Source organism: Malonomonas rubra DSM 5091 (genome assembly GCF_900142125.1).
Classification (GTDB): domain Bacteria; phylum Desulfobacterota; class Desulfuromonadia; order Desulfuromonadales; family Geopsychrobacteraceae; genus Malonomonas; species Malonomonas rubra.
Map to the genome: position 1 here is coordinate 1 of NZ_FQZT01000002.1, position 461,373 is coordinate 461,373.

Below are 461,373 nucleotides of genomic sequence, written 5' to 3' on the forward strand. Positions count from 1 at the left end.
CCGGCATACTGGTTATCAAACAAGCCTGAAAGTGCGCAAGCGAGTCGAGGAGATCTTCGGCTGGATCAAGACGGCAGGCTTGCTCCGTAAAACCCGCCACCGGGGCCTTGATCGCGTTGAGTCTACCTTTACCCTGGCAGCGGCAGCCTACAATCTGGTCAGGATGCGCACCCTGATTTGGGGATTGTGACGAAAAGGGAGTCGATCACGCCGATTGCATCGCGATAAATCGCGAAAACGGTTCCAATGGCGCTTGAAAATGGTCAGAACTAACGAAACATAGATTGTCAAAGAGCAAAAAATTCTTCTCGGGAGGATAGAGGCCAACTCCCGGCTAGTTTTTCAACGGCCTGCAAGAACAACTTCCTTATATTCAATGCTGACTTCTCCGTCTTCAACTGTCTGGTACGGGAGTTCAGTACCCTGTTTGATTGTCGCTGACTGCCCATTAAGAGTAGTAACTCGCGGAGTAGATATAACTTTAAGCTTACTACCCGCCTCAAGAGCAGAGATTCTCATATCGAGGATAGTGCTGTTCAATACACTATTACCGAACGTAATCCCTGCGCCAACACCACTGGTTCCCAACGAAGTTCCGAGCAAAAAATCGCCACCAAGTCCGATGCCTCCAGCAACATTTTCAGAGGTTCCGCCAGGGTCATTATCATAGGAAACGCCCCAGTTAACACCTAAGTCATGGGAATATTCAGTGCTAACCTCTACGATCCGTGCCTCAATCATGACTTGCCGCTCTGGCGTATCAAGGATTGCGATAAGTTCTTTAACTTTTTCGATCCGTGAAGGAATATCATTAACAATCAGCAGTTTATTTCTATTATCAGGGGTAATGGTTCCCCTATCACTAAGGATTTTTTCCACAGGGGCCTGCACACTGGCAAGGTCAGCATAACTGACGATAATAACTTCTGTTTCAAGAGGCTCAAGCTTCTCTTGAGATTTCAGAGAAGTAAGTTCTGCCTCCTTCATTCCACGAATTTTGTCTTTTGGCAAAACTCTGACAACATTTCCCTCCTGAAGCATCCCCAAATTAGTTATGTCAAGAACCAATTCAAGGGCTTGGTCCCAAGGGACATCAATCAAACGTAGAGTTACATTTCCCTTCACGTCATCAGAAGCAATGATGTTTAACTCACTGATCTCAGCAATCAAGCGAAGAATATCTTTGACATCTGCGTTATCGAAAACAAGAGACGTTTTAGCGCCTGTATACTGTTTACCAGACTCTGAAACCACATCTTCAAAAACAGGCACCGGCATTGCGTTTGCGGCAGAAGCGCTCACTTCGCCAGTCATAGACGGCTGATATGTTGGTTGTGTGCCATCAACTGGAAGAGGCATGATACCTGTCACAATCGGATCAGCAGCAGCAAAACGACCATCACTAACGATAAATTCATATCCTGAAACCGCTTTTTCAAGGCGATAAGGAACATCACCTTTTAAGAAAACAGAAAAACGGACCTCAGGTTTACCAGACACATTAACCAGATAGGGGGTTACAGAATTAATTGCACTTGGAAAAGCCAAGGTATCAAACACTCTACGAAGCGCCCGTGGTAACGTAGCGTTTTTCAATGAAAATGTAATCTTGTTATCTTCCCTAACAAGCTCACTAGCTGTTGACAAACCATCTAAGCTGATAAGAAATTTTGATTGACCAGAGTCGTTAGAAAAATCAATTGCCGTAACCTTCGCACTTCCCATGGTAGCCGGCTCAGACTTTACCTGCTCTGCTACTTTTTGAGTTGGTTGCCAGGTGACCACAACCTGCTCATTTTCAGTGTTGACGTTAAATGTTGGAAAAACTCCTCCATCAACATCAAAAACAAAACGGGTCTTGTCCTCGTAAGGACCAACTCGAAGAGCCTTAAATCCCTCACTCAGTGGATAGCGACGACTATGTTTCCCTGGCTGAACGCCATAGAGGTCAACAACCAAACGTTTAGGGGAATCAAGCGTAAAATAGCGAACTTTTTCAACGCCTGCACTTGCCGTCAATTCGGCTCTCTGCCCATCTACTGAAACAGATGAAAGCGACTCTACGGCCCAACCTACTGACCCCAGCAAACCGACTATGGCCAGCACGACAACACTGAGGCGCAAAATGCTTCTTCTCATATTTAATTCCCCTAATTGAAACGTGAAAAAGTCGACCCTTCAGTAGGCCTACATCTCGATATAGCGTTCTTCCTTGATAAGTTTTCCAGTCAGACTATCAATCCCGGCTTCTTCTACGACAATTCTATCAGGAGCCTTTTCAATTCTTTGTCCGGTTATTTTATCGATCTCGATTTGTTTGGTTTCAATTTTTGTCACTACTCCACCGTGCGGCCCAACAAGGTCTCCTAATTTGACTGTATAACTTTTACCATCAGGGGCCTTTACCATAGCCCTCGGAGTCCCTTGAACTACCAACATCGCCATCATTCTCAACTGGCCTAATTCATATTTCCCCAAAGGACCCAAATTGACTTTTGGAGCCACGGCAGTTTTACTCATCTTTTGAATCAATGGCGCAAAAGGATCTCTTCTTCCAGCGGGACTATAGGTAAACTCCGGTTTTTTTTCAGGCGTAACAGATGTAATAGCTTCATCCTTGGCAACGGCATTTCCACTCGTTAAAACAGGCATACCAAGAAAGACAGCCAAGCAAACGACTAGCGCCTTTTTCAGTCCTTTATGTTTCACCGTCGCCCTCCTTTTTTAGCTTTTTTGGCTTGGGCAGTCCCTCCCTCAATAAAACGGAAGGTAATAGCACTACAATCGATAGCAAGGTTTGTTTTTCCGTCAACGTCCTTACCGCTACCCATTTTCAAACCTTGAATATTCACAATACGTTCCATTTTTCCTACAGCATCAAAAAACAACGCAGCCTGATGATAAGATCCACTCAACTTAAGTGCCACAGGAACTTCAGCATAAAATCCTTTTACATTTTCACCCTTTGGCTGAAAGCGGATAATATCAAGTCCTTTTTCTTTGGCTAACGCACCAATATTTGTAAGCAGGCTGGGTATTTCCTTTTTCAATGGGAGCTCACCCAAGGCCAGCTTTAAGTCTTCCTGAAGTTTTGCGTATTCTTCTTTATAAACCTTCAACTTAGCTGCAATTCTTTGGTTTTTCTGAAGCTGTACCTGGGCAGCATCTCTACGTTCGACCAGCTTAGAATATTCATCCACCTGCCCCTGATAAACCGTAAAGTAAAAACCGGCACCAATAGCAGTAACTATCACGAGCACAATCAAGGCCCTTTGATAGGTAGGCAGATTCAGTACTTTTTCTACTCTTGCATCCATGAACTAGCCCCAATCTATTTGTTTTGTGACGGCTTTTCTGACTTACAATTAAGAGAGAATTTCTGCATCTTCACATCCCCCACTGCCGACTGTTCTGTAACCGACAGCTCAACATCTTTATAGTAGGGAGACTTTTCTAACTTTTGCATAAATAATGCAACAGTCTTCTCTGAATCACCAAAACCCGACAGTTTGATATTGCCTTCACTTTCAGAGAACTGTGTTAACCAAACTTTTTCCGGCAAAGCAATGCTTAATTCGTCTAAAAGACGCACAGGCCCAGACTTTGCTTCTTTCAACTCCCTTAATACCGACAACTTTTGCTCGATCTCTTTTTTCTTTTTTTCGAAATCAGCAACTTCGCCGAGTTTTTTACGCAATGCTTTGTTTTTAGCTTCTATACTCGCTATTTCATTGTTTATTTCGTCTATTGCCCAAGCCTGTTTGAAATACAAAGTCCCACAGATTGCGCCGGTGACAAGCAAGCTAAGTAGCAAAACAAATAATTGAAATTTCAGCTTTTCTTTTTTTTGCGCGGCCCTGACAGGAAGAAGATTTATATGAATCATTTGTCACCAACCTTCCTCATTGCCAAACCGGTAGCCACTGAAAACATCGGTCCGATTGCATCAAGATATTCCTTATCGAATTCTTTATCATTTACAGTCAGATTTCGAAACGGATCGGCACGCTCTACCGTTATAGCTAAACGCTCTTCCAACGTTTTACGAATTTGTTCGGAGCTTGACGCTCCGCCAGTCAAATACACCTTTGAAACCCTGTCTTCACTTGACGTCGCCGTGAAGAAATCGAGTGATCGTTGAACCTCTTGAACCAAGTTCTCGACGGCATCTGCCAGCACTTCTTCGACGGAATCAGCATCAACATCTGCTACTTCACTAGTCCCTAGTTTCGCCTGCTCCGCTTCTTCACTGCTCAGGCCTAGGCGTTTCTGCAATTCCTCGCTCAAAAGGTTACCACCTGCCTGGATATCCCTGGTGAAGACCGAAACATCACCTTTTAGCACGTTGACACTTGTTGCACTGGCACCAAGATCGATCAGCGCTACAACCTCGTCTTCGACGAAGCCATAGTTGTAATCAAACATGTTCTCTACAGCAAAACAGTCTATGTCCATAACCACAGGCTCAAGTCCTGCTTCTGAAAAGACAGAGACAAAGTCATCAACAAAATCTTTTTTCGCTGCAACGAGCATAACATTCATCTGCGAAGGGTCTTTAGAGTCAGGGCCAAGAATCTGGAAATCGATATTGACTTCAGAAATGTCAAAGGGAATATACTGTTCCGCCTCCCACTGAATGGAAGCCTCCAATTCTTCCTCTGTCATAATTGGAAGCATTATTTTCCTAATGATAACTGAATGACCAGAAACCGAAGTTGCTACCCTCTTGGCCTTCACCTTCATGCCGACCATCAAATTTTGGATTGCTTCCACAATTGAAGTAGAATCCATAATGGTGTTATCGACAATCGTTTCAGGGGCGAGCGGCATAACCCCAATATTTACAAGATGAAAATTCCCACGCGACTCACGCAAGCGCACAAGCTTCACCGAACTTGAGCCGACATCGATACCGACAATATCTTTTTTCGAGGCGAACATTCCTAATCCAGTCAGAAAAGAGTTACCTTTTAAAAACACAGAACCATTATACCGCTTATTTGCCTGGAAAGACCTTTTCCTTATCAGTCAAATTATATCCGAGAGCCAGAATAATCTTTCTCATAGTTTCCATTCGACATGGGTATCCACGCTCAATACGGGTGATCGTCAAAGGCGAGACATCAGCTTTGCGAGCAAGTTCTGCTTTGCTCATCAACAAAGACTCTCGGATTTCTTTTACACTGTTATGAAGCATGCACTCAGCCCCTAGATAGCAATAATATTCAAATTGTGCATAATTATAGGTCAATGAAGTCTATTGTCAAGAAATTTTAAATTAATCCAATAATCAAAAAATTATCGTAAACATTTGAAATGAAGAAGATAAACGCAAAAACACAACCTATAGTAAGAGGTCTCAGCAATTAGCAATATATATAGTGGCCACAAAAAAGGAGGGGTAGCTAATTAAATACAAACTACCTGTAAAATGACAGATACCAATTGATAATTTGCTCTCCCCAGAACAAATATATAATTGATGCGCTCGCCAGAAAGGGTCCAAAAGGCAAAGCAAAACGGGAGTCTTTCCCCTTGATCAACATCAGAGGAACACCGATCAAAGTTCCTCCAAGTGAGGCAAAAAATATTATCGGAAAAATGGCTTTCCAACCGAGAAATGCTCCGATCATTGCAAGGAGTTTGATGTCGCCACCACCCATCCCCTCCCTTTTCAACAGGATTTCATATAACCAGGCGATTACTAACAACAAGCCACCACCCAGCAAGATCCCCAATAAGGAATCGAGCCATGAAAGCCAAGGGATAGCAAACGAACAGGTGAAACCGATCGGGATGCTCGGCAAACTGATAATATCGGGGATGATTTGATGATCCAGGTCAATAAATGTAATAACGACAAGTAGTGAAACGAACAAAGCATAAATCAGCGCCGTCCAACTGAAACCGAAAAACCACAGCACCAGAACAAACAACAAACCATTCAGCGCTTCCACTAATGCATAGCGAGGCGAAATATTGACGCCACAGGATGCGCATCTCCCCTTAAGCAGAAACCAACTTAATATTGGTATGTTTTGATACCAGCGAATTTTGGTTTCACACTTTGGACAACGAGAAGCGGGGGAGACTACCGACATGCCCCCAGGAATGCGGTAAATGCAGACATTAAGAAAGGATCCGAAAATTGCTCCTAAAACAAAAATACAAGTCAATACAATTTCTAATGCTGGCATCTGCCCTCCCAAACCAATCAATGGCCAGACTCACTTTCAGCAAACTTACTAGTACTAAAAACACGGCCGGACTTCATAAGAACCCATTCCCCACCATAAGGATCTTTTGGCATCACCAACAGGTAACCAGCGGCAACAAGATCACCTAACCGTTCAGGCATCTGTCCACGTTTTTCATGATACCTATCGAGTGCTTCTTCTATCTGAACCGCCCCCTCCAACGCCTCCAAACGCATTGCCAAACGTCGCCTCAATAAAGGCTCATCCGTCTCAGCCAACATTTGTTTCAGGAACAGCAAAGCAGTTTTCGATTTTCCGCCATAATAAGCTAATCGAGCACCAAGCGTTTTTAAATATTCAGGGCTCCCGGGTAGTTTAGAAGCTTGCATAATATACGTTGCTGCAGTTTCATAGTCCTGTAAGAAATAATAACTATTAAAACCTATAAAAAAAGGAAATCGCCAATCCCAATCCCGATACTTAACGCCTTTCCTTAATATCTCATTCGCTTCTTCAGGCCTACGTGCATCCCAAGCAAGCAGCCCCTCAGCCAACATATACGGGTCCACAAAATACGGATCAAGATCCGTAATCACACCAAGACTTTTATGAACAAACAGCCAGTCATCCTCAGCCATAGCTTCATCTGACTGACTGCGCCCACCAACAAACGTCAAGGTTTTCAAAAACAGAAAGTCAGAAAGAAGTCCGTGCTGCCCAAAAGCCAGGACACGAGTAAATTCAGATGGAAGAATATACGCCGCTGGCGCATTTTTTCGAACAGTCCCCCTGTCCTCCCAGACAACTCCAAATAAATTATAATAAATCAACAGCGCAAGACTCAAACATAACGCTCGAACCCAATAACGCATCAATTGAATTCCCGCCTAGTGAACACGAAAGATGCCAACAATAACAAAATGACCGCGTAGACCACGCCATAACCAAAAGAAAGGATTAACCGTTCCAGAGACAGAGGTAAGCCGTGAGCCGCCTCAACAGTGAAATCGAAAACAGCTAAATTAGGTAAAAAATAAGAAACAACATGGACAAAAGAGACAAGTGAATCTGATATCATACGTTCTTGACCAGCAAGTTCTGTCTGAAGGTAATAAACAACCTCTTCAATGCTCACCCCCACCACATAACTACTCAATGTGAAAATAAGAGCGAGCAGCGAGTTGCTGGTAAGCGAACTAAAAAAAATCATAATAGCTGACAACACCCACAGCTTAAGAAGAACAAAAAAGCCGGCAACCCAAAATAACCAAAAAGAGAATCCAATAAAATAATTCGCATAAAGAAGTTTCACAAGAAGAACAGTAGATGTCGAAAAGGCCAAAAGCAGCAAAAGCGAGACACTTACAAAAAAAAGAATGCCCAAGTACTTCCCCCAGACATACTGTCCACGCGAAAGGGGCTTCGACAAGACCAGTTGAATAGTTTTACGATCAATATCCTTGCCCATTAAATTGACACCAACAAAAAAAACCAGCAGTAGCCCGGCAAAAGAAATAGCCGACAAATTCATGTCGACTGTCACTTTACCGATATCACGCATAAAGAAACCCGCAACAGTTATATTAAGACCAAAAAGAAATAGGGCTAGAAAAGCAACTCCAAACAGAGCACGATTTCGGATACCTTCCTTAAAAGTAATCACTGCAAGAGCATAGATCGTCTTCATCTGGCTTGCTCCTGGACTATCTCAACAAACAGATCCTCTAGAGATAACCATTCTGAGCGCCCCCCCTTGACAGGAATCCCCGACTGCTCAAAATAACGATTCAAAGAGAAATATTCTTCTGTAGGGATTGCCACCAAATGGCCTCCTTCAAACTCACGAACCCGCCCACCTAGTTGCTCTATCTGTTCAATTTCTACCAATTCCAATATCCGCGTCTCCAAAAACAAAAGCCCATCGTTAATCTGCAACAACTCATTGCGAGAAAACTCTCTGACAAGACAGCCCTTATTCAAAAGACCAATACGGTCACATAATCGTTCCACATCATTAAGTATATGTGAGCAAAAAAATATTGTCTTGCCTTGTCGCTTTAACTCCATTACTAGATCAAAAACCATCTTCCGACCAACTGGATCAAGACCAGACATAGGCTCATCGAGAATCAGAGTCGAAGGGTCATGAAGCAAAGCAAAACATATTCCTGCGCGCTGTAGCATTCCCTTAGAAAAAGTTCTTAACGGCCTCGCGTGAACATCAGTTAAACATAAACGTTCCACCAATTCTTCAGCACGCAATCTTATTTCTTTTTTTTCCATACCCGATGTTCGGCCAGCAAAAAACAACAATTCTTCCAATGTTAAGTGATCATAAAGATATGGATTCTCAGGAAGATAACCAATTTCACGTCGAAAACTGGTTCCAGAAAGCTCCTTCCCCCTAAACAAAATCCTGCCGACATCTGGACGGACCAATCCCATAACCATCCTAATCGTCGTACTCTTCCCTGCCCCATTAGGTCCAATCAACCCAAAAACTTCTCCTCCATTAACCTTAAAACTTAAACCATTGACAGCGCGGACATTTTTCTTGAAGAGTCCAGGGTTATAAGTTTTTGCCACATCTCGAACTTCAACCTCAATCATTGCTCAATTCCATTTTTGAAAAATCCAAGACATCCCCTTGAGGCCAAAAGCTCTCCAAAGGACGACCAGTGTTTCTTGAGGCTTCTAGCATATTCAGGTAATGCAGAAAAGACCATGTCAAGTTATCAGACGGCATTAAATCAATTGCCTCCTCAATAGCTCCCCTAGCTTCAGATTCACGACCATCAAGTAGGTACAAGCGAGCAAGATCATACCATTGCCATCTCGAACCTTCAAAACTCACTAAGCGTATATACAGGGGAATAATTTGCTTTGCAAACGCAACATCCTCAGCCGCCAAAGTCAACTTAGCATAATGTGGCAAAACTTTTGACATCACGCGATATGAACTATAAGGATTATCCACCAAATTATTCATCTCTTGAAGGGTGTCAGAGACCTGAACAGCACTCAAAACCTCTTCTCGAAATTTGCCAATACTTAGCTCGTAAGAAAACAATAAGCATGTCAAAAAAAGACCAACAGTAGAGGCAAAAAAAACTAATTTTTTTTGAGTTTCTCCAAATTTTATTTTTATCAAATCATTATTCGCTAGAAAGATCCCTAAAAAAACAAAAAAAAGAACAAGCAGTTGAGGGGATCTTAGGACCCAGGAAAACATTGATTGAAAAATGAATGGAAAAATAAATAAATGAATGAAAAAAACTTTTTTATCTAATCCACCTCTATTTCCTACAAGGAGCTTTAAAAAGGAATAAAAATAGTAAATCAACAAAACTATACATAGTCCCCCACCTAAAAATCCTGTCTCTGCAAATAACTGAAATAACTCATTGTGAGCCCAATCAGTATTAGACATTGCTTCGTAGGGGACAAACCCCAATAAATCTCTAGCCAGCAAAGCATAGCTATCCTGTACCAGACCAAAAGTTCCTAAGCCAGTACCGAATAAAAAATTATCAAAGAAAATCAAAAATGAACTCATCCACAACAGGAACCGAACGTCAATGCCGGTGCCCACTGCAGAAAGCGCTCGAGGTGAAAAAGATGAATCAGAAAAGATAAATGGCTGCAAACGATAAACAGAAAACGCACAAATGAGCACCAAAACCAACGTCCAAAACTCTTTGCTTTCGAATAATTCTGAGCAAAATAAGCGCTTCTGCAAAACCAAGACAACCATAAACGCAATAATCAGAAGCAAGGAAAGAGTTCCGGCTCGAGAACCAGTCAAAAAGAAGACATACGAAACAACAAAAAAGGGGAAATATTTAAAAAAACAAAATATCCCGGGAAGATTTAAATTATCAACTGATGAATACTTATAAAAGTAAGACAAGATTATAACTATTAGAAAAACCGAAAAAAGATTTGGCTGACCATAAAAACCCGTAACTCGAAGAGATTTAATGTGGGGCAAAAAATAAGGTATCAGAAATCCATCAGATGGTCCTTGAATCATATAAAATGAATATTGATAAAGCCCAAATAAAGCTGAAATTAAACCAAAAAAAGTCAGAAATGACAAATATTTATCAAACAGACTTTTATATATAAAGAAAACATTAGCTGACGTCAAAGTAAGTAGTAAATAGAGAAAATAGATTGCAGAAAGAAGAAGTGACCAATAAGGGTTAATTGAAAAAAAGGAGGTAACTATAAAGAGTGAAAAAAGAAAAAATAATAAATTTAATATTTTACTATAATAAAACTCTTTTCTACAAAAAAAAACATCAAGACAGAAAGGCAAGAAAAAGAAAGTAAAAAAAGTTTCGGAGATTTATCAATACTTCCTAAAAAAGGGACAATCAGTATTTGTTGTAATAAAATAAATACTAAAAAAAATATATCTCCATGTTTTTTCAACATATTATGCCTATAAATAAAAAATGCCCCTTTAAAAAGGGGCATTTTCCGAAAAAATTAATAATCAATCAAAATTCCAGCCTAATGTGGCAAATGCATCTTCAGACGCTCTTGTTGTCGGGATAGCCAAAATGGTGGTGTCCAGCGCGGTACCTGTCGCATAACTAGCTGTACCGATGTTATTCAAATTTTGCCCGGTACAGTATTTAGCATTTCCACCGGGGTGAGCCGCGGCAACTGCATACCACTGAGCAGTCACAGCAGTTGTACCATCAGTTACATAGCGTGCAACAACCTTCGGCGACAGACCGATGTCCAGTGTTGCAGAGTTAGCGTTCGATCCAATATTCAATTCACCAGCTGTGCCGGTATCCGAAAGGACATCCTCAGCGAAAGAAAAGCTCGCAAACATAAGCACACAAGCGACCATAACCATAAAACAAAGTGATTTTTTATACATATTTATTCTCCAAAAGAACGGAAGTTAAAAGCTTTAGCTTAAAATTAGTACGGATAGTAATATTCGTCCGTGTAAAAGCCTTCAAGCGAAGTCTTTATTGTCTTCACGTCACTCTGGGCAGCAGAATTAAACGCCTTCTGACGATAGGAAGCGAACTGCGGAATCGCAATGGCAGCCAGAATACCGATGATCGCAACAACGATCAGCAGCTCGATCAGGGTGAAACCCTTTTGGTTCTTACGGAATTTCTTCAACATCCTTGTGTCTCCTTTCCTGAGAGGACATGTGCCGAAACCGGCGTAGCAAACGTTTTTTCTTTGATTAACGATATCCTCTTAGAGCAAGGCATATACCAATATTAAATAAAAATAGTTTTTTTTAACGATTGTTTGTAAATTCAGCAACTTAAGCCTTCTTTAATTTTAATGGTGAAAATTGGCTCTTTGCACACCCTGCCTCTCTGTCAATTTACGTCAATCGAAACTGACAATTTTTGTCACTACCGCTATCTATTCCTCATCGCCCATATTCAGTTTTGACAACCGGTAGCGGAACGAGCGAAAGCTGATCCCCAGAAGGTCTGCAGCATCTTTTTTGACGCCATTCGACTTCTGCAATGCTTTTTCCAGCATTGTCTTTTCAATATCGGCCAGCCATTCTTCAAGATTAAAACCTGCTTCCGGCAACTCTTCCAAGACAGAACAGGGGCCATCCGAGCGCTTTTTGATTTGTGGTGGCAATTGTTCAACAGTCAATGTCTCCCCTGCTCCCAGGACAATGGCTCTTTCAACGAAATTTTCCAGTTCACGTATATTTCCAGGCCAGGAATACTCGAGCAGATACGGAAGTGCATCCGCAGCGATAGGAAGGTGTGAATCGCCAGTACGGACGTGGTAAAAGTAATCAATCAACAAAGGGACATCCGTACTCCGCTCACGCAAGGGAGGCAAATCGACCTGCACGACATTCAATCGATAATATAAATCCTCTCTGAAATCACCATCGCGGACCGCATCTTCCAGATTTCGGTTGGTTGCCGCCAGAAGTCGAATATCAAGGGGATTGTTTTTGGTTCCGCCCACACGACGGTACTCACGTTCCTGCAGAACTCTCAGCAATTTCACCTGCATTGCCATGGGCAGCTCGCCGATTTCGTCCAAGAACAGCGTCCCCCCGTTCGCCGCCTCAAACAATCCATCCTTGCGTCTTTCTGCCCCCGTGAACGCTCCCTTTTCATGCCCGAACAACTCACTTTCCAGCAGGTTTTCCGGAATCGCCCCGCAGTTAATCGGCACAAACGCCTGCTGCTTTCTTTCACTGTTCAGATGCAACGCTTTTGCCACCAATTCTTTACCGGTTCCACTTTCTCCGGTAATCAGAACGTTGGCTTGACTGGGGGCAACTCTTTCCAGTAAAGCCACTAAATTCTTCATTGCAGAAGAGTTTCCCACCAACTGTTTGAAAGAAAACCGCTCATCCAGTTTCTTTTTCAGTTGAATATTTTCGCTTTGCAGGTGATTGCGCTCGAGGGCCTTTTTGATAACCAAACGAATTTCATCGTTTTTGAATGGCTTGGTAATGTAATCGTAAGCACCAAGCTTCATCGCTTCAACTGCCTCTTCGGTTGAAGAAAAGGCTGTAATCATGATGACTGTCAAATCGACTTCCTGCTGCCTGATTTCTCTGAGAAGCTCAATGCCAGTCATCCGCGGCATCTTGATGTCACTGATCAAAAGATCATATTTAACATCATCAAGTTTTTTCAGTGCCTCTTCACCGTTGACTGCTTCATCGACGCGATATCCTTCACGTTGCAACATGATGGATAAGAATTCACGCATACTTGCTTCATCATCGACAACAAGGATCCTGACCTGTTTATTTTCACGAATCATCTTTTAACTATCCTGTGCACTGAAAACCAGACAGAACTTTGCCCCACCTAAATCAGAGCGTCCAACCGTCACCTTGCCACCGTGAGCTTCCATAACTGAATAAACCGATGCCAGCCCTAATCCTGTCCCTTTTTCTTTCATTGAAAAAAAAGGATCAAAAATCCTATCTAAAATGTCATCATCAATCCCAGGGCCATTGTCCTCGACACATATATCCCCAGTTTCAGGCGTGACAAAAACTCGCAGTAACCCTTGGCCATTCATTGCTTCAGCAGCATTCACAACCAAATCCCACAGCACCTGCCAAACCTGCCCATGATCAATTGAAAGAATCTTTTCATCCGGACACTCTACCTCTATCTCAACCTGTTGAAACCGAGGGTCATTCCCGATCATTTCCATCAACTCATCGATAACAATACAGATATCGACATCTTTTTTTTCTGGCAGTTTAGGGCGAGCAAACATCAGAAAATCAGTCAACAGCCCGCTTAGGCGTTCTGCCTCTTTAACAACAATCCCCATCAGGCGCCGATCCTCCGAACTGACATGCTCTGCTTCAAGCAACAGCTGAACCGAGCCACTGATCGAAGCAAGTGGATTGCGGATTTCATGCGCCATACCGGAGGCTAATCGCCCAACGGCAGCCAGACGATCAGCACGCTTTAAATCTTCTTCAACACGTTTCAGCTGCGTCAAGTCCTGAAAGGTCACTAGCAAACCGGTATCTTCACTTTCGTGACCTTTGGCAACAGCCGAGGCATAACCTAAAATGAGCTGATCACCAGAGGTTTTAACAAACACTGCTTCCGAACGTTTCGCTTCAACATATTCACCGCCACAAAATAAAGGTAACCCTGGAAAATAAAGAGTGACGGGTTGATTATAGACCTCCTCAAACGACAATCCAGTAATCTCACTTGCCGCCCGATTAAATGTTTTGATTCGAGAATCCGGACCCACAAGCATTAAGCCGCTGCTAATGTGGGCAAGAATCGTCCGATTCAGCTTTTCCAGTTCTGCAAAATCAACTTTTTTCCGGGCCAGTTCGGCCTCACTTTTGCGCCATCTATCTGCCAGCGTTCCACTCAAAATTGCGGTGAGAAAAAAAGCAAAAACATGCACAAAAACAGCAGAAAGAAAGGCTCCATCGGAAATGCTGCGGTCAAGATCAAAACGCTGGAGATAGTGGAAATATTGCAGATCAAGAATACCGCCAAAAAGAATGGCGGCTGAAGCCGCAGCAAAAATCGTCTGCTGGCGGGAAAGAAGAAAGCTCGCAGCGACGATAACGAGCAAATAAGCAAAAGAAAAAAAGCTTTCGACCCCACCAGTCAGCAGCACCAAGACAGTGACAAAAACGAGGTCCCAGACAATCTGTATCTGGGTAAAAAGTCCGTGGCGCCTTATCAAGCGCAGCAGAAGAGCAGAAGCCAGAGCTTGCGCGTAAGACACGCCAACCAGAACCAGCAGTGGCACAACAACATCCGACTCGACTTTGCCACGCCAATAAAAAATTGCCGCGCCACCAAGTAGAAACGTAATTACCGCAGCCCGACAGGCGAGATACCATGTCAGGCTGCGGTAATCAGTTTTGAATTCCGGCTTCAGGTTTTGACTTAACAGTGGCATCAGCCGCCGACGGTTCCTGCCAGCTTAAAGATCGGCAGATACATGGCAATAACCAGTCCACCAACCGTTGTTCCCAGAAAAAGCATCAACAGCGGTTCCATCATCGCCGTCAGGTTGCCAACAGCATCATCAACTTCATCATCATAAAAGTCGGCAATCTTACTCAGCATGGTATCGATCGCACCAGCCTGCTCGCCAACCTCAATCATCTGACAGACCATCGGCGGGAAAACTCCTGACTCTTTCAACGGCTCGGCGATCGTTTTACCCTCACTAATGCTAATCCGTACTTGGTTTATAGCTTTTTCTACGGTTTTATTCCCTGCTGTTTTACTGACAATATCAAGGCCGTCAAGAATCGGCACACCGCTGGATATCATCGTCGCCATGGTCCGTGAAAATTTTGCTACCGCCACCTTGCGAATTAACACACCAAAAACAGGCAGCTTCAAAGCCCAGTCGTCAATCTTTTCACGTCCCTTTTTTGTCGCGTAAATCTTTTTTGCTGCAAAAATAAGAAAAGCTATAACACCTATGATGACCAATATATAGTCTTGGACGAAGTTACTAATATTGATAACGATTTGGGTTGGTGCGGGGAGCGCCCCACCAAAATCAGCGAACATTTTTTCAAAGGCAGGTATAACAAAAACCAGAATAACCGCAATAACAACTAAAGCGATACCAACAATCGTTGTCGGATAAGTCATTGCACTTTTGACTTGCTTCTTAAGTTTCAAAGCCTTTTCTATATAAGCTGCCAACCGATTCAGAATTGTATCGAGAATACCACCAACCTCACCAGCAGCAACGAGATTGACGTAAAGCTCATTGAACGCTTTGGGATGCTTTTTCAGCGCGTCAGCAAATGTTGATCCAGATTCCACATCTTCTTTGACTTGTGTCAAAATTGTTTTAAATGTCTTATTTTCCTGCTGGGTAGATAGAATGTCCAAACATTGCACCAGTGGCAGACCAGCGTCGATCATCGTTGCAAACTGACGGGTGAAAACTACGATATCCTTTGTCGTGATTTTGGGCTGCATGAAGCTTATATTCAGCTCCATATTCATCCCTTTACCAGCCTCTTTGACTTTACTGGCCTGAACCCCCTGACGACGTAAATTCGCCATAACGACCGACTCGCTGGTCGCTTCCATGGTTCCTTTTACGGTTTTTCCATCCCTCGACTTGCCTGTATATGCAAAGCTTGGCATTCCCTGTTCCTTTCCAATTTCGATTTTTTAATTTACTGCAAATCTATCTTGCTCGGCCAGGGCCTCCCACTGGAGCGCCGGGTTTGTTACGTCTAAGGACTGCGTTCGGGTTGGCAAACATCTGCTTCAACTCTTCAATATCCGGGGAACGCATCATGGCGTCTTCCTGTGAAATCTGCCGCGAATGAGCGAGCAAGAAGAGAGACTGGTTAAGCGTCTGCATGCCGAATTTGTCTTGTCCAACCTGCATCTGAGAATAAATTTGGTGAATCTTGTCTTCACGGATCAAGTTGCGAATCGCTGGGTTTGGTACCATAACTTCAAGCGCCATGCAGCGCCCTTCGCTGTTCGCTTTTTTCATCAGTGTCTGCGAAAGAACCCCTTCTAGAACGAATGAAAGCTGGGTGCGAACTTGCGACTGCTGGTTGGTTGGAAAAACATCGACGATACGATTGATCGTCTGCACGCAGGAGTTTGTGTGCAAGGTTGCAAAACAGAGGTGACCAGTTTCAGCGATTGTCAGTGCAGCCTCAATTGTTTCAATATCACGCAACTCGCCAAGGAGAACGACATCGGGGTCCTGCCGCAAAATATATTTCAACGCTTTCTTAAACGATTGAGTATCGGCACCGACCTCGCGCTGGTTCACAAGACATTTTTTATGGGCGTGAATATACTCTATCGGGTCTTCTATCGTGATGATGTGCTCGTTGCGAGACGAGTTGATGGCATCGATAATAGCGGCCAAAGTTGTTGACTTACCGCTACCGGTCGGGCCGGTCACAAGAATCAGACCACGCGGCTTTTTCGACAGGGTACGAACGACTGGGGGCAAACCTAGATCTTCGAAGCTTTTGATCTCGAATGGTATTGCACGAAAAGCACCGGCAACAGCGCCACGCTGCATAAAAATATTGCCACGAAAGCGTGACAGACCCTTCACCCCGAAAGAAAGGTCAAGTTCGCTCTCTTCCTCAAACTTTCGCTTCTGTGCATCCGTCAGCACACTGTAGCAAAGCTGCTTTGTTTCAGCCGGATTCAGCTCAGGCATATTCAGAGCGGTCATCTGCCCATCAATCCGTATCTGTGGTGCGCTTCCGGTCGAAATATGCAGGTCGGAAGAACCCTTTTCAATCATCGCTTTCAGCAGCGTGTGCATGTTGGCCATAGCAGCAACCCCTCTTAATTCTTAACTTTACATTTCCTGATCATCAGCAACAGTACAACGCAGAACTTCTTCCAGCGTTGTCACCCCTTCCATCATTTTGGTCAGAGCCGACTGCCGCATAGTTTTTACCCCAAGACGCATCGACTCCTGCTTGATTTCAGCCGTATTCGCACCCGAAAGAACCATTTCTTTCAGTTCATCAAACATCGGCATAACCTGATAGATACCGATACGCCCCTTGTAGCCGGTGTCGTTGCAAGTACTGCAACCTTTCCCTTTATAAACTTTGAACTTACCAATTTCAGCTTCTGGCACACCCGCCGAAATCAAAGCATCCTTGGAGACATCTTCCGGTACTTTGCATTCAGAGCAAACCCGTCTTCCGAGGCGCTGAGCTGAAATCAGGTTAACCGCAGACGCAACCAGGAATGGTTCAATGCCCATATTCAGCATACGGTTGATCGTACTCGGAGCGTCGTTTGTGTGCAGGGTCGACAAGACCAAGTGCCCAGTCAAGGCTGCTTTAACCCCGATCTCAGCTGTTTCAAAGTCACGAATCTCACCGATCATGATGATATCAGGATCTTGGCGCAAAAAAGCACGCAGAGCAGCGGCGAAGTTAAGTCCGATATCTTCATGCATTTGCACCTGGTTGATACCGGCAAAGTTAAATTCGACCGGATCTTCCGCCGTCGAAATATTCTCTGAAACCTTATTCAGTTCGGACAGAGCAGAATACAACGAAACTGTCTTGCCGCTACCGGTCGGGCCGGTAACCAGAACCATCCCGAAGGGTTTGTGGATCTCGTTTTTGAACCACTTAAGTGCCTTCTCTTCGTAACCAAGCTTGGTCATATCGAGTTGCAAGTTACTCTTGTCGAGCAATCGCAAAACAACCTTTTCGCCAAACAAAGTCGGCAGGCAGTTAACGCGGTAATCCATCTCGACGCCCTTGCCCATTTTGATTTTTATGCGCCCATCCTGCGGCAAGCGGCGCTCAGCGATATCAAGGTCAGCCATGATCTTGATACGCGAGGTAATAGCATTTTTAAGTTTTTTTGGTGGCTTCATGACTTCATAAAGCACACCATCGATCCGGTAGCGAACACGAAAAACATGCTCATAGGGCTCAATATGAATATCGGATGCCTTCTTTTTGATGGCATCGGTCAAAATTAGATTGACCAGCTTGACTACAGGAGCATCTTCACTTGCTTTTTCGAGTTCACCAACATCTTCAAGAGTACCATCCTCGACCAACTCTAAGTCATCAAAGTCTTCAAGGTCGCCCATAACATCAGCAAGGCTGGCACTTTGATCATAAAATTTATCAATCGCATCTTTGATAGAAGCTTCAGCTGCGACGACAACCTCGACATTGAAGCCGGTCATGAACTTGATATCATCAATAGCGAATATATTAGATGGGTCGGACATGGCTACAATTAAAGTAGCACCTGCACGATTTATCGGAACCAGCTGATATTTTTGAGCAACCTCGGCCGGGATCAATTGGATGACAGCGGGATCGACATCAAACTCAGCCAGGTTGATAGATGGGACACCGTAGTGCTTAGAGAGAAAAGAAGCCAGGTCATTTTCTTGTACATAGCCCAGCTTGATCAGTGCCGCGCCAAGCCTGATCCCCTCTTTTTTCTGTTCCTCGACCGCTTTTTTCAGCTGGTCATCGGAAATCATCTCGTTACGAATTAGCAGTTCACCAAGTCGGTTGGCACTCATCGAAATGCGGCCCTTTCCCTCTCATCTTATTTTGAGCTACCCTCAGCCCAAAAGTCCCATTATAGCTGGCGAAAAACGGTTTGCTTACTTTCCCTCATGTCAAGCGCACAGCTGCACACCTGTCACAACAGAATAAGATATACCATATCGCATTTTAATTCGCTAGCACTAATCTTTCAATAAGAAAGATATTCCTGGTATTGAATAATATGACGGGAACCAAGGATCTGCCTTGCACGGACAATGTCTGCTTCGATCGCTGCAGTCAGCTCCTGCAAACCGGAAAACGTCTTCTCATCGCGCAGGCGCTCAACAAAATATATACGTATTTTATCCCCGTACAGGTCACCTGAAAAATCAAGCAGATGAACCTCAATGGTCGATTTATCATTAGCAAATGTAGGACATTTCCCAAGATTTACAACTCCATTGTATTCCTGCAGCCTATAACGAACCTTGACGGCATAGACACCGGCAGCCGGTAATTGCTCCTTGTCCGTCACCAAATTAGCTGTCGGAAAACCAAGCTTCCGTCCACGTTGTTTGCCGGCAACAACAGTACCTTCGAGATTATAATGCCGACCAAGAAGATTGACTGCTTCAGCAACCTTTCCCTCCATCAACATTTGCCGGATACGGGTTGAGCTGTATGGCAAGCCATCGCTGCCAACTGGCTGCAAAACGAGAACATCAATCCCCTTTTCAGAACAATATCGCTGCAGAAACTCGGCATTTCCAGCCCTGTTTTTACCGAAGGCATAATCGTAACCAATGACCAAACCGCGTGCCTGCAAAGCTGCGACAAGTATTTCGTCGACAAAACGCTCCGGCGACATGGCTGCAAACTTTTGCGTAAAGGGAGCTTCTATCAATGTATCGATATGAGAAGCTTCTATCAGTCGCCTCTTTTCGTCAGGAGTATTCAGCAAAAGGGGTGACTTATCAGGGAAGAGAACCTTTAACGGATGGGGGGAAAATGTGTAAACAACAGAGCGACACTGCTTGTTTTTTGCCATAGCAACGAGTTGCCTGAACAGTTCACGATGCCCTAAATGAACCCCATCAAAATTCCCCAATGAGACAACACAGGGGCCAGCGGCATTTTTATCGGGAGAAAGATTATTCAGGATTTCCATAACTGCAGCATACCAAAGTTAAACAAGAAGCGCTAACATCCTCGAAATATTAACGAATAGCGACACTATCCAGCAAGGACAAAGTCAACCCTGCGACGCCAAACATCGACATGATGTACTTTTACCGCCACAGTCATACCAACACGATAGCACTTTCTGCGACGCTCGCCCTGCAAGCAATGACTTAAGGGATCAAAACTATAAAAATCTCCGGTAAGACTGCGCACATGAACCAGCCCTTCCAGTCCTAACGCATCAAGCTCGACAAAAAAACCGAACTCTGTAACCGAACTGATCAGACCAGAAAATTGTTCCCCGATATGTTGCTGCATCAACTGACAACGCCGCAGCTCGAACAAATGTCGCTCTGCAGCCATCGCACGACGTTCTCTTTCAGAGCAATCACGTCCCAACTCCAGCAAACGTTCCTTGCTAGGGGCTGTCGCATTTTCTGTTGCAGCAAGAACTTGTTTCAAGGTGCGATGAATCGTCAAATCTGGATAACGCCTGATAGGTGAGGTAAAGTGACAGTAATTTTCAGCGGCCAAGCCAAAATGCCCTTTGTTCTCAGGCGTGTATCGAGCTTGCTGCAAACTGCGCAAAAGTTGTTGATTGAGCAGCTTTGATTCAGGCTTGTCTGCGAGATCGTCAAGCAATTGCTGTAAACTCCGTTGCACCTGCTTGCCAAGCAGCACGCCGTAGCCGAACTCAGCTGCTAGCTGTTGAAAATCCTGCAGTTTCTCCAAGGTTGGAGATTCATGAATGCGATAGAGAAACGGAACCCCGGCCTTTTCCAGATAACTGGCAACAGCTTCATTGGCCGCCAGCATGAATTCTTCGATCAGGCGGTGGGCCTGGTTTCGTTCAATCTTAGCCACAGCGGTTGGAAAACCGCTTTTATCCAGAATAATTTCAGCATCGGCAATATCCAACTCCAAACCTCCCCGTTGACGCCTCTGCTCCGCCAATCTTCCGGACAACTTTGCCATGACTGGCAACTGTGCAGCAATAGCATCCGCCAGCTTTGTTGCGTCTGAACTACCAAGAAAACCAGCGACCTCAGTATAAGTCAGACGCGCTCGGCTATGCATGACCGCAGGGTAAAAGCGTTGTTCGCAACAATGACCATCAGCAGAAAAAAGTAACTCTGCAGTCATTACCAGGCGGTCTTCATATGGATTCAGAGAGCAGATACCATTACTTAAAGCCTCCGGCAACATCGGCAAGCAGAAGCCAGGAAAATAAACGCTGGTCCCACGCTCACGTGCCTCCTGATCGAGTGCCCCCCCCTCCTGGACATAATAAGCCACATCAGCAATACAGACCCACAGTCGAATTTTGCCGTCAGCTTCCTGCACCACGGCAACAGCATCGTCGAAATCTTTTGCGGTTTCACCATCAATCGTCATCAGCGGCAGATAACGCAAATCGACCCGTCTCGTCAACTCGTCCACAGGAATACCGACCACTGACACCTCATCAGCCTCGGTCAAAGCACCACTTGAGAAGTTGCGCGGTAGCTCGTGTTCAAAAATGACAGCCTCGATATCAACTTGTGGGTCATCCGGATCACCAAGGACTTCAACGATTTTTCCACTGGCAGAAGCTGCTTCACTGGGATAGCGGATAAATTCTACTTTGACGATCTGACCGTTATTGACCTGCCCGGCAAAATCGCCTTGCAGATAAATCGCATTCACCAGCGCTTGATCAAGCGGCATCGCCCAACTGCGTTTCCCCTGTTGTCGATAAAGAGCCAAAACTGTTTTATGGGCTCTCTGAAGAACCTTCACAATCTTTCCGTATGGACGGCCGCTACGATCAAAACCCTCGCCCCGGGCCTCCACAACATCCCCCGGCATTGCACTGCGAACGTGCTTGGCAGGTATAAAAAGATCCTCCTGCTCTCCCTCCTGAATACGCACAAAACCAAAGCCCTGCTCGGCTTTTGAGAAGACCCCTTTGACCGATTTTTTGCTTTGCCGTAACCGGTAGCAACCCTTTTTTTCCTCGATCAGGCCATCAGCAACAAGCCGGCGAAGAGTTGCAGTTAATCGCTTTCGCTCCCCACCGTGAAGATTAAGCATGTCGGCAATATCGCGACGATTTAGAGACCGTTTTGGAAAACGGCACATCAAATTTTGGATTCGATTTTCCAGCAAAATATTTCCCTACAAATTAGATACCCCGGGTAAACCCGGGGTTCTGATGCTTCGCATACTGATTGCTTTTGCAATCAATTAAAAAGTAGCCCGACGACCACACGATATTATCGGACCAATAGACCTTGAACAGCCACTCAAACTTTTCACGTATTCGGAACGACGATTGGCTCTTCAATCTTCCCATCACCTCAAAAATTGAATACTTAGGTGGGATGATCATCACAATATAGAGGAGATCACCGTCATAGCCAATCGTCTCGATTTCTACGCCGGGCATCTGCCGCAATGGGCTAGAGAGCACCCTTCCAAGGGACTCACAGACACCAGGCTTAGGATCCTACGGCGGTATTTGCATACCCAGACGACATGGTATTGCAAGCAATAGGCTGAATGTGCCGAAACTCGAACGTCCATCCACCTACAATACCGCCTCCGGTCTCATTCATCCACGGCTAAAGCCGTGGTCTTCTGTCTTCGACCGAATAAAAGCAAAGGCCTGCACACTGGCAGGCCTTCGGGATTTAAACGTGGTTCAGTTCAAGTGGCGGTTACTTGTTTCTGGACACCACATAATCTGCCAAATCGAACAACGCCTGGCGCGCTTCATTGTCAGGAAAAATCGCCAGTTGCTTTTTGGCCAACTCGATCCGATCAGCAGCACGTTTACGTGTATACTCGATACCACCGTAATTATCGATCAGATTGCAGACGTAATCGAGATCCTCAGGCAACAGTTCCTCCGCCTCAACAATCCGTTCGATCTCCTGCTTTTCCTGCTCAGTCGCTTCGGCAAAGGCACAAATCAGCGGCAGGGTCATCTTGCCCTCATAAAGGTCATGGCCGCGTTCTTTGCCGAAATCAGCCTCGTCTGCGACATAATCAAGAGCATCATCCATCAACTGAAAGGCGATACCGATTTCCAGACCAAATTCGCGCAGTGCCAACTCTTTTTGCTCATCGACACCCGCCAGCACTCCGCCGACCTGGCAGGCAGCAGCAATCAGGATCGCAGTCTTGTCACGGACAACCTGCAGGTAACGCTGCTCGTTGACTTCAAGGTCACAGGTATTGATCAACTGCTGAATTTCGCCTTCAGCCAGCTCAGTGGTGGTATCGGAGAGAATTTTCAGAATTTTCAGGCTTTCACTGTTGACCATAACCGAAAACGATTTGGCAAACAGAAAATCGCCGACCAGAACCGATGCCTGGTTACCCCAGACTGAATTGGCCGAACGATTACCACGCCGCAGGTCGGCACTATCGACGACATCATCATGCAGCAGAGTTGCGGTATGAATGAACTCAACAACGCTGGCAAGCTCGATATGTTTATCGCCCTGGTAGTTGCACAAGCGGGACGAAAGCAGCAGCAACATCGGCCGAATGCGTTTGCCACCGCTGGAAAGGATATATTCCCCGACCTGGCTGACCAGCTGAACATCCGATGACAGGTTCTGCTTGATCTGCGCCTCGACGGCGCCCATATCGTCTTTCAACAGGGCGATTACAGAATCCATAAACTCTCTAAATCCTTCAAGCTGACATTGCAAAAAACGGCAGGAAAAGGAGGGCAAAACCATAATTGACAAGCCCTCTTTTACGATCGCAACATTCTAAAAACCACGCCGGGCGTTGTCAAAACTTTTCTCGGTCAGCCTGTAAATAGTTACTGAACCCTATTTATTCTTACACACTTCCGGGTGAAATGAGCAAAAACTTATGTTACTCATAAAAAGATGAACCCTCTGATCGGCATGACTTTTATCACTGGACTGCTTGCTTCGGCCCACTGCCTTGGGATGTGCGGTGGCTTGATAAGCGCTTTGAGCCTGACGGAAAATGGTCGCCGCTGCGGACTTCCCTGCCAACTCATGTTCAATCTGGGCCGGGTAACAACCTACAGCTTACTCGGCCTGTTCGTCGGTTGGCTCGGTTCCGCCCTCACTATTCAGAACGAACTTTACAATATCACCCAACTGCTACAGATCGGCTGCGATATTTTCATCATCCTGATCGGGCTTGGCAGCGCCGGGTTGTTCAGCACATTCAATTTCAGTCTTTTAAAGACTGGAGCGCTACAACTAGACCTTGAGAAAAAAGCCGACAAACTGAAGGGGTTGCCTCTGCCATTGGCCGCGCTTGGCATCGGACTGCTCTTCGGCCTGATGCCATGCGGCATGCTTTACGCCATGCTGCTGACCGCAGCCCAAAGCGCTGACACAGCAACCGGCATGTTAATGATGCTCGCTTTCGGTCTTGGCACCTTCCCAGCTCTTTTACTGCTCGGACAAACCAGCAACTGGCTAAAAAGGCTTGGCAATCGCCCGCTAAAAGCAGCCGGAATCATGGTTGCCCTGATCGGTAGTTACAATCTGCTGAACCACATCGGAATGATCAGCTGAAAACAAAAAAACCCGATCACTTTTCGTGATCGGGTTAATTCCTAATTGGTGCCGAAGGGGAGACTCGAACTCCCACGTCCCTACGGACACTAGACCCTGAACCTAGCGTGTCTACCAATTCCACCACTTCGGCATCTTCAATTGTGGCCCCATTGTGCGGAGCGATGGTGTTTATAACAAATGGATTTTTCGATTGCAACAAAAAATCGGTGTCTTTACCAAAAAACCTCGCACTACAGGCTAAAGGGTTTAACCACAAGGGTTTTATACTGCTGAACAGTCACCATCCCTGGCTTCGCACCAGGCGGTTTTTTGACTGCTTTGGCTTCGGCAACCATCACTTCAACCTTGGAATCGTTTTTCGCTTTACAATTGCCCGCAGCTATCGCGGCAGCAAATTCGATATCAGCCGCGCTGAACTCAGCTTTCCCGCCCTCACCCTTTAAAAGCACGTGCGATCCTGGACAGCGATACGCGTGAAACCAAAGGTCTCCTTTTTTCAGCAACTTTGTCGATATCATATCGTTCTGCCTGCTGTTGCTGCCCCAGACAACTTTGCGCCCCCCCGGACTTAGGAGTTCTTTTACGACCTGTTGCTGATTATTACCACGGGGTAGCCGGCTGACTTTTTCTTTCAGCAGTCCCGACTTTTTCATCAAGTCAGCCACCACTGAAATGTCATTCGGCTGCTCCGCGCTCTCTAATTGGTAGTTTAAATCTTCCAGCCACTCCTGCTCTTCTCTGGTTTCAGCCAGGCGACGCTCGCTGTGTTCAATGCCCCGACGATATTTTTTGTAGCGTCGGAAATATTTATCAGCATTGTCCTGCGGTGAAAGCTGCGGGTCGAGGGCTATCGATTCCTCAACTGCCGGGTCGAGATAATAATTGAGAACCTGAACCTTTGCCGTTCCTTTTTCGATCAGATGCAGGTTCGCCAGCAACAGATTCCCCAGTTGCTGATAGCGCTCATAATCCTGCTGATGGCGATATTCCTGCTCTATTCGGACAAGCCTCTTTGAAAGCTTCTTCTTTTCTTTTGCCAACAGTTTCATCAGCTGATTTTTCAGATCTTTCTCGCTACCGGCATTTTCACCATCAGCCTTTTTGTTTTTTTGCCCCAGCGACTCGTCCCGCTTTTCCGGTAATGTATATTGAGTGCCCAGCTGCAGCCTTCCTTCTCTCTGCCGCTTAAGAAGATCGATGATCTTGCCCTGATTATCGACAAAAACCAGGTTACTGCTGCGACCGGTCAACTCTACGATCAATCGACAATCGCCCTTGCCTCCCTGGCATTGAAATTCTACGACACGATCATCATTCAGCTGCTGCACATCAACAATCCGGGATACCCGCGCTCGCAGTAATTGGCAAAAACGAGGCGGGGTAAAAGGATTGGGATAATTTTCCTCGGTCAGCTGGATAGAGCCGTTCAGCGCAGCGGCAATAATCTGCAATCTCAGGTTCTGCTCCCCGGTCCAGAGCCGAAACAGCAGCATATCGGTTGTCGGCTGGTGGATTTTAGTAACTCGTGAACCGGCAATTTTATCTTTCAGTTCAGCGACCAGCTGCCGAACCTGCTCAACATTCATTTATTCTCGACCTTTTCTTGCCATGCAAAGCATCTTTTTTTCCCCAATTGAACAACTTCTGTTAGAATCGTCAGCCATTCTTAAGCAATGTACAACATGGAGGTCTTCATTATGAGGGAAAACTGGAAAATTGAAACCCAGGCCGTTCAGGGTAACTACGCTCCGAAAGCTGCTGAACCGCGCACTGCGCCGATCCACCAGAGCACCACGTTCAAGTACGACAGCGCCGAGCATATGGCACAGCTGTTCGACCTTGATTGTGCAGATCCCATGTATACCCGCCTCGGCAACCCGACCACCAGCGTTTTCGAAGAAAAAATCGCGCTGATGGAAGGCGGCGTTGCCGCGCTGGCAACCTCTTCCGGTCAGGCCGCCTCGGCGGTTTCGCTCCTGAACATTACCCGCGCAGGACAGCATGTCCTTTCGGCCAGCACCCTGTACGGGGGCACTTACTCGCTGTTCGCCAACACTTTGCCGAAACTGGGAATTGAAGTAGGTTTCATTGACCCAGAAGCATCCGTCGAGGAGATGAAGGCGGCATTCCGCCCCGACACCCGCTGCCTGTTCGCGGAAACCATCGGCAACCCCGGCCTGAACATTCTCGATTTCGAGAAGTTCAGCAGGGTGGCAAAAGAGATGGGCGTCCCCCTGATCATCGATAACACCCTTGCCTCACCGGCTCTTTGTCGCCCACTGGAGCATGGCGCTGATATCGTTATCCATTCCGCCACCAAGTACATTGATGGCCACGGGACCGCAGTCGGCGGTGTGATCGTCGACAGCGGCAAATTCGATTGGTCTGCGAGCGGTAAATATCCCGAGCTTTGCGAGCCGGACAGCTCCTACCACGGCCTGAAATATGTCGAAAAGTTCGGTCCATTGGCCTATATCGTCAAATCCCGTGCTCAGTATATGCGCGATCTCGGCGTCACTCCTGCTCCACAGAACAGCTTCCTGTTCAACCACGGGTTGACCACCCTGCACCTGCGCATGGAGCGTCATAGCAGTAACGCTCTGGCCCTGGCGAAATTCCTTGAAAAGCACGACAAGGTTTCCTGGGTAAACTATCCGGGCCTGGAAAGCCACCCAAGCTATAAACTTACCCAGAAGTACCTGCCCAAAGGCGCCAGTGGTGTGCTGACCTTCGGCATTAAAGGCGGCCGTGAAGCTGGTATGAAATTCATGGAAGCCTGTAAGCTGATCGCTATGGTCGTGCATGTTGGTGATGCCCGCTCCTGCGTCCTGCACCCTGCAAGCACCACGCACCGCCAGCTATCCGAAGCAGAACAGATCGCATCCGGCGTTACTCCAGACCTGATTCGCTTGTCAGTCGGCATCGAGCATATTGATGACATCATGGCCGATGTCGATCAGGCGCTGGCTGCCAGTTAAGCCATCTAAAAAAAGAAATTTCCTTTAAGGGCAAGCCTTTTGGCTTGCCCTTTCTTTTTAATGCTGTTATAGCTTACCTCTATTCTTTACTATTTTAGTATCTTTAACACATAGACTTCCACACCGGAAAAGGTGGCTAAGATGAGCGATCAACCAAAATACAGACCTGGCACACTGGCACTGCATGCTGGCCATAGTCCCGACGCTGCAACCAACTCGCGTGCAGTCCCCATTTACCAGACCACCTCATATACCTTCGATTCAGCCGCGCACGCTGCAGATCTCTTCTCGCTCAAAGAGATGGGCAACATTTACACCCGACTGATGAATCCAACAACCGATGTGCTCGAGAAACGCTTGGCGGAGCTTGATGGTGGAGTCGGAGCTCTGGCGCTGGCATCCGGCTCATCTGCTATCTCTCTGGCGATTATGAACATCGCTAAGTGCGGTGATAACATCATCGCTGCCAGCTCGCTTTACGGCGGGACTTACAACCTTTTCAATCACACCTTTGCTCGCATGGGTATCACAGTGAAATTCGTCGACGGCTCAAATCCAGCGAACTTTGCCGCTGCCATCGACGACAATACCAAAGCAATCTATGCAGAAACGATCGGTAACCCGCAGAATAATGTCGATGATTTCGAAGCAATCGCTAAAATTGCCCAGGATAACGACCTTCCGCTGATCGTCGACAACACGGTTGCCACTCCCATGCTGTTCAAACCGATCGAGCACGGTGCTGACATTGTCTGTTACTCGTTGACAAAATTCATCGGCGGGCACGGCACAAGCATTGGTGGAGCTGTCGTCGACAGCGGTAATTTCGACTGGTCGAGTGGACGCTTTACTGAATTCACCACGCCTGATCCGAGTTATCACGGCTTGGTCTATCACGAAGCCCTCGGCAACCTGGCGTACATATTGAAAATGCGCCTGACCCTGCTGCGCGATATGGGTCCATGCCTTTCCCCCTTCAACGCGTTCCAAATTCTGCAAGGTTTAGAAACCCTCCATGTCAGGATGCCGCAACACTGCAGGAATGCGCTGGCTGTGGCCAGACACCTTGAGCAGCACCAGCAGGTCAGCTGGGTCAATTACCCCGGACTGAAAAGTCACAATGATTACGATCGGGCCCAGAAATATTTACCAAACGGTCAAGGCGCAATCCTGACATTTGGCATCAGGGGCGGACTGGAAGCAGGCAAAAAGTTTATCAGTAACGTAAAACTGGCAAGCCACCTGGCCAATATTGGCGACGCCAAAACATTGGTTATTCATCCAGCATCAACGACTCACCAGCAATTGAGCGAGGAAGAGCAAAGATCCGCCGGGGTTACACAAGATATGATTCGGGTTTCCGTCGGCATCGAGGATGTGAGTGATATTATATCCGATTTTGATCAGGCACTCGCCGCAGCCCATTGTTGAATCAGTAGAGTCGTGGCCTAAAAAAAATCAGATAAAGTTTGAGCGCATGCCCTACCTGGCGTGCCCGATAACAGTCACCGGCCAACAAAAAAACTGGCACCAGCGGTCCCGCATCAACGGATCTGGGGCAGTGCGCTCCAAACTCAAATGCCTAGTGGGCTGCCTTGTGAATCACGTCACTGACCTGATTCTTCATTGTTTCAGAGGGAGTAACAACAATATCTTTGCCCCCGATTTTGGCAGAATACCGAGTGTCATCCTGATTGGCTTCGTAAATTTCCCTCAACTTGTTGGATAGCGCTTTCAGGTCTTCAGGCTTGGCGCCTTTATCTGCAAGTGACTTCAAACTGTGAACTTCGTTATCCTCTATCCATGCAATGCCGAAATTTTTAGGCGGTTTGCCGATGAAGACGTATCCCCCCTCTTCTCCCGGAACAACCTCCAACGGCTTGTGGACTTGTTTGGATAGTGACTCAAGCTGATCGCGGATTTTCTCGATACGATTCGCCGCTAGGCTTTCTTCATCCAGTGGTTCATAGCCTTTACTGGACGCGAAAATTCTGTCGAAAAACCCCATAGTTGACTCCTTTCTGACCGGCGACAGAATATATATACCTTATCTTGCTTTTCATTAATTTCAAGGGCAGCAAAAATTTCCCGTTAATTCTCAGCAGCAAATATGCTATCGTCCCCCGCCATGCAAACGAATAAACCTTTTCATATTGTCTTGATCGAACCTGAAATTCCGCCCAACACCGGAAATATCGGCCGGCTCTGTGCCGCAACCGGCAGCCACATGCACTTGGTTGGCAAGCTTGGATTTTCCATTGATGACAAACAGGTCCGTCGTGCCGGGCTTGATTACTGGCCCTACGTCAAACTGCACTGTTGGGATTCGCTTGAACAGTTGCAGACGGAATATCCGGATGGACGCTATTGGTACATGTCGAAAAAGGCTGAGCGCAATTACACGCAAGTCGAATTTGAGGAAGGTGACTTTCTGGTTTTCGGCAAAGAAACCCTTGGTTTGCCGGAAGAACTGCTCGATCAGGTTGGCAATCAAGCGCTGCGGATTCCGATCTTCACACCGCACGTCCGCAGCTTGAACCTGGCTAACTCGGCGGCGATCATCCTGTTTGAAGCGCTACGCCAAACAGGGCAGCTTGAAGAATAAAAAAAGGCCGGTTCAAACTGAACCGGCCTCCCATTTCCTAAAGTAAAACGTTAAATCATTCCCAGCAACTTCCCGCTTCGATCAAGAAAATCGGCCATCCTCTCTTTACTGATTGCCTGGTGCGACAGCATTGCCAGATCATAGATCTGCTGCATCAGCAGTCCTGCTGTTTCCTTGTCACCGGCATCCTGCAGACTCAGCACTTTTTCGACAGCCGGGCTGGCTGCGTTGACCATCAGGGTATGATCGGCAAACATGTCGGGCATCTCACCCTGCCCCATCATGCTGGTCATCTCTTTGAAACGACGCTGCTGCTCATTGAGCAGGATCACTCCGGGAACCGTATTGTCCTTGAGAGTTTCGATCCGGATGGTCAAGCCCTTGATGTCGAGTTCGGCTTTGAAGGTTTCTTCAATCCGATCCTTGCGGCTCTTGTTGTCGGCATCGACGATCTCTTTGCTTTCATCCTTCTCTTCGATCAGATTTTCGGTCACGTCGGAGTCGACACGCTCGAACTTGAGATCACTATTCTTCGATTCGAGGAACTGGATAAAATGGTTATCAATCATCGCATCGAGAATCAGCGCCTCCATGCCTTGCGCTTTGAACATCTTCAGGTAGGTCGCCTGTACGCCCTCATCATTGGCGTAATAGACCTTGTTCTCGTGCTTTTCTTTTGCGCGCTCAAGGTAATCGGGTAACGTGGTGTATTTCTCATCACCGGTCGAGCGATAGATGACCTGGTCCTTCACTTTGTCGTAGAACTTGTCTTCGCGCATCATGCCGTATTTGACAAAAGTATGAATATCTTCCCAGATCGGCACGAAGATTTCGCGATCTTTCTTCGCCAGTTCAACCACCTTGGACGCGACGCGGCCGCTGATGACTTCTCGGATCTTGCGCACTTGCGGCTCGTTCTGCAGATAGCTGCGGGATACGTTGAGCGGCAGGTCTGGCGCATCAAGGCAGCCCTGCAGCGGAGTAAGGAATTCGGGAATCAGCTCCGGGGTATTGTCAGAAACGAACACCTGATTACAGAACAGCTTGATGTGACTCTTGGTGACATCGAACTCGTTGGTCAGGCGCGGGAAGTAGATGATGCCTTTCAAATTGAAAGGGAAATCGATGTTCAGATGAATCCAGAATAGCGGGTCCTGCGACATGGGATAGAGTTTGCGGTAGAACTCCAAGTATTCCTCATCTGTAACTTCACCGGCCGACTTGGTCCAGAGCGGGTTCTTGTCGTTGACCTCTTCGCCTTCCAGGGAGATGGAGACCGGCAGGAAGTTACAGAATTTCTTCAGCACTTCGCTGACACGATCCTTTTCGAGGAACTCTTTTTCTTCGTCATTTAAATGCAGGATAATCTCGGTACCGCGCTCACTCTTATCGCTTGCCTCTAACTCGTAGCTGGTCGTTCCGGCACATGTCCAGTGGACCGCTTCGGCATCCTGCTGATAGGAGAGCGAACGGATCTCGACTTTATCTGCAACCATGAAGCTGGAATAGAAACCGAGACCGAAGTGACCAATGATCTCGTTTTTATCTTCAAGCCCCTTGAACTTTTCGATAAAATCCTCGGCCGAGGAGAACGCCACCTGGTTAATATATTTACGCACTTCATCAGCTGTCATCCCAAGACCGTTGTCGATTACGGTCAGAGTGCCGGCGTCTTTATCAATCTTGATATCGACCTGGTACTCATCCGTAAGCTTCAGTCCTTCCATTAGATTGATATTCTGCAGCTTGTGGATCGCATCGACAGCGTTGGACACCAGTTCACGCAGGAAAATGTCCTTATCGCTGTAGAGCCATTTCTTGATAATCGGGAAGATATTCTCGGTGTGGATTGAGATGGAGCCTTCTTCTTTTTGCAGCTTTTCAGACATGACCTAACCTCCTGTTATTAAATTGCGAACAGAAAGATAAGGAGATGAGATTTATTTGTCAAGGGCACAGCAAAAACCCGCCTCAATGACTGAAGCGGGCTTATATGTTTATCGATGCGACGGATTTCAGAAACCAGGCATTGCCGCTATCCCGCGACAGAAAAAATAAATAGCGAACAGCATCGGCATAACGATATTGCTGACGAAGTGAATCAGCAGCCCTGTGCTGCGCCCCCAGACCTTCTTCATCAGGGTCAGGCGAAAGTGTTCATTGTCCATCATAAGACGGATCAGGGAAACAGCCACAATATAAAACCCAAATAACGCTTTAACAATATCCAAGTCCATGGCAACCTCCGATCAAACACTGTTATAGACAGCCTAGCAGATCGATTTTAGGTTTGCAACTCATTGTTTTTGCGTCTATTTGTGAATAAATACCGGATACGTAAAAAGGGTCTGAACTAACAAAGCACAGACCCTTTTAAAACAAGCTGATATGGAATTATTATTAGTTCTCCGCGAGGAAATAATCCTCATAGAAATCTTCCAGATTCTTCAGATGGCGAGTCTCATCCGCCAGCAGACGCTTGAAAAGAGGAGCCATAGGTGCTCCCTCACAGCCCTGCAGCATGCGCTTATAAAAATCAACAGCCGCCTTCTCCAAATGAATCGCGTAAGCGAGAGACTGACGAGCATTTGCATTCGGCTCGAGCTCTTTTTGTTCAAATACATAGTTCAGATTAATCGTCGGAACCGGCTTCGACATATCTTCATCATGCTCATAACCTTCAAGCAGTGCTTTTTCAATGCTTTGCTTGTGTTGCAGTTCTTCAACGGCCGCTTCTTTCAGGATCATCTTTGCCTGACGATCATCGACGATTTTGATGGCGTAAAGGTAGTTACGAAAGCCCTCTTCTTCCATCTGGATTGCTTTTTCCAAAGCGGCTTCATAGGTATAGCAGACACCTTCTTCGACTTCTGGACTCATCTTGAATTCTCCCGTTCATCAAATGTTCAATAAATAACGATATAGCCGTGCTTAGTCGCTATCGCCGAGATTTCCAAAACATCATCAATCTCGTAACTATTACCATCAAGCACGAACGTGTAGCCCCCTTCGGGCTTTTCCTTTGCCAGATCGATCAAATACTCAAAGCTTGCAGTTTTAACTGTCTCCACTTAAAACCTCTTTATCATTAGCTAAAGGATAAGATTAGCACATCGTTGAAACCAAAGTCACTCACCAATGATTTTCACCAATACACGCTTGCGGCGGCGCCCATCGAATTCACCGTAAAATATCTGCTCCCATGGGCCGAAATCGAGTCGCCCTCCAGTGACGGCAACGACAACCTCGCGCCCCATGACGGTTCGTTTCAAATGCGCGTCACCGTTATCCTCACCAGTATTATTGTGCAAATAATTGCTGAGCGGTTCATGCGGGGCGAGCCCTTCCAGCCAGCGCTCAAAATCTTGATGCAGCCCACTTTCGTCATCGTTGATAAACACCGATGCGGTGATATGCATGGCATTACACAACAGCAACCCTTCCTGAATACCACTTTCCTGTAAACATCGCTCCACTTGTGAGGTGATGTTACGAAACTCTCGCCGGGCAGGGATATCAAACCAAAGTTCTTTACGGTAGGATCTCATCTCTTTAAATCCATTTTAACAGTCAAAATACATTTATGATTTTATATAGCTAGCCGCTAAGTGAAATCACACTCAGGTTATTTTATGCGAAAACTATTGACTCCCATTCGCAGGTTCTATATAAAAGTTCGCTGCGCCGTCGTAAAGTATACAAGTAGCGCCGGTAGCACAGTAATTTTATGTTAAAAATGCCTACAATCAAAACGATATTTTTCATATCCCTGCTGCTGTCTTTGCTGCTTGTCAGCTGCTCCGACAGCGCAGCTCCTGTCTATCAGGGCTCGGAGATTGAGATCCTCAAGGCCTCGGTAACGCATGAACTGGAAAAAGAGTTCGAGCGTCACGATTACAGCCTTGACGAGCTTGATCACGGTGTGCCACCACTGATCCTGCAAACCATGCCGCGTGATCTTTCCCAGATCAGCTCCAGTTCACGCAAAAAAGAAGTTTTCTTCAAATCTCTACTGCCAATGATCCTGCTGGCAAACAATGAGATTCACCGAGAACGTAAACAGATCATCGAATTCAAACAGATCTTGGAAAAAGGTGGCAAGCTCAACGACGACCAGCTGCACCGCCTGAACAGCCTGGCAACACGCTACAAAGTCGAAAGTGCCAACCTGACTTCAAAGCAAGCGCTTTCCGAATTGCTGCTGCGCATCGATATCATTCCCCCCGCCCTGGCCTTGGCACAGGCGGCCAACGAATCCGCCTGGGGAACGTCCCGCTTTTCCCAACAGGCAAACAACCTGTTCGGCGAGTGGACTTTCATCAAAGGTGCCGGTATTGTCCCGGAAGGACGGCCGGAAGGCGCAACCTATGAAGTACGCCGTTTCGAGAACGTCTATGAGTCTATCCGCTCTTACCTGCGCAACCTGAACACTCATTTCGCATACAAAGAAATGCGTCAGATACGTGCCGAGGCACGTGCTGCTGGCAACAAGCTTAAAGCTTCAGAACTGGCAGAGGGGCTGTTTCGTTATTCGATCCGTGGTGAAGAATACGTCAGAGACCTGCAGTCATTGATCCGCAGTAACCGCCTCACCCGCTTTGCCAACGTCGGCTTGAAAAGCCGCGGCTGAGCCTTTTTTCACATCTAAAGAACTCTGCAGCGCCGGACGTTCAGCGTTCACCCAGGGCTGGCTGAACCAGTGCCAACCACCCTTTTTGCCCGGCACAGTCAAGGTGTATTTGTTACGACGACCAGACAGCGGTTGCTCTGCAATGACCCGGTACCAACCGGGACGTCCGATCACAGCAGCAACCGTGCAACTGTTCTCCCCCTGAACAAAGCAATTCACACGCCCCATATCGACATCAGCAGTCTCCAATTGCAGCAACAATTCCGGCGGGTTCTCTTTATAGATGAGCGGGCTGACCGGTTCCTGCTGCAGAACCACCAGAGGCTTCATCTTTAACTTGTCAATAAAACCCTTTAGAGTGGCGTAAGGTCCACCCATCGGGAAACGGGGCAAGGTAAAGAGATCATTTTTATCATGCACAACGCCTGACTGCTGGGCAAACGCAGACTCAAAGCCAAGCTCTTTGACCAAACCGATCACTTCATCCGAGTATTCGCCAAACGTGTAGGCAATAGATTTTGGCTGATAACCAAGCTGCTGTGAAAAAGCCTGCTGTGACTTAAGAATGTCTTTCTTTATTCGCTCTCGCCACGCAGCAAAGCTTTCTCCTTCCTCCATTTCCACCATATAAGGATGGGATGCCGTATGGTTCTCAATCCCCACTCCTTCGGCATGCAACCCCTTTATCGTCTGCCAATCGAGATAACCGGAGCTACCGACTGCGTCAGTATTGACAAACAACGTGATCGGGTAGCCATACTCCCGCACAATCGGCATGGCGCCATCAGCAAAAGATTGATAGGCGTCGTCAGCGCAAAGTGCAGCTGCCTTCTCCGGCAGTGATTCTCCCTGCTGGATACGCCGGACCACTTCGCCAAACGACAACACCTGGTAATTCTCCTGTTTCAGATAAGCTAGCTGCTCAGCAAAGATTTCAGTGGAAATATTGGTGGAGGGGTAACGGTTCTCGTCAAAGCGGTGATAGATAAATACATTGGCCTGACCGGCGCTGGCAACCTCCGCAAAAAGCAAAACGCAAAGTGGAAGCACAAGCCACAAACGAAGACTTTTCATTTTAAAAACCATTTAGTTACGAGAAGATCTAACTTTATTGCGCAGGTAGCGACGAATGGTATTGCGCGCTTTCGGGGTGATGGCCCATTCCAGCCACTTCGGCAGGACTTCGGGCTTTTCCGCCGTTTCGATAATAACCTGATCACCATCGAGCAGGCGGGTTTTAAGCTGACGGGTACGGCCATTGATCTGCCCGCGCCGGGCGTGCAGGCCGAGGGATTCGTGGATGTCAAAAGCAAAATCCAGCACGCTGCTGCCTTCCGGCAGAGTACGAATTTCACCGTGCGGGGTATAAACCTGGATCGTTGCCGAAGCAAGTTTCAGAGATTCAGTATCGAACGCCGATTCACCATCGACCAGCGATTTCATGAGGCTGCGAAAATTATCGTGGCGGAATTTGAAACCGGGGGCCAGCACACCGGAGTCGTTGAAACGGGCCAGCTTGCGGGTAGTAATCTCAACACGCATCCGCTGTTGTCCTGCCTGCACTGTTGTTTTCAGAGCTTGGTAGCCGTGCGCAGAGGTCTGGTTCAGATGATCGCGTAGCTTTCCCGGTATCGGCGGGAAAAGCCCATGCAACAAGCCGAGGAAAATGTAGGCATCCATCATCCGGTCTACCTGCACTTCCAGCGTGTAAAGGGTTGCAAACCCTCGCCGCATCGCCTGAACGGCTGTAATCGAAAACGGACGCCAGCGATCTTTCAGCAGAACCGTTAACTTCTGCTGCTCGCAAGCACCCATTATTTTTGCCCGGGTTTTGCGCAGGAAATCGACGTTCTCTTTTTTCAGCTCGGCGATTCTTTCGTTGTATTTCTCTCCCCGCTTCGGATAAAGCAGGTTGTACGATAGAGATTCCAGCTCGGTAGCAACGTAGCCCATCCCCAGATGTTGCGCCAGGGGCACGTAGATTGTCCGCGTTTCTTCAGCGATCAGGCTCTGCTTATGCGGCGGCAGCGCATCGATGGTCAACAGATTGTCCATCCGGTCCCAGAATTTCAGGCAAAGCACGCGGATATCGTCGATCGCCACCAGAATCGTCTTACGGTAGGTTTCTTTTTTCAGCTCCTCGCGAGATTTCACCTCGGAGGTCACTTTCGTCAAGCCATCGACGAGATGTGCAACTTCACTGCCGTATTTCTTTTCCACATCGGCCAAGGTCACCGGGGTATCTTCGACAACATCGTGCAGCAGAGAAGCGATCACCGAGGAGAAATCCATCCAGTGACGGGCAGCCAGGTGGGTCACCCTTAACGGGTGAAAAATATAAGGCTCGCCCGATTTACGGAACTGTCCCTGGTGGGAGCTGCGGGCATCGTTTAATGCCTGCTCGACCCGGTCAAGTTCATGATCCAGCTCGGTCTCAGAGAGACTGGCACCGTAATGGGTCACCAGCAACTCCATGATCTCGGTGATCATGCGTTGTTCAGTTTTGGCGTTGAAATCGCTCATAAAATTGCGTGCTGCCAGCTTGTGACTAACCCGGAGGCCAGGTCATATCCCGACCACCAAGCAAGTGGAAATGGATATGCCAAACTGCCTGTCCACCGCCTTCATTGCAGTTATTGACGACACGAAAGCCGTCTTCAGCAAAACCAAGATCATGCGCCAGTTTACCGGCGACCTGGTAGATATGTCCGATCAGTTGATTGTCGGCTGTCGTCAGGTCAAGGGTGGTGCGAATGTGCTTGCGCGGCACAATAAGCAGGTGATGGGGAGCCTGGGGGTCAATATCCTCAAAAGCGATCAGCTGATCGTCCTCGTAGCGGATCGTTGCGGGAATCTCACCGGTCGAAATCTTACAGAAGATACAGTCACTTGCCATAGCAGTCTCCTTCGTGGTGTAAATTCAGGCTGTGGAGTTGAAACGGAATATTAACAGACATCTGTCACACATCCTATCGCAAAAATTGACCCACCTCTATTCTGAGAATTATCAATTTTTACCCGCTTTCTTCCGTTTTGCCCAATCGGTCTGCCGCTTCTGATCCCACCAGGTGGTATCAACCGGGGCACAAAGCGATTCACCAACAACAACAAAGGTCAGCGCCGGTCGTTTTTCTGGTTCGTTCAGATGAAAATAGTCGACGCCGTCACAGGTAGCGACAATGCTGTCGAGAGTCGCCAGTAGTACTTTTTCCTCCGGCAATCCAAGTCGGTAAAAAAGCGCTATCGGCACATCCGCCCCATACCCCTTGTGCAGCTTCGCGACCAGCTCTTCGAGCGGCATATTGTTCATGTAAATCAGCAACGAAACACCGCGGGCGGCCAACTCTTCGAGTTCAGGAGCCGAGGAACTTGCGCCCAGGGTTTTCGGCGATACGATTAATGCCCGGTTACAGACTGCAGGCAGATCGAAGGTCCGCTTTAGCCGCGCCGAAGCGACGTTGGCAACGCCGACGCCAGGAATGACTTCAGCCTTCTCGGCAAAATGGCAAACAATCCCCTGATAAGGCGAATAGAATGTCAAATCACCCGGCACCAGAAAGGCGACAGAAGTCTTCTGCAACTGACTCTCGATCTGCTCCAGAAGTTGATGAAAACCGAAATCGAAAGGATCGAACAGCTCCTTGCCCTGCAAAAAATCGGCAAAGGCGACATCGTAGGGTTCAGAATAATAGACCACACCACAGTCGCACAACGCTTCAGCCCCGTGCAAAGTCAACATTTGCGGGTCTCCGGGCCCGGCACCTACAAAAAACAGCCTATTCAACCGCTGCTCCTTTTTTCAGGTAAAGCAAAAACTCACGATTTCCCTTCGGCCCGAGAATCGGACTCTCTTCCACACCCGCAACTTTGCAGCCAAGCTCTATTGCCATCTGCTCGACCGAGGTGATGACCTGTTGATGCTGAAGCGGATCCTTGACCACCCCGCCCTTACCAACCTGCCCTTTGCCAACCTCAAACTGGGGCTTGATTAAGGCAATAATTTCAGCCTTGGCTGTCAGCAGCGGCAAGGTACTGGGAAGGACTTTTGCCAAAGATATAAAGGATGCATCGATCACGGCCAAACTTGGCTGTGGATCGAGGTTATCTGCCGTCAGCGAACGGATATTACAACGCTCCATGTTAACGACACGAGCATCTTCCCGCAATTTCCAGGCAAGCTGACCGTAGCCAACATCCACGGCATAAACCTTCGCCGCACCATTTTGCAGCAGGCAGTCGGTGAAACCACCTGTCGAAGCACCAACATCGATGGCAACCCGCTCAGAAACATCAAGCGGAAACACCTGTAAAGCTTTTTCCAGTTTCAAACCACCGCGGGAAACATATTTTATATCTTCGCCTTTCAGGCGGATATGGGCATCACGATCAACCTTGACACCAGCTTTATCGACGCGATGATCATCAACCACGACTTTGCCTGCCAGAATCAGCGCCCTAGCCCTTTCGCGCGAAATAACAAGGCCAAGTTCAACCAGAAGTTTGTCCAGTCTTTCTTTCATTTATTCCTGTTCCACATTTTTTCGGCTGACTTTAGCACGCCTTTTTTGTCGCTACAAAAGATAAAAAAAGGGAGGCTGAATGCCCCCCTTCGGTTCGCGTCATGTCTGTTTTAGCCGACAAAAGATTCCCTGTTTTCAGTAAATATTTCATCAATCTCGTTGATCGCCTCAGCGACATCATCGGCTCCCAACTCCAATGCTACAGCACCGGGACAACCAGCAACATCGATCGACTCGTCAGGTTCGCGCTGCCCGATACCCAGTTTACGGCAGATGAAATCTGACAGATTGACTGTTGCCGTCAGCCGGAAAAGATCCCGACTACCCTCTTCTTCCTCTTCAACCGGTATTTTCAAGTCGTCGTGATGCAAAGTCGTCATCACTAGTGAACGGTTAAAATTCCATTTATCGAGGACAGCAGCACCGACAACGGCATGAGCGTAGGGAAAATAATTCCCCTCCAACTGGCGATAACTACCTTCGCCTGTATAGACCGCTTCGACCAGTGCGCGATAAGCCTCGCCATTGCTGTAGTTCATAATTACTTTGCCGAGATGACGGAACAGGCCCGCGAGAAAAGCTTCTTCAGGATCGGCACTGGAAAATTTACGCGCCAGAACGCGGCAACCGATGGCACAGCCGATAGAGTCCTCCCAGAGCATCTTTTCCAGCAGGCCGTAAGATTTATTCATTCCCTCAAGGCTAGCTGCCAGAACCAGACTGCGCAGGGTCCGCTCACCAACGATGGCAATTGCATGATCCAAGGTTTTGATTTGGCGCGACATACTGTAAAAGGCAGAGTTTGCAACTTTCAGCAGGCGAGCCGAAACAGCCGGATCACTGGAGATCGCATCCCCCAGTTTTTTATAATCAGCAAATTCATCACCCAGCAATTCCAGGACCTTGGTCGCGACTGCTGGCACCGGTGGCAAATCACCGATGGTTCGGACTACAGTTTGAAAATCGACGGACATCTGTTGCTCCCTGAGATTAATAATATTTTATCTGACTGATTATAGCAGAATAGAACGTCATCGGAAGCAAAAAATCAATCTCCATTTATCATCCGCCCAAAGAGGGAATTTTCACCCTTCTGATCTCCTCCCCCTGAAGGCGCATGAGTCAGAATCCGATCAGCTAATCGACTAAAGGGCAAACTCTGCAGCCAGACACGCCCCGTGCCTCGCAGAGTCGTCAGGAACAACCCCTCACCGCCGAAAAACATGCTCTTCAAACTTCCAGCACGTTCAATATCATATTCTATCCCCGGCTCAAAAGCGACCAAGCAACCGGTATCGATACGCAGCACTTCATCATTCATCTGCTTCTCGATTATAGTGCCACAGGCGTGGACGAACGCCATGCCGTCCCCCTGCAGACGCTGCAGCACAAATCCTTCGCCGCCGAAAAAGCCCGCTCCCAGTCGCTTCTGAAAAGCGATACCGATGCGTGTTCCAAGTGCCGCGCAAAGAAAAGAATCTTTTTGGCAGAGGATTTCGTTCCCAGCGATCTGGGCCAGGTCGAGAGGAATAATCTTGCCAGGATAAGGAGCAGCAAAGGCGACGTGTTGCTTGCCCTTTGCTGCATTACTGAAATGGGTCATAAAAATCGATTCGCCAGTCAGAGCGCGCTTTCCGGCGCCAAGCAATTTCCCGAAAATGCCCTGGTCAGGCACTGAGCCATCGCCCATTTTAGCTTCAAACGCGATTCCCTGTTCCATGTATGTCATGGCACCTGCTTCAGCAACCACAGCCTCACCCGGGTCAAGTTCAACCTCGACCATCTGCATATCATCACCGATGATTTTATAATCAACTTCGTGACATCTCATTGACCACCTCCACTCTCTTTCCACACAAAAAACTGTACTATCAGCTCAGAGTTCAGTCTAGCAGGCTTTCTGCCGGTATGCGAAAATGCGCAAAAAATGTTGACAAAAACATTCACCAAGCTCTTTCAAATCAACCTGTTCACCAAGTTCACTACTGACCGAAGTCACCTGTTCATCAGGGCGACCGCAGGGAACGATCATATGAAAAGTCTGCAGGTCGTTGTTGACGTTCAAAGCGATACCGTGACAGGACACCCATTTTTTCACAGCGATACCGAAACTGCAGATTTTTCTGCCGTTCACCCAGACGCCCGGCTCTCCTTCTTTCAGGTTGCCTTCCAGACCATAATCGGCCAGTAAAGCAATCACCGCATTGAGCAAGCCATCGGCGAACCAGCGCAAATCCTTCCGCTTCAAAGCGACAATCGGGTAGGCAACCAGTTGTCCTGGTTCGTGAGCCGTCGCCAAGCCACCCCGGTTGATATTTCGCAAAGCGATCCCGGACTCTGAAAACTCATCCACGCTGACGCGCAAATCATCACCGCTGGCACGCCTGCCCAATGTCACAACCGGCGGGTGTTCGACAAGCACGAGGGTATCATCACCTTCTCCCTGAAGGCGCTTTTCAACCAGCTGCTGCTGACGGTGAAAAGACTCTTCGTAATCGAGCAAACCCCAATCAGCGATAACGATATCTGTCAGTGGAATTTCTTTAGCCATGCAATAACCCCGCAACTAAAACAGGGAGTTACACAAGCGTGCAACTCCCTGATATTCTTGGTGGGCGCAGCTGGGATTGAACCAGCGACCCTTCGCGTGTGAGGCGAATGCTCTCCCGCTGAGCTATGCGCCCGGGTGGAAATTTTTATAGCAACAATCAGTAGAAACTGTCAACCAAGGATTCTACTGTTTCGCAACTCAGTCTCACTTTCCAGCCGGCAAATAGATTTTACAGGCAAGCCGATAGCCGGGCTCCGTTACCATCGCTTTATCAAGAATCGATTCGATGGCATAGGGCTCTTTCCCCTCGACCACCCCAGTCAAGTTCACCAGTGCGTCGGCATCCCAGAGGATACGAAATTCAGGCGAATCAACCCCATTGGGGGTGTGGTGGTTGGCAACCAGTTCACAGACAACGTCGATCAGGCTTTCATCTGCTCCAACATCCGCCAGCAACATTCGCGCAACCGGGGGCCCTTCTATCTCCTGTGACTTACCATCGCAGCGTCCATATTTGCGCTCAGCTTCGGGTATCCCGATATCGTGCAACAACCCGGCACAAATAGCGATAACCGGATCGGCGTCGATATACTGCAGCAAGTCGATGACATGTCCAGTGACATCCTGCGCGTGAGTGATGCGTCGGATATCCGTGCCGAAGTAGGTCTCCATCACTTGCCGTACCTGCTGCAGAAAATGTTTCTGCTCAGCATCTAGCTGTAAAATTTCCGGCAGTTGATCCAACATCATTCCTCCCGTTTATCAATCGAGGACAAAAACCTTTGCGGTTGCTTCTGCATGCAGAGTTCCATCTATTTTCAATTGCGATTTGGCCAGCCAGACTTTTCGACTGCTGTTAAGCAGTTCACCCGTCACTTCAACCTCGGCTCCGACCGGAACTGGCTTACGGTAACGCACCTGCAATTCCGCCGTGACAAGCTGCTCCGCTTTTGCCATACAGGCATAAATACAGGCCTCATCCAGCAATGCTGCAACCACACCGCCATGGATGACATCCTGCCAGCCCTGAAAGTCCCCCTGCATCTGCAATGTCGCTGAACTGCTGCAACTTTGTTTATCAGTAATGAACTCCGCTTTGAGACCAATGGGATTTTGCTGCCCGCAAACGAAGCAGGCAGAATCACGTTCGACCTTGTTCGGCTCACTGCCGCTCATCAATTCCGCAAACTGTCAAATTCATTATTTTTCTCCGCTAAAAAGAAAATGGGCTGCAAACGCAGCCCATTATTTTCGATATGGCGACCCCGGGAGGATTTGAACCCCCGACCGTCACCTTAGGAGGGTGCTGCTCTATCCAGCTGAGCTACGGGGCCATCGGCACGCTTATACCGTAGCGCGAAAGCTTTTTCAAGTAGTTGTCGTCCGTTAAAGGCTAAAACTTCAGCAAGCTGTAAACCTTGCCTTCAGGCAGCTTGCTACGACCTTCCAGAAATTCCAGCTCCGCCATAAAAGCACACTCGTGGATCTCCGCCCCAAACTGCTCCACCAGATCGACGACGGCCGCCATGGTACCGCCGGTCGCCAGCAGATCGTCGGCGATAATCACTTTGTCGCCTTTTTTGAAAGCATCTTCGTGAATCTCCAGAGTATCGGTACCGTATTCCAGTTCGTAGCTGATGCTACGCGTTTTATACGGCAGTTTGCCCGGTTTGCGCACCAGTGTAATACCGGTGCCGAGCTTGTATGCCAGCGCTGAACCGAGAATAAATCCGCGCGCTTCAATGCCGACGATCTGATCGATTTTTTCACCGACATAACGGTGTGCCAGCAGGTCAACCATCCGGTGAAAGCTTTTGGCATCCGCCAAAAGGGTCGTGATGTCCTTGAAAACAATGCCTTTTTTTGGAAAATCGGGAATGTTGCGAATAATGTCTTTAAGCTGATCCATTTTATCTCCTCGGGTTACGAATCAACATCTTCGTTGAGCACTCGTTCTTCCAGGGTTTTACGCAGTTTGGCCAGACTCTTTGCTTCAATCTGGCGGATACGTTCGCGGGTAACACCAAACTGCTGACCGATGGTATCGAGGGTTTGCGGCTCTCGGTCATTCAGGCCGAAACGCAGAGCGAGAATCTCTTTTTCATTCTCACTTAACTCATCCATCCATTCAAGCACATGTGCGAACCGGTCCAGATCTTCAATCATACTGCCGGGATCGATCACATTTTTATCTTCAATGGTATCGATAAGGCTGTAATCGTTATTGTCCCCCATCGGGTGTTCAATGGAGTAGGTTTTTTTCAGCAGGATCATCATCCGCCGCACATAGGCCGGATCACTATCCATCGCCTCGGCTATTTCCTCGATGCTCGGATCACGTTTGAGGCGCTGCACCATTTCGCGACTGACTTTAACCAGGCGATTGATATCATCGGCAACATGAACCGGCAAACGGATGGTCCGACTCTGATTCACCAGCGCCCGCTCAATCGATTGACGCACCCACCAAGTTGCGTAGGTGGAGAAACGGCAGCCCTTACTGATCTTGAACTTCTCAACCGCCTTGATCAGACCCATGTTGCCCTCTTCGATCAGGTCAAGAAACGGCAATCCACGGTTCATGTAGCGCTTGGCAATTTTGACGACCAGCCGCAGGTTCGATTCGATCATCCGCGCCCTTGCAGCTTCATCCCCTTCCGCAATCAGTCCCGCCAACTCTCGTTCGTCCTCTGCGGTCAGCAACTTGCTTTTCTGAATCTCTTTCAGGTAAAGCTTAATCGCGTCAGCAGCGACATATTCTTCTTCATATTTAGCGGTTTTTTTTCGAGAACCGGACTTCTTTTCCACTTCTGCATCCGGTTCGACAACCGAAAAGCCTTCCAGCTCTTTATCGTCATCGTTGGCTCTGTTATGGCCGAAATCGGAATTTTCATCGTCCATTCTGACCTCCCCCAAAAATGAATAACATCAATGTGTTAAGTGGCAGTCTAGGTGACGTTTAGAGCCTATGGCAAGTATAAAATCGGGTTGACCGCCTGCTTGCCCTTACGAACCTCAAAATGCAACCGTGGCGACCCACCGGCTGGAGGAGTCCCAGACAAAGCAACCTTCTCCCCCTTACTGACAAAATCACCCTGTTTCACATAATTACGCTGATTAAAACCATAAACAGTAAAAAGATCATTCTCGTGCTGGAGAATAATCAGGTGGCCATAACCATTAACACCGTCACCACTGTAAATCACTTTCCCTGCTTCGGCAGCAACAACGGTTGTTCCTGAGCGAACGGCAATCTCTATCCCTTTACCACGCCCTGCCTCCGCCTGGCTGCTGAACGATCGAACGATTTTGCCGCGCAACGGCCACTCCAGCTTCTTCACATCTGTCGATCGAGCAGGTTGACTGATTTTTGCCGACGGCTTTTTTACGACAACTTTTTTAGCCGTAGTCGTTTTTTTGCTGCTTACCTTAGCAGCTATCGTTTTCGTCACTGGAGTGGCCTTCTGTGCCGGCTTGACCACCGTAACAGAACGGACCCGATCGGCGCCCGGGACAAACAGACGGGTTCCCGCGCGCACTTTGGTTGGGTCATTGATCCTGTTGGCACGAACGAGAGAAGCCTCGCTGACATCATAGGTTTTACTGATACGATAGAGCGTCTGCCCCGGTTTGACTGTGTGATAAACGCCAGTTTCGCAGCCGACCAGAAGAACCAAGAGCAATGGCAGACACAGGCAGAGCCAGATGCGCAACATCTGCACCCGACTCAACAGCAATCTATCTGCCCATCTTCTGAACATCCGTATCCCGCAATATCAGTAATCAATGTAAATATTTGATGAGAACCAGTACCGCAACCAGTAGAACAAGAAAAAGGATAGTGAGTAAATTGAAATATTTTTCGATAAAATCGCGTGCCGGTCGCCCCAGGTAATAAAAAAGCGCAGCGATCAGAAAAAAACGCAGTCCACGACTGACAACCGACGCCAGCGCGAAAACTGGTAAATTGATCTGAAAAGCCCCAGCGGAAATGGTAAAGATTTTGTACGGAATCGGAGTAAAACCGGCCGCAAATATTGTCCAGAAATCGTACTGATCGAACAGGCCCTTGACCTGGGCAAAGCCAGCCTCGGTAAAACCGGGAACATACTGATAGAAATATGGGCTGAGCGAGTCCCAGGCGCCCCAGCCGATAAGGTAGCCGAGCATACCACCAGTCGCTGAACCGATGGTCGCTACCAGCGCGAAGCGATAAGAACGGGTAGGAATAGCCAGACAAAGAGCAATCAGCAGAACGTCGGGAGGAATGGGGAAAAAACTGGCCTCGGCAAACGCCAGCAGGAACAACGCCGGCACGCCGTAGGGAGTATCGGCCCAGGACAGGACCCAGTCATAAAGACGACGAACAACCTTCATAGCTGACCCAATTTAATCTTCATCAGCCGTCAGCCAGCCCTGTTCACCGATCAAAGGAACAAAACGGCAGCCCATCAACTGCTCTCGCTTGTAGTTACCATTCTCCAGTCGCGTGATACGCATCAAAATTTGTTGCGAACGATCGCCGACCGGGAGCACCAGTTTACCGCCAATCTCCAACTGCTGGAGATATTCAGTCGGAATATCGGGAGCACCTGCCGCGACCAGGATACCGTCGAAAGGAGCTTGATCTTTCCAGCCGATGGTCCCGTCACCGACTTTGATATTGACGTTGCTCAAGCAAAGCTGATCAAGCACTTTGCGTGCCCGGCCTGCCAACGAAGAAATCCGTTCGATGGAATAGACACGTTTCACCAGCAAAGAAAGAATTGCGCTTTGATAGCCGGAGCCGGTACCGATTTCAAGTATTCTTTCGTGCCCTTCGAGCTCCAGCGCTGCCGACATGGAAGCAACCATATAGGGTTGTGAAATCGTCTGTTTTTCACCAATCGGTAATGAAGCATCACTGTATGCATGGCTATGCAGACCGGGCTCAACAAAGAGGTGGCGAGGCACCTGCAACATGGCATCGAGAACGCGCTGATCTGTGACCCCGCGAGCCATAATCTGCTGCTCGACCATCCGTCGACGGGCAATAGCAAAATCCATCAATTCTTATCCAGCAAAGTCGTGAGAGACCAGTCTTCGATAGCAGAAAAGGAACTGTCGTTGGTCAGGTTGGCGTGCAACGGAGTAACTGAGATCATCTGTTCGTGTACCGCATCACAGTCACTGCCGGGAATACTTTCGAAGCCGACATCGCCTCCGCCGATCCAGTAGTAGTGCCGCCCACGTGGGTCCTGATTAACTGTGACCGCATCACCGTACTTGCGTTTTCCCTGCCGTGTCACCCTGACGCCTCGGCAGGGCCCCGGCGGCACATTAACATTCAGAAAGGTATCAGAAGGCATACCGTTCTGTAGCACCTGTTCTGCAAGTTGTGCGGCAAAACCGGCGGCTCGGGACAGATCTTCGGCCTGAAAAACATCGCAATCAAGGGAGACAGCAAAGGCAGGAAGTCCCATCAGCGACGCTTCCATCGCAGCACAGACTGTTCCGGAATAGGTAATATCATCCCCTAGGTTCCCGCCGCGGTTGATCCCGGAAACGACTAATTGCGGCTTTTCATGTAGCAATCCGTGAACCCCGAGATTAACGCAGTCGGACGGAGTACCATCGACGGCAAAAACGTCTGTCTTGATTTCTTCGGCACGCAGGGGGCGCTCCAGAGTCAAAGCATGGCCGACCGCGCTACGATTGCGATCAGGAGCGACCACAACGACCCGCCCCAATCTCCCCAGCGCAACAGCAAGTGAACGGATACCGGGCGAACGTACTCCATCGTCGTTGGTGACAAGGATCAGCACAGGAAACCTTTATTCGACATCGGGATTATCCAGCAGGCGTTGCCGGATACGTTGCAGATCGGTTTTGAGGTGTTGCAAAACTTCAGCTGGAGAAGCCGCACTCTGTTCGGACAGTTCATCCATTGACATGTCCGACATCAGCTTTTTGCGTGCCCCGGCAATAGTAAAGCCCTGCCGATAAAGCAGATCCTTTATCAACAGGGCCGTTTCGACATCTTTTCGACGATAAAGTCGCTGATTAGAGCGGCTTTTTACCGGCTGCAAAGCTTTAAACTCGGTTTCCCAATAACGCAGCACATGGGTTTTAACCCGCAGTAAAGCTGCAACTTCACCGATTTTATAATAGAGCTTGTCTGGTATATCGACAGCCATTCAACTCTATTTATTCGTCTTCGCCGTTAATCGACGCCTTCAGAACTTGACTCGGCTTGAAGGTGAGGATTTTACGTGCAGAAATTTCAATCTCGTCGCCGGTTTGCGGGTTGCGACCACGACGTGAAGCTTTTTCTTTGACGACAAAATTTCCGAAACCGGCAATCTTGATTTTTTCTCCGGTTTCCAAAGTATTCTTCATCAGGTCGAATACCATTTCAACAATTGCCGCCGATTCCTTTTTTGAGAAACCGGTGGTCAGATAAACACTTTCAATCAAATCTGCTTTGGTCATATTCCCTCCCGCCAGTGTTCACGCAGGTGCATAATTGAATACTACTATCTAGTTGATTTTTCAGGACTTATACCACAGAGAAATAGGCTGTGCAACTGCTATCAGCGAATTTCTGCACCAAGCTGATGGCAAATCGACTTAATCAGCTTATTGTGGCCCTTTACAACCTCATCATCGGTCAAAGTTTTTTCCAGGTCGCGATAACGCACCCGGACCGCCAGGCTCTTCTTTCCCTCCGGGATACCCTTCCCCGTATAAAGGTCAAAAAGCACTGCATTTTCAATATATTTCACCTTGGTTCGGTTGATGATATCCATCACTTCAGCCGCACTTACCGACTCATCAAGCAACAGCGCACTATCACGGATAACGTCCGGGAAGCGCGAAAGCGGCTTGAACTTGCTGTATTCACCGGAAACTTCAAGCATGGCTTCAACATCCAACTCCAGCAGGAAGACCGGTTGGTCGATATCGAAAGCAGCCAGGACCTGCGGGTGAACTTCGCCAATGCTGCCGAGCTGCTTTTTTTTCTGCAGCAAATGACAGGATTTGCCAGGGTGCAGATACGGCTCCGGCGTATCAACAGAGAAGGTGACATCAGACACGTTGATTGCGCCAAGTAGTTCCTCAACCACACCTTTAAGGTCGTAGAAATCAACCTGATCAGCACCTTGCGCCCAGCCTTCCGGTTGGCGACGGCCACAAGCAACTGCAGTCAGAGTCAAACGCTCATTGCAGGTTTGCCCTTCCTGCGGAAGAAACACCGGCCGCAGTTCAAACAGACGTAAGTCGGTACTGCGATAAGCCAGGTTGCGGGAAACCGTTTCCAGCAAGCTCGGCACCAAACTGGTCCGCATTACCGCCTGATCTTCCGACAGCGGGTTAAGGATTTTCACCTGCTGACGCCGCGGGTCGTCCTCGGCAACGCCCAACTTTTGGATGGCATCAGTGCCATAAAAGGAGTAATTCATCGCCTCGGAGAAACCGCAGGAAACAATGGTATTGCGCAGCATGTTCTGAACCTGCTGACGCTTCGGAGGAACCACCGCATCGACAGTCCCGACCGGCATGGTGACCGGAATATCGTCATAGCCGTACAGCCGCGCGACCTCTTCGATCAGGTCGACTTCCCGCTCAATATCGGGACGGAAACTCGGCACGGTCACCTTCAACTGATCAGCAGCACTACCATCTTCAACCTGCAGACCGATCGACTCAAGCAGAACCTGAACAGTCTGCAGATCGACCGGGATATCGAGCAGCGCCTGCACCTTTGACAGGTTCAGATCGAGAACCGGGGTCTGCAGCGGCTGCGGATAATTATCAATGACACCGGCGAGCACTTCACCCTGCCCCAGTTCAGCAATCAGGCTGGCAGCACGATCGAGAGCAACCGGGATCATATCGATATCGGCACCACGCTCGAAACGGTGCGAGGATTCGGTGTGCAAGCCATGACGCTTGCTGGTACGACGGATCGCCGTCGGCTTGAAATAGGCTGCTTCCAGCAGGATATTTTCAGTGTCATCCTGCACTTCGGAATTCAGCCCCCCCATGACCCCGGCCATGGCAACAGGCTTTTTACCGTCACAGATCATCAGGTCCTCGGCGATCATTTCATGCTCCTGATCATCGAGAGTCGTAAATTTCTCGCCCTGCTGTGCACGCTTGACGACAATCCGCCCCTCTTCGAGGAACCTGAAGTCGAAGGCGTGCATCGGGTGACCGAGTTCCATCATGATGTAGTTGGTGACATCAACGACATTATTGATCGAACGCATGCCGACCGCTTCAAGGCGACGAACCATCCAGTCTGGGGATGGACCGATCTTGACACCTTTGATCATCCGTGCCGCATAACGCGGGCAATACTCGGCATCCTCAATAGTCACCGAGGTCTGATCATCAATCTTCTCTGCTGACTCGGCAATTTCTGGCTTCGGCAGCTTCAGTTTCTGATCACACATGGCAGCGACTTCGCGCGCCACACCAACGACACTCAAGCAATCAGGTCGGTTCGGGGTCAGGCCGATCTCGATCATAAAGTCTTTCAGCTCAAGCGCATCGAATACCGGCTGGCCAAGCTTGAGATCCTGCGGCAGGATCATGATACCGGCCGACTCTTCCGACAGGGCGAGCTCTTTTCCAGAGCAAAGCATGCCCATGGAGACCTGACCACGGATTTTTGATTTCTTGATTTTGAAATCACCCGGCAGAACCGAACCAACCTGCGCAAAAGCGACGATATCGCCAGTTTTGTGGTTTGGTGCTCCACAGACAACCTGAACTGTTTCTGTCCCGTTATTGACCTGGCAAACGGTCAGTTTGTCAGCGTCCGGATGCTTTTCCACCGATTCCAGTTTGGCAACAACAACCGAATCGAGTCCACCGCCGATTTCTTCCAGCGCATCGACCTCAAGACCAGCCATAGTCAGGCGATGACAGAGATCTTCGGGGCTGTAATCGAAATCGACAAATTCTTTCAACCAATTATAGGTAACTATCATTATTCAATCCTTCCCCAATCTAAAACTGCTTGAGGAAACGCAGGTCATTTTCGAAGAACAGACGCAGGTCGCCGACACCGTATTTGAGCATGGCGATCCGCTCCAGTCCCATGCCAAAAGCAAAACCGCTGTACTTCTCAGTGTCATAATCAACCGAACCGAACACAGCCGGGTCGATCATGCCGCAACCAAGGATTTCCAGCCAACCGGTCTTACTGCAGACCCGGCAGCCTTCACCGCCACAGATCACACATTCGATATCGACCTCGGCGCTCGGTTCAGTAAAGGGAAAGAACGATGGGCGGAAACGCACACCAAGACCTTCGCCGAAAAACTCGCGCAAAAAGTGAGTCAGAATCCCTTTCAGATCGCCGAAGGTCACCTTCTCGTCGACCAGAAAACCTTCGATCTGGTGAAACATCGGGCTGTGGGTCAGGTCGGAGTCACGGCGGTAAACGGTACCAGGAGCAATGATCCGTAACGGTGGCTTATGTTTCATCATCGCCCGGATCTGCACCGGCGAGGTATGAGTCCGCAACACCAGGTCATCGGTGATGTAGAAGGTATCCTGCATATCACGTGCTGGATGATCTTTAGGAATATTGAGCGCTTCGAAATTGTAAAAATCCTGTTCGATCTCCGGACCCTGTTCAACCATGAACCCGAGGCGGGAAAAAATATCGACTATCTCCTCGGTCACCAAAGTGACGGGGTGCTTGCTGCCGGAAACAGCGCGGCGGCCAGGCAGAGTGACATCGATCTTCTCGCTGGCCAGCTTATCGGCAATTGCCTGCTGCTGCAGCTCCGCCTGACGAGCGGCAAAGCGTGCTTCAAACTGATCCTTGAGGGTGTTGACCAAACTGCCGACGACCGGCCGTTCTTCGGGAGCGAGATCGCGCATCCCCTTCATCACCTCGGTCAGAGCACCTTTTTTCCCCAGCACCTGAACCCGTACATCCTGCAGGGCCTTCAGGTCAGCAGCCTGTTGCAGATCGCTCAGGGCCTTTTCCTGTAATTGCTCAATCTGTTCTTTCATCAGTCATTCCACGTCTAGGCAAAGGTCTTTGCCTGTTCGGTCATTTAACGAAAACTGACGCCGGCGGACCAGCGTCAGGTATTTAACAAAAGGGAGTGAACCGGAAACGAAAAAAGGGAGATGGAGTTTAAAGTCCATCTCCCCTTGGAAGGCTTGAATCTGCCTACTGCAGTTTCGCCTTGGCGGTTTCAACAACAGCGCTGAAACCTGCGGGGTCGTTGACAGCAAGATCTGCCATAATCTTACGGTCAAGAGCGACCTCGGCCTGCTTCAATCCATGAATCAGGCGGCTGTAGGAGAGTCCGTTGTCACGGGCCGCAGCATTGATACGAGCGATCCACAGGGCACGGAAATCCCGCTTCTTGACACGACGGTCACGGTAAGCGTAATTCAGTGCGCGATCGACTGCTTCGGTAGCTGAACGGAACAATTTGCTGCGGGCGCCACGGTAGCCTTTGGCAAGTTTAAGTACTTTGTTCCGACGACGTCTGGCTTTAAAGCCTCTTTTTACTCTTGGCATCTCACTTCTCCTTCTTCTTTAAGTAGGTTTCGGCTTGCGCCGTGGTCGGATCTGCAGGGGGAGATTAGTCCCCACAGTTCACAACCAACTCATCATTCGATGAGCAAATCGTTACAGGTACGGAATCAACTGCGCGATGTTACGCTCGTCAGCTTTGTGGATAAGAGTTCCCTGACGCAGCTCACGCTTCCGCTTGGTGCTCTTCTTGGTCAGAATGTGGCTGGTAAAAGCCTTGTTCCGACGGATCTTGCCGGTGCCGGTCTTGCGGAAACGCTTGGCCGCACCACGATTGGTCTTGATTTTTGGCATTACTAACTCTCCTGTTACCTTTTGTTTTATATAGTTCCGGTATCCCGGTTCACTACTTTTTCAGCGGGCCGATCATCATGGTCATGAAACGACCCATCTTGCTCGGCTGCGATTCAACCTGACCGACATCTTTGAGAGCTTCAACGGCTTTGTCCAACTGCATCATCCCCTGTTCGGGGTGAGCATTCTCGCGTCCGCGGAACATGATGGTCAGTTTGACCTTATTCCCTTCCTCGAGGAAACGACGAGCATGCTTAATCTTGAAGTTGAAATCATGATCATCGGTCTTAGGCCGCATCTTAACTTCCTTGATCTCAACCTTGACCTGTTTTTTCTTGGCTTCAGAAGCACGTTTGGCCTGCTGGTACTTGTACTTGCCGTAATCCATGATCCGGCACACCGGCGGCTCCGCCCCAGGTGACACTTCCACCAGGTCTAGACCCTGCTCTTGAGCTTGACGCAACGCTTCCCGGGTATCGAGAATCCCGAGCTGACCACCCTCATCATCAATCACCCGAACTTCCCGGGCTTTGATGGCATCGTTGATGTTCGCTTCCTTGGCTATCGGTCTGTCTCCTCTACTCTGTATGCAGATTTCTGCAGCAATAAATCACATCGCACAACGGCGAAAAGACCCACCACGGGCCCTTTCTTGCTTATCTATATTCAGCTGCTTCCTTTTCGACGAAGCTGATAAAATCAGCAACGCTCATCGATTCCATGTTCTTGCCAGTCCGGAATCGCGGCGCAACAGTTTTTTCTTCCATCTCCCGATCGCCGATGACCAGCATATACGGGATCTTTGCTACCTGCGCTTCGCGAATCTTGAAGCCGAGTTTCTCGTTCCGCAGGTCAAGCTCTACCCGAACCCCAGCGGCACGGAGCTGCTGGTAGACCTCTTCAGCGTACTCAGCCTGATTGTCAGTGACATTAACAACAATCGCCTGAACCGGCGAAAGCCAGAGCGGGAAGCTGCCTGCATAATGCTCAATCAGTACACCGATGAAGCGCTCAATCGAGCCAAGGATGACTCGATGCAACATAACCGGTCGATGCTTTTCCCCGTCGGCGCCGGTGTAATTCAAGTCAAAACGCTCGGGCAGGGTAAAATCGCACTGGATTGTAGCACACTGCCATTCCCTGTCAAGCGCGTCCTTGAGCTTTACATCGATCTTCGGACCGTAGAAAGCTCCGTCGCCTTCGTTGATTTCATACTCCTGACCGCTCGACTCCAATGCGGCCCTTAAAGCGCTGGTTGCGCGCTCCCAGTCCTCATCGCTACCGATCGCTTTTTCCGGCCGGGTCGAGAGCTCCATGGTGTATTCAAAGCCAAAAATTCCAGCAACGTCCTGCACAAACTTCATGATCGCCTTAACCTCAGCGTCAATCTGGTCCGGGCGACAGATGATATGGGCATCATCCTGAGTAAAGCCACGAACTCGCAACAGACCGTGCAGAACGCCCGATTTCTCATGGCGATGAACTGTGCCCAACTCGAAATAGCGCTGTGGCAGGTTTCGATAGGAACGCGGCTGCGACTTGTAAATCAACATGTGCGCCAAACAGTTCATCGGCTTGATGCCGTAACCCTGTTCGTCGACCTCAGTGAAGTACATATTTTCTTTGTAGTTATCGTAATGACCCGACTTCTCCCAAAGCTCCTGCTTGAGAATCTGCGGCCCCATGACAATATCGTAGCCGCGCTTGAGGTGTTCCTTGCGTTCGAAATCCTCGATAATGGTGCGCAACATGGCGCCCTTCGGATGCCAGATGACCAAACCAGCACCTGCTTCCTCGCTGAAAGAGAAAAGGTCCAGCTCTTTGCCCAGCTTACGGTGATCCCGTTTGCGTGCCTCTTCAAGTCGATTCAGGTGCGCCTTGAGGTCTTTTTTGTTCTGGAAAGCAGTGGCGTAGACCCGTTGCAGCATGGCGTTGTGTTCATCACCGCGCCAGTAGGCGCCTGCCAAGCTGGTCAGCTTGTAGGCTTTCAGCATACCGGTGCGTGGAATATGCGGCCCACGGCAGAGGTCAACAAAGTTACCTTGGCGATAGACCGAAACCTGCCCTTGATCGAGGTCTTCAATCAGCTCGACCTTGTACTCCTCGCCCATCTCATGGAACATATTGATAGCGTCTTCGCGGGTGATATCTTCGCGGGTGATCGGCAAATCAGCTTTGGCCAGTTCATCCATCTTCTTTTCGATGACTTCGAAATCTTCCGGCACGAACTTTTTGGTCTCGCTATAGAAGTCGTAGTAGAAACCATCCTTGATCGCCGGACCGATGGTGACCTGGACTTCATTGCCGTAAATATCCTTAACCGCCTGGGCCATCAGGTGGGCACAAGAGTGGCGGATAATTTCCAACGCTTCCGGTGAATTCTGGGTAATCAGCTCAAGCTTACCGGAAACCGATAACGGGCGGGTGACGTCAACCAGCTCACCTTCAAAACGGGCAGCGACGGCCTGGCGCGCCAAACCTTCACCGATGGTCAATGCGACATCATAGGGAGTCGCACCCGACTCAACCTCTTTGACTGACCCGTCCGGTAGTTCAATCTGCAACATTGCCATATCAAATCTCCTGAAACAAAAAGAGGCATCTTTATGTAAGATGCCTCGACGTTCAATGCGGTAATTTTGGTTGCCGTTTTATGGTAGGCGCGGGCGGGATTGAACCGCCGACCCCTACCGTGTCAAGGTAGTGCTCTCCCACTGAGCTACGCGCCTGCAACCAACCGGGCGTGTTTGTATCAAATCGCCCTTCACACTGTCAAGCCATTTTCTTTAATTTCTTTCAGATTTTTCTCTTCTCCCGAACCGGCCTTAATACTACTCTAACAACTCTTGCCAGTCGTGGAGAAGATGTTTAGAGTAAACCAGCGCCGATGCTGAGCGCAATAGCTATTCGGCAACTATTAATACAATGAGGTATTGAAGTGCAAACAATTGACCAGCTGATTCACGAAAGTTGCCTCAAACATGGTGACAGCATTGCCATGCAAAGTAAAAGTCGAGGCAAATGGAAAGGCTTAAGCTACCAAAAGCTTTGGCATTCGGTGGAAAAACTTGCTTCCGGTCTACACCACCTGGGTATCAACGAAAAATCACACGTTGCCCTGCTGGGCCCTTCTTCCCCACGCTGGGTTGCAGCCTATCTTTCCATCTTGCGTGCAGGCTGTGTCGCAGTTCCGGTTGACAAAGAGTTAAAAGCGACCGAACTGCGCCAGATTCTGGCCGACTCCGATGCCGAAGCGATCTTCGTTGGCCAGCCACAGTTCGAGACCCTGCTCGACATCATCGATGACTTGCCGAAACTGCAAAAAATCATTCTGATTGATATCCCCCTTTCCGACATTGCAGATCGTTCCGACATCGCCGGTGTGCTGGAAAAGCTGTCGACCTTATGGCGTGAACTGACTGAGGTCTGCAATATCCCTGCTGGGAAAAAACAGCAAATCGAATCAGCAGCAGTGGAAGCTCATGCCCTGCTAACCGCCATTGAAGAGCCCGAAGGCGAAAAGAAAAAAATAAATTTCCTCACCCGCTCAGCAACCTCACGAAACAAGTTACTGAAAGAAGAAAGGTTGTTTGATTACAAAAGTATCTTCCATGACAAATTTCTCAACCCGGCAGAAAACAATCCAGACGATAACGCTATCATCTTGTTTACGTCCGGCACCACTGGCCGCTCTAAAGGGGCCATGCTCAGTCACCGTAACATTGTCAGCAACATAAAGGCGGCTTCCGACCGTTTTCAACTCGACAGCTCTATCCAGACGCTTTCCTTTTTACCGATCAATCATGTTTTCGAGCAGGTCTGCGGTGTCCTGCTGCCACTTTCACTCGGTGGCAAGGTCAGCTTCGCCGAATCGATTAAAAAGCTGGGCGACAATCTGAACGAAATCAAACCGAGCTTCCTGCTCGGTGTTCCAGCGGTTTATCGCTTACTGCTCGACCGCATCATGAAAAATATCGATTCCAAATCCTCTTCCCGCATGCTCTATAAGTTCGCTCTGACCCGTGGCGTTGTCGCTTCCAAGGTCAAGCAGGCGGTCGGTGCCAACACAACCTTTGTCAGTGGTGGCGCAGCCCTTGACCCTGCCATTGCGGCCGGCTTCAAAAGCCTTGGACTAACATTGCTGCAAGGTTACGGCATCACGGAAACCTCACCGGTCATTTCGGCGGAAAGCCCGTTCAAAAACAAGCCAGGGACTGTTGGCGAGGCAATGGACGGTGTCCAGGTGAAAATCGACAGTCCGAACGATGATGGCGAAGGGGAAATTCTCGTCAAAGGGCCCAACGTCATGCTCGGTTATTACAAAAACCTAAAAGCGACCGAAGAAGTCCTGAAAGATGGCTGGTACCACACCGGCGACCTCGGTCGTTTCGACAGTGACGGCATGCTACAGATTTGCGGCCGGGTGAAAAACCTGATCGTTACGCCAAACGGCAAAAATGTCTACCCGGAAGAGGTCGAAAACCAACTCCTAAAAAGTCCGTTTATCGCCGAAATCATGGTCTATGGGCACAAGATCAGCAAAACCGCAGAAGACGTTTACGCCGTCATCTTCCCGGATGAAGAGAACCTGTTCAACTATGAAAAGGAACGGGACAAAGGGCCCCTCTCGGAAGCCGAAATAGAAACCCTGATCCGCAAAGAGGTGCTGACTTTCGGTAAAGACCTCGCTGATTACAAGCGGGTGAAGAAGTTCACCCTGCGCGAAGACGAGTTCCCCAAAACCACGACACGCAAGATCAAGCGTTACATCGTCGAACCGAAAATCTCTATAGACCAGTAGCTTTCATAAAAATAGACGCAAAAAGCCGGGAGCGAATTGATTCGCTCCCGGCTTTTGATCCCAGCATATCGCAGCAACTAACCCAGGTTAGTTTCCACCCGGATCAAGCGGGTCGGCTCCTGAACAATCTTAAGCTGATCGATCTCAGCCAACGCCTTGTTGATGTTATCCTCTTTCGCTTCGTGGGTCATGATCACGATCGGTACCGCATCGGCAGCGTGGCGTTCCGGCTGAATCATCGATTGAATACTGATGTCATACTTGCCGAGAATCCCTGAAATCTGCGCCAACACACCCGGAGCATCAACAACAGTGAAACGCAGGTAATACCGACTGATAATGTCGCTCATCGGCTTGATCGGCAACTCATCAATCTGGTCAGAGCAGTATCCCATAATCGGAGTCCGCCGCTTGGCACCGGAGATCATATCGCGACCGATCGCCATGACATCTCCCATCACCGCACTGGCGGTCGCATCCATCCCTGCCCCACTGCCATAAAGCAGCGCCGGGCCGAGAAAGTCGCCCGAGAGACGAACAGCGTTGAAAACCCCATCGACTTCCGAGAGCTGATAGCTGTCGGGAATCATGGTTGGATGCACCCGCACTTCGATCTGGTCCCCCAGATTCTTGCCGATCGCCAGCAGTTTGATTTTATAGCCCATCTGGGTGGCAAACTGAATATCGATGGCAGCAACGTTAGTAATCCCTTCAGTATAGACCTTGTCGAAGTCGACTTTCGTGCCGAAACAGAGCGCTGCGAGCAAAGCGATCTTGTGTGCAGTATCGACCCCTTCAATATCGAAAGTCGGGTCGGCCTCAGCATAACCAAGCTCCTGCGCGTCTTTCAGCACCGGGGCAAAATCACTACCGTTTTCGGTCATTTCGGTAAGGATGTAGTTACAGGTTCCGTTGAGAATGCCGAGAACGTTGCTGAAATCGTTAGCACAAAGGTTTTCCTTGATCGCAGAGATCACCGGGATACCGCCGCCGACAGCGGCCTCGAACATCACCTCGACACCGTTCTCCTCGGCCGCAACGAGGATCTCCTGACCATGCAAAGCCATCAACGCCTTGTTGGCAGTCACGATATGTTTGCCGTTAGCGATCGCTTTAAGGATAAACGACTTGGCAGGTTCATAGCCGCCGATCAACTCGATGGCAATATCGACATCCGGATTACTGATAATATCTTCAACATCAGTACTGAGGAGCCCGGCTTCGAGTTGGACACCTCGATCAGTCGTGATATCGAGATCAACGACTTTGGCCAACTCTAGTTTTTTCCCGAGACGTTGCTGCAGTAAATCGGCATTCTTCTGCAACACCCTGATCACCCCGGTTCCGATAGTACCGAAACCGAGCAAGCCTACCTTTATTGAGTCCATAAATCCTCGCAAAAACTATATTCAACTATTCGTTATCTTTTCGAACCTGTTGCGCGACTTTATCAAGCAAACCGTTAACAAAAGCCGGCGACTCTTTGGTACCGTAGCGCTTGGCGACCTCGATGGCCTCGTTGATGGCAACCTTGGCCGGGACATCCGGCAGGTAGAGCAGTTCGTAACTGCAGATACGCAGAATTGACAGGTCAACTGTCGCCATCCGCCCAAGACTCCAGTTTTTTGCAACCTCGCGGATCTGCTTGTCGATCACCGCACGGTGTTCGACCACGCCTTTCACCAATACTTCGGCGTAAGCCTTCGCCGCTGTTGGCAAAGGAGCATCGGCTGACTCCAGCGGTTCACCGAGAGCATCATCTGCAAAGCGGAAGTTCTGCCAGAAATCACTGAGAAGACTGGCAGCATCGGCCTGTTCATCAACCCGCAGGGCAAACAGAATCTTCAACGCACACTCGCGGGCAACGCGGCGATTGTTACTTGCCATGCTTTAAACAGCTCCCATCAGGTTGACCATTTCGATGGCACTCAGGGCTGCTTCAGCACCTTTGTTGCCAGCCTTAGTCCCTGCCCGCTCAATCGCCTGTTCTACCGAATCTGTGGTTAACACACCAAAGGAGACCGGCACACCACTATCAATAGAAACAGATGCAACCCCTTTCGAGACCTCTGCACAGACATAATCGAAGTGCGGAGTTCCCCCACGGATAACTGCACCGAGGGCAATAACAGCATCGTACTTGCCGGAGCCGGCCATCTTTTTGGCAACCAGCGGAATCTCGAATGCACCAGGAACACGCACCACGGTCAACTGTGCGTCATCGGCGCCATGGCGGGTCAGCGCATCAAGAGCGCCCTCCAACAGGCGGTCACAAATAAAGCTGTTGAAGCGGCTGACGATCAAACCGAACTTCTTGCCCTTGGCGTCAAAATTTCCTTCGATAAATTCAGGCATCATATCCTCCAGTCAACAGGTCTTTGCTAAAGATTTTCCAGCAAATGCCCCATTTTTTCACGTTTGGTTTTCAAATATTTAACATTGGTGCAGACCGGTGCCATTTCGATCGGAACCCGCTCGACAATTTCCAGGCCGTAACCTTCAAGGCCGACAATCTTCTTCGGATTATTGGTCATCAGGCGCAGCTTGCGAACTCCCAGTTCGGCCAACATCTGCGCACCGATCCCGTAGTCGCGCAAGTCAGCTTCGAAACCGAGTGCTTCGTTCGCTTCAACGGTGTCACACCCCTGATCCTGCAGAGTATAAGCCTTCAGTTTATTGACCAGACCAATACCACGTCCCTCCTGACGCATGTACAGGATAACGCCACAGCCTTCCTTGTCGATCATGTCCATCGCTGCGTGCAACTGGTCACCACAATCACAGCGCTGTGAGCCGAAGACATCACCGGTCAAACATTCGGAATGCACCCGCACCAGAACCGGCTCATCCGGGTTGATTTCACCTTTAACCAAAGCCAGATGCTGAGCGTTATCGACGTCATTTTCGTAGACAACAGCCTGAAACTCACCACCGTAAAAGGTTGGAATCGGCGTCTCAGCAGCACGCCGAACCAGCATCTCTTTACGCATCCGATACTCGACCATATCGGCGATAGTGATGATTTTCAAATCGTGTTTTTTTGCAAATTCTTTCAATTGCGGCATGCGCGCCATGGTGCCGTCTTCATTCATGATCTCGCAGATAACGCCGGCAGGTTTCAGTCCTGCCAAACGAGACAGATCAACGGATCCCTCGGTCTGCCCGGCACGCACCAGCACACCACCCTTTTTTGCCCGCAGCGGAAATACATGACCGGGGCGAGCCAGGTCGCGAGCGGTGGTTTCATCGGCAACGGCAATCTGAATCGTATGAGATCGGTCGGCGGCAGAAATCCCGGTGGTCACACCACGACGGGCCTCAATCGATACCGTGAAAGCTGTGCCAAAAGAAGAGCTGTTTTCGGTTACCATCAGCGGCAGGTCAAGTTCGTCGGCACGCGCTTCTGTCAACGACAGGCAGATCAGGCCGCGCCCCTCTTTTGCCATGAAGTTGATGATATCAGGGGTCACCAGTTCAGCGGCGCAAACCAGATCCCCTTCGTTCTCACGATCCTCATCGTCAACCAGGATGACCATTTTACCCTGGCGAATATCTTCCAGAGCTGCTTCGATTTTTGCAATCGGCATTATTTTCAATCCTTTTTTAAAGTCATTAGCCGAGGAAATATGTCACATAAATCCATTCTTGGCAAGGAACTCCAAACTGAGGCCACCGCCCTGTTCCTGATCCGATTTCGGTGTCAGCAAGCGCTCGACATAGCGGCCGATCAGATCGGTTTCGATATTCACCTTGCTCCCTTCACTGCAGTTTTTCAGCGTCGTTTGTTCCAGTGAGTGCGGAATGATTGCCACCGAGAAGCTACCCTCGGTGACCTGGTTAACCGTCAGACTGATACCGTCGATGGCAACCGAACCTTTTTCAACCACGTAACGCATGGCGTCGGCGGGTATGGTGAATTCGAAGCGGACCGCATTTTGATCGAGAAAACGGCGCTTAACCGTTGCGACGCAATCGATGTGTCCGCTGACCAGATGCCCACCAAGCCGATCGGACAAGCGTAAAGCCCGTTCAAGGTTAACCTGCATGTTCGGCCGCAGAGAGCCAAGATTGCTGCGATCAAGAGTTTCCGGTGAAACATCGGCAGTAAAAGATTGATCATCCCAACTGGTCACCGTCAGGCATACGCCATTGACAGCGATACTTTCTCCCAACTGCAGATCATCCTTCACCAACTCGCTGGCAATCTGCAGTGATGCTGAGTTGCCCTGACGATTCAGGCTGTGAACTTTGCCGATCGATTGAATCAGGCCTGTGAACATCGCTCAACCTCTCCGGTTATCAGAATATCTTCTCCCACCTGCTGGTAGCGCAGATCGCTCAGTGGTACCGCGTTTTTCAGCTGCTGACAACCTTCACCGGAAAAAATACCGAAATCGGAACCACCGCCAATCAGCTTGGGAGCGACAAAAACCATCATCTGGTCGATCAGACCCTGTTTCAGCGCCGCCCCAGCCAGCGTGGTGCCTCCTTCGAGCAGCAAACGCTGCACGTTTCGCTTGCCCAATTCCTGCCAGAGCGACTGCAGACAGACCCGCTCCTCAACTTCGGGCAAAGACAGCACCTCAGCACCGGTCAGACGCAGTGCAACAATCTTTTCGTCATCCCGGCTGCAGGTCGCAATCAGTGTTTTTGCCTGAGACTCCTGGCTCAACATCTTTGCTTCTAACGGCATTCGCAGCTGACTATCAACCACCACCCGCAACGGATCACGGCCGCTGCTTTCCGGCAGTCTGGTATTTAACAAAGGATCATCTGCCAGCACGGTACCGATACCGACCATGATCGCTTCAACCCGGTCGCGCAGCTGGTGTACCAGCAAACGGCTTTGCTCCCCGGATATCCACTTGGAATCGCCGGACGAGGTTGCAGTCTTGCCGTCGAGAGTCATGGCCGTTTTATAGATACAATAAGGCAGACCGGTCGTGATCTGCCGTGCAAAAGGCGCCAGCAGGCGGCGGCAATCAGCCCCTTCGACACCAGTGACAACGTCGATACCGGCCTGCCGCAGCTTTTCAATGCCACGCCCTGCAACCTGCGGGTTGGGATCCTGGACACCAATAAAGACCCGCTTGACCCCGGCAGCGATCAGGGCATCGGCACAAGGACCGGTTTTCCCCTGATGGGAGCAGGGTTCTAGAGTGACATAAACATCGGCGCCCTTGGCCCGCGCGCCGGCGTGGATCAAGGCGAAAACCTCAGCGTGCGGTTCCCCCGCCTTCGGATGAAAGCCTTTACCGACGACAGCACCATCACGCACGATAACCGCTCCGACCGGAGGGTTCGGCGCTGTACGACCGACGCCGTTCTGTGCTAACTGCAGCGCCAACTGCATATATTCACGATTTTGTTCTTCCACCACGGGACTCCGCAAATATGGTCTAAAACGGTCAACAGCCGGAATATGTACCATATTCCGGCTGTCATAAGTCTAATTCATCACACTGTTAATTCGAGTTTTTCAGCAGATCAGTCAACTCTGACATAAACTCGTTGATGTCTTTGAACTGCCGGTAGACCGAGGCAAAACGGACATAGGCGACCTCATCAACATTGTGCAGCGTTTCCATCACCGCCTCGCCGATCAGGCTGGCATCGATCTCTTTATCGCCACACTCCTGAAACTTGCGCTCCAGCTGATCGACCATTTCCTCGATCTGTTCAACCGAAACTGGTCGCTTCTCGCAGGCTCGCTGCATTCCGGAAATTATCTTGGCACGATCGAAGGCTTCGCGGCGACCATCTTTCTTGATCACCCAGGGCAGGATCTCTTCAACCCGTTCATAGGTGGTAAAGCGGCGTTCGCAGGCCGGGCATTCCCGCCGCCGACGAACATTATTACCTTCTTTGCCGAGCCGGGAATCGACCACCCGGGTGTCGTCATGCTGACAGAAAGGGCACTTCATGCGTCCTCACTTTGCTTAAACTGAACGTATTCGATTCCGGCCTCTTCCAGCATCTGCAGGGAAAGCTTGTCCGGATAACCACGTCTGAAAACAACACCGGTCACCCCGGCGTTGATCAACATCTTCGAGCAGATAATACAAGGGGAATCAGTACAGTAGACGGTGGAGCCGTCGATATTGATGCCGTGGCGAGCCGCCTGAATGATTGCGTTCTGCTCAGCATGCAAACCGCGGCAGAGTTCGTGCCGCTCGCCAGACGGAACCTTCAGCTGATCACGCAGGCAGCCGGTGACATCACAATGGGTGATGCCACTCGGCACGCCGTTGTAACCGGTTGCCAGAATATTTTTATCTTTTACCAGGATAGCACCAACCTTGCGACGCATACAGGTCGAACGACTGGCAACCAGCTCGGTGATCTGCATGAAATATTCGTCCCAACTCGGTCGGTCCATGGTGATTCCTTACTTCAAGCGGTGCGCATAAAGCGGGAACTGCTTGCAAAGTTCCTTGACTTCTGCACGGATTTTCGCCAGTTCTTCTTTGTTTTCAGCATTTTTGAAAGCGCGGTCGATCCAGTCGGCGACTTTGACCATCTCCGGTTCTTTCAGGCCACGGCTAGTGGTTGCCGGGGTACCGATGCGGATACCGCTGGTGACAAACGGCGAACGAGTATCGAAAGGCACCGCGTTCTTGTTCACTGTTATACCCGCCTCTTCCAGCACCGCCTCGGCAACCTTCCCAGTAAGGTCAGTACCAGTGAAGTCCATCAGCATCAGGTGGTTATCGGTACCGCCGGAAACTAGCTTGTAACCTTTGGCGACCAGTTCGCTGGCCAGAGTCTGGGCGTTCTTGACCACCTGCTGAGCATATTCTTTAAACTCAGGAGACAGAGCTTCCTTGAAAGCGACCGCTTTGGCTGCAATGACATGCATCAGCGGACCGCCCTGAATACCAGGGAAGATGTTGCTGTTCAGTTTTTTGCTCCACTCTTCGGTACAGAGGATCATGCCGCCACGCGGGCCACGCAGGGTCTTGTGAGTGGTCGTAGTGACGAACTCCGCATATGGGACAGGGTTAGGATGGACGCCTGCGGCGACAAGACCGGCGATGTGAGCCATATCGACCATAACAACCGCGCCGACTTCATCAGCGATACGACGGAAAGCCGGGAAATCGAGTTCACGGGTGTAAGCGCTGGCGCCAACCACGATCAGCTTCGGCTTGTGCTCCTTGGCAAGGCGCTCGACCTCCTCGTAATCGATAGTCCCTGTTTCTTCTTTCACACCGTACGGGACGATGTTGTAGAGCTTACCGGAAAAGTTGACCGGGGAACCATGTGTCAGGTGACCGCCATGAGCCAGATTCATGCCGAGGACGGTATCGCCAGGCTCACAGACAGCCATATAAACTGCCATGTTGGCCTGGGAACCGGAGTGGGGCTGGACGTTAGCGTGCTCAGCACCAAACAACTCCTTGGCGCGATCAATGGCCAACTGCTCTGCCTTGTCGACAACTTCACAACCACCGTAGTAACGCTTGCCCGGATAGCCTTCAGCGTACTTGTTGGTCAACACCGAGCCCTGGGCTTCGAGAACGGCTTCGCTGACAAAGTTTTCCGAAGCGATAAATTCAAGGTTATATTCCTGACGTTCTGTCTCCTCATCTATGATATTGGCGATCTCGGCATCGGCTGCGACTAAATTCTTTTCGGACATCATCTTCTCCGTATCTATCAATTACTGTATAAGCAAAAACGGGGCGGTTATACCGCCCCGCCTGCAATGTGGTTATTAGCCCTGTTCGAGAGCGGTAATCTTATCAAGGCGGCGCTGGTGACGGCCGCCCTCGTACTCGCTATCAAGCCAGATTTCCACCAGCTTGGTACCCTGTTCCGGCGTCAGAACCCGCCCCCCCATTGCAAGGACATTGGCGTTGTTGTGTTCTTTGGCCATTTGGGCAGTGAACTCATCATGAACGAGTGCGGCGCGAATTCCGGGAATCTTATTAGCGGATATCGAAATCCCGATACCCGTGCCACAGATCACAACTCCCAAATCCACCTCGCCGTTTGCAACCGCACGGGCAACTTTGGCACCAAAATCGGGATAATCGACGGAATCATCGCTGAGAGTGCCAAAATCAGCCACTTCCAGCCCACGCTGCGTGAGCATTTCAGCGACCGCCTGTTTCAGTTCCAAGCCGCCATGATCCGAACCTACTGCTAACTTCATTATTTAAACCTTCTTGAACAACAGGGTGGCGTTAGTACCGCCGAAACCGAAAGAATTCGACATGGCGATATCACACTTTGCCTGCCGTGCTTCGTTCGGTACATAATCGAGATCGCAGTCGGGGTCCGGCTCATCATAGTTGATGGTCGGCGGGATAACTCCCGTTTCAATTACCTTCGCCAAGAAAACGGCCTCGAAGCCACCTGCAGCACCAAGACCGTGGCCGGTCATACTCTTGGTTGAGCTGACCATCACCTTCTTGGCGTGGTCGCCCATGACTGTTTTGATCGCCATGGTTTCGTACAGGTCGTTAAAGTGGGTCGAAGTGCCATGGGCGTTAATGTAATCGACCTCTTCCGGATTAATTCCGGCATTTTTCAGCGCCATCTTCATGCAACGAGCAGCACCTTCTCCGCCCTCTGCCGGTTGTGTCAGGTGATAAGCATCTCCACTCAGTCCGTAACCGCCGACTTCACAGTAAATCTTGGCACCGCGGGCTTTTGCGGCCTCATACTCTTCAAGTATGACGATACCAGCCCCTTCTGCCATAACGAAACCATCGCGGTTCTTCTCGAACGGGCGGCTGGCCCCCTGCGGATCATCGTTACGTGTCGAAAGCGCTTTCATAACATTGAATCCGCCGATTGCGAGCGGAGTAATGGTCGATTCTGTACCACCAGCGAACATAGCATCAGCATCGCCACGAGCGATGATGTGATAAGCGTCACCGATCGAATGTGTTCCGGTCGCACAAGCTGTAACAGAAGCGACGTTAGGCCCTTTTGCGCCGAACCGCATGGAAATATGCCCCGGTGCCAGGTTGATGATCAGCATCGGAATGAAGAAAGGAGAAATCTTCTTGTAGCCGCGCTCGTTCAGCACATCGTGGTATTTCTCCATGCTCGGCAGACCACCGAGACCAGAGCCGACCAGTACGCCGACACGATCCGCATTTTCATCGGTAATCTCCAGCCCGGAATCCTTGTATGCCATATCAGCAGCAGCCAGGCCGTACTGGATAAAGAGGTCCATTTTCTTGACCTCTTTCTTCTCGATAAAGTCGGTCGCTTCAAAATCCTTAACCTCGCCAGCAATCTGGCTCGGCAGTTCAGAAGCATCAAAACGGGTCACCGGACCAAGACCGGATTGACCGGAAGTAATGGCAGCCCAGTTTTTCTCAACACCGGTCCCGAGCGGGGACACGATACCGATACCGGTCACTACAACTCTACGCATAGCTCTCTCTTTTCGATAGTTATTCGGCGCACCGAATGAAAATCTTTTTGACTAAACCGGCGGGACACCGGCTTTTTACTTCGACCTGAGCCAATTTTTGCCACAGGTCCCAAACCACAGCTGAAAAAACAGAACGGTGGCAACGGAATCAACCGTTGCCACCGCATGGTACTTAGGAAGCGTTGCTGATGTAGTCAACCGCGTCCTTGACTTTCTGGATCTTCTCAGCGTCTTCGTCAGAGATTTCGACGTCGAACTCTTCTTCCAGAGCCATGACCAACTCGACGGTGTCGAGAGAGTCTGCGCCCAGGTCGTCCATGAATGCTGCATCAGGAGTTACCTGATCTTCGTCAACACCCAGTTGCTCAGCAACAATCTGCTTTACACGTTCTTCAATAGAAGCCATATGCTTTCCTCCTGTGTGGTTTCGGCTGTAAAAAAGCCATTTTGTTTACATGTACATTCCGCCGTTGACCCCGAGAACTTGACCGGTAATGTATCCGGAGTTGTCGGAAGCCAGGAAAAGAACCGCGTTGGCGATATCATCCGCCGAACCGAGCCGCTCAAGCGGAATCTGGGCGGCCAGCTCCTGACGCTTGTCTTCCGGCAGCGCGTCAGTCATGGCGGTGGCGATAAAGCCAGGCGCAACCGCGTTGACGGTTACGTTACGTTTGGCCAGTTCGCGAGCATTGGAACGGGTCAGCCCCATCAGGCCCGCTTTGCTGGCACAGTAGTTTGCCTGACCGGCATTGCCCATCTGACCAACAACCGAAGCGATGTTGATGATTCGGCCGCTACGCTGTTTGGTCATAACTTTTGCTGCAGCACGAGTGCACAAGAAGGCACCCTTCAGATTGACGGTAAGAACCGCATCCCAGTCTTCGTCCTTCATCCGCAGCAGCAGGCCATCGCGAGTGATTCCTGCATTATTGACCAGAATGTCGACCGAACCGAAAGTTTCCTTGGCGACTTTGATCATGTTGTCGACATCAGCAGCATCGGTGACGTTACCGGTCACGGCTACAGCCTCAACACCATCTGCTTTGAGCTCGGTAACAAATGCCTCAGTTGCTTCAGGATCGATATCTACGGCGACAATCTTTGCTCCCTGACCTGCCAGCGCCAGAGAGATACTACGGCCGATGCCACGCGAGGCGCCAGTCACAACAGCAACTCTATCCTGTACCATAACTGTTCTCCTTATTTGTACGTAAAAATTTAACTTTTAAAGCTTTTTCAGGCTGTCGACGTCAGCGATATTCTGCACTGTGGAACCTTTGGCAATCCGCTTGGCCAGCCCAGACAGCACTTTGCCGGGACCGATTTCGATGTAATTGGTAACGCCCAGCTCTTTCATTTTCAGCACTGATTCGTCCCACCGAACTGCCGCACAGACCTGTTCGACAAGCAACGGCTTGACCCGCTCAGTCTCCTGATACGGAGCTGCTTCGACATTACCTACGACCGGGCATTTGAGCTCACCGACGCTTACCCCAGCCAATACTTCAGCCAGGCGTTTGGCGGCCGGTTCCATTAGCGCAGAATGAAAAGGAGCACTGACCGGTAGCGGCAAGGCACGCTTGGCTCCTGCTTCTTTCGCCAATGCCATGGCCCGCTCGACAGCAGTTGCATGCCCGGCAATAACGATTTGTCCCGGGCTGTTAAAGTTAGCCGGTGCAACCACATCACCTTCTGCTGCTTTCTCGCACAGTGCAGCCAACTCGGGAGCATCGATCCCCATGATCGCCGCCATGGCACCGACACCGACAGGTACAGCCTCCTGCATGAAGGTCCCGCGTTGACGTACTGTTTTGACTGCATCTGCCAGCGATAATGCACCAACAGCGACCAACGCCGAATATTCACCGAGGGAATGTCCTGCGGCAAAAGCAGGTTGCAGATCGGTCTCTTGCTCGAGCACACGCAACGCTGCAACACTGGTCGCAAGAATTGCAGGCTGGGTATTGGCTGTCAGCTTCAATTCGTCATCGCTACCACTGAAGCACATAGCAGCCAAATCAAAGCCGAGGGCGTCATTCGCCTCTTCAAAAACCAACTTAGCAGCATTGAAGTTCTCCGCCAGGTCTTTACCCATCCCTGTATACTGTGAGCCCTGACCGGGAAACAGAAAAGCATTCATATCTTTATTTATCCGTCGTTATTGAGTTTACGGAACATTACCAGCGGAGCAGAGTTCCACCCCAGGTAAAACCACCACCAAAAGCAGTCAACAGCGCCAGATCACCCTCCTTCAGCTTACCGCCACGATTCGCTTCATCAATAGCGATCGGAATGGTCGCGGCCGAGGTATTACCATACTTGTTGACATTGATAAAGCTCTGCTCTTCAGTCAGCTTCAGACGTTTGACGGTTGCTTCGAGAATACGAATATTGGCTTGGTGGGGGATGAATTGACCAACGTCTTTGCTGGTATAGCCGTTATGCTTAAGCGCTTCTTTCGAAACCTCCGTCATCATGCGGACGGCATGTTTGAAGACCTCGTTACCCTGCATTTTCAGGAACGGAAGCTTTGCCTCAATTCCTTCCTGCGAAGCCTGGTGCCTGACACCAAAGCCCGGCTGGTAAAGCAGCTCGAGATAGCTGCCGTCTGTATAGAGATGTGAAGAGAGGACTCCAGATTCGCTCTCCTGCGCTTCGAGCACTACGGCGCCAGCGCCGTCACCAAAAAGGACACAGGTATTGCGATCGGTCCAGTCGATGCATGAGCGGCTGAAAAGCTCCGCGCCGATCACCAGCGCCTTTTTTCCGCGCCCGGCCATGAGGAAATCATCTGCGCTCGCCAGGGCATAAAGAAAACCACTGCAGGCAGCCGACACATCGTAGGCGTATGCATTCTTAGCACCGATATTGTTCTGGACGATACAGGCCGTCGCTGGCCAGGGGTAGTCACCGGTGATGGTCGCCAGAACGATGACATCGATCTCATCAGCAGCAACGCCAGCCATTTCCAGAGCACGCTGCGCGGCTTTGGTGGCTAGATCGGATGTGAACTCATCATCGGCAGCAATGCGGCGTTCTTCGATGCCGGTGCGGGCGACAATCCAGTCATGGTTGGTTTCGACCATCTTTTCAAGATCGTAGTTGGTCAGAACCTTTTCCGGGGCATAGGACCCAGTTCCGATAACACGTGACTTCATAGCCGGTTCTCCTTTTTCCAAGACATCGTCATTACAAAAAAATACAGAGATCAACCAATGTCGATCAAACGTTCTTCAATCTTGATCCGGGCAAACTCTGTTGCCTGCCGAATTGCAATACTGATCGCCACAGGATCAGAGCTGCCATGACAGATAATACCGGTTCCCGCAATGCCGAGTAGCGGTGCACCACCATATTCGGCCGGATTAATCTTCTTCTTGAATGCAGCAAACGCCGAACGGCTGAGCAGATACCCCAGCTTGGCCAACGGCCGACTTTCGATTTCGCGCTTGAGCATAGTGCCAATGGCAACAGCCAGGCCCTCGGAAACTTTCAGCAGCACATTGCCGGTAAAACCATCACAAACGACAACATCGACCGAACCATTATAAACGTCACCCCCCTCAACGTAGCCGACATAGTTCAGATCGGTTCCCTTGAGCATCTGATGAGTTTCGCGGGTCAGGTCGTTGCCTTTCTTTTCCTCTTCACCATTCGACAGCAAACCAATTTTGGGGCGGTTCTTGCCGAGCACCTGCTCGACATAGATGCTGCCCATGTAAGCAAACTGGAACAGGTTGATCGGCTTGCACTCGACGTTGGCCCCCATGTCGAGAACCATAGTCTGCCCTTCCAGTGTCGGCACCAGGGTCCCAATTGCCGGGCGGTCAATCCCCTTGACTCTTTTCAGAACAGCCATCCCTGCTGCCATGGTGGCACCGGAATTGCCGGTACTGACAACCGCAGCGGCTTTACCTTCTTTGACCAGCTCGAATGCAACCCGGATCGACGAGTCTTTCTTTTTTCTGACAGCGTCGGATGCAGAATCGTGCATACCGACGACTTCGCTGGCGTGCTGGATTTCAATGGCAAGGCCAGCGGTCTGATGTTTGGCGAGTTCAGCTTGAATCTTTTCGGTATCACCCACCAAAATGGTCTCACAACCATATTGCCGGGCAGCGGCAACAGCACCGGCAACCTCGGCTGCCGGTGCTGTATCACCGCCCATAACATCAATAGCAATTTTAAGCGACATGTTAAGCAATAACTGCTTTAGATTTCGTCGCTATCGAGGATCTCTTTACCTTTATAGGTACCGCAGCTTGCACAAACACGATGCGGCTGCTTCGGCTCCTGGCACTGCGGGCAAGTCGAAATACCGGGAGCAGAAATTGCGTCGTGTGCGCGGCGGGTGTGTTTTTTTGCTTTCGATTTTTTACTCTTAGGTACAGCCATCTGTTTTTCTCCTTGCAGCCGAACGTTTGCTCAGCAGGTTTTTTATTGATCAGGCGTTCGCCCGCTTATTTTTAGTCCTGGTTCGAATCGATCTTCAGACCGGCCAGGGCCGAAAACTTGTTATTGAAAATCTTCTTTTCGCAGCCACACTGCGTTTCGTTGAGATTACAACCACATTCACTGCAGAGACCTGCACATTCATCCGAGCAGAGCGGGCTGATCGGCAATGCCATCACGACTTGATCCTGTAGCGGATGAAGCAAATCGAGACAGTCGTCCCGGTAATAAACCAGCCCCAACTCATCGGTTTCCAGCTCGACCTCTTCCTCCTCTTCGTTACCCTCTTGCTCTTCAACGAAAGGGGTAAAGGTCAAAGCGAATTCACTCGCCAAATCGGCAGTATAGCGTTTCAGGCAGCGGCCACAACCAAGTTCGACACTGGTCGAGAACTTGCCATCCAACTCGACCAGCTGGCCCGACTGCTGGAAGCGAAGTTCAAACTGCAGTGGTGCTGTAATATCAACACCCTCTCCCAGCATCTCCCGCAATACCGGAAAATCACTCACTGAAAGACTTAAAGTTTGCTCCAAGCAACCGTTTTTTATATCTTTTAATTCAAGACGCACAACACTGCCCCAGAGCAAAAGTGAACAGTATAAAGAGAGCCTTGATCATGTCAAGGGAAAAGGGCCTTTTGCGCCGATTCAAAGCGGCGAGTTTACTTAGCCCATAACAAGTTAATTTGCAAGGTTTTTTTTAATAAAGAAAATGGTAGTTGTAGGGCTGGTAAAAAATACCAGAAAGAAGCCTGATCATAGGCCCTCAGCTGGATAAAATACAAACAGGACAAAAATGCAATGAACCGCAACGAACAACTGAACAAGATCCATGAACTGCTCGACATCATGACTCAACTTCGCGCCGAAGACGGCTGCCCGTGGGACCGCGAACAGACCCCCTCATCATTGAAGAAACACATCCTCGAAGAAAGCTACGAGTTACTCGAGGCCCTCGACCGTGGTGATGCAGATGAAATTTGTGACGAACTGGGTGATCTACTGCTACAGGTTGTCTTTCAGGCGCAGATCTTTTCGGAAAGCGGGACTTTCGATATGGGGGATGTTGCAGCATCGATCAGCAGCAAACTGAAGCGGCGCCATCCACACATCTTTGGTGACGCAGAGCATGCAGGACACGAAGAGCGGTGGGAACGAATCAAACTGCAGGAGAGAAATGAACGTGGTCAATCGAACACATTGGCCCAGCGCATCCCGTCGGCACTACCGGCCTTGAAGCGTGCAACCAAATTCGCCAAAAAGAAAGGACCAGAACCTCACTATGAGAGCTTGCAACAAATAGAGAACCAGCTTAAAGTCCTGCGACACAACCTATCGGAAAACAACAAAACAACTGCGGACATTGAGCAGGCGATCAGTCTTTTACTGCAAAACACTTGTGAGCTCTGTGCCGCCACCGGCAGCGACCCGGAAGAACTATTGCGACAAAAGACCACCCAACTCATAGCGTCTTATGACAGCAAAAATCAGTTCACCTGAGGTCACAATTTACAAACTCGGCGAAAAACAAACACTTTTGGACATCGTCCACAACAACTGTTGAAAAGTTGTTGAAAAGCCTGTTGATTATTTGATAAGTGCGGCAACAACCGCACTACCCTACATGTTGCCTATTTTTTAGACATTTTTTTAACCTAGTATTTTCAGCAACTTAAGACTATGGGGAATTCAACAGCGACAAATACCAGATAACGAACCTACTTAATTTACATTTTTTTATGAAAGGCGAAAAAAATGTTTATAAGACTGCTATTTCTCTTTACTTTAGTCCCAATACTTGAACTTTACGTGTTGATTGAAGCCGGGAGACAGATTGGCCTGGGAGCAACGATCGCGATGATTTTTTTTACTGGAATCGCCGGAGCCTACCTAGCCCGAAGCCAAGGCTTCGACTTGATCAACAGGATGCAAAAAGACCTCAATGAAGGGCGTGTTCCGGCAGGTGAAATGATGAATGCTGCCATGATTCTGGCCGGAGGCCTGTTGCTGCTGACCCCCGGATTTTGCACTGACCTGCTCGGTTTCTGCCTACTGACCTCGATAACACGCGACGTTTTCAAAGCTTGGGTGCAGAAATGGTTGGAAAAAAAGATCGCCAATGGGGAGATTCACATCTCCCGCTTTCCCGGCTAGCTTTTAGATGCTGCTTTGCGGTTCTTCAGCAACTGTAACCCTCTACCAAACTCATCTACACGCAACAACAGGCAAGCAGCGACAAAGACAATAACTCCAGCGGCAACCGCAGCAAAGAGCACAGAACCGCGCAACCAGATATCTGATCCCTGTTGCCAATCGGTTGTTGCCAGAATTGAGTGGACCACAGCAGCCATCAACAGACAGGCCGGAACAACTTTCAGCAAAGGCCTCCAGAGACTGTTGCTCAACAAAGAACCAACCCGCCCGCGCAGCAGCCAAAGCAGCAAACAGGCATTAAAAAACGACGCCAGCGTTAATGCAACCGCCAACCCCAGATGCTGAAAAGACTGCATCAGCACCAACCCGAGAACCAGATTGACCAGCAATGTCCATAAAGACACCCAAACCGGCGTACGGGTATCTTTCAGAGCATAAAAGGTCTGCGCAGCAATCCGGCTGTAACCGACAAAAAGGAGGCCGGGCGCGTAACAAATCAACGCCATTGCCGTGTTCTGTAAAGCGGCCTGGTCGAACTCCCCACCAAGAAAGAAGAGAGAGTAGATCGGCGTGGCGCAAAGCATCAAACCGACAATTGCGGGCAGGGTAAAGATAGTGATCAGCGACAAGGCAAACCGAAGCGATTGACGCATGCCATCGATATCATCCTCAGCAACCTGCTGACTCATCAGAGGCAAGGCCGCCTGTGCTAGCGAAACAATAAAAATCCCCTGCGGAAACTCGAACAGTCGCTGCCCGTAATAAAGATAGGATACGCTGCCTTCAGGTAAAAATGAGGCCAGCAAACGTGTCACGATAACATTAATCTGATAGATCGCCACGCCGGCAATACCTGGCAGCATCAAAGTCATCACCCGATGCAGGTTCTCATCATGGCGAAAGGAAAAATCGAGCCGTAGGCGAATGCGGTACCTGAATAACACCGGTACCTGCAGCAACAACTGCACAACCCCTCCGAGAAGCACCCCAATCGCCAGAGCGAAGATCGGCTGATCAAACAGTGTACCCAGCGTCAACGCGCTGAGAATCATCGACAGGTTAAGAAACAGAGGTGAAAGAGAAGGCAAAAAGAAATGCCCGCGCACGTTGAGGATACCAGTCAATAAAGCGAGAATCGAGACCAGCCCGATATACGGAAACATTACCCGGTTCAGCTGGTCGGTTAACCTGAGCTTACCGGCTACCTCACCGAATCCATAACCGATCCCCTGCACTATCCAGGGCGAACAAACAACGCCGACACTGACAACCAGCAGCATCACCAGCAAGAGAAGAGTTATACAGCGATTGGCCAAACGCTGGGCCTCTTCTTCCCCCCGCCGATGAAAAACCTCTGAAAAAGTCGGAACAAACGCTGCTGTCAATGAGCCTTCACCGAAAAAACGACGCAGCAGATTGGGAATCGTAAAAGCCATAAAGAAGGCATCGGTAACGAAACCAGCCCCGAACAAACGGGCAACAACCACATCCCTGACCAGTCCAGCAACACGGCTGAGCGAGGTGGCAAAAGCCATAACCAATGTTGCTGCTGCAATTTTTCGTCGACCAAACATTTAGATAAACTTAATCCCAGGATTAAAAGTCATAACCTGCTGAAGAAACGTAACAAAAAGGACACCCATTGGCAAATTCTAACTTGACAGAAGGACAGCTGATGACTATTATCCCGAAGCTTCGATTAGCATATTCAACAAAACAAGGAGAAACAAGGTGGCCAATCATAAATCGGCAGTAAAACGTAATCGCCAAAATGCAGTTCGCAACGCCCGTAACACCCATATCCGCTCGACTATGCGTACCCTGGTCAAAAACGTTCGTGAAGCTGCTGCTGCAGGCGACAAAGATGCAGCAACGACAGCTCTGCAAAAAGCAGTTCCGTACATCGACAAAACTGCGACCAAAGGTGTTATCCACAAAGCGACTGCCAGCCGTAAGATTTCCCGTCTGACCAAGCTGGTTAACAGTATCGGCTAAATCAATTTATTGAAGAACAGAAAAGGGGCTCTCACAGCCCCTTTTTTTATATCTAATTCTTGCGGCACAAACGCAATAATAAACTTTCCAGTAACGCTTCAGCATCCGCACCACTCGACTTCATTGCCAAATCGGTTTCCAGAAAAAGCTCATACGCGCGCCGGAAATCAACCCGCGAAAAACGTTTTCCCTGCGCAATCATCGGCTGCACGACGAAAAATGGCACACCGGCCGTTCCGGCAATATCGCGCGGACTGCAGTTCTGCACCTGCAATTCGCGCACTTTCCACAGCTGACGGAAATGGCGCACCAGCAGCGACAGAATCTTCAGCGGAGCCTCCCCCCCATCGGTCAACTGTTTCGCCAGACTGAGAGCCCGTGCGACGTCTCCCCGGCCGACAGCGTTGCCCAGTTCGAAGATATTCTCACTGCGGCTTTTGGATACCACCGCCTGAACATCACTGACATCGACCAATGTCCGCTCACCAAGGTAAATCAGCAGTTTTTCCAGTTCGCCATGGACTTCATGCAGACTGTCGCCGACCATGCTGCAAAACAGCTCCAGGGCGTCAGCAGAGATGCGGTAGTCACGTTCATCCAGGAAAGACCTGATGTGCCCCGGCAGTTCACGTTCTGTCAGCGGCTTGAACTCGATCAGGGTTCCTGATTTTTTGAATTGCTGGAAAAATTTACGACGGCTGTCGATTTTGTCGGCTACAAGCAGCAGGCAGGTTTCCGGCACAGGATTTTTCAGATAGCTCAGCAATCCGTCCATCTCTGAGGCAGGAAGCAAGTGAGCATCTTTAATGGTTACCAAACGATGGCTGGCGAAAACTGGAAGGGTCTGAGCGGCGTCAATAATAGTCACCGCAGTCGCTTCTTTGCCAAAAAACTGATTATCGTTGAAATCATCCTTTTCCGCCAGCAATACAGCCTTGCGCACTTTACGTACAGCGCGTTGAAGCAGAAAAGGTTCTTTTCCGTAAAGAAACAACAGAGCAGGAACTTCGCCTGCATTCAGGTCGCGAAACAGCTCATTCGCAGTCATCGGCAAACCCGCTAAAAATCGTCCAGCATGCGGGTAAGGATCTCTTCCGACAACCGCAGGCTAATTTCCTCAATCGCTTCCTTTTCATTGTCATTCTGCAGGTTTTTGTCATCAGCCGCGAGATAATCTTCCGACCATGAAACACTCCCCTGCCACAGCAGCCGGCCGTCAGCAATCGAGCGCAAAGAGACCTGTGCCACCATGGTTGCACGATATTCGCTGATATCATCATCGGAGTCGTAAGACAGCGCCCGGGTACGGTAATCACTCACGGTCCCTTCAAGAATGGCTTCTGCCTGCTGTTTGTCTTCAACTAATGAAATATTGCCATTGCGGGCAAAGACGTAACTGATATCGTTGCTCACGCGGTTTTCCAGCCGAGCCTCGGAGGTTCGATTGGTAAACAGGGGAGCATAAACCCTCGTTACTCCCCCCGGCAAAGATTCTCCCTTACCTGGGAAATGATAACCGCAAGCGGTTACCAACAACAGCAATGTCAGCAGCAGCCAACGCATCAGGACACCACGATATTGATCAGGCGGCCGGGCACAACGATAATCTTGCGCACCTGCTTGCCCTCGACAAAACGCTGCACGTTCGATTCGGCCAAAGCTGCCTTTTCGGCCGTTTCTTTATCTGCATCGACAGCGATTTCAACCTTGCCGCGCACCTTACCGTTAACCTGAACCACCAGAGTGATCTCATCAGCCACCAGCGCAGCATCATCCCACTTCGGCCAACCAGCCTTTTCAATGCTCTCATTGTGTCCGAGAACTTCCCACAGCTCTTCACAGGCATGGGGAACAAAAGGATTGAGCAAGCGGACCACAGCCTCCAACGCCTCGCGCAGCACTCCCGGGTTCTGCTCTCCATCCTTGAAAGCATAGATAGCGTTAACCAGCTCCATAACCGCCGCTATGGCCGTATTGAAGTGGAAGCGGCCATCGACATCTTCGGTGACCTTTTTAATCGTCTGATGGGTTTTACGCCGCAGGTCGGCCGCACTACCGGAAGCGTCACTTGGAATCTCAGCAGAACCGATCAGCTCCATATTGTCGAGCACGGCACGCCAGACGCGCCCGAGGAAACGGGAACAGCCTTCAACTCCCTGCTCGTTCCACTCCAGATCTTTCTCCGGCGGTGCTGCAAACAGGGAGAACAGGCGCGCTGTATCGGCGCCATACTGGTCGATCAAAGCGTTCGGGTCGATGACGTTCTTCTTCGACTTACTCATCTTCTCGGTACGGCCCAACTCGGCAGTCTTGCCGCAGAGAGTGCATTTGCCGTCTTTGATCTGCTCAGGGTAGAGCCAGCCATGCTCGGCACAGCGTTGGGTTTCCATGCAGACCATGCCCTGGGTCAGCAGGTTGGTGAAGGGCTCGTCGACATCAATCATGCCAAGATCACGCAGAACCTTGGTAAAGAAGCGTGCGTAGAGCAGGTGCATGACCGCGTGCTCGATACCACCGATGTATTGATCGACCGGCATCCAGTAGTTGGCTGCCTCTTTGTCGAGCGGACCATCGGTGTAATCGGGGCAGGCATAGCGGGCGAAGTACCAGGAACTCTCAACGAAGGTGTCAAAGGTGTCGCTCTCACGTCGGGCGGCCTTGCCGCACTTCGGGCAGTCGACCTTGAGGAACTCTTCGTGACGGGCCAGCGGTGAGCCACCCTCGCCGGTCAGCTCAACATCATCCGGCAAAATAACCGGCAGGTCTTTTTCAGGAACCGGCACTGCACCACAGCTGTCGCAGTAGATAACCGGAATCGGAGTGCCCCAGTAGCGCTGACGGGAAACACCCCAGTCACGCAGACGGAAGTTAACGGTCTTGCGACCTTCGCTACGCTCATCGAGATAGGCGGCGATCTTCTCTTTCGCCGATTCATTATCGACACCGTCAAACCGGCCTGAGTTGACCAGCGAGCCCGGGCCGACATAGGCCTCTTCCATCTGCTCAGCGATCAGCTCATCTCCTTCAGGCTGAATAACCACGGTGATCGGCAACTCGTACTTGCGGGCGAACTCGAAATCACGCTGATCATGGGCCGGAACCGCCATGACCGCGCCGGTACCATAATCCATCAAGACGAAGTTGGCGAGGAAGACCGGAATCTTGTTGCCGTTGAGCGGGTTGATACAATAGGAACCGGTGAAGACACCCAGTTTCTCCAGATCGCCGCTGGTGCGTTCGATTTTGTCCTGGCGTTCAACCTTGGCGACGAACTCGTCGACGGCAGTTTTTTGCTCAGCAGTCACCAGCGTTTTGGCCATCGGGTGTTCCGGTGCCAGACTCATGAAGGTCGCACCAAACAGGGTGTCGGGACGGGTGGTGAAAACCTTGACCTGCTCTTCGCTGTCGGCAACCGGGAACTCGATCTCGCAGCCGTAGCTCTTGCCGATCCAGTTGCGCTGCATCGCCAGCACCCGTTCCGGCCAGCCGGGCAGTTTGTCGGTCCAGTCGAGCAGCTCGTCAGCATAATCAGTAATCTTGAAAAACCACTGCTCCAGCTCTTTCTGCTCAACCAGGTTATGGCAACGCCAGCAGCTGCCATCTTCAACCTGCTCATTAGCGAGAACGGTCGCACAATCCGGGCACCAGTTGACTGAAGAGCCTTTCTTGTAGGCCAGTCCTTTCTCGTACATTTTCAGGAAGACCAGCTGTTCCCAGCGGTAGTAATCGGGATGGCAGGTTGCGAACTCGCGTTGCCAATCATAGGACAGGCCGATCCGCTCGAGCTGCTGACGCATGCTGTCGATATTTTCGTAAGTCCATTTGGCCGGATGGGTTTTGTTTTCGATCGCGGCGTTTTCCGCCGGCATGCCGAAAGCATCCCAGCCCATGGGGTGCAGCACATTGAATCCCTGCATCCGTTTGAAACGGGCAACCACATCACCGATGGCATAATTACGAACGTGCCCCATGTGAATTCGTCCGGAAGGATACGGGAACATTTCCAGCAGGTAATATTTTTCCTTGGAGGGATCTTCGGTCACCCGAAATGCTTGATCCTGCCGCCACTTCTCCTGCCATTTACGTTCAACGTCTTTTGGGATGTACTGCTTTTCCATATATCCTCCGTAACGGGGCTTTTCACCGTCACTTTTCGCATCTTGAATTCAGTGAGTATATACACGAAAACCGGCACAAGCCGGTATCGAGTTTTAACAATTATTGTCGGAGTCTACACCGTAGAGGCGGCAGCAGCTTGTTCTCTTCTGCAGCAGCCACAATCGCAACCTTATTTGGCCCGATAGGTGATTCTTCCGCGAGTCAGATCGTAGGGAGAAAGTTCTACCGTCACCCGGTCACCAGGCAGAATACGGATGTAGTATTTACGCATTTTACCGGAAATATGGGCCAGAACGACATGATCGTTATCCAGCTTAACGCGGAACATGGCGTTCGGCAGTGGTTCGACAACGGTACCTTCTACCTCGATTGCTTCTTCCTTGGACAAGGGATCCTCCTGAGCTTGCTTCGTTACAAATTTATCTGGAATGGCGACTTATTACATGTTCGCAGGCAACTGTCAAGTTTACAACAACAGTTACCAGCCTTAACTTTCTTTCTGCAATAACCGTTTGGTGACATCGACGACCTGCGCTGTCTGAATCGGCTTACAGAGATATTCCGTGGCACCGAGAACCGTTGCCCGTTCCCGGTCAAGGGCCGCTCCCTCTGTGGTGATAACAACAATCGGCAGATCACTGTACTGCTGATCGTTACGTAGCAGGCTGATCAGCTTCAAGCCATCCATCAGCGGCATATTGATATCTGTCAGCAGCATGTCGTAACGCTCGCTCGACATCAACTTCAATGCGGCAATGCCATCTCCCGCTTCATCAATCTGCAAACCGGGAATCCTGCGCAGGGCAAAAACGATCAATTGACGCATGGTCGGCGAATCATCTACCACCAGTACTCTTGCAGTTTGCATAATCTCCCCTCTTCATATCCGTGGCCACCCGTCGCATTCCGGGCAAACAAAATGTAACGATTTCAATCCACCGGAGCAAAAGGCCGGCAACGATATTCAATCTCCTGCAACATTTTTTTCAGTGGGACCACCTTCTCGACCAGCCCAGTCAGCATCGCCTCTTTGGGCATACCGTAAACCACACAGGATTCTTCCGCCTCGGCCAGCACGCGACCGCCCCGCTCGGCAATTTCTTTCACCCCTGCGGCACCATCGTTGCCCATCCCGGTCAAAACGACCCCGAGGGTCTTTGCACCGTAAATCCGCGCACCGCTGCGAAACAGAACATTGGTCGAGGGGGTATAAATCTGATCATCCGGAGGATCGACAATACGAACCCGAACATCGTCAGATGTCTCCTCTAGCTCAATATTTTTGTTGCCTGGACAGATCAGAACCCGGCCGGACTCCAAGCGATCCCCGTCAGCAGCCTCCTTAACATCCATCACCGAATACTCGTTCAGACGCTGGGCAAAAGAGAGGGTAAAACCCGGTGGCATATGCTGAGTGACAACCACCGGCACCGGCAATTTTTCATGCAGATTGGAGAGCAAATGATGCAGTGCAGGTGGGCCACCCGTTGAGCACCCGATCAACAGCACAGACGATTTATAGTCGGTTGATCTGCGCGGAAAGCGAGGCTCAACCGGGGCTTCCTGCTTCAGCTCCAGGCGTCGGCGAATTTTTTCACCGCTCAACTGTGCCGCGCTGGCAACCTTTGCGATCAAATCGTCCTGTATATTGTAAAGGTCGGAGCTTTTTGCCCGCGCCGGCTTAGCAATAAAGTCGATCGCACCCAGGTCAAGGGCCTTAAAAACATCCTGCCGGTCGCTCTGTGAAGAGATCACAATAACCGGCACAGGGTAGTTCTGCATGATCAGGCGCAGTAGTCCGAACCCGCCCATGCGTGGCATCTCGAGATCGAGGGTGACCACGTCAGGCTTCAGGTCGATAATCTTTTTCAACCCCTCTTCGCCATCAATGGCATAACCGACAACACGAGTATCCGAATCGGATTCCAGCATTTTACCAATCGACACGCGACTGAACGCAGAATCATCCACCACCAGCACCCGGGTCACAGAACACCCCCTGCGCGCTTCCGTTCGGGACGCTGATAAACCATATCATGGGTAAAATGACGCAGATCGAACTCGGTGCTGATATTCATCAACGACTCAGAATGTCCGAGCAATAAAAAACCGCCGCTGTGCAACTGATCATGCAAACTGGAGATGACTTTCTTTTTCGCTTCACTGTCAAAATAGATAATGACATTTCGGCAGAAAATCGCATCCATCTTGCCGAGAAGAGAAATGCGCTGCTGATCGAGAAGATTCAGGTGACTGATGCTGACAAGTTGCTTGACCTGATCCGATATCCGCAGTTTGCCATCCTGATCGGTAAAATATCTGTCGATATAAAAATCATCGGTGCTGCGGAAAGACCCCTTACCGTAAATCCCTTCACGCGCCAGAGACAGAATCTGCTTGCTGATATCAGTACCAATGATCTCGACATTCCAACGCCGGATCTCCGGGTTCTGCATCAGTAACATGGCAATCGTGTAAGGTTCTTCTCCCGACGAACAGCCGGCACTCCAGATACGCAGGCTGCGATCACCGCTGCCACGCTTCTTCTGCATAATCTCCGGGATGATTTCATCGGTGAAGGTTTTCAGCTGAAAATCCTCGCGGAAGAAATAGGTTTCATTGGTCGTCAGCAGGTCGATGACTGTGGAAAGCTCTTCATCCCTGTCGCGACTGTAACGTAGTTGATAATAGTAATCCTTGAAGCTCTCCAGGTTCAGCTGAGTCAGACGACGATTCAGGCGCTTTTCCAACATGTATTTTGATTCAATGTCGAAATGCAGACCGCAGTGATCGTAAATAAAATCACGAATCTGGCGGAATTCATCTTCCGACATTTTTATGTCAGGCTTAAAAACAAACATAACCGTCTAAATGCCCACCACACCGTTACGCAAAACGATTTCAATTGCCTGACAAACCGCCGGGTCGGCTTCTTCAGCCAAATACTCTTCGAGCTGCAAAAGAGTCTGCCGATCGGCTTTTTTCCCAATTTCACGCACCGCCTGCAGTCGAACTTCTGCACGTGCATGGGTGAGCAGCTCCTCAGCAGGCTTCTGAGCACACAAGAGACGAACCGCTGTTACATAAACTTCCTGATCTTCGTGCTCAAGCGCCTGCTGCAACAGAGGCCCAGCCTCGTCACCAAGCAATCGCTGCGCAGCCTCCAACGCAGCGATAGTGACAAGACCGACCGAATCCATATACCCAGTCTCAATAATTCCCTTTACATCAACCTGGCCATCTGCCGGCAAAGCACGCAGCGCTTCCATCCGCACCCAGGGATCCGAATCTTGCAGGGCGTGCTTGAGAACAGGAATTGAGCGCTCAGCAGGGAAAAATCCGATCGCCGCAGCAGCCAGTCGTCTGACATCGGCAACTTCATCGGTCAACGCAAGGGAGAGTCCTGAGAAAAGATGAGCGGACCGTTGTCCGGTTAAACCACGCAACGCCTCGCACCGCACCTGCGCATCAGCATCTTTAAGCGCCAGCAACAGCTGCTGATCGGTCGACTTCGGTGGCAATCCACCGAGGGTCTTCACTGCCAACAAACGCATTTTCGGGGTTGTTGCTTCCAGGAACGGCGATACCGTCTTGATAATCCCAGTCGCATCCAACCTGCCGATCAATGCCAGGGCCGCTGAAGCGGCTTCGCGCACTTCGGCGACGTCATCTTCCAGCAGATCACCGATTGCGGCGATAGAAGCTGTCGCCCCAATCTTGCCCAAAGCAGTCACACCAGCGTAGCGGAACTGGGGATCCTTAGAGGCTAGCGCAGCTGTTGCCAGTTCGCACACCTTGTCATCCATCAGTTCACCGAGCAGGAAGATCAAAAACAGGGCGTTCTCATCATCCAACGATGTTTCGTCCACCAGGGCGCGCCAGATAACGGCGGGAATTAGCCTCGCAGCATGAACAACATCGGCCCGCAACTCTTCTTCAGCTAGCAGCGGTAGAATGCGATTAACGAGATTAACATCGGGGAAGAGACTGAGAATATAGCAGGCAGAACGGCGGAAGTTAATATCCTCATGCTGCAGATAATCGAGCAGTTGACCAATCACCTGGTCCGGCTGCTGATTAACGTCCGGACATTTCCCATCGACCAATGACTGGATCAACTGACCGCACGCCAACAATGCCGACTCACGATTTTTACGGATCGGGTCGGAAAGGCCTTTAAGCAAAACGGTAATTCCCGCTTCGTCCGCCAGCTGTCCCAGACATTTGAAAACTGAACGTCGCAGAAGAACGTTCTCACTGTAAGGCAGGACCTGGGACGCCGGAACGCCTTTGCCGATGGAGGTCAAAGCTTCAAAAATAGCAAATTGCAATCCGGTATCAGACGACTCAAGCAACACCAGTAGAGAATCGATAGCAACATCCGACCCGATCTTGCCCAGAGTCTCCACAACAGCATAACGAACGTTTTCATCCTCGTCGTGCAGGAACGGAAGCAGTTTGTCAGCGCAACCTGCGTGACAGATTTCTCCCAGGATATCGACGATAAATTTACGCACTTCTGCGTCTTCGGACGAGAGCCGCTCGACAAGGAACCTGCTGATTTTATTTCCCAGGGCGATAAGAATTTCGATAGCCGCGTTACGCAAGCCGGCGTTATCAGGATGTTTGAGTTGATCGATGACCAGCTCAACACGCGACACGGCATCGGGCTGTTGCATAAAATAGCCGATCGCTTCTTTACGTACCCGCCAGTCTTCGTCGCCGAGCGCCTGCAGGAAAAGCCTATCTTCAAACGTTGATAAAGCCGCTAAACTACGCGCAGCCTGCAAACGGCTATCGACGTGAGCATCCAGCAACATTTTTTCCAGTTCCGACAAATCCACTCTTTGCTCCATCCGATAACGCTACGAGTTCCGCTGGTAGTCCTGGCAAGCGGAAATAAATGCCTGTCGCAAAAGCTCACCCGCCATCTCTTTTGCCTGTGGCAGGCGCGAAACCAAAACCCTCTCCCCTTCCGCCAACGGCTCCCTGAGCAGATGCAGCTGTGTCGTGGCATCCGCTCTTTTTTGCAATCGATCATGGTGGTAAAGCAGGATATCTGCCACCAGCAGCTTGGCCAAGGCAGATGCTCGCTCGGTCACCGCCTCATCGGCCAAAGTTCTTTCACCAGCATCAGTCCGAATCTGTTCGACTCGCGCAACCTGCTCCGTCAGCGATGGGAAATACTCCGCCAACTGTGGCAACAAACGATCACCGATATGGTGCAACTCCAGGTAAGCATCTGCGCCGTACAAGGAATCTGGTCGTTTTTTATAGGCCGTGCGGTTATAAACCGACGACAGTAGAATAATTCTGCAGTCGCCCGGCCCTTTTGTTGTAAGCTCATCTATCAACTGGAAAGGGAATATTCCCTCAAAAGCAACGTCGACCAGAAGAACCAGTTGCCTTTTGTTCCTTAGCGCCAAAACCTCTTCTCGGCTAGAGCAAATTTCAACCTCAACCGTCAGGTGAGACAAACGCTCCTGCAGCAGGTGGCAAACGATTTCGTCTTCGTGAGCAATAGCAACGGTCAACTTTTCAGTCGGCCTGCGAACCTTGAACCTGGTGCCGCATTGCGGACACTTGAGCAGCAGGCTGTCTATCGGTTTGCCTGAGCGATACCGTAACCGGCGATTGCATTGCGGACAAACAACAAGCATCGATTCGTCAGTCGCCCGCTACCAGGGTTCCGGATTCCAGCTGACTCATGTCGATAGTCGCCTCAAAAGCCAGTAATTTGCGCGGATCGAGCAGCATCATAAGCTGGTCCCCTTTGCGGCAAACACCAGGAAAAAACTCAGCTTCCGGCCCGGACAGGTAATAGGGGGTCGGGCGCACATCGGCCGGGGAGCAAGCAACAACTTCTGTCACCTCATCGGCCAGTAAACCAACAATCCGGCCATCAATCGCGCAGATAACAATCCGTTGTTTCTTTTCTTTTTCGGCGAGAGCCGGCAGCCCGAAGCGCCGCCGCAAGTCGACAACAGGAATAACGGCTTTGCGCAGGTTGATCACGCCATCGACGTAGGCAGGTGCTTTTGGCACAGCCACGATCGGCAAGGTGCGGATGATCTCCTTGATACACATGATATCGAGCGCATAAAATTGCTGCCCGACCCGCAGGCAAGCAACCTTGATCGGCTTGACTGCACGTTCAGCTGTATCTGTAGCAAAGTCGTTCATGACAAGTCGCGATTAGCCCTTCACCAACTCGGCAATGGTTTCCATGACTTTGGCGGATTTGAATGGCTTGGTGATATACTCGTCTGCCCCAACTTCCTGCCCACGGTTGAAATCCTCCGGGGTCTTTTTTGCCGTCAGCAGCACAACCGGAATATGCTTGGTTGCAGGGTTCTGTTTAATCCGCGAGCAGACTTCGAAACCGTCCATCTTCGGTAGCATGACATCGAGCAAGACAAGATCCGGCATCTCTTCATCGATCGCCTCCAAAGCCGCCAGGCCGGATGTTACTCCCTGCACCAGGTAACCTTTGGTTGTCAGCAGGATGCTCTCCAGTTTCAACAAGCTTTCTTCATCCTCAACAATGAGAATTTTCTTCTGCATGATAGCTTCTCCTGAGATCCCGACCTTTAGCCTGTCGGACAGTATCCGCAGCCCCCTCGGGCCACCAATTGAATGACAATTACAGGCTCAAACCTGCAAAACTTCATCCGGGTTCAATAATATCAGCATGCGCCCCTGGTAGCGGCCGACTCCGGAGACATAATTATCCCCTTCGTTGACGACCAGGGGAGCCTGTTCAATGGCTTCCTTGGGAATCCGAACAACCTGGGTGATACGATCAACCAGCAAACCGATCGATTGTTCTTTCCCTTCGCAAACAACAATCCGTTGATAACCACCCTCGCTGCTACAGCCCAGCTTCAATCGACGGCACAAATCGATCACTGGGACGACTTCTCCGCGCAATGACAAAATCCCTCTGACATAATCGGGGACATCTGGCAATTCAGTGTAGGCACGTGGCTTGATCAACTCCATGACAACGTCAAGGTTAAGCGCATACTCTTCCTTTCCGAGTAAAAACGTCAGCCACTGGACGGTTTCAACCTCTTGCCCTTTGTCACCACCAGATATGCCCTGAATGTAGTCTTCTTCAGACGCAAAATTCAGATCGGGAAAAAACTGTTGCAAGCCGGGAGCAGCAGAACTCTTTGGTGGTGCTACGGGTTCGAGCTCCGACTCTTCTGCGGCAAAAAGTTCCGCAGCCAGAGTAGGCTCGAGCAATGCCTGCTCTTCAACGGCCACATCTTTTTTCTGCGCTTTTTTTCTGATTTCGGCTAAATCCATAAGGCGTCCGTTTCCATCGGATCAAACTATAGCAAAAAACAGTTCTAACTGGTTATAAATAGTTCAAAAAGCCCGATTCACAAGCCTTCAAGTTCATCTTCAACAGCAGCAATCACAGCCGCGTCGATCTGGCGCACACCGCGACCGAAACCTTCCAGCAAGGCAAGGGACGCCAACTGATTGATCCGCCTTGGAATTCCAGCTGAGATCTGGGCGATTTTTTCGGCGGCATCTGCACTGAAGAGATTTTCATCCCCTCCCGAGCATACCAGCCGATGCTTTAAATAGTCAGCGACTTCAGCGCTTGCCAGTGGTTTCAAATTGAACTGGATACCGATCCGTTGTCGCAGAGGTTCATAAACCTGATGCCCCAAACGCTTGACCAACTCCGGTTGGCCAAGCAGGATTACGCTGATCAGGTTGACATCATCCAATTGATAATTGGTCAGCAGGCGGATTTCATCGAACACATCCTTGTGCGGGATCAACTGCGCCTCATCGACAATCAATACAGGATGAACCTGCTGCTGATAAAGCTGATAGAGCTGAGTTCCGAGTTGTTCCAGGAGTTCCGATTTATTGTCAGCAGGAGGTTCAATGCCCAACCGCAGGGCCAACGCTTGAAGAAATTCCAGGGGAGACATACGCGGATTGGTCAGCAGGACTATCCGGTAGTTCTCGCCAAGTTCATCCATCAATGCCCGGGAGAGGGTCGTTTTGCCACAACCGATACCACCGGTCAGCAACACCATGTCCCGCTCTTCAACGGCATGCAACATCCGGGCAAGGGCCTCGCGGTGACTTCGCGACAGGAAAAGAAACTGCGGATCGGGGGTTTTGGCAAACGGCCGAGTGCGCAGACCGTAAAAACTTTTATACACCGACGCCGCCCTCCCGCTGCAGGGCCTCGCCGATCAAGCCGCTGACATCTAGCACCAGTATTGTTTTCTGATTGCCGAGGTCGGCCGCGCCGGCAATCCCCTTAACAAAATCGAGCGCTTTACCGAGCGACTTGATGACCACATCTTGTTGTCCGCGCAACTCATCGACAACAATACCGAGGCGCTTGTCGGCAAAACCGACGACAACAACAAACCTGTTGCCTTCCTTCTCTTGTCCATCCAGCTTAAACAGCTCATCGATGCGCAACAACGACAGGGTCTGCTGTCGCAGCTCCATCACCTCCCGCCCTTCGATCGTCTGCAGCATACCCGGTTCCAGCATCAGCGTTTCCAGCACCGAATTGAGCGGAATAGCGTAGTCCTTCTCCTTCACTCGCACCACAAGCGCCTTGATGATGGCCAGGGTGATCGGCAGGGTCAGCGACATCACCGTCCCCTTGCCAACCTCACTGGACATATCGATCATGCCGGAGAGAGCTGAAATATTACTTTTGACCACATCCATGCCAACGCCGCGACCGGAAAATTCGCTCACCTGCTCTTTAGTCGAGAAACCGGGATGGAACAGCAAACCGAACAGGTCCTGACGGGTAAGGTTGGCATCGGCCGAAATCAGTCCTTTTTCAATTCCTTTTTTACGCAACACATCCGGATCGATTCCGCGACCATCATCATGCACTTCGATAACAACATGATTGCCACGTTGCGAGGCAATCAGTGATACTGTCCCAGTCTCCGCTTTTCCAGCGATCAAGCGCTCGTCCGCAGCTTCGATACCATGGTCGAGCGCGTTCCGGATAATGTGCATCAGCGGATCAGCCAGTTCCTCAACAATCAACTTGTCCAGCTCAGTATCGCCACCCCGTACCTCCAAGCGGACCTTCTTACCCAAGTCCTGAGCCATGCGGCGGATAATTCGGTTCATCTTGTCGAACAGCTGACGAACCGGCACCATGCGCACATCCATAACCCCAAGCTGCAGTTCGTTCAGCCGACGTTCCAGCGCATGCACAGCTTTATCCAGCTCGCGAGCGATCGGCAGCCCCGCCGAATGCACCTCGCTGCAGAGCTGGGCGATCGAGCCTTTTGCCAAAGCCAATTCACCGACGATAGTCATCAGATAGTCGAGCTTGCCGATATCAACCCGCACTGTGCTGGTAAAGGATTTCGCCGAACTGCTTTCACCGTTCTGTTGCGGAACCGTTTCCGGCTCTTCCTGTGGCTGCGCGTCAATAGCAGGTTCAGCCATCGGGTCTTCGATAAACGAGGGAGGTTCGGAAACCTTTGGCTGCGGCTCAATTTTCGGCGGCGGAGCGACCGGTTCAGGCTCCGCAACAGGTTGAGAAGCAGCGGCGCCTCCAGCCTCTCCAAGCAAGACCTCAATTGCAACATCGTCGCGACCAAGCTTGCCGGTAAGGTCCTGCTGATCAACGCTGACTCCGCAAAGAATACGGAAAGCAAGCATCTCCGGATCGTCGTTTTCGGTTCCAGGTAGAGTGCTGATCACTTCACCGAGACTTTTGATCTTTTCGGTCACATCAGTCAGCTCTGTATCGAAAGTCATCAGCGAAAAAGCGACCTTGACCAGATATATGGTTTTGCCCTGGGAAATATTCTCTTGCAGTCGATGTTCTTCATATTCGGTCAACACATCGAGAAGCGACTGGTCGATATTGAGCGAACCTTCATCTGCTGTGACAGGTCCTGTCAGCAAGTGCTCGATACGGTCGAGATAAGGAGTGAGGTCCTGGGTGTAATCGGGGCTGTCGGCTTTACCACGAATGAGTCCGGACACACCTTCTAGGGTATCGAAAAGACAATCGAGCAAAGCTTCGGAGAGAGCGACTTTACCCATGCGCAGATGATCAAGCAGATTTTCAAGATGGTGGGCCAACTCAGAGACGTCGTTGAATCCGAACATCCCGGCCAGGCCCTTTATGGAATGGGCATCACGGAAAATACCGTTGAGCAGATCCGGACTACTTCCGCCATCGGCAATACCATCACCGAGCTTCGCCAGATCCTGGTTCAGTTTATCGAGTAGTTCTTCTGATTCAGCGAGAAAATCGTCAATTGCCTGATCGGCCATCTAAAGTCGGTCCTTTATTTGAGCAGCTCAGCAACCAATTGTTGGAGTTCTTCCGGACTGAAAGGTTTCACCAGGTAAGCATCCGCACCAAGAGCGAGCCCTTTCTCGCGATCCCGCTGGCTACCCTCGGTGCTGATAATCACCAACGGGGTCTCTTTATACAAAGGGTTATTACGCACAAAACTGACCAACTCCAGACCGTTGATGTCTGGCATATTGATATCGGTCAAAACCAGATCGACCTTTTCCCGGGGCAAAATTCGCAATGCTTCGAATCCATTAGCCGCTTCGAACACCTCAAAGTCATCCATCGCGTCCAGAGTCGACACGATGAGTGAACGCATGGTCGGTGAGTCATCGGCTATCAGTATCTTTTTCAAAACCACTCCTCAAAAAATAACAACTCCCCTCCCAGGCGTCCTGCCAAGACCATATTACACATCCTGCAGAGCTTGCTCCATAGCAATCCCAGCTTTGGACAAAAACAGCTCAAAAGCCTGCGCAGAACGAATCGGCCCACTGTCCGGAAAGTTGTCGCCATAAAGCATCGCAACAACTTTGCCGTCGCTCACCAGCGGGGCCAGAAAAACGCTATCCGGTGCGCCACCGAGAATTTCGATCAGGGTTCGCTCCGAGCGTGCCCCACCAAGTGGGGCCATCAGCGATTCTTTCTCACTCAGCACCCGGCCAAACACTGAACCGTTTTCCGCCGTCAACCGCATTTTGCGAACAATCTCATCCGCAGCTGACGACAGGCTGTCCAAACCAAATTGACCAAGCCCAACCAATTGGCGATCTCGCACGTCGAAGATAATCGCCCGATTCATGATCTCGCTGGCGTAGCGCAAAATCAGCATGATGATACCGCCACCGATATAAGGGTTATCCAACTCGGCCAGCATCCCCTTGAGCAGAAACAAGCTCTGGTCATCTAGGCGGCTTTCAAGCTGGGCAACCTCCTTCTCAAGTTCACCGTCATCAGCAACGACTTCGCCGCTGCTTGCTAACCGCTCCCCCTTGACCACCAACCGCTGAGATGAAATCCCTTTTTCCAGCATAAAATCAAAAGGGTTCAGGGCCGCACTGCCAAAAGCCTGTGGCTCACCCAGTTCGAACGAAAAAAAACCTTTCGACCAAGTAAAAAAGCTGGAGACAATGGCCTCTATCTGACGGCCGACGACCTCTTCAACCTGCTGCGGATCGAGTTGGCAACTTTCAACCAGCAAGGCGCCAACAGGTTTATGCTCATCCAGCGATTTTTGTCGGGCGAGCGCGGCATCAATCTGTTCTTCTGCAACCAAACCGTTTGCTTTGAGCAGTTGCCCAAGAGTCTGTGGATACTCGGAAGACGTCGCCCGCACCACCTGCCCCTGTAAAAAAGTGATGGACCCCTTTTTTCCGTTTTTTAAAAAAAGAGTTCCCGATTTTTTACTCAGGCTGACAATCTGCAGGATGTCGCCAATCCCCAAATCTTCGAGATAGCCTTCCAGGCCCATAATATTGAGATCCGGACGAAAAAATGCTGGTCAACAGCTAAGGTTCTGAATACTCTTCAACAATTTCTTTTTATAAAGATAGCTTAAGATAACGAAGAAATCTTCACGAGTAAAGATTTTGTTACTTATCAGCCTGCTTGCCGCGTCCTTTGAACTGAATTCGCACCGGCACTCGATCGAAACCGAATTTCTCCCGAAAACAGTTCGTCAGGTAACGCTGATAAGAGAAATGCACATCCTTCGGCCGACTGGTGAATAGCACGAATGTCGGCGGCCTCACCGCCCCCTGAGCAGCGTAGTAGAACTTGATCCGCTGGCCACGCACCATCGACGGCGGATTCTTCTGTAGAAACTCTTCCAGCCCTTTATTCAGCTGAGCGGTCGGAATGCGGCGGTTGAATTCTTCGAACACTTCAGCAACGATCGGCAGAATTTTATTGACCCGCTGCCCAGTCAGCGCCGAAACGAAAATCAGTGGTGCAAACGGCAGGTACTTGAAGCGGCGACGCACCTCTTCCACGTACTTGCCCATGGTCTTTTCATCTTTTTCCGGCAGATCCCACTTGTTCACCACCAGGATCAGTGCCCGCCCCTTTTCGTAAGCGTAACCAGCCACCGCCAGATCCTGATCGGTCACTCCTTCTTCGGCATCAATCACCATCAGCACCACGTGTGCCCGGTCCATCGCTTTGAGTGCATTGACTGCACTGTATTTCTCCAGCGTCTGGCTGACCTTGCCTTTACGCCGAATCCCGGCGGTATCGATTAACACATAACGCTTGCCATCATGCTCGAAAGGCGTATCAATACTGTCACGCGTGGTTCCCGAGGTCGGGTTGGCAACCACACGCTCAAAACCGAGCAACTTATTAACCAGCGACGACTTACCAACATTCGGTCGGCCGATCACCGCCATCCGAACCTCGTCTTCCTGTTCAGCCTTTTCCGGTGCAGGCGGTAGTAACTCGGAGAGGTCCTCGATCAGTTCACTGACACCACGACCATGCTCAGCGGAAACCGAATAAATTTTCTCGATGCCGAGGGCGTAAAATTCGCTGGCCCCCATTTCCTGCTTATCGCCATCCACCTTGTTGACGATGAAGAAAACCGGCTTGTCGATCTTGCGCAGCATCTTCGCGACTTCTTCGTCGGAAGCGGTCAAACCATCGCGCACATCCATCAAAAAGAAAATGATATCCGCCTCTTCCAACGCCAACTGCGACTGTTCACGCATCTGGGTCAGCAGCCTATCTTCGCTGGCCGGCTCGAAACCACCGGTATCGATGAGCAGAAACGGACTGCCGTACCGGGTCACTTCAGCGTAGTGCCGGTCGCGGGTGACCCCGGGAAAATCCTCAACGATCGCCTTGCGCTGACCGAGCAGGCGGTTAAACAGGGTCGACTTACCAACGTTCGGACGACCGACTAATGCAACAACTGGTAACATAATTTCTACTTCTATTCTTTTATTCGTATAACACAACCGTCGACGGTGGGTTCTCCCGGTCGACACGCAAAGGATATCTGACGCCCGGACGGCGTCAGCTAAGCCCCAAGGATGGGTTCAGGCGGCCTTTGTGGGTCGGCCGGGAGAACCCCTCCACCAAAAAGGCTACTCGTACCCCAATTCCCTGAGCATCCGTTCGCTCTGGCTCCAATCCTTATCAACCCGGACAAACAGCTCCAAAAACACTTTGGTGCCGAGGAACCGCTCGATCTCCATGCGCGCTTCCTTGCCCAAAGTCTTGATCATCCTTCCAGCTTTACCAACGATGATCTTTTTGTGACTGTCCCGCTCAACATGGATGGTCGCCTGAATCACCACCAGATTCTTTTCCGGTTTCTCCTCGAAAGTTTCCACCCGCACAGCAACACCGTAAGGAATCTCCTCGCTCATGCGGCGCATCACCTTCTCACGCACCATCTCGGCAACAATAAAACGTTCCGGCTGGTCGGTCAGCTGATCTTCCGGGTAGTACTGCGGGCCCACCGGAAGATAGGGTTCCAGCGCATCCAACAATTGCGGCACACCGTCACCGTTTTCAGCACAAATCGGCACCACTTCCTTGAAATCGAAACGCTGAGAATACTCGTCAATCAATGCCAGCAGACTGGTCGGTTCAACCATGTCGATCTTATTGATCACCAAACAAACCGGCGTAGCTGTTTTCTCCAGCAGCTTGAGGATAAACTCGTCTCCGCCACCCGGCTTGTCGTTCGCCTCGACCAGGAACAGGACCAAGTCGACATCATTGCAGGCGCCGACCGCCTGATCGACCATGTAGCGGTTCAACTTACCTTTCGGCTTGTGGATACCGGGAGTATCGACAAACAGCGCCTGTCCACCTTCAAAGTTGTGAATACCGAGAATCCGGTTGCGTGTCGTTTGCGGCTTGTTCGAGGTAATCGCAATCTTCTGCCCCAGAATCTTGTTCAGCAGCGTCGACTTTCCCACGTTCGGTCGACCGACAATGGCAACGAACCCCGATTTAAAATCTTCCGTCATCAAAACATCTCACACTTCCTGACCAGAGCATGGTCGAGTGCCGCTGCAGCGGCCTGTTGCTCGGCCCGTTTTTTACTCGGCCCGCTACCGCTGCCAAGCAGTTTACCGTCAAACCGTACCTCCATCGAGAACACCCGCTCATGGTCCGGTCCGGAAACCTTGCATAATTTATACTCAGGCAAACGCCCGTAACCGGCCTGCAACCGTTCCTGCAGACAGGTTTTGTAATCAGTCCCGTAACGCGATTTTGCCGTTACATCGATCGCTTTACCAAATATCCGTTCTACCACAGCGCAGGCAGCATCGAAACCGCCATCGCAATACACCGCACCGAGGAGAGCTTCCAGCGCATCCGACAGCAGGCTTTCTTTTTCCCGCCCGCCGCTTTTCTCTTCCCCTTTGCCGAGCCGTAACCCGTTCCCGAGGTTGAGCTTGCGGGCAATTCTCGCCAGACCGCCCTCACAGACAACCTCAGCGCGGATACGGGTCAAACCACCCTCCGGGATGTCCGGGTAACGGCGGTAAATCCGTTCGCTGACCGCCAATTCCAGCACTGCGTCACCAAGAAATTCCAGCCGCTCGTTGTGCAGGGTCGGGTCAGACTGTTCATTGCTGAACGATTTATGGGTCAACGCCTGCAGCGGCAGATCGGCATTTCCAAACCGGTAATCGAGCGCCGCTTCAAGTCCGGCGATGTAATCCGACACGAAAAACTCCGTACTTAGGGGGGTGATTGTTGCGGAGTATAGCCAAAAGGCTCGGACAGTTCAAACCATTTGCCGAGGCAAGCAGGCGAAAAAGAAATGATTTCAACTTGATTCATCAACTCCGCTTTTTCTATAATGTTTTGTTTTTCAGGTGAAAATCTACTCAATGATCAATTTTCTACGGATATTTATATAGATGGCGCCATTTATCACCTTCGAGGGAATCGAAGGCTCGGGCAAAACAACCCAGATTCAACGACTGACAAAACTCCTGCACCAGCAAGGACACAGTGTACTGCAGACTCGCGAACCGGGTGGCTGTTCCATCGCCGATCAGATCCGTGGCATTCTGCTGCATCCGGACAATGCAGAAATGGATTCACGCGCCGAGCTCCTGCTCTACGCCGCTGCACGTGCCCAGCACATCGAACAGATCGTGCGCCCGGCCCTGAACGACAATAAAGTCGTAATTTGCGACCGTTTTACTGACGCCACTATCGCCTACCAGGGAGATGGTCGTGGGCTCGACCGCGACCTGATCAGTCAGCTTAATCATCTGGCTGCAGGAAATTGTCGCCCCGGTTTGACGTTGCTGTTCGATCTGCCGGTCGAAACTGGACTCAGCCGTGCACTGCAGCGTGAAAGCGAACAGCAGAATTGTACCGAAGGGCGCTTCGAACGTGAAAAAACTGAATTCCATCAGCGCATTCGTAACGGTTATTTACAGCTGGCCAAAAGCGAACCGCAACGGGTCAAAATTATCCAAGCAGATCGATCACCTGAGCAGGTTTTTGAACAGGTGCGTGGATTTGTTGATTCTTTTCTGCAGGCAGAAGACGAAAAATAGATGACCTTCGATTCCATCATCAGCCATGAACGGCAGAAAAATATCCTGCGCCGCGCTCTGCAGAACCAACGGGTTGCCCACGCCTATTTGTTTGAAGGTCCTGACGGCATCGGCAAACGGCTGATGGCCCTGGCTTTGGCTCGTGCCCTGCTTTGTGCAACCGGAAAGGGCTGCGGCACTTGCGCCGCCTGCCGCAAAGTCGACCATAACAATCACCCGGATGTTCATCTTCTCGACGCAGAAGGAACCACCATCAAAATCGATCAGATTCGCGCGCTCCAACAACAGCTATCCCTCAAACCACTGGAGGGCGAATACCGCATCTGCCTGATCGACGGTGCCGAGCATATGAACCCGGCAGCAGCCAACGCTTTACTGAAAACGCTGGAAGAGCCGCAACCCAATACGGTCATTGTGCTACTCAGCAGTCGACCGGAAGCGCTACTGGTGACTATTCGCTCGCGCTGCCAGCGACTTCCCTTCCAGCGCCTGCCGAAACAGCGACTGACCGAGATTCTGGCTGATCGGCTCGATTTGCCGGAAACCGAGGCTGCTGTTCTGGCTGCGCTTTCAGACGGCAGTTTCAAAAAAGCTCTCGGCGACAACAGGGAGCTGTACTTGCAACAACGGCGTGAACTGCTGCGGTCGCTGCTGGCACTTTCTCCCGGCAGCACTGTGCCCCTGTTCAAGCTGGCAGAAACCTTGAATGCCGAAAAAGAACACTTAACGGAAATCCTCGATATCTTTCAGGCTTTTTTTCGTGATTTACTACTGTTGAAAAATGGCCGACCAGAAACCGAGCTGGTCAACCTGGACATGAAAGAAACCCTTTTCCGGCAGTTGCCGCAGGAAAGCACGCAAAGTCTGCTGCAAAAGCTCGACGCGCTCGATGCCGGACGCTATTATTTACAACGCAACGTCAACCGTCAGCTGGCGATGGAGATCATGCTGATGCGAATGAACGCTGCTTGACAGATAAGGATACAGATTTTCTCTTATGGATAAATTACGTTTAGTCAGTATTTCTTTTCACACCGCTGGAAAAGTATTCGATTTTGATGCGAAGAACTTCACGCTAGAACCGGGCGACACAGTCGTGGTGGAAACCGAACGTGGCCGCGCTCTTGGCAAAGTGGTGCGTGAAATACGTGAAATCGACCCGGAAGATGCACCACCGAAGCTCAAAGCAGTGTTGCGGCAGGCGGAAGAAAATGATCTGGCAATGGCGGACGCTAACGCGGACAAAGAAGCGGAAGCCTTGAAGTTCTGTCAACAGCGGGTGCTCGATCGCAAAATGGAGATGAAGCTGGTTCGTGCCGAATATCTGTTCGATGGCTCCAAAATCATCTTCTATTTTACCGCCGATGGTCGCGTCGATTTCCGTGAACTTGTCCGTGATCTGGCCCAGCACTTCCGCACCCGCATTGAAATGCGTCAGATCGGGGTCCGTGACGAAGCCAAGCTGGTCGGCGGGCTCGGCGTCTGTGGTCGAGAGCTCTGCTGTGCCAGCCACCTGCGCAGCTTTGCTCCCGTCTCGGTGAAAATGGCAAAAGCACAAGGTCTTGCACTGAACCCGTCGAAAATTTCCGGACAATGTGGTCGCCTGCTGTGCTGCCTGGCCTACGAATACGAAACCTACAACGATCTGCGTAAAAACCTGCCGAAGTGTGGCAAGAAGATACAACTTGAATCTGGTACCGCAGAAGTGATTGCACTCGATGTGCTAGCGCAGAAAATGACCGTTTGCTGTGCCAACGGCGATCGCTGTCAAGTGCATGTCGACGAACTGAAAAAAGGCTTTGACAAAGCTGCTGCTGACAAAGCAAAGTCTGGTGAAAAGGACGATAGTAGATCCAGCAAAGAACAGCAGAAACCACGTCGCCAGGACTCTCAGGAGCGACAAGAAAAGCAGGATACCGGGGACGACAACAAGCAGGAAGAGCGCCGTAGCCGGCGACCGCGCAATCGCAACCGCAACCGCAAACCGAAAAATCCGCAACAGCAGTCGGGTGAGCAGCAGAAACAGGAACGCCCGCCTAAAACTGAAAAGCCGACGGCTCAAACCCAGCAGACCCAAAAGCCATCGCAGGATAAAAGCGAGCAGGATAAAAACCAGCAGCGCAAACGCAGGCGGCGGCCACGGCGGCGTACTAACAAGCCGAAGCAGCCAGAAAACAACAGCCCACAAAGTTAATTGATCGAATGATAGATGCAATCCCTGTTTTCAAGGAGAGCCATGAACATGAGTAAAACATTTTACATCACCACACCGATCTACTACGTCAACGACGTCCCGCATATCGGCCATGCTTACACTACCCTGGCCTGCGATGTCATGGCGCGCTACAAGCGTTCACGCGGCTTCGAAGTTGCCTTTTTGACCGGCACGGACGAGCATGGTCAGAAAGTTGAAACGGCAGCCAAGGCCAACGGCGAAACTCCGCTGGAATTGGCCGACCGCGTAGTCAAACGCTTTCAGGCCTTGTGGGAGAAGCTCAACTGCTCACACACCGACTTCATCCGCACCACCCAGGAGCGGCACAAGCACACCGTCTCGGAGCAGTTCAAGACCATCATCGAAAAAGGCGACATTTACCTCGGCTACTACGAAGACTGGTACTGCACCCCCTGCGAGACGTTCTGGACAGAGACCCAGCTGATCGACGGTACCTGCCCCGATTGTGGTCGCGAGACCACCAAGCTGAAAGAAGAGTCCTACTTCTTCAAGATGAGCAAGTACCAGGATCAACTTCTCAAGCACATCGAGGAGAACCCGGATTTCATCCAGCCCAAAACGCGCCGTAACGAGATTCTCAGTTTCGTCAAAGAGGGCTTGCGTGATCTGTCGATCTCGCGCACATCTTTTTCCTGGGGCATCCCGGTCCCCGGGAATGACAAACACGTCCTTTACGTCTGGTTCGACGCTCTGACCAACTACATCTCCGCTCTCGGCTACCCAGAAGACAAAGAAGGTAAGTTCGAGAAATTCTGGCCGGCAATTCACGTTATCGGTAAGGACATCCTGCGCTTTCACACCGTCTACTGGCCAACGTTCCTGATGGCCGCGGGGGTTCCCCTGCCGAAGAAGGTTTTCGCCCACGGCTGGTGGACCGTTGAAGGGCAGAAGATGAGCAAGAGCCTGCGCAACGTGGTCGAGCCGAACATGCTGATTGACAAATATGGCGTAGACGCAATTCGCTACTTTCTGCTGCGCGAAGTTCCCTTCGGTCTTGATGGCGACTTCTCCCACAGCGCGCTGATCAACCGGGTCAACTCCGACCTGGCCAATGACATCGGCAACCTGGTCAGCCGCTCAACTGCGATGCTTGGCAAGTACTTTGGTGGCAAGCTACCGAAACCGGGCGCAGCGACCGATCTCGATCAGGCGTTGATTGACTTGGCTCCGGCGACTCTGCAGAAGGTTGATAATCTGCTCGAAGAGATGGCTTTCAACAAAGCGCTGATGGCGATCTGGGAAATGATTTCGGCCGGCAACAAATACATTGACGACACGGCCCCCTGGGCGCTGGCCAAAGACCCGGAACAACAGGAACGTCTCGCTACCGTCATGTATAACCTGCTCGAATCGATCCGTATCGTTGCCCTGCTGGTGGCGCCTTTCATGCCGGATACCGCAGCAAAAATCATCGAGATTCTCGGAGGCGACAGCAACAACCTCAACCTTGAAGGACAGGATCAGTGGGGCGGGCTGCAACCCGGTATTCAGATCGAAAAGGCCAAGCCCCTTTTCCCACGGATCGAAATCGAGTAATATATTCAAGAATACAGATACAACCCTGTCGGGGCGCTTTTACGGCGCCCCGCTTTTTTGGAGCATTTTAAAATGTCTGCACAGCTTCCACTGCTGGTCGACAGCCACGCGCATCTCGATGGCGGCCAGTTCAACAACGACCGTGATGAAACCATTGCACGTGCTCACGACAACGGCATCAGCCACATCCTGACCATCGGCTGCGATATGGAGAGCTCGGCAGCCAGCCTGGCCCTGGCCACCAAGCACGAGTATATCTACGCTGCTGTCGGGGTTCATCCCCACGACGCTACGGAAATCAACGATGACACCCTGAAACAGCTTGAAGAGCTGCTTGGCCGTCCCAAGGTTGTCGCCCTCGGTGAAATAGGCCTCGACTTCTTCCGTGATCGCTCGCCGCGTGACGTTCAACGGGAAGCTTTCCGTAAGCAGATCCGCCTTGCACGTAAAGTCGGCAAACCGATTATCGTGCATGACCGCGATGCCCACGACGAGGTCCTGCAGATCCTCGAAGAAGAGAACGCGGCTGAAGTCGGCGGCGTGCTGCACTGCTTCAGCGGCGATGTGGCAATGGCGAAAAAATGCCTGGAGATGGGCTTTTACCTCTCTTTTCCCGGAACTATCACCTATCCGAAGAATGAAGCGGCTCGCGATGTTGTCCGCGCGGTCCCGATCGACAAGATTCTGGTCGAGACTGACTGCCCTTACCTGTCTCCGCAAAAGTTTCGCGGTAAACGAAATGAACCGGCTTATGTGCGTTACACAGCGGAGAAGGTTGCCGAAATCAAGGGGCTGACAATAGAAGATGTCGCCCGCGTCACCAGCCGCAACTGTTTTGACCTGTTTGGTTTCGGAGAGGTCGACCAGAGCACCAAGATCGCCTACCAGATCCGCAATTCGCTTTACCTGAACATCACCAACCGCTGCACCAACCACTGTATCTTCTGTGCAAAGTTCAGTGACTACGTGGTCAAAGGGCACGAACTCTTCCTCGAGCGGGAACCGACGGTCGGAGAAGTCAAACAGGCAATCGGTGACCCGAGCAGCTACGATGAAGTGGTTTTCTGCGGCTACGGTGAACCGCTGCTGCGCCTCGATCTGATCAAAGAGATCGCCGGCTGGCTCAAGCAACAGGGCGTTAAGGTCCGTATCAACAGTGACGGTCAAGCCAATCTGGTTCACAAGCGCAACATCCTGCCGGAGCTGGCTGGACTGGTCGATGCGATCTCGGTTTCTCTTAACGCGCCGAACGCTGATGAATACCAGCGCCTTTGCCAATCGGGTTTCGGTAGCGACGGTTATCAGGCAGTAAAAGATTTTATCCGCCAGGCTCCTGAATTCATCCCGGATGTTACGGCAACAGCCGTCACCGTTCCCGGCGTCGATATTGCGGCCTGCGAGCAGGTAGCGAAAGAGCTGGGCGTGCAGTTCCGCGTTCGCGAATACCAGGAAGTCGGCTGATTACTTAATAAAAACAGGGAGGAACAGATGTCCAGTTACGACTACGATCTGTTTGTTATCGGTGCAGGCTCCGGCGGTGTTCGCACTGCGCGGATGGCAGCCGCAGAAGGCATCAAGGTTGCGGTGGCCGAGAAAAGCAAACCGGGCGGTACCTGCGTCAACCTCGGCTGCGTGCCGAAAAAGCTCTACGTTCACGCCGCTGAATATGGTGCCGGTTTTTTGCAATCCCCCGGTTTCGGTTGGCAGAGCCAGGCGCCACTGTTCGACTGGCCAACCCTGCGCGACAACAAATCGGAAACAATTACCAGGCTCAACGGCATGTACACTGAAATCCTTGGTAAGGCTGGTGTAGAAATGATCGACGGTCATGCCCGCGTTACCGGACCGAACGAGGTTGACGTTGCCGGCAAGAGATACAGTGCCGAACGAATTCTGCTCGCGACCGGCGGACGTCCATCCCTACCGGAGATTCCGGGCAGCGAGTATCTCCTTTCCTCCGATCAGATTTTCGACCTACCCGAGTTGCCGAAAAGAATGCTGATTGTCGGCGGTGGCTACATCGCCACCGAGTTCACCGGCATCTTTCACGGACTCGGTGTTAACGTCACCCAGATCTATCGCCGTGAACTGTTCCTGCGCGGGTTCGACACAGATATCCGTGAGTTCGTCGCCAAGCAGATGCGTGAAAGTGGCATCGACCTGCGTTTCAATTGCGACCTGAAACAGGTTGTTAAAAACGCTGACGGCAGCCTCAACGTGACCCTGAAGGATGGTAGTAATCTGCAAACGGATCTGATCCTGGCGGCAACCGGCCGTGTGCCGAACACGGAAAATCTCGGTTTGGACGAGGTTGGCGTGAAACTGGGAGAAAATGGCCGGGTTCTGGTTGACGATTTCTACCAGACCAATATTCCATCAATCTACGCCCTCGGCGACTTGATTGATCGCATGCAACTGACACCTGTTGCGCTGGCGGAAGGAATGACACTGGTTCGCCATCTCTATAAAGGCGGAGCTGAAAAGCTCGATTATTCTTTGGTTCCAACCGCGGTGTTCAGTAAACCGAACATCGGCACCGTCGGCCTGACAGAAGAAGAAGCGATCGAGCAATATCCACAAATCGATGTTTACAGCGCCAACTTCCGTTCGCTCAAACACGCCCTCTCTGGTAGCAGCGAACGGGTACTGATGAAACTGCTGGTCGACCCGGCAACCGACAAAGTGGTCGGCGCCCACATGGCGGGAGAAATGGCAGGCGAAACCATCCAGGGAATCGCCGTCGCATTGAAGGCCGGAGCAACCAAAACGAATTTCGACAAAACCATCGGTATCCACCCGACCAGTGCCGAGGAATTTGTCACCATGCGCACGAAAACCCGAACCGTTTCAAAATAGGAGCAGAGTGATGAAAATCAGCATCGAATACTGCGGCCAGTGAAACTACCGCGCTCGTGCTGCCAGTCTGGCAGAGAGATTTAAAAAAGAACTGAACGCCGAGGTTGAAGTTATTGAATCCCACGGCGGCGCATATGAGATCACCGTCGATGGAGAACTGATCTATTCGAAAAAAGAAACCGGCCATTTCCCGAATGAAAATCGGATATTGAAAGACTTGGCAGAATAAACAAGAAAAGGCGGAACCGCTAACGGCTCTGCCTTTTCCTCGTCAATCCCTTCATTGCTCATCAGTTACCGAACAACTTGTTCAAGGTCCCTTCCAGCAACTGTTTCACCGGCTTCTGCTGTTCGCTGTCACCGCCAAGTTTATCCAGCAGTCTTTGACTGGCTTCCTGCTTCAGTTTCTCCGCTGCTTGCTTCTGCAATGCCTCGCTATCGAAACCAACCCTTGGCCGGCTCAGGGTTCCCTGAATGGCTAACGGCAAAACTCCCCAGCCGTATTGGTCGGTGACAACCTGTTGCAAGCCGCTTTTCACCCCCAGCTTGCTCATCAACTCTGGAGCAAGGCGGGTGTCCAGTGTCATATTGACGGCTCCGTCAACGCTGACAGTTCCTTTCTGCGTAATCCGGGTTTTTGAACTGTCCAGATTACCGGTCAGGCTTGCCAAACCGTTGCGCATATCATAATGGCTTTCCAGCGAATTGAAGCTGAGCACTTTCAAATCTGCTAGACCGAGAAACTGGGAAATAGAATTAAGCACGGGCGAACCCGCAATCTGGCCGCGCTGCAACTGCACCCTACCGTTTAGCTGCAGTGAACGCAAAAGAGTATCAGGGATGGTGCCACGGCCGGAAAAATTATTCTCAACCTGCAGCAACCCGCTAACGGTCTGTTGAGCTTGTGGCAGCAGTCCGCCGGCCAATGTCATCAGGTTCGATTGATCAAGCTTGGCATTCCCCTGGTACTGCAACCCACGCACAGCAAGGTTGACATCAGCGTTGATCTGGATGTCACCCCCGGCAACATCAGCACGCAGTGGCTCGATGCGCAGCCGGTTGTTGCGCAGGCTCATCACTGCTTGCACCCGATCCATTTCCAACTGCTTGTAAATCATCTTGCCGATCAACATCTGGCCGGTCATGTCGAGAGGCAGGTCGAAGGGGCCGATCTCCTCGGCAACCGTCGGCTGGTGTTCAACCTTTGTGCCCCCATTGCTAACCGCCGGGGGGAGTGGTGCCTCCGGAATAATGGCATTCACGTCGAGACGCTCGGCGGTCAACTGAAAATCACCGCGTATCAGGTCACTCATCACATTATTGGCGTTAAAATCAAGGAGCAGCCGCTGATCGGCCATTTTCAGAACCATCTGCCTGGTCGAAGCGTTATCGTCGCGGTAATTGATGGTTCCGTCCAGACCGGCCCGCTTACCGGCAACCGTTGCCTGCACATCGAGCAATTGCAGTTCTGCCGATTGCAGCAACTTTGCGCCGTCACTCGCTTTTCCCGCAAGGTCGATCCGCCCGTTCAACTGACCGGCCAGACTGTAGCTTTGCAGATCACTGCCGACCCCTTTCGGCAGGCTGTCCATCAGAGAACGCAGGTCAAGATGATCAAGCAGCAAAGCCATCTTCAGTTCAGGGTCTTTGTTCTCCAGGTCGAAATCGCCTTCCAAACCGAGCTTTGCGCCATTGAAATCGACAAGCAGAGTAGACAGTGCCAGCTTCTGTTTCTGCAGATTGAAGTTCAGCGAGTAATCAAGCGCTATCTTCGCTTGATTCAAAACAGCTTGCGGCAGATCATTCAGGCGCATATCGAATTTATCGAGTAACAGCTTACCTTTAGAGGTAATTTGCTCAGGCTGCAGTTGAACCTCCAGGTTGAGAGTCAGCTCTCCGGAGCCAAGCTTCCCTGGCAACGCGCCACGATAATAGGGAGCAAACTGCAGCAGATCGACTTTGTCGAGTTGCAGATCGAGATCGCCCTTTTGAGTCGAAACATCGTAACGACCAGAAAGATCGATTTTACTGCCATTGAGTTCGACGGAAAGGTTGATCGGGAAAGCTTTGTTTAGCTGGATATTTTCTGCATTAAAGTTCAGTCTCTGCAGATTGTAACGATAAGGCGTTTGCGGACTCTGCATACGATCGACAAAAAGCAGATCTCCATCTTTAACGGTTACTTTTCTGATCAACAGATCAAAGACTGCTGAAGCCGCAGAACCAGCCTTATCTGCAACTACTGATTTGCTTGGCTGCTGCTTTTCGCCGCTTTTGTCCGGTATCAGATCAGTAAAATTAAAACTGCCATCCTGGTTGCGCACAACTTCGATACGAGGATTTTCCAACAAAACCTGGTCGATAACCACATCCCCGGTCAGCAAAGCGAGAAGCTTATAGTGCAACGCAACCAGTTTGACACTGATAAAATCGTCCGGTGTCAGCTTTTTCTGTACCCGCAGGTCGGAAATCGTGACCCCCGAAAAAATGCCGATATCGATGGCACCAATCTCAACTTCACGCTGTAGCGCATCTTTCGCTAATGGCAATAAAGTTTCCCGCACCTTTTCAGGCGTGATTACAACTTTGACCAATAGAGAGAAAGAAACCAGGATAAAAACCAGGCTCACGCCCAACGCTATCCAAATTTTGCCAGACTTGGACATCACTCCTCCACCGAGAGATTTAAATTAGCTTTGCAAATTTTAACATTATATAGAAATTCCGCTAGTTAGAATAAATAAAACCATTCTTGTCCACATAATTCAATATTGATTAAATAGATATTTTTGCATATATTGAATCGCAAAAGGAGAAAACCATGCCAATCTTTGAATATCGTTGTACAAAATGTGAAAAGATCACCGAGAAAATTTGCAGTTCAACTGTCACCGAGATTGAATGCCCTGAGTGTCACTCCCCTGCGAAAAAAACTGTTTCCATTTTTTCCGGACAAACCGATTCTGCTTCAGCTGGTGGCTGCATGCCGAGTTCAGGATTTTCCTGAGCCTGATGCACAGGCAGCGTGCCTGCCTGAAGACTGAACGATTAAAACCTCAAGTTTAAAATGTGCCATATATTCATACGCTTACTCACTCATGAAATATATTAAAATGAAAAACTGCTTGATAATACAGGGAAGAAAGTGGAGAGCGATTCTAATATTAGAATAATTTACTTTAACTAAGGCAACCGATAGAATTTACAACATTAAATATCTCACATCATTTTGGAGATGGCTGCCTATGAAGAAGAATAAGAACTCTCTGCTGATAGACATCGGATGGTGCGAATGGGTTTCTTTTCCCGCGCTGAAAATCCCGGCAATTGAGGCCGAGATAGTCAACGAAGCTCGTCAATCAATCCTCAACGTTTTCGACTTTTCAACGTTTAAGGAAGGCGAAGACCTGATGATCAGTTTCGGCGTTCATCCGATTCAAAATTCAGACGAGGTTGAAGTTTACTCTGTCATGCCGGTCAAGACCAGGCGCCTGGTCAACACCCCGGATGGTGACCGCGAGTGGTGCTACGTTATAGAGACCGAGATGCGGATCGGCTCGATGAAGAAAAATATCGAATTGACCCTGGTAAAAAGCGAGGACTCCCTCTTCCGTCTGCACCTCGCTCCCAAAACCATCAAAAGCCTGGTGCGGATCAATCCGCAAAAGAGCTACCTCACGGGTCAAATCCTCGGTAATTTTTCCGAGCGTGCCGCGCTGGGCGCGACCTGATTCGAACTTTGATAAAAAAGAAAAAGCCGGTTTCACAATTGTGAAACCGGCTTTTTTTCATTCCTCCAACGCCATTTCGTACAGCTTCTGCGACCAACCGCTAATTTTCTGGCCGTTGATTACCGCAAAAGGAACACCACGCCCAGTATCCAGCTGCTGCTTACGTTTCGCCGCAGCGGCATCTTCTTCAATATCGTAGACCGTTACCTCAACCCCCCGACTGGCCAAAAAACTTTTGGCCTGGATACAGTAGGGTCACCAACTGGTCACATAGAGTTCGGCAACATCTTTTTTCTCGTTCTCAGCTGCCATGGTCTCCAGCGGGGCAAGAGTCAGGAGCAAAACGGCGACCAACATCAAGCCCAGGATTTTCTTTAATTCTCGATTCACTTTCGACTCCAGATCGATATGAGCTGACAATTAACCGATAGGCAGGCTACCGGTCTGTAGAATAGGATTGAAAAAATTGACGAGCGGTCCGTCCGCTATGGGTCGCCCGCGCTAGGGCAAAAAGTTTCGCTGCTTCATGCAGTTTTTTTCGATCACCGGAATAATCGGAAAACAGGCTATCGACGATTGCCAGATACTGATCCATTGTGCCGGGATAAAATGAGAGCCAGAGTCCAAACCGATCCGACAGGGAGATCTTCTCTTCGACCGCATCGGTGTAGTGAAGTTCCCCATCCACAACTTTTGTCCCAAGGTTTTCTTTCGCCATCTCCGGCAACAAATGGCGTCGATTGGAGGTCGCATAAAGCAAAACATTACTCGGTGACACCTCGACCGACCCCTCCAGCACACTTTTTAAGTGTTTATAGTTTCTTTCTTCCTCACTAAAGGAAAGGTCATCGCAGAAGATAATGAACTTTTGCGGTAGGTCGCGAATCTCATCGACAATCTCCGGCAAATAAATCAGGTCGTCTTTATCGACTTCGATCAAGCGCAGTCCCTGGTCGACGTAAGCGTTAAAAATCGCTTTGACCAGCGATGATTTTCCTGTCCCTCGCGCACCCCAAAGCAACGCGTTGTTGGCCGCTTCACCATTGAGAAAACGTTCTGTATTTTCCTGCAGTTTCTGCTGTTGCTCTTCAATACCAAGCAAATCCTGCAAACTGACAGGATCACAGTTTTTGACCGGGCGAAGATATTCTTTACGCTGCCGCCAGATAGCAGCATAGGTGGTTGTCCAATCAAGTTGCATGTAAAAATATTCACTTTCTATGGCAGCTGCAGCAGGGAATGCTCCACCACGTGAAGTATAGCAAAAAGCTCAGCTTTCTGGATAGTCTTCAGCTAAAGCTCACACCAGCCATCAAATAAGGGAAAATAGAGTGCGCTGCGGACCTTCCGCCCCGGTTCCAGTTGCTGCAGTAGAAGCTGATAACTTAGCAGCTGACCTCGGTACTGCTCCCTTTTTTCTGCATAAAAACGCTCATGGGTTTCTGTCTTTTTCGGTGCACTCACCTTGTAGTCAATAACCCAGCGCACCCCGTGCTCATCGATAAAAGTACGATCGATGACACAATGCAGCAGGGCTCCATCGACCACCCCGGTCAGGGGCAGTTCACACGCTGATTCAGTGTGGGGCTGTAACAACCAGCGGCCCTTCTGGCCCTGCAGAGTATTTTCAACTGCTGACATGATCGTAGCAATTGCCGAATCATGTTCCGCAACAGGGACCCCCATCACGGCCAATTGACGCGAAAAAGCTTCAGATCGTTGGTCTGCGGCATCAGGCCGCCAAGACTCAGCCCCCTGCTTCACCAACTGCTCAAGCTGATTATGAACAATTGTGCCGATGTGGCGCTGAACCTGACTTTCCCAACCGCTGAACGGCACGTCTTCATTGTCGAACTCTTCGAGATCTGAAGCCCGACCGACATCTATCGTCTGCGGCAAGGGGGCTGCCTGCAATTCCGGATGTTGCCAGTAAAGAGGTAAGCGCTTTAAGGCCAGCTGCATCATTTGTGGTTCCGCTTCCGGAGAAACCACAGCGCAGACGCCGAACTGCTCACCAAGTACCGGCCAGAGAGTTTCCAGTAATGAATCCTTCTCCGGCTTCAACTCTCCACGGCTGTTTTCTTTCGCATGGCCGAACAGATGCAATCGTTGCCGGGCGCGGGTAGCAGCAACGTATAGCAGGCGGCCGGTTTCAAGTTGCTGCTTTTCCTGCTCCAACTTGCCGATCAAGCGATAGATCGGATCCTGCTCACTGCCATCGCGGGGAGCGATCGGCGCCAGCAGCAAGCCGTGCTCAGGATGTTCCAGCCAGCGCAGCAGAGGGCTATCAGCTCCGCGCGGTCTGCGTCCAAGACCGGGCAGGATCACCTGGTCGAACTCCAATCCCTTCGCTTTGTGGATGGTCATCACCTGCAGGCGCCCATCCGCTGTGCTGTCAGCAGCGGAAAAAAGTTGCGACAGCCCTTTCTCCAGCAGATCAAGCGCGGGCAGATCAGAACCCTCCTCCAAACGTTCCAGCAGGTCGAAAACCAGCGCCGCATTGTCCAGAGCTTCAGCCGAATAGCAAGCGGCGCCACCCAGCGCCAGCCAGCAGCCCTCGACCAATTGGCGTAAACCGAAACGACCACGTTTATCGATAGCAGTCTGCAGAATCGGCCAGATGCGAGCCAGGTGTTGTCGCCCTTCATCCGAAAGCGACGCCAACCGTTGTTCATCCTGCAGCAAGCTCGGCAGTGTCGCGTAAGGCGCATCCGCCACCAAGGCATGCAGATCATGCAAGCTCAAGGCCGCCCAGGGCGCACGCAGCACTGAAAGCCAGGCGAGCCGATCGCCACGGTGCAGTAAAGCACGGGTCAGTGAAATGATATCAAGGGCGACCGGCTGTTCCCCCAGCAGGTCGATATCCTGGGCCTGAAACGGAATCTGCTGTTGTCGCAATAGTTGCAAAATCTGCGGCAGATGGGTGCGGCTGCGCACCAGAATCGCGACGGTCTGTTGCGGATCATCCTGCTGGGCCTGCCGGACAAGTTGCAGTACCTGTTCCGCTTCGGCCAGATCGTCGCGGCCATTGAACGCATGAAGTTCGCAGGCGCCGCCTGGCAACGGAGGCAACACGGCATCTGCTTCTGCCAGGGGAACCGCCCCGCTGGCGACATCGACTTTGGCTGGAAACACACCGGCGAAACTGCAATTCACCCAATCGACGATACCCTGCTGCGAACGGAAATTACAGCTGAGCCGCAGCGGCTCCAACTGAGTGCCATCGTCGCCCAGCCGCCCGGCAAAGGTTTTCAGAAACAGGCCGACTTCGGCTTCACGGAAGCGGTAAATCGACTGCATCGGATCGCCGACCAGGAACAAGGTGCGGCCATCCCCTTGCTGCCAGCCAGAGGTTAAAGTTTCCAGCAACTGATATTGCAGCCAGGAGGTGTCCTGAAATTCATCAACCAGAATATGCTCCAGCTGACTGTCCAGTTTCAGCAACAGGTCGCTCGGATCGGTGGCGCTCGCCAAAGCCTCTTTCGCCTTCAGGGCAATTTCGGCAAAGTCGGCCTGCCCCTCGGCCCGGAACACCAGCCAGAGTTCAGCCACCAGCAACGGCAGCAACTCAATCAATGCCTGCAGGATCTGCCATTGCTCGGCGATGTATTCAGCGCGCGGTAGTTCACGGCAGGCTGACAGCAAAGAAATAAAGGCCGGTGAACTTTCCAATTCGTCCAGCAACGACTGCATCCGTATTTTGGCGTCTTTGTGCCCGTCACCGGTGGGGAACCCACAATTTTTATTGATCCCACGCGGCTTACGCAGATCCCCCCCTGAAGTAAGCAGCAGATCGGCCACTCCCTGCCAGATCGGCAGGTGCTCGACAACAGCCTGCGGCATCCAGTCGAGATCGGTCAGTGTCAGTATTGGCCGCTCGCCTTTATCCCATAATTGCGCCGCCGCATAGCGCCCGCAGAAAAGAATCTCCTCTTTGCATTCTGCTGGGCAGGCAGCCGACAACTGCTGCAGTTTATCCGCAACCAGATTCTCCAGCGCCGATTCCAACGGCTGGCGTGACTCCTCGCCCCGGACACCGAGCAGATGACGCAGCCACTGGTCCCGCTTGCTCAACATGTCGACCAACATTTGCTGTAGACGATCCATGCGGTTATCCAGATGCGTCAGCAAACGCCCGATCTGATCACTGCCCTGCTGACCACGCATAAAACGTTGCAGCAGGTTTTCTGCTGCCTGCTGGTAAAGCGTATCAGCATCTTCGGCCAGCTCTGGCACACCGCCGAAACGACTGAGCCAGGGCATTTTGTTGACCAGCCCGGCATTGAAGCTGTCGATCGTCTGAATCGACAACAACGACGGGTTCTGCAACAATTCCCAGCCCTGCTTGCGATCCTGCTCCATCGCATCTCTGGCCAGCTGCCAGGTCTTTTTTTTGTGAGCTTCCTCGGGGCTGTCCTGCTGTGCAGAAACCAAGGCATCGAGCAGGCGGATACGCATCTCCGCTGCAGCCTTGCGGGTAAAGGTGATGGCGAGGATCTGCTGCGGTCGCTCGACGCTGCCGAGCAGAGCAAGAAACCGCTGGATCAGCAGCTCGGTTTTGCCTGAACCGGCCGGTGCCTGAACGATAAACGATCTGTCCGGATCGATGGCAGCCCGACGCTGTTCGGCATCGGCAATCGGCATAACTGCGCTCATGATGCCCCCTCCTCGCTGCTATCTATCAGGTCCGCTTCTCCGATGCGGCAAAGACCACGCAGATCGCAAAAGGCACAGGCGGTTTCAACATCAACCGGACTAACCGTTGCTTCACCGGCGACATAATCGGTCGCCAGCTGTTCCAGTTGGGTACGCCAGTGAACAAGCAGCTGCGACCAATCCTCAATTTCCAGCTGCTGCGCCTGTTTGCTGTCAGCAACCCCGGAAACTTTCGGCAGCATGTCACCCTCGCCAGCGACACCAACCAGCTTACAGTCTCCACGCCGTACCTGGGCAAAAGCAACCGCATCGGCTCGGGATTGCCGATCAGCCGTGGCATAAATCGGCAGTTGCGGCTCCAGCAGTCGCTCCGCCAGCAAACTATCGCTTTTCACCCAACCAGTTTTGTAATCGATGATCACTTTTCGCCCGTCAACCAACTGATCGACCCGGTCGACGATGGTTTTGATCTGCAGGGGTCCAATCTGTTCAAAGTGCTCCTGCTCCATTTCGGTCACCGTGAATGGCAAGCGTTTGAACTCCACCGCAGCAATCCACTCCTTGAGCAAACCGAGCAGTCGGCTTTTTTCGATGTCCAGAAGAGCTGCTGGTGGGGCCGCCTGCCTGGCGAAATACTCTGCCAGCGCAGCATCGATCTGCTGCTGCAGCGACTGATCGCAGCGTTGCTCATTCATCTCCAGCAACGCCTGCTGACTACCGATTTCCCGCCAGAACAGCTCCAGGGCTTTATGCACCAGGTTGCCCCGCGTGATCGGATCAATCCCTGGTTGAGGCGAATCAAAACCGGAAGCCTGCAAACGGAAATGGGCAAAAGCACGGAAGGGACAGAGCGCCTGATCACGCAGGATTGCGGTCCCCCCGCTGCCGGTGCCACCTGCCAGCGGCGGCCCTTGCCGATCAAAAATTTGTTGCAGTTGCAGCTTTTCCTGCTGTTGCCGGCTGAGAAGGTCCTGCCGCTCGGCAAGCTCTGGCTGACGTAGCGGAAAATCGAGAATCAGCGGGCTGGGGCGTAAATCGCAATCGCCGCCACGCAACGGGTAGCTGATAACCATATCCCGGCTGGCCCCCTGCAGCCGTTGCAGAACATTGCGGGCGAACTGAAGTTCCCGCTCGGCACTGGCATGCGGCATCCCCTTTTCGACCTGCACGCCAACCGGCAAAAAAGGATTGGGACGAGCGGCCGCAGGAAAAATTTCTTCGCTGAGGCTCATCAACCAGAGATGATCGAATTCCAGTCCAGCCGATTCGAGCAGGCCGACCACCTGCACCGGTCCGGTTGGCGCTTCCAGCTGGAATTCGATTTCACCGGCCAGCCGCCGCAACAGAGCAAGAGCCTGCATCCGGTCGAGTGGTTGTGAAACCGGGTCGAGGGCGGCAAACTCCGGCAGCAGTTTCTCCTGCCAGACGCTGACCATCTGGTACTCGCTGCTCGACAAAGAGCGTTCACCGGGCCACCCGACAGACTGCAACTGCTGGGCAAAATAGCCTGCCCATTCACCCGGTAGCAAGCGTTCTGAATTTTCCACATCCTGCTGCAGTTTACTGAAAATGGCTGCGGCTTTTTCAGCTCGTTCATCTTTTGCAGCAAGATCAGCAAGATTTTTCAGCCCGATCTGCTGCTGGCGAAAAGAGCGAAGACGAGTATCGAACAGTGCGCGTTTATCCGCCTCGCTGCGGCTACCACCGAGATATGGTGTTCGCAGCAGAAAGCTCACCTGCTCGATGGTCAGGCGATAACCGACCGCCAATATCTGCAACGCGGCATGCACAGGCCCCTGTTCGGCCAGTGGCGAGCCAAGCGACAGGCTGAACCTCGATTCCTGCTCCTGCAGCCCGAGCACGGCTGCCGGATCGATCTGACTGCGAAAAACCCGCTCAACCTCTTTACGCCGCTTCTGCAGGTCGGGAACCACGACACCGATGGAGGTCGCGCCCTGTTCCAGCAACTTGCGCGCCCAGCGCGCGGCCGCCAGCACTTCATGCTGTGGATCGATTGCAGCGTAACGGCCAATGACGGCACCTTCTTTCATCGCCTGCTGCGGTTGTACCACCTTCCCGCCTTGCTCTTTGACCAGGCACGTCAAAGCATCCAGTTCTGGGGCCTGCTGATCGAAACCAACGAGCAATAAGCTCTGCGGCAGCGGAAGCTGGCCATTTACCATTGCCTGAAAAACCACAGCCGGCAACTCGGCCCGGTCGAGCCAGTTGTGCCGGCGACATTCATCCTGGTATTTCTGCTGCCAGCGACTGAAAACCTGCTGATCTTCGGTCAACTGGGAGAACACCGGTTCAGCGTCATAAGCAACCGACAGCTGATGCGCTTTCAATGCCTCTCGTGCAGTTGCGGAAACCTGTAGCAACTCCCGTTCACTCCCAACAGAATCAGCTTCAATCAAGCGCTCCCACAAACGCCGGGCACGAAAACCCTCGAGCAGTCGCCAGCCCTGACCAAGCTCTGCCAGGCAGCGATGCAGCCAGCCTTCAAAGCTGATGATCTGCGGTGTCGGCCAGACCTGCAACCCATTCCCCTGCATCTGTTGGTCGAAGGCTGCCATCAAGTGGCGAGCCAGGCGCTTGTTCGCGGTCAGAACCAACGCCCCTTTTTCCGCTGCACCGATTATTGAATGGTAAAAATCGGACAAAAAGTCCTCCTGTCGATAGATTTATTTAAGTGACAAAAAGCTACAGGGAAAGCATGTCAAAATAAGTCATTGCTGTAGAAGAATCTTACCTGTCACTGTCGCCTGATGATATCACCAATTACCAAGCTTTACGCTTGACAGCTTAATTATCACTAACTAGTATCCCTATAAAAATAAGGGGAATAAGATCCACATACTCGGAGCATTCATGCGGAAATCCATATTCAACGTCACTGAAATATTCTTCTGCCTTTGCCTGCTGCTGGTGCCATTACCAAGCTTCGCATACGATCTTGGTGATTACTTGAGCATCAACGGCTTCCTTTCGCAAGGCTATATTCATAGCTCTGACAATAATATTTTCGGTGAATCGAAGGACGGATCTTTCCAGCTCAACGAGTTCGCCCTGACCCTGAACTCAACGCCGATGGAAAAACTGCGTTTAAGCCTTCAGCTGCTCTCGCGTGATCTCGGCAAAGAGGGGGATAACGATATCCTCATTGACTGGGCGATGGCCGACTACCGGCTGACCGATTCATTCGGTGTGCGCCTCGGTAAAGTCAAACTGCCTGTCGGCCTTTACAATCAGCACCGCGACTCTGACTTTCTGCGCCCGATGGCATTTCTGCCGCAAAGCGTCTATACGGAAAATAAACGAACCATGCATGTCGGCGCCTGGGGTGGCAGCATCTACGGCAACATTTCGCTCGGCCACGCAGGTGATTTAGACTATCAGGCTTACTACGGAAAAGTCGATTTCCGGGATGACTCCGGCCAGGCGGTGGGCATGGAAAGCCTGATCAAAAAAACCAGTATGCAGCAAGGCTGGGGGCCGGTTACCAGTTTCGACTCTGAAAACGAATATGTGACAGGCGGTTCGCTGATCTACAATCTGCCGGTTGATGGCTTACGTCTTGGGTTCTCCTACTTCACGGGAAAATCGGAATTCGATTTCACTGCCGGTGGTTTTGATGGAAAAGCAAGCGGCAACAGCAAAGATTTTGTAGTTTTCTCCCTCGAATACACTGGTCCAAACTGGACCTTCGCCAGTGAATACACTGAGTTTACCGGTGACCGCAAAGTCGCTTCGATCGATGTTTATGACGGTCGCTCTCAGGGTGGATATGTTCAGCTCTGCTATCACCTGCACGAATCTGTCGCGGTCTCTGTGCTTTACGATGTCGTTTACGCCGACAAAGATGATCGTGACGGTGATCGACTGGAAGCCAGTGGCCTACCCGACTATTTCGGCTGGCGTAAAGATTTCGGTACCGCGATCCGCTGGGACATCACCGATCGCTGGATGGTCCGCGCCGAATACCACAACATTGACGGCGCCGGGCTGGGGTTGTCGATTTACAACAGCCCATCAGTCCCAGATCGTTACTGGGACTACTACGTGCTGAAGACATCCTACAACTTCTAGGCAGAGGGGGAATCGATGTTTAAAACAAGATACCTCCTGCTGCTCTTTTTGAGCCTGACGCTTGCGCAGGAGAGTTTGGCTGCCGATTACATACTGGTGGTCAACAAAGAAAATCCGGTCCATACGCTGGATAGCGAAATGGTGAAAAAAATCTTCCTCGGCAAACGCAACTTCTGGGAGGATGGCCACCGGATCGAAGTTTTCCTGCAGCCGGAAAATGAGCTGCATGAAAAGTTCATCAAAGACGTACTGAAAAAATCGACCCGACAATTCAAAATGTACTGGCGCCGCGAGCTCTATTCCGGAACAGGCCTTCCGCCACAAAAACTGGAGGATGACGCGAAGATAAAAGAAGCGGTCGCATCCGACCCACGGGCCATTGGCTACATCGCTGCCGACAGTTTCGATGACAGCGTCAAGTGGGTCCGAATTACCAAAGAAACCAACTAGCAAGAAACGGAGCTGAGTATCGAACCGGCTCCGTTTTTTTCATCTTGAAATTCTAACACGATAATATGAACACAAACATTCAATGCTTTTGACAGAAGTACACCTTTTCAGTTAATCTAGATTCCCTCCCAGAAAACGTGACTTACTATTACAGGGCCTCCCCCAAAAGTATTCGAACAATGAAGAATAATCAGAATCAGAAGCTTGGCTTACAGCAGAAGCTCTTTTACTTCAGCATGCTTGGCGTCTTCGTCGTCTCCATCCTGGTTGCAGCGGCAGCCATGTTTCCACTTTCAAAAGCGCTTTTTGAGCAGGAATATCAAAGTCTCAAGTTTTCGCACCAACTGCAGACGGCACAGGTTTCTCAGCACTTCCGCGAAATTAAAAGCATAGCTGAGCAAATCACCAGCCGCTCCCGGATAAGACAAGAGCTGGAAAAGTATAATGCCGGAAAAATTTCACTGCAGGCCTATCAAGACTTCACCCGACCAAAACTTGAAGATGCCTTGAAAACATCTCCTGATGTCAAAACCATTTGTCGTTTTGACCAGACGGGAACTCGTGTCGTCTCAGTCGGCGTTGCTTTCGATTGTGTTCTCTACAAAAATTCAGCCTGGCGGGAAGGCAGAACAACTGTCACCGGACCGATATTTGTCAACGACAGTCCCCACTTTCTGGTTGTCGCCCCAATCCGAAATCGCCAAGACCTTGTGGTTGGCAAAGACGAAGTCCTGTTCAGCAGTGATGGCTTGAAGCATATCGCGATGCAGCATAGCCAAGATAAAGCAGAATCACTCTTCCTGCTGGGATACTCCTCAGACAACGATCGTGCCTGGCTCAACCTGCGAAACAACTCGGAAGTCAAAAAAACCACAAGTCGTGAAATAGACAGGCTTCTAGTCGATGTCGGATCCGGAGAAACAATGCTGGCCGAGACAGAAGCAACTCTTTTCGGGATTGAAAAACCGATTACAACCTACAGCCAACTCCCGGACAGCAGCTACCTGGTCCTGATCATCAATCAATCCAAAGGGATTCTCGACAAGGTCAGATCAACTCTCATCAAAGTTTCCGGCGCAATTCTGGCCCTTTTACTCGTCTCCGCAGTGGTTCTCGCATTTTTGCTCAAACCTCTTGAAGTCCAGGCCCTTGAGTATCAGAAAGAGCTCGAAAAAGACATTGCAGAGCTACAACAAATCATTCCGATTTGTATGTATTGCAAAAGCGTAAGAAATGATGAAGGCTACTGGAACCGGATTGACCATTACATTGAAAACATGTCTGAAATCCGTTTTTCTCATGGTATCTGTGAAGCCTGCATGGAGGAAAAGTATCCTGACGTCGAGAAATCGTAACACCTGACGCCGCAGCAAAGAACAGACAAAATCAATCTGTCGCCAGATCAACAATCTGATCGGTCACTTCGGTGAATGCTACATCGTGACTGATCAAAAACAGCTGATCGTACCAGTGCTCGGTCACTTCTTCACGGCCGACATCAATAGCGCGAAACGCGTGAGCCAGATTTTCCCGTCGCTCTGCATCCAGGTTGGAAGTCGGCTCATCGAAAAACGCCACCCGCGCACCAATGGTCTGTAACAAAGCGAGACGCAGGGCGACAACGGCACTCATGGTTTGACCACCGGAAAGCTGATCATCGACCCGCTCGCGAAGGTCGCCATCAACCATATCCCGCAGCACGATCTGATAGTTCTCCCCCCAGCACAGCTCCTCTTCCTGCTCGGAAATCGTCCGATAAATCCGTTCCGCACGTTGACTGATCTCGCTGCGAAAGCGTTCCGACAGCTGTGCTGAAACGTTACGAAAAACCTTGTTCCGCAGAAATTTGAGCAGCTGTTCCTTTTCCTGATATTGAGCCACCTGGGCCTGTTTTGACGCAATCTCGACCTGCACCTGCTGCAACTTTTCCAGTTCTCCCTGCAAACGGATGATTGCCGCTGCCAATTCTTTCAGCTTCTGCCGCCCCGTGCCAAGAGTTTCACGCAGGTTATCGTTCTGCTGCTTTAACTGCTGGTGTTGCTCCGGTTGATACTCCTGCTGCAGTTGCTGTAACTGGTGCTGCAGTTCCTGCTGTTCACCCTGCAACTGCGTGAGCAGAGACTGATACTTCCGCAACTCCTGCTGCCGGGCCTCCATTTCCACAGCAGCCTGCTGGTTGGCAAGAAAAAGATCGCGCGCCTGCTGATTCAACTGCTTCTGTTCTTCTGCGGCAGCAATATCCTCCTGCAGGCTTGTGAATGCTGAGAGTTGCCTGTGTTTTTCCGATAGCTGCTGCTCCTGCTCCTTCTGCTGCTGGCGGGAAACTTCCAACTGGTTTCGCCGCTGCTGATTTGCCTTCCGTCTAGCGCCCAGTTGCCGCAACTGCTGTTCAATCCCCTGCAACTTGATCTGTTCGGTTTTCTGCTGCTGCTCAGCAGCAACCATCTGTGCCTCTTTTGCCGTGGCCCTGCTCAACTCTTCCTGTAGCGTTGCAGTATGTTGATCAAGATCGGCAAGCTTGCCCGCGAAAAGATCTGTGGTTGGCACATCTCCGAGATTTTTGCATTCCTCCTGAAAAAATGGACAAATGCCGTCAGCCAATTTTTCCTGCCCTTCAGAAAGTCCGGCCCGCCGACCATCAAGTTGACCAAGCTGGCGGCGCAGATCATCAAGCAACCGGCGCTGCTGTGGCAGCTCGCCTGCTAACTTGGCAATTACTGGATCGACTCCCAGCTTCTGTTTCTCCTCAGCCAGCTGTAGATCCTGTTGCTGCAGCTCTTTTTCAGTTTCCTCGATCGTCTGCTGTTCAGCTCGATAACGACTCTCAGCAGCAGCCTGCTGCTTTTCCCGTTCGGCAATGTCAAGCTCCAGTTGTCGCTGTTGTTGCTGCTGCTGTCGCAACGACTGCAAACGAGCCTCAGCCTTTTCAAACTCGTGCTTCCCGCCTTCGTTCGCCCGAACGATCTGCTCTGCCTGCTGGGCGTCATCGACCCGCTGCTTTTGCAAGGCAATCTTCTCCACACCATTTTGCAGACGTTGCTGCAGTGTGGCGATATCTGTCCGCAGCTGCTGCAACCGGTGCTGCTGACTCTCGTATCGCTGGAGATCCTGCTGCAGCCGGGCCAGCTCCTGCTCCTGCTGTATGACCACGCCTTCCACCTGCTTCTGTTGATCTGTTACTGCAACCAGTTCCGCCTGTTTCTGTGGCAGAACGTCCAGCTGCTGCGTAAGTGGCTGCAACGCCGCCTGCAATTCGCGCAGTTTTCCTTCAATTGCTTTGCCCAGGTGTTTGGTTTCGTTGAAGGTTTTGCGCCAGGCGTCAATACCGAGAATTTCATCGAACTTGTCGCGGCGCTTGGTTGCCTGCTTGATGACAAAAGGACCGAGGAAATCGTGCTGAAAGGGGCCGATTACCAGCTCAAACTGCTCCGCCAGTGAACGACCGTTATCAAGGTTAAGCAGTTTTTTCAGACGGGATTCGGTCTCTTTACCATCCTTGTGCTCTTCGACCTCAAAGTCACCGCCGACCTGTTTTTCCAGCAGCCATTTCCCGGCGCCACCCACGGTTCGACAGACACGATAGTCATTCCCATCCGCTGGGCGAAAAACGAGTTTGATCTCGCCCCGTTTCGCCCCGATAGAGACAAAGCGGTCAACATTACCGACGAAGCTCTGGGCATCGACCCCGAACAGGGCGTAACCGATCGCTTCGAAAATAGTGCTTTTACCGATGCCGTTAGCACCGACCAGCACGTTGATGCCGGGAGAGAACTCCAGCTTGGTATCACGGTGCGATTTGATATTTTTCAGCTCAACAGAAAGGATCTGCATATCACCGATCCCCTTCCAGCAGTGCGAGCAATTCATCGCCGTCATTGACACCCTGCTGAACGGCATCGCGCAGTCGCAGTGCCAGTTTGCAGAGTTCGTCCTCCTGCCCCTGGTAGTGGCTGTCGGCAGAAATCAGCTCGTGCAAAACATCCTCTTCGATCTCGCTCAAACTTTTCTTTTCATCATCAGCAGAAGCCGATTTCGTGTGTAGGCTGAGTTGATTTTTCACTTCCAGGTGCAACGGATTCGCGAAGTCCGCCAACGCGGCCTGTAATCGTTCACGTCCCAGCTCGAAAGGATGAAATTTCACCCGCCCGGTCAGTTTCAACTCCAATAGCGGTTGACGGGAATCTTCGTTGTCGGCCAACAGCGCAGTGACCTGTTCAACCACCCGTTGCAAAGCCTCTGCTGCGTTCGTTGTTCCGTCCAGATCGACCTTTTCAACATGCATCGGCCGGGGGTCGGTGGGAATAAATGCAGGGGTAAAGCCGCCGTCTTCAACCTCCACCAGGTAGTAGCCTTTATCATACTTCTGCTCACCGAAATTGACCCGCTCCGGCGAACCGGGATTGTAGGCATACCCGTTGCCTGCAGGTGTTTCGACAACATAAGGTTTGTGGCCGTGACCCAGCGCGACATAAGAAAAAGTCTCAGCCAGCGGGTGGGCCTCTTCCGGCTTCATGTTACCGATTTCGACCGGCGAATAAGTCCAGACGCCAACGTGAAACAGCAGCAGGTTGTTCTGGGTCTCGACGGCCTTACAGATCCGCTCGACATGATTTCCGGCCTGGGCGCCGATGTAGCCAACACCATAGATATTCAGGTCACCGATCTGTAAATGGCCACCACAGCCTTCTTCAACATCAAAAGGAGCAAAATGATAGCCCCCCTCTTCCGTACGCTGCGGCCTTAGCAGGCAAATGTAACCGAGCTGTGAAAGGGCTTCCATCCAGGAGACATTGTCGCGCCGATGCACCCAGTCATGATTTCCTTCGATGGCGATGCAGGGAATCCCGGCGTCCTTGAGTGGCTGCAGTGTCTCGATGGTCCGGGCGAACGTTTTTGGCAGAATCTGGCCGACGTGGAACAAGTCACCGCCGATCAGCATGAAATCAACCTGCTTATCGACGGCGTCGGCAACGATACCGGACAACATCTGAAAGAAATCTTCGTAACGTTGCTTTTCTGCAAAAACGCTGCGATAGGTTTTACCGAGATGAATATCTGAACAGTGGATAAATCGCATCAATTCTCTCTTTAGAGTTTATTGCTTCGAGATGAGGAACAATAACAACTTGTCTTGACTCGGCAAAGTACAAACTGACTCTGCTTTCCTGGAACAAACCGCAAAACCCACTTGTTTAAACAAGCAAACTCAAGTACAATATTTGCAAAATTTAATAAATGGTATTTTATGCTTAAACAAATCCTCTTGATCATACTTTGTTTTTTTCTTCTCGTTGCTTGCGACATGCAAGAGTACCCGGCCCCACCCGGATCTGACCGCAAAGAAATTCTGATTTACAGTGGCATGACCATGATCAAACCTTTGCTCGAAGTCAGTAAACTTTTCGAGCAGCAGGAAAATTGCGTGGTGAAAATCACCTACGGCGGCTCAGGGCATATCATGAGATCGGTGCAGATCAACAAGATCGGCGATCTTTTTTTCCCGGGCAACAAATTGTACATCGATGAACTGGCTGAGCAAGAGATGATCGAGGAAACAGCACTGGTTGGCTACAACCAGGCAGCTCTCTTTGTTCAACCAGGCAACCCGAAACAGATCACTCCCGACCTGCATAATCTCACCGACGCCAGGTTCAATGTCGTCATCGGTAGCGAAACATCTGGAGCCATCGGCCGCGAGACCAAACGGATACTGGACAATTTCGGCATCTACCAACAGGTGATCGACAATGCTCTCTATTTGACCACCGACTCAAAAGGCTTGAACAGGGCAATGAGGAGTCATGACGCCGATCTGGTGATGAACTGGAAAGCGGTCGGCTATTTTCCCGAAAACAAAGGGAAAATGGAAATATTACCGCACCCTGAGGAGCCGCTGCACCGGCGCCCATTAGTGATTGGCACTTTGCGCTACAGCCAGAACCCAAAACTGGCGGGTAAATTCCTGCGACTGATCTCTTCCGAGACCGGTCAACAGATTTTCCAGAAATTCGGCTTCCTGGACTGAGAACGTTATGTTGAGAAATTTACAGAAGCATATCGTTGCCCAGATAGTCCTGCTGCTTATCTTTGTTTTTGTCGTTTTTTTCGGTCTGCGCACCAGCAACTATCTCCTCCAGAAACGCAGTCATTACCTGAGCAGTTTGGTTGCCAATGAACAAACCAAGCTGGAAATTTCCCACCTTTTGCAGAAGAAATTGCTGCAGCTCAACATAAAGCTGCACGACATGTCCAACGCGAACAGCGGTTCGGAACTAAACAGAATCGTTGACAGTTTCCAGCAACTGAGAATACAGATCGACCATATCCTGAAAGTTCTTGAAGCTGGGGGTATCTGGGAAGAGATTTATCCTGTCAATTTTGGTGACGAAGAGCTGATATCCAGGAAACTTAATTATATCAATTATCAGCAGCAAAAAATCGATCTTCAGATCATCGAAATGCGGGCCAAACTCGTAGAGCTGGATACAATCGTTACAAATTTCCAAGGTCTGGTGGAAACAAAGATTGCGGCATTCAGTAACTCCAACGCTCTGAGCTTTTCTGCCGTTATCAGTAAAGTCGGTCATTATTACAAAGGCGTTGAGCCTTTCTTTGTCCGCATTCTTGAGAATTCCAACCGGTTGCATTTTGAAAGCAAGCAGGAAATGGAGCGGATTCACCAGATTCATACAAACTTCACCAGTAATTATAGAAAAATTGAGATATCTACCAGAGTAGCTGCCACCCTGATGTTGCTACTTATGGGCTGGCTAGTGGTCCGTTCGAGTCGCAGCATTCTTCGTGAGAGAGACCATTTCCAGAACCTGCTGCTTGAGACAAACGAAAACCTCGAGCAGTTGGTGCACGACCGTACACAAAAACTGGAAAAGGAAGTCGAAGACCGCAAACTGGCAGAAATCCAGCTCACCGAACAGGCGGAATTTCTCCTCAGCACCATTGAGTCGCTGGCCCATCCCTTTTATGTCATCGATGTTGCAAGCTTCGAGGTTGTCATGGCCAACTCAGCCACTGGATTGGCTCATGATACCGCCGGAATTACCTGCCATGCCTTGACCCATGACAGCTCGACTCCTTGCGACAGCAAAGAGCATCCATGTCCACTACAGTTGGTCAAAAAGACCGAGAAACCTGTCGTCGTTGAACATACCCATGTCAATCTACAGGGAGAAAAAAGGATTGTTGAAGTCCATGGGTACCCGATTTTCGACACCAATGGACAGCTGGTCCAGATGATCGAGTATTCACTTGATATCACCGATAAAAAAGAGGCTCAGCAGGCCCTGCAGGAAGTAAACGAGCAACTCGAAGATAAAGTCCGTGAGCGCACTGCCGAGCTGGAGGAAGAAGCTCGTCAACGCCGGGATGCCCAACTGAAGCTGGCCCAGAGCGAGCTGCACTTCCGTCGCTTGATCGAAAATGTTTCCGACCTGATCGCGATCGTCGATGCGGCAGGCACAGTCACCTACATCAGTCCTTCGGTCGAAACTCTGCTCGGCTACAAACAACAGCAGGTCATCTCCCGCAACGTACGCGAACTTGTCCACCGGGAAGACCTGAAAAACATTGCGATTGAGCAGCTGCACAAAGACTATGGTGTGACATCCCCCATGACCCATCGCATCCTTGCCAGCAACGGGGGGTATCGCGTCATGGAAACCTCAATCCGTAAATTCGATCAGATCGACGGCAATGACGAATACATCCTCACCTCACGGGATATCACCGCCAGAAAAGAAGCGGAAGAGGAAAACCTGAAGCTGCAGATGGTGGTCGAGCAATCCCCCAGCAGCGTGGTCATGACCGACATCGAAGGGAATATTGAGTATGTCAATCCTGCTTTCGAAAAGATTACCGGCTACCGTTTTCAGGAAGTGGCCGGGAAAAATCCTAACCTTCTAAAATCAGGCCGAACAGATCCAGTCAAATTTACCGAACTCTGGCAAACCATCAAAGCAGGGAATATCTGGCAGGGTGAGTTCATCAACCGCAAAAAGAATGATGAGCTGTACGAAGAGTCTGTGCAAGTGATTCCGATCCTCGACTCCTGGGGTGAAATCAAACATTTTGTCGCCGTTAAAGAAAATATTTCTGATCTAAAGAGAGCCCAGCAGCAAGCGGAGAGTTCGAACCGGGCAAAGTCAAAGTTCCTCTCGCAGATGAGCCACGAACTGCGTACGCCGTTGAACGCGATTAACGGGTTTTCCCGACTGATGCTGACAAGCAAAAAGAACCCGCTCAACGATAAACAACGGGACATGACGGAGCAGATCAACTCCGCCGGTAAACACCTGTTGCAACTGATCAATGAGGTCCTCGATCTGGCAAAGATAGAAGCAGGTGAATTTTCTCTGAACATTGAACCGCTTGATCCGGGCCCTGCCATCGAAGAATCGCTGTCATTGATAAAGCCGCTGGCTGATGAACAGAACATCCGTATCGAAGCTGACGACCCAAATCATTTACCACTGGTCAGAGCTGACATGATTCGTCTGAAACAGATTCTCCTTAATCTGTTGTCGAACGCCGTCAAATACAACAAACAAAACGGCACTGTGACAATTCGCCTCAATGAAGAAGTCCCTGGCCTGCTTTGCTTCGAAGTCACCGACAACGGAATTGGCATTGCCGAAGAGAAAAAAAGGGACATTTTCACCCCCTTTGCCCGCGTTGTCGACAACCAGGAGGCCATTGAAGGGAGTGGTATCGGCATGACCATTACCAAGCAACTGGTCGAAGCTATGGGCGGCACTATCGATTTTGAAAGCACTCTCGGAAAAGGTAGCAGCTTCTGGTTTACTCTGCCGCTGGCAGCAACAGAAAGCGTTCAGTTAAAACCGCAGGAGATAAAGCAAGAAGCTCCTCAGAGCCTCCCCGTCAGCACTAAAAAAGAACAGAATGTCCTCTATATAGAGGACACTCCTGTCCACACCGATTTAATGCGTGTTTATTTTTCCAAGTTAGCCGGATTCAAATTACAGGTTGCGGAAACGGGTGAAGATGGCATGGAGCAGGCTCTGGCTGATCCGCCCGATCTGATTCTACTTGACCTGTACCTGCCGGGTATCGACGGTTTTCAGGTTTACCGTAAGTTGAAAGGGCACAGCTCCACCGAATTCATCCCGGTTATTGCTGTGACAACAATAATCGGTGAGGAGGGTGAACCTCTCCGAAGCAAGATAGAAAAGCTCGGTTTCAACGGCCTTCTGCCCAAACCGTTCGATTTTGACAAACTGATAAAAGTGCTGCAAAAGAATCTGGAGATAGAGATATGACAAGCAACAACGATCTGGACGATCTCGTCCTGAGCAGTTCGCTGAGCGATATCCATAACGCAAAAATACTGATCGTCGACGACAATCCTTCCAATGTTGCTTTGCTGGAAGCGGTACTGGAAGAAGATGAGTACGAAAACATCTACACCACGACAGATCCGTTTCAGGTTCTACCTCTGTACATGCGCCATCGCTTCGACCTGATCTTGCTCGACATCCGTATGCCCGGCATGTCCGGAATCGAGGTGCTGGGGCAGTTTGCCGATATTATGCAGGAGGAATACCTTCCGATCATCGTTCTTACCGCACAGACCGATCAGGAAACCCGTCAGCAGGCGCTCTCCGCCGGGGCGAAGGATTTTCTCACCAAACCGTTCGAGGATTGGGAGGTCCTGCTGCGCATCCGCAACACCCTGCAGACCCGCCTCTACTACACACGTCAGGTTATCCGTGCGGACCTGCTGGAGAGCGAGGTTCGCGAACGGACCAATGAAATTCGCCGGACACAATTCGAGATCGTCCGTCGCCTTGGCGCAGCCGGGGAACTTCGCGACAACGAAACCGGCGCCCATGTCCAGCGCATGAGCCACACCTGCAGCCTGCTCGCTGCCAAGCGTGGGCTGGGGCAGGAGTTTTCTGAACTTCTACTGCACGCCAGTACCATGCATGATGTCGGTAAAATCGGCATCCCCGATGACATTCTACTCAAACCGGGAAAACTGACTGATGATGAATGGGTCCTGATGCGCGAGCACCCACGAATCGGGGCGAGGATCATCGGCGACAACCCTTCAAAAGTCATGCAGTTGGCACGGGAGACTGCTCTCTACCATCATGAAAAATGGGACGGAAGTGGCTACCCCAATGGAATATCTGGAGAACAGATACCGATTGCAGCACGTATCGCCGCGGTCAGTGACGTTTTCGACGCACTCACATCAGAACGCCCCTACAAACATGCCTGGCCAGTTGAAAAAGCAGTCACCCTCCTTAAAGAGGAGTCCGGAAAACATTTCGAACCGGTCTCTGTCGATCTGTTCATCGACAACCTGCCAGAAATATTACAGATCAAAGATCGTTTCCTCGATCAGGAAACTTTTAACAGTCCGGCACCGGCGTAAACTTTCTCCTATTCCGGCCTTGCTGTCGCAGCGGTTCTCCCCTATGATCAGCAGCGACTTTTAACTGACGGAAAGGCAATATCATGGCGACCAAGCTGGATGAGGCATTGGCTCTCGGCGCAAAGGATCCGAAAGCACAACCACTCTATTACGATCTGTTTCTGAACTCACTCTTCTTCATTCCTGTCATCGAAGAAAAAACTGCAGAGAATGATGAAACAAAAAATGATGTGAATGAAGATGACGGCTCGCTACCGCTGCTGGTACAGGCGAACGGCAATGAATACCTGATGCTGTTCGACACCATAAAGCGGCTACAGGATTGGGCGGACGATTCAGTGAAATACGCCGCACTGCCCGGTCATGCCGTCACTGAGATGTCTCTTCCGAATCTTTACTGGGCTTTGAACTATGGAACCGAGCATCAGAAGATGTTCGAGCCGAAAGAGATCGCCTGGCTTAAAGAAATCGTCCGCCAGACCAAGGACGCAAGCGAAGAGCAGGAAAAGCAGGAAGAACCGAACCAACAGGACACAGAATGATCACTGACAAGCTGACCTGTATCGAGCTTGACCAAACGCAACTGGAGGGTTTCCGTAAATTCATCAGCTGCTGGTTGTATCAGGACAGCTCGCTTAACTTCATCGTCGATCCAGGTCCGCTCTCAACCATTCCGGTTCTGCTGACAAAGCTACAACAACTCGAGGTCAAGCAGCTCGATTACGTCTTGCTGACTCACATTCATATTGACCATGCCGGTGGCGCCGGTGAACTGCTGAAACATTATCCTGAGGCAAAGGTGATCTGCCATCCACAGGGGATCAAACACATGGTGGCGCCTGAGAAACTCTGGCTCGGTTCGCAGAAAGTACTCGGCCAGCTGGCTGAGGCTTACGGTGAAATCATTCCGGTTCCGGAGAACATGATCAGTTACCAGGAGCAGATCGGCAACACCGGTATCCGCACTTACCAGACGCCGGGACATGCCCAGCACCACTGCTGTTTCCAGCTAGACAACTTGCTGTTCGGTGGTGAAGTGATCGGGGTCCACTATCCGCTGAAAGATGGTATCTACATGCGCCCGGCGACACCGCCGAAATTCATTCTTGAAGTCGCCCTCGAATCGATCGAAAAGATGATTGCCCTCGCACCGCGCTATCTGGTAATTGCTCATTTCGGCCTGGTTGAGCCAGCCCTGGATTACTTGCAGATCGGCAAACAGCAACTGAAGCTGTGGGTAAATGGAGTTTCCCAGCACCTCGATTTACCTAGAGACGAATTCCGCTCGGCGATGACTGAATGGTTGCGAAAGAACGATCCGAACTACGGACTGATCGATCAACTGGAGGATGATATTCAGGCGCGGGAAAACTATTTTCTCGACAACTCGCTGCGCGGCATGCGCGAGTACGCAGAAAGTCTGGGTTAGCCCTCTTCCCCTTCAGCCAAGGGCAGACGCAGCAGGTAGATCGTCACGCAGAGGGCGATGCCGATCAGCATCATCTTCACCCAGAGAACCGACAACAGGAAGAACACCGACACCAGCACAGAAAGCCAGATGGTGCTGATGGCGACTATCTTGGCACGTAACGGGACCCCTTGGCCGCCGATATAGCTGCGCACCACAGGTCCGAGCTGCGGATGCTCCAGCAGCCAGCCATGAAACCGCTCAGAACTCCGGGCAAAACAGGCTGCCGCAAGGAGCAGCAGTGGTACTGTTGGCAGCAGTGGCAGAAACATCCCCAGCACAGCCAAAGCAACACTCAAGAAACCGATGATCAACAACGCCACACGCAAGGCTTTATTTTGACTCAGTGGCAACTGTTCATTACTCATTAATTCTGCCATTACACATCTTAATTAGCCTATATTTCAACCCTTTACGTCTTGCGCTAAAAAATGATGTCACTTATAGTTAAATAACGTAAAGAAAGATTTCATTTAACTGGAAACGACAAAGGTCTTGGTTGTGCGCATCAATTCAACCAATATTCCGACTCAGGTCAGCAGGTCTCAATCTACTTCACCAAACAGTAAATCTGCCGACCAGATTCCGGAACGACAGCAGGCGCTGCGTGAGGAGAGCTACCAGCGCAATGCATCGACCTCGGCACCGATTATCGATGCCGAATATGTCGAATTCTATACCCCTTCACCCAAAAACTTTGCCCAGGAACGACAAACCCTCGACAGTCGAATCGAAGTGGAAACATCCGGTGAGCAGTATCAGGCCCGGGCGACCAGTAGTGGCAAAACAGGGCCGTACCAGATGCAGAACCATCAGGCTCCGCCCCCCGGAACCTTTATCGACACTTTCGCTTAAACCTGTATCAGTCCCGCAACTTCGTCATCACCTGTTTCATATCTTCCCAGACTTCACGCTTTCCGGCCGGGTTACGCAACAAATACGCCGGGTGAAACGTTGGCATGAGAGGAATCCCCTGATACTCATGCCAGTTACCACGCAATTTCCCCACCGGAACTTTGCTCTGCAACAGGGTCTGGGCAGCAAAACGTCCCAAAGCGACGATGATGCGTGGCTTGATCGAAGCCAACTGCTTTTTCAGGAAAGGCTCGCAGGCTGCGATTTCATCCGGTTGCGGATCGCGGTTACTCGGTGGCCGGCACTTGATGACATTACAGATGTACACATCGCGACGGCTCAAATGCATGGCGAACAGAATTTTATCGAGCAGTCGCCCCGCCTCGCCAACAAAGGGATACCCCTTGATATCCTCTTCCCGCCCCGGCGCTTCGCCGACCAAAACCAGATCCGCCTGCGGATTGCCGACACCGAAAACAATATTCTGTCGGCCTGCGGACAGACCGCAACGCTGACAATCGGCGAGGCCCGCTTGCAGTTCTTCCAGGGTTTCAGGCCGACAGGGGGCCTTAGGTTCAGGGTGTGCAGGATCGGGAAGTGAACAGATCGGCAGATCTTCCTCGGCGACCTGCGGTACCGCTTCAAATCCCCACGCCTGCAAATCTTCCAACAGTGCACGCCCTTGGGAGATTGCTTCGCAGGTTTCGTGATATAATTTATCAGGCATAACTTGAACCTGCTTGTCTGCTGTTGATAGCAACAGCTGAATTGAGAAATAAAATGCGCATTCTGCTTTTAGTATTAACTCTCTGCATCCTTCCGGCCGATGCATTCGCCTGGGGAGTCGGTGTCCATCTTAGCCTTGGCTCCTGCATCCTGGAGGCAAACAGCATGCTTCCAGCTGCACTGGCCAACCTGCTGACAGCCTATCCCCTTGACTACCTTTATGGCTGTGTCGCGGCTGACATCACTTTGGGGAAAAAATTCACCCACTACCTCGACCATTGCCACAACTGGCGTGTCGGCAACCAGATTCTCGAGCATGCCCGAAAAGAAGGCCCGGAAGCCGAGGCCTGTGCCTATGGCTACCTGTCACACCTGGCAGCCGATACCGTGGCTCATAACTACTACGTACCGTTGAAACTGTCGACAACCTTCAACACAGTGCTGCATAACCACGCGTACTGGGAGGTCCGCGCCGAGTTCGGCATTGCCGACGATGTCTGGGAATTGGCGGAACAGCTGTCAAAGCGAGACAACAGCAATCTTGACAACATGCTCAGCAGAACCGTGTCGAAAACTCTCTTCTCTTTCGGCACCAACAAACAGCTGTTCAACTCGATGATGCTGGTCAGCCGCCTGCAGCGCTGGCATAAAATACTGCGCACCGTGGCCAACCGCTCAAAGTTTCAGCTCGACGATACCGAGCACAGCGAATACCTGCTGATGGCGCTGGAAGCGATCAGTGGCATCCTCAGCGATCCGGAAAGCCCCTACTGGAACGCGGATCCAACCGGTGACCGGGCGCTCGCGGCGGCGAAGCAGATCCGCAAAAACATGAATATGCTCTGGCTCGACGGCAAACTCCTGCCGGAAGATTCCGACCTGATCATCGAGGATCTGCGAACCCGCTTCAAGCTGGGCATCACCAATCCCGATGAGCTGTTACCTCTGCTTACTGTTGCTTAGCCTTCCAGAGTTTCTCCACCTGGTCGAGCAGACGTAAGGCAACCTGTTCTTTTTTCATCAGCTCCAGCTCGTCGACACGGCCATCGGCAAACAGAAAACGTACGATATTGGTATCGACATCAAAGCCGGCGCCTTCTGCACTGACATCGTTGGCAACGATCATATCGAGATTCTTCTTCTGCAGCTTCTCCGCAGCGTGAGCCAACAGTCGCTCGGTTTCGGCAGCAAAACCAATCAGTATTCGTTCGCCCTTCTGTGCCCCCAGTTCGGCCAGGATATCGGGGTTTTTCTCCAGTCGAAGCACCAACTCGTCTTCTTTTTTCTTCAGCTTGTTGGCGCCTCGTTCTGCCGGACGATAATCGGCAACAGCCGCGGCCTTTATCACCACATCGGTCGCGGTAAAATTATTCAGCACTGCAGAGCGCATCTCTTCCGCGGAACTGACCGGCACACACTTGACACCATCCGGCACCTGCAAGCTGGTTGGACCGGTCACCAGGGTCACCGTCGCACCCCGCTTCGCCGCTGCTTCGGCAATCGCGTAACCCATTTTTCCGGAGGAATAGTTGGTGATGTAACGCACCGGATCGACTTCTTCACGCGTCGGCCCGGCAGTCACCAGTATGCGACAACCCTGCAGATCGTTCGGCAACAAAACAGAAGCAGCAACCGAGAGAATATCTTCCGGAGCGGGCATTTTCCCCTTGCCTTCCCAGCCGCAGGCAAGTGCCCCGCAGGCGGGTTCCATGACGTGATAACCAGCATCAAGCAATCTTTTTTCGTTCTGCTTGTAGAGCGGGTTCGTGTACATATTGCTGTTCATCGCCGGCACAGCCAGCACCGGGGCCTTGGTCGCCATGACACTGGTGGTAAGCAGGTCATCCGCCAGGCCGTTGGCAATCTTGCCGATCAGGTTGGCAGTCGCCGGCGCCAGCAGGAACAGGTCAGCCCGGTCAGCCAGGGAAATGTGACCGATCTCCTGTTCCTGGTAGAGGTTGAACAGATCAGTATGTACCGGGTTACCGGAGAGGGTCTGAAATGTCAGCGGAGTAACGAACTGCTGCGCGTTTTTCGTCATGATGACGTGCACGGTCGCACCAGCCTTGGTCAGCAGGCGTAATAACTCCACCGCTTTGTATACGGCGATACCGCCGCTGACACCCAGAATAACTGTTTTTCCCTGCAGCATCATTTTCCCCTAAGACAAAAACGGATTGTAAACTTTTTCCCGGCCGATGCTGGTTGACGGGCCGTGTCCCGGATGCACGGCGGTGCCGTCAGGAAGAGGTAACAGCTTTGTGCGGATGCTCTGAATCAGCTGTTCATGATTACCGCCCGGCAGATCGGTGCGACCGATCGACCCGGCAAACAAAGTATCGCCGACAATCAACTGATCATCCACCAGCAAACAGATACCGCCCGAAGTATGCCCCGGGGTGTGCAACACTTTCAGTTCCAGCTCACCGACATGGACAATATCACCATCGACCAGCAGCTTGTCCGGTTGCGGCGACAGCTCGGTCGGCAGTCCGTAAATCCCGGCATGCTGCGCCGCCATGCCGAGCAGGTCTTTGTCAGCTTCGTGTAGCAGAAGTTCAACACCGGTCGCTTCCAGCAATCGCTTATTACCGCCAACATGATCGAAATGGCCGTGAGTGTTGATCACCATCTGCAACTGAAGGTTGTGCTTCTGCAGACGATCAAGGATCCGATCTGCATCGCCGCCCGGATCGATAACGACGGCTTTGCGCGTTTTTTCACAGCCGACAATATAGCAATTGACCTGTAGCGGTCCAGTTTCGAGGCTATCGAGAATCATGACTCATTTCCCTTATCGGAAAAGGCTGAAAACAGATCGAGGTTTTTCTCTTTCAGCTGTTCGCCCAATGTCGCACCAAGCGGTTTATTGAAATCTTTTTTTGCCGGTCTCGCCGGTCTTTCCGCTTTCGGCATCGGCGGCGGTGGAGCAACAGGCTGCACAGCGTCAGCTTGTCGAGTCTCCTCGCGCTCGCCTTTGTAGAAATACTGGTCGTAAAGACGATGATACGCTGTCCAGTTGCTTTCACGGTTCGGCTCTTTGTCGATGTGCGCCTGGATACCGTTGATCTTGGAATCGAGGTCATCGATGAAACTGAGGACCACCGCCTCGATAAATTTCGGCCGCTTCGGCGAACCGAACTCATACTGGCCGTGATGTGACAGCAGCAGGTGTTTCAGCAACACAGCCAGCTTCGGCGGAAAACCATCGATCCGGCGAACCCGGTCTTCGACCATCTGCACCCCGATAATGATGTGGCCAAGCAGCTTACCTTCATCAGTGTAATCGAAGGACCGCTGGTAGGAAAGCTCCTCGACCTTGCCGACATCGTGCAGCAAAGCCCCTGCGATCAGCAGGTCGCGATTGACTTGTGGGTAGCGCTTCGCCATGTCAGAGGCCAAAGCCGATACTGCCAGCGAGTGTTCCAGCAAGCCGCCGAGATAAACGTGATGCATCCCCTTGGCGGCCGGGGCCTGGCTGTAGCGGGGATAAAATTCCGGATCGTCGAAAAAGGAGCGCAGCAGTGCCTCGATGTGCGGATCGACCAGTGAGTCGAGCAGTTCGTCAAGTTCCTGCCGCATCTCTTTTGGGTCACGCTCTGAAACTGGTAGAAAATCAGCCAGATCAACCAGCGAATCATCAACCTTGCGCAAATCCTGCACAACGATCTGCATCTTCCCCAGGTAGACGCTCGCCTTGGCGATCACCTGAATGAAATCATCCTTTTCGAAATAGGAACCGAGCTGATCGACCCGGTCCCAGACCCGGCCCTCCACCTCGCCGGTTCGGTCCATCAGTTTCAGGGTCATATACGGCTTGCCGTTTTTCGCCATCGCGGTAATTTTATCCCGCACCAGGAAAACTGACTCAAGTTGATCCCGTTCGCGGATCTGATCTACGTATATCTGCTTCAAATTATCCTCTACTTTGAATAACGTCCAAGAATACTGTCGGCGACTTTCAGGCCATCAACCGCAGCACTCATGATTCCGCCGGCGTAACCGGCCCCCTCTCCGGCCGGGAACAACCCGGCATGACTGACCGATTCACAGTCAGCGTTGCGCAAAATCCGCAGCGGTGCGGAAGTGCGCGTTTCAACCCCGATCAGCGTTGCCTCTTCACAGATGAAACCGCGCATTTTACGTTCGAACTGCGGCAACGCCAAGCGCAATTCGTCTGTTACAAATTTCGGCAGACAAGCGTTCAAATCGGCCGCAACCACCTGCGGCTGGCAGGAGGAATTGATCCGGCCACCATTCCCCTGAAGAAACTCCAAAAGCGGCTGCGCCGGTGCACTCCAGTTACCGCCACCTGCTGTGAACGCCTGCTGTTCCCAACGACGCTGAAAACGGACACCTGCCAGTGGATCGGTCGCGCCGAAATCATCCGACCGGACAGCCACCACCAGCGCGCTGTTGGAGCGCTGCGCATCCCGCTTGAAATCGCTCATGCCGTTAACAACGATAGCGCCCTCTTCTGAAGCGGCGTTGACAACCATCCCGCCGGGGCACATGCAGAAAGAATAAACCCCGCGACCGCTTTTCCGATTGTTCCAGGCCAGGCTATATTCCGCCGCCGGCAATTGCGGGTGCTTAGGCATACCGTACTGAATGCTGTTGATCAGTTCAAGAGGATGTTCCACCCGCAGGCCTATTGCGAAGGCTTTTTGCTCCATCCTGACAGCTTTTTCAGACAACATCTGATAGCTATCACGAGCACTATGGCCAACAGCAAGGATCAATTGTTCAGCAGGAAGCTGTTCATTGTCGTTCAGCTGCGCGGCAACAACTTTACCTTGAGTTGTTTCGATGCCGGTCAGACGGGTTGAGAACCGAATATCGACCCCGAGCTTCTGCAACTGCTTGCGGAAATTGATCAGCACAGCGCGAAGTCGGTCGGAACCGACGTGCGGCTTGGCTTGATAGAGGATTTCTTCCGGCGCACCGAACTGCACCAGGGTTTCCAGAACATTCCTCATCAACGGATTATTGAGGCGCGAGTTCAACTTGCCATCGGAAAAAGTTCCCGCCCCCCCCTCGCCGAACTGGATGTTACTCTCCGGGTTGAAATTCCGTTCGTTCCAGAAAGACTGAACATCTCGGTAACGTTCCTCAACCGGTTTGCCCCGTTCGATTAAAGTGACGTCAGCACCGTTTTTCGCTAATCGAAGTGCAGCAAACAATCCCGCCGGCCCCATGCCGACGACCAACACTTTCGGCCTCTGGTGAAGACTGAAAACAGTTTCGGCTGACGTCAGGGGAGTTTCGATCAGTTTTTGATTTTCACTGTTTGCGGCCAAAACGTCGCTGTCGTTTTGTGTCGTAAAATCGACAGTATAGACGCGCAAAACGTTCGGTTTTTTCCGCGCATCGATCCCTTTTCGAACAATTTTCCAGTCAAGGATCGACTCGACGGGCAACACCAGAAGTTCGGCTATTCTTAACGGCAGGACCGACTCGTCCTCGTCTAACACGAGGGGTATTTCACGCAAACGCAGAGGCATCAGTGAACAGAAGAAGGCAGCAGCGGTAATTCGACGATGAAAGTCGCCCCTTCGCCGGGAGCACTGTCGACGGAAATTTTGCCGCCGTACCCTTTGATAATCCTCAGCACGACCGAAAGGCCGAACCCAGTTCCCTTCTCTTTGGTGGTAAAGAATGGATCGAACAGGCGAGCCAGGTTTTCGGTGGGAATGCCGCGCCCGCTATCGGCAACCTTGATGATCAGGCTTTCCGCATCGCTGATCATCACCAAGCCGAGGCGTCCGCCATCCTGCATCTCAAAAAGAGCGTTACTGATCAGGTTGGTAAAAATCTGCTCCATCTCTACAGGATCGGCTTCAATCTCGGGGGCGCTTGCGTCCAGCTTGCAGTCAACATCGATCTTCTGTGCATCGATCTGAACCTTGTAGTCGCTCAGCACTTTATGAATAACGTTGACGAGATTGACCCGCTCCAGCTTCTCACCTTCCCCCTTGCTGGCGGCGAGCATCTTCAAAAGGATCTGATCGATCCGCTCGACTTCCTGTGTGATTTTGGTGACGTAGTTTCTGTTTTCTTCATCCAGTTCCGGGGCGGACATCAGAATCTGTGCAAACAGGTTGATCGAGTTCAGCGGATTGCGGATCTCGTGCGCCATGCCCGCAGAAATGTGGCCAAGAGTTGCAAGTTTTTCAGATTGAATAATTTCTTTGTGTGCCAGTTCCAGTTCGCGGCTCTTGTTGACCACCCGCTGTTCCAGCTCACGGTTCCATTCCTCAATCTCTCGTTGTAGGAATTCTCTTTCTCTGAGCAGGTTATGGTTTTCCAGCTCCACTTTGCGAATCATCAGAATCGAATCGATCCGCTCTTGCAGGTTTTTATTGGAAAAAGGTTTCTGCAGATAATCGCTGGCTCCGGCTTTCATCACCTCGACAGCAACTTCTTCACTGCCCTTCCCTGTAAACATGATGACATAGGTATCAGGGTAGTTGATTTTGATCTGCTTGAGAGCAGAGAAACCGTTCATGACCGGCATCATATAATCGAGCAGCACCAATGCCGGATGATGTTCTGCCACCATACGCACGCACTCTTCACCGTTTCGCGCCAGGAGAACTTCAAACCCACGTTTTCTCAGCAGCAGCGAGGTTAATTCAAGGATGACTTCCTCGTCATCGACAAGTAAAACTTTTTCACCGGCGAAGCGGCTTTTCTCAATCGTCATAATGTCTATCTACACAGGAAAATCAAAAAAGGCAGGATACTCCGGCTGTTTCACTTTGACAAGCAGAAGCAAAATTGAAAAGCAGCCATTACGGCTGCTTTTCGGAAAACAGTTATCATTTATTCAGTGGCCGCTCAAGCGTCCTCTTCCAAACGAACGGTCAGCACCGGCAGTTTTGATTTACGCACAACTTTTTCTGCTGTACTACCAAACAGAACATGATCCAGACCACTGCGGCCATGAGTTCCCATGACTATCAGCTCTGCCCCTTTGTCTTCGGCCTGTTGCAGGATCTGCTCATGCGGCAACCCGGGAACAATCATCGTCTCGTAATCACTGAAACCGACAATATGCTGGCGGCTGAAACTTTCCATCATCTTCTCTGCGCCCTCGGCAATCTCCTCTTCCAACTTTTCATAGGAGATGTGCGGGACGTAGAAACCGCGCAGATCGATCGGCTCATTGATAACGTGGAGAACAACCAGATGTGACCCGAACTTTTCAGCCATCGACAATGCCATCTGGAAAGCGTTATCAGAGCTGTCGGAAAAATCGACCGCCACCAGAATGGTTGCAAAATTTTTCATGACCACCTCCTGCCTGTCAGTGAAAAGCGTGAACGACTCAAGCTCGTTGCAGCTCACGGTTGAATATCCGTGACATAACTGCTTTCAGCTCCTCAATCTTAACTGGCTTGTTCAGATATTCAAACGCCCCAAGGTTCATCGCCTCAAGGTAAGACTCAACCCCGCCGTATGCTGTCACCATGATAACGTTGACAGACGGATAAGAACGATTCAACTCACGCAAAAAAACCAAACCATTCATTTCAGGCATATTGATATCTGTGATGACCAGATCGATCGGCGCGTTTTTTAAATATTCAAGCGCTTCAAAACCATTCGCGACTGCATCGACCTGAAAACCCTCAATCGCCAACAATTTCTTTAAGCCGATGCGCGCATTCTCTTCGTCATCAACAACAAGTACCCGTTCCATGTGTCATCCTATCGTTCAAGTTCATTTAAATATTATCAGCAAAAGGTGACCTGTCAAGCGTCGGGCCGTTTAGGTAATATACTGATTTCATTATTAAAGATATTATTCATCAAGATTTATTCCGGTTCCCGGTTGTGCTTTTTGTTTGGAATGAATTGCCTTTTCCTGACTTGACACCATTAATTACAACCATTTTGGTAATAATTTAATGAATTTTTTTCTTGACTTGCGTACTGTGGTTATCTATTTTGATAACCGTTTTCAATATCATCTGAAAGGAATTATCATGTTCAATAGCCTCGGAGAACTGAGTGTTGGAGAAAAAGCAACCGTCAGTGGTTTTGCCAAGGGCACCAAGGAGTACCGGGCCAAGCTGCTGGCGATGGGACTGACGAAAGGGATCAAGCTGCAAGTCACGCGTGTTGCCCCGCTGGGTGATCCGCTTGAAATCAGCGTGCGGGGATTTTCATTGAGTCTGCGGCGCGATGAGGCGAACGCTGTGCTGGTGAACAAAGAGGCAGCGTCATGAATAAATTAAAAATTGCGGTTGCTGGCAATCCTAACTGTGGCAAAACCACCCTCTTCAACGAACTGACCGGAGCCCGCCAGATGGTCGGAAACTGGCCCGGGGTGACCGTTGACCGCATTACCGGCCTCTATTCCTTCGAAGGACATGATTTTGAACTTGTCGACATTCCCGGTATCTACGCCCTTTCAGCACATTCCAGTGATGAAAGGGTCGCGCGCGACTATCTTCTTTCAGACGACTACGACCTGATCGTCAATGTTATCGACGCCGCGAACATTGAACGTAATCTTTATCTCACAACCCAGCTTCTGGAGATAAGGGCACCGATGATACTGGTGCTGAACAAAATCGATGTTGCCAAAGCTCGCCAGATCAGTATCGATGCAGATGAGTTGGCAAACCGGCTCGGTATTCCAGTCATCCCGATATCAGCAGCCAAACGCAGTGGGCTGCAGCAACTGAAAAAAGCTATTCACCAAAGCGCTGAAGAACAGCCGCTTCCGAATATCGACATCTCTTATCCTCCAGCAATAAAGACAGCGAAAAACAGAATATCTGCCCGGCTGAAAGATTTGGCAGAAGAACGCAACTGGCAACCCGAGTGGCTGGCGTTGAAGCTGCTCGAAGACGATTGTGAATTCAGCGTATTGCTCGACAAATCGACGGCAGCATTGGTTGCTGCAGAGCAGATGCAGATTACTGAACTGATGGATGAAGATGCCGATATCAGCATTGCCGATGCGCGCTACAACTTTATCCACTGGCTCACGAAAGAGAGTGTCAAACACAAAACAAAAGTCGGCAAAACTATCACTGATAAAATCGACAATGTCGTTCTTAACCGGGTTTTCGGCATCCCCATTTTTCTGCTGATGATGTACCTGACATTCATGTTTACCATCAACGTCGGTGGAGCGTTTATCGACTTTTTTGACATTGCCACCGGGGCGATCTTCGTTGACGGGATGAGTGAACTTCTGGGTGGGCTCGGCAGCCCGGACTGGCTGATCGGCATCCTTGCCACCGGCATCGGCGGCGGAATCCAAACCGTCTCGACCTTTATTCCGCCGATCGCATTCATGTTCTTCGCTCTCGCCATCCTTGAAGGTTCCGGCTATATGGCCCGTGCAGCCTTCGTTATGGATCGGTTTATGCGTACCCTCGGTCTGCCTGGTAAGGCTTTTGTGCCGATGCTGGTCGGGTTTGGCTGTAACGTTCCCGCGATCATGGCGACTCGCACTCTGGAGAACCAGCGCGATCGTACCCTGACCATCATGATGAACCCTTTTATGAGCTGCGGTGCTCGCTTGCCGGTGTATGCTCTGTTTGCCGCTGCCTTCTTTCCGGTCGGCGGTCAAAATATCGTCTTTCTGCTTTACCTGGCCGGAATTGCTTTTGCTGTCCTGACGGGTTTGATTCTCAAGCACACACTGCTGCGCGGCAACATTACACCTTTTGTGATGGAGTTGCCGCCCTATCACGTGCCAACACTGAAATCGGTTCTCCTGCGAACCTGGGATCGACTGAAATCCTTCCTGCTCAAAGCGAGCCGCTTCCTGATTCCACTGGTTGCCCTGCTGGCGCTGCTGAACACCATGTCGATCGACGGCAGTATCGGCCATGATGACAGTAAGGATTCGCTGCTCGCATCGGTCAGTCGAACCATAACGCCAATTTTTGCACCGATGGGAATCTCGCAGGATAATTGGCCTGCAACCGTCGGCATTTTCACCGGTATCTTCGCAAAAGAAGCAGTGGTTGGTACCCTTGACGCCATCTATCTACAAAATGAAACTGCCGCGGCGAACGAGGAAACCGCGAACTTCAATCTGCCCGCCACGCTGCAGGAAGCCGTTGCAACAATTCCAGAAAACCTCGCCGGTGTCGTTGGCAGCCTCAGTGATCCTCTCGGGCTTGGTATTGGAGATACCAGCAACCGTACTGCAGCAGCAGAGGAACAGGACGTCAACAGCAGCATCTTCGGCACCATGGGCGCACTGTTTGATGGCAAAGTCGGCGCCATCGCCTACATGCTGTTCATTCTCATGTACTTCCCCTGTGTTGCTGCTATGTCAGCTGTATACCGTGAAACCAACAGGCGCTGGACCGCCTTTCTCGCCAGCTGGACAACAGGGCTCGCGTATATTTCTGCGACTTCCTTTTACCAGCTAGCAACCTTCGCTGAACATCCGACGTTTTCAAGCCTGTGGCTAGTTGGCTGCCTGCTGTTCTCGGCTGCGACCATCGCCATCATGCGTTACCTTGGGGGTGAGAGAAAAGTGACCGGGATCGTTCTGCCGGCCAAGAACTGATTCTATATACGGTGGGGCAAAAGCTTTGCCGAAAGGATAGAAAATGACACCAAGTGCAGTAAAAACCTATTTATGCGACCGCAAAGTCGCTCCATTGAAAGATATCGCCATTCACTTTGACATGGAACCGGACGCTATCCGCGGCCTGCTGAGCCACTGGATCAGAAAAGGTCGAGTGAAAATGTACCAGGGAGATGCTTGTCAAAATGGTAATTGCTGCGGCGGTTGTTCGGGTCACAGCGAAAAAGAAGTGTACGAGTGGCTGCAGTAGATGGAGAGCTAAATCAAACGCTCCAAAAATCAAAAAGCGCGGCAAGCAGTTTTTCCATCTGCTGAGCCGCGTTTTTTCCGCTGGCAAGAACATCTTGATGGTCGAGGTTGTCCGTTTTCCCTGCCGCCAGATTGGAAATATAGGATATCGCGGCAACGTCGAGCTGGTAGCGCTTGGCGACTATCGCCTCGGGGATGGTTGACATCGACACGGCTGAAGCGCCAAGGGCTTGTAGCATATTGATTTCAGCAGGTGTTTCGTAGTTCGGTCCTAACATCCAGGCAAGAACACCGCTGTGCAACCGGATAGCCTGTTGCTGCAATTCCCGGTTCAGGTCGAAATAAAAATCCTGCGCATACAGGTTTGACAGATCAACAAACTCACGCTCTGGCCGGCCGATCAGCGGATTCTGTCCGGTCAGATTAATATGATCGCTCACCAGCATGAAATCACCGGCCTGCATCTGATCGGCGATACCTCCGGCGGCGTTAGTCAACAACAGCTGTTTGCAACCCAACTCGGCAGCCAACCGGACTGGCGCCGTGACCTGCCAAGCGCTGTAACCTTCATAGAAATGATAGCGCCCCTGAAACAGCAGCACCAAGCGACCGAAAATTTTGCCACAATGGAGGCACCCAGCATGGCCACTGACGCCGGAAGCGGCAAAGTTCGGGATATCGACGTAGTTTAAATGATCAGCGTCCTGAAGCTGTTCACTGATCGCTCCAAGACCGGAGCCAAGGACAATGGCCAGCTGCGGCTTGCGCCCGGCCAGCCATCCTTTTACTTTCGCTGTCGCCTGGGAGATATCGTCGAGAAGGGTCATCATTTCAGCAGTTTGTCGATCCGTGCATTCAGCTCTTCCGGCTTGAACGATTTGCTGATGAAATCGTCAGCCCCTGCGTGCAGCGCTTTGCGAGCGTCATCATCCTTGCGATAAACCCCGCTGATACAAAGAATCTTCAGGTTGCTAAAACGCTCTTCAGCACGCAGTTCACGGATTAAATCGAGACCGTTTTTATCCGGCAGATTGATATCGACAATCAGCAGATCGACTTTTTTCTGCTCAAGAGAGTTTAACGCCTCAGTCGCGCTGTCGGCGGTCAGCATATTCGCATCACGCCCTTCTAGCAGGTCAAGCAAAAGTTCCCGGAAGAAGCGAGCATCATCGACAACCAGAATCGTTTGCTTGTTGCTATCGACGACATTCTCGTCTGCTGGCTCTTGGCTAACCTGAAACTGTTGGTTGCATTTAGGACATTTGACCTGCGCAGTCTTTACTGTTTCCGGTAGCGGTTTGGAACGATAGCGAGATTTACAGGCCGGGCATTGGATAATCATATAAGGAACCTTTCCTGCTCGCCGATTTACTCTGCGCTCTTAAGCGCCCGCAACAGATCAGCCGCCTTCAAGCCCGGATCCGAGGTCGGTGCCAGTTCGACAACTTTTTCAAAACGATCTATTGCAGTGTCGTTCTCCTGCGCTTTCATCTCCATGACACCAAGCTGGTACAGGGCCAGTACATAATTAGGAGCGAGGTTAACCGCCTTTTCCAAGGCTTTCCGTGCCAGTTCGGTTCTGCCCATACCGACCAGGGCCTCACTTTGCAGAAAATATGCTCTGGGGTAACGGTTCGAAACTTCTGCAGCTTTTTCAAACTCATACAGAGCAGCTTGATAGTCTTTTTTCTGCAAGTAGGCAAAACCTTTGCCAGCCAGAGCGACGTGCGGATTCAGAAACAGCAGGTCATCAGCCGCCTGGCCAAAATAATCGATCGCTTTATCCCACTCTTGCATATCGAGATAAAGTGAACCAATGTTGTTCATATAGCGAGGTTCTTTATTTGAGATGTCAATCGCTTTCAGATAATGCTCTTCCGCTTTTACATAAGCCTTTTTCAGCTGATATGCCTGGCCAAGCGCAGCATGGATCGAATCACTCTGCGGAGCAATAGCAACACCTTTTAGCAGCTCCTGCAGGGCCATGGTTGGGTTGTCATTCTGCAAATGGGAAACACCCATCCGGTAATGAGCCTCTGCCTGCTGGATTTTATCATTCTGCACTTGTGGAGTCGGTGCGCAGGCAACAAGAACGACAGAAAGGAACAAAGTGAACAAGAAACGATTGCAGAACATCAAAAAACCTCCAACACCATTACATCGACGCGAGAAAGCGTCCCAGGCTCTTCAAACTCCGCTGGCGATGTTCTTCCAGCGGATCAACACCCTTAGCCATACGATCACCACCTTGTGGCGTCTCTTTCTGCGTTGGCTGTGAAATCTGGCAGATTGGCAGTGAACTCCATAGCTTCTGCTGCTCAGCGGCCGAGCGCAAATGGTAGTCCGTTTCGCTGAGGACAAAGCCCATCGATTCGGCGAACACGAAACCTTCCTCGAAGGTTCTCTCCGCATCCTCTACCGGCACTTCTCCCTTTTGGGGGACAAAAAAAACCGACTTACGGCTTTCCGAAAGATAAAAACCAACGACGACCAGAACTTTGTTGCCACTGTTGACAGAAACGAGGTAAGCGGCACACATCTGCGGCGGATATCCGGGGAAGGCCATCTGCACGTTACAGCCGGAACTGTTCAGCCGGGCAACCCGTGTTGCCGGCAGATTAAGAACTTTCAACTGCTTATGTTCTACAAACATTTGTATGCCCTCCGTTCCACCAGTATAGTCGGTTTATTCTATATCGGCAAAATCGGTCAGTAATTTTATCCGCTTATAGCGACTTTCGATCTCGGCGTAGTCGATTTCACGCAAGCGGTCGAGGCTGAACTTCTCGACCGTGAAGGACGCCATGACGGTGCCGAACACAATCGCTTTGCGCAGGTTCTTCTCTTCGAGGTTGCGTGTCGCTGCCAAGTAGCCGACAAAGCCACCGGCGAAAGTGTCACCGGCGCCGGTTGGGTCGAACACTTCTTCCAGCGGATAGGCCGGGGCAGAGAAGATGGAACCTTCGCTGAACATCAGTACGCCGTACTCTCCCCGTTTGACCACCAGTGTCTTCGGCCCGAAACCACGAACGATCTCAGCAGCTTTGACCAGGTTCGGCTCATCAGCCAACTGCCGCACTTCCGCTTCGTTGATCACCAGCATATCGACTTTGGCCAGGGTCTTGATCAGCTCTTTCTTCTTTCCCTCAATCCAGAAATTCATGGTGTCGCAGGCCACCAGTTTCGGTTTTTTCACCTGCTGCAGAACTTCAAGCTGCAATTCCGGATCGATGTTGGCAAGAAAGACGTACTCGGCATCACGGTAGTTTTCCGGCAGTTCCGGTTTGAACGACTCGAAAACGTTGAGGTGAGTTTCCAGCGTGTGCGCTTCGTTCAGATCGTACTCATACTTGCCTTTCCAGCGGAAGGTTTCACCGGCACTCTTCTGCAACCCCGCCAAGTCAATGTTGCGGGAAGCAAGGAAATCGATGTGTTCCTGCGGGAAATCGTCGCCAATCACGGCAACCAGGCTGACATCGGTAAAGAAACTGGCCGAGGTGGAGAAGTAACAAGCGGAACCGCCGAGGGCGTCATCCACTTCACCGAATGGGGTTTTAATCGAATCGAACGCAACACTGCCGACAACCAGAATACTCATATCATTGAATCCTTATCTAAAGATACTTGCCGATGATCGGATCGAGCACTTGCTTGGTCTCATCCGGAATCAGGCTTTTGTCAGTCATGACCGCAAACTGCAGAGATGAGGAACATTCGCAATCACGCTCACTTCTTTGCGCAACGATCTTTTCCACCGCTGCCTTGATGATTTCGCGGGCTTTTGCCACGTTCTGCTGAATGATGGCGATAACCGCCTCAACCGAGACATCGTCATGCCCTTCATGCCAGCAGTCGTAATCGGTCGCCAGGGCAACAGTGCCGTAGCAGATTTCGGCTTCACGCGCCAGCCGCGACTCGGGAACGTTTGTCATGCCGATAATATCAACGCCCCAGTTGCGGTAGATATTCGACTCGGCGCGGGTAGAAAAGTTTGGTCCTTCAATACAGATGTAGGTGCCACCTTTGTGTACGGTTGCGCCAACCTGCTGTGCCGAATCGGCGAGGATATCAGCCAGCTCACCACAGATTGGGTCGGCAAACTGCACATGCCCAACTACGCCGTTACCGAAGAAGGTCGAAGCTCGCTTGCCCTGGGTGCGATCGAAAAACTGATCCGGAATAACGATATGGCCGGGGACGATTTCCTCTTTCATGCTGCCGACAGCCGAAACCGAGATAATCTGTTCGACACCGAGTTTTTTCATGCCGTAGATATTGGCCCGGTAGTTCACTTCAGACGGCAGAAAACGGTGCCCGCGACCGTGCCGGGGGAGAAAAACCATTTTTGCACCAGCAAGGTTGCCGGTGATAAAAGCATCGGACGGAGCACCGAAAGGGGTTTCAAGTACCACTTCCTGCACATCAGTCAACCCTTCAATTTCGTACAACCCACTGCCGCCGATAACACCGATAACCGGTTGCTGCATATCAAACACTCCTGTTTTATAGGTTCAATTCAAGCTTCAGCTTCTTTATCAAGTTTTCCTTTGAGCTGCCCGCAGGCAGCCGAAATGTCCTGCCCTTTACTCGCTCGCCGCATGGTGATGATCTGCCGCTGCATCAGGTAACTCTGGAAAGCAGTGATCGTCTCTTCGTCAGGGCATTTAAATTCCGAGCCTTCATGCTCATTGAACGGGATCAGGTTAATTTTGGCGCGGATGCCGTGCAACAGTTTAACCAATCGTTTGGCATCGGCAAGAGAATCGTTCACCCCTTTGATCAGAATATACTCGAAAGTGATCTTCTGCCGCGGGCCGAGGGGATAATCGCGGCAAGCAGCCATCAACTCTTTGAGAGGATATTTTTTGTTGATCGGCATCAACACATCGCGCACTTCATCGGTGGTGGCGTTGAGGGAGACTGCCAGGTTGACCTTGACCTGTTCCCACAACTCTCGCATCTGAGGAATCAAGCCGCTGGTCGACAGGGTCACACGGCGACTGCCGTACCCGAGGCCATCATCCAGGTAGAGAATCTTCAGCGCGGTGACCACGTTATCGAGGTTGTGCAGCGGTTCGCCCATGCCCATCAAGACGATGTTAGCGATCGGTCCGTCATGCAACACACCACAGACCTGGTTAACAATTTCCGCCGGAGTCAGGTTACGGGTCAGACCGAAGGTCCCGGTCAGACAGAACTGGCACTGCATGGCACAGCCAACCTGAGTCGAGATGCAGAGGGTGTCTTTCTCGGTATCCATCGGGATACGCACCGCTTCGACCGATTCGCCATCCTCCAGGCGGAACAGATATTTTTTGGTACCGTCGCTGCTCGCCTCGACTACTTCCGGCTGCCACTGGGAAATGTACGCACGCTCAGCCAACTGCTGCCGCAGCGCCTTGCCCTGATCGGTCATCTGTTCGAAATCGGTCACCTCGCGCTGATAGATCCATTTCATGATCTGCTTAGCACGAAATTTCTGGGTTCCGAGTTCGACCAGAAAATCCTGCAACTGTTCTAACGTCAATCCTTTCAGATCGACTTTTCCACTATTCAACGAAAGTCCTTTATCCTTGAAACTACTACGAAAAAAGCCCCTCGGATTGTACCGAAGGGCTTTCTTACTGACAAGCTGTTTATCCAGTTACGGATTAGAGCAACTCCAAACCGTTGAAGAAGTAACCGAGCTCAAACTCAGCGGTCTCCGGAGCGTCGGAACCATGGGTAGCGTTCTCGCCGATGGAGGAACCGAATTCTTTACGCAGGGTCCCCTCAGCCGCTTCAGCCGGGTTGGTTGCGCCCATCAGGTCACGCCATTTGAGGATTGCACCTTCAGCTTCCAGAGCCATAACGATGCAAGGACCGCTGCTCATGAAGTCAGTCAACTCAGCGAAGAACGGACGCTCGCTGTGCACTGCGTAGAAACCTTCAGCTTCAACCTTGCTCATGTAGAGCTTCTTCAGGCCGACAACCTTGAAACCTTCAGCGTAAATACGTGCGAGAATTTTACCGGCGTGACCGGCGGCGAATGCATCAGGCTTGATGATGGCGAAAGTTCTTTCCATGACAATTTCCTCCAATATTTTGAGTTGTTAGATTTTTAGTTGATAAAAAAATGCGTGCGCTTTGTAGCATTGCGCCCGGTCTGTGTCAAGCGCTAAGCGTCCTTAACTGCCATCTCCTGCAGCACCGGAATTACCTGCCGCAACGCGTTACCACGATGGCTGATCCGGTTCTTGATGTCGAGCGGCAACTCCGCCATGGTTTTGCCGTATTCCGGCACCATAAACAAGGGATCGTAACCGAAACCACCCTCTCCCCGCTGCTCACGCAGGATCAGGCCGAAGACGGCACCGGTGTAGGTGACACAATCGCCTTTCGGTGTCGCCAACGCCATCACGCAATTAAACGCGGCCTGCCGTTTATCATCAGCGACATCAGCCAGTTCTTTCAGTAGCTTGGCGTTGTTGGCAGCATCGTTGCCCTGTTCGCCGGCGAAACGGGCAGAATGCACCCCCGGCGCCCCTTTCAACGCATCAACCACTAAACCACTGTCATCAGCCAGAGTCAGGCAGTTGCTGTATTCGGCCATCTCCAAAGCTTTTTTACGCGCGTTGGCTTCGAAGGTATCGCCATCCTCTATGACTTCAGGTGCACCCGGGTATTGATCGAGACCGATCACCTCAACACCACTTTCATCGAGCAACCGTCGAATTTCCTTGAGTTTCCCCTGATTTCCGGTTGCAACCAGCAGCTTCATCTATTTCAGCTCCAACGCTTCCTGCTGCATCTCGGCCAACTGGGCGCAACCCTGCAACCCCAAGTCGCGCAGCGCATCCAGCTCTTCAACCGAAAACGGCTCTTCCTCGGCAGTACCCTGAACCTCGACGAACTTGCCGGACCCGGTGATGACAAAGTTCATATCGACTTCCGCCTTCGAGTCCTCTTCGTAATTTAGGTCAAGCAACGGCTGCCCATCGACAATGCCGACACTGATCGCAGCAACGCTGTCTTTAAAGGGTATTTCTTTCAGCACACCTTTTTCCACCAGCCCGGCGAAAGCATCGTAGAGTGCAACATAAGCCCCGGTAATCGAGGCAGTACGAGTACCTCCATCAGCCTGCAGCACATCGCAGTCGATCTGCACGGTGAGTTCGCCCATTGCCTTAAGGTCAGTGACGGCACGAAGCGATCGGCCGATCAGGCGCTGGATTTCCTGAGTCCGGCCGGAGAGTTTGCCCTTGGCCGCTTCGCGCATCGAGCGGGTGTGGGTAGAACGGGGCAGCATGCTGTATTCAGCGGTGACCCAACCACGTCCTTCGCCACGCATGAAAGGCGGCACCCGCTCCTCAACGGAAGCATTGCAGAGGACCTTGGTCTCTCCGCAGCAAACCAGCACTGAGCCTTCAGCGTAGCGGGTAAATTGACGTTGAAAACTGATCGGCCGCAGCTGATTCGGCTGGCGGCCATCAAAGCGCTCTTTGTCTGTACTCATTGAACCGACTCCTTCTTCGCCTTGGCGTAATAACGAATCCCCTGATAGAGGGCCTGCGCCAGACGTTCCTGATATTCATCATCCTGTAAACTTTTCAATTCTTCAGGATGACTCAAATAGCCGAGTTCAACCTGGACTGTCGGCAGATCACCACGCCCCAGTGACAACAGGGACGAACGATAAATGCCGTTAACCTCTATGCCTGCCTCTCGCAGCGCCTGCGCCAGTTGTGCCGCCAACTGGTGACTCTCGGACAGCTTGACCGGCTGTTGTTCTTCCTCTTCAGCAACAGTTACCGATGCGCCCTCCTCCGGACGGATGAACAGGTTGACTCCACGCGGCTGCGCAGAGAGCGACGCCTGCGCATGCAGCAGCAGCCAGATATCGACATCCTCTTTTGAGGCCGGGGCCAGCCGCTGTTCCAGCGTCAATTCGTAGTCGCCGTCCCGGCTTAGATAGATCGGAATACCGAGTTTCATCTTCAACTGCTTGGTCAATTTCTCAGCGACCTTCAAATTGACCGCTTTTTCCTTGAAACCATTCTCGGCAATCGCCCCGGTATCGAGCCCGCCGTGGCCGGGATCGATGGCGACGGCACGAATCAACGGGCCGCTGCGTTTGACCTTTTTATTCAGCAAAAAAGCAAACAGCTGTTCCAGGCTGTTCGGTTCCTCTTCGGCAATGGTGTCACTATCGGGGTCGAGATTATTAAAATAGATCGGCTTCCCGACCAACAACGAAAGCTGGTTGAGAACGAAGCTGTCGGTCACTCGCAGGCGACCATCGATAAAGCGGGGTTTTTCACGGAGTGGATAGTAATCTTCTCCCAGCTTCAGGTAGCCGCTGGCCGGAGAGATTTCCGCCCAACCGCGTGCGCTGCGGATAAGGAAAACATGCTTGATCGAATTCCAGTGGCCAGACAGGCCAACGGCATCGAGGGCATCTTCAACAGCGATATAAGGCACACCGCCCTGCTGGTAAACATCGGTGATCCGCACCGGGTCTTTACCGCGTGGCGCAATATCGACCGCAGCGAACAGTGGCATTGCAGTCAGAACAAAAAATAGAATCGGCAGAAATAAACGCATCGAAGCTCCCTGATGAAAACCGGATGTTTATACCCCAGCGGAGGAGTCAGTGTCAACGCGGCTGCAGGGGGTCAGGGGCCTTCAGCCAAAAGCGGTTCGCCCGGAACCGAATCAAGCTGTAATGCTTTGAACAATCTGCGCGTCAGCAAACGTTCCAGCTCCTCCTGGGCGGCTTCATCTTCGTCCATTTCACGAATCTGCCCACCGGCAACCATGCCATGACCGCCAGCTGTCCCCAGTCCTTCGACCATTTGCTGGATCACTAACCCTAAAAGCGCTTCCGGAGCAGACGAGCGCATGGAAAGAATCTGCATTCCATCATACCACCCCATACCGAGCACATACTTGACGCCTTCCTGCCGCAGCAGAAAGTCAGCCAGTTCGGCGACAAGATCTGGGTTGTCTATCCGCCGCAGGTTGAACACCAGCACCTCGCCATAAACTCGTGCAAAGTCAATCGCTGTTCGAAACGCGGAAAAATACTCGCGTGGCACCTGAGGGTGGACAATATCGAAAAGGATACGATTATTCGACAACGGCAGCAGTTTAAGGTAGGCATCGCGATCAGCCTTCGACCACTCGCGACCGAGATCCTGCGTCTCTGACTTGATAGCGTAGAACAGGCTGGTTGCCAATTTTGTGTTCAGCTTCACGTCCTGTTGACAAAGGTATTCGTAAAGAATGGTTGCCGACGCACCGTAGTGGGTACGGATATCGACCCAGCAGACGTTCGACAGGTCGGTTTTAGGAGCGTGATGATCGATCACCAGATGCACTTGCCGATCAGCCGGGAATGAATTATTACCGGTATTCGGCTGAGTATCGACCATACAGACCACAGCGAACTGATCGAGATCGAGTTGACAGATCGGCTTCATCTGGATTTCAAGCAGCTTGACCATGCTGCGATTCTCGCCACGACCGACAATGCCACCGTAAGTGATCACGGCATTCTGTCCGGTTTTCACCAGTAACAGATGGCGGAGGGCAATAGCCGCGGCAATCGAGTCGGGATCGGGATTGTCGTGCGTGACGATCAGAACTTTACCACGCCCGCGTATCCACTCGATCACTTCTGCAACCGAATCCCCATCCTTTGAAAAAAACGGGCAACTGGCATCATCTGAAGATATTTGTGGCACCATTTATTCTTCCTCCAGCGACTGCAGCGCCAGCTCAACCGCCTGCTCTGAATTAACCGCCATAACGGCCTCCGAAAAAATCCGGTCACGATTCAATTGCACGACGGTTTTCCCCAATTTCAAGCTGATTGCAATTTCCGAAACCGTGCCATACCCACCTTCGATAGCAATAAGCACATCGGCCGTGTGAGCGATGATCACATTGCGGGCATGCCCCATGTTGGTGGCAATCGGCAAGGTAACATAAGGATTGGCCGATTCCGCTGAACTTCCCGGCAAGATACCGAGCACCTCGCCTCCCGCCTCGGCACAGCCCTGTGACGCGGAAGCCATGACCCCACCGAGACCTCCACAGACCAGCACAGCGTTGTTCTGTGCGATCAAACGTCCAACGTCATAAGCCAAAACCAGCCCTTTTTCACTGGGGCTTGCCCCACCGATTACACCGATGATTGGTTTTCTCGTCATCGTCCTATACCCTCCAGTACCGATTTCATTTTACGCAACAGCAAACTGTTGACCACCACCGAAACACTGGAAAAGGCCATTGCCAACCCGGCAAATTCCGGTTTCAGGTAGAGCCCAAATGCAGGGTAAAACAATCCAGCCGCTAAAGGAATCCCCAATAAATTGTAGAAGAATGCCCAGAACAGGTTTTGCTTGATTTTCAACAGAGTCTGCCGGCCCAAGCGGATACCACGTTCGATATCGAACAGATCACCGCCAATCAGGATCAGGTCGCCGGATTCTTTGGCAACATCAGACCCGCTACCAATGGCAATACCGATATTGGCCTGTGACAGCGCCGGCGCGTCGTTGATCCCGTCGCCGACCATCCCGACCAGCAGCCCCTGCTGCTGATATTTGCGCACCACGTCCAGTTTCTGTTCCGGCAGGACTTCCGCCTCGACCTGGCTGATACCGAGTTCAGCCGCAACCGACTGCGCGGCAGCCTTGCGGTCTCCGGTCAGCAAAACGCACTCAATATCCAACTTTTGCAACCGTTCAACAACAGTAGTGGCATTCGGTTTGATACTGTCGCTCAAAGCGATGATACCGACCAGCTTTTGCTCGACAGCCAGGTAAACGAGCGATTTCCCGGCATCACTCAGCCGCTGCTGATCGTTGCCCGCAGGGGAGCAATCGATGTCATTATCCGCCAGCAAGCGCTGCTGACCGCAAAGCAGAGTTGCTCCGTTTTGTCGTGCGCGCACCCCCTGGCCACCAATCTCTTCCAGTTGGGATACGCCCTCCCAACGCAGCCCACGGCTCCGGGCCTCAGCAACAACACTCTTCGCCAACGGGTGACTGCTGCCTTCTTCCAGCGCCGCGGCAAGCTGCAGAACCTTACTTTCTCCCACGTCATCGTAACTACAGACTTCATCGACCTGAAATTTTCCGCTGGTCAGAGTGCCGGTTTTATCGAGCAACAGGATCCGTAACCTGGAAATCTGCTCCAGCACTGAAGCTTTTTTGAATAGAATCCCCCGTTCCAACCCAACCGAGCTGCCAACCATAATTGCCGTTGGTGTAGCTAACCCGAGGGCACAGGGACAGGCAATAACCACCACGGCGATTGCCATCTGAAAAGCAAACAGAAAACTGCTGCCTGACAGCAGATACCAACCAATGAACGTCAGCAGTGACAGCAACACAACCGCTGGGACGAAATAGCTGGAAACCTGGTCTGCGACCCTCTGAATTGGTGCTTTATCTCCCTGCGCCTCTTCCACCAGGCGAACAATCTGGGCCAATACCGTTTCCTGCCCGACGCGCGTTGCGCGCACAACCAGTCGACCGGTGCAATTGATGGTTGCACCCGTGACCTCATCCCCAGGCTCTTTGCTGACCGGTACTGATTCACCGCTGATCATCGCCTCATCGACGGCAGCAGTCCCTTCGACAACAACACCATCGACCGGTATTTTTTCGCCCGGACGAACGAGTAGCAGATCACCTAGGTTAACATCACTGGCAGCAACCTTGCGCTCCTGCTCACCGTCAAGCAGCACGGCATGGTCGGCCTGCAGTTGCAGCAACTTATGCAGTGCGGCACCGGCCCTGCCCTTCGCTCTTGCCTCTAACCATTTGCCAAAACGGATGAACATGATCAGCATGGCACTGGTTTCAAAAAAGACCGTCGCACCGTCCCCGAGCAAACCGAAAAGCGCCAACAGTGAATAGCCGTAAGCAGCGGTGATGCCGAGAGAAACCAGCACATCCATATTTGCAGAGCGATTTTTCAGCGAAGTCCAGGCGCTGCGATAAAAATCAAGACCGGCAGTGAACTGGGCGACAGAAGCAAGCAGAGCATTGACAAACAGGGTCGCAGTGCCGAAAAGCGGGAAGAACATCAGCAGCATGATCGGAAGAGCACAGGCGGTTGCGATCAAAAGGTGGCGCAAATTACGGTCAGCTTCCGGATCGGAAGGCTGCAGATCATCGGCAGGCAAGGCAGTAAAACCAGCAGCTGCAACCTCGGCGTAGACATCCTCGGCAGAAAGAATCTGCGGGTCAAACTCGACCTGACCGGAATTTCCGGCGAGGTTGACAGCGACCTGCGCAATTCCATCTTTTTGCTGCAGGCGTTTCTCGATAGTTGCAGCGCAGGAAGCACAACTCATTCCACGAATGGCGAAACGCAGCCGTTGCCGCTCGTTTGATTTTTTTTCACTTTCAGAGCACGGCATTGAAGCCGACTGTGCAGGCGCCTGCGTCTGAAAACCAGCCTCCCGCAAAGCTGTTAGCAGAGGCGCAAGATCCGGTGGGTCCGGTTTTTTGAAGCTCAGGGTAGCTGAGCCTTCCTCTAAAGACACAGCTACCTTGTCTACCTCGGGAAAAGCGCTCAGGATGTCGCTGACCCGGGCAACGCATTTCTGGCATTTCATGCCGAAAACAGGAATGGTCCGTTGCGAACTATCCATAAAAACTCAACAGTGAATCACGCTACCAGCAGAGGCCAACTCTTCCAGCCCATCCAGAATCCCCCATGGTGATGATTCTACTGCAATCACCGGCACTCCGAGTTTTTCACCCAGTTCGTCGATACTCAAATCATCAAGCAGCACCGGTTCGTCCGCTTTCAGCATTACTTCCGGCAGCAGTACTCCATCGCCGAGATCGTAGTCACCCAGTTGTGCCAGCAGATCAGCACCTGTCAGCAGGCCGGTCACCGTGACCTGGTTACCGAAAAAACGATTTTCCACAACGCGCACCGGCAGTTCCAGTCCAGTCCGGATCTCCAGCCGTTCAGTGAAATTCCTTAGTTCACCGGCAAAAGATGTCCCCGTCACCAGGGTGACTTTCTGCAACGGTAACGGTTCGATTTCCAGAAGAACTTCCGCTTCCTGTTGACGGAACTGGGCAATCAGACCGACACCATTTTCGATCTGGCTGAGATCCTCATAAAAAGAAAGCTCAGGAATTTCTGCACCGGCCTGTAGATAAATTTCATCTGCGACAAAAACGAAACGGCTGCCTTTTTCTTCCAGAAATTTCTGTTGATGCTGTTCAATTTGGAACAACAGCTTTCCCGCTTCAACTGACGTCAGTTTTCGCAGCTGCGGCAGGTTGTTTCGATGATCCGTCAAACCGACCGGCACCACTGCAAGCGAAGCGATCTGCGGGTAGAACGCGGCCAAGTCGCTGATGGTTTTATCGAGGGCATCACCATCGTTCCACTCCGGGCAAACGACAACCTGGGTGTGCAGTTCGATACCAGCGTCAGTCAACCTTTTGAGCAAAGGCAAAATCGGCGGAGACTGGCAGCCAAGCAGTCTGCTGCGCAGCTCATCATCGGTCGCGTGAACGGATATATACAGGGGAGAAAGCTGCTGAGCGATAATTCGCTGAAAGTCCTCTTCCTGCAGGTTGCTCAGGGTAATATAAGAGCCATAAAGATAGGAAAAGCGGTAATCTTCATCCTTGATGTAGAGGGAGCGGCGCATCCCTTTCGGCAGCTGATGAACAAAGCAGAAAACGCACTGGTTTCCGCACTGCAACGGCTGCGGATGCTCCAACTGCAAGCCCAGGTCCTCTTCCGGCGCTTTCTCCAACTCAAGCTCCCAGAGTTCACCGTCCTGCCGCATCACCTCCAGGAGCAGGTCCTCCTGCTTAAGCGCCTGATGATAATCGATCAGGTCACCGATCTCCTGCCGGTTGATCGCCAACAATTGATCGCCCGGGTCGAGTCCGAACTCGGCAGCGTAACTTCCGGGAAGAACCGATTCTATACGCAACATCTGCAAAACTCCGGGTAGAAAGAGTCTTTTCTGATTATAACATCGACAAGAAAATCGCTGTAGTCCGGGACAGAAAAGCAAACAGGGGCAGCGCATTCAAGCACCGCCCCTGTTGGATCGTCTCTACAAAGATCAGCGTTTAATCGCGACCGCTATGTAACCGGAAATTACCATCGGAAGACGTGATCGAGCTGATTGCATGCTTATAGATAAGGATGTCGCCATTACTCTCAGCAAGTACACAAAAACTGTCGAACGACTTGATGTAACCTTCCAGCTTGTCCCCCGACATCATAACAATAGTGACCTTAACCCGTTCCTTGCGGGCCTGATTCAGGTACTGATCCTGAATATTAAAAGGTGACTTAGGCATATCCGCTCCTTTGTTGACTGATAAAATCTTCAATAGACCGTAACACTCTACCAGACTCCGTTAAGGAATCAACCCAAATTATTTGTGATTCCTTACGGAACCAGGTCAATTGCCGCTTGGCATACTGACGAGTGGAGGTTCGTATCTCTTCCAGCATCAGTTCTTCACTGCCCGGCACATCGAGATAGCGAACAACTTCACGATAGCCGAGGGTCTGCAACGCCTTCAGTTGCGCTGAATAACGCTCGATAATAGCGCGGGTTTCCGCAACCAATCCTGCATCCAGCATTAGCTTGGCGCGCAGGTCGATGCGTTGGTAAAGTTCTGCCCGCTCCTGCTGTGGAGCAAACTGCATCACCCGGTAGGGTTGATCTGCAAAGCGGTGTTCATCCTGCAATTCTGTTAGGGTCCGGCCGCTGACGTGATAGACCTCCAGCGCCCGTACAGTACGAACAATGTTGTTCGGATGAATCCTCTCTGCCGCCACCGGGTCGATTTTTGTCAGCTCTGCGTGCAGGCTGCCCGGCTGTTCATCTTCCTGCCGATGCAGACGATCGCGCAGCTCCTGATCGCCGGTCGGCGTATCGGCCAACCCGCCGAGCAGAGCACGAATATAAAGTCCGGTGCCGCCGACAATACAGGGGACTTTCCCACGCTGATGAATCTGCTCGATCAGCGGACGCGCCAGGTCGACAAACTGGGCGACGGAAAATTCCTCATCCGGATCAATGACATCAATAAGATAATGGGGTACCAGTGCCTGTTCTTCAGCTGTCGCTTTGGCCGTACCGACATCCATCTGCCGGTAAACCTGGCGGGAATCGGCAGAGATGATTTCCAGGGGAAAATGCTCGGCCAGTTGTAGAGAGAAACCGGTCTTGCCGGATGCGGTCGGTCCACAGACGACCAATAGCGGGATCTTGGTTTGGCTCATCGGTTACTGTCGCTTGAATAAACGCTCGACTTCAGTCAGCGTTAACCGTTGCATTACAGGTCGGCCGTGCGGGCAGTGTGCTTTAAAGTCGATTCTGTCGAGTTCACGCAGCAGGGCTTTTATCTCTTCGGTGGTCAGCGCCTGGTTGGCACGGATAACACCGTGACAAGCCATCAGAATAAGGATCTCATCGATCGACTCCTGAAGCTGCCCGGCGCGACCAACTTTCTCCAGTTCGAGCGCGACATCGATAACCAGCCGCCCAACATCCCGTCCGGCTAGCACCTGCGGCACCGCCTTTAACGCGAAAGATTTACCGCCGAAAGGTTCGATATCGAAGCCGAGTTTTTCCAACTCTTCGGCACTTTCTTCCAGCGCCGTGGCGCTGCGGAAATCGAGTTCCAGCATCTCCGGGAAGAGTAGTGACTGGCTCGGCACCAGACCTTCAGCATAAGAGGCCCGCAGTTTCTCAAACCCGATTCGCTCATGCGCTGCATGCTGATCGATCAGAATAAGGTCATCGCCATCCTGGCAAAGCAGGTAGCTTTGATGATACTGACCAAGAATTTTCAGGCCAGAAAAGAAGCCGTGCGGTTCGCTTGCGGGCAAAACCAGTTGTTCAACAGGCTGCGGTTGCTGCTGTAATCGCTCAGCCTGAGAAACAGGAACAGGCTCAGGGTGCGAGACGGTTGATGAAACCGGCTGATAACTGGCTGCCGCCTCACGCATCTGACTCGGCGCGCCGAGAGTGGCAGGTCGATATTCGGACGGCGCAACCGGTGTCGGCATCACCGAAGCAGTTTGCGCAACATCATCCTCATCTCTATCGGTAAGCCAATCGGACGGGCGCAAAGTCTGCTGCAGAGCATTGGCAATAAAGTCGTGAACCAGCCCCTGATCGCGGAAGCGTACCTCGTGCTTGGTCGGGTGGACATTGACATCGACCAGCGCCGGATCGAGCTCGAGGAACAGGGCGACAACCGGATAGCGACCTTTCATCAGCAGGTGGCGGTAACCTTCCATCACCGCATGCTGCACGACGCGATCACGAATGTAGCGCCCGTTGATAAAGGTATAGATGTGGCTGGCGGCAGAGCGGTTCAACTGCGGCTGTGAGATCAGGCCGGTCAAACGCAGATCGGGGCCGCCCTGCTGCTCAACTTCCAGCATATCCTTCAGCAAGGAACGACCGAGGACAGCGGCAAAGCGTTCGCGCAGTCCTTTTTCCCGCCGCAGATCGAGCAGCATCCGCTCGTTGTTCTTCATGCGGAAACTGACTGCCGGGTTGGCCAGCGCCTGCTTGGTGACGACATCGGCGACGTGGCTGAGTTCTGTCTGCTCTTTGCGCAGGAATTTGCGTCGCGCCGGCAGGTTGAAAAACAGGTTACGCACTTCGATCACGGTCCCCTGTGGCAGGCCGACCTCTTCAGCGCGCTTGATCGCTCCGCCTTCTGCGTAGATCTGCTGTCCCAAACCATCTTCGTTAGCGCAGGTTTGTAACAGAAAACGGGAAACCGAAGCAATCGACGCCAACGCTTCACCGCGAAAACCGAGAGTCTGCAAAGCAAACAGATCTTCATCACTGCTGATCTTGCTGGTCGCGTGCCGTTCCAGCGAAAGAAAAGCGTCCTGCCGATGCATGCCACTACCGTTATCGGCAATACGGATCAGCCTTTTACCACCCGACTGCAACTCGACCAGGATATCGCTGGCTCCGGCATCGAGAGAGTTTTCAAGCAACTCCTTCACTACCGAAGACGGTCGCTCGACCACCTCTCCGGCTGCAATCTTGTTGCAAAGTTCTTCAGGCAGAACATGTATCTTGTGTTGCGATTCGGTCATATTTTCCATTATCACAAAAAAGATAGCGGCCGAAAAGATCGGCCGCTACTTTGGTGGATGTCTCTGCTGTGGGACGTGTTCTTATTTTTCTTCCAGATCGTCGAAAATCATTTCGATTTCATCGAGATCTTCTGCTTTCTCAATCAGCTTTTCCGCGGTCGGCGCTTCGACCAGGCCAAAATCCTCGGCAACATTGCGCAAAATTTTGCTGGTCACCTTGGGGCTGCGGCGCAGATAGGCCTCAAACAGGGCATTATCACAAAGGGTATTGATCATCCGTGGAACACCACTTGCCAACCGGTGCACCAAAGCCGGAACATCTTCTGCGAACGGATCAGCCTTGCAGCCAGCGACCTCGAGGCGATGCTTGATATAAGAAAGACTCTGCTCGAGAGTCAGTGGCCTCAAGGTGTAGCGGAATGCAACTCGCTGGGCAAGCGGCTCATCCAGTTTCAAGACGTTATCAAGTTCCGGCAACCCGAAGAAGACGATGTTGAGCAGTTTCTTACCAGGAATTTCCAGGTTCAGCAGCCCACGAAACTCTTCCATCAGCTCACGGGTCTGCAGCATCTGCGCTTCATCGATCAGAACAACCGCTTTGCGGCCTTCCTTCTCGATCTGCAGCAAACGCTCATAAAGTTGCTTGAGCATTTTAAGCGGGCTGATGTCGGGGTTTGTCACCCCCAGCTGCATGCAGATACGCGAGAGAATCCAGTCCGAGGTCACCGCCGAGTGAATCATCACCAGCAGCGAAGACTCATACTTATCGATTGGAAGTTCATCGAGCATACGCCGGGCCAAGGTAGTCTTTCCTGTGCCGACTCCACCGACAAGAACGGCCAGACCCTTGTCTGAGTCGACCGAATATTTCAGGCGCAGCAATGCCTGTGTGTGCTGTTCGCTATCAAAATAGAATTTATCGTTCGGTGCGTTAGAGAATGGTTCCCGGTCGAAATTGAAATAGTCGGTATAGCCCATGATTCACCCTCTGAAACAAAGAAGGAAAGATATTTCTACAGGAAGGAGATACGTTCCTTGCTGGCAACCGGCTCTGGTTCGGAAGCGATACCGAGAGACTGCTGCAACTCGGCCACTTTCTCCTTGACGTTGCGATATGATTCGTCCTGAGCTAACACCACGCGATAGCTGCTGAGAGCTTCTTCCAGCCGCTCAGATGTCTCGTAAAGCGAAGCCAGTTCAAAACTGAGACTCAACCGCTGCTCATCCTCCAGGTGAGGCGAGTCAAGCGCCTGCTGGTACATCAGCTCGGCGTTGGCGTAATCCCCCTTGTCTGCATAGCAAAGGCCCTTGAGGGTCTGGCAATCGACAAAACGGGAAGGATCTCTCTCGGCTTTTCCGAACTCGCTGATAGCATCATCAAACAAGCCCATTTCACGGTAAGCAATACCGAGATTGTAGTGGGATTCCATATCATCGGCGGCGATCTGCTCATCGACATCGGTACGGAAAACCTTCTTTTCTGCATCGTCATCCAGCGCAGTAAAAAAGTCGTCCTCTTCTTCCGAACTCAATTCCAGATCAACTTTTGGCACCACAACCGAATCTTCCTGCTCTTCTTCATTCAGGTGGCCGAGAATAATATTGAGTTTCTGCTGGCACTCTTCCGAGTCGGGAGCATAGGCCATGACATCGGTACACAGCTTTTCCGCTTCTTTATAGAGTCCCTGCTGAATGTAGAAATCGAGCTCTTCCAAATCCGTACTGAGGTCTCGCCCTCCCCCAACTGCCGCAGGAGCGGCTTCGTCTTCGTCACCGAGGGCAAAAGAGAGTTCAAGATCGTCATCGCCGAGTGATTCCAGTTCGTCAGATTCCGACAGATCGAGATTGATGACACTGTCGCTCTGCTCTTCAGGTTCACTTTCGGTCGTCAACTCGACATCATCCATCATGTCGAGATCGAGATCGAGCTCCTCCTCAGGGACATCGAGGATCAGCTCATCGACAACCTCTTCGTCGGACGCTTCTGCATTCGCTTCATCATCAAGCGGCAGGTCAATTTCCAGACCGGGAATGTCAATATCTTCTTCGGCAGAAGCAAGAATCGAATCGGAGAGAGTTTCCTCCAGAACAACTTCGCCCTGTTCCTCATCTTCGTCCTGCGCAGCGATGATATCTAGCAGCTTATCGCCGTCACCGGTCAGTTCGTAAATCGAATCGAGTGTCTGGATAACAGTCCGATCTTCCGGCAAAAGTTCTTTCAGAGCCTCGTAATGCTCTTTGAGCATCTCCACCCGATCAGACTTGAAGAAGCTGTCTTTCCACTCCTCCAGCTCTTCCAATGACTGCTGATGCTGGCCACTGTCAAGCAGCACCTGGATATACAGATTACGGGTTTCCAGGTCTGTCGGATCAAGGTCGAGCAACTGCTTGTAGGCAAATGCAGCATGCTCCCAGTCTTTCAGATCATTGTAGCCACGGGCCACCAGTCGCAGCAAATCGGGGTTATCCGGTTTCTCCTGCAACAACCCGTTGAGAATGTCGACCCCTTTTTCCAGCTCACCCTTTTCAAACAGGGTCAGCGCCAGTCCCATTTTCAACTTTTCGTTGTTCGGGAACAGAGGCAGGAACATTTTGTAAAGTTTGAGAATTTTATCGAAATCGTTCTTTTCGCTGAGGGTCTCCAGCACGGCTTCAAATTCGGCCAAACCTTCGTCACCGCGGTCATTAGTGGCAAGAACTTCCGCCAGTTTGACCCGCACGTTCAGGTTGGTCTCATCCATATCGCGCATCTTTTCCAGCACTTTGATAACATCGGCAACCATCTCGTTGCGCTCATAGTAGCTGATCAAGTTACGATATTCCGCCATCGCGTTACCGATCAGACCCTGCTTCTCGTTCAGCTCGGCAAGGCGACTGAACAAAGAAACCTGGCTGGGATCGATCCGCTGCATCTGCTTGTAGATGGCGATCGCTTTAAGATAAAAACCGTTGGTGGAAAAATATTTGGCGACCGCTTCAAAATGCTCATAGGCTTCCGGCCCGCGGTTGGTTTTCACCAACAACTCGGCCAGCTTTTGCCGTGAACGTACGTCTGCCGGATCAAGATCTACGACTTTCAGGTAGTCTTTTATCGCACGCGCAAACTGCTTTTTTTTCAGGCTTTTCTGCGCGGATTCAATAAGTTTGTCTTTATTTGCGGCCAAAAAAAGTCCCCCGATGCATAGTTTTATTCATTTTAGCCATCGCAGAAGAATACGTGACACTGGCCTCGACTGTCAAGTCAAGCATTGGGATTTTAACAAGAAAAACAACAGCATAGATATACCTGCAAACTATGATTTCAGAGAACTTTAAAGAATATCAATATAATCAGATATCTAAGGCTTCTTTCTGAGCTGACCAAGCTCATGCGGCGTCAACCGGCGGTAGCTTCCGGTCGGCAAATTTCCCAGCTCAAGCTGGCCAAGTCGAATTCTTTTCAGACGCACCACCTGTAAATCAACCGTTTCACACATCCGTCGCACCTGCCGATTCCGTCCTTCACCGATGGTGATCTCGAACCAGCTGCTCGCCTTACCAACTCTGACATTTTCAATTTTGGCCGGATGGGTCATACCATCATTCAGTTTAACCCCTTTGCGCAATGCCTGCAGTTTATTTTCAGTCACATTACCGCGCACCCGCACCAGGTAAGTTTTCTCGACATGGTGCCTTGGGTGGCTGAGGTGCTGGGACAGCTCGCCATCGTTGGTCAGCAGCAGCAAACCCTCACTGTTGTAATCCAGCCTGCCAACCGGGAAAAGCCTCTGCGGAATATCGGCCACCAGATCAGTGACCAGTGCGCGCCCCTGCGGGTCTTTCAGGGTCGAGATATAACCGCGCGGCTTGTTCAGCAGCACCGTAACCTTTGCTTCCGCCACAGCGAGCTTCCGCCCGTTGACGATAATTTCATCGGCTGACAAATCAGCCCGATCACCAAGCTGAGCAACCTTGCCGTTGAGCAGAATTTTCCCCTCACTGATCCAGCTTTCAGCCTGTCGACGCGACGCCAAGCCGGCTTGGGCGATCAATTTCTGCAGCCGCTCAGCCATCAGTCTGTCCCTCCTTGTCCGGTTCCAGCGGCAAAGCCTCCGCCAGCTCGGGTTCGAGAGCGCTGAACTCTTTTAACGTCGGTAGATCCTGCAATTCGCGCAGACCGAACAGTTCCAGAAAATGGCGGCTGGTGCCATACATCAGCGGGCGACCCGGCACATCTTTCTTGCCAAGTATGCGCAGCAGGTTCTTCTCCAGCAGACTTTTGATCACTCCGCCGGAATCAACCCCGCGCAAATATTCCACCTCAGCCCGCGTTACCGGTTGCCGGTAAGCGATAATCGCCAATGCTTCGAGAGCGGCCTGGGAAAAACGAAATGGGCGATCTTTGCTCAGTTTGCGCAACCAGGGACCCAGCTCAGTCGCGGTACGGAACTGATATCCCCCCGCCACCTCGGCCAGATAAAAACCGCGCTCTTCGCCGGAATAATCCGCGAGCAACTGCTCAATCACCGGGCGCACCTCAGCTCTTGGTTTTTCCAGCAACAGGCAGAGACGATCAAGAGTCAAAGGTGCATCAGCAGCAAAAATGTACGCTTCAATCAACGTTCTCAACTCAGGCATATCCAAGGCCTTCTTCCTGTAGCGGCACCTGTTCCAATTCGTCCTCATCGACCGCCAACGACAACCAGATTTCCCCGAACTCGTTCGCCTGTTCCACTTTAATCATCCGCATTTTCACCAGCTCGAGTGTGGCTAGAAAAGTCACAATAAGCTCCTGCTTGCTGGGCGCATTAAAAATTTCACGAAAGGATATCCGCTTCTTGCCGGTCAAGCGTTCCAGCACCAACTGCACATGCTCGGCAACTGAAAGCTGTTCGCGGATAACTTCGTGAAAAACTTCCGTTGGTGCCGACTGCAAAATCCGGTGAAAAGCTTCTGTCAGCTGAAAAACACCAACCGAAACCTCGTCATCAGCTTCATCGAACAGTTCAGTCGGCACAAAACTGCTGGCATAAATATCGCGATCGAGCAACGGAAACTCGGCCAACAGTTCGGCGACTTCTTTATAACGCTGATACTCCAACAACCGGCGAACCAGTTCAGCGCGCGGATCTTCACCCTCCTCCTCGTCCAAATCTTCACTGACCGGCAGCAACATGCGCGACTTAATGTGCAGCAGGGTCGCTGCCATCAGCAGAAACTCTCCGGCGACATCGAGATCGAGCTGCTTCATCTGTTCGATAACATGCAGATATTGCTCGGTGATCTCGACCATTTGGATATCGTAGATATCCATTTCGTTGGTTTTGATCAGATGAAGGAGAAGGTCGAGGGGACCGGCGAAGTTCTGCAGCTGAACCTGAATCGACATGCAGGTCAGTTCCCGAACAGGAAGCTCATCGCGTGCTGCACCACACCGAATTCGGGGCCGGCCATCAGTTTCACCAGGCTGCCAATCAAGGGGGCCAGTACCAGTGACCAGACATCGGTGAAAAAGACCAGGAAGAGGATCAGGATAAAGCCAAAGGGCTCCAACCGATTAACCATCATCGCCTGCTTTTCCGGCAACACCCCGACCAGGATACGACCACCATCAAGCGGCGGCAGTGGAACCAGGTTGAAGATACCGAGCAATACGTTGATGTAAAGGCTGAAGCCGAGCATCATCCGCACCGGGTTGGCGACCTGAGCGAAGGTTTGTGAATCACCGATCGATGTCGCCTCCAGCAGGCCGATACCACGCAAGAGCAGCGCCGAGGCAACCGCCAGCAACAGGTTTGCGACCGGCCCAGAGAACGCCACCCAGATCATGTCCCGTTTCGGATGCCGCAGGTTTCCGGCATTGACCGGCACTGGCCGCGCCCAGCCGAACCCGAAAATAAAGATCGCCACAGTGCCGATCGGATCGAGGTGCCGCATCGGGTTTAAATTCAGCCTCCCCAGCAACCGCGCAGTCGGGTCACCGAAACGTTCGGCCGCGTAGCCGTGGGCAACTTCATGCATGGTGATCGCCAGCAGCGCCGGCACCAGCATGATCGATATTTTCGAAATAATAGTTTCCATTTAATCTCAAACGTTTGCGGTTATATTTTCGCTCTGTTATAGACGATAAAGAGAGGCGGGTCCAGCAGAAGAGAACATGCCGCCGGCTAAAAAGGTTATTTTTTCACAGCAACAAATTTTTCCCGAACCAGCTGTCTTTCATCTTCCAATGTACGAATTTCTCCATTCAGGCGAGCATTGAGCAGAGTGAGAAAAACCTGGTGAAAATGGGGCCCCGGTTTCAGCCCGAGCTCTATCAGGCCGTTGCCGTCAAGCAGCACTTTTACTTTACGGAAATCGGTCACGTACTGGGAAACCCATTTGCGCACCTGTTCGTTATCGCTGCCCGCCATCACGAAAAGAACGATCTCAAGCGATAATCCATTAAACCAGTGATAGATGTCACTATTCTTCGGCGCATTCCCGGAGCCAGCGCGGTAATATGCCCTCTTCAACGCTTTTCGCGCCGGCGGCAATTGCAGCAGTAGATCACGATATTTCGGCGCCAGGTCAAGCCACGCAGAAACCCGTTGCAAACCTTTATCCGACAAAAAATTCAGTAGGCAGAACAGGTAAAGCAGCCAGCGGTGGTACTTCTCGCCGGTATAAAGCAGATCAAACCAGCTGCTGGTCTTTTCCGCCGAAACGATCATCTGGGCAGTCGTGCGATCGAAATGCAGATGTGGGTCGATAAACTTGAGCAGATCGAACTGCTCCAGACGTCGCAACGCTGAAATCACCTGCGGCTCATCGAGAATCTGTCGCAGCTCGTTTCGGATGCGGGCACCGCCGACCTTTTTCACCAGCTTCATCCGCACCGCGCCGCGCATCAACCGCTCGGTCTGTCGACCGATACGGAAACCGAGCCGCTGCTCGAAACGTACGGCGCGGAACAGCCGGGTCGGATCCTCGATCAGGCTGAGATTGTGCAGCACGCGAATCTGTTTTTCTTTTAGGTCGCGCTGTCCGCCGAAAAAATCGAGCAGTTGTCCGTAGCTCTCTTCGTTAAGAGAAATCGTCAGGGTGTTAATGGTAAAATCGCGGCGGTAGAGATCGTGGCGAATTGATGAGTGTTCCACCTGTGGCAACGCTGCCGGGCTTTCGTAATATTCGATCCGCGCCGAGGCAACATCGATCTTGAAGCCGTCCGGCAACACGATCACTGCCGTACCGAACTTCTGGTGCGAACGGATACGGCACTCGGCCGTTTTCGCAAATGCTTCGGCAAAGGCAATCCCATCCCCCTCGACCACAACATCGATGTCGAGGTTTTCCTGGCGCAGCAGCAGATCGCGGACAAAACCGCCGACCAGATAAATCTTCATGTCGAGGGTATCTGCGACCTCGCCCAGCTGCCGCAACAGCGCACGGATAAACTTCGGCAATTGCGCATCGATCAAACGGGCCAGGTTTTTTCGTTTTAACCGCGCCCCGCCCCGCCCCGATTCGACCGGCAAACGCTCCGCCAGTTTCTGTCGATCGCCGAGCAGATGACGCAGCAGATCGGTGCGGGTAACGATGCCGACCAGCTCACCATGCTCAACCACTGGGATACAACGCTGATTATGGTCAATGATTCCACGCTGCAGTTCTGCGAGCTGAGTCTGCGGATCGGCCGTATCGAAATCGGTGGTCATCACCTCGGTCACCGGCATCTTCTGCAGTTTGTGGTGAGCTGCTTTTTCCACCACCTGGCGGGTGATAATGCCGACCAGGTGCTGAGCATTGAGCACAGGGATGGCGTTGAAGTTAAAACGAGTCATCAACTCGCGTGCATCTTCGATAGTCGCCGAAATCGGTAAGGTCTTCACCGGTGCCGACATCAATTGGCGTGCTTCATATCCGGACTGAACCGTCTTCTGCAGCTCCTCTTCCAGCAGATCGAGCAACTGCACCAGGGGAATATCTTTCACCGTTGCGGACGACGCGTAAGCATGCCCGCCACCGCCGAAACGCTGAAACAGTTCACCGACATGAACTTCCGGGATCTGCGAGCGACCGACCAGAAACACTCGATCCTCCATGCGTACGGCAACAATCAGCACGTTGAGATTTTCGATATCTTTGAGCTTGTGAACAAGAGAGGAGATATCACCGACATAATAGTCGATAGAGGCGTAGGCGATCGCTACCTCCACGCCGTTGATCAGTTTACGCTTGCATGATTTCAGCAACTCGTTAAGCAGATCGATCTGTTCAGGCGACATCTCGCGGACAAGGAAATCGGCCACAGTGTTGAGGTTAGCACCATTTTCCAGCAGAAAAGCCGCTGCCTGGTAATCGCGAGGGGTGGTACTGGCGAAAAGCAGATGCCCGGTATCTTCATAGAGGCCGAGCATCATCATGGTCGCTTCGTCGGCCGTCGGTGCGATACCACGCTGCATGAATTGGTGGGCGAGAATGGTCGTGGTGGCACCGACCTCTTCGATCAATTCAAACTGACCGGTGATGGTTTTTTCATCGGCGGGATGATGATCGTAGATGTGAATTTCAAGGCCCGGTTTATCGACGATTTCGGCCAGGCGACCGATGCGTGCCGAGCTGCGCACATCAACCAGAATCAAACGACTGATCTGCTGCAGATCAATATCCCGAACCCCTTTGACACCGTACGCGTAGAGCGTGCTCTGCAGCAGAAAATCGCGCAGTCCGCGTTCCTGCCCACCCGGGAACACCAGCACCGCGTCCGGGTAGAGCCGCTTGGCAGCGATCATCGACCCGAGGCAGTCAAAATCGGCATTCACATGGGTGGCGATTACATCCATTGATGTCCCGTTATTCAGTTGATCAAGCGTCTAGGGTTCCGATCAGGTCGTTGATATCGTCGATCCCTTCATTTTGACAGAATTCTTCCAAGTCGTCGATAATCGTCGCCATCGCGTTCGGATCGACGAAATTGGCAGTCCCAACCTGCACCGCTTTAGCGCCGACGATGAGGAATTCAAGGGCATCGATAGCACGCGATATGCCGCCAATTCCAATCACCGGAACATCGACCGCCTGTACTACCTGGTGCACAAGTCGCACCGCAATCGGCCTGATCGCCGGTCCGGAAAGACCGCCGATGGTGTTGGCCAGGCGCGGCTTGCGGGTTTTGACATCAACTGCCATGCCGGTCAGGGTGTTGATCAGGCTGATGGCGTCGGCCCCGGCGTCCTCCACCGCTTTCGCGGTGACACGAATATCGGTGACATTAGGTGTCAGCTTAACGATCAGCGGCTTGCTGGTTTTCTTCCTCACCTGAGATACCACTGCGGATGCAGCACTCGCCTCGGTGCCGAACACGATCCCGCCCTGCTTGACGTTCGGACAGGAAATGTTCATCTCCAGACCGGCAACTCCGGGGACGTCCTCCAGTCGGGCGGCGACCTCGACGTACTCCTCCAGCGTGTTGCCGAAAAAGTTGACGATGACCGGCGAATTGTACTGGTCGAGAAATGGCATCTTGTGCTTGATGAAATCTTCGATGCCGACATTCTGCAGGCCGATAGCGTTGAGCATGCCGCTGACCGTCTCGCAGATGCGTGGCGTCGGGTTGCCTGCCTTGGGGTTGAGCGACAGCCCCTTGGTGACGATAGCACCAAGCTGATTCAGGTCGAGGTAGGGAGCATATTCTTCGCCGTAGCCAAAAGTTCCTGAAGCAGGCATCACCGGGTTTTTCAGTTTCAGGCCGGCGATCTCGACGGCCAGTTTCGGGCGGGTCAACTTTACACTCTGTCCGTTCAACTCACTCATACCCCGCAACCTCCGCAATCACCGCTTTGATTTTCCAATCGGTTCCAGTCGAGCTGTTCCGCCTGGAAAACCGGCCCCTGCTTGCAGGTACACAGGTACTGCGGGTTCTCTTCGCTGTGCCCGGCCCCTTTGACCACGCAACCGAGGCAGGCACCGACACCGCAGGCCATCAGCGCCTCCAGTGACACCTGCAGCGGCGTGCTGTGCGCGGCACAGATTTTCTGCACCGCGTCGATCATCGGCATCGGGCCACAGGCGTACACCTGCGCGTTGGGATATTTTTTCAGTTTGCGCTCCAACACCTGGGTGACAAGCCCCTCTTCGCCGAGGCTGCCGTCTTCCGTGGACACATAGGTCCCGACACCGAGACGTTCGAACTCGGTCACGGTGATGATATCGTCGCGGGTGCGACCGCCCATCAACAGACGAACATTGGAGTTGGCCACCAGTTTCTCTGCCAGCATGTAGAGTGGAACCAATCCGATGCCACCGCCGACGAGAATCTTCTCTTCATCCGGATCACCCAGATCGAACCCACGTCCGAGGGGACCAAGCAGTTCGACGCGGTCGCCCTGATGCAGATCCTGCATAATTTCGGTGCCGCTACCGACCACTTTATAAATCAGCTCAACGAACTCTTTCTGTGGCATGCCATCGCAATCGGGGGCAGCGTAGCCGACGCGGAAGATGCCGAATGGTCGCCGTAGCAATGGCGGCAGCGACCGCTGTACGCGGAACATGACAAACTGCCCCGGCTGGGCCAGCTTGTTATACTCCGGCGCCAGAATCCGCATGCGGTAATAACCGGGCGAAATTTCCTGGTTGGAAAGGATGATCGTTTTGTGGTTCTTCATCCAGCTCAACTCCTTATATCTGTACTATTCCGACTGACCCGCCGGAGGAAAATCTTTCACCATCAGTAAGGCGTCTTCGCCATCACGATAATAGCCGCTGCGCACCACATCGGCAACAAAGCCATGCTTTCGATAAAGAGCAATGGCTGCAGCGTTGCCAGTGCGCACCTCCAGCCAGGCCCGCTCCAGCCCCCTTGAGGCACAACGATCAAAAGCATGCTGCAGCAAACGACTGCCGACCCCCTGTCGGCGGAACTCCGGTGCCGTTGCTACGTTGAGGATCTGCATCTCTCCAGCAATCAGCCAGTAGCAGATATACCCGGCCAACTGCTCGTCATGCCAGAGCAGCTCGACGCTGGAAACCGCGTTGTTCAGTTCCTGGCGAAACTGCCCTGAAGACCAGGGATGCGGATAGCTTTGCTGCTCCACCTGCAGCACAGCAGGCAGATCTTTTTCCTCTAAGGGCTTGATGTGAAAATAATCGTTCGACATGCTTTTCTGCTGCTGAAGTCGAAACCATTCCGTGCTAAAATTTGCGTTTTCGCGGCCGCTACGGTGTCCTCGAAAGGGAACGGAATCGACAATTTCCGGAGTTCTAGCATAATTTCCGGTCTTGATACAGAGAATAGAAATTTTCTTTATCGTAAACAGCTGGTTGGGCGATTGACAAAGCGTGCCGCGGGTGCTTTAATGTGCGGCCATTTTGGGACACCAAGGAGCCGTAAAATTGAGTACTAAAAAACCGATCACCTATAAAGATGCCGGGGTCGATATCGACGCCGGTAACCGTTTTGTCGATCTGATCAAGCCTCTGGTCAAAGAAACCAACCGCCCGGAAGTGCTGGCCGATATCGGCGGCTTCGGCGGCCTGTTTTCTCTCAACAGCAGCAAGTACCAGCGCCCCACCCTGGTTGCCGCGACTGACGGCGTCGGCACCAAGTTGAAGCTGGCCTTCATGATGGACAAGCATGACACCGTCGGCATCGATCTGGTCGCCATGTGCGTCAATGACATCATCGTCCAGGGTGCCGAACCGCTCTTCTTCCTCGACTACCTGGCAACCGGCAAGCTGGCGCCGGAGGCTTCCGTCGAGATCGTCAAAGGGATCGCCGAAGGCTGCAAGCAGGCCGGCTGCGCCTTGCTCGGTGGGGAGACTGCCGAGATGCCGGGCATGTACGGCGGCGGTGAGTACGACCTGGCAGGCTTCAGTGTCGGCGTGGTCGACAACGATAAGATTATCGACGGTTCTTCGATCACCAAAGGTGACAAGATCATCGGCATCGGTTCGACCGGTCTGCACTCCAACGGCTACTCGCTGGCACGCAAGATTTTCCTCGATGAGCTGAATCTCGACCTGAACGATACACCGAAAGAGCTGGACAAGCCGCTCGGCGAAGAGCTGCTCACCCCGACCCGGATTTACGTCAAGAGCATCCTCAACCTGATGCGCGACTTCACCGTCAAAGGGATCGCCCACATCACCGGTGGCGGCTTACTGGAAAACCTGCCGCGCGTTCTGCCGCAGAAATGCAAGGCTGTCATCGACCGTAACAGCTGGGAGAAACCGGCGATTTTCGAGATGCTGCGTGAAGGCGGAAACATTCCGGAAGAAGAGATGTACCGCACCTTCAACTACGGCATCGGCATGACAATCGTCGTCCCTGAAAACGAAGTTGAAGACGTTATGGGTCGCCTGAGCGGTCTTGGCGAAAAGGCCTATCTCATCGGAGAAATCAAGCAGGCGAAAGAACCTTCCGTCGAACTCTCCTGATAAAGGTAAAGCCATGTCGGCAAGCAAAAAACTGAAACTTGGCGTACTCGCGTCAGGCGGCGGCACCAACCTGCAATCGATTATCGATCAATGTCAGCAGCAGCAGATCGATGCTGAAATTGTCCTGGTACTCTGCAACAACCCCGGCGCAGGCGCGCTGGATCGGGCGGAGAAAGCCGGGTTGCCGAATACTTGCATCAACCACCGCGACTTCGAAGCCCGTGAGGCTTTCGACGAGGCCGTTGTTGCTGCATTGCAAGAAGCAGGTGTTGAACTGGTGGTCCTGGCCGGTTTCATGCGCATCATCTCCGAAGTCTTTGTCGCTGCCTTCCCGAACCGGATCATCAACATTCACCCGGCACTGCTGCCCTCTTTCCCCGGATTGCATGTGCAGAAAAAAGCGATCGAGTACGGCGCCCGTTTCTCTGGCTGTACGGTCCACTTCGTTGATACCGGTGTCGATACCGGCCCGATCATTATGCAGGCCGTGGTACCGATCTTGGATGAGGATACCGAAGACAGCCTTGCCGCCCGTATTTTACAGCAGGAGCACAAAATCTACCCCAGGGCAATCCAGTTGATTGCGGAAGATCGCATCAAAATAGATGGTCGTCGCGTACGTATCGATGATTCTGTTGATGCCGAAGCTGCTCTGATCAACCCGCCCCTTTAAGGTTTAATGATGGCAGAGACGATATTTGTCAGCAGCTGTCTGCTCGGCCTGCCGACCCGCTACGACGGAACCGATAACATCTGCCCGGAGGTCATCGCCTATCTCCAGCAAAACAATCTGATTCCGATTCCGGTCTGCCCTGAGCAGCTTGCCGGTCTGCCAACACCGCGCCTGAAGTGTTGGTTCAGACAAGGGACCGGGAAAGATGTGCTGGATGGTTGCGGTATCATCTGTGACGAGGAAGCAAAGGATGTCACTGGCGCCTTTGCCGCAGCCGCAGAAGACTCACTCAAGATTGCCGAGCTGACCGGCTGCAAAAAAGCTATTCTGAAACAACGCAGTCCATCCTGCGGGAGCGCCAGGGTGCATCAGAACGGACAACTGGTTACAGGCATGGGAGTCACAGCGGCAAAGCTTGTAGCTGCTGGAATCGAAGTCCTGAGCGAAGAGGATTTCGCGGCAAAATAGTGCTGAAAAACAATTGCATCGGAAAAAAAAACGTGTTATCAATGCGCGTTCGAAACTTTCAGGAGGATAGGAACAATGGCCAGAGAATGTGAAGTCTGCGGGAAGAAGCCCGTTACCGGAAATAATGTCAGCCACGCGCACAACAAAACCCGCACTGTCTGGAAGCCGAACCTGCAAAAGGTCCGGGCGATTCAGAACGGTTCGGTAAAAACCATTAAAGTTTGCACCCGCTGCATCCGCTCCGGTAAGATCCAAAAAGCCGTTTAAGCTTTTTGCGATAACCAGCTTGATAAAAAAGGGATGGCCTTATTGGTCATCCCTTTTTGTCGTTCTATCTCGGTTCCACTTCTATCAATCCAGCAAACCTTCCAGTTCCGGTTCAAAAATTTCCCACACCCGCTCTTCCAGTTTTGTCAGAAACTCAGGGCTGGTAATGTTCGGCAGTTTAACGTTCGGGTTCGGATTCTTATAAACCTCGGCCGGAATACGGAACTCATCCTTGCTGTAGCCCTGCCGAAACTCAAGAGCCATTCCGCGCAGGAACGCTCTGCGCACGGCGGCCCGAATCTCTTCAGCGGTAATCTCGAAATCGAACTCGCTCTTCAGACAATCGACCACCATCTGCGTGCCGATCCCTTTGGCGATATCAAAGAATTTGCACAGGCCGATCATATCGAAGCCGACGATGTGCAGCTTGTCTTCGGTGATCCCCTGGACCCAAGAATCGATATCCGATTTGCCTTCGCGGGTCAGTAAGCCGTAGGTGCCCATCGACATGTGGCCACCAGCGATAGCCCAGGCGTAACCGGGGTTACTCTCGGGCTGGTAAGCAGCAATCTCAAGTCCTTTGACGTGATAGGCGTAGTCGGTTTCGCCTGTCTCTTCCGACAGGCGCATGGAGCCTTTGCCGATTTCCGGACAACGCCCCTCACCGGCGGCAATGATCAGTTCACGGGCCTTCTCGTAATCACCGAAATTCACACCGTTCAGGATTGGTGCTTCTGGATGGCGCTCGTTGTAGGCCATGGCATAGGAGATGGTGACGCCGAGGGAGATGGCGTCCATGCCATAGTTGTCGCCAAGCTGGATCAAGCGGGCGGCCTGTCCTGCTTCGTGGATACCGATGTTGGTACCGAGCAGGTTGAGTGGTTCGTAATCGAACTTGGCCAGAAATTCGCCGCGACTGCCGTCAGCTTCGCGCTCGTAGATATTATTGTGACAGGTGATGCCGCAACGATAGCAGGCCTCGATCTTGACATCGTGGGTTTTCTCGACATTTTCACGGAACAGTTTTTCCGGGATAGCGTTGCCTTGCGGGCGGAAGTTATTGACAGGTACGGCATGGAATTCCTGCAGAACGTCGTACGCAGCCCAGGTTCCGCCGCCACCACCACGACTGATCGGCTGGATGCGGGCGGAACCGCCCCCTTTGATAACGTTGAGGTTCGCAGCCTTGACCAGTTCGCTCGGCTTGGCCATCTTGTCTGTACTTTGAGCAACCAGGGCAAGCAGGTTCTTGTAGCCCATCAAACTACCCATGCCGCCACGCCCGGCGAAACGGCACTTGTCTTCTTTTGATTTCAACTGATTCTCAGTCGACAGGGCAACAGCGCCCATGTAGTTGTTCTGCCAGTTTTCCCCGGCCTGCCCTATCGCGGCAAAGTGTGCGTCAGGGTACTCCTTCTGCAATTCCATAATTTTGTCATGTGTACCGAGACCAACCAAGCGGTCGGCAGGTTTCAGTTCAACCACCGGACCGCTTTCCGTTTCCTTGATGACAGCATAGACCGGCTTATCGGAACGATTCTCGAAGATCAGTTCATCAAGCCCGGTCCACTTGAATTTGGCGCCGAACTTTCCACTGCCGGTGGACCACATAGCGGCGGGCAGCCCCTTCTTCGAGCCTTTGATCGGGCTGTAGCCGGAGAAGTAGGTACGCAGACCTGTCATGGCAGTCGATCCGGTCAGCAAGCCGGTATTGACGATCAGTGGATTTTCGTCGCAATAGGCATTTTCGATTTTGCGCCGCGCCAGGTCCTGAAAAGAACGGCCAAAACCGCCGAGAACATCTTCCAGGTTGCGGCAAGGAACTTCGGCAAACTCCATTTTTCCAGTCGAAAGATTGACGGTGCAACGCTGGTAGTAAATAGACTCGGGATTGGTCGCCGGTGTTGTCGTGTTAATCTTCATCGTTCTCTCCCCGTGAATTTCATTTTCCAGATATCAGTAACTCAGCCGCCCTCGAGGATCGGCATCAAGGTTAAATCGTCGCCATCCTGCAAAATGCTATCAAACCCGGAGTGAACTCCATTTATCAGCGCAATGCCCAGAATCTTTTCCGAAAGACCCAGCTGACGAGCGACTTCCATTACCGTTATCCCTTCCGGATAATCGCACATCTCCTGACGAAAACGATCGATCTTGAAAACGCCAACCAGTTTGACCCTCACCTGCATTTAAATCCCCCTGGCGACTGCATACAAAACGCAAAAAGCATAACAAAAAAAAGGGCAGTAGGAAAATCCTAACTGCCCGTTCTTAAACCGAGGTGATATCGGCCAGACACGCCGGACCCTTTGGGCCCGGCGAGTTATTACACTGAGGAGTTCTATTTACTCAAAAACCAGCAGCAGATCGCCCTGATCTACCTGGTCGCCTTCACCAAAAACGATTTCTTTAATGACGCCATCTTTCTTCGCCTTGACGTTGGTTTCCATCTTCATCGCCTCGGTCACCAGCATGACGTCACCTTCCTTGACCTCGTCACCAATGTTGACGTTCATCTTAAAGATCTTGCCCGGCATCGGCGCACCAATTTCGTGACCATTATCCGGATCGGCCTTAACGTGAGAACTCTCGTCACTCTCGACCGACTCGTCTTTGACGACAACGGTGCGCGGCTCGCCGTTCAATTCGAAATAGATGTTGCGAGTACCATCTTCACGCACCCGACCAACAGCGTTCAGCTTGACGATCAGGGTCTTGCCTGCCTCAATATCGATGGTCACTTCGTCACCAATATCCAGCCCGTAGAAGAAAACCGGAGTCGGCAGAACCGAGGTATCGCTGTGCTCCTGGCGGAAGCGATCGTATTCTTCGTAAACACCGGGATAAAGAACGGCCGAGAGGACATCCTCATCGCGCACTTTGTGGCCCAGCTTTTTCTCCAGCTCATCTTTTTTCAGGACAAAATCAACCGGCTCGAGCAGTTCACCCGGACGACAGGTAAGCGGCTGCTCGCCTTTCAGGATGATCTTCTGCAGTTTCTCCGGGAAGCCGCCGTAAGGCTGGCCGATCATCCCTTTGAAGAAGTCGACAACACCCTGTGGGAACGCCAGGTCGTGACCGCGCTCGTAGACATCCTCCGGCTCCAGGTTGTTCTGAATCATGAACATCGCCATGTCGCCGACGATTTTCGAGGACGGGGTCACCTTGACCAGGTCGCCAAACATATCGTTGACCTTGCGGTACATCTCTTTGCACTCTTCCCAGCGATGACCGAGACCGAGGCCCTCAACCTGCGGCTTGTAGTTGGAGTACTGACCACCCGGAATTTCGTGCTCGTAAACTTGCGCGGTGCCGCTGCGCAGTTCCGACTCGAAGGGTGCGTAGTAGGTCCGGCAGGTTTCCCAGTAGTTGGCCAGTTTCTGCAGGCCCTGCATGTCGACCTTCGGATCCCAGATGGTGCCTTCCAGGGCCGCCAGCAACGCGTTCATGTTCGGCTGAGCGGTCAGGCCCGAAACCGAGGAGAGCGCTGCATCGACCACGTCGCAACCAGCCTGAGCTGCCATCATCAGCATGGCGACGCCGTTGCTGGAGGTGTCGTGAGTGTGCAGATGGATCGGCAGACCGGTCTCGTTTTTCAGTGCCTTGACCAGCTTCTCGGCCGCGAACGGCTTGAGCAGACCAGCCATGTCCTTGATCGCCAGCACGTCGGCGCCCATGGTTTCAAGTTCCTTCGCCATATTGACGTAGTACTCAAGCGGATATTTGTCCCGCTTCGGGTCGAGGATATCGCCGGTGTAGCAGATCGCTGCTTCGCAGATAGCACCACTCTTCTGTACCGCCTCCATCGCCACCTTCATGCCGGTGGTCCAGTTCAGCGAGTCAAACACACGGAAGACATCAATGCCTTTCTCGGCCGCCTTGGCGACAAAGTCCTGCACCACGTTATCCGGATAGTTGGTGTAACCAACAGCGTTGGAGCCACGCAGCAACATCTGGAAAAGAATGTTCGGGATTTTCTCCCGCAGGCGCTCCAAACGGTCCCAGGGATCTTCACGCAGGAAGCGCATCGAGACATCGTAAGTCGCACCACCCCACATTTCGAGAGACCAGAGCCCGCCACCCAAATGAGCGGTCGCCTCGGCGATGCGATCGAGATCGTAAGTGCGGAAGCGCGTCGCCATCAGCGACTGGTGAGCGTCACGCATGGTGGTGTCAGTCAGCAGCAGTTGCTTGTTCTTGCGCGTCCACTCAGCCAGGCCTTTCGGGCCCTTCTCACGCAGAATGTCGCGGGTACCGCGCGGGTGCGGCTGACCATAGGGGATCTCCGGTACTTCGGCTTCGCGCAGATTTTTAAAGCGCAGCGCCTTCTCTGGGGCGATACCGGGATAACCGTTGACCGTGGTGTAACCGATGTAGTTAAGAATCTTGTTGGCCCGGTCTTTCTTGATCTTCAGATCAAAAACTTCCGGATGTTTGTCAAGGAAGGACGTATCACACTTGCCTTCGAGGAAAGTCGGGTGAGTAATCACCTTTTCCAGGAAACCGATATTCGTCTTCACACCACGAATCCGAAACTCCTGCAGGGCTCTGTGCATGGTCCGCGCAGCACACTCGAAGCTCAGGCCCCAAGTCGACACCTTGACCAGCAAAGAATCGTAGTGCGGTGTAATCAGGGCGCCAGCATAACCTGCCGCAGCGTCGAGACGCACACCGAAACCAGCTGCTGTTCGGTACGCCTTGATGGTGCCGAAATCAGGCGAAAAATTATTAGCCGGATCCTCGGTGGTAATCCGCGACTGAATCGCATAGCCACGCAGCTCGATATCCTTCTGCGATTTGATCCCGATGCAGGGATCAGACAACTTATGCCCTTCGGCGATAAGGATCTGAGCCTGAACCAGATTGCGCATGGTAACCAGCTCGGTAACGGTGTGTTCAACCTGAATCCGCGGGTTAACCTCGATAAAGTAAAAATTCTGATCTTTGTCCATCAGGAACTCGACAGTGCCGGCATTGCGATAGTTAACCGCGCTAGCCAACTTCAGCGCATAACCGCAGAGCTCTTCACGCTTCTTTTTGGTCAAATAAAGCGAAGGAGCAATCTCGATCACCTTCTGGTGACGGCGCTGGATCGAGCAGTCTCGTTCATAGAAATGGACCAGATTGCCGTGAGCATCCCCAAGAATCTGAACCTCAACATGTTTCGGATTTTCGATGTATTTCTCAAGGAACACGGTCGAATCCCCGAAAGCAGCCTGCGCTTCCGATGCCGCGCTGCGAATCCCTTCAAGAAGCTCTTTCTTGTTATTAACAACGCGCATACCGCGACCGCCACCACCAGAGCTGGCTTTAACGATAATCGGATAGCCGCAGTCTTTGGCAAAGATCAGTGCTTCCTCTTCAGTCTGGACCGGGTTCTCGGTACCGGGTACGATCGGTACACCCGCCTCGATAGCAACCTGCCGTCCAGAAATCTTATCCCCCAGCTGACGCTGAATTTCCGGAGTGGGACCGATGAAACTGATACCTGCACGCTCACAGGCCTCGGCAAACTCAGCGTTCTCCGACAAAAAACCGTAACCTGGATGTATGGCATCGACATCCTTCTTACGCGCCAGATCAATAATTTCATCAATTGACAGGTACGCATCGATCGGGCCTTTGCCTTTGCCAATCTGATAAGCCTCGTCCGCTTTATAGCGATGCAGGGAAAGACGATCTTCCTCCGAATAGATCGCTACGGTAGAGATGCCCAATTCAGTACAGGCGCGGAAAATCCGGATCGCAATTTCACCACGATTTGCTGCCATTATCTTTTTGAATTTCTTTACACCCATTGTTCTATCCTCTCCAACAAATAAAGCATGATTTCCAAATTTGTGATTTTTTGAGATCGCTAAAAAAATTCACTATTGCTAAATTTTATCTGTAATATCGACCGGTTAGAAATCTTAAGCTGTGCCATAGAAGCAGAAAGAAGCGACAACTGTCAAGCTAGAATAGTGTTCTATTTCTTACAGATTTGGTTGGAAAAATGGGCGTCTAAAAGTGGTCTGACCAGTAACTTGTGTGAATTCAGGGAATTACAGAGAAATGAATAATTATCAGATATGTTTTTAAGATGAGAAAAAAAATGATAAAAAGAGGCTAATGTCTTAGACGTAGGTCGTCAGCCGGGTAAAACCGGAAGTAATATTGTTCTGCGAAGGACTTGGAGCCTGTTGCGAATTTTCACTGCGGTCGGAAACAGTCTCTTCTGGACCCGAAGCATCATCCGAGGAAGAGTTTTTTTCCATTCCTTCAGCGACAGATGAGAGATCTTCCGACCTTTGGTTGGCAATTTCGATGCGCGCTTCCGCCGCCATAGCCTGGGCTCGCTGGGCAACTTTCATATCCTGGGACGAGGGTTCCGCGGGCGCCAATGCTGCAGCCCGGACTTGCTGCGCTTTTTGTAAGGTCGCTTCGGGATCCCCAGGAATCGCAGACATATCAATGCTCACCTCGCCACCAACAGCGTATGTTTGTCCATCGGGTCCACGCTCATAACTGAAGTTCGCAGCGCCGGCATAGGCACCACCGGCGGCAACATGGGCAGCTTCATGTGCGCGAACTTCCGCATCACGTCTTTGTAGATCGCGGATTTCCTGCGCTTCGCGGCTCAATTCAAAAGAATCCTTTTTGCGCCCGTCAGAACCGACCTCTTCCTGGCCTGGCATAGTCCGCACTTGCTGAACTTCAGTGACCTTCTCTTCATGCTCGCTATTAGGCGTAACAGTTTCGGACTGCTCCGCCTGGTTCTGAGACTGCTGCGCAGGATACGCAATAGCTTGTGGATTAATACCGTCGAGCATAATTCTCTTTCCTTGTGCAAACTTCTGCTTTTCAAGTATTGCACAAAAGCTGCATTAAGCTCAACCAATCTAATACAACAATAATAACCTATTAATACTTGTCGCTCTTGTCAGCGGCATGATAGGATTCGTCAATGAAATGACGCTCTAATCCAAGAGGGGTTCAGCCGTGCCAGAAAAAACACAGATACTACTGATTGATGACGAAAAAGAAAGTTGCCAGGCGCTCTCCCTCTTACTGGGCCGCGCAGGTTACAGTGTTCAGAGTTGCCATTCCGGGGAGAAAGCTCTTTCTCTGCTGAAAAAACATACCTACGAACTGATCATCAGTGATCTTTTTCTTCCTGGCGTCAGCGGCATGGACATTCTCAAACAAGTCAAAGAAGATTCCCCACAAACCTGCGTCATCCTGATTACCGGCAATGCTTCTGCCGAAACGGCTGTCGAAGCGATGAAGGAAGGTGCTTTTGACTACATCTCCAAACCGTTCAATTTCGAACGCTTGAAGCTGCAGGTTGCCAAGGCGCTGGAGAAGAATCAACTGGTGACCGAAAACCTGTATCTGCGCCAACAACTGCAGCGAAAATATAAGTTTGACAACATTATCGGCACCAGTCAGGCGATGCAGCAGGTTTTCACCCGCATGGAAAAAATCGTTAATACTGACTCCACGGTGCTGATTCTGGGAGCGTCCGGAACCGGCAAGGAGCTTGTCGCCAAGGCAATCCATTTCAACGGCGCGAGAAAAGACAAACCATTTATCGCTATAAATTGTGGGGCCATCCCTGCCGACCTGCTCGAATCGGAACTTTTCGGTCACGTCAAAGGAGCATTTACCAGCGCAGTTTCCGATAAACCGGGAAAATTCGAAGTCGCCAACGGTGGGACAATTTTTCTTGATGAAATTGGCAACATGCCACTGCAGCTGCAAATGAAGTTACTGCGCGTTCTGCAGGAGCACGAATTCGAAAGGGTCGGCTCAAGCAAAAAAATCCGCCTCGATGTGCGCCTGATTTCTGCAACCAACGCCAATCTCGTCGATCAGGTCAAAAAAGGAAATTTCCGTGAAGACCTCTACTATCGACTGAATGTCATCCCGATCGTACTGCCGGCGCTCAAAGACCGTCGCGGCGACATCAGCCTGCTGGCAAAACACTTCCTGACCAAAATCTGCAAAGAGATGAAACGTCCCCAGATGATGCTCGATCCACAGGCGCTGCAAGCGATCGAAGCGTACAACTGGCCCGGCAACGTGCGAGAAATGGAAAACGTCATCGAACGTACTGTCGCTTTGACCGACGGCGAAACGATCGGTTGTAACGACCTGCCAGCCGACATCGGCAATGCCAAGGTTGCTCAAACCAGCATGACGCCACAGGTTCCCGCAAACGGCTTGAACATGCCAAAGATCATTGCCGAAATGGAAAGAGAAATGATCCTCCAGGCGATGGGAATTGGCAACGGTGTCAAAGCCAGGGCGGCCAACCTGCTCGGTATCAACCGCACCACCCTGGTGGAAAAGATCAAACGACTGGGAATTGAGTTGTAACTCTTCTATAGAATCAACGAGGAAAACAATGAACGCTGTCCAACTGACCGAAGGAATCTACTGTCTGCCAGTCAACCTGGAAAGCTACCAGCTTTTTGAGGGCATGTGGCCGATGCCGAACGGCATCTCCATCAACTCCTATATCGTCCGTGGCGAGAAAACCGCGCTCATCGACCTAGTTGAGGATGTGAACAACAAACCGGCCGACTTCGAAGCGGAACTGGCGTCGATTCCTGTAACCTTCGATGAAATCGACTACCTGGTTATCAATCACATGGAGCCGGATCATACAAGTTGGCTTCCGACCCTGCTGCAGAAAAACCCAGACCTGACCTTTTACGTTACGACCAAAGCGGCCGATTTGCTGAAATCCTTCTATGGGGTCAGCGAAAACATCCACATCGTTGAGGATGGCGAATCCCTCGAACTGGGCGCAGGCAAAGTTTTGACTTTTTTTGAAACGCCCAATATCCACTGGCCTGAAACCATGATGACCTACGAGCAGAGCAGCAAAACCCTCTTCTCCTGCGATGCTTTCGGCTCGTACGGCACACTGGATGATGTCTACTTCGACGATCAGCTCTCGACCCGGCAGCATGATTTCTTTCTCAACGAGGCATTGCGCTATTACGCCAATATCGTTTCCAGTTTTTCGACCTTCGTACTCAAGGGGATCGACCGGCTGGAAGGATTGGACATCCAAACCATCGCCCCATCGCACGGAATCATCTGGCGGGAAAATCCCCAGGCGATTATCGAATCGTACGCACGTTTTGCCTCCTACCTGAAAGGCCCCGCGGAGCCTGAGGTAACGGTGATCTGGTCAAGCATGTACGGAAACACCGAGAGGCTGGTCAAACATATCGTTCAGGGGGTACGGATGGAAGGCTTGCCGGTTCATGTTTACCAGGTCCCGGATGAGCATGTCGGCGCGATCCTCGCTTCGGCCTGGAAATCGGCCGGCCTGATTCTCGGCATGCCGACCTACGAGTACGAAATGTTTCCGCCGATGGCCTGGGTGCTCGACATGTTCCGGCGGAAAAAAATCTGGAACAAAAAAGTATTACGGTTCGGCTCTGCGGGTTGGGTTGGCGGCGCACAACGGGAGTTTACCAAGTTGACAGAAGGTCTCAAGTGGGACTTTATCGAGCCGATTGAATGGAAAGGTGCACCGACCCAGGGCGAATTTGATGTGGCGGTCAAACAGGCTCAGTTACTGGCCAAAAATGTCAAAGCTTTCTGCCAGGCATAACCGACCAAAAGCTATTCCAGGATGGAAATCGCCGCTCCAAACGAAAAAGGCCACCCCGCAAAGGGTGGCCTTTTACATATCTGAAATGACAGCTACTTCTTCTGTTTCTCCATCTTCTTACGCTCGTTGGCATCAAGATAACGCTTGCGCAATCGGATCGATTTCGGCGTCACCTCGACCAGCTCATCATTATCGATGTATTCCAGCGCCTGCTCCAAAGACAGAACAGTCGGCGGTGTCAGGCGCATAGCGTCATCGCTACCGGAAGCGCGCACGTTGGTCAGCTTCTTGCCCTTGCAGCAGTTGACCACCAGATCGTTCTCCTTGGCGTGCTGGCCGATGATCATTCCCTCGTAGACTTCGACGCCCGGCCCGATAAACAGGATGCCCCGATCCTGCAGGCTGAACAACGAGTAAGCGATCGACTCGCCCGGATCGATGGAGATCAGTACACCGTTCTTGCGTCCAGCGATCGGCCCCTTGTAGGGTGCATACTCGTGGAAGGTGTGATTCATTACCCCGGTGCCGCGAGTTTCGGTCATGAACTCGGTACGGAAACCGATCAGGCCACGGGCCGGAATGATAAACTCGATCCGGTTGGTCCCTTCCATCGGCGTCATCGACACCATCTCCGCCTTACGGGTACCAAGCCGCTCGATCACCGTGCCCTGGTATTCCTCAGGCACATCAATGGTCAGGTACTCCATCGGCTCACAGGTTTCGCCATCAATTTCGCGGAAGATAACTTCCGGTTTTGAAACCGACATCTCGAAACCTTCGCGACGCATATTCTCGATCAGGATCGACAGGTGCAACTCACCACGGCCAGAGACTTTGAAAGTATCTGTGTTGTCTGTATCTTCAACGCGCAGGGAAACGTTGGTGCGCAGCTCCTTCATCAACCGGTCACGGATATTACGCGATGTGACGTACTTGCCTTCACGACCGGCAAAAGGCGAGTTGCTGACCATGAAGTTCATCGACAAGGTCGGCTCATCGATAGCAACGTAAGGCAGCGCCACAGGAGTTTCTGCAGAAGCCAGGGTCTCACCGATTCCCAGTTCTTCAAAACCGGCAATGGTGACGATATCGCCAGCGAATGCCTCGACAATTTCAACCTGCTGCAATCCCTGATAACCGAGCAGCTTGGTGATGCGGCCATTTTTGATTTCGCCATCTTTATTGATCCAGGCCACGGTCTCACCCGACTTGACCTTGCCGTTGAAGATCTTACCGGTAGCGATACGGCCGATGAACTTGTTGTAGGCGATATTCGTGACCAGCAATTGAAACGGCGCCTCAACATCGACCTGCGGCGGATCAACCTTCTCGCGAATCATCTGGAACAGCGGCTCGAGGTTATCCGATCCGTCCTCAAGCTCGTGCATGGCATAGCCATTTTTGGCACTAGCATAGACGATCGGGAAGTCGAGCTGCTCTTCGTTGGCATTGAGTTCACAGAACAGGTCGAAAACCATGTCGACCACCTCTTCCGGGCGTGAGCCGGGGCGGTCGATCTTATTGATGACGACAATCGGTTTCAGCCCCAGATCGAGAGACTTCTTGAGCACAAAGCGGGTCTGCGGCATCGGCCCGTCGAAAGCATCGACAAGCAGCAGGACCGAATCAACCATCTTCAAAATCCGCTCGACCTCACCACCGAAATCGGCGTGGCCCGGGGTGTCGACGATGTTGATCTTCAGGTCGCCGTGCTGCACCGAGAGATTTTTGGAGAGGATCGTGATTCCGCGTTCTTTTTCCAGGTCGTTGCTGTCCATCACCCGTTCGGTGATCTCCTGATTCTCACGAAACACCCCGGACTGAATCAGCATGGCGTCAACCAGCGTGGTCTTGCCGTGGTCGACGTGGGCGATGATAGCTATATTGCGAATCTTTTCCGACATCAGTTAAACCCTTTATAAATCGTTATTTTTGCAAAACCGCGCGATTATGCCAGAAAGGTGTTGTTGTGCCAAGTAAATACCTAGCTACGCTTATCTTTTTTACCAGATACAAAAAAAAAGCTCCCCCACCCGGATAAGGTGAGGGAGCTTTTATCTCCTCAAACTGACGATTATCGTCTCTCTTTTCTTCGTTCAACACCGCCAAACGACTGCTCAAAAATTTCCAGCAGTTCGATGCTCTGCTTCGACAGCATCTTGGCGTTACCGATGATTCCATAATAAAGGATACTCAAGCGGGTCTTCGAAGAATTGTCCTTGATCCGCACGACCTGGCTGTCGTTCAACTCATCCGCCAAAGCGATCAGTTGACGGTTTTTTTCAACCAACTGATCTAGTTCAGCCGTTTTCCGGTTGGTGAATGTATCTTCGACCGCCAGCAGAATTTCGCTCTGCGCTTTACGGATTCGCTCGAGTTCTTCCACCTGCACCGGCAACAGTCCTTCATGATGGTTGCCGACATGGGTATAAGCACGCAGAACGATATCACGATACCCATCGGAAAGCTTCTGCAGTCGGCGGATCGTCTGCGGGTACATATTTGAAACTGCCAGGTCTTTTTGGTCGAGCAGACGCATCGATTTGAAAACGTTGGCGCTGATGATGTTCGTCCACTGTTGCATCTTGCTAATCTTGCGACGCTCACCACCGATACGATCAAAGTTCTGAATAAACAACGCTCCCAAAACGGTATCGAGCGATTCGCGGATCTCTTTGAGCATGAAACTCATGTGTTCAAAAGTCGTCTCGACACTGCTGTACGGATCTTCAATCGACTTGAGGTTGAAAATCTCCTCTTTCTCGGCGTCAGCCGCCATGACTTTGTGCTTGCGATGGGCGTTCCAGATCAGCGCCGCAGCAAACACAATCAACAGCAGAACGCCAACGGCCTGCAGGTAGAAAATAATCGTGGCAAAGATCGCTGCTGAGGTGAAGGCGATAACTGCTGTCATGAACCAGCCACCAACAACGGTCAACACCCCGGTCACACGGTAGACAGCGCTTTCACGCCCCCAGGCCCGATCGGCAAAAGAACTGCCCATGGCGACCATGAAAGTTACGTAGGTGGTGGAAAGAGGCAACTTGTTGGAGGTCGCATAGGAAACCACGCCGCTGGCGACCATCAGATTGACTGAAGCACGCAGCAGATCGAAGGATGGCCGCCCACCCGCAACCTCAACCACCGGGGCGTTCTGAGGATCGAGCCGGTTGTTGACCCAGCTCCGCACGCCACTGGGGACAACCGCACGGACAGTATCGAAAATGTGCAGCACCAACCGTACGATTGCCCGAGAGAGAGTCGTCGACTCAAAGCGCTCGTTACCCTCATCCTGCTGGCTGAGCTGCAGTGACGTTTCGGTCACCGAACGCGCCTTTTTCGACAGCAGCAGTGTGACCACCATCAAGGCTCCGGCCCCAAGCAGAATCAGGGTCTCCGATTGAACTTTCTGGCTCAGCATCCCCATGGTGGCATTAAGAGGATCACCCGAGGCCATCGCGGCGGTGTACGAATGGAAACCTGCCAGCGGCACACCGATAAAGTTGACCAGGTCGTTGGCAGCAAAAGCCATGGCCAACGCAAAGGTCCCAATCAAGACGATCGGCTTCAGAATATTAAACTTCATCATCTGCATGATCTGCAGGATGATCGCTGAAATGACAAAGATCACCACCAGGATCAAAAACCAGTTGGTCTTTATCCAGGCCACATCCTGCTTGCTCATAAAGGAAGCGCCCTTGGCCCCCTTGACCAGAATGAAGTAAGTGATCATTGACAGGGCCATGCCGCCCCAGAGCGAACCGTAGCGATTGATCCGCTGTTGATAATCGAAGGTAAAAAGCAGGCGGGTAAGAAATTGAACCACCGCTCCACAGACAAAAGAGATCGCAACCGAGAGCAATATCCCCATGATAATGGTAATCGCCTTGGCGGTGTTTATGTAGCTAACGATTGTTGCCAGACCGTCACCTGCCTGCACGATCTTGAGCACAGAAACAGCGACCGCAGCACCAAGCAGTTCAAAAACAATCGAGACAGTCGTCGATGTCGGCAGGCCGTAGGTGTTGAACAAATCGAGAAGAATAATATCCGCGATCATGACAGCCAGAAAAATTGTCAGCATTTCCGGCATGGTGAAAAACTGTGGATGGAAGATTCCCTTCCTCGCAACCTCCATCATCCCGCTGGAGAAAGTCACGCCGGCCAGAATCCCCAGACTGGCAATCGCCATAATAGTTGCCCGCGATGCTACCCGCGAACCGATGGATGAATTGAGGAAGTTGACCGCATCATTACTGACCCCAACGATAATGTCCATCAACGCAATCACAGCGAGGATACAGACGGCAACAAGGAAAATTTCTGTACTCATAGATTTTTACAATCCTTCACAAGGCTGAAACGGGTTCGAGCACTTTTTACCCGCAAAAAGCCGGACAGACGCAAAAGTCTGTCCGGCTCAAAAGTGAATCCGAAAAAGCATTCTTTGCAGGCTCCATTAACCAACACACAAGCTCTTATCGGCTGCTAACATTACGAGTGAAATGTTAGGATAGTGTTAGCGTAAAATTAAAAATCCTGCTTTTAGTCTAACCTAAAGATAATATTCCTCAACGTCCTGCGATCAGGGTGAGCAAAAATTTTACTAAACAATCAGGAGGCCTCGTCGAAAACAGCCTCGTGAAGGTTGACAGTATGGTTCTTGATCCGCCGCAGCGCAACCGCCATATCGCTGAAGGTCAAAGCGGACAATGCCCCGCAGGAGCCATCTTTCATCCGTTTCAAATGGGCCTTGCGAATTTCGTCAGCCAGATCATTGAGTCGGCTGGCCTCATCATAAATCTGCTCTGTCGTGGTCGCGTCCTGATTTTGAAACGCCTTACATACCAGGCTGAAGAAACCAAAGACTTCGCGCTGATAGCCATGGATCGCCGCCCAGGCATCATCACTGAAACCAGCTTCATGTTTTTCCAACCGGAGCATGTAGCCACAGAGAGAGTCGGCATAATCAGCGATTGATTCAAGCTCGTCAGCTGCCCTTACATAACTGTAAGCCCTGTCCGACTGGCTTTTACTGGCATTACCAGCCTGCATAAGGGTGACGACAAAACTGGTGATCTCATGTTGCATGATATCGGTTTCTTCCTCGAGCGCCGCCACTTTGCGCTTGAACTTGTTGCGTTTTTTCATCCCGGGCTGGAGAAAACTGCCCGAGTGTTTAAGCGCCTTATGCACCCGCCCCTGCATCCGCTTCAACTCTTCATAGACCATCGGAATCCCCATCGCGACCGGAATAGTACCAGGGGCGCCGATGTATTTGAGCCCCTCCTTGGTTGCTTCTTTTCGGTCAGGCAAGAGACGCACCACCAAGCGCGCCAGATGATTCAGAAACGGCAACATCACAAGAGTCGCGGTGACATTGAAAAAGGTGTGCGCCATGGCGATATGAGCGGCAATATAAGGGCGATTCCCCTCAGCATCGACAAACCCGGAAGCACCGGGAACGAACGTCTCGATCATCGTCACGTAGAAAGAGAATATCGAAATGATAATCAAAACACCAAGCACATTGAAAATACTGTGCGCCACAGCAGCACGCCGCGCAGAAATAGTGCCACCGATAGCTGCAAACTGGGCTGTGATGGTGGTGCCGATATTCTCCCCCATCACCAGGGCAATTGCTGTGTAAAGCGGAATCGCACCCGTCGTTGCCAGGGCAATCGTGATACCGAGCATCGCCGAACTGCTCTGAATGATCATGGTCATCAAACAACCGATCGCAACGCATCCAAGAATACTCAGTAAGGTTTTCGCATCAAGGGCCAGCATCAGGTTCATAAAGCCTTCATCACTTCTCAGTGGTTTGAAGGCTCCGCTCATGATCTCCAGGCCAAAGAAAATCATACCCAAGGCAACGATAACTTTTGTGCTCGCGGAGATACGATCATTTTTTGAAAACAGCATCGGGAATATCCCGAGCGCTATCAGTAATAATCCGTACTTACCAACCTTGACCGCCAGAATCCATCCCGTGATGGTGGTCCCGATATTGGCACCGAGAATAACTCCGATCGCCTGCGTCAACTCCATCAGCCCGGCGTTGGTAAGACCGACGACCATAACCGTTGTAATCGATGATGACTGCACGAAGGTGGTAACAAACAAACCGACAAAAACTGCCAGAAAACGGTTCGTGGTCACCGAAGATATTGCTTTACGGATCATCCCTCCCGACAACATCTGCAAACTGTCGGAAAGATATTTCATTCCGAGGATAAAAATGCCAAGGCCACCAACCGCGGTATAGCCCATCTTGAACGGCTCAATCATTTCAAACCCCTTGAATTACTTACAAATATCGATCTAGCATCTTTTATTTTATAAAGACTAGAAAGCTATCTACAAAGAGAAAAAGCCGGACAAACTTAACAGTCTGTCCGGCTTTCAATACTTTAGAAACAGCATACGAGGGAATCTTTGCTGATCGCCCCGAGCTGCGCTAACATTGTAAACAGATTGTTAGCGCTGTGTTAGCAAAAGATTGCTCTACGTACAAGATATTTTCGTCATTTTAATCAGCCGCAAAAAGCCACCGCGTCGATTTCAACTAACGCCCCCTTCGGCAACGCCGCCACCTGAACAGTCGCTCGTGCCGGTGCGATGCTAACGAAATACTCAGCATAAATATCATTGACGACAGCAAAATCGTTCAGATCAGACAGGTAAATGGTGGTCTTTACAACTTTACTGAAATCGGCACCAGCCGCAGCAAGCACTTCGCCCAAGTTATCCATGACCTGGCGGGTCTGTTCAGAAATGCCACCTGCAACCATTTCACCGCTGTCTGGAAGCAGAGGAATCTGTCCGGAGCAGAACAGGTAATCGCCGGCGCGCACAGCCTGTGAATAGGGGCCGATCGCCGCAGGAGCTTTTGTTGTTTCGATTCTTTCCATTTCCAATCTCCGCTTAGTTACGCAAACGTTCAACCTTGTAAACACCTTTTACTTTTTTCACTTCGCGGATAACACGATTCAGGTGCTCAAGGTTCTGCACATCGATCTCAAACAGGTTGCTGCCTTTCTTGTCACCACGGGAGAACACGCTGGCGCTGACAATATTGGCGTCGGCATCGGTAATAGCCCCAGAGATGCCAACCAGCATCCCCTTCTGATCATGACAGGAAACGCGAATCTTGACCGGTCTTGTGGTCTTACGCTGCATATCCCATTCGACATCGATACGTCGATCGGGATCGCTGGCCTGCACCTGTGGGCAATCAATCGTATGTACTGTCAGGCCACGACCGCGGGTGATGAAACCGGTCACCGGCTCACCCGGCAGTGGATTGCAACAATTCGCGAAACGGACCATGACATCATCAATACCATCGATTTTCACGGCACTGCTCGGTTTCTTGCGGCCGAGTTTGCCAAGGACCTTACCGATCGTTCCCGGTTTGCCCGTGATCTTCATTTCATCACGCGGCAAAACGTGGGAGACAAACTGTCCCGGTGAAAGCTTGCCGTAACCGATCGATGCGTACAGATCATCAACCTGCTTGAACCCGAGCTCCGTCACAGCCAGATCGAAAGAATCGAGAGACTGGGCTCGCTTCATGCTGTAGTCATGCTTGCGCAGCTCTTTCTCCACCAATTCACGGCCCATGACGATACTCTTTTCACGCTGCTCGGCCTTGACCCACTGGCGTATTTTGTTGCGTGCCTTGGAGGTTTTGACAAAAGAGAGCCAGTCTTTACTGGGTGTATGGTTTTTCGCCGTGATGACTTCGACGATGTCGCCGTTTTTCAGCACAGTCCGCAACGGGCAAAGCTTGCCGTTGATGCGCGCGCCAACGCACTGGCTGCCGACATCGGTATGAATGGCATAGGCGAAATCAACGGGACTGGAACCCTGCGGCAACTCCTTGACATCTCCGTTAGGAGTAAAGGCGTAGACCTCTTCCGGGAACAGATCGATAGCTGCTGATTCCGCCAACTCGCGAGACGTGCTGACATCCTGCTGCCATTCGAGCAACTGGCGCAGCCAGCTGAAACGCTGGTCGTCGCGGCCGGTCGCGGCAACAGCCCCCCCTTCTTTGTACTTCCAATGCGCAGCGACACCCTCTTCGGCAATCCTGTGCATTTCGTTGGTCCGGATCTGCACTTCCATCCGCTCACCGAAAGGACCAATCACCGTTGTATGCAGTGACTGGTACATGTTCGCTTTCGGCATGGCGATGTAGTCCTTGAAACGACCGGTAATCGGTTTCCAAGTGGCATGAATCAGGCCGAGCACTTCATAGCACTCGCGGACTGAATCGACCAGCACCCGAAACGCAGTGAGGTCGTAGATTTCATCCAGATCGACCCCGGTCCGCTCCATTTTTTTATAGACCGAATAAAAATGCTTGAAACGCCCGGTCACATCGCCGGTGAGCGCATTCTCCTGCAACAGGTCAAGGATAAGCTTTTTCACCTTTTCGACGTACTCGGCCCGCTCTTCCTTCTGCGCGCTGATTTTGCTCGCCAGGTCAGCAAATTTTTCCGGTTCAAGAAATCGCAGTGACAGATCTTCCAGCTCACTCTTCAGCCAGCTGATACCGAGACGATTGGCCAATGGCGCATAAATTTCCAGTGTTTCTCGCGCGTACTCAACCTGCTTCTGCTGCTCACAGAACTGCAGCGTACGCATATCGCTCAAACGATCGGCCAGATAAACAAGCAGGACCCGCATGTCGCGCGCCATGGCGATAAACATCTTGCGGAAGCTCTCGACCTGCTGCTGATTACTTTTCTTGTAAGGGATGCTGCTGATCTTGTTGCCGATTTCAATCAGCGATAAAACCTCGTCACCAAAAGAATTGCTGACATCCTGCGGAGAGACAGCTTCTTCTTCAAGGACATCATGCAACAGACCGACAACCAGCGTGGTTTCGTCGACTTTCAAGCGGGTGAGAATGGAAACAACTTCGAGAGGATGCTGCAGGTAGTCTTTGCCATCACGATTCTTCTGTCCCTCGTGGGCACGGACACTGAAATCGTAAGCCTTCTGCAGGATGGCTTCGTCGAACTGCACTTGTTCTTTGCGCAGTTGCTGGAGGATATCATTAAATCTGATCATAAACGCTTCGCTCAGGAGCGACCTCCCGATAGAACGTATTAGACAGGTTCGCTCAATCGTTCAACCGAGCGCCCGGCCCAACGCTCGCGGCGAAGGGCCGTTGAAGGACGGGTCAGGATTTTTTTTTGGTCGGGATCTCAAACTCGACACAATTTGCCGCGATCTCGCGCAAAGCGACAACAACCTTTTTATTGCCAGCCTTGTTTTCGATCATCGGCTCAGCACCTTTATACAGTTGCTTCGAACGTTTCGAGGCGACCATCGCCAACAGGAAACGGTTGGGGATTACTTCCAGACAATCTTCTACGGTAACGCGTGCCATCTATTCTATTCTCCTGTCAACTTGGCCAGAGTCTGTTGATTACGCTGACTCCGGCAGCGTTCTGCTTGAACAATTGCACTCAACTGATCGAGTGCCGTTTGAAAATCATCATTGACGACTAAATAATCATACCAGCCCGCTTCGGAAATTTCACGTCGGGCATTTTTCAGTCGTTTCTCAATCACTTCGTCGCTATCGGTATCACGACCACGCAAGCGACGCTCCAGCTCGGCAAAATCTGGCGGCAGAATAAAAACAAAGACGCCATGCTGATAATTCTGCTTCAACTGTGCAGCGCCCTGGAAATCGATATCAAGAAGCAGATCAACACCTTGTTCAGCTGCAGTCTGCAAGGTGTTCAGCGATGTCCCGTAACAGTTGCCATGGACTTCAGCCCATTCCGCCAACTTGTTTTCTGCGACCATTTGCCGAAAAACATCCTCTTCAACAAAATGGTAGTCCTTGCCCTCGACCTCACCGCTCCGCGGCTGGCGCGTGGTGAACGATACAGACTGACGTAATTCCGGGTACCTGTCAATCAATTCTCGACATAAAGAGGTCTTTCCCGCACCGGACGGCGCCGAAACGACAAACAGCACCCCTTCGCGAACCGGGTCACTCAATGTTCTGCACCTTATTACTGACTACAAACATAAATCCTCTTTAGATTCGAATCTTTGGACCCAATCAACACCCCAAAAAGATCCGCCTGTCACCAGCTGCGCAAAGTGTAAAAAGAACGTTACTTTGCAAGTATGGTTGCAAATAATACGTTCTCCGATACTAAATATCAAAGCAAAACTCTGTGATAACCGTCACCCGATCACCAATCTGCCATTTACCAACGTCTTTGCCTACGGCTGTAATTACACCGGCTAACTCATGCCCCGGCACACGGGGTAGAACGATATCAGGATCGTGTCCCATCCAGCCGTACCAGTCGCTTCGGCATACACCTGTTGCCATGACCTTGACGACGACCCCATGGTTTTCCGGTGTCGGATCGGGAACAGACTTTATCTAAGGTGCAGCCGAAAACGATTCGTAGATCATTGCCTTCATCCGAGGCTCCTTGTTGGAAACGGCTGAAGCGTTTGGAGTCGGACGGGATGATAGAAAGTTATCAAACGAATCTGAATCGCCGCGAATTGGGATTTGGAGTTTTAGCTTTCGTACAGCTCTCCTGCACACAGCATGATGAAGAAGTCACAGCGGCCTTTGAAAAAACCATCCAGTCCTGCCCGAATGTTCTGTCCTGCCACAATACGACTGGCGAGGCTGATTACTTGCTGCAGGTTGTCGCCAGAGACTGCGATGATTACAGCCGGTTCGTTGACAAGGTCCTGAGAAAACTCCCAGGGATTTCAAGTATCCGTTCAAACTTGTCATTACGGGAATTGAAATCATCGAATCGATTACCAATTACCGAATATTCAAATGGCTGATTTTTATACCCGAGCCCCCGTCGCGATTCGATGCGGCGACTTGGTTGTTTTCACCGTTAGATCGTTTCAAGGTTCTCAACGGTTTTTTCTGTTTTTATGTTTCCGGTGTTGAGCACCGACTTGGGTTCAAAAAATAGGACATGGCATTCTTCTTCGGCCACCGGCATATGTTCGACACCGCGGGGAATGATAAAGAATGAATCGCCCCGGGATTGTCGGAGACTCCAAACTTTGAGAGTATGGGGTCATGAATACGAACAAGAGATACAGTCCTGAGGTCAGAGAACGAGCAGTTCGCTTGGTAGCGGAACAGCAGGGAGAATATTCTTCCCGGTGGTCAGCTATTTGTTCCATAGCAGAGAAAATAGGGTGTACGCCAGAGACATTACGGAGATGGTGTAAGGAAGCCTGGGGCTCTCAAGAGAGTCGTTCTGAGGCAAAAACGGCTCAGGAACAATTGAAACAACTGGAGCGGGAAAACCGGGAGCTTAAACGAGCCAATGAGATCCTGCGCAAGGCCGCTGCTTTTTTCGCCCAGGCGGAGCTCGACCGCAAACCGAAATAATGGTGTTGTTTATTGATGAACACCGGACTCAGTACGGGGTCGAGCCGATCTGTCGCCAGTTACCGATCGCCCCATCAACGTACTATCACCATAAGGCGCGTCAAGCAGATCCTCAAAAAATTCCGGCACGTCATTTGCGGGATCAATTTTTGAAGCCCCAGATCCATAGGGTCTGGAAAGAAAACTTTGACGTTTATGGTGCGCGCAAAGTCTGGCTGCAACTGAACAGAGAAGGGATTCCCGTCGCCCGTTGTACCGTTGAAAGATTGATGCGAGAGATGGGGCTACGGGGTGTTGTCCGTGGCAAGAAAAAGATCACCACGATCAGTGATCCCAAACAGGACCGTGCTCCAGATCTGGTGAAACGGAAATTTGAAGCGACCCGACCGAATCAACTCTGGGTGGCTGATTTTACGTATGTCGCGACCTGGTCAGGATTCGTCTACGTGGCTTTCGTCATCGATGTATACGCCCGTAGCATTGTCGGCTGGCGTGTGTCCAGTTCCATGAAGACGGCATTGGTTCTGGATGCCCTGGAGCAAGCCCTGTGGGCGCGTAAAAATCGCCGCGAGTTAATCCATCATAGTGACCGGGGGAGCCAATATCTCTCGATCCACTATACGGAGCGACTGGCAGAAGCAAATATCAGCGCTTCGGTCGGTACAACCGGTGATTCTTACGATAACGCTTTGGCCGAAACCATCATCGGCCTCTACAAAACAGAAATCATCCACCATCGCGGCCCCTGGAAAGGTCGTGAGGCGGTTGAATACGCGACACTGGAATGGGTCGATTGGTTTAACAATCGCCGCTTGCTGGAACCGATTGGGAATATTCCACCGGCAGAAAAAGAGAAAGAGTATTATCGGCTAGAGGAGTCAGACGAGGCAGCTTGACTCAAACGAAAACTGTCTCCGGAAAACCCGGGACGATTCAGAACTGGCCTTCCTGCAGATTGATATCCTGGTCTTTCAGCTTGATCGTCAGTTTACCTTTGATCACCATGAAAAGCTCGTCTTCGTTTTCGTGATGGTGCCAGACAAATTCACCTTTCAATTTTGCCAGTTTTACATATTGCCCGTTGAGTTCACCCGCAACCTTAGGGCTCCAGTGTTCGTTGAACAGGGAAAACTTTTCTTTCAGATCAACGACATTCATTTCACTTATCCTTTCTATGCTGCACTTATTTCTGCTTGATCAATAATGCCGGGATGCTCTCGAAAAGATATAATAATTTCTCAAACCAAGGAAATAAAATGTCGGCAAATAACACGCAATCCACAGTGATAAAAAAAGAGATGGGAATCAGTCAGCAAGAGTTTCATGACGAACTCCCACGCTTACTCAGGGGTATTCCATACCAGCTGGACAAGTGCAGCATTCAGTTCCAGTTCCAGGGGAAAGATGTTGAAATCAAACTCGGATCGGAGAGAATTCGGCAACTGGGGCAGTCATTGCAACTGCCTGTCATGCCGGTTGAAATCAGCTTTTTTGACTGTTCAGAGGAGCAGATTGAAGCGTTTATCAAACATTTCAATCTGACCTTTCTAAAAGGTGGAGGCTAATGTTCCGGAAGAGCTTCTGCTGAAAGATTCAGCGGATAGATATCCGCAGGAGGGCAGCGAAAAAGGCGTGTAAGCGCTTGCCGCGAAGGAGTTCAAAACCTTAGTAATCCCACCATTGCCCAGTTTCAGGTTTGAACTTGGCGAGTTCGTTGTCCATCGCCCGCTTCATCTTTGCATCGCTACAGACAAAGGCAAAACGCTCCAACGTCTTGTCCTGCCGCAGGAACTCGGCAACTGTGCGAATCGCGATTTCCGCAGCCAGTTCGATTGGGAAGTTGTCGTCAACAGAACCGATGACTGGAGACGAGATCGATTTAAAACCGTTCTGTTGTGCCAGTTGCAGCAATTCTGCATAGCATGACGTCAGCAGCTCTGTTTCCTCCTGTTGCCCCCCCTGCCAGACCGGCGCAACGGTATGAATGACATAACGAGCCGGCAAACGGTAGCCTTTGGTCATTCTGACTTCTCCCGGCACACAGCCCCCGGCAGCCTGTAATTCATTTAGCAGGTCGGGACCTGCAGTTCGGTAAATAATACTTTCATCGTCTCTAAGACCACCGTCAATTTCGTTAATAATAACATCCGCTTCCAGGCGGGTAATGCCGCCCTGAATGATCTTGATCCGTTCCATCTGTATTCCCTAAGTTCTTGTGAAGCGCGAGTCGTTACAACTCACTTTAATCATCCAGGCCCAAACATATCGGCATGTGATACTCAAAAATATCTGGTCGTCTCGTGGCGATCAGGGATTAACAGCAGCATTCTTCGGGTTCCTGAAGAGGGCAGCCTATTGCAAGCAACTTTTCTGCAAGATGTTTTACCTCCAGCCATTCAAGCGCTGGGTGAATATCTTTAAAAACGTAAGTATACGCAACTTGTGGATCTATCTCCATACTGTGGTTACGCGTACTGCGATAAGTAAGGTCCGCGCTTGAAACAACCGCACATCTCTCTTTCACAAAGATGTCATTGTATTGCTCTTTTAACCTGTTGAATTTCTCAGCTTCAACTTTGTTAAGGGCCAAGACGACTAAACTACGATAATCGATCAACTTTTTCATTGGAGCCTGATACCCGGGGTCTCTGGCAAGATCTTCCAGATGGTCGTTCAGATCATTATAATCGACAACTCCGCTTCCTTTCACATATACGAGTTTCTCCTCAGGAAGTATGGAATAACTCAACGGCATTGTATTTGTCCCCTTGTGAATCGCAGTATATTTTGATTATTTTGGTATTCAAAAAACAGCTGAATAGTTCTCACTACAGACTTCAGCATTATGACACAAACTGATTTTGGCTCGTCCACTGTGCTTTGCTTGATAGAGATGTTGGTCCGCGCAGCTGATTATGTCTTCTGGCCGCGTCAAACTCATAGGATCGATACTACAGCCACCAATACTGATAGATAAATACTCACCATTACCGGAGCCTGCATGCGGGATTTGAAGATCTGAAACAGCTTTAGCAAGCCGTGTCGCAATCAACTCCATCCCCTCAAAATCAGTATTAAACAAAACGCAGCAAAACTCTTCCCCGCCATACCTCGCGATGATGTCTGTTCTCCGAGGGAGGAAATTTTGAAGACAATGAGCGACCTTCTGTAAGCACCTGTCACCCACCAAATGACCATAGGTATCGTTGTAGGATTTGAAATAGTCAATATCTATCATCAATAAGCCAATGGGTAGCTCGGCTCTTGCAGCACGATTCAATTCTCGCTGAAGTTCGCGATCAAGGGCCCTTCGATTCATAATCCCTGTCAAACCATCCAGATCAGCGAGCAGGGCAAGTTGCTCCGCTTGTCGCTTGAGCTGCGAGGCCTGACGTTTCAGCATAAGATGATTGCCCACCCGGAGTCTGACAATTTCCGGCTGGATTGGTTTCGTCACATAATCGACAGCGCCAATCTTAAGGCCCTGCACCTCATCATTAACCCCATCAAGAGCGGTTAAAAAAATGATCGGAATATTCTTTGTTGCAACGTCTTCGTACAAATGCTGGGCAACGCCGTAGCCATCTATACCAGGCATCATGATGTCCAAAAGAATCAAATCGGGACGCTCACTTTTAGCCTTCAATAAAGCATCTTCGCCATTGGCACAGATAATCAGCTGATAATCTTTTTTAAAGATATTTTTAAGGATCAATCGCGTTGTTTCTTCATCATCGACGATCATTAATTTAGGTAAGTCAAAATCCATTTTTCCTCTTTGAACTGTTCCTGATAAGCAAAGAAATATTCAGGGTTGTCTTTAAATATATAAAAAAAGAGCCTTCCCTTCGTTGACGAAGCAAGGCCCCTTGTTAACTTCTTCGGCAACCCGGCTATCCCATTAGGACCCGTAGCTTTGCGTCCTCAGATTGCTCTGAGTTTGCTATTATCGAAATATATTAATTTTTATAAAACTAAAAGGTTATAAACAATAAGTCAACTCATTTTTGTGCCTGACAATTCTTGAAGAAATGCAGGGTTTTAAAGACCGGAGAAAATAAGGCCCCCAATATTGTATTTAACCAACTACCTGATAGAGCAGGCTGAGGGACAGTAAAAATAAAAACGTACGTAGAACCTGCTTATAGGTTTGCTGTTGGATGCGACGCTTTATTTTAAAGCCCGCGAATAGGGCAATGAACACCAACAACAGCATGGTCGAGGAAAGCATCAGCTCATTTAAGGCAAATTTCCCGTTCAAGGTAAATAGGGCGAGTTGAATCGCTTTTCCGAACAGGAAACAGATATTTGCTAATTGCACAATTTCTGCTTTTTCAAATTTTGCTTCAAGGGAATAGATGATCAGAATTGGAGCCATAACGTTAGTCAGCCCGCCTAAGACCCCTGCGGTGAAACCAAAGATGAGCATTGACAGATTTGGCCGACGCTCGACCCATTCTAGCCGGACCTGGAATTTATCAATCATCAAGTAACCTAAAATCGCCACGGCAAGCAATACTTTGAACAGTTCTGAATTGGATACAATCAGAATCTGAGTGCCGATGGCACTGCCTGTCATGGCGCAGAGCGCCAACGGCAAATGCTTACGAAACGCTCGCAGAAATTGTCCCTCGTTAGCAATGCTGGTCAGGTTGACAAATGTTGTTGGCAATAGGGTCAGGATAATTGCTGTCTGCAGGTTGGTTGACAAGGCCAGTAGTGGCGTTGCAACCATTGGAAAACCGAAACCAATACTTCCATGAAAAAACGCAGCTAGCAGAAAGATAGCGCCGGTGAGCAAAAACGTTTCAAGACTGAGTTCGATCAATGCTTGTTTGACTCGCGGAAAAATTTAACTCGTTATTTGGATAACTCACTTTTGTCCTGTATCAATTCGATTTTAAATTAGCTGTGCCGTAATTTTGCGTCAACCAAACCGTCAACACAGAAACAACTTTTTTCAAAAAGTGCTAAACCACAGTGTCATTTAACACGAAAGCCGCCGGGTAGGCCCCGACGGCTTTATTCTTAACTCACGAACTCTGAGGATCAAATAAGGGGTTTAACCCCAGTAAAAATATCAAAACGAAGCCGCCTGTGACCAGTGCACCGTTTTGATGTTTTTTTAAAGTTTTAAATGGCAGTTCCACCAAGTGACGGCAGCACCATCGGTATGTTTATCGTCTCACTCTTCGTATCGACAATCCCAAACAAACGGATTCAGTCTCGGGCGCTGCAGGTCATCGCACTCACGGTAATCCCAAACCCGCACCTCGCCACCTGGGGTCTTTACCATCATTTGCTCTGTATCTAAACTGCAGCTGGTAATGAGCCCTTCTTCGCGGTTACCAGGATGACGGACAAAGGCATCACCTCCTGAAGTCGCTTCCGAACAAAGATATAAGAATCTGTTTCGTTCCATGATCGGCTCCTTTCTTCACTGTCCACGGACAGTTTTTTTATTCTTCAGCTGGGCATAAACTCAGTTCGATCTCTATCAACTCATCTACGCTCAATGCCCTGCGAGACGCTTCCACTTTCCCTAAGTTATCAATCTATCGTCTTAAAGACCGCGGCAAAGTCTGCCTCTTCCAATCCAAGCTGCCGCGCCCGCTTGAAGCTTTCATTGGCAGCTGCCGCAGTGGCCAGCGGTTGTCCTAGCTGATCGCCAAGAGCGATCGCCAGTCGCAGATCTTTCTGCATATGTTTAAGCGGAAAACTTGTCGGAAACTCTCCTTGCAGAATCATCGGGCCCTTGCCGCCGAACATCGGGTTGGCGAGTGCGCCAGCCATCAGGATCTCGAGGATCTGATTTCCCTCGAGGCCACTTTTCTGGCCGAGCGCCAGCCCCTCACAGAAAGCGGTCATCATCCCACCCATGATCATGTTGACCACCAGCTTCATCCGCGCCCCCTGCCCGGTAGTACCGAGATAGGGGCACAGCTTTCCCATCTTTTCAAACGCAGGTACTGCCTCGTCATAGAGCGAACGGTCGCCGGCTGCTAGGATAATCAGGGTACCGTCTTCAGCCGGTTTCTTGGTTCCGGACACCGGCGCTTCCAGAAAGCGACCACCGGCAGAATTAATAGCATCTGCAATCGACTGCGAGGTATCACTGTCGACGGTCGACATATCCACGTAACCGCGGCCATCGCCGATGCCCGCCAGCACACCTTCAGCCACAAAGCAAACCTCTTTGGCAGCAGCAGGATCAGCAAGAATGGCAAAGCTGACATCGCACTCAGCAGCCACTTCGCGGGGACTTTCAGCCTGCCGCGCACCCAGCTCGACCAGCGGCGCACATTTGTCCGGGTTACGGTTCCAGACGGTCACCTCGAAACCGGCCCGCACCAGGTTGCTGGCCATTGCCTGTCCCATGATGCCGAGACCTAGAAAACCGATTTTTTTCATTCAACACCCTCCTGTCATTTCATTCACGGATAGTTAAATTCTCAAAGTGGTTTAGGCTGGCAAAGGTTTGCCGCCTCTTTTGTCTTTGCGCCACAGTTGGTGCAGACGAATTGCGGATCTTTAAAGATTTCGTCGATTTCAGGGTTACGTTCTTTGTATTGCAGCTGACAGGCATGCAAATCACAATGTTCTTCCGGGTTCGAACAGCTTCGTTCTGTCATGATAAGCTCCTTACTGAAAACATATTATTTTCTATATATTTCATGCTAGTGCGGTGCCCTTACCGATGTCAACAGTACGAGGATCAAAATAATCGAGAAGACAACCAGCCGAGTTCGAAAGATCATTCTTCCGGAGCCCACGGAAATGCTGACTGTAAAAAATCAGTTTGACTCGTTTTCCGCTGCTTTAAGTAATTCGGGATCGAAACAGACCAGCTCGACATTGTTTCCATCCGGGTCATAAAAATACAGTGAGCGCCAGCCGAAGCGGCTGTGTTCTGCGCTCTGCAGCTCAATACCGGCATCTTCCAGTCGTTTTTGTTCAGCAGAAAAATCGTCATGCTCAAGCAGGAAAGCAAAATGGTGCAAAGTCCCAACTCGTGCCATTGCCACCTCAGCGTTAAAATCTTTCGGTGCACTGAATCTGTGCGACTTGTCGAAGATAGCCAGCAGTTGAGGATGCCCCTCAAGGTCGTCAGATATTTTTAAAAAGGTCGCGGCTCCGAGTGTAGCAAAGAGTTCCAAGCCGACTATCTTTTGGTAAAAAGAGACCAACCTTTGTGGGTTCTCGCTGCGAACAACCAGCTCACCCAATCGTTTTCGAGCAGTTACCATAATGCGACTCCTTTTTTTCTACCCTGCGGCACCAGCTGCCGAGCTATAAGCGAGGGCCGATGGAGTTTTACAGCCAACAATCGCTGGGGCCATTTGAACTAGCTCGTCATTTTCGAGGGCCGCGACCATAAACAGCCCGAAGTCAATCCGGCGTGTGAGGTTACTTTCGAGGACAGGATCACCAACATGCTCACTCCAGACCGGCAGACCCTGGCTATCACCTTCTTCCAGGTCACTTGCACGGACAACTGTCCAGCGGGTGTCGCTGGCAAACACCCGGCGACAGGCTTCAACCTGATCACTCAGATCTGCAAAGCGAAAGAGCCGCACAAGAAATCCGAAGGTTTTCACGAACGCTCTTAGCTTAAGTGGGTAAACATCGTTCCCATCTCGCGTAATATGCCAACCACAGGAAAAGCAGAGCCGTGCATCGGGGGGTGCAAAATCGAGCACCGCCTGGGCGGTTCCGGTAGCGTAATGCTGGACTCCCCATGGCACCAGCACGGTGAGAACTCCATCGCATTCTGCGACCGCTTGCCTGATCATCTCTCGGTCATTCGTTTTGCCAGGAACAATCGTGATTCGATCTTTGAAATCATCAAGTTTGCCGACACTTTCAGGGCGACAAACAGCAACGATCTCGTAATCCCGGTCCAGGGCATGCTGAACCATGTACTGCCCGAGTTTTCCTGATGCACCGACGATGCAGACCTTTTTCATAGTTCGCTCCGCCATACTTAGGGCCGTTTGCACTACTGCAGATAGACAATTTAAAAAGCCGCGAAACAATCTGGATGCTTCGCGGCTTAATTTAAACGGTGCTTAGCTCATCGGCCCCAGTTTGGGTCGTTCCAGATCGGTACATTCTCGATAGTCCCAAACACGGGTTCTGCCTGCTGCGGTTTTGACGACAAAATGATTTGTCTTCAAACTGCAGCTATCGATCATTCCTTCTTCACCCGTGATGGGATGACGAACAAATGCATCATTTCCTGCTGTCGCTGCCGAACACAGCGACATAAAGTTGCTCCTGTCCATACCTCGATCCTTTCTTTTGTTGTTTAAGAAAGCCCGACCTGCCTTTGGCAGAGTGTGGAAAAAAGTTTCCAACTTCCTCCAAGCCGAGCTTTAAGTGCTGCAAAGGGGTAGTGCCATAGTGAAAATATCTGGCAAGAGTTCGTGGATTATGGCCGGTCACTCGTTCGCCATCGCTTGAAACTAGACGGTCTCTGTTATCGTGAAAACATCTCCAAGTTGAGCATGCGCTCACGATAAATCAGGCACGACGCCAAGTTGTTGTAATAGGCTGAGCTCGTCGAGAACCTCCCAGTCTTCCAGAATTTTATTGTCCTGAAATCGGCTCATGACTATTCCATGAACGTTTACCTGCCGGTTGGTTGCTGGAATACCCATAAATTCTTCCATGTGCGTCCCTGTTAAAGTAAAACTGGTACAGGCTTTGTCTTCAGCAAAAACCTGGTCATCTATTTTCAAAGAGAGATCAGGGAAACCATGACGAAAAGCACTGATAAATGCCTTGAGTTCATCTATGCCTTTAACTTCATTCCCCGGGCTGCGATATAGGTAATTTGGGTGAATAATTTTATCCAGAGCTGATAAGTTCCCCTTATTAAATGCTTCTTCGATGAACAGTTGAGTTAACTCAAGCGCGCTAACCTTCATTATAGCTCTCCCTAAATGTGGAGTTTACGGCCAATGATTCCACCTGCTCCTGAAATAAAAACCATTTTTCTGCCTTTCTTTTCATAGGATGAACAGCAGAATCATCAACAGAACAGACGTCAGGCAGGCAACACCTGTTCGAAATAGATTCGAGAGATTCCAGCGCTGTTCGAAGTTGTCACGAACTTCCTTCAGCGATTGTTCATCGAGAGATGCCACATTCTGGCTTTGGAGCTGTTTGTTCAGGGGCAGGTTGATGAGGATTGTCGGCAGCTGAACCCCGAGCAGATAGACAAGAGTCGCGATGAGAAGAAGAGACCAACCAACGCCGTTCAAGTACCAGAAACCGAGCAGCACCGCTGCTGGTAAAAACACGATTGAGCCGATCCAAACCAACACAAACGCCAGCTGGTTGTTCTGGATAACGCCATCCATCACCTGGAACGATCTGATAAACGCCCGGACATCTAAAATTTTTATGCCCGGCATGACCACAACTGCGAAAGAAAACAGAAAACCAGCCACCAAGGAGCAAAGAAGCGTCGACAGCACTGAAGCTGCCTGCATTACCCACATAGCTAACCTCAAACCAAACGCCAAAAGAGACCTTTTTGATTATATTTTATACCGCCGACCGATGCTTTTACAATGGAAGTGAGCTAAAAAAAGAGGGAATGCCAGACTTTTAGAAATTCCTGGCAAGAGGGGAACAAACTTCAATCCGCGTTATCTGGCATATGTCGTCCAATCACTTTCCCGAAGTTTGCTATTTTTATTCTTATTTTTTGACCGACCTTTGTTTTTATGATACTCAGCTTTTCCCCAAGTCATTTTTACAATAGAAACAGTGCAGCCTTAGATATCTAAAAGTTCTGACTATTCTATGTTTTGTACCTGCTCACGAATTTTTTCCAGTTCCGATTTCAAAAGAACCACGTGGCGGGTCAACTCAGCATCGTTTGACTTGGAACCCATGGTGTTGGCCTCGCGATTCAGCTCCTGAACAAGGAAATCCATCTGGCGCCCGACCGGTTCACCATTTTGCAGCAATTCGTTGAACTGCTCAAGGTGACTCCTGAAACGTGTCACTTCTTCGCTGATGTCACAGCGATCGGCAAAAATAGCAATTTCCTGCGCGACCCGCTGCGGATCACCAGCATCATCACCTAAACGTTCAAGCCGATCTTTCAATTTCTGCTGCCATTCAACCGGCACCTGCGGTGCTCGCACAACAATCTTCTCCAACAATGACTCCAGCAATTCCAGTCGTTGCTTGATATCAACCGCTGTCGCTTCGCCTTCCTTCTGCCGCATCACCAGCAACGCCTGTAAAGCAGCATCGATAGCCTCTTTTAAGCAGCTTGACAACACCTGCTCGTCATGGCCGGCATCCTCAACAGAGAGAACATCCTTCTGCGCAAGTAAAAGTCCGAGGCTGATTCCGCCCGACAGATCGTAGCGCATTGTCAGCCCCTTGAAGATCTTCATGTACTCTTCGGCCAGAGGCTCGTTAATAACCGGCAACGCACTGCCAGCACCGCTAGCATCCTGGGTAATAAAAACATCGACCTTTCCCCGCTTCAGAACAGCCGAAACTTGCTTTTTGATCTGGCTTTCCAGCGGCATCAGTACACGCGGTGCCTTGACATTGATATCCCCATAGCGGTGATTTACCGCCTTGATTTCAACGGAAAAGGACAGGCCATCAACATGCGCCTGCCCACGGCCGTAGCCGGTCATGCTTTTAATCATCAGAAATCCTCTTTAATTACTCATGCACCACAGTTGCCGGGTGCGGGATAACTTTCGCGGTCTGTTTATGCTCTACCGGAGTGTATTCGGGCACTATAACACGAAGTTGTTTTTTTACTTCAGGCAAATCGAGAGCCTTGGCTGCAGCAAACAGTTTATCCAATTCGGTAATCAGAACTTCCCTCGTTGGCGCAACTGAACTCGCCACACAGATTTTTTCGTGATGGGTCGGCAAGGCTCCCTCTTCTGCCAGCAGAAGCTCTTCGTAGAGCTTCTCCCCTGGGCGAAGTCCGGTATAGACGATCTCGATATCTTCATGCGGCTGAAAGCCGGACAAACGGATTAGCTCTTCTGCCAAATCGACAATCTTAACCGGCTCGCCCATATCGAAAAGGTAGATCTCCCCGCCCTGCCCCATGCTGCCAGCCTGGAGAACCAGCTGAGTTGCCTCCGGAATCGTCATAAAGTAGCGAGTGACCTCCGGATGGGTGACAGTCACGGGACCGCCACTTTTGATTTGCTCTTTAAAGGTTGGGATAACGCTCCCGTTACTGCCGAGGACATTACCGAAGCGTGTTGTGACAAAGCGGGTCTTGCTCTGTTGTGCCAAGGATTGCACATAAAGTTCAGCAGCTCGCTTTGAAGCCCCCATCACATTGGTCGGCCTCACTGCTTTGTCGGTTGAAACCATAACAAAGGTCTCGACCCCGAAGCTGTCAGCAGCATCTGCCAGCAGTTTGGAACCTCGGACATTGTTATTAACCGCTTCCGCTGGATTATTCTCCATCATCGGCACATGTTTGTAAGCAGCAGCATGAAAAACAACCTGCGGCATCTGCTCGTCAAAAATAACATTGATGCGTGACGGGTTACGGACATCACCGATGATCGGGATCACAGCGGCCTCAGGGTGGGCCTCGACCAGCTCATTTTCAATCAGGAATAACGGTGTTTCGGCACTTTCAAACAGGATCAGCTTTTCTGGTTTGAACTTTACCACTTGCCGGCAGATCTCGCTACCGATGCTACCACCAGCACCGGTAATAAGGACTCTTTTCTTATGCAGATAGCTGCTAATTTCTGCCTCATCGAGAACAATCGGCTGGCGACCCAGCAAATCTTCTAAACTAACGTTTCTGAGTTGCTGAACAGACACGCTGCCGTCAATTAACTCACCGACACCCGGAAGAATTTTAAAGCTAATCTCAATCGAATGGCATCGTTCAACAATAGATCTAATCTGTTGTCCGGATGCAGAAGGAATAGCGATAATCACTTCTTCTATATTTTTCTTGAGGACAATTTCCGGCAGATCTTCACTTGTACCGAGGACACTGAGCCCTTGGAAAGAACCTTTTTGTTTCTGAGGGTCATCATCGACAAAACCAACCAGTTGCAAATGAAGACGTGAGTTCGAACGAACTTCTCGAGCGATCATCTGACCGGCATCACCAGCACCGATAATTAAAGTACGTGTTCCTTTTTCTCCACCGAAGGAGAGCATTGGCAAGTACTGCTCGCGAAATGCCCTTGTGACAAAACGTACTCCTCCCATCAACATGAAGCAGATAGCCCAATCCATAATTAAGACTGACCGCGGAACATGTTCCAGGCGATAAACGACTACGGCATAGAGAACAAACAACAAAGAAGCAATGATATTAGCTTTGAGTATTAAAAACAGATCGGGCATTGATACATAACGCCACCACCCCCTGAAAAGACTGAAGCGCCAGAAAACGATCAGTTTAATGGCGAGCAAAACCGGTGCTAAAACCAAACCACGCGCCCAGTACTTACCTTCAATGGCGAAATCGAAACGTAGAGCAAAAGACAAGTAAAATGATGATAAAACTATCAACACTTGGATTAAGAGTATAAACGTGAAACGTAACTTGTGCTTGGGCACTTTGTATCCTCAATAACCACGAAAACCGATTAACCAGCTAAAATGCAGCAACAATCGGATTCTATATCGAATATGCTAACCAACATAACTATTTTCTGACCCGATCACCTGAACCTTTACCGGCAACCGTCTGAAAAATATAGCGAAAATACTCTAAAACGGATAGTGAAGACAACATTTTCCGGTCAGTCTCCGCCAACAGCTTCGGTGTTGACATGTCGATCTCATTGACTTGTGCCAGACCGGTTATCCCCGGCCGGGCAGCAAACACATCCCGGGCCGCACGTTCCCGAATCAACTCTTCCTGGTTAAACAGGCATGGTCGCGGCCCGACCAGGCTCATGTCACCGACCAAGACATTCCACAACTGCGGCAACTCATCCAACTTAGTTCTCCGCAGGAAATGACCAAACCGGGTAATCGAAGAAGAGCTTGCAAGGTGAGTTGCAACTGACGCTGTCTCCAACTTCATGGTGCGAAACTTGATCAACACAAAAGGCTGCTGCCAACGACCCACTCGCTGCTGCAGAAAAATCGGCGACCCCGTATCGAAAAAGCCGACCACACTCAGAAAAACCAACAGAGGAAAAGTGATGAGCAAACCAAAAAGAGAAAACAAAATATCTAAAGACCGAATTAGTATATTGTTCTGGTTTGTCCGATTAGCGCAGAAATGGTCAATACAGCGCTGGAGGCCAGCATCCACAGAGCAAGGGGGCTTCCAGTCAAGAACATTCTTCGCTTTGCTGATATCTACCTGAAGCGATCCCAACACGCGCTGGGCCATAGCATCTTTCCCCAATACAGCGGCAACAGATTGCAACAGCCCCGCCGGGACAGCTATCAACCGAGCCGACTTGTTCATCGCCTGACCGATTCGCTGAAGCAACTCAGCCGTTGAGAGATCTTCACCATCAGCAACCATGAAAATCTGGTTAGCGGCAGCAGGATGTTTTATGCAGGTTGCTATCAAATCGACTAGGTTATCAACAGAAACCAGACTACGCTTGTTATTGACTGCTCCAAACGGCAAAGGTATTCCTTTTGCCACCAAGGACAGCATGGTTTTGAAGTTCCCCTTTACGCCGGGACCATATACCAGCGGGGGCCTGATAACAACAACCTCCATCCCCGTTTCGGCTACCAGATTTTTCAGCAGGGTTTCCGCGTTGAATTTAGAATGTGCATAAGGGTCCTGCGGCGCTGGCTGATCCTGCTCCGTAAATGGCTTTACCCCTGTTTCTTCGCCATTAACCTTTGCGGTACTCAGAAAAACAAACCGCTTCACCCCCTGTTTCACCGCCGACCGAGCCAGTTGTTCAGCCGCGGCGGTGTTCACATGGTGATAAACGGCTGCCGGATCCGCCTCAGGTTCTTTCATAAAGTGAACCCTGGCGGCAAGATGGACAACGACATCAATCCCCAGCAGGGCCTGATCCCATTCTGTCTCAGGACCGATATCACCAACGGTCACGGTATCAATCTGCGGTATTCCATCTTGAGGACTATCCGCAGCTGTCCTGACAGCACGTCTCACATGGTAGCCGGAAGAGACAAGAAGACTGCAGAGCGCCCTGCCGATAAAACCGGTAGCTCCGGTGACCAATACTTTTTTCAAGAAGGCTCCTCCCCGACACCAGCCAGAAAACGCTCCGCCAGAACACGATAATCACGATGAGCTACGACCCAGTTGCGGCCGGCCTGCCCCATGCGGTGTCTTTCCTCGTCTGTTAGCTGGCTCATCCGGTCAATGGCAGCAGCGATAGCCTGCGACTCTTCAGCAGGGCATATGATCCCGGCCCCGGCCTCCTCAACCCCTTCAACTTCGGCATCGATTGCACAGATGATCGGCTTCGCCGCCAGCATATAATCGTTCATCTTGGTCACACTGGTACCAAAACGGTACAATGGCTGTTTAAGGAAGCCAACATAAAGAGCATCCATCTCAAGGAGAAATGATTCGACCTGCGCTTTCGGTACAAACGGCAGAAAATGCACCCGATCCTGGAGCCCCAATTCTTCAGCCTGACGCTTGAGGTTCTCAAGCTCATAACCTTCCCCGAGTAGCAGCGCGTGGACACGCTTCCCGCCGGGCAGAGCAAGGGCCTTCAGCAAATGGTGCATGGCATTGGCCAGTCCCATGCGCCCTGCATAACCGAGCAGAAAGTGGCCGTCCTCTTTCAGTTGCCTAATCGTTGCCAGGTAATCTGCAGGCAACGGCTGTCGATCTTTGCACTCGAGATCTGCACCGTTCGGAATATAGAGAAACTTTTCTGCCCTCATGCCGTGAGCGAGCATATGCCGGTCAGCGTGAGGCAGCACGGAAACCACTTTATCAGCAACCCGGTAGGCGTAGTCTTCGGACCACTGCATCAGGCGAATAAATGGATGAGTGGACGAAGCGCCGCCAAGCTCAATCAACGTCAGCGGCCAGATATCCCGCACCTCGAACACCAGCCTGGCGCCAAACCGCTTTGCCCATTTGCGAGCCGGAAAAATCGCGAACGGGTAATGGGAGGAGGAGATAACAACATCGGCATCAGTAATCGGCAATCTGTCCCCAAAAGTCCGGGCAACAAAGGTCAGAATGTTTTTCACGCGGCCGACCTGTCCGGACGGAGCATACTCCGGACAGCTGACCCAGAGATAGCGAATGCCGTCGATAAACTTTTCGCTGACGGCCCCCGTGACGGTCGGCTGCCGGAACCGGGTATGGGCATAAGAAGCGGCAACGATCGTCACTTCATGCCCCATACGCACCCACTCGCGAGCCAGGTAGTAGTGCCCGTAAACCATGCCGTGTTCCGGTGAACCGGCGAAATGTGCAAAAAAAACTATTTTCATAACATTTATCTATCTAACTTAAACTTGGAGCAGGCGTTGATAAACGCCGAGCATTTTTTCCGTTTCTGTTTTCCGCGACGCCAACCGGCGGATCTTTTCCCGGTTATCCGCCGGATTCCACTTTCCACTGATTTCGTCCTTAACGTACTGCATTGCTTCAACCAGTTGACCTGCGTCCGTTGAACTGCACAGGTATCCTTCTTCCCGACTGGCAATCAGGCTGTGATAATGGGCCAGATCGGTAAACACAGGATAGCAGCCTGCGGCCATGGTTTCATACAATGTTTGTGGCATTCCGTCAGAGAGGCTGAAAGAGATGACAGCATCGGAAACCGCATAGGCCTGCGTCATGCCCTCCAGATCCAGCTGACCGAGAAACCTGACATGTTCTGACAGCCCGTAACCCTTCACTATGCCTGCCAACCTTTCGCGATCCTCAGCAGTCCCTGCCATTTCCGACACCAGCAGCAACCCGGCTCCAGAATTCTTTCTGAATTGGCAGAATGCCGCAACAATCTCATCGATGCGATAGAGCGGCTTGATCGCCCGGGGTGAAAAAAAGACCAGTTCCTCTTCTGTTAGAGAAAACCGGCTGCGCATTTCACCGCGCCGCTCAGGCGCTGTAAAAAAAGCATCTTCGACCCCCCAGGTCATGCGAACAATCCGCTCTTTTGGAACCCCCAACAGCAACAGCTGAGCATCCATAAATTCAGACTTTGATGTCACGACGTCAGCCCGGGATAAGACCTTGCGGCTGATGCGTTGACGAAAGGCTAATTTCCCCGGGTGAAAGATATCACTCCCCATCGGTGAGACAATGACCTTTTTCCACTTGAAGGGAAACAACAGCGGCAAGAACACGGACCAGTGGACATGTAAAATATCAGGCCGCTTTTTAAAGTAGGTGTTGAAAAAAACCAGTATCAACCGCAACCAGTAGAGCGGCCCGAGCGATGGCTGGCGCATGTGATGGACAACTTTGCAGGTCGCCTCTGGTTGGCTCTCGGAATCACTGAACCAGACAACGTCGAATTCTCCCGCCATCGGAATGCTGGCCCGAGCTTGCAGCAGTGGGCTGTCGGCACAGGCCACAACCATGATTTTAGGCCTGGAGCTATCAGCCATGCGCAACGAGCTTTCTCATAAAATCAAGCCGTACCACCTCTTTGGATTTTACATCGAGCACCTTTTCAGCGAACTCGCGCGCCTGACATCTGAGCTCACAATCACCGTAAACCCGCTGAATAAATTCTTTGATAACGTTCAGATTATCTTTCACGTTATCTTGGCTGTTGGGCAGTTGCAGGAAAAAAGGCGCTGTCGAGATGTCGGTCTCTTTATAACCCGCGATCACCGGCAGCCCTTGCGCAAAGTACTGCCGTGCTTTAAGCGGGCAGGCTTCATCCATGTTTTTTTCATGCAACGCGAGGGTCGAAATCCCTACATCCATCTTTGCAACAACCCGTTTGGCATCCTGATCATTGAGATAACCGTGGAACACCATGTTGTCATAAACCGCGCCACCAGAATCTCGATACTGTTCAGGCTCAGGCCCGATAACATGTATCTGCACATCCGGAAGAGCCTCGGCGATCGCGCCGATCTTATCCAGGCCGTGCCATTTCTGCTTCGGGGTGCCGATAAAGCAGATGTTCGGTTGGGAATTTTCGGGATTCTCAACAAAAGGGAAATCGGCGACGCAGACACTGTTCCCAAGCACCAGCCTTGCCCCGGTATACCAGCGGAACGAATCTGATTCTGCGAGCTCCCCAGTCACGAACACCATCCCCGCAGCCCCGCTGAGGACGGCTTTGCGAAACACCTGGTTGTAGACCCCTGTGAAGCGATGCTTGATATAGTACTCGCTCACATCATCCGAATTGATCTCGAACACATAAGGCGCACCGGCAGAATAGGCCCTGGTCACACCAAGAAAGGGGAATGGGTAGCGCCCATAGGTCAGGTCGGGCCGAACTTTCGACAGAGCGGATTCCAGAAAAGAATACTGCTTGCGGAAAAGACCCAGTCGCGCCAACCGGTTCTTCCTGACCAGCTGCTGATGATCCCTCGCGCCAAGCCCCGGGTCGGCAAACAGCTTCTCGCCATTGCGGCGAAACACCCGCCCGGTCTTATGAGAAATCAGGACAACCTCATGCCCCTGCACTTCCCACTCACCGATCTGCCCGAAGATTTTATTCTGTAATCCGGGATGGAGTTCTTCGACGAGAACGTAAGCTATCTTCATCTTATTGATTTTCCAGTGTGTTCGTATGAAGCAGATTGTCGTAAATTTTTGTCATTTTATGAAACTGCTGGTCTCGATCGGCGATCTCGTGGACAAGCGCCTGATTCTCCTGCGCCGCTGCAGTCAATTGCCCCTGGTTCTTGCTGACCCAATCCAAAGCCTCGACCAGTTGTTGTTCATTCCCGATTTCAACAAAGAGTCCGTTGACGCGATCACGGATCAGCTCCTTGTATTGCGGCAAATCGCCTAAAATATGAAAACAACCGCAGGCCATACTTTCATATAGAGACTGCGGCATACCATCACTCGAAGGTACAGACACGACAACATCAGCCAGATTGTAGTACAAAGGCATCTCCTCTTTGGGAATCGCATCGACAAAACGAACGTTATCGACAATCCCAAGATGCCTGATCAAAGCTTCAAGTTTATTGATGTATTCAACAGACCCAGAAAAGCGGGTCAGAATCAGAACAGCATCAATGTTATACGTTTCTAAGTAGGTCGCAAAAGATCGCAGAATAAATGGGTGATTGTACAATTCTGAGCAGCTTCTGACATCAAAGACAACAAAGTCACCCTCTGCAATGCCATATTTAACACGCAATGAATACGTATCCAAATCCGGCGCAAATCTACTTCTGTCCACCCCCCAGGTAATCCTCTTGATCTTTTTGATATCGACTCCCAGACTAGCGAGCCTGCTATCGAGATAGATCGACTTTGAAGTCACCACATCTGCCCTTGAGAGTAACCATTGCACAAAAAAAGAATTAAACCTGTAACCCAATTTATAATCTGCAATGTCACTCCCCATTACAGTTACAACGAGCTTGCGTGCAAAGGTCGCGGCAAGATTAACAAATCGCTGGTTAGCATAAAAAACATGGACAATGACTGGCCTGATTTTTAAAATAAGATAAAAAACATAAAACATTTCAATAAAAGTTGACTGCTTTAATCTGTTAAATGGGTATCGGTACATTTTTGCCCCTGGCACATCATCACCACTGGGCGAGTACCAGTGAAGTTCGTAGCCAGAATATAGTGGCACTTGGCCACGTTCCCTTGTAAGGGGGCTTGCCGCAGCGCCTATGACAAAAATACTTTTCAATGAAACGTCCTCACCCAAAACTCTTATCTAGTCTTGTTGTCAACTTTTGAATTGAATTTTACATTGGTTTAACTTCTCATACAGATTATTCACACGCAGGAAAAAAGTAATTTAAAGAATTTTCTGTACACTTTCGACGTTTCAATTTCTTACAATCAATCAGTACGTCGCCATGGCATTTTTGACAACAACAGCAATCTATCTTCATCTAAAACAAATAATTTCAGAATCAACACTGCCAAAACAATTATCGACAGTAAACTACATGGAATTATGTATAAAATATCTAAATCACCAACACTATATACAAATGCTACAACATATATAAACACCAAAACATTCAACACCTGAATCTTAAAGAATTTATAATCAACTTCATAAACTTTTTGTGAAAATAGATATACAGAAATGCTTTGAGCAATTGTTCCACAAAGGAATGCAATAGCAGCACCCCATGCTCCATACTTAGGAACTAATATAAAATTAAGAGAAATATTAACTACAAGAGAACTTACTTGTGCATAAGATATAAATTTTGTTTTTTTAGATATAGATATTCCAATTCCAAGAATGTTGTTAGCACCCTGATAGACAAATGCCATAATCAAGAAAATAACTATTGAATGAGCAACCCAATACGTATCCGGTGTCAATAGGATCAAAACTGGCTTTGAAAGAAGAGCAATCGAAGCGCCTATAAAAACAAACAACAAGCTATAGAATTCATAACCACGTGCATAAAATTCTTTTGCATTCTCTGTTTTCATCTGAGCCATTGCAAAGGGGTCCCATGCCAATCTAAACGCCGTCACAAAAAGCAACAGCAGTGAAGCCAATTTCAGTGCTATTGCATAATAACCCTGATGTTCAAGCGTAGAAAAATAATTGATAAAAAAACGATTACTCTGAGCAAGAGACCAATTCATTACGACAGCTGGGAACTGGGGAAGACAATAAGAGAGTATTGACCCCAATATTTGAAAGGAAAAGGTAAATGTGTAGAACCTATACAAGATGGCGAGTGCAAGAAGGGTAATTATCAGACTGGTTAAGACGCCAGAAAACAAGACCCCATCAATGCCGTATTTCAGGACAACAACCGCAAAAAGTACAAATCCAACATTCAACACTACCTGACAGGCATTGACTGCAGCATAAGCCCAAGCCATACGTCGGAGCCTAAACACGGACATAAAGTGAGTATTCAGCAAAGTAGAAGGGACACCATATGCCATGATCTGAAAGTAATACGCATAAGGGTATGGCAATGACTGTCCAGAAGAACTTATAGTTAACAGCCCTTCAACTAAATCTGCCGATAACCAAACGATCAACCCTAGGACAAAACCGGCGACAAAATAAAACAAAAAGCCGGTCGAAACAACTACACTACGCTCGGAATCGGTTTCGTATTCATAAAAATATCTAAAAATACCCGAATGAAGGTTAAAAGAAAGCATCAGAATAAAGCAACTGATAACAGTTTGCGTTAAAGCCATTGCACCATAATCGGCTGGCACAAAATACCAAGTCAAAATGGGTGCCGTAAAAACAGAAATAAGACGACTAAGGGCACTTCCTAGCCCATAAATCAACACATCATGAGACAGCCCCTTGAACCGAGAGTGCATATTATGTGGCCACTATTTCAAATACTGAATACTTATCGTTACTGAATATCTTAATCAGACAGTCATGTTCAACAGGACCACAATCAGGAATGTAAGTATTCCTGTAATAATTATTCTCCACGACAAGATAATTTAAATTATATTTATTCGACAATTTACTTATAGCTGGTTTAATTTTGTCATAAACAACACAATCCTCAAGGGTGTATAAAAGTCCATCTTTTTCAGTAAATATAGCTGGAAAGTAAAATTTATGCTCAGAAGATAAAGAGGAGGATAAACTATAACTCAACTTTAGTGGAATAGTTACACAGCGCAAACCAGAAATACTTGAAAGAAATTTTATTAATTGATCATCAAATAACTGTAAGGATTCTGTTTTTAAATTAAGTCTTATAATATCTTCTGATAAAATCATATAGTTTAATATCACAAATAAAACATTCACAATAACAACATAGGGCAATATCCAATCAACTCCAGAATAAGCTGCAAAAAAAACCAAAACAAAACACATAAAAGGAACAGTGTACTCGACGTATCTCTCCGCTTCGCCAAGAATAATTAAAGGACGAAATGAGGTGAGCACAAAAACAATAAATGAGATCGTTATCATTAAACAGAAGTACAATTCTATTGTCTGCCCGCCTTGGAAAGAGTGGAAAGATTTAGTCCAGAAAATATAAACTAGAGCCCAGAAACAGGGCAATGAGTATGCAAGGATAAACGGGGTCACACGCTTAAACAATAACATGCAAGCCCTTCCAGGGTTTTTACTAAAACCAAGAACTGCCAACAAAACATCAAGAGTATTACGGTTCAAGGGTTTCGGGTTTGCATTCTTGTCCAAATACCACTTTAGGTGTTGTATTTTGCCAACTAATTGTTCTCTAGTCCCGAAGATATTAAATTTGAAACTTAGAAAAACAACTACTAAGGCCAATCCAAGGGGCAATATATCCATGTAAAAAAGAGTCAAAAAAGCCGAAAAAAACAATAAAACCTGTAAAGCAAACTGACTAGACAGGATTATTAAAAGTGCTATTGGCCCGAGAAACACTACATAAAACAACTCATCATAAATCAATACATTACCTAAAAAACAAAAATAAACCAATATTAGAAAAGGCCCTATAGTCCTCCCACCAATACCAGTCAATCTAGCATTAACAGGGTGCAATAATGGTGTCGTTGCAAACAAAATCGAGGAGATAAATGGTCTCGATAAAATCTGACCATCAATTCCCATCGGAAGTTCGTTTAAATAAATAACGACAACCCAATAGCAAACAACCGCTGAAAAATAATCAAATAATATATTTAAAAATGCCCCCACAAAACAAATATATTTTTTTTTAACAAATGACAGAAATATATGCGGAATTGGAGGGTAAACTATTTTTCCGTCAACAATTGATCCCGGATATTTTTTGTGAGATAGGCTTTTATTTGTTTTAAAAAATGTATTTGAAAACCAAATATGGAAGTTTGTATCGCTGGTTGCGCTACGAATCGTCGGCAACGATAAAAAAAGTACCCTGGTTATAAAAACCAGTAAAAGCAAAAAAAGGTGCTCCAAGCTTACACTCAAAAAAGTCATAGTTACCCCAACTGCAGCCCTATCGTACTCAACACCTCCCCAGCAGGCAGAGTCTCCCCCCTCCACACAACCCCATTAAGCTCCAACAGTCCATCGCCACACTTGACCAAAACATTGCCCTCCACTATTTCCATTACCTTTCCAGTACCGGCAAAGTATTCTGGACCACCAACGTAATGAGCCTTTTGAATGACAAGCTTTTCACCACGACAATAAGTAAAAGCGCCTGGAAGCTCCGGGGGGGTGAGAGCTCGGACAAAATTAAATATCCTCCGCGACGGCCAGTTCCAATCGATTTTCCCATCTTCTGGACGGCGCCTTGAGACAATTATGGCTTTTTTCGCATCTTGTACTCTTGGGATAATAGCTCCCTGTTCATAAGCCGTAAAAACGGGCCCGATTTCATTGAAAATTCTTTGGTTTATTTTATTCTTCAGAGTTCCGATGTCATCATCTTCGAGTACCTCAAGGGCTGACTGGTGTAAGATATCCCCACTATCAACCCCCTCATCAACAAGATGCAAAGTGTAGCCAACTTCGTTTTCGCCATTGATAATTGCCCAAATCAATCCATGGAAACCCCGAAATCGTGGCAAAAGCGCACAATGGATATTATAAAAGTTTGCTGAGTCCAGCTCATGCCGCTGAATCAGCTTTGGATATGAAATCATCAAAATATCTTTGCACCCACACACCAGCAATGAGGAATGATCCGTTACAATCTCCGCCCCAATTCGCCTGGCAAAGTCTTGTTTATTTTCATCTCCCTCCAGAAATGGACCAATATAAGTGACCTTGTGACCGGAAGCAGTCAAGCTTTCTACAGTCTTCTCAAACTCAAACCCATCGCCCAGAACAGCTAAATCCATAACAACCTCACCATCTCAACTTTGACCCAGAAGAGCACTTACTCGTCTAAGGGCATTCTCATAGCGTGACAAAACAACAACAGGGTTGGTCGGAAAGTAAAGCAGATCTTGGCGTAACGTTGCGCCCCACTCAACCTCCCCTATAGCCTTAATGATCTCTCTTTTTTGGGAAGTAACAATTCCCTGGAAAAATGGAACCGCAATAGAGGAAGGATCAAAAAAACGCTGTCCTCTAAGGGTCTCCTTGATTAATGCTGATCGCACCAAGCGTTCTTCATTAAAAAAAGAAAAATACCCAAGATACTTTCCGGCAGCATCTTTACCCTTCTGCGCCATTTCTTCTTGTTCAACTGTCATCTCGGGAAAAGAAATATCTTTGTGAGCCAGTAACATTCCCCCAGCTTCAGCAGGAATAATTTTAGGCAAAGAATAAACTGCATAATCTCCCCACTGGCCTACAGTTCCCTCGGCAGTTCGCACTCCAAACAGATGGGCACAATCCTCGACTACAACCTTCCCCTGCTCTCTCCATTGCTTAATTTTGCCTGCAATGTTTTCAAGAACATAACCAAACTCATGCACGACAATCACAATGCTTGTGGCAGGGGTGACTAATCGCGAAACCTTACAAAAATTAAATACCGACACAGACAAGCAAGTCGATACGTAAGTTTGATCGCTGGTCGTAATTATGGCGACTTCATCCCGCCGCTCCAACTGCAAATGCGCCAAGATGGACTGAATGAGCCAACGACCGTTAGGCCCCCAGTGAATAGACTCAGGATCGAGTCCACCTAAGGGGTCGCTGGCAACTTGAAACTCAAGAGTGCCACTGAATTCTTCATTGATAGCTTCGGACAGAAGGATAGGGATTTTATTTATTTTTCCAGACATATGTCTCCCGGAATAACCCCACAGCCCCAAAACTTTCCTTGAATTTAAAGATGGGTGCCCGACCAACCATACCGGTTGAAGATGTCCCGAAATCAAACCATTTAAAGCCTTCGACAGCACACCTTTCAAGCCCCTCGCCAACTAGCAAACTCAAGGCCTGAGAACTTTGATGCTGGGAGTCCTGTGCAAGATAAAAAGAGCTATTCACTTCAGGGGTCAAGACAAAATAGCAGATACCAGCAACAGGCACGCCATCAAGTCGAGCAACATCGAAATATATCTTCTCGGATAATTTCGTCGTGAGATAGGCCAACTCATCATATGTATGCGTAGGGGGGGTTCCATGTTTTTCATATGTTGACATCAGGAGCGGCCAGAATTCATCTAAACTCGCCCGAGAAAGTACTTCGACGCCAAGCCCTCGAGCTTTCTTCATGCTATTGCGAGCCCGGGATTTAAAACCAGCGACTATCTCCTCTGGCTTGTTCAAAGGCACTAAACTAGAGATATCCCTTATCTGAAGTTCAAAAGCATTTTCATGCAATGCCAGACAAAAGGTCTCGCTATACTCACGATGAACTGACGCGACGGGCAGGACAATTCGCAACTCATCCAAACCAACCCTTTGGGCAAAAGCGATAATTGCCTGACAAACAGCAGAAGCCTCTGAATAACTAAGTGGCCCAAGAAAAACTGGTCCCCCATATGAGGCACCATAAGGAGATTTCCCTATCGACTTACCATTTTCCTCAAAAAAACCCAAAGGCATAACACCAAAAAGTTGCTCCCCTTTATAAATAGCAACAGACTTTTCGTTCTTTAAAAATCTCTCCCCGTGATATTTAAGGAATGCATAGGAATGAAACAGCGTGCCATTGTTTGCTCGATTGACAAATCTATCCCACTTTTCAAGAGACGAATCGTAGTAGTCCACAAAATATTTACTCATAATCTCAACCAAACCTGATCTGTCTTATTCCCAATCCATTGCAGGACTGTTCTCAAGTGCGTGTTTAATAGCTCTATCGGTGTCACCAAACTTCCGCATACCACAAACCAGCTCAGAACCTACTTTCAAACCCGCTGTATGCAAATCAACGATAGGGCGCAAACCAACATAATCCGTGGTTACAGTCATGTATCCTGGTGAAACTTTTTTTTTCGGATGTTTTGTGACACCATGGTCAAGAAGTTCAGCGTCAAAATCACCACAGATATGTGCCAACGGAACTTCCTGCCCCCGGAACCATTCGAGAGGAAGACCAAACTCGCCACCTAGCAACTTATGCTTATGATGATGCTCAGCAAGAACGAGTGCATCACAGCTATCAACAAACTCTTTAAAACCAAGGACATCCTGCCAACAAATATCAGGTGACCAGTGCAAAACAATCGCACCAACATCTTTTAATACCCCACAAATCTCCTTACCAAATGGGCCACCCCCAACCACAAGAATACGAGAACGGAAAACTTCAATATTCATTTCAAAAAGCAGCTTTAAAGCTAAAAGCCCTACGTATTTAAATATCTGTAGCCGAGGGTCAGTCTCACACGTACCCAGTACGGGGACTCCTCTCTCAGCACAAGCACTCAAATCGATGTCATCTTCACGGAACTCCCATGTTTCCCACATCAGAGAAATAGCTGCATTATCAGGAAGCAGAGAAACAAAATCACGATCTATAGGGCGCAAAAACCCTAAATTTGTAACAAGCTCCGCCTGAGCAGCATGAGCTTGGGGAATATTTTCAGAAAATCGAATCTGACCCTCTACACCGAATTCCCGAGCCAAATATTCAATATGGCTTTTTACCTTAGAAAATTCCCCAAAACGAGAGTCTCTACCTACAGCCACGACCTGTTGTGCATTGGCTAACGCAGCAATCAATGGAGTAACCGCGAAAGAGCCCGAAGCTGCCTCAGTAAGAACTTTGATGCCAGACAAATCCAGGTCTAACTTCTCAATAGCTTCAAGAATTAGCCTCTTTGTTCGGCGGATATTAGTGATTTTTTGCATAATCATCATAGACAAACAGGTCAGTTCATAAACTCACAGCACCAATGCTCAAAATTCAATAAAGACCAAATCAATAACCGTCTATTTTCTTTACCTAAAAGGTGCTCATGAATTAAAGAGTGAATTGTTTTTCTATCCAGATATTCATAAATATGGGCGTTATTTGAAAGTAATTTTTCTTGGACATAATCGATACTTTCGCCTTTAAACCAGCTTGCATCTGGAGCTGAAAACCCCTGCTTTGTCGCATCTGCAATTTCATCAGGAATATACTTACTCATCGCCTTGCGTAGAAGCAGTTTCCCATCCTGACATTTCTGAAAATACTTCTGAGTTTTTGACCCCGGCTCATTTTCATTGAGCCTCACAACCTCATTCAGATTTCCCAGTTTAGTTTTCACTGGCAAACGCATGGCAAAATCAACCAGATCATTATCCAGAAATGGTACCCGAGTTTCTAAACTGTGGGCCATACTCAGCTTATCTTCAACAACCAGCAAGCCATGTAGAAACGTTTTGGCCTCGAAGTAAAGTGAATGATTCACATATTGTTCAGGGCGCGTAAAATCATGCGCATGCGTCGAAAATACATCTCTGAAAATATCACGGGTCCAAACATGTTCAACATCTTTCCAGATGGGTTTGAACACTTCATGGATCACTTTGTTGGGTATCATGCGCTGCCAAAACCCATAATATTTATCGATATAGTGTTCAAAATCATCATTGACAACCGCCCGGTAGTATCGCCAGGGGTAACCACCGAAAAACTCGTCGCCGCCCGCCCCCGACAAGACCACTTTGACAAATTTTGAGGCCAGTTGCGCAGCATAATAATTCGGGTAACTCTGTCCAACGCGAGGTTCCTCAAGGTGCCAGGCCAGTTTGGACATAACCCTTTCCATATCACCAGCTTTGAGTACCATTTCATAATGTTCTGTTTTAAACTTGTTCGACATGAATTCGGCTTTACAGCGCTCATCAAAACCGAGTTCTAGGCCCGAAGCGGAACTCAGGTCGAAACCGCAGGTGAATGTCCGCATATAGGAAAGCTGAGTTGCGGCAACAGCTGTGATGGAGCCAGAATCCATTCCACCACTAAGGTAGGCACCGACATCGACGTCGCTGACTAATTGGCGGTTGACAGCTTGGCGGAAAAGTCGATCCAGTTCTTCAGCGTATTCGGTTTCGTCCTTAACTTGTTCGGGCTCCTTAAAGAAATAGTCCCAGTACTGAACAGGTTTAAGTTCGGCCCGTTGCCCGAGTTGAATACGCATCCAGTTGCCAGCGGGCAACATTTGGACGCCATCGTAGAGAGTCCGATTGGTAAAAAAGTTTTGAAAGGTGAAGTATTCCAGTAGACCTTCTTTGTCTACGCTAGTCTTAAATGCAGGATGGGCAGTAATCGCCTTTATTTCAGAGCCAAACAGAAGTTTTTCACCAACCTGGGAGTAGTAGAGTGGCTTTATTCCGTAACGATCGCGAGCAAGGAAAAGAGAATGCTCCTGTTTGTCCCAGATCGCAAAAGCAAACATCCCATTAAACCGATCAAGGCATTTCTCTCCCCATTGCGCAAAAGCATTTAAGACGACTTCGGAGTCGGTTCGTGAGCGAAAATGGTAGCCTAGCGCTTCAAGTTCAACACGGATTTCTTGAAAGTTGTATACCTCTCCATTGTAACTGAGGACAAATCTGCCATCAGCAGACTGCATAGGCTGGTGGCCTGCAGGCGACAGATCGATTATGGCAAGCCGACGATGGCCAAGTCCGACATAACTTTCAACGAAGAACCCTTCACCATCCGGACCGCGGTGTGCAATCACATCTGTCATCTTATGCAGATTAACAACAGAGACAGGTTCCCCGTTCAGATTAAATATGCCAGTAACACCGCACATCAATATTCCTCGTATTAAACCTTACGTGCAACAATTGTAATGCCAGCATCCTCAACCTTTTCACGCTCAATCAGCAAACCTGCTTCTGCACACCATCGGCGTACCTCTTCGGGCGACTGTCGTTGAGCATTTGCAGGAAAGAACCAATCAAAGTTGACATGATTCGTCTCCTGAAGGTCAAACTCTGGTCGGTAAAATGCTTTAAATACGTTCCAATAAAAAAACCGCTGAAGATCTATTTTCCCAGCAGGGATTTCAAGTAAGTCAATTGCTTCAGGCACATCAATCTCGATGTCCAATTCACCCAAAACCTGGCCGAATCTAGTCAATGGCAACAGTTTAGCCCAGGCTTCCTCAGAGGTTAGACCCTGAAGCTTGTCACGAACATAATCGTCCGTATACTCACGAATCGGTCCTTTTTTCTTGTACACATAGAATAAAAACCGGCCATCCTTTTTCAGCAGTTTCGACAGGGCCTTGATCGCATTTTCAGTTGAATCGGTATGGTGCAGAACACCTTCTGAAAAAACAATATCGACAGATCCTTCATCAAGCGGAAGTTTCGTAATATCTGCTTGAATAAATGCCCCTGGTGCAGCGCTTTCTGTAAATCTTTTTTTTGCGACGTCAACCGCATTAGAAATATCAACGCCAAGGTAGTCTATATCGTCGAGTATTTCTCCGAAAAACTCTAATGCTGAAAAGCCAGCCCCGCACCCGGCATCGACGACTAAGGGGCGCTTTCCATGTTTACTTAACCAGGGGCTCTGTGCGATATCACCATATCGATCATGAAGCCATTTTTTTGCTTTTGACCTAACTGCTGGCGATTCAAAGGTATCCCTTTTGTCCCACTTAAACCCAAAACAGTCACGTGTTTGCTTTTGTTTATCGGAGACAAGAGATTCCTGTCTGAGAATCCCCCCCCTCATGACATAGGGGATGTCTTTGATAACCGTCCTACCCTCCTCTTTCAAGCTTTCCCCCGACAGATTTTCAAACCAAAAGCCTAAATTATCGTTAGAGGTGCTTGATTGCTTCTGCGACATATTTGAAATCCTCCTCTACCATTCGATTGTGCAGTGGGATCGCCATTGTGAATCGATCACATTTCATTGCCTCTGGATAGTCTTCATCCTCCAGCGAAAACTGTTCACGTAAATAGCCCAATGCGTGAACGGCATGGGTCCCCGGTCTGGTGCTAATTCCCATACTTTGCAGCGCTTCCATAATCTCGTTGCGAGGCAAAGGGGATTTTTCCTCATCAACCTGACAAACAAAGGCCTGCCAGCCGCAGCCGTCGCTTATTTCAGGGGGAGTAATCCAGTCGATCCCTCTGAGCTCCCGACAGTAATATTGTGCCCATTTCCTTCGTTCACCGATAAAGGTGTCCAGTTTCCCAAGCTGTACCAAACCAACTGCGCCCTGCAGATCGGTCATACGATAGTTAAAGCCAAGCAGATTAAACTCAGGAAGAAGATATGGCTTAGGCCCCAAATGTCGCTGTTCTTCTGAAACACTAGCCCCATGACTTCGGAGCATGGCAATCTTATCTGCTAACGCATTATCATTGCAGGTGACCATCCCGCCCTCCCCGGTCGTAATCGTCTTCCTGGGGTGGAAAGAAAAGGCAGCCGCGACACCAAGTGTCCCGGCGGGCCGCCCCTTATAAGACGCACCGGCAGCACAGGCTGCATCTTCAACAATCGGCACATCGGGTGCGGCTTCAGAGATAGCATCGATATCTGCGCAAAGCCCGAACAGATGGACCGCAATAATAGCCTTGGTCCGCTCGGTCACCTTGCAGGCAACCTGTGCTGGGTCCATGTTGTAAGTTGTTCGGTCGACATCAACAAAAACAGGTGTAGCGCCGCAATAAACGACAACGTTGGCTGTTGCCACCCAGGTAAAGGCTGGAACAATCACCTCATCACTGGGACCAACCCCCATCGCAACAAGAATCAAATGCAAAGCGGTGGTGCAACTGGTACAGGCTAGGGCGTGTTTCACTTCATGCCTGGCAGCGAAAGCCTGCTCAAATTCAGCAACCTTAGGACCTTGGGTGAGCCAGCCAGACATTAGGGGCTCTTTAACCGCAAGCCACTCCTCTTTACCCGTTACAGGCATTGCTATTTCGATTTTTCTCATATGTATATTTACTTTCAAACAATTAAGGCACATTGCCTATCATCAACTTTTGGCAAACTTTATAAATTCAACGAGATTACTTTCTCCATCTATGCGCTTTGATCCTGTGTCAGGATTCTTAGGTAAAAATAAAATAATTAAGCAACCACATAAAACGAGAAAAAAGGAATACGCATGTAGAATTCGGCGCTCTACATATCGTCCTAGCTTGCACCAAAAACTCATTTCTACAGATTTGGACAAATCGCTGACATCTCTCAATGGGGTAACTGTCTGGACATCCTTTTTTTCGCCCCCTACAAATACAAAGTCAGGAACGCTCGCAACAGGAAAACTACCATGTGAAGGACAGTTTAATTCATCTACTAACAACTCGAGTTCACCTTGGCAGACAGGACATACAAAATCAGGTGGGCTGTTCATGACATCAACGTTAATCGGTTTCTTTTTCCTAAAAACATATTTTGCTTGGTCACAAAACAGTGGAGCAAAAAAACGACTGTTTTCCAATGCCGACAACTTATAAGCCAAAGACGCAAGATTATTACCCTTAAGCCAACGGTAAAGACTCGGTAAAGATTGATAAAGTGCACCATCCCAAAAATAATCACAAAGGTCGAGATCAGTCTTTTCAGCAAGAGCCTTCATTTCTCGTAATGTGGGAGCCTCATCTTTAAAGGCCACCACATCAAAACTAGCATTCTTCCTGAAAAATAAACGGATGATCCTTTTGATGAATTCACCACCAGCATGCTTTCGGGACAAAGACTCTTCGTTCTCCGTCGTGATCACCGCAACTCCATTATCACGAAGCATCCTAGAGACCTCATTCAACATTTGCTGTGGTTTATCAACATGCTCAATGACCTCACGAGAAACTATTCGATCGAAACTATTATCAGGAAAAGGCATGTTTTCAGCGGAAGCAAGAGCAAATGTGCTCGGAGAAGCTCCGTCAATTGCCCGCTTAATCATTTCAGCGGAGATGTCCGTACTTCTTATATTGGCGGAAGGGCAAAGAGATTTAATGTTTTTTTCATCGGTCCCTTGCCCGCACCCCAACACCAAAACATCCAAACCTTCCTCAAGTTTAATTTCATTGAGGATGTGACAAGAAAACCTTCTGTACATATAACAATAATAGTCTTTTGCACGATTTTTCGAAGGACCAAGATCAAATGCATCTATATCGCGCAAGGGGAAGACAATATCAGAATTCCCCGTTGGCAAATCTTTATAAATCTTATCAAAAGATTCTCTATGTTTTTGTACATCCATCGTTATCAACACCTTCTATGTATTATTCATTCCGCCAGTCGATCAACTGCTGCAAACCGTCAATCAGACCATATTTAGATTTAAACCCAAGATCCTTCTGCGCTTTTTCTGGCCCGCCAATCCTATTCTGAACCAGTTGCCTTGCGTCATCCTCGCTGTAAGGCCGATACTCGACCTTCAAATCAGATTGTTTAAGATCTAGAATCGTGTCACAAAGCTCCTTGATACTGGTCTGAACCCCAGTGCCGACATTGTAAAACTCATCAGCAACTTCGGCTTCAAGTGCCATTACATTACAACGAGCCACATCCTCAACATAGATAAAATCATAGGCCTGAGATCCATCACCGTTGATAACCGGCGCTTCATTGGCCGCAATTTTATTCAACATAATCGGGATGACCCCCGTATAAGCTGCCGTTTGATCCTGATGTGGACCGTAAACATTCATATAACGCAAGCCAACGTAACTCAGCCCATAACGATCATAGAAAGCACGGCACATCGCTTCACCGGAAATTTTCGTCGCACCGTAAAAGTTACGATTATTGAAGGGATGCTCCTCTGTCATAGGCACTTCAACCGCATCACCGTAGACAGAAGCAGAAGAGGAATAGACAAGCCTCTTGATATTGTTATTCACGCAAGCTTCGAGAACATTGAACACGCCCTCGATATTTACGTGAAAAGCAGTCCGGGGAAAATCTTTGCAGTGAAGAAGCCACATAGCTGCCAGATGAACAACAGCGTCCATGCCTTTCATTGCAGCATTGAGCAAGTCGACGTCGCGAATATCGCCCCCATGCTCATAAATGCTACATCTCGAGTCCTTTAGCTGCTCCTCCAGATTTGAGATTTCACCACGGGCGAAGTTATCGTAGACAACAACCTCTGCTACATCCGTTTTCAGAAGTTCAGAAACAACAAAGCTACCAATAAAACCAGCACCTCCAATAACCAAAATACGGGAGTTTTTTAGCTCCATAACTATTACTTCACCTTTCTTAATGATTCTGTCACAATCTCAGCAACTCGTTGTTGACTTGATTCTTCCAAATAAGGATGCATCGGCAAACTAAAAATTCGAGAAGACACCTTTTCTGAGACAGGGAAATCGCCTTCGTTATAGTTCAAGTCCGCATACGCTTGCTGCAGGTGCAGTGGCTTTGGATAATAAACAGCGGTAGGTATCCCCTTCTGCTGTAGCTCTCCCCTTAGTGTCTCCCTATCCTCTGACAAAATCGAGTACTGCGCCCAGGCGCTGGATAGCCCTTTCGGCACATGGGGCGTAATTATTTGTTGGGCGTCAACTTTTGAAAGCAGTTTCGTGTAAGCCCTCGCCACACGCTGCCTTGCCTCAATCTCTTCGGGGAATATCTCCAACTTTGGCAACAAGATCGCGGCTTGGAGAGTGTCCAGTCGTCCGTTCAGCCCAATACGGACATTTTCATATTTATCTATCCCCTGCCCATGAACACGAACAGAGCGCAGCTTTTCTGCAATCTCATCATTATCGGTAAAAATAGCGCCACCATCACCGTAGCAGCCTAGCGGCTTAGCTGGAAAAAAGCTGGTAGTCGCTATATCAGCCAAACTGCCAGCCTTGCGACCCTTGTATTCCCCACCCAAACCTTGAGCAGCATCCTCAACGACAAACAGGCCATGCTCTTTTGCCACCCTATTGATAGAGTCATAGTCTGCCGGCAGGCCAAACAAATCAACAGGAATGATGCCTTTAGGGACTAAAGGCTGTTCGGAGTTCGGAGTTCGGAGTTCGAAATTCTCAAGCACTTCTTTTAGTTTTTGGGGATCGATATTAAATGTCCTAGGATCAATATCGACATACACGGGAGTTGCGCCAAGCAGGGAAATCACCTCGCCTGTCGCCACAAAAGTGAATGGCGTCGTGAAGATCGCATCCCCTGGTCCGATCCCATACGCCATCAGTGACATCAGCAACGCATCGGTTCCACTTGCACAGCTCACGCAGTGCTTTACGCCGACAAAATCAGCCAACCGTTCTTCAAGTTCAAACACCTCTGGACCCATAATATATTTCCCATGGTCCAGAACGGCTTTTATCCGTGCTTCTATTTGCGGACGAATTCTTTCTTGTTGCGCATTAAGATCAATAAACTGCATATCAGGACTTCAACTCATCGTAAGCAATTTTGCCAATTGAGAGATCTTTGGGCAAAGCATCGTCTTCATCCAGATTCAGGCACTTGAGAGCCCCCTCCGACTCCTGATATTTCAACCCACTTTCCGGACAAGTCATGATTCCATCAGCATCGGGATTTTTAAGTACATGCCCGTGGCGGCTCATCCACCCTTTTTGCTTAGCAGGGACGCCAAGCATAAGCGCATAGTCGGGAACATCACTGTGTACTACAGCTCCTGCCCCCACAAATGCATAACGCCCAACTGTAATTCCGCAGACGATAGTCGCATTGGCACCAATCGAGCACCCCTTTTTCAGCAACGTCTTTTCATACAATGATTTACGCAACACCTGGGAACGGGGGTTTGTGACGTTGGTCAGAACACAGGAGGGTCCCAAAAAAACATCATCCTCGATCTCGACTCCTTCGTAAATCGATATATTATTCTGGACTTTGACGTTGTTGCCGATTGTAACCCTCGGCCCGACAACACAATTCTGTCCGAAAGAGCATTTATCACCGATAACACTTTCCGGCAATATATGGCAAAAATGCCAGATTTTTGTCCCAATCCCGATAGTAACCTTTTCGTCGACATAGCTGGATTCATGGACGAAGTAATCATCAATGGTTTGTTTATCACCCATTACACACTCCCTTGTTTCCTCAAAGCTACAACAGCCTGATTATTCTGCGGCCCCAAAGAATACTAGTCACCTTGTCGACGGCCCACAACTAACAATTCACGATCTATAGCCTGACAGAAAGGATGGTAGTCCCCAACCAATCCGGAAGGCTCTGAATTACGAAAATCATGCACGATACCAATACAATCGCGTACGCTATCCAAGCCAAAACCTCTCCCGGCGAGGATTTCTTCATAACTCTTGGTATGTAAATCCGTAAAGCCTCCTGAAAACTCGAACTCATGTCCGTTTACCGTTATCGATCTATAAGTAGACTGTTTGTTTTCTTTTGCAACTGCAGGGAGATAGTCTGCGTTAACACTCAGAAACCAGCGCACACGGGCATGTTTCAATTCAAGGAAGCCTGCCGATGTGTCTACATTACGAACATGACAAACATTTTGCTGAACCGGGCCGAATACGTATGTAAGCATGTCAAAGAAGTGAACACCAATATTTGTCGCCACACCGCCCGATTTATGCTCATCCCCTTTCCAGCTAACGTGATACCAACGCCCCCGCGAGGTCAGATAGGTTAAATCAACCTCAAACTTTTTGTCTGGTTCCTCTTTCAACTTGTCTTCTACTGACTGTTTCAAGTCAACAATACTCGGGTGCAGGCGCAACTGAAGGATGGTATTAACCTTCTTACCACATTCTTCCTCTATCTCCTGCAACGCATCAATATTCCAAGGATTGAGAACCAAAGGTTTCTCGCAAATAGCATCTGCGTGGGTTCTCAAAGCAAATCGTATATGTGCATCGTGAAGATAATTCGGAGAACAGATACTGACATAGTTCACCTCTTTACCTGCATTTTCACGCCGAAGCTTCTCAACATGACGATCAAAACGTTCAAATTCGGTAAAGAAATTAGCTTTGGGGAAATATGAATCCATAATGCCAACGGAATCATTTTTATCCACAGCGGCAACAAGATTATTACCTGTTTCCTTTATTGCTTTCATGTGGCGAGGTGCAATATACCCCCCCGCACCGATAAGGGCAAAATTTTTCACCTAGCAGATCCTTTTAAAAATCGATAGAATTCGCGATACCATTTCACAAAACTAGCAATCCCATCCTCAATCGAAGTCGCCGGCTTGAAACCAACATCCCCCACCAAAGCATCAACATCCGCGTAAGTTTCCGGCACATCCCCCGGTTGGATTGGCAGCATTTGCTTTTCCGCTTTTTCACCTAATGCGCTTTCCAGCGTTTCGATCATCCTCATCAATTCAACCGGCTGATTATTGCCGATATTGTAAAGCCTGTAAGGGACAGCGGCGGTTCCAGGATCAGGCGTGGCACCACTCCATTCAGGGTTCGGCTCGGCTACTTTGTCCAAAGTCCGCACAACGCCTTCGACGATATCATCGATATAGGTGAAATCCCGCTTCATTTTGCCATAGTTGAAAACCTGTATCGGTTCTCCAGCCAGTATTGCTTTGGTAAAGAGAAAGAGGGCCATATCTGGCCGTCCCCATGGTCCATAAACAGTGAAAAAACGCAGACCTGTCGTCGGCAGCCCATAGAGGTGGCTGTAGGTATGTGCCATCAACTCGTTGGCTTTTTTTGAGGCGGCGTACAGAGAAACCGGGTGATCAACGTTGTCGTGAACAGAAAACGGCATAGCAGTATTGGCGCCATAAACTGATGAAGATGAGGCATAGACCAGATGCTCAACCTCGTTATGCCGGCAGCCTTCGAGGATATTCATAAAACCTTGAATATTGCTGTCGATATAAGAATGAGGATTGGTCAGGGAATAACGCACCCCGGCCTGGGCAGCGAGGTTGACGACCCGTTCAAACTTTTCAGTTTTGAACAAATCGGCAATCCCTTGGCGGTCGGCCAGGTCCATTTTGACGAAACGGAAGTTGGGCTTGTCAGTCAACTGCGACAGACGCGCTTGCTTGAGGCTGACATCATAGTAATCATTCATGTTGTCAAGACCGACAACTTCGTCACCCCGTGCCAGCAGTTTTTTCGCCAAATGAAACCCGATGAATCCTGCTGCTCCAGTTACTAACACTTTCATACGTCACCAACCTGAATATGACTCAAAATACAATTCGGGAAGAGGGTTACCCCTCTTCCCGAAAACGCGAAAAGGCCTGCTTAATTTCCGAAAAGTTTATTACTTTGCTTTTACCAAGGTCAAATACGGTGTCATCTGTTCGAGCTTTTTATCGCCGATCCCTTTCACCTCGCTTAATTCAGCCAGAGAGGTGAAACCGTTATGCTGCTGGCGATAATCAACGATACGCCGAGCGATCACGTCACCCACACCCTTAATCTCGACCAGCTGTTCAACTGTTGCTGAATTGACATCCAGCTTATCAGCAGCAACTGCCTGAAAACTACCAACGGACAACAACAGAAGAAACAACAACAGACAGGTTAAACTTTTGCTAAAAAATCTCATATTCCCTCCCACCTTTTTATAGGCGCCCCCCCGGGCGCGAAGGCCAAATGGCCTTTTCGCCTTTGCATCACATAGAAAGCCGGTCGAAAGAATACCACTTCGACCGGCTCCTGAAAAGAAACAATTTATTGATAATAATCTACCAAATAGCCTACTTGATAAACACCTCGGCTGGGTACTGTTTTTTCAGCTCAGCCATCCACTTATCGTACAGTTCCGACTTTTTCCCACCCTCGACATTGCTGCGGATTTTGCCGGCGACCTCTTCGAAGGTCATTTCGTGAGCCGGCTTTGCTTCGGTCAGCTTGATAACGTGAAACCCAGCAATAGTCTCCACAGGTCCGACGATTTCTCCCGGCTGCAGATTCTTAATTGCATCTTCGAATTCCTTAACCACCTGTCCACTATGAAAGTAGCCGGTATCGCCACCAACGAACTTGGTCGGCTCATCAGAATTATAGTAGGCCAGATTATAGAAATCTTCACCGGCTTTAGCTCGTTTAGCCAAGTCTTCGGCTTTGTCCAATAACGCCTGGCGTTGCTCGCCGACGAGCGTCGGGTCGACTTTAATCAGGATGTGGCTGGCTCGGTACTGGGGTGGGCGCATGTACATCTGCTTATTATCGTCGTAATAAGCACGCACCTCCTCATCAGTAATTTTGGCTTTTTCATTGACCACCAGGTCTTCTGCTTTTTGCGCCAGCAACATACGGTAGACTGAAGCCCGGAAAGCCGGGATACTTTCGCCGGCAAGTGCCTCTGTCAACTCGGCGTCAGTCTTGAACCGCTCACGTACTTTCGCCAGACGCTCATCAACTGCGGTGTTGGGAACAGACATCTCGTTGGCAAAGGCATACTGTGCTTTGCAGGCTTGATCGATCAAATTGTCCAGCGCCTGAAATTTCATTTCAGATACTTTTTCAGCTGAAAGCTGGGCGTGCCCCATACGTGGCGGTGAAATCCGCTGATATTCCCTGCGCAGTTCATATTTGGTGATTTCCAAATTGCCAACTTTGGCGACAATGTCGGGCATCGGTGCGGCGAAGGCAGATAGGGGCAGGCAAAAGAAGACAAGGTAAAGAGGGATCAATCGCATTACGTATCTAAAAAGCATTATTTCTATCTCCTGTTCTCTTTCAATTCGGTTCTATTTGATGTGGCATTCGCGGCAGAGCGCGCTGGCGTAATTATCGACAACCAGCATCCGCCGCTTGCTTGAATAAGGATTGTGACAAGATGCGCAACCGACCTTGCCGTCGTAGAGAGCTATCTCCGGCGCAAGCATCTCTACCGGCCGCAACTCCCGGTCGAGCAAGGCCGCTTTTCGGTAATCCATCCCGATTGGGTGTGACAGTCCACGTCGCTGGTAAGTCAAAGCGTCGCCACCCATGACTTTGTAACTGGCATCCGAGGCGATAACCCCATCATGACAATTCAGGCACTCGAGGGTAATCTGGTCGAGAACCTGATGATAAACTGTGTTGCTTTCGACAATACCCGACTTGCCGTGGGCAATACCGACGCTGCCGATGTGTCTCTGCCCATCCAGCGGCAAGGTTCCACGATGACAGAGATCGCAGAAATCTTTTCCCCGTGCATCTGTCCGTAAAAAGTCAAGATCATCACCCAGGCCAACATCGTGCGGATCATGACAGGTCGCGCAGGTCATGCGCCCAGCCCAATCAAGAGCAAAGGATTCCGGCACCTTCATGCTCGGCACCATGCCGATGGGGTGAGAATTCCGCGTTGAGATCGTGTGGCACTCGGCACAGAGATAACTGATATCGCGGACAAACTTTCCGGGACTGTCCTCCGTCGGCATACTCAAGTGACACATTTCACAACGACCGCGAAAATCATGACCTCCACCACTGAAACCAGCCCACAAACCGACACTGAGGCAAAACACCAGTAGCAATAGGAAGAAACCTGAGCAATATAGCGGCTTATCGTGCACGCTGGCAACTCTCCCAGAGACAAACGGTTGCGTAAAGGATCATAGACATCAACAACAGAACTATCCCTCGCTACGCCTAATCAGTTTTGTGCAGCCATTCTCATCGACTTGAAAACCAGGGGGGTTAGATGGACAACGATCCAGCTCGTTCGGCACACCGTCACCATCGTCATCAAAGAAGCAGCCTTTTTCATCGACATTCAACCCTGCAGGTGTTGCCGGGCAGGCATCCTGATAGTCAGCAACGCCATCGGCATCGGCGTCAGGAGCGTCGACCGGACAACCTCTTTTATCGACCTGCAAGCCCGCAGGTGTGTCTGGGCATTTATCCTTGCTGTCGAACACACCGTCTTTATCGCTATCGGTTACGTCAATTTTCTTCTTCGGTTTGCGCTCGACCCCGAAGTAATAACTCAGGCCGGCGGTATATTCGAAATCACTGCGCGAATCGTCACCAAAAACCATCAAGTGCCGCATATCAAGCCGCAGCTTGAGGAAATCGGTCAGTTTAAATTTGCTGCCGACACCATAAGTCAACAGTGGATCTTCACTCGACTTCCTCTCTTCCCCAGCGACGAACAGCGCACCACCGCCGATAGTCAGGAAAGGTTCGAGCCAAGTTGCGCTTTTGGGTGCAGTGAACAGATAGAGCAAGTCAAGGCGAAGCAGATCGAGATCAACATCTGAATTATCGAGATCGCTCTCCCCTTCAAGGTGCTGATAGACAGCTTCTACGCCAAGACGGTCCGCGAAACCACGGCCATTCACTTCATAACCCAGCTTAATGCCGTAAACAGAGTCAGCATCGATATCGGCGCTACTCCCAATGGAATAACCGCCTCCGGTCAGCGTCAAAGTCGGCCAGCCATGCTTTTCCTCCGCCTGAACAGAGCTGAAAAACAGCGACAGCAGGGCTAAAGACAGAATCCAGACTCTTTTTATTGTCACGCGAACTCCTACATTAAGAGGCACAAACAGTTTGATTATACGCAACCTGCTCGCAGGATTGTTATTTTTAATCTTCTTTCTGATCAGCAGCAGTTATCAAATTGCGTGGCTACAATTGCAAACTTCAAGCCACCAACATAGAGCTTTTTGCATGAAAAAAAAATCGGGCCCAAGGATTTCTCCTTGAGCCCGACGGTGAGGGTTAACTGAAAATCCTGTCGATTAAGGAGCGATCGTCAGAATCTCACGCTTAATGTCTACGCGAGTGCTGCCGTTGTAGACGTAGACGGTCGTACGGTAGTTGTAGTTGCTACCGTCGAAGTACCGGCTAGAAGCACTGAAGTTATGCGGTACGCTTACCGAAGCGGCAGTGTCATAGACACGCTCTCTCGCACCGTCACCCCAGATGATGTACAGCATGGTGTGCGCCGGCAGGTTGCTAAAGGTTACTGAGTTGTCTAAACCAGAAGGTGAATCTACAGCGATATCAGCAGCCGGAGCAGGTGCGGCAACTTGAACCTGCTGGGAAACCTGATCAACATCACCGCTGGCGTTGATGACCTTGAGAGTCACAGTCCAGGTGCCGATGGTGTTAAAGGTTTTGGTAACGGTGGAACCGGTGAGAACACCAGCTTCATCGTTAACAGTCCAGCTGTAGGTATTGGCTGCATCATTACCAGTGGTGTCAGCCACCAGGTTGATGGTTGCACCAACCTCGACACTTGCGGGAACCGAAGCATCGATAGCAGCTACCGGAGCGTTGACGTAGTCAGACAGAGTCCGGTTGGCTTCCAGTGCTGTCGCCTTAGCATGTGCGTCGGCTTCGTCGAAGTAGAGGAACTCAGCACGGCTCAGGTCGGTGGTACGGACATAGTGTGCATCCGCAGCGAGACAGGTCAGGTCGGCTTCAGTCGCAGCAGTGTAGGCGATGAAGGTCGAACCATCCCAGCAACCATGCTCTTCGAATTCAACTTCGTGAACGGTACCAGCTTTGCTCTGTGCTTCAGCACCGGTGATGATGTCGGCAGGCTCTGCAACGATCTCGTAGTCAACAACCGGGCGCTGCATCATGTTGTACCCGGAGATATCGATGACCATCCCACCATTGGCTTGGTTGATGTCATAGATACCGGTCATGTCAACGGTGTCAGCAGTCGGAACCGCCGAACCGGTCATGTCGTAACCGCCGGAGAAGAAGTGAGAGTTGGCGTCGTGACAATCGTTACAAGAAGTACCCAGAACGGCAACGCTCGGGCTGACAACGTTGTGAGTCACCTGGAAAGGACCACCGAAGATGGTCAACTGGGTTTGATCCCAAGGCTTGTTGCCACCAGCCATGGAGTCCATACCGGTACGGAATGCCTGGTAAGCGTTGATCTGCTCCGGGGTGTTGAACATGGTGTTACCACCATAGACGCCAACGTAGTCCCAGTCACTCATCGGGTTGAAGCCGTTAGCAGTCTGGCTGCTGTAAACGGAACCGTACGGGTTACCAGCGTCCATCGGATCACCGAAACCGATCGGCACGACAGCGAAACCGGTGTCAGCAAAGGTCGGGCCGGTCTTCAGGTCGCGCTGAATCCATGGATCGAAACCGAGCATGCCGGCCGGAGCCTGGCTATCAGCCTCAACACCGGTGGCACCGTCGCCGTTGGCGTCGAAAGCACCGTTGTTATCCCAGAGGATCGCGGTAATCATGTTGATGTTGTAAATCTTGCGGCGGTAGTCCGGGTTCGGAGTCACACCGTCAGCAAGGAACTTCGGTCCATTCTGCCACCAACCTTTAAGCAGGTCGTATTGCGGCATGGTCGACCAGTCGTTCATTTCGTTGACATACATGTTCTTCGGGAACGGCAGACCAGTAATCGTCTGGAAATCTGCTTCCGGGATGTCCTTCAGACCCATCGGGTCAGTGAACATGGCCATCATGCCTTTTTCCTGCTGGAAACCGATCATAGTCGGGTAGCGGTTACCAGAGGTACAATCGAGAGCACGAACTGCCATCGACTGCTTCTTCATGTGACAGACAGTACAATCGATGATGTCGAGGTGATCACCCATAAACGGGCCTTCAGCACCAATCGCATTGGTGATCTTTGCGGTCAAACCGGCAGCGGCGTGAGCAGCAGTCGGGTTACCGGCACCGTAAGTTTCGATCGGCAGACCTTCAGCATTCTTGCCAGTAATGTGGCAATGCTCACAACGCTTGGCAGTGTTACGGGAATCCTGGCCAGTCTTGTCGACAGCGTTAGTGCCGGACTCAACACCACCGAGACGGGCGTAACCACGGCCCGGATCGCACTGGTCTTTGTTGGTCGCGTTGGTGTCCATGTGACAACTGGCACAGGTCAGGCTGTGGTGTGCTTCCACTTGAGCGCTGTCGTCGAACAGGTCGCCACGCTTGAAGAAGTCAGCACGCGGGAACGGAATAGTCGCCTTTTTCAGTGCACTCTGGTCGTAATCGAGACCACCGTTGAAGTAGATCGGACCGGACATAGGCTGGTTGTTACCACCCATCTCGCCAGACATCTGGCTCAACGGAGTGACATTCTTGTAAGTCTGGAACAGCGCCATCGGGAACATGCCAGCGAACGGACCACCTGCATCACTGCCATCACCGTACACCCAGGAACCGTCCATCTGAGCATAAACAGTCGGGGACTGAGACGCCATCGACGGATCGATAAAAGCAGCGTTCAGGTCGTAGCCAGGCATTGCCAGACCGGTCGGGCCTGCGAACGGGCTTAGCGGATTGAATTCCATCGGCGAAGCGGCCAGGAACTTGTCGAACATGTCCGAGAAGTTTTCCATGGTGGTCGGGCTGTGGCAGAGACGGCAGTTGTCGCTCGGCGGGTTGCCCTTGATACGGGAAACTGTATTACCGGACAGCACGGCAACCTTCATGGTGCCTTGACCAGTCATGATATTCGGAACATCCATCGAATCGACAATGTTCGGCAGATAAGACTGGGTGAACATGTTCATCATTCCGGAACCCATAGCCGGGGCAGCGTTCAGAGCACCCATCTGTACAGCAACGGAGCTGACGATATTGTTGTAGCCTTCCATGTGACAGAACATGCAGTCGATCTCGCGCACGTTCGGCATCTGGAAGTTCGGCATATCTACACCCACGGTCGTATACTCTCCGTCACCGTCCATATCGAGCGGGTACGGGTAAGCCCAGGGAGCCAAGGTCGGAGCGAAGCCAGGAGCCTTGTAGGTCGCCGGGTTGGTGTCAGTGTCGACAAAAGAACCATCAGAGTTCAGATGGTTGTTCATGCCCATGTCATTGACGTAATGCGCAGGCATACCGTTGGCATACAATGGATCAGTCGGGTTTGCGGCCATATCAGCCGGACCCATCCAGTACTCGTAGACAGTGTAATCGTAAGCGTTCAAAGGAACAGTGGTGTCGCCCTGGAAGGTCGGGCGCTTGGAGTAACGGGTACCTTCACGGTCATGATTCGTCAGACCACCACCAACGTGGCAGCTACTACATGCAGTTGCGAAATCCCAGGCCGAGTTGTCAACGGAGTCGATAAACTCTTGAGGGGTCGCGTATTCTTTACCATTAGTCAGGCTGTTGCTATCACCGTTTGCACGGAAGTCCGCCAACTGGCGGAGCGAAGGCGGTCACCACTTACCTGCCATACCGAGGGACTGAGTCCATGGCTTACCAGCCTGGGAGCTTACGCCCGCGGTATCGATCAGCAAGTTGGCATCCTGCTGAACGTGGAAAGTATCGTTGTCCATGTCCTCGTAGCTGACCAGCGGAGTCGCAATCGGGGTGCCGGCCTTGTCGGTGACCAAGTAACCAGTACCGTCAAAACCAGGATAACCCATCATTTGCAGCATCGGGCTATCAGTACGGTACAGAGTACCGTTGTGGCAGTTACCACAGGTTTGCTTCGGGCTGTAAGGGAAACCCTTGTTTTCAGCATCCAGGCCAACCGGCATAACCGGGTAACCGAATTGCTCTGCAACTTCCTCATAAGTATAAAGAGGGATATCGGGGTGAGCGGCAAAGCCGGTTCCCGCACCCATAATCAACATGGTCACAGCAGCACTGACTGCCATAAACCACAAACTCACTCTATTCCTGCTCATTCCAAATTCCTTTCGTTAATCATTTCGTTTTCATCGGTCATGCATTCGATTCACACAACAAAGGTCGAACTTATGGAACCTCCTCCTTTCGGGAAAAGTGGAACCTTTTCGACTTGGCCGTATTGGGGGTACGAGCAAGGGGGAAGATTCCGATTTTGTTCTTCCAGCTTGATGCGCTGGAGAAATGAGCCGACCATTTCAAATAGCAAGGCAAAGACCAAAAAAACGCTTCTTCACCCCTCTTTTTTCACCCTGAGAGAAGCCACCCAAAACGCCCACATCCACCCAGGAACAACACATAAACAGCTGATAAAAAAGTGGTTTTCTCATTTATGAAAGTCTTTGCGAAATAGTTTTAGATATTATCTGACGCTTATTTTTTTCTTTTCCCTAGGTGACACCACCCAGCCACCCCAGACAAAAACCCCACACTTAGCTGGGGGCGAAAACGGATAAACTGGGGGATTGTTTTTAATGACGGAATCGGTCTCTATCGGGTATATCCCCGAAGCTTGGGTATATCCCCGAAACCACCTAAAATGGGTGGAATTACGAGAAAACGCGGCACATATAGAAAAATACGAATTTTAAAATCAAAGGCATGCCGTTTGCATGAATACAACCTCCAAAATTCATTAACAGCATTCACTGGCGGAGGCAGTATGGGCGAACGAATCAATGCCGATCTTTTCGAAACAATCGTCGGCAACCTGTCCCAAGGCATGTATGTAATACAGGACGATGAAGCGGTTTTTCTCAATCGGCACTTCGGTGAGATGTTCGGCTACGAATCTGTTACCGACCTGTTTGGGCACAATATGTTCAACGAGGTCTATCCGGATAAAAACAGTGTCGACCTGTTTAAGAAAATGCACGATGAGATGCTGACCAACAAGTCACCGCTGGTTTCCTGGGCACAGCCATCGGCCCGCTGCGACGGTACAGAATTCTGGTTGCAGGCAGAAGCACGCCTGATTGAAATCAATGGCCGACCGGCGATCCTCGGTACATTCGAAGACCAGACCGACTGTGCCTTCATGGCCGAGGCGATGGCAGTCTCGCAGCAGACGTTAAGACGCCTGCTCGATGCCATGGAAGACCGGGTCTATGTGGTCACCGATGAGTTTGAGGTCCTCTACGCCAACCGCAAGATGATTGAAACCAGCAATGCTGATCCAAAAGTAGACCCATGCCATAAAGTCTGCCGTGGCCTGCCAGAACCCTGCGAAGCCTGCACCATCGATGAGGTTTTCAAAACCGGCAAACCGATCCATAAAGAGTTCTTCAATGACTCGCAACAAGCTTGGTACTCAGCCATCGAATTGCCGATCCGCATGCCCGGAAATGACAAGCCGGCGAAGCTGGCTGTGGCCCGTGATATCACTGAGATGAAAGAAACCGAACAGCGAATTCGCGCTCTTTCCCACCGCCTGATCACCGCACAGGAAGATGAGCGCGCGGTTCTTTCCCGTGAATTGCACGACGATCTCGGCCAGCGCCTCAACGCCGCAAAAATCAGTGTCGAAACCATTGCTGAAGATTTAAAGGATATCCCGCCGGAATTACGAGATCAGATCGACCACCTTGCCGATATACTGCAGGGATCAATCGATTCCGTGCGCCGTCTTTCCGCTGGTCTGCGCCCCTCTTTCCTCGAACGCCTGGGCTTGGTCGAAACCTTGAGAGACCACTGCAGCAAGATCGGATCGCTGCACAATATCGAGATCGATTTCAAATCGGCTGGAATCAAAGAGCTGAAACTCGACAAAGATACCGAGATCAATCTTTACCGGATCGCCCAGGAAGCTCTGCATAATATCGTCAAGCATGCCGGGGCGACCCAGGCCAGTGTCCGCCTGATCGCATCACATCCGGTCCTGCGACTGCGTATTGCTGACAACGGCAAAGGCTTCGACACAAAGCCACATGTCAATAATCGCAACCAGAACACCAATCTCGGTCTGCTCGGTATCGCAGAGCGGGTCGACTTGTTGAAGGGAAATTTCGAGCTAAAATCTCAGCCAGGCGACGGCACTCGGCTGCTTATCGAAGTTCCCTGCGAACAACTGTGATAGAATGAGATTCAATTAACCGCAAAACAGAAAACAGAGGCCTTATGACCAAGAAAAACGTACTTATTGTTGACGATCATCCACTCTTCCGCGAGGGATTGAAGAGTTTGATCGACCGCAGCGAAAGCTACCAGACCGTTGGTGAAGCGGGCAGTGCCGAAGAAGCTCTGCAGATGGCCCAGGAGCTGAAGCCCGACCTGGTGACCATGGACATCTCCCTGCCGGAGAAAAGCGGGATTGAAGCAACCCGCGAAATCCGCAGCGAACTGCCGGACGCCAAACTGTTGATCGTCAGCATGCACCCGAAGTTCGAGTTCATTGCCGAAGCTTTCAAGGCGGGAGCACGCGGCTACGTGGTCAAGGAAGCGACCAGCGCCAAACTGATTCAGGCGATGGACGCGCTCTGCCGCGGCGAATTTTTCCTCGATGGCGGCGTCTCACTCGAGGTCATCACCAAGCTGATGAGCGAGCCGGAAACAGAGGCGACCATCGATGATGAAAACTACAGCCTGCTTTCACCGCGCGAGCAGGAGGTGATGCGCAAAGTTGTCGAAGGAGGCACCACTCGGAAGATCGCCGAAGAGTTGGGATTAAGCCCGAAGACAGTCGAGAACCACCGCGCCAACCTGATGAAGAAGCTCGGTGTGCACAACAAGATGGAGCTGGTCCGTTACGCCGTCAAACTTGGGCTGGTCGATGTCGATCAGTGGAAGGAGTAAAGGACAATGAGGGGGATCCTGCTTTTCTTTTTGGCCACCTGTCTCCTTGCGAGTTGCAGCTACACCTCTCAGGAAGAAATGCTCCAGAAGCGGATTGAAGAGGGAGCCTACGTCGTTTATTGGAAGAACAAGGAAACCGGCTTTCAGTGCCAGATCAAGGGGGTATACGACAAAGAGACGGCAGAAGACATCGCCGCAAGCAAACGTAACCTGAAACCTGAGAATGAATACTGGATAGAACAGGTTGCAATAGGCAGCAAACAATAATTACGATTCAATAACAACAGCCCCGAAGCAAAACTTCGGGGCTGTTGTTGTCTGGGCCTGCAATTCCCCTGCGGAGAGAGGACAAGGTAAAAGCATAACGCCCTGTAAAGCTAAATTTTCTGTTTACTTCATTATTCTCACTGTCTGTTGTTCCACCTCGACTCGCGTGCTGCCGTTGTAGACATAAACCGTCATCCGGTATTCGAAATAGTCCCCTTTGTCATATTTGGCGTATTGACGGAAAAGATGATCGACAGTCTTGTTCGAACCAGCTGGCAGGTTTTCGTAGAAGCGGTCTTTGGTTCCATCCCCCCAGATCACATACAGCATGGTACTCTCCGGCATGTTATTGAAGGTCACTTGAGCCGGAACGCCGACACCGTTATCAGCGTAAGTGATATAGGTGTCTGGAGCCGGAGCGACAACGGTCACCGGCAGGCTCGATTGAGCCAGTTTGCCTTCTTCATCCACGACACGTAATGTCACCAGCCAGGTACCGATCTTGTCAAAGGTCTTCTGCACCGACTCGCCTTCCAGCACTTCGCCTGCGGTATCGCTGACGATCCAGCTGTAGCTGAAGGTTCCTGCTGTATTCACTGAGGTATCAGCGCTGAGAGTGATAGTACTCCCAACCTCGATATCCTGGTTGCTGTTTATCGGCAGCATCTGAGAAATCGGATCAATACCGATTCCGGTCACCGCTGGGTCACCGAGGGTATTCAGGTAGGCAACCCAATCAGCACGTCCATCGTAACTGGTGCCGTTGGTTCCGAACCATTGCACATCGCGCCAGGCTGCTGTTTCCATCTGTAACTTGCCGGCCCATGCTTGTGCATGCAGCCGCACCTGGTAGCCGTTCTGGCCACTGATTGTAATGCCGCCGGTTCCGTTTGCCGTCACGACGAACTCGAAGTCACCGACAAATGAACCAAGATCGGTCAACAGTTCGGCAACACTGCCGACATCTGTCGCCACCAGACGGCTGCGGTTGACGACCGTCTGGCCACCATCGTTCGAAGCCTCGACCTTCAGCAACCAGCCCTGCTCGTTACCACTGAAATCGATCGCTGCCGCAGAGGAATAACTGGCGGCGAAAGCTGCCGGAGCCTTGAAATCATCTTCGTAAATCATCTCCGAACGTTCAATCGGACGTACGGTAAAGTAATCTTCCGGGGTGCCGTTGTTGTCACTATCAATCTGCGTTGCGACATTGGCGAATTCGATGGCGATCGAGCGGGCAGCCGACTTGTCGCGCAGCTTCGGATCGAAATCACTCGCCTGCGTCTGGCCGTTGACCATCACGTAAGGAACCCGGTCATCATCCCAGTAGAGGCTGCTTCCATCACCGAGGGGATTGATACCGCCGTTATAAAATTCAGCAGTTTCCGAATGGCAATCAGCACAGCCGCCGATGCCGAAGCTATCGGCAACCGGCGAAACATTGTGGTTCACTTTGAACGGCACACTGGCCAACGAGAACCTAGTATCCGGAGTCCCACTACCAACCCATCCGGCGACAAAGGAATTCAGGTTGCTCACCCGTTCGTTGATTTTCGCCGCTGTGACCTGACCGTTGTTATCGGCGGTCAATGATGTCCAGTCATTGCTCAGGTTGACCGACAGAATCTGGGTCGGTAGCAGAGGATCAAGTCCGGCTGGATTCCCGTCGAAGTTGACGTCGAAATCAGCATCGTTTCCATCACGCCAGAACATGGTCGTTACAACGTTATTGCGCTGTAGCCGCCCTAAGTACCAGGAGAGAGAACTGCGATCGGTCATGTTGTTGCGATCGACCCAGTCGTTGGTGTAATCGAAGAGGTGCCCGGCAGCATCATTCCCGGTCGCATCGACCATCGAGCCGCCTGTGTTCCAGCTTGCCGAGGATATTTTCCGCACATGACAGACAGTGCAATCCATCAGGGCGACATGGCTGATCTCGGGCACTCCCTGCATTTTCAGCGGATCCTGAACAACCTCTGCCATCAGCCCGGCGCGATCGTGGGCCGCGGTTGGATCGGGCGCACCGTAGGCCTGGCCACCATCTCCACCGCGCAAGTGACAACTTTCGCAATCCTTGAAAGCCGCGTCATCACTGGCGTTAAACACTTCGCTGAATGGCACGTCCCCTTTGGCTGGGTCATGCCCCATGGTGCCCTCACCCATCTTCGGATAATTGGCTGAGATCTGCATATCCCAGCCGTCCAGGGAAACGCCGTCGCTGCGTTGATGACAGCCGAGACAACCAAAATTAGTGTGGAAGGTGTGGCGGAAATCACCCTGCCAGTTGTCCCCCCGCTTTTTCCAGTCGACTGCGAACTCGTTGAAGTGGCAGAGTGCGCAGTTGTTCGTCAGCGGAGTGCGGTTGAGGCGCTGATCGAAAAAGGCCTGACTCAGAACCGGGCCGGTTTCGTTGATAAAATCAAGCCCGACAAGATTGTCGCCGTAAATAACCGTGGTGCCATAACCAGCTGGAGCACTGCCGCCGTCGGGCCACTGCAGGCCGTTATCGCTGGCGATCCCGGCCGCAATACTGCGACTGGCATCCAGCTTCCCTTTGCGCAGCGCTGCCTTGCGGGCGGCGTAATTGTAATCTTTCAGGTGGCAGACAAAACAGTCGACTTCCAAAACTCCGGTATTGGCGTAATCGATGTACTGGACTTCGCTTTTATCGCTGTCGCCATCGACATCGTAAATATCGATAAAATAGTTGAATGCGGTCACAGTCGCAGCATCGATCGGACCGCCAAGACCGTTGACATCATTGACAACAGTTTCCTGCACCGGCTCCATGCGAAAACCTTTCGGTTCCAGCACCGGGTTGCCGTCGGCGTCAAGCACAATCGCCTCACGGGTCGGCTTGGCGATGTCGCGCAGAGGCACCCGGGCAAACAGGTTTGTGTTCGGCACATATTCCATCGCCCCGCCGCCGACATGGCATTCGCCACAATCCATGATATTGCCGGGGACCGACATATCGACCTTATTACGGAATTCCGTCAGATCGGCATAGACCTTCGGCAACCAGCTGTTCGACTCAGCCTCGAGAAATTGCCCGCTGGCAGCATCGTAGTTTCCGGTTCCGGGGACTCCTTCGAACATCTGCGCCAGCTGGCGCACCGAGGGCGGATCCCAGTTGCCGAAGTGGCCCGGGGTCTGCAACCAGTTTTTGCCTTCCGGCACCGGGCCACTGACGAACTTATCCTGCGAATCGGGATTATGGTGTGCCCAACCGAAAAATTCGTTGGCCCCGGTCTGCGCATGAAATGAGTGCTGCTCGATGGCGTTGTAATCGTGACAGCTCTGACAAGTCTGCTTCATGCTGAAAGCCGGTGACGGCGTCCCCGGTACGGAAATCTCGATCCGGTTACCCTCAGCATCGAGCAGCGGCACCGGCATATGTGCTGCTGCCGGGAGTGCAGACAACAGCAACAGGGCCAAAAGACCAACGAGAATCTTTCGATAAGAGTACGTATTCATCAACCGCTCCTCCCTTGAAGCAGAATCCTCTTTTCGTTCATCAGCAAACATCATCATGGGCAGAATGGAGCATTGCCGCCCCCCTCCCAATCGTTTTCACCGAACGCCCGGCCGTGGCTGTGGCAGTTGTTACAGGCGTTGCAGTCCTGATGATAGAAGGTGTCTGCAGTCTGCCACTTGGCGTGACACTTGACGCAGAGCGAGGTCATGTCCGGCCCACTGCCACCGACCTCAACCGGCACAACAACCGGACCGGCGCTGCCGTAGGTCCAGACCGGTCCCAGCGTCGGATCGTCGCGGTTGCCATCATCGACAAAAGCAGAGCCATCGACATAATCACGGATCATGTAGGGGTTGCCGGTCGGGTTGGTCGCTGAGTAGGAACCGTGCGGATCGTGACAGCTGATACAGTCAAGCACGTAGCTCGGTGCCTGCGGATCCAGAACATAACCCGGCCAGCTCCGTTTCGACCCACCACCGTGAGCCGAATTACTCCAGCTGATACCGATCCACCAGGGATCGCGATTGTAACCGTTGCAGGAGTCGATGCCGGCCAGTGACGGGCAATCATTACCGATACAGGGGTCAGTCCCGGTACAGTCGCCGCCATCGTAATCAAACTCGGCACAGTTGAAATCGACCCCATAAGCGCCGTCATCACAATAGGTTCCATCGCCGATCCAGCTGGCGTACTGGGCTTCGTCGATGCATTGATCGTTGCAGTCGTAGATCATCCCGGTACCACAACTGGTGCCTGGCGTATTTACCGGATCAACAACCGGGGTGTAGAAAGTGTGCTGTTCGACTCCCGTCGGCATATCGTAATTGAGCGGGTCACTGCCGCCATCATGACAGGCAAGGCAGAAATCATTACTGGTCCCGCTCCAGGCAACCAACGTGTTGTCGGGATCGGCCACCGGCTGAGACGCTGCAGAGGTGTGAGCACCGTGACAATCGAGGCACTCAATCTTCGAACTGCCGAAAGCCTGATCGGCATCGCTGATGTCGTGATGACTGTTGCTCGGACGCTGGCTGCCTTCGGAACCGAAGCAGATATCGCCATAGAATTCGTTCCACTGCAGGCTACCAAGGAACTTGCTGGCAACATCTGGAGGGACATTACCGTTACCGAAAGGATTGAGTGCGCTGGCCAGCCGCGCCGCGCCGTTGGCATCGTGGCAGTTGGCACAGAAATTCGACAGGTCAGGATCGCTGGTCAGATCGCTCGGCTGAACAAAACTGTACAATGCTCCACTGTCCGGATCGACCAGCTCGACGTATCCATTCATGTGGGTCGCCGTGCTGTGGCAAACCAGGCAGGTATCGTCGTTCAGCTCGTTACCATAGTGGGCATGGGCGTTACTCAGGGGGAACTCCGCCATCATCCCGCGGCGACCTCCAACCGGCACTCCATCACCATTATCCTGTGGCCCGGCGTGGCAATCAACGCAACCACCTGCTGGCGCGAAGGCCTGATTTGGCGCGTCATCCACCGAGTGTGGGTGACAGGTTGTACAGACAGAGCCGGCATTATGCCCATCACCGGAATTCGAGGTGTAATGGTCCGCCCCGTTGTGACAGACATTACAGATGCCGTCATAAGGTGCGCTCGATTTCGCAAAATCGGTTCCTGTGGAGTTGCTGGTAAAAACAACCGGAGCTGTCTGAACCGGCAGACCGAAATCATCGGAACGGGTTGCCAGCAGGTCCTGCACCATAACGATATTGCTGTCACCATGCGGATCGTGGCAGTCCCAGCAGAAACGCCCTCCCTTATCGCTATTGCCATGCTTGCTGCCGTAGTGATAGCTGTCGGCCTTGCTGGAGCCATTCACGAGGGGTACCGGGCCGCTGCCATCCGGATCAAAACCTGTGGAGCCGGTCTTGTGACAACTCCAGCAGACACCGTTCGGACCATCGGGACCCGTGGTGTTCGCCAAGCGGAAAGGGTTGGTAGGGTCGTCGTGGCCGGCTTCGCCATGACAGTAGTAGCAGGAATCAAAGCCTGCCCCACCGTGGCCGGTGGCGTTCCACTGCGCCTGGTCCACCTGCGCGGTGGTCCCGTTACCGAAAACGTAATCATCGACATCTCCGGAACCAAGGTGGCAGCCGGAGCAGCCGGTTCCTTCGAAACTGTAGATCGCCCCAGATTCGTTGTGGGCGTGGCATTCGGTACAGATATCGCTACTGGAATGGCCAATGATATCTTTGGCGTCGCCGTGGCACTTCTCACAGTAACCGTCCGCCGTTCCATCGACCCCATCGTTCCAGAGGCTGTGCTTCTGAGCATCATCGATAGCGGCGCTGCCGCTGTAATCCAACCCGGTCACAGTGCCGTAGCTGGAGGTCGTCACACTGGCACGCAACACATAGTAATTGGGATTACCAGCATTAAATGCATGGCCGGAATGGCAGCTCAAGCAGCCGATCTGTTCGCCGCTGCCGTCACCATGATGTCTATAGGTGTGGCAGGCCTGGCAAAGCGCCGATGGTTGGTCTCCCTGGGCACCATCAGCTCTCAGCAGCCGTCCATCCCCGGCACTTTGCACCGCACCGGCGATATCGGCTGTTGCCGAATCGGAATCGACAAAATGAGCGGCATGACAGGAAGAACAACCGACGCCCCCATCTACCAGAGCGATTGAACCCTGGCCACCACCGTTATTCGGTGTCGTCAGGTAGCTATCCGGTTGTGGCACGGCCACGGCAGCATAATCCGCCACCAGCGGATGAGTCCCCAACGCATGACTGACCGGCCCCGCCCAGGCACTGTGACACTCACGGCAAACCGATTCCACGCTGCCGAGCCGTAACAGGTTCTGGTTATCGCTCGCCCCGTGGGGGTCATGGCAACGAGAGCAAGTCACCAGGCCCCGACTGACCGAGTAGCGGCCATAAAATTCCGGGCTGGTCGGAGCATTTGCCCCGGCAGCTGAATTATCTTCCGCCGCAGCCCACATATGAGAATTCTGCAAACCGGGAGTCACCCCGACGGGATAACTGCTGAACAGGTTACTGGCATCGGACACCGCGATTTTATCGTTATGGCACTGTAGGCAGACGTTGGTTGTGGCATGCCCAAGTTCAGTAAAGCTGATATCCGGTTTATGACAATCCTCACAGGAAAAGTCGTGCACCGGCCTCGCGAAAGCAGCTAAAGGAAGCAACACCCCGCACGCTAGCAACAGGATGCATTTTAGTGTCCGTATTTTCATGACAACCCCTTCTCTTGCCTCTGATATCTCAAACGAAAAATCGTTAAACCCCTATCGCCTCGCCTGTGGCAATACCTGTACGGCACCATCGACCCCCAGAATGAAAACTTCCTGGCCGCTGCCAACAAACAAGCGACTGGTCGCAGGGTCGAATGCCAACGAAGAGTGACCAACCAGCCGTTTATCGAACGGGCCGAACTGGTCGTAGGTCAAAGCACCACCGGTCCGTGGATCGAGGGTCCTGATCTCATTCTTTTCGCCATCAAGAACATAAACTCGCCCCTGATGATCAAAGGTCAAAGCTGAAAAGCTGCCGATCGGCTCCTGTCCGAAACCTGTAGAGCCGGGAATCTCCCGCAAGAACTGGCCAGCAAGATCATAAACGACAATTTTGGGGCCGGGGGTTACGCCTTTAGCCAGGTTGTCAGCCACCCAGACTTCACCGGCCGACAGGTTAATCGCCATGGCCGAGAGAAATCCGAGTTGCCCCAGATCTTCCCCAGGGCCAGCAAATTCACTCTGAAATTCGCCTGCCGGATTATAGATCCGCACCTTGCGTGAACCGCTGTCAGCGACGTAAATGTAACCGCGATCATCCAGCTCGAGGCCAGTGACCCAGTCGAATTCGTTTTCTTCAGCACCGAGGCGACCCGTGACCTCTCCAGAGTAACCATCAATCGTCAGAACACTTTTTCCCGCTGCGGCATAAACAATGTTCCCCATCGGGGAAACAGCAACCCCACCCTCACCTATCTGCAGAGGGGTAAAATGCTCCAGTTTTCGTCCGTAAATATCGAATTTGGATATTGTTTGCAGGCGTGCCTTGGAAAGAAAGAGGTTCCCCGCATTATCAACGGTAACACCCGTTGTCAGGGATTCACAGCTGCGCAGTTTCCCCTGCGCCTGAAGCTGCGGAGCTCCTGCGAAGACTGGGGCAGGCATCATTTGCACAAGCAACAGGCAAACTAACAACGCGACGACAAATCTGTTCATATCCGGAGCCTCCTTTAGTCGCATAACTTTTCATTTTCTACTGTAATTTTAGTGGATTAAACTCCCCCGATTAAATGAACAGCAAAGTCCGTTCCAGACTGGACTCATTACCGTATCTTATGTCCCTATCAGCAAATCTATTGAAAATACTGTCCTTCATGTCGGCAGCAGCTAGAATTCCATCTGTCTTGAAATCGCAATCTGGGCATTTAACCGGGCATATCCCCACCCCGCTTGCGCAAATCACCAGAACGCTTCCTCAAAAACAACGGGCCCGAAGGAAATCCTTCGGGCCCGGCGGTTAGGGGTTAGGTATCAATCCTGTCAATTAAGGAGCAATGAACAGATACTCACGGTTGATGTCTATGCGGGCACCGCCGTTGTACACATAAACAGTCGACAGGTATCTGTAATCAGGACCAACAAAGTACCGACTGGAAGCACTGAAGGTATGGTCAACATCTACGCTGGCCGGAGAACCGGTTGGGTAGACTTTCTCACGTGAACCATCACCCCAGATGATGTACAGCATTGTGTAGGTTGCCGGCAGGTTGCTGAAGCGTACAGTATTACCAGTGCCGGCCGGGTTACTGGTTACGACTGCGATGTCAGCAGCCGGAGCCGGTGCAGTCACCTGAACCTGAACGGCATCTTGATGGATATCGCCGTAAGCGTCTTCAACACGCAGGTTACAGGTGTAAGTACCGACAGTATCGAAGGTCTTCTCAATACTTGCGCCTTCATAGACAGTGTCGGCAAGGTCGTTACAGATCCAGCTGTAGCTGATACTCGGAACACCAGCATTGACCACTTCGTTCGCTGCCAAAGTGACAGGAACGCTGACTTCTGCGACAAGATCAGCACCTGCATCGGCAACGCCGTGAGCAGGCAGATCGTTCTCATCAATGCCGTCCAGGTAAGCAACCCATTCGCTACGACCGTTAGCGACAGTGCCGTCAACACCAATCCACGGAGTTGCCTTGTAAGCTGCGTTGCTCAGGGCGAAGCTGGCAGAGTTGTCGATGCCACCCTGCAAACGAACGTTGTAGCCAGGCTCTGCAGTGATCTTGATGCCATCACCAGCAGTATTCAAGGCAACAACAAAACCGAAAGTACCATCCTTGAACTGGCTGCTGATCTGACCCATCAGGCCAGCCATATCGGTGACGTCAGTACCAACCGACTTGGTGTAGGTTGCGACCGAACCGTCGGACTCATCCTCAACCTCGACCATCAGCAGCCAACCTTTTTCGTAACCGCTCAGGTCGATAGTGCCACCTTCATACTCATCGGCAAAATCAGCTTTGCCCATGAAGGCTGCTTCGTACATGTTCTCGCTACGCTCGACCGGGCGGGTGGTCAGAGCAGCAACTTCAGGAGTAACGGCATTGCCATCATCATCCCAGGTGGTCGGAGTGTTGGAAATCTGGATCGCGATGGTGCGAACACCGAACTTGTCCATCTGTCCCGGATGCCAGTCGGTCGGCTGTGAGAAGCCGTTGACCTTGGTGAACGGAACCCGCTGGCTGGTGCTGGCACCATAGACCATCGTGTTGTTGTCGCCGGTGGTGTCGATGGAGCCGTTGTAGAAGTTGGCACCGGCATCGTGGCAGTCGGTACAACCGTTGATGCCCCAGGACAGCTCGATCGGGGAGACACCGTGGTTGTTCATGAAGTTAACATGGAAGATCGAGAACTTGGTCTTGGCGGTACCGGCAGCAACGCCAGCCTTGTTTTCGATGTAGGAGTTAAAGGCAGTAATCCGCTCACCGAAATCGGCCGGAGTCACGTCGCCATGATGGTCTTCGGTAATCGAAGCCCAGCCGTTATCTTCGTTAACAGCCAGAACGTCGGTCATCAACAAGGCATCCATGCCGTGCGGACGGCCGTCAAAGTTGGCATCGAGAGCCGGAGTGTCGTTCTTATCGCGCCAGAACATGGTAGCCGACGAGGAGACGCGGTGGATCTTGCCTTTGTACCATGCCAGCGAAGTGTTGTCGGTCATGTTCTGCTTCATGACGTACGGATTCTCATGATCGGTCAGACGGTTTGCAGCGTCTTTGCCGGTCGCATCAATCAACGGGTTACCAGTGTTGCCCCAATCGTAGGAGTTCGCTTTACGGGTGTGGCAAGCGGTACAATGCATCATGTCGATGTGACTGATTTTGGCAACGCCGTCAGCGGTGTTACCCTGAGCGATCTTGGCGGTCAGGCCGGCAGCAGCGTGGGACATGGTCGGATTCGGTGCGCCATATTCGCGACCACCGGCACCATTGATGTGACAGTCCTGGCACTGCTTGAAAGCAGCCTTGTCGTTCTTGTTGTACAGACCGCTATACTGGGAATCGCCTTTTGCCGGATCGTGACCGAGCAGCCCATCGCCCATTTCCGGATAAGGTCCACCCCAAACAGAGGTGTACTCAGCGGCCGGGTTGGCAGTCACGCCATCCGGGAGCAGATTCGGTTCGTTTGGATCATCCGGCTGCAGAGCGGTCGGCTTACGCTCGTGACAGCCCATGCAACCGAAGTTGTAATGCACTTCATACTGGAAGTCATACTGGCCATTCGGCGCCCAGTGATCACCACGCTTCTTCCAGTCAACCGAAAACTCGTTCATGTGGCAGAAGGAACAGTTGGTGGAATCAGGAGTCGGGGCAACATTCTCGTCCATCCAGGCCTTGGGAATACGCAGGTTACCGTTGCCGTCAATAATAAACTGGCTCATATCATAGACAACAGTGGTACCGTATCCGGCCGGAGGAGCAGCTCCGTCAGCCCAGGTCAGGCCATTATCAGTTCCGAGGCCGGCACCGATAGCACGGCTTGCATCGATCTTGGCGTCGCGCAGAGCCTCACGGCGTTCGTCGTACTTGTAACCGGGCAGGTGACACAACAGGCAGTCCATTTCCATGACACCAGTTTTGATGTAATCCATGTGCAGGGCTTCAGTTTTGTCACCATCGTTATCGACATCGTAGGTATCGATAAAATAGTTGAAAGCAGTATAGTCGGCTGCGGTGATCGGATTTGCTACCAGCGGATCACCACCGAAACCATAAAAACCAGTTGTGGAAATAGTACGCAGAGAAACGCGGCTTTCATAATCATTGGTCTGCGGCAGGGTATCTTTGTACGGGATGTACTCCATCATGCCACCACCAACGTGGCACTCACCGCAATCCATCATGTTGCCGGCCAGAGACAGGTCAACCTTCTTCAGGAACTCTGCTTCTGAACCGTAATCAAAGGGGACATACCAGTAAGTGGTAGCCGGATCCCGAGTCGAATCGACTTCGTCGAACTTACCTGCAGCAGCGTTGTAAGCAGAAGTACCGGATGCGCCTTCAAAAAGTCTCGCCAACTGGCGACCAGAAGGCGGTCACCACTTGCCGATATGGCCAGGACTCTGAACCCAGGATTTACCCTTGGTAGCAACACCAGCCTTGTACTTGTCCGGACTGTTCGGGTTGAAAGCCATCCAACCCTTCATTTCGTTGGTTCCGATCTGGGCATGGTAGGAATGCTTTTCGATCATTTCTGAATCGTGACAGAAATTACAGGTTTTCATCGAGCTGTAAGCGGTCGTAGCACCGGCAGCAGCTGCAATCGGAAATCCATTGTGATCAAGCAGCTGAACTTCCGGGTGGTCCATTGCAAAGGATGTACTTGTCAGGCCGGCCAAAACGGCCAGGCAGGACAGCACCGCCAGTTGCAAGCGATAACTTTTTTTCATTTTCATCATCTCCTTTTTTTCATTTCGAAACACGAACTGCAAAATTCCCACTCCTGATGAAATTTTCTTTCCTGTGTCTCCTTGTGGCAGGAGCTGCCTTCAAAACCGATCAGGTGTTGGGGCACATGACCGAAAGAAGTCAGCGATTTCATGCAAACGGTAAAGGGCTTAACTGCGTTGTAGCAGCAATTATGCCTATGTCCAGATTTCACGGTACTTTCCCGAACAGAATCCATAACCAGCTAAAAGAATAGGAGATTTTCGATATATAAATTTATTTCAACAGCAACATGTGCGAACAAAAATCTTACCATGAAAAAAATTCACTCACAAAAACTGGGGATACCCCCTGCTGCCCATTTCCTTTAGGGCAAATACCCAGACAAAAAAAACCGGGCCCGAAGGAAATCCTTCGGGCCCGGCGGTTAGGGTTTAGATTTTAAGACTGTCGATTAAGGTGCAATCGTCAGAATCTCACGCTTAATGTCTACGCGAGTGCTGCCGTTGTAGACGTAGACGGTCGTACGGTAGTTGTAGTTGCTACCGTCGAAGTACCGGCTAGAAGCACTGAAGTTATGCGGTACGCTTACCGAAGCGGCAGTGTCATAGACACGTTGACGGGCACCGTCACCCCAGATGATGTACAGCATGTCGTGAGCTGGCAGGTTGCTGAAGGTTACCGAGTTGTCCAGGCCAGACGGTGAGTCCACAGCGATGTCGGCAGCCGGAGCCGGTGCAGTCACCTGAACATCTTGAGAAACAGTGATCAGGTCGCCGTAAGTATCCACAACGCGGAGAGTAACAGTCCAGGTACCTATCTTGCTGAAGGTCTTGTCCACAACCGGACCATCCAGAATCCCCTCATTCACATCAGGAGTTTCAGGATCATCAGTGGTGTCGTTGCAGATCCAGCTGTAGCTGACACTGCCAGCATCGTCATTGGCTGTTTCATCAGCAGTCAACGTAACCGTACTACCAACTTCTACAGTAGCCGGAAGACCTACGATAATTGCTTCACCTGCTGCCGGCAGATCGGAGCTGTCGATGCTATCCAGGTAAGCAACCCAGCTGGCACGACCGGTGTGGGTCGAACCGTCGACAGCAGTCCAGGTTGCAGGCTGGTAAGCAGCGTGGCTCAGCTTGAAGGAAGCGGAGTTGTCTACGCCACCAGCCAGCTTGATTTCGTAACCAGGGTCAGCAGTAATAGTAATACCGGTTCCTGCGCCATCAGCAGTAACAGTGAACTCGAAATCAGAAGTGAAGGTACCGAGGCTGGCAAGCAGCTCAGTCACGTTGGCGACATCAGCAGCACCACCGCCAACACCAACGGCCTTGGAGCGAGTGGTCACAGTACCAGTAGCGATTTCACGCGCCTGGACTTTGAGCAACCAACCTTTTTCGAAACCAGTGAAGTCGATTGCGCCGGAAGAAGTGTAGCTCGGGGCGAAATCGGCGGTGGTCATGAAGCTTGCTTCGTACGCGTTCTCACTCTTCTGTACCGAGCGAGTGGTCAAACCGCCATTGCCGTTGTCGACGTTGGAGATCTGGATCGCGATCGACCGCTTGGCGAACTTGTCAAACTGGTTCGGGTGCCAGTCGGTCGGCTGGGAGAAACCGTTAACCTTGGTGAACGGTACACGCTGGCTGGTCGACGCACCGTAGTTCATGACGGTCGGGCCAGTGGTGTCAACAAAGCCGTTGTAGAAGTTAGAAGCGGAGCTGTGACAATCAGTACAGGTGTCAACGTTGTCATCAGCAGGGTCAAGCGGGTTGTTACCGGCACCGGAACCCCATGCGTACTGAGCCGGGGAAACAGCGTGCTGGTTGGCGAAGTTAACGTGGAAGATCGAGAACTTGATCTTGGCGGTACCGGCAGCAACACCGGCCTTGTTTTCAATGTAAGTAGCCAGAGCACCCAGGCGTGTTGCGAAGTCGGCCTGAGTTACGTTGCCATGGGTATCGTAGGAAATCGCATTCCACCCATTAACTGCGTTCACGGCCAGAACGTCGGTCATCAGCAGGGCGTCCATACCATGCGGACGGCCGTCGAAGTTGGCATCGAGTGCCGGGGTGTCGTTCTTGTCGCGGTAGAACATGGTGGCCGACGGCTGAACAGCGCGCAGCTTGCCTTTGAACCACTGCAGCGAGGTCTGGTCGGTCATGTCAGGCTTGGTCACGTAGGTGTTCTCGTGATCGGTCAGGCGACCGTCATGGTCGGCGCCGGTGGCGTCGATCATCGGAGCACCGGTGTTACCCCAGGCGTAGGAATCGATCTTACGGCTGTGACAGGTGGAGCAGTGCATCATGTCGATGTGGCTGACCTTGGCATTACCGTCCATGGTGTTGGCACCCTGGGCGACAACAGCGTTCAGACCAGCAGCTTCGTGAGCAGCAGTCGGGTTCGGTGCGCCGTAAGCCTGGCCACCTTCAGTTCCGGTGACGTGACAGTCGACACAGTCCTTGAACTGAACGTTATCGTTCTTGTTGTACAGGCCGCTGTACTGAGCGTACATGCCTTTAGCCGGATCATGGCCGAGAGAACCGAGGCCCTGGGCGACGTAGTTCTCAGCCAGGCTGGTCGGATCGGAGCCAACCCAAGACGGCGGAGTATCGGTATCACGCTCGTGACAGCCCATGCAGCCGAGGTTGTAGTGGACTTCGTAAGCGAAGTCGTACTGACCTTCCGGTGCCCAGTGATCGCCACGCTTCTTCCAGTCAACCGAGAACTCGTTCATGTGACAGAATGCACAGTTGTTGGCATCAGGCACTGCAGCGATATTCTCGTCCATCCAGGTGCCGGACAGCTGCAGGTTGCTGCCGTTATCAGGTACGTTGTCGTAAACGACAGTGGTACCGAAATTTGCGGTACCGTAGGCAGCACCGTTATCGGATGCGAAACCGGCACCGATAGCAGCCAGAGAACCCAGTTTACCGGTACGCAGCTGGTGACGACGCTCAACATAGTCGTAGCCAGGCAGGTGACACATCAGACAGTCCATCTCCATGACGCCGGCCTGGGCGTAATCGATGTACTGAGCTTCAGTCTTGTTGCCATCACCGTCAACATCGTAGTTGTCGATGAAGTAGTTGAAAGCTGTGTAGTTTGCAGCAGTGATCGGAGCAGCAACACCAGCAGTCCCGCCGAAACCGACGACACCGGTGGTGGCCAGGTCGACCAGCGGAGTGCGCTTGGTCATGTCAGGATGCGGAATATATTCCATGGCGCCGCCACCGACGTGACACTCACCACAATCCATGATGTTACCGGCAACCGACAGGTCAACCTTCTTGATGAATTCAGCTTCTGTGCCGTAATCGAACGGAACGGCCTGCTCACCGGAAACGGTATCGAGCAGCGAGTTCACGACATCATATTTACCTTCAGCAGCGTTGTAAGCAGTCATTCCGCCATTCCCTTTGAACATACGCGCCAACTGGCGCCCGGAAGGCGGTCACCACTTGCCGACGTGACCAGGACTCTGGACCCAGGACTTGCCCTTAGTGGCGACGCCACTGAGGTATTTGTCAGTTGGATGATCCGGGTTGTAAGGGTTGAAACCCTTCAGTTCGTTGGAACCGATCAGGGCGTGATAGGAATGTTGTTCAATAGAATCGTAATCGTGGCAGCCGCCACAGGTTTGCTTCGGGCTGTAGGCAGCATCACCACCTACTGGAATTGCGGTACCGCTGGCGTCTTTCAATGTGACGTTCGGGTGCGCAAAAGCAACGCCGGCCATCCCCAGCAGAACCGCCAGGCACGCCATCAGCGCTATATGCACTCTGTATTGTTTTTTCATTTTCATTGTCTCCTTGTTTTTCATTTTAAAAACAAACTTGTTACTTACTCCCTCGTCTAACCAACTCTCTCGTTTCAACGTACTCCTTGTGGCAGGGGCCTCTTCTATTTCCGTAACAGTGTTGGGGCACTTAACGGGTCAGGAATCGGCAAGTCGAACAGCAACATAGAAAAGAGCTTGGCTAGGGGTATAGCAGCAACTATGCCCAAGCACCCCTATCGTCAAACTTTTATAATTTCGTATCGATAAGGTTTTGAAATAAATGATTTTTTAAGAGTGAAGTGATAGGGGAAAGATGTTAGACAGAAATTACAAACCACCAATAACAAATCTGGTCAAATTTAAATACTGAGGGTTATCCCCCACCCTGCCCAAAACTTGCTGGGCAAATACCCAGACAGAAAAAAAACCGGGCCCGAAAGAAATCCTTCGAGCCCGGCGGCTAGGGTTTAGGTTTTTAGACTACCGATTAAGGTGCGATAAACAAGTATTCGCGGTTGATGTCTACGCGGGCTCCGCCGTTGTAAACATAAACTGTCGACAGATACCTGTAATCAGTACCATTGAAGTAACGACTGGATGTGCTGAAGGTATGGTCAACATCTACGCTGGCCGGAGAACCGGTCGGGTAGACTTTCTGACGTGAACCATCACCCCAGATGATATACAGCATGGTGTAGGATGCCGGCAGGTTGCTGAAGCGCACTGTGTTCCCGGTACCAGCTGGAGCAGCCGGAAGAACAAGAGCGATGTCAGCAGCCGGTGCCGGTGCTGTCACCTGAACAACTTGAGAAACAGTGATCAGATCGCCGTAAGCATCAACAACGCGGAGAGTAACAGTCCAGGTACCAATCTTGCTGAAGGTCTTGTCCACAACCGGACCATCCAGAATCCCCTCATTCACATCAGGAGTTTCAGGATCATCAGTGGTGTCGTTGCAGATCCAGCTGTAGCTGACACTGCCAGCATCGTCATTGGCTGTTTCATCAGCAGTCAACGTAACCGTACTACCAACTTCTACAGTAGCCGGAAGACCTACGATAATTGCTTCACCAGCTGCCGGTAGAGCCTTTGGCTCGTTCAGGTAAGCAACCCAGTCAGCACGACCGTTGAAGGTACGACCATCAACAGCAGTCCACGGGGTGTTCTTGTAAGCTGCGTGGGTGAGACCGAAGCTCGCTGCGTTACCAGCACGCAGACGGATCAGATTACCGCCAGTGCCAGTCACCTTGATGCCGTCGCCGGCAGTGTTAGCAGTAATGGTGAAGCCGAAAGTTCCGTCGGTCATGTTGGTGCCGAGGTTAGCGAGCAGGCCAGCAACGTCAGCGATGTCGGTGGAAACCATCTTCAGGCGCTCGGTCCCGTCGTTCACTTGAACGATCAACTGCCAACCTTTTTCGAAACCACTGAAGTCGATGGTTCCGCCTTCATATTCGGCTGCGTAGTCAGCAGCACCCATGAAGGTGGTTTCGTACATGATCTCGGCACGATCAACCGGGCGAGTAGTCAGGCTGTCTGCGACACCGTCACCGGTATCCAGGATTCCATCAGTCGTATCAGCAATACCATCACCATCACTGTCAACATTGATGATTTCATCCGTCACTGGGGTATCGTAAGGAACGTTAGAAATCTGGATAGCGATCGTCCGGGCAGCGAACTTGTCGAAGGTGTTCGGATGCCAGTCAGACGCTTGCGAGAAGCCGTTGACCTTGGTGAACGGCACACGTTGGCTGGTGCTCGGACCATAGACCATCATGTTGTTGTCACCAGCAGTGTTGATACTTCCGTTCCAGAACTCTGCACCAGCATCATGACAGTCGGTACAACCGTTGACACCGAAAGCCATGTTGGCCGGGGAAACGGCATGCTGGTTCATGAAGTTAACATGGAAGATCGAGAACTTGGTCTTGGCAGTACCAGCAGCAACGCCAGCCTTGGTATCGATGTAGGAGTTGAAAGCAGTAATACGCTCTGCAAAATCAGCCGGAGTGATATTTCCATGATGATCTTCGGTAATCGAAGCCCAACCGTTGTCTTCGTTAACAGCCAGGACATCGGTCATCAGCAGGGAATCCATACCATGCGGACGATCGTCGAAGTTGGCATCAACACCACCCAGAGTATTCGGGAAGTCGTTCTTGTCGCGCCAGAACATAGTGGCCGACGGGGAGATGCGACGCAACTTGCCCTTGAACCAACCCAGGCCAGTGTTATCGGTCATGTCTTCTTTAAGAACGTAATCGTTCTCGTGATCGGTCAAACGACCTTCTTCATCTTTACCGGTTGCGTCGATCAGCGGGTTACCAGTGTTACCCCAGTCATAAGAGTTGGCTTTACGGCTGTGACATGCTGAGCAGTGCATGAAGTCGATGTGGCTTGCCTTGGCAACGCCGTCAGCAGTCGGGCCTTGGGCAACAACAGCGGTCAGGCCAGCAGCAGCGTGAGCAGCAGCCGGATTAGGTGCACCGTAAGACTGGCCGGCTGTTCCGTTGCTGTGACAATCGACGCAGTCTTTGAACTGGACGTTGTCGTTCATGTTGAACAGACCACTGTACTGTGCGTACATACCCTTTGCCGGGTCGTGACCGAGAGAACCTGCAGCCATCGGCGAGTAATTTTCGGCCAAGCTGGTAGCGTCTTGACCTTGCCAGGACAGTTGCTCAGCAGCATCACGCTGGTGACAGCCCATGCAGCCGAGGTTGTAGTGAACTTCGTATTGGAAGTCAACCTGGCCGTCAGGTGCCCAGTGGTCGCCACGCTTCTTCCAGTCAACCGAGAACTCGTTGAAGTGACAGAATGCGCAGTTGGTGGAATCAGGTACACCAGCAACGTTCTCATCCATCCAGGTTCCAGACAGTTGCAAGTTGGTACCACTGGCATCGAGCTGACTTTCATCGTAAACAACAGTGGTACCGAAGTCGGCGGCACCGAAAGCCGCGCCATTATCAGTCGCTAAACCAGCACCGATAGCCGGCAGGGTGCCCAGTTTACCGGTACGCATCTGGTGACGACGCTCTACGTAATCATAACCAGGCAGGTGACAGAGGAAGCAGTCCATTTCCATAACGCCGGCTTGGGCATAATCCATGTACTGAGCTTCAGCGGTATCGCCGTCGCCATCAACATCATAGGTGTCGATGAAGTAGTTAAAAGCAGTGTAGCTTGCAGAAGTGATAGGAGCACCAGCAACGGTCCCACCAAAACCAGGAACGTTAGTCGTAGCCATTTCATCCAGGCGGATACGTGCATTCAGATCGGTGTTAGGAATATATTCCATGGCACCGCCACCAACGTGACACTCAGCGCAGTCCATGAGCTGACCGGCGACCGACAGGTCTACCTTTTTCACAAAGTCAGCTTCTGTACCGTAGTTGAAAGGAACACAGTCCAGACCGGTGGTCGGGTCGTTCACCGAGTTCACTTCGTTAAATTTACCTGCGGCAGCATCGTAAGAAGAAGTACCGGAAGCACCATTAAAAAGTCTCGCCAACTGGCGACCGGAAGGCGGTCACCACTTGCCTACGTGACCAGGGGTCTGAACCCAGGACTTACCTTTGGCAGCAACGCCAGCCTTGTACTTGTCAGGGCTGTTCGGGTTATAAGCCATCCACCCCTTCAGCTCGTTGGAACCGAGCAGGGCATGGTAGGAGTGTTGTTCGATACTGTCGTAATCGTGGCAACCGCCACAGGTTTGCTTGGGGCTGTAAGCAGCGTCGCTACCAACAGCAATAGGTTGATTGCCCACATCTTTCAGGGTGACAGGTGGGTGGGCTGCAAATGTAACGCCGGCCATACCCAGCAGAATCGCCAGGCAGGTCATCAGCGCTATATGCACTTTGTAATGTTTTTTCATTCCCATGTTCTCCTTGTTTTCATTTGAAGAAAAATTTCTCAACTACCTCTCTCGTCAAACCAATCTCTTCGTCAGAAAACCTCCTCGTGGCAGGCGCCTGAACCTGTTTTGTCTTTGTGTTGGGGCACATAACCAAACAGAGCAGGCAAGACAACTCGTGCAAAATAGAAAAGAGCGATACTATCCCCCATAGCAGCGAGTGTGCCCGTCAAACAAACAACCCTTAAAAACCGAGAAACAAGGGGACATAAACCACTAAAGTCGCCGAGCTTTTTCAAGCTATTAAAAATATTAAATGCATTATTTACGAGGGTTTTTCTTGGTTATAATTGTTGCTTTTCGAGTGTACAAATCTGGGGATACCCCCAACCTCTCCTCGTACATTTGGGTGTTATCACCTACTTACCCCCAAAGAATGTTGGGCAATACCCCAACTATCCCAAAATGGGTTGAGCAATACAGGATTTTCTTCTGGCAGGAATGGCAGAAAGTGCCCGGAAGAAGAATAAACTCCCGGGCACAACAAGAGAAAGCCGCTAGTGGGACCGCGGATTCATTTGATGACAGCTTACGGTACAGCTTCCGGTTACAGAATCATAAACAGCTGTTGAGGGGTCGACAAAGCGGCTATCGAAATTGATAAGGTGGGCATTGGCAGATACTGTCGCGCCTCGGGTTACTGGCACGCCATGCGGATCATGGCAAACAGAGCAAGAAACCCCTTTCATCTGGACATGCAACCTGTGGCCATTATGAAAGGTCGAAATCATTGGATTAAACAACGCATCCGGATCATGACAGCGGAAGCATAGATCGTAATTAGAAACACTGTAAGTCAGCGGATAGATGTCCTGCTCGTAACGCGCGATCAGAATGTGCGGATAGATCGAACCGTGCGGGCCATCTGCGCCGATCCCACCGGCACGAGTACTGCTGTCACTGCCATGGCAATCGGTGCAGTAAATCTGGCTGGCTTCTGTATATTCAGGGCGTAGGCTGGGAACATTGAGGTTCTTCCCGACTGCCGTTACCGGATGAAATGAGGGGTTGGCACTGTCAAAACGCAGCCGCTCATTCTGCTCCTGGATAAGTCGTGTCGGCAGCTGGTTGCCGTAGAAGGCATTTTCAGCATGGCAACCGAAGCAAATTTCGTATTCATAAGTTGATTCGGTTAAAACAGCACCTGTGGAACTGATCCCTTTTACACCGGTCAATCGACCGTTAACATCGGGCGGTGACGCCAGCGGTGCTCCCTGGCTGCTGACCTGGTGCGGGTTGTGGCAATCGGAGCATTCGACATGCTTGCTCATGGTCAGCGGGTTTTCAGTGATATCGTGAACTCCAGTCGCCAAGTTGACCGGGTGGCTGTAAAACTTGTTGCTGTCGGTCTGGATATCAATACCCACTCCAACACTGTTGTGACAATTTGCCAGGCAATTCGCTTCCTCAACAGAGCTCTGCAGCAGATGTTTTGCGCCCGGCGCACCATGGCTCTGGTGACAGCTTAAACAAGCATCAACTGAAACAGCAGGATCGGTGGCATGAGATCCGAGCGCCCATCCTGTTTTGTCATGGCAGGAAATGCAAAGGGCAGAGCCCGCGTTACTCATCACCAGGAACATGCCATGGGGATCATCATGCGGGTCGTGACAGCTGGTACACTGCAGCATATTTCCATCTTCAAGCCGGATTTCCTGCGGTAGCAGCGCTGGATCGAGTAGCTCACCTTTCTGTGCAGCCAGAGTCGAGGTATAAGCAAAAGAGATCGGGTGGTCATTCGACAGGTCGGTTTCCAGGTTAGTCGAACCGATCGGCATAGTGGTAATTCCGCCGGTCATGGCGATCGGCTCAACCAGGCCATCGAGCATACCGATAGCGATGGTACCGTCATGGCAGCTCAGGCAAAGACGTGAACCACCAGTCGGTTGGCCCGGTTGGGCCACCAGGGATGACGAAGCATAAAGATCGTAAATGGCGTTGCTATTCTTGCGACTCCAGAGCGGTGTCACCGAGGTTGCGTGGTGAGGCGTGTGGCAGAAGATACAGACTCGATTTTCCGTCGTCGCAGTGATTGTTCCCGGGCCACTGACCGACAGATTATGCTTTGTGGTCAGGATGCTCGCGAAAACACCAGAAGCACAAATCAAAACCAGCAGACAGCTCAGCAGTAAATGCAGGGAAACCCTGAAAAACTTCATAAAATGCACCCCTATCTGGAACAGTCGTGATTCATTGTGCAGTTAACATGCCGGAAAACCTGGATACGCCGGTTGTAAGTATCGGTCACGTAGATGTAGCCTCTGCGGTCAGCAAAAATTCCGGAAGGCATCCAGAACTGTCCCGACCGGTGGCCGTTATCACCAAAACTCATCAGGAGTTTGCCTTTGGCATCGAAAATCTGCACCGCATCAAACAGGGCATCGGCCACATAAATATGTCCGGCCGGATCGACGGTCACCCCCTTCGGCTTGGCAAAGCTGCCAGGGGTATCACCCGGCTGGCCGAAACTACCGATATAACCGCCCTCAACCGAAAACATCTGGATCCTGGCATTCAAGGCATCGGTCACGTAGATCTGGCCGTTCATATCGACCCAGATGTCGGTCGGGTAATTGAACTGCCCTTCCCCGGTTCCGCGACTGCCGATGCGCAATTTCTCAACCCCGTTCCGGTCGAAAGCAACGACCTGGTGAGCGGCGGTGTCAGTGACAAACAACAACTTTGTGCACCAGCTATAGGCGATACCGGTCGGTCGCTGCAGTCGATAGGGCATTAACGGCTGCAGAGTTTTTTCACGCAGGTTATAGCGCAACACCGTTCCCTGGCTGGAATCGGTGATAAAAAGCTCGTCATTGCCGACGTAAGCCATCGCAATCGGGGTCTGCAGGGGAACATCTTCGGTTCCTGAAATAAAACTGTAGCTGCCGTCCTCCCTCCCGACGACATGCACGCGGGAAGCACCGGTATCGGCAATGAAAAGGCGATCGCCATAATCGGTTGCGACACCGTAGGGGCGAACAATCTCCGCAATCTGCGGGCCGATAAAAAACTCTTTGACCCGGCCCCAAAAACCTTTTTCAGTCTCATCCTGCAGTTGAGCAATATTGCGCACCCACTCGATTCTTGGTTCCAGTGGTGCCGGTGGCCAGACGATTTTTTCTTCGACTAGTAGTTTTGGTTCGACTGAGTGTTTAGCACAGCCCAGCAGCCCCAAAAACATGGAAACCAGTATTACAAGCAGAAAAAATCGAGCGTATTTAAAAAACATTTTACCCCTTCCCTGATCGACAGACACCGGGTTAGAAATAGCGCCGCAACTGCAAAGATAACGAATCTTCTCTAGAAATCGTATCTTCGTAGAAGCCAAAGGTCATGTCAGCGTTGAAGGAAAACTCAAATTTATACCAGCGGTAGTCGAAGGAAGCACCAAAAGAGAGATCGTCCTGCCTTGTTTCACCGCGGAGGTCAATGAACTGAACCCCAAAGGACGCCTTAGCCGCAGCCCCCAAAGGCTTTCGATAATTGACATTCAGCATAAAAGTATTGCTATCCCTTGAACCTCTTGCCGACGACGACAAACGTTCTTTTTGACTGATAACGCTGTAGCGCTCTGTCAATCTAACCGTCAAGAGGTTGCGCCCGATGGCTTTCAGATAGCTGAGATACGCTTCAGCTGTTCGATCAGTGCTGAGTATAGTATCAAGATAGAGATATTTGAATCCATAGGATGCCTCGGAATGGCTCCCTTCGAAGCCGACTTGCACAAAGGTCTGCTGTGACAGTGGTGACGTGCTGTCGTCACCATCTATAAGGTCTTGGTCGCCGAGAATGAGGGTTCCATATATACGATAGCGCTGCTTAAACAAACCAAGAACAGCAGAAATGGTGTGTGTTTCAGTGGAATATTCGATCGACTCGTTAGTGACATAGTTGTAATCAACCAGATAGTCAAAAGTTCCGTAAAAAGCTACTGTAGCGGGATCAATACTGATTTGAGTCTGGTTGCCTGCAGGGCTGATGGAAAAATCGCCAGCGACGAGTTCATCCCCCCTGATGCCACCTCCGAGGTCGACAAAGACTCGAACACTGTTTGGCTCAACATCATTCGAGATCACATTGGTGTTGCTCAGGTAACCGATGCCCAAAACATCAACCCTAACTCCTTCATCGAAGACCTGAATGACATTGTCATCCAAATTTCGATCGTTTTCACCATAGCCGTAACCATAGCTCAAGGTTATGTTGCTTTCACGCGGAAGGCGCTTATTATAAGCAACACTCGTTTGAGAACGAAACTGTTGATTTATACCTGTCAAATACTCAGTTTCGCTTGATGAGTAAGAAGCACGAGTAGTCAAACTATCGTATAAACGGTGTTCAGCCCATCCTTGGTAGCTCCTCTCCTTTCGCTCCTGCTGAGGTACGGTATTTTTTCTATAATCATAGCCGGCACCAACACTTAACCCTTCACCGAGTTGTAATTCAATATTTTCGCTCCAATTCTCTGATCTACTTTCAGAGCTACCACTGCTATTGCGCAGACCATAACTGGAATTCAATGTATTCTTACGTTTCCCCCCCCCCCAACTCAGAATATTATCGATACCCAAATCGTACAATTCTGTCGAAATCTCTTCACGATCGCTTGCCTCAAAGCTAATATCCACACGACTGACTTTAGCCCGCAGGTTGGTCGTACTGATTTCCCACCAGTTCAGCTTGGAGTCAAACACCAGCTCATCAGACTCTTGTAAACGATCAAGACTTAATCCGCTGGTTTCATTTGTAAAAAATCGGTACCCCAAATTGAAAGGAAATATTTCTTGTCGAGCTGAAAGACTTACACCGAAATTTTGAGAGGTCAGCTGATAATTATCGGCAAAAGGTGCATTAATCCACTGCTGGACTCTACTGGCGTCCAGATTGACTGGGTAGGGGCGCCGCTCAAACAGCACCATATCAAACAAAAACTCCAGCCCAAAACCGATATCATGATCATTGGGATCACTACCAGTGCGATCGTAGCTAAACACCTCATTAGTGCCAACATCTAACTCTAATCTACCATTTGCGAGTCGACGGCTAAGAATCGCGTAATCAATACCGATATGATATTCCTGCTCAAACTCATGATCACGAGCCGAACGATTTTCCCTCCCATCGCTATTGGTTTTACTACCTGAGTATTGGTAACTGACATCAATCCATTGTTGCAGGTTCGACAACTGAAAGATAACCTGCCGCCTGGCGGCATGCCCACAAGTGGGGACAAACATCTGCACAAGAACATTAAAAACAAAAAACATGCACAACAAACCGTAAAACCTGGCTTGTAGCAAATTTTTCTGTAAACTTTTCGTCCTCTGCAGAATGAACATACCTAACGCGGGATCCGTTTGAAGAGTGTGGCTTAAATCTATTTCAGAAAATAGCGCGCATCGCCGGAATGCGGATCATGACACTCACCGCAGCTGATCTCTTTGGTAACAAAGCGATCATGCATGGCTGCTGCCAGACGGTCTTCCTGATGGCAGGTTGCGCAAATGGTATCAGGATCTTCTTTCAGCAACGCTTTATGGTTGGAACTGTGCGGCAAATGACAGGCAAGGCAGTCGCCGACCGCAACAGGGCCGTGAACGTTCAGACCGGTGATGAAATTTGTATGACAGACACCGCAGAGCTCACGTTTCGGAGCAATCAGGCCATCGTTGACGTCTTTATTACTTGAGTGGCAATCATTACAGGCTTTTTCGGCATAGGGCTTGTGCGAGGAACGATCGTCATTGACCACTTCCCCTTTTTCGTTGAGTATTTTCCCGGATGCTTCATAGGCCTGCCGCTGTTCGTAATATTCATCACATAATCGCTCCGGCTGCGGCAACTCGGGAACACCATCGAAAACCGTTGTCAGCACTTTGTGACGAGCAACAGAATCACAACCGGCAAGGGCCAGCAGAGCACAAGCAATAAACAGCAGAAGCAGGCGTCGTCGTAGCTGACGAGCCTGCTCCAAACGGCATAAAATTTTTTCTTGATGAAAGCCTGTATCTAGCACTAAAAGCTCCCTCTTCCGAGCAGTCATTGCATCCCGATGAAAGGTTACTCTTACTGATTTTCCTTCTTGCGCTGTGCCCGGCTTTCATCTGCCTTCTTCAGCATTTCCTGGGATTCTTTGTAGTACCCTTCGTAATCAAAACTTCTCTTTTTACCCAAACCATAAATATTGACCCGGTGACGACCAACCTGGCTGACGACCATCACCACTTGCTCGAGTTCGAAATCGGGAGCAGCCATCTGCTGGAAGGTTGCCAAATCGTCATCACTGACGACGATACCCGCAGGCAGATTCAAAGAACCAACTGGAAATCCGGGGTCGCCGAAGAACATCAACAAACGTCCATCTTTATCAAACAGTTGTACGTTCTGATGAGCCGAATCGACAGCGTAAATGCGCCCATCACTGTCGCTTGCGATTCCTTTAGGACGACCGAACTGGCCGAAGCCATCTCCCATCTTTCCGATAGTGCCGATGGCATGACCATCACGGTCAAGTTGGACAATGACACCTGTGGTGATATTGGTCACATAAAACTGTCCGCGTTCGTTTAATGTCATATTCGTCGGCAAGGAAAGGTTCTCTTTGGGATTATCACTGTCCTGCCCCAATCCCTCAACCAGTTCACCCGACTCTCTCTTGAAGACGAGAATCTTACTGCGTGAAAGATCCAAAGCATAAACATGGCGATCATCAACGGCAACATCGACCGGCTTCAGATCGTAAGCCTCGCCGTAAACTCTGAGAAAATTTCCATCCGGATCAAACATGACAATTTTTTTGCGGATGGTATCGGCAACATAAAGGTTGCCCTGATTGTCGGTGGTCATATTGATCGGCTTTTTCAGCTTGCCAGGACCAAACCCGCCTTTCAACCACTGGAAGGTCTTCTGCTTAACATTGATAACCGCCACTTTCCCGGCCAAGGTATCAGAGACATAGATTTTTTCACCATGGCTGGCAATGCCGTAAGGTTTGATAAAGAATTTAACATCGTCGCCTTTGCTGGGATCCATGGATATAAGAGAATACTCGGTCTCAGACCCCTCAACATCACGAGAATCACCGATCCCCATCAAGAATTGGACACGGGGCGGGTTAGGTGCCGGAGGGAAGAAAACTGGGTCATGCTGTTTGGTCGCTTTCGGTGCGCAACCGGCCAACAGCAAAACAATGATTACGAAAAATGCAAAAGTGAACCGCATCAATACTTCTCCAATAACTTTTAATTTTAAGCGACAATTTCCGCTTCTAGGTTATCGTTCTTTTTCTGCCTTGGGCAGGTCAGTTAAAACATAAGCAAAATTAGCACTTAATAATAAGCAATCGTCAAATTCAACGCAAGTTAAAAGCCTGCTCCTGTCCAATTAACATTTTTTGAAAATTTTTATTCGTTAAAAGCGCTTGTTAGAAAAAAAGGCCGCCGGAATCCGGCGGCCTTTAGATTGGTCCTGCAACTAAAATTATTTAGCGTGGCAGGTGGTGCAGAATTCGGAATCTTCCTGCAGGCCATAGAGGAACCAAGCCTCGTTAACAGTCGGGCCATTGTGAACGTCGTGGCAGGTTGCACAAGTCATGATGCTACCTTCATAAAGAACGTCAGCCACTTGAGCACCACCTGAGAATGTTGACGTAGCGGGATTAATCTCGTCATCAGCGCTCGCGACATTAAGATAGTTAAAACCGATCGGATGGTCGTTAGTCAGGTCACCGTTCAGGCCAACACCGATCTCAAGGAAAGCATCCCCTTCGACCATGAGTGCAGTACCTGGATCACCGTAATATGCGTCGATCGCAACAGCGCCGTCATGGCACCCCATACAGAGACGGGAAGGGCCAGCGACAGGATCAGGGAATCCAAAGTCATCCAATGCCATTTCGCTATAGCCGTCAAAAGTAGCACTGTCATACTCAACAAACACTTCAGATGTAACAGTCCGGCTCCAGAGAGGCATGTAATCGGCATCCAGGTCCTCAACAGCGTGGTGAGGGGTGTGGCAGTATGCACAAACACGCTCGAACTGATCACGGGCACCACCGTTAGCTTCAGCATAACCGCGCATATCGTGCTTGGAATCAACAATACCAGTACCAGGAGCCAGGCCAGCAATCGAAGCGCCAGCAATACCAAAAGTCAGGGCTAAACCAACAAAACATGCAACCAACAGATTTTTTTTCGTTTTCATTTTTACTTCCTCCAGATTTTGTTTTCATTTTGTTGCGGCAGAATTTTTGTTACTTACAAACGTGCTCTTTCTTTTGGCTCTTTTCTCCCGTTTGCATTCCCGGAAAGACACTTCATCTTTCCATCCTTGACCTACAGGACAACGCCCTTCCCCAAAAGGTTGCCATCCCGGTGTTTCTTGCCTAGGGTATTGAGCAACGATGGTGCCAGCCCTGAAAAAAACCTGAAAAACTAATAAACTTATTGATAACCAGCTGTTTTCACTGAATTTAAAATTGACCAATCGGCAATCAGGGGAGCAACAACAAGATTAGCAAAAGCCAACCATGCTGGACTCATCGGGTATTTACCCTGTCGCCAATCTGGCTCTGGGGATATGCCCACGGCAGATCACCAACATGGGCAACGGCGTACTAACAGGAAAATGAATCGGTGGGGACAAAAAACGGGGAGCCGATTGGCTCCCCGCTGAAATTTAACCGGGATATTTCTTTTTATTCCGCGTACTCGACCGGCACTTCCCGATCGTATTCGTAGGTTCGGTGACAGCCGGGCGAGCAGCTTCCTCCGGTTTCCGTCTTACTGAAACGGGTCGGCACACGCCAGCTGCCGAACTCGGCCCCTTCACCGCTCATCAGCTTTTCTGCATCTGATGCATGGGCCTCGTGGCAGGCACGGCAGGTGCGCCCCTTGTACTTGTTAGTAACATGCACATAATGCAGGTTCTGCTTTCCGTTGCGGAAGCTGGTATAAATGCTGGTATCGGGAAAACGAAGCATGTTCTTGTCGTGACACTCCAAGCAGAAATCGTAGCTGTCCTTGGTGTACGGCTGGTAGAAACCCTGCGGGTAATTTCCCCTTAGCAGGCGGAAATAATCGGAGCCATGCGGATCGTGGCAGTTGCTGCACTTACCGTCGCGCAACGGTCCGTGCAGAATCGGCTTATCTTTTATCTCCTTGGCAATATTTTTAAGCGGCTTCGATTTGCTGAAATCATCCTGGCCATGACAATCAAGACAGGTATCCCGCTCCGACGATTTGAGCAGCGCTGGGAATTCCGAGAAATGAGTTGTGTGACAGGCGCCACATTTCTCATCACGATAGAGAGCAGCATGCTTGACTTTCGCTTTTGTCGCATTCCTACTGACCCGCTTATGGCATTCCAGGCAGAGAGACTCCAGATCCTTCTGCAGCAGGCCAATAGCCGGCGCACTATGCGGATCGTGACAGGAAGTACACTCGGACTCCCGTACAGCGGAATGAACATGCTGAGCATTGGCCAACCCTTCGGCCATATCAGCATGACAGCGGGTACAATTCTTCTGCAGGGGCTGCTTCAGCAACTTTGCCTGATTCGCCTGGTGAGGATCGTGGCACTCGACACAAGCGCCACTGGCAGCCGGGCCATGAACGAATTCACCACTGAAAGCTGCAGCATCATGGCATTGAGTACAAACCTCCATCAAATCATGATCGGCGTTCAGCAGAAATTTGCCCTTTTCACCGCCGTGCGGATTATGACAGGAGGTGCATTCGCCTTCTTTAACCGGGCTGTGAACGAACAGTTGCCGACCGTAAGAGTCGTGGCACTGGTAGCAAAGCTTGGCACCTTCAGCAACCAGTTCAAAACTCTGGCCCTCAGCTGCCGGGTGCTGTTCCTGAACCTGCTGATGACAGGATTCGCACTCACCCTCGGCAACCGGGGAATGGGAATTTGCCAGCCCGATGTATTCAGCGTGACAATCAGCCGTGGAACAGGTTTGCGCCGAAGCAGCAGAGGCTGCTGATGTTACCACCAGCAGCCCCAGAAGAAGACTTTTGCACAAGACTTTACTGTGAAAACTCATCATGCGTATCCGTTCTTTGCTTGAGTTTCCCGCGGCTCATGCGATCTGGCCCGGCGGGATGAAATCGGTTCCAATTCATCTATACCCGATTTCTTCTCATTCGCGGAATCTTTTTTCGGCGGCCAATCTTCCAGACCAAACTTTTTACGCCGATAACGCAGGGTATCGAAAGAGATGCCGAGGCACTTGGCGGCCTTGGTCTGGTTGCCGTTGTAACGACCGAGCGCCTGCTGAATGTACTGCTTTTCAATCTCCTCGATGCTGATGCCCTCCGGCGGCAGGACTACGGCGACGTGACCATCTTCAGTGCGTGCTGGCTCAGCTGGCTCAGTTGCAGCAGCAGTCGGCCCTGCAACCTGCTCGGCGCACTTACCACGTGATTCCAGGCAGAAGCACGCAGGTGACAGTTCCGCTCCCTGCTCCAGCATCATTGCCCGCTCGATGGCGTTGCGCAGCTCACGGACATTACCGGGCCAGTCGTAGGCCATAACGGTTTCAAGCGCACCTTCACTGATCCCTTTGATCGTACGGCCATACTCATCGTTCAACCGCTCAATAAAATAATTGACGATACTCGGAATACACTGTTTGCGGTCGCGCAGCGGAACCAGGTTGAGCGACATCATATTGAGGCGGTAGTAAAGATCACCACGGAAGGTACCATCTTCAACCATTTTCAGCAGATTCTGATTGGTCGCGGCAACGATTCGCACATCGACCTCGACATCATCCTTGCCGCCGAGACGGCGCAGCTTTTTGGTCTCGATGACTTTAAGTATTTTCGCCTGGGTCGCTAGCGGCATATCGCCGATTTCATCAAGGAACAGCGTGCCGCCTTCGGCCTGCTCGAAAACACCCTGCTCACGGTTACCGGCATCGGTGTACGCGCCACGCTCGTGGCCGAAGAATTCATTTTCAAAAAGATTTTCCGGAATCGACGCACAGTTGACGTCGATAAATGGCGAGTCGCTGCGAGCGCTCTGCTTGTGGATTGCCCGTGCCACGAGTTCTTTACCAGTCCCGCTTTCACCTAGGATCAGAACCGTTTTACAGTCGGACGCGGAACAAACGCCGATCATCTTGAACAGCTCGATCATCTCCGGTGAAGTGCCGACCAGTTGGTCATAATCGAATTTCTTACGCAGTTGCTTGTGGAAGGTATTGGCGCGCTTGACCAGCTTGCGCTTCTCAAAGGCTCGCTGAACCACTTCCTCAACGGCATCGAGATTGAAAGGTTTGCCGATATAGTCTTCAGCGCCGAGCTTGAAAGCCCTGAAAACAGATTCGGACAAAGCCTCTGCAGTGATCATCAGCACCAGCAGGTCTTCATCCAGCGCCTTGAACTCACGGAGCAGATCCAGCCCGTCGACATCCGGCAGACAGATGTCGAGAATCGCCATGTCCGGGTTGAAGCTCTCGAACTTTTCCCTGGCCTCACTGCCAGAGTTGGCTGTATCAACTTCGTAGCCAGCCCGCTCAAGCATTTTAGACAGAGACCAACAGATCAAACTCTCATCGTCTACAACCAGAACTCTGTTGCGACTTTTCATTTTACGCCCCCGTAAGATTTTGGTGGACAACAACTTCCCAGCCAGGTCTAACGTTTGCTTCCATTTTCTTGCAGAGTTGCTTCTACTCGTCAGCAGAAGCTGTAACAGGATGTGGGCCCAAATGACTTGGGTGGCAAACCCACAACCTGTTCTTAATAACTATGCAACAAGCAAAAGATTGTTGATTAAAACAGTATGCTTCCAGATTAATTTCAGAACCTGTTAGAAATCAAGTGGTTCCTCTTGCCTGCTGGAATAAAATTACACAGACAAAACAGCCCCAAGAAGTAAAATATTCTGATAGGCCCATAAGATAATTTGATAACCTGCCCTTACTCATTAAGCATTTTTCAGCCTCCAAAATTCGTGATATGACACCCTTGTCTTGGCCAAAAAACAATTAACGTAAACCAATAAAAAGCAAATTGTTTGGTTAGCTTGTAAATCAATTCGTATCACAAAGGAGAGAAAAGCAACCAGATCGGGTTAAAGCTCAGTCGGGCAGGGCTTTTAGAAAAAGATGACAACTCATGTTACTATCTGCCAGCTACAAAAATGAGCCACAATCAGCAAGTCAGTGTTTTGCCAGACTTCGGGCGTCATATAGCAGAGCGCTAGGTTTTGAAGAATTTCTCGAGAATCAAATTTTCTTTTTAGTTTCAAGCAATTAAAACACAAAAAGCGAAAGCACGGCAACAACGCAAAAAAGACCGGAATCAATCTTGCTTAAAACTCGCAACAGCATTTTTGACGTCAAATGACAGGCAAAAAGCTGAGGATTTCGCCAATAAATATGTTTCAGGAGGCCAAATGCCCAAGCAGATTTTCAAATTTTTTCTTCCATTTTTTTTCCTTTTTTTTCTAATATTTCCACTTTGGGCAGAAGAAAACGGTTCAACACAGAGAGCAGACAGCCAAAATCTGTTTCTGGCTGACTGTGATAAGTGCCATCAAAAAGAGCTTACCGATATCGCTGAAGCCGGGCTTGGCCACAAAACCGACATCAGCTGCACCGATTGCCACAATGGCCATCGCCCCAAAAACTTCGAAAACATTCCCAAGTGCTCTTTATGCCACCAGGGCAGCGAACACTACCAATTGCAACAATGCCTGATTTGCCACAACAATCCGCACCGTCCGCGAGAAATCGTTCTCCCGAAAAAAGCCCATCAAGAGTGCATGTCCTGCCACAAGACGCAAGGTATTGAGCTTGCGGAAAACCCCAGCTACCATAGCGACCTGGTCTGTACCGACTGCCACGTTGAACACGGCCAGCTACCTCCCTGCATGTCGTGCCACAAGGGGCATAACGAACAAATGACCGAGGAGGCCTGCAGCTTATGCCATCAACCTCACAAACCTCTGGCTGTCAGCTATGCAGCCACAACTCCAAGCAGCGATTGCAGTGGCTGCCACCCACAAGCGGCAAAAGAACTTTCTGCCAGCGGTAGCAAGCACAGCTCACTCAACTGTGCGGCCTGCCACCCACAGCAACATAAAAAGATACTTGAATGCAGCGACTGTCACGGCCGACTCCATGCGGATGAAATACTCAACCGTTTCCCGAACTGCGGGGGCTGTCACGGCAGTGCACATAACCTGCTTTAAGCAGCGAGGGCCTGGGGCAAAACGAACGCGGGCTGTCTGACCCTGCCGATGAGTAAAGTCTTGAAATATCTTGGCTCGCACTATAATATCGCCAAGTTAGAACCTTATTAAATGACTAAGCATCAGGGGGCACCATGAAGACCACAACAAGAACCGCTTTCATCGCCGTTCTTTTTACGTTACTCGCAGCAAGCGCAATTGCCGAAACCAGATACATCGCTGACCAACTGGTCGTCACCGTTCGCAGCTCGACCGGCAACAATTACCAGGCACTGGACAATCTGCCGACCGACACCCCGGTTGAAGTTCTCAGCGAAGACGCTAATTTTGTGAAGGTAAAAACTACCAAAGGAATTGAAGGCTACATCAGACGGCAATACGTTACCAAAAAGCTTCCTAAGCCTATTCAGATTGCGACGCTGAAAAAACAGAAAGAAGCCTTGGAGCAAAAGCTGGAGCAACAAAGCAACGAGTTGAAAAATGCCAGCGCGTTGGCCAACAGCAGCCAGACGGCAACCAGCGAGCTGACCACAGAGCTGGAAAAAACTCGTAAAGAACTTGAATCCGTGACCACGGAATACAATTCTCTGAGAGAGCGCTCGCAGAACATCATCAGTGTTACGACTGAACGGGATCAGCTGCTGGAAGAAAACAGTCAACTGCTTGGCGAGCTGAAAGTCCTGCAGGACGAAAATGCCAATTTCCATCGCTCCAACATGATCCAATGGTTCCTTGCCGGCGGCGGAGTTTTTTTCTTCGGCTGGCTGGCCGGAAAAGTTTCCCGCAAAAAGCAGCGCTACAGCAGGTTTTGATTCAACCTCAAGCCTCCCGTTTTCCGGGAGGCTTTTTCGTTTCCAGACCGCCCCCTTCCCCTAACCTCCCGCCGTTACAACGAAACTGCAGTCCCAGCCTTTTTAATCAATTCAAAACTAATATTAAATACCTTGATTTTAAGCTTTTTTCAGATAATTTATCATTCAGTATTCCATTCACCGGGATTGTCATTCAATGCGTGAAAAACAACAACAGGAACTGCGTCGACTTCTCAGCCACCGGGCCCACAGCTCACGCGATCTGATGCGCGGTCTGGGCGGGATCAGCCAACCAACCCTTTCCCGGCTGATCAACAGCATGCAGAACGAAATCGTCGTTATGGGAAAAGGCCGCTCAACCTGCTACGGCCTGCCTCGGACGATCCATGACAAAAGCGGAAAGTTCCCGGTTTACAGCATTGACCCACGTGGCGACGCCAAGCTTTACGGCTACCTCACATCGCTGCAGGGCGGCCAGTACTGGTGGGAGAGTGATGATGGCAATGGAGAGCTGTTCGAAAATCTGCCTTGGTTCTTGCTCGATCAAAAGCTGAGCGGCTTCGGTGCCCGGTCCTTCGCCTACCGCCGCAGCGAACTGTTACAACTGCCGCGCAAGCAGTCGGACTGGAGCGAAGATGACATGCTCTATGCCACCAGCAAGTGCGGCGAGGATCGCATCGGCAACCTGCTGATCGGTGAAGATTCCCTGGCTCGCTATTTTGATATGGCCCGCGAACAGACCGAAGCGATCGACCTCGATTCGCGCAACTGGCTCTATCCTCAGCTGGCACAAAAAACCCTGGCTGGCGAAATGGACAGTTCGCAGCTCGGCGGCGAACAGCCAAAGTTTTCCGCTTGCGTTGACGATCACGGCACCCCTTGCCACATGGTGATCAAATTTTCTCCTGCAGTCGAAAGCAACGAAGCACTCCGTTACGCAGATCTGCTGATTTGTGAACACCTGGCGCTGGAAGCGATCCGCATGGCCGGGCACACGGCTGCCCGCTCGCGGCTGGTGATTGCCGGCAAGCAAGTGTTTCTGAGCCTGAAACGTTTCGACCGACGTGGCGCTCTCGGCCGTTTACCGATGTTCTCTTTGCGCGCGGTACACGCTCAAATCAACGCACCCTGCGACAACTGGATCGATGCGGCAAACCGCCTCGAAAAAGCTGAACTGATTTCACCACAAGACAGTAAAAAGCTGCGCTGGTTTTCATTGTTCAGCGACCTGATCGGCAACACGAATCAGCACTTCGGCAATATTTCACTAATCCCGCATCATGGCGACAGCTACCTGCTGGCACCGGCTTACGGTGCCCGCCCGACCCTCTATGAGCCAATCGCCGGCGAAATCCCTTTGCGCCTTTTCACTCCGCCGCCGGTTCGCAACGAGGCCGCCAGCGAACTGCCGAGCGCCCTTGAAGCTGCCATTCTTTTCTGGAAGAGTGCTGCCGTCGACGAACGCATCTCCAACGATTTCAGACATATCTGCTACGAAAATTGCGAGCTGCTGAAACTGCGCAACGAAGGCCCGAAGCTGATCGTCTGACACTCCCCTAGCCTCGACAAAGAAAATTAGTTAAAATAGGCTAAACTTATTGGCAGGGCGAAAAAATCGGCTAAACTTTATAAAAGCGGATTTTCGACGACTCATTTTATCGATAGATATCAGGGAAGAACGCATGACTGCAGGAAACGCCAGAATCCTTTTCGTCGATGACGAAAACGTCATCATCAAGGGGCTGCAAAAATTACTCAGTGATGAGCAGTGGCAATGCCATTATGTAAACAGCGCTGATGAAGCCCTCGCTTTCCTGAAAGAGCAAGAGGTCGACCTGCTCGTCAGTGACTTCATGATGCCGCAGCGCAGTGGTATCGACTTATTGACCGACGTGAAACAGCAGTACCCCCAGATTATTCGTATTTTACTCACAGCATACATCGATAACGCCCAGACCACGAAAGCCCTCAGCGAAGGGCACGCTCAACAGATCGTCCCCAAACCCTGGATCGACCAGGAATTCAAAGAAATCATCCGCAGCGCGTTACGCCAAAGTGAGCAGCAAAAAAAGCACAGCCTGGAGTTCCAGAGACTGCTCAACTCGATCCCGCTTTTGCCTGCGCTTCCTGAAAGTTACTCGCAAGTGCAAAGCTGCATTACCGACGATGATGTCGATATCGAAAAAATGGCCAATATCATCAGCCAGGATGTCGGTATGGCCAGCTTACTGCTCCGCTGGGCCAACTCGGCCCTTTTCGGCCAACGCTACCATGTCGATACAATCAAAAAAGCAATCGTCGTTCTTGGCACTGAGATCGTCACCAACCTGATCCTTTCAGAATCGATCAGCAAGAGCCTCGCTGCCGCCGGTTCGATCGCTGCGGGTTTCGATATGAAGAAGTTCAGGTCACATTCAATCGCCACAGCGGCCATCGCCAGGCTACTGATAAAGTCGGTTTACAGCAACGACGCAGACCTGCAGGACAGAAGCTTTATTGCCGCTCTGCTGCATGATATTGGCTGGCTGATCGAAGCGAACTACTTTAACAAGCAATATCAGCAGGTCGTAGCAAAAAACCAGCAGGAAGGAATCAATTACCTTGCGGCCGAAAGAGAGGTTCTCGCGACCGATCACTGCGAACTTGGCAGTTTTCTCACCGAATGGTGGGCCCTCCCTTACTTCATCTCCAGCGCCATCGCCATGCACCACGAACCGAAATCCAGCCCGGTCGATCCGGAAATTGTCCAGGCGGTTTATCTCGCCAACCAACTCGCATACCGCTTCGGTTATGGCTGTAACGACGTTCCAGCTGGCCCGGAGATTGAGCAGACACTGCAGGATAAGTTTTTCCTGAACGAAGAAGGTCTGGAAATTCTACAGGTGGAAACCGAAAAGATCGTTGAAGCGTTCAGCAATTGAACATCTTCTCGGGCTAAGGATCGATGAAGCAGGCAGGATCCTTCTGCCGCAACGGATCAAGCCCGTAACCGTAAGCAACCGCCAGGCAGCCCCCGCAGTTAGCCCGCAACCGGCAACCATCGCATTCTTTGCAACCCTGCCGATAAGCCTTCGCCGCTGCTGAATAATAGATGTCCTGCAAACTCTGCTGCTTCATATCACCAATCAGTGACGGGAACTTACGGCAAGCATGCACCTGCCCGTCCGGCAGCAGCGAAACAAAATTGAAGGCTGCCCCACAACCGAACCCGGTACAACCACCAAACAATCCTTGCTGCTGCTTCTCCCGCTCGATATTCAACAGACTATCTTTCAATGCCATCGCCGGGTTGTTGCGCTGCGCCTGCAGATATTCAGCGACAAACGTTCGGTAATCGGCCGGTCGCGGCGATTCCAGGCTTGCACCCTCCCCGACCATCGACAGACGGTTGAAGGTGAACAGGTCGACCCGGTCACGCAGTTGCTCCGCCAGCGGCAACACCTGCGGCATATTGGCCTGCGTCAGGGTCAGCATCACCATTGAATAAATCTGCTTTTTTTTCAGCAGATCCAGAAATTCAAAAACCGAAGCAAAGTTACCCTTTCCACGGATCTGATCGTTGTGCTCCTGCAGCCCCTCCAGACTGACCTGGTAAAAAACCGGCTTGTCGATCTGCAGCAACCCATCAAGCTGTTCCTCGCTGACCGGGTTGCCAAGAATTGCTGCGTTCAGGTTGCGTTCGCAGGCTGCCCGGTAAAGAACAAAAAAGTCGGGATGCATAAAAGGGTTGCCGCCAGAAAAAGAGACCTGCCCGTAGACATGATGTTCGCGGCAGAAAGCACGCATCTGATCCAGCACATCCAACCCCTGCTGCAGACCGACATCATCCCGCCGGCTACGGTCGTAGCAATGCTTGCAGTGCAGATCGCAGCGGTGGGTGATGTGCCATTGCAGGGTGAAGGCTTCGGCACAGAGGAACTTCTCAGGTGTATTCTCGGGGATAGTGAAATCATCATCCTGACGGCGCAATTTCGATTGAGGCTGCAACAACAACCCTTTACTGACCGCACGCTGCAAAATCCGATCAATGTCTCCAGCGGGGCAACCCTGCTCTGCAGCGACCGACTCCGGCGGCAGATTTTCCACCACTATTTTCAAGGCCAGAAGATCGTTGGCGGTGGCAACACACTGGCAAAGCCCTCCATCATCAGGTCGCCGCCAGAACAGCAGAAACTGTTTTTCCGCCTGAGGTTCAATCTCTTTTCCGACCAGTAGCGCAAGCAGCGGCGACCAGTTGACCTCCAATAATTCAAGCCGCGAGTTGAGGCTCAGTTCAGAAACGCTCGGAGTCGCCTCGTTATCTTCCAGCCGTAATCGATAGAGGGTCAGCTCGACACGCGCTAGGTCGGGCAGAAATCCCGGACACCGTCCCTCCCCGGCCAGAACAGAAAGGCGCTCAGGCAGAGCATCAGCCTCCTCGCCAAGAAAAGAGTCCAGTTCCGGGAAATAATCTCTACTGATCGGAAAAATTTTATAAATATCGGTCATATTGAGATCTTCATAAAAAAAATGGATTGGCGCATCCCCAGAGTCATCGCCAATCCACCAGTTTTGCTACAGGTCTTGTTCAAGCATGTTTACAGTGCTCACGGCACTGATTAATTTGAGCCACCTCAGCCACTGCCGGCAGGCTTTTTCTTTACATCGTCGGTGCCCACGGCACCGTCACTTTGCCCACCTCAGCCACTGCCTGCTGGTTTCTTTTCTTCATCGGTGCTCACGGCACCTTCAGTTTGGCCACCTCAGCCACTTGCGGCAGGCTTCTTTTCTTCGTCAGTGCTCACGGCACCTTCGGTTTGCCCGCCTCAACCACTGGTTCCAGGTTTTTCAGCGCGAACTGCGCCGTCTCCTTTGCCCCCTCAGCCACTGCCCGCCTGAGCCGGTGGTGTAACCAACGCTCCACCGGTCGACATCAGGGTCGCAATACCGAGTCCGGCAAGGATTTTTTTCAAATCCTTGCGTTCCATGATTCTCCTCCTGTTCTGGGGATAGGCTCATAGCAGACCACAAAAACACGACTAAACCAGTATACAACTTAGCCTTAACAGGCGAAAAGTCAATCGGTTACGGAAGGAAAATTAAAAATACCAACGAAGGAGAAAGCCTCCGGAATCACCCACCGGGCCAAACTCACTGCGGATAATCGGCAAACCGAGAAGGGGATGACGATCGTTTTTTTCACCCAGCCCAAAAGCCCAGAACAGGTCGAGTTGCAGATCATTGGCCAGGGAGACAGAAAGCTGTGGCCGCAGCAGACAGGAGGCATCCCGCAGATTGTAGATAATCAATCCGCTCGCTGTCACCAGAGGGTGTAGTTCGTAGGAGGGAGCAAGCAGCAGGTAGTGCCGCCCCAGAAGGTAGCTCAAACCTTCCTGCAAAGGGGCCGAGGCGGCAACCAGCGGATAGTCCTGCGGATCGTTTCTGCCGGGTCCGTTGTAGAGATATTCAGCAAGCAATACCAGGCCATTATTGAAACGATACCAGAACTCGAGCGCACCAATGGCGAAATCATCCCGCAAATCACCTTCCGCTTGTCCGTCGTACCAGCTCAGCTCCCCTTTTAGCCCGACAGGTCCCAGCTCTCCAGCCAGACCGAAACCGACCATCGGCCGGTCACGCAATGTACCGGTCAGAATCAACATGTCGGCCAAACCGATATTTTCACTGAAAGTAACCAGGTAGCTGTTGTGCTCTGACTCATCCCCAAAGACAACAACGCCCCCGAGCTGGCCTCCGAGCCCGAAATAATGATTCAGCTTGATCGCATCGACACCGGGGCGAACATCGACATCGATGGCATCGGGCGGGAAAGGAGCGATCACATCAAGCGGAGAAAACAGGCTGATGCGGCCGAAACCGATCGCCTGCCGGCCGATTGTCCAGAGAGTTCCGTTGACATCGCCCTGAAGGTTGAATCGGTCGAGACGCAATTGCGCTTCGATGCGACCATCACTGTTCCAGTTATGTTCGGTATCGATCGCCCGGTTGTTCGAGCTCGCTGAAATCTGACCGAGAGAGTTCGGATCGCTCCAGAGTAGCTGCTGTTCCAGCGCCAGCTCAAAATCATAATCTTTCGCCAACCGACCACGCACATCGGCCCGGAAGTCCGCCGACGACAACCAGCCTTCCTCGTTGGAGTTGTTCGGCACACGATCGATGTACAGCCCAAGACTTTTTGCATGGCCTCCGAACTCGGTATCAGAGATCAAGCCAGCCTGCACCTGAAAAACCCAAGCAAGCAAACAGACGAGAAAAAGCAACCATTTCATCGATCCGACTCCAAACGGCCGTCACGCAAACTGACCACCCGTTGAGCGTGGGAAATAACCAACGGATCGTGGGAGCTGAAGATAAAGGTCGTCCCCTGCTCCCGGTTCAGTTCTTTCATCAGCGCCAGCAACTCTTCGCTGGTCTGGGTATCCAAACTGGCGGTCGGTTCGTCGGCCAGCACGACAGCGGGTTCCGCCGCCATCGCCCGGGCAATGGCAACACGCTGCTGCTGGCCGCCGGAAAGATCATTCGGCTTGCGATCCTCCAGCCCCTGCAGGCCAAGCTGGGCAAAGAGATCGACGATCCGCTGCCGCCGCTGCTTCTTGCCGATTCCCATCAGCATCATGGTGAATTCAGCGTTTTCCGCTGCCGTCAGCACCGGGACCAGGTTAAAAGACTGGAAGATGAAACCGATTTTGTTCAGCCGTATCTGCGACAACGTTTTCGAATCGGCCTGCCCGACCTCCTCGGCATCCAGCCAGACTTCGCCGTTGCTCGGCCGGTCGAGGCACCCGATCATGTTGAGCAGCGTCGTCTTGCCGCTACCGGACGGCCCGGCCAGCACAGTAAATTCACCCGCCTCAATCTGCAGCGACAGGTCCTCAACCGCCACCACCTGCTGATTGCCGAGAGGATAAATTTTGCTGACGGATTTAAGTTCAATCAGGGGCATTCGTGTTCTCCTTTTGCACCCGTCTACTTTCGCTCTGATTCGCCGCTAATGATGCCGCAAGGCTTCGGCAGGCAGAATTCGCCCTGCCTTAATCGCCGGATAAACCGCTGCAGCCAGCGACAATAACAGCATGAAACCGGCAATCTGCAGCATGTAGGGTAAATCCCAGCTTGCTCGCATGATTGGGTCGAACACGACACCGCCGAACTCGAGGCTGGAATCGATAAAATCGCGCAGGTCAATGCCGACAGCCGACAGGTACCAGGTCAGCAGCGAACCAAAGATGCTGCCGAGCAGCATCGCTACCACCCCGAGCAGAAATGCTTCGACAAACACCAGAACCCGCAATCGCAAAGTACTTGCGCCGACCGCCAACATGACACCGAACTCGCGAAACCGCTCCATTACCGACATCAGTAAAGTATTGATGACACCAATGGTGACGATCAGCAGCATGATGACGAAAATAAACTTCTGGCTGGCGTAATCAAGCTTGATGGCGTTCGACAGGTTCGGCATCGCTTCGTCCCAGGAAAGGGCACGCAGTTGCGGCCTGTCGTGGAGCAATGCCTGCAACAGCGGAAAGACCTGGCGATCGGCCCGTTGATCCTGCAGCACAACTGCCAGTTCGTGAACCTCACCCGGCATTCCGGCCATTGCCGCAGCCCGTTCCCGGCCCACCAGCAACAAACTTTTATCAACGTTTTTGATGCCGGTCGTCACAACACTGTGCACGCGAAACATTTCGCTGACCAGTTCACCGTCACGTCGCTGCAATGTCACAACGAACTTGTTGCCCGGTTTCAGTTGCAACTCTTTCAACAATCGGCTGCCGAGCACAGCTTCACGCCCGCTTAAGGTCGGCAGTTGCTCAGCCGTAAGATTTTTTAGAAACGGATTGATCATATGCTCGGCAGACGGATCGACCCCGGTAAGCAGAATGCCGCGACTCTCCCGACTCGATTGCGCCAGACCCGGCAAGTAGAGACGCGGCAGAACAGCCTCAACCCCATCCAGATCACTGATCTGCGACACCAGCTTTTGCGGGTCAAAAGAAAATTTTTCATCGCGCCCAGCGACATAATCCTGCTGATAGACCACCAGGTGGCCGGTTCCGGCACGCACACCACTGTCGATCATCTCCGAATACACACCGAAGGAAAGGTTATGGAATCCCTGCACCAGCATGAGGCTGAAGCTGAGCGCCGCTAAAGTTATCAGCGTTCGCCGCCGGCTGCGCCAGAGATTTTTCCAGGCGAGGAGGAAGAGGTCCATAATCACTCCTCCCTGATTGCGACCACCGGCTGCATGCGCGCAGCGCGGTTAGCAGGCAGAAATCCGGCCAGCAGACAGACCAGCAACAGAACCACGGCCGGGACCAGAATATTCGCCGTTTCCAGCACCGCATGCAGGCGTGGCAGAATGGTGCCGCCGGCGTAGGTGATCGGCGTCAAACTGCCGGACAGGTCGATACCGACAAACGCCATGTAGAGACTCAGCAGCACACCGAGGCCGACACCGAAAATAAGCGAAATCAGTCCCATCGCCAGTGTTTCCAGCAGCACCATCAGACGGATCTGGCCGGGCCGCATGCCGACCGCCATCAGCACACCGAATTCGCGCGTGCGTTCAAGCACCGACATGAAAAAGGTATTGAGGATACCGAGACCGGTGGCGATATAAAGAATCGTGACTATAATCATCCGTGAAACATCATAGCTGGCGACCACTTCTTTCATCTCCGGCAGCATCTGCCCCCAGTCAAGCACTTCCAGTTCCGGTGGCATCCCGCCCGTCAACTGGCCGGCCAGAATCGCCGCCTGCCGCGGTTGCTCAACGCGTAACGATATTTCATGCAATTTGCCCGGCAGAACCAGCAACTGTTGCAGCCAGCCAAGAGGGACAAGCACCAGGCTGTTATCGTGCCCTTGGTCGCCGGTGGAGAAAATTCCGCTGACCTGCAGCAGATCATTGCCGATGGAACCATCTGCGGCCTGGGTAACGAACACCAGTTCATCACCCGGCTGTACTGCCAGTCGTTTTGCCAGCCCGGCACCGATTACCGCGCCGTTCCGTTCCTCTTCACGCAGATAGCGCCCACTCTGCAGATGATCCTGCAGGCTGGTCACCTGCTGCTCATGCTGCGGCCGTATCCCCAGTAGCTCGACCGGCGCGCTGTTGTTGGCGAAAGAGAGAAGTCCGAAACTGCGTAGTCGGGGAGAGTAACCGGTCACCTGCGGGTGCCGCAGCGCGGGCAGATCGAGGTCTGCGGGAAAATTGGCGAACATGTCACGATCATCCTGATAACCTTTTGCGCTGATCACCAGGTGACCAAAGTACTGCTCGGTCGCGGAAGCGAGCATATCTTTGAGCATGCCGGAAAAAACACCGAGGCACAGAATCAACAGGGCGGAGGAGATAACCATCGCTGACAGGGTGAGCAGTGTACGGCGGCGATTCCGCCAGATATTGCGCAAAGCCAGTTGCCAGAGCATCAACGCCGGCCTTTCAATCTGCCGAGGGAAAAATACTCTTCCTGCAGGTCGATATCGAATTTGACTTTGCGATAATGCATGATGGTCTTTTCTTCCGGTTTTTCGACCGGCAAGACCTGCATGCGCAACGGGATGGTCCGCCCGCTGACGGCTTGCACATCGTCAAAAACGATCCGTCGTACCAGCACGTCTTCTTCGTCGAAATATTCGACCTCGATCGGCACCAGCGGCTCTTTCTGCAGCCTGTAAATGATTTTCCCCCAGATCACGGCGGCTTCAGGCTTTGGAATCCCCTCGATCACCCAGCGCCGCTCATCTTCCTCAAGCAGGGTAAAATCATAATCCTCATCGATATGGTTAGCCTTGACCAGATCGTCATTGGTGATGTGGCTGCCCATCCAGGCACCTCCCATCATCGACGGCGGGATACGGATCACCCGGTCAACCTTGGGTAGATAGTTCCACACCTCGCGATCAACTTTCAGTGTCGCCACGCCCTTCTCCTTGGCCGGTGCGAGAATGCGCACGAGAAAACGCTCACGGCCGAGCGACCAGGATTCCATTTTCAGCTGCCGCTCCCAGTGACCGGTTTTGATCGTCATCTCCAGCTCGATTTCTGAGGAATCACCGTTGTACTGCTGCTCCACCTTACGGATCAGCTCGGCAAGGTCGAACGCAGAGACAGTGGCGGGATACAACAGGAGGAATAAAAGAAAACAACGCAATATCGGCATAGCTAAAGATTCTTTCCAGCAGCAATGGGGAACAATTTATATTCTGGCAAAAGCGAACCGGTTTTTCCCCGCCCGCTTTGCATCGTACATGGCATTGTCGGCAAGCCCGATTAGGTCACTGGCAGTACTATCCTGACCATGATAAAGCACCGCACCAATACTGCAGCTGATCGACACCCGTTTGCTGCTGATATTGAATTTCTGCCGCAATGCAATGAGTAAGTGTTCACAGGCCTGCCGGACCGCGGCCTGATCTTCCACGTTCTGCAGCAGCACGGCAAATTCATCGCCACCGATGCGCGCGACGGTATCCGACTCACGCATGGTCGACTGCATCCGCTTGGCGACCTGCTGCAGCAATCGATCACCTGCTTCGTGACCAAAAGTGTCGTTGACCGGTTTGAACTGATCGAGGTCGACAAACAACAGCGCGAACTGGCCACCCTGCCGCCTGATCTGGGCCATGGCGACCTGCAGCCGGTCAATCAGCAAAGCGCGGTTCGGCAGACCGGTCAGGCTGTCATGGCTGGCCATTCGCCGTGCCCGCTCTTCCATCTGTCGGCGCTCGGTGATATCACGCACGATCAAGGTATAAAGTGGTCGGCCGGAAACAGTTCCGCACGAGAGGCTCAATTCAGTCGGAAACAGTTCACCATTTTTCCGCTGCCCCTGCACCTCCAGAGTCTGATCCGTCATCCAGGGAGAGTCTTTGCTCGCAAGCTGCTTCAGGGTCAGTGGACGACCTTTTTCTGCGAACTGAAGGAAGCAGGAGATCGGCATATTAAGAGCTTCACTGTGTGAGCAACAGAAGGTCTGTTCTGCCCCCTGACTCCAGAAACGAATCCGCTCGGCAGAGCTAACAGAAATAACCGCATCGACCGATGAATTGGCCACCGCGCGGAAATGTTCCTCCCGCTCTTCCAGGTCAAGCTCAACCACCTGAGCCCTGGTAAGGGCTCGAGCTTGCAGTATCAACGAACTGATAATACCGGCTGTTACCATCAATTGAAAAAACAGGTAGCTTAAAAAGCGATGCTGCCAATCGTAGAAAATCTGGTTTTTTGTCACCCCGACTGTCACCACCAGGGGCAATTCAGGGAGTTTCCGATATGCCATGATCCGGCGATTCCCCTCCAACCGGCCAACATCCGTCGTCAATCCGCTGCGAGAGGCTGCCAAATCCATCTTGAACAAGGATGTTTCAGCGAAAGATCGCCCGACCATCCCAGCACCCTCGGGGCGCTGCGCCAGCATCATTCCGTTTTCATGATATAGAGCAATCGTGCTGGCCATACTCTGCTCGGGATCGTGGTGCAAATCGAGGACAAAATCGGTATAAAGCAGGGTCACTACCCGTAACTTCTGGGCAGGCCGTTCAAATATCCGCGACAAGGCTATCTGCGCCCGTCCGGAATCATCATAAAAGAGGGAATCGGAGATCTGCAGAAGGTCACTGCTGTCGTTAAAAGAAAAAGCCGCCTTGGCATCAAAAGAACGGGAGTCGGTATTGCGATTCAAACTGAAAAGTGCAGCCCCGGTATCGACATCGATAATCGCCAGGCTGGAAAACGCGGGATAACGTAGCAGCCAACCACCGAACAGGCCCTGCAACTCCTGTTCAGTCCCCTGTCGGCAGTGCCGAATCATCTCTTGCATCAGGGAGTCGATCAAATCAACGATCTGGACCGTGTGAATTTCCAGCCCAAGGGCCAGGGACTGCAGGTTCTGCCCGCTCTGTTTCTGGATCGTCCTGTGATCACTGCTGAAAGAGAGCGCAAAATATCCCCATGACAGCAGCAGCAAAGTCAGCAGCAGTAAAGAGATATTGCGTCGTACTTTCGAAATAGGATGCGCGGACATGGGAGACTCCAATCGGAGAAAGACATGTATCACATTTAATTTTACAATAAAAAAACCTATCTGCACCCTTACTGCCCAGAAGTTTCTGACTGCCCCTTGCCCCCATTTCCGCCTCTATGCTATCTATAGCTGACAACTTAAGTCGCCTTTACCAAAGAGATAATTCATGAACATTGAGCAGATGAAAATTGTCCTCAAGGAGATCCTCACCAAAACCGACCTGACACCCTGTGTCGTCGGCCATCGTGGGGTGGGGAAAACAGCAGGTATCATTCAGGTTTGCCGTGAGATCGAGCGAGGCTACATCCCCTTGCGGCTTGGCCAGATGGAGGTAGGCGACCTGGTAGGTATCCCCTACCGGCAGGAGCAGGTGATGCACTGGTCTCGGCCGAGTTGGTGGCCGGAAGCCGACGCCGCCCCGACGGTCATTCATTGCGACGAGCTCAACCGGGCACAACAGGAAGATACCCTGCAGGCGATTTTCCAGTTCGTCGAGCCACCATCAGAGGGCCAGCAACGGTCTTTGCATACCCACAAGTTGGGCACACAACACCGCGTCGTGGTGGCAATCAATCCGCCGGACGGCAGCTACCAGGTCACCCCCCTTGACCGCGCCCTGCTTGACCGCATGGTGGTGCTGCAGGTCGAAACCGACGCCGAATGCTGGGCAAAATACGCCTACAAACAGGATTACAACCAGGACGTGCGCCAGTTCATCGCCGGCAATCAGCAGATGCTCTCGGCGAACAACAGCAGCTTCGACATGCAGGTTGAACCTTCAGAGAGAGCCTGGGAGATGGTCAGCGTCTTGCGTCAAAAATGTCGATTTCCACAGGAACTGGAGATGGAAGTCTACAGCGGCGTCATCGGCCGCGAGGCAGCTGTTTCCTTCCTGCAGTGGTGTGCCGAACAGCGCCTGCGCCCGCTTACAGCGGAAGAGATTCTCGACAACTGGAGCGAAGTCGCCCAGCAGGCTGCCGAACAGCGGGACGATATTCAAGCCGCCAGCATGAATGGGCTGGTCACTCGGCTGCAAGCAGATAATGAATTAAGCGAGATACAACAGGATGCGCTGGTCGCCTACATCGACGTGCTGCCGCGTGACATGCGATTTGGACTGGTCAAATCGCTACTGCGCCTGCCGCCGATCGCTGCTGTCCTCTGTCAGGACAAGTACGACAGCGTCATCCTGGAAACCATCCAGCGGATCAGCCAGGATGTCGCCTGACCGGCCGTTACAGGACACCATTGTCCGCCTGCTCAAGCGGCGTCCTTTTTACGGCCAGTTCCTCCTGCAATTCCGCCGTCGCCAGCAAACCGGCAAACGGGCTGTTGGGGTAACGATTGTCGATGCCACCCCGACCCTGATCGTCGATCCCGAGCGCTTTGCCCTGTTTCGTCCAGCCGAGCAGGAAGCCCTGCTGGAGCACCTGCTCAAGCATGTCCTGCATCTGCATCCCAGTCGTCGCAAAGAGCGCAATCCTCGGCACTGGGATCTGGCCTGCGATCTGGCGATCAATCCGGGGATCGAAAACCTTCCTCCAGAAGCGGTGCAGCCACACAGGTTCCGGTTGAAAGAAGGATTGGCGGCCGAGGAATATTACCAGGCGTTGATGCAATTGCCACAACTTGGCAATCAGGACGATGAGGGTTCAGGCGATCAGCAGCAGAAAAATGCTGAAAAAGACTCTGCTGATCAGGCTGATGAAACTGCCGATTTACGTGAAGCTGCGACAGTCGACGATCATCAGCATTGGCAGGAAGCCGATCGTACCCCGATTTCTTTGTCGGAGCAGGTGGTGCGACAGATGGTGCGCAACGCGGCAAAAAAGTGCCAGAACGAAATTCCGGGTGAACTGGAGGAGTTGATCAGCGGTTTTCTGGCACCGCCGAAGATCCCCTGGCAACAGATTCTGCGCCAGTTTGTCGGCACCGCTGGACGAGTTGGCCGCACCTCAACCTGGAAACGCAGCCACCGTCGCTTCGGGCACGACACACCGGGACTGCGCAAACAACAATTGCTCAACCTGGTAGTCGGTATCGATGTCAGCGATTCGACCGACACCCAGCCACTGCGGGAAAGTTTTGCCAACGAGTTGATGCAGATTGCCCGCGGGCGACAGTGCCGCATCAGCGTCCTTTACGCCGGCAGTCGCATCCAGAAAATCGACAAGTTCACCGGCAACCCACATGTGGCCGAAGTCTATCGTGGTGGCGGCTTCACTGACCTGCGCCCGGTTTTCGACTACGCCCGCAAAATGCAACCGCGCCCGGCCGCGATCATCTACCTGACAGACGGCTTTGGCCCGGCACCGGAACAATCAGATATCCCGACCCTCTGGGTGCTTTCACCCGACGGCAAGAAGCCGGTTGACTGGGGGCTGGAATTACATTTGGACGAATTGCAGGAGTAAACAATGTACGAAACCGACAAGCAGCAGACGATGACGGAAGACATGCTGAGACAGATGCTGGAAGAGGCTGGTGCCAAAACGATGAGTCGATCCGGCCGCAACGAGCATTATGGTTCACCGCGAGAATATTCCTTTGAAGTGAAAGCGATTTTCCCCAACAGCCTCGGCTTGCAGATCACTGCCCGTCAGTACAACTATCGCAATCCCTGGGAGACAACCGAACGGGTCAACGACCTGGTCGACGTTGCCCTTTTGCGGAACAATCAGTACTGTGAGCTACCCAAAGGCTATCCCTTTTACCAGGATAAAGACACTGAAGAAGAGGTCGACTATCAGCTGCTTCTGGAGATTATCGACGCTGTGAAGAACATCAATCCGAAGCTTTTTATGCTGCAGGAACTGACCGGCGATCTCTGATCGTCGAAAAAAACTCACAACGTCCACAAAATCAAAGTTAATATTGACTAATCATCAATTATTCCCGATAATTTAAAATTCAACGAATATAATTGCAATTTTCTCATAACCAGAAAACGAACCAAGCTTTCTGTGTTACACTTTGAAACCGATCAGAAAATTGCATTTTCATCCGTGCCTGACGGGGTAATTGATTAAATGAGCGAACGACAGAATCCTCTCATCCTGACAATCGACGACGAAGAGAACATCCGCGACAGCTTCCGCCTGTTTCTGGAAGATTTCGAATACGATGTCATCGAGGCGTGTAACGGCCGCGAAGGGATTGAAAAAATTGAGTCGGAGAAACCCGACTTGGTGCTTTGCGATCTGCGCATGCCGGACATCGACGGCCTTGAGGTTCTGCAGTTCATCAAAGATAAAGAGCTCGACACGCCGATCATCGTCGTTTCCGGGACCGGCGTTATCGGAGACGCTATCGAAGCAATCCGCCGCGGCGCCTGGAACTACCTGCTGAAACCGATCCAGGACATGTCGGTGCTGTTACACGCCATCAGCCAGGCGTTGGAACGTTCCCGCCTGATCGCCGAAAACCGGGCCTATCAGGAACATCTGGAAGAAGAAGTCGGCCGCCGCACCGAAGCCTTGCAGCGAACCATGCAGGAGCTGAATCAATCTCACCAGAAGCTGAAGGACAAAGAGGAAAAGTATCGCCTGATTTTCGAGAATCTGCAGGACGTTTACTTCGAAATTCTGCAGGACGGCATGGTCTACGAGCTGAGCCCGTCAATCTCCCACTTTTCTCTCTTCCAGCGCGATGAGCTGCTTGGTGAGAACATTAATACCCTTTTCCCCAGTACACAGAACCGTGACCGCCTGATGGCACTGCTGCGCAGTCAGGAAAGCGTCACCGACTACGAAATCTACCTGCAGGATAAAGACGGTACCCTGATCCCCTGTTCGCTCAACGCCAAGTACATGCAGACAATCGGATCACAGCTGGACAAGATTTGTGGCACCCTGCGCGATATTACCGAGCGGAAACAGGCTGAAGCACGCATCGAGTATCTGGCATATTTCGATGCCCTGACTGAGCTGCCGAATCGGCGCCTGCTCCTTGACCGGCTGGAGCAGAACATCTCTCGTGCCCGCCGCCACAGCTATTATGGCGCTATGCTGTTCCTCGACCTCGACCGCTTCAAAAACATCAACGATTCCCTCGGACACCCGGTCGGAGATGCCCTGCTGAAAGAAGTTTCAAAACGCCTGACGATCGACCTGCGCACCGAGGACACCGTCTCCCGCCTCGGCGGTGACGAGTTCGTCATGCTGCTCTCCGATCTCGGCACCGATCCGGTTAAAGCGGCGGCTGTCGCACAGCATAAAGCGGAAGCAATTCAATCGAGGCTGGCGGAAAAATACCAGATTTCCGAACATGTGTTGCACGTCACCCCCAGCATCGGTGTTGCCATGTTCCCTTCCAACGAGCAGGGGCAGGAAACCGGCAACGACATCCTGCGCTACGCCGACACCGCCATGTATCGCGCGAAAGATGACGGTCGGGACACCATCCGCTTTTTCCTGCCAAGCATGCAGGCTGCTGCCGATGCCCGCTTGGCGATCGAAAAAGAGCTGCGCTACGCTATTGAAAAAAACGAGCTGTCACTGTACTTCCAGCCGCAGGTCGACCAGCTTGGAAACATTGTCGGAGCCGAAACCCTGCTGCGCTGGCATCATCCGGAAAAAGGCTTCATCTCCCCGGCAACCTTTATTCCCGTTGCAGAAGCAACTGGTCTGATTCTGCCAATCGGCAGCTGGGTCTTGCGTAAAGCCTGCGAGTACCTGAAAGTTTGGGAAGACGCGGGCTTGCCGATTCAACACCTGGCCGTCAACGTCAGCCCACGCCAGTTCCGCCAGCCAGATTTTGTCGATCAGGTCCACAGTATCCTGAAAGATACCGGTGCAGATCCAGCCCTGCTCGGTCTGGAGTTGACCGAGGGGATGGTCATCGACAATGTCGTTGATACCATCGAAAAGATGCAGGCCCTCAAACAGCTGTCGATCGAGCTCTCTATCGACGATTTCGGGACAGGCTACTCCTCGCTGGCTTATCTCAAGCAGATGCCTCTGGACATCCTCAAAATCGATCAGTCATTCGTGCGCGATATCTCTACCGATGCCAGCGATGCTGCGATCGTCGACACCATTATCTCGATGGCAAACCACCTTGAGCTGCGCGTCATTGCGGAAGGTGTCGAAACTGAACTTGAGCTGGCTTTCCTCGCTGGCAAAGGTTGCAAAATGTACCAGGGTTACCACTTCAGCCGCCCTGTCCCCGATAAAGAATTCACGAAACAACTTAATGCCGGGACGGTTTTCCACTAAAACCATCCCGGCTGCCGAAGCACCTCCCCCATTTTTCCTTTGCCTGCCCCGCCAAACCCGATATGATTGCCGCGATCATGTAACGGCAATAGAAATCAATTTTTAAGGAGCAGACGATGAGCGCAACCACCACCGTCCGCATGCAGACCAGCATGGGACAGATTACTATCGAACTGGACAATGAAAACGCACCGATCAGCAGCGAGAACTTTCTTGCCTACGTTCGTGACGGCTTTTATGAGCAGACCATCTTCCACCGTGTCATTCCCAACTTCATGGTTCAGGGTGGCGGTTTCACATCAGCAATGAAGCAGAAAAAAACCAAGGCCGAAATCAAAAACGAAGCTGACAACGGCTTGAAAAACGAGCGCGGCACCTTGGCCATGGCCCGCACCCAAATCGTCGACAGTGCGACCTGCCAGTTTTTCATCAACCTGGTCGACAACGACTTCCTCAACCACAAATCACCGACCCCCAGCGGGTACGGATATGCCGTTTTCGGTAAAGTCACCGAGGGCATGGACGTGGTTGATGAAATCGCCAAAGTCGCCACCGGCAATTACGGCCCGCACCAGGATGTACCGAAAGATCCGGTATTGATCGAAAGCGTCAGCATTGACGAATAAAGAGTTATCCATGGGGGAAAGGAACCTTTCCCCCATTTTTTATTGATTATTTCCCCTGCCGGCAGACCAAATTTCTCCCCATGCCGCTTTGCGCTGACAACAAAAGTAACCCTGTGCTATAAACGCCTTTCAGTTTAACCCTTTAGCGAACAATCGACATGGACATCATCACTCTTTTCGGAATCGCCATTGCCCTGGCAATGGATGCTTTTGCTGTCGCCCTGAGTGCAGGACTGATCCTGCCAGAACTGACCGGCCGCCACCTGTTCCGTTTCGGCTTTCACTTCGGTCTGTTTCAGGCGTTGATGCCGATTCTTGGCTGGCTTGCAGGAACCAGTATCCGCGCGCTGATCGAATCTTTCGATCATTGGCTGGCTTTTGGCCTCTTGGTGCTGGTGGGTGGCAAAATGCTCTGGGAGGCGCGTCAGGATGATGAGGAAAATGAACAACCAAACGATCCGACCCGCGGTCTGTCGTTGGTCATGCTCTCCATCGCCACCAGTATTGATGCCTTGGCAGTTGGGCTAAGCCTGGCGATCCTCGGCGTCACCATCTGGACGCCGGCACTGGTGATCGGACTGGTTGCAGGGATTTTAACTGTCTGTGGCATGCTCCTTGGACGTCGTTTAGGGCGTGCCTGGGGCACCGGGGTAGAAATCTTTGGCGGACTGGTGTTGATCGCCATCGGTGTTAAAATCCTTGTGGAACACACTTTACTCCAATAACCGGATAGTCATGAAAATAACGGAAACAACAACCCGCTTGCCCGCAGAATGGGAGCCCCAGGATGCTGTTCTGCTGGCCTGGCCTCATGCTGGCACCGATTGGCAACCGATGCTGGCTGAGATTGCTGCAGTCTACCTTGAAATCACCAAAGCGATCCTACGCTTCGAATCGGTGGTGATTGCGACCCCAGAGCCGGATAGTGTTAAACAGCAGTTGCAGGCTAAAGGCATCCTCAACGACAGGGTTTTCATCTACCCGATTTCGACCAACGACACCTGGACGCGCGACTACGGTCCGATAACTGTTCTGCGTGACGACAAACCTGCCTTACTCGATTTCGGGTTTAACGGTTGGGGATTGAAGTTTGCCGCGGATCAGGACAACCAGGTGACAACGAAGCTTTGCCAAGCTGGCTGCTTCGGTAAAACGCCCAAAGAGATTCCAGGAATAATTCTCGAAGGGGGAAGCATTGAAAGTGATGGCCAGGGGACCATTCTGACAACATCTGAATGCTTGCTGAACAGCAACCGTAATCCGCATCTCAATAAAGAGCAAATAGAAAAAAAGCTGCAAAAAACTCTCGGTGCCAGGCGTATTCTCTGGCTCGATCACGGCTATCTTGCAGGAGACGATACCGACTCACACATCGATACGCTGGCCCGTCTCTGCCCGAACAATACGATGGTCTATGTAACATGCAACGACCCAAACGACGAGCATTACCAGTCCCTACAGCGCATGGAGCAGCAATTGCGTGAGTTTCGCACTGCAGAAGGGAACGCTTTCCGCCTGATCCCTCTTCCCTGGCCAAAAGCCTGCTTTGATGACGGAGACCGGCTGCCTGCGACCTACGCGAACTATCTGGTGATCAACGAAGCGGTGTTGCTGCCGACATACAATGATCCCGCAGATGCAACAGCGATCCAAGCTCTTGCCGAAGCCTACCCTGATCGGGAAGTCATCGCTATCGACTGTCGCCCGGTCATCTGCCAGCACGGATCGCTGCACTGCATCAGCATGCAAATTCCCAAAGGGGCTCTACTATGAGCATTTTAAAGGTTGGACTGGTTCAGCAAAGCTGCACTGCGAATCGCGACGAGAACATCGAGAAAACAAGTAAAGCCATCCGCTTCGTTGCTGAACAGGGTGCAGAGCTCGTCGTTCTGCAGGAATTACATACCGGGCTCTACTTCTGTCAAACAGAAGATACCGCTGTTTTCGATCAGGCCGAACCGATCCCCGGACCCTCAACCGAACAGTTCGGTGCCTTGGCAAAAGAGCTGGGCGTCGTGCTGGTCCTTTCTCTGTTCGAAAAACGTGCTGCGGGGCTTTATCACAACACCGCCGTGGTGCTGGAGAAAGATGGTCGTATCGCCGGAACCTATCGCAAAATGCATATTCCAGACGATCCCGGTTATTACGAAAAGTTCTATTTCACCCCCGGCGATCTCGGTTTCGAGCCGATCGTGACATCGGTCGGCAAACTCGGCATTCTCGTTTGCTGGGACCAGTGGTATCCAGAAGCGGCAAGGTTGATGACACTTGCCGGGGCAGAACTGTTGATCTACCCCACAGCCATCGGTTACGACCCGAATGACGACAAAGCCGAGCAGCAACGGCAGCGGGACGCCTGGATGACGGTTCAGCGCGGCCACGCCATCGCCAACGCGACGCCACTAGTGGCTGTCAACCGGGTTGGTTTCGAAAATGACCCAAGCGGCGCAACGGCCGGAGCTCAATTCTGGGGGAGCAGTTTTGCTGCGGGATGCCAGGGCGAGATTCTACTTCAGGCGAGCGAGACAGAAGAGCAGGTGTTACTGGTTGAAATTGATCGCGGAAGAACGGAACAGGTGCGACGCATCTGGCCTTTTTTGCGCGATCGCAGGATCGACGCTTACCAGGATTTACAAAAACGCTTTCGGGATTAAAGCGAAAAACGGCGAACCAAATTGGCTCGCCGTTTTCACATCAACATTTCTGAGATGATTTACAGGCCTGCTCGCGACTTGAGCGACTCGGCACGGTCTGTCACTTCCCAGGTAAACCCAGGCAACTCGCGACCGAAGTGGCCGTAAGCAGCAGTCTGACGATAAACCGGCTTGAGCAGATCAAGCTGCTCGATAATGGCCGCCGGACGCATGTCGAACTCAGCCCGGACAATCTCCGAAATCTGGTTGGATGGTATTTTACCGGTTCCATAGGTGTTGATCATAACCGAAACCGGCTCGGCAACACCGATAGCGTAAGCCAGCTGAACTTCACACTTGCGTGCCAGCCCGGCGGCAACCACGTTCTTGGCGACGTAGCGTGCCATGTAGGAAGCACTGCGGTCGACCTTGGACGGATCTTTGCCACTGAAAGCACCGCCACCGTGAGAACCCTGGCCACCGTAGGTATCAACGATGATCTTGCGGCCGGTCAGGCCACAGTCGCCCATCGGGCCACCGACAACGAAACGGCCGGTCGGGTTGATCAGGTAGCGAGTATCCCCATCGATCAGGTTCTCCGGCAGAATCGGCTTGACGACTTCCTCGATGATCGCATCCTGCAGATCCTCGTACTTCACATCCGGGCTATGCTGTGAAGAGACAACCACAGTGTCAATCCGCACCGGCTTGTCATCAATGTACTGAATCGACACCTGCGACTTGCTATCAGGACGCAGGAAATTCAGCTGACCGCTCTTGCGCACATCCGCCAGTTTCTTGGTCAGCTTGTGGGCTAAAGTAATCGGCATCGGCATCAGTTCCGGGGTTTCGTCACAGGCGAAACCGAACATCAATCCCTGGTCACCAGCGCCCTGCTCTTTGTAAAGGCCCTCGCCAGCGGTAACCCCTTGAGAAATATCGGGAGACTGCTGATCGATTGATGTCAGAACGGCACAGGTTTCATAATCAAAGCCCATCGCCGAATCGTTGTAGCCGATTTCCTTGATGGTTTCACGAACGATGGTCGGGAAATCAGCGTAAGCACTGGTCGTGATTTCACCAGCGATCATCGCCATCCCGGTCGTCACCAGAGTTTCGCAGGCAACGCGAGCAGTAGTGTCTTGCGCCAGAATGGCATCAAGGATGGCATCGGAAATCTGATCGGCTACTTTATCCGGATGTCCTTCACTCACGGACTCCGAAGTAAACAGAAAATCGGTCATCGGCATTGGGGTCATTCCTCCAAAATTATTTATGTCGCTGAAAATGAACGGGTAATTGTATTGATCGTGCCTGGTAGAGTCAATCTTTTTAACCCACCGTCAAATTAAAGACTGATCGAAGATATCGGGCAATAGTTCGCGCATCTTTCTATCCAGGTGACTGGACACTTCTTTTGCCGTCTGCAGTTGTTGCAGATCCTGCAAAAGAACTTCTCCATCACTTTTGGCAAGGCGGCGTATTACTCGTTTCACCCGTGGAATACTGCCTGGGTTCATCGACAACTCATGCAGACCGAGACCGAGCAGTACCAGAGCATAAATCGGTTCACCAGCCATTTCGCCACACAGGCAGACATCGATTCCAGCATTATTTGCGGCCCGGCAGACCATCTGCAAAGCTTTCAGAATGGCCGGATGCAGCGGCTCATACAAGTAGGCGACGTGCTCATTGCCACGATCAACCGCCAGGCAGTACTGGATCAAATCGTTGGTGCCGATAGAAAAGAAATCGACCTGTTCCGCCAGGACATCGGCCAGCAGAACCGCGGAAGGAGTTTCGATCATGATGCCGATTTCTATGTCGGGATCAAAGGCATGTCCGTCACGGGTCAGCTCGAGCTGTACCTCACGCAGTATCCTTTTACTCCTCTGCAGTTCAACCACCCCGCTGATCATTGGGAACATGATCCGCACCTTGCCGTGAACCGAGGCTCTCAGGATCGCTCTGAGCTGCGTGCGAAACAGGTTGCCCTCGCTCAGAGAGAATCGGATCCCACGCAATCCCATCGCCGGGTTGGCTTCGTCATGGACATTGAGCTGGGAAACAATTTTATCGCCGCCACAGTCGAGGGTACGGATCGTCACTGACTCCGGCTGCATTTCGGTAAGAATTTCACGGTATGCCTCAATCTGTTCTTCCTCGCTCGGGGTCTCATTGTGGCCGAGATAGAGAAACTCAGTACGATAGAGGCCAACTCCTTCGGTGCCATGTTTGCGGGAAACGGGAAACTCGCTCGCCATTTCCAGATTGCCACGCAGGGTAACCCGAACATTATCGGTTGTGATTGCCGGCAGATCACGGAAACCGTGCAGTTCTTTTTCCAGGTACTCGTAGGATTGCTTGCGCTTGAGATATTCCTTGAAGGTCTCTTCCGACGGCTTGAGGATGACGATTCCATTGCTGCCGTCAATAATCGCCGGAAGCCCGTCATGAACGAGCGAAGTAATGGTTTCCAGCCCGACAACCGCAGGAATTTCCAGAGAGCGGGCCAGGATCGCCGTGTGGGAGGTCTGGCCACCTTTGTCAGTCACGAAACCGAGCACTTTCTCCCGGTCCATCTGCATCGTTTCAGCTGGCGACAGATCGTGGGCGACGACCAACGCCTTGTGACCGATATCAGCAATGGAGCGCTCATTTTCACCGGTCAGGATACGCATCAGGCGGCTGCCGACAGCATCGACATCAGAGCTGCGATCACGCAGGTACTCATCTTCGATATTCTCGAACATCTGCCGCAACTTGCGTAAAGTACGTTTTAATGCGCCTTCAGAGTTGAGACCTCCCTGAATCTCCTTTTCGGTTCCCTGAACCAGCATTTCATCTTCGAGAATCAACAAATGAGTATCGAGGATATACAGGTGCTCGCGCAGGTGTTTTTTTCGAGAAACACTGGCTTTGATCTCCAGCAGTTGCTCACGTGCCTGCTGCAGTGCCCACTGAAAACGCTCCAGTTCCGCAGCAATCTCATCCTCTGCGATCGGCCACTCATCAATACTGGCGCTGTGGCTGAGCAGGTTGATCTCGCCGATACTGATGCCGGGGGAAACCCCGATACCGACCAGATAGGTATCTGTTGCAACTTCAGTCTTCGCCAAAACCGTCCTCAATCAGATCGGCGATCAGAGTCATCGCCCGCTCTTCGTCAGCACCCTCGACAACAACCGAAATCTCTGTCCCTTTCGGCGCTGCCAGCAGTAGAATCCCCATAATGCTTTTACCGTTAACCTCGACATCCTCTTTCTGCAAAGTCACTTCGGAGCTGAACTGGTTGGCGGTCTGAACCAATTGTGCAGCTGCCCGGGCATGCAGACCGAGACGGTTTACGATAATGAACTTTCGGCTTAACATTTATCTTTTTCCCTCTAAATCATTGCAACCAGGCTGGTAACATCTGTCCAGAACAGGCTAAGCAGAATAATAGTTGCGGCACTCAGCAGAACCAGTAGCAGCGTCGAAACACCTTTTCGAGCCAGCAGGCCAAGAACAATGACCGGCACTATTGCCAGCAGCCCAACCCAGCTGACCATGTCAATCCGCTGCAGATGCTGAAATACCAGGAAAGCGCTCAAACCACCGAGCACAACAACAGCCGCCTCCTTGGTATGAATCGCCCAATCCGGCAAACGTCTCTTCTGAAAGAACTCGACTGAAGCGATCCCCTGCTGATACCCCCGAATAAAGCCGGAAATACGAAATAACATCGGAATCAGGTTATAAAGAAACAGAAAAACCAGCGGCGCCCAGAGAATCCCCTTGGCAGCAAAAAACAAAGCTATACCTGCCGCCAGCGGGCGCAAACCACCCCAGAAAAGAGCGTCACCGATAGCGGCATAGGGAGCGGCAACCATCTCTTTGAATTCTTCGATCTCAACCGGAGGCTGCTGCCCTTTTGCCCTGTCCTCCTCCAGCTTCAAAACCGCACCAGCGACCAAAGGTGCCAAGTAGGGGTGAGTGTTGAAATAACCAAGATAATGCCTGCCAACCTCGGCGAGCTTCTCTTTCGGATACAGCTTTTTCAGCCCGGGGAGCAGGGCGAAAAAAAAACCGAGCCCTTGCAGACGCTCAAAGTTCCAACTGCCCTGCAGCAGCAACAGGCGGAACCAGATATGCACGCGTGTCCGTCGCAGCAATGCCATGTCTACACCAGCCACATCAGCAGAAAAGCCATGCCAAATGAGGCACAGAACAGGGTCAGGGCACGGCTGACATTGATGGTTCCGAGAATAACAGCAACACCGATCAGGGGCAGCGCCAGTTCCAGCCAGTTACTGGAGTGATACAGGGCGTTTTCGACCAGCGGCCAGATAATCGGAACTAACATGAAGGTGCCGATAACAACCACGGTGTAGGTGCCGAGTGTTGCAATCGCGAAATTTGTCATGCCTTTGAAATGCTGTACTTCAGCACGTAGGAACTGCCCATTAACCAGCCTTTCCTCGGCACTCAGCAGCAACCGAACATTGATCTGTCGAGCGATATGATCCAGATACTGTCCGACCTTGCCGAGGGGGATAGCAACCAGCAGGCAGAGCAAGACAATTTCCGAGCTTGGCACCTGCAGCAACCGCCCCAGATTAATGGCGATCACACAACTGGCAATGGAAACCTGGGTGTCATCCGGAGGGATTGCCGCGCCAACCGGCAATCGCGCCAGCCAGAGCAGCTCGACCATCATCCCGACCTGCAAACCGACAAGTGGTTCGCCCAGCAGCCAGGCAACCAAAGGTGCCGCCACTATCGGCCGGGAGATCATCACCTGCAATATTGCAGTGCGGTCCAGGCCACAGAAGAGCGCGACCATTGCGCCGATGAAAAAATCGAAGGCACTCACTGTTTCAGTTTCCGTCGGGGGACCAGTTTTTTCCAGGAACGCTCAGAATCAGCAGGAATGCAGCGTGCAGTGATTGCCACGCCGGCAACATCCAGCTCCTGCAGAAAACCGATATCTTCTTTATCGAGAAAGATTGTGCAGCTGAGACGAGTTTTACCGGCGCCGGCGTGCAGATTACCAAGATTTAAACGCTGATAAATCAGTCCGTTGCGGTAGGCGCGCAAGGCATCTGCCGTGTTCCCGAACAGCAGCAGAATTTTGCACTTTTCCAGTGAACCGCTCCCGAACAAAGCTGTGATTTCGTCGACCGTACCAATTTCAACGCGCATCCGACTCGGCACAGAAGCTTCCATCATCATCCGTTTCAGTGGTGAAGACGCAATCTCATCGTTTGCTACGACAATGCAATCGGCATGCACGTACGGAACCCAGGTTTCCAGCACCTGTCCATGAATCAGTCGATTGTCGATACGCGTTAAAACAAGGCTCATCTTACGACTCCAGCAACAATCATAACATTTCCATTGGTCGCATCACGGCGCTACGGCCGTAGTCTTTGAGCATGGCAGCCAAAGCTTCAAGTGCCTGGCTCCTGCGACCGCTGATCGCTTTCAAAAGTAAAGGCAGGTTAACACCGGTGACAATCTCAACCTTGCCGGGCGACAGAAGCTCAGCACTGATATTGGTCGGTGTACCACCAAACATATCGGTCAAAATGAGGACTCCGTCACCGTCTTCACCGACGATCTGCACCGAATGGGACAATTGCTCTTGCGCTGCCTCGAGCGCCGAACTGCGATCGATACTGACGGCCAGAAGTTTTTCTGCCGGACCAATGATCAATTCTGCGGCATTGATAAATTCGCCTGCCAGTTGAGCGTGGGTAACAACGATGATACCGATCATAAATCAACCTTTAGCGACATCCCGGTGATTGATCCGCAGGACAACTTCTGAGTCGGGAAAATCGGCGTAAAGCGCCTCGACCAGGGAGACACTGCGATGTCGCCCCCCGGTGCAGCCGATAGCGATAGTCAGATAACTCTTCCCCTCTTCGCGATAATGAGGGATCAAAAAAGCGAGTAACCCGTCAAGGTGGCGCCTGAAATCCTGACAGGCCTGCTGCCCCAAAACATAATCCCGAAGTTTCTGATCCAGGCCGGTCAAGGGTCGCAGATTCTCAATATAGTGAGGATTCGGCAAAAAACGGACATCAAAAACAAGATCAGCGGCAGGCGGCAAGCCATAACGATAACCGAACGACTCGAGGTTGACGATCAACTGCGAATCACTGTTTTCACCGATGAAGTTCAATATCAGATCACGCATCTGACGCGAATTAAGATTGCTGCTATCGACAATCTTTGTCGCCTGATTGCGTAAAGAGCGCAGCTGTTGCCGTTCTCGATCAATCCCGGCCTGCACCGTCTCCTCAGCGGCCAGCGGATGGGAACGACGAGTTTCCGAGTAGCGACGCTGCAGCGCTTCGTCGGAGGCTTCAAAGAACAGGATTTCGACCTCACAACCTGTTTTTTCCAGCTGTTTCAACGTCACCCGGTAATCAGCCAGGAATTCGCGGTTGCGGACATCAATAACCACCGCGACATCGGTCGCCTCAGCCAGCCCATCCTGTGCATGCTGGATGAATTCCGGCAGCATGACGAATGGCAGATTATCAACGACAAAAAAGCCCTGATCTTCCAGCACTCTGGCAGCGGTACTTTTCCCAGAGCCGGAGAGGCCGGTTATGATCAGCAGACGACGGCTCACTCGAGGTTATCTCCAATAATGGTATGAGCATGCAAACGTGCGGCTTCAGCCATCCGTTTTTCCAGCAAATCCTGGAATTCGCGTGCACTGTGATAACCCATCTCTTTCAGTAGCTGGTTACGTGCCGCTACCTCGACGATGGTTCCAGCGTTGCGCCCCGGGCCAACCGGAATACGCATAAAGGGTAATTCAACGCCATGAATGTTGAAGGTCTGCTCTTCCAATCCGAGACGATCGTACTCCCGACCATCCTCCCAGGGCACCAGTTCGATAGCCATATCGATTTTCTTCCGCTCACGGATAGCAGCCACCCCGAATAGATGCTTGATGTTAAGGATACCCAAGCCACGGATTTCCATATGGTAATGCAGCAGATCCATCCCTTCACCAAAGATAACCGATGGCAGCTTCAGCCGAACTTTAATGACGTCATCAGCGACCAGACGGTGACCTCGCAGAATCAGATCGAGAGCACATTCGCTTTTCCCGATACCGCTTTTCCCCTGCAGCAACACACCCACGCCAAGAATATCGATCAGAACCCCATGCAGGGTCGATGTTGGCAGCAGGCGCTCTTCGAGAAATTTTGTAATCAGGGAAATAAATGTTGAACTTAACGCGCGAGTGCGCAGGAGGGGCGTTTTATATGTTTCTGTCTGTTCAACCAGATAGTCGGGAACATCCAGATCTTTAGTAACAATCAGACAGGACAGGTTGCGGCTGAGAATCGCCCGAAGCTGGTCGATTGCCTGTTCTTTCGACATGCTGGAAAGAAAACTCAGTTCGGTCGACCCAAGCACCTGAATCCGATCCGGATGCAGACTGCTGCTGTACCCAGCTAATGCCAACCCCGGCTTCTGTATCCGCGGTACTGTAACGACATTGGTGAGGCCTTCTGCTCCGGAAAGGATCTCGAGATCGAGCCCCGCCTCTTCTTCGTCAAGAATTTCCTGGATCGTCAACTCAGCCATGATTTAACCCGGTCATTGAATGTTTAACGCCCATATGAAAAAAGGCCTGCAACCAAATTGACGCACGCAGCGGTTGCAGGCCCAAAGAGGTGTCCCTCTTACCTATCAGGCTTAAGCCTCTTCGTCAAGAATGACCTGATAAATGGCTTGCGGATCTTCCGCATCCATAAGCTTTTGACGCACGGCCGGATCCTTCAGCAGTTTGGAAATCCGCGCCAGTGTTTTCAGGTGCACACCGACCGATTCTTCCGGCGCGACAAGCAGGAAAAACAGATGGGCAGGCTGTCCATCCATCGATTCAAAATCAACTCCTGCGGAGCTCTTGCCAAAAGCCAGCATCAATTCGGGAATACCCGCCAGTTTTCCGTGCGGAATTGCCACCCCGTCACCGATACCGGTGCTGCCGAGTTTTTCACGTTCCTGCAGAACCTCGATCACCTCGTCCCGATTGAGCGAGGGTTCGCCGGCAATCAATGCATCGGTCAATTCGGCCAGAGCAAGATCTTTTTCTCGTGCCTGTAGATCCGCAACGATCGCTTGAGGGTTAAGCAACTCAGATATCTTCATACTCATCTTCTTTTTCTAAAACAGAATAAAAAGACGGATAATTTCATCGCATAAAATGAAATTACCCGTCCGTGTTTAATCAGCTCCCCTGCGGGACAATCAGCCCGTAGTTACCGTCCTTGCGACGATAAACGACGTTCATCTCTTCGGAACGATCATCGGTGAACACCAGGAAGTCCTTATCCAGCAGGTCCATTTGCATCACTGCCTCTTCCACCGACATCGGTTTGACAAAGAAAGAATGGCTGCGAATTATTTCCGGGTTCTCATGGCCCTCATCAACACTCGGTGCAGCAATGACAGCTTTTTCCACCTTGCGCTGGGTCCCGGTAGAGCCTTTGTGGCGCTTCAGTTTTTCCTTGTAACGCTTCAGCTGCCGCTCAATCTTGTCAACCATCAGGTCGATGGCGGCGTACATATCATCTTTTTCTTCAGCGCTTTTCATGGTCAGCCCTTTAGCGACCATGGTCACTTCCGCTTTATGATTAATCTTCTTCTGCACCGACAGCACGACCTGGGCATCGATCGGCTCGTCAATATACTTCTTCACCTTGGCCAGTTTCTCTTCCACGTAAGTACGTACAGCTTCACTGCTTTCCATGTGACGGAAGGTAACGGCAATTTGCATATATTCTCCTCCTTCGAGAAACGGGTTGTCAAAACCCGGGTGTAGGTCATTTAAGTATAACGCAGAATCGAACAGAAAACTGCGAGTTAAAACAATCTTTTGCGTTCGGTCGACGAACCGAGGCCCAGCATTTCGCGGTACTTGGTGACCGTCCGCCGAGCAATGTTGATATCCTGCTCCTTCAGCAGAGTCACAATCTTCTGGTCAGAGTACGGTTTTTTCTGATCTTCCCCAGCAATAATCTCCTTAATCCGGCTCTTGACACTTTCTGAAGCGACAGAATCACCATCAGCTGTGTTAATGCCGCTATTAAAGAAAAATTTCAGTTCAAACAACCCTTGCGGTGTCTGAACATACTTGTTGGTTGTCACCCGACTGACAGTCGATTCATGCATTTCGATATCTTCCGCCACGTCGCGCAGGACCAGTGGTTTCAAGTGCTCGATACCATGATCGAAAAACGCGCGCTGGAATTTGACGATACTCTTGGTGACTTTATAAATCGTGCGCTGACGCTGGTGGATGCTCTTGATCAGCCAGACGGCGCTGCGCATTTTGTCCTGGATATACTCATTCGCTTTTTTGTCGACCGAATCACTGTTGGTCAAAGCGCTGCGATAGAGAGAGTTGATCCGCAGATTCGGCAGTCCCTCGTCGTTCTGAGTGACGACATATTCATCGCCGACTTTCTTTACGTAGATATCGGGGACGATATAGTGGATATCCTCTTCATTGTATTGCAGGCCGGGGCGCGGATCGAGTTCCGAGATCAGCTTGGCTGCTTCCAGCACCTCATCCAGAGGAGTTTTCAATGATTTGGCAATAACCTGGTATTTGCGGCCTTCCAGCTCGGAGATGTAGTCACGTAGAATAACTGCAGCCAGGGAATCGCCCAACTCCATCCGCTCCAACTGAAGCAGCAAACAATCCTGCAGGTTACGTGCAGCAACACCAGCCGGATCAAACATGCGCACCCGTTGCAACGCCTGCTCGACAACTTCAACGCTCCGCCCGGAAGTTTCGACCAGCTCCTCGATCGAAGCATGCAGATAGCCGACATCATCCAGATTGCCAATAATTTCAGCCGCAGCCAAACGCTCATCCTGACCAACTTTCGACAGGCCCAGTTGCCACATCAGATGGTCAACCAAACTGCTTTTTTTCGTCAGCAGGCTCTCGTAAGAGGGGCGTTCTTCCTGATCTTCGTAACTGTCACGCGGGCTGCTGCTATTGAGGCTGTACCCTTCAAGATAGGTCTGCCAGTCGATGTCTTCCATTCCCTCGTTTTCGGCCTTAACCTCTTGCTCCGGGGAAACTTCAACATCGGAAACCGGCTCTTTTTCCAACTCGGTGGAAAGTTCGTCACGCTCTTCTTTTGGATCAACACCTTCTTCCAGCAGCGGGTTTTCCGCCAACTCTTCAGTCACGACGTCAGCAAGTTCTACCCGCGAAAGCTGCAACAACTTGATCGCTTGCTGCAGCTGGGGCGTCATCACCAGCTGTTGACTCAATTTAACCTGTAATCGAAGATCGAGCGCCATATATCCTTCTATCGTAAAAGCTGAAAAGCGTTATTTCCGCTACTCTACCATTGTCGTTAGCAAAAAGCTCTCTTTGTCAGCGATACCTAGAGTTTAAATTTATCACCCAGATAAATTTCCCGGGCCACACTGCTCTGGGCGATCTGCTCAGGGGTTCCATACTCGAGCACCTTGCCCTGGTTCAAAATATACGCCTGGTCGCAAACACCGAGAGTCTCGCGCACGTTATGATCCGAAATCAGAATGCCGATGCCTCGCTGCTTCAACTCTTCAACGATCGACTGGATATCGATAACAGCAATCGGATCGATCCCTGCGAATGGCTCATCCAGTAGCAGGAATGCCGGCTCCAGCACCAGCGAACGGGCTATTTCGACCCTGCGGCGTTCACCGCCCGACAGGGCATAGCCTTTTGAGTCACGGATGTGACCGATATTCAGATCACTGAGCAGTTCTTCCAGCCGCTCCTGCTGCTGTGCCACAGACAGATCAAGAGTTTCCAGAATTGCCAGCAGATTCTCCGCCACTGTCAATTTGCGAAAAACCGAAGCTTCCTGCGGCAGATAGGAAATCCCGGAACGTGCTCTCTGGTACATCGGCAGACCGGTAATTTCCTGGTCATCAAGAAAGACGGCCCCGTGATCCGGGCTCGCTAAACCAACAACCATGTAAAAACTGGTGGTCTTTCCCGCACCGTTCGGACCGAGCAGGCCAATTACCTGCCCCGACTCGACATGCAGATCGACACCGGAAACAACCTCACGCCCTGCATAAGTTTTGCGCAGCCCTTCTGCCCGCAGAGTTCGGCTCACTGCTGCTCCTGTTTCTGTTGCGGGAAAAGGATCGCTTTGACCCGACCGCTGTCTCCGCTTTTCACCAGGCTACGATTTTCCCGCAGGTAGACAATTATTTCATCACCGGCGACCCGGTTCTGCCCCTGATGCACCTCGGCATTTCCATAAAGGGTCAACGTCTCTGCAACTTGACGATAAACAGCTCGTTCCGCTGTCGCAGTACGATCCAGTTGCACGACCCGCACATGACCGAAAACCTCAAGCCGATCGACCTGCTCCTGGCCATCCAGTTGATAGACAACCATCTTGTCACCATAGAGGGTAACGTCTCCCTGCTTGGCCACAACGTCGCCAGTAAAGATCGCCTGGCGCTTCTGTTGATCAGCTTCAAGCTGATTTGCCGTCACTTCAATCGGCAAACTCGAAGGTTTCGGCAATTCTGCCGCAAAAGAAAAACCGGACAGCCATAGCAGCAAGCTGCAGCAGATAAACAGGGACAGTTTATTCATCGCTTTCGGCTTTCCTTTCTTCAGGCAGCAAAAGCATCCAGATATCTTTTTTCAACAGCATCCGACCCTGCTCCAGGTTTCCCTGTAAGCCGGTCCCTTTCAATTCCATGCGACGGTTGGTGATCGTCACCGGTTCGTCAGTCGTCAGCAGCTTTTTGCCGCCATCATAAATCAGTCGCTCGGTCGTCAAGCGTTCACCAGTGGCCGTCGTGACAACCACGTTGCCCCAGGCTTCGACCAATCGTTGCTCCTGCTGCAATGTACCGTGCTCGGCGGTCATGCTGACATCGCCAAAACGACCGCTTTCGTAGAGAGTCAAGCTGAGATCGCCCAGCTCAGCCAGGCCAGTGTCACGCTGATATTCGGCTCTTTCCGCATCCAGAGTCCAGCTACGGCGCCCCTCTTCGTTTTGCGTGTAGTGAAGCTTTTCCAGTGAAAGATCAACCTGCTCCGGCAACGCCTCCAGCACTTCCACCGGATCAAGAGATCGTCCATGGCGCCAGATAACTATTGCCAGCACCAGCACGGCAAGCAGAATCAAACATGCCAGCACACGGCGCAAATTCATCATTGGCTAAGGTCCACCTTTTCCAGATTTATATCATCGACGCGCAGAATTGTAAATATTTGCTAATACTTACACTAAGCCTTGAAATAACGTTCGGTCAGCTCTTCCCACTGACCGCTCGCCCGCAGCAACATATCGCATACTTCACGGACAGCACCACGCCCGCCGGGACGAGTGGCCACATAATCAACCAGCGGAAGAACGTCCGGTACAGCATCGGCAACGGTTGCACTGAAACCGACCCGGCGCAGAATCGGCAGATCAACGACATCATCGCCCATGTAAGCGACCTGTTCATCGGTCAACCCTTCCGCACCCAGAATCTCCTTATAGGGATCGAGCTTGGTCAGTGCCTTCTGATAAAGGATGTCGATTCCCAATTCTGCCGCGCGTCGCGCAACCACCCCCGACTCGCGTCCGGTGATGATGCCGATCTTGATGCCGGCGCGCTGAATCATCTTCAGGCCGTGCCCGTCCTTAACATCAAATGCCTTTAACTCATTCCCCTGATTGTCGTAAATAATGCGGCCATCAGTCATAATGCCGTCGACATCAAGCAGAAGAAGCTTGATCTTCGCCAGTTTTTCATCCATCACACCACTCCCGCTTTCAGCAGGTCATGCAGGTGCACAATACCGACCGGAACCTGACTCTCGTCATCATCGAAAACGAATAACGATGTGATCGAATGTTTTTCCATAATCTGCAGTGCCTTTGCGGCCAGGTTTCGCCGCAGAATCCGCTTCGGTGAAGTGGTCATTACCTCGGAAATCGGCAACTGCAAACTATCCAGCCCTTTTTCCATAATCCGCCGCAGGTCACCATCGGTAAAAACACCGAGAAGTTGACCATCGGCCGCGACAATCCCGGTGATTCCCAACTGCTTGCTGGTAATTTCAAACAGGGCATCGCGCAGCAACATCTCCGGCGCAACCAGCGGAATTTGGTTGTCTACGTGCATCAGGTCTTCAACTCGCAGCAGCAGCTTTTTGCCGAGAGCGCCACCCGGATGAAAAAGAGCGAAATCTTCTTCCTTAAAACCACGCTGTTCAAGCAACGCAACTGCCAAGGCATCTCCCATCGCCAGAGTTGCAGTTGTACTGGCTGTTGGCGCCAGGCCGAGCGGGCAAGCCTCTTCTGCAACGCTGATGTCGAGGTGGACATCGCCGGCAATCGCCAGCGTGCTGTTCGGGTTACCCGACATCGCGACCAACGGCAGGCCCATCCGCTTGATAACAGGGAGAATGCGGCAGACCTCCTCGGTTTCACCCGAGTTGGAGATGGCGATCACCACATCACCTTTGGCCAGCATACCGAGGTCGCCGTGAATACCTTCCGCCGGATGGAGGAAAAAAGTCGGCGTTCCGGTCGAAGCCATCGTTGCAGCAATCTTCTGGCAGATCAGTCCCGACTTGCCCATACCGGTGACGACCACTTTCCCCTGGCAGGCAAGGATCATCTCAACAGCCTGGGTGAAATCGCCGTCCAGTCGCGACTGCAGCGCCAGCACAGCATCTGCTTCGATCTGCAGCACCTTTTTTGCGGTTTCGATCAGCACTTTTACGCCTCACTGTCCTGTTTGAAAATGGCATCAATCGCCAGCACCTGCTGCAACATTCCCTTGACCTGGGCAAGGGGTAGCGAGTTCGGGCCGTCACACAACGCATTGTCCGGATCTTCGTGCACTTCCCAGAACAGGCCATCGATTCCGGTCGCTGCCGCAGCGCGCGACAGAGCACCGACATACTGCCGCTGGCCACCGGAAGAACCTCCGGCTCCGCCCGGCAGCTGTACCGAGTGAGTGGCATCGAAAACAACCGGGTAACCCATCTCACGCATGATCACCAGTGAACGCATATCGGTCACAAGGTTGTTGTAGCCGAAAGAAGCTCCCCGCTCGGTCAGCAGAATTTTTTCGTTACCGGTCGAGGTAATCTTGTTGATCCCGTGTTTCATGTCCCATGGCGCAAGAAACTGGCCTTTTTTCACGTTGACCACTTTGCCGCTTTCACCGACAGCGACCAACAGGTCGGTCTGGCGGCTGAGAAAAGCCGGAATCTGGATAATATCGAGGACTTCAGCTGCCGCTGCAATCTGAGTCACATCGTGCACATCGGAGATCACCGGTAACTCGAATTCATCCTTGACCCGCTGCAGAATACGCAAGCCTTCGTCCATACCGGGACCGCGGAACGAGGTTACGGAGGTGCGGTTCGCCTTGTCGTAAGAGGCCTTGAAAACCAGTTGGCAGCCGACCTCAGTGGTGATCTTTTTCAACCCTTCTGCAATCCGCAGGGTCATATCTTCATTTTCGATGGCACAGGGCCCGGAAATCAGTGTCAGGGGTTTAGATCCACCAAAACTGACCGAACCGAGATCAACTTGTTTCATCATCTATCCTTGACGTTTCTTTAAACAGGCACCGACAAACGATTCAAACAACGGGTGCGGTTCCATCGGCCGAGACTTGAACTCCGGGTGGAACTGGCAACCGAGGAACCAGGGGTGATCTTCCAACTCGACGATCTCGACCAGGTCCGACTCCGGATTGATACCGGACAGGACCAGTCCACACTCCTGCAATTTGGCGCGGTAATCGTTGTTGAACTCAAAACGGTGGCGATGCCGCTCCGTCAGATGATCGGTGCCGTAAATCCTCCGAGCCAGAGTTCCTTCTGCCAGATCGCACGGATAGGCACCGAGACGCATGGTCCCCCCCTTGCCCTTGATTTTTTTCTGCTCTTCCATGATGTGGATGACCGCGTTCTTGGCGTCTTCCTGAAATTCGGAAGAGTGGGCGTCCTCGATACTGCAGGCGTACCGGGCAAATTCGACAACCGCCATCTGCATGCCGAGGCAGATGCCGAAAAATGGCAGCTTGTTTTCACGGGCGTAACGGATCGCAGCGATCTTGCCTTCGCTACCCCGCTCGCCGAAACCGCCCGGCACCAGGATACCGTCTACATCGTCAAAAGAGCCGTTGATTCCATGCCGCTCAAGCGCTTCGGAATCAACATATTTCAGATTGACACGACAGTTGCTGGCTATACCACCGTGGGTCAATGCCTCGGCAAGGGATTTATAGCTTTCGGTCAAGCCAACATACTTACCGACAATAGCGATGGTCGTTTCGCTGGCTGGTTCCTTCACCCGGCCGACGATCCGCTCCCACTCCGAGAGGTCGGGGGCCTTGGTCCAGATATTCAGATAATCGACGATCCGCTCGTCAAGCCCCTGGTCATGGAAGGCTTTCGGAACCTCGTAAATGGTCGGCACGTCGCGTGCGGTAATAACTGCGTCCTCCGGCACATTACAAAACAGCGCGATTTTCCCCTTCATATCGCGGGGAATTTCACGGTCGCAACGGCAAAGCAGGATATCGGGCTGGATGCCGATCTCGCGCAGATCCTTGACGCTGTGCTGGGTCGGCTTGGTTTTCAGCTCGCCGGCGGTGGGAATATAGGGCACCAGGGTCAAGTGAATATAGAGGACGTTTTCACGGCCACGATCGGCACGAAACTGGCGGATCGCTTCCAGAAACGGCAGCGATTCGATATCACCAACGGTGCCGCCGACTTCCACAATGGCGATGTCGACCCCCTTGGCGTTTTCGAGAATCTTATGCTTGATTTCGTTGGTAATGTGCGGGATGACCTGGACGGTGCCGCCGAGATAATCGCCACGACGCTCTTTACGGATAACCGAATCGTAGACCTGACCGGTGGTAAAGTTCGACTTTTTCGACAACTTGGCGCGGGTATAACGCTCGTAGTGACCAAGGTCGAGATCAGTTTCTGCACCGTCATCGGTAACAAAAACTTCGCCGTGCTGGAACGGACTCATAGTCCCGGGATCGACGTTGATATAGGGGTCCATCTTCTGCATCGAAACTTTCAGTCCACGGGCCTCCATCAATGCCCCAATCGATGCTGCGGCTAAACCTTTACCGAGGGAGGAAACAACCCCGCCGGTGACAAAGAGAAACTTCGTCTTCATCGTCAATCCTGCTCCTTAAATTTGATGTCTGAGCTGCCCGTCCGGGGCAGGCCGAAAGGCTGATTCTACACAGAAACAGGACCGAAGGAAACCCCCGATCCTGCAAAAAACTCTCCACCTCGAGAGATACTTTTCAAAGCACTGATTTAGCGATAGTTTTCTTCCGACATCAGGCGGGAAACGCGCTCCAGATCCTCCGGAGTATCGACCCCGTGGCAGGAATACTCGGTCTCCGCAACATACAACCGCACACCAGCCTCCAGCGCCCGCAACTGCTCCAGATTCTCCAGCGCCTCCAGCGGCGTTTTGTTCATCTGCGGATAGGCCAAAAGAAAGTCGCGGCGGTAAACATAAAGACCGATGTGCCGATAAAGGGTCACTTTATCTAGACTTTGCGCCAGTTCATCGCGTGACAAGTCACGCGGCCAGGGGATCGGCGCACGGGAAAAGTAGAGCGCCAGGTTGTCACTATCCTTGACCACCTTGACCACGTTCGGACTGTAGAAATCATCGATTTCATCAATCCGCCCGGCCAAGGTACCCATCTTGATTTTCGGGTTATCGAGCATCGGCTGCACCGCCTGATCAATCATCTTCGGGTTGATCAGCGGCTCATCTCCCTGCACGTTAACGATCAGGTCAGCCTCGATCCTCTCTGCAACCTCGGCCAGCCGATCAGTGCCGGTCGGATGGTCACCGCGGGTCATCATGACATCACCGCCGAAATCCTTGACCACATCGAAAATCCGCTGGTCATCGGTGGCAACAATCACCCTGTCGACGGTTGATGCCTTGGAGACCTGATGGCAGACATGCTGAATCATCGGCACACCCTTGATCAGCGCCAGCGGTTTACCGGGAAACCGGGTCGAGGCGTAACGGGCCGGGACAATCGCGGTTGCTTTTTCCATCTGTTTCATAGTGCAAATCCTTCGTACAAAAAACAAAAACCGACAGGATACTGCCGTGAAGCCAATATCCTGTCAACTCCATCCTGCATTAAACATCTTTCGGCAGGACAATCCGGGAAATCCGTTTTGTCAGGGTATAAATCCGCTTCAATTTATCGATCAGTTCAAATTCCATCTGCAGGGTGGCCAATCGTTCCGCGCTGCTCTGCGCCAGGCTGCTGACTTGCCTTTGCAGTGCGGCCTCTATCTGCTGGTTAATTTCCGAACGCATAGCGACAACTTCCTGTGCCGCCACCTGATCTTTCTCAACGGCCGCCTTCACTGCAGCTTCCAGAGCACGATAGATCCATTCATGCAATGTCGACAGAATCATCAGCATAGTTTCGCTTGGCTGCATCTGCTGCTTAATCATTTTACGTCCAAGCACACTCAAGTCGGACTCCAGCACATCACCGATGCTCTCAAGATTATCCGCAATCTGGCTTAACTGGTAAAACTCCTCAGCCTGCTCCTTGCTCAACTCCCGCTTACCGACACGGCTCAGATAGGCGACGATCTCGCTGTGCAGAATATCCGCCGCATCATCTGCCTTTTCCACCTCGGCAAATATCTGCTCGTTTCGCTCCTCCAGCCCGAGTCGCGACTGCACCAGCATCAACTGCACCTGGCGACCGAGATGCCCGATCTCCATCCGCACCAAACTAAGCGCCATCGACGGGGTATCGAGCAGATCGTCATCAAGAAACTTCGGCTTGATGATCACTCGTTCATCCAAGCATTCCTTGTCCGGCAAAGCCCAGGTAACCAATTTTGCCAACCAAGGAGTAAAGCCGATAAACAACAAAGTATTGGCGACGTTGAACAAGGTATTGGCGTTGGCAATTTGTCGCGGCGTTTCCGCTGCCAACCGTGCTACGCCGTTAAAATGCTCCCAAGCTGGAGAAATCGACCGCGTCCATTCCGCCAACTGATCGATAAAAGCCACCCAGATCAACACACCGAGCACATTAAAGACAACATGAACTGCTGCAGCCCTCAGTGCTGGTCGGGGCTTACCGAGGGACGCCAGACAGGCAGTAAAACAGGTACCGATATTTGCGCCGAGGGCCATTGCAATCCCGGCCGGCAGAGTAACAAATCCCTGGCTGGCCATGACAATAACAATCCCCGTAGTCGCCGCCGAAGACTGCACCAGCGCTGTGAACAGGCAACCAACAAGGATTCCCAGCAACGGAGTCTCCATCCGCACCATCAAGTCGAGAAAAGGCTGGTAGCTGCGCAGCGAATACATCGACTCACTCATGACGTTCATGCCGAAGAACACCAGCCCCAGACCGAGCAGAACACCACCATATTGCTTAAACTTGTCCTGCCGGGCAAGAAACAGCAGGGTAAAACCGACAGCGATGAACCCGAGCGCAAGCTTGGTTACCTTAAAGGCAACAATCTGCGCGGTGATGGTGGAGCCGATGTTGGCACCCATAATGACACCCACCGACTGACTCAAAGTCATCAGCCCCGCGCTGACAAAACCGACCAGCAGCACCGTTGTCACCGATGACGACTGAATTACCGCTGTCACCATCGCCCCAACGAAAGCGCCCTTGAAACGGTTGGCTGTTAAATGACCGAGAATCTTCTGCATCCGTGCCCCGGCTGCAGCCTTCAATGCATCGGTCATCTGCTCCATGCCGAGCAGGAACAGCGCCAGACCGCCGAACACGCCCATCCCCATCTCGCCCCACGCCATGGAGGGAGAGCCAACCGGCACCGCCCAGGCAAAAAGCGGCAACAACAATACCGCAGCCAAGCAGAACAGCAGAGGAGATACGCGTGCTGGTAAAATGATCCGCATCTTTTTAGCTCCAACGAGTTGAGCGTTAAAGTATAGCGGAAAGAACAGAAGCGTTAAAGAAAACCAATAGAATTTTCTTTGAAGATTAGAAAATCGATAAGCCAAAAGTGGCTGACGGGACGCAAAGCCGGTTTTTGTCTACAGGAAAGCTACAATTCCCGCCGAATCCTCCAAACCAACCCGGCACAAGCGAGAAAAGTCATAGCCAAACACCCCTGCGCCATCACCGGCCCAAACCGGGTATAAAAAGTCTGCTGACTCCCCAAACCGACTCGACCTGAAACCACCAGCTCTTTAAAAAGCGGGCTCGCTGCCGTCACCTTTCCAGAAGGAGCAATGAAACCGGAAATCCCGGTATTTGCAGAACGCGCCAGCCAGATACGGTTCTCAATTGCACGGAAACGCGCCATTGCCAAGTGCTGATAGGGCGCTGACGAGCGGCCGAACCAGGCATCGTTGGTCAGGTTGACCAACAGATCACTACCCTGTCGCACATAATCACGTGCCAGTTCAGGAAAAATCACTTCATAGCAGATCAGCACTCCAAGCTGATGCCCATTCAGCGATAACGGGTTGACAGTTCCCGGGGCGAAATCACCGACACCCACAACCAGCTTATTGATAAATGTCAGCAACCGTCCCAAAGGTACATATTCACCGAAAGGCACCAGATGGATTTTATCTGAATATCCAGCATCTTCCCCTGCAGGAGAAAGCAGATAAGCCCGATTGTAATAGCGGTAGTTTTTATCAGCCAACTTTTCATAAGCCGGGCTTCCGACCAGCAGATTCGTCTGCAAACCTTGCGGAACCTGCCGAACCTGTTCGCCCTGCGGAGTTTTTTCCTGCAGAAAAAACGGTGTCGCTGCTTCCGGCCAGATCAGCAGATCGAGATTCCCTGCTCCGGCCTCTTGTGAAAGCTTGAGATACTTATCGAGTGTTGCTTGCCGATAGGCAGGATCCCATTTGATCGCTTGATCAATATTCCCCTGGACCAGTGCAACCTGTAATTGATCCAGTCTCAGATCAAGCGGTTGGCCTTGCCGCCAGACACCGTAGCCGCAGTGGGTCACTGTCATCGCCAGAGTTCCGGCCAGCCCCAGCCAGGCACAACGGTTGCGTGGTTGCCGGATGATCCATGCCAGCGCACAATTGAACGCCACCAGCAGCAGGCTGACACCGAACACCCCGGTCACATCGGCACTCTGAATCGCTGCAGAAAAATCGTGCTGGGAATAACCGAGCAGCGCCCAGGGAAAACCCGTCAGAAGCATGCCGCGCAGATATTCCAGTGCCACCCAGGCAACCGGCATGCTCAACAGCACCGGTATTTTAAAATGTTTTTCCAGCGAACAGGACAGCCAGCTGGCAGCACCAAAATAGAGCGCCAGGTAAACTATCAGGAACAGGTAGGCGAGCAGGGCGAAAATCCAGTTCAGACCGCCGTAAGTGGTCATCACCAGGTTCAACCAATAAAGTACGCTGGCAAAGAAACTGAAGCCACAGGCGAAACCGGAAGCGAAAGGCCGCTTGCGCATGACAAGAAGCAGCGGGATCAAGCCGATCCATGCCAATGGATAGAAATCCGGACGTGGAAAAGCCGCTGCCAGCAGAAGGCCGGAAGCGGCTGAAAAAATCAAGGTCCTGTCGAACCCGGGCAAACGGTTCACAACTCATCCACCTCTTCTTTATCCAGCGGTAGAACCCGAATTTGCCTGATCGCCCTTTGGTCACCGGCCTCCACCTGAAACTCCAGAGAATCGATAACAAGATGCTCACCGACAGCAGGCACCCGTCCAAGGTGTTCGACCAAATAACCACCGACGGTATCGAACTTTTCCCGCTCGACCTCGATTTCGAAATGCTCTTCGAACTCTTCAATATTGAGCCGCCCATCGACGAGGACGGTGCCACCCTCCTCTTCAATCAGCCACTCGTCCTCGAGATCGTACTCATCCTGAATGTCGCCAACAATCTCTTCGATCAAGTCCTCGATCGTCACCAGCCCCGAAGTGCCGCCATATTCATCGATGACGATAGCGATATGAACCTGAGTTTTACGAAATTCCTGCAAAAGATCACTGACCAGCTTTGATTCCGGCACCAGAAACGGCTGGCGCAAGACCTCTTCCAGGTTGATCTCATCGATCGGCTGCCCCCAGTAACGTAGCAGGTCCTTGGCATAAACCAGGCCGATGATGTTGTCATTGTTCTCTTTATAGATTGGAATCCGGGAATGGCCGGATTTAAGAACGGCATCGAGGACTTTGTGGAACGGCTCATCGGCATCGACACAGACCATGTCGGTGCGTGGCACCATCACCTCACGGACAATGGTTTCATCCAGCTCCAGAATCGACTGGAGCATATCCCCCTCATCTTCGTCAATAATCCCCCTCTGCTCGGAAGCATCAATCAGATTCTGCAGTTCTTCTTCCGAACTCGCTTCCGGACGGCCACGAAACAGGCGCTTCAATTTCGACGACCAGCCTAAATGTTCCTGCGAATTGTCACTTTCCACGATGATCCATCCTATTGCACTAAATAGCCATTTGCAGATAAAAATTCGTTTTTCAGCAGGGCGAAGACTTCCCGCTCGCGCGCTTCCATCTCCTCTGCTTCCTCCTCGCTGCCCCGCTCATGATCATAGCCAAGCAGGTGCAGAATTCCATGCAGCAGGAGAAAACTGAGTTCATGTTCGAAAGGAACACCTGCGTCGGCAGCATCACTGGCAGCACGCTCAGCGGAGATTACCACGTCCCCCAGCAACAACGGCTGCAAACCACTCCCCTCGCCCTCCTGCATGGCGAATGAGATCACGTTTGTGGGTCGATCCCGTTCTAGGTAGTCGCGGTTGATTTCCTGAATACCGTCGTTGTCGAGGATCAGGATCGACAACTCGGCCTCAGGAAATCCCGAGACGCTTAAGATCTTCCGGGCTATCTTCCGCAGCGGCCGCTTCAGGATCTTTTGCTTCCCCTGCCGGTTCTCGATCTGTATCCTCATGCTTCTCTTTCACCTTCTCTTCGACAACAGGCTTCTCTTCCTTTTCAGCTTTGCCATTCTTCTCGGGGTCTTCCTTCACTTCCGCCTTTTCGCGCACGATATGTACCGGTTCAGGATAATCGACCCGGTGGTGGAAAGAACCCGCCAGCACCCGGTTGAAGCTCTTGGCGATCAAGTGCAGGTCTTTCAGTGTCAGCTCGCACTCATCCAGCTGACCGTCGATGAAGATGTTGTTGATCAGCTTCTGCACCATCCCCTGAATCCGCGCCGGCGTCGGGTCCTGCAAAGTACGGCTGGCTGCCTCGATGGCATCAGCCAGCATAATCAGCGCCGCTTCCCGGGTTTGCGGTTTGGGGCCGGGATAGCGGTAGTCCCGTTCATCCGGCTGCGGCATATCGGCATCGGTCTGGGTTTTTGCCCGGTCGTAAAAAAACTTGATCAGCGAAGTGCCATGGTGCTGCTGGATGATGTCGATCAGCTCCGGCCCAAGCTTGTGCTCCTTTGCCAGTTCGACCCCGTCCTTCAGGTGGGACATCAGGATCAATGCGCTCATCGATGGCGCCAGCTTGTCGTGCTTATTACGCTGCCGGCCACCGTTCTCGATAAAATAGAGCGGTTTTTTGATCTTGCCGATATCGTGGTAATAAGCTGCAACCCGCGCCAACAGAGGATTAGCGTGAATCGACTCGGCCGCAGCCTCTACCAGGTTGCCGACCAGAATCGAATGATGGTAAGTGCCCGGTGCTTCGACCATCAACTGGCGCAACACCGGCGAGTTCATGTTCGCCAGTTCGAGCAGCTTGATATCGGTCGTATACTTGAACATCGCCTCGACCAGCGGAATGGTACCGGTGACGAAAACGGTGCTGAGCAGACCGCCGAACAAACCAAAACAAACTTTCCAGGCCAGCAACAGCTCGAAACCTCGCCCAGCCAGGAAGTGAATACCGATCAACAATGCCGCATTGGCCAGACCGACCCACATGCCGGCACGATAGATGCTCGAACGTTCCTGGCAATGCCGGACACCATGTGCACCAACCAGGCTGCTGACCAAAGCCAGTAACGCCATAGGCAGGCTGTTGCCGAACAGCACCCCAACCAGAATCGAGGTACAGATCGAGAACAGCAGCGCCGTCTCGGCATTGAGGACAATCCGCACCAGCATGGCACCGAGGGCAAAAGGAATGGCATAGAAATAGGCGCTGGAATCAATATAGGCAAAGGTATTGCCGAGGGCCGTAGCGATAAAGATCGAAATCTTGATCAGCATAAACAAGGCCAGCATGACCATCGCCAGAAATAACAGGTCGCGCGAATCGGGCCGGAACTTACGGATATTGCTGTGGGCGTAGAAATAGCCGATATAAATCAGCAGCACGGTACAGGACAGCAGGCCGAACGCGGTCGGCAGGCTGCGGTTATCCCGCCCCGATTCACGAATGGCACGCAGTTTGAGGATCTGGTCCGCGCTCACCCGCTCGCCTTCGCGGACGATCATCTCACCCTTTTTCACTTGGAACAGGACCGGTTTCACCTCGTCCCGCGCCTGCTGCCGCAGTCGGCTGGTCTCCTCTTCGTTGAACACCAGGCTCGGTCGGAGTTGCTGCTGCACCAATTTAAGCAATGTCTGATGCTGCACCGGTGACAGCCCGGCCATCTCACCGAGTAGCGCCTTCGCCTGCTCCAGAGCTTCATTCAAGCCGAAGGTCCGTTCCAAAACACCGCCCGGAAGCTCTTCGCCAGTGGTGACATCACGAACCAGAATGGTTTTGCGCCGATCCGCTTCAAACACCTGCAGGTTGGCAACGATCGGTCGCTCGAAAACTTGGGCAAGCAGCTCGCTGGCCTGATGGGGAATCTGCGGATCGAGGGGAAGATCGATCAGGGCACTGAACTCGGTTTCAGTCAATGGGACGCCGAAATCAGATTCCAGCTGCGGCAAAAATTCATTCTGCGCCGGCGGGTTCTCCACGTTGCGCAGCTCCAGCAGCAGCTGCAAGCCACTGCGAATTCGCTCCACCGCCTGGCGACCAGCCGTGGTCTGGTAATCATAAACAGGTGGGACCGCGGCCCAGGCTTCATCCTGCTTGGCCCTTGTCAGCGGTTTATCCTCCACCAGCAGATCACGTGGAGACTTGATATCGCGCGAAGCGATCTCGCCCGGGTCGTGGTATTCGGGGATCAATCCCCCCTTGGGAACGATAATCAGGGTTAACAGGAAAGCCAGCGCGAACAGCAGCCAGACACCAAAGTTGGTTTTGCGCCTGTTCCGCAGCCCCTGCACCCCATCACCGAAAATGGCTTCGCGCCCGCGGCGCGCTTTTTCCTGTTCTTCCTTGGTCATAAATCCTCTGTCGTCACCCGTTCAGTCGACGCTTGGTCGAGCTGAGAACTTTGCGATCGGCGACTTGATAGGCCTGTACAATCGCCTGCACAATCGGATGGCGTACAACATCCAGATCGGAAAAATGATTAAACGCAATCCCCGGCACATTCTCCAGTACATCGATCGCGTGCAACAACCCGGAGTGGGTATCGCGTGGCAGATCGACCTGGGTGATGTCGCCGGTAATCACCGCCCGGCTACCGAAACCGAGGCGAGTAAGGAACATTTTCATTTGTTCAGCGGTAGTATTCTGGGCTTCGTCCAGAATAACGAAGGCATCGTTGAGCGTGCGACCACGCATAAATGCCAGCGGGGCAACCTCGACAACACCAGTCTCGACCAGCTCTTTCGCCTTGTCGAGATCGACCATATCGTAAAGGGCATCGTACAGCGGCCGCAGGTAAGGATTGACTTTTTCGGCCAGATCGCCCGGCAGAAAACCGAGTTTTTCGCCCGCTTCCACCGCCGGGCGCACCAGCATGATGCGGCTCACTTCTTTGCGCATCAACGCAGCCACCCCCATTGCCATCGCCAGGTAGGTCTTCCCGGTTCCGGCCGGACCGATACCAAAGACCACATGATTCTGCCGGATGTTATCGATATATGTCTTCTGCGCCAGGCTTTTGGGCGCAATAATCTTCTTGCGCGCGGAGACAAAAACGGTATCGAAAAAGATATCCTTCAGATTGGTGGTGGAATCGGTCGAAAGGATGCGGATAGCGTAATCAACGTCGGTGGGATAGAGCGGCATACCGTCACGCAACAAGGCACAGAGTTCCTCCAGCAATCGATAGCCGACCTGAACCTGCGCCTGCTCACCACTGAGGGTGATGACGGTCCCCTTGCTGCCCAAACGGACACCCAGCTTTTTTTCGATCAGTTTCAGATGCTTGTTCTGCTGACCGAAAAGCTGTGCGGCCAGCGTCGCATCGCCAACGTCAAAACGCTCGCGGGGACTCATATATGGCTTGTTACCTTTGCATGATAATTTTTCACGTCGTGAACCCTAGCACCAATGGCCAGACAATGCAAGTTGGGCCGAGCTGGCAGCGCCGAGTAAAAACGGACAGAAATGACACAAAGAGGACTTTTCAGCTAAACTTATATGGCGTATATAGACGACTAATGAAACACCAAATGATCAAGTGAGCGAAAATTGACTGCCAAGCCGACCGTCCAAAATATACAGGTCCCGGACAGCCGTATTCTGGCCGAGTTTCTTCACGAGCTGAATATCGCCCGCCGCAACCTGACCCTCTACCCAAGTGATCACCCACAAGTGGTCGCCGCTGGCAACAAAACCCTCAACCGGCTCGAACGCCTCCTCTGCAATCGCAAAAGCATCACCATCGGCATTGCTCCCGACGCCCTTTTTTTCGAGCATCAGTGGCTCGACAAAGAAGATCCGGCATTTCGTTCTTTTGCCGTTTTCTTTTCCAGCCTCGGCATCGCTTCTATCAGCTTCGCTGACGGACTGACCACGGACCAGTTCATCCGCTTCTGCCAACTTCTGCGCAGTGACCGTGAATCTATCGAAAATTTTGGCGGTTACCCGATGATGCTGGAGCAACAGCGGATCGATAAAGTTGCCCTGGTCCCGATCGATTACAGCGCGTTCCAGGCCAGCGAAGAGGAGGGCAGCACGGCAGCGGAACTCAGTCCCGACCTGTGGGAGGATTTCCTCCACGGCCTGCTCGACGATATCCTCGACCTGGGAGAGGATGGCTACCACCTGGCCCCGGCAACCATCGCCGGGTTACTGAACGAACGCATCTCGGGCAACAGCGAAAAGCTGCCGCAGGAATCGATCCGGTCTTTCGTCAGTGGTTATCTCGGCAAAGACAGAAAAAATCGCAACAAAAATCGCGCCGACATGCTCGGTGAACTGGTCAGCAGCCTGTCACAAGGCCTGCAGGCCGATTTCATCGAAGAAGGATTAAGTGAGCTGCAAGCCGACACTGCCGCTGTCGAACGCTTCGTTCGCCACCTGTCGCCGGAACAGTTACAGGGGAATTTCGATCCCCGCCTGCAGAAACAGCTTAACCTTTCGCCGCGCCTGGTTGACCTGATCAGCCAGATGATCACAAACACGGACAGCGAAACATCCGGCACCACGACACCAACTGACAGTCGCCCACTCGATAAAAACATGGTGCGTGCGCGCCTCGACACCCTGTTCAGTGAAGAAACCCACGACAGCTATGTCCCTGACAGTTACCAGGCTGCGCTGCTCGGCATGCTTGACGCTGGGTACAGCGGTGAGTTTGCTCTGCCGCAGGAAGATCGGGAAGAGCTGCTGCGCGACTTTGAAATCAGTTCAAGCGAAGAGCAGTGCTGCGGCATTATCTTCGAGCTGCTGGATAATTCGATCGAGCTGGACGACGAAGAGGCCCTGCAACAGAACCTGCTCGACCTCTCCCGCTACTTTCTCGATACCGGAAATTTTGCAATGTTGCAGCAGATTTACCATAACTGGGCACGCTACCTGGACAGTGGCAGATCACAAATCGACCTGTTAAGCGAAAAGGTTCTGGCCAACCACACCCAGCAGACCTTTATGCAGGAAGTGCTGGACGGCATTGAGCTTTGGGGCGAGGAAAAACAGGACGCGATCTGCAACTACATCGCAACCGTCGGCAGCGGCTATACCGAAATAGTGATCGAACAGCTGGCCCAGGCGAAACATTACCGGCAGCGCCGCTTCTGGATGCAGGTTCTGGAAGCCCTTGGCACCGATGCAACAGAGCTGTTGCTGCAATCCCTTGATGATGAACGCTGGTACCTGATCCGCAATCTGCTGATTGTCATCGAAAAAAACCTGCAACCGAAGGCACTCAAAGCCGTCAATCGACTGACCTCACACCCACACCCGAAAGTTCGCCAGGAAGCGATCCGCGTTCTTTTAACCTGCAACCCGGCAACGGCGAACAGAATTCTGCTGCAAGAACTGCGCAACACAGATCCGGACATGCTGGCAGCAGCGATTGAAGCGGCCGCATTCAGTAAAGACAGGGACGTTCTCGACTGCCTCCATCAGCTGCTACAGCAAACAACAGAAAGTAGCCTGGGCACGGTAAAGCCATTACTGACAAGCCTTGCCCACATCGGCCATCCCGATAGTCTTGAGCTGATGAAACAATTACTGCAGAAAAGAGGACTGCTCGGAAACCGTAAGCAGAAACCGTTGCAGCAAGAAATCGTCAAGAGTCTGAACGACTTCCGTCTGCGCGAAGCAAAAATGCTGCTGCGCAGTATCGCGTCTGGCAAAGACCGTCAGTTGGCCGCGCTGGCCAGCGATCAATTAAATCGGACAGAGGCGAGCCCATGACCGATTCCCACGACAATCTGCATAATTTCATCCGCCTGCTGACAACCGCCGCAGCAAACGCAGCCATGTACCAGCTCGATCACCCACAGGTCGCGCGCCTCTGCCGGCAGGCATTCGGCGAGCTTCAGACTCTCTTGAAGCAGCACAACCCGGTGACACTAAAGATCATTGAAAACCAATTGATCTTCGACAATAGACCGGTCAGCGACAATATATCGGTGCATAGGTTCATTGCGGCACTTGGCAAGCAACAGATCGGTTTTCTGCAATTTGAGCCGGGGATCTATAACGAAGAGCTGCTCGGTTTAATCAATACGCTGAGCAAGCGCCAGAGCACCGATGTCGACCTGAGCGAAAGCGAGCACATCCACTTCAGTAAAATTGAGGTGCGTTACCGCTCCCAGAGCAGTCGCCAGCAAACCACCCAGCTGCTGCTGAGCGATATTGCCAACAAGGAAGCCGATCGGCAGATGCACCTGTACCAGTCAGTTCAACAACATCAGCAGGTCGACATCAGCGAGATCAGCGAACTGGTCAGCGGTTTTATCAACGCATTCAGCCAGCACAGTGATGCGTTCCTCGCTCTCGCGCCATTACGCTCAATGGACGAGTACACCTATACGCATTCAACCAACATCTGCCTGCTCAACCTGGCCCAGGCACAGCAACTCGGCATTAAGGGACAGCAGCTCAACGAGATTGGTATCGCTGCCATGCTGCACGATGTCGGCAAGATGTTCATCTCTCCCGGCATCCTCAGCAAAAAAGGCAAGCTGACCGATGAGGAATGGCAACAGATGCAGCAACACCCACGCCTTGGCGCTGAATACCTGCTGAGCACTCCGGGCGTGCCACGCCTTGCCGTCGTTACCGCTTATGAGCATCACATGGGCTTTGATGGCAAAGGTTATCCGCAACCGGGCCGCCCGTGGAAAATGAACCTCTGCTCCCACATGACGGCGATCTCCGACACCTATGACGCCATGCGCACCAAGCGCAGTTACGAGGATTCACTACAGCAGAATGAAATCATCAACATCATGCTGAACCTCGCCGGCACGCGGCTGCATCCACAGTTGACCTACAGTTTTCTGCAGATGCTGAGCACTCTGGATAAAGGCAAAGTTGCCAGTCAACAATAAGCTATGATAAATTAAACCTTTCCAAATAAAATACTGACGAGAAATGGATATTCTTGTGGACAGCCTTTTAGAGCCAACTCAAAAGAAAGAAGAGCAGACCCGCCTGTTGGCAAGTTTTATCCACGAACTGAATATCACCCGGCGGCATCTAAACACCTACCCGGCGGGACACCCAATCATTGATTCGGCTTACGACAAGCTTCGGCTTCTGCTAACCCCACTGTTCAAAGAGTACCCAAAGTTTGCTTTCGGCGTAGCCAAAGGCACATTGCTCTTTGATCACCAATGGCTGGATCGTAATAATCCAAGGATCAATGACTTTGCCAAAGTTCTCTCAAAACTCGACATCGCTGCCGTTCATTTTCATTCTCAGCCAGAAAAAGTCGAACTCCTCCGTTTTGCCGAACTGATCAACCTCGACCAGCAGAAAGTCAGCTCCGAAGGCGGGCTGGAAAAACTTTTGAAGCAACAGGACTTTACCTGCCTTGAGATAACACCTGTCGACTACAGCGTGTTTCGTATTACCGAGCAGGATGTTAGCAAAGAAGAGTTGGACGAGAAGCTCTGGGAAAACTTCATTTCCCGATTATTGGAAGGGCATTCAGGTGCCTCTCAACGGGAGTTAGACCCGGCGGCGGTTGCAGAGATCTTAAACAGTAACTTTGCTCTCGGTGACGGCAGCGAAAGTAACGATTTCGAACAGATCGTATCCGATTTTATCCGCCACCTAAAAACAGCTAAAGTCGAAAAGTCGGGCGAACAGTTTGCCGCTTTGGTCAGAAATCTGGCCCCGCAGTTAAAGCAGCAGTTTATTGCAACTGCGACTCAGCAATTAGACAGAGACCCCACTGTCTCCATGGAAGACCTGCAGGCGATGCCACCCTCTTTAATCGAGATGGCGTTGAAAGAGTTCAACGATAATCAGTTGAATATCTCTGCGACCATGATCAACCTGGTCAGTAACCTTCACAGCCACCACCAGCGTAAAGGTCGACTCACAAGTGGCGACTTCCAGGAAAATGACAACACTGCAGATCATCTCCGCACCCTGTTTCAGGAAGAAGATAAAGGAAAGTTCACCCCCGACTCCTACCAGCTAACCCTGGACAGGATCACCAACGAACAAGCAGAATTCAACCTTCCCGAAGCAGACAAAGAAAATCTGCTGCAGCTTGTTTTGAACAGCTCAACGGAAATGCACAACTGCGCTATCATCTTCAACCTTCTCGGCAAAGACGAAATACATGCAGAATCACGGGAACGGCTGCAGGAAAATCTGATTGATCTGGCAGATTACTTCTTGGCAACAGGGGGATTCAAAGGGCTCAACTACATTCAGCAAAGGTTAAGGCAGCACCAACAGCGGCATCCGGACAATGAAGAAAACATTAACAACCTGCAACAACACCTCAACGCGCCGGAGTTTTACCAGGAGATTCTGGACAACATCGACCGCTGGGATGAACAGAAACAAAAAGAGATCACTGCTTATATAAAATCAGCTGGAGCCGGCATTACTGAAGCTTTGCTTAAACGCCTGACAATAGAAGAAGACAAGTCTCTTCGCCGAACCTATCTGAACACTCTGGCAGGCTTTGGCAAAGTGGTGCACCCTGTAATATACAAACATTTGCATGATGAGCGCTGGTTTGTCATTCGCAACATGCTGACGATTCTACGGATGCAGCAAGATCCGATTGACCTGAAAAAACTGCGGCATTTGGAAAAATCCAGCAATCTCAGGGTTAACCAAGAATACCTCCAGCTGCTGTTCAAATTCGATCGCAACAGAGCCACAGAACTACTCAGTAAACAGCTGCAAAGCAATAATCCACAGCTGCAAATACACGCAGTGCAGCTGGCAACGCAGAGCAATGATCCGGCAACCGGCCAACTGCTGCTAAAAATGCTGCATAAAGAGCGACTGAAAGATGAAAATCTGCAGCTGAAAATGCAGCTCGTTCGCAGTCTTTGTGTCCTTGCTGACAAAGCAGCGCTGCCAACATTGAAAAAGCTCTTGAATCCGGGATTTCTATATACATCAAAACGGAAAATTGAGTTGCAAAAAGAGATCGTTCGCAATCTTCATCATTATCCCGCTCAGTCTGTCGAACGCATTCTAAAAAAACTGGCCCGCTCGCGGAGAAAAGGTGTCAATAGCCTGGCGGCGGACAAACTCCGGCAACTTCACAGGAAGCAACAATGAGTAAGCAGCAGAACAAAGAGCTCCTTGGCTTTATCCGGCGTTTAACCACGGCGGCTTCGACGGCCGGACTTTATCGACTGGACCACTCTCAGGTGACTCACCTCAACCAGCAAGCACTGGAGCACCTGAAAAAACTTCTTGCTGATCAGGACGAATTCATCCTGATGCTGATAGACGGTAAATTAATTCATGCTGACAAGCCGGTCGAATATGATTTCTCTGTCGGTAGACTCAGCAAATTCTTTGAATTACGCAGAATAGCTCATCTGACAATCCGCCAAGGGGTTGATGAAAGTGAGCTGTTGCACCTCGTCGATCTGATCAGCCAGAAAAACTTCACTCCGGGCAAACTTGAAGCAAGTACACACATCACTTTCGGCCAGGTTGAAGCTGCCGACCAAAACGAACAATGGGACGAAACATTCTACGAAAACGCCCCAAAACTCGAAGATATCGAAACGGAAGAGATTGACCGCTTTAACGAAATTTATGAGGCTGTCCACAAAGGAAAACCGCTGCATGTACGAGGTCTGCAGGAAATCGTTGGCAGTTTCGTCAAAGCTTTTTCCGAACAGGGTGACAGTTTTCTCGCCTTGGCCCCCTTGCGCAATCTGGACGAATACACCTACACCCATTCGACCAATGTCTGCATTTTGAATATCGCCCAGGCAAAGATGCTCGGCATTGAAGAGCAGATGCTCTATGAGATTGGTATCGCCGCCATGCTGCATGACATCGGCAAACTGTTCGTCCCGGCTGAGATTTTGCGGAAGGAAGGATCGCTGACAGACGAAGAGTGGATCATGATTCAGCAGCATCCGGAAAACGGCGCCGAATATCTCGCCAACACCCCCGGAATCCCAAGACTGGCCGTAGTCACAGCCTACGAGCACCACATGCGCTACAACTGCAGCGGCTACCCGAAGGTCGGCAGCAACTGGCCCCAACATATTTGCAGCCAGATGACCACCATCTCCGATTTCTTCGATGCCCTGCGTACTCACCGCTCCTACCGCGCCGGCATGGACTTCGACAAAATTTCCCGCATCATGATGGAAGAATCAGGAACGGCCCTGCACCCGCAACTGACCCGCAACTTCCTTACCTGCATCCAGCAGATCGATGAAAGCCAACTTTCCTGAAACCGCCAATAAACAACCACTTGCGGTTCACAACAGGTTAATGCTATACACTCTTTTTCCCTTAAAACGTTCCCCTTTAGCCCAGGTTTAAATCATGAGCGAAGACACAAAAAAGATCATCTATTCGATGATGCGGGTCAGCAAGCATCACAATAAGCAGCCGATCATCAAGGACATTTCTCTTTCCTATTTTTATGGCGCCAAAATTGGCGTGCTTGGCTTGAACGGTTCAGGAAAATCAACCTTGCTGCGGATCATGGCCGGCGTCGACAAAGAGTTCAACGGCGAGGCAGTCCTCTCCGAAGGCTATAGCGTTGGTTACCTTGAGCAGGAACCGCAACTCGACGACAACAAAACCGTTCGCGAAGTGGTTAAGGAGGGTGTTCAGGATGTCGTCGACCTGCTCGCCGAGTTCGAAGAAATCAACAATGCCTTCGCCGATCCCGATTGCGATATGGAAAAGCTGCTCGAGCGCCAGGCCAAGGTGCAGGATGCCCTTGATGCTGCCGATGCCTGGGATCTTGATTCCCGCCTGGAACTGGCGGAAGAAGCATTACGCTGCCCGGCCCCGGACACCCCGGTAAAGGTTCTCTCCGGTGGTGAGAAACGCCGCGTCGCCCTCTGCCGGTTGCTGCTACGCAAACCGGACATCCTGCTGCTTGATGAGCCGACCAACCATCTCGACGCTGAAACCGTTGCCTGGCTGGAGCAGCACCTGCAGCGCTACCAGGGTACCGTCATCGCCGTCACCCACGATCGCTACTTCCTCGACAACGTCGCTGGCTGGATTCTCGAACTGGATCGCGGTCATGGCATTCCCTGGAAGGGCAACTACTCCAGCTGGTTGGAGCAGAAGCAGGATCGATTGCGTAAAGAGGAAAAAGCTGAAAGCAAGCGCCAGCAGACCCTGCAGCGCGAGCTGGAGTGGATCCGCATGTCGCCGAAGGGGCGCCGGACCAAATCCCAGGCGCGGATTAATTCTTACGAAAAGCTGCTCGGCAACGAGGGACTGGAAAAAGAAAAGTCGCTTGAGCTTTACATCCCGCCGGGTCCCCGTCTCGGTGGCGTGGTCGTCGAAGCGCAGAACGTGAAAAAAGGTTACGATAACAAGCTGTTGATGGACAATCTCAACTTCCACCTGCCGCCGGGTGGCATCGTCGGCGTTATCGGCCCGAACGGTGCCGGTAAATCGACCCTGTTCAAAATGATCACCGGGCAGGAATCGGTCGATGAAGGCAGTTTCAAAGTCGGCGAAACCGTCCAGCTTGGTTACGTCGATCAGGGGCGTGAACTGGATGCCAGCAAGACCATCTTCGAAGAGGTCTGCGGTGGCCAGGAACACATCATGATGGGCGGCCAGTCGGTCAACGGTCGCGCTTACGTCGCCCGCTTCAATTTTTCCGGCAGCGATCAGCAGAAAAAGGTCGGTGTGCTCTCCGGCGGTGAGCGCAACCGGGTTCACCTGGCCAAGATGCTGCGCGAAGAAGCGAACGTGTTGCTACTCGATGAGCCGACCAACGATCTCGACGTCAATACCCTGCGGGCCCTGGAAGAAGGCCTGGAAAACTTCGGTGGCTGTGCCGTGGTGATCAGCCACGACCGCTGGTTTCTCGATCGCATCGCCACCCACATCCTCGCTTTCGAAGATGATTCACAGCAGGTCTGGTTCGAGGGGAATTACTCCGAATACGAAGAGGATCGCAAGAAGCGGCTCGGCAAAGATGCCGACCAGCCGCACCGGATCAAGTACCGCGATCTGACCCGGCAGTAACGAGGACAGAGCAGTAAAAACAAAAAAGCTCTCCTGCCATTTGGCCAGGAGAGCTTTTTTTCATCATTTATTCAGAAAATCAGTTTACCAGCTTTTTCTTGATTTCATCATGCTGCATCTTGGCTAACGCCAGCTGCTCTTCATCCATCTGCCCTTCCAGCTTCTCAACAAGCTCTTTCGCGTTGGGATGCCCCTTGTCGGCAGCCAACTTGGCCCATGCGTAGCTGTTTTCATTACTCTGCGGATAACCAAGTCCCTGGGCGTAGAGCATGCCGACGTTAAACTGAGACTGAATGTTACCGAGCTCCGCAGCGCGGGTGAAGTATTTGGCAGCATCGACAAAACTCCCCTGCACACCAATACCTTCAGTGTACAGCATACCAAGGCTGAACAACGCAGAGATGTTATCCTGCTCGGCCGCCTTCTCCCACAGCTCTTTTGCCTTCAGCACATCTTTTTCCACCCCGGCACCACGCGAAAACATGTAACCAAGGAAAAACATCGCATCGGGGCTGTTCTGGGCCGCCGCTTTATCCCACCATTCTTTCGCCTTGGCAAAATCCTTCTCAACCTGCTCGCCATTGGCATAAAGCAGCCCCAGTTGTTCCTGGGCCTTTACTTCGCCCTGCTCAGCCTTCGCTTGCAAAGCTGTCAGGTCAACCTCTTCTGCACGAACAGTAAAGCTGAAAGCACAGATCATAAGCAAAAAGCAAACGATCAATTTAGAGGAGATGATTTTTCTCATTCTGTATTCCTTCCACTAGCGAGGAGATGTAAAAAGCTAAAAAGTTGCGAGAATCAACAGCGAAAGGCATGCCAGCAGCCAGCACTTCTTCTCAGCGCAGCATGGCTTACCGGCTAAACAGCTGGAAGGAATAAAGAAATCGCTCGAAGTTTTTTTTACTCCCGGGTCGAACCTGGTGAAGAAAATCATTAAATACAGAACAGAACCGGTGGTATCCCCGACCTCTGTAACGGCAAAATACCGACTTGGGGATTTCACCGGTATATTCAAATAACTAAAATATCGGATCAGCAAAGGCTCTCAGCTGGTATTTAAGCAGAATCTCCCGTTCTCCTGTGCGCTTAGCCGCCAGCGGGTAGCGGGTATCGTTAAGAAAGTCCGCAACAAAATCGATCAGGCAACCAGCGACATGCTCCTCATCCTCGTGTCCTGCTTCAATGAAATACTTAACCAGCGAAGAATCGATAGCCAGAGTGATGGTGAATTTTTCCGACATAACAAGCCTCCTTCCTTGGCTGTTTAAAAGCGTAACGAAAAGAAAACTTTTTGCCCTTTGCGCAGTTGAAATTCGGGCAACTTGACCTCCCCTCTTCCTTGCAGGCGAACACGAATCATGTGCTGCCCGGACAGTAACGGCACCCGCACCAGTGTTAGTCGACCGGGCAAAGTCTGCCAGCTGCGCGTATCCGGCTCTTCCAGCAGAAGCAGAGAAATACGTGCCACCGCCTCGGCAGTGGGACCGTAGTCTTTGCCAACCTTCTGCGAAATCGCCTCTTTGGCAGCTACCCGCGCCGTCTCCTTGGCGATCAACTGCAGTTTGCGCTGATCCAGTGATTGCCGGGCGACCTCTCCCAGGCTGGTTGAGAGTGGTGGCAACATCGGGCTGGCAGGAGAGAGAACGACCTGCGCCAAAGCCGCATGAGATGTCTCATAATAAGGAAAGGAGAAACGAATTGATGGTGGAACAATGATGTTTCCAGGCATTTTCTCCGGAATGCGACCATTTGCGATGAACAGCACCAGCTCGCCGTCAGCTGCCGGCAAGTTCGGCGGCAACAGGCCCTGGTATCGTTCCACGTCATCCCGCTGACCCAAGCGACTGCTGATCCTAAGCAGGTCGGCGACCACCGGCGCCGGGCCCGGCAGGTCATCGGCCAACTGACGATAAACCAGGTAGGCATCGTTCTCTTCGCCGACGGTGGCAAAACAAAGAGCGATCAAGCCGCGAGAAAAGAAATCATTTTTCAGCGCTTGCGGGTAGCGCTGATAAAGCTCAACCGCTCGTCTGGCTTCAACATAGGCGCTGTCGTACTCTCCGAGCAGCAGAAAGTTCATCATCTGGTAGCTGTGCACCCAGAGCCGTTCGCTGTATTCGCCTTTGTAACGGGTCAACCACTCAGTCGTCACCAGGCTGCCGACCTGTTCACTGATGCCGAGCTGCTCGTAGCTCTGCAACAAGTCCGCGGCCTGTAGCAGGGCTTCGCTGCTTTCACGGTAGCGACCCAGCTGGTGAAGAACAGTTCCCCGTTCCAGCAGGAACAGCAGTCGGTTGCGCCCGCCAAAGATGTCCCCCTTTTCCAGTTCGGCCAATGCGGCTTCCGGCTGTTCAGCATGAAAAAGCTCGCTCGCTTTTTCCAGCCGCCCGGCACAACCGGTCAGCAGCAGCAACAGAAACAGGGGGATAAAAACGCGCAGACCGGGCCGACAGATGATCGTCAACCCGGCCTGAAAGAAGAAACGTATCACCGAAGGATCCGTTATCGCTACCAACCGATAAAAGGCTTCGAAGCTTCGCGAATTACCTCTGTGCTATCAGCCCACTCGATCAAACCGGTCTGAATATCTGTCAGTTCCAAGTTGAGGCTATAGTACATCAGCGTCTTCTTGGTCAGGCGGAACTGGCGCGGCTGTTTCTTTTCAATCGAACGCAGGGTGCCGGTCAGCATGTAGCGGGCGCCGACCTGTCGTGCCTTTAATATCCGGGTTTCCGCTGCGACACTGCCTCCATACTGGTAGCTGGTCTCTTTTTCGATATTTTCCCGCTGGGTTTCGTTGATCATCCGCACCCGGCCACTCTCCACCAGCGCCATGCGGATATCATCCGAAATGGCCGATGTCGAAATGTGCTCGCTGGTCCGGTTGGCGATGCCGTAAACAATCAGAACCGGCCGATCGGTCGCCCGCACCAGCGGATGCTTGGTCAGCAACGACGTGACCATATCGCCGACAATCATTTTCTTGTCGGAGAAGTGATAGCCCTCGTCGTAAATGACCTTTTCGTCTGATGCAACCTCCCGAGTGGTGACAGTGCACCCTGACAGCATCAGCAGGAAAATCATCCCACCCCAGAACAACAGAGATTTTTTCATGATTTAATCTCCCAAAGATCCGGCCAGATCGGCTCTGACCTGTTGTGTAAGCTTTTCGATCTCCTCAGGTGCGTACGCTTTCGGTGGATGCTGCCCCCACATCGGCCCAGGCCAGCACGGATCGTTCCGGCTGCGGCCGACGTGATGAATGTGCAACTGACTGACGACATTACCGAGCGTGGCTACATTCAGTTTATCAAACTGGAAGGCAACTGACATCCACTTGCCGAGCAAAACCGACTCCTGCCACAATTCGCACAGGTCATCTTTTTCCAGCTGATAAAGCTCTGTCACCTCTTTGCGTCGTGGCACCAGGATGAACCAGGGATAAGTCGAGTCGTTCATCAGCAGCAAACGTGACATTGGGAAGTCACCCATCATGATAGTGTCGTTGTGCAAACGGGGATCGAGTTCGAACATGTCAGCTCCTTCGAATCAACCAGCAGTTATGAATACGTGGATTGCGTTCAAAATCGAGGGGGATAGTGCGGTTGCCGAGATTTTCGATCTGTAGCTCCGCCAACTCGTCAAGATCCATTTTGAAGTTACGCAGGTTGTTGGAAAAGATCAGGGTGCCGCCCTCTGCCAGCAGACTGACCGTTTTTCGCAACAGATCAACGTGGTCACGCTGAATATCGAAAGTGCCATCCATCGATTTCGAGTTGGAAAAGGTTGGCGGGTCGAGGAAGATCAGGTCGAAGGCTCCCGCTCGCTGCTGCTGTTCAGCATCGATCCAGGCCAGGCAATCGGCCTGAATCAGCTCCTCCTCATCTGCATCGAAACCGTTCAGTTCGATATTCTTCTGCGCCCATTCCAGATAGGTGCGTGACATATCGACGGTGGTCGTCTCCATCGCGCCACCGACCAGCGCATGCACGGTTGCCGCGCCGGTGTAAGCAAACAGGTTGAGAAAGCGTGTTCCGGACGCCATTTTCTGGATCAACTGCCGGGTTGGCCGATGATCGAGAAAAAGACCGGTGTCGAGATAATCGGACAGGTTGACCAGAAACGTGCAGTTGCCCTCGCGCACCTCTTTCAGGATGCCGCGTTTCGCCTGTTTTTCATATTGCCTGCTGCCTTTTTGCTGCTGGCGCACCTTCAGATGAATTTTATCCGGCACAATGTCCAACACCTGCGGCAGCGCATCCTGCACCTCCTGCAGACGCTCAGCAGCCTTTTTCGCATCGATGCTCTTCGGTGCCCGGTACTCCTGAAGATGCACCTCGTCAGCATAGATATCGACGGCAACCGCGTATTCCGGCAGGTCGGCATCGTAGAGGCGATAACAATTGAGCCCTTCTTTTTTCGCCCACTTGCGGTATTTCTTCAGGTTTTTGCGCAGCCGGTTGGCAAACATCTCGGCCCCTGCAGAAAGTTCTTTTTTCACCGCCTTGCCCGCGCCCTCTGCCAGCGATTGCCAACGGTTCCCCTCATCAAGCTCGAACTGCAGCAGCTGGCACTTAAGCGCGCCGTTGTAAAGGGTATTGATTTTACCCGCACGCAGGCCGATGGAACGCCCGAGCTGCGGATTGGAGGTGATCACTGCAGCTTTCCAACCGCGACACTGATTGGCCAGCTTTTCACCGAGCAGGTTGTAAAGCGCGGGCAGTTCGCTCTCGACACCAAGCCGTTCACCGTAGGGTGGGTTGGCGACGAAGAGTCCAGTCTGCACACCCGCTGGAGCAACGAACTCACGCAGGGTGCGTTTTTCGAAATGGATGATTTTCCCCAGTCCGGCTTTGTCCGCATGTTGCCAGGCCGCTTTAATCGCCCGGCCATCGGCATCGTAACCAACAATCGTCCCCAATCTATTCTGCAGCCCGTCCTGCCGCTGCTGCTCTGCTTCGTCCAACAAACGCTGCCAGATCGCTGACTGATGCTGCTTCCAACCGAGAAAGCCAAAATAGTCGCGCAAAAGCCCCGGAGCCGTATCGGTGGCGATCAACGCCGCTTCCAACGGTAAAGTTCCGGAACCGCACATCGGGTCGGCCAGCGCTCCACCGGTTGCGGCAATCTCCGGCCAACCGCCACGAATCAGGATCGCTGCGGCAAGGTTTTCTTTCAACGGCGCATGCACTCCATCGATGCGGTAGCCGCGCTTGTGCAGACTGTCGCCGGAAAGATCGAGACTCAAGGTCGCCTGATCTTTAAACAGGTGCAGGTTGATACGCAGGTCCGGTTGCTCCACCGACACCGATGGGCGCTCGCCGTCACGGGCACGGAATTGATCGACGATGGCATCTTTGACCCGCAGCGCACCGTAACGGGAATGGGTGATCTGCGACTTGACCGTGGTGCAATCGACAGCAAAGGTGTTATCCGTGGAAAGATGTTCGCGCCAGTCAAGTTTCTGCACTTCACGGTAAAGAACATCGGTATCCTGTGCCTCAAAGGTGACCAGCGGCAGCAGCACCCGGCTGGCCAGTCGTGACCAGAGGCAGAGTCGGTACGCGCTTTCCAGATCACCGGAGAAACGCACCCCGGCGCGTTCCTCTTTAACCTCTTGTGCACCAATCTCAATCAATTCAGCCGCCAGCAAGGGCTCTAACCCGAGGGCGGCTGTGGCAAAAAATTGTTGTTTTTGCATCTTCAAGCAGTCTTCCTCCCCCCTCCACTAAAGGAGGGGGGAATTATCGGTTAAACTTTGCGCAACTCCAGAGCCTTGTCGCCCAGCTGCTGATTCGCCTGCTGCAACGCGGCTTCACCAGCCAGGACAGAAACGGCGCTCTCCCCATGCTGCAGATATTCTCGTGCGACCCGCTGCAAACTTGCCGCATCGACCGCCAGCAATTGCTTGCGCATCTCGTTACGCATTTCCAGGGTCATGCCCTGACGCAGGTTGGCAAACTCCTGGGCACCGGTTCCGGCTGGCGAGAGCGGCTTGTCAAGGTCGCTGAACACCGCCAGAATTGCTTCCTTCAACGATTCCTCGCCAAACTCGCCGTTCACCACCCATGCGATCGCCTGGTCGTAAACCTGCAGAGTGCGGACGATGTGTGGATCGCGATAGGACATCATGGTGAAAATGCCCGCTTCCGAATTGTAACTGGACATACCGCCATAGGCACCACCCTTTTCGCGGATTTCGCGATGCAGAAACTCTGCCCGCAGCAGCTTCGACAGGACCGTCAAGGCTGCACTGTCAGGATGGCTGTAGGGCACGGCGCGAAAAGCACGAGTGACATAATTGACCGGCAGCGACCAGACAAAACCGCGCTGTTTCGGTTGTGGCTTGAAAAGAATATTGCCCGGAGCGACATCCGGCGTCGCCTCCGGCAAAGCCGCACACAACTGTTCAAGCCCTTCGCGGAAAGCGGGGAAGTTCTCTTTTTCCACGGTCACTGCAGTCTGCAGCTGACCGCGACAGAACAGCTGCCTGGCGATCGACACCATCATATCGGCAAGCGACTGAAGTTCTTCCGGCGTTTTTTCCGCATTCTGCCGAATCATCGCCACCTGGCTGAGGCCCGACCACTGCTCACGCTGCCAGCTGACCGGCGTCAGGCAGGCCGCGGCGGTACGTGCCGCGTAAGTGTGCCCCGACTGCGGCACCGAGTTTTCCAGCGACACCTTCAGCTGGTTGAGAACTGTATGCAAACGCTGCAGATCGCTGAAATCGGGAGCCAGCAAGATATCCTGAAGCAGCTCGAACAGCGGCTTGCTGTTTCGCACCAGCGCTTTGCCTTTGAGCTCGAAAGAGGCCGTAAATTCATCCAGGTTGGCTGGATTATCAAGCAGCGAAGCGCGAGCAGAAACACCCCCGGTCTTTGCTTCCAACGCCTGCGCCATCTGCAGATAATCCCGCTTTCCGGCACCGACCTGAGTCAGTAAACTGCAGAAGATCGGCAGGTACACACGCTGCTCTCCGGTCAAGCCGGCCAGCCCGAAATTGAGGGCAACGGTGGCGATGCCGTTAGTCGGCTGATCAAACCAGCAACTGGAAAACGCCCCCTCGGTCTTTTCAACGGCAACAGCATGCTCTTCTGCCGGGATATCGCTCAGTTCAAGTGTTGGCAGGCAGCTGAGATCTTCCGGCGCTTCCTGTGACTCTTTCAGTTCCAACGCTTGCTTGACCAGCTGCTGTTTTTCATCTGCGGTCAAACCGGCGGCAATTTTATCAAGTTCAGCGCGAACTTCGGCATCCTGCTGCGGGCCAAGTTCGGTATCCGGCTGCAGCAGAAGCGTGAGACGATGCGGGTTGCTGAGCAAGCGTTCGCGGATCAGGTTTTCGAAGAAAGGGCCGGCATCCATCTCTTTACGTAGCCGGTCGAGGTTCTCTTCAAAATTGAGCGCTGCCAGCGGGTCACCACCATGAATCCAGGGCCCCATCAGTCGCATCAACAACAGCAGCGAATAGGGGTAGCTGTCACCTGTAACTTCACGGTTGGCAAATTCAAGTCGATGAATAGTGCCATCGATTCTTTCCCGCGAGAATCCTTCGTCAGCAACCTGCTCCAGCGTCTCGACGACCAGCTTTTCAATCGCGTCACGCTGCTCCGGATCGGTTCCCTGCAGGCCAGCAGCAAAATAGGTGGTCCGGTTATCATCGTGATATCCAACCCCAGGCGCCAGGTTCGCTCCCAGACCGGAATCGAGCAACGCCTTGTATAACGGTGCCGCCGGGTTGCCGAGCAGCAGGGTCGAAAGCAGAGTCATGCTGAGGCGCTCGAAACTGTCATTGATATCGTTTGTCAGCCAGGCCACCTGCACCATTGACCGCTTCTCCAGCGATTCCCCCTTGTCGAGCGGGTAAGGCTCGGTGACCCGCAAAGGATCACTCAAAGGCTGCTCTGCAGGGACTTCGCTGTCCAGCTCGAGCCGGTCGAAGCGTTTGAGAACCCGGTCTTCCACAATCGACAGCAGTTCAGGTAGGTCAAGATTGCCGGAGCTGAAAAACCAGGAATTGCTCGGGTGGTAGTAGCGGGCATGGAAGTCGCGCAGCTGCTGCCATGTCAGATCGGGGATATCGGAGGGCTCGCCACCAGAATTGTGGCGATAAGTCGTTGTCGGGTAGAGGTGTCGTCCCAATCGCCGCGACAGCAACGAGGAAGGATCGGACATCGCCCCTTTCATCTCGTTATAAACAACCCCCTTGTACTCCAGCGGCGACTCCGGGTTATCCAGCTCGGAGAACTCCAGTCGGTGCCCTTCCTGGCTGAAATCGCGCTCGGTCAGGCGCGGGAAAAAGGCCGCATCCAGATAGATTTCCAGCAGGTTGCGAAAATCTTTGCGGTTCATGCTGGAGAACGGATAGAGAGTCCAGTCGCTGGCCGTCATCGCATTCATGAAACTGTTGAGGCTGCGTTTGAGCATCGAGAAGAAAGGATCGCGCACCGGGAAGCGTTCGGAACCACAAAGCGCGGTGTGTTCGAGGATATGCGCCACGCCGGTCGAATCATCCGGCGGGGTACGGAAACCGACGGCGAACAGGTGGTTATCATCATCCCGCTCGAGATGCATGAAGCGGGCACCGGTTTTATCGTGATGCAAACGGATCATGGTGGCGTTGATGCTCGGCAAATCGTCGATTCGTTCAACGGTGAAACCATGTAGGGACTGACCTGCTGTGAGTTGCTCTGTACTCATAAAACATCCTGTCGAAGGAGTGTAATTTCAAGGCATAGTGTGAGGATAACCAAACCGGTTGCAGTTTGCCACCACCACCGGTAAAAAACCCTCGAAGTTAAGCATGCGGAAAGATAAACGATTCACACAAATACCGCAACTCCGGTAAGAAATGTATTCGGCATGGTTTAGCTGTAAATCTTGTCCGGGTCGCCCTGCCAACGCATCACCAACTGATAAATCAGGCTGGCTGCGGCAAACAAGGCACCAGCACAGGCCAGAGCCAGGATATCGGTCCAGCCAAGGGGAACGATCTTAAACACCGAAGCCAACGGGGTGTACATCAGCAAGGCCTGCAGTGCAATTGACAGAAGAGCCGCCGCCCAGACCCAGCGATTGGCAAAGAATGGCACCTGGTAGCTGCTGCGGATAACAAAGGTCAAAATAACTTCGTAAAGAACGACAAAGTTAAAGACCATCGTCTGGGCATAAATCAACCGATCTGCATCGGGAGAATTCCCACCGAACTGAAAAAACAATGTCAGTGCCAGCAAGCTGCCGACAGTTCCAAGAACACCAAGCAATGCCAGCTTGGAAGTCGGCAGAATTCCCTCTTCGCGCGGCTTGGGGCGTCGCAGCATAATATCGGTCCCGTAGGGATCGACACTGTAAGCCAGTGCCGGCGCCCCGTCGGTAACCATATTGATCCAGAGCAGCAGGACAGCCGTCAGCGGCAGGTTGATGCCGAACAGCGCGGCGCAGAAAATGATCAGCACTTCACCAAGATTGCCGGAGAGCAGGAGCATGATCGATTTCTGGATATTGTCGTAAATTCCCCGCCCTTCCTCGATGGCGTTAACAATGTGAGTAAAACTGTCGTCGAGAAGAACCAGGTCTGACGCTTCTTTGGCCACTTCAGTACCACTCCCGACGGCGACACCGATATTGGCCTTTTTCAGTGCCGGAGCATCATTGACCCCGTCACCCGTCATCGCCACCGTTTTCCCCATCTGCTGCAACGCTTCAACGATCCTCTGTTTGTGTTCAGGGGCGACACGGGAGAAGATATTGACACCGTTTTCCAGTGCCGCCTTCAATCCGCTCGCATCGAGTGCGGTCAGCTCTTCGCCGCTCATCGCCCCGCCCTCAATACCGATCTCCCGGCCGATTGCCTTGGCGGTTTCACCGTAATCACCGGTAATCATGATCACCCGAATGCCTGCCTGCCTGGTTTTTAGCAACGACTCAAGGACATCGGGCCGCGGTGGATCGATCATCGCCTGCAGACCGACAAACACCAGCCCCTGCTCACTCGCCTGTCCCGTCTGTGGTTTCATGGCAAACGCCAGAACCCGCAGCGCCTGCGAGGCATAATCGGCATTCTGCTGCTCGATCCGCTCGCGCCACTCGTCGGTCAATGGCTGCACGTCGTTCGCAAGCAGTATCCGGTTGCAACGCCTTAACAGTTGAGTCAGGGCGCCCTTGCTGTAACTGGTCGCTTCTGCTTTATCTCCAACCAGCACCGTCATCAGTTTGCGTTCAGAGCTGAAAGGTAGCTCGGCCAAACGCTTGCGTCCGTCACTGACTCCAGCCTTGGCAGCACTCGTTAAAAGAGCGGCCTCTGTCGGATCACCGGTGATATGCCATTTTCCGGCTTCGAGCTGCAGCGAAGCGTTGTTACAGAGTAAGCCGCAACGGAACAACTCCGTCGCTGGCTCACCCGACAGCTCGCCTTCCGGTGAGTATCCGGTCCCTGAAAGCACCGTTTCTCCATCCGCAGTCCAGGCATAGCGCACCGTCATCTGGCTGGCTGTCAAAGTGCCCGTTTTATCAGTGCAGATAACATCGCAGCTGCCGAGAGTTTCCACCGATGAGAGATTGCGCACCAGCGCTTTCTTATCGAGCAGCCGCTTAACACCAACACTCAGGGCAATAGTTACAACCGCAGGCAACGCAGTCGGCACCGCAGCCACCGCCAGGCTGATGGCGATCAGCACCAATGCCAGCAAGGCATCACCAGAAAAACCGTTGTTGAAAAAATCCTTGAAGAAAAAAAGAGCGAATACCAGCAGGCAGATAATGATGATCGCGAAACTGAGCTTTTTACCGAACTGATCGAGCCGGCGCTGCAACGGTGTCTGTTCCTCCGCAGCGGTTTTGACCAGCTCGGCAATTTTACCCAGCTCGGTCACCATTCCGGTCGCAGCCACCAAGGCCCTGCAGTTTCCGGTCGAAAGAGTTGTCGCTGAGTAGAGCATGTTACGCCGATCACCCAGTGGCACCTCGTTATCGATATTCATCGCCTGCTTTTCGACCGGCACGCTTTCACCGGTCAGCGCCGACTCTTCAACCCTCAGTTCAACCGATTCGATAATACGCAGATCTGCCGGCACGCGGTCACCTGCCTCCAGCAGCACGACGTCACCTGGCACCAGCAGCTTGGCATCCACCACTTTACGCTGCCCACTCCGCAACACCGTCGCCTGCAGCGTGCTGATCTTCTTCAAAGCTTCAAGTGATTCGTGCGCACTCAGTTCCTGGTAAAAACCGATGGCAGCGTTAACCAGCAGAATAATCAGAATGATGACGGAATCGACGTACTCACCGATCAGCAGAGAAAAAACAACGGCAAACAGCAGAATGTAAATGATAAAACTTTTGAATTGATCAATAAAAATCTGCCAGGGATTGATGCTGGTTTTCGTTTCCAGCTGATTGAAACCAAACTGTTGCAGACGTTCTTCGGCAGTTGCAGCATCAAGCCCGCCTGCAGAACTATCCAAGGCAGAAAACACTTCAGCTAACGGTTGTCGATAGAGTTCCATCGCACCACCTCACCGGTCAATGTCGTACTATTTTCTTTCACTTAAAGATTAGCAGATCAACAGCAACTTTCCGCCTTTAACGGTACAAAGCAATGAATCCAGCGGAAGAGAAACAATGATGCGAAAAAACAATTGAATTTTTATCCGCGACATGGTACCTATTCCCCCCGTCGGAGCGTAGCGCAGTCTGGTAGCGCACCTGGTTTGGGTCCAGGGGGTCGGAGGTTCGAATCCTCTCGCTCCGACCAGCTATAAAATCAACTACTTAAGCCACTCATCACTGGGTGGCTTTTTTAGTTTTATTTCACCAACAGCAATCCTGGTTGCCGTTCGGTTGCCGTTTGCTCATATTTCGGCTCTACATCAAAAAAGGGAGATGGACTATTTCTGGCTCTACATCAAAGAAAGGGGATGGCTGATTCTCCCCCAAAAGTCGTTTTCTCATTCAACTGGTGAGGTCATAGGCCTATGTTGATGGTCGGCTCAAACCTGTAAGCTCTTCTCTGGCAATCTTAACTGCTCTATAGAGGCTAGCGCGACTCATTCTGTATTTCTCGGCAAGATCCTCTTTTGAGAGGGCCCCGGTGTCAAATTCCTTAATCATCTGCCTACGTTTTTTGTCACTCAGTGCATCGATCTTCTTCTTACGCCCGAATTTTACACCTTTTGCTAGAGCAGCAGCTCGCCCTTCAGCGGTCCTGGTTGCGATCATCTCGCGCTCGAACTCTCCTATCGCAGCAAGTACGTGAAATGTTAATTTCCCAGCCGGAGTGGTGGTGTCGATTGCTTGGTCCATGACCACGAAATCGACCTTCTTTTCTTCGAGGGTTTTGGAGATCGCTGACAGGTCAGCGACGGATCGGGCCAATCGATCTAACTTTGTAACAATGAACACATCCCCCTCGCGCACATATTCGAGAGCGCGATTTAGCTCCTGTCGATTTGATGTCTTAGCGCCCGACTTCTGCTCGGAAAAAACTTTATAACAGCCATATTTCTCAAGTTTTTTCTTCTGGATGTCAAGGCTCTGCCCTATCGTTGAAACTCTTGCGTATCCGATCTTTTGACCTTCCAAGATAGCCTCCTTTTCGTGAGATAACTTTTGATAATCCCATTGAGATGATCTCTGAGACTATCTTAGGAGGCATATTTTCCGATCTCGAATCTTTGGAGTCATGAAACAAGAAGGCCGCCGGAAAAGACCCGGCGGCTTTTTTGTTATGTCACGATTTTTGAAACTAAAAAGCGGGGCTAAAAATGGCCCGCTTCATAATTTTCTATTCACACGATTTTATTCCTTCCTGCGCTTTCGTCCGTACCACGCTAAGCCGGCAAGGCCACTACCCAGAAGGAGGATCGTCGAAGGTTCTGGCACTGGCTCAGGTCCACTTCCTTCAACTAAAGTACCGAATGCCTGAAATTCACCAATAGAATAGTTCGTATCCCAAGTGGTATTATAAGCATACAGTCTTAGCATGCTGGTCTCTACGGCCAAAAAGTCAATTCTGGAATCATAATCAATTCTACCGTCATTTCTAATGTCATCACCAAGAATTGTTGAAAAATTGTCCATTGAAGGGGAGGCAGAACCATAGCTAGAGAGTATTGTAAACAGAGGATTCCACCCAGTACCGGTAAAGTACTCAACGTCATACTGATCATTATTATCTACAGCAAGTCTTACGTCATTAAGGACATACGTACTACCAAAATCGAAATAGAAAATGTCACGATTTGTTGCAAGGTTCCCACTGAAGGCTACATTGTTAACACCGTTCCAACGATCGGGCTCTGGATCAGAGTCGCCGCCATCCCACGCAGCTTCTTCAGGGAAATATCCATCCGTAATTACTCCAATATCACTTGCCCCATTTGCTTTTACGTCAATGTCTCCGTCAAGAGTTACGGCGAGATTTATTTGTGCAGCCTGAACCCCCACAGTCATTAATACGAATGCACTAACGCCCAGCAAAAAACTTCTCATGATTAGCTCCCCTTTCTGTTTAGGCAGTAAATTTTATGTGGATCAATAAGATTATATTCAACTGCAATATGTGAGCCTATCCCTAGAGAGCCGGAACCATTAAGGTTTCAGCTTTACATGCTGCCACGATCCTTTAATGTAAGAATTTCCGTCAAATAAATTAGTATCGGTAGAAAAGTGGTATCTCAAAACTGTCGAGATACCGTTGCTTACTTTCTGCCCATAAATATAGCCTTAAGGCAACTACCTGCAGAGGCTTAATGTGTTGGAATCCTTAACACTTGCGCCCCCACTCTTACGAAAGGACCTGATCTTAGCAACTTAGCTAGGGGGCATTAAGTTTGCATATTCGCAATATCTTGTTTTTCGCATATTGCGAATATCATTGATCTTAATGTGCCGACAGAAGAGGATTCCATGAGAAAAGTTTTTGTTTCAATTTTTGCCCTGAATTTATTTGCACTTAGCCCAGCATTGGCGACCAGTTTTGTAGCTATTGACAATATTAGCAATTCAACTTTAATCAGTGCAGGGGATGTTGTTTCTGGCAAATTCGACATCAACTATTTACTAGAGAATGATAGTGGTTTTTTGATGCAATATGACATAACAAGTGCATATATAAAGCTCAACTTCAGTGATTATGACCAAGTCATAGACTATCAATATCCAACATCAGCTTATAGCGTATATAATACATACCATTCACCATACTTTAATAATTACAGTTACTATCTTGAAAGAGACGGTTCAATGAAGTATAGCTATGAATATGAAGAAGTAGTCGTTGACGTTGGTGACTCTACTGAAACATATAGCACTAACTATAATCATAGCGAATACACATCAAGATGGTATGATGGAAGTTTAAAAGATTCAAATAACAATAATTATTATTACTATACTGACTATAATGTGATCCATGAAGGTTATTGGGGCTCACTTAGTGAAACATTTCAACTTTCTGATTCAGCCCTTTTGGATTTAGCCCTAGACGGTATACTCGATTTTACTGTGTCGGGAGCAGTGGGTGATATTAGTTTGCAGTCTGCTTCCCTTTATTTTGACATTGAACCAAATCCTGCCCCAGTCCCTGAACCCGCAACCTTTATCCTTCTTGGTAGTGGCTTGGCAGCACTGGCTTTTTATAGACGCCGCAGGTAGGGCACAAGGACCACATCGCAGCATCTCTTTGGTGGGGCCAGCAATGGCCCCGCTTTTTATTCGTGCTTTAGCTTTAAATTCTCTCCTTTGAATTTTGAACCTAAACCTCAAAGTCATGGAGCTGGGTTCAGATGGGGGAGTTAGCATCTCAAAATTGTCAATTTATGAAACGACCGGAGCCCAGAGAGGGAGGGGCGGGGCGAATCTCTTAGCAGTTCGAATCTGAGACCGAGTGGGCAGGCATTTTTTTATTTCCCCAAAATTTAAACTCACGGCAACGCCTTTACAAAATCTCCTCTACCAGAAAAAAAGCGGGTTGGGTCCAGGGGGTCGGAGGTTCGAATCCACTCGCTCCGACCATATTCATAACGATACCCAATAGTTATGCGTAAGAGACTAGCCCTAGTGGCTGGCCTTTTTTAGTTTCCGGGGATGGTCTGGGGCGATGAATGGCTGAAAGTGGCTCAGGGATGGCCCTTAGAGTGTCCTCTTTTGATAGCTATGGTGGGTCCGGGGCGTTCAGGGGCTGGCCCAGCCCGGAGAGAGTGTTCTGAGGCAGAGCAATAAATGGCTTAGGTGAGTCAGCTTTTAGGAAGGGACAGGTTGACGATCCACTGCCAAAAGTCCTAATTCCTCTTCCAACCATCCAAAGACCGCTTCAAAATCTAGAGGTTTGTGAAAGATTTTACAGCCCAACCGTTCTGCTTTGATCAAATCTTCATCACTCCAAGCTGCTGACATGACAGCCTTGTTGCCAAATACGACATTGCAACCTTTTTCCTGCTGCTTTTCGATAAACTCAAGTCCTGTTAAATTTGGCATTTTGATATCAGTCAGTAAAAAATCACAACAGGTGTCACGATCAGAATTTGGACATGTGAGGTCTGGCTTAGAAATAGCTGGGCAAAACGTAGGGTCCGAAAAACTCCGAACGTCGAAACCTCTTTTTGTCAGCTTGGCTGTCAAGCTAAATCTAATAAGATATTCGTCTTCAAAGATGAAAATTCTAGGCTTCATCGCAATCTCGCTTTTGTACTGGAAAAAGCAGCTCCTTCTCTTTATAGATTCAACGAGCAAAACATATACCCAGGCTCACCTTTCAAACAAAAAAAGCGCAAGCCTCAAATCACATAAAATGTAACAATCTGTAAATATTCAACTATTCTGTTTTTCATATCGCTAGATTTTCTTTAAAACTTCTACGGAAATTTTTTAGAAAATTTTATTTCAGTTCTCAACCGGACTTTTGCCATAGTCACACTGCCCGTTTCAGGGGAAATGCCCAAAAAGAAGAAGATAGATCCGAACCGGGGGAGACATTCCGAGGGTGATCCTGTCCTGACTGTTTTTCTTGACGTTCCCTGTCATATCGCCTGCATAAAGCTGCAGCCAAACCTCTCGCCTCAAGCTCACAGATGTGGCTGTTTTTTTCCTCACCAACCTCTGGCACACCGCATCTGTACCTCTGAAGCATTCGGTCACTGAAAATATTTCTACGCTGTTAATAGCTGTTGACAATAATATTCGAATACTTCACTTTAGACATCTTTGGACAAAAAGGGAAACCAATGGACAAAACATTCCTGACAGTAAAAGAGCTTGCAGCAAAACTCGGCGTTTCTGAAAAGACCGTTTATCGCATGATCAATGACAAAGCGATTCCCTTTGTTATCAAGATTGGTGGGCAATGGCGTTTCAACAGTGAGAAAGTTGAAAAGTGGATTCTGGCATCCCAGCCCGGTGGGCATGTGCAGGGGCAGACAAATTACAAGGTAAAAATTGTTGATGCTTTAGCAAACGGCCAGATTATCTACCGCACCCACGGTAAAAACAGGGATGAGGTTCTGGATGAAATTCTCGGGATGCTCCCCGGTCTGGCAGACAACGAGGCAATCGAGATCAAAAAACACATCCTTTACAAGGAATCGATCATTTCTTCATCTCTGCAGGGACTGTCGTTCATGGTTCCGAATACTGAAGCCCTCCCCCAACTTGAAAAATCGCTCCTCTTGATCGCTTTTCTGGAGGAACCGATGGATTTCAAAGCGATCGACCAGGTCGAAACGGAAGTGGTTTTCCTGCTACTTGCAGCGAATAAAACCGAACAGCTCATACTACAGACCCGGCTCAAAAGGCTCTTCATGGAAGCTGAGTTTATCAGCTTGATTAAACAGCAATTAAACCGAAGGGAACTTGTAGAAAAGATCGCAGACATAGAAAACAAACTGTTGAATTGATTTTACGTTGCCACAGGAAAGTACGGATTTCGCCATGAAAAAACTGAATTTCACAACTCTGATCGGTGATCTTTTCGGTGGAGTCACCGCCAGCGTTATTGCCTTGCCTTTGGCATTGGCATTCGGCGTAGCAAGCGGAGTCGGCGCTCAGGCCGGCATTTACGGAGCGATTGTTTTGGGCTTTGTTGCAGCACTGGCCGGCGGAACAAAGGTCCAGATATCCGGTCCCACCGGACCGATGACAATCGTTGCAGCGTCGACCCTGGTCCTTTTTCATGGTGATATCGGCCTGCTGATGGCCGTTGTCCTGCTGACCGGTCTGTTTCAGATCCTGCTTGGTCTGCTGAAGGTAGGAAAGTTTGTCAAATATGTTCCGTACCCGGTCATTTCCGGTTTCATGAGCGGGATCGGCATTATCATCATTTTGCTGCAGATCAATCCTCTCTGCGGCCTTGAGGCGGTGAGTTCCCCGCTGCAGGCTGTATCCTCTCTGACCAAAATCAGTTCTTCTTTTCAGGTAGACACCCTCTACGTCAGTCTCATTGCCCTGTTGATCGTGTTTTTCACACCGAAAAAGGTCGCGCGCATTATCCCGACCCCATTGCTGGCCCTTTTCACAGCGACAATTTTTTCGCAAGTGGCAGGCCTGAACGTCACGACAATCGGCGCAATTCCCGGTGGGCTGCCGAACCTGATTTTGCCCGATTTCGACCTGCCGCAGCTCTCCCTGATTTTATCCGCCTCCATGAGCCTTGCAGTGCTCGGGTCCATCGACAGCCTGCTCACGTCCCTGGTAGCAGATTCTCTGACCAAAACCTCACACAACCCGAACCGGGAACTGATCGGCCAAGGGCTTGGCAACACCTTGACCTCTTTTGTCGGCGGCATCCCCGGAGCGGGGGCCACCATGCGTACAGTCGTCAATGTCAAATCGGGGGGCACCACCCGCTTTTCAGGGGTGCTGCATGCGTTAATCCTGCTTGGAGTTCTGCTCGGACTTGGGCGCTATGCCGCCCTGGTTCCGATGGCCGTTCTTGCCGCAATCCTGATTAAAGTCGGCCTCGACATCGTCGATTACCGTTTTCTCAAAATTCTGCGCAAAGCCCCAAAGCACGATTTGGCAATCATGCTGACAGTGCTGATTCTAACTGTTTTCTTCGATCTCATCATGGCGGTCGGCGTTGGGATTGTGCTTGCGTCCATCCTGCTGACCATCCGCGTTACCTCCCAGGTTCGCTCGACCATCAACAATATGGAAGTTTCTGTCAGGGACAGCCATGGCTGCCAGAAATTGAATTTTGAAAAAAGCTTTCACGTCAGAATCGTCGATATCGATGGGCCATTTTTCTTCGGATCAACATCTCAACTGGTGGGCCAGGTTGGCGATATGCTGGGAACCAAGGTCGTCATTTTCAATTGTACAAAGGTTCCTTTCATCGACTTATCAGCATTTTTTGCCCTGGGGGAAATCATTCTTAAACTGAAGGAAAAGGATATTCTCCCGTTTATTGTCGTGAACGAGGCCATCAAGGCAAAATTGATTCGGCTGGAAATCGGCACAATCCTGCGTGAAAAACACTTGTTCCTCGACTTTGATACAGCCCTTGAACATGCCAGAGATCACGTGTGTAACGCCCGGCCGTAAGAGGTGGGACGCAATCAGAAAACAGACAAATATCGGCAAAGGGATCGGACAGATTACAGGGGTTTGCAGTAATCATCCGGATTAGCTGGTCACGGCTCCCTGAGACGCCGAAGACACCAAACGGGCATATTTAGACAGCACGCCGCGCTGGTATTTGTTCTCTTGCGGCAGCCAGTCCCGGCGACGCTGCTCCAACTCGCCCGGCTCGACTTTCAGGTTGAGCTGTTCCCTGGCCAGATCGATCTCGATGATGTCTCCTTCCCTTACCAGCGCAATATTCCCACCATCCTGCGCTTCCGGTGAAACATGCCCGATCATGATGCCATGGGTACCGCCGGAAAAACGCCCATCAGTAATCAAAGCCACGCTGTCGCCGAGGCCTGCGCCCATCAAGGCCGCCGAAGGTGACAACATTTCGCGCATACCGGGGCCACCTTTCGGCCCCTCATAGCGGATCACGACGATATCTTTTGGCTTTATTTCTCCGGAAAGTATCGCAGTCAACGCGTCCTCTTCGCGCTCGAAAACACGCGCCGGCCCGCTCATGGTCGCCAGATTCTTACCGCTCTGCTTGAGCACGCAGCCCTCTTCTGCCAGGTTGCCATAAAGGATCCGGATATGTGTCCCAGCCGGGGCATAGGGTGAGTCGAGCGGGTATAGCACATCTTGTCCGGAGGGTAATGCGGGTGCATCTGCAAGGTTTTCAGCGATGGTTTTACCACTAACAGTCAGGCAGTCCCCATGCAGAAAACCTGCATCGAGGAGATGCTTCATCAGCATCGGCACGCCACCGATCACATGCAGATCATTCATCAGGTAACGTCCGAAGGGTTTGAAATTACCAAGCAGTGGCACCCTGCGGGTGATCTCGGCAATATCGGTGAGGGATAATGCGACTCCCGCCTCTTTTGCCAGCGCAAGGATGTGCAAGACGGCATTGGTCGAACCACCGAGCGCCCAAGCGACGGTGAGGGCATTTTCAAACGCCTTGCGGGTCATGATCTGACGGGAACTGATATTTTGCTTGAGCAGGGCAATCATCGCCCTGGCCGAGGCAGCAGCATCGCTCCTTTTTCCCGCAGAGAGATTATTTGCCTCATCGACGGCCATATTCGACGAAGATCCGGGCAAGCTCATACCGAGCGCTTCGATGGCCGAAGCCATCGTGTTAGCAGTGTACATGCCACCGCAGGAGCCGGCTCCCGGGCAGGCGTGACATTCGATGCCGTGCAACTGTTTTTCATCGATCTTGCCGGCGGAGAAGGCACCGATCGCTTCAAAGGAGCTGACAATGTTCAACTCTTCGCCCTTGTGTCTGCCCGGCAGAATACTGCCGCCATAAAGGGTGAGACCAATCAGGTCGTTGCGGGCGATCGGCATCAGCGCAGCAGGAATGGTTTTGTCGCATCCGGACAGGGTGATCACACCGTCGACGCGGTAGCCTTCCGTCATCAGCTCAATCGAATCGGCGATCACCTCACGGCTGACCAGCGAATATTTCATCGCCTCGGTGCCCATGGAAATGCCGTCGGAAACCACCGGCGTACCGAAAATGATCGCCTTGCCACCTGCGGCTTCGATCTCTGCCTGCAGCAAGTCGCCCAGCTCGCGAATGTGGTCGTTGCACGGGGTCCCGTTGGTATAGGGGACCGCGAGGGCGATCAGCGGCTTGGCGAAATCCTCGTCACTGAAACGGACCGCTCGTAGCATGGTTCGTGCAGCAGTACGTTCAACCCAGTTGCCTTCATTACGATCGCCAGTGATCTCATTGCTGCGACGTTTCATAACCTGCTCCCTACTTTTCTAAAGCGGTCACCCCTGTTCGGGCAATTTCAATGATATGCTCCTGCCCGACTTCTTCGAGGAAAGCATCGATCCGCCGGGTCGATCCTGCGACTTGCAGGATATGGATATCCGCACTTTTCTGCTCGAGTACTTCAAAATTGTAACGACCATGAAATCCCTCCAGATGCTTTGCAGGTACTTCCATTTTCACCACGGCCACTTCTCGCCAGTAGCTATGGTCGGTATCCAATTCTTTGACCGAAACGACCTCGGTGAACTTCTCCAGCTGCCTGATCACCTGCTGAACCTTGGCATCGTCATCTTCTTTCAGCGTGATGGTCATCCGGCTGATTCCCGGTTTACAGGCAGAACAGACAGTCAGAGTATCGACGTTGTACATTTTCTTGCGGATCAGCATCGAAACCTTGTTGAGAACACCGGGACGATTGAGCATAAAGGCCAGGATTGCGCGACGTTTCATGACTGCCCTCCTTCTTCCACTGCATTCTCTGCGGGTTCTTGCCCCGGGTGCTTCACGATCATGTCGTCGAAGCCGCCACCGGCAGGAATCATCGGCAAAATGACTTCACCCGGATCGCAGATAAATTCAAGCACGATCGCGCCTTGATGATCGATCGCCTGCTGCAGTGCAGGCTTAACATCTTCCAGTTTTTCAACCTTGCGATACGGAAGGCCGTAAGCCTTTGCAATCAGGCCGAAATCCGGACTCTGCATCGGCGTCCCGGCATAGCGACCGTCAAAGAAAAGGGTTTGCCACTGGCGCACCATGCCGAGATATCCGTTGTTGAGGATAAGAATCTTGACATCGAGCTGCTGCTCCATGATGGTACCCAATTCCTGAGCGTTCATCTGGAAACCACCGTCACCACTAATCGACCAGACCCGCTCATCCGGGCGTGCCAATTTGACACCGATTGCCATCGGCAACGAGGCCCCCATGGTCCCGGCGCCGCCGGAGGAGAACCAGCTGTTTTCGGTCTGAAAATTATAGAAACGGGACGCCATCATCTGGTGCTGGCCAACATCTGGCACGATCAGGTCTTTGCCTTCTGTCAGATCGGACAGCCTGCTGACAATCGCCTTCATCAGCAGTTTTCCATCAGCACCGACACCGGTTTCGATCTCCTGACGCAAATCCTCTGCCATCACCTGGCGGTAACCCTCAATCTTGTCCAGCCAGCGGCGGCGCGGTTTGTAAGTGAGCATCGGGTCGCCGGCCAGAACGTGCAGGGTCCGGTAGACATCGGCGTTGATTGCCACTGTGGTGCCAACATTTTTGTTGATCTCGGAGGCATCTATCTCGACATGAATCACGTCGGCATTCTGCGCGTACTCGTTCAACTTGCCGGTGACGCGGTCATCAAAGCGCATGCCGAAGGAAATCAACAAGTCCGCTTCCATAATCGCCCGGTTCGCTTCGACAGTGCCATGCATTCCCATCATACCGAGATGGAGCGGATGATCTGCCGGGATTGCCGAGAGTCCATGCATGGTCGAGGCAATCGGAATATTCACCTTTTCAGCAAACTGCAATAATAGCTTTCCGGCATTACTGTTGATAACGCCATGACCACAGAACATAACCGGTCGTTCACTGCGATTGATGAGATCGACCGCCTGCTGCAAGGGTTCGCGCGCCGGGGTCGGATGATAAAAGAATCCGGGCAATGCCGGTCGATAGCTTTCGGCGTCGAACCTATACTCGTCCGGCACCTGCTGGTTCTGCACATCTTTCGGGATGTCGAGAACGACAGGGCCACCCCGACCGGTAGTGGCGACATAAATGGCTTCGTGGACGGTACTTTCGACGTCACTGGCATCAAGCGGCATATAGGTCTGCTTACTGATCGGCATCATGACACCAACAACGTCACTTTCCTGAAAGGCATCCGTTGCGATCACGCCGGTGGCGACCTGCCCCGTCACCGCCAGAATCGGCACCGAATCCATGTAGGCATCCGCCACCCCCGTGACCAGGTTCATCGCTCCTGGCCCGGAAGTTGACATGCAAACCCCGATCTGCGGAACTTTATTTGAACGCGAGGCCCGCGACAGCCCTTGAGACATAAAAGCTGCCCCTTGCTCATGACGTGACATGACAAAGTTGAAGCCCCCCAGCTTGTCCATCTCATCAAACACCGGCATAATTGCACCGCCGGTATAGCCGAAAACATACTTGACGCCTTTATCTTTCAGCGCTCGCAACAAAAGCTTTTTACCTGTCATGATGACCTCTTTGTCCGACATGAAATTGATTTTCAGGTTAAACGATAGCGAATCATAACAAAACAAGTCATATATTGCACTCACAAAAAAACATATATTCGGAAATTCATATCTAGCCGAAATGGCGCGTTATAAATTATTTTACCTCACCCTTCTGCAGAGAGCGATTTATCTGTTATAATTTGTTTACCTCAAACAGCAAGGAGGAAGACGTTATGCCAGTCTCTGATCCACCAGGCCAGTTAGGGGAAGTGCCATCAAACTGAATAGGAATATAATAGCGGATCAAGTTATGAGCTGATCCGAGACCGGTTCCCACGACGGGAACACGCAAAGAGAAAAAATTAAACGACAAAACGCCCCGGCAGATTACGGGGCGTTTTTCTGTTTCATCAATGATATGTATGAGATCGGCAGCGTTTCAAGTCAAAGGTATTTTTCACAGCTCAGCCAGAACGAATCCTTCACCAGCAAACTGAACATTGACCGGGTCGTCAGCCCGCGGTGGCGAGACTGCATGCACCCCTTCACAGATCGGGCAACGCCCGACAAAAGTTGTCAGCACAAAGGGGGCACTGCAGCCGCCACAAAACACCTCCAGACCGCCATTGGGAATCGACCGCTCCCTGAGAGAACCGCCATGCGCCTGGGCGACAAACACGACCAACTCCCTGCCTTCGGCATAGGGGCCCGAACCAACGACATGTCCACATCCACAATTGCTCATACTGACGACTCCTTGCGATAAATGACAATCTCGAATAGAAACTTGATACTGCGTGATGTATCGAAGGCTACATTCGGGTCGCCAATAAAGATATGACGCAAGTCAATTCCACTTTATTTTTACCGCCAGAAATTTATGTGAGCAGCTAATTGCTAATTATGATTTCAAGCTAGCCACCAATTATTGCGTGAAAACCGTCAATCATGATGATTGCAGCAGGCTGCCTTGCCCCCCATGTGAGAATGTCTATAAAGGCAGTTAAAGCCTAAACTTCTCAGCCGCTTTCGCTGCTAAATATTCACCGATTGGCATCGCTGAAGTTGCTGCGGGGGACGGCGCATTGCATACATGCAGAGAGCGTTCTGTTTCTTTGAAGAGAAAATCATGGACAAGGCTTCCGTCAGAGAGGACAGCCTGGGCTCTGATCCCGGCAGGATAGGGTTTTAGGTCTGTCGCCTTGATCGAAGGACAATACTTTTGTACCCGCTTCAGGTAGCCAGAGAGCAAGAGTGAATCAGACATTTCCTTAAGCCCAGTCGCAAAATTATTCTGGAGCACTTTCCAGAACCCAGGGAATGAGAGCATCTCCGCAACATCCTTTATATTGAAGTTCACCGTACTGTATCCTTCCCTCTTCCAGCCAAGCACAGCGTTTGGCCCGACGGTAACAGTGCCGTTGACCATCGGTGTCAGATGCACCCCAAGAAATGGCAGGTCGGGGTCTGGAATCGGGTAAATCAGATGTTTGACGACATCATTCAGATCGGCTGCCAAGCGGTAGTATTCTCCACGGAAAGGAATAATTTGGAAATCACATGCGACTCCCATCATGCGAACCAAGCGGTCGGCCATAAGTCCGGCGCACACGACAAGAGCGGACGTTTCGACAAGGTGCTGGCCAGTATTGATTCTTACTGACTGCCCGTCTTCTTTGATTTGCGTGATTTCGGCACCGAAAAGGTTTTGACCACCAAGAGCACAGAAATGCGCGACCATTGTCTCGGTAATTTTTGGAAAATCAGTAATCGCCGTAGCTGGAACGTGCAAAGCTCCCAGTCCGCTGACCTTAGATTCCTTTGCTTTAAGCTCCTGCTCAGAAAGTGCTACGGTGGTGATCCCGTTTTCATGACAGCGTTGTGCCAATGCTTCCATGCGCGTCAGCTCAAGTTCGTTGGTTGCGACCAGGAGTTTGCCGCATTGCACAAAGGGGATGTTGTTTTGCAGGCAAAAGCTCTTGGTGAGCATTGCTCCTCGCTTGCAAAAATCGGCTTTCAGGCTCCCCGGCTGATAATAGACTCCGGCATGAACCACCCCGGAATTATGCCCAGTTTGATGAGTCGCACACGACTGTTCCTTATCGATCATCAAAACCGACAAGTGTGGAAAGTCCTGCTTTATCCTCAACGCCGTCGCAGCACCGACGATGCCATTGCCAACAACGACAAGATCACTCTTCAGTTGGTTCAAGTTGCCACCCCTTCTATTGTCAAAGCTTGCCTGCTGGAGAAAGCTCCTTCCGTCTCGCCCAAAACTAAAAATAGCCTGATACAGGCGGAGAATATGTCTTACAGGGTAGCATTTTTAAGGCTCACCTGTTGTTGCCAAATAGGGAAAACCTGATTGAGGGATTCTATTGCCGAATAGTAGGACACTGAAATCTTAAAAATCGCTCTCGCCCCTCTATGGCTTGCTCGATAAGTAAATAAATTGATAATTATTCAGTCTGTGATAGACGTTAAGCTCACAGTAGCTATTTTTATGAAACAAACCAGTAAGGACGAGAATATGAGAAAGTGGAAATGTACGATTTGCGACTATATCCATGAAGGGGAAGCTCCGCCGGACACATGCCCGGTCTGTGGAGCGGAGAGTAGTGCCTTTGTTGAAATTACAGAGTCATCCGAGAATCCCGTTTCAGTAGCGCAGACAGTTGGTGCAGAACCGTCGTTTGCTGAATCGACAGAACAAGCTGTGCAGAGCCTCCTGTCAGAGACAACCCTGAAGTTTCATCTCCACCCCATTACGGTGCATGCGCCTAACGGGATTATCCCCATGGCTTTTATATTCCTGCTAATTGCTGCCGTTTTTAGTGTGCAGAGCCTTGACCAGGCTGCTTTTTACAGCTTTATTTTTACTCTGCTGAGTATGCCGGCTGTGTTGTTCACCGGCTATGTCACCTGGAAACACAAATATCGGGGAGCACTGACGTCTATCTTCAAAATGAAAATCGCTGCCTCCATTGTCAGCGTCATTCTGTTATGCTTCCTTGTCTTTTGGCGAATGATTGATCCCGATATCTTTTCTGCCGGGGGGATGCCAATGGTTATTTACCTGCTGCTAACGCTTGGTCTCGTGGGTGCTGTCGGCCTGGCCGGCCACCTGGGGGGCAAGCTGGTTTTCAAAACGGGAAACTGAATGTCATTAACTAACATTTAAGGAGGTCGCAATGGCAACAACAAATGAACATTTGAAAGAAGCTTTCGCCGGTGAGAGCCAGGCCAACCAGAAGTATCAAGCCTTTGCCAAGCAGGCTGAAAAAGACGGTTTTACCAACATTGCCAAACTGTTCCGGACGACGGCAGAGGCAGAGCGTATTCACGCTGAGGGCCATCTCAAAGCGCTGGATTTGATTGCGACCACTGCGGACAATCTTCAGTCTGCAATTGATGGTGAAACCTACGAGTACGAGGAAATGTACCCACCCATGCTGGATCAGGCGCTCAACGATAACCACAAAGCGAAAACGATGTTCAAGTTTGCCGTGGACGCAGAAGAGGTCCATGCGCAGATTTACAGCAAAGCCCTTGAGGCCGTTAAAGCAGGGAAAGACCTGGATGTCAGCGACTTTTATCTCTGTCCGGTCTGTGGCTATATCGAACTGGGTTCAGCACCGGAACAGTGTCCGATTTGTGGAGCCAAAAAGAAGGCGTTTGTCCAGATTGCCTGAGTCGATCATCCATCAGACTGTCTTTTCCAAACAAGTTATGCTCAGACGCCCCCTATGGATTCTCCATAGGGGGCGTTTCCTGTAAGTCACCACTCCAGTGGGATGAGTTCACAAGGGGTGACCACAATCGGCCAGAGTATGCGCTAATCCAAGAAACAGTCTTAACCAAAAAACGTATCACTTAAAAAAAGTCTTTTTTAGATTTTCACGCTGATGACAAATTTCAGATAGCGCCCTTCGGGAAAGGTCACCGGGCAGGGAAAATCCTCCGGCTGACCGCTGGTAAAAATTGTCCGCAGATCCCCTCCAACCTGCAGTGCGCCGCGCCTCAATTCTTTCAGGTAATCATCCATCGAGACCTTCTGGTGATTGGAGGAGCTCATCAACATCCCCCCGGGCTCAAGCAGCGGCAGAGTTTCTGCCACCAGCTTCGAGGTTCCACCGTGGGTGGAAAAGCGACTTTTTTTGGTGGTGGAAAAGGAAGGCGGATCAAACAGGATGATGTCGAATTTACGGCTCTGATCGCGCATTTTTGCCAGCTCGGAAAAAACATCGCCGACGATGAACTGGTGTTTTTTCGGATTGAGCCGGTTAATGGAAAAATTCTCCCGAGCAATATCCAGATACTTTTGCGACACATCGACGCTGGTGACCTGCCTTGCTCCTGCAGCTGCTGCGGCCACTGAAAAAGCTCCGGTGAAAGCAAACAGGTTGAGGACCCTTTTGCCGGCAGAGCGAGTCATCAACTCACGACGGTTGCGGCGCTGATCCGGGAACAATCCGGTGTTCAAACCTTCACGCAGGTCGACATGGTAATCGAGCCCATTCTCCTGCACCAGCAGCGGTACGGGGGCAGCCCCTCCAGCAATCACCTTGCTGTATTGCTTGCTTTTTCTCTTCGCTTCGAGCTGTCTGGTTTCTTGTGGACGTAATTTGCGATAAATTCCGTTGGGCTGATAAACCTGCTGCAAGGCCTTGCTAAGTGCGGGCAAGTGAGCATCCCAGGCAGCGCTGTAGAGCTGTACCATCAGGTAATCAGCGTAACGATCAACGGTTAACCCGGGCAAACCGTCCCCTTCTCCGTTGACTAACCGGTAGGCGTTGGTCTCTTCCAGTAAAGCTTGCTCGCGCAGTAGCTCGGCCTGCCGGAATCTGGCTTCGAACCAGGCAGAATCCAGCCTGTTCAGATTTTTTCCGAGCACACGTGCAACGATGCGATCCTTCGGATCATACAGCGCTGTCGCCAGATGCCGATTTTTCTCGTCAACCAGGGCAATCAGCTCTCCCGCCTGGCCCTGCGGCCACTGTTTAGTGAAACGATCTGCGATCACCCAGGGATGTCCCAGCTCGAGCATGCGCACCGTATCCGGCCCGACTTTGCAGTTTTTCATACGGCCTCCCCAAAAGTTGCTGAATATTACCGCAGCCAGAGATCATGTCCAGCCAAAACTCCCGGTTCATGTCTGCCGTAAGCTGTGTTATCTTCCGGCGATATTTTTTTTGCGGGAGAAATCATTATGCGTGAAGCGGCAAAAACCAAAAGTGAACTGATCATCGAACAGCTTATGCGTGAACTTGACCCGAGTTCGCCGCGCTACCAGGTACTGGCAACGGCCCGGCAATTTAAATCATCCTGGGTCGAACTTGGCGAACAGCTGATCAAGGTGAAAAATCAGGCGGAATTTCAGGGTTGGGGGTACGAGTCTTTCGATGATTACTGCTCACGTGAAATCCGCATCCGCAAAGAAACCGCGCGCAAGCTGACAATGGCCTATCGCTACCTGGAGCAGGAAGAACCGGAGCTGATCAGTGCCGAACGCCGTCTGCAACCGCTGCCCGATTATCGTGCAATCGACCTGCTGCGCCAAGCCAAAGAGGAACAGGGCTTTACTGAAGATGAGTACAGCCAGTTGCGCGAATCGATCATCGATCAGGAACGCAGCTATCCCACTGTGCAGAAACAATTCCGCGAAGTCGCCCACATGCACAATCCGCCAGAGATTGATCCGCTTAAAGAGGTGCGAAGCATACTGACAACGGCAAAAAGACTCAACAGCCAACTCGAAGAGCTTGACGACTTTCCCGCCGAGATGATGAAAGAACTTCATCTACTGATGGATGAACTGCATCAGCGAGAACAGCAACTTGCCGAGCAGCGGGATGTAGAGGCAGAATAAGCTCATTCTCCTTGGCAAAATCGATTAAAAGCTGACGCCCCTGCAAATATTTTTCTTAGCGCGCGCTAAAAACTCTATAAAGCTCAAATATCACCAAGACTTTTTGAATTTCGATGCTATACTGCTGGAGTTATTCGGGAGGTATCTGAATGGACAAAAAGTTCAAGAATCGGGTCCGTGAACAGTTCGGAAAAACGGCTATGGCCTATGTGCAGGCAGCGCGCTTTTCTGGCGGCAAGGACCTTGAGGAAGCGGCCCGGCTGCTGAAGCCAACACAGGACGACAACCTGCTCGACGTTGCTTGCGGCGGCGGACATACAGCCCTGTTCTTTGCCCCGCTGGTTCGTCAAGTGGTTGCATCGGACCTGACCATGCAGATGCTGAAAAAAGCCCAGGAGCATCTGGCTGAAGAAGGCGGCGTCGACAACGTTGTCTTCCGCGAAGCGGATGCCGAAGATCTCCCTTTTCCGGCAGGGTCGTTCACCCTGTTGACATGCCGCATCGCCCCGCACCATTTCCCCGACGTTCCCCGTGCGCTGAAAGAATTTCACCGTGTTCTTCGTCGCGGTGGGCGCATGGTCATTATCGACACCCTGCTACCGGCCGACCCTGAGATTGCAGATTTCTACCAGACAATGGAGCAGATGCGTGACCCGACCCATATCCGCGCTTTCAGTGAAGCCGATTGGGCCCAGATGATTCTGGATGCGGAGTTGATCCTGCAAGAGACAAAAGTCATCCCCAAAACGCATGATTTTCAGGATTGGGCCAAGCGCGCTGGCCTGAATCGTAAAGAAATCCAGCAACTGAACAGATATTTCATGGATGCTCCGCAAAAGGTCCACGATTATTTCAAGATCGAATCCTTTGCCGGAGAGGTGGAAACATACACCGACCAGAAACTCCTGGTTTACGCGACACGCAAAGAAAAAGAAAAAAAATAGAAATCTTTTCAAGGAGCCGAAAATCGGCTCCTTTTTTATTCTTGCAGGTTAAGCAATGTGCCTGATTCTTTTCGCCTATAAATATCATCCCCGATACCCTCTTGTGGTTGCAGCCAATCGAGATGAATTCTACCAGCGACCAACACGATCAGCGCATTGGTGGGACGAACACCCGGAGTTACTGGCGGGAAAAGATTTAGAGGCTGGTGGCACCTGGATGGGAGTTACCCGGAAAGGCCACTTTGCGGCAGTAACCAATATCCGCGAACCGGAATTTTCGACAAACAACTCTCTGTCTCGTGGCCTTCTCCCCTACAACTACCTGACTCAAGCTGCCACAGCTAAGGACTTTGCCGACATCCTGCTGGAAAATCAAAACAGGTACCAGGGATTTAATCTGCTGTTCGGCAGCGGCGACTCACTCTACTACCAGTCCAATCGCACTAGTTTTCGCGAGTTGTCGCCAGGCCTTTACGGCTTGAGCAACGCACAACTCGACACGCCTTGGCCGAAGGTTGCAAAGGGAAAGCAGAAACTTGCAGAGCAGTTGAAAGCGGATGAATTGTCGACCAGCAACCTGCTGCAGATCCTTGCTGCAAAAGATATCGCCGATGATGAAACTTTGCCGCAAACAGGTGTCTCTCTGGAGTGGGAGAGGCTTCTTTCTGCGACCTGTATTTCTGCCCCAGAGCACGGCTATGGCACGCGCAGCTCCAGCGTGCTGCTTATCAGTCACCAGGGGCAGGTAAAGCTGCATGAAAAAACCGTCGCGCCAAGCGCAACGAACGACGCAGTCTTCGAATTCCAGCTTTAACAAAACAGGCGGCTTCAGAGAAGCCGCCTGCTGTCTTTCAGCAACAACAATCTACTGAATAGTTTGATTCGGTACGACAAAAATTTCGACTCGGCGGTTCTGCGCTCTCCCTGCTGCCGTATCGTTACTGGCGATAGGTTCCAGCTCACCTCGCCCCTCTGTTCCCAACCGGTAACGATCAACGTTGCGTGCCATCAGATAGTCGGCTACAGCGTTCGCCCGCCGCAAAGAAAGCTGCAAGTTATATTCTTCAGAGCCTTTACTGTCGGTATGACCGGCTACCACAATCTGAGTTTGTGGATAGCGATTCATAATGTCGGCAATTTTATCCAAAGGAGAGTAAAAGGAGGATTTGATGACCGCCGAATCGTAGTCGAAGGAAACCTCGCTGCTCATAGTCAGCTTCAGAATCTCATTCTGCTGCCGCTCGATCTCGATCTGATGCTGCGCTCGCTCGTTTGCCAGTTGCTGCTCAAACTCGGTCTGCTGCTTGTCCATGTAGGCACCAGCGCCGGCTCCGATTGCTCCACCGGCCGCACCACCAATCAGTGCACCACGCAAGGCACCGCCGGAGTGATCATTCTGATAACCGATGATCGCCCCTGAAACAGCGCCAACCAAGGCTCCGATTCCAGCACCTTTCTTGGTGTTCTCATGGGTGGTATTGGTCGCGCAGGCCGTCAACGTTGCTAGCAGGACAAAAAAAGACATCAATAATTTCACTTTGTGCATTTTCAGGCTCCTTACTTAATCATTTTTGCACAGAATAACCAAATCTTTGCATGGATTATAAACCTGCGCGATCGAAAGCAAAAGGTTCGATACAAAAAAAAATGGGAGACCCGCAAGGGTCTCCCATTGAATAACAGCTATATAAATTCTGCTTAGGCGATGCCTGCAGCCTCTTCCAGCATAGCGGTGGTGAGAGACTTCGGACGCTCGATACCGTAGCCAAGAGCACGGTCCCAAGTGATGTTTGCGAGGCAGCCGAGTGCACGACCGATACCGAACAGAACGGTGTAGTACTCGTACTCGGTAACGCCGTAGTACCACTGGATAACGCCGGACTGTGCGTCAACGTTTGGCCATGGGTTCTTAGCTTTACCATGCTCAGTGAGAACGCCAGGAGCAACTTCAAAGATCATCTTAACCAGCTGGAACAGCGGGTAGTCTTTGAGGCCCGGGGTGTTCATGCAGAACTCGCGCTGCGAGGTGTAACGCGGGTCAGTCTTACGCAGAACAGCGTGGCCGTAACCCGGGATAACCTGACCGCTGTTCAGGGTTGCCCAGAGAGCTTCTTTCAGACCTTCTTCGGTAGGTACTTCGCCGCCCAGTTTCTGCATGAAGTTCTGGGTCCAACGGAGAACTTCCTCGTTTGCCAGACCGTGCAGAGGACCGGCCAGACCGTTGATACCAGCAGAGTATGCATAGTAAGCATCGGACAGAGCGGAAGCTACCAGGTGAGTGGTGTGAGCAGAAACGTTACCGGACTCATGGTCGGAGTGCAGGATGAAGTACATACGTGCAACGTCTTTGTACTCATCCGACTGACCGATCATGTGAGCGAACTGACCGCCCATGTCCAGTTCCGGATCAGGAGCGATGTGGGTGTCGCCTTTGTACTTCATGCGGTAGATGTAAGCACCGATGGGACCGAGGCGAGCCATCAGGGTGTTGGCATCCTCGTACATGTCTTCCCAGCAGGTCATCTTGTTGAATTTACCAGCTGCGTAGTTGCTGGCGAAAACGGACTCACGCTGCATAGCAACGATAGCTGCGGAGAACATTGCCATCGGGTGGGAATCACGCGGCAGAGCGCGCAGAACGTCGATGACGTACTCAGGAACAGCAGAGCGCTGCTTCCAGTCTTCAACAACTTCCAAGGTCTGCTCCATGGTCGGAACATCGCCGGTCAGCAGCAGGTACCAGAAGCCCTCAACGTAAGGATATTCGCTACCAGGAACCTTCGGCAGAGCAGCGAAGGTCTCAGGAATAGTCATACCGCGGAAACGGATACCTTCCATCGGATCGAGGTAGGAAATATCGGTGACCAGGCAACGAACGCCACGGGCGCCGCCGATAGCCTGACCAACAGTAACATCACCCAATTTAACATCGGCGCACTCTTTGACCAGCTTGGTGGTGCGAGGACGATGCTCCTGGATTTTCTTAAACAGGGTTTCTTTCAGTGTCGACATACTCTCTCTCCTTTGTGGGTTGAAAAACAGTTTTCGAGTGCCCAACGGGCAAGTAAAAGGAAAAGGTCCGCATCGCGGAAAAACAATTAATAACTGCCTGAAATCGCCCGCCCGAACGGTTTCGTCATGCAGTTTTCATGGCAGAATTCCAAGCGACAACAAGGTGCGTTCAAAAGCACATTCTCTCGCCTAAAATTCCAAATATTGTTCTAGCAACTCACCCCAACCTTGTCAAGCGTATTTTGTATACAGTATTCAATTCATTCAAACTTAATGAAAGTCAAAACCATCTCTTCTTTTCTCTTGATTTAAATTGCAGCTTCGCTAAAATGCCTAAATATTATGCAAATTACTCACCCTCTAATTCGTTCCCTGCAACTGGAAAACCCAATAATTCTAGCACCGATGGCGGGAATCACCTCCCTTCCCTACCGTCGTGTCATGAAAGACTTTGGCGCAGCTCTGGTTTATACTGAAATGGTTAGCGCCAACGGCTTGATCCGTGATGGTCGCAAGACGCGTGAGCTGCTGGTCAGCTGCCCGGAAGAGGCACCGCTGGGAGTCCAGCTGTTCGGCGACGATCCACAGGTCCTCGCTGAAGCAACCCGGATGATCGCTGGCGAGTGCACACTGCTCGACATCAACATGGGCTGCCCGGTTAAAAAAGTCATCCGCAGTGGCGCCGGAAGCGCTCTACTGAAAGAACCGGTAAGGATCGGGAAAATTGTCCGTGCAGTACGGGCCGAATACGATGGGCCACTGACGGTTAAAATACGTTCTGGCTGGGACCTCGACAACATCAACTTTATCGAGGTCGGCAAAATCATCGAAAACGAAGGGGCCGATGCAATCACGCTGCACCCACGTACCCGCAGCCAAGCCTTTGGCGGCAAAGCAGACTGGCAACAGATTACTGTCTTGAAACGGACAGTGAAAATTCCGGTGATCGGCAGTGGCGATATTTTTTCAGCGGACGACGGAATCTGCATGCTGCAGGAAACAGGCTGCGATGCCATCATGATCGGTCGCGGCGGCTACGGCAATCCTTGGCTGATCCGCGACATTCTGGCTCTACTGAGCGGACAGAAAAAAAGCGATGTCACGGCGCAGGAAAAGCTCAACGTCGCCATGCGTCATCTACAATGGCACCGCGAACAATTCGGTGACCGAAAGACACTATTCGAGATGCGCAAGCACCTCTGCTGGTACGCCCGCGGTCTGACCGGCGCTGGAAAATTCCGCGGTGAACTACAGAAAGCCACCAGCCTTGAGCAACTAATCGCTCAGGTGGAAAACTTTTATCACGAGGCTGATAACGGATGAGCAGCAAGCAACACCCCTCACAACGTGAATACGCGATGATTCTGGAGAATATCGAGGACGCGGTCATCGCCCTCGATCAACAGGGGGTGATCAACCTTTTCAACCCGGCGGCTCAGAACTATATCGGCATGTCGGAAAAGCAATGCCTCGGCAAGCTTTTTTTCGAGCGTTTCGGCCATCAGAAGATCCTCTGCAAACTGGCCCGCATCACCCTCGATGAAGGCCGCTCGATCTCTGACCACGAGGCCGTTGTTCTGCGCATGCCCGGCACCAAACCACGTCCGGTCAGCACCACGGTTTCCCCCATTTTCGCTAACGATGGTAAACAGCAGGGAGCTGTCATCATCCTGCGTGACCTGACCCAGGTCCGCACCTTGGAGGAAACCCTCAAACGCGCTGATCGTCTATCGATGGTCGGGACTATGGCCGCCGGACTGGCCCATGAGATCAAAAACCCCCTCGGCGGTATCAAAGGCGCGGCTCAACTGCTGCAAATGGAGCTGGGCAACGACAACGAGCTGCAGGAATATACCGAGCTCATGATCCGGGAAACAGAACGGGTCAACCGCATCATCGAGGAACTGCTTGACCTCTCACGTCCGCGCAAAGCGGAAACCGGAAGCGTCAACATCAGCCAGGTTCTGGATGAAATCGTCATGTTGCAGAAACAGGCTGTTGCTGACCGTGACATCAGCTTCAAGCTGCGACTTGATCCCAGTATCCCGGCAATCAGCGGTGATCGCGACCTGCTGGTGCGGCTTTTTCTCAACCTGATCAAAAACGCCGGAGAGGCTTCACCGAACGGAGAACGGATCACCATCGAGAGTCGCATCGATTCTGAGTATCACATGAGCTTTCCCGGAGCTAAACCGACTCCGATGGTGCTGATCAGCATCAACGATAACGGGCCCGGCATTCCACAAAAGAAGCTGGACCAGATTTTTACTCCCTTTTACACCACCAAGGAAGGCGGCAGCGGCCTCGGCCTGCCGATTTGCCAGAAGATCGTGACCGATCACGGTGGTTTCCTGCAATTTGAGAACAGGGCCGAGGGTGGAACCTCGGTTAAAGTTTCCCTGCCGCTGCTGAGCAGTTACCGCACTCCCAACGCGGAAAATACTGAAGGATAAACAATGGCTATAAAACGCATACTGGTCGCTGACGACGAAGAAAGCATCCGCTGGGTTCTCTCCCGGGCGCTGAAAAAGAAAGGCTTCAGTGTCGATCTGGCTGAAGACGGCAAACAGGCTCTCAGCATGTTCCGCAGCAACGGCTATGACCTGGCAGTTCTTGATATAAAAATGCCGGGGATACAGGGGCTTGACCTGCTGAAACAGGTCCAGGAAGAGTTCCCGGAAACGCTGGTCGTTATCATGACCGCGGAGTCGACCATGGAAAATGCTGTCATGGCGATGAAAAACGGGGCCTACGACTACCTGACCAAGCCGTTCGATCTGGATGCCCTCGACGCCATCATCCTGAAAGCGCAGAAAGCGGCAGAGGTCAGCGACCAGATCGGGCACCTGAAAGAAGAGTTGCAGGAGCAGTACAGCTTTGGCCGCAGTATCATCGGCAACAGCCAGCCAATGCAGGAGGTCTACAAAACCCTCGGCCGGGTCGCCAACTCCGACGTCACCGTGTTGGTCACTGGCGAAAGCGGTACTGGTAAAGAACTGATCGCCCGCGCCATTCACTTCAACAGTCAACGTCTCGGCAAGCCCTTCGTCGCCATCAACTGCGCCGCCATTCCGCGTGAGCTTTTGGAGAACGAACTGTTCGGCCACGAGCGCGGTGCCTTTACCGGTGCCACCGACCGCAAGGCGGGCAAGTTCGAACAGGCCAACGGCGGCACCCTTTTTCTCGACGAAATCGGCGACATGCCGCTGGAACTGCAAGCCAAACTGCTACGGGTTCTGCAAGAGAAAGAGATCACCCGCACCGGCGGCAGCCAGACCATGCAGATTGATGTCCGCATCGTTGCAGCGACCAACCAGAACATCGCCGAACTGGTGGAAGAGAAAAAATTCCGCGAAGACCTCTATTACCGCCTCAACGTCGTACCGATCAGCCTACCGGCGCTGAACCAGCGCAAGGATGACATTCCATCACTGGTCGAATTCTTCCTCAAGCGTTCACAGGAGGAGCTCGGCGTCAGTGCCATCGAGTGCAGCAAGGAAGCCTTGAGCCTGCTCAAGCGCCACAACTGGCCGGGCAACGTGCGCGAACTGGAAAACGTTATCAAACGTGCCACCCTGCTCTCGCCCAACCACATCCTGATGCCGTCCGATTTCCCTGGACTCCTGAGCAACCAGAGCGGCAAAAATCAGGATGAATCCCTCGAGGGACTGGTCGCCCGCAAGCTGGAAAACTCGCTGGCGCAGATGGACCTGCAGGAACTGGACAACCTTTACGAGATGGTGCTGCACCAGGTCGAGCGGCCGCTGATCAATATCATCCTGCAGCAGACCCGCGGCAACCAGGTGCGTACGGCGGAAATCCTCGGCATTAACCGCAACACCCTGCGCAAAAAGATCAAAACGTTAGAGATCGATGTTAAACGGGGAAGCTAACGACATGTACGACTTCAACCGCTGTAAACTCTGCGGAAAAAACACCGCCGAGCCTAAATACAAGCTCAAAGGGATGACCTTGTACGCCTGCTCGCAGTGCGATTTTCACTTTATCGACGCTCTGGACACATTCCCGACAGACTACCCGGACAAGGCAATAAGCGACAAGCATCGCAGCTTCATTGAAAGCAAACTGCCGCAAAACCGCCAACAGCTGGAAGTCGACTTGAAGTTTGTCAGCAGCCACATCGATCTAAACGAAAAGCGCTGCCTCGACATCGGCACCGGTGTCGGCATGTTCGCATTTCTTTTAAAACAGGCAGGCGCAGATGTCAGCGCCATTGAGCCGCAGCAGATCTTTCGCGAGTTTGCCCAGGAGAAATTTCAACTGGAATTGCGGCCAGAGCTGGCCGATGATACCTACTGGCAGGAGAATTACGCGGAATATTTTGACGTCGTCACCATTTGGGACACGCTGGAACATGTTAATTTTCCGCTTGAAACCGTTCAGGCCGCCGTCAAGCTACTGAAACCGGGTGGCTACCTGTTCCTCGACACGCCCTCACGCGACTCGCTGTTTTATCGCAGCAGTGAATGGTCCTATCAATTCAGCTTCGGGACCCGACCATTACTGCTGAACAAGCTCTACTCGCCCAAGCCTTACTGTCACAAACAGCTCTTCACCCGCAAACAGCTCTGGTGGCTGTTGGAAAAAGTCGGCTTGCAGGTTGTTGAGCAATCACCATTGCACAAGGCAAACAAGAAGCTGGTGGTCGCCTGCCGCAAAGCCTGATGGTGCAAAAGGAAGCCTGATGATCTGCAAAAAACAGATTTCAGGTTTCCTTTACAACGTAAATTTCGCCGTCGTAAATCCCTTGTACATGAACATTTTGCGAAAGCAGGCTTCTTAAATAAGCGATAGCACCCTCTTCCACCGCCTGCCCCGGCAGTAGCAGCGGAATCCCTGGCGGGTAAGGCGTGACCAGCCCCGCTGAAGTACGGCCAATGGCACATTCGTAACTGAGGCTTTCCCTCTCACCGTAGAATGCTTTTGCCGGCGTGCAGGTCAAAGTAATTTTCGGCAAACCTTCCAGTTTCTTTTTCCTATTTTTGGAGATCGGAATCGAGGCCTTTTTCTGATCCAGTTTTTTCAGGGCATTGTAAAGACGGATGACCTTTGACCTGGTGCCTCCCAGCGTCAGCAGAACGAGCATAGTTGAGTGGGTATATTTTTCGATTTCAAGCCCGATTTCATCCAGCAGATAGCGGTGAATCTCGTTGGTCGAATAGTCGAGCCTTGACACATCGATCAGAATTTTCAGCGGGTCGTGGCCGACATTATCCTGTTTGAAATGAGGAAAAGCCTCGCGGAAATCCTCAATGTCGAGGATTCTGATATGGCGGAAGCTTTTCATCTGCTCTTTCAGTTCAGCAACCTGCTCCAGCAGATCTTTCAGCAGCCCGTAACCCTCCATTTCCAGTTGTTTGTGACAGACATCAAGCGAAGCGATAATCTGGTACTTCGGCGAGGTACTGACATACATGCTGAAAATTTCGTGGAAAAAATCGGCATCAAAATCAGGATCGTTGACGTGGATATAACTGGCTTGCGAAAACGCGGAGACAACCTTGTGCGCCGAATGCGTAATGTAGTCAGCCCCCGAATCGATCGCCGAATAGTAGCGGAACGTCGGATGGAACAGCGAATAGGCGAACCAGGCTTCGTCGATGAAAACCTTGATCCCCTTGGCGTGCGCCATGTCGACGACTGCGCGGATGTCCATCAGCAGGCCCTCGTAGGTACAGCCAGTCAGAACAATCAGCTTTGTATCAGGGTGGGCGTCTATGGCTTCCCTGATCTCTTCGAGTGTTGGCGGAGCGAAGATGCCGTAGTCGGGATGCAGCACGCTGCTCAGGTAGACCGGTTCGGCGCCCGACTGGACAATACCGTAATGCACCGACTTATGGCAGTTCCGGTCGACAATCACCTTGTTCCCGGCGCGCAGCAGGGTCTGCAGGATGACCTTGTTCGAGGTACTGGAACCGTTGGTGACAAAATAGGTTTTCGTCACCTCGAAGGTGTAGGCCGCAGCTTCCTGCGCTTTGCCGATGGCATTCGTGCCTTCCGCCAGCGAACCGAGCGAGTCGACCGACACCGAGAGGTCGCCGACGAACACGTTGCGCCCGTAAAAATTGTAAAAATCGTTGATATAGGGCGAGTTTCTGAAACTCAGGCCACCGCAGTGGCCCGGCGTGTGCCATGAATCGTTGGTTTCGGTGATGTAATTTTTATAGGCTTTCCAGAACGGCGCCTGCGAACGGTCATCGAAATCATTCAGGATATAACCGAGAATCGACTCGGGATCGAGAATAATGTCATCACGGAAGAAGAAAGACTCGATATCGATCGATTCATCGATGATATTCAGCCCCTGTTTCTCATTGCCGAGAACATAAATCGGCACCGTGATGCGAATCGCCTTGATCGCGGAAATAATATCCACGTTGCGGCAACGTGCCTTCGCATCCTTGCCGTTAATACCCTCGCAGAACCCATTAATATCCCAGCTTAAGACAACCACCTGAATATCCGGGTCGTTTTCAATCTGCCGGATCGCCGAGGTGACAGTCTCGGCTTTACTGATTTCAATGGATATATCGGTCCGTTCAAAGTTAAAAACGGCCCGGGCCATATTCTGGCTGATCTGTTCCAGCAGTTCGCTGTCACCTTCAATAACCAGAATTTTGAGCAGAGGCAGATTCATAAGGCAACGTCAATCCAGGGTTGGCAGCAAAGGAAGTGCAAGGGCGCTGACGTCGATGGAAATTTTCCCGACGTCAATAATCGTCGTCGCGCCGAGACTGATTCTCGAAACGGGTAAACTCGCCACGGAAGGTCAACCGAACAGTACCGATCGGCCCGTTACGCTGCTTGCCGATGATAATTTCAGCGTCCTTGTCGTGATCTTTGTCGCAGGAACCATCCCGCTTTTTACAGGCATCGCAATAGACAGACTCGCGATAAACGAACATGATGACGTCGGCATCCTGCTCGATCGCACCCGACTCCCGCAAGTCAGACATCATCGGCCGCCGGTCGGTCCGGCTCTCCAACGAACGGTTCAACTGCGACAGGGCAACAACCGGAACATCAAGCTCTTTTGCCAGGGCTTTCAACGAACGGGAGATTTCCGAAATCTCCTGTTGCCGGTTTTCCGTGCTGCTGCCACGCATCAACTGCAGGTAGTCAACAACGATCAGGCCGAGTCCATGCTCCGCCTTCAAGCGACGGGCTTTCGAGCGTAACTCCAGCACCGAAATTGCCGGCGTATCGTCGATGAAAAAGGCCGCTTCGCTCAACTGGCCGGCACCCATGGTCAGCTTCGGCCAGTCGGAGTCGCCCAGATGACCGGTCCGCAGGCGGCCGGCATCAACCTTGGCTACCGAGCAGAGCATCCGTTGCACCAGCGACTCTTTGCTCATCTCCAGCGAGAAAACCACGGCCGGCACCTTGTTGCTGGCGTGGGTCGTGGCGTACTCGACCACGTTCAGCGCAAAGGCCGTTTTACCCATCGACGGACGACCGGCGATAATAATCAGGTCGCCTGCCTGCATCCCCGCCGTCATCTTGTCCAGGTCGGTATAACCAGTAGGCACACCGGTAACCAGTTCCTGACGCTCGTACAGTTTTTCAATCGTCTTGAAGGTATCTTTAAGGATGTCTTTGACCGCCGCGTAGGATGGACTGCTGCGGTTCTCGGAAATTTCGAAGATTGCTTTTTCTGCCTGATCGAGGATCATATCCATGTCGCCGCCCTCGTAACCGCTGGTGGCAATTTCGGTGGAAGCAGTGATCAGCTTGCGGGCGATCGATTTTTCTTTCACCAGTTTGCAGTAATAACCGATGTTGGCCGCGGTCGGGACATAATCGACCAAAGTCGCCAGGTAGGTCGTGCCACCGACATCCTCCAGATCGCCCTTGGCTTTTAGCTCTGCCGACAGGGTCACCAGGTCGGCCGGTTCGCCGCGCTCCGACAGCCGGATCAGCGCCTGGAAAATCTTCTGATGGCTGCCACGGTAAAAATCATCCGACTGAAGGTGCTCGACCGCTCGGTTGAGCGCCTCATTTTCCAGCATAATGCCGCCTAAAACCGACATTTCGGCTTCCAGATTCTGCGGCTGCAAACGTTGTCCGTGGCTTTCTTCCATTGCTTACTCCTCAAACAAAAACTAGCTCTGCAGAGTAACGAATAACGCAAAAAGGCTCAACCGTTTTTGGTTGAGCCTTGCTATTTCTAATCCAGATTTCAAGCCCACACGGGGCCTAGCAGTCCGGTCCTCAGCGGAACGGCGAGCGCCGCATGGCGGCCTTCGCTTTCTCTTCCTGCTTACGGATCGCTTTGAGCGTCTGCTGATCTTTGTCGGCGTGACACTTTTTATACTTCAGCCCGCTACCACACCAGCAGTCATCGTTGCGCTGAGGCAGTGGCTGTGGCGGGGGCGTCAATTCTGTGGTCGGTTTTTTCTTGAACATATTGAACAGTGACATCAACCTTCTCCTTGCATTCAAAATTCCATATATAGATAATTGATCAGGCCAGCCATGTAAAGCATAAATTATTTTATCTGCAAAGCGAGTATGATTCACCTACTTAACAAGTCAGCATCCGCTCAAACAAACCTTTTCATTTTTTAACGTCCCGCAAACGATTCTCCTGCATAAGTTCGGCATCGGCAATTTTGCCGACTATCTTTTCGCGTTCACAAGGAGGAAGATCGTGCTGAAAAAATGGAAAAAATCTATCGGGGTTGCGGTCGTCACTGGCTGTCTGCTGCTGGCAGCGACCAATGGTTTTGCCAAAAAGAATCACTGGAAGGACTTTCACCAGTTTAAAAACGTCAAAAACGCTATCGTTATGATTCCTGACGGATGTGACGAAACTGTCCAGACCGTCGCCCGCTGGTACAAAGGCGAAGACCTCGCCGTTGACCAGATGCTGCCCGGCACAGTCAAGGTCCACATGGCCAACTCGGTCATCCCCGGTTCGGCTGCTGCGGCAACCTCTTTCGCTACCGGACACAAAACCACCGTCCGTTTCCTTGGCGTTGGGCCTCGCACTGAAGACCTGCTGACCGGCATGGAACCGACCGCAGCGCCCTATGCGCCGATCGCCAGCGTCATCGAAGCCGCCCAGCGTGCTGGCAAAGCGACCGGCATCATCTCCACCAGCCGCGTGACCCACGCCACTCCGGCTGCCTTTGCTGTGCATATTCATGACCGCGGCATGGATAACGAAATCATGGAACACATGGTTTACAACAACGTTGATGTCGTCTTCGGTGGCGGCGCACGCCATCTGATCCCGACCGATGAAAGCTACACCACCAGTTTCGGCGCTACCTGGAGCGGCAAACGGACCGATGGCGAGAACCTGATGGAAGTTCTTAAAGAGCGTGGCTACCAGTTTGTCGACAGCAAAGACCAGCTTGAGTCGATCACGTCCGGCAAGGTCTGGGGCATGTTCGACGACAGCCACATGCAACCCGACATGGACCGTCAGTACTTCGCCACACACGAACCCTCTCTGGCTGAAATGGTCGAAAAAGCAATCGAAATTCTCTCTCAGGATGAAGACGGTTTTCTGCTCATGGTGGAAGGGTCCCAGGTTGACTGGGCCGGTCACAACAACGACCCGATCTACATGGTCACTGATTTCATCGCCTTCGACGACGCTGTTAAAGTGGCCACCGACTTCGCCGAGGAAGACGAAGAGACCATCGTCATGGCGTACCCGGACCACAACACCGGCGGCATGAAGATCGGCCACTACAACACTGCAGTCGGCTACACCGAAACCAAAATCGAAGACCTGGTAGAACCGCTTAAAAACATGAAAACCACCGCTAACGGTGTTGTCGCCATGATGGCTGATGATTCCGACCAGGCACTGAAAGACAGCGTTAAAGAAAACTGGAACATCACGTTGAGCGACGATGATCTTGCCGAAATCAACCAGCTTGCTCCGAGTGTTGGCCTCAGCTACGCGTTGGCCCGTGTGATCAGCGAAAACCACACGGTCATCGGCTGGACCACTCACGGTCACAACGGAGAAACCGTTCCATTGTGGATGACCGGCTACCCGGCACCACGCGGCCTGATCGACAACACCGATCTGGCTAAAATTGCTGCCGATGCGATCGGTGTCAGCCTCGACAAAACCACTGACAATCTTTATGTTGACCTCGACAGCGTTACCCACAACTACAACATCGACATGACCGATGAAGCCAACCCGGTTCTGCTGCTCGCAGGCGCTCAGCTGCCTATCAGCAAAGACTACATGATCAAGGATGGCCGTACGATTCAGCTGCCGGGACTGACCGTCTACGCCCCGATGACCGGCAAGGTTTACGTTTCCAAGTTTGCTTTGCGCACACTTCGTGTGAAGTAAATTCCGCCTGAACTATAATAAAAAATGGGGAGATGGCAGGTGCCATCTCCCCATTTTTTATTTTCGCTATTTTTACGTTAGAAAAGCTCGCGCAAACTTTCATCGATTCCCATCAAGGTCTGATACCAGAACTCGCGGGCGGCTTCGAACTTGTTGCCGGCGAAAGCATTCAACCATTCCTGCAAACGTGGATCCTGGAGATCATCAACATCCCTTTTACGTTGCAGGAAGCTATGCAGGTAATCAATATTTGCTTCCGATTCCCAGAACACAGGACTGTTGCCACTGTTTATCCGACCGGCCAGCACGTTGATCAGTTGCAGGAAGCGCTCTTTTTTGTTGTAGAGAGAGCCAACGATCTCCGGCAGCATCTCTTCCGCCCAGCCACGGTGGAAGCGACAGGTGCCAAGATTATCGAGCAGCAGTTCTTTCTTCATCCGTTCAGCGCACATCCGCCCCAGTGTACGTGGCGGGATAAAATCGTAACTGTAGATCATGTAATACTTGCCCATCATTGCCATCGGCACCAGCACACCGGAGACCCAGTACTGGTTCGGCACCATCCAGCCACGCCGATTGTGGGCGGTATAGACAAAGAGGTCATGCAGAGCGAAGCCTTTTGTGCGGGAATGAATCCGGCTCCACTTGCGCACCCCCTCGCTGAAATCGATGATGCCGCGACGCTGCAGGATGACATCGATCAGTTCGCAGCCAAGGTCTGCGTTGTGCAGTGAATCGGCAACCACATCGAAATTTTCCATTTTCCAACGTGGCAGCCGGGTAACAGTCAGTTCTTCTGGTGTGAGTAATCCTTCGTCCAGCAGGTCCATCAACCAGGCGAGAACACCGCCAGCAGAGATTGCATCAAAGCCCATGGCATCACAGTGGTGATTCAGTTTCTCTGCTGCCCGCTGATCAAAAATGCCGCAGAGCGGCCCCATCGTCTGGTAGGGTTCGTAATCCTTTTTATACTCACCGTTCATCTTTTTGCAGACGGCAACGCAGGGTTCACCGCAAGTCGCCTGCTGCTTCTTTTCGATCGTCTCTTCGTTGAACTGCTTCAGATAATGATCGACGATGAATTTCTGGTGCAATTCCAGTCGCTGCTCTTCACTCCAGAGATTGGTGCGATAGTTAAATGCCATGATCTTACCGCCAACCGAGGCATAATTAACGCCCAGCGTCCCTCCCGTGTTGAACTTCTCATCGAAGCGATATTTGCTGGTGACTTCCAGATCCTTTTTCAACAAGCGCAGATTGTATTTATTCTGAAACCATTCATCGGCCACCTTGTGATCGCGGAAATCTTCATCAACCAGGGTGCCACCGTAGATGATGGCGACGATGCCGTGCTCCTGCAACATGGCGCTGCCGAAACCACCACGGCCGGCCCAGGTATCGACAAAACTGATTTCACCGTTTTCGATCGGCACCGACATGATGCCGCCCATATCGGTTTCCTGCGCGGCTGGTCCTACAGCCAGAACACGGGGATCGTTGGAATATCGGCCCTTGAACTTATCGTACACCCAGTCAGTCAACGCATAGACGCCAGTACGCCCCGACTGCCAAACAGCGTCAGCATCGACCGGGACAATTTCGACCTCGATCTCCTCACCATGATTCCGGTTGAGGATCAGCACCGAAGGATGCGAAGTCTTACCCGTGAGGCTGAGCATGTTGATGCCGAGGTTATCGAACACCAAGCCTGCTCCGCCCATGGAGCTGATGTAATTGCCCTGCCAGCAGGGGGAAAAACCGGTCACGACCAGGCGGTTGGAGCCCGGCAGAATAGAGCCGGCAAAAACCCCGACGCCAAAATTCAGGCTGCGGTATTTCTCGATCATGTGCATGCCAAGATCGACCGGTCCGAAATATCGCTCGAGAGGGTATTTGATGGTTTTGTAAAATGCGCTTCCGGTATCGACCAGAAGGACGCGCTGAAACATAGACATACTGACCTCTTCACATCGACTGAACAACGACTACTGCTCAATGCTAGCGGCAGGTTTCAGCATTCGCAACCCCGCATGGAGTATACGTTTATTTTTTAATATCTCTGCAGCCTGATGGGATAAATAAAGACGGCGTCATCGTCATGACGGCTCCAGTTGACAAAATCGGAATCCATGATGAAATCACGCACCTCCGTCGCCAGATGATTTGAGCCAATACTGTCGTCAAGCAATTCAACGACACCTGCTTCACCGGTATATTCAACCTGGACCCGGTAACGCAACTCACCGGCGGGGAGATCATCTCCCTGCTCCAGCATCTGGTTGAACAGGACCTGAGCGTTGCAAACCGCAGGGCGCATATCAGCAATAATACTATTCTCTGTCCGTGGACCTTGCAGGACCTGCAAACCTCTCACTTTTTCGGGGATATCCTCAAGGCAGGTCGTTGCATCAAAAGGCTTGGCACATGCTGAGACGAGAAAAACAAAGAGTAAAAGGGCTGGAAAAGATTTCATCATTATCCTCCTGAGAAACAAAATAAATCGGTCACGCAGCCCTTATAAGCCAGCTCAGGCAAGCTGTAAAGGCAGCTGAAACGAATTAACCGAATTCTCACAGAAGGCACAAAAAAGGGGCGGGATCCGCGACCGGACCCCGCCCCTTTTCTTAACTTGAAATGTTTAAATCAGACAAATTTCAGATCTTTGCTTTCCAAGTCGACCTTGCGGTAAAAGCAGGTCTCACGGGTCTTGCCGGTTTCCGGGCTCTTGGTATGGCAGGCACCACCGCCCTGTGGCTCGACTTTGTAGATCAACGCATCCTGATCACAGTCTGTGAGAATCTCGACGATTTTCAGGAAGTCGCCGGACGTCTCACCCTTGGTCCAGAGCTCGTTGCGCGATGTCGACCAGAAAGTGGCCATCCCTTTCTCCAAGGTCGTTTCGTAAGCCAACTGGTTGACGTATGCCAGCATCAGGACACGACCATCCTTAACATCCTGCACAATCGCGGGAACGAAACCACCACGTTTTTCGAAATTGATGCAGACATCGCTGCCTTCTTCGAGCATTTTCTTGTCCATTATCTTATCTCCTAAAACTTGTTTGCTTTAACCATATCCTGGGTAAATACTTTCGGCGCCGGAACCGGAACAATGCCGTCGACACCAAGCCGCAGCAGTTGCGGAGCGAGGATATTGAGTTGGGTTTCACGGATAACCACGGCGACACTACGCCAAGCCTCGTCGACAACCGGGCTGACCGTCGGCGAGATCACCGAAGGGAGCATCTTTTCGACCTGATCGAGCACCTTGGTCGGAACGTCCATGAACACCATGTAAACCGGCTCGCGCTCGGCCTGCAGCACGGCGTCGATGCAGATGCGGATATCCTCCATCTTCTCCAGCAACTCGGCATCTTTGATCGCATCCTTGTTGGCGATCAGCTGCGGGTTGGAGGTGAACAGTTCAGCGACGATATTGTTGCCGTTCGCCTTCAGAGTCGCGCCGGTCTCGGTGATATCGGTAAAGGCGTCGCACTCGCCCATGTTGACCTTGGCTTCAGTCTTTCCTTCGCTGCGCAGGATGGTGATATCTTCGATACCGTAGAGGTCTTTCATCCGCCGTTTAGTCAAATTCGGCAGCTCGGTGGCGATGATCTTGCCTTTGCAGTCTTCCGGCTTCTCGATACCGAGCTCCGGCCGGGACGCCAGCACCAGCCGCGACGGCTGCGCGGTGTACTTGGAAAAGATGAAGTCGCCGAGAACCTCGACCGACTCCTCCATTCCTGCCTCGAAGATGTAGTCCTTGCCGGTGATACCGCAATCGACAATGCCGTCGGCAACCTTCTGCGGCATCTCCTTACGATCGAGCACGCGGAAGACGACATCAGGATCGTAAGAGGTGGTCAGCTCGTACTGACGCCCTTTTTTCAGCGGGCGACCCGACTTTTCCAGCAACCGCATCACTTGATCGTTCAGGCTTCCCGAAGGGATGCCGAAATAGAGAATTCCTTCTTTTTTACCGTACGCCATGATTTTCCCTCATTTCCGAATTGGCCAGAGAACCTACATTACGACAGAAAACAATCCGCAGCATTCTGCCAAGATCGCGACAAAACATCAAATGATTGTTTTAACAGCTCCCAAAACAAAAAAAAACGCGACAGGTTTTCACCCGCCGCGCTTTCCGCTTTCTTCTATGATCACACAAATCAATAAACCCGATCATCCATCATCATCGCGTCGAAAATCTGCATCGGTGATGATGTGCTGCGTGCAGCCAGGTCCTTCAGCGTACTCTTTTCAGTCACTTCAGTAAAACCCTGCTCGCGCAGGTAATCGAGTGCTCCGTCTAGACGCAGATCCATCCTGCTGGTCAACTGCTTCATCGTCATCAGTTCTGCATGTGGAAACGGCGGATGCACTTCCTGCCCTTCGTACCAGCTTTTTCCAATTTCGCTGCCCAAATCCATGATACTGCTGAACGGGATAACCCCGGAGATACTACCATGGGTGAAGATGATGCTGATCAGCAACACCAAAACCAGCTCACCTCGCATGCTGTACGTTTTCTTTACCTTATCCTTAAGATAATTGATCAGCGGCTTCCAGTTGTAAATCAGGTGAAAAACCGTCGCGAGAATAAAAACGAAGCTGAAAACCGTATGAATGGTGCCCCACTGCTCTTTACCCAGTCCCCAGAAGCGCCAGTCGGCCCAGTAAGCAATCCGACCTTCCGGCATGATGTAGGCGATGATACCGGAAACAATCATGATCAGACTGCTGAAGGTAATCAGAAGCGAAATAAAACCGCGAAAACTGAAGTTCTTCTCCCAGAACATATCTACACCTCTTATCCGTTTTGCTCATGAAAAAGGGCGAAAGGCCTTTCGACCTCTCGCCCTGATTTTCCTTGTGTGATTGCGAAAGAAAGCGGATCAGGCTTCTTCTGCATTCACAGTAACTTTCAGCTCGGCGACAACACCGGCATCCAGTTTGATTTCAACAACGTGCTCGCCGAGAGACTTGATCGGCTCAGCCAGTTGGATCTTCTTGCGATCGATCTCAATACCGGCTTCCTGCAGCTTGGCTTCCAGATCCATCGAAGTGACGGAACCGAACAGCTTGCCCTCTTCGCTGGCGCGTTGGGTGAACTCGCAGCTAACAGCCTCAACGCGAGCCTTGATCGCTTCGGCGTCCTTGGTTGCTTTTTCCAGCTTGCGAGCCAGCTGACGCTTCTGGTGGTCCAGCTCTTTGACGTTGCGGGAATCAGCAACAATCGCCAGCCCCTTCGGCAACAGGTAGTTACGTGCGTAACCAGGCTTCACCGAAACCTGATCGCCGATCACGCCGAGCCCGTCGACGTTCTCTTTCAGAATAATATTGACACTCATGAGTTTCCTCCGTATCAGAACGAGTTTTTTATCAATCTTTTTTCCGGGGACGGCGGAAGTCGACCCACAAGTCGAAAACCCCGACACCGGTTATTATCAGCGGCAAAGGATTGAAGATAAACAACAGCGCGTAAATCAGTCCTTTGACAAAAGTCGGATAAGCCTTTTTCTGCAGATAACTGCTGACCACCGCCAGCCCTTGTAGAAAATAGAGCGGCAACAGCACTGCCAGCAGGTTGCGACCAAGCAGAACCAGAGGTTCAGAGCTGGCCAGCGTGGCAAATCCAGCAAGGATCAGGGGCCAAATCAGCGTAGCAGGCAAACGCCACTGCGCAAAAGGAACCCCGGCGATCCGGTAATAGTTTTTCTTCATTCGCTGCAGCAGGCCCAGGCAAGCCATCTGTATCGCCAGCAATGCGGCAATAAACAGACCGTAAAAGCTGCTCTGGATAAAGACCGCCAACCCGGCAACCAGATCCTGCATTTGTTGCAGCTGCGACTCAGACAAACCAGCCTGACGATAAACCTCCATCGCCTGATCAACTTCTGTCTGAATCACCTGACCGATCAGCAGATCGAAACGTCCACCTCCGGTCACGACAGCAGTAACAGCCATGGCGGCTGTCGCCAATGTCGCCCCGGTTACCGAGAGGAAAACCGCCCGGTCCCAGGAATATTGCTGGCGCAGAAAAAACGGCAACAGCAACGACCCAACCCCGAAAAGAGCAAGGTACGCGGTCAGGGTGTAAAGTGGCGCCAGCTGCATCAGCAGCAGGCTGACCACCGCCACCAGCACAACCCCGGCCTGCAGGCCGAAACGCATGCTGATGTAAGCTGCGGCCACCGGAGTCAGCAGGTTCAGCATCGCTCCCAGCGGTCCCAGCACACTGCCTCCCTGCAGGAAGAGCAGCGTAATCCCGATACCGACAGCAGTCAGAAGTGCAGCTTGTGCTCTCATCTTTCGTCGGTTCGGCGAGTCTTATTTAACAGCGTGAGACTCGGTGTAAGGCAGCAGCGCGATCTGGCGGGCGTTCTTGATCGCCTCGGCAATCTGGCGCTGGTGCAGTGCGCAGGTCCCGGAGATACGGCGAGGAACGATCTTGCCACGCTCGGTCAGGTAGTAGCGCAGGTTGTTGATATCTTTGTAATCAATCTTCGCTTCTTTATCTGCACAGTAACGACAGATCTTGCGGCGGCCGAAACGGCGGCGCGGAGCGGATGACGACGGACGACTCGATTTTTCAAAAGCCATTATAGATTCTCCTCAGTTGCTATGAATTACTCTTCTTCTTCAGCAGAAACTTCTTCCACGACCTCAGCCTCTTCGGCAGCTTCAGCGGCTTCGATCGCCGGGAAGTCGCCGTCGAGCTTGACAGTCAGGAAGCGCAGCACCTTTTCATCCAGACGCATGCGACGCTCGTATTCGGCGATCACCTGCGGCTCGGCGCTGAACAGGGTCTGCACATAGCAACCGCGCTCAACTTTGTTGATCGGGTACGCCAGCTTGCGGACGCCCCAGTTGTCCAGGTTGTAGACTTCAGCACCTTGCTCGGTGAGAATCCCCTGGAATTTTTCCACCATGGCGGTCAGCTCTTCTCCTGCCACTTCCGGATGGATGATGTAGATTGATTCGTAGTTCCTCATCAATGTTTCTCCTCTCGGATTATGCAGCCCCGGGTCGATCCCGGAGCAAGGAAACAGTCCGGCACCCCTGTGGCCCCGGACGAAACATAAGCTTGTAACACAATACCCCTCGCGGTTCAAGCACTTTTACTGCAAAAAAAGTACGTTCTTCAACAGGTTAGCGACCTGTTTCCCGCATGCCAGGTAAGCATTAAAAGCAATTCCAGATTCCGCTCTTTACCTCATCAATCAACAAAAGTAAGATACCGAAATCACGACACAGATTCAGGCAGGATCGATAACGAATGAAATTCGTCAAGCAGCACAGCTCCGACCATGGACTCAAGAACATCGACTGGGGAATGTACTACATCGGCAAAGACCCGGTGCGGGTGATCCTTGGCCCCTGTCTGAGCATTATCTGCTCGTCCGAGCGACACCAGCTGATTGGCATCAGCCACATTTACCCGTCACCGTTCGACGATGACCGCTACGGTCCTTATAACCACCCGGAAAACGTTGTCAGCGCCTATCTGAGACACTTGCGAGCAATCGGCGCCAACGATGCCAAATTCTGGGTCCTCGACCGCGAGCGCACGACAATCCGCGGCAAAGAACTTATCATGCGCTCAATCGATGCGCTGATTCAGCAGCAATTGCAACCGATCCTGCTCAACGGCTTTCCGGCAAAATGTGCCCTGACAACCCAACCACAACTGATGCAAGTCGAAGTTTACGACATCGCCAGCCACGAAACGCGGATCAGTTGAAATAAAAACCCTTTTCAGTGCAGATGGTCATGCTCTTCATTTTCATGCCCGGGATGACTATGTTCATGGTAGCGCAAACTGTCTGAATGGCTGTGTTCGGCGTCGCCATCGATATGGCTATGAGTATAAACGTGGTCGTGGTCATGTTCATGCTCGTGAGGATGGGAGTGAGCAATATCGCCGTGGCGATGCGGGTGCTCATGATAATGCCTGTGCAAGTGAGCATGTTCATGACGATGTTGCAGTTCCAGTACCTGCCGTTCACAGGCTCGCTTATAGCCGGGAGCCAGCAAGCTCAGTGCATTCTGTTGCTGGTCAGCCAGAAACTCCGCCGTGGAATAATCGGCCAGCACCTTCCCGCGATGCATCACCAGGGTACGACTGGTCAGCTCCGCCACCAGGAAGGGATCATGGCTCACCAGCAATTTCCCCTGCGGAAGTTCACGCAAAATTTCCAGCAACAGCTCCTCGCCCTGCGGATCAAGTCCGGCGCTCGGCTCGTCCAGGATCAGCAACTCCGGCTGCATGCTCAGCACCGCAGCAATTGCCAGACGCTTGCGCTCACCGCCTGACAAATGCAAAGGAACACGCTGCTGGTAGCCATCGAGTTTCACTCGCTTTAGAGCATCATCGACCCGACGCTTTACTTCGTCTTTCGGCAGTCCAAGCTGTTTCGGCCCGAAGCCGACCTCTTCAGCGCAAGAGGCACAGAACAGCTGATCAGCCGGGTCCTGAAAAACCATGCCGACCTTGCGCCACAATAAACGCCGCTGTTTTTTTGTCAGCTCTGCTCCGGCGAAACGATGACCGCCTTCTCCGCTGAAAATCCCCAACAAACAGTTGAGCATTGTCGTTTTTCCAGCGCCGTTTTCACCAACGATGGCCACCGACTCGCCCGCCTGCAAAGAAAAATCAACATCACGTAGCGCAAGGGTTCCATCACTGTAGCGATAACGGTAGTGGTCAAGTGCAACCAACTCTAGTGGATTGCTTATCGTCGATTGTTCTACCTGCGGCGTCGGCAGGTCCTGCTTCGTTTCCAGCGCCACTGCCGCACTGCTTTTTACCCCACACAAGCGGAAGGAGAAATCGAGTCCGTGTTCCCGCATTGAGGGTGGATCTGCCACCAGGTCGTCCATGCGGTAATCGTGATGGACCTGCCCTTTGTCGAGAACGATCGCCCGCTGACACAATTCAAATGCAAACAGCAGATCGTGGGTGATGCAGATCAGCGTCCCCCGATAGTGGCGCAGCAGTTCGACGAGCATATTCTCCTGCAGCGAGTCGAGGTTGGCGGTCGGCTCATCGAGGATCAGCACTTGTGGCTTCATCGCCAGCAAGCAGGCGAGTGCAGCACGCTTCTTTTGCCCGTAGCTTAAGTGATGCGAAGGCTTATAGATAAGCTCCTCCAACCCGACTGACGCCAGCGACTGCCGCACCAAGGGTTCCAGGCTGCCAAGCTCCATACCCTGATTAAGCGGCCCGAAGCAGACATCATCGTACAGGGCGGAACAGAACAGCTGATCATCCGGGTCCTGAAACAGCACACCGATCTCAAGTCGCGCCTGCAGCAGATGTTCGCCAGCCAAAGGCTTGCCTTTGTAGCGCAATTCCCCTTGTTGCACCGGCAGCAGACCATTCAGATGATTGATCAAGGTAGACTTGCCGGAACCATTCTGGCCGACCAGGGCAATGCGGTCGCCTTCGGCAACTCGCAGATTAATGCCATTGAGCGCCTGAAGTCCCCCGGGATAGCTGTAATGCAGGTCGCAAATTTCGATCTGCGTCGGCCCGTCAAAATCGATGGGAGGTTGCCGTTTCAGGTCGTGCATCAAAAACCTCCGAAACGGTCAAAACAGAGCAGTGCAACACCAGTCACGAGCCAGAACGCTGCGTGCAACCAATCGCCGGTCGTCACTTTAAAATAGAAGGGAGCCGGAAACCGGCCCTGATAACCGCGTGCCTGCATCGCCGCATAAACCCTGTGAGTACGCTCGAAACTGCGCACGAAGAGCATGCCAAGAAAATTGCCGGCTACCTGCAAGGTGGTGACATTACTGCGCCACTGAAAACCGCGCACCTGCATGCCGGTCGCCATCCGTTTCGTTTCTTCAAGAAAAACAAAAATGTAACGGTGACTGAGCAGAATCATCTGCGCGACCTTCTCTGGCACCCCCAGTTTGACCAACCCCTCGACAGTTCGAGGCAGAGATGATGTCGCCAGAAGCGGTTCCATCAGCAGGGTAACCGCGCAGGCCTTACCTGCGATTGACAACGCCAGTCCCAGCCCACGCAGGTTGAACCTCAGCCAGTCGATGTCGGAAAACATCAGCAGGGTATCGTCGGGACGCGTTGCTAAGGTCAATGGCATCAACAGCAAAAACATGGAGACAAATCCGCTGATGGCCATCAGACGACGGAGGGATCTGAGAAAAGGAAGCTTGGCTGTGGCAATGGCGGCCAAGGAGAATCCACAAGCCAACAGGGCCGACCAGGGAGAACGGGTGGCAACAACCAGAATTGCGAAACCGAGCAGTGCGACCAGCTTGAAACGCACATCCCAGCGGTGAAACAATGAGTCGCCGGTAAAATCAGCATCAATCGTCGGTACCGACCAGTCCCGCTCTTCCGCCACCGGTTGGGCAGTAGACAGAAGTCGCCTCAGCGCCCTACAGGCGAAAAACCAGCAGAGGAACAAGACAGCCAAAGCTGCGAAAAGAATCGACGCAGGAAGCTGAACAATCTGGCCATCAAGCATCGATCACCCCTGGCAAACAACTCCCAAACGCTGCTCAAGCAACTCAGGTTTGACACGGTATAAAAAGGAAACAGTAAAGGCACTGACCAGCGCTTCTATGACAAAAACCGGGATATGCGCCAACACAGCAAGCTTCATCACACCGAAGAAGTCTTCGCCACCGCTTGCCAGCAGAAAAGCCAGGATCGTTGCAGCCAGCAGAGTTCCGCTGCCCCCAGCCAGAGCGCCGATGAGCATATTCTGCTTGTGACTTGTGCCGCGCAACCGATTGAACAACAACCCGCTCAATAACGCCGGGACACCCATCATCAGTGCGTTAGCACCAAGAGCAGTGAGGCCGCCGAAAGAGAATAACAAACTCTGCAGTAGAAGCCCGAGCAGGATTGAAAGAAAGGCAGATCGCCCCAGCAGAATGCCGACCAACCCAGGAATCAGCAAATGTACGCTGGTGGGGCCAAGGGGCACGTGGATCAGCGACGAAACAAAAAAGGAGGCCGTCACCACGGCAACTTTCGGCAGATCGTCGCCGTCGGTCGACCTGACCGACCAGGCCGCCAATGCCAGGCTGACAGCACCGCAACCGGCCGCAACACTGAGGGGCAAAACGCCATCGGCGATATGCATCTATTTTTCTCCTCGTTTTTTGCGGCTTGCTGCTACCCACCCGGTAATGCCGAAAACACCGACGATGTAGCCCAGCCCACTGATGATTCGCTCGGCTCCGGGCTGGTTCATCTCTTCACGCATCGCATCGACTTGAGCTTCCAGCTTTTTCACCTGACGTTGTAGCAGACGATTTTCCTGCTGCAAGGCTACCAACTGATCCGACTCTGCTGCTGCAAATGGCACCACTATAAGGCTTAAACAAAACAGAGAAAGAATACTGAGAGCTTTCATAGCAGCCTCGCCTGTTATTTCAACTGGAACTCGCCGCGGTGGCCCAGCCCGGCCTCTATCACCAGCGTCAATGGCTTTTCCGCAGGCTGTGAAAATTGCCAGTTGCCCTGCTGATCACTCTTTCCCTCCAGCAGCAACCGTTTATCAGCAGAGAATACCGAGATTTTTCCGCCGATCACTGGTTTACCGTCGGCAAAGTAGCTTTCGGTATAAACCACAGCCTCATCAACAAATGCGAAGATATTGACCTTGTGCGCCATCGCTGTACCAGCCAGCAACAGACAAGCAGCAAAAGCGAGCAGCAGAGTTGAAAATTTCATGGCACCCGCCTAGTCCATATCGCGGGTGTGGACCCAGAAAACAGCACCGATCTCGACGCCCTTCTTCTCGCCATCATGCTCCAGTTGCCAATCAGCTTCGGACAATGCGGAAAATCCCCACCATCCAGCACGCGGCATCGCGTAATGGAAAACACCATTGCCATCAGACTTGATCACTTGGGTTATGAAAGGATCAGCCGGAGGCTTGACGAACTCACCGATTTCGGCTGTTTCATTTAAATATTCAACCTCGATTTCCGCATAAGGCACCGGCTTGCCATGCAACATCACTTGCCCGGAAAACAGGTTTCCAGTCCAGAGACCGTAAGGGCGGGACAATGGAACAATCTCGGTTTCCAGCCCGACCGGCTGATCCCAGCCATCTTCCAACCCCATGGCCGCAACAGTCACCTTGGTGTAGTGGACAATGAACAGGTCCTCTGCCGGTTCCCAGTAAGGTTGCGGTATAACGTAGAACGTGTGATCGCCCGGCCGCTTGATCTTATAGTCGCTCAGCCAGTAGGTAAAAGTCTGTTTCGGATCGATACACTCACGCTTGGTTTCCTGCAAAGAATCGAGCAGGTCGATTTTTCCGCCCCGGGTAACAACACCAAACTCTTTCGGCTTGGCCATCTCCATGTAGTGCAGTTCCATCGGATGCATAAATTTAATCTCCAGTTGGAGCGCTGCAGCATCCGGCGTGGGAACGATATCGGTTGAAGGAATTACTGCCCCGAAATGGGCAAAAGAAACGCTCGAAAAAAACAACAACAATCCAAAAACAACAGACAAACAACGCATCGGACATCTCCCCTGAAATTCAAGTAGCACGAAAAATAAATCTGTAGCACCGAGCCTAAAACGTATACAGTTGCCGGTCAAGAAACAAATGTTACGAATCTGGACAACGTGCTACCAGCTCAACCTGGCGAAGAGATGCAAAGAAAAAGCCTCCAAACCGAATGGCTGGAGGCTTCGTAGTGCAGATAAATAAAGATGATCAAACATTGAAGCGGAAGTGCATCACATCCCCATCGACAACGCGGTATTCCTTGCCTTCGAGTCGGAGCAGACCCTTCTCTTTGGCACCGGCTTCGCCGCCAGAATTAATGTAATCATCATAGGCGGTCACTTCAGCGCGAATGAAACCTTTTTCGAAGTCGGTGTGAATGACACCAGCAGCCTGCGGTGCGAGGGCCCCATCATGCACAGTCCAGGCGCGGACCTCTTTGACCCCGGCGGTGAAATAGGTAATCAGACCGAGCAACTTGTAACCAGCGTGAATCATCCGATCAAGGCCCGATTCTTCCAGACCCATTTCCTGCAGAAATTCAATCTTCTCTTCTGCGTCCAGTTCGGCGATTTCTGATTCGATCTTGCCGCAGATCAATACCATCTCGGCTCCTTCAGCGGCGGCATGATCACGTACTTTTTGCACAAAGGGGTGCTCCCCTTCAAGATCGTCCTCGGAAACGTTGGCAACGTAGAGCACAGGCTTGATGGTAATCAGACAGAGCTCAGCGATCCGCTTGGCTTCATTCGCTGACAACCCGACAGCACGGGCCGGTTTGCCTTCATTGAGGGCGTCACGAACCCGCTCGAGAATCTCCAGTTCGGCCTGCATTTCTTTATCGCCACTCTTCGCCTGCTTGGATGTCCGCTGAATCCGCTTTTCCACGGTATCCATGTCAGCCAGGTTCAGTTCGGTCTGGATGACTTCGATATCGCGCAGCGGGTCGACGCTACCGTCAACATGGACAACATTGTCATCCTCGAAGCAACGGACGATGTTGGCAATGGCATCGACCTGGCGGATATGGCCGAGAAATTTATTCCCGAGTCCTTCCCCTTTGCTGGCACCGGCGACAAGTCCGGCAATATCAACAAACTCCATGCTGGTCGGCAAAATCGCCTGAGGCTTGACGATTGCAGCCAGCGCATCAAGGCGCTTGTCCGGCACAGCTACCACACCGACATTCGGCTCAATGGTGCAGAACGGGTAGTTAGCTGATTCAGCACCGGCCGAAGTGATCGCGTTGAAGATGGTCGACTTGCCAACATTCGGCAGACCGACGATTCCGCATTTGAACCCCATATCGTTATTCCTTCAAAAAGACCGATAGCCGGAGCAGATGCCCCGGCTATCGAGTTGTTCTCTATTTCCTCAAACTGCTCTTATACAAGCAGCGGTGCGATGACCAGGGAAACAACGCTCATCAGCTTGATGAGGATGTTCATGGCCGGACCGGAGGTATCTTTGAACGGGTCGCCGACGGTGTCGCCGATAACGGCAGCAGCGTGGGCTTCGCCACCCTTAGCTTCACCTTCCAGCGAGCCGCTTTCGATGTACTTCTTGGCGTTATCCCATGCGCCGCCACCGTTCGACATCATCAGGGCGAGTAGGACACCGGCCAGGGTTGCACCGGCGAGCATGCCACCGAGAGCTTCTTTACCGAGGATGAAGCCCATCAGAACCGGGGCAACAACGGCAACAACACCCGGCAGAACCATCTCTTTCAGAGCGGCCTTGGCGGAGATATCGACACAACGCTGGGAGTCCGGCTTGACGCCTTCTTTACCTTCAAGCAGGCCCGGGGTATCACGGAACTGGCGACGGATCTCGTCGACCATCTCGCCAGCAGCACGACCGACCGAGGTCATGGTCAGTGCGCCGATGAAGAATGGCAGCGCGCCACCAATCAGCAGGCCGATAACGACCATCGGGTTGATCAGGTTGATCGCTTCCAGTTTAACGGTGGTTGCGTAAGCGGAGAACAGGGCCAGAGCGGTCAGAGCAGCAGAACCGATGGCGAAACCCTTACCGATAGCGGCAGTGGTGTTACCGATAGCATCGAGACCGTCTGTGATCTTACGAACGTCAGGACCGAGACCAGCCATCTCAGAGATACCACCGGCATTGTCTGCAATCGGTCCGTAGGCATCAACGGTCATGGTCACACCAACAGTCGCGAGCATGCCGACCGCGGCAATACCGATACCGTAGAGACCAGCGGTAGCGTTAGCAATAAAAATTCCAACACAGATAATCAGAATCGGCAGTGCAGTCGATTCAAGACCGACAGCCAGACCATGAATGATGTTAGTCGCAGGACCGGTTTTAGAAGCTTCAGCGATCCGGGCAACCGGGGCATGAGCAGTATAGTATTCAGTAACCTGACCTATGGCGATACCAGCAACACAACCGGCCAGAACGGCCCAGAAGACACCGGTCGCAATCCCCATCACCTTGATAATGATCAGGGCAGCTACCAGGAAGCCAATAGCGGCAACAAAAGTAGTGTAGTGCAGTGCTTTGGCAGGGTCGATCCCCTTGAGAAATTTCATCGAAAAAATACCGATGATTGAAAAGAACAGACCGACCATGGCCATCACCAGCGGCAGGACCATAGCGCTGGCCTGAACATCAGCAGCACCACCCAGTTTGGTCAGCAACTCCGGCCCGGCAGCAGCAGCAATCGCCATGGTGGCAATGATCGAACCGACATAGGATTCGAAAATGTCAGCGCCCATACCAGCGGTGTCACCAACACAGTCACCAACGTTGTCAGCGATAACGCCTGGGTTACGTGGATCATCCTCAGGAATACCCGCTTCGACTTTACCAACCAGGTCAGCACCAACATCAGCAGCCTTGGTATAGATACCGCCACCGACACGAGCGAACAGAGCGATGGAGGAAGCACCCATGGCGAAACCGTTGATGTATTTGGCGGTAGTTGTGTCACCACCAAAGAAGATGTAGGCAACACCAACACCAACCAAGCCAAGAGAAGCAACAGCAAGACCCATGACAGCGCCGCCATTATAAGAAACTTCCAGGGCTTTTGCCTGTCCATGAGCACGGGCAGCTTCAGAGGTCCTTACGTTAGCGCGGGTCGCAGCTTTCATGCCGATAAAACCACAGGTCATCGAACAAAGGGCGCCACCAACAAAAGAAAAGGCCGTCTGATAGCCCATTCCGATCAGGATCAGTACGAAAACAACAGCAATAAAAATCGCTAAAACACGATACTCGCGGTTGAGAAAAGCCATCGCACCGCTATGAATGTCATCAGAAATCTCATGCATTCTCTCGTTGCCGACCGGTTGGTCCTTTACGATCTTGTAGAGCACAACCGCGATTGCGAATCCGATTACCCCCAGTACGGGAGCCCACATCTGCACACTCATCTGTTCTTTGCCTCTCTTCTAAAGGTGTTAAAGTGAATCCAACAAGTTACAGTTATTAAAACGATTCATTGCCTCGATCGGGCCCTCCGTCAGCAGTGCCTCTGCGGCATCCGCTGCCAGGTCCAGCACCTGCGGCAATAATTTCTTCTCGTCAGAGTTGAACCGCCCCAGCACATGCCCGGTGACATCACCCCGTTCCGGCCGGCCGATGCCAACCTTGATACGGAGAAAATCTTTGAACCCGGCGATGGCGATAATATCGCGCATGCCGTTGTGTCCACCGTGACCACCATCCGGCCGAACTCGAATCCGCCCCAACGGCAGGTCGAGATCATCATAGATGACAATCAAATCCCCCGGGGTAAGCCCGAGGGATTTAAAGGCAGCATTAACGCTAGCGCCGCTGCGGTTCATGAAGGTTTGCGGCAGGAGAATCGTGGTTTCTTCACCGGCTGCCCGGCCGACACCGTAGATCCCCTGGTATCCCTTCTTTTTAATTGCAACAGAGTTACGTGCAGCAACCCTGTCAGCCACCATGAAACCGATATTATGCCGGGTTCCGGCGTATTTATCTCCCGGGTTCCCCAGACCAACCAGTAATTTCACAGTCGCCCCGTCAAGCGTAAATCAGGTTATTCGGCAGCAGCTTCTTCAGCAGCTTCAACACCCTCTTCACCCTCTTCAGTGTCCTCAACCTCTTCCTTATGACCTTTAACTGTGATCACGGTGAAGTTGACATCGTGCGGCAATTCAGCACCTTCCGGCGCAGCAACGTCTTCAATGTGAACAACGTCACCGATGTTCAAAGCTTCAACGTTGATCTCAATCGCCTGGGGAACAGCTGTCGGCAGACAGATAACTTCCAGTTCCTTACGGATAATCTGCAGGCTGCCACCTTCCTTTTCACCAGCCGACTTACCGACCGTCACAACAGGAACCATGAAGCTGCCTTTTTCCTGCAGGTCGATCGCATGGAAATCGGCACAGACCATGTCACGGCGCAGCGGGTGCAGTTCAAGATCTTTCAGCACGACGACCTTGCCATCGACCGCAGGAGCCCCTTTGAGGGTCAACAGGGTGTTCCAGCCAGCATCAGTATTTACCGCTGCTTCAAGAGCTTTAGGCTCAACGCTGATCGTGGTCGGCTCCATGCCCTTGCCATAGACAACAGCCGGGACCTTACCTTCTGCACGCAGCTTACGGGCAACGCCCTTACCGGCGTTCTCACGGATTTCTACATTCAGTTCTGCTTTTGCCATCTATCTATCCTCCATCTATTGGGAATCTGGCTATTTAATTTCTAAGTCGTTTTTCTAAACAAACAGCGAGCTGACCGATTCGTCATTATGAATACGGCGGATCGCTTCAGACAGCAACTTGCTGACCGATGCCCCCTTCAGTTTGCTGCACTGTTCAATTTTATTCTGCGCCGGAATACTGTTGGTGATGATCACTTGCTCAAGTGGACTATCTTCAATCCGCTGCAAGGCCGGCCCGGACAAGACACCGTGGGTGGCGCAGGCAAAAACTTCACCGGAGCCGTCATTCTGTAGTGCTGTGGCCGCCGCACAGAGCGTACCAGCGGTATCGATCATGTCATCGATAATGACACAGCTCTTGCCTTTGACATCACCGATAATGTGCATAACTTCGGATACATTCGGCCCACTGCGGCGCTTATCGATGATCGCCAGACCGGCGTCGAGACGCTTGGCGAATGCACGGGCTCGCTCGGTACCACCGGCATCCGGGGACACGACCATCAGTTTTTCACTGTTTGGGCAGACTTTGCGGATCTCTTCCAGCAACACCGGAGCGGCATACAGATGATCAACCGGGATATCAAAGAAACCCTGGATCTGGCCAGCGTGCAGGTCCATGGTCAGCACGCGGTCAACGCCGGCTACCGACATCAAGTCAGCCACCAGCTTGGCGCTGATCGGAGCGCGCGGCGCAACCTTGCGGTCCTGACGAGCATAGCCGAAGTAAGGCACGACAGCGTTGATGCGAGCAGCTGAAGCTCTCTTGAGAGCATCAACCATGACCAGCATTTCCATCAGGTGATTGTTGGCAGGAGCGCAGGTCGACTGGATGACATAAGCATCACGACCACGCACGTTCTCACTGATCTCCACCATCACCTCGCCATCGGAGAACGTTTTCACCTTGGCGTCGCCGAGACGGACACCCAGATGCTGACAGATTTCCTGCGCCAGAGGCTCGTTGGAGTTACCAGTAAAAACCTTAATCATTCCCACGGGAAATCACCTTTCCAGCTAGAAGACGAAAAAACGGATAGGCCATAGCCCAAAAGCCATGACCTAACCAAGAACCTATATCTACTTATCTATTTAATATTTAAACGACTAATAACTCTGCCGTTGTTTTATATGGCTGGGGCACCAGGATTCGAACCTGGGAATGCCGGAATCAAAATCCGGTGCCTTACCGCTTGGCGATGCCCCAATATACTTATTATTGATGCTGACATTTTTCAGCCCGGCGTTTTTAACCGGAACAGCCCGATCTGTCAAGCGCTAATCAGGCAAACTACTGAAAAGTTCATAGCGGCTTAACCGGGTAGAACAGCCAGTCCTGTTTTCGTTTCAACTCCTCCGCTACCCGACAAGCTTCAGCGTAATCAGCAAAAACCCCGAAGACAGTCGCCCCGCTACCTGACATCAAAGAGCCACAGGCTCCATATTCAAGAAGCAACTGCTTGATTTCCGCAAGCAGTGGATAACGCTGCAAAGTGACACGCTCAAGGTCGTTGTGCAAAGCAGCGCACAAATCATCCCGCGTCACAACAGAAAACCTCGGAAGGTTAGCCAGTTCGCCCCCTTTTGTCAACTCTAAACTTTGGTAAACCCAGGCAGTAGAAACAGCTATTTTCGGATTGACCAGCAGATAAGCGACATCAGGCAATGAAGGCAGGGCATCCAGCTGAGTTCCGGTCCCCGTTGCCCAAGCTGGGGCCCCATAAATAAAGAAAGGAACGTCCGCCCCCAGCTGCGCTCCCAGTTCCATCAGGCGGCGCTGCCCCAGCTCAAGACCAAGCATCTTATCAAGGCCAGCCAGAACCGTCGCAGCATTGGATGAACCACCACCAAGGCCAGCCGCGACAGGAATATTTTTTTCTATACTTATAGTGATTGCGAGCTCACGTCTCGACTCAGCCAAAACGAGCTTCGCCGCCTTTGCAGCAATATTCTCTTCGTCGACGTCCAACCTCAGGCCGGCACAGGAAACCCGCACCCCGGATCCATCCGAAACCTGAATCCGGATTCGGTCCGACAAATCAACCCGCTGCATCGCCATCGCCAGTTCGTGATAGCCGTCCAACCTCCGACCGAGCACATGCAGACACAGATTTATTTTCGCCGGGGAATTAAAATGCCGCTCCATCTCAACACTCCTTATCTAATTGATCCATATGGAAGGCGGGTATCTTTCCCCAGCGACAGCAACATGTCAAGCTGTGGCGGAAAACCAAAAACCGGCTTTAGTCAGCCTGAAGTTTTTTAGTCGAAGCAGAAAACCAGGTTCTACGAGCAAAATCCGATCACCACAAAAAACGGCCAACCTCGACCACAAGTGGCAACTTTTGGCCACATAGTAAAAATAATATCCACTGCCAAACATCTTAAAATCAAGCAACTCCATATTTTTAAAGCAAAAAAATAAAATCAAAACAGCATTTTAAATTTGGCACTATACTTGCCATTTAAGCCGGAGGTGCTACACAATAGTATAGTTGTATTTTTGCTCATATCAGAGAGAGAGCAGGTTCATCAACCCGTATCTAGGAGGAATCCCAAGATGAAGAAAACCATGAAAGTCTTTGCGCTGCTTATCGTAGCCAGCCTCGCCTTCAGCATGCCTGCATTCGCCAAGCTCTACGTTTTTGGCGGTGGCCCTGCTGGCGGCACCTTCCAGACTGTTGCCAATGCTGTTCAAGTTTATGGTCCAATCAAGGACCTGGCGAAAGATGGCGTGACCATTAAAACTCAGTCCTCAGGAGGCTCGATAGCCAATCTGCGTAACGTCAACAAGGGTAAAGTCGCCTTCGGTACAGTTTACTCCGGCCATGTCTATCTTGGCGCAAACGGCCTGCTGAAGAACGATACTGCAAAGTACGAAAATGTTCAGGCTGTAGCCTTCCTTTATGGCGCGCCGGCACAGTTGGTGGTCAAAAAAGGTTCCGGCATCAAGTCAACCAAGGACCTGGCCGGCAAGAAAGTCGGCGTTGGCAATGCAGGTTCTGGCGCATTCGCCAACTGCGAACTTTTCTTCACCCACATGGGCGTCTGGGATAAAATCGAGCGCAACGCGATGGGTTACAACGACGCTGCTGCCGCCTTCGGCAACAACCAGCTTGACGCGTTCTGGCTGTTCACTGCCTTCCCGTCCGGCGCTGTCATCATGGCTGCCCAGACCAACGACATTGAGTTGATCGACCTCGGCGCTGACGCAGAAGCGTCCGGCTTCTACAAGAAATACCCTTACTTTGGCAAACTCAAAGTACCGGCCGGCACCTATAAAGGCGTTGACGCCGACGTTCCTTCCTTCCAAGATTCAGCTCTTTGGGTCGCCAACAAAGACGTTCCTGAAGATGTTGTGTACAAAATGCTTAAGGCGATCTTCACTGACGAAGGTCTGGCCCACATGGTTTCCCAGAAGAAAACTTTCAAAGCCATGTCCGTTGCTAAAGGTGCTGACGGCATCGTGACCCCGATGCATCCGGGCGCAATCAAGTTCTGGAAAGAAAAAGGTGTAATCAAGTAAGCATTGAAAGATTGATCTTTTTTCGGGGCGGGGGGCTTTGGCCTCCTGCCCCGAATTTTGAAAACAGCTTGTCGGTGACAGGCAGCAACGAATAAGCTAACCTGAGTTTGTGCGTTGCTCCCTGTTCCCTACAAATCCTTTAAAAGAGGTTTTCCGTGTATAAAGATTTAAATCGATTTGAGCAAATCCTGTTTGATATCTGCGCAATGGGGATGCTGTTATTCTATTCCTATGCCGCTGTTATTGCCCCGGCGGCGACCCAGTATCACCGTGGCATCTATGTCATCATCACCTATGTATTGGTCTTTCTGACATATCGCTCAAAAAACGTACTCCTGCGAGTGCTTGATTACATTTTGATGATTACCTCGATCATCAGCCTGAGCTACTGGGTGGCCAATTTTGAGGCGATTAACTACCGAACTGGTGCCGAGACCGAGCTCGACACCTGGATGGCGGTTATCGGCGTCATAATCAGCGTTGAACTAGCCCGGCGGGTCGTCGGTAATGTTTTTGTTATTATCGGCGGGCTGATGCTTGCCTACGGCGTCTATGGAGCCCACGTCCCCGACCTGTTTGCCCATGCCGGAGCGACCTTTCCGGAACTCTGCATCGAGATATTCTATCGCAGTGACGGCATCTTCGGCATCATGGCCAACGTTCTCGCCACTTATATTCTCCTGTTCGTCCTGTTCGGCGCTTTTCTGGAGAAGTGCGGCGCTCAACGTTTTTTCATCGACTTTCCGCTTGCCGCGGTCGGTCACAAAATCGGTGGCCCTGGCAAGGTTGCGGTCGTTGCATCCGGCCTGTTCGGCTCGATTTCCGGCAGCGCTATCGCCAACACAGTTTCAACCGGTGCTTTTACGATTCCGATGATGAAAAAGGCTGGGTTTAAACCACACATCGCCGGTGGTATCGAGCCGGCAGCCTCAATCGGCGGGATGTTCATGCCACCAATCATGGGGGCCGGCGGTTTCATCATGGCCGAACTGACCGGTGAGCCATATTCGCGCATTATGCTGGTCGCTCTGTTCCCGGCCATCATGTATTTCTTCAGCGTTTTCGTCATGGTTCATTACGAGGCGAAAAAAGACAACATCGTTGGTGAGAAGTCTGAACACAGTGCCATGGAAATTCTCAAGGCAGAATGGTATTACACCCTACCGTTGGTCTCTATTACCATCTTCATGCTTTACGGCTATTCGCCGGGCTATTCTGCGATTCTCGGACTGGTCACCTGCATCATCGTTTCCTGGTTCCGCAAGGACACACGCATTGGCCCGAAGCGGTTCCTTGAGGCCGCCCGCGAGGGAGCGGAAAGCAGCCTGAAAATCGGCGCAACAGTCGGTGTCATCGGTATCATCATCGGCGTGTTGACCTACAGTGGACTGGTCTTAACCTTTGCTGACATTGTTATCCAGATGGCTGGTGGCTCGCTGATTCTGACCATTCTGCTGATCGCCCTGGCGTCTTTGGTTCTGGGAATGGGTGTGCCAGTCACAGCCGCTTACCTGATCACCGCGGTGGTCGCGGTTCCGGCGTTGACCCATTTGGGTGTCAATGAGTTGGCCGCACACATGATCGTTTACTGGTTGTCGCAAGACTCCAACATCACCCCGCCAGTCTGCATCGCGGCCTTTGCCGGGGCAACGATCGCCAAAGCGAATATGTGGAAGACCGCCTTTTCCGCATTCAAGTTTGCCAAGTTCCTTTACCTTGGTCCGTTCCTGTTCGGCTACGTTCCCGGTTTCTCGCTGGATGGTTCAACCACGGATATCGTCAAGGCGTTCGCATTGATCATCATCGGCACCTATGCCTATTCCTGGTTTCTCAGTGGCATCTGGATTCAGAAGATTTTCCCGAAAAAGACTGCTGCATAAACCACATTCAGGACAACCAAACGAGAAAAGGCGGAAGTCATATCGACTTCCGCCTTTTATTTTTCATCAAAGCTGTCTGCGTGCCTCAGCAGTGACAATCCCCCAGCAAGGTAATCGGCGCTTCCAGATAGCTTTTCAGCGTGTCGAGAAAATCAGCCGCATCGGCACCATCAAGGATGCGATGGTCGGCTGAAAGGGTCACCTTCATGATCGGCGCAACGGCCGGTTCGCCCTGGTCATCGACAACGACTTCGCCTTTTACCGTACCGACCGCCAGCACGGCGGCTTGAGGCGGCGTCACCAGCGCACCGAAGGACTCGACCCCGAGCATCCCCATATTGGTAATAGTGAAGGTGCCCCCTTCCATTTCGTCTTTCTGCAGTTTGCCGCTACTGGCCTTATCGGCAAGGATTCCAGCTTCTTCGCTCAGTTGTTTCAGATTCAGGTCTTCACAGTTGCGGATCACCGGATAGTAGAGACCATGCTCGGTAGCGACGGCCATCTGCAGATTGACATCTACCTGCTCAATCCCCTGCTCACCGTTCCAGAGACTGTTGACCCAGGGATGCTCCTGTAGAGCGTGAGCGGTGGCCGAGAGGACGAAATCGTTGATCGAAACGCCGAGGTCTTTACGAAAGCGGATAACATCGGTCATATCGACGCTCATGGTGACGTAAAAATGCGGGATATTATTCCAGGATTCTTCCATCTTGCGGGCGATCAAGCGGCGAACCTTGACCGACTTGCCACTGCCGGCGGCAACAGCTTTACTGGTCAAATCACGCGATACGGCCACCGCGGGCGGAGTTCGTTCAGCATAAGCTCGCTCGACATCGGAGAGCAGAATTCGTCCACCGGGACCGCTGCCGTCGATCAATTCCAGCGAAATGCGTAACTCTTTAGCCAGCTTGCGCGCAGCCGGAGAGGCTGAGACCCGGGGCGGGACAGCGCTGATCGCCTCTTCCTGGTCGGGAATAAAATAGGCCAGCAGATCACCCATCGCGACAGATTGATTTTCCGCGACTAGTTGCTGACTCAAAACACCTGCGACGGTCGCTTCCAGCTCGATCACCACCGAACCCTCTTCAATTTCGGCCAGCACCTCCCCCCGCGCCACCTGCTCACCCTCGGCGACATGCCATTTTAACAATCGCCCCTCATTGACCTGCGCATTAATCTGCGGAACCCTGATTTCAATTGCCATTTCAACTCCTTGCCAGTAGCATCATTAAGCAAGTCGAATGTAGCATATAAACACTTTCATTGGATATCGATTGTTTTAGTGCAACCCGTCAATAGAGCCATCCTCACTCAGGCTCCAGTTTTCCGCCGCAGGATGTTTCGGCAACCCCGGCATACGCAGGATATCACCGGTCAATACCACCAGAAAACCGGCTCCGGAATTGATCTGGATACTACGAACGGTAACATCGAAATCGCGCGGTCGACCGATCAGTTTCGGATCATCAGAAAGGGAGCCGGGAGCTTTGGCGATGCAAACCGGCAAGTCTTCCAAATCGAGCACCTCGATCTGGCGCAGATCTTTTTCCGCCTGCTTGGTAAAGGCGACATCATGCGCACCATAGATTTCGCGACAAATCGTTCGGACTTTTTCCTCTACCGGCAAATCGAGTTCGTAAAGTGGCTTATAGGGTTCAGCAGAATCGGCAATTTGCTTTACCTGTTCAGCCAATGCGATAGCCCCCTCGCCACCGCGGGCAAAATGATCGCTAAGAGCAAAAGGCACATCAAGCTCACGGCAACGTGCCTCAATCAAAGCGACTTCAGCGACCGGGTCACCTGAAAAGCTGTTAAGGGCAACCACCGGCTGCTTGTTAAACTTGAGAACGTTCTCGATATGCTTATCCAGATTAACCAACCCACGCCGCAGCGCCGACAGATCTTTCTCGCCAAGATGTTTCTTCTGCTGGCCGCCGTGTAACTTCAGTGCACGACAGGTGGTGACCAGCACAACAACCACTGGGTCGACACCACCGAGGCGACACTTGATATCGAAAAACTTCTCCGCGCCCAGGTCGAAACCGAAACCAGCCTCGGTGATCGCCCAATCAGCGCAGTGCAGTGCCGTGCGGGTGGCAATCAGGCTGTTACAGCCGTGGGCGATATTGGCGAAGGGTCCACCATGCACCAACGCAGGCACACCCTCCAGCGTCTGAACCAGGTTCGGATGCAAGGCATCTCGCAGTAGTGCCAGCATGGCCCCCGTGACTTTTAGCTGTCCTGCATAAACCGGTTTTTCGTCGTAATCGAAAGCAACCAGAGTCTTGTCCAGACGTTGCTGTAAATCGGCCTGACTTTCCGCCAGACAAAGCATCGCCATCACTTCGGAAGCGGCAGTAATATCAAATCCACCCTCGCGCGGAATTCCCTGCAGTTTGCCGCCAAGGCCCAGCACGATATGCCGCAGGCTGCGATCGTTCATATCGCACACCCGCCTCCAGAGGACCCGGCGTGGATCGATGTTGAGTTTATTCCCCTGATAGATATGATTATCGATCACCGCCGACAACAGGTTATTTGCGCTGGTGATGGCATGAAAATCGCCGGTGAAGTGAAGGTTGATACGGTCAGCCGGCAACAGCTGGCTGTAACCGCCGCCGGTGGCGCCTCCTTTCATCCCCAAACAAGGGCCGAGAGATGGTTCCCGTAGCGCCAGACAGACAGATTCCCCCAGTCGAGATAGCGCCTGTCCCAAACCGATTGAGGTGGTGGTTTTCCCCTCCCCCGCGGCTGTCGGTGTGGTCGCCGAAATCAGAACCAGTCGTCCCTGTTTTCCCTTAGTTTTCAGCAAACGGCCACTGTTGACCTTGGCCATCTCACGGCCATAAGGCAACAGCAAATCATGAGATATCCCCAAACGGTCGGCTATTTTTCCGATCGACTGCGGGTGCGCCTGTCGCCTGATTTCAACATCACTCAACATACTCCCCCCGGATTCTGGACCATTGCTACGAACGGTTTAAAAACAGCGTACAAAGAGCGATACCGCTTCGCGTAAAAAAGCCGTTCTTCTAACCTATCACAGTGTCAATCAAGCAGCTGAGCTGCATCGAAAAGCGTTTCTGACAACGTCGGATGAGGATGAATCGCTTTCGCCAGGTCTTCACCGACAGCCGCCAACTCCAGCGCCAGGACACCTTCTGCGATCAGTTCACCGGCACCCGGACCAGCCACCGCAACCCCAAGCAGTCGATCGTTTTCGGCATCGACAATCAGTTTGGTCATGCCATCCTCGCGGCCAAGGGTTAACGTGCGGCCATTTCCGCGCCATGGTAGCTTGGCTGTTTTTATATTGATTTTCTGCTCGCGGGCAGCCGTTTCGGTTAAACCGCACCAAGCAATCTCGGGATCGGTGAAAACCACCGCCGGGATAGCGCGTGGTTCGAACACCGCCTTTTTGCCTGCTGCGACTTCGGCGGCAACCGCCGCTTCTCCGTAAGCCTTATGCGCCAGCATCGGCTCGCCGGCAATGTCGCCGATAGCGAAAATCTGTTTTTCGGCGGTACGCTGCTGGCCATCGACAACGACGAAACCCTGCTCATTTATTTTGACGCTGGTGTTCTCCAAGCCCAGGTTTTCCGTGTTCGGGCGGCGACCGATGGCTATCAGCACCTGGTCGAATTTCCTGTTGCTGCGTTCTCCCTTTTTATCTTCCAACGTAACAGCCACGGTGTTTTTCTGTTCTTTGAGCTCGACCACTTTTGTACTCAGCATGATTTCACTGAACTTCTTATCGAGCCGGCGTTTGAGCTGCGAAACCAAGTCGCGATCGCAACCGGGCAGCAGTCCACTGGTCATCTCCACCACGCTCACCTCGCTGCCCAACGCGGCATAGACCGAACCCAGCTCCAGGCCGATGTAACCGCCGCCAACCACCAGCAGGGATTTCGGTACCCGCGCCAACTCCAGGGCACCGGTAGAATCGAAGATGCGTTCGCCGGTCTGTACCCCCGGCAGCATGGTCGGACGCGAACCGGTAGCGATAATCGCCTGTTCGAAGGCAAGCTCTCCCTGCTCGCCGTCACTCGGTGTCACCTGCAGGGTCTGACCGTCTTTAAAGCGTGCTGTTCCGCGCACGTAAGTCACTTTGTTTTTCTCGACTTTGCCGCCAAGGCCACTGGTCAGTTTTTCGACCACTTCGTTTTTCCATTGCCGAACCCGATCCAGGTCGATATCCGGAGAATTGAAGCGAACCCCTATCTGAGCCGACTCCTCGGCTTCGTTGACCAGCTTGGCGACATGCAGAAGCGCCTTGGAAGGGATGCAGCCCCGGTGCAGGCAGACTCCACCGGGGTTTACCTCAGGATCGATCAGGGTGACCTGCAGACCAAGGGCAGCAGCGCGGAAGGCGGCGGCGTAACCACCGGGGCCGGCACCGATAACCGCGAGTTGCGTTTTTGCGGGGATATTCGACATGTGAAAACCTTTTCAGTGTTAAAAACGAAACAAGCAAACCGTCCTAAAGACTCAGGACTTCATCGCCAGCTCAATCGGCTGCTCCAGCGCCCTGCAGATCCAGCGCAGGAAGCGCGCCCCCTGCGCACCATCAATCACCCGGTGGTCGTAAGAGAGCGACAGAGGCATCACCAGTTGTGACTCAAACTCCTGCCCGCTCCAGACCGGCTCAACTTCCGCCCTGGAAACACCCAGAATCGCCACCTGTGGTGCGTAAACGATCGGGGTGAATGCGTTGCCACCGATACCGCCAAGGTTGCTGATGGTAAAGCTGCCGCCTTCCAATTCTTCGGGTAAGACCTTACGCTCGCGGGTACGCTCGGCCAGCTCGTTCAACTCGACTGCCAACTGCTCGATCCCTTTACCTGCGGCATCCCGCAGAACCGGCACCAGCAAACCATTCGGGGTATCGACAGCAACACCGATGTGGACATACTGCTTGAGGACCAGCTCTTTCTGGCCGAGATCGAGGCTGCTGTTGAACTGCGGGAAAGCTTTCAGAGCGGTGGCACAGACTTTGGCAAGAATTGCCGTCATGGTGACCTTTTCGGCCTCTTTGACGCCACGGTTGTGCTCTTTACGATAAGTCTCCAAATCACCGATGACAGCCTTGTCGTACTGGGTCACCATCGGGACCGTCGACCAGGCGTAGGCCATCGCATCGGCAGTGACCTCGCGCACCCGGCTCAGAGGTTCGCGACTGACCTCGCCCCACTTGCTGAAATCGGGCAGGGGCCGCTGGGCGTGCAGTCCGGCGAACTCACCGGCCGCCTGAACACCGCCCCCGGTCACCCGGCGCATGGTATCGCGCACAAACAGACGCACATCTTCACTGCTGATCCGTCCTCCGGGCCCGCTGCCCTGCACCTGGTAGATATCGACGCCCAGATCACGGGCCAGCCGCCGCACCGACGGCGCCGCAGGTGCTACCCGGTCATCGCGTCGCACCGGGCTTAAATCGAGAGACTCGGCAGGCTGACCAGCCTCCTGCTTCTCAGCCACCGGTTCTTCAGGCTCATCCTGCGGGATCGTTTCCTCCGGTTCCTCCTGTACTGCCGGCTCTTCCGGCTGGACTGTATCCTCACCGGCAGCAGCTGATTCATCTTGCGTATCCAACAGGATAATAGTCGCGTCGACCTTCGCCTGATCCCCTTCTGCAACCAGGATCTCCTTGACCACTCCGGCAACCGGCGAAGGGATCGCAACCACTGCCTTGTCGGTTTCAAGTTCCAGCAGGGTCTGGTCGTATTCAACCTGGTCGCCAACTGCGACACTGACAGCGATGACTGTCCCCTCCGTCACCCCTTCAGCAACCTCAGGTACTTTGATTTCGTAATCCATGACAGGTCCTTTTACTCAACAAAAATGTTAATCGGTATGCGGATTCAGTTTCTCCGCATTGATGTTCAGAGCTTTCATCGCACTGTCCAGAATCGACTTCGGCAACTGACCGGCGTCGACCTGCTGGCGCAGGGCGGCAAGGACGATGTAGCGCGCATCGACCTCGAAGAAGTCGCGCAAACGCTCACGATCATCACTGCGTCCGAAGCCGTCAGTGCCGAGACAGTGCAGCTCTCCCGGGAACCACTTGGCGATGGTTGCCGGCAGAACCTTCATGTAGTCACTGGCGGCGACAAAGCTGCCCTCTTCTTTCGCCAGAAGGCTCGACAAGTAAGGGACTTTCGGTTTTTTTCCGTGGTTCAGCAGGTTCCAGCGCTCGCACTCAACCGCATCGGTGTACAGCTCCTTGTAGCTGGTCACGCTCCAGACATCGGCACTCAGGCCGTAATCTTCTTCCAGTATCTGCTGAGCCTTGATTGCTTCGTTGAGGATGGCTCCGCTGCCGAGCAGGTGAACCTTGCCTTTGCCCTTTTTACGCGATTTGCTGTAACGGTACATACCTTTGAGGATTCCTTCGCGGATATCCTTGCCTTTCGGCATCGGCGGCATCAGGTAGGTTTCGTTGGTCACCGTCAGGTAGTAGATCAGGTCTTCCTGATTGCAGTACATCCGGTTGAGACCCTCGTGAACGATAACCGCCAGTTCGTAGGCAAAAGCCGGATCGTAGGCCTTTACGCTCGGCGGCGCCAGTGCCAGCACGTGGCTGTGGCCGTCCTGATGCTGCAAACCTTCGCCTGCCAGAGTGGTGCGGCCACTGGTGGCACCGATCAGGAAACCACGCACCCGGCAGTCGCAGGCCTGCCAGATCAGGTCGCCGACCCGCTGGAAGCCGAACATCGAGTAGTAAGTGTAAAACGGAATCGTCTGTACACCGTTGTTGGCATGCGCGGTACCGGAGGCGATAAAGCTGGCCATGGCGCCTGCCTCGCTGATTCCCTCTTCGAGGATCGCGCCATCGGTCTTTTCGTTGTAGAACAACAGGCTGCCCTTGTCGACCGGCTCGTAACGCTGTCCGGCATGGCTGTAGATACCGCACTGGCGGAACAGTGACTCCATCCCGAAGGTGCGTGCTTCATCCGGCACGATCGGCACGATCAACTTGCCGAACTCATCGTCGCGCAGCAACTTGGCCAGCATGTGCACATAGGCCATGGTCGTCGCCAGCGGACGGTCACCGGAGCCCTCGAAGTATTCGCGGAACACCTCTTGGGTATGGCAGGCCATCGGGTAGCTGGCGTCCTTGCGGTGCGGCAGACTGCCACCGAGCTCAGCACGCCGTTCTTTCAAATAGATCATTTCCGGGCTGTCTTCATCCGGCTTGTAGAAAGGGGTCTCGAGCAGTTGCTCATCGCTCAGAGGAATGTTGAAACGGGTGCGGAACGCTTTCAGTTCGTCCTCGTTCAATTTCTTCTGTGCGTGGGTGATATTCTTGCCCTCGCCCGCTTCTCCGAGGCCATACCCTTTGACTGTCTGGGCCAGGATCACAGTCGGCGAACCTTTGTGATTGACAGCCGCTTGATAGGCGGCATAGACCTTCTGCGGATCATGGCCGCCGCGTGAGAACTTGCCCAGCTGTTCGTCGGTATAGCCGCTAACCAGCTCACGCAGCTCCGGGTATTTGCCGAAGAAGTTTTCACGGATATAGGTGCCGTTATTCAGAGTGAAACGCTGCATCTCTCCGTCGAGCACCTCGTCCATCCGTTGAACCAGCTTGCCACTGGTGTCGACTTCGAGCAGGCGATCCCATTCATGGCCCCAGATCACCTTGATGACGTTCCAACCGGCGCCACGGAAGGCGGCCTCCAACTCCTGCATAATTTTACCGTTGCCGCGTACCGGCCCATCAAGCCGCTGCAGGTTGCAGTTGACGACAAAGATCAGGTTGTCGAGGTTCTCGCGCGAGGCCAGAGTGATTGCGCCGAGGGATTCCGGTTCATCCATCTCGCCGTCACCGAGCATCGCCCAGACCTTGCGGCCGCTTCCCTTGCGCAGACCGCGGTCGACCAGGTAGTGGTTGTAACGTGCCTGGTAAATAGCGGTCAGCGAAGTGAAACCCATGGAGACGGTCGGGAATTCCCAGAAGTCTGGCATCAGGAAAGGGTGCGGATAAGAAGAGAGCCCCCCCTTATCCGGTCTCAGTTCACGACGGAAACCGTTCAGATCGTCCTCGTCCAGTCGTCCCTCGAGAAAGGCACGGGCGTAAACCCCCGGCGACGCATGGCCCTGGAAAAAGACCATATCACCGAGAAAATCTTCTGTCCGGCCGCGCCAGAAGTGGTTGAAGCCAACCTCCCACAAAGTCGCCGCAGAGGCGAAGGTGGAAATATGCCCGCCAATCCCCGCTGATTCCTGGTTTGCGCGCACCACCATCGCCATCGCGTTCCAGCGGATCATCGACTTGATCCGCCGCTCCAGTTCCCGATTGCCGGGGTAAACCGGCTGCTGGCTGCTCGGAATGCTGTTGATGTAAGGGGTGTTGGCAGTAAAAGGGATATTCACCCCCTGCTCCTGCGCCCGCACCTGCAACAGGCGTAAAAGCTGCTGGACCCGCTCTTCCCCTTGCGTCTGCAAAACATAGTCGAGCGACTCCCGCCACTCGGCGTCCTCTATTTCGTGAAGCTCACGTAGATCCTGAGTTTGTTCCTTGCCCATGGACTCTTCTCCTCAACTTGTCTATGCTGTCCCGGTTGGAGATAATCGTGTAAAAACAGTCAGACAAGCACCATTGTAACAGGAAACGAAAAAGTCGACAGGCCTGCGACTTTCGAATCTGCTTTCAGGGGAGAACCGATGCTGATCATCGGCATAGATACCGGTGGTACTTTCACCGACTTCATCTGGCAGGAAGGCAACCAGAGCGGCGAGCACAAACGCCTCTCGACCCCGCACAATCCCGCCGAAGCGGTACTGGCCGGACTGAACCACCTGGCGGGTGAGCGCCCGTTCTGGCTGGTGCATGGTTCGACCGTCGCCACCAATGCCCTGCTGGAGAAAAAAGGCGCGCGTACTGCCCTGATCAGCAATCGTGGTTTCGAAGACATCATCGAGATCGCTCGCCAGAACCGTCCCGAGCTGTACGATCTGCAGGTGAAAAAAAATCCGCCGCTGGTGCCAAGCGAACTGCGTTTCGGCATCTCTGGCCGGGTCGACCCGGCAGGTGAGATCATCGAAACTCTCGTTGAAGCTGATCTGCAGCCGCTGCTGGAACAACTCCGGCAGAAACAGGTCGAATCGATAGCCGTAGCGCTGCTGTTCTCCTTCAACAACCAGCAACACGAACTACTCATCGCTGAAAAGCTCAAAGCACTCGGGCTGCCGATCTCTTTGTCACACCAGATTCTGGCCGAGTTCCGCGAATACGAGCGCACCAGCACCACCCTGATCAACGCCTATGTTTCACCGAAGATGGACCGCTACCTGGCGCAGATTGCCGAACAATCGGGAGCCGAGGTGTTCCGCATCATGCAGTCGAACGGCGGCTCGATTTCAGCGGCAACAGCTCGTCGCGAATCGGTCCGCACCATCCTTTCCGGCCCGGCCGGGGGGGCAGTCGGCGCACACGTCATCGGCAAACAGAGCGGACACCACAAGCTGATCACCTTCGACATGGGCGGCACCAGCACCGACGTCGCCCTGATAGACCGGCATCTACCGCTGACCACCGAATCGACCATCGCTGGCTACCCGGTCAAGGTGCCGATGATCGACATTCACACCGTCGGTGCCGGTGGCGGCTCCATTGCCCGGCTCGACCGTGGCGGTTCACTCCAGGTCGGCCCGGAAAGCGCCGGTGCCGATCCGGGACCCATCTGCTACGGTAAGGGAGAAGAGTTGACCGTCACCGACGCCAACCTCTATCTCGGCCGCCTGATTCCGGATCATTTTCTCGGTGGCGGTATGCAGCTGCAAACGGCAAAAGTGAAACAGAAGATGGAAGATTTCGCCACACAGCTTCAGCTCGACCCGATCGAACTGGCGGAAGGCATCCTCGCCGTCGCCAACAGCGCCATGGAGGGTGCGATCAAGAAAATTTCGGTTGAACGCGGCTTCGACCCGCGCGAATTCACTCTTTTCTCTTTCGGTGGCGCCGGTGGCATGCATGCCGTCGAGCTGGCCGAACTCCTGCAGATGCCGCAGGTGATGGTACCAACCTCCCCCGGCATCCTCTCAGCCTGCGGCATGCTGATGGCTAACGTCATCAAGGACTATTCACAGACTGTGATGCTGGATCAGCAGCAGGCCGATCACGCTATTCTGGATGAACAGTTCGCTCCGCTGATGAAGCAGGCACAAGAGGATTTGCGGGAAGAAGGCGTCAGCGCCGAGCGCATCGAACTGCAGCCGCTGCTCGACATGCGCTACAAGGGCCAGTCGTTTGAGCTGCTGGTCGACTACACAGAGGACTTTGTCAGTGAGTTTCACCAGCAGCACCAGCGTGCCTACGGTTATGCCAGCGCTGACAAACCGGTGGAGATCGTCAACCTGAGGCTGCGTGCCTACGGCCGCCCGGATCATCAACTGCCTCAGCAACAGCCTAAAGCACAAGCAGAACCAGTGCCTGAAGCAATCCTCGGGCAGACCGAATCGATCTTCGGCGGCAAACAGCAGGCAACAACAATCATTGATCGCAACCGGTTGCAGCACGGCAACAGCTTCGACGGCCCGGCGATCATCACCGAGTATTCATCGACCATCGTGCTGCCTCCCGAGTGGTGCTGCGACGTCGATCCTTTCGGCCACCTGCTGCTGACACGGAAGGAGGCGGAAAAATGATCGTCAACCCGATCCTGCTGCAGGTCTTCCGCAACCGCTTCGTCGCCATTGCCGAGGAGATGGGCGTCACCCTGGGCCGCACCGCGTTTTCTCCTAATATAAAAGAGCGCCGTGATTATTCCTGCGCCCTATTCGACGCAAACGGTGACATGATCGCGCAGGCGGCGCACATCCCGGTCCACTTGGGATCGATGCCGCTGTCGGTGAAAGCAGCGATTGCCGCCATCGACATGCAGGCTGGCGACATGGTGATGCTCAACGATCCCTTCGCCGGTGGCACTCACCTGCCGGACATCACCCTGGTGGCACCGGTCTACGTGAACGAAAGCGAAACACCAGCGTTCTACGTGGCCAACCGCGCCCACCACTCCGATGTAGGCGGCATGTCGCCCGGTTCGATGCCGGTGGCGACCAGTATTTTCCAGGAAGGCTTGATCATCCCGCCGACCTTGATCGTCCGTAACGGCGAGATCGATCGCAACCTGTTCGCTCTGCTGCTGCGGAACGTACGCACACCGCAGGAACGGGAGGGCGATTTCGCGGCCCAGGTCATGGCCAACCTGACCGGGGTCGAGCGCAGCAAACAACTTGTGGAGAAATATGGTCTGCAGCAAACCTGCGACTACGCCGGTTACCTGAACGATTATGCGGAAAAAATGCTGCGGCAGACCATCTCGGCAATTCCGGACGGCGAATACCGGTTCGAGGATTATCTCGACAACGACGGTATTTCTACCGACCCGGTCCCCTTAAAACTAAAGGTGAAGATCACCGGTGACGCCGCCGAGCTCGACTTCCGAGAAAGCGCCCGGCAGGTCAAAGGCAGCGTCAACGCAGTCTACGCCATCACCTTGTCTGCAGTGCTTTATTGCTTCCGCTGCCTGATCAAAGAAGATGTGCCGACCAACGCTGGAATCGCCCGACCGCTGAATATCCTGACCGAACCTGGGACAGTGGTCGATGCCCGCTTTCCTGCAGCGGTCGCCGGCGGCAACGTCGAAACCAGCCAACGCATCGTCGACCTGGTTCTGGGCGCTTTAGCGCAGGCGATACCGGAACAGATCCCCGCTGCCAGCCAGGGCACCATGAACAACACGACCATTGGCGGCATCGACCCACGCACCGATCAGCCTTTCAGCTACTACGAAACCCTCGGCGGCGGGTGCGGAGCCACCAGTTTGCACGATGGCGCCGACGCGGTGCACTCACACATGACCAACACTCTCAATACCCCGATCGAAGCGCTTGAGTACGCCTATCCTTTCCGCGTGACCTGTTACGGCCTTCGCAGTGGTTCTGGTGGTGCTGGGAAACAGCGGGGAGGAGATGGACTGATCCGCGAGATCGAAATGCTCACCGACACTGAAGTGACAGTTCTGACCGAGCGTCGTAACGGTTCCCCCTACGGGCTAAACGGTGGTTCCAACGGGCAAAATGGCAGAAATCAAAAAATATCCGCCACGGCAGAGAGGGTGCCGGGTAAAATCACCTGCTCTTTCGCAGCGGGCGAGAAGCTACGCATCGAAACACCGGGGGGAGGGGGTTGGGGAAAGAAATGAGCAGACTCTTTGTTCCTGTCATACTGTTTCTGATCCTGTTTACCAATCTGGCGTCTGCTGCAGTCACTCCCGCCTTGCTTCGCTCTGCCGAACAAGGGAATGCCGATTCCCAGTACCAGGTCGGCATCACCTACTTACGCAAAGCCCAGGGGCAGAATTATCTGGAAGCGGTGAAATGGTTGAGGTTGGCTGCGGACAGTGGTCACGCCAATGCGCAATACAGCCTGGCGCTGCGTTATCTGCTCGGCCAGGGGGTAAAGAAAGATCCCGAACAGGCAGCAGACTGGCTGCAAAAAGCAGCGCAGCAAAATCATGCCGATGCACAATACAGCCTCGGCATGCGCTTTTTCTATGGGCAGGGGCGGGAAAAAGATAAAAAGCAGGCCTGGTACTGGTTGCGCAAGGCTGCTGCACAGGGGCAGGCAGATGCGTTAAAAATGAAACTTCCCGCAGTGGAGAAAAAATCTCCAGCGAAAAAAAAGGACGATCAGCAGGACACTGAAAAACTGATCGAAGCTTATATTGAACAAGTATTCGCTGAAACTGACGACCAGGCGACAGTAGCGGAAAAGAAACGCCTGGAAGAGCTGCTGACCCCGAAAGAAACGTTACAGGCAATCCAGCAGGCTCATTTGAGGCTGGGGGAAAACGATATCAGCAGCGACCAGGAATTCAACCGTCAGCTTGACGAACTCAGCGACAGCAACACCTTCGCAGCTGATTACTTTTTCATCGGCAACCGCATGATTAAGGAAGGTAATCTACCGCTGGCGATTCTCGCCTACGAAAGATCACTGGAACTGGCTCCAGAAAATCCGAGTGGACTGCGCAACCTAGCCTCTGCTTACGCCCACACCGGCAAAAATGAAAAAGCGATCAAGGCACTGCAGAGGTCGATCGAGCTCAGTCCGCAGCAGGCATCAAAGCATGCCACTCTCGGTCTGGTCTATCATGTCTCCGGCGACCTTGACAATGCGCTGCGGAAATACAGGGACGCCGCTGCTCTCAACCCCGGTCTCGGCTGGTTTTATCCCGACATGGCTGACATCTTGCTGCAACAGGGGCAATACAACCTTGCCCGGCAAGCGTTGCTCCAGGCCAAAATATTGGGAATGGAGAGAGAACGCATCTGGCAGCGTTTTGTCGCCTTGGCCCCACAGAAATATCAGCAGGAAAGCGACCAGCCGACCGCGTCTCTGCATCTGCGCCAGCTGATGTTCGCTTCCGCAGAAGAGGCCGAAGAAGCCCTGCGCGAATTAAAAAATGGTGCAGACTTCTATCAACTCGGCATGAGCAGGGCTACCGTCCAATTTCAGAAAAATAGCGGTTATTGGGGGCCTTATTTACCAGAGCAGCTGGCACCAAAAATCAAGGCAGTGCTGGCTGACCTTGCCCCCTTTGCCTACAGCCCAATCATCGAAACCTCGGCTGGTTTTCACATCCTGCAAAAATTTCTTTTCTACGACCAGCTGTTGACAGCCGGGCAAAACTGATCTAGAAAAGACATGCTGTTCTCAGGGCGGGGTGAAAGTCCCCACCGGCGGTATCCCGACTTTGTGCGGGGAGCCCGCGAGCGCTTTTCCATGGGGAAAAGGTCAGCAGATCCGGTGAGATGCCGGAGCCGACGGTTATAGTCCGGATGAAAGAGGATCATGCAACCTGCCACAAAGCGGCTGCGGCCGTACGATCTGTGCAGTCTCTGCGATCAATCCTTCAACGCCCTGATTCTGGTCCAATTTCTTTTACAGGAGAAAACCATGAATCAGTCACTTCTGGCCGACTTCGGCACCCCGTTCGAACGTGTTGAAAAAGCACTGCAAGCGCTCCGTAGCGGGCGCGGAATCCTAGTCACTGACGACGAAGATCGCGAAAACGAAGGCGACCTGATCTACGCCGCCGAAACCCTCACCGATGCCCAGATGGCGATGCTAATCCGTGAATGCAGCGGTATCGTCTGCCTCTGCCTGACCGATGAAAAGGTCACAGAGCTGGGATTACCGATGATGGTCGAGGCAAACAACAGTCAGTTCCAGACCGCCTTCACCGTCACTATCGAAGCGGCCGAAGGCGTCACCACCGGTGTTTCAGCTGCAGATCGCGTTACCACCATCAAAGCGGCGATTGCCGACGATGCCAAACCGAGTGACATCTGCAGCCCCGGGCATGTCTTCCCGCTACGGGCACGCGAAGGAGGAGTGCTGGAACGTGCAGGTCACACCGAAGCAACCGTCGACCTTATGAGACTGGCGGGGTTGAAGCCCTGTGGTGTGCTGTGCGAGCTGACCAACCCGGACGGCACCATGGCACGGATGCCGGAAGTGATCGATTTTGCCGAGAAGCACTACATGCCGGTGCTGACAATTGAGGACATCATCAACTACCGTATCGCCATCCAGGAAAAAGCCAGCTGATTATCAAGCGCCGGGCTGTCCGGATTTCTTTTTCAGCCCGGCGTATCCGTACCATCCCGCCGTCAGCAACTGACACGCGATCAAGAGCAGAAATGCCGAACGGTAGCCCGCCGGTTGATAGCCGCCAGATTCCGACAGTGGCCAAAGGCCAATAATAGCACCGATCAACCATTGCGCGGCGAAGGCGGCGACGAACACCAGCAGGTTGAGGCTGGTATTGCTGCGCCCGGTCAGACTTTTCGGAAAGCTCTGCGCCAGCACGGCATAAGGCAAAATACAGGCAGTACCGAAAAAGCCGAACCCAGGCCAGAGCAGAGCAGCATATTGCGGTGCCACCACCAGCAGCAACTGCACCAGCAGGAACACTGCCATTCCACCTGCTGCCACAGTGCCCGGGGCAACGCCGTACTTGCTCAATTTTCCAGCCAAGCTCCCGAAGGCAAAATAGCCGGCAATCATTGCCAGAGCGATGATGAACAGCACGTCCGCCACCTGCTCACGCCCGTAGAGCGCCACATCACGGAGCCATGGCCCGGACCAAAGTCCTTGAATTGACAAATAGGCAGCCTGGCTGGTAAAAGCCCAAGGCGCAATACGCCAGAAGGTTCTGCTGCTCAAAACGATCTTCAGGCCATCCAACTGTTGACGGAAGGATTCCTTCTCACCGGCAAGGGGCTGTTCCGGCACCAGTAAAAAAACTGCGATGGCAGCCAGCAGCCCTAACCCTGCTAAAAGCAGAAACACGCCGCGCCAATCGGTGATCTGTAAAGCCATCTGCACCGGTGTCGTTGCTGTCAAAGCGCCAAGCCCCCCGGAGACCATCTGCACACCGTTAGCAAAGGGAAGTCTGTCCGCAGGCAACCAGGCGGAAAAAGATTTGAACGCAGCCATCAGGCAGGCGGAAACGCCCAACCCGATCAGTGCACGACCGAGCAGCAGCATGGACAGTGAATCGGCCAGAGAAAACAGCAAAGCACCGGCCGCCGCAAACAATAATAAAACGGATTCAACCCGACGTGAACCGTAGCGGTCGAGCAAAATACCGAGCGGCAGCTGGAAAGCAGCAAAAGTGAGAAAATAAGCGGATGTCAGCAGGCCGAGGGAAGCTGGGGAAAGCCCGAGATCGGTCACCAGATCCGGAGCAATGACGGCGTTAACGGTTCGGAAAACGTAGGAAACGAAATAACCGAGACCGAAGGGGAGAAAAAGTCGCAGCAGTAATCGGGAAGGAGTTGCTGCATCACTCATCAGTACAAATCCCACATCGCCGACACCCCTCCATACACCGAGCCGTCAACTCACCTCGCAACGCCCGCTGATACTCACCCCACAAATACTCTCGAGAGAACCCCTGATCAATCACCTCCCAGGGAAAAATTTCATTCTCGTCCCGCTCGCGGGTGACATAATCAGCCATGTTCAAGCCGTTCTTTTTACAGATCTGTTTCAGGTTGCCACCTTCGGCCAACTGGGGCAGCAGCGCGCCGATCTTCCTGTCGCCGCGCGACAAAAAAGCTTGCATCACAGCTGAACGCAGCGACTCGGAATTCAACTCGGTATTCGGCATCCGCGATACAGCGGAGTGAAGATAACGCAGCTTTTTCTTCAAACTGTTTTCTGGCTCCATACCGGCCCACTGGAACGGCGTGAATGGTTTCGGGATAAAGGGATTGACGCTCAAGGTCAGGGTACCCATTTGACCTTGCCTGCGTCCGGCCTCTCGCCAGATCAAGCGAACCTTATCCGCCAATTCAAGCAGTTCCTCCAGATCGGCCTGTTCCTCGGTCGGCAGACCAATAAGCAGATAGAGCTTCAGATTGCGGATATCACCATCAGCCAGCAATTGCGCAGCATGCAGGATCTGCTCTTCATTGATCCCCTTGTTGATCAGATTCCGCAAGCGCTGGCTTCCCGCTTCCGGAGCGATCGACGCGGTCCGCAGTCCAGAGTTTCGTAGACCCGCCACCTCTTCCGCTGTCAAGGCATCAAGGCGCAGGCTGGAAACGGAAACCTGCCCACCACGTTGTAAAATTCCATCCTGCAATTTTTCGATATCTGAATAGTCCGCAACAGCCGCAGCGACAAGCCCAACCTTCTGCCGTTCGCAGAGTCCAGAATCTACCTGCTGCAGCAGGTTATTGAGGCTCCGTTCCCGCGGCGGCAGATAGATATATCCAGCGGCACAGAAGCGACACCCTCGTGAACAGCCACGGGAGACTTCAGACAATGCCATGTCACCGAATTCGGTTTCTTCAGTCTGGATAAAGCTGCGACTGGCGGACTGGTCAAGATCAGCGAGAAATTGACGGCGAGAGACTGAATGCGATTGCAGATGCGGCAATAGAACACCGGGAATTGCTTCAAGTTCGGACAACGCATCCCCTTTACTCTGCGCTGACGTGAAAACATCAAACAGAGGGGGCAGAATCGGTTCAGCCTCACCAACCGCCACCAGATCGACCAGATCAAACAAAGGAGCCGGGTTGAGAAACGCACAGACACCGCCGAACAGGACCAGCGGGTCTTCGTCATCGCGCTCTTTGGCATAAAGAGGCAACTCGCCGAGGGCAAAAATAACCGGCAGGTTGAGATAATCGTTCTCAAATGAAATCGACAAGGTAACCAGATCGAAATCCTTTAAGGGGCTCTGTGATTCATATGAAACCAGGGGAAAACCTGTTTTCTGATGTTCCGCCAAATCTTCCGGATCGGGCAAAAAGAAACGTTCACAAAGACAGTCATCACGTTGATTGATCAACTGGTAGACCGTCTGCATACCGAGGTTGCTCATGCCTTGGTGATAGGTATTGGGATAAACCAAGGCGACGCGATAGCGGTTTGACCAGTCTTTTACTGTTGCCCCAGTTTCACTGGCACGGCGTCGGCGTATTGTATCGAGCAGTTTGCGTGACATGCGGGTTATTTACCACAGAAGGATCAGGCAGGACAGAAAAAGAAAGGGGCCGCAAAGGCGGCCCCTGTTGACGAGGGAGTCGTCAGGGAAGTTATCGCAATATACAGATCGCTGTACATCTGCCGGGCGGAGAACCGGCTTCACATCACACTGAAACTGGTGTGTCATAGGCTCCTCTGCTTTAGACGCAATCGTAGCTACGCCTGAAAACAGGGACAAAAATATCCGCTGGTTTTCTTAAAATGAATCAGTCAACCCGGCGCCGCAGGAATGTCGGGATGTCAAACTGCTCGTCATCGACAAACATATCGGCATTGCGCCGCGGCATTTCGCGCTGTTTGGGAGCATTGGTCAAAATCGATTGCTCCTTGCGGGTGAATGCTGGCGTATCGTAATCGACTTTAGCACCTGGGCGCACCAGAGGTTCCGGGCGGGTATTGAGCGCGTCGGTGACTTTGCGCTTGGTGTTATCGAAGTTATCGCCAAAACCTGTGGCGATCGCAGTAATCTTGATGGTATCACCCAGATTTTCATCGATTACCAGGCCAACGATGATGTTGGCGTCTTCGTGGACTTTTTCGTGGATGATAGTCGAAGCTTCTTCAAACTCTTCCATGGTCATGCTGGAAGAACCGGAAATATTGACCAGAACGCCCATAGCACCTGAGATATCAACTTCCTCCAGCAGCGGGCTGCTGATCGCGTTATGAGCTGCTTCTGCTGCGCGACGCTCGCCCTCGGCGACGCCGATACCCATCATCGCCATACCGCGGTTGCTCATGACGGTACGCACATCAGCGAAGTCGACGTTGATCAGGCCTTCAGTAACGATCAGGTCGGAGATACCCTGGACCGCTTGCCGCAGGACATCGTCAGCGGGTTTAAAGGCATCAAGAATACTCATATTTTTGCCGGCCAGGCCGAGAAGGCGATCATTCGGCACCACCACCAGCGAATCAACAACGTCGCGTAGCTCGGCGATTCCCTGATCAGCGCGCTGCATGCGCTGACGACCTTCGCGGGTGAACGGCTTGGTTACCACGCCGACGGTCAGAGCACCTGCTTCTTTTGCAGCTTTTGCGATCACCGGTGCAGCGCCAGTTCCGGTTCCGCCGCCCATGCCAGCAGCAACGAAAATCATATCGGAACCTTCAAACATTTCGACCAGTCGTTGATGATCCTCTTCAGCAGCCTGACGACCAACGTCGGGATCAGCGCCGGCACCCAAACCTTTGGTCAGGTGACCGCCAAGTTGTACTTTCATGGCGGCATTGCTGCGGCGCAGAGCCTGAGCATCGGTATTGGCGGTGATAAACTCAACACCATCGATACTCGAGTTGATCATGGTATTTACGGCGTTTCCGCCGCCACCACCTACACCAACGACTTTAATCTTGGCGACTTGATCCAATGCGTCTTCGAATTGAAACATGACTCCCTCATTATTAGGCATTTTGCCCTCCCCTTTCGTGCTGTAGCTACAAGTTCTCCGCAGATCTTATAGCTAGTTGATTTTAATTTTGACTAATTTATCACTAGTCTTTTTAGTTATCAAGTAATTATAGTGAAATTATCACATAATTATTGAATATTTTCTATCAGAAAAATTCGCCGAACCATTCCTTCATCCGCCGTATAACCCGCTCAAAAACGTTATCTTCACCGATCTTGAAGTTTTGCGACTGGGTGTTGCTACTGCCGTACTTCACCAGGCCAACACCCGTCGCGTAAATCGGCGAGTTAACAACATCGATCAGGCCACCAATATTCATCGGATTACCACGCCTTACCGGCAGGTTAAAGACCTGCTCTGCAAGCTCCGGCATACCGGGGAGAATCGAGCTTCCACCTGTAATAACGACACCTGAAGCGATCAATTCTTCGTATCCGCTTTTGATGATTTCTCGGTTGACCAACGAGAAGACCTCTTCAACCCGCGGTTCGAGAATTTCTGCCAACAGCTGGCGAGACAGGACTCGCGGCTCGCGGCCACCAACAGATGGAACTTCGATGGTTTCATCTTTGCCAACCATAGAGGTCAGGCAACAACCGTAGGCTTGTTTGATCTTTTCAGCTTCTGCCATCGGGGTACGCAATCCGACAGCAATATCGTTGGTCAGATGGTCACCGCCGATCGACAGGACAGAGGTGTGCTTGATGGCACCTTCGGAGAAGATAGCGATATCGGAGGTCCCGCCACCGATATCGACCAGCGCCACACCCAGTTCTTTTTCATCCGAGGACAGCACTGCCTCGCTGCTCGCGAGTTGTTCGAGGACGATATCAGCCACGTCAACACCTGCCCGGTTGCAACTCTTGATGATATTCTGTGCGCTAGCAACAGCACCGGTAACGATGTGAACTTTGGCTTCCAACCGCACCCCACTCATACCAAGCGGCTCGCGGATACCATCCTGATCGTCAATGATGAATTCCTGCGGCAGGATGTGCAGCACTTCACGATCCATCGGGATAGCGATCGCCTTGGCAGCATCGATGACACGCTGCAAATCATCAGGAGTGACTTCGCGATTTTTAATGGCGATCACGCCCTGCGAATTAAGCCCCTTGATGTGGCCACCGGCGATTCCGGCAAACACCGACTTGATTTCGCAGCCGGCCATCAGTTCCGCTTCGCGGATCGCTTTCTGAATCGCTTCGACAGTACTTTCGATGTTGATGACAACACCCTTGCGCAATCCCTTTGAAGGGCTGGTGCCGATACCGACAATTTCCAGACCCTCATCGGTCATGTTGCCGACGATGCAGCAGATTTTCGTGGTCCCGATATCGAGTCCAACAATCAGGTTATCTCTTTTCGTACTCATGCTACCCCCTTGGGCTCAGCCTTTGGCCGCACGTGTCGGCCGTTCAATTCGAACGATCACTTTTTCGTCTACATTCAGGTCGATATAATCGAGAATCGACAGACGCGGTTTCAGCTCTGCATAAATCTGCTCCAGTCGATCCAGTTTTTTGCCAAATCCATCATGCCCGAGGCGTATCTTCACTCCGCCATCCAAGGTAAATAAAACCAGCCTGCCGTTTGCTGCACGATTTATTTCGGAGATCTGCTCCAGCTTGAATTGTTCACGCTCTTTCAAGTCCTGCAGCAGGGCCACAATCCGTTCCAGGTCGTCGACACAGCTACTGTCGCACTGCTTTATTTTCTGATAATCGAAACCGGTGACAACTGGGTAATCGAGGCTGTCATCTGCATCGAGCACTTTGAAAACCTCACCTTGCTCATCCAGGTAGTAGAGATAGCCGAGGTTGATAATCGCGACTGGTTTGCGTTCCTCAATGCGGATATCGATCTGCCGGGGGAAGACCCGTTGTACCTGTGCTGTCCGCACCCAGGGGTTCTCGGCGATCTTGTTGCCGATCAGGTCGAGATCCAGCTCAAATGTATTCAGCCCGGTCTGCACGTCGGAGAGGGCGATGATCTGCTCATCACTCAAGTGCGCACCACCCGCCACGCTGACCTGATCAACGCGGAACATGTCAGATGCCAACAGCAGCTGCACAACCAGAAAACTACCGACAACCATCAGCGCACCACTGAACACCACTACGCCGACCCGCAAGGCACGGTGCAGAATTTTGCGCAGGGGCAGTGACTTTTTTTGCCCCTTCTTCCGGTTCTGCCGGACTTTGCGCTTGGTTTTCTGTGTTTTTTTCAGGTCACGCATGGCTTCCGCTTTTTTATTTATCCAATCCTGCATCAAGCAGGATGGTTTCTACCAGGTGCTGGAAATCAATCCCGGCCTCGGCCGCCGCTTTCGGCAACAGGCTAGTCTCGGTCATGCCCGGTATGGTGTTGACTTCGATGCAGTAAAACTCTCGTTCACGCAGCATGAAATCGACGCGCGCCGCCCCACGACACCCGAGCGTTTCGCAGGCAGAAACCGCGGCTTGTTGAATACGCAGGTAACAGTCGGCATCGATCGGGGCCGGTAAGAGATACTCTGTTTCTCCGGCGGTGTACTTGGCGTGAAAGTCATAGAACCCTCCCTTCGGCACAATCTGGATAATCGGCAATGCCTGACCGCTCAGCACGGATACCGTCAATTCAATTCCGTCAATAAAATCTTCGACCAGTACGTTACCGTCGAGGGCCGCGGCTGTATCGATACCGTGACGCAGCGCTTCGCGACTGCGGGCAATGGTGATACCAATGGTTGAGCCTTCACGCGACGGCTTGACGATCAGCGGTAGATGCTTGCAACGCTCGAACAGCGCCTCCGTTGAATCCCCGGGCCGGACGAAATCGAAACCCGGCGTCGGCAGCTCGTGGTAGAGAAGCATCTTCTTGGTCGCCACCTTGTCAATAGCGACGCTCGATGCCATCACACCGCTGCCGGTATAAGGGATCTCCAGCATTTCCAGCAATCCCTGCACCCGGCCATCTTCACCAAAACGACCATGCAGGGCGATGAAGGCGATATCGATCTGCTGCTCGCGCAACTGCTGCGCCAAGTCATGACCGGCATCGATGGCGACAGCCTGATAACCGAGCTGCTGCAGCGCGTTCAGACAGGCAGTGCCTGTCTTCAGCGAGATTTCCCGTTCAGCCGAAAGACCTCCGAGCAGCACAGCAATCTTTTTTTGCTTCATCTCTTCTTTGCTGAAGCCACTCATTTGCGCATCCCTCCGGCCCTCAGCTGGTCGGCCAGCATCGGGCAGACCTGATTGATACTGCCTGCGCCGAGGGTGACCACCAGATCACCCGGCTGCGCCAGTTCACCCAGTAGATCTGTAATTTCTTTAAAAGAGCCGCGATAGTACGTTTCTTTATGACCGTGATCGATGATGCCCTGCGCCAATGCGTCACCGGTAGCTCCTTCGATCGGATCTTCACCGGCAGCATAAACATCCGCCACCACAACGATGTCGGCCTGGTAAAAGGCGGTCTTAAAGTCCTCGAAAAGCGCAGAGGTCCGGCTGTAGCGATGCGGCTGGAAAACGGCAATCACCCGTTTATTCCAGCCGGTTTTGGCTGCAGACAGAGTCGCTTTGATCTCCGCCGGATGATGGCCGTAATCATCGACAATCATCACGCCATCAACCTCGTCGCGCAGTTGGAAACGTCGCTGCAGGCCACCGAAGTTGCGGAAGCCGCCGATAATGGTCTGGAACGGAACTCCAAGCTCATGCGCCACTGCGATAACCGCCAGCGCGTTCAACACGTTATGACGACCCGGCATACGGAAGGAAACACGGCCCAACTCTTCACCTTGGAAGAATGCGGTAAAGCTCGTCCGGCCTTGCCGGTGCTGAACTTCGGCAGCATGAAAATCGGCCTGGCTGGTGAAACCGTAAGTCAGGTAGCGTTTCTTCACCTCCGGCAGAATGTCCTGAATATTGGGGTCATCAAGACAGAGCACGGCGCGGCCATAAAAAGGCACCTTGTTGATGAAATCGATGAAAATCTGTTTGATCTCATCCAGCCCGGAGTAGAAATCAAGATGATCCTCATCGATATTGGTAACAACGGCGATGGTCGGTGACAGGTGCATGAAGGATCCGTCCGACTCGTCCGCCTCGGCCACGAGGAATTTGCCCCGCCCTAATTTGGCGTTGCTGCCGAATGCATCCAGCTTGCCGCCAATCACAGCGGTCGGGTCGATGCCGGCGTGATGCAGCACCAGTGACATCATGCTGGTTGTCGTGGTCTTGCCGTGGGTCCCGGCGATGGCGATGCCGTACTTCATTCGCATCAGTTCGGCCAGCATTTCTGCGCGGGGGATAACGGCCACGTGCTGGCGATGGGCCTCAACCACTTCCGGGTTGTCCGCTTTGACCGCAGTCGAGGTGACAACGACATCGCACTCGACGATATTCTCGGCCTGGTGCCCGATGACGATTTCACCGCCTAGTTCTGCCAAGCGACGGGTGGTGTCGCTCTCACGCAGATCGGAACCGGACACTCGATATCCCTGGTTCAACAGCAGTTCAGCGATCCCGCTCATGCCGATGCCGCCGATGCCGATAAAATGTATTTTCTTGATCCGTCCGTACATTTTCGCCCCTACCCCTTCGCCCCGCACAAACGGAAGCATTCATCCAATATCATTTCGGCAGCGCCCGGTTGCCCCAGCGAACGACCTTTATCGGCCATCGATTGCAGTAGCTCGGTATTGCCACTCATCTGCTTGATCAGTTCGAACAGGACCGATGCGGTCAACTCGCTCTGCGGCAGCACTTTTGCTGCTCCGACTTGCTCCAGTGTTCTGGCATTAGCGGTCTGATGATCTCCCGCTGCATACGGGAATGGAATCAGGATTGCCGGGCGGCCACAGGCAGTCAGTTCGGCCAGCGTCGTTGCTCCGGCGCGGCAGACGATCAGCTTCGCCTGGTCATAGGCAGCGGCCATATCATCGATAAATGGCACAACCTGCTGCGGATCGAACCCGGCGTCGGCATAGGCCTGACGCACCTTTTCCAGTTCCGCCTCTCCGGTCTGATGAAGAATGTTCGGGCAGTCCGACCAGGCTTTCAGCAGCGGTAGCATTTCCACGACAGATTTATTGATCGCCTGAGCCCCCCGGCTGCCACCAAAAATCAGCAGAGTGCCGCCGACATCAATTTTTTCATTGACGTCATTCAAACCTGACCGCAGCGGGTTACCGGTCAGCATGGTTTTCTCAGCATTGAAGCCTTTACCGCTATCGGCAAACGAAAGGAAAATACGCTTCGCCCACTTGCCGAGCAATTTATTGCTCAAACCAGGAATGGCATTCTGCTCGTGGATGACGTAGGGAATCCCCATCAGTTTCGCCATCAAAAGTACCGGCACTGAAGAATATCCGCCAACGCCGATCACCAAGTCAGGCTTAAAACCGTTGATGATCTTCTTTGCCTGCAGCATACTTTTCAGCAAACGTGGCAGCATTTCCAGTTTGCCACGCCATCCGGTTCCGACCACGCCGGCCATCCCGACGGTCGCCAGCGGAAGATCCAGTTTCGGCAAAAGTTTCGCTTCCAGCCCCATTTTGGTACCAACGAACTGCACGGCCGCATCTTTATCCTGCTGCAAAAGCAGTTGCGCCAGTGCTACGGCCGGAAAAAGATGTCCGCCGGTTCCACCACCGGCCAGCAACAATCTCATCGCTTCGCCTTCTCTTTGCTAGAGATGTTCAGCAGGATACCCACGGCAACCAAACAGACCACCAGGCTGGTACCACCATAAGAGATAAAGGGCAGCGCCAAACCCTTGGTCGGCAACAGTCCCATGCAAACAGCCAGATTAACGAAAGCCTCCAGTCCGAGCAGCAGGCTCAGGCCGAAAGCCAGATTGCGTCCAAACGGGTCCTCGCACTGCAGAGCGATGCGGATACCACAAAGCACCAGCATCAGGAACAGGGCCGCAACAACAATTGCGCCCACGAGGCCCAGTTCTTCGCCGATAACGGAAAAGATAAAATCGGTATGTGCTTCCGGCAGATAGAACAGTTTCTGCTGACCGGTTCCCAATCCCTGTCCGAAAACACCACCATTGCCGAAAGCAACCAGGCTCTGGATAATCTGGAAGCCGGTATCGAAGGGATCATCCCAGGGGTCGATAAATGCCATGATCCGGCGGCGACGATACTCGACGTTCATCACCAGGAAATAGAGCGCGGGCATCGAAGCGGCAACAGTCGCAAGCACGTAAAACCAGCGCACCCCGGCGACGATCAGCATCGACAGTGCAACGCCGGCGATAATCATTGCGCTGCCGAGATCAGGCTGTTTCAGCAGTAACAGCAGCAGAACGCCGAGCACGATCATGTACGGCAGATAGCCTTTGGCGAATGAGCGCACCATCTCTTTTTTCCGCGTCAGCGAATGAGCCAGGTAGAGCACCAAACCCAGTTTGACCAGCTCTGCCGGTTGCAGGTTGAAGCCGGGCAAACGCAGCCACCGCAGCGCCCCGCCGACCCGCACCCCGAGCCCCGGCACGAACAACAACGCCAGCAGGAAGATACTGCCGATCAGGGTAATGACCGATAATTTTCGCCAGTTCTGATAATTAAAATAGGTAGCTATCGCCATCAGTAAAAAGCCGACGATGGTATAAACCAGCTGCCGCTTGAGAAAATAGAAGCCGTCGTTGAAACGCTCAGCCGCCATGATCGCCGATGAGGAGTAAACCATGACCACACCGATGCAGGTCAGGGTGACAGCCAGCAGCAAAACCGTGGTATCAACGTCGCGCCTCAGGGTCATGCCGCCCCCCCTTCCGCAGACAGTTGCTGGACCAAACGGCTGAACTCCTCGCCACGCACGGCAAAGTTTTTAAACATATCAAAGCTTGAACAGGCAGGTGAAAGCAGAACTGTGCCGCCTGCCGGGGTCACCTCGTAAGCTTGCTCAACTGCAGACTCGAGCGTTGCCGCCAGCCGGATCTGCGTAGCGCCGGAGAGCTCTTGCGCCATCCGCGCGGCCGCTTCACCAATCAGGATCAGGGTTTCGACCTTCTCTTCCACCAACGGCCGCAGCGGGGCGTACTCGCCACCCTTATCCTTGCCACCCGCGATCAGCGTCACGGGCGCCTGCAGACCGGAGAGGCTCTTCACGACGCTGCCGACGTTAGTGCCTTTGGAATCGTTGTACCAACTGACACCATTCAGCTTGCGCACCAACTGCATCCGGTGCTCCAGTCCGGTAAAGCTACAGACCGCACGCCAGGCGTCTTCCGCCGGACATCCCATCAGCAGTGCCGGGATCATCGCGGCCATGGCATTTTCGATATTATGGTCGCCCTGCAGCTGCAATTGAGCGAGCGGCAGATTGATGTTGGCGCCGTTCCAGTTCCAGTAGAGATGATCGATTTCACGAAGCATTCCCTGCACGTCTTTGCCCTCGGCCGAGAACCACACCTTGGTTGCCTTGATGCTGTCAGCCAGGCGGCAGATCTCCGGGTCGTCAGCGTTAAGGATGGCGAAATCGGATGCATTCATGTTGCGGAACATTTCCAGCTTGGCGAGATAATAGCTGTGAAGATCGGGATAACGGTCGAGGTGATCGGAACTCAGGTTAAGCAGCAAACCGAAACGTGGATGAAATTTGCGAACCGTCTCCAACTGGAAAGAAGACAGCTCGACCGCCAGCACGTCATAATCTTCATCACAGGCTTCGACCAGTGGAGTTCCGATGTTGCCGCCAACGAAGACCCGTCTGTTGCAAACCCTCATCACTTCACCGATCAGGCTGGTGGTAGTCGACTTGCCGTTGGTTCCGGTAATACCGATAATCGGGGCCTCAATTTCTGCGGCAGCGATTTCGATTTCACCCAGCAACGGAATGTTCAGCGAGGCAGCCAAGCGTAGCGGTTCGCAGTCGAGGGGCACACCGGGGCTGACAGCCACCAAATCAGCCTGTTCGAAAAGACTTAAGTCATGGCCACCGAAATCGTAGCGAACGGGCAGCCCTTCGAGCGACTCCAGACCGGCGATCTGCTCAGCTTGTCGTTGATCGGACAGGGCGACAGAAGCACCGCGCGTCACCAGATAGCGCACCAGGGCCTGACCACTCAGGCCCGCCCCGATGACAACAACTTTTTTTTCGCTATAGTCCCGTTTCATCTCAGTTTCAGTGTCGAAAGTCCGATCAATGCCAGAATGATGCTGATAATCCAGAAACGAACGATAATCTTCGGTTCCGGCCATCCTTTAAGTTCAAAATGATGGTGAATCGGTGCCATGCGGAACACCCGCTTGCCCCAGTAGCGGAAGGAAATAACCTGTACGATGACCGAAAGCGCCTCGACGACAAAAATGCCGCCGACAATCACCAGCACGATTTCATTTTTGGTAATCACCGCGATGGTGCCGAGAGAACCACCGAGCGAAAGGCTGCCGACATCGCCCATGAACACCTGCGCCGGGTAACTGTTGAACCACAAAAAGCCGAGGCCGGCGCCGACCATGGCACCGCACAGAACCGACAACTCACCGGCTCCCGTGATCCCCTGAATCTGCAGGTAACTGGCAAGGTTCGCGTTGCCGGCCAGGTAGGCGAGCAACAGGAAAGTTCCAGCAGCGATGATCATCGGTCCGATGGCCAAGCCGTCGAGACCGTCAGTCAAATTGACCGCGTTGCTAGCGCCGACCATCACCAGGATGGAGAACGGGATGTAAAACATCCCGATATCGGGCTGAGCATTCTTGAAAAATGGCAGGCTCAAGCGGGTATCGAAACCGACGCTGTTGTAGAGCAGCAAGGCAGCACCCAGCGCAATCAGGATCTGCCAGAACATCTTCTGCTTGGCGGAAATACCGTCGCTGTTCTTGCGCACAACCTTCAGATAGTCATCGACGAAACCGATCGCGCCGTAACCAGCGGTCACCAGCAGAGTGACCCAGATATACAGGTTGCTCAAATCCGCCCAGAGCAGGGTCGGGATAATAATGGCGCACAGGATCAGCGCGCCACCCATGGTCGGGGTACCTTCTTTGACGAAGTGAGACTCCGGTCCGTCTTTGCGAATCGATTGTCCGACCTGCATTTTCTGCAGGGTTTCAATCAGCCAGGGACCGAGGATGAACGAAATCAACAACGCCGTAATGGTTGCGTAAATAGTGCGGAAGGTGATGAAACGAAAAACGTACAGCACCGAAAATTCTGTATGTAGCGGGTATAAAAGGTGATACAGCACCTGTCAGCTCCCCTGCTGCCCGTTCGGCAACTCTTCTGCGGCGGCCCGAAGTGCATCAGCCAACCGGTCCAACTTGATTCCACGCGACCCCTTGACCAGAACCCGGTCGCCCGGCCGCTGCTTTTCCTGCATCAAAGCGATAGCCGCGTCGACATCGCTCAGCTCAATCATCTGTTCCGCTTTCAGCCCGGCACCTGCGCAGATATCGGCAGAAAAATTGCCGACCGCAACCAGCAGGTCAACGAATTCTCCAGCCTGTCTGCCGATCTCACGATGCATCTCGGCTGCACCATCGCCCAGTTCCAGCATGTCTCCCAAGACAGCGACGCGCCGTCCCTGCCCCTTGGTGTTTGCCAGCACCTTAAGCGCGGCAGCAACCGAAAGAGGATTGGCATTATAGCTGTCATCAATCAGCAACCCGCCACAGGGCATCGGCATCAGATTCATTCGCCCTTGTACCGGGATAAAGTTTTTCAGCCCGATGGCAACCTTTTTCAACGACACTTTCAATACCAGCGCGGCGGCTGCAGCGGCCAGTGCATTCGAGACATTGTGCTGCCCGGCCACGCCAAGTTCGATATGCTGAACTTCACCCTGATAGTGCAGGTCGAATTCAAGTTTCTGACAGTTCACCCGAACGTTTTCCGCTCGAACCTGCGCATTTTCCGCCAGCCCGTAAGTCAGTTTGAAAACACCGTTGGCGACCGGCAGGCGAGCAACCCGCTCGTCATCCAGGTTGATAATGGCGCTGCCACCCTGCATACCGGCGAACAATTCTCCTTTGGCACGGGCAACACCATCGAGGCCGTGCAGACTTTCCAGGTGCGCCTGGCCGATATTCGTGATCAGGCCAACAGTCGGCTGAGCGATTTCGGTCAACCGCTCAATTTCGCCAAGACTACTGGTCCCCATCTCCAGCACTGCCCACTGGTGCTCGGGTTGCATACGGAAGACTGTCAGCGGCAAACCGATCAGGTTGTTGAAGTTACCAGCGGTCTTCAAGCCCGGACCGACCTGTTCGAGAATCGAGGCCAGCATTTCTTTTGTGGTGGTCTTTCCGGCAGAACCGGTAATCGCCACCAGCGGTCCGTTCAACTGCAACCGGTAAGCGGCGGCTAGGTCGCCAAGCGCCTGCAGCGTATTTTCGACCCGAACTACCGGCACGCTCAGGCCCTCGATAATCTCTTCGCTCAAGCAGGCGGCGGCCCCGTTTTTGACTGCCTGGCTAAGGTAATCATGGCCGTCGAAATGTTCACCACGCAGCGGTACGAACAACGCACCCGGCTCCATGTTGCGACTGTCGGTGGAGATACCGCTCAAGCCGCAATTGACCTTCTTGCCTGAAAAGACCCCTCCGGTTATCCGCGCAACCCGCTCCAGATCAAACATCTGCCGCCTCCGAGGAAACCGAACCGTTTAAAGCGATAGCCAACTCTTCCCGATCGTCAAAATGGACCTTCCGAGTCCCCAGAATCTGGTAATCTTCATGCCCCTTGCCGGCAGCCAGGAGCAAATCCCCCGCTTTAGACTGGGCACAGGCAAACTTGATTGCTTCACGGCGATCAGGGATAACAACAAAACCTTTTTCCCCGGCGACAAGTTGCTGCTCACTCAACTCGATGGCGCCCTCGGCCAAGGCTCCAGCTTGGACCTGCTCGAGAATTTGCAACGGGTCTTCGGTGCGCGGGTTATCAGAGGTAAAAACCGACAAGTCGCTGTAATTGACCGCAGCCGCTGCCATCACCGGGCGCTTACGCGGGTCACGATCTCCGCCGCAACCGACCAGAGTAATCAAACGTTTCGAATCAAGCTTCGACAGGGTTTTCAGGACCTGCTCCAGCGCATCGCCGGTGTGAGCGTAATCGACCAGGGCGAGAACGTCGCGGTCGTTATCGACCCGCTCCAGTCTCCCCGGCACCTGCGCTGCGGCAGCGACACCTGCAGCGATCAGGCGATTGTCGATATTGAGCAGTTGCGCTACGGTCACGGTTGCCAACAGGTTGCTGACATTGAAATGGCCGATCATTTTGCTATCAATTTCAACCACACCCTTCGGACCGATAAATTTGCCATGAATCCCGTGCCGGCCGACCGTGACATCCAAAGGATGGACCTGAGCAGCAACCTGCTCACCAAAACTGCACCAGCTTTCGTTTTCCCGCAGCAACTGGCGGCCAAAGCCGTCGTCATAATTAATCGCTGCCTGTCCTGCCCCCAACAACTCGCTGAACAAACGACGCTTGCTGGCAAAGTAGTTATCCAGGTTCTGGTGATAATCGAGGTGCTCCGGCGTCAGGTTGGTGAACACGGCAAAATCGAACTCGATACCGTCGACCCGGTGCTGCTCCAGCGCGTGTGATGAAACTTCCAGTATAATGGCGTCAGCGCCCTGCTTGCGAAACTGTCCCATCATTGCCATCAATTCCAGCGACTCAGGCGTCGTATGGGTCGACTCCAGCCTCTCCTGGCCAAAACGATACTCAACAGTGCCGAACACCGCCGGGGCATAACCAGCCCGACGCATAATCGCTTCCAGCAGATAGGTGATGCTCGTTTTGCCATTGGTGCCGGTGACACCGATGACCGGGATTCCAGCAGTCGGATCGCTGTGGTAGCGAGAGGCGATCAGCGCCATCGCTTTACGCACGTTGCCAACCTGCAGATAGCAAACACCGGTCTGCTGCTCTTGCGGCAGTCGCTCCGCAACGATGATGACAGCCCCCGCGGTCACTGCCTGTGGAATGAAATCGAAGCCATCGCTTTGCACTCCCGGCAAGGCAAAGAAAACGAACCCGGGCTCAACCCTGCGTGAATCGCAGGCCAGTCCGCTGACCTCAACCTCAGCTGAGCCATGCTGCTTTTCAATTTTGATGCTGTCCAGCAACGCTGTAAATTTCATCAAAACTCCTAGGCGCCGAGCCGCACCCATGCCTGCTTACCGTAACGGATTTTCCTGCCGGGCGCCGGAGATTGCTCAACCACCTGGCCGCTGCCGGAAAGTTTCAGATTGAGTTGTTTTTCTTGCATCGCTTGCAGGACCTGACGATAACTCATGCCGCGAAAATCAGGCATCACCAGGCCATCGATCGGCTCTGCTTCCGGCAGCAACGCCGCCAGATCAGGCAACGGCTCGACATCAGCCTTGGCCAGATCGATCGCAGAAAGAGAGCCCTTCGGCAGAATATTCAAGTGGTTGAGCGACTGTTCGGCGATACGGGCAAACACCGGTCCGGCGACGACTCCGCCGTAGCCTTTGCCCTCCGGCTCATCTACGGTGACAGAAACAACTAAAGCCGGCGAATCAGCCGGCACAAAACCAATAAATGATGCAACGCGTTTGTCGATTGAATAACCGCCGGTCACCGGGTCAACCTTCTGGGCGGTTCCGGTTTTTCCAGCCACCCGGTAGCCGGGCAAGGCCGCTCGTGTTCCCGTTCCGCCGGGTTCAGTGACGCTGACCATCATCTCGCGGACCGTTTTTGCCGTTGCCTCTGAAATGACGCGCCGTTTCACTTGCGGCAGTTTGCGTTGAACTACCTGCCCATCGGCGTCAGTAACACGTTCAACCAGATAGGGCTCCATCAGCAGTCCACCGTTGGCGATCGCCGACATGGCGGATGCGATTTGAATCGGCGTCACGCTTATCGCCTGGCCGAAGGAAATCGCCGCCAGATCTATTTCGAACCAGCGTGACGGCTGCCGCACCAACCCTGGCGATTCGCCCGGCAAATCGACACCGGTCAACTCCCCGAAACCGAAATCGGTAAGATATGAGTAGAACCTTTCTCGCTCCATCGCTTTACCCAGCTTTGCGAAACCGATATTGCTGCTGTATTTCAGCATTTCTGTCAGGTTCAGTTTGCGATGTTTTTTGGTGTCACGAATCACTTTTCCGCCGACTTCGTAGCGTCCGTTTTCGCAGTAAATTTTCTGATTCGGCCGGACGATTTTCTCCTCCAGCGCCCCCGCCAGCAGGAACGGCTTGAAGGTCGAGCCCGGTTCGTACATGTCGGTGACCGTCCGGTTACGCCGACTCGAGGTGCGTGATTTGCCCGGACTGTTGGGGTTGTAGTCAGGCTGACTGGCCATCGCCAAGATCTTGCCACTGGCAGGCTCCATCACCACAACGGTGCCGCTTTTGGCTTTAAACTCTTTGATCACCCGAGCCAGCTCTTTTTCCGCGATGTATTGCAGCGATCGGTCGAGAGTCAGTTGCAGGTTATACCCGGGCACGCCACCCTGAACCAGTTGCTCGGCTGTCGCCATACCACGCCCGCGAGCATCTCGTTGCGACATCATCCGTCCCGGTTCGCCCTGCAGCTGCTGATCATATTCCAGCTCGACTCCTTCCAAACCCTTAGGATCGAGCCCGGTAAAACCGACGACGTGGGCGCCGATACCACCCTGCGGGTAAAAGCGCTTGTGCTCGGCAACAAAACGAATACCGGGCAGGCGCAGGTCACGAATTTCCTTAGCCACTTCCGGGTCGAGCTTGCGCTTGATCCAGACAAAACGCTTTTTACTTGCCAACAACGAGGTCAGCTCTTTTGCCTTCATCTGCAGCGGCTTGCTGAGTGCCGCAGCAATCTTTGCCGGATCTTTGATCTGAAACGGGTCAGCGTAAAGAGACTGGACATCGAGGCTGATCGCCAGCGGATCACCGTTGCGATCAAAAATGGCGCCACGCTGCGGGGCCAATTCAACGACACGCTGCTTCTGCTGATCGGCTCGATCCTGCAGCTTGGGTGCCTGCACCACGTGCAGATAATAGCTGCGGCCAACGATCACGCAAAAGGCGAGAACGAACAGAGCGCCAAAAAATCGGATGCGAATCTGGATTCCGCGCTCCGTCACCGCCATCTCAATCGATCCTGATAATCTGACCGGAAGCCGGTGTGCGCAGACCAAGCTCTTTGCGCGCCAGCGTCTCGATGCGGGTATCACGTGACAGATAGGCCGCTTCCAGCTTCAGTTGCTTCAACTGCTGCTGTCCCTGACGAATTTCCCGTTCGAGGCTTGAGATATCGTACTCAAGGTTGAGAGCATGAATGCGCGACCAGACGAACAGCAAAGACAGAAGAGAGACCAGCACAATTGCAGCAAAAACCGGGGCCAGACGTGGCCGATAGAGAGAAAAACCATTAATTTTGACAACCGTGCGTGGCAGAGCTTCCGGCATGTCCAACCTCCTGTTACTGAACAGGCGCTGCTGCTGTCAGCAACGCTCAATCGCCCGCAGAACTGCACTGCGCGAACGACTGTTAACTTCTACTTCTGTGGCCCCAGCCTTGACTCCTTTACGCGTCAAAACCTTCACGGCGGGAACCTGATGACACTGGCAAACCGGCAACTTCGGCGGGCAAATGCACCCCTTGGACTTATCCCGGAACAGTTGCTTGACGATGCGATCTTCCAGCGAATGAAAGCTGATCACCACCATTCGCCCGCCCGGTCTCAACAGGTCGATCCCGGCGGCAACACCGTTGCGGACCTGATCCAGTTCCTGATTGACATGAATACGTAACGCCTGAAACACCCGGGTCGCCGGATGTATCCGCCCCGGCTTGTTGCCACCCGGCACCGCCTGCTTGACCAGCTGTGCCAGCTCCCCGGTCCGGGTGAGCGGCGCATCCTCGCGCCGAGCCACTATCCTGCGGGCAATGCGACGACTGAAACGTTCTTCACCGTATTCAAAAAAGATCCGCGCCAGCTCCTCTTCTTCCGCCTGGTTGACCACATCTGCTGCAGTCATCCCGGCTTGCGGATTCATCCTCATATCCAGTGGCGCATCGTGACGGAACGAGAATCCTCGCTCCGGGGTGTCGAGTTGATGGGAGGATACCCCGAGATCGAGAAGCATGCCGTCGAGAAACTCTATCTCCAGCTGCCGCAACACCTCGGCCGCCTGGTCGAACGTCGCGTGCTGCAAACTAACGCGATCTTCGTAAGGGGCGAGCACCTCAGCCGCTTTTTCCAGCGCGGCAGGGTCGCGATCAAGACCGATCAATCTGCAGTCGGCCGTCTCGAGGATCAGCCGCGAATGCCCGGCACCACCGAGAGTACCGTCGAGATAGATGCCGCCATCTTTTGGCTGCAGCCAGTGAAGTACCTCAGCAGGCATAACCGACAAATGCTCAAATGCCACTGCCATCGGCTACAGACCAAGATCCGACAGCAGCTGACCATCTTCCTCCAGCAGAGTTTCGGATTTGGCAAGAACAGCGTCATAAGCCTGCTGATTCCAGATCTCTATCTTGTCGTCCATGCCGACAATAACGACATCCTTCTCCAACCCGGCCCTTGCCCGCAGCGCCTGTGGCACCTGGATTCGGCCCTGCGCATTGAAAGTACATTCCTGCGCCGGAGACACCCGGGCTCGCCAGACAGCCTCTTTGCTCGGGCTGGCAGGGAGCGCGTCATACTTGGAAAGAAACGCATTCCAAGCCTTCGGCGGGTAGGCAGTCAAACCATCCTTATTTAAAGTGACAAAAAGACTTTCGCTCTGGAATTTTTCACGCAGCACATCGCGGAAGCCGGCTGGCACGCTGACCCGCCCCTTCAAATCGATGCTGACGTTAAAGACTCCTGAGAACTGTTCTTTTGACACTTAAAAACACCTTTTTTCACTTTTTGACACCAGATTGCCAAAGAATAGCCGGAGGACCCTCCCCTGTCAAGGAGAAATGGTGATTTTCCCCTGCTCGGCGCGAAAGGAAAAATCGCGCCATGACGGGAACTTATCTTTCATTAAGAAGGAAGAAAAGGAAAGCTGTTTAAGAGCCGTTGAAGGACGTGCAAAATGGTACAGGTGAGACAAAAATAAAAAAGGCGACTCAGGCCGCCTTCAGAGCAAACAGGAGTTTGCGAAGAGTTCGATTATCCGACAACAGGTTCGATAAGTTGCATTTCGATATCTTCGATCCTGCGATCATCCATCCGCTTGATGCGGAACCTGATTCCTTCGGTCTCGAACTCTTCGCCCTCCGCTGGAATCCGCCCCATTTCGCGCAGCAGGTAACCGGCCAAAGTGGTAACATGATCTTCCGGCAGCTGCAGCTTGAAGCGCCGATTCACGGCGCGCAGGGAGACGGCGGCATCGACCAGAAAGCGGCCAGGTGCAAGCTGGCGAAAGTCGACTTCTTCGATGTCATACTCATCGTGGATCTCACCGACGATCTCCTCAACAACGTCCTCCAAGGTAACAATGCCCTCAACCCCACCGTATTCATCGACCACAATTGCCAGGTGCTCACGCATTTTACGGAACGTCTGCAGCAGCACGGCAATTCTCTTCGATTCCGGAACAAAAAACGGCTTGCGGCACATTTCGGCCAAGGAAAACTGCTCGGTACGGCCGATATAATCAAGAACTTTCTTCGAATGTACCACACCGACAATATTGTCCAGACTGTCATCATAGACCGGAAAACGGGAGTGACGAGCCTGCTGAACGGTTGCAAGCACTTCGTCAAACCCGGCTGACACTTCGACCCCGACCACCTCGGTGCGCGGAATCATCACGTCACGCACCCGCGTTTCGGAAAGGTCGAAGATACCGTGCAACATGCGGCGCTGTTCAGCCGCAACCACGCCCGACTCTTCGCCGACCTCGATAATGGCACGAATTTCATCCTCGGAAACAGAGAGGCCCTCTGCCTCCTTCGAACGGAAAAACCGGGTCAGGGCTTTCGACAACGAAGAGACGACCAGAACGACCGGTGTCAAACTCCAGACGACAAAACGGATCGGGTTGAGAACGAAAAAAGACATCTTTTCCGGGTACTGCGCGGCGTAGGTTTTCGGGCAGACTTCGGAAAAAATCAACAGGATCGGGGTAAGTATCAGCACAGTGTACAATTCCCCCCGCTCACCAAAATAGCCGACAAACAGGCCGGTGGCGATAACCGATGCAGCGATATTGACAAGGTTGTTACCCACCAGGATCCCGCTGAGCAGGCGATCTGGATCATCCAGCAACTTGGCAAGTTTGGCAGCGCCTCGGCGCTCCGTCTGCTGCAGGAAGCGGACACGTAATTTATCAAGGGAAAGCAGAGCTGTTTCGGAACCGGAAAAAAACCCGGACAGGGCAAGCAGAGCCAACAGGGCGAGCAATCGCCAAAGCGCTTCGTCTGACATTCTATCTCCATCGACCGACATCGCGGCCAACCATCAAAAACACACAGAATTGAGCGGAGTTTAGCCTAATCCGGCGCAAAGGGGAAGAGTCGTTGCGCAGGAAATATTGGACATGCTATAAGCCGACAAAACACTTCAGTCACTAACGCAGGGGCAGCAGATGACCGCCATCGACACGCCGAACCAGATCGCCGCCGAAAAAGAACACGCAAAGCTGAGCAGCGAACTGCACCGCCACAATTACCTCTACCACAGTCTCGACACACCTGAAATCAGTGATGCGGAATATGATCGCCTGATGCAGCGACTTTTGCAGCTGGAAAAAGATTTCCCGCAACTGGTCAGCGAGGATTCTCCATCGCAACGAGTCGGCAGCGCCCCTCTCGACAGCTTCCCGCAGGCAACACACGCCAGCCCGATGCTGTCACTGGAAAACGCTTTCGGAGCCGATGACCTGCGAGATTTCGATGCGCGGCTGAAACGTTTTTTATCAAGCGATCAGGACATCCAATACATCTGCGAGATGAAGCTGGACGGGGTTGCCGTCGCGCTGACCTACGAACAGGGGAGGCTGACGCGGGGCGCAACCCGCGGCGATGGAACAACAGGCGAAGACATTACCGCCAATGCCCGCACCATTGGGGCGATCCCGTTGCAGCTGCAGAACGATTTCCCACAGCAACTGGAAGTGCGCGGCGAAATCTACATGGAATTGGACGCTTTTCGCAAGCTAAATGAGCAGCGCCGAGAAGAAGGCGAAACCACCTTCGCCAACCCGCGCAACGTCACAGCGGGAAGCTTGCGTCAACTCGATTCCAAACTGACTGCTGCGCGCCCTTTGACCATCAGCTGCTACGGCATCGGCGCGATTTCCGACAACGAACCGCAGAGCCATTCCGAACTTTTACAGAAACTGCAGAGCTGGGGGCTGAAGGTCAACCTCAACACCCTCAAAGTCGCCGACAATATCGAACAGGTGATTGATCGATACAACGAATTGATGACACTGCGCGATCAGCTGCCTTTTGAAATCGACGGCATGGTAGTCAAGGTGAACAGTCGTCCGCTGCAGCAGGAGCTGGGAGAAAAAAGCCGCACACCACGCTGGGCGATCGCCTGCAAGTTTCCACCGCGGCAGGAAACCACCGTCCTCGAATCGGTACGCTACCAGGTCGGGCGCACAGGTGCCATTACCCCGGTCGCCAACCTGAGGCCGGTGAACGTCAGCGGCGTTACAGTTTCCAGCGCCAGCCTGCACAATTGGGACGAAATAGAACGGCTCGGCATCAAAATCGGCGACACCGTTGTTGTTGAACGAGCGGGAGATGTTATTCCCGACATCGTCAAGGTCGTCACGGAAAAACGGACTGGCAGCGAACAAGAAATTCCCGAACCGACAGAATGTCCGGCCTGTGGCTCGCCCGTTTCCCGTGATGAAGGAGAGGTCGTTCCGCGTTGCCAGGGGCTGAGCTGTCCCGCCCAGCTCAAAGAATCGCTGAAACACTTCTGCGCACGCGGGGCGATGGACATTGAGGGCCTGGGAGATCGCCTGATCGATCAGCTGCTGCGCCTCGAACTGGTAAAAAGTGTCGCCGATCTTTATCGCCTCGAGAAAGAGCAGTTATTCCAGTTCGATCGCATGGGCGACAAACTCGCGGAAAAGCTTCTTGCTGCCATCGATGCCAGCAAGGAACGACCGCTGGAACGTTTCCTGTTCGCTCTGGGGATCCGTCACGTCGGCAGCCATCTTGCCAAAGTCCTCAGCCGCCAGTTCGGCTCCCTCGACGCCTTGGCAGCTGCTGATCGGGATCAGCTGCTGGCTATCCACGAAATCGGTCCGCAGGTCGCCGACAGCGTCACCCACTTTTTTGTCGACCCCAACAATCAGAAAATCCTCGACCAGCTGCGACAACTCGGAGTCGCCCCGATCGCGACCGAACAGCCAAAAGGCGACAAACTCGCCGGCAAGGTTTTCGTCTTCACCGGCGCGCTGGAAAAATTCAGTCGCAAAGAGGGCGAGGCGCTGGTCGAAGCAGAGGGCGCCCGGGCCAGCGGTTCGGTCAGCAAAAAAACCGATTATGTGGTTGCCGGGCCGGGAGCCGGCAGCAAACTGGCCAAAGCAGAGGAGCTCGGCATCAACGTGTTGAACGAAGAGGAGTTTCTCCAGTTGATCGGCAAGGAGGCTTAAATGGCGGCAGTCAGAGCGATTGTACGAGTAACCGGCCGGGTCCAAGGAGTCTGGTTCCGTCAAAGTACCAAGCAGACGGCAGATCGATACGCTGTTGCGGGTTGGGTCCGCAACAACCCTGATTTTTCCGTATCGGCCATTTTTGAAGGCGATGAACCAGCAGTCAAAACAGTGGTCGAATGGTGCCGGCAGGGACCGCAGATGGCGCAGGTCGACGATGTGGATGTGGAATGGCAGAGCGCAACCGGTGAATTTGACCAATTCAGCGTACTTCGCTGAACGCTTCAAATTGTCTCAGGAGCCTTTCTTGCTGTATTCCGGAAAATGCTCATCCCGACAATCTGGACAGATGCCGTGCGAGAAAGAGACCTCTGCACGCTGCTCAAGATAAGTTTCAATCCGATTCCAAAGCCCCTCATCATCTCTGATTTTGTGGCAATAGCTGCAGATCGGCAGCAGCCCGCGAAGCGTATCCACCTCCTGCAACGCGCTTCGTAACTCTCCGATCAGCTGATCTTTCTCTTTTTCCGCCTGAATCCGCCGCTGCACATTCTGCTGCAGAGCCCGCTTTTCCTCCTCCAGTAACCGTTTCTTGGCGAGTTATTCTCACTACTTTCCTGACCGTACATTTCTCACACAACCCTTATAAATCGCTGACCAACAGCACAAAAAGAGCTGATAGCTTCCTCGGCAGTGATTTCACTTCGCGCTCAGGAGAAAGGAAAAGCTGATGTCTGAAATTGAGATTACCTATCAACCAAGCAGTAACGAGTCCTACATGAACGATCAGCAGCTCGCCTACTTCCGCGGCCAGTTGATCGACTGGCGGAATCGACTCAACAGCGAAAGTCGCCTCTCCCGTCAAAGGCTGCTGGAAAACGACCCAAATGGTGGAGACATCCTCGACCAGAGCGTTAAGGACAGCAATCGCACGATGGATTTTCTTGCCAGAAGTCGGCAGCAGAAGTTGATACTACAGATCGATGCTGCACTCGGCAGGCTGGAAGATGGCAGCTTCGGCTATTGCCTGGAGAGTGGAGAGGAGATCGGCATCAAGCGGCTGCTGGCCTACCCGATCGCCACGCTGTCAGTCGAAGCGCAGGAACTGCTGGAGAGGCGACGAAGTCACCAGGCTGCTTAGTCGTTGCCCCTGAGCTCCAGCGATTCTTTATAAACATCGCTGCCAGGCAGGTTGAAATCTTTTGCCACCTGCTTGACGATTTGTTTCCAAGTCAGATCGGTTTCAGCGTGCAGCCGGGCAAGCTCCTCTTTTACCGTTCCCTGGGGTTTGCGCGGTGGCGCCGGGCCGAGCAGCAACACCAACTCACCCTTCACCTTCCCTTCGGCGTAATGTTCAAGTGCTTCTGCGACAGTCCCGCCGAACAGTTCCTCGTGCCGTTTTGTCAATTCTCGTGCGACAGAAATCAGCCTGTCCTCCCCACAGATATCGGCAATATCCTGCAGGGAAGCCTGCAACCGATGCGGACCCTCGTAGAAAGCGACAGTCTGCTGCTCATCTTTGAGCTGTTCGAGCACCTGTCGGCGGCCGTGAGACTTGGCAGGCAGAAAACCGACAAAACGGAACGCATCGGTCGGCAGACCGGCAATCGAGAGAGCCGCAATCAATGCCGAAGCGCCCGGCACAGCAGCAACAGTGACACCCGCTGCGCGGCAGCGAAAAACCAGACGGTAACCGGGATCAGCGATACAGGGGGTCCCTGCGTCGCTAATCAAGGCGAGCGATTGCCCCGCCTGCAGTTTTTCAATCAACTGAGCAGCGCGCTGTTCCTCGTTGTGCTCATGGTAGGAAATCAACGGGGTCTTGATGCCATAGTGTTCAAGGAGTTTACGACTGTGCCGGGTATCCTCGGCGGCGATCAGGTCGACTTCCTGCAGCACCCGCACGGCGCGGTAGGTCATGTCCTCCAGATTGCCGATCGGGGTAGCAACAACATAGAGAATTCCGCTCACGCAAGCGACTCCAGTTGTTGCAACCAAAGATTGACGGTGGCATCACTCGGCATGCGCCAGTCACCACGCGGCGACAAAGCGACGGTACCGACCTTCGGGCCGTCCGGCAGGCAGGAGCGTTTGAACTGCTGGGAAAAGAAACGCCAGTAGAACTGACGCAACCACTTCATAATCTCTTCGCGCGGCATGTCGGAGAAAGCCAACTCCGCCAGCATCAGCACCTTGGCCGGGGCGTAATGCATACGTACCACCTGGTAGAGGAAGAAGTCGTGTAACTCGTAGGGGCCGACCACCTGTTCCGTCTTCTGCGCGATCTCGCCGTTCTCATCCGGCGGCAGCAACTCGGGCGAAACCGGGGTATTACAAACATCGATCAGGACCTCGGAGACTCTGCCCGAGAATTCCTCCTTTGCGCACCAGTCGACCAGGTAGCGCACCAACGTCTTCGGCACGCCGACATTGACCCCGTACATCGACATGTGATCACCGTTGTAAGTACACCAGCCCAGTGCCAGCTCGGAAAGATCCCCGGTACCGATCACCAGGCCGCCGACCTGGTTGGCGACATCCATCAGGATCTGTGTCCGTTCACGTGCCTGGCTGTTTTCGTACGTAATATCATGCCTGGTTTCGTCGTGACCGATATCCTGAAAATGCTGGATGACCGCGGCGTCGATCGGCACGATACGCAGTTCTGTCCCCAACTCTTCAGCGAGAACCTCAGCGTTGCCCTTGGTGCGCTCAGTCGTACCGAAACCGGGCATGGTGATAGCGACAATCCCTTTGCGGTCGAGGCCGAGACGATCGAAAGCCTTGACCGTCACCAGCAGCGCCAGCGTTGAATCGAGTCCGCCGGAAAGACCGATCACCACCTGCTTGCTGCCGGTGTGACGCAAACGCTTGGCCAACCCACTGGTCTGCAGCAGAAAAATTTCCTGACATCGGGCCGCGCGCTCTGCATCATCCGGCGGCACAAAGGGAGTGCGCGCAACAGGCCGTTTCAGTTCACTGACGTCAGCGGAGGCAAGACGGAAAGATTGAATACGGAAGTTGTGAACTGGATGGCCGGCGGCAAAACTGCTGTTGCGTTGCCGCTCGCCAACAAGACGCTCCAGGTCGACGTCGGCAACAGCCAGCTGGTTATCGAACTGGAAACGCTCTGTTTCGGCCAATATCTGACCATTTTCTGCTATCAAGGAATGGCCGGAAAAAACCAGATCGGTGCTCGATTCGTTTGGCCCGGCCGAGGCATAAGCATAAGCCGCCAGGCAGCGCGCCGATTGCGCCGACACCAGCGCCCGACGGTAAGCCTGCTTGCCGAGAATCTCCGGGCTGGCGGAAAGATTGAGTAACAGGGTCGCACCGACCAGAGCCTGAGAACCACTTGGCGGCGCAACCGCCCAGGCATCTTCACAGATTTCTATACCGATCTGACAATCAGGGAATTCCTCGGCACGAAAGAGAAGATCGTCGCCAAAAGATATCTGCTGGCCGTCGATCAGAATGTAATTGCTGCTGCGCTCACGTGCAGAGCTGAACCAGCGCTGCTCGTAAAATTCGCCTGAATTCGGCAGAAAAGTCTTTGGCACAACTCCGCAAATCTCACCATCAGCAATCAGCACAGCACAATTAAACAGCCGACCACTGGCGGCCAGTGGCGCGCCAACGACCAAAGCGACTTTCTCATCCGCAGTAAATTTTGCCAGTTCGATCAGTGCCTGCTCTACCCGATGCTGCAACGGTCGCTGAAAAAACAGGTCTGCACAGGTGTAGCCACTGAGGCAGAGCTCCGGGAAAAGCAGCAGCTTGCACTGTTGCATAGAAGCCTGCTTCGCCAGCAGGCAAATCTGTTCCAGGTTGAAATCGACATCAGCAATGCGCAATTCGGGTGTTGCCACACCAAGCCGCAACATCCCGTAATCGGCCAGATTTATCGACTGCCCGCTTGCCGTTTCCGTCATAACCTCTCCTCTGCCTAGCTCAAACCGAATGCGTTCGGGAAATGCTGGATTTCCGCAATCTGGTCACTCTGGCACAGAATTGCGATAACATCAAATCGGGGCTGCAATTTGGCAGTTTTTTCCTGCTGCAGATACCATTGAGCGGTGCGGATGATCTGCTGTTGTTTGCGCGCTCCGACAGCCTCCTGAGGTAAACCGAAACTGCATCCACGACGTGTTTTTACTTCGACAAACAGCAACTCTTTACGCTTGCTGGCGACAATATCGATCTCGCCGACCGGCGTACGATAATTCCTCGCCAGAATTTTGCAGCCTTGCTCAAGTAAAAATGCAACAGCATGCTCCTCCCCCCATTTTCCCAAAGCCAGGCGCTGCTGTGTCATCTCTCCAGGTGCTCCCGCACACCGGCAAAACTGGCACGATGATGCCTGCAGGGTTTCAATTCGGCAATTGCACTACGATGCGCAGCCGTGCCATACCCTTTATGCTTAGCGAAGCCGTAACCGGGATGCTGTCTGTCGAGACTGTACATGATCCGGTCCCGCACGACTTTCGCCACCACTGAAGCCGCCGCAATCGACAGAGAACGGCTATCACCTTTTTTCAATGTCTGCTGAGATATTTGCACAGGCAGTGGGGTGATGCCATCGATCAAAAGATGATCCGGACAGTCTTTGAGTCGGCCGATTGCCCGCTGCATTGCCTTAAGCGTTGCCTGCAGAATATTGACCTGATCGATCTCTTCTGCCGTCGCAACCCCTATACCGACAGCACGCGCTTGCTTACGGATCAGCGGATAAAATCTATCGCGTTGCTTTTCTGTCAGCTTTTTCGAATCGGTCAGCCCGGGTAACTCGAAATCATCCGGCAGGATCACAGCGGCAGCCACAACCGGACCGGCCAGTGGTCCGCGACCGGCCTCGTCAATACCGGCTATCGCTTTAAAGCCTTTTGCTTTCGCCTGTTCTTCAAAATAGAGTGTCGAGATTTCGCTATCGGCGAAAAGTTCCAGATTACTCATCAGTTTTCAAACCCGGAAAAAGAGAAAAAAAAAGCCCCCAACAATCGCTGGGGGCTTAGTTTAACCGATATTAGCGGATCAGACCACGCGCTTCTCAGCAATACGTGCAGCCTTACCACGCAAGTTGCGCAGGTAGTACAGCTTGGCGCGACGCACACGACCGACGCGAACGACTTCGATCTTGTCGATGCTCGGGGAGTGCAGCGGGAAAATCCGCTCGACGCCGATACCACCGGACATCTTGCGCACGGTGTAGGAAGAACCGAGACCGCGGTTAATACGCTTGATGCAGACGCCCTGGAAAACCTGGATACGCTGCTTGTCACCCTCGGTGATTTTTACGTAGACTTTCAAGGTATCGCCCGCTTTGAATGCCGGGATATCCTTCTTCAATTGTTCCAATTCTAGTTGATCGATGATGTTCATCTTCATCCTCCTCGATGTATCAATTCCGTTTAGCTTATTCGGTTGTCTTCGGTTTCTAGTTTTGCGATTCCGACTGCTTCAGTTGCGTCAGAATCTTTAAATCTTCATCTGTCAGTTCTGCCTGCTGCAAAAGCTCCGGGCGCCTTTTCAGTGTCCGCAGCAGCTGTTGTTCGCGCCGCCAACGAGCAATTTTGCCGTGATCACCGGAGAGCAGCACCTTCGGCACTTCCATTCCCTCAAACACTGCCGGTCGCGTGTACTGCGGGTACTCCAGCAGGCCGTCAGAAAACGAATCAGTCTCCGCGCTCCCCTCGCTGCCGAGGACACCGGGAACATAACGGGAAATGGCATCGATCATCACCATCGCCGGCAGCTCTCCTCCGGTCAGCACAAAGTCACCAAGCGAGAATTCGGCATCAACCAGCGTTTGCCGTATCCGCTCGTCGAACCCTTCGTAACGCCCGCAGAGGAAAATCAATCCGTCTTCCTGCGCAAGCGTCTTGGCGTGCTGTTGAGTAAAGGGGACGCCCTGCGGCGTCATCATCAGCACTTTTGCCTGTGGCGTCTGTTCTTTCAGCGCGGCCACCGCCCTGGCAATCGGCTCCGGCTTCATCACCATACCGTCACCACCCCCGTACGGGGTATCGTCGGTGGTCAGGTGCTTGCCTTCCGCCCAGTCACGCAGGTTGTGCGCGCGAACCTTCAGCAGGTCCTGCTTGATGGCGCGGCCAAGAATGCTCTCCTGCAAAGGCGAGTCGAACATTCCCGGGAACAGGGTCAAAACGTCAAAGATCATTCTTCGTCCGGAACTAATCCTTCCGGCAGGTCGACTCTCATCACCCGCTGGTCCAGATCAATCTCCTGGATAAATTGTGCCACGGCCGGGATCAGCACTTCCCCGTAGGGCCCGGTGACAACGTAAGTGTCATGCGCCGCGGTGTTAAACATCTGGTGCAGCTTGCCGAGTACGCCTTTTTGCTGATCGACAACCTGCAGGCCCTTCAAATCAGCCCAGTAATACTCATCTTCTTCCAGTTCGGGCAGCTGAGCTTCGTGCAGCAGAACCTGCGCGCCAATCATCGGCTCGACCTGGTTGATCGAATCGTACCCCTGCAAACGCAACAAAACCTGCCCTTTGTGGAGCGACTGACGCGTCGGTTCGACTGTCAGTTTTTCACCTGAGGGCAGGTGCAACGTGACCTGATCTGCATCCAGTAAAATCTCGGGGGTACCGGAATGCAGGCGAACCTTGAGGTCACCACGCAAACCGTGAGTTCCGACGATTTTCCCGATTTCCAGCAACGAACCCGATCGGTTGTCCATCTGTCCTACTCTTTCAACCGATCCGAAGCCGGACTATTCCATGATCTGCAACGAAGCCCGTTTGTTTTCACGGGTCGCTTTGGCGTTCAGCAAGGTCCGCATCGCCTTGGCGTTGCGTCCCTGTTTGCCGATAATCCGCCCCATATCTTCCTGGGCGGCCGCCAACTTGACGAGAACAGTTCCATCTTCGGCCTCCTCTTCGGAGATCACGATCTCGTCAGGTTTTTCGACCAACGACTTGGCGATGTACTCGATCAGGTCTTTCATGGGTCATCCTCCGGGTGGATAGGGGCCGTTGCCCCGGATTCGGACCAGATCAGGCGTTAGGCTTGTGCAGCGTCCTTCGCCTTGAACTTGGCCCAGACACCGGCGCCACGCAGCAACCGGCGAACCGTATCAGTCGGCTGAGCACCCTTGTTGAGCCACTCAAGGGCACGCTCTTCCTTGAAGTTCAGCAGGGGCTGGTCCTGACGCGGATCGTACTGACCCAGTTTCTCGATAAAACGACCATCCCGAGGGCAACGCTCATCGGCGACAACGACTTGGTAGAAAGGTTTCTTCTTTGCACCGCCGCGGGCGAGCCTGATTTTTACTGACATGCTGTTTTTCCTCCGTACTTTTGTACTTTTATGTGTTGCGAATAGTAGAATTTGTTTCTCTATTCTTTTATTGGCAATCTAAAAGGGAAGTTGGCCGCCACCTCGGCCGCCGAGCATTCCCTTGAGCCCCTTCGGGCCCATCTTCTGCATCTTCTTCATCATCTTCTGCGCTTCAACGAAGCGCTTCAACAACTGGTTAACGTCCTGCACCCGGGTACCACTACCGTTGGCGATACGCAAACGGCGTGACCCGTTGAGGATCTTGTGATCGAGCCGTTCTTTCTTGGTCATTGAGCGAATAATCGCCTCGATCTTTTTCAATTCCTCTTCAGGCAGCTGCATCCCCTTGGCCTGCTTCATTGCCTTGCCAGCACCAGGAATCATCTTCAACAGCGAATCGATGGAACCCATCTTCTTGACCATCTGCATCTGCTCAAGAAAAGTCTCCAAAGTGAAACCATCCTTGCGCAGCGCCTGCTCCATCTTGGCTGCATCTTCCTCATCGACAGCAGACTGGGCCTTCTCGATCAGGCTGAGGACATCCCCCATGCCAAGAATCCGCTGAGCCATCCGATCAGGATGAAACTGCTCCAAGGCGTCGAGTTTCTCGCCCATACCGACCAGCTTGATCGGCTTGCCGGTAACGGCGCGAATCGACAACGCTGCACCACCACGTGCGTCACCGTCCAGCTTGGTCAGGACAACGCCAGTCAGTGGCAGCTGCTCGTCAAAACTTTTCGCTACAGTCACCGCATCCTGACCAGTCATCGCATCAGCGACGAACAGGATTTCCTGCGGTGCAACATTGGCGACGATCCGCTTCAGCTCGCCCATCAATTCTTCGTCGATGTGCAAACGACCGGCGGTATCAAGTATCAGTGTATCAAAACCGTTCAGCTCTGCATATTCGCGAGCCCTGGTGCAGATGTCGACCGGGTCCTGCCCGGCGTGCGAATCGAACACCTCGATATTGAGCTGTCGGCCTAGAGTTTTAAGCTGCTCAATCGCCGCCGGACGATAAACGTCAGCGGGAACCAACAGTGGATTCCGTTTGTCGCGGCGCATTTTCAGCGCCAGCTTGCCGCAGGTAGTGGTTTTACCAGCACCCTGCAGACCGCAAAGCATCAGCGGCACCGGCGGTCTTGCAGCCAGATCGAGGGAATTGTCTTCCCCTTCACCCATCAGCTCGGCCAGTTCTTCGCGAACCACCTTGATCACCTGCTGGGCCGGAGTCAGGCTCTTGAGAACCTCTTGACCAGCAGCACGCTCACCAACCCGGCTGACGAAACTTTTGACAACCTTGAAGTTGACGTCCGCTTCCAGCAGCACCAGGCGGATCTCCCGCATGGTTTCTTTTATATGCTGTTCGGTGAGCTTGCCGTGTCCACGGAGCTTCTTAAAAACCGAATCTAGCTTGTCGGATAATGTATCAAACATACCATTACTGCGGCAAAATTCACGAAAGGACAAATATATGTAAGGGTCCAACCCATGTCAAGCGCAAAAACCCTCACAAAACAGGCCTCTTACTTCAACCGAACGAATGCCCCGTCCTGCTTCAACCAGACTTCGGCAATCTCTACCTCACCTGCCAGAAGAACTGCTTCGACCTCAGAGAGAAGCTCATGGCGAAACCTGATCGCCAACCCACAATCAGAGCTGAGCTGTCGCGGAACTGGAATCGACAGTATTTCCAAGCTCTTTGCTTTTAGCGCCTTCTCTGCCTTCATCACTCGATGAATCGAATGAAAGATGGCAACACAGTCTCCGTCCCTGACCAAAACCACTCCTCGCTGGGCCTCCCAGTCCAGCCCGGCCGCGCATCATGCCACGTTTGACCTCGACATGCAAGGACGTAATGAGACAACCTCTGGAATTGACAGGGTTACCTCGGCAGGGGTAAAGTAACGACTAGTGATTACTGAAAAATTCCCGAAGGGTAGAGCCTCAAGTGCACCTCGAAACCATCCTGCCGCTCGCGGCATTGCTGATTTTTTCATTCGGCGCAAACCTGCCGCTCGGCTACCTGCGTGAAACCAGCCGCAAGTTTTCCCTGCACTGGTTCGTTTTGGTCCACCTGTCGATTCCATTCATCATCGCCCTGCGCAGCATGTTCGGCTTCAACTGGCAAGTCATTCCCCTGACCCTGGCCTGTGCTATTGCCGGACAATTTGCCGGAGGCCGCATTCGCCGTCGAACCCTGCCATGAGCAGAAAAGATCGCGCCCCAATGAAAAAGGCCGAACGGGTCGGCCCACTGTTAAAAAAAGTTCTCGGTGATCGAGGCATGGAAGATCGACTCAATCGCTACCAGGCCTGGCTGATATGGGATCAGGTTGTTGGCAAGCAGATCGCTGAACGTGCTCGCCCCCTGCGTTTTCGGCAGGGAATTCTTGAAGTCCAGGTCGACCATCCGGTCTGGATGCAGCAACTGCAGATGTTGAAGCCTCAGATTCTACAAAAACTGAACCAACAGTTGCCAAACGCAAACATTTCCGACCTCTTCCTGCGCAAAGCTCCGACACCGTACAGCAATAGAGTCAAAGGCCAAAAAGAGCCGGAAGTTCCCAAGATGGAGCTGGCAGAACTGACCGACCAGGAACAACGAGAAATAGAAGAGATGTTCGCCACGCTGCACGACACTGAACTGCAGGCGGAAATGAAGCGCGTTGCAACTTTGCAGAAAAGATTAAATAAAGGCCGGTCGAACAACTAATCGTCCGGATCATCCTTATAAAACGCCAAAACCTCGGCGGTATAATCCCTCCCCTCCCCCTGATAGATATACAGCGGTGGTTCTACCAGCAGACCGGGGCGCCCAGCCATCCGCCCTTCGACCAGAACCATGCGGGCAGCCTCTCCCTGCCTTGGGTGAACCATGCGTAACCGCTTCGGCTCGATACCGGCTCCCTTCATCTGCTGCAGCAATTCCGGCAATCGCTCAGCCAGATAGATCACCGCAAAGCGCCCACCGTTTTTCAGCAGCCATCGCGCCGCAGCGAGAAAGTTTTCCAGGCCACCCGCCAGTTCATGACGCGCCGCCGCACGCTCATCTTCCGGCGCAATACGGCCGCTGCCGACAGGACGGTAAGGCGGATTCGACACAACCAGATCGGCGCAGGAGTCGGGCAAAAGATCACGGACATTGCGCAGATCGCCATTGATAATCCGCACCCGCTGCTGCAAACCGTTAAGGACAACATTACGCTCTGCCCGCCCAGCCATCTGTGACTGCAGTTCAATGCCAACCAATTGCCGTGCCGACCCCAATTTGGCCAACAACAACGGGACAATACCGCAACCCGTCCCGAGGTCGACTACGCTATCGTCAGCACAAGTCTTGACAAAACGGCTCAGCAAAATCGAATCGATTGAAAAACGATACCCCTTTTCCGCCTGCAGCAAGCGCAGATTGCCGAGCAACAACTCATCGATGGTTTCGTTTTCCCGCTGCATCACTCCCTCCAGACATCTGAACAAAAAAAAGAGCCGACCCGGAAAATCCGGATCGGCTCTTTTTTGATCTATCTCGGCAACTACGTCAATAGATTACTTGACGTGGCACCCCTTACACTTGGTCGGGCCGCTTTCCTTCTTGTGGCAGCCTTTGCACTGATCATGGTAAGCCTTCTTGGATTTCGGAGCTTCCGGCTTGACATCGTGGCAGGACTTACAAGCAGCGAAATCGCCGGTGTGGTGGCAGGTTGCGCAATCGGTCAGCCCCTGGTGCTTGGCGTGGTCGAAAGTGACGTTACCCATCTTGACTTCCATAGTGATGGAAGCAGGACCCTTGTCCTGAGCAACTGCAACAAAAGCGGAAGCAGCAACGAAAGCAACGATGGCAAACAGTACGAGCATCTTCTTCATAATAATTACCTCTCTCCTTGTTGATGTAATCGGTTCATTGACCAGTCGATAATTTAGTCATCACAATCGCAACTGTCAACCCCAAAACTGTATATTGTATACAATTTTGATATTCTTAGATCAGTCCGTCAGCAGCCAACTTTTCTTGGACTTTATCAGACTTTTTGATCACCCCGGCAGCCATTTCCGCCTTGAAGTTGGAAAGCTTGGTTGCCAGCTCAATATTATCGGTCGCCAGAATCTGCGCCGCAAAAATTCCAGCGTTGCGCGCACCTGCCGGGCCGATCGCCATGGTCGCAACCGGGATCCCTGCGGGCATCTGCACCATCGCCAGCAGCGCATCCAACCCCTGCAGTGATGTTGCGTCAATCGGAACAGCGATAACAGGCAACGTGGTTTCAGCTGCAACGACTCCAGCCAGGTGAGCGGCGGCACCAGCACCGGCGATCAGCACTTTGATACCGTTGTCACGTGCTGCACTGACGTACGTCGCCGTGCGTTCCGGTGTGCGATGAGCACTGGAAACGATCATCTCGAACGGAATGCCGAACTGCTTGAGAACCTTTGCCGCTTCGGCCATGACACCGTAATCGTTGTCACTGCCCATCAAAATACCGACCAGAGGCTTGTTTTCGCTCATTTTTGGACTCCTTACGTCAATCAGTCTCTGTTCAGCGCCCGTGCGCCGATGTCTTTACGATAGTGAACGTTTTGCCAGTCGATCGCGGCCACACCGTCATAAGCCTTGTCGATGGCATCCTTGACCGTGGTGCCGAGGCCGGTCACACCGAGCACCCGGCCGCCGTTGTTAACGATTTTCCCATCCTTGGAAGCAGTTCCAGCGTGGAAAACCACCATGTCCTCGATTTTTGCTGCCTCATCCAGACCGGAAATCGGCAAACCCTTTTCGAACGAAGCCGGGTAACCGCCGCTTGCCATGACAACACAAACAGCTGCTTTGTCGTGCCACTCAAGGCTCGACTGATTCAGCTCGCCGCGGGCACAGGCCTGCAGGATCGGCACGATATCTTCCTTCATGCGGATCAGCAGCGGCTGTGCTTCCGGATCACCGAAGCGGGCATTGAACTCGACCACGCGCGGCTTGCCCTCTTTGATCATCAGGCCGACGTAGAGGATGCCGCTGTACGGGCAACCATCCTGGGCCATGCCGGCGATCGTCGGCTTGACCACAGTATCGACGATGACATCATGAAGCTCGGCCGTTACTACCGGAGCCGGAGAGTAAGCTCCCATGCCGCCGGTATTCGGCCCTTCGTCGTTATCATAAACCCGCTTGTGGTCCTGTGAGGATGCCAGCGGCAGAATATTCTTGCCATCGGTAAAAGCAAAGAAAGAAGCCTCTTCACCATCCATGAACTCCTCGATGACCACACTGGCACCGGCATCACCGAACACCTGATCGAGCATGATATCGTCGACAGCTGCAATCGCCTGTTCCTCAGTCATGGCAACAATAACGCCTTTACCGGCAGCCAGACCGTCTGCTTTAACAACGATCGGTGCGCCCTGCTCTTTGATGTAGGCAACAGCATCGGCATGCTCGGTGAAACTCTGATAGTCCGCAGTCGGGATATTGTATTTCGCCATCAGATTTTTAGAAAAGCCTTTGCTCCCCTCGATCTGTGCCGCGGCCTTATTCGGTCCAAAGACTTCGAGGCCAGCCTCCTGAAAAGTATCAACGATGCCCATAGTCAAAGGCACCTCCGGGCCAACCACGGTCAGGTCGATTTTTTCCGCCTGGGCGAATTCACAGAGGGTTTCGATCTCATCGGCAGCGATATTGACACACTCGGCGACTTCTGCGATGCCCGGATTCCCCGGCGCACAGTAGAGAGTTTCAACCAGCGGCGACTGGGCGATTTTCCAGCAGAGGGCGTGCTCGCGTCCGCCACCACCGACAACTAGTACTTTCATGACAAACTCCTTAAAAATCATTAGCCACCAAGACACTAAGGACACCAAGAAGGACCAAAGCTTTTGACGATTTTCTTGGTGCTCTTGGCGCCTTGGTGGCTATTCTTTCTTAATGACGGAAGTGTCTCATACTCGTGAACACCATGGCGATGCCCGCCTCATCGGCAGCAGCAATAACCTCTTCATCACGAATCGAGCCACCCGGCTGGATGACGGCAGTGATGCCGGCAGCAGCAGCGTTGTCGATACCATCGCGGAACGGGAAGAAAGCGTCGGATGCCATAGCGGCGCCACTCACTTCCAAACCGGCGTGCTCAGCCTTGATGGCAGCAATACGCGCCGAGTTAACACGGCTCATCTGGCCGGCACCGACACCGATGGTCATGTTGTCCTTGCCGTAGACGATGGCGTTCGACTTGACGAACTTGGCCACCTTCCAGGAGAACTCAAGCGACTTCATCTCTTCCGCAGTCGGCTGACGCTTGGTGACGACTTTCATATCGGCAGAAAGCAGCAGGTCGGTGTCCTGTACCAGCAGGCCGCCATTGACGCGTTTGAAGTCGAGGCGCTGACCCGGCTCGGCCGGCCACTCGCCGCACTCGAGCAGGCGAACATTTTTCTTCGCCGCGACAACCTCGACCGCCTCGGCGGAAACCTTTGGCGCGATGATGACCTCGACAAACTGCTTGTCGCAGATCGCTTTGGCGGTTTCACCGTCCAACTCCTGGTTGAAAGCGATGATACCGCCAAAGGCCGACTCGGGATCGGTGGAGAAGGCACGCTGATAGGCATCGAGCAGTGTCTCGCCGATAGCGACCCCACAAGGGTTAGCGTGTTTGACAATGACGCAGGCCGGGCCTTCGCTGAACTGTTTGACACATTCGAGGGCGGCATCGGTGTCACCGATATTATTGTAGGACAGCTCCTTGCCCTGCAGCTGTTTGGCGGTGGCGATTGAAGCCTCGGTTACGTTTTTCTCAACGTAGAAGGCCGCCTTCTGATGCGGGTTCTCGCCATAACGCATCCCCTGAGCTTTGTGATACTGCAGGGTCAGGGTCGGGGCGAACTCGGCGTTCTCTTCGCCGGTTTTTTTGCCGAGCCAGTTGGAGATGGCACCGTCGTACGCTGCGGTGTGCTGGTAAACCTTGACCGCCAGTTTGAAGTTGGTCTGCTCGGAAACTTCGCCAGCGTTCTGCTTCATCTCGGCGATAACGGTTTCGTAATCGGTCGGGTCAACCATCACGGTGACAAACTTGTTGTTCTTGGCCGCGCTACGCAGCATGGTCGGGCCACCGATGTCGATGTTCTCAATGGCGTCGATCAGGGTGCAATCTTCTTTGGCGACGGTCGCTTCGAACGGATAGAGGTTGACAACAACCATGTCGATCGGCTCGATGTCGTGCTTCGCCATGGCATCGACATGCTCAGGGTTGTCGCGCAGGCCAAGCAGGCCACCGTGAACTTTGGGATGAAGAGTCTTGACACGACCGTTCATCATTTCCGGGAAGCCGGTGTAATCGGAAACATCCATGACCGGGATGCCGGCGTCACGAATCATTTTTGCGGTTCCGCCGGTCGACAGAAGCTCAACACCGAAGCTGTTCAACTCTTTCGCCAGCTCGAGGATACCCGCTTTGTCTGAAACCGAAATCAATGCTCTCTTGATGGCTGCCATGGAATCTCCTTTTTGTTACGTCAGAAATGAAAGATGAACTCTGATATGTAAACGAAACGAACCCGGAAAAAACGAAGAAAGGACAGTCAAGCGACTGTCCATCCGACAAATTAAGTTCTAAGTTTAGCGGTTTCTACGAAAAGTCAAGGCTGCCGAGGAAGGCTTTTTCAAAAGCCGGCGTCCCTGACAGGGGGTACGGCTTAAGCTCCGTCGCCAATTGTCGCGCCTGCTCAAGCCCATCTTTCCGCTGCAGCACCCGCTGCAAACCGATCAACACTGCCCCCGGTAGAAAGCGGCATTTATCTATCACGTTTTCCGGCAGTAAAGCAACCCCTTTCAGTGCTTCGGCAGGCAATGCACCGCCTAAAGCACCGGCCAGGCGGACCGAGGCTAACTGTTCGGCCTGTATACCTTTTCTTTCAAGCAGGCAGTTCACCCCGGCCAGCACCGCCCCCTTCGCCAGCTGAAAGGCACGGACATCGTCTTGCGTCAACCGCAGGCAGGTGCGCGCATCACGATAAAGCTGCAACGCAGGACCATTTTCATCAGCAACCAGATAACGGGATAGATTTGAGTCAACTTCACTTGCCTCTTTGATGCGACCATCAATTGCGATCAAGCCACTTTGGATCGCACGGCTGAGCAAGGAAAACAGGCCACTGCCGCAAATCCCTTTCGGCGTTCCACCACCGGCAACCGTATAAACAAAACGATCCCTGAGGACACCGACTTCCGTGACGGCGCCGAAACCGTGTCTCATGCCGCAGCCAAGATTGCCTGCTTCAAATGCCGGCCCGGCAGCCACCGAGGTCACCAGCCAGCTATCGCCATCCCAGAGGGCGAGTTCAGCGTTGGTGCCAAGATCAAGATACAGGGTCGGCCCATCTTTTGGAGGATCAGCCAGCAGCAGCGCCAACAGGTCACCGCCAACATACCCGCTAACCAGGGGCAAAAGCAGCAAGGGCGCCGGCAAATCGATCCCCAGCTTGCCGCTGCCAAGCGCCTCCCCGGCGCGGTAGTCAGGACGATAAGGCGGCTGCAGAACATTTTCGACCGACTCTCTCACCAGCAACAGGCTGATCGCCGGGTTAGCGGCCGCAGCCGCAGCACTAATCCAACCAGGCTCAGCACCGACCTGCTTCAGCAGATCGGCGATCAATCGATTGATCCCATCGACCAGCAGAGCCTGCAGCTGGTCAGCCGCCCCCTTCAGAGCAGCCTCCATCCGGGCGATGACATCAGCCCCGAACTGCTGTTGCGGATTGTCGCAGCTCGCTTCGGCAACCACCTGCCCTTCGGTTGTCCAGATCCGTCCGATCAGGCTGGTCGTGCCAAGATCAAGCCCCAGAAACAATTCATTCATACCGGCCCACCCAGATAACGGCGCGGCACCCGGCTGCCGATGCGGCAGAACACTTCATAGGAAATCGTATCAAGCTGCTCAGCCCAGAAGTCGCCAAGGATCGACAGTCCCTCTGAAAACCCAAGCAATGTGATACTATCGCCGACCTTTGCCTGCGGGACATCAGTGACGTCAAACATGATCCAGTCCATACAGACTCGACCGATCAGCGGAATTTTCTGCCCGTGCAGAATCCCTTGCCCCCTGTTCGACCAGAGCCGATTGTAGCCATCGGCATAACCGATCGGCAGCACCGCAACGCGGGTGTCCCGTTCGGTATAAAAATTGTGTCCATAAGACACCCCGCTCCCTTTCGGCAGGGTACGAAGCTGGGAAATACAACTGCGCAGATGCATCACCGGTCGCAGCTCAAGCTTGTCATCAAAATCAGGGCCGGGCAGACCACCATAAAGCATGATCCCCGGTCGCATCAGGGTCGCTTCCGGCACATCCCAGCCGGACAGCCCGGCACTGTTACTGATATGGATATCCCTCGGCACGATCCCGCCATCGCGCAGCATCTGCCGCACACTGCGAAAACGCTCCAATTGCTGCAGTGTCACCCCCGAGTCAAGCTCATCGGCACAAGCCAGATGCGACATCAGGCCAACGATTTCAAGTCCTTTCAGTTGCTGCAGCTGCGGCAGAAAATCGCGCAGCAGGTTCGGCAGAAACCCGACCCGCCCCATGCCACTATCAATCTTCAGATGAGCCGGAATTCGACAGCCTTGCTGCTCTGCTGCTGCCGACAGGCGCAACGCCATCTGCGGGTCGAGTAACGCAGGCATCAAATTATAGGCCATAAACGCCTTCTCCTGCCCCGGATGACAACCACCCAGCACTAACAAGGCATCATCAATCCCGGCATCGCGCAGCTCGATCGCTTCTTCCAGCGTAGCGACGGCAAAGTCACACACTCCGGCGCGCTGAAAACATCTGGCCACCGGCACCGCACCATGTCCGTAAGCATCGGCCTTAACGACTGTCAGGGCGCGCTGATGGGGTTGAAAAAAACGCTGCGCCTGCCGCAGATTGTGCAGCAAGGCATTTAGATCAATATCGGCCCAAGTTGGGCGAGGAGGAAACTCAACAGCCACGGAAATACTCCTGAAAGTCAGACAGAACGTTTCGTTTGTTTGCAAGGATATAGATAATACCCTAAGAGGTTCCTGTAAAGTGGCAAAACCGGGGAAGATTAATTGACACCAACCTCATTAGGCTGGTAAGATTTTCCGATTGATCCGTGCCCACCCGCAACCACGCACATTTAACATCAGCCAAGGGATCGCCAATGCTCTCTGGACTCTATCTGATTACCGACGAAAATCGTGACGGAAGACTCGCACAGAAGGTTGAAGCAGCGCTCAAAGGCGGTGCCGCAATCGTCCAGTACCGGGCCAAAGAAGTTCGGCCGGATGACCGCCACAAGATGGCGCAAAAACTGCGCGACCTCTGCACCGAATACGGCGCCAAGCTGATCATCAACGACTTGCCGGAACTGGCCCGCGACATCAATGCCGACGGCGTTCACCTGGGTCAGGACGATATGCCGGCAGTACAGGCACGACAGATTCTCGGTGGCGGGAAAATCATCGGCATCTCCACCCACAGTGTCGAGGAAGCACTGAAAGCGGAAGCACAGGGCGCTGACTACATTGCTATCGGCAGTATCTTTCCCACCGGCACCAAAGACGACACAACACTTGTCGGCCTCGACATGCTGCGCAACGTGCGCAAAGCGGTGCGGGTGCCGCTGGTCGCCATCGGCGGGATCACCCCCGAAGGTGCTTTCGAGGCACTTGAAGCGGGCGCAGACTCGGTTGCCGTTATTTCCGGCGTCATGGCTGACAGCGATCCGGCCCGGGCAGCAAAAGAATATTCCCTGCTGTTCAACCGCGGCAAAGACAATCCGAACGGTCGCGTCATGACCATTGCCGGCTCTGACTCCGGTGGCGGAGCCGGCATCCAGGCCGACATCAAAACCATCACCCTGCTCGGCAGTTACGCCAGCAGTGCACTGACAGCGCTGACAGCACAAAACACACTGGGTGTCGCCGAAACCTACCAGGTGCATACCGACTTCGTCATCAAGCAGATCGAAACCATCCTTGATGATATCGGTACCGACACGGTCAAAACCGGTATGCTCAGCTGGGGGGGAATTGTCACCCGAATCGCGAAAGTGATTTCTGACCGCTCCCTGCTGGCGGTGGTCGATCCGGTCATGGTGGCCAAAGGGGGCGAATCGCTGCTCGACAAGGAAGCGAACGAAAGTTTGATCTCACGGCTGCTGCCGGAAGCATACCTGCTCACACCAAACCTGCCGGAGGTCACCGCGATGACCGGGATCGAGCCGAGCAATATCGATGAAATGATCGAGGCAGGACAGAACCTGCAGGCATTGGGCGCACGTAATATCCTGATTAAAGGTGGCCACCTCGACGGCGATGCCACGGACATTTTGTTGCTCGGCGAGAATGAGTACCGTCTGACCGGAAAACGCTTCGACACCATCAACACCCACGGCACCGGCTGCACCCTGTCGTCGGCCATTGCAACCTTCCTGGCACAGGGGTACCCGTTGCGGTTTGCCGTCGAGCGGGCAAAGCGCTTTGTCAGCCTGGCGATTGAGTCCTCAGTCCAGCTTGGTAAAGGACATGGCCCGGTAAATCATTTCCAGGCGGCAATGCAGCTCTTGCATGAACAGGCCTCAGTAGATTAATATAGCAAATCTTGTATACAATTTTTCACCTGCAGCGCTTCCACTGCACCGTGGTTGCGCTGCTTTTCGCTTTTGAGGACGTATTGAAATGACACAATTGGAGATGGCCCGGGCAGGGCAAATCAGTGACTTGGTGCGGCAGGCAGCTGCAGCTGAAAATATCGAACCGGAGATTCTGCGTCAGAAAATTGCAGCGGGTACCGCAGTTATCTGCCGTAACACCAAACACACCAACGCGCCACCGCTGGCGGTCGGGGAAGGACTGCGTACCAAGGTCAACGCCAACATCGGCACCAGTTCGGATGATACCAATATCGACAAAGAACTGGAAAAGGCGCAGGTTGCCGTCGCAGCCGGTGCTGACGCCATTATGGACCTGTCGACCGGCGGCCCGATCGATGAAATCCGCGCGGCGATCGCCTCGAAAACTGACGTCTGCCTCGGCAGCGTACCGCTCTACCAAGCCGCCTGCGATGCCGTTCTGACCCAGGGCAAACCGATCGTCGACATGACTGTCGAAGACATTTTCGCCGGGGTGAAAAAACACCTCGACGACGGCGTCGATTTCATCACCGTTCACTGCGGTGTGACCCGCGAAACCGTTGCTCGCATGGATCAGGAAGGCCGCATCATGGAGGTCGTCTCCCGCGGCGGTTCTTTCACCGTCGAGTGGATGAGCTACAACGATGCCGAGAACCCGCTTTACGAGCACTATGATCGCCTGCTTGAGATCGTCCGCCCCTATGATGCCGTCCTCTCCCTCGGCGACGGTTTCCGTCCCGGTTGCCTGGCCGACGCTACCGACCGCGCCCAGGTGCAGGAACTGATTATTCTCGGCGAGCTGACCAAGCGTGCGCAGGACGCCGGCATCCAGGTGATGATCGAAGGTCCGGGCCATGTGCCGCTGAACCAGATCGAAGCTAACATGAAGCTGCAGAAGCGGCTCTGCCACGGTGCCCCTTTTTACGTCCTCGGACCGCTGGTCACCGACATTGCTCCCGGCTATGACCATATCACCTCGGCTATCGGCGGCACTATCGCTGCTGCTGCCGGCGCGGATTTCCTCTGCTACGTCACCCCGAGTGAACACCTGCGCCTGCCGACCGTCGAAGACGTGCACGAAGGCGTTATGGCTTCACGTATCGCCGCTCACGCCGCTGACATCGTTAAAGGCGTTCCTGGCGCCATTGAAAAAGATAACGCCATGGCCAAAGCCCGTAAAAGCCTCGACTGGGAAGGCCAATATGCCAACGCCATCGATCCAGAGAAAGCCCGCCGTCTGCGCGACGAATCTGGCGTTGACGAAGAACACGGTGCCTGCACCATGTGCGGCGCCCTCTGCGCTTATAAAGTCATGAACGAACGTGGCGAGAAAAAAGCCGTTGCCGGTTAAGTGATTCAAACGTATAATCGGCCGTTTTCTTCTGTTTGAAAACATGATTGACGTCGGCGCCGGGGCTGCCCCCGGCGCCGTTTTCAGGAGATGATGCCGATGTGTGCAAAAAAAGTAACCCGCCCCCGCCGCAAGCCAAAAATCAAACTGCGCGGGTTTAACAATCTGACCAAAACCCTCTCCTTCAATATCTACGATGTCTGTTACGCCAAACGTCCAGAAGCGCGTGATGAATATCTGCAATATATCGATGAAGAATATAACGCCGAACGACTGACGCGTATTCTGACTGAAGTCGTCGATATCATCGGCGCCAACGTGCTTAATATCGCCAGCCAGGATTACGACCCGATGGGGGCTTCGGTCACCGTGCTGATCGCCGAAGAACCGGTGGAACCAAAATCGGAGCAGGTCCTGGCACACCTGGATAAAAGCCATATCTGCGTCCACACTTACCCCGAAACCGACAACAAGCTGGGAATTTCGACCTTCCGGGTTGATATTGATGTCTCCACCTGTGGTAAAATCAGTCCACTGAAGGCGCTCAACCACCTGATCGATTCGTTTGAATCGGACATCGTGTTGATCGACTACAAGGTTCGTGGTTTTACCCGCGACGTGAAAGGAAAGAAGCATTATATCGACCACCGGATTCACAGTATCCAGCAATACATCCGCAAAACCATCCTGGAGAAATACCAGTGTGTCGATATCAACATCTTCCAGGAGAACCTGTTCCACACCAAAATGTTGCTGAACGATTTCAATCTGGAGAAATATTTATTCTCTACCACTTACGAGGATCTGTCGGACAATGAACTGGCAGAGATCAGACTTAAGCTGGAACAGGAAATGACCGAAATTTTCTATTCGAAAAACATCTACTAATGAAGGAGATTCGATGCGAAAACAACGTCTCACCCTACTTTTGCTGCTGTTTCTGATGACGGCCTGTTCCTCGCACACCCCCCTCGGCAACCCGGAAGCCCCCTACCCACCGCAGCGTAAACCTGAGATCGGCGATATCCTGCATCTACCGACCGGCGTTTATGTTGACCAGCAGGCGCTGTATGACAATGCCGAACGAGTGCAAGTCGTCTACGTCGGCGAGACCCACGACAACCCGGCCTCGCATCGGCTGCAGCTCGACATCTTGAGGCACATGGCAAAAACCAACCCCGGCAAAGTCAGCCTCGGGATGGAGATGTTTACACCTGAGCAGCAACCGATCCTCGATCGCTGGAGTGCCGGTGAACTGGAAGAGAAAGAGTTTCTCAAACAGGTCAAGTGGTTCAAGAACTGGCGCATGAACTTTGCCCTTTACCGCGATCTGCTAACCTTCTGTAAAGAGGAAGGCATCCCGGTTCTGGCACTTAATGCCAACAAAAAATTGCAACATAAAGTCGGCCGCGTGCCTTTTGAAGAGCTAAGTGAGGATGAAAAAGCGCTGCTGCCCGAAATGGACATGAACGACCCCTACCAGCGGGCAATGGCGGAAGCGGTTTTCAGCGATCACAACATGGGTCAAAACATGCTCGATGGTTTCGTCAGGGTGCAGACCTTGTGGGATGAAACCATGGCACAAAACGTCGCTGCCTACCTGCGCAGTGTCGACAAAGACCATCAGATCGTGGTCGTCGCCGGCGGCAACCACGTCCGTTTTGGCTACGGCATTCCGCGCCGGGTGTTCCGCCGAGTGCCGGCCAGTTACCTGCTGGTCGGGTCACATGAACTGCGCGTCGCCGAAGGCAAAGAAGCGGTGACAATGAATGTCGTATCGCCCGACTACCCGATGCCGCCCTACCATTTCATTACCTACACCGAGTACGAACTGCTTGAGAATGAAGGGGTGAAGATGGGAATTCTGCTCGGCGACGACAAGGATGGCTTACTTATCGAAGGGGTCGTGCCGGATTCGGTAGCGGAGAAATCGGGCATCAAAAAAGATGACGTTTTCATCAAGATGGACGACATAGACCTTGAAGAGCCTTTCGACCTGATTTACGAACTGAACCGAATGAAGGTGGGCGATAAAATCGAGATCACTCTGAAACGGGGAGAAGAAACTCTTACCCTGCCGGTGGAATTTACCGAAGCCAAACCGGAACACAGCAGCATGGAAATGAAGCACGGCAAAAAATAACAGGCAAGCTCACAGCAAAAAAATGGGCAGGCTCGAAAGCCTGCCCATTTCATTTCATTCAACCTAATTTTATCTTTATTCTCCCTCAGCACAGTACGGCAACTGTGGGCCAGCATGCTTAACATCGGGACCGTGGCAGAAGCAGCAATTGAGCAACCCGGTATTTTCGTCGAGGGCAACCTTGGGTACGTTAACATCGTCAGGAACCGGATTCACCTGGTACTTAGCCCATTCCGACTTGGCAAAAACAGACCCGGCAGCTAACAGCACCAAGCCACAGACCAGTAGCAACGTCACTTTTTTCATCGTTCTTTTCCCCTTGCTAAAAGAGTAATAAAAGACGATAAGTCGATGGTCACGGACTCGTAGACCTGCCACTCAGTACTTCTGTTCGCCCGTTGCCAAAAGCTTACCGCGCAAAACAAAACTGCCTCATTCTATAAAGCAGGAATCTGGAAACAGTCAATTTTTGCGCAAAAGAACACGTGACTTTGCTTACAAAAAATTCTCCCATGAGACGAAGATAAAACTTACCCCTCTCAGCAGCAGCTTTGTACTGGCTTGTTGATCGCGACCTGTTCTTTCAGTATCGGGCAGGAAAGACCGATACACTCTTTATTCAGATTACGCTGGTAGCAGCCGATCACCGCATCCGCCTGCAATGGCAACGGTAAATATTCTGCCGAAAGTTCCGCCGCCTTCTTTAAGCCCAACCAGCAATCCCGCTGACAGCAGCGTGCGGCCTCCAGCGAGGCGATCGACTCCAGAACCTGCTGGGTTACCTGCTGCACAACCTGTCGCTGTTGCGGCTTGATCGGATTGGCCTGCAGGAGCAGGCTGAATGCAATGCCGACACCGGTCGCCGCACCGCAAATACCGGTGAATGCACAGCTACCGCCGATCACCTGCGATCCGCGACGAATGGCGGTTTCGATCAGGTCGTCTGTGACTGTTCCACCGCTGTTGCGATAGGCGGTGACGATAATCGCCGGCACCAGGGCGTGATGCTCCGGGCCATTGACCGGAATGGCCGGATGCTGTCGAAAACGCTGCAGCAACTCCAGCATATCGGTCTCGGTCGCCTCGGCGCAAAGATGCTCCAGTACACTCAAAGCATCAGCGCTGTGACACTGATCGCAGACATAATGTTTCTCCAGGCAGTGGGCATTGGTCATCGCCGGTTGACCGCAGTAATGGCACTCCAGCTCAACTTCGGTTTCCGAGTAAAGCAGCGCTTCACCACAAACCATGCAGCCAGAGGCATATTTATCAGCCGCCTGTACTGCTTTTTTCAGCGGTGTTTCCGGTGGCAAAGCACAGGCGCAACCGTTGGCCAGATCGAGATTGGTCACGCTGCCATCACTCTCATCCAGCAGGAAAATATGTTCGCCAAGCCGCTCGGCCAGGTCCTTTTCAATCAAGCTGCGTTGCCCGGCAATCAGCAGGCGCCCGTCAGGCAGATTAAGATGGGGCAGCGGACCACGATAGATGACCGAGACCAGTTGGCTTCGGCGCGGCTTGTAAGCTGCAAAGGTGAGTGAGTAGAACGGATGGTCACGCACAACCCGGTAGGGAAAACGCTTGATCAGACGAACATCGACAAACCCGGTCTCTTCAAGCAGGCCGACCAGGTCTTTCTGCAGCAATGCACCACCGATACACTCGCCCTGCAGTTGGGCATCGTTACGAATCGCCGCATCCGGCTCGTCTTCGCAAACGACATCGGAGATCACCAGCCGCCCCCCCGGTTTCAGAGAACGGAACAACTCAGAAAAAGCACGCCGCTTGTCGCTGGACAAATTCATGACACAGTTCGAGAGAACCAGGTCGGTGCTGTTATCTTCCAGCGGCAACTCTTCCAGATAACCTTTTCTGAACTCGATATTGTCGTAACCGAGATTCTTGCGCACTTCGACCGCGCCCTGTTCAGCGATCTCGAGCATCGGATCAAGCATATCGACACCGATTCCCCGGCCTTTTGGGCCAGCCTGTTTAGCCGCGATAAAGATTTCTACCCCGCGGCCACTGCCAAGATCCACGACCACTTCACCCGGTTTTATTTCAGCATCAAGAACCGGGCTACCGCAACCGTAGCCGCGGAAACGGAATTCCGATGGGATATGGTCGATATCCTCTTCGGCGTAGCAAACCGGGTTGAGGATATCTTCCTTGGTATCGGTGGCAGCCGCGCTATAATAATTTTTCACCACGCTGCGACTGTTCTGATCGGCAATCGAGAGCAGGCAGTTGGCATGCGTCAGGGCAACATGCCCATGAGCACCGCAACTTTCGAGAATATCCCCCATTTTCAAAAGCAGTCCAGGCGCTGTCGGCGCCTTCTGTTTGGCAGCTTCGCGCTCAATCAGCCAGAACATAATCTGCTGATAAAGTGACAGGTAGGGGTCGTTGCCGAGAAAAGTCCCGCCATGGATGAATGAGTGGTCGAGGTCGCCCCCCCCGGTAAAATAGCGCAGAGGACTGGTCTCCTCGGCAATGGTCGCTTCGCGGATCTTTTGCAGCACCGGGCTGTTGTGCCAAGCACTCTGCAGGCTGTCGTCGATGGAAGTTGCCACCGCTTCGTTGCCGATCAACGCAGCAGATGGATAAAGTTTGCCGTCGAACCCGATCGCTGCCGACTCCCAACCACTGCTGCTGCCATCATGAAGGGTTCCTGCCGGGGCAAAAACCTGTGTTTTCAGCGCTGTCAGGTTGTCTATCTGCACTCCTGCAGACTCCGCCTTTTCTACCGCAGCGACGAATTGCGGAAAGATTTCTTCCGGCGGCACAAACCCGGTATCATCTCCACGCCCCTGGATGAAATACCAGAGGTAGTGCAGGTTGCTGGCGCCGACCTCCACGGCAAAATCGACCAGTGCAGCCATATCAAAAAGATTACGCCGCTCGACACACATCGACAGGGTAAACGGCAGTTCCCTCTGCTGCAGCAGCTGAAGTTGTTGTTTCAACCTATCGAACGTGCCGAGTCCACGGATCACATCATGCTGCTCACCAATGCCATCGACCGAAACCTGCAAATGCACACGCGACAGATCGTAATCACCAGCCAGCAGATCAGCGATCAGCAGGCCATTGGTCAAAATCACCACATGCGCGTCAGCAATCGCCAAAAGTCCCGACAATATCTGCTTGAATTCAGGATGAAATAACGGCTCGCCACCAGTCAGGGCAAAAATTCGGCAACCAAGCTCCGCAGCCTCTTGCGCACGGGCGAGAATCTGCTGAGCAGTTAACTCTCCGTCGGCACCCGGCCCGGAGGTAAACAGGCAATGGCGACAACTCAGATTGCAGCGGTTGGTGACATGAAACCAGAGCTCCTGCAGCCTGTCTGCCATCAGGTAATGACCACGGCCCGCATATTCTTTTGCCGGAACATCCGGCAAACGGGAAAGAAACTTTTGCTCAGCAGCCGGCTCCCCAGTAAACGCATTCTGCAGAATCTGCTCCCCCGCCGGATTCGGTGCAAACCAGCTGGGATGGTCGGTGCGGAAATATATCGGCTGTTGTTTAAATTGGTAGCGAGTCCAGACGCTCGGGTCGAAAGCCATGATGAGCCTTTCTGTGGCGGACACAAAAAAGGGTCGCGCAACATGCAGCGACCCTTTTTATCAATTAAATACTGAAAATCAGCCTTTCCCGGCACTCCCGAGAACGGCTTCATTCTTGTGTTTGATCAACTCAATCAGTTCTTTACGGGCAGCACCAAGATATTTGCGCGGATCAAATTCGCCCGGGTCGTTGGCGAGATATTCGCGCACCTTTGCAGTCACTGCCAGTCGGCCGTCAGAGTCGATGTTGATTTTACAGACTGCGCTGGCAGCCGCCTTGCGCAGCTGGTCTTCAGGAACACCAACAGCTCCGTCCATTTTACCACCATACTGGTTGATTAAATCAACATAGGCAGGCACAACGCTGGACGCGCCATGGAGAACAATCGGGAAACCGGGAATGCGCTTTTCGCACTCTTCGAGGATATCGAAACGCAGAGGCGGAACAGATTCTCCCTCTTTCAGCTTGAACTTGTAGGCGCCATGGCTGGTACCGATGGAGATCGCCAGGGAATCAACGCCTGTCTTCTTGACGAAATCTTCAACTTCATCCGGTTGGGTGTAGGTCGATTTCTCCGCAACCACATCATCCTCGATGCCAGCAAGAACGCCAAGTTCACCTTCGACGGTGACATCGAACTGATGGGCATATTCAACAACTTTTTTTGTCAGCGCGACGTTCTCGTCGTACGGAAGGTGGGAGCCGTCGATCATCACCGAGGAGAACCCGGAATCGATACAGCTCTTGCAGATTTCGAAGGAATCGCCATGATCGAGGTGCAACACGATCGGGATATTAGAACCCATTTCGCGGGCCATCTGCACAGCTCCGGTAGCCATGTAACGCAACATGGTTTCGTTGGCGTAGTTACGTGCCCCCTTGCTGACTTGGATAATGACCGGTGAATTAGTCTCGGCACACGCGGTGATAATTGCCTGTAACTGCTCGAGGTTATTGAAGTTGTAAGCCGGAATGGCATAACCGCCATCGACAGCTTTTTTGAACAGTTCCCTCGAATTGACCAGGCCAAGATCCTTATAGCTGACTGTTTCACTCATCGCTTAAATCCTCCATGGAAGATGCGGATAATGTCCACCCCAAAATACTGGGCTTCAGGATATCAACAACAAACGATTTAGTTGTATCAACCCGCAAACCGAAAGTCCAGCAACTGCACCGATAAAGCAGAATTTTCTTTGCAAATTATAAGCTCCTGACTGTTGCAATAGCGCCTGACTTCCACTAATATACGCGGGCTTTTTCGATAAAGGCCTTAATTTTGGCCATATTTTTTTATAGTCTCAGTGAAAGGTTTAACGGAATCATGGTCGACAAAACAACCCAGGAATGTTTCGAGGAATGGAAAGAACGTGAAGCAATCGCCGAAGCGATGATCCCGCTGATCGGCAAGCTCTACCGCGAACACGAAGTCATTGCGACTGTTTTTGACCGCCCGCTGGTGAACCAGTCGGTCAACGATATCCTGCGCGTCCACCGCTTTGCCCGGCAGATCATCGATCGCGAGATCTGGGTTCGTGATACCTTCCCGATGCTACAGGCGATGATCAAGCTGGATCTGGCTCCTGGCAAGGTCGACCTGGCTCGCCTGGTTCTGCGTTACCAGGAGCAAGGTGGAGATATCGATGAATTTGTCGCCTCCCAGCTAAAAGGTCTGAATACCGGCAAATCCCAGCAGCTGAGTGAGCCGCGTGACGTTGTCCTCTATGGTTTCGGCCGCATCGGCCGTCTGCTCGCACGGATCCTGATCGAGCAAGCCGGTGGCGGCAATAAGCTGCGCCTGCGTGCTGCGGTCGTACGCAAAGGCAGTGACGACGATCTGGCCAAACGTGCCAGCCTGCTGCGTCGCGACTCGGTTCACGGCCACTTCAACGGCACCATCCGGGTCGATGAAGAAGAAAATGCCATCATCGCCAACGGTAACATGATCCGCATCATTTACGCCGATTCTCCGGAAGAGGTCGATTACGCCAAATACGGCATCAACAACGCCATCGTCATCGACAACACCGGCAAGTGGCGCGACCGTGATGGCCTCGGCAAGCACCTGAAATCGACCGGCACTTCGCACGCATTGCTCACCGCACCGGGCAAAGGCGATATCCCGAACATCGTCTACGGCGCCAACCACGAAAGCCTCGATCCGAACGAGAAGATCATCTCGGCAGCAAGTTGTACCACCAACGCCATCGTCCCGACCCTGAAAGCGATCAGCGATCGCTTCGGCATCATCAACGGTCACGTAGAAACCTGCCACAGCTACACCAATGACCAGAACCTGATCGACAACTACCACAAGAAAGAGCGTCGCGGTCGGGCTGCCGGACTGAATATGGTCATCACCGAGACCGGCGCCGCCAAAGCGGTCGCCAAGGCGCTACCGGAACTAGCCGGCAAACTGACCGGCAACGCCATCCGCGTGCCGACCCCGAACGTCTCGCTGGCGATCCTCAATCTGACCCTGGAGAGATCGACCACTGTCGAAGAGCTGAACGACTACCTGCGCGGCATGTCGCTCAACTCTCCGCTACAGGATCAGATCGACTACACCAACTCCCCGGAAGCGGTCTCCACCGACATGGTCGGTTCCCGCTACGCCGGTGTCGTCGACTCCCTGGCCACCATCGTTGAAGGCAACCGCTGCGTCCTTTACGTCTGGTACGACAACGAGTACGGTTACAGCTACCAGGTGGTACGCATTGTCGAGCAGATCTCCGGCATGAAATTGGAGCACTGGCCGAAGTAAACACCGGATAAATTTTCAAAGCATAAACAAGCGGGCAATCTCCAACGAGGTTGCCCGTTTTGCATTTCAGCCCCCCGTGTGACGCAGCCGGAACGCAATGGAACTTTGCAGGGTTTCGAGGAAAAACTGTCTGAGGCGTAGCCGAGTTTTTTTCCGAGCTGCTAAACGGAATGGAGTGGAGGGAACCCGGAGGGCAAGGAGGTCGGGGCGCATTTCTTTGCTTCGTTTCTTTGGGCGAGCAAAGAGATGAAGGCGCGTGCGGGGCGCTCCCCGCGACCTTGACTTTGAACTTGTTGCTTCCGTCCTAAAAACAAAAAAAGAGCCGATCTGGGAAATCCAGATCGGCTCTTTTTCTAAGCTTTATAAAGCGATTAGCTGAAACGCTTCATAGCACGCATCTTCTTACGCAGACGACGCTGAGCTTCTTTCTCTTTGCGCTTCTTCTTTACGCTCGGCTTCTCGTAAAACTTGCGCTGCTTCATCTCACGGAAGAGACCTTCCTGCTGCAGCTTACGCTTGAGAACTTTAATCGCTTTTTCGACGTTTCCGTCAATAACAGTGATTTCCACGAACAATCACCCCGCTTTCTTTAATATCTTTGCGTCCTCCCGGACACAAGAGCTGCAATGTATAACGATTGACGGGATTCAAGTCAAGGGATTTCCGTCACTTCTGTTCTTTTTCCACAAGGCCACGCGAATTCCACCATTGGAAAACCGCAGCAGCGGGTTGAAGTCTATTTTGCTGCTGCGCACCAGTTCGCTGTCAGGACAAACCAGGGCACCCTGCCAGCCAGCAAAAGTTTCTCCGTAAGCGTGGCCGATGGCGTGGTAAAGAGCTCGCAACTCTGCCTTACGGCCAATCCGCTCGCCGTAAGGCGGATTACAGATAATCAGCCCCGATGAGCATTCCGCGGCCAGGTTTTGCATCAGCTGACATTTCAGGGAAACAATATCTGCGACTCCTGCAGCAGCAGCATTCTGCTGCGCTGCCTCGATGGCTTTTGGGTTGGAATCGACGGCGATGATCGGTGCGACCCCGTCCTGCCTTTCAGCGCGCCGCGCTTCGTCACAAAGCTGCCGCCAAAGTCCGGCACGAAATTTCGGCCATTGCATAAAGGAGAATGTGCGCTCGATTCCCGGCGCCCTGTTTTTTGCAATCAGCGCTCCCTCGATAGCAAAACTACCCGATCCGGTCATGGCATCGACCAAAGGTTGTGAGCCATCGTAACCAAGGGCCAACAGGCACCCGGCCGCCAACGTCTCACGGAGCGGTGCAGCAACGTTTGCTCGCCGGTAGCCGCGGCGATACAGCAGGTCACCAGAACTGTCGAGTGAAACCTGGCAGCGATCGTTCTCCAAGCGCAGCAAAACGCTGACAGGACCAGCATCCTGGGACTCAGCTCCAAGCGCTTTATCGATCGCCTCACGGCAGGTTTGCGCCACCCTGTCAGAATGCGACAAGCGGGACCGATGGCAGGTCACTCGGACCTTGAAAGCACTGCCAGGCGTGATGAATCGTCCCCAGGGTAAGCGTTGCAGCTTTTTGAACAGGGTCGGAAAGTCACGTGCCAACACCTCATCGGCGCGCACAAGTATCCGTGATGCACTGCGCAGCCAGAGGTTAGCGAGATACATCTCGCGCAACCCGCCGGCAAACTCGACGCCACCGGGCAGCACCTTGATCGGTCCCAGCCCCAGGCATTCAATCTCTTGCGCACAGACATCTTCCAGTCCCGGTGTGGTGACTGCAAAATAGCGATTTTCCTGTTTTACCATTCAGTATCCTCCGCCGCGCACAATAGCAGAGAAAAATTTAACTGTTAACCTTGAATGATTAAATCATTTCACGATTTTGCATTTGGTATCAGCTATTTTTTCTGCAATAATGGAGGTTAAACATTTCTCAGAAGCTGGATCAAAAATCCTCTTCGCCACGGGAAATGGCCTCAGAAAATTTCTGCCAGAATCAACTTTGGCTGCAGAAATTAAATGGAAAGCTTGCTGAATGATTTACCAGCGTTACTTCAAAAACGGGCAAAAAATCCTGCTGACCGCCCTGGAGAAAAACAAGGACGGTCGAAAAGAACATTTGTCTGCCACCATCAACGGCGGTGACGAACACGGCTTTATCGTTTCACTCCCCTACAGTGAAGACGCTGCCCATCAATACCCGTTCAACGACGGCCAGCCATTTGAGATCAGCTCAGATTCCATGGGTCTCGGTGTCCGTGTAACCGGGAGTTTCAGAAGAAAAATCGATGGAAAACGCATTTCCCTGGCTGTCAACAATGACCTGCAGATGTTCCAGCGCCGTGGTTCACCACGAATGGACTGCAAACTCGGCATCCGTTTTACCCGCAGCCAGGGAGCGCTGCAGGCGCTGCGCAAGACCTGGGAAAAGAACATAAAACTTCTGCACAGTCCATCAGCGCCGCTGATCTTTGAAGGCTTCAAACCCTGCTACGTCAACCTGAGCACTGGCGGTATCCGCTTCAACCTGCGCCCCCCGGTCAACCCGGCAGAACTCTGCTTGCTGCTGCTCAATCTTGATGACGGGAAACCACCGGTCTGCGCATTGGCAGAAGTTGTCTGGACGCGCCCGGAAAACAATGAAACTATTGTCGTTTCCGGCATGCGCTTCATCAATATTCTGGAAGAAGATCAGAACCGGATCGCCACCTTTATCAATTCGAAAAAACAGGGATAATCGACCCGTATTTTGTGCGCTTGCCTCTTGTCTCGGCGACCTTTCTGCGCTATAAAATAGCAGGCTAAATCAACATGGCCGTTCGGCCTTTTCGTTCGCTCAGGATTTTTCCTTTTATGCCACAAATCACCGAAGCTGAAGTGTTCCGCGCATGCCGCACCCTGTTCGGTCCGGAGCTTAATTTAAGTCGTGATTTTCTGCATTACCTGCAGCCTGCAGGGGTGCGTTCAGCATATCGGAAGAAAGCCAAAGTGACACATCCGGACCGTTTTGCCGTCGACGCCATCGCGACGCAGGAAAAACAGCAACGCCTGTTCCAGGACTTGAATCAAGCCCACGAAACAGTGCAGACATTTCTCAAGCAACGAGAAAAATATCCGGCCGCTACTATATTCCGCAGCCGCCCCCGTAATAGCGCCCCAGCTTATACTCATCCGAAGCGCAAGCGGCAGGATCGCCCGTACAGTAAATATTACCGCGGACCACTGCCAAACCGACCGCTGCAATTCGGCCTTTACCTCTATTATCTCGGGATCATTCCTTTTAATGCTGTTATTTCGGCAATTACCTGGCAACGCAAGCAGCGCCCTGTTCTCGGGGACATTGCCAAACGCTGGGGCTGGCTGGACGATGAGCAGATCAAGCAGATCCTCAACTACCGCTGCACCGGAGTTCACAAGTTTGGCGAGCGTGCCGAACATCTCGGGCTGCTGAAACCGCTGCAGGTCCGCGCCCTGCTGATGCACCAGCGCAGCCAGCAAAAACAGATGGGACACTACTTCATCGAGCAAGGTTTTTTCGAAGAAGAACAGCTCCACCATCTGTTGAACCAACTCGCCGAACACAACCGAACGTTCCGTCAAGGATACGCCGGACACTACTACTTCTATCACCGCTAAATTCACTT

Annotated in this window: 419 protein-coding genes, 6 tRNA genes, 5 pseudogenes, 2 riboswitches and 1 other annotated feature; of the genes and pseudogenes, 94 read left to right on the forward strand and 336 right to left on the reverse strand. The window is 52.0% G+C overall.

Translation table 11 applies throughout. From position 1 onward, the window contains the following. Window positions 1-190: transposase (locus BUB13_RS02810; RefSeq protein WP_139249292.1), on the forward strand; the 190-nt coding region annotated here is incomplete at its 5' end. Window positions 191-342: 152 nt separating this feature from the next. Here the strand turns inward: BUB13_RS02810 and BUB13_RS02815 are convergent. The 22 genes from BUB13_RS02815 to BUB13_RS02920 form a co-directional block, all read right to left on the reverse strand. Beyond that, entirely contained in the window at window positions 343-2,139 is a 1,797-nt protein-coding gene (locus BUB13_RS02815; RefSeq protein WP_072905381.1) for a type IV pilus secretin family protein, read from the reverse strand. 48 nt (window positions 2,140-2,187) lie between these two features. Then, complete coding sequence (locus BUB13_RS02820) at window positions 2,188-2,709, reverse strand: pilus assembly protein PilP (RefSeq protein ID WP_072905383.1); 522 nt, start codon at window positions 2,707-2,709, stop codon at window positions 2,188-2,190. Next, the gene (locus tag BUB13_RS02825) at window positions 2,706-3,317 is read right to left on the reverse strand and encodes a type IV pilus inner membrane component PilO (protein ID WP_072905385.1); all 612 of its coding nucleotides are present in this window, start codon (window positions 3,315-3,317) and stop codon (window positions 2,706-2,708) included. The genes BUB13_RS02820 and BUB13_RS02825 overlap by 4 nt, the downstream gene beginning before the upstream one ends. 14 nt (window positions 3,318-3,331) lie before the next feature. Beyond that, entirely contained in the window at window positions 3,332-3,886 is a 555-nt protein-coding gene (locus tag BUB13_RS02830; RefSeq protein ID WP_072905387.1) for a PilN domain-containing protein, read from the reverse strand. After that, a complete protein-coding gene (gene pilM / locus BUB13_RS02835; protein WP_072905389.1) occupies window positions 3,883-4,941 on the reverse strand; it encodes a type IV pilus biogenesis protein PilM in 1,059 nt (352 codons plus the stop codon). Before pilM ends, BUB13_RS02830 begins: the two co-directional genes overlap by 4 nt. A gap of 55 nt (window positions 4,942-4,996) precedes the next feature. Next, window positions 4,997-5,197, reverse strand: coding sequence for a helix-turn-helix transcriptional regulator (locus BUB13_RS02840; protein ID WP_072905391.1), 201 nt, complete (start codon window positions 5,195-5,197; stop codon window positions 4,997-4,999). 223 nt (window positions 5,198-5,420) lie between these two features. Beyond that, on the reverse strand, window positions 5,421-6,197 hold the full coding sequence (locus tag BUB13_RS02845; RefSeq protein WP_072905393.1) for a prepilin peptidase: 777 nt from the start codon (window positions 6,195-6,197) through the stop codon (window positions 5,421-5,423). Between the two features lie 17 nt (window positions 6,198-6,214). Next, window positions 6,215-7,069, reverse strand: a complete 855-nt coding sequence (locus tag BUB13_RS02850) for a tetratricopeptide repeat protein (RefSeq protein WP_072905395.1) — start codon at window positions 7,067-7,069, stop codon at window positions 6,215-6,217. Continuing rightward, window positions 7,069-7,884, reverse strand: coding sequence for an ABC transporter permease (locus BUB13_RS02855; RefSeq protein WP_072905397.1), 816 nt, complete (start codon window positions 7,882-7,884; stop codon window positions 7,069-7,071). Before BUB13_RS02855 ends, BUB13_RS02850 begins: the two co-directional genes overlap by 1 nt. Then, window positions 7,881-8,807 carry an ABC transporter ATP-binding protein gene (locus BUB13_RS02860; RefSeq protein ID WP_072905399.1) on the reverse strand — a complete coding sequence of 309 codons (927 nt, stop codon included), beginning with the start codon at window positions 8,805-8,807 and terminating at the stop codon, window positions 7,881-7,883. Before BUB13_RS02860 ends, BUB13_RS02855 begins: the two co-directional genes overlap by 4 nt. Further along, window positions 8,800-10,296: an O-antigen ligase family protein gene (locus BUB13_RS02865; RefSeq protein ID WP_139249293.1), complete on the reverse strand. Its 1,497-nt coding sequence runs from the start codon at window positions 10,294-10,296 to the stop codon at window positions 8,800-8,802. The genes BUB13_RS02860 and BUB13_RS02865 overlap by 8 nt, the downstream gene beginning before the upstream one ends. 402 nt (window positions 10,297-10,698) lie before the next feature. Next, the gene (locus BUB13_RS02870; protein WP_072905403.1) at window positions 10,699-11,094 is read right to left on the reverse strand and encodes a hypothetical protein; all 396 of its coding nucleotides are present in this window, start codon (window positions 11,092-11,094) and stop codon (window positions 10,699-10,701) included. Window positions 11,095-11,138: 44 nt separating this feature from the next. Further along, on the reverse strand, window positions 11,139-11,351 hold the full coding sequence (locus BUB13_RS19325) for a type IV pilin protein (RefSeq protein WP_072905405.1): 213 nt from the start codon (window positions 11,349-11,351) through the stop codon (window positions 11,139-11,141). Window positions 11,352-11,603: 252 nt separating this feature from the next. After that, window positions 11,604-12,989 carry a sigma-54-dependent transcriptional regulator gene (locus tag BUB13_RS02880; protein ID WP_072905407.1) on the reverse strand — a complete coding sequence of 462 codons (1,386 nt, stop codon included), beginning with the start codon at window positions 12,987-12,989 and terminating at the stop codon, window positions 11,604-11,606. 3 nt (window positions 12,990-12,992) lie between these two features. Continuing rightward, window positions 12,993-14,621: a two-component system sensor histidine kinase NtrB gene (locus BUB13_RS02885; RefSeq protein WP_072905409.1), complete on the reverse strand. Its 1,629-nt coding sequence runs from the start codon at window positions 14,619-14,621 to the stop codon at window positions 12,993-12,995. Beyond that, window positions 14,621-15,838, reverse strand: a complete 1,218-nt coding sequence (locus BUB13_RS02890) for a type II secretion system F family protein (protein WP_072905411.1) — start codon at window positions 15,836-15,838, stop codon at window positions 14,621-14,623. Before BUB13_RS02890 ends, BUB13_RS02885 begins: the two co-directional genes overlap by 1 nt. Window positions 15,839-15,881: 43 nt before the next feature. Further along, the gene (locus BUB13_RS02895) at window positions 15,882-17,006 is read right to left on the reverse strand and encodes a type IV pilus twitching motility protein PilT (RefSeq protein ID WP_072905413.1); all 1,125 of its coding nucleotides are present in this window, start codon (window positions 17,004-17,006) and stop codon (window positions 15,882-15,884) included. 27 nt (window positions 17,007-17,033) lie between these two features. Further along, complete coding sequence (pilB, locus tag BUB13_RS02900) at window positions 17,034-18,746, reverse strand: type IV-A pilus assembly ATPase PilB (RefSeq protein ID WP_072905415.1); 1,713 nt, start codon at window positions 18,744-18,746, stop codon at window positions 17,034-17,036. A gap of 176 nt (window positions 18,747-18,922) precedes the next feature. Next, complete coding sequence (locus tag BUB13_RS02905; protein ID WP_072905417.1) at window positions 18,923-19,882, reverse strand: bifunctional riboflavin kinase/FAD synthetase; 960 nt, start codon at window positions 19,880-19,882, stop codon at window positions 18,923-18,925. A gap of 65 nt (window positions 19,883-19,947) precedes the next feature. Next, complete coding sequence (gene rnr, locus BUB13_RS02910; protein ID WP_072905419.1) at window positions 19,948-22,044, reverse strand: ribonuclease R; 2,097 nt, start codon at window positions 22,042-22,044, stop codon at window positions 19,948-19,950. 16 nt (window positions 22,045-22,060) lie between these two features. Beyond that, complete coding sequence (locus BUB13_RS19470; RefSeq protein ID WP_072905421.1) at window positions 22,061-22,324, reverse strand: transposase; 264 nt, start codon at window positions 22,322-22,324, stop codon at window positions 22,061-22,063. 271 nt (window positions 22,325-22,595) lie between these two features. Further along, window positions 22,596-23,564: a polyprenyl synthetase family protein gene (locus BUB13_RS02920; RefSeq protein WP_072905423.1), complete on the reverse strand. Its 969-nt coding sequence runs from the start codon at window positions 23,562-23,564 to the stop codon at window positions 22,596-22,598. Between the two features lie 219 nt (window positions 23,565-23,783). On the opposite strand from BUB13_RS02920, the gene BUB13_RS02925 reads away from it, so the two are divergent. After that, a complete protein-coding gene (locus tag BUB13_RS02925; RefSeq protein WP_072905425.1) occupies window positions 23,784-24,449 on the forward strand; it encodes a sulfite exporter TauE/SafE family protein in 666 nt (221 codons plus the stop codon). A gap of 46 nt (window positions 24,450-24,495) precedes the next feature. Here BUB13_RS02925 and BUB13_RS02930 read toward each other — a convergent pair. Further along, window positions 24,496-24,582 (reverse strand) — tRNA-Leu (locus BUB13_RS02930). A gap of 100 nt (window positions 24,583-24,682) precedes the next feature. Beyond that, a complete protein-coding gene (locus tag BUB13_RS02935; RefSeq protein WP_072905427.1) occupies window positions 24,683-26,038 on the reverse strand; it encodes an Rqc2 family fibronectin-binding protein in 1,356 nt (451 codons plus the stop codon). A gap of 111 nt (window positions 26,039-26,149) precedes the next feature. Between BUB13_RS02935 and BUB13_RS02940 the strand changes: the two genes are divergently transcribed. Further along, window positions 26,150-27,430 (forward strand): O-acetylhomoserine aminocarboxypropyltransferase/cysteine synthase family protein, encoded by a 1,281-nt coding sequence (locus BUB13_RS02940; protein WP_072905429.1) that lies wholly within the window; start codon window positions 26,150-26,152, stop codon window positions 27,428-27,430. A 141-nt stretch (window positions 27,431-27,571) separates the two neighbouring features. Then, window positions 27,572-28,861: a homocysteine synthase gene (locus BUB13_RS02945; protein ID WP_072905431.1), complete on the forward strand. Its 1,290-nt coding sequence runs from the start codon at window positions 27,572-27,574 to the stop codon at window positions 28,859-28,861. 151 nt (window positions 28,862-29,012) lie between these two features. Here BUB13_RS02945 and BUB13_RS02950 read toward each other — a convergent pair whose 3' ends face one another. Continuing rightward, a complete protein-coding gene (locus tag BUB13_RS02950; protein ID WP_072905432.1) occupies window positions 29,013-29,438 on the reverse strand; it encodes a hypothetical protein in 426 nt (141 codons plus the stop codon). A 120-nt stretch (window positions 29,439-29,558) separates the two neighbouring features. Between BUB13_RS02950 and BUB13_RS02955 the strand changes: the two genes are divergently transcribed. Continuing rightward, window positions 29,559-30,035 carry a tRNA (cytidine(34)-2'-O)-methyltransferase gene (locus tag BUB13_RS02955; protein ID WP_072905434.1) on the forward strand — a complete coding sequence of 159 codons (477 nt, stop codon included), beginning with the start codon at window positions 29,559-29,561 and terminating at the stop codon, window positions 30,033-30,035. Between the two features lie 50 nt (window positions 30,036-30,085). On the opposite strand, the gene htpG is transcribed toward BUB13_RS02955, so the two are convergent. From htpG to BUB13_RS02975, 5 genes are all read right to left on the reverse strand, one after another. After that, window positions 30,086-31,924: a molecular chaperone HtpG gene (gene htpG / locus BUB13_RS02960; RefSeq protein ID WP_072905436.1), complete on the reverse strand. Its 1,839-nt coding sequence runs from the start codon at window positions 31,922-31,924 to the stop codon at window positions 30,086-30,088. Window positions 31,925-32,050: 126 nt separating this feature from the next. After that, entirely contained in the window at window positions 32,051-32,272 is a 222-nt protein-coding gene (locus BUB13_RS02965; protein WP_072905438.1) for a hypothetical protein, read from the reverse strand. A gap of 163 nt (window positions 32,273-32,435) precedes the next feature. Continuing rightward, complete coding sequence (locus BUB13_RS02970) at window positions 32,436-32,915, reverse strand: ferritin family protein (RefSeq protein WP_072905440.1); 480 nt, start codon at window positions 32,913-32,915, stop codon at window positions 32,436-32,438. A gap of 26 nt (window positions 32,916-32,941) precedes the next feature. Continuing rightward, complete coding sequence (locus BUB13_RS19025; RefSeq protein WP_167366799.1) at window positions 32,942-33,106, reverse strand: hypothetical protein; 165 nt, start codon at window positions 33,104-33,106, stop codon at window positions 32,942-32,944. 57 nt (window positions 33,107-33,163) lie between these two features. After that, window positions 33,164-33,583 carry a secondary thiamine-phosphate synthase enzyme YjbQ gene (locus tag BUB13_RS02975; RefSeq protein WP_072905442.1) on the reverse strand — a complete coding sequence of 140 codons (420 nt, stop codon included), beginning with the start codon at window positions 33,581-33,583 and terminating at the stop codon, window positions 33,164-33,166. A gap of 188 nt (window positions 33,584-33,771) precedes the next feature. On the opposite strand from BUB13_RS02975, the gene BUB13_RS02980 reads away from it, so the two are divergent. Then, complete coding sequence (locus BUB13_RS02980) at window positions 33,772-34,665, forward strand: glucosaminidase domain-containing protein (protein ID WP_161947613.1); 894 nt, start codon at window positions 33,772-33,774, stop codon at window positions 34,663-34,665. Here BUB13_RS02980 and BUB13_RS02985 read toward each other — a convergent pair. The 27 genes from BUB13_RS02985 to BUB13_RS03115 all read right to left on the reverse strand — a co-directional run bounded on the left by BUB13_RS02985 (window position 34,603) and on the right by BUB13_RS03115 (window position 55,308). Beyond that, a complete protein-coding gene (locus BUB13_RS02985) occupies window positions 34,603-35,739 on the reverse strand; it encodes a polysaccharide deacetylase family protein (RefSeq protein WP_161947614.1) in 1,137 nt (378 codons plus the stop codon). The two genes, BUB13_RS02980 and BUB13_RS02985, sit on opposite strands and share 63 nt — an antisense overlap. Window positions 35,740-35,751: 12 nt before the next feature. Beyond that, a complete protein-coding gene (locus BUB13_RS02990; RefSeq protein WP_072905449.1) occupies window positions 35,752-37,188 on the reverse strand; it encodes an HD domain-containing protein in 1,437 nt (478 codons plus the stop codon). 25 nt (window positions 37,189-37,213) lie between these two features. Then, window positions 37,214-37,561 (reverse strand): histidine triad nucleotide-binding protein, encoded by a 348-nt coding sequence (locus BUB13_RS02995; RefSeq protein ID WP_072905451.1) that lies wholly within the window; start codon window positions 37,559-37,561, stop codon window positions 37,214-37,216. Between the two features lie 111 nt (window positions 37,562-37,672). Next, window positions 37,673-38,449 carry an SAM-dependent methyltransferase gene (locus BUB13_RS03000; RefSeq protein WP_072905453.1) on the reverse strand — a complete coding sequence of 259 codons (777 nt, stop codon included), beginning with the start codon at window positions 38,447-38,449 and terminating at the stop codon, window positions 37,673-37,675. Next, window positions 38,442-39,185 (reverse strand): TlyA family RNA methyltransferase, encoded by a 744-nt coding sequence (locus tag BUB13_RS03005; protein ID WP_072905455.1) that lies wholly within the window; start codon window positions 39,183-39,185, stop codon window positions 38,442-38,444. Before BUB13_RS03005 ends, BUB13_RS03000 begins: the two co-directional genes overlap by 8 nt. Before the next feature lie 110 nt (window positions 39,186-39,295). After that, the gene (locus BUB13_RS03010) at window positions 39,296-40,159 is read right to left on the reverse strand and encodes an HDOD domain-containing protein (RefSeq protein WP_072905457.1); all 864 of its coding nucleotides are present in this window, start codon (window positions 40,157-40,159) and stop codon (window positions 39,296-39,298) included. Between the two features lie 74 nt (window positions 40,160-40,233). Further along, window positions 40,234-41,016 carry a TIGR00266 family protein gene (locus BUB13_RS03015; protein ID WP_072905459.1) on the reverse strand — a complete coding sequence of 261 codons (783 nt, stop codon included), beginning with the start codon at window positions 41,014-41,016 and terminating at the stop codon, window positions 40,234-40,236. Window positions 41,017-41,073: 57 nt separating this feature from the next. Continuing rightward, window positions 41,074-41,736: a lipoyl(octanoyl) transferase LipB gene (gene lipB, locus BUB13_RS03020; RefSeq protein ID WP_084091703.1), complete on the reverse strand. Its 663-nt coding sequence runs from the start codon at window positions 41,734-41,736 to the stop codon at window positions 41,074-41,076. 58 nt (window positions 41,737-41,794) lie between these two features. After that, window positions 41,795-41,869 (reverse strand) — tRNA-Val (locus BUB13_RS03025). A 71-nt stretch (window positions 41,870-41,940) separates the two neighbouring features. Beyond that, window positions 41,941-42,483: an HD domain-containing protein gene (locus BUB13_RS03030; protein ID WP_072905461.1), complete on the reverse strand. Its 543-nt coding sequence runs from the start codon at window positions 42,481-42,483 to the stop codon at window positions 41,941-41,943. 15 nt (window positions 42,484-42,498) lie between these two features. Beyond that, window positions 42,499-42,912 (reverse strand): PaaI family thioesterase, encoded by a 414-nt coding sequence (locus BUB13_RS03035; RefSeq protein WP_072905463.1) that lies wholly within the window; start codon window positions 42,910-42,912, stop codon window positions 42,499-42,501. An 81-nt stretch (window positions 42,913-42,993) separates the two neighbouring features. Further along, window positions 42,994-43,070: transfer RNA gene (locus BUB13_RS03040), tRNA-Arg, on the reverse strand. Window positions 43,071-43,129: 59 nt separating this feature from the next. Then, the gene (locus BUB13_RS03045; RefSeq protein WP_072905465.1) at window positions 43,130-43,645 is read right to left on the reverse strand and encodes an adenine phosphoribosyltransferase; all 516 of its coding nucleotides are present in this window, start codon (window positions 43,643-43,645) and stop codon (window positions 43,130-43,132) included. Window positions 43,646-43,659: 14 nt separating this feature from the next. Further along, window positions 43,660-44,637, reverse strand: a complete 978-nt coding sequence (locus tag BUB13_RS03050; protein WP_072905466.1) for a sigma-70 family RNA polymerase sigma factor — start codon at window positions 44,635-44,637, stop codon at window positions 43,660-43,662. A 65-nt stretch (window positions 44,638-44,702) separates the two neighbouring features. After that, complete coding sequence (locus tag BUB13_RS03055; RefSeq protein ID WP_084091708.1) at window positions 44,703-45,497, reverse strand: M23 family metallopeptidase; 795 nt, start codon at window positions 45,495-45,497, stop codon at window positions 44,703-44,705. 22 nt (window positions 45,498-45,519) lie between these two features. Further along, complete coding sequence (locus BUB13_RS03060) at window positions 45,520-46,113, reverse strand: YqaA family protein (protein WP_072905470.1); 594 nt, start codon at window positions 46,111-46,113, stop codon at window positions 45,520-45,522. 12 nt (window positions 46,114-46,125) lie between these two features. Beyond that, window positions 46,126-46,782: a protein-L-isoaspartate(D-aspartate) O-methyltransferase gene (locus tag BUB13_RS03065; RefSeq protein WP_072905472.1), complete on the reverse strand. Its 657-nt coding sequence runs from the start codon at window positions 46,780-46,782 to the stop codon at window positions 46,126-46,128. Next, window positions 46,782-47,540, reverse strand: a complete 759-nt coding sequence (gene surE / locus BUB13_RS03070; RefSeq protein WP_072905474.1) for a 5'/3'-nucleotidase SurE — start codon at window positions 47,538-47,540, stop codon at window positions 46,782-46,784. Before surE ends, BUB13_RS03065 begins: the two co-directional genes overlap by 1 nt. A 9-nt stretch (window positions 47,541-47,549) precedes the next feature. Next, the gene (locus tag BUB13_RS03075; protein WP_072905476.1) at window positions 47,550-47,912 is read right to left on the reverse strand and encodes a MerR family transcriptional regulator; all 363 of its coding nucleotides are present in this window, start codon (window positions 47,910-47,912) and stop codon (window positions 47,550-47,552) included. Between the two features lie 10 nt (window positions 47,913-47,922). Next, the gene (locus BUB13_RS03080) at window positions 47,923-48,207 is read right to left on the reverse strand and encodes an integration host factor subunit alpha (RefSeq protein ID WP_072905478.1); all 285 of its coding nucleotides are present in this window, start codon (window positions 48,205-48,207) and stop codon (window positions 47,923-47,925) included. A 101-nt stretch (window positions 48,208-48,308) separates the two neighbouring features. Then, entirely contained in the window at window positions 48,309-50,714 is a 2,406-nt protein-coding gene (pheT, locus tag BUB13_RS03085; RefSeq protein WP_072905480.1) for a phenylalanine--tRNA ligase subunit beta, read from the reverse strand. A 19-nt stretch (window positions 50,715-50,733) separates the two neighbouring features. Further along, window positions 50,734-51,750 (reverse strand): phenylalanine--tRNA ligase subunit alpha, encoded by a 1,017-nt coding sequence (gene pheS, locus BUB13_RS03090; protein WP_072905482.1) that lies wholly within the window; start codon window positions 51,748-51,750, stop codon window positions 50,734-50,736. A 163-nt stretch (window positions 51,751-51,913) separates the two neighbouring features. Continuing rightward, window positions 51,914-52,270 carry a 50S ribosomal protein L20 gene (gene rplT / locus BUB13_RS03095; RefSeq protein WP_072905484.1) on the reverse strand — a complete coding sequence of 119 codons (357 nt, stop codon included), beginning with the start codon at window positions 52,268-52,270 and terminating at the stop codon, window positions 51,914-51,916. Window positions 52,271-52,381: 111 nt separating this feature from the next. Then, complete coding sequence (gene rpmI, locus BUB13_RS03100) at window positions 52,382-52,579, reverse strand: 50S ribosomal protein L35 (protein WP_072905486.1); 198 nt, start codon at window positions 52,577-52,579, stop codon at window positions 52,382-52,384. 52 nt (window positions 52,580-52,631) lie between these two features. Next, window positions 52,632-53,144 carry a translation initiation factor IF-3 gene (gene infC / locus BUB13_RS03105; RefSeq protein WP_072905488.1) on the reverse strand — a complete coding sequence of 171 codons (513 nt, stop codon included), beginning with the start codon at window positions 53,142-53,144 and terminating at the stop codon, window positions 52,632-52,634. 91 nt (window positions 53,145-53,235) lie between these two features. Further along, window positions 53,236-55,152: a threonine--tRNA ligase gene (gene thrS, locus BUB13_RS03110; RefSeq protein ID WP_072905490.1), complete on the reverse strand. Its 1,917-nt coding sequence runs from the start codon at window positions 55,150-55,152 to the stop codon at window positions 53,236-53,238. Between the two features lie 81 nt (window positions 55,153-55,233). After that, window positions 55,234-55,308, reverse strand: a tRNA-Val gene (locus BUB13_RS03115). Window positions 55,309-55,517: 209 nt separating this feature from the next. On the opposite strand from BUB13_RS03115, the gene BUB13_RS03120 reads away from it, so the two are divergent. Further along, window positions 55,518-57,380, forward strand: coding sequence for an AMP-dependent synthetase/ligase (locus BUB13_RS03120; RefSeq protein ID WP_072905492.1), 1,863 nt, complete (start codon window positions 55,518-55,520; stop codon window positions 57,378-57,380). Between the two features lie 77 nt (window positions 57,381-57,457). Here the strand turns inward: BUB13_RS03120 and BUB13_RS03125 are convergent, their stop codons facing one another. From BUB13_RS03125 to BUB13_RS03210, 18 genes are all read right to left on the reverse strand, one after another. Next, window positions 57,458-58,768, reverse strand: coding sequence for a homoserine dehydrogenase (locus BUB13_RS03125; protein WP_072905494.1), 1,311 nt, complete (start codon window positions 58,766-58,768; stop codon window positions 57,458-57,460). Between the two features lie 25 nt (window positions 58,769-58,793). Next, window positions 58,794-59,267 carry a transcription antitermination factor NusB gene (gene nusB / locus BUB13_RS03130; RefSeq protein ID WP_072905496.1) on the reverse strand — a complete coding sequence of 158 codons (474 nt, stop codon included), beginning with the start codon at window positions 59,265-59,267 and terminating at the stop codon, window positions 58,794-58,796. Window positions 59,268-59,270: 3 nt separating this feature from the next. Further along, window positions 59,271-59,735, reverse strand: a complete 465-nt coding sequence (gene ribH, locus BUB13_RS03135; protein ID WP_072905497.1) for a 6,7-dimethyl-8-ribityllumazine synthase — start codon at window positions 59,733-59,735, stop codon at window positions 59,271-59,273. A 26-nt stretch (window positions 59,736-59,761) separates the two neighbouring features. Next, entirely contained in the window at window positions 59,762-60,967 is a 1,206-nt protein-coding gene (locus tag BUB13_RS03140) for a bifunctional 3,4-dihydroxy-2-butanone-4-phosphate synthase/GTP cyclohydrolase II (protein WP_072905499.1), read from the reverse strand. A 42-nt stretch (window positions 60,968-61,009) separates the two neighbouring features. Continuing rightward, the gene (locus BUB13_RS03145; protein WP_072905501.1) at window positions 61,010-61,660 is read right to left on the reverse strand and encodes a riboflavin synthase; all 651 of its coding nucleotides are present in this window, start codon (window positions 61,658-61,660) and stop codon (window positions 61,010-61,012) included. Further along, window positions 61,645-62,757 (reverse strand): bifunctional diaminohydroxyphosphoribosylaminopyrimidine deaminase/5-amino-6-(5-phosphoribosylamino)uracil reductase RibD, encoded by a 1,113-nt coding sequence (ribD, locus tag BUB13_RS03150; protein ID WP_072905503.1) that lies wholly within the window; start codon window positions 62,755-62,757, stop codon window positions 61,645-61,647. The genes BUB13_RS03145 and ribD overlap by 16 nt, the downstream gene beginning before the upstream one ends. An 88-nt stretch (window positions 62,758-62,845) precedes the next feature. Further along, window positions 62,846-63,304 (reverse strand): transcriptional regulator NrdR, encoded by a 459-nt coding sequence (nrdR, locus tag BUB13_RS03155; protein WP_072905505.1) that lies wholly within the window; start codon window positions 63,302-63,304, stop codon window positions 62,846-62,848. Continuing rightward, window positions 63,301-63,759 carry a deoxycytidylate deaminase gene (locus BUB13_RS03160; protein WP_072905507.1) on the reverse strand — a complete coding sequence of 153 codons (459 nt, stop codon included), beginning with the start codon at window positions 63,757-63,759 and terminating at the stop codon, window positions 63,301-63,303. Before BUB13_RS03160 ends, nrdR begins: the two co-directional genes overlap by 4 nt. Before the next feature lie 9 nt (window positions 63,760-63,768). Further along, on the reverse strand, window positions 63,769-65,022 hold the full coding sequence (gene glyA / locus BUB13_RS03165) for a serine hydroxymethyltransferase (RefSeq protein ID WP_072905509.1): 1,254 nt from the start codon (window positions 65,020-65,022) through the stop codon (window positions 63,769-63,771). Between the two features lie 75 nt (window positions 65,023-65,097). Then, the gene (rpiB, locus tag BUB13_RS03170) at window positions 65,098-65,538 is read right to left on the reverse strand and encodes a ribose 5-phosphate isomerase B (protein ID WP_072905511.1); all 441 of its coding nucleotides are present in this window, start codon (window positions 65,536-65,538) and stop codon (window positions 65,098-65,100) included. Between the two features lie 3 nt (window positions 65,539-65,541). Then, window positions 65,542-66,774: a beta-ketoacyl-ACP synthase II gene (fabF, locus tag BUB13_RS03175; protein WP_072905513.1), complete on the reverse strand. Its 1,233-nt coding sequence runs from the start codon at window positions 66,772-66,774 to the stop codon at window positions 65,542-65,544. 172 nt (window positions 66,775-66,946) lie between these two features. After that, complete coding sequence (gene acpP, locus BUB13_RS03180) at window positions 66,947-67,180, reverse strand: acyl carrier protein (RefSeq protein ID WP_072905515.1); 234 nt, start codon at window positions 67,178-67,180, stop codon at window positions 66,947-66,949. 45 nt (window positions 67,181-67,225) lie between these two features. Further along, on the reverse strand, window positions 67,226-67,963 hold the full coding sequence (gene fabG / locus BUB13_RS03185) for a 3-oxoacyl-[acyl-carrier-protein] reductase (protein ID WP_072905517.1): 738 nt from the start codon (window positions 67,961-67,963) through the stop codon (window positions 67,226-67,228). 36 nt (window positions 67,964-67,999) lie between these two features. Continuing rightward, window positions 68,000-68,914 carry an ACP S-malonyltransferase gene (gene fabD / locus BUB13_RS03190; protein WP_072905519.1) on the reverse strand — a complete coding sequence of 305 codons (915 nt, stop codon included), beginning with the start codon at window positions 68,912-68,914 and terminating at the stop codon, window positions 68,000-68,002. 37 nt (window positions 68,915-68,951) lie between these two features. Then, window positions 68,952-69,932: a beta-ketoacyl-ACP synthase III gene (locus BUB13_RS03195; RefSeq protein WP_072905521.1), complete on the reverse strand. Its 981-nt coding sequence runs from the start codon at window positions 69,930-69,932 to the stop codon at window positions 68,952-68,954. Between the two features lie 50 nt (window positions 69,933-69,982). Beyond that, window positions 69,983-70,969, reverse strand: a complete 987-nt coding sequence (gene plsX, locus BUB13_RS03200) for a phosphate acyltransferase PlsX (protein ID WP_072905523.1) — start codon at window positions 70,967-70,969, stop codon at window positions 69,983-69,985. Between the two features lie 17 nt (window positions 70,970-70,986). Further along, a complete protein-coding gene (rpmF, locus tag BUB13_RS03205; RefSeq protein ID WP_072905525.1) occupies window positions 70,987-71,169 on the reverse strand; it encodes a 50S ribosomal protein L32 in 183 nt (60 codons plus the stop codon). A gap of 71 nt (window positions 71,170-71,240) precedes the next feature. Further along, window positions 71,241-71,735: a YceD family protein gene (locus tag BUB13_RS03210; protein ID WP_161947615.1), complete on the reverse strand. Its 495-nt coding sequence runs from the start codon at window positions 71,733-71,735 to the stop codon at window positions 71,241-71,243. A 291-nt stretch (window positions 71,736-72,026) separates the two neighbouring features. Between BUB13_RS03210 and BUB13_RS03215 the strand changes: the two genes are divergently transcribed. Next, window positions 72,027-72,725, forward strand: a complete 699-nt coding sequence (locus BUB13_RS03215; protein ID WP_072905529.1) for a MazG family protein — start codon at window positions 72,027-72,029, stop codon at window positions 72,723-72,725. A gap of 255 nt (window positions 72,726-72,980) precedes the next feature. Continuing rightward, window positions 72,981-73,379 (forward strand): FxsA family protein, encoded by a 399-nt coding sequence (locus BUB13_RS03220; protein WP_072905531.1) that lies wholly within the window; start codon window positions 72,981-72,983, stop codon window positions 73,377-73,379. Here the strand turns inward: BUB13_RS03220 and murJ are convergent. After that, a complete protein-coding gene (gene murJ, locus BUB13_RS03225; protein WP_072905533.1) occupies window positions 73,376-74,953 on the reverse strand; it encodes a murein biosynthesis integral membrane protein MurJ in 1,578 nt (525 codons plus the stop codon). The genes BUB13_RS03220 and murJ overlap by 4 nt on opposite strands. Before the next feature lie 157 nt (window positions 74,954-75,110). Between murJ and rpsT the strand changes: the two genes are divergently transcribed. Further along, window positions 75,111-75,374: a 30S ribosomal protein S20 gene (rpsT, locus tag BUB13_RS03230; RefSeq protein ID WP_072905535.1), complete on the forward strand. Its 264-nt coding sequence runs from the start codon at window positions 75,111-75,113 to the stop codon at window positions 75,372-75,374. Between the two features lie 52 nt (window positions 75,375-75,426). Here the strand turns inward: rpsT and holA are convergent, their stop codons facing one another. The 19 genes from holA to rnc form a co-directional block, all read right to left on the reverse strand. Then, entirely contained in the window at window positions 75,427-76,422 is a 996-nt protein-coding gene (holA, locus tag BUB13_RS03235) for a DNA polymerase III subunit delta (RefSeq protein ID WP_072905537.1), read from the reverse strand. An 11-nt stretch (window positions 76,423-76,433) separates the two neighbouring features. Further along, on the reverse strand, window positions 76,434-76,937 hold the full coding sequence (lptE, locus tag BUB13_RS03240) for an LPS assembly lipoprotein LptE (RefSeq protein WP_072905539.1): 504 nt from the start codon (window positions 76,935-76,937) through the stop codon (window positions 76,434-76,436). Further along, entirely contained in the window at window positions 76,937-79,492 is a 2,556-nt protein-coding gene (leuS, locus tag BUB13_RS03245; RefSeq protein WP_072905541.1) for a leucine--tRNA ligase, read from the reverse strand. Before leuS ends, lptE begins: the two co-directional genes overlap by 1 nt. Window positions 79,493-79,662: 170 nt before the next feature. Further along, the gene (infA, locus tag BUB13_RS03250; protein WP_072905543.1) at window positions 79,663-79,881 is read right to left on the reverse strand and encodes a translation initiation factor IF-1; all 219 of its coding nucleotides are present in this window, start codon (window positions 79,879-79,881) and stop codon (window positions 79,663-79,665) included. Between the two features lie 99 nt (window positions 79,882-79,980). After that, on the reverse strand, window positions 79,981-80,361 hold the full coding sequence (locus BUB13_RS03255; protein WP_072905545.1) for a response regulator: 381 nt from the start codon (window positions 80,359-80,361) through the stop codon (window positions 79,981-79,983). Between the two features lie 62 nt (window positions 80,362-80,423). After that, a complete protein-coding gene (locus tag BUB13_RS03260) occupies window positions 80,424-81,482 on the reverse strand; it encodes a protein-glutamate methylesterase/protein-glutamine glutaminase (protein ID WP_072905547.1) in 1,059 nt (352 codons plus the stop codon). After that, window positions 81,479-82,354, reverse strand: a complete 876-nt coding sequence (locus BUB13_RS03265) for a CheR family methyltransferase (RefSeq protein WP_072905549.1) — start codon at window positions 82,352-82,354, stop codon at window positions 81,479-81,481. The genes BUB13_RS03260 and BUB13_RS03265 overlap by 4 nt, the downstream gene beginning before the upstream one ends. A gap of 6 nt (window positions 82,355-82,360) precedes the next feature. After that, window positions 82,361-84,337, reverse strand: a complete 1,977-nt coding sequence (locus BUB13_RS03270; RefSeq protein WP_072905551.1) for a HEAT repeat domain-containing protein — start codon at window positions 84,335-84,337, stop codon at window positions 82,361-82,363. A gap of 21 nt (window positions 84,338-84,358) precedes the next feature. Beyond that, window positions 84,359-85,153, reverse strand: a complete 795-nt coding sequence (locus BUB13_RS03275; protein ID WP_072905553.1) for a TFIIB-type zinc ribbon-containing protein — start codon at window positions 85,151-85,153, stop codon at window positions 84,359-84,361. A gap of 7 nt (window positions 85,154-85,160) precedes the next feature. After that, entirely contained in the window at window positions 85,161-85,676 is a 516-nt protein-coding gene (locus tag BUB13_RS03280; protein ID WP_072905555.1) for a chemotaxis protein CheW, read from the reverse strand. A gap of 12 nt (window positions 85,677-85,688) precedes the next feature. Continuing rightward, window positions 85,689-86,057: a response regulator transcription factor gene (locus tag BUB13_RS03285; protein WP_139249298.1), complete on the reverse strand. Its 369-nt coding sequence runs from the start codon at window positions 86,055-86,057 to the stop codon at window positions 85,689-85,691. An 87-nt stretch (window positions 86,058-86,144) separates the two neighbouring features. After that, entirely contained in the window at window positions 86,145-86,804 is a 660-nt protein-coding gene (locus BUB13_RS03290) for a chemotaxis protein CheW (RefSeq protein ID WP_084091714.1), read from the reverse strand. Between the two features lie 77 nt (window positions 86,805-86,881). Continuing rightward, window positions 86,882-87,685 (reverse strand): ExeA family protein, encoded by an 804-nt coding sequence (locus BUB13_RS03295; RefSeq protein WP_072905558.1) that lies wholly within the window; start codon window positions 87,683-87,685, stop codon window positions 86,882-86,884. Beyond that, on the reverse strand, window positions 87,678-89,795 hold the full coding sequence (locus tag BUB13_RS03300) for a chemotaxis protein CheA (RefSeq protein WP_072905561.1): 2,118 nt from the start codon (window positions 89,793-89,795) through the stop codon (window positions 87,678-87,680). The genes BUB13_RS03295 and BUB13_RS03300 overlap by 8 nt, the downstream gene beginning before the upstream one ends. Before the next feature lie 14 nt (window positions 89,796-89,809). Further along, entirely contained in the window at window positions 89,810-90,175 is a 366-nt protein-coding gene (locus BUB13_RS03305) for a response regulator (RefSeq protein WP_072905564.1), read from the reverse strand. Window positions 90,176-90,229: 54 nt separating this feature from the next. Then, window positions 90,230-91,291: a DUF4388 domain-containing protein gene (locus tag BUB13_RS03310; RefSeq protein WP_072905566.1), complete on the reverse strand. Its 1,062-nt coding sequence runs from the start codon at window positions 91,289-91,291 to the stop codon at window positions 90,230-90,232. A gap of 121 nt (window positions 91,292-91,412) precedes the next feature. Then, window positions 91,413-92,738, reverse strand: coding sequence for a ribosome biogenesis GTPase Der (der, locus tag BUB13_RS03315; RefSeq protein WP_072905568.1), 1,326 nt, complete (start codon window positions 92,736-92,738; stop codon window positions 91,413-91,415). 165 nt (window positions 92,739-92,903) lie between these two features. Next, window positions 92,904-93,800, reverse strand: coding sequence for a GTPase Era (gene era / locus BUB13_RS03320; RefSeq protein ID WP_425269174.1), 897 nt, complete (start codon window positions 93,798-93,800; stop codon window positions 92,904-92,906). After that, the gene (gene rnc, locus BUB13_RS03325; RefSeq protein WP_072905572.1) at window positions 93,797-94,504 is read right to left on the reverse strand and encodes a ribonuclease III; all 708 of its coding nucleotides are present in this window, start codon (window positions 94,502-94,504) and stop codon (window positions 93,797-93,799) included. Before rnc ends, era begins: the two co-directional genes overlap by 4 nt. Window positions 94,505-94,700: 196 nt before the next feature. On the opposite strand from rnc, the gene tmk reads away from it, so the two are divergent. The 7 genes and pseudogenes from tmk to BUB13_RS19330 form a co-directional block, all read left to right on the forward strand. Further along, window positions 94,701-95,351 carry a dTMP kinase gene (gene tmk, locus BUB13_RS03330; RefSeq protein ID WP_072905574.1) on the forward strand — a complete coding sequence of 217 codons (651 nt, stop codon included), beginning with the start codon at window positions 94,701-94,703 and terminating at the stop codon, window positions 95,349-95,351. After that, window positions 95,352-96,323, forward strand: coding sequence for a DNA polymerase III subunit delta' (gene holB / locus BUB13_RS03335; protein WP_072905576.1), 972 nt, complete (start codon window positions 95,352-95,354; stop codon window positions 96,321-96,323). A gap of 25 nt (window positions 96,324-96,348) precedes the next feature. Further along, on the forward strand, window positions 96,349-97,545 hold the full coding sequence (locus BUB13_RS03340; RefSeq protein ID WP_072905578.1) for a PSP1 domain-containing protein: 1,197 nt from the start codon (window positions 96,349-96,351) through the stop codon (window positions 97,543-97,545). A 48-nt stretch (window positions 97,546-97,593) separates the two neighbouring features. Next, a complete protein-coding gene (metG, locus tag BUB13_RS03345; protein ID WP_072906197.1) occupies window positions 97,594-99,123 on the forward strand; it encodes a methionine--tRNA ligase in 1,530 nt (509 codons plus the stop codon). A gap of 72 nt (window positions 99,124-99,195) precedes the next feature. After that, complete coding sequence (locus tag BUB13_RS03350; protein ID WP_072905580.1) at window positions 99,196-100,584, forward strand: TatD family hydrolase; 1,389 nt, start codon at window positions 99,196-99,198, stop codon at window positions 100,582-100,584. Window positions 100,585-100,611: 27 nt separating this feature from the next. Beyond that, on the forward strand, window positions 100,612-101,979 hold the full coding sequence (gorA, locus tag BUB13_RS03355; protein ID WP_072905583.1) for a glutathione-disulfide reductase: 1,368 nt from the start codon (window positions 100,612-100,614) through the stop codon (window positions 101,977-101,979). A 55-nt stretch (window positions 101,980-102,034) separates the two neighbouring features. After that, window positions 102,035-102,208 (forward strand): annotated as a pseudogene (locus BUB13_RS19330) (SelT/SelW/SelH family protein); the annotation flags it as partial. 61 nt (window positions 102,209-102,269) lie between these two features. Here the strand turns inward: BUB13_RS19330 and BUB13_RS03365 are convergent. Continuing rightward, window positions 102,270-104,645: an AsmA family protein gene (locus tag BUB13_RS03365; RefSeq protein ID WP_072905585.1), complete on the reverse strand. Its 2,376-nt coding sequence runs from the start codon at window positions 104,643-104,645 to the stop codon at window positions 102,270-102,272. 155 nt (window positions 104,646-104,800) lie between these two features. On the opposite strand from BUB13_RS03365, the gene BUB13_RS19475 reads away from it, so the two are divergent. Together BUB13_RS19475 and BUB13_RS03375 are read left to right on the forward strand one after the other, a co-directional pair. Next, window positions 104,801-104,986: an FmdB family zinc ribbon protein gene (locus BUB13_RS19475; protein WP_072905587.1), complete on the forward strand. Its 186-nt coding sequence runs from the start codon at window positions 104,801-104,803 to the stop codon at window positions 104,984-104,986. A gap of 238 nt (window positions 104,987-105,224) precedes the next feature. Further along, on the forward strand, window positions 105,225-105,710 hold the full coding sequence (locus BUB13_RS03375) for a putative ATP-dependent zinc protease (RefSeq protein ID WP_084091716.1): 486 nt from the start codon (window positions 105,225-105,227) through the stop codon (window positions 105,708-105,710). 57 nt (window positions 105,711-105,767) lie between these two features. Here the strand turns inward: BUB13_RS03375 and BUB13_RS18495 are convergent, their stop codons facing one another. The 5 genes from BUB13_RS18495 to BUB13_RS03395 form a co-directional block, all read right to left on the reverse strand. Beyond that, on the reverse strand, window positions 105,768-105,956 hold the full coding sequence (locus tag BUB13_RS18495) for a glutaredoxin family protein (protein ID WP_084091718.1): 189 nt from the start codon (window positions 105,954-105,956) through the stop codon (window positions 105,768-105,770). A 9-nt stretch (window positions 105,957-105,965) separates the two neighbouring features. Continuing rightward, the gene (locus BUB13_RS19335; protein ID WP_279625957.1) at window positions 105,966-106,100 is read right to left on the reverse strand and encodes a hypothetical protein; all 135 of its coding nucleotides are present in this window, start codon (window positions 106,098-106,100) and stop codon (window positions 105,966-105,968) included. 46 nt (window positions 106,101-106,146) lie between these two features. Continuing rightward, the gene (locus BUB13_RS03385; protein WP_072905591.1) at window positions 106,147-106,911 is read right to left on the reverse strand and encodes an ATP-binding protein; all 765 of its coding nucleotides are present in this window, start codon (window positions 106,909-106,911) and stop codon (window positions 106,147-106,149) included. 92 nt (window positions 106,912-107,003) lie between these two features. Next, complete coding sequence (locus BUB13_RS03390) at window positions 107,004-110,366, reverse strand: UvrD-helicase domain-containing protein (protein ID WP_072905593.1); 3,363 nt, start codon at window positions 110,364-110,366, stop codon at window positions 107,004-107,006. Continuing rightward, on the reverse strand, window positions 110,363-113,029 hold the full coding sequence (locus tag BUB13_RS03395; RefSeq protein WP_072905595.1) for a PD-(D/E)XK nuclease family protein: 2,667 nt from the start codon (window positions 113,027-113,029) through the stop codon (window positions 110,363-110,365). The genes BUB13_RS03390 and BUB13_RS03395 overlap by 4 nt, the downstream gene beginning before the upstream one ends. 208 nt (window positions 113,030-113,237) lie before the next feature. Between BUB13_RS03395 and BUB13_RS03400 the strand changes: the two genes are divergently transcribed. From BUB13_RS03400 to BUB13_RS03410, 3 genes are all read left to right on the forward strand, one after another. Further along, window positions 113,238-114,455 carry a hypothetical protein gene (locus BUB13_RS03400; RefSeq protein ID WP_072905597.1) on the forward strand — a complete coding sequence of 406 codons (1,218 nt, stop codon included), beginning with the start codon at window positions 113,238-113,240 and terminating at the stop codon, window positions 114,453-114,455. A gap of 15 nt (window positions 114,456-114,470) precedes the next feature. Continuing rightward, window positions 114,471-114,905 (forward strand): type 2 periplasmic-binding domain-containing protein, encoded by a 435-nt coding sequence (locus BUB13_RS03405; protein ID WP_072905599.1) that lies wholly within the window; start codon window positions 114,471-114,473, stop codon window positions 114,903-114,905. 179 nt (window positions 114,906-115,084) lie between these two features. Continuing rightward, window positions 115,085-116,260, forward strand: a complete 1,176-nt coding sequence (locus tag BUB13_RS03410) for a cache domain-containing protein (RefSeq protein WP_072905601.1) — start codon at window positions 115,085-115,087, stop codon at window positions 116,258-116,260. Between the two features lie 31 nt (window positions 116,261-116,291). Here the strand turns inward: BUB13_RS03410 and BUB13_RS03415 are convergent, their stop codons facing one another. Continuing rightward, complete coding sequence (locus BUB13_RS03415) at window positions 116,292-118,781, reverse strand: AAA family ATPase (protein WP_244151828.1); 2,490 nt, start codon at window positions 118,779-118,781, stop codon at window positions 116,292-116,294. After that, window positions 118,738-119,982, reverse strand: coding sequence for a metallophosphoesterase family protein (locus BUB13_RS03420; protein WP_072905605.1), 1,245 nt, complete (start codon window positions 119,980-119,982; stop codon window positions 118,738-118,740). The genes BUB13_RS03415 and BUB13_RS03420 overlap by 44 nt, the downstream gene beginning before the upstream one ends. Window positions 119,983-120,207: 225 nt before the next feature. On the opposite strand from BUB13_RS03420, the gene BUB13_RS03425 reads away from it, so the two are divergent. The 5 genes from BUB13_RS03425 (at window position 120,208) to BUB13_RS03445 (ending at window position 126,748) form a co-directional block, all read left to right on the forward strand. Further along, the gene (locus BUB13_RS03425) at window positions 120,208-120,930 is read left to right on the forward strand and encodes a substrate-binding domain-containing protein (RefSeq protein WP_161947617.1); all 723 of its coding nucleotides are present in this window, start codon (window positions 120,208-120,210) and stop codon (window positions 120,928-120,930) included. Window positions 120,931-120,937: 7 nt separating this feature from the next. Further along, window positions 120,938-124,198 (forward strand): hybrid sensor histidine kinase/response regulator, encoded by a 3,261-nt coding sequence (locus tag BUB13_RS03430; protein WP_072905609.1) that lies wholly within the window; start codon window positions 120,938-120,940, stop codon window positions 124,196-124,198. Continuing rightward, a complete protein-coding gene (locus tag BUB13_RS03435; protein ID WP_084091720.1) occupies window positions 124,195-125,319 on the forward strand; it encodes an HD domain-containing phosphohydrolase in 1,125 nt (374 codons plus the stop codon). Before BUB13_RS03430 ends, BUB13_RS03435 begins: the two co-directional genes overlap by 4 nt. A gap of 83 nt (window positions 125,320-125,402) precedes the next feature. Beyond that, window positions 125,403-125,861, forward strand: coding sequence for an SseB family protein (locus tag BUB13_RS03440; protein ID WP_072905611.1), 459 nt, complete (start codon window positions 125,403-125,405; stop codon window positions 125,859-125,861). Continuing rightward, a complete protein-coding gene (locus tag BUB13_RS03445; RefSeq protein ID WP_072905613.1) occupies window positions 125,858-126,748 on the forward strand; it encodes an MBL fold metallo-hydrolase in 891 nt (296 codons plus the stop codon). The genes BUB13_RS03440 and BUB13_RS03445 overlap by 4 nt, the downstream gene beginning before the upstream one ends. Here the strand turns inward: BUB13_RS03445 and BUB13_RS03450 are convergent. Continuing rightward, a complete protein-coding gene (locus BUB13_RS03450) occupies window positions 126,745-127,167 on the reverse strand; it encodes a YbaN family protein (protein ID WP_244151829.1) in 423 nt (140 codons plus the stop codon). The two genes, BUB13_RS03445 and BUB13_RS03450, sit on opposite strands and share 4 nt — an antisense overlap. Window positions 127,168-127,288: 121 nt before the next feature. On the opposite strand from BUB13_RS03450, the gene BUB13_RS03455 reads away from it, so the two are divergent. Next, window positions 127,289-127,642: a hypothetical protein gene (locus tag BUB13_RS03455; protein WP_139249299.1), complete on the forward strand. Its 354-nt coding sequence runs from the start codon at window positions 127,289-127,291 to the stop codon at window positions 127,640-127,642. A 7-nt stretch (window positions 127,643-127,649) separates the two neighbouring features. On the opposite strand, the gene BUB13_RS03460 is transcribed toward BUB13_RS03455, so the two are convergent. Beyond that, complete coding sequence (locus BUB13_RS03460; protein WP_072905619.1) at window positions 127,650-128,369, reverse strand: uracil-DNA glycosylase; 720 nt, start codon at window positions 128,367-128,369, stop codon at window positions 127,650-127,652. Between the two features lie 53 nt (window positions 128,370-128,422). On the opposite strand from BUB13_RS03460, the gene BUB13_RS03465 reads away from it, so the two are divergent. Further along, complete coding sequence (locus BUB13_RS03465) at window positions 128,423-129,331, forward strand: zinc dependent phospholipase C family protein (RefSeq protein WP_072905621.1); 909 nt, start codon at window positions 128,423-128,425, stop codon at window positions 129,329-129,331. Here BUB13_RS03465 and coaBC read toward each other — a convergent pair. The 7 genes from coaBC to BUB13_RS03500 form a co-directional block, all read right to left on the reverse strand. Next, a complete protein-coding gene (gene coaBC, locus BUB13_RS03470) occupies window positions 129,318-130,520 on the reverse strand; it encodes a bifunctional phosphopantothenoylcysteine decarboxylase/phosphopantothenate--cysteine ligase CoaBC (RefSeq protein ID WP_072905623.1) in 1,203 nt (400 codons plus the stop codon). The two genes, BUB13_RS03465 and coaBC, sit on opposite strands and share 14 nt — an antisense overlap. A gap of 9 nt (window positions 130,521-130,529) precedes the next feature. Then, entirely contained in the window at window positions 130,530-131,150 is a 621-nt protein-coding gene (locus BUB13_RS03475; protein WP_072905625.1) for an MBL fold metallo-hydrolase, read from the reverse strand. Further along, a complete protein-coding gene (locus BUB13_RS03480) occupies window positions 131,147-132,283 on the reverse strand; it encodes a 3'-5' exoribonuclease YhaM family protein (protein WP_072905627.1) in 1,137 nt (378 codons plus the stop codon). Before BUB13_RS03480 ends, BUB13_RS03475 begins: the two co-directional genes overlap by 4 nt. 8 nt (window positions 132,284-132,291) lie before the next feature. Continuing rightward, complete coding sequence (locus BUB13_RS03485) at window positions 132,292-133,842, reverse strand: NAD(P)/FAD-dependent oxidoreductase (RefSeq protein ID WP_279625958.1); 1,551 nt, start codon at window positions 133,840-133,842, stop codon at window positions 132,292-132,294. 29 nt (window positions 133,843-133,871) lie between these two features. Then, complete coding sequence (locus BUB13_RS03490; RefSeq protein ID WP_072905631.1) at window positions 133,872-135,074, reverse strand: hybrid sensor histidine kinase/response regulator; 1,203 nt, start codon at window positions 135,072-135,074, stop codon at window positions 133,872-133,874. A gap of 134 nt (window positions 135,075-135,208) precedes the next feature. Next, a complete protein-coding gene (locus BUB13_RS03495; protein ID WP_072905633.1) occupies window positions 135,209-135,661 on the reverse strand; it encodes a universal stress protein in 453 nt (150 codons plus the stop codon). 37 nt (window positions 135,662-135,698) lie between these two features. Continuing rightward, window positions 135,699-136,073 carry a response regulator gene (locus BUB13_RS03500; RefSeq protein WP_072905635.1) on the reverse strand — a complete coding sequence of 125 codons (375 nt, stop codon included), beginning with the start codon at window positions 136,071-136,073 and terminating at the stop codon, window positions 135,699-135,701. 286 nt (window positions 136,074-136,359) lie between these two features. Here BUB13_RS03500 and BUB13_RS03505 point away from each other — a divergent pair, with 286 nt between their 5' ends. Genes BUB13_RS03505 through BUB13_RS03515 form a run of 3 tightly spaced genes read left to right on the forward strand, consistent with a single transcriptional unit; the run spans window position 136,360 to window position 139,185 of the window. Next, window positions 136,360-136,602, forward strand: a complete 243-nt coding sequence (locus tag BUB13_RS03505; protein WP_072906203.1) for a FeoA family protein — start codon at window positions 136,360-136,362, stop codon at window positions 136,600-136,602. Next, window positions 136,599-138,914 (forward strand): Fe(2+) transporter permease subunit FeoB, encoded by a 2,316-nt coding sequence (feoB, locus tag BUB13_RS03510; protein ID WP_072905637.1) that lies wholly within the window; start codon window positions 136,599-136,601, stop codon window positions 138,912-138,914. Before BUB13_RS03505 ends, feoB begins: the two co-directional genes overlap by 4 nt. Before the next feature lie 43 nt (window positions 138,915-138,957). Further along, entirely contained in the window at window positions 138,958-139,185 is a 228-nt protein-coding gene (locus BUB13_RS03515; protein ID WP_072905639.1) for a FeoC-like transcriptional regulator, read from the forward strand. A 13-nt stretch (window positions 139,186-139,198) separates the two neighbouring features. Here the strand turns inward: BUB13_RS03515 and BUB13_RS03520 are convergent, their stop codons facing one another. From BUB13_RS03520 to rimI, 28 genes are all read right to left on the reverse strand, one after another. After that, window positions 139,199-140,011, reverse strand: a complete 813-nt coding sequence (locus tag BUB13_RS03520; RefSeq protein WP_072906205.1) for a purine-nucleoside phosphorylase — start codon at window positions 140,009-140,011, stop codon at window positions 139,199-139,201. Next, complete coding sequence (locus BUB13_RS03525) at window positions 140,011-140,526, reverse strand: response regulator (protein ID WP_072905652.1); 516 nt, start codon at window positions 140,524-140,526, stop codon at window positions 140,011-140,013. The genes BUB13_RS03520 and BUB13_RS03525 overlap by 1 nt, the downstream gene beginning before the upstream one ends. 26 nt (window positions 140,527-140,552) lie before the next feature. Beyond that, window positions 140,553-141,320 (reverse strand): tetratricopeptide repeat protein, encoded by a 768-nt coding sequence (locus BUB13_RS03530; RefSeq protein WP_072905654.1) that lies wholly within the window; start codon window positions 141,318-141,320, stop codon window positions 140,553-140,555. 19 nt (window positions 141,321-141,339) lie between these two features. Beyond that, window positions 141,340-141,837, reverse strand: a complete 498-nt coding sequence (locus BUB13_RS03535) for a hypothetical protein (RefSeq protein WP_072905656.1) — start codon at window positions 141,835-141,837, stop codon at window positions 141,340-141,342. A 33-nt stretch (window positions 141,838-141,870) separates the two neighbouring features. Then, a complete protein-coding gene (locus BUB13_RS03540; protein WP_072905658.1) occupies window positions 141,871-142,782 on the reverse strand; it encodes a PfkB family carbohydrate kinase in 912 nt (303 codons plus the stop codon). Between the two features lie 16 nt (window positions 142,783-142,798). Further along, the gene (gene mtnP / locus BUB13_RS03545; RefSeq protein WP_072905660.1) at window positions 142,799-143,671 is read right to left on the reverse strand and encodes an S-methyl-5'-thioadenosine phosphorylase; all 873 of its coding nucleotides are present in this window, start codon (window positions 143,669-143,671) and stop codon (window positions 142,799-142,801) included. Between the two features lie 29 nt (window positions 143,672-143,700). After that, window positions 143,701-144,741: a dual-specificity RNA methyltransferase RlmN gene (gene rlmN, locus BUB13_RS03550; protein WP_072905662.1), complete on the reverse strand. Its 1,041-nt coding sequence runs from the start codon at window positions 144,739-144,741 to the stop codon at window positions 143,701-143,703. Between the two features lie 94 nt (window positions 144,742-144,835). Next, complete coding sequence (gene ndk / locus BUB13_RS03555) at window positions 144,836-145,249, reverse strand: nucleoside-diphosphate kinase (RefSeq protein WP_072905664.1); 414 nt, start codon at window positions 145,247-145,249, stop codon at window positions 144,836-144,838. A 92-nt stretch (window positions 145,250-145,341) separates the two neighbouring features. After that, complete coding sequence (locus BUB13_RS03560; RefSeq protein ID WP_072905666.1) at window positions 145,342-145,944, reverse strand: XTP/dITP diphosphatase; 603 nt, start codon at window positions 145,942-145,944, stop codon at window positions 145,342-145,344. Beyond that, window positions 145,945-146,679, reverse strand: coding sequence for a ribonuclease PH (gene rph, locus BUB13_RS03565; RefSeq protein ID WP_072905668.1), 735 nt, complete (start codon window positions 146,677-146,679; stop codon window positions 145,945-145,947). It abuts the gene before it with no gap. Further along, on the reverse strand, window positions 146,676-147,767 hold the full coding sequence (locus BUB13_RS03570; protein ID WP_072905669.1) for an N-acetylmuramoyl-L-alanine amidase family protein: 1,092 nt from the start codon (window positions 147,765-147,767) through the stop codon (window positions 146,676-146,678). The genes rph and BUB13_RS03570 overlap by 4 nt, the downstream gene beginning before the upstream one ends. 71 nt (window positions 147,768-147,838) lie before the next feature. After that, window positions 147,839-148,912 (reverse strand): DHH family phosphoesterase, encoded by a 1,074-nt coding sequence (locus tag BUB13_RS03575; RefSeq protein ID WP_072905671.1) that lies wholly within the window; start codon window positions 148,910-148,912, stop codon window positions 147,839-147,841. Continuing rightward, window positions 148,913-149,377 (reverse strand): TIGR00725 family protein, encoded by a 465-nt coding sequence (locus BUB13_RS03580; RefSeq protein WP_072905673.1) that lies wholly within the window; start codon window positions 149,375-149,377, stop codon window positions 148,913-148,915. It abuts the gene before it with no gap. Then, window positions 149,374-151,833, reverse strand: coding sequence for a heavy metal translocating P-type ATPase (locus tag BUB13_RS03585; protein ID WP_072905675.1), 2,460 nt, complete (start codon window positions 151,831-151,833; stop codon window positions 149,374-149,376). Before BUB13_RS03585 ends, BUB13_RS03580 begins: the two co-directional genes overlap by 4 nt. A gap of 6 nt (window positions 151,834-151,839) precedes the next feature. Beyond that, entirely contained in the window at window positions 151,840-153,150 is a 1,311-nt protein-coding gene (locus BUB13_RS03590) for a DUF512 domain-containing protein (protein WP_072905677.1), read from the reverse strand. Window positions 153,151-153,289: 139 nt separating this feature from the next. Beyond that, complete coding sequence (gene hfq, locus BUB13_RS03595; protein WP_072905679.1) at window positions 153,290-153,523, reverse strand: RNA chaperone Hfq; 234 nt, start codon at window positions 153,521-153,523, stop codon at window positions 153,290-153,292. After that, window positions 153,516-154,457, reverse strand: coding sequence for a tRNA (adenosine(37)-N6)-dimethylallyltransferase MiaA (gene miaA, locus BUB13_RS03600; protein ID WP_072905681.1), 942 nt, complete (start codon window positions 154,455-154,457; stop codon window positions 153,516-153,518). Before miaA ends, hfq begins: the two co-directional genes overlap by 8 nt. A 3-nt stretch (window positions 154,458-154,460) precedes the next feature. Continuing rightward, window positions 154,461-156,299: a DNA mismatch repair endonuclease MutL gene (mutL, locus tag BUB13_RS03605; protein ID WP_072905683.1), complete on the reverse strand. Its 1,839-nt coding sequence runs from the start codon at window positions 156,297-156,299 to the stop codon at window positions 154,461-154,463. A gap of 81 nt (window positions 156,300-156,380) precedes the next feature. Further along, entirely contained in the window at window positions 156,381-157,277 is an 897-nt protein-coding gene (locus BUB13_RS03610) for an ExeA family protein (protein ID WP_072905685.1), read from the reverse strand. A gap of 35 nt (window positions 157,278-157,312) precedes the next feature. Continuing rightward, entirely contained in the window at window positions 157,313-159,463 is a 2,151-nt protein-coding gene (locus BUB13_RS03615; RefSeq protein WP_072905687.1) for a tetratricopeptide repeat protein, read from the reverse strand. 174 nt (window positions 159,464-159,637) lie between these two features. Continuing rightward, a complete protein-coding gene (locus BUB13_RS03620; protein WP_072905689.1) occupies window positions 159,638-160,351 on the reverse strand; it encodes a pseudouridine synthase in 714 nt (237 codons plus the stop codon). Then, window positions 160,344-160,916, reverse strand: coding sequence for an SMC-Scp complex subunit ScpB (gene scpB, locus BUB13_RS03625; protein ID WP_072906207.1), 573 nt, complete (start codon window positions 160,914-160,916; stop codon window positions 160,344-160,346). The genes BUB13_RS03620 and scpB overlap by 8 nt, the downstream gene beginning before the upstream one ends. Further along, entirely contained in the window at window positions 160,909-161,667 is a 759-nt protein-coding gene (locus tag BUB13_RS03630) for a segregation and condensation protein A (RefSeq protein WP_072905691.1), read from the reverse strand. Before BUB13_RS03630 ends, scpB begins: the two co-directional genes overlap by 8 nt. Window positions 161,668-161,672: 5 nt before the next feature. Further along, on the reverse strand, window positions 161,673-162,359 hold the full coding sequence (locus BUB13_RS03635) for a site-2 protease family protein (protein ID WP_072905693.1): 687 nt from the start codon (window positions 162,357-162,359) through the stop codon (window positions 161,673-161,675). 95 nt (window positions 162,360-162,454) lie between these two features. Next, the gene (locus BUB13_RS03640; RefSeq protein WP_072905695.1) at window positions 162,455-165,103 is read right to left on the reverse strand and encodes a CBS domain-containing protein; all 2,649 of its coding nucleotides are present in this window, start codon (window positions 165,101-165,103) and stop codon (window positions 162,455-162,457) included. A gap of 22 nt (window positions 165,104-165,125) precedes the next feature. After that, window positions 165,126-166,043, reverse strand: a complete 918-nt coding sequence (locus BUB13_RS03645) for a dihydroorotate dehydrogenase (protein ID WP_072906209.1) — start codon at window positions 166,041-166,043, stop codon at window positions 165,126-165,128. A 26-nt stretch (window positions 166,044-166,069) separates the two neighbouring features. After that, complete coding sequence (locus BUB13_RS03650; protein ID WP_072905697.1) at window positions 166,070-166,927, reverse strand: dihydroorotate dehydrogenase electron transfer subunit; 858 nt, start codon at window positions 166,925-166,927, stop codon at window positions 166,070-166,072. Window positions 166,928-166,951: 24 nt separating this feature from the next. Beyond that, window positions 166,952-167,419 carry a ribosomal protein S18-alanine N-acetyltransferase gene (gene rimI, locus BUB13_RS03655; protein WP_072905699.1) on the reverse strand — a complete coding sequence of 156 codons (468 nt, stop codon included), beginning with the start codon at window positions 167,417-167,419 and terminating at the stop codon, window positions 166,952-166,954. 235 nt (window positions 167,420-167,654) lie between these two features. Here rimI and purM point away from each other — a divergent pair, with 235 nt between their 5' ends. The 4 genes from purM (at window position 167,655) to rpmB (ending at window position 170,106) form a co-directional block, all read left to right on the forward strand. Next, window positions 167,655-168,698: a phosphoribosylformylglycinamidine cyclo-ligase gene (gene purM / locus BUB13_RS03660; RefSeq protein WP_072905701.1), complete on the forward strand. Its 1,044-nt coding sequence runs from the start codon at window positions 167,655-167,657 to the stop codon at window positions 168,696-168,698. A 13-nt stretch (window positions 168,699-168,711) separates the two neighbouring features. Continuing rightward, a complete protein-coding gene (gene purN / locus BUB13_RS03665; RefSeq protein ID WP_072905703.1) occupies window positions 168,712-169,371 on the forward strand; it encodes a phosphoribosylglycinamide formyltransferase in 660 nt (219 codons plus the stop codon). A 9-nt stretch (window positions 169,372-169,380) separates the two neighbouring features. After that, a complete protein-coding gene (locus tag BUB13_RS03670) occupies window positions 169,381-169,839 on the forward strand; it encodes a 2-thiouracil desulfurase family protein (protein ID WP_161947618.1) in 459 nt (152 codons plus the stop codon). Between the two features lie 75 nt (window positions 169,840-169,914). Next, a complete protein-coding gene (rpmB, locus tag BUB13_RS03675; RefSeq protein ID WP_072905707.1) occupies window positions 169,915-170,106 on the forward strand; it encodes a 50S ribosomal protein L28 in 192 nt (63 codons plus the stop codon). 84 nt (window positions 170,107-170,190) lie between these two features. Here rpmB and BUB13_RS03680 read toward each other — a convergent pair whose 3' ends face one another. From BUB13_RS03680 to BUB13_RS03695, 4 genes are all read right to left on the reverse strand, one after another. After that, window positions 170,191-172,029, reverse strand: coding sequence for an aldehyde ferredoxin oxidoreductase C-terminal domain-containing protein (locus BUB13_RS03680; RefSeq protein WP_072905709.1), 1,839 nt, complete (start codon window positions 172,027-172,029; stop codon window positions 170,191-170,193). Between the two features lie 41 nt (window positions 172,030-172,070). Then, window positions 172,071-172,295: a TGS domain-containing protein gene (locus BUB13_RS03685; protein ID WP_072905711.1), complete on the reverse strand. Its 225-nt coding sequence runs from the start codon at window positions 172,293-172,295 to the stop codon at window positions 172,071-172,073. Between the two features lie 156 nt (window positions 172,296-172,451). Continuing rightward, window positions 172,452-175,904: a pyruvate carboxylase gene (locus BUB13_RS03690; RefSeq protein ID WP_072905713.1), complete on the reverse strand. Its 3,453-nt coding sequence runs from the start codon at window positions 175,902-175,904 to the stop codon at window positions 172,452-172,454. Between the two features lie 318 nt (window positions 175,905-176,222). Further along, window positions 176,223-176,918, reverse strand: a complete 696-nt coding sequence (locus BUB13_RS03695) for a putative metalloprotease CJM1_0395 family protein (RefSeq protein ID WP_072905714.1) — start codon at window positions 176,916-176,918, stop codon at window positions 176,223-176,225. Window positions 176,919-177,087: 169 nt separating this feature from the next. Here BUB13_RS03695 and BUB13_RS03700 point away from each other — a divergent pair, with 169 nt between their 5' ends. Both BUB13_RS03700 and BUB13_RS03705 read left to right on the forward strand, forming a co-directional pair. Beyond that, entirely contained in the window at window positions 177,088-178,467 is a 1,380-nt protein-coding gene (locus tag BUB13_RS03700; RefSeq protein ID WP_072905717.1) for a sigma-54-dependent transcriptional regulator, read from the forward strand. 28 nt (window positions 178,468-178,495) lie between these two features. Further along, the gene (locus BUB13_RS03705) at window positions 178,496-179,719 is read left to right on the forward strand and encodes an FprA family A-type flavoprotein (RefSeq protein WP_072905719.1); all 1,224 of its coding nucleotides are present in this window, start codon (window positions 178,496-178,498) and stop codon (window positions 179,717-179,719) included. Between the two features lie 92 nt (window positions 179,720-179,811). Here the strand turns inward: BUB13_RS03705 and typA are convergent, their stop codons facing one another. From typA to BUB13_RS19480, 8 genes and pseudogenes are all read right to left on the reverse strand, one after another. Further along, window positions 179,812-181,623, reverse strand: a complete 1,812-nt coding sequence (typA, locus tag BUB13_RS03710; protein ID WP_072905721.1) for a translational GTPase TypA — start codon at window positions 181,621-181,623, stop codon at window positions 179,812-179,814. 170 nt (window positions 181,624-181,793) lie between these two features. Next, a complete protein-coding gene (locus BUB13_RS03715) occupies window positions 181,794-184,052 on the reverse strand; it encodes an inorganic phosphate transporter (RefSeq protein WP_072905723.1) in 2,259 nt (752 codons plus the stop codon). A gap of 281 nt (window positions 184,053-184,333) precedes the next feature. Further along, on the reverse strand, window positions 184,334-186,010 hold the full coding sequence (locus tag BUB13_RS03720) for a Na/Pi cotransporter family protein (RefSeq protein WP_072905725.1): 1,677 nt from the start codon (window positions 186,008-186,010) through the stop codon (window positions 184,334-184,336). A gap of 245 nt (window positions 186,011-186,255) precedes the next feature. Further along, window positions 186,256-186,633 (reverse strand): RidA family protein, encoded by a 378-nt coding sequence (locus tag BUB13_RS03725; RefSeq protein ID WP_072905727.1) that lies wholly within the window; start codon window positions 186,631-186,633, stop codon window positions 186,256-186,258. A 13-nt stretch (window positions 186,634-186,646) separates the two neighbouring features. After that, on the reverse strand, window positions 186,647-188,800 hold the full coding sequence (locus BUB13_RS03730) for a RelA/SpoT family protein (protein ID WP_072905729.1): 2,154 nt from the start codon (window positions 188,798-188,800) through the stop codon (window positions 186,647-186,649). A gap of 112 nt (window positions 188,801-188,912) precedes the next feature. Then, window positions 188,913-189,122: a DNA-directed RNA polymerase subunit omega gene (gene rpoZ / locus BUB13_RS03735; protein ID WP_072905731.1), complete on the reverse strand. Its 210-nt coding sequence runs from the start codon at window positions 189,120-189,122 to the stop codon at window positions 188,913-188,915. Window positions 189,123-189,127: 5 nt separating this feature from the next. Then, complete coding sequence (gene gmk, locus BUB13_RS03740; protein WP_072905733.1) at window positions 189,128-189,745, reverse strand: guanylate kinase; 618 nt, start codon at window positions 189,743-189,745, stop codon at window positions 189,128-189,130. 187 nt (window positions 189,746-189,932) lie between these two features. Beyond that, window positions 189,933-190,142 (reverse strand): annotated as a pseudogene (locus BUB13_RS19480) (alcohol dehydrogenase catalytic domain-containing protein); the annotation flags it as partial. Here BUB13_RS19480 and BUB13_RS03750 point away from each other — a divergent pair. Then, entirely contained in the window at window positions 190,118-190,567 is a 450-nt protein-coding gene (locus tag BUB13_RS03750; RefSeq protein WP_425269175.1) for an Lrp/AsnC family transcriptional regulator, read from the forward strand. The pseudogene BUB13_RS19480 and the gene BUB13_RS03750 sit on opposite strands and share 25 nt — an antisense overlap. Before the next feature lie 56 nt (window positions 190,568-190,623). On the opposite strand, the pseudogene BUB13_RS19485 reads toward BUB13_RS03750, so the two are convergent. Then, a pseudogene (locus BUB13_RS19485) lies at window positions 190,624-190,764 on the reverse strand (cupin domain-containing protein); the annotation flags it as partial. A gap of 50 nt (window positions 190,765-190,814) precedes the next feature. On the opposite strand from BUB13_RS19485, the gene BUB13_RS03760 reads away from it, so the two are divergent. After that, a protein-coding gene (locus BUB13_RS03760) for an IS3 family transposase (protein ID WP_139249301.1) occupies window positions 190,815-192,028 on the forward strand; the annotation gives its coding sequence in 2 pieces (ribosomal slippage) (window positions 190,815-191,100 and window positions 191,100-192,028; 1,215 coding nt in all). Beyond that, window positions 191,090-191,206: a sequence feature (AL1L pseudoknot), on the forward strand. Its footprint overlaps the gene before it by 117 nt. Window positions 192,029-192,068: 40 nt before the next feature. Here BUB13_RS03760 and BUB13_RS03765 read toward each other — a convergent pair. After that, window positions 192,069-192,290: pseudogene (locus BUB13_RS03765) on the reverse strand (cupin domain-containing protein); the annotation flags it as partial. Between the two features lie 35 nt (window positions 192,291-192,325). Here BUB13_RS03765 and BUB13_RS03770 point away from each other — a divergent pair. Beyond that, a complete protein-coding gene (locus tag BUB13_RS03770) occupies window positions 192,326-192,697 on the forward strand; it encodes a hypothetical protein (RefSeq protein WP_161947619.1) in 372 nt (123 codons plus the stop codon). Window positions 192,698-192,797: 100 nt separating this feature from the next. Here the strand turns inward: BUB13_RS03770 and BUB13_RS03775 are convergent, their stop codons facing one another. The 40 genes from BUB13_RS03775 to BUB13_RS03970 form a co-directional block, all read right to left on the reverse strand. Next, entirely contained in the window at window positions 192,798-193,328 is a 531-nt protein-coding gene (locus BUB13_RS03775) for a macro domain-containing protein (RefSeq protein WP_072905743.1), read from the reverse strand. Window positions 193,329-193,446: 118 nt separating this feature from the next. Next, a complete protein-coding gene (locus BUB13_RS03780; protein WP_072905745.1) occupies window positions 193,447-193,887 on the reverse strand; it encodes a hypothetical protein in 441 nt (146 codons plus the stop codon). Window positions 193,888-193,935: 48 nt separating this feature from the next. Beyond that, window positions 193,936-194,901, reverse strand: coding sequence for a diguanylate cyclase domain-containing protein (locus tag BUB13_RS03785; RefSeq protein ID WP_072905747.1), 966 nt, complete (start codon window positions 194,899-194,901; stop codon window positions 193,936-193,938). A 111-nt stretch (window positions 194,902-195,012) separates the two neighbouring features. Beyond that, a riboswitch (cyclic di-GMP riboswitch) is annotated at window positions 195,013-195,087 on the reverse strand. A 123-nt stretch (window positions 195,088-195,210) separates the two neighbouring features. Continuing rightward, window positions 195,211-195,960, reverse strand: a complete 750-nt coding sequence (locus BUB13_RS03790) for a sulfite exporter TauE/SafE family protein (protein WP_208610116.1) — start codon at window positions 195,958-195,960, stop codon at window positions 195,211-195,213. Window positions 195,961-196,317: 357 nt separating this feature from the next. Next, on the reverse strand, window positions 196,318-196,554 hold the full coding sequence (locus tag BUB13_RS03795) for a hypothetical protein (RefSeq protein WP_072905749.1): 237 nt from the start codon (window positions 196,552-196,554) through the stop codon (window positions 196,318-196,320). A 128-nt stretch (window positions 196,555-196,682) separates the two neighbouring features. Continuing rightward, window positions 196,683-197,543 carry an NAD(P)-dependent oxidoreductase gene (locus tag BUB13_RS03800; RefSeq protein WP_072905751.1) on the reverse strand — a complete coding sequence of 287 codons (861 nt, stop codon included), beginning with the start codon at window positions 197,541-197,543 and terminating at the stop codon, window positions 196,683-196,685. 41 nt (window positions 197,544-197,584) lie between these two features. Beyond that, complete coding sequence (locus BUB13_RS03805) at window positions 197,585-197,764, reverse strand: hypothetical protein (RefSeq protein WP_072905753.1); 180 nt, start codon at window positions 197,762-197,764, stop codon at window positions 197,585-197,587. 162 nt (window positions 197,765-197,926) lie between these two features. After that, on the reverse strand, window positions 197,927-198,379 hold the full coding sequence (locus tag BUB13_RS03810) for a VOC family protein (RefSeq protein ID WP_072905755.1): 453 nt from the start codon (window positions 198,377-198,379) through the stop codon (window positions 197,927-197,929). An 18-nt stretch (window positions 198,380-198,397) separates the two neighbouring features. After that, window positions 198,398-199,099: an NAD(P)-dependent oxidoreductase gene (locus BUB13_RS03815; RefSeq protein ID WP_084091726.1), complete on the reverse strand. Its 702-nt coding sequence runs from the start codon at window positions 199,097-199,099 to the stop codon at window positions 198,398-198,400. A 102-nt stretch (window positions 199,100-199,201) separates the two neighbouring features. Then, window positions 199,202-199,399 carry a hypothetical protein gene (locus BUB13_RS03820; protein ID WP_072905759.1) on the reverse strand — a complete coding sequence of 66 codons (198 nt, stop codon included), beginning with the start codon at window positions 199,397-199,399 and terminating at the stop codon, window positions 199,202-199,204. 246 nt (window positions 199,400-199,645) lie between these two features. Further along, a complete protein-coding gene (locus BUB13_RS03825; RefSeq protein ID WP_072905761.1) occupies window positions 199,646-200,062 on the reverse strand; it encodes an ester cyclase in 417 nt (138 codons plus the stop codon). Window positions 200,063-200,143: 81 nt separating this feature from the next. Then, window positions 200,144-200,662, reverse strand: a complete 519-nt coding sequence (locus BUB13_RS03830; RefSeq protein WP_208610117.1) for an anthrone oxygenase family protein — start codon at window positions 200,660-200,662, stop codon at window positions 200,144-200,146. Window positions 200,663-200,938: 276 nt separating this feature from the next. After that, window positions 200,939-201,814 (reverse strand): YicC/YloC family endoribonuclease, encoded by an 876-nt coding sequence (locus BUB13_RS03835; protein ID WP_072905765.1) that lies wholly within the window; start codon window positions 201,812-201,814, stop codon window positions 200,939-200,941. Between the two features lie 16 nt (window positions 201,815-201,830). Beyond that, window positions 201,831-203,723, reverse strand: a complete 1,893-nt coding sequence (locus BUB13_RS03840; RefSeq protein ID WP_167366800.1) for a polysaccharide biosynthesis protein — start codon at window positions 203,721-203,723, stop codon at window positions 201,831-201,833. Window positions 203,724-203,811: 88 nt separating this feature from the next. Then, window positions 203,812-205,341, reverse strand: coding sequence for a hybrid nucleoside-diphosphate sugar epimerase/sugar transferase (locus BUB13_RS03845; RefSeq protein ID WP_072905769.1), 1,530 nt, complete (start codon window positions 205,339-205,341; stop codon window positions 203,812-203,814). Then, window positions 205,338-206,567 carry a glycosyltransferase family 4 protein gene (locus BUB13_RS03850; protein ID WP_072905771.1) on the reverse strand — a complete coding sequence of 410 codons (1,230 nt, stop codon included), beginning with the start codon at window positions 206,565-206,567 and terminating at the stop codon, window positions 205,338-205,340. The genes BUB13_RS03845 and BUB13_RS03850 overlap by 4 nt, the downstream gene beginning before the upstream one ends. 18 nt (window positions 206,568-206,585) lie before the next feature. Continuing rightward, window positions 206,586-207,692, reverse strand: coding sequence for a glycosyltransferase (locus BUB13_RS03855; RefSeq protein ID WP_072905773.1), 1,107 nt, complete (start codon window positions 207,690-207,692; stop codon window positions 206,586-206,588). Beyond that, on the reverse strand, window positions 207,685-208,812 hold the full coding sequence (locus BUB13_RS03860) for a glycosyltransferase (RefSeq protein ID WP_072905775.1): 1,128 nt from the start codon (window positions 208,810-208,812) through the stop codon (window positions 207,685-207,687). Before BUB13_RS03860 ends, BUB13_RS03855 begins: the two co-directional genes overlap by 8 nt. Before the next feature lies 1 nt (window position 208,813). After that, the gene (locus BUB13_RS03865; protein WP_072905777.1) at window positions 208,814-209,926 is read right to left on the reverse strand and encodes a glycosyltransferase; all 1,113 of its coding nucleotides are present in this window, start codon (window positions 209,924-209,926) and stop codon (window positions 208,814-208,816) included. Between the two features lie 155 nt (window positions 209,927-210,081). Further along, window positions 210,082-211,524, reverse strand: coding sequence for a lipopolysaccharide biosynthesis protein (locus BUB13_RS03870; protein WP_161947620.1), 1,443 nt, complete (start codon window positions 211,522-211,524; stop codon window positions 210,082-210,084). A gap of 34 nt (window positions 211,525-211,558) precedes the next feature. Continuing rightward, the gene (locus BUB13_RS03875; protein ID WP_161947621.1) at window positions 211,559-213,223 is read right to left on the reverse strand and encodes a hypothetical protein; all 1,665 of its coding nucleotides are present in this window, start codon (window positions 213,221-213,223) and stop codon (window positions 211,559-211,561) included. After that, window positions 213,160-214,026, reverse strand: a complete 867-nt coding sequence (locus BUB13_RS03880) for a methionyl-tRNA formyltransferase (RefSeq protein WP_072905783.1) — start codon at window positions 214,024-214,026, stop codon at window positions 213,160-213,162. The genes BUB13_RS03875 and BUB13_RS03880 overlap by 64 nt, the downstream gene beginning before the upstream one ends. Window positions 214,027-214,041: 15 nt before the next feature. Then, on the reverse strand, window positions 214,042-214,920 hold the full coding sequence (locus BUB13_RS03885; RefSeq protein WP_072905785.1) for a DegT/DnrJ/EryC1/StrS family aminotransferase: 879 nt from the start codon (window positions 214,918-214,920) through the stop codon (window positions 214,042-214,044). Then, window positions 214,901-215,869 carry a GNAT family N-acetyltransferase gene (locus BUB13_RS03890; RefSeq protein WP_072905787.1) on the reverse strand — a complete coding sequence of 323 codons (969 nt, stop codon included), beginning with the start codon at window positions 215,867-215,869 and terminating at the stop codon, window positions 214,901-214,903. The genes BUB13_RS03885 and BUB13_RS03890 overlap by 20 nt, the downstream gene beginning before the upstream one ends. 24 nt (window positions 215,870-215,893) lie before the next feature. After that, window positions 215,894-216,940, reverse strand: coding sequence for a hypothetical protein (locus BUB13_RS03895; RefSeq protein WP_161947622.1), 1,047 nt, complete (start codon window positions 216,938-216,940; stop codon window positions 215,894-215,896). A 20-nt stretch (window positions 216,941-216,960) separates the two neighbouring features. Further along, window positions 216,961-218,838 (reverse strand): asparagine synthase (glutamine-hydrolyzing), encoded by a 1,878-nt coding sequence (asnB, locus tag BUB13_RS03900; protein ID WP_072905791.1) that lies wholly within the window; start codon window positions 218,836-218,838, stop codon window positions 216,961-216,963. 14 nt (window positions 218,839-218,852) lie between these two features. Then, a complete protein-coding gene (locus tag BUB13_RS03905; protein ID WP_072905793.1) occupies window positions 218,853-219,887 on the reverse strand; it encodes a class I SAM-dependent methyltransferase in 1,035 nt (344 codons plus the stop codon). After that, window positions 219,859-220,986 carry a DegT/DnrJ/EryC1/StrS family aminotransferase gene (locus tag BUB13_RS03910; RefSeq protein ID WP_072905795.1) on the reverse strand — a complete coding sequence of 376 codons (1,128 nt, stop codon included), beginning with the start codon at window positions 220,984-220,986 and terminating at the stop codon, window positions 219,859-219,861. The genes BUB13_RS03905 and BUB13_RS03910 overlap by 29 nt, the downstream gene beginning before the upstream one ends. 42 nt (window positions 220,987-221,028) lie before the next feature. Continuing rightward, window positions 221,029-222,264 (reverse strand): class I SAM-dependent methyltransferase, encoded by a 1,236-nt coding sequence (locus BUB13_RS03915; protein ID WP_072905797.1) that lies wholly within the window; start codon window positions 222,262-222,264, stop codon window positions 221,029-221,031. 22 nt (window positions 222,265-222,286) lie between these two features. Then, window positions 222,287-223,249: an NAD-dependent epimerase/dehydratase family protein gene (locus BUB13_RS03920; RefSeq protein ID WP_072905799.1), complete on the reverse strand. Its 963-nt coding sequence runs from the start codon at window positions 223,247-223,249 to the stop codon at window positions 222,287-222,289. A 5-nt stretch (window positions 223,250-223,254) separates the two neighbouring features. Beyond that, window positions 223,255-224,406, reverse strand: coding sequence for a DegT/DnrJ/EryC1/StrS family aminotransferase (locus tag BUB13_RS03925; RefSeq protein ID WP_072905801.1), 1,152 nt, complete (start codon window positions 224,404-224,406; stop codon window positions 223,255-223,257). Window position 224,407: 1 nt separating this feature from the next. Then, complete coding sequence (locus BUB13_RS03930) at window positions 224,408-225,073, reverse strand: acyltransferase (protein WP_072905803.1); 666 nt, start codon at window positions 225,071-225,073, stop codon at window positions 224,408-224,410. 62 nt (window positions 225,074-225,135) lie between these two features. After that, entirely contained in the window at window positions 225,136-226,131 is a 996-nt protein-coding gene (locus BUB13_RS03935) for a Gfo/Idh/MocA family oxidoreductase (protein ID WP_072905805.1), read from the reverse strand. Further along, window positions 226,128-227,153, reverse strand: coding sequence for an NAD-dependent epimerase (locus BUB13_RS03940; RefSeq protein ID WP_072905807.1), 1,026 nt, complete (start codon window positions 227,151-227,153; stop codon window positions 226,128-226,130). The genes BUB13_RS03935 and BUB13_RS03940 overlap by 4 nt, the downstream gene beginning before the upstream one ends. A 99-nt stretch (window positions 227,154-227,252) precedes the next feature. Beyond that, complete coding sequence (locus tag BUB13_RS03945) at window positions 227,253-227,540, reverse strand: ComEA family DNA-binding protein (protein WP_072905809.1); 288 nt, start codon at window positions 227,538-227,540, stop codon at window positions 227,253-227,255. 151 nt (window positions 227,541-227,691) lie between these two features. Then, window positions 227,692-228,654 carry a peptidylprolyl isomerase gene (locus BUB13_RS03950; RefSeq protein WP_084091730.1) on the reverse strand — a complete coding sequence of 321 codons (963 nt, stop codon included), beginning with the start codon at window positions 228,652-228,654 and terminating at the stop codon, window positions 227,692-227,694. 33 nt (window positions 228,655-228,687) lie between these two features. Further along, window positions 228,688-229,497, reverse strand: coding sequence for a cytochrome c3 family protein (locus tag BUB13_RS03955; RefSeq protein WP_139249302.1), 810 nt, complete (start codon window positions 229,495-229,497; stop codon window positions 228,688-228,690). Window positions 229,498-229,557: 60 nt separating this feature from the next. Further along, window positions 229,558-230,445, reverse strand: a complete 888-nt coding sequence (locus tag BUB13_RS03960; RefSeq protein ID WP_072905815.1) for an outer membrane beta-barrel protein — start codon at window positions 230,443-230,445, stop codon at window positions 229,558-229,560. Window positions 230,446-230,667: 222 nt separating this feature from the next. After that, window positions 230,668-234,063 (reverse strand): PKD domain-containing protein, encoded by a 3,396-nt coding sequence (locus tag BUB13_RS03965; protein WP_072905817.1) that lies wholly within the window; start codon window positions 234,061-234,063, stop codon window positions 230,668-230,670. A gap of 18 nt (window positions 234,064-234,081) precedes the next feature. Next, window positions 234,082-234,540, reverse strand: coding sequence for a hypothetical protein (locus BUB13_RS03970; protein WP_139249303.1), 459 nt, complete (start codon window positions 234,538-234,540; stop codon window positions 234,082-234,084). 677 nt (window positions 234,541-235,217) lie between these two features. Here BUB13_RS03970 and BUB13_RS03975 point away from each other — a divergent pair. The 3 genes from BUB13_RS03975 to BUB13_RS03985 are packed head-to-tail and all read left to right on the forward strand — an operon-like array spanning window position 235,218 to window position 237,613. After that, window positions 235,218-236,627 carry a sensor histidine kinase gene (locus BUB13_RS03975; protein WP_072905821.1) on the forward strand — a complete coding sequence of 470 codons (1,410 nt, stop codon included), beginning with the start codon at window positions 235,218-235,220 and terminating at the stop codon, window positions 236,625-236,627. 44 nt (window positions 236,628-236,671) lie between these two features. Further along, a complete protein-coding gene (locus BUB13_RS03980; protein ID WP_072905823.1) occupies window positions 236,672-237,346 on the forward strand; it encodes a response regulator in 675 nt (224 codons plus the stop codon). Window positions 237,347-237,352: 6 nt separating this feature from the next. Further along, window positions 237,353-237,613 (forward strand): hypothetical protein, encoded by a 261-nt coding sequence (locus tag BUB13_RS03985; RefSeq protein WP_072905825.1) that lies wholly within the window; start codon window positions 237,353-237,355, stop codon window positions 237,611-237,613. A 123-nt stretch (window positions 237,614-237,736) separates the two neighbouring features. On the opposite strand, the gene BUB13_RS19120 is transcribed toward BUB13_RS03985, so the two are convergent. The 17 genes from BUB13_RS19120 to BUB13_RS04070 form a co-directional block, all read right to left on the reverse strand. After that, complete coding sequence (locus BUB13_RS19120) at window positions 237,737-241,090, reverse strand: PKD domain-containing protein (RefSeq protein ID WP_208610118.1); 3,354 nt, start codon at window positions 241,088-241,090, stop codon at window positions 237,737-237,739. Between the two features lie 53 nt (window positions 241,091-241,143). Then, window positions 241,144-244,305, reverse strand: coding sequence for a cytochrome c3 family protein (locus BUB13_RS03995; RefSeq protein WP_072905841.1), 3,162 nt, complete (start codon window positions 244,303-244,305; stop codon window positions 241,144-241,146). 51 nt (window positions 244,306-244,356) lie between these two features. Further along, on the reverse strand, window positions 244,357-245,298 hold the full coding sequence (locus tag BUB13_RS04000) for an NHL repeat-containing protein (protein ID WP_072905843.1): 942 nt from the start codon (window positions 245,296-245,298) through the stop codon (window positions 244,357-244,359). 328 nt (window positions 245,299-245,626) lie between these two features. Next, window positions 245,627-248,659 (reverse strand): PKD domain-containing protein, encoded by a 3,033-nt coding sequence (locus BUB13_RS04005; protein ID WP_072905845.1) that lies wholly within the window; start codon window positions 248,657-248,659, stop codon window positions 245,627-245,629. An 18-nt stretch (window positions 248,660-248,677) separates the two neighbouring features. Continuing rightward, window positions 248,678-249,031 (reverse strand): hypothetical protein, encoded by a 354-nt coding sequence (locus BUB13_RS04010; RefSeq protein ID WP_139249304.1) that lies wholly within the window; start codon window positions 249,029-249,031, stop codon window positions 248,678-248,680. A 452-nt stretch (window positions 249,032-249,483) separates the two neighbouring features. Beyond that, complete coding sequence (locus BUB13_RS04015) at window positions 249,484-252,435, reverse strand: PKD domain-containing protein (RefSeq protein ID WP_072905849.1); 2,952 nt, start codon at window positions 252,433-252,435, stop codon at window positions 249,484-249,486. Between the two features lie 48 nt (window positions 252,436-252,483). Then, on the reverse strand, window positions 252,484-252,828 hold the full coding sequence (locus BUB13_RS04020; protein WP_072905851.1) for a hypothetical protein: 345 nt from the start codon (window positions 252,826-252,828) through the stop codon (window positions 252,484-252,486). A 469-nt stretch (window positions 252,829-253,297) separates the two neighbouring features. After that, window positions 253,298-256,321: a PKD domain-containing protein gene (locus BUB13_RS04025; protein WP_139249306.1), complete on the reverse strand. Its 3,024-nt coding sequence runs from the start codon at window positions 256,319-256,321 to the stop codon at window positions 253,298-253,300. 18 nt (window positions 256,322-256,339) lie between these two features. After that, window positions 256,340-256,684 (reverse strand): hypothetical protein, encoded by a 345-nt coding sequence (locus BUB13_RS04030; RefSeq protein ID WP_084091733.1) that lies wholly within the window; start codon window positions 256,682-256,684, stop codon window positions 256,340-256,342. 536 nt (window positions 256,685-257,220) lie between these two features. Continuing rightward, window positions 257,221-258,882, reverse strand: coding sequence for a cytochrome c3 family protein (locus tag BUB13_RS04035; RefSeq protein ID WP_072905858.1), 1,662 nt, complete (start codon window positions 258,880-258,882; stop codon window positions 257,221-257,223). Window positions 258,883-258,893: 11 nt separating this feature from the next. Further along, window positions 258,894-259,952, reverse strand: coding sequence for a 6-bladed beta-propeller (locus BUB13_RS04040; protein WP_072905860.1), 1,059 nt, complete (start codon window positions 259,950-259,952; stop codon window positions 258,894-258,896). A 31-nt stretch (window positions 259,953-259,983) separates the two neighbouring features. After that, on the reverse strand, window positions 259,984-262,062 hold the full coding sequence (locus tag BUB13_RS04045; protein WP_072905862.1) for a hypothetical protein: 2,079 nt from the start codon (window positions 262,060-262,062) through the stop codon (window positions 259,984-259,986). Window positions 262,063-262,100: 38 nt separating this feature from the next. After that, a complete protein-coding gene (locus BUB13_RS04050) occupies window positions 262,101-262,739 on the reverse strand; it encodes a cytochrome c3 family protein (RefSeq protein WP_244151830.1) in 639 nt (212 codons plus the stop codon). A gap of 50 nt (window positions 262,740-262,789) precedes the next feature. Then, a complete protein-coding gene (locus BUB13_RS04055; RefSeq protein WP_072905864.1) occupies window positions 262,790-263,944 on the reverse strand; it encodes an NHL repeat-containing protein in 1,155 nt (384 codons plus the stop codon). Between the two features lie 258 nt (window positions 263,945-264,202). Continuing rightward, window positions 264,203-264,925 carry a cytochrome c3 family protein gene (locus tag BUB13_RS04060; protein WP_072905866.1) on the reverse strand — a complete coding sequence of 241 codons (723 nt, stop codon included), beginning with the start codon at window positions 264,923-264,925 and terminating at the stop codon, window positions 264,203-264,205. A gap of 493 nt (window positions 264,926-265,418) precedes the next feature. Next, window positions 265,419-266,771 (reverse strand): cytochrome c3 family protein, encoded by a 1,353-nt coding sequence (locus tag BUB13_RS04065; RefSeq protein ID WP_072905868.1) that lies wholly within the window; start codon window positions 266,769-266,771, stop codon window positions 265,419-265,421. Then, complete coding sequence (locus BUB13_RS04070) at window positions 266,771-268,321, reverse strand: sigma-54-dependent transcriptional regulator (protein WP_072905870.1); 1,551 nt, start codon at window positions 268,319-268,321, stop codon at window positions 266,771-266,773. Before BUB13_RS04070 ends, BUB13_RS04065 begins: the two co-directional genes overlap by 1 nt. An 810-nt stretch (window positions 268,322-269,131) precedes the next feature. On the opposite strand from BUB13_RS04070, the gene BUB13_RS04075 reads away from it, so the two are divergent. The 4 genes from BUB13_RS04075 (at window position 269,132) to BUB13_RS04090 (ending at window position 273,662) form a co-directional block, all read left to right on the forward strand. Further along, entirely contained in the window at window positions 269,132-269,929 is a 798-nt protein-coding gene (locus BUB13_RS04075) for a hypothetical protein (protein WP_072905872.1), read from the forward strand. Window positions 269,930-270,063: 134 nt separating this feature from the next. After that, window positions 270,064-270,741, forward strand: a complete 678-nt coding sequence (locus BUB13_RS04080; RefSeq protein WP_072905874.1) for a TIGR04211 family SH3 domain-containing protein — start codon at window positions 270,064-270,066, stop codon at window positions 270,739-270,741. Window positions 270,742-270,937: 196 nt separating this feature from the next. Further along, entirely contained in the window at window positions 270,938-272,290 is a 1,353-nt protein-coding gene (locus BUB13_RS04085; protein ID WP_072905876.1) for a HipA domain-containing protein, read from the forward strand. A 133-nt stretch (window positions 272,291-272,423) separates the two neighbouring features. Further along, window positions 272,424-273,662 (forward strand): response regulator, encoded by a 1,239-nt coding sequence (locus BUB13_RS04090; RefSeq protein ID WP_072905878.1) that lies wholly within the window; start codon window positions 272,424-272,426, stop codon window positions 273,660-273,662. Window positions 273,663-273,675: 13 nt separating this feature from the next. On the opposite strand, the gene sbtM is transcribed toward BUB13_RS04090, so the two are convergent. From sbtM to BUB13_RS04130, 8 genes are all read right to left on the reverse strand, one after another. After that, complete coding sequence (gene sbtM, locus BUB13_RS04095; protein ID WP_072905880.1) at window positions 273,676-275,229, reverse strand: thio(seleno)oxazole modification radical SAM maturase SbtM; 1,554 nt, start codon at window positions 275,227-275,229, stop codon at window positions 273,676-273,678. Window positions 275,230-275,354: 125 nt separating this feature from the next. Further along, complete coding sequence (gene sbtA, locus BUB13_RS18750; protein ID WP_124747906.1) at window positions 275,355-275,708, reverse strand: thioselenooxazole RiPP selenobacteriocin SbtA; 354 nt, start codon at window positions 275,706-275,708, stop codon at window positions 275,355-275,357. Between the two features lie 111 nt (window positions 275,709-275,819). After that, a complete protein-coding gene (locus BUB13_RS04105; protein WP_072905885.1) occupies window positions 275,820-277,010 on the reverse strand; it encodes a hypothetical protein in 1,191 nt (396 codons plus the stop codon). Then, on the reverse strand, window positions 277,007-277,684 hold the full coding sequence (locus tag BUB13_RS04110; RefSeq protein WP_072905887.1) for an ABC transporter ATP-binding protein: 678 nt from the start codon (window positions 277,682-277,684) through the stop codon (window positions 277,007-277,009). Before BUB13_RS04110 ends, BUB13_RS04105 begins: the two co-directional genes overlap by 4 nt. A 45-nt stretch (window positions 277,685-277,729) precedes the next feature. Next, the gene (locus BUB13_RS04115) at window positions 277,730-278,959 is read right to left on the reverse strand and encodes an ABC transporter permease (RefSeq protein WP_072905889.1); all 1,230 of its coding nucleotides are present in this window, start codon (window positions 278,957-278,959) and stop codon (window positions 277,730-277,732) included. Between the two features lie 2 nt (window positions 278,960-278,961). Beyond that, window positions 278,962-280,179 (reverse strand): ABC transporter permease, encoded by a 1,218-nt coding sequence (locus BUB13_RS04120; protein WP_072905890.1) that lies wholly within the window; start codon window positions 280,177-280,179, stop codon window positions 278,962-278,964. Further along, the gene (locus BUB13_RS04125; protein WP_072905892.1) at window positions 280,179-280,913 is read right to left on the reverse strand and encodes an outer membrane lipoprotein-sorting protein; all 735 of its coding nucleotides are present in this window, start codon (window positions 280,911-280,913) and stop codon (window positions 280,179-280,181) included. Before BUB13_RS04125 ends, BUB13_RS04120 begins: the two co-directional genes overlap by 1 nt. A gap of 36 nt (window positions 280,914-280,949) precedes the next feature. Beyond that, complete coding sequence (locus BUB13_RS04130) at window positions 280,950-282,773, reverse strand: diguanylate cyclase domain-containing protein (RefSeq protein ID WP_072905894.1); 1,824 nt, start codon at window positions 282,771-282,773, stop codon at window positions 280,950-280,952. A gap of 166 nt (window positions 282,774-282,939) precedes the next feature. Between BUB13_RS04130 and BUB13_RS04135 the strand changes: the two genes are divergently transcribed. The 8 genes from BUB13_RS04135 to BUB13_RS04170 all read left to right on the forward strand — a co-directional run bounded on the left by BUB13_RS04135 (window position 282,940) and on the right by BUB13_RS04170 (window position 291,269). Continuing rightward, the gene (locus tag BUB13_RS04135) at window positions 282,940-284,001 is read left to right on the forward strand and encodes a hypothetical protein (protein WP_072905896.1); all 1,062 of its coding nucleotides are present in this window, start codon (window positions 282,940-282,942) and stop codon (window positions 283,999-284,001) included. Further along, entirely contained in the window at window positions 283,991-285,187 is a 1,197-nt protein-coding gene (locus BUB13_RS04140) for a vWA domain-containing protein (protein ID WP_072905898.1), read from the forward strand. Before BUB13_RS04135 ends, BUB13_RS04140 begins: the two co-directional genes overlap by 11 nt. A gap of 3 nt (window positions 285,188-285,190) precedes the next feature. Further along, complete coding sequence (locus BUB13_RS04145) at window positions 285,191-285,604, forward strand: hypothetical protein (RefSeq protein ID WP_072905900.1); 414 nt, start codon at window positions 285,191-285,193, stop codon at window positions 285,602-285,604. Between the two features lie 198 nt (window positions 285,605-285,802). Beyond that, window positions 285,803-287,989 carry an EAL domain-containing protein gene (locus BUB13_RS04150; RefSeq protein WP_072905902.1) on the forward strand — a complete coding sequence of 729 codons (2,187 nt, stop codon included), beginning with the start codon at window positions 285,803-285,805 and terminating at the stop codon, window positions 287,987-287,989. Window positions 287,990-288,105: 116 nt separating this feature from the next. Further along, window positions 288,106-288,615, forward strand: a complete 510-nt coding sequence (locus BUB13_RS04155) for a peptidylprolyl isomerase (protein WP_072905904.1) — start codon at window positions 288,106-288,108, stop codon at window positions 288,613-288,615. Window positions 288,616-288,773: 158 nt separating this feature from the next. Beyond that, window positions 288,774-289,340 carry a manganese efflux pump MntP gene (locus tag BUB13_RS04160; protein WP_072905906.1) on the forward strand — a complete coding sequence of 189 codons (567 nt, stop codon included), beginning with the start codon at window positions 288,774-288,776 and terminating at the stop codon, window positions 289,338-289,340. Between the two features lie 10 nt (window positions 289,341-289,350). After that, complete coding sequence (locus BUB13_RS04165) at window positions 289,351-290,388, forward strand: agmatine deiminase family protein (RefSeq protein ID WP_072905908.1); 1,038 nt, start codon at window positions 289,351-289,353, stop codon at window positions 290,386-290,388. Beyond that, entirely contained in the window at window positions 290,385-291,269 is an 885-nt protein-coding gene (locus BUB13_RS04170; protein ID WP_072905910.1) for a carbon-nitrogen hydrolase, read from the forward strand. The genes BUB13_RS04165 and BUB13_RS04170 overlap by 4 nt, the downstream gene beginning before the upstream one ends. Window positions 291,270-291,328: 59 nt before the next feature. Here BUB13_RS04170 and metK read toward each other — a convergent pair whose 3' ends face one another. The 26 genes from metK to BUB13_RS04300 all read right to left on the reverse strand — a co-directional run bounded on the left by metK (window position 291,329) and on the right by BUB13_RS04300 (window position 316,569). Further along, complete coding sequence (gene metK, locus BUB13_RS04175) at window positions 291,329-292,498, reverse strand: methionine adenosyltransferase (RefSeq protein ID WP_072905912.1); 1,170 nt, start codon at window positions 292,496-292,498, stop codon at window positions 291,329-291,331. A gap of 93 nt (window positions 292,499-292,591) precedes the next feature. Beyond that, window positions 292,592-294,367 carry a phosphoenolpyruvate--protein phosphotransferase gene (ptsP, locus tag BUB13_RS04180; RefSeq protein ID WP_139249307.1) on the reverse strand — a complete coding sequence of 592 codons (1,776 nt, stop codon included), beginning with the start codon at window positions 294,365-294,367 and terminating at the stop codon, window positions 292,592-292,594. After that, a complete protein-coding gene (locus BUB13_RS04185; RefSeq protein ID WP_072905916.1) occupies window positions 294,354-294,620 on the reverse strand; it encodes an HPr family phosphocarrier protein in 267 nt (88 codons plus the stop codon). The genes ptsP and BUB13_RS04185 overlap by 14 nt, the downstream gene beginning before the upstream one ends. Window positions 294,621-294,634: 14 nt before the next feature. After that, window positions 294,635-295,408 (reverse strand): PTS system mannose/fructose/sorbose family transporter subunit IID, encoded by a 774-nt coding sequence (locus BUB13_RS04190; protein ID WP_072905918.1) that lies wholly within the window; start codon window positions 295,406-295,408, stop codon window positions 294,635-294,637. 2 nt (window positions 295,409-295,410) lie between these two features. Further along, the gene (locus BUB13_RS04195; protein WP_072905920.1) at window positions 295,411-296,103 is read right to left on the reverse strand and encodes a PTS sugar transporter subunit IIC; all 693 of its coding nucleotides are present in this window, start codon (window positions 296,101-296,103) and stop codon (window positions 295,411-295,413) included. Continuing rightward, complete coding sequence (locus BUB13_RS04200) at window positions 296,100-296,594, reverse strand: PTS sugar transporter subunit IIB (protein ID WP_072905922.1); 495 nt, start codon at window positions 296,592-296,594, stop codon at window positions 296,100-296,102. The genes BUB13_RS04195 and BUB13_RS04200 overlap by 4 nt, the downstream gene beginning before the upstream one ends. A gap of 19 nt (window positions 296,595-296,613) precedes the next feature. Continuing rightward, a complete protein-coding gene (locus BUB13_RS04205; RefSeq protein ID WP_072905924.1) occupies window positions 296,614-297,009 on the reverse strand; it encodes a PTS sugar transporter subunit IIA in 396 nt (131 codons plus the stop codon). Between the two features lie 3 nt (window positions 297,010-297,012). Beyond that, entirely contained in the window at window positions 297,013-297,873 is an 861-nt protein-coding gene (gene rapZ / locus BUB13_RS04210; RefSeq protein ID WP_072905926.1) for an RNase adapter RapZ, read from the reverse strand. Continuing rightward, window positions 297,870-298,844 (reverse strand): HPr(Ser) kinase/phosphatase, encoded by a 975-nt coding sequence (hprK, locus tag BUB13_RS04215; protein ID WP_072905928.1) that lies wholly within the window; start codon window positions 298,842-298,844, stop codon window positions 297,870-297,872. The genes rapZ and hprK overlap by 4 nt, the downstream gene beginning before the upstream one ends. A 111-nt stretch (window positions 298,845-298,955) precedes the next feature. Continuing rightward, a complete protein-coding gene (locus BUB13_RS04220) occupies window positions 298,956-299,411 on the reverse strand; it encodes a PTS sugar transporter subunit IIA (RefSeq protein WP_072905930.1) in 456 nt (151 codons plus the stop codon). A 79-nt stretch (window positions 299,412-299,490) separates the two neighbouring features. After that, window positions 299,491-300,039 (reverse strand): ribosome hibernation-promoting factor, HPF/YfiA family, encoded by a 549-nt coding sequence (gene hpf / locus BUB13_RS04225; protein ID WP_072905931.1) that lies wholly within the window; start codon window positions 300,037-300,039, stop codon window positions 299,491-299,493. Between the two features lie 86 nt (window positions 300,040-300,125). Beyond that, window positions 300,126-301,580: an RNA polymerase factor sigma-54 gene (gene rpoN / locus BUB13_RS04230; protein WP_072905934.1), complete on the reverse strand. Its 1,455-nt coding sequence runs from the start codon at window positions 301,578-301,580 to the stop codon at window positions 300,126-300,128. A gap of 86 nt (window positions 301,581-301,666) precedes the next feature. After that, on the reverse strand, window positions 301,667-302,392 hold the full coding sequence (gene lptB / locus BUB13_RS04235; protein WP_072905936.1) for an LPS export ABC transporter ATP-binding protein: 726 nt from the start codon (window positions 302,390-302,392) through the stop codon (window positions 301,667-301,669). After that, a complete protein-coding gene (lptA, locus tag BUB13_RS04240; RefSeq protein WP_072905938.1) occupies window positions 302,389-302,883 on the reverse strand; it encodes a lipopolysaccharide transport periplasmic protein LptA in 495 nt (164 codons plus the stop codon). Before lptA ends, lptB begins: the two co-directional genes overlap by 4 nt. Then, a complete protein-coding gene (gene lptC / locus BUB13_RS04245; RefSeq protein WP_072905940.1) occupies window positions 302,876-303,454 on the reverse strand; it encodes an LPS export ABC transporter periplasmic protein LptC in 579 nt (192 codons plus the stop codon). Before lptC ends, lptA begins: the two co-directional genes overlap by 8 nt. A 71-nt stretch (window positions 303,455-303,525) precedes the next feature. After that, window positions 303,526-304,044, reverse strand: a complete 519-nt coding sequence (locus BUB13_RS04250) for a KdsC family phosphatase (RefSeq protein WP_072905944.1) — start codon at window positions 304,042-304,044, stop codon at window positions 303,526-303,528. Next, entirely contained in the window at window positions 304,044-305,009 is a 966-nt protein-coding gene (locus BUB13_RS04255) for a KpsF/GutQ family sugar-phosphate isomerase (protein ID WP_072905945.1), read from the reverse strand. The genes BUB13_RS04250 and BUB13_RS04255 overlap by 1 nt, the downstream gene beginning before the upstream one ends. Window positions 305,010-305,011: 2 nt before the next feature. Then, window positions 305,012-305,845, reverse strand: a complete 834-nt coding sequence (gene kdsA, locus BUB13_RS04260) for a 3-deoxy-8-phosphooctulonate synthase (RefSeq protein WP_072905946.1) — start codon at window positions 305,843-305,845, stop codon at window positions 305,012-305,014. Then, window positions 305,846-307,447, reverse strand: a complete 1,602-nt coding sequence (locus BUB13_RS04265) for a CTP synthase (protein WP_072905947.1) — start codon at window positions 307,445-307,447, stop codon at window positions 305,846-305,848. 146 nt (window positions 307,448-307,593) lie between these two features. Continuing rightward, entirely contained in the window at window positions 307,594-308,358 is a 765-nt protein-coding gene (kdsB, locus tag BUB13_RS04270) for a 3-deoxy-manno-octulosonate cytidylyltransferase (protein ID WP_072906217.1), read from the reverse strand. 88 nt (window positions 308,359-308,446) lie between these two features. After that, window positions 308,447-310,213, reverse strand: a complete 1,767-nt coding sequence (locus tag BUB13_RS04275) for a Na/Pi cotransporter family protein (protein ID WP_072905948.1) — start codon at window positions 310,211-310,213, stop codon at window positions 308,447-308,449. A gap of 149 nt (window positions 310,214-310,362) precedes the next feature. Continuing rightward, complete coding sequence (gene lnt, locus BUB13_RS04280; RefSeq protein ID WP_072905949.1) at window positions 310,363-311,883, reverse strand: apolipoprotein N-acyltransferase; 1,521 nt, start codon at window positions 311,881-311,883, stop codon at window positions 310,363-310,365. Further along, on the reverse strand, window positions 311,880-312,734 hold the full coding sequence (locus BUB13_RS04285) for a hemolysin family protein (RefSeq protein WP_072905950.1): 855 nt from the start codon (window positions 312,732-312,734) through the stop codon (window positions 311,880-311,882). Before BUB13_RS04285 ends, lnt begins: the two co-directional genes overlap by 4 nt. Before the next feature lie 11 nt (window positions 312,735-312,745). Next, entirely contained in the window at window positions 312,746-313,219 is a 474-nt protein-coding gene (gene ybeY, locus BUB13_RS04290) for an rRNA maturation RNase YbeY (protein WP_072905951.1), read from the reverse strand. Continuing rightward, on the reverse strand, window positions 313,119-315,566 hold the full coding sequence (locus BUB13_RS04295) for an HD family phosphohydrolase (RefSeq protein WP_072905952.1): 2,448 nt from the start codon (window positions 315,564-315,566) through the stop codon (window positions 313,119-313,121). The genes ybeY and BUB13_RS04295 overlap by 101 nt, the downstream gene beginning before the upstream one ends. A 13-nt stretch (window positions 315,567-315,579) precedes the next feature. After that, entirely contained in the window at window positions 315,580-316,569 is a 990-nt protein-coding gene (locus BUB13_RS04300; protein WP_072905953.1) for a PhoH family protein, read from the reverse strand. A gap of 195 nt (window positions 316,570-316,764) precedes the next feature. On the opposite strand from BUB13_RS04300, the gene BUB13_RS04305 reads away from it, so the two are divergent. From BUB13_RS04305 to ettA, 5 genes are all read left to right on the forward strand, one after another. Beyond that, window positions 316,765-318,936, forward strand: a complete 2,172-nt coding sequence (locus tag BUB13_RS04305; RefSeq protein ID WP_072905954.1) for a HEAT repeat domain-containing protein — start codon at window positions 316,765-316,767, stop codon at window positions 318,934-318,936. Next, the gene (locus BUB13_RS04310) at window positions 318,933-320,078 is read left to right on the forward strand and encodes an HD-GYP domain-containing protein (protein ID WP_072905955.1); all 1,146 of its coding nucleotides are present in this window, start codon (window positions 318,933-318,935) and stop codon (window positions 320,076-320,078) included. Before BUB13_RS04305 ends, BUB13_RS04310 begins: the two co-directional genes overlap by 4 nt. A gap of 55 nt (window positions 320,079-320,133) precedes the next feature. Then, window positions 320,134-322,284: a HEAT repeat domain-containing protein gene (locus BUB13_RS04315; protein WP_072905956.1), complete on the forward strand. Its 2,151-nt coding sequence runs from the start codon at window positions 320,134-320,136 to the stop codon at window positions 322,282-322,284. Continuing rightward, on the forward strand, window positions 322,281-323,426 hold the full coding sequence (locus BUB13_RS04320) for an HD-GYP domain-containing protein (RefSeq protein ID WP_072905957.1): 1,146 nt from the start codon (window positions 322,281-322,283) through the stop codon (window positions 323,424-323,426). Before BUB13_RS04315 ends, BUB13_RS04320 begins: the two co-directional genes overlap by 4 nt. Window positions 323,427-323,520: 94 nt before the next feature. Continuing rightward, window positions 323,521-325,197 (forward strand): energy-dependent translational throttle protein EttA, encoded by a 1,677-nt coding sequence (gene ettA / locus BUB13_RS04325; protein ID WP_072905958.1) that lies wholly within the window; start codon window positions 323,521-323,523, stop codon window positions 325,195-325,197. Between the two features lie 79 nt (window positions 325,198-325,276). Here ettA and BUB13_RS04330 read toward each other — a convergent pair whose 3' ends face one another. The 8 genes from BUB13_RS04330 to BUB13_RS04365 all read right to left on the reverse strand — a co-directional run bounded on the left by BUB13_RS04330 (window position 325,277) and on the right by BUB13_RS04365 (window position 336,701). Then, the gene (locus tag BUB13_RS04330) at window positions 325,277-325,942 is read right to left on the reverse strand and encodes a tetratricopeptide repeat protein (protein WP_072905959.1); all 666 of its coding nucleotides are present in this window, start codon (window positions 325,940-325,942) and stop codon (window positions 325,277-325,279) included. 274 nt (window positions 325,943-326,216) lie between these two features. Continuing rightward, the gene (locus tag BUB13_RS04335; protein ID WP_072905960.1) at window positions 326,217-326,438 is read right to left on the reverse strand and encodes a hypothetical protein; all 222 of its coding nucleotides are present in this window, start codon (window positions 326,436-326,438) and stop codon (window positions 326,217-326,219) included. A 23-nt stretch (window positions 326,439-326,461) separates the two neighbouring features. Beyond that, window positions 326,462-327,688 (reverse strand): COG3014 family protein, encoded by a 1,227-nt coding sequence (locus BUB13_RS04340; RefSeq protein WP_072905961.1) that lies wholly within the window; start codon window positions 327,686-327,688, stop codon window positions 326,462-326,464. A gap of 17 nt (window positions 327,689-327,705) precedes the next feature. Then, window positions 327,706-328,311, reverse strand: a complete 606-nt coding sequence (locus BUB13_RS04345) for a penicillin-binding protein activator LpoB (RefSeq protein ID WP_072905962.1) — start codon at window positions 328,309-328,311, stop codon at window positions 327,706-327,708. A gap of 3 nt (window positions 328,312-328,314) precedes the next feature. Continuing rightward, on the reverse strand, window positions 328,315-328,731 hold the full coding sequence (locus BUB13_RS04350; RefSeq protein WP_072905963.1) for an HIT domain-containing protein: 417 nt from the start codon (window positions 328,729-328,731) through the stop codon (window positions 328,315-328,317). A gap of 1 nt (window position 328,732) precedes the next feature. After that, window positions 328,733-330,898 carry a bifunctional 23S rRNA (guanine(2069)-N(7))-methyltransferase RlmK/23S rRNA (guanine(2445)-N(2))-methyltransferase RlmL gene (gene rlmKL, locus BUB13_RS04355; protein ID WP_072906219.1) on the reverse strand — a complete coding sequence of 722 codons (2,166 nt, stop codon included), beginning with the start codon at window positions 330,896-330,898 and terminating at the stop codon, window positions 328,733-328,735. A gap of 50 nt (window positions 330,899-330,948) precedes the next feature. Beyond that, window positions 330,949-333,897 carry an insulinase family protein gene (locus BUB13_RS04360; RefSeq protein WP_072905964.1) on the reverse strand — a complete coding sequence of 983 codons (2,949 nt, stop codon included), beginning with the start codon at window positions 333,895-333,897 and terminating at the stop codon, window positions 330,949-330,951. Between the two features lie 167 nt (window positions 333,898-334,064). Beyond that, on the reverse strand, window positions 334,065-336,701 hold the full coding sequence (locus BUB13_RS04365; protein ID WP_072905965.1) for a cation-translocating P-type ATPase: 2,637 nt from the start codon (window positions 336,699-336,701) through the stop codon (window positions 334,065-334,067). A 171-nt stretch (window positions 336,702-336,872) separates the two neighbouring features. On the opposite strand from BUB13_RS04365, the gene BUB13_RS04370 reads away from it, so the two are divergent. After that, window positions 336,873-336,949, forward strand: a tRNA-Pro gene (locus BUB13_RS04370). A 218-nt stretch (window positions 336,950-337,167) separates the two neighbouring features. On the opposite strand, the gene BUB13_RS04375 is transcribed toward BUB13_RS04370, so the two are convergent. Next, entirely contained in the window at window positions 337,168-337,776 is a 609-nt protein-coding gene (locus tag BUB13_RS04375) for a recombinase family protein (protein WP_072905966.1), read from the reverse strand. Between the two features lie 216 nt (window positions 337,777-337,992). Beyond that, window positions 337,993-338,685: a PEP-CTERM sorting domain-containing protein gene (locus tag BUB13_RS04380; protein WP_072905967.1), complete on the reverse strand. Its 693-nt coding sequence runs from the start codon at window positions 338,683-338,685 to the stop codon at window positions 337,993-337,995. Window positions 338,686-339,102: 417 nt separating this feature from the next. On the opposite strand from BUB13_RS04380, the gene BUB13_RS04385 reads away from it, so the two are divergent. Next, window positions 339,103-339,849, forward strand: coding sequence for a PEP-CTERM sorting domain-containing protein (locus BUB13_RS04385; RefSeq protein ID WP_072905968.1), 747 nt, complete (start codon window positions 339,103-339,105; stop codon window positions 339,847-339,849). A gap of 588 nt (window positions 339,850-340,437) precedes the next feature. Here the strand turns inward: BUB13_RS04385 and BUB13_RS04390 are convergent. Next, window positions 340,438-340,866: a response regulator gene (locus BUB13_RS04390; protein ID WP_072905969.1), complete on the reverse strand. Its 429-nt coding sequence runs from the start codon at window positions 340,864-340,866 to the stop codon at window positions 340,438-340,440. Window positions 340,867-341,417: 551 nt separating this feature from the next. On the opposite strand from BUB13_RS04390, the gene BUB13_RS04395 reads away from it, so the two are divergent. Continuing rightward, a complete protein-coding gene (locus BUB13_RS04395) occupies window positions 341,418-342,086 on the forward strand; it encodes a helix-turn-helix domain-containing protein (RefSeq protein ID WP_072905970.1) in 669 nt (222 codons plus the stop codon). Window positions 342,087-342,120: 34 nt separating this feature from the next. Next, window positions 342,121-343,731: a SulP family inorganic anion transporter gene (locus BUB13_RS04400; RefSeq protein ID WP_072905971.1), complete on the forward strand. Its 1,611-nt coding sequence runs from the start codon at window positions 342,121-342,123 to the stop codon at window positions 343,729-343,731. An 81-nt stretch (window positions 343,732-343,812) separates the two neighbouring features. On the opposite strand, the gene ilvD is transcribed toward BUB13_RS04400, so the two are convergent. The 5 genes from ilvD to lhgO all read right to left on the reverse strand — a co-directional run bounded on the left by ilvD (window position 343,813) and on the right by lhgO (window position 349,948). Further along, window positions 343,813-345,516, reverse strand: a complete 1,704-nt coding sequence (gene ilvD / locus BUB13_RS04405; RefSeq protein ID WP_072905972.1) for a dihydroxy-acid dehydratase — start codon at window positions 345,514-345,516, stop codon at window positions 343,813-343,815. Between the two features lie 10 nt (window positions 345,517-345,526). Further along, the gene (gene ilvN / locus BUB13_RS04410; protein ID WP_072905973.1) at window positions 345,527-345,997 is read right to left on the reverse strand and encodes an acetolactate synthase small subunit; all 471 of its coding nucleotides are present in this window, start codon (window positions 345,995-345,997) and stop codon (window positions 345,527-345,529) included. Further along, window positions 345,994-347,763, reverse strand: a complete 1,770-nt coding sequence (gene ilvB / locus BUB13_RS04415) for a biosynthetic-type acetolactate synthase large subunit (RefSeq protein ID WP_161947623.1) — start codon at window positions 347,761-347,763, stop codon at window positions 345,994-345,996. Before ilvB ends, ilvN begins: the two co-directional genes overlap by 4 nt. A gap of 439 nt (window positions 347,764-348,202) precedes the next feature. Continuing rightward, window positions 348,203-348,490 (reverse strand): hypothetical protein, encoded by a 288-nt coding sequence (locus BUB13_RS04420; RefSeq protein ID WP_072905974.1) that lies wholly within the window; start codon window positions 348,488-348,490, stop codon window positions 348,203-348,205. Window positions 348,491-348,748: 258 nt separating this feature from the next. After that, complete coding sequence (gene lhgO, locus BUB13_RS04425; protein ID WP_072906223.1) at window positions 348,749-349,948, reverse strand: L-2-hydroxyglutarate oxidase; 1,200 nt, start codon at window positions 349,946-349,948, stop codon at window positions 348,749-348,751. Window positions 349,949-350,275: 327 nt separating this feature from the next. Between lhgO and BUB13_RS19230 the strand changes: the two genes are divergently transcribed. Together BUB13_RS19230 and BUB13_RS04435 are read left to right on the forward strand one after the other, a co-directional pair. After that, window positions 350,276-350,905 (forward strand): rubredoxin-like domain-containing protein, encoded by a 630-nt coding sequence (locus BUB13_RS19230; RefSeq protein ID WP_072906225.1) that lies wholly within the window; start codon window positions 350,276-350,278, stop codon window positions 350,903-350,905. A 31-nt stretch (window positions 350,906-350,936) separates the two neighbouring features. Next, on the forward strand, window positions 350,937-351,437 hold the full coding sequence (locus BUB13_RS04435; RefSeq protein ID WP_072905975.1) for a rubrerythrin family protein: 501 nt from the start codon (window positions 350,937-350,939) through the stop codon (window positions 351,435-351,437). A gap of 197 nt (window positions 351,438-351,634) precedes the next feature. On the opposite strand, the gene BUB13_RS04440 is transcribed toward BUB13_RS04435, so the two are convergent. Then, entirely contained in the window at window positions 351,635-352,828 is a 1,194-nt protein-coding gene (locus BUB13_RS04440; protein WP_072905976.1) for a class I SAM-dependent rRNA methyltransferase, read from the reverse strand. A gap of 126 nt (window positions 352,829-352,954) precedes the next feature. Between BUB13_RS04440 and BUB13_RS04445 the strand changes: the two genes are divergently transcribed. The 3 genes from BUB13_RS04445 (at window position 352,955) to BUB13_RS04455 (ending at window position 355,372) form a co-directional block, all read left to right on the forward strand. Continuing rightward, window positions 352,955-353,614 carry a hypothetical protein gene (locus BUB13_RS04445; RefSeq protein WP_072905977.1) on the forward strand — a complete coding sequence of 220 codons (660 nt, stop codon included), beginning with the start codon at window positions 352,955-352,957 and terminating at the stop codon, window positions 353,612-353,614. 149 nt (window positions 353,615-353,763) lie between these two features. After that, the gene (locus BUB13_RS04450; protein ID WP_072905978.1) at window positions 353,764-354,558 is read left to right on the forward strand and encodes a methyltransferase domain-containing protein; all 795 of its coding nucleotides are present in this window, start codon (window positions 353,764-353,766) and stop codon (window positions 354,556-354,558) included. A gap of 55 nt (window positions 354,559-354,613) precedes the next feature. Continuing rightward, window positions 354,614-355,372 carry an NRDE family protein gene (locus BUB13_RS04455; protein WP_072905979.1) on the forward strand — a complete coding sequence of 253 codons (759 nt, stop codon included), beginning with the start codon at window positions 354,614-354,616 and terminating at the stop codon, window positions 355,370-355,372. Window positions 355,373-355,423: 51 nt separating this feature from the next. On the opposite strand, the gene BUB13_RS04460 is transcribed toward BUB13_RS04455, so the two are convergent. Further along, on the reverse strand, window positions 355,424-356,104 hold the full coding sequence (locus BUB13_RS04460; RefSeq protein WP_139249308.1) for a YiaD family glycine zipper/OmpA-like lipoprotein: 681 nt from the start codon (window positions 356,102-356,104) through the stop codon (window positions 355,424-355,426). Window positions 356,105-356,256: 152 nt separating this feature from the next. Then, the gene (locus BUB13_RS04465; RefSeq protein ID WP_072905980.1) at window positions 356,257-357,570 is read right to left on the reverse strand and encodes a citrate (Si)-synthase; all 1,314 of its coding nucleotides are present in this window, start codon (window positions 357,568-357,570) and stop codon (window positions 356,257-356,259) included. A gap of 342 nt (window positions 357,571-357,912) precedes the next feature. Here BUB13_RS04465 and dusB point away from each other — a divergent pair, with 342 nt between their 5' ends. Genes dusB through BUB13_RS04485 form a run of 4 tightly spaced genes read left to right on the forward strand, consistent with a single transcriptional unit; the run spans window position 357,913 to window position 362,256 of the window. Then, window positions 357,913-358,893 carry a tRNA dihydrouridine synthase DusB gene (dusB, locus tag BUB13_RS04470; protein ID WP_072905981.1) on the forward strand — a complete coding sequence of 327 codons (981 nt, stop codon included), beginning with the start codon at window positions 357,913-357,915 and terminating at the stop codon, window positions 358,891-358,893. Next, a complete protein-coding gene (locus BUB13_RS04475; protein ID WP_072905982.1) occupies window positions 358,890-360,023 on the forward strand; it encodes a two-component system sensor histidine kinase NtrB in 1,134 nt (377 codons plus the stop codon). Before dusB ends, BUB13_RS04475 begins: the two co-directional genes overlap by 4 nt. Window positions 360,024-360,026: 3 nt before the next feature. Then, window positions 360,027-361,463 (forward strand): nitrogen regulation protein NR(I), encoded by a 1,437-nt coding sequence (ntrC, locus tag BUB13_RS04480; protein WP_072905983.1) that lies wholly within the window; start codon window positions 360,027-360,029, stop codon window positions 361,461-361,463. Beyond that, complete coding sequence (locus BUB13_RS04485; RefSeq protein ID WP_084091739.1) at window positions 361,444-362,256, forward strand: class I SAM-dependent methyltransferase; 813 nt, start codon at window positions 361,444-361,446, stop codon at window positions 362,254-362,256. Before ntrC ends, BUB13_RS04485 begins: the two co-directional genes overlap by 20 nt. Window positions 362,257-362,296: 40 nt before the next feature. On the opposite strand, the gene BUB13_RS04490 is transcribed toward BUB13_RS04485, so the two are convergent. The 3 genes from BUB13_RS04490 to BUB13_RS18505 all read right to left on the reverse strand — a co-directional run bounded on the left by BUB13_RS04490 (window position 362,297) and on the right by BUB13_RS18505 (window position 366,012). Further along, window positions 362,297-364,228, reverse strand: a complete 1,932-nt coding sequence (locus BUB13_RS04490) for an aminotransferase class V-fold PLP-dependent enzyme (protein WP_072905987.1) — start codon at window positions 364,226-364,228, stop codon at window positions 362,297-362,299. Window positions 364,229-364,301: 73 nt separating this feature from the next. Then, window positions 364,302-365,672, reverse strand: a complete 1,371-nt coding sequence (gene dnaB, locus BUB13_RS04495; RefSeq protein WP_072905989.1) for a replicative DNA helicase — start codon at window positions 365,670-365,672, stop codon at window positions 364,302-364,304. 130 nt (window positions 365,673-365,802) lie between these two features. Next, window positions 365,803-366,012, reverse strand: a complete 210-nt coding sequence (locus BUB13_RS18505; RefSeq protein ID WP_208610121.1) for an SEC-C metal-binding domain-containing protein — start codon at window positions 366,010-366,012, stop codon at window positions 365,803-365,805. 229 nt (window positions 366,013-366,241) lie between these two features. On the opposite strand from BUB13_RS18505, the gene BUB13_RS04505 reads away from it, so the two are divergent. Further along, window positions 366,242-367,915, forward strand: a complete 1,674-nt coding sequence (locus BUB13_RS04505; protein ID WP_084091741.1) for an alkaline phosphatase — start codon at window positions 366,242-366,244, stop codon at window positions 367,913-367,915. Window positions 367,916-367,992: 77 nt separating this feature from the next. Here BUB13_RS04505 and BUB13_RS04510 read toward each other — a convergent pair whose 3' ends face one another. The 9 genes from BUB13_RS04510 to rpsF form a co-directional block, all read right to left on the reverse strand. Next, entirely contained in the window at window positions 367,993-369,870 is a 1,878-nt protein-coding gene (locus tag BUB13_RS04510) for an aldehyde ferredoxin oxidoreductase C-terminal domain-containing protein (RefSeq protein WP_072905991.1), read from the reverse strand. 95 nt (window positions 369,871-369,965) lie between these two features. Further along, the gene (locus tag BUB13_RS04515; RefSeq protein ID WP_072905993.1) at window positions 369,966-370,388 is read right to left on the reverse strand and encodes a hypothetical protein; all 423 of its coding nucleotides are present in this window, start codon (window positions 370,386-370,388) and stop codon (window positions 369,966-369,968) included. A 170-nt stretch (window positions 370,389-370,558) separates the two neighbouring features. Beyond that, window positions 370,559-370,954, reverse strand: coding sequence for a phosphoribosyl-AMP cyclohydrolase (gene hisI, locus BUB13_RS04520; protein ID WP_072905995.1), 396 nt, complete (start codon window positions 370,952-370,954; stop codon window positions 370,559-370,561). A gap of 11 nt (window positions 370,955-370,965) precedes the next feature. Next, entirely contained in the window at window positions 370,966-371,904 is a 939-nt protein-coding gene (hisG, locus tag BUB13_RS04525; protein WP_072905997.1) for an ATP phosphoribosyltransferase, read from the reverse strand. 179 nt (window positions 371,905-372,083) lie between these two features. Then, a complete protein-coding gene (locus tag BUB13_RS04530; protein WP_072905999.1) occupies window positions 372,084-372,713 on the reverse strand; it encodes a DUF4405 domain-containing protein in 630 nt (209 codons plus the stop codon). A 96-nt stretch (window positions 372,714-372,809) separates the two neighbouring features. Continuing rightward, window positions 372,810-373,265 carry a 50S ribosomal protein L9 gene (gene rplI, locus BUB13_RS04535; protein WP_072906001.1) on the reverse strand — a complete coding sequence of 152 codons (456 nt, stop codon included), beginning with the start codon at window positions 373,263-373,265 and terminating at the stop codon, window positions 372,810-372,812. A gap of 31 nt (window positions 373,266-373,296) precedes the next feature. Continuing rightward, window positions 373,297-374,223 carry a DUF2232 domain-containing protein gene (locus tag BUB13_RS04540; RefSeq protein ID WP_072906003.1) on the reverse strand — a complete coding sequence of 309 codons (927 nt, stop codon included), beginning with the start codon at window positions 374,221-374,223 and terminating at the stop codon, window positions 373,297-373,299. 21 nt (window positions 374,224-374,244) lie between these two features. After that, complete coding sequence (gene rpsR, locus BUB13_RS04545) at window positions 374,245-374,517, reverse strand: 30S ribosomal protein S18 (protein ID WP_072906005.1); 273 nt, start codon at window positions 374,515-374,517, stop codon at window positions 374,245-374,247. 26 nt (window positions 374,518-374,543) lie between these two features. Beyond that, window positions 374,544-374,909, reverse strand: a complete 366-nt coding sequence (gene rpsF, locus BUB13_RS04550; protein ID WP_072906007.1) for a 30S ribosomal protein S6 — start codon at window positions 374,907-374,909, stop codon at window positions 374,544-374,546. Between the two features lie 284 nt (window positions 374,910-375,193). Here rpsF and BUB13_RS04555 point away from each other — a divergent pair, with 284 nt between their 5' ends. Further along, window positions 375,194-375,658, forward strand: coding sequence for a hypothetical protein (locus BUB13_RS04555; RefSeq protein WP_072906009.1), 465 nt, complete (start codon window positions 375,194-375,196; stop codon window positions 375,656-375,658). A gap of 14 nt (window positions 375,659-375,672) precedes the next feature. Here BUB13_RS04555 and BUB13_RS04560 read toward each other — a convergent pair whose 3' ends face one another. The 13 genes from BUB13_RS04560 to ispE all read right to left on the reverse strand — a co-directional run bounded on the left by BUB13_RS04560 (window position 375,673) and on the right by ispE (window position 387,229). Further along, window positions 375,673-377,490 (reverse strand): ABC transporter ATP-binding protein, encoded by a 1,818-nt coding sequence (locus tag BUB13_RS04560; protein ID WP_084091743.1) that lies wholly within the window; start codon window positions 377,488-377,490, stop codon window positions 375,673-375,675. Further along, on the reverse strand, window positions 377,490-378,416 hold the full coding sequence (gene cbiQ / locus BUB13_RS04565) for a cobalt ECF transporter T component CbiQ (RefSeq protein WP_072906013.1): 927 nt from the start codon (window positions 378,414-378,416) through the stop codon (window positions 377,490-377,492). Before cbiQ ends, BUB13_RS04560 begins: the two co-directional genes overlap by 1 nt. A gap of 3 nt (window positions 378,417-378,419) precedes the next feature. Then, on the reverse strand, window positions 378,420-379,040 hold the full coding sequence (gene cbiM, locus BUB13_RS04570) for a cobalt transporter CbiM (protein WP_072906015.1): 621 nt from the start codon (window positions 379,038-379,040) through the stop codon (window positions 378,420-378,422). Next, on the reverse strand, window positions 379,041-379,313 hold the full coding sequence (locus BUB13_RS04575) for a hypothetical protein (RefSeq protein ID WP_072906017.1): 273 nt from the start codon (window positions 379,311-379,313) through the stop codon (window positions 379,041-379,043). A 14-nt stretch (window positions 379,314-379,327) separates the two neighbouring features. Continuing rightward, window positions 379,328-379,633, reverse strand: a complete 306-nt coding sequence (locus tag BUB13_RS04580) for a hypothetical protein (RefSeq protein ID WP_072906019.1) — start codon at window positions 379,631-379,633, stop codon at window positions 379,328-379,330. Between the two features lie 9 nt (window positions 379,634-379,642). Beyond that, window positions 379,643-380,434: a DUF4198 domain-containing protein gene (locus tag BUB13_RS04585; protein WP_072906021.1), complete on the reverse strand. Its 792-nt coding sequence runs from the start codon at window positions 380,432-380,434 to the stop codon at window positions 379,643-379,645. A gap of 199 nt (window positions 380,435-380,633) precedes the next feature. Beyond that, complete coding sequence (gene ychF, locus BUB13_RS04590) at window positions 380,634-381,728, reverse strand: redox-regulated ATPase YchF (RefSeq protein ID WP_072906023.1); 1,095 nt, start codon at window positions 381,726-381,728, stop codon at window positions 380,634-380,636. Between the two features lie 80 nt (window positions 381,729-381,808). Further along, window positions 381,809-383,824, reverse strand: coding sequence for a sodium-translocating pyrophosphatase (locus BUB13_RS04595; protein WP_072906025.1), 2,016 nt, complete (start codon window positions 383,822-383,824; stop codon window positions 381,809-381,811). Window positions 383,825-383,851: 27 nt separating this feature from the next. Next, the gene (gene pth, locus BUB13_RS04600; RefSeq protein ID WP_072906027.1) at window positions 383,852-384,430 is read right to left on the reverse strand and encodes an aminoacyl-tRNA hydrolase; all 579 of its coding nucleotides are present in this window, start codon (window positions 384,428-384,430) and stop codon (window positions 383,852-383,854) included. A gap of 26 nt (window positions 384,431-384,456) precedes the next feature. Next, the gene (locus BUB13_RS04605) at window positions 384,457-385,083 is read right to left on the reverse strand and encodes a 50S ribosomal protein L25 (protein WP_072906030.1); all 627 of its coding nucleotides are present in this window, start codon (window positions 385,081-385,083) and stop codon (window positions 384,457-384,459) included. A 54-nt stretch (window positions 385,084-385,137) separates the two neighbouring features. Continuing rightward, on the reverse strand, window positions 385,138-386,076 hold the full coding sequence (locus BUB13_RS04610; protein WP_072906032.1) for a ribose-phosphate pyrophosphokinase: 939 nt from the start codon (window positions 386,074-386,076) through the stop codon (window positions 385,138-385,140). Window positions 386,077-386,215: 139 nt separating this feature from the next. Next, a tRNA-Gln gene (locus BUB13_RS04615) sits at window positions 386,216-386,290 on the reverse strand. A gap of 96 nt (window positions 386,291-386,386) precedes the next feature. Beyond that, entirely contained in the window at window positions 386,387-387,229 is an 843-nt protein-coding gene (gene ispE, locus BUB13_RS04620) for a 4-(cytidine 5'-diphospho)-2-C-methyl-D-erythritol kinase (RefSeq protein ID WP_072906034.1), read from the reverse strand. 414 nt (window positions 387,230-387,643) lie between these two features. Here ispE and BUB13_RS04625 point away from each other — a divergent pair, with 414 nt between their 5' ends. Beyond that, window positions 387,644-388,609, forward strand: a complete 966-nt coding sequence (locus BUB13_RS04625; protein ID WP_072906036.1) for a TAXI family TRAP transporter solute-binding subunit — start codon at window positions 387,644-387,646, stop codon at window positions 388,607-388,609. Between the two features lie 155 nt (window positions 388,610-388,764). Continuing rightward, window positions 388,765-390,489 carry a TRAP transporter permease gene (locus tag BUB13_RS04630; RefSeq protein WP_072906038.1) on the forward strand — a complete coding sequence of 575 codons (1,725 nt, stop codon included), beginning with the start codon at window positions 388,765-388,767 and terminating at the stop codon, window positions 390,487-390,489. 85 nt (window positions 390,490-390,574) lie between these two features. On the opposite strand, the gene BUB13_RS04635 is transcribed toward BUB13_RS04630, so the two are convergent. From BUB13_RS04635 to aceE, 5 genes are all read right to left on the reverse strand, one after another. Beyond that, window positions 390,575-391,693 carry a dihydrolipoamide acetyltransferase family protein gene (locus BUB13_RS04635; RefSeq protein WP_072906040.1) on the reverse strand — a complete coding sequence of 373 codons (1,119 nt, stop codon included), beginning with the start codon at window positions 391,691-391,693 and terminating at the stop codon, window positions 390,575-390,577. 75 nt (window positions 391,694-391,768) lie between these two features. Then, window positions 391,769-393,433 (reverse strand): formate--tetrahydrofolate ligase, encoded by a 1,665-nt coding sequence (locus BUB13_RS04640; RefSeq protein WP_072906042.1) that lies wholly within the window; start codon window positions 393,431-393,433, stop codon window positions 391,769-391,771. A 104-nt stretch (window positions 393,434-393,537) separates the two neighbouring features. Then, window positions 393,538-394,926, reverse strand: coding sequence for a dihydrolipoyl dehydrogenase (lpdA, locus tag BUB13_RS04645; protein WP_072906044.1), 1,389 nt, complete (start codon window positions 394,924-394,926; stop codon window positions 393,538-393,540). Between the two features lie 51 nt (window positions 394,927-394,977). Then, window positions 394,978-396,306 carry a 2-oxo acid dehydrogenase subunit E2 gene (locus tag BUB13_RS04650; protein ID WP_072906046.1) on the reverse strand — a complete coding sequence of 443 codons (1,329 nt, stop codon included), beginning with the start codon at window positions 396,304-396,306 and terminating at the stop codon, window positions 394,978-394,980. Window positions 396,307-396,333: 27 nt separating this feature from the next. After that, the gene (gene aceE, locus BUB13_RS04655) at window positions 396,334-399,018 is read right to left on the reverse strand and encodes a pyruvate dehydrogenase (acetyl-transferring), homodimeric type (RefSeq protein ID WP_072906048.1); all 2,685 of its coding nucleotides are present in this window, start codon (window positions 399,016-399,018) and stop codon (window positions 396,334-396,336) included. Window positions 399,019-399,156: 138 nt separating this feature from the next. On the opposite strand from aceE, the gene BUB13_RS04660 reads away from it, so the two are divergent. From BUB13_RS04660 to ribB, 4 genes are all read left to right on the forward strand, one after another. Next, window positions 399,157-401,139 (forward strand): hydantoinase/oxoprolinase family protein, encoded by a 1,983-nt coding sequence (locus BUB13_RS04660; RefSeq protein WP_072906050.1) that lies wholly within the window; start codon window positions 399,157-399,159, stop codon window positions 401,137-401,139. After that, window positions 401,136-402,698 carry a hydantoinase B/oxoprolinase family protein gene (locus BUB13_RS04665; protein ID WP_072906052.1) on the forward strand — a complete coding sequence of 521 codons (1,563 nt, stop codon included), beginning with the start codon at window positions 401,136-401,138 and terminating at the stop codon, window positions 402,696-402,698. The genes BUB13_RS04660 and BUB13_RS04665 overlap by 4 nt, the downstream gene beginning before the upstream one ends. After that, window positions 402,695-404,191 (forward strand): SEL1-like repeat protein, encoded by a 1,497-nt coding sequence (locus tag BUB13_RS04670; RefSeq protein WP_072906054.1) that lies wholly within the window; start codon window positions 402,695-402,697, stop codon window positions 404,189-404,191. Before BUB13_RS04665 ends, BUB13_RS04670 begins: the two co-directional genes overlap by 4 nt. A gap of 13 nt (window positions 404,192-404,204) precedes the next feature. Next, window positions 404,205-404,353: riboswitch (FMN riboswitch) on the forward strand. 102 nt (window positions 404,354-404,455) lie between these two features. Then, window positions 404,456-405,109 carry a 3,4-dihydroxy-2-butanone-4-phosphate synthase gene (ribB, locus tag BUB13_RS04675; protein ID WP_072906334.1) on the forward strand — a complete coding sequence of 218 codons (654 nt, stop codon included), beginning with the start codon at window positions 404,456-404,458 and terminating at the stop codon, window positions 405,107-405,109. A gap of 3 nt (window positions 405,110-405,112) precedes the next feature. Here ribB and BUB13_RS04680 read toward each other — a convergent pair whose 3' ends face one another. From BUB13_RS04680 to BUB13_RS04765, 18 genes are all read right to left on the reverse strand, one after another. Further along, window positions 405,113-406,357, reverse strand: a complete 1,245-nt coding sequence (locus BUB13_RS04680) for an MFS transporter (protein ID WP_072906056.1) — start codon at window positions 406,355-406,357, stop codon at window positions 405,113-405,115. Beyond that, window positions 406,350-408,023, reverse strand: a complete 1,674-nt coding sequence (locus BUB13_RS04685; RefSeq protein ID WP_072906058.1) for a radical SAM protein — start codon at window positions 408,021-408,023, stop codon at window positions 406,350-406,352. The genes BUB13_RS04680 and BUB13_RS04685 overlap by 8 nt, the downstream gene beginning before the upstream one ends. Window positions 408,024-408,270: 247 nt before the next feature. Continuing rightward, window positions 408,271-409,455 (reverse strand): cell division protein FtsZ, encoded by a 1,185-nt coding sequence (gene ftsZ, locus BUB13_RS04690; RefSeq protein ID WP_072906060.1) that lies wholly within the window; start codon window positions 409,453-409,455, stop codon window positions 408,271-408,273. Window positions 409,456-409,621: 166 nt separating this feature from the next. Beyond that, complete coding sequence (ftsA, locus tag BUB13_RS04695) at window positions 409,622-410,851, reverse strand: cell division protein FtsA (protein WP_072906062.1); 1,230 nt, start codon at window positions 410,849-410,851, stop codon at window positions 409,622-409,624. Window positions 410,852-410,866: 15 nt separating this feature from the next. Next, complete coding sequence (locus BUB13_RS04700) at window positions 410,867-411,715, reverse strand: cell division protein FtsQ/DivIB (protein ID WP_072906064.1); 849 nt, start codon at window positions 411,713-411,715, stop codon at window positions 410,867-410,869. 13 nt (window positions 411,716-411,728) lie between these two features. Further along, complete coding sequence (locus BUB13_RS04705) at window positions 411,729-412,664, reverse strand: D-alanine--D-alanine ligase (RefSeq protein WP_072906066.1); 936 nt, start codon at window positions 412,662-412,664, stop codon at window positions 411,729-411,731. Beyond that, the gene (gene murC / locus BUB13_RS04710; protein WP_072906067.1) at window positions 412,661-414,046 is read right to left on the reverse strand and encodes a UDP-N-acetylmuramate--L-alanine ligase; all 1,386 of its coding nucleotides are present in this window, start codon (window positions 414,044-414,046) and stop codon (window positions 412,661-412,663) included. The genes BUB13_RS04705 and murC overlap by 4 nt, the downstream gene beginning before the upstream one ends. Before the next feature lie 8 nt (window positions 414,047-414,054). Further along, a complete protein-coding gene (gene murG, locus BUB13_RS04715) occupies window positions 414,055-415,134 on the reverse strand; it encodes an undecaprenyldiphospho-muramoylpentapeptide beta-N-acetylglucosaminyltransferase (protein WP_072906069.1) in 1,080 nt (359 codons plus the stop codon). Next, window positions 415,131-416,234, reverse strand: a complete 1,104-nt coding sequence (gene ftsW, locus BUB13_RS04720; protein ID WP_072906071.1) for a putative lipid II flippase FtsW — start codon at window positions 416,232-416,234, stop codon at window positions 415,131-415,133. Before ftsW ends, murG begins: the two co-directional genes overlap by 4 nt. Beyond that, window positions 416,231-417,676, reverse strand: coding sequence for a UDP-N-acetylmuramoyl-L-alanine--D-glutamate ligase (murD, locus tag BUB13_RS04725; RefSeq protein ID WP_244151832.1), 1,446 nt, complete (start codon window positions 417,674-417,676; stop codon window positions 416,231-416,233). The genes ftsW and murD overlap by 4 nt, the downstream gene beginning before the upstream one ends. Then, window positions 417,589-418,665, reverse strand: coding sequence for a phospho-N-acetylmuramoyl-pentapeptide-transferase (gene mraY, locus BUB13_RS04730; protein WP_072906075.1), 1,077 nt, complete (start codon window positions 418,663-418,665; stop codon window positions 417,589-417,591). Before mraY ends, murD begins: the two co-directional genes overlap by 88 nt. 3 nt (window positions 418,666-418,668) lie before the next feature. Further along, complete coding sequence (locus tag BUB13_RS04735; protein WP_072906077.1) at window positions 418,669-420,054, reverse strand: UDP-N-acetylmuramoyl-tripeptide--D-alanyl-D-alanine ligase; 1,386 nt, start codon at window positions 420,052-420,054, stop codon at window positions 418,669-418,671. Beyond that, window positions 420,047-421,564, reverse strand: a complete 1,518-nt coding sequence (locus tag BUB13_RS04740) for a UDP-N-acetylmuramoyl-L-alanyl-D-glutamate--2,6-diaminopimelate ligase (RefSeq protein WP_072906079.1) — start codon at window positions 421,562-421,564, stop codon at window positions 420,047-420,049. Before BUB13_RS04740 ends, BUB13_RS04735 begins: the two co-directional genes overlap by 8 nt. 8 nt (window positions 421,565-421,572) lie before the next feature. Then, complete coding sequence (locus BUB13_RS04745) at window positions 421,573-423,525, reverse strand: penicillin-binding protein (RefSeq protein ID WP_072906081.1); 1,953 nt, start codon at window positions 423,523-423,525, stop codon at window positions 421,573-421,575. Between the two features lies 1 nt (window position 423,526). After that, a complete protein-coding gene (gene ftsL, locus BUB13_RS04750) occupies window positions 423,527-423,844 on the reverse strand; it encodes a cell division protein FtsL (protein WP_072906083.1) in 318 nt (105 codons plus the stop codon). A 36-nt stretch (window positions 423,845-423,880) separates the two neighbouring features. Further along, window positions 423,881-424,816, reverse strand: coding sequence for a 16S rRNA (cytosine(1402)-N(4))-methyltransferase RsmH (rsmH, locus tag BUB13_RS04755; protein ID WP_072906085.1), 936 nt, complete (start codon window positions 424,814-424,816; stop codon window positions 423,881-423,883). 3 nt (window positions 424,817-424,819) lie between these two features. Then, window positions 424,820-425,272 carry a division/cell wall cluster transcriptional repressor MraZ gene (locus BUB13_RS04760; RefSeq protein ID WP_072906087.1) on the reverse strand — a complete coding sequence of 151 codons (453 nt, stop codon included), beginning with the start codon at window positions 425,270-425,272 and terminating at the stop codon, window positions 424,820-424,822. Window positions 425,273-425,541: 269 nt separating this feature from the next. Then, entirely contained in the window at window positions 425,542-426,801 is a 1,260-nt protein-coding gene (locus tag BUB13_RS04765) for an HlyC/CorC family transporter (protein ID WP_072906089.1), read from the reverse strand. Window positions 426,802-426,961: 160 nt separating this feature from the next. Here BUB13_RS04765 and ligA point away from each other — a divergent pair, with 160 nt between their 5' ends. After that, a complete protein-coding gene (gene ligA / locus BUB13_RS04770; RefSeq protein ID WP_072906091.1) occupies window positions 426,962-428,989 on the forward strand; it encodes an NAD-dependent DNA ligase LigA in 2,028 nt (675 codons plus the stop codon). Then, the gene (locus BUB13_RS04775; RefSeq protein ID WP_072906092.1) at window positions 428,990-429,268 is read left to right on the forward strand and encodes an acylphosphatase; all 279 of its coding nucleotides are present in this window, start codon (window positions 428,990-428,992) and stop codon (window positions 429,266-429,268) included. Between the two features lie 15 nt (window positions 429,269-429,283). Here BUB13_RS04775 and BUB13_RS04780 read toward each other — a convergent pair whose 3' ends face one another. Then, window positions 429,284-429,538, reverse strand: a complete 255-nt coding sequence (locus BUB13_RS04780) for a hypothetical protein (RefSeq protein ID WP_072906094.1) — start codon at window positions 429,536-429,538, stop codon at window positions 429,284-429,286. Window positions 429,539-429,719: 181 nt separating this feature from the next. On the opposite strand from BUB13_RS04780, the gene BUB13_RS04785 reads away from it, so the two are divergent. After that, complete coding sequence (locus tag BUB13_RS04785) at window positions 429,720-430,130, forward strand: TraR/DksA family transcriptional regulator (protein ID WP_072906096.1); 411 nt, start codon at window positions 429,720-429,722, stop codon at window positions 430,128-430,130. Here BUB13_RS04785 and rsmI read toward each other — a convergent pair. The 11 genes from rsmI to BUB13_RS04840 form a co-directional block, all read right to left on the reverse strand. Beyond that, complete coding sequence (gene rsmI / locus BUB13_RS04790; RefSeq protein ID WP_072906098.1) at window positions 430,127-430,960, reverse strand: 16S rRNA (cytidine(1402)-2'-O)-methyltransferase; 834 nt, start codon at window positions 430,958-430,960, stop codon at window positions 430,127-430,129. The two genes, BUB13_RS04785 and rsmI, sit on opposite strands and share 4 nt — an antisense overlap. After that, a complete protein-coding gene (locus tag BUB13_RS04795; protein ID WP_072906100.1) occupies window positions 430,957-432,921 on the reverse strand; it encodes an NAD(+) synthase in 1,965 nt (654 codons plus the stop codon). Before BUB13_RS04795 ends, rsmI begins: the two co-directional genes overlap by 4 nt. A 14-nt stretch (window positions 432,922-432,935) precedes the next feature. Next, entirely contained in the window at window positions 432,936-433,304 is a 369-nt protein-coding gene (locus tag BUB13_RS04800; RefSeq protein WP_072906102.1) for a YraN family protein, read from the reverse strand. Continuing rightward, window positions 433,301-433,942 carry a ribonuclease HII gene (locus BUB13_RS04805; RefSeq protein WP_072906104.1) on the reverse strand — a complete coding sequence of 214 codons (642 nt, stop codon included), beginning with the start codon at window positions 433,940-433,942 and terminating at the stop codon, window positions 433,301-433,303. Before BUB13_RS04805 ends, BUB13_RS04800 begins: the two co-directional genes overlap by 4 nt. A gap of 78 nt (window positions 433,943-434,020) precedes the next feature. Next, a complete protein-coding gene (gene rplS / locus BUB13_RS04810) occupies window positions 434,021-434,368 on the reverse strand; it encodes a 50S ribosomal protein L19 (RefSeq protein ID WP_072906106.1) in 348 nt (115 codons plus the stop codon). Between the two features lie 55 nt (window positions 434,369-434,423). After that, window positions 434,424-435,164, reverse strand: coding sequence for a tRNA (guanosine(37)-N1)-methyltransferase TrmD (trmD, locus tag BUB13_RS04815; protein ID WP_072906108.1), 741 nt, complete (start codon window positions 435,162-435,164; stop codon window positions 434,424-434,426). Then, complete coding sequence (gene rimM, locus BUB13_RS04820) at window positions 435,161-435,691, reverse strand: ribosome maturation factor RimM (protein WP_072906110.1); 531 nt, start codon at window positions 435,689-435,691, stop codon at window positions 435,161-435,163. The genes trmD and rimM overlap by 4 nt, the downstream gene beginning before the upstream one ends. Before the next feature lie 33 nt (window positions 435,692-435,724). Beyond that, the gene (locus BUB13_RS04825; protein WP_072906112.1) at window positions 435,725-435,958 is read right to left on the reverse strand and encodes a KH domain-containing protein; all 234 of its coding nucleotides are present in this window, start codon (window positions 435,956-435,958) and stop codon (window positions 435,725-435,727) included. A gap of 56 nt (window positions 435,959-436,014) precedes the next feature. Next, a complete protein-coding gene (gene rpsP, locus BUB13_RS04830) occupies window positions 436,015-436,290 on the reverse strand; it encodes a 30S ribosomal protein S16 (RefSeq protein WP_072906114.1) in 276 nt (91 codons plus the stop codon). 78 nt (window positions 436,291-436,368) lie between these two features. Then, window positions 436,369-437,727, reverse strand: coding sequence for a signal recognition particle protein (ffh, locus tag BUB13_RS04835; protein ID WP_072906116.1), 1,359 nt, complete (start codon window positions 437,725-437,727; stop codon window positions 436,369-436,371). An 89-nt stretch (window positions 437,728-437,816) separates the two neighbouring features. Then, entirely contained in the window at window positions 437,817-438,077 is a 261-nt protein-coding gene (locus tag BUB13_RS04840; RefSeq protein ID WP_425269176.1) for a putative Se/S carrier protein, read from the reverse strand. A gap of 164 nt (window positions 438,078-438,241) precedes the next feature. On the opposite strand from BUB13_RS04840, the gene BUB13_RS04845 reads away from it, so the two are divergent. Together BUB13_RS04845 and BUB13_RS04850 are read left to right on the forward strand one after the other, a co-directional pair. Continuing rightward, entirely contained in the window at window positions 438,242-438,499 is a 258-nt protein-coding gene (locus BUB13_RS04845; protein ID WP_084091747.1) for a hypothetical protein, read from the forward strand. Beyond that, a complete protein-coding gene (locus tag BUB13_RS04850; RefSeq protein WP_072906121.1) occupies window positions 438,496-439,005 on the forward strand; it encodes a DciA family protein in 510 nt (169 codons plus the stop codon). Before BUB13_RS04845 ends, BUB13_RS04850 begins: the two co-directional genes overlap by 4 nt. Here BUB13_RS04850 and BUB13_RS04855 read toward each other — a convergent pair. The 7 genes from BUB13_RS04855 to alr all read right to left on the reverse strand — a co-directional run bounded on the left by BUB13_RS04855 (window position 439,002) and on the right by alr (window position 446,265). Then, complete coding sequence (locus BUB13_RS04855) at window positions 439,002-439,745, reverse strand: tRNA1(Val) (adenine(37)-N6)-methyltransferase (RefSeq protein WP_072906123.1); 744 nt, start codon at window positions 439,743-439,745, stop codon at window positions 439,002-439,004. The genes BUB13_RS04850 and BUB13_RS04855 overlap by 4 nt on opposite strands. Window positions 439,746-439,838: 93 nt before the next feature. Next, a complete protein-coding gene (locus BUB13_RS04860) occupies window positions 439,839-440,156 on the reverse strand; it encodes a cytochrome c3 family protein (protein ID WP_072906125.1) in 318 nt (105 codons plus the stop codon). Window positions 440,157-440,271: 115 nt separating this feature from the next. Beyond that, the gene (purE, locus tag BUB13_RS04865; protein ID WP_072906127.1) at window positions 440,272-440,796 is read right to left on the reverse strand and encodes a 5-(carboxyamino)imidazole ribonucleotide mutase; all 525 of its coding nucleotides are present in this window, start codon (window positions 440,794-440,796) and stop codon (window positions 440,272-440,274) included. A gap of 20 nt (window positions 440,797-440,816) precedes the next feature. Beyond that, window positions 440,817-442,091, reverse strand: coding sequence for a phosphoribosylamine--glycine ligase (purD, locus tag BUB13_RS04870; protein WP_072906129.1), 1,275 nt, complete (start codon window positions 442,089-442,091; stop codon window positions 440,817-440,819). Window positions 442,092-442,200: 109 nt separating this feature from the next. Continuing rightward, window positions 442,201-443,766 (reverse strand): bifunctional phosphoribosylaminoimidazolecarboxamide formyltransferase/IMP cyclohydrolase, encoded by a 1,566-nt coding sequence (gene purH, locus BUB13_RS04875; protein WP_072906131.1) that lies wholly within the window; start codon window positions 443,764-443,766, stop codon window positions 442,201-442,203. A gap of 133 nt (window positions 443,767-443,899) precedes the next feature. Next, window positions 443,900-445,129 (reverse strand): ASKHA domain-containing protein, encoded by a 1,230-nt coding sequence (locus tag BUB13_RS04880; RefSeq protein ID WP_072906133.1) that lies wholly within the window; start codon window positions 445,127-445,129, stop codon window positions 443,900-443,902. Continuing rightward, window positions 445,126-446,265 carry an alanine racemase gene (gene alr, locus BUB13_RS04885; protein WP_072906135.1) on the reverse strand — a complete coding sequence of 380 codons (1,140 nt, stop codon included), beginning with the start codon at window positions 446,263-446,265 and terminating at the stop codon, window positions 445,126-445,128. The genes BUB13_RS04880 and alr overlap by 4 nt, the downstream gene beginning before the upstream one ends. A 194-nt stretch (window positions 446,266-446,459) precedes the next feature. Between alr and thiD the strand changes: the two genes are divergently transcribed. The 4 genes from thiD to BUB13_RS04905 all read left to right on the forward strand — a co-directional run bounded on the left by thiD (window position 446,460) and on the right by BUB13_RS04905 (window position 451,426). Then, window positions 446,460-447,890: a bifunctional hydroxymethylpyrimidine kinase/phosphomethylpyrimidine kinase gene (thiD, locus tag BUB13_RS04890; RefSeq protein ID WP_072906137.1), complete on the forward strand. Its 1,431-nt coding sequence runs from the start codon at window positions 446,460-446,462 to the stop codon at window positions 447,888-447,890. An 82-nt stretch (window positions 447,891-447,972) separates the two neighbouring features. After that, window positions 447,973-449,283 (forward strand): phosphomethylpyrimidine synthase ThiC, encoded by a 1,311-nt coding sequence (thiC, locus tag BUB13_RS04895; RefSeq protein WP_139249309.1) that lies wholly within the window; start codon window positions 447,973-447,975, stop codon window positions 449,281-449,283. Window positions 449,284-449,382: 99 nt separating this feature from the next. Beyond that, a complete protein-coding gene (speD, locus tag BUB13_RS04900) occupies window positions 449,383-450,171 on the forward strand; it encodes an adenosylmethionine decarboxylase (RefSeq protein ID WP_072906141.1) in 789 nt (262 codons plus the stop codon). Between the two features lie 13 nt (window positions 450,172-450,184). Beyond that, a complete protein-coding gene (locus BUB13_RS04905; protein WP_072906143.1) occupies window positions 450,185-451,426 on the forward strand; it encodes a ChaN family lipoprotein in 1,242 nt (413 codons plus the stop codon). Between the two features lie 75 nt (window positions 451,427-451,501). Here BUB13_RS04905 and BUB13_RS04910 read toward each other — a convergent pair whose 3' ends face one another. From BUB13_RS04910 to BUB13_RS04920, 3 genes are all read right to left on the reverse strand, one after another. Further along, window positions 451,502-451,732, reverse strand: coding sequence for a hypothetical protein (locus tag BUB13_RS04910; RefSeq protein WP_072906145.1), 231 nt, complete (start codon window positions 451,730-451,732; stop codon window positions 451,502-451,504). A 233-nt stretch (window positions 451,733-451,965) separates the two neighbouring features. After that, window positions 451,966-454,992 carry a DUF5714 domain-containing protein gene (locus BUB13_RS04915; protein WP_072906147.1) on the reverse strand — a complete coding sequence of 1,009 codons (3,027 nt, stop codon included), beginning with the start codon at window positions 454,990-454,992 and terminating at the stop codon, window positions 451,966-451,968. Window positions 454,993-455,070: 78 nt separating this feature from the next. Further along, window positions 455,071-456,051: a class II fructose-bisphosphate aldolase gene (locus tag BUB13_RS04920; RefSeq protein WP_072906149.1), complete on the reverse strand. Its 981-nt coding sequence runs from the start codon at window positions 456,049-456,051 to the stop codon at window positions 455,071-455,073. Window positions 456,052-456,317: 266 nt separating this feature from the next. Here BUB13_RS04920 and BUB13_RS04925 point away from each other — a divergent pair, with 266 nt between their 5' ends. Beyond that, window positions 456,318-457,757: a glyceraldehyde-3-phosphate dehydrogenase gene (locus BUB13_RS04925; protein ID WP_072906151.1), complete on the forward strand. Its 1,440-nt coding sequence runs from the start codon at window positions 456,318-456,320 to the stop codon at window positions 457,755-457,757. A gap of 392 nt (window positions 457,758-458,149) precedes the next feature. Here BUB13_RS04925 and rpsU read toward each other — a convergent pair. After that, window positions 458,150-458,326, reverse strand: a pseudogene (gene rpsU, locus BUB13_RS04930) (30S ribosomal protein S21); the annotation flags it as partial. 78 nt (window positions 458,327-458,404) lie between these two features. Then, window positions 458,405-459,535 (reverse strand): THUMP domain-containing class I SAM-dependent RNA methyltransferase, encoded by a 1,131-nt coding sequence (locus tag BUB13_RS04935; RefSeq protein ID WP_072906153.1) that lies wholly within the window; start codon window positions 459,533-459,535, stop codon window positions 458,405-458,407. Between the two features lie 229 nt (window positions 459,536-459,764). On the opposite strand from BUB13_RS04935, the gene BUB13_RS04940 reads away from it, so the two are divergent. Both BUB13_RS04940 and BUB13_RS04945 read left to right on the forward strand, forming a co-directional pair. Beyond that, window positions 459,765-460,466 (forward strand): PilZ domain-containing protein, encoded by a 702-nt coding sequence (locus BUB13_RS04940; RefSeq protein ID WP_072906155.1) that lies wholly within the window; start codon window positions 459,765-459,767, stop codon window positions 460,464-460,466. 116 nt (window positions 460,467-460,582) lie between these two features. Then, window positions 460,583-461,365, forward strand: a complete 783-nt coding sequence (locus BUB13_RS04945; RefSeq protein WP_072906157.1) for a hypothetical protein — start codon at window positions 460,583-460,585, stop codon at window positions 461,363-461,365. The last annotated feature ends 8 nt before the right edge of the window (window positions 461,366-461,373 follow it).

Excerpts from the sequence above, each read along its gene's own strand:
- BUB13_RS03490 (WP_072905631.1), bottom strand. The coding sequence starts at position 135,074 with ATGACGATTGAGAAAAGCCGCTTCGCCGGTGAAAAAGTTTTACTTGTC.
- BUB13_RS04010 (WP_139249304.1), bottom strand. The coding sequence starts at position 249,031 with ATGAAAAAAAGTTATCGCTTGCAACTGGCGGTGCTGTCCTGCCTGGCC.
- BUB13_RS03215 (WP_072905529.1), top strand. The coding sequence starts at position 72,027 with ATGAACCGCAACGAACAACTGAACAAGATCCATGAACTGCTCGACATC.
- BUB13_RS03475 (WP_072905625.1), bottom strand. The coding sequence starts at position 131,150 with ATGATTCTCGATAGCCTCGAAACTGGACCGCTACAGGTCAATTGCTAT.
- lptC (WP_072905940.1), bottom strand. The coding sequence starts at position 303,454 with ATGATGAATTTGCGCCGTGTGCTGGCATGTTTGATTCTGCTTGCCGTG.
- BUB13_RS04920 (WP_072906149.1), bottom strand. The coding sequence starts at position 456,051 with ATGAGTGAAACAGTCAGCTATAAGGATCTTGGCCTGGTCAATTCGAGG.
- BUB13_RS02905 (WP_072905417.1), bottom strand. The coding sequence starts at position 19,882 with ATGGAAATCCTGAATAATCTTTCTCCCGATAAAAATGCCGCTGGCCCC.
- BUB13_RS04765 (WP_072906089.1), bottom strand. The coding sequence starts at position 426,801 with ATGTCAGACGAAGCGCTTTGGCGATTGCTCGCCCTGTTGGCTCTGCTT.
- BUB13_RS04805 (WP_072906104.1), bottom strand. The coding sequence starts at position 433,942 with ATGAGTAATCTGGAACTTTTCGCCGATAGCGAAATCTCGACACTCTAT.
- BUB13_RS03065 (WP_072905472.1), bottom strand. The coding sequence starts at position 46,782 with ATGGATTTTGCTATTGCCCGTCGACGGATGGTCGAGCAGCAGATTATG.
- BUB13_RS04160 (WP_072905906.1), top strand. The coding sequence starts at position 288,774 with ATGGACATCATCACTCTTTTCGGAATCGCCATTGCCCTGGCAATGGAT.
- thrS (WP_072905490.1), bottom strand. The coding sequence starts at position 55,152 with ATGGCAATGTTGCAGATTGAACTACCGGACGGGTCAGTCAAAGAGGTT.
- BUB13_RS04585 (WP_072906021.1), bottom strand. The coding sequence starts at position 380,434 with ATGCGTTGTTTGTCTGTTGTTTTTGGATTGTTGTTGTTTTTTTCGAGC.
- BUB13_RS03975 (WP_072905821.1), top strand. The coding sequence starts at position 235,218 with ATGGGCGAACGAATCAATGCCGATCTTTTCGAAACAATCGTCGGCAAC.
- BUB13_RS04700 (WP_072906064.1), bottom strand. The coding sequence starts at position 411,715 with ATGCGTGACCTGAAAAAAACACAGAAAACCAAGCGCAAAGTCCGGCAG.
- BUB13_RS02895 (WP_072905413.1), bottom strand. The coding sequence starts at position 17,006 with ATGGCCAACATGCACACGCTGCTGAAAGCGATGATTGAAAAGGGTTCT.
- pilB (WP_072905415.1), bottom strand. The coding sequence starts at position 18,746 with ATGAGTGCCAACCGACTTGGTGAACTGCTAATTCGTAACGAGATGATT.
- BUB13_RS02950 (WP_072905432.1), bottom strand. The coding sequence starts at position 29,438 with ATGGGGTTTTTCGACAGAATTTTCGCGTCCAGTAAAGGCTATGAACCA.
- BUB13_RS03850 (WP_072905771.1), bottom strand. The coding sequence starts at position 206,567 with ATGAAAATAGTTTTTTTTGCACATTTCGCCGGTTCACCGGAACACGGC.
- BUB13_RS02890 (WP_072905411.1), bottom strand. The coding sequence starts at position 15,838 with ATGCCAAGCTTTGCATATACAGGCAAGTCGAGGGATGGAAAAACCGTA.
- BUB13_RS04740 (WP_072906079.1), bottom strand. The coding sequence starts at position 421,564 with ATGAAATTTACAGCGTTGCTGGACAGCATCAAAATTGAAAAGCAGCAT.
- BUB13_RS03905 (WP_072905793.1), bottom strand. The coding sequence starts at position 219,887 with ATGTCGCAGAAGCAATCAAGCACCTCTAACGATAATTTAGGCTTTTGG.
- BUB13_RS03385 (WP_072905591.1), bottom strand. The coding sequence starts at position 106,911 with ATGCAACTTGATTGGACAACCACCTATGCTGCTATCTGGCGGCAGCGT.
- rlmKL (WP_072906219.1), bottom strand. The coding sequence starts at position 330,898 with ATGCAAAAACAACAATTTTTTGCCACAGCCGCCCTCGGGTTAGAGCCC.
- BUB13_RS04200 (WP_072905922.1), bottom strand. The coding sequence starts at position 296,594 with ATGAGCCTTGTTTTAACGCGTATCGACAATCGACTGATTCATGGACAG.
- BUB13_RS03885 (WP_072905785.1), bottom strand. The coding sequence starts at position 214,920 with ATGTCTGGAAAAATAAATAAAATCCCTATCCTTCTGTCCGAAGCTATC.
- BUB13_RS04420 (WP_072905974.1), bottom strand. The coding sequence starts at position 348,490 with ATGAGCAATTGTGGATGTGGACATGTCGTTGGTTCGGGCCCCTATGCC.
- BUB13_RS04555 (WP_072906009.1), top strand. The coding sequence starts at position 375,194 with ATGAAATTCGTCAAGCAGCACAGCTCCGACCATGGACTCAAGAACATC.
- BUB13_RS02965 (WP_072905438.1), bottom strand. The coding sequence starts at position 32,272 with ATGGACTTGGATATTGTTAAAGCGTTATTTGGGTTTTATATTGTGGCT.
- murC (WP_072906067.1), bottom strand. The coding sequence starts at position 414,046 with ATGTACGGACGGATCAAGAAAATACATTTTATCGGCATCGGCGGCATC.
- BUB13_RS03680 (WP_072905709.1), bottom strand. The coding sequence starts at position 172,029 with ATGAAGATTAACACGACAACACCGGCGACCAATCCCGAGTCTATTTAC.
- BUB13_RS04460 (WP_139249308.1), bottom strand. The coding sequence starts at position 356,104 with ATGCACAAAGTGAAATTATTGATGTCTTTTTTTGTCCTGCTAGCAACG.
- BUB13_RS04015 (WP_072905849.1), bottom strand. The coding sequence starts at position 252,435 with ATGACTGCTTACAACGCTGCTGAAGGTAAATATGATGTCGTGAACTCG.
- BUB13_RS04465 (WP_072905980.1), bottom strand. The coding sequence starts at position 357,570 with ATGTCGACACTGAAAGAAACCCTGTTTAAGAAAATCCAGGAGCATCGT.
- ychF (WP_072906023.1), bottom strand. The coding sequence starts at position 381,728 with ATGGGGTTCAAATGCGGAATCGTCGGTCTGCCGAATGTTGGCAAGTCG.
- BUB13_RS04125 (WP_072905892.1), bottom strand. The coding sequence starts at position 280,913 with ATGCCGATATTGCGTTGTTTTCTTTTATTCCTCCTGTTGTATCCCGCC.
- BUB13_RS04320 (WP_072905957.1), top strand. The coding sequence starts at position 322,281 with ATGAGTAAGCAGCAGAACAAAGAGCTCCTTGGCTTTATCCGGCGTTTA.
- BUB13_RS02985 (WP_161947614.1), bottom strand. The coding sequence starts at position 35,739 with ATGAAAAGTCTTCGTTTGTGGCTTGTGCTTCCACTTTGCGTTTTGCTT.
- BUB13_RS03915 (WP_072905797.1), bottom strand. The coding sequence starts at position 222,264 with ATGGATGTACAAAAACATAGAGAATCTTTTGATAAGATTTATAAAGAT.
- rpsR (WP_072906005.1), bottom strand. The coding sequence starts at position 374,517 with ATGGCTTTTGAAAAATCGAGTCGTCCGTCGTCATCCGCTCCGCGCCGC.
- lptA (WP_072905938.1), bottom strand. The coding sequence starts at position 302,883 with ATGAATAAACTGTCCCTGTTTATCTGCTGCAGCTTGCTGCTATGGCTG.
- BUB13_RS02870 (WP_072905403.1), bottom strand. The coding sequence starts at position 11,094 with ATGTATAAAAAATCACTTTGTTTTATGGTTATGGTCGCTTGTGTGCTT.
- BUB13_RS03160 (WP_072905507.1), bottom strand. The coding sequence starts at position 63,759 with ATGGACCGACCGAGTTGGGACGAATATTTCATGCAGATCACCGAGCTG.
- BUB13_RS03590 (WP_072905677.1), bottom strand. The coding sequence starts at position 153,150 with ATGTTGCGTATAGAATCGGTTCTTCCCGGAAGTTACGCTGCCGAGTTC.
- BUB13_RS04075 (WP_072905872.1), top strand. The coding sequence starts at position 269,132 with ATGCCCAAGCAGATTTTCAAATTTTTTCTTCCATTTTTTTTCCTTTTT.
- ftsZ (WP_072906060.1), bottom strand. The coding sequence starts at position 409,455 with ATGTTTCAATTCGAAGACGCATTGGATCAAGTCGCCAAGATTAAAGTC.
- nusB (WP_072905496.1), bottom strand. The coding sequence starts at position 59,267 with ATGGCAAGTAACAATCGCCGCGTTGCCCGCGAGTGTGCGTTGAAGATT.
- BUB13_RS03995 (WP_072905841.1), bottom strand. The coding sequence starts at position 244,305 with ATGAAAATACGGACACTAAAATGCATCCTGTTGCTAGCGTGCGGGGTG.
- BUB13_RS03005 (WP_072905455.1), bottom strand. The coding sequence starts at position 39,185 with ATGAAAGAAAGACTGGACAAACTTCTGGTTGAACTTGGCCTTGTTATT.
- BUB13_RS03450 (WP_244151829.1), bottom strand. The coding sequence starts at position 127,167 with ATGGCAGAATTAATGAGTAATGAACAGTTGCCACTGAGTCAAAATAAA.
- BUB13_RS03515 (WP_072905639.1), top strand. The coding sequence starts at position 138,958 with ATGACACCAAGTGCAGTAAAAACCTATTTATGCGACCGCAAAGTCGCT.
- BUB13_RS04680 (WP_072906056.1), bottom strand. The coding sequence starts at position 406,357 with ATGAGTGATGCAGCAACTCCTTCCCGATTACTGCTGCGACTTTTTCTC.
- scpB (WP_072906207.1), bottom strand. The coding sequence starts at position 160,916 with ATGCCTGAGTTGAGAACGTTGATTGAAGCGTACATTTTTGCTGCTGAT.
- BUB13_RS04350 (WP_072905963.1), bottom strand. The coding sequence starts at position 328,731 with ATGTTCGAACTCGATCCCCGTTTGCACAACGACACTATCATGATGGGT.
- rpmF (WP_072905525.1), bottom strand. The coding sequence starts at position 71,169 with ATGGCTGTACCTAAGAGTAAAAAATCGAAAGCAAAAAAACACACCCGC.
- rpiB (WP_072905511.1), bottom strand. The coding sequence starts at position 65,538 with ATGAAGTTAGCAGTAGGTTCGGATCATGGCGGCTTGGAACTGAAACAG.
- murJ (WP_072905533.1), bottom strand. The coding sequence starts at position 74,953 with ATGTTTGGTCGACGAAAAATTGCAGCAGCAACATTGGTTATGGCTTTT.
- BUB13_RS04380 (WP_072905967.1), bottom strand. The coding sequence starts at position 338,685 with ATGAGAAGTTTTTTGCTGGGCGTTAGTGCATTCGTATTAATGACTGTG.
- BUB13_RS02830 (WP_072905387.1), bottom strand. The coding sequence starts at position 3,886 with ATGATTCATATAAATCTTCTTCCTGTCAGGGCCGCGCAAAAAAAAGAA.
- BUB13_RS04190 (WP_072905918.1), bottom strand. The coding sequence starts at position 295,408 with ATGGCATTGCTGCGACGGACACGCGTGCATATCTGGTTCCGCCTGTTG.
- BUB13_RS03125 (WP_072905494.1), bottom strand. The coding sequence starts at position 58,768 with ATGGACTCAATAAAGGTAGGCTTGCTCGGTTTCGGTACTATCGGAACC.
- BUB13_RS19120 (WP_208610118.1), bottom strand. The coding sequence starts at position 241,090 with ATGAATACGTACTCTTATCGAAAGATTCTCGTTGGTCTTTTGGCCCTG.
- ndk (WP_072905664.1), bottom strand. The coding sequence starts at position 145,249 with ATGGAAAGAACTTTCGCCATCATCAAGCCTGATGCATTCGCCGCCGGT.
- BUB13_RS03035 (WP_072905463.1), bottom strand. The coding sequence starts at position 42,912 with ATGAGCGGCAGTGAGCCGAACAAGGTCGAACGTGATTCTGCCTGCTTC.
- BUB13_RS03050 (WP_072905466.1), bottom strand. The coding sequence starts at position 44,637 with ATGGACGATGAAAATTCCGATTTCGGCCATAACAGAGCCAACGATGAC.
- BUB13_RS04365 (WP_072905965.1), bottom strand. The coding sequence starts at position 336,701 with ATGGAACTCTATCGACAACCGTTAGCTGAAGTGTTTTCTGCCTTGGAT.
- asnB (WP_072905791.1), bottom strand. The coding sequence starts at position 218,838 with ATGTGCGGTGTTACTGGCATATTTAATCTGAACGGGGAACCTGTCTCT.
- BUB13_RS03015 (WP_072905459.1), bottom strand. The coding sequence starts at position 41,016 with ATGAGATGTCACGAAGTTGATTATAAAATCATCGGTGATGATATGCAG.
- BUB13_RS04060 (WP_072905866.1), bottom strand. The coding sequence starts at position 264,925 with ATGAAAACGAAAAAAAATCTGTTGGTTGCATGTTTTGTTGGTTTAGCC.
- fabD (WP_072905519.1), bottom strand. The coding sequence starts at position 68,914 with ATGAATGCTTTTCTGTTTCCCGGTCAGGGCTCACAGTATACAGGGATG.
- BUB13_RS03365 (WP_072905585.1), bottom strand. The coding sequence starts at position 104,645 with ATGTCCAAGTCTGGCAAAATTTGGATAGCGTTGGGCGTGAGCCTGGTT.
- BUB13_RS03570 (WP_072905669.1), bottom strand. The coding sequence starts at position 147,767 with ATGCGTTTATTTCTGCCGATTCTATTTTTTGTTCTGACTGCAATGCCA.
- BUB13_RS03400 (WP_072905597.1), top strand. The coding sequence starts at position 113,238 with ATGCGGAAATCCATATTCAACGTCACTGAAATATTCTTCTGCCTTTGC.
- BUB13_RS03640 (WP_072905695.1), bottom strand. The coding sequence starts at position 165,103 with ATGGATGTAATCGCCACCCATGTGAATGCCGATTTTGACTGCCTCGGG.
- ffh (WP_072906116.1), bottom strand. The coding sequence starts at position 437,727 with ATGTTTGATACATTATCCGACAAGCTAGATTCGGTTTTTAAGAAGCTC.
- BUB13_RS03705 (WP_072905719.1), top strand. The coding sequence starts at position 178,496 with ATGAACGCTGTCCAACTGACCGAAGGAATCTACTGTCTGCCAGTCAAC.
- BUB13_RS04635 (WP_072906040.1), bottom strand. The coding sequence starts at position 391,693 with ATGGCAATTGAAATCAGGGTTCCGCAGATTAATGCGCAGGTCAATGAG.
- BUB13_RS19470 (WP_072905421.1), bottom strand. The coding sequence starts at position 22,324 with ATGCCCGGCGTAGAAATCGAGACGATTGGCTATGACGGTGATCTCCTC.
- BUB13_RS03140 (WP_072905499.1), bottom strand. The coding sequence starts at position 60,967 with ATGCCGATTGCAAAAATCGAAGCAGCTCTGGAAGATATTCGCCAGGGT.
- hisI (WP_072905995.1), bottom strand. The coding sequence starts at position 370,954 with ATGGACAAGAAAATGCTCGAAGAAGGCAGCGATGTCTGCATCAATTTC.
- BUB13_RS04035 (WP_072905858.1), bottom strand. The coding sequence starts at position 258,882 with ATGAAGTTTTTCAGGGTTTCCCTGCATTTACTGCTGAGCTGTCTGCTG.
- BUB13_RS03880 (WP_072905783.1), bottom strand. The coding sequence starts at position 214,026 with ATGGATTTAGCTGTTCTGGGCGATGGGTTTGAGTTTGAGAAGACTGTA.
- BUB13_RS04000 (WP_072905843.1), bottom strand. The coding sequence starts at position 245,298 with ATGAACAGATTTGTCGTCGCGTTGTTAGTTTGCCTGTTGCTTGTGCAA.
- ftsL (WP_072906083.1), bottom strand. The coding sequence starts at position 423,844 with ATGCCGGAAGCTCTGCCACGCACGGTTGTCAAAATTAATGGTTTTTCT.
- BUB13_RS04385 (WP_072905968.1), top strand. The coding sequence starts at position 339,103 with ATGAGAAAAGTTTTTGTTTCAATTTTTGCCCTGAATTTATTTGCACTT.
- BUB13_RS04540 (WP_072906003.1), bottom strand. The coding sequence starts at position 374,223 with ATGAGAGCACAAGCTGCACTTCTGACTGCTGTCGGTATCGGGATTACG.
- BUB13_RS03430 (WP_072905609.1), top strand. The coding sequence starts at position 120,938 with ATGTTGAGAAATTTACAGAAGCATATCGTTGCCCAGATAGTCCTGCTG.
- rplS (WP_072906106.1), bottom strand. The coding sequence starts at position 434,368 with ATGAACATCATCGATCAACTAGAATTGGAACAATTGAAGAAGGATATC.
- BUB13_RS04165 (WP_072905908.1), top strand. The coding sequence starts at position 289,351 with ATGAAAATAACGGAAACAACAACCCGCTTGCCCGCAGAATGGGAGCCC.
- BUB13_RS02935 (WP_072905427.1), bottom strand. The coding sequence starts at position 26,038 with ATGAATGTTGAGCAGGTTCGGCAGCTGGTCGCTGAACTGAAAGATAAA.
- BUB13_RS03310 (WP_072905566.1), bottom strand. The coding sequence starts at position 91,291 with ATGGGCCTGGAAGGCTATCTCGAAGATTTGGGGATTGGCGACATCCTG.
- BUB13_RS03220 (WP_072905531.1), top strand. The coding sequence starts at position 72,981 with ATGTTTATAAGACTGCTATTTCTCTTTACTTTAGTCCCAATACTTGAA.
- murD (WP_244151832.1), bottom strand. The coding sequence starts at position 417,676 with ATGGCCGGAACCGAAGATTATCGTTCGTTTCTGGATTATCAGCATCAT.
- BUB13_RS03715 (WP_072905723.1), bottom strand. The coding sequence starts at position 184,052 with ATGAGTACAGAAATTTTCCTTGTTGCCGTCTGTATCCTCGCTGTGATT.
- BUB13_RS02860 (WP_072905399.1), bottom strand. The coding sequence starts at position 8,807 with ATGATTGAGGTTGAAGTTCGAGATGTGGCAAAAACTTATAACCCTGGA.
- BUB13_RS03045 (WP_072905465.1), bottom strand. The coding sequence starts at position 43,645 with ATGGATCAGCTTAAAGACATTATTCGCAACATTCCCGATTTTCCAAAA.
- BUB13_RS04030 (WP_084091733.1), bottom strand. The coding sequence starts at position 256,684 with ATGAAAAAACATTACAAAGTGCATATAGCGCTGATGACCTGCCTGGCG.
- ntrC (WP_072905983.1), top strand. The coding sequence starts at position 360,027 with ATGGCTATAAAACGCATACTGGTCGCTGACGACGAAGAAAGCATCCGC.
- BUB13_RS02970 (WP_072905440.1), bottom strand. The coding sequence starts at position 32,915 with ATGAGTCCAGAAGTCGAAGAAGGTGTCTGCTATACCTATGAAGCCGCT.
- BUB13_RS03805 (WP_072905753.1), bottom strand. The coding sequence starts at position 197,764 with ATGACAGAACGAAGCTGTTCGAACCCGGAAGAACATTGTGATTTGCAT.
- BUB13_RS03460 (WP_072905619.1), bottom strand. The coding sequence starts at position 128,369 with ATGCCTGATAAATTATATCACGAAACCTGCGAAGCAATCTCCCAAGGG.
- BUB13_RS02980 (WP_161947613.1), top strand. The coding sequence starts at position 33,772 with ATGCCTACAATCAAAACGATATTTTTCATATCCCTGCTGCTGTCTTTG.
- BUB13_RS04065 (WP_072905868.1), bottom strand. The coding sequence starts at position 266,771 with ATGAGTTTTCACAGTAAAGTCTTGTGCAAAAGTCTTCTTCTGGGGCTG.
- BUB13_RS02995 (WP_072905451.1), bottom strand. The coding sequence starts at position 37,561 with ATGGCAAGTGACTGTATCTTCTGTAAGATTTCGACCGGTGAGATTCCC.
- BUB13_RS04880 (WP_072906133.1), bottom strand. The coding sequence starts at position 445,129 with ATGAATGAATTGTTTCTGGGGCTTGATCTTGGCACGACCAGCCTGATC.
- BUB13_RS04265 (WP_072905947.1), bottom strand. The coding sequence starts at position 307,447 with ATGAAGACGAAGTTTCTCTTTGTCACCGGCGGGGTTGTTTCCTCCCTC.
- BUB13_RS04660 (WP_072906050.1), top strand. The coding sequence starts at position 399,157 with ATGCTGATCATCGGCATAGATACCGGTGGTACTTTCACCGACTTCATC.
- lpdA (WP_072906044.1), bottom strand. The coding sequence starts at position 394,926 with ATGTCGAATATCCCCGCAAAAACGCAACTCGCGGTTATCGGTGCCGGC.
- BUB13_RS03415 (WP_244151828.1), bottom strand. The coding sequence starts at position 118,781 with ATGACGGCGATGAATTGCTCGCACTGCTGGAAGGGGATCGGTGATATG.
- BUB13_RS03520 (WP_072906205.1), bottom strand. The coding sequence starts at position 140,011 with ATGACCCTTCTCGACGATATCTCCCAGGCGACAGCGAAAGTAAAAGGA.
- ligA (WP_072906091.1), top strand. The coding sequence starts at position 426,962 with ATGACCGCCATCGACACGCCGAACCAGATCGCCGCCGAAAAAGAACAC.
- BUB13_RS04155 (WP_072905904.1), top strand. The coding sequence starts at position 288,106 with ATGAGCGCAACCACCACCGTCCGCATGCAGACCAGCATGGGACAGATT.
- hprK (WP_072905928.1), bottom strand. The coding sequence starts at position 298,844 with ATGGCTGAGTTGACGATCCAGGAAATTCTTGACGAAGAAGAGGCGGGG.
- BUB13_RS03855 (WP_072905773.1), bottom strand. The coding sequence starts at position 207,692 with ATGGCTGATAGCTCCAGGCCTAAAATCATGGTTGTGGCCTGTGCCGAC.
- rpmB (WP_072905707.1), top strand. The coding sequence starts at position 169,915 with ATGGCCAGAGAATGTGAAGTCTGCGGGAAGAAGCCCGTTACCGGAAAT.
- BUB13_RS03390 (WP_072905593.1), bottom strand. The coding sequence starts at position 110,366 with ATGAGCGCAGTTATGCCGATTGCCGATGCCGAACAGCGTCGGGCTGCC.
- BUB13_RS03785 (WP_072905747.1), bottom strand. The coding sequence starts at position 194,901 with ATGGATTTTGACTTACCTAAATTAATGATCGTCGATGATGAAGAAACA.
- BUB13_RS04625 (WP_072906036.1), top strand. The coding sequence starts at position 387,644 with ATGAAGAAAACCATGAAAGTCTTTGCGCTGCTTATCGTAGCCAGCCTC.
- BUB13_RS04090 (WP_072905878.1), top strand. The coding sequence starts at position 272,424 with ATGACTGCAGGAAACGCCAGAATCCTTTTCGTCGATGACGAAAACGTC.
- BUB13_RS03695 (WP_072905714.1), bottom strand. The coding sequence starts at position 176,918 with ATGCTCGACGGTATTAATCCACAAGCTATTGCGTATCCTGCGCAGCAG.
- BUB13_RS03075 (WP_072905476.1), bottom strand. The coding sequence starts at position 47,912 with ATGGCTGTCGATATACCAGACAAGCTCTATTATAAAATCGGTGAAGTT.
- BUB13_RS03445 (WP_072905613.1), top strand. The coding sequence starts at position 125,858 with ATGATCACTGACAAGCTGACCTGTATCGAGCTTGACCAAACGCAACTG.
- BUB13_RS03580 (WP_072905673.1), bottom strand. The coding sequence starts at position 149,377 with ATGACGAGAAAACCAATCATCGGTGTAATCGGTGGGGCAAGCCCCAGT.
- miaA (WP_072905681.1), bottom strand. The coding sequence starts at position 154,457 with ATGAGCCAAACCAAGATCCCGCTATTGGTCGTCTGTGGACCGACCGCA.
- BUB13_RS03265 (WP_072905549.1), bottom strand. The coding sequence starts at position 82,354 with ATGTTTGTTTTTAAGCCTGACATAAAAATGTCGGAAGATGAATTCCGC.
- BUB13_RS03800 (WP_072905751.1), bottom strand. The coding sequence starts at position 197,543 with ATGAAAAAAATCGGTTTTCTAGGTCTCGGCATCATGGGACAGGCAATG.
- BUB13_RS04530 (WP_072905999.1), bottom strand. The coding sequence starts at position 372,713 with ATGTTCTGGGAGAAGAACTTCAGTTTTCGCGGTTTTATTTCGCTTCTG.
- ilvN (WP_072905973.1), bottom strand. The coding sequence starts at position 345,997 with ATGAAACGTCGCGCAATCCTGGCCTTTATGCTCAATCGTCCCGGTGTT.
- BUB13_RS04945 (WP_072906157.1), top strand. The coding sequence starts at position 460,583 with ATGCCACAAATCACCGAAGCTGAAGTGTTCCGCGCATGCCGCACCCTG.
- BUB13_RS04650 (WP_072906046.1), bottom strand. The coding sequence starts at position 396,306 with ATGGATTACGAAATCAAAGTACCTGAGGTTGCTGAAGGGGTGACGGAG.
- BUB13_RS03780 (WP_072905745.1), bottom strand. The coding sequence starts at position 193,887 with ATGCCGTTGAGTTATTCCATACTTCCTGAGGAGAAACTCGTATATGTG.
- BUB13_RS03925 (WP_072905801.1), bottom strand. The coding sequence starts at position 224,406 with ATGCAGTTTATTGATCTTAATGCGCAACAAGAAAGAATTCGTCCGCAA.
- BUB13_RS03815 (WP_084091726.1), bottom strand. The coding sequence starts at position 199,099 with ATGAAAAAGGTCTGCATCGTCGGTGCATCAGGAAAACTCGGGCAGTAC.
- rpmI (WP_072905486.1), bottom strand. The coding sequence starts at position 52,579 with ATGCCAAAAATCAAGACCAATCGTGGTGCGGCCAAGCGTTTCCGCAAG.
- BUB13_RS03890 (WP_072905787.1), bottom strand. The coding sequence starts at position 215,869 with ATGAGTAAATATTTTGTGGACTACTACGATTCGTCTCTTGAAAAGTGG.
- BUB13_RS04205 (WP_072905924.1), bottom strand. The coding sequence starts at position 297,009 with ATGATCGGTATCATCGTTGTTACCCACGCTCAACTGGCAGGCGAATTT.
- BUB13_RS03280 (WP_072905555.1), bottom strand. The coding sequence starts at position 85,676 with ATGAACGACTTTGCTACAGATACAGCTGAACGTGCAGTCAAGCCGATC.
- BUB13_RS04685 (WP_072906058.1), bottom strand. The coding sequence starts at position 408,023 with ATGTCACGCAAACTGCTCGATACAATACGCCGACGCCGTGCCAGTGAA.
- BUB13_RS04510 (WP_072905991.1), bottom strand. The coding sequence starts at position 369,870 with ATGTCTATGTTTCAGCGCGTCCTTCTGGTCGATACCGGAAGCGCATTT.
- BUB13_RS04855 (WP_072906123.1), bottom strand. The coding sequence starts at position 439,745 with ATGCAGCGGGAAAACGAAACCATCGATGAGTTGTTGCTCGGCAATCTG.
- BUB13_RS04040 (WP_072905860.1), bottom strand. The coding sequence starts at position 259,952 with ATGTTTTTTAAATACGCTCGATTTTTTCTGCTTGTAATACTGGTTTCC.
- BUB13_RS03630 (WP_072905691.1), bottom strand. The coding sequence starts at position 161,667 with ATGTCGATTCAGGTTCAGCTGCAGAACTTCGCCGGTCCCCTCGACCTT.
- BUB13_RS03275 (WP_072905553.1), bottom strand. The coding sequence starts at position 85,153 with ATGCTTGTTGTTTGTCCGCAATGCAATCGCCGGTTACGGTATCGCTCA.
- BUB13_RS04450 (WP_072905978.1), top strand. The coding sequence starts at position 353,764 with ATGGACAAAAAGTTCAAGAATCGGGTCCGTGAACAGTTCGGAAAAACG.
- purH (WP_072906131.1), bottom strand. The coding sequence starts at position 443,766 with ATGGCAGCCATCAAGAGAGCATTGATTTCGGTTTCAGACAAAGCGGGT.
- kdsB (WP_072906217.1), bottom strand. The coding sequence starts at position 308,358 with ATGGAAAAAGCAACCGCGATTGTCCCGGCCCGTTACGCCTCGACCCGG.
- typA (WP_072905721.1), bottom strand. The coding sequence starts at position 181,623 with ATGTCGGAAAAGATTCGCAATATAGCTATCATCGCCCACGTCGACCAC.
- BUB13_RS03585 (WP_072905675.1), bottom strand. The coding sequence starts at position 151,833 with ATGGATAGTTCGCAACGGACCATTCCTGTTTTCGGCATGAAATGCCAG.
- BUB13_RS03405 (WP_072905599.1), top strand. The coding sequence starts at position 114,471 with ATGTTTAAAACAAGATACCTCCTGCTGCTCTTTTTGAGCCTGACGCTT.
- BUB13_RS03525 (WP_072905652.1), bottom strand. The coding sequence starts at position 140,526 with ATGATTATCCAATGCCCGGCCTGTAAATCTCGCTATCGTTCCAAACCG.
- BUB13_RS04905 (WP_072906143.1), top strand. The coding sequence starts at position 450,185 with ATGCGAAAACAACGTCTCACCCTACTTTTGCTGCTGTTTCTGATGACG.
- BUB13_RS19325 (WP_072905405.1), bottom strand. The coding sequence starts at position 11,351 with ATGTTGAAGAAATTCCGTAAGAACCAAAAGGGTTTCACCCTGATCGAG.
- BUB13_RS04605 (WP_072906030.1), bottom strand. The coding sequence starts at position 385,083 with ATGGCAAAAGCAGAACTGAATGTAGAAATCCGTGAGAACGCCGGTAAG.
- holA (WP_072905537.1), bottom strand. The coding sequence starts at position 76,422 with ATGACTGCGAATGAGCTGTTTCGCGACCTGAATGCAGGCGAAGTTCCT.
- BUB13_RS03030 (WP_072905461.1), bottom strand. The coding sequence starts at position 42,483 with ATGTTGGATCAACTGCCGGAAATTTTACAGCTAGATGCTGAGCAGAAA.
- BUB13_RS03725 (WP_072905727.1), bottom strand. The coding sequence starts at position 186,633 with ATGGAAAGAATCGAAACAACAAAAGCTCCTGCGGCGATCGGCCCCTAT.
- murG (WP_072906069.1), bottom strand. The coding sequence starts at position 415,134 with ATGAGATTGTTGCTGGCCGGTGGTGGAACCGGCGGACATCTTTTTCCG.
- BUB13_RS03060 (WP_072905470.1), bottom strand. The coding sequence starts at position 46,113 with ATGAAGGTTGTTCGTCGTCTTTATGACTGGGTCCTGTCCTGGGCCGAT.
- BUB13_RS03945 (WP_072905809.1), bottom strand. The coding sequence starts at position 227,540 with ATGAGATTTTTTAGCAAAAGTTTAACCTGTCTGTTGTTGTTTCTTCTG.
- BUB13_RS04515 (WP_072905993.1), bottom strand. The coding sequence starts at position 370,388 with ATGAAATCTTTTCCAGCCCTTTTACTCTTTGTTTTTCTCGTCTCAGCA.
- BUB13_RS04580 (WP_072906019.1), bottom strand. The coding sequence starts at position 379,633 with ATGAAATTTTCAACTCTGCTGCTCGCTTTTGCTGCTTGTCTGTTGCTG.
- rph (WP_072905668.1), bottom strand. The coding sequence starts at position 146,679 with ATGAGTACAGACAAAGAGCGCTTTGATGGCCGCCAGCCGAATCAGCTG.
- BUB13_RS02825 (WP_072905385.1), bottom strand. The coding sequence starts at position 3,317 with ATGGATGCAAGAGTAGAAAAAGTACTGAATCTGCCTACCTATCAAAGG.
- BUB13_RS04910 (WP_072906145.1), bottom strand. The coding sequence starts at position 451,732 with ATGAAAAAAGTGACGTTGCTACTGGTCTGTGGCTTGGTGCTGTTAGCT.
- rpoN (WP_072905934.1), bottom strand. The coding sequence starts at position 301,580 with ATGGCGCTCGATCTTCGATTACAGGTTAAATTGAGTCAACAGCTGGTG.
- pilM (WP_072905389.1), bottom strand. The coding sequence starts at position 4,941 with ATGTTCGCCTCGAAAAAAGATATTGTCGGTATCGATGTCGGCTCAAGT.
- BUB13_RS03860 (WP_072905775.1), bottom strand. The coding sequence starts at position 208,812 with ATGAAGATAGCTTACGTTCTCGTCGAAGAACTCCATCCCGGATTACAG.
- tmk (WP_072905574.1), top strand. The coding sequence starts at position 94,701 with ATGGCGCCATTTATCACCTTCGAGGGAATCGAAGGCTCGGGCAAAACA.
- hfq (WP_072905679.1), bottom strand. The coding sequence starts at position 153,523 with ATGCCTAAGTCACCTTTTAATATTCAGGATCAGTACCTGAATCAGGCC.
- BUB13_RS04185 (WP_072905916.1), bottom strand. The coding sequence starts at position 294,620 with ATGTTAAGCCGAAAGTTCATTATCGTAAACCGTCTCGGTCTGCATGCC.
- BUB13_RS04170 (WP_072905910.1), top strand. The coding sequence starts at position 290,385 with ATGAGCATTTTAAAGGTTGGACTGGTTCAGCAAAGCTGCACTGCGAAT.
- BUB13_RS04745 (WP_072906081.1), bottom strand. The coding sequence starts at position 423,525 with ATGGCGGTGACGGAGCGCGGAATCCAGATTCGCATCCGATTTTTTGGC.
- BUB13_RS04330 (WP_072905959.1), bottom strand. The coding sequence starts at position 325,942 with ATGAGAAAAATCATCTCCTCTAAATTGATCGTTTGCTTTTTGCTTATG.
- BUB13_RS04110 (WP_072905887.1), bottom strand. The coding sequence starts at position 277,684 with ATGCCCCTGATTGAACTTAAATCCGTCAGCAAAATTTATCCTCTCGGC.
- purN (WP_072905703.1), top strand. The coding sequence starts at position 168,712 with ATGTCGGCAAGCAAAAAACTGAAACTTGGCGTACTCGCGTCAGGCGGC.
- plsX (WP_072905523.1), bottom strand. The coding sequence starts at position 70,969 with ATGTCGCTTAAAATTGCTATTGATGTTATGGGCGGTGATACAGCACCG.
- der (WP_072905568.1), bottom strand. The coding sequence starts at position 92,738 with ATGTTACCAGTTGTTGCATTAGTCGGTCGTCCGAACGTTGGTAAGTCG.
- gorA (WP_072905583.1), top strand. The coding sequence starts at position 100,612 with ATGTCCAGTTACGACTACGATCTGTTTGTTATCGGTGCAGGCTCCGGC.
- BUB13_RS03495 (WP_072905633.1), bottom strand. The coding sequence starts at position 135,661 with ATGAAAAATTTTGCAACCATTCTGGTGGCGGTCGATTTTTCCGACAGC.
- BUB13_RS03775 (WP_072905743.1), bottom strand. The coding sequence starts at position 193,328 with ATGGAACGGATCAAGATCATTCAGGGCGGCATTACCCGCCTGGAAGCG.
- BUB13_RS03795 (WP_072905749.1), bottom strand. The coding sequence starts at position 196,554 with ATGGAACGAAACAGATTCTTATATCTTTGTTCGGAAGCGACTTCAGGA.
- BUB13_RS02945 (WP_072905431.1), top strand. The coding sequence starts at position 27,572 with ATGAGCGATCAACCAAAATACAGACCTGGCACACTGGCACTGCATGCT.
- nrdR (WP_072905505.1), bottom strand. The coding sequence starts at position 63,304 with ATGAAGTGCCCTTTCTGTCAGCATGACGACACCCGGGTGGTCGATTCC.
- BUB13_RS04860 (WP_072906125.1), bottom strand. The coding sequence starts at position 440,156 with ATGAAGAAGATGCTCGTACTGTTTGCCATCGTTGCTTTCGTTGCTGCT.
- ribB (WP_072906334.1), top strand. The coding sequence starts at position 404,456 with ATGAATCAGTCACTTCTGGCCGACTTCGGCACCCCGTTCGAACGTGTT.
- trmD (WP_072906108.1), bottom strand. The coding sequence starts at position 435,164 with ATGATCTTTGACGTTTTGACCCTGTTCCCGGGAATGTTCGACTCGCCT.
- BUB13_RS04560 (WP_084091743.1), bottom strand. The coding sequence starts at position 377,490 with ATGCACGACCTGAAACGGCAACCTCCCATCGATTTTGACGGGCCGACG.
- BUB13_RS03650 (WP_072905697.1), bottom strand. The coding sequence starts at position 166,927 with ATGAAGAACCACAAAACGATCATCCTTTCCAACCAGGAAATTTCGCCC.
- metK (WP_072905912.1), bottom strand. The coding sequence starts at position 292,498 with ATGCCGATGACCGATTTTCTGTTTACTTCGGAGTCCGTGAGTGAAGGA.
- acpP (WP_072905515.1), bottom strand. The coding sequence starts at position 67,180 with ATGGCTTCTATTGAAGAACGTGTAAAGCAGATTGTTGCTGAGCAACTG.
- BUB13_RS04080 (WP_072905874.1), top strand. The coding sequence starts at position 270,064 with ATGAAGACCACAACAAGAACCGCTTTCATCGCCGTTCTTTTTACGTTA.
- BUB13_RS03340 (WP_072905578.1), top strand. The coding sequence starts at position 96,349 with ATGGATAAATTACGTTTAGTCAGTATTTCTTTTCACACCGCTGGAAAA.
- BUB13_RS03410 (WP_072905601.1), top strand. The coding sequence starts at position 115,085 with ATGAAGAATAATCAGAATCAGAAGCTTGGCTTACAGCAGAAGCTCTTT.
- BUB13_RS04295 (WP_072905952.1), bottom strand. The coding sequence starts at position 315,566 with ATGACCAAGGAAGAACAGGAAAAAGCGCGCCGCGGGCGCGAAGCCATT.
- ybeY (WP_072905951.1), bottom strand. The coding sequence starts at position 313,219 with ATGAGGATACAGATCGAGAACCGGCAGGGGAAGCAAAAGATCCTGAAG.
- BUB13_RS18505 (WP_208610121.1), bottom strand. The coding sequence starts at position 366,012 with ATGTCACTGTTCAATATGTTCAAGAAAAAACCGACCACAGAATTGACG.
- BUB13_RS02940 (WP_072905429.1), top strand. The coding sequence starts at position 26,150 with ATGAGGGAAAACTGGAAAATTGAAACCCAGGCCGTTCAGGGTAACTAC.
- BUB13_RS04105 (WP_072905885.1), bottom strand. The coding sequence starts at position 277,010 with ATGAAATGGTTGCTTTTTCTCGTCTGTTTGCTTGCTTGGGTTTTTCAG.
- ribH (WP_072905497.1), bottom strand. The coding sequence starts at position 59,735 with ATGCCTGAATTTATCGAAGGAAATTTTGACGCCAAGGGCAAGAAGTTC.
- BUB13_RS04445 (WP_072905977.1), top strand. The coding sequence starts at position 352,955 with ATGCGTGAAGCGGCAAAAACCAAAAGTGAACTGATCATCGAACAGCTT.
- BUB13_RS02990 (WP_072905449.1), bottom strand. The coding sequence starts at position 37,188 with ATGAGCGATTTCAACGCCAAAACTGAACAACGCATGATCACCGAGATC.
- BUB13_RS03420 (WP_072905605.1), bottom strand. The coding sequence starts at position 119,982 with ATGCGATTTATCCACTGTTCAGATATTCATCTCGGTAAAACCTATCGC.
- BUB13_RS03425 (WP_161947617.1), top strand. The coding sequence starts at position 120,208 with ATGCAAGAGTACCCGGCCCCACCCGGATCTGACCGCAAAGAAATTCTG.
- pheS (WP_072905482.1), bottom strand. The coding sequence starts at position 51,750 with ATGAAAGAACAGATTGAGCAATTACAGGAAAAGGCCCTGAGCGATCTG.
- BUB13_RS03940 (WP_072905807.1), bottom strand. The coding sequence starts at position 227,153 with ATGAAAGTGTTAGTAACTGGAGCAGCAGGATTCATCGGGTTTCATTTG.
- BUB13_RS04145 (WP_072905900.1), top strand. The coding sequence starts at position 285,191 with ATGTACGAAACCGACAAGCAGCAGACGATGACGGAAGACATGCTGAGA.
- BUB13_RS03810 (WP_072905755.1), bottom strand. The coding sequence starts at position 198,379 with ATGGTAACTGCTCGAAAACGATTGGGTGAGCTGGTTGTTCGCAGCGAG.
- BUB13_RS04360 (WP_072905964.1), bottom strand. The coding sequence starts at position 333,897 with ATGAGTACAGAGCAACTCACAGCAGGTCAGTCCCTACATGGTTTCACC.
- mtnP (WP_072905660.1), bottom strand. The coding sequence starts at position 143,671 with ATGCAGCAACCGGTTATCGGTGTTATCGGCGGCAGTGGGTTGTACGAA.
- BUB13_RS04115 (WP_072905889.1), bottom strand. The coding sequence starts at position 278,959 with ATGGACCTCTTCCTCCTCGCCTGGAAAAATCTCTGGCGCAGCCGGCGG.
- BUB13_RS04455 (WP_072905979.1), top strand. The coding sequence starts at position 354,614 with ATGTGCCTGATTCTTTTCGCCTATAAATATCATCCCCGATACCCTCTT.
- ftsA (WP_072906062.1), bottom strand. The coding sequence starts at position 410,851 with ATGAGTACGAAAAGAGATAACCTGATTGTTGGACTCGATATCGGGACC.
- BUB13_RS04345 (WP_072905962.1), bottom strand. The coding sequence starts at position 328,311 with ATGAAAAAATCTCTGTTGTTCTGGGGTGGGATGATTTTCCTGCTGATG.
- hpf (WP_072905931.1), bottom strand. The coding sequence starts at position 300,039 with ATGCAAATTGCCGTTACCTTCCGTCACATGGAAAGCAGTGAAGCTGTA.
- BUB13_RS02925 (WP_072905425.1), top strand. The coding sequence starts at position 23,784 with ATGAACCCTCTGATCGGCATGACTTTTATCACTGGACTGCTTGCTTCG.
- feoB (WP_072905637.1), top strand. The coding sequence starts at position 136,599 with ATGAATAAATTAAAAATTGCGGTTGCTGGCAATCCTAACTGTGGCAAA.
- BUB13_RS04120 (WP_072905890.1), bottom strand. The coding sequence starts at position 280,179 with ATGCTCTGGCAACTGGCTTTGCGCAATATCTGGCGGAATCGCCGCCGT.
- BUB13_RS03820 (WP_072905759.1), bottom strand. The coding sequence starts at position 199,399 with ATGTCGCTGTGTTCGGCAGCGACAGCAGGAAATGATGCATTTGTTCGT.
- BUB13_RS03635 (WP_072905693.1), bottom strand. The coding sequence starts at position 162,359 with ATGGAAACTATTATTTCGAAAATATCGATCATGCTGGTGCCGGCGCTG.
- BUB13_RS04440 (WP_072905976.1), bottom strand. The coding sequence starts at position 352,828 with ATGAAAAACTGCAAAGTCGGGCCGGATACGGTGCGCATGCTCGAGCTG.
- leuS (WP_072905541.1), bottom strand. The coding sequence starts at position 79,492 with ATGGAAAAGCAGTACATCCCAAAAGACGTTGAACGTAAATGGCAGGAG.
- BUB13_RS03500 (WP_072905635.1), bottom strand. The coding sequence starts at position 136,073 with ATGGAACGGGTACTTGTTGTTGATGACGAAGAGAATGCGCGCATCGGC.
- BUB13_RS03285 (WP_139249298.1), bottom strand. The coding sequence starts at position 86,057 with ATGCAGAAGAAAATTCTCATTGTTGAGGATGAAGAAAGCTTGTTGAAA.
- sbtM (WP_072905880.1), bottom strand. The coding sequence starts at position 275,229 with ATGACCGATATTTATAAAATTTTTCCGATCAGTAGAGATTATTTCCCG.
- holB (WP_072905576.1), top strand. The coding sequence starts at position 95,352 with ATGACCTTCGATTCCATCATCAGCCATGAACGGCAGAAAAATATCCTG.
- BUB13_RS02880 (WP_072905407.1), bottom strand. The coding sequence starts at position 12,989 with ATGATTCGTGAAAATAAACAGGTCAGGATCCTTGTTGTCGATGATGAA.
- BUB13_RS02855 (WP_072905397.1), bottom strand. The coding sequence starts at position 7,884 with ATGAAGACGATCTATGCTCTTGCAGTGATTACTTTTAAGGAAGGTATC.
- BUB13_RS02850 (WP_072905395.1), bottom strand. The coding sequence starts at position 7,069 with ATGCGTTATTGGGTTCGAGCGTTATGTTTGAGTCTTGCGCTGTTGATT.
- BUB13_RS04310 (WP_072905955.1), top strand. The coding sequence starts at position 318,933 with ATGACCGATTCCCACGACAATCTGCATAATTTCATCCGCCTGCTGACA.
- cbiM (WP_072906015.1), bottom strand. The coding sequence starts at position 379,040 with ATGCATATCGCCGATGGCGTTTTGCCCCTCAGTGTTGCGGCCGGTTGC.
- BUB13_RS04475 (WP_072905982.1), top strand. The coding sequence starts at position 358,890 with ATGAGCAGCAAGCAACACCCCTCACAACGTGAATACGCGATGATTCTG.
- fabG (WP_072905517.1), bottom strand. The coding sequence starts at position 67,963 with ATGGTACAGGATAGAGTTGCTGTTGTGACTGGCGCCTCGCGTGGCATC.
- fabF (WP_072905513.1), bottom strand. The coding sequence starts at position 66,774 with ATGCGTAGAGTTGTAGTGACCGGTATCGGTATCGTGTCCCCGCTCGGG.
- BUB13_RS02885 (WP_072905409.1), bottom strand. The coding sequence starts at position 14,621 with ATGCCACTGTTAAGTCAAAACCTGAAGCCGGAATTCAAAACTGATTAC.
- BUB13_RS03435 (WP_084091720.1), top strand. The coding sequence starts at position 124,195 with ATGACAAGCAACAACGATCTGGACGATCTCGTCCTGAGCAGTTCGCTG.
- BUB13_RS04250 (WP_072905944.1), bottom strand. The coding sequence starts at position 304,044 with ATGGATGAAAAACTGGCGAAGATCAAGCTTCTTCTGCTTGATGTCGAC.
- BUB13_RS04775 (WP_072906092.1), top strand. The coding sequence starts at position 428,990 with ATGGCGGCAGTCAGAGCGATTGTACGAGTAACCGGCCGGGTCCAAGGA.
- BUB13_RS03985 (WP_072905825.1), top strand. The coding sequence starts at position 237,353 with ATGAGGGGGATCCTGCTTTTCTTTTTGGCCACCTGTCTCCTTGCGAGT.
- BUB13_RS04795 (WP_072906100.1), bottom strand. The coding sequence starts at position 432,921 with ATGACGGAAACGGCAAGCGGGCAGTCGATAAATCTGGCCGATTACGGG.
- BUB13_RS04575 (WP_072906017.1), bottom strand. The coding sequence starts at position 379,313 with ATGAAAGCTCTCAGTATTCTTTCTCTGTTTTGTTTAAGCCTTATAGTG.
- ilvD (WP_072905972.1), bottom strand. The coding sequence starts at position 345,516 with ATGAAACGTCGCAGCAATGAGATCACTGGCGATCGTAATGAAGGCAAC.
- BUB13_RS03375 (WP_084091716.1), top strand. The coding sequence starts at position 105,225 with ATGAAGAAGAATAAGAACTCTCTGCTGATAGACATCGGATGGTGCGAA.
- BUB13_RS02955 (WP_072905434.1), top strand. The coding sequence starts at position 29,559 with ATGCAAACGAATAAACCTTTTCATATTGTCTTGATCGAACCTGAAATT.
- BUB13_RS03255 (WP_072905545.1), bottom strand. The coding sequence starts at position 80,361 with ATGCAAACTGCAAGAGTACTGGTGGTAGATGATTCGCCGACCATGCGT.
- lipB (WP_084091703.1), bottom strand. The coding sequence starts at position 41,736 with ATGGCTAAAGAAATTCCACTGACAGATATCGTTATCGCTGATTGGGGT.
- BUB13_RS03010 (WP_072905457.1), bottom strand. The coding sequence starts at position 40,159 with ATGTCCGTCGATTTTCAAACTGTAGTCCGAACCATCGGTGATTTGCCA.
- BUB13_RS04825 (WP_072906112.1), bottom strand. The coding sequence starts at position 435,958 with ATGAAAGACCTGATCGAGTACATCGCCAAGTCGTTGGTCGAAAAACCT.
- BUB13_RS04300 (WP_072905953.1), bottom strand. The coding sequence starts at position 316,569 with ATGAGTCCCCGCGAGCGTTTTGACGTTGGCGATGCGACGCTGGCCGCA.
- BUB13_RS03620 (WP_072905689.1), bottom strand. The coding sequence starts at position 160,351 with ATGGCTGAGCGGCTGCAGAAATTGATCGCCCAAGCCGGCTTGGCGTCG.
- rimI (WP_072905699.1), bottom strand. The coding sequence starts at position 167,419 with ATGTCGAACGATTATTTTCACATCAAGCCCTTAGAGGAAAAAGATCTG.
- purD (WP_072906129.1), bottom strand. The coding sequence starts at position 442,091 with ATGAAAGTACTAGTTGTCGGTGGTGGCGGACGCGAGCACGCCCTCTGC.
- BUB13_RS03290 (WP_084091714.1), bottom strand. The coding sequence starts at position 86,804 with ATGGATTTAGCCGAAATCAGAAAAAAAGCGCAGAAAAAAGATGTGGCC.
- BUB13_RS03350 (WP_072905580.1), top strand. The coding sequence starts at position 99,196 with ATGTCTGCACAGCTTCCACTGCTGGTCGACAGCCACGCGCATCTCGAT.
- lptE (WP_072905539.1), bottom strand. The coding sequence starts at position 76,937 with ATGCGTTGGCTGCTGCTGACATTGCTGTTGTTGGTAACCGCTTGCGGT.
- BUB13_RS04395 (WP_072905970.1), top strand. The coding sequence starts at position 341,418 with ATGGACAAAACATTCCTGACAGTAAAAGAGCTTGCAGCAAAACTCGGC.
- BUB13_RS04390 (WP_072905969.1), bottom strand. The coding sequence starts at position 340,866 with ATGAAGCCTAGAATTTTCATCTTTGAAGACGAATATCTTATTAGATTT.
- BUB13_RS03540 (WP_072905658.1), bottom strand. The coding sequence starts at position 142,782 with ATGAGTATTCTGGTTGTCGGCAGTGTTGCGTTCGATTCGATTAAAACC.
- hisG (WP_072905997.1), bottom strand. The coding sequence starts at position 371,904 with ATGGCGTACGGTAAAAAAGAAGGAATTCTCTATTTCGGCATCCCTTCG.
- rplT (WP_072905484.1), bottom strand. The coding sequence starts at position 52,270 with ATGCCAAGAGTAAAAAGAGGCTTTAAAGCCAGACGTCGTCGGAACAAA.
- BUB13_RS04640 (WP_072906042.1), bottom strand. The coding sequence starts at position 393,433 with ATGTTGAGTGATGTTGAAATCAGGCGACAGGCGCACCCGCAGTCGATC.
- BUB13_RS04940 (WP_072906155.1), top strand. The coding sequence starts at position 459,765 with ATGATTTACCAGCGTTACTTCAAAAACGGGCAAAAAATCCTGCTGACC.
- BUB13_RS04485 (WP_084091739.1), top strand. The coding sequence starts at position 361,444 with ATGTTAAACGGGGAAGCTAACGACATGTACGACTTCAACCGCTGTAAA.
- BUB13_RS04800 (WP_072906102.1), bottom strand. The coding sequence starts at position 433,304 with ATGACACAGCAGCGCCTGGCTTTGGGAAAATGGGGGGAGGAGCATGCT.
- BUB13_RS04045 (WP_072905862.1), bottom strand. The coding sequence starts at position 262,062 with ATGTTCATTCTGCAGAGGACGAAAAGTTTACAGAAAAATTTGCTACAA.
- ilvB (WP_161947623.1), bottom strand. The coding sequence starts at position 347,763 with ATGACAGGTAAAAAGCTTTTGTTGCGAGCGCTGAAAGATAAAGGCGTC.
- mutL (WP_072905683.1), bottom strand. The coding sequence starts at position 156,299 with ATGACCGAATCGCAACACAAGATACATGTTCTGCCTGAAGAACTTTGC.
- BUB13_RS03720 (WP_072905725.1), bottom strand. The coding sequence starts at position 186,010 with ATGATTGAGCCGTTCAAGATGGGCTATACCGCGGTTGGTGGCCTTGGC.
- BUB13_RS04135 (WP_072905896.1), top strand. The coding sequence starts at position 282,940 with ATGAACATTGAGCAGATGAAAATTGTCCTCAAGGAGATCCTCACCAAA.
- BUB13_RS19230 (WP_072906225.1), top strand. The coding sequence starts at position 350,276 with ATGAGAAAGTGGAAATGTACGATTTGCGACTATATCCATGAAGGGGAA.
- BUB13_RS03195 (WP_072905521.1), bottom strand. The coding sequence starts at position 69,932 with ATGAAGTCACGTGTTATCGGAACTGGGTCCTATGCCCCGGAAAAGGTT.
- BUB13_RS04610 (WP_072906032.1), bottom strand. The coding sequence starts at position 386,076 with ATGATTAAGGTTTTTACTGGTAACTCCAACGAGCCTCTGGCGCAGGAA.
- BUB13_RS03575 (WP_072905671.1), bottom strand. The coding sequence starts at position 148,912 with ATGGTGCCACAAATATCTTCAGATGATGCCAGTTGCCCGTTTTTTTCA.
- BUB13_RS04130 (WP_072905894.1), bottom strand. The coding sequence starts at position 282,773 with ATGTCCGCGCATCCTATTTCGAAAGTACGACGCAATATCTCTTTACTG.
- BUB13_RS03465 (WP_072905621.1), top strand. The coding sequence starts at position 128,423 with ATGCGCATTCTGCTTTTAGTATTAACTCTCTGCATCCTTCCGGCCGAT.
- BUB13_RS03825 (WP_072905761.1), bottom strand. The coding sequence starts at position 200,062 with ATGAAGGTTAGCGCGCTTGAGTTAACTCAACTGTTCATCGAAGAAGCA.
- BUB13_RS03505 (WP_072906203.1), top strand. The coding sequence starts at position 136,360 with ATGTTCAATAGCCTCGGAGAACTGAGTGTTGGAGAAAAAGCAACCGTC.
- BUB13_RS04925 (WP_072906151.1), top strand. The coding sequence starts at position 456,318 with ATGGTCGACAAAACAACCCAGGAATGTTTCGAGGAATGGAAAGAACGT.
- kdsA (WP_072905946.1), bottom strand. The coding sequence starts at position 305,845 with ATGATGAAACAAGTTGATCTCGGTTCGGTCAGTTTTGGTGGATCTAAA.
- htpG (WP_072905436.1), bottom strand. The coding sequence starts at position 31,924 with ATGTCTGAAAAGCTGCAAAAAGAAGAAGGCTCCATCTCAATCCACACC.
- BUB13_RS04400 (WP_072905971.1), top strand. The coding sequence starts at position 342,121 with ATGAAAAAACTGAATTTCACAACTCTGATCGGTGATCTTTTCGGTGGA.
- BUB13_RS02840 (WP_072905391.1), bottom strand. The coding sequence starts at position 5,197 with ATGCTTCATAACAGTGTAAAAGAAATCCGAGAGTCTTTGTTGATGAGC.
- BUB13_RS04275 (WP_072905948.1), bottom strand. The coding sequence starts at position 310,213 with ATGCGGATCATTTTACCAGCACGCGTATCTCCTCTGCTGTTCTGCTTG.
- pheT (WP_072905480.1), bottom strand. The coding sequence starts at position 50,714 with ATGATAGTTACCTATAATTGGTTGAAAGAATTTGTCGATTTCGATTAC.
- BUB13_RS04220 (WP_072905930.1), bottom strand. The coding sequence starts at position 299,411 with ATGAAGATATCTGAGTTGCTTAACCCTCAAGCGATCGTTGCGGATCTA.
- dusB (WP_072905981.1), top strand. The coding sequence starts at position 357,913 with ATGCAAATTACTCACCCTCTAATTCGTTCCCTGCAACTGGAAAACCCA.
- rpoZ (WP_072905731.1), bottom strand. The coding sequence starts at position 189,122 with ATGGCACGCGTTACCGTAGAAGATTGTCTGGAAGTAATCCCCAACCGT.
- rpsP (WP_072906114.1), bottom strand. The coding sequence starts at position 436,290 with ATGTCAGTAAAAATCAGGCTCGCCCGCGGCGGTGCAAAGAAGAAACCT.
- ftsW (WP_072906071.1), bottom strand. The coding sequence starts at position 416,234 with ATGACCCTGAGGCGCGACGTTGATACCACGGTTTTGCTGCTGGCTGTC.
- metG (WP_072906197.1), top strand. The coding sequence starts at position 97,594 with ATGAGTAAAACATTTTACATCACCACACCGATCTACTACGTCAACGAC.
- coaBC (WP_072905623.1), bottom strand. The coding sequence starts at position 130,520 with ATGCTGCAGGGAAAAACAGTTATTCTGGGTGTCAGCGGCGGTATCGCC.
- BUB13_RS04705 (WP_072906066.1), bottom strand. The coding sequence starts at position 412,664 with ATGAGTGGCTTCAGCAAAGAAGAGATGAAGCAAAAAAAGATTGCTGTG.
- thiD (WP_072906137.1), top strand. The coding sequence starts at position 446,460 with ATGCTCTCTGGACTCTATCTGATTACCGACGAAAATCGTGACGGAAGA.
- BUB13_RS03300 (WP_072905561.1), bottom strand. The coding sequence starts at position 89,795 with ATGGCCGATCAGGCAATTGACGATTTTCTCGCTGAATCAGAAGAACTA.
- BUB13_RS04055 (WP_072905864.1), bottom strand. The coding sequence starts at position 263,944 with ATGCGGTTCACTTTTGCATTTTTCGTAATCATTGTTTTGCTGTTGGCC.
- BUB13_RS03670 (WP_161947618.1), top strand. The coding sequence starts at position 169,381 with ATGGCAGAGACGATATTTGTCAGCAGCTGTCTGCTCGGCCTGCCGACC.
- BUB13_RS04850 (WP_072906121.1), top strand. The coding sequence starts at position 438,496 with ATGAGCAGAAAAGATCGCGCCCCAATGAAAAAGGCCGAACGGGTCGGC.
- BUB13_RS04665 (WP_072906052.1), top strand. The coding sequence starts at position 401,136 with ATGATCGTCAACCCGATCCTGCTGCAGGTCTTCCGCAACCGCTTCGTC.
- ettA (WP_072905958.1), top strand. The coding sequence starts at position 323,521 with ATGAGCGAAGACACAAAAAAGATCATCTATTCGATGATGCGGGTCAGC.
- BUB13_RS03910 (WP_072905795.1), bottom strand. The coding sequence starts at position 220,986 with ATGAGAAAAATCGAAATAGCAATGCCTGTAACGGGTAAAGAGGAGTGG.
- BUB13_RS03920 (WP_072905799.1), bottom strand. The coding sequence starts at position 223,249 with ATGGAGCTAAAAAACTCCCGTATTTTGGTTATTGGAGGTGCTGGTTTT.
- BUB13_RS04670 (WP_072906054.1), top strand. The coding sequence starts at position 402,695 with ATGAGCAGACTCTTTGTTCCTGTCATACTGTTTCTGATCCTGTTTACC.
- BUB13_RS04335 (WP_072905960.1), bottom strand. The coding sequence starts at position 326,438 with ATGTCGGAAAAATTCACCATCACTCTGGCTATCGATTCTTCGCTGGTT.
- glyA (WP_072905509.1), bottom strand. The coding sequence starts at position 65,022 with ATGTCCGAAAAGAATTTAGTCGCAGCCGATGCCGAGATCGCCAATATC.
- BUB13_RS02920 (WP_072905423.1), bottom strand. The coding sequence starts at position 23,564 with ATGGATTCTGTAATCGCCCTGTTGAAAGACGATATGGGCGCCGTCGAG.
- rpsF (WP_072906007.1), bottom strand. The coding sequence starts at position 374,909 with ATGAGGAACTACGAATCAATCTACATCATCCATCCGGAAGTGGCAGGA.
- BUB13_RS04935 (WP_072906153.1), bottom strand. The coding sequence starts at position 459,535 with ATGGTAAAACAGGAAAATCGCTATTTTGCAGTCACCACACCGGGACTG.
- BUB13_RS04735 (WP_072906077.1), bottom strand. The coding sequence starts at position 420,054 with ATGTTTGATCTGGAGCGGGTTGCGCGGATAACCGGAGGGGTCTTTTCA.
- BUB13_RS04490 (WP_072905987.1), bottom strand. The coding sequence starts at position 364,228 with ATGAATCTGCCTCTGCTCAAAATTCTGGTTATTGAAGGTGACAGCGAA.
- BUB13_RS03930 (WP_072905803.1), bottom strand. The coding sequence starts at position 225,073 with ATGGGTGATAAACAAACCATTGATGATTACTTCGTCCATGAATCCAGC.
- BUB13_RS03560 (WP_072905666.1), bottom strand. The coding sequence starts at position 145,944 with ATGAAGCTGCTGGTTGCAACCGGAAATCAGGGGAAACTCAAGGAAATT.
- rsmH (WP_072906085.1), bottom strand. The coding sequence starts at position 424,816 with ATGGCAGTGGCATTTGAGCATTTGTCGGTTATGCCTGCTGAGGTACTT.
- BUB13_RS04785 (WP_072906096.1), top strand. The coding sequence starts at position 429,720 with ATGTCTGAAATTGAGATTACCTATCAACCAAGCAGTAACGAGTCCTAC.
- BUB13_RS02845 (WP_072905393.1), bottom strand. The coding sequence starts at position 6,197 with ATGCCAGCATTAGAAATTGTATTGACTTGTATTTTTGTTTTAGGAGCA.
- BUB13_RS03145 (WP_072905501.1), bottom strand. The coding sequence starts at position 61,660 with ATGTTCACAGGCCTGATTCAATCGATCGGCAAAGTTCACAGCCTGAAT.
- BUB13_RS03440 (WP_072905611.1), top strand. The coding sequence starts at position 125,403 with ATGGCGACCAAGCTGGATGAGGCATTGGCTCTCGGCGCAAAGGATCCG.
- BUB13_RS04020 (WP_072905851.1), bottom strand. The coding sequence starts at position 252,828 with ATGAAAAAACAATACAGAGTGCATATAGCGCTGATGGCGTGCCTGGCG.
- aceE (WP_072906048.1), bottom strand. The coding sequence starts at position 399,018 with ATGGGCAAGGAACAAACTCAGGATCTACGTGAGCTTCACGAAATAGAG.
- ispE (WP_072906034.1), bottom strand. The coding sequence starts at position 387,229 with ATGGAGCGGCATTTTAATTCCCCGGCGAAAATAAATCTGTGTCTGCAT.
- BUB13_RS03690 (WP_072905713.1), bottom strand. The coding sequence starts at position 175,904 with ATGGGTGTAAAGAAATTCAAAAAGATAATGGCAGCAAATCGTGGTGAA.
- dnaB (WP_072905989.1), bottom strand. The coding sequence starts at position 365,672 with ATGGAAGAAAGCCACGGACAACGTTTGCAGCCGCAGAATCTGGAAGCC.
- BUB13_RS19475 (WP_072905587.1), top strand. The coding sequence starts at position 104,801 with ATGCCAATCTTTGAATATCGTTGTACAAAATGTGAAAAGATCACCGAG.
- BUB13_RS03895 (WP_161947622.1), bottom strand. The coding sequence starts at position 216,940 with ATGCAAAAAATCACTAATATCCGCCGAACAAAGAGGCTAATTCTTGAA.
- purE (WP_072906127.1), bottom strand. The coding sequence starts at position 440,796 with ATGAGCGAAAACAAGCCTCTGGTCGGTATTTTGATGGGCAGTGACAAC.
- BUB13_RS03055 (WP_084091708.1), bottom strand. The coding sequence starts at position 45,497 with ATGTTCAGAAGATGGGCAGATAGATTGCTGTTGAGTCGGGTGCAGATG.
- BUB13_RS04915 (WP_072906147.1), bottom strand. The coding sequence starts at position 454,992 with ATGGCTTTCGACCCGAGCGTCTGGACTCGCTACCAATTTAAACAACAG.
- BUB13_RS03730 (WP_072905729.1), bottom strand. The coding sequence starts at position 188,800 with ATGATCAGATTTAATGATATCCTCCAGCAACTGCGCAAAGAACAAGTG.
- cbiQ (WP_072906013.1), bottom strand. The coding sequence starts at position 378,416 with ATGCTTGATGGCCAGATTGTTCAGCTTCCTGCGTCGATTCTTTTCGCA.
- BUB13_RS03685 (WP_072905711.1), bottom strand. The coding sequence starts at position 172,295 with ATGCAGGTGAGGGTCAAACTGGTTGGCGTTTTCAAGATCGATCGTTTT.
- BUB13_RS04085 (WP_072905876.1), top strand. The coding sequence starts at position 270,938 with ATGCGTGAAAAACAACAACAGGAACTGCGTCGACTTCTCAGCCACCGG.
- rplI (WP_072906001.1), bottom strand. The coding sequence starts at position 373,265 with ATGAGTGTCAATATTATTCTGAAAGAGAACGTCGACGGGCTCGGCGTG.
- BUB13_RS03530 (WP_072905654.1), bottom strand. The coding sequence starts at position 141,320 with ATGTTCTGCAATCGTTTCTTGTTCACTTTGTTCCTTTCTGTCGTTCTT.
- BUB13_RS03610 (WP_072905685.1), bottom strand. The coding sequence starts at position 157,277 with ATGGGCTATACCGACTATTTCAATTTCGACCGGGAACCATTCTCTAAC.
- BUB13_RS02815 (WP_072905381.1), bottom strand. The coding sequence starts at position 2,139 with ATGAGAAGAAGCATTTTGCGCCTCAGTGTTGTCGTGCTGGCCATAGTC.
- BUB13_RS02975 (WP_072905442.1), bottom strand. The coding sequence starts at position 33,583 with ATGAGATCCTACCGTAAAGAACTTTGGTTTGATATCCCTGCCCGGCGA.
- speD (WP_072906141.1), top strand. The coding sequence starts at position 449,383 with ATGTGTGCAAAAAAAGTAACCCGCCCCCGCCGCAAGCCAAAAATCAAA.
- BUB13_RS03835 (WP_072905765.1), bottom strand. The coding sequence starts at position 201,814 with ATGATTAAAAGCATGACCGGCTACGGCCGTGGGCAGGCGCATGTTGAT.
- rimM (WP_072906110.1), bottom strand. The coding sequence starts at position 435,691 with ATGGACAACCGATCGGGTTCGTTGCTGGAAATCGGGAAAATCGTCGGA.
- BUB13_RS04435 (WP_072905975.1), top strand. The coding sequence starts at position 350,937 with ATGGCAACAACAAATGAACATTTGAAAGAAGCTTTCGCCGGTGAGAGC.
- BUB13_RS04070 (WP_072905870.1), bottom strand. The coding sequence starts at position 268,321 with ATGAAAAGTCGCAACAGAGTTCTGGTTGTAGACGATGAGAGTTTGATC.
- BUB13_RS03080 (WP_072905478.1), bottom strand. The coding sequence starts at position 48,207 with ATGACCAAAGCAGATTTGATTGAAAGTGTTTATCTGACCACCGGTTTC.
- BUB13_RS03980 (WP_072905823.1), top strand. The coding sequence starts at position 236,672 with ATGACCAAGAAAAACGTACTTATTGTTGACGATCATCCACTCTTCCGC.
- BUB13_RS04595 (WP_072906025.1), bottom strand. The coding sequence starts at position 383,824 with ATGAGTGTGCAGATGTGGGCTCCCGTACTGGGGGTAATCGGATTCGCA.
- BUB13_RS04150 (WP_072905902.1), top strand. The coding sequence starts at position 285,803 with ATGAGCGAACGACAGAATCCTCTCATCCTGACAATCGACGACGAAGAG.
- BUB13_RS04140 (WP_072905898.1), top strand. The coding sequence starts at position 283,991 with ATGTCGCCTGACCGGCCGTTACAGGACACCATTGTCCGCCTGCTCAAG.
- BUB13_RS03535 (WP_072905656.1), bottom strand. The coding sequence starts at position 141,837 with ATGTTTGTAGAACATAAGCAGTTGAAAGTTCTTAATCTGCCGGCAACA.
- BUB13_RS03950 (WP_084091730.1), bottom strand. The coding sequence starts at position 228,654 with ATGCTTTTTAGATACGTAATGCGATTGATCCCTCTTTACCTTGTCTTC.